General features: G+C 71.7%; 379 protein-coding genes, 4 tRNA genes, 34 pseudogenes and 2 riboswitches (1 of these 419 only partly in view). Of the genes and pseudogenes, 161 read left to right on the forward strand and 256 right to left on the reverse strand.

The genetic code is table 11. From position 1 onward, the window contains the following. Positions 1–186: 186 nt before the first annotated feature. On the forward strand, positions 187–1,122 hold the full coding sequence (locus M2266_RS13825) for an RDD family protein (RefSeq protein WP_277438467.1): 936 nt from the start codon (positions 187–189) through the stop codon (positions 1,120–1,122). 21 nt (positions 1,123–1,143) lie between these two features. Here the strand turns inward: M2266_RS13825 and M2266_RS13830 are convergent, their stop codons facing one another. From M2266_RS13830 to M2266_RS13865, 8 genes and pseudogenes are all read right to left on the reverse strand, one after another. Continuing rightward, the gene (locus M2266_RS13830; RefSeq protein ID WP_277438468.1) at positions 1,144–1,758 is read right to left on the reverse strand and encodes a hypothetical protein; all 615 of its coding nucleotides are present in this window, start codon (positions 1,756–1,758) and stop codon (positions 1,144–1,146) included. Between the two features lie 105 nt (positions 1,759–1,863). Continuing rightward, a complete protein-coding gene (gene ahcY / locus M2266_RS13835; protein ID WP_277438469.1) occupies positions 1,864–3,315 on the reverse strand; it encodes an adenosylhomocysteinase in 1,452 nt (483 codons plus the stop codon). 217 nt (positions 3,316–3,532) lie between these two features. Then, on the reverse strand, positions 3,533–4,504 hold the full coding sequence (locus M2266_RS13840; RefSeq protein ID WP_277438470.1) for a cation diffusion facilitator family transporter: 972 nt from the start codon (positions 4,502–4,504) through the stop codon (positions 3,533–3,535). An 84-nt stretch (positions 4,505–4,588) separates the two neighbouring features. Then, positions 4,589–5,812: a mannose-6-phosphate isomerase, class I gene (manA, locus tag M2266_RS13845; protein WP_277438471.1), complete on the reverse strand. Its 1,224-nt coding sequence runs from the start codon at positions 5,810–5,812 to the stop codon at positions 4,589–4,591. Positions 5,813–5,816: 4 nt separating this feature from the next. Further along, positions 5,817–6,953, reverse strand: coding sequence for an SIS domain-containing protein (locus tag M2266_RS13850; RefSeq protein ID WP_277441193.1), 1,137 nt, complete (start codon positions 6,951–6,953; stop codon positions 5,817–5,819). Between the two features lie 96 nt (positions 6,954–7,049). Continuing rightward, positions 7,050–7,229 (reverse strand): Trm112 family protein, encoded by a 180-nt coding sequence (locus M2266_RS13855; protein ID WP_269273993.1) that lies wholly within the window; start codon positions 7,227–7,229, stop codon positions 7,050–7,052. A gap of 308 nt (positions 7,230–7,537) precedes the next feature. After that, a pseudogene (locus tag M2266_RS13860) lies at positions 7,538–8,898 on the reverse strand (phosphomannomutase/phosphoglucomutase). An 82-nt stretch (positions 8,899–8,980) separates the two neighbouring features. Further along, complete coding sequence (locus M2266_RS13865; protein WP_277441194.1) at positions 8,981–9,448, reverse strand: DUF3499 domain-containing protein; 468 nt, start codon at positions 9,446–9,448, stop codon at positions 8,981–8,983. A gap of 323 nt (positions 9,449–9,771) precedes the next feature. Between M2266_RS13865 and M2266_RS13870 the strand changes: the two genes are divergently transcribed. Then, the gene (locus M2266_RS13870) at positions 9,772–10,233 is read left to right on the forward strand and encodes a metallopeptidase family protein (RefSeq protein ID WP_277438472.1); all 462 of its coding nucleotides are present in this window, start codon (positions 9,772–9,774) and stop codon (positions 10,231–10,233) included. Between the two features lie 51 nt (positions 10,234–10,284). On the opposite strand, the gene M2266_RS13875 is transcribed toward M2266_RS13870, so the two are convergent. The 3 genes from M2266_RS13875 to M2266_RS13885 form a co-directional block, all read right to left on the reverse strand. Next, positions 10,285–11,760, reverse strand: a complete 1,476-nt coding sequence (locus tag M2266_RS13875) for a DUF5719 family protein (RefSeq protein WP_277438473.1) — start codon at positions 11,758–11,760, stop codon at positions 10,285–10,287. 127 nt (positions 11,761–11,887) lie between these two features. Next, positions 11,888–15,667: a glycosyltransferase gene (locus M2266_RS13880; RefSeq protein ID WP_277438474.1), complete on the reverse strand. Its 3,780-nt coding sequence runs from the start codon at positions 15,665–15,667 to the stop codon at positions 11,888–11,890. A 225-nt stretch (positions 15,668–15,892) separates the two neighbouring features. Then, positions 15,893–16,156, reverse strand: coding sequence for a WhiB family transcriptional regulator (locus tag M2266_RS13885; RefSeq protein ID WP_093737255.1), 264 nt, complete (start codon positions 16,154–16,156; stop codon positions 15,893–15,895). 669 nt (positions 16,157–16,825) lie between these two features. Here M2266_RS13885 and M2266_RS13890 point away from each other — a divergent pair. The 3 genes and pseudogenes from M2266_RS13890 (at position 16,826) to M2266_RS13900 (ending at position 19,655) form a co-directional block, all read left to right on the forward strand. Then, positions 16,826–17,347 (forward strand): cysteine dioxygenase family protein, encoded by a 522-nt coding sequence (locus tag M2266_RS13890; protein WP_277438475.1) that lies wholly within the window; start codon positions 16,826–16,828, stop codon positions 17,345–17,347. Between the two features lie 25 nt (positions 17,348–17,372). After that, positions 17,373–18,330, forward strand: a pseudogene (gene cofD / locus M2266_RS13895) (2-phospho-L-lactate transferase). Then, positions 18,327–19,655 (forward strand): coenzyme F420-0:L-glutamate ligase, encoded by a 1,329-nt coding sequence (locus M2266_RS13900; RefSeq protein ID WP_277438476.1) that lies wholly within the window; start codon positions 18,327–18,329, stop codon positions 19,653–19,655. Before cofD ends, M2266_RS13900 begins: the two are co-directional and overlap by 4 nt. A 14-nt stretch (positions 19,656–19,669) precedes the next feature. On the opposite strand, the gene M2266_RS13905 is transcribed toward M2266_RS13900, so the two are convergent. From M2266_RS13905 to M2266_RS13915, 3 genes are all read right to left on the reverse strand, one after another. Next, positions 19,670–20,593 carry a DNA-3-methyladenine glycosylase 2 family protein gene (locus M2266_RS13905; protein WP_277438477.1) on the reverse strand — a complete coding sequence of 308 codons (924 nt, stop codon included), beginning with the start codon at positions 20,591–20,593 and terminating at the stop codon, positions 19,670–19,672. Positions 20,594–20,648: 55 nt separating this feature from the next. Continuing rightward, positions 20,649–21,731 carry an NDP-sugar synthase gene (locus tag M2266_RS13910; RefSeq protein ID WP_277438478.1) on the reverse strand — a complete coding sequence of 361 codons (1,083 nt, stop codon included), beginning with the start codon at positions 21,729–21,731 and terminating at the stop codon, positions 20,649–20,651. A gap of 187 nt (positions 21,732–21,918) precedes the next feature. Then, the gene (locus tag M2266_RS13915) at positions 21,919–23,535 is read right to left on the reverse strand and encodes an N-acetylmuramoyl-L-alanine amidase (RefSeq protein WP_277438479.1); all 1,617 of its coding nucleotides are present in this window, start codon (positions 23,533–23,535) and stop codon (positions 21,919–21,921) included. 128 nt (positions 23,536–23,663) lie between these two features. On the opposite strand from M2266_RS13915, the pseudogene M2266_RS13920 reads away from it, so the two are divergent. The 5 genes and pseudogenes from M2266_RS13920 to M2266_RS13940 all read left to right on the forward strand — a co-directional run bounded on the left by M2266_RS13920 (position 23,664) and on the right by M2266_RS13940 (position 31,450). Beyond that, a pseudogene (locus M2266_RS13920) lies at positions 23,664–24,420 on the forward strand (TIGR03089 family protein). 167 nt (positions 24,421–24,587) lie between these two features. After that, positions 24,588–25,958 (forward strand): LCP family protein, encoded by a 1,371-nt coding sequence (locus M2266_RS13925; protein ID WP_277438480.1) that lies wholly within the window; start codon positions 24,588–24,590, stop codon positions 25,956–25,958. 220 nt (positions 25,959–26,178) lie between these two features. After that, positions 26,179–27,882 carry an LCP family protein gene (locus tag M2266_RS13930; protein ID WP_277438481.1) on the forward strand — a complete coding sequence of 568 codons (1,704 nt, stop codon included), beginning with the start codon at positions 26,179–26,181 and terminating at the stop codon, positions 27,880–27,882. A gap of 92 nt (positions 27,883–27,974) precedes the next feature. Next, positions 27,975–29,723: an LCP family protein gene (locus M2266_RS13935; protein WP_346780891.1), complete on the forward strand. Its 1,749-nt coding sequence runs from the start codon at positions 27,975–27,977 to the stop codon at positions 29,721–29,723. Between the two features lie 5 nt (positions 29,724–29,728). Continuing rightward, positions 29,729–31,450, forward strand: a complete 1,722-nt coding sequence (locus tag M2266_RS13940) for an LCP family protein (protein ID WP_277438483.1) — start codon at positions 29,729–29,731, stop codon at positions 31,448–31,450. 51 nt (positions 31,451–31,501) lie between these two features. Here M2266_RS13940 and M2266_RS13945 read toward each other — a convergent pair whose 3' ends face one another. Further along, entirely contained in the window at positions 31,502–32,533 is a 1,032-nt protein-coding gene (locus M2266_RS13945; RefSeq protein ID WP_277438484.1) for a glycosyltransferase family 2 protein, read from the reverse strand. A gap of 113 nt (positions 32,534–32,646) precedes the next feature. Between M2266_RS13945 and M2266_RS13950 the strand changes: the two genes are divergently transcribed. Then, positions 32,647–34,197 carry an LCP family protein gene (locus M2266_RS13950; RefSeq protein ID WP_277438485.1) on the forward strand — a complete coding sequence of 517 codons (1,551 nt, stop codon included), beginning with the start codon at positions 32,647–32,649 and terminating at the stop codon, positions 34,195–34,197. A gap of 214 nt (positions 34,198–34,411) precedes the next feature. Here the strand turns inward: M2266_RS13950 and M2266_RS13955 are convergent, their stop codons facing one another. Next, positions 34,412–34,966: an acyl-CoA thioesterase gene (locus tag M2266_RS13955; RefSeq protein ID WP_277438486.1), complete on the reverse strand. Its 555-nt coding sequence runs from the start codon at positions 34,964–34,966 to the stop codon at positions 34,412–34,414. Between the two features lie 51 nt (positions 34,967–35,017). Continuing rightward, positions 35,018–36,260: pseudogene (locus tag M2266_RS13960) on the reverse strand (cytochrome P450). Between the two features lie 271 nt (positions 36,261–36,531). On the opposite strand from M2266_RS13960, the gene M2266_RS13965 reads away from it, so the two are divergent. Continuing rightward, entirely contained in the window at positions 36,532–38,094 is a 1,563-nt protein-coding gene (locus M2266_RS13965; protein WP_277438487.1) for a hypothetical protein, read from the forward strand. A gap of 82 nt (positions 38,095–38,176) precedes the next feature. Continuing rightward, entirely contained in the window at positions 38,177–39,361 is a 1,185-nt protein-coding gene (locus M2266_RS13970; RefSeq protein WP_277438488.1) for an LCP family protein, read from the forward strand. Positions 39,362–39,441: 80 nt separating this feature from the next. Here the strand turns inward: M2266_RS13970 and M2266_RS13975 are convergent, their stop codons facing one another. Next, positions 39,442–40,617, reverse strand: coding sequence for an acyl-CoA dehydrogenase family protein (locus tag M2266_RS13975; protein ID WP_277438489.1), 1,176 nt, complete (start codon positions 40,615–40,617; stop codon positions 39,442–39,444). Between the two features lie 93 nt (positions 40,618–40,710). Then, a complete protein-coding gene (locus tag M2266_RS13980; protein ID WP_277438490.1) occupies positions 40,711–41,856 on the reverse strand; it encodes an LCP family protein in 1,146 nt (381 codons plus the stop codon). Positions 41,857–42,030: 174 nt separating this feature from the next. Here M2266_RS13980 and M2266_RS13985 point away from each other — a divergent pair, with 174 nt between their 5' ends. Then, the gene (locus tag M2266_RS13985; protein ID WP_277438491.1) at positions 42,031–43,374 is read left to right on the forward strand and encodes a UDP-glucose/GDP-mannose dehydrogenase family protein; all 1,344 of its coding nucleotides are present in this window, start codon (positions 42,031–42,033) and stop codon (positions 43,372–43,374) included. Between the two features lie 112 nt (positions 43,375–43,486). Here the strand turns inward: M2266_RS13985 and M2266_RS13990 are convergent, their stop codons facing one another. Further along, positions 43,487–44,056 carry a CGNR zinc finger domain-containing protein gene (locus M2266_RS13990; RefSeq protein WP_277438492.1) on the reverse strand — a complete coding sequence of 190 codons (570 nt, stop codon included), beginning with the start codon at positions 44,054–44,056 and terminating at the stop codon, positions 43,487–43,489. Between the two features lie 91 nt (positions 44,057–44,147). On the opposite strand from M2266_RS13990, the gene M2266_RS13995 reads away from it, so the two are divergent. Then, complete coding sequence (locus M2266_RS13995; RefSeq protein ID WP_277438493.1) at positions 44,148–44,510, forward strand: VOC family protein; 363 nt, start codon at positions 44,148–44,150, stop codon at positions 44,508–44,510. An 80-nt stretch (positions 44,511–44,590) separates the two neighbouring features. On the opposite strand, the gene M2266_RS14000 is transcribed toward M2266_RS13995, so the two are convergent. From M2266_RS14000 to M2266_RS14010, 3 genes are read right to left on the reverse strand one after another with little or no spacing between them, the layout of a single operon-like run. After that, on the reverse strand, positions 44,591–45,775 hold the full coding sequence (locus M2266_RS14000; RefSeq protein WP_277438494.1) for a dipeptidase: 1,185 nt from the start codon (positions 45,773–45,775) through the stop codon (positions 44,591–44,593). A gap of 14 nt (positions 45,776–45,789) precedes the next feature. Further along, complete coding sequence (gene purE / locus M2266_RS14005) at positions 45,790–46,317, reverse strand: 5-(carboxyamino)imidazole ribonucleotide mutase (RefSeq protein WP_277438495.1); 528 nt, start codon at positions 46,315–46,317, stop codon at positions 45,790–45,792. After that, complete coding sequence (locus M2266_RS14010) at positions 46,314–47,453, reverse strand: 5-(carboxyamino)imidazole ribonucleotide synthase (protein WP_277438496.1); 1,140 nt, start codon at positions 47,451–47,453, stop codon at positions 46,314–46,316. The genes purE and M2266_RS14010 overlap by 4 nt, the downstream gene beginning before the upstream one ends. A 181-nt stretch (positions 47,454–47,634) precedes the next feature. Here M2266_RS14010 and M2266_RS14015 point away from each other — a divergent pair, with 181 nt between their 5' ends. After that, a complete protein-coding gene (locus M2266_RS14015) occupies positions 47,635–48,153 on the forward strand; it encodes a GtrA family protein (protein ID WP_277438497.1) in 519 nt (172 codons plus the stop codon). Between the two features lie 14 nt (positions 48,154–48,167). Here M2266_RS14015 and M2266_RS14020 read toward each other — a convergent pair whose 3' ends face one another. Next, positions 48,168–49,454: an ATP-binding protein gene (locus tag M2266_RS14020; protein ID WP_277438498.1), complete on the reverse strand. Its 1,287-nt coding sequence runs from the start codon at positions 49,452–49,454 to the stop codon at positions 48,168–48,170. A gap of 23 nt (positions 49,455–49,477) precedes the next feature. Continuing rightward, entirely contained in the window at positions 49,478–50,152 is a 675-nt protein-coding gene (locus tag M2266_RS14025; protein ID WP_138356121.1) for a response regulator transcription factor, read from the reverse strand. A gap of 343 nt (positions 50,153–50,495) precedes the next feature. Here M2266_RS14025 and M2266_RS14030 point away from each other — a divergent pair, with 343 nt between their 5' ends. Then, positions 50,496–52,025 carry an oligopeptide:H+ symporter gene (locus M2266_RS14030; protein ID WP_277438499.1) on the forward strand — a complete coding sequence of 510 codons (1,530 nt, stop codon included), beginning with the start codon at positions 50,496–50,498 and terminating at the stop codon, positions 52,023–52,025. Between the two features lie 87 nt (positions 52,026–52,112). On the opposite strand, the gene M2266_RS14035 is transcribed toward M2266_RS14030, so the two are convergent. The 7 genes from M2266_RS14035 to M2266_RS14065 form a co-directional block, all read right to left on the reverse strand. Further along, positions 52,113–53,480 (reverse strand): hypothetical protein, encoded by a 1,368-nt coding sequence (locus tag M2266_RS14035; protein ID WP_346780892.1) that lies wholly within the window; start codon positions 53,478–53,480, stop codon positions 52,113–52,115. Beyond that, positions 53,477–54,697, reverse strand: a complete 1,221-nt coding sequence (locus M2266_RS14040) for a hypothetical protein (protein ID WP_277441196.1) — start codon at positions 54,695–54,697, stop codon at positions 53,477–53,479. Before M2266_RS14040 ends, M2266_RS14035 begins: the two co-directional genes overlap by 4 nt. A gap of 5 nt (positions 54,698–54,702) precedes the next feature. Then, complete coding sequence (locus tag M2266_RS14045; protein WP_277438500.1) at positions 54,703–55,788, reverse strand: DUF916 domain-containing protein; 1,086 nt, start codon at positions 55,786–55,788, stop codon at positions 54,703–54,705. A gap of 39 nt (positions 55,789–55,827) precedes the next feature. Continuing rightward, complete coding sequence (locus M2266_RS14050; RefSeq protein WP_277438501.1) at positions 55,828–57,135, reverse strand: beta-xylosidase; 1,308 nt, start codon at positions 57,133–57,135, stop codon at positions 55,828–55,830. A gap of 237 nt (positions 57,136–57,372) precedes the next feature. After that, positions 57,373–58,077, reverse strand: a complete 705-nt coding sequence (locus M2266_RS14055) for an LPXTG cell wall anchor domain-containing protein (RefSeq protein WP_277438502.1) — start codon at positions 58,075–58,077, stop codon at positions 57,373–57,375. 290 nt (positions 58,078–58,367) lie between these two features. Continuing rightward, positions 58,368–58,853: an ATP-binding protein gene (locus M2266_RS14060; RefSeq protein ID WP_277438503.1), complete on the reverse strand. Its 486-nt coding sequence runs from the start codon at positions 58,851–58,853 to the stop codon at positions 58,368–58,370. A 123-nt stretch (positions 58,854–58,976) separates the two neighbouring features. After that, on the reverse strand, positions 58,977–59,345 hold the full coding sequence (locus M2266_RS14065) for an STAS domain-containing protein (RefSeq protein WP_277438504.1): 369 nt from the start codon (positions 59,343–59,345) through the stop codon (positions 58,977–58,979). 292 nt (positions 59,346–59,637) lie between these two features. On the opposite strand from M2266_RS14065, the gene M2266_RS14070 reads away from it, so the two are divergent. Then, a complete protein-coding gene (locus tag M2266_RS14070; RefSeq protein WP_277438505.1) occupies positions 59,638–60,528 on the forward strand; it encodes an RNA polymerase sigma factor SigF in 891 nt (296 codons plus the stop codon). 21 nt (positions 60,529–60,549) lie between these two features. On the opposite strand, the gene hutI is transcribed toward M2266_RS14070, so the two are convergent. The 4 genes and pseudogenes from hutI to hutU form a co-directional block, all read right to left on the reverse strand. Then, the gene (gene hutI, locus M2266_RS14075; protein WP_277438506.1) at positions 60,550–61,725 is read right to left on the reverse strand and encodes an imidazolonepropionase; all 1,176 of its coding nucleotides are present in this window, start codon (positions 61,723–61,725) and stop codon (positions 60,550–60,552) included. Positions 61,726–61,753: 28 nt separating this feature from the next. After that, a pseudogene (locus tag M2266_RS14080) lies at positions 61,754–63,092 on the reverse strand (formimidoylglutamate deiminase). Then, positions 63,083–64,273, reverse strand: a complete 1,191-nt coding sequence (locus M2266_RS14085) for an allantoate amidohydrolase (protein ID WP_277438507.1) — start codon at positions 64,271–64,273, stop codon at positions 63,083–63,085. The pseudogene M2266_RS14080 and the gene M2266_RS14085 overlap by 10 nt, the downstream one beginning before the upstream one ends. 11 nt (positions 64,274–64,284) lie before the next feature. Continuing rightward, a complete protein-coding gene (gene hutU, locus M2266_RS14090; RefSeq protein ID WP_277438508.1) occupies positions 64,285–65,949 on the reverse strand; it encodes a urocanate hydratase in 1,665 nt (554 codons plus the stop codon). Positions 65,950–66,114: 165 nt separating this feature from the next. Between hutU and M2266_RS14095 the strand changes: the two genes are divergently transcribed. After that, positions 66,115–67,449 (forward strand): diaminopimelate decarboxylase, encoded by a 1,335-nt coding sequence (locus tag M2266_RS14095; protein ID WP_277441197.1) that lies wholly within the window; start codon positions 66,115–66,117, stop codon positions 67,447–67,449. 144 nt (positions 67,450–67,593) lie between these two features. Here the strand turns inward: M2266_RS14095 and M2266_RS14100 are convergent, their stop codons facing one another. Together M2266_RS14100 and M2266_RS14105 are read right to left on the reverse strand one after the other, a co-directional pair. Continuing rightward, positions 67,594–68,490, reverse strand: a complete 897-nt coding sequence (locus M2266_RS14100) for a MurR/RpiR family transcriptional regulator (protein ID WP_277438509.1) — start codon at positions 68,488–68,490, stop codon at positions 67,594–67,596. Between the two features lie 105 nt (positions 68,491–68,595). Next, the gene (locus M2266_RS14105) at positions 68,596–69,972 is read right to left on the reverse strand and encodes an acyl-CoA synthetase (RefSeq protein ID WP_277438510.1); all 1,377 of its coding nucleotides are present in this window, start codon (positions 69,970–69,972) and stop codon (positions 68,596–68,598) included. A 206-nt stretch (positions 69,973–70,178) separates the two neighbouring features. On the opposite strand from M2266_RS14105, the gene M2266_RS14110 reads away from it, so the two are divergent. Next, entirely contained in the window at positions 70,179–70,607 is a 429-nt protein-coding gene (locus M2266_RS14110; RefSeq protein ID WP_277438511.1) for a hypothetical protein, read from the forward strand. Between the two features lie 395 nt (positions 70,608–71,002). Here the strand turns inward: M2266_RS14110 and M2266_RS14115 are convergent, their stop codons facing one another. After that, the gene (locus M2266_RS14115; RefSeq protein ID WP_277441198.1) at positions 71,003–72,382 is read right to left on the reverse strand and encodes a cystathionine beta-synthase; all 1,380 of its coding nucleotides are present in this window, start codon (positions 72,380–72,382) and stop codon (positions 71,003–71,005) included. A 194-nt stretch (positions 72,383–72,576) separates the two neighbouring features. Here M2266_RS14115 and M2266_RS14120 point away from each other — a divergent pair, with 194 nt between their 5' ends. The 3 genes and pseudogenes from M2266_RS14120 to M2266_RS14130 all read left to right on the forward strand — a co-directional run bounded on the left by M2266_RS14120 (position 72,577) and on the right by M2266_RS14130 (position 76,116). Next, the gene (locus M2266_RS14120; protein ID WP_277438512.1) at positions 72,577–73,602 is read left to right on the forward strand and encodes an SGNH/GDSL hydrolase family protein; all 1,026 of its coding nucleotides are present in this window, start codon (positions 72,577–72,579) and stop codon (positions 73,600–73,602) included. A 219-nt stretch (positions 73,603–73,821) separates the two neighbouring features. Next, entirely contained in the window at positions 73,822–75,042 is a 1,221-nt protein-coding gene (locus tag M2266_RS14125) for an acetyl-CoA C-acetyltransferase (RefSeq protein ID WP_277438513.1), read from the forward strand. A gap of 263 nt (positions 75,043–75,305) precedes the next feature. Then, positions 75,306–76,116: pseudogene (locus tag M2266_RS14130) on the forward strand (hypothetical protein). Positions 76,117–76,189: 73 nt separating this feature from the next. On the opposite strand, the gene M2266_RS14135 reads toward M2266_RS14130, so the two are convergent. Further along, complete coding sequence (locus M2266_RS14135) at positions 76,190–76,522, reverse strand: hypothetical protein (protein WP_277438514.1); 333 nt, start codon at positions 76,520–76,522, stop codon at positions 76,190–76,192. 124 nt (positions 76,523–76,646) lie between these two features. Here M2266_RS14135 and M2266_RS14140 point away from each other — a divergent pair, with 124 nt between their 5' ends. Further along, positions 76,647–76,877, forward strand: a complete 231-nt coding sequence (locus tag M2266_RS14140) for a DUF4287 domain-containing protein (RefSeq protein WP_138356104.1) — start codon at positions 76,647–76,649, stop codon at positions 76,875–76,877. Between the two features lie 76 nt (positions 76,878–76,953). Here M2266_RS14140 and M2266_RS14145 read toward each other — a convergent pair whose 3' ends face one another. Both M2266_RS14145 and M2266_RS14150 read right to left on the reverse strand, forming a co-directional pair. Next, positions 76,954–77,880, reverse strand: a complete 927-nt coding sequence (locus M2266_RS14145) for a Bax inhibitor-1/YccA family protein (protein ID WP_277438515.1) — start codon at positions 77,878–77,880, stop codon at positions 76,954–76,956. A 116-nt stretch (positions 77,881–77,996) separates the two neighbouring features. Next, a tRNA-Leu gene (locus tag M2266_RS14150) sits at positions 77,997–78,078 on the reverse strand. 410 nt (positions 78,079–78,488) lie between these two features. Between M2266_RS14150 and M2266_RS14155 the strand changes: the two genes are divergently transcribed. Both M2266_RS14155 and M2266_RS14160 read left to right on the forward strand, forming a co-directional pair. Then, positions 78,489–79,298: an ABC transporter ATP-binding protein gene (locus M2266_RS14155; RefSeq protein WP_277438516.1), complete on the forward strand. Its 810-nt coding sequence runs from the start codon at positions 78,489–78,491 to the stop codon at positions 79,296–79,298. A gap of 196 nt (positions 79,299–79,494) precedes the next feature. Then, positions 79,495–82,074, forward strand: a complete 2,580-nt coding sequence (locus M2266_RS14160) for an FtsX-like permease family protein (RefSeq protein ID WP_277438517.1) — start codon at positions 79,495–79,497, stop codon at positions 82,072–82,074. A 65-nt stretch (positions 82,075–82,139) separates the two neighbouring features. Here M2266_RS14160 and M2266_RS14165 read toward each other — a convergent pair whose 3' ends face one another. From M2266_RS14165 to M2266_RS14235, 15 genes and pseudogenes are all read right to left on the reverse strand, one after another. After that, a complete protein-coding gene (locus M2266_RS14165; protein ID WP_277438518.1) occupies positions 82,140–83,465 on the reverse strand; it encodes a cyclopropane-fatty-acyl-phospholipid synthase family protein in 1,326 nt (441 codons plus the stop codon). A 192-nt stretch (positions 83,466–83,657) separates the two neighbouring features. After that, complete coding sequence (locus M2266_RS14170) at positions 83,658–85,061, reverse strand: NAD(P)/FAD-dependent oxidoreductase (protein ID WP_277438519.1); 1,404 nt, start codon at positions 85,059–85,061, stop codon at positions 83,658–83,660. Between the two features lie 309 nt (positions 85,062–85,370). Continuing rightward, a pseudogene (locus M2266_RS14175) lies at positions 85,371–86,316 on the reverse strand (Ppx/GppA phosphatase family protein). Positions 86,317–86,440: 124 nt separating this feature from the next. After that, positions 86,441–86,983 (reverse strand): DUF501 domain-containing protein, encoded by a 543-nt coding sequence (locus M2266_RS14180; protein WP_277438520.1) that lies wholly within the window; start codon positions 86,981–86,983, stop codon positions 86,441–86,443. Between the two features lie 53 nt (positions 86,984–87,036). Then, positions 87,037–87,537: a septum formation initiator family protein gene (locus M2266_RS14185; protein ID WP_277438521.1), complete on the reverse strand. Its 501-nt coding sequence runs from the start codon at positions 87,535–87,537 to the stop codon at positions 87,037–87,039. A gap of 124 nt (positions 87,538–87,661) precedes the next feature. Further along, positions 87,662–88,945 carry a phosphopyruvate hydratase gene (gene eno, locus M2266_RS14190; protein WP_269274059.1) on the reverse strand — a complete coding sequence of 428 codons (1,284 nt, stop codon included), beginning with the start codon at positions 88,943–88,945 and terminating at the stop codon, positions 87,662–87,664. Between the two features lie 314 nt (positions 88,946–89,259). Further along, complete coding sequence (locus tag M2266_RS14195; RefSeq protein WP_277438522.1) at positions 89,260–89,958, reverse strand: transglycosylase family protein; 699 nt, start codon at positions 89,956–89,958, stop codon at positions 89,260–89,262. A 4-nt stretch (positions 89,959–89,962) separates the two neighbouring features. After that, a riboswitch (cyclic di-AMP (ydaO/yuaA leader) is annotated at positions 89,963–90,135 on the reverse strand. A gap of 273 nt (positions 90,136–90,408) precedes the next feature. Continuing rightward, positions 90,409–91,413, reverse strand: coding sequence for a transglycosylase family protein (locus tag M2266_RS14200; RefSeq protein ID WP_277438523.1), 1,005 nt, complete (start codon positions 91,411–91,413; stop codon positions 90,409–90,411). Positions 91,414–91,621: 208 nt separating this feature from the next. Further along, positions 91,622–92,947, reverse strand: coding sequence for a cytochrome P450 (locus tag M2266_RS14205; RefSeq protein ID WP_277438524.1), 1,326 nt, complete (start codon positions 92,945–92,947; stop codon positions 91,622–91,624). Further along, positions 92,940–93,641: an endonuclease V gene (locus tag M2266_RS14210; protein WP_277438525.1), complete on the reverse strand. Its 702-nt coding sequence runs from the start codon at positions 93,639–93,641 to the stop codon at positions 92,940–92,942. The genes M2266_RS14205 and M2266_RS14210 overlap by 8 nt, the downstream gene beginning before the upstream one ends. A 59-nt stretch (positions 93,642–93,700) precedes the next feature. Beyond that, positions 93,701–94,672 (reverse strand): nucleoside triphosphate pyrophosphohydrolase, encoded by a 972-nt coding sequence (locus M2266_RS14215; protein WP_277441199.1) that lies wholly within the window; start codon positions 94,670–94,672, stop codon positions 93,701–93,703. Positions 94,673–94,750: 78 nt separating this feature from the next. Further along, on the reverse strand, positions 94,751–95,392 hold the full coding sequence (locus M2266_RS14220; protein ID WP_277438526.1) for a SurA N-terminal domain-containing protein: 642 nt from the start codon (positions 95,390–95,392) through the stop codon (positions 94,751–94,753). Positions 95,393–95,535: 143 nt separating this feature from the next. Next, positions 95,536–96,249: an HNH endonuclease family protein gene (locus tag M2266_RS14225; protein WP_277438527.1), complete on the reverse strand. Its 714-nt coding sequence runs from the start codon at positions 96,247–96,249 to the stop codon at positions 95,536–95,538. Positions 96,250–96,317: 68 nt separating this feature from the next. Then, positions 96,318–97,856 (reverse strand): serine/threonine-protein kinase, encoded by a 1,539-nt coding sequence (locus tag M2266_RS14230; protein WP_277438528.1) that lies wholly within the window; start codon positions 97,854–97,856, stop codon positions 96,318–96,320. Continuing rightward, on the reverse strand, positions 97,853–98,509 hold the full coding sequence (locus tag M2266_RS14235; protein WP_277438529.1) for a hypothetical protein: 657 nt from the start codon (positions 98,507–98,509) through the stop codon (positions 97,853–97,855). Before M2266_RS14235 ends, M2266_RS14230 begins: the two co-directional genes overlap by 4 nt. A 304-nt stretch (positions 98,510–98,813) precedes the next feature. Between M2266_RS14235 and M2266_RS14240 the strand changes: the two genes are divergently transcribed. Then, entirely contained in the window at positions 98,814–100,238 is a 1,425-nt protein-coding gene (locus M2266_RS14240) for a DUF2079 domain-containing protein (protein WP_277441200.1), read from the forward strand. On the opposite strand, the gene M2266_RS14245 is transcribed toward M2266_RS14240, so the two are convergent. From M2266_RS14245 to M2266_RS14285, 9 genes are all read right to left on the reverse strand, one after another. Then, positions 100,219–100,662, reverse strand: a complete 444-nt coding sequence (locus tag M2266_RS14245) for a GtrA family protein (RefSeq protein ID WP_277438530.1) — start codon at positions 100,660–100,662, stop codon at positions 100,219–100,221. The two genes, M2266_RS14240 and M2266_RS14245, sit on opposite strands and share 20 nt — an antisense overlap. A gap of 51 nt (positions 100,663–100,713) precedes the next feature. Further along, a complete protein-coding gene (locus M2266_RS14250; protein ID WP_277438531.1) occupies positions 100,714–101,679 on the reverse strand; it encodes a glycosyltransferase family 2 protein in 966 nt (321 codons plus the stop codon). A 144-nt stretch (positions 101,680–101,823) separates the two neighbouring features. Continuing rightward, on the reverse strand, positions 101,824–105,384 hold the full coding sequence (gene mfd / locus M2266_RS14255) for a transcription-repair coupling factor (protein ID WP_277438532.1): 3,561 nt from the start codon (positions 105,382–105,384) through the stop codon (positions 101,824–101,826). Positions 105,385–105,579: 195 nt separating this feature from the next. Continuing rightward, a complete protein-coding gene (locus M2266_RS14260) occupies positions 105,580–108,147 on the reverse strand; it encodes an ABC transporter permease (RefSeq protein ID WP_277438533.1) in 2,568 nt (855 codons plus the stop codon). Further along, on the reverse strand, positions 108,144–108,935 hold the full coding sequence (locus tag M2266_RS14265; protein WP_277438534.1) for an ABC transporter ATP-binding protein: 792 nt from the start codon (positions 108,933–108,935) through the stop codon (positions 108,144–108,146). Before M2266_RS14265 ends, M2266_RS14260 begins: the two co-directional genes overlap by 4 nt. 408 nt (positions 108,936–109,343) lie before the next feature. Then, positions 109,344–110,267: a cellulose-binding protein gene (locus M2266_RS14270; RefSeq protein ID WP_277438535.1), complete on the reverse strand. Its 924-nt coding sequence runs from the start codon at positions 110,265–110,267 to the stop codon at positions 109,344–109,346. A gap of 185 nt (positions 110,268–110,452) precedes the next feature. Beyond that, positions 110,453–113,092 (reverse strand): SUKH-4 family immunity protein, encoded by a 2,640-nt coding sequence (locus M2266_RS14275; RefSeq protein ID WP_277438536.1) that lies wholly within the window; start codon positions 113,090–113,092, stop codon positions 110,453–110,455. Between the two features lie 8 nt (positions 113,093–113,100). Then, positions 113,101–114,126: an SMI1/KNR4 family protein gene (locus M2266_RS14280; RefSeq protein WP_277438537.1), complete on the reverse strand. Its 1,026-nt coding sequence runs from the start codon at positions 114,124–114,126 to the stop codon at positions 113,101–113,103. 78 nt (positions 114,127–114,204) lie between these two features. Continuing rightward, positions 114,205–114,987, reverse strand: a complete 783-nt coding sequence (locus tag M2266_RS14285) for a sensor domain-containing protein (RefSeq protein WP_277438538.1) — start codon at positions 114,985–114,987, stop codon at positions 114,205–114,207. 254 nt (positions 114,988–115,241) lie between these two features. Between M2266_RS14285 and M2266_RS14290 the strand changes: the two genes are divergently transcribed. Together M2266_RS14290 and M2266_RS14295 are read left to right on the forward strand one after the other, a co-directional pair. Further along, positions 115,242–115,742 carry a YwqJ-related putative deaminase gene (locus tag M2266_RS14290; RefSeq protein WP_277438539.1) on the forward strand — a complete coding sequence of 167 codons (501 nt, stop codon included), beginning with the start codon at positions 115,242–115,244 and terminating at the stop codon, positions 115,740–115,742. 59 nt (positions 115,743–115,801) lie between these two features. After that, positions 115,802–116,293 carry an SUKH-3 domain-containing protein gene (locus M2266_RS14295; RefSeq protein WP_277441201.1) on the forward strand — a complete coding sequence of 164 codons (492 nt, stop codon included), beginning with the start codon at positions 115,802–115,804 and terminating at the stop codon, positions 116,291–116,293. A 24-nt stretch (positions 116,294–116,317) separates the two neighbouring features. On the opposite strand, the gene M2266_RS32335 is transcribed toward M2266_RS14295, so the two are convergent. Both M2266_RS32335 and M2266_RS32340 read right to left on the reverse strand, forming a co-directional pair. Beyond that, positions 116,318–116,686 (reverse strand): ATP-binding protein, encoded by a 369-nt coding sequence (locus M2266_RS32335; protein WP_346780893.1) that lies wholly within the window; start codon positions 116,684–116,686, stop codon positions 116,318–116,320. 82 nt (positions 116,687–116,768) lie between these two features. Then, complete coding sequence (locus tag M2266_RS32340) at positions 116,769–117,626, reverse strand: histidine kinase dimerization/phosphoacceptor domain-containing protein (RefSeq protein WP_346780894.1); 858 nt, start codon at positions 117,624–117,626, stop codon at positions 116,769–116,771. A gap of 328 nt (positions 117,627–117,954) precedes the next feature. Between M2266_RS32340 and ppc the strand changes: the two genes are divergently transcribed. Continuing rightward, positions 117,955–120,687 carry a phosphoenolpyruvate carboxylase gene (ppc, locus tag M2266_RS14305; RefSeq protein ID WP_277438540.1) on the forward strand — a complete coding sequence of 911 codons (2,733 nt, stop codon included), beginning with the start codon at positions 117,955–117,957 and terminating at the stop codon, positions 120,685–120,687. Between the two features lie 70 nt (positions 120,688–120,757). Here ppc and M2266_RS14310 read toward each other — a convergent pair whose 3' ends face one another. Together M2266_RS14310 and M2266_RS14315 are read right to left on the reverse strand one after the other, a co-directional pair. Continuing rightward, positions 120,758–121,360 (reverse strand): TetR/AcrR family transcriptional regulator, encoded by a 603-nt coding sequence (locus tag M2266_RS14310; protein ID WP_277441202.1) that lies wholly within the window; start codon positions 121,358–121,360, stop codon positions 120,758–120,760. An 88-nt stretch (positions 121,361–121,448) separates the two neighbouring features. After that, the gene (locus M2266_RS14315) at positions 121,449–122,432 is read right to left on the reverse strand and encodes a fatty acid desaturase (protein ID WP_277438541.1); all 984 of its coding nucleotides are present in this window, start codon (positions 122,430–122,432) and stop codon (positions 121,449–121,451) included. Between the two features lie 200 nt (positions 122,433–122,632). Here M2266_RS14315 and M2266_RS14320 point away from each other — a divergent pair. The 6 genes and pseudogenes from M2266_RS14320 (at position 122,633) to M2266_RS14345 (ending at position 127,442) form a co-directional block, all read left to right on the forward strand. Then, positions 122,633–122,704 (forward strand) — tRNA-Gln (locus M2266_RS14320). A 110-nt stretch (positions 122,705–122,814) separates the two neighbouring features. Further along, positions 122,815–124,257, forward strand: coding sequence for a bifunctional UDP-N-acetylglucosamine diphosphorylase/glucosamine-1-phosphate N-acetyltransferase GlmU (gene glmU, locus M2266_RS14325; RefSeq protein WP_277438542.1), 1,443 nt, complete (start codon positions 122,815–122,817; stop codon positions 124,255–124,257). 165 nt (positions 124,258–124,422) lie between these two features. Then, the gene (locus M2266_RS14330; protein WP_277438543.1) at positions 124,423–125,403 is read left to right on the forward strand and encodes a ribose-phosphate diphosphokinase; all 981 of its coding nucleotides are present in this window, start codon (positions 124,423–124,425) and stop codon (positions 125,401–125,403) included. A 205-nt stretch (positions 125,404–125,608) separates the two neighbouring features. After that, on the forward strand, positions 125,609–126,199 hold the full coding sequence (locus M2266_RS14335) for a 50S ribosomal protein L25/general stress protein Ctc (protein ID WP_277438544.1): 591 nt from the start codon (positions 125,609–125,611) through the stop codon (positions 126,197–126,199). A 100-nt stretch (positions 126,200–126,299) separates the two neighbouring features. Beyond that, the gene (pth, locus tag M2266_RS14340) at positions 126,300–126,884 is read left to right on the forward strand and encodes an aminoacyl-tRNA hydrolase (protein WP_277438545.1); all 585 of its coding nucleotides are present in this window, start codon (positions 126,300–126,302) and stop codon (positions 126,882–126,884) included. Between the two features lie 62 nt (positions 126,885–126,946). After that, positions 126,947–127,442, forward strand: a pseudogene (locus tag M2266_RS14345) (hypothetical protein). 104 nt (positions 127,443–127,546) lie between these two features. Here the strand turns inward: M2266_RS14345 and M2266_RS14350 are convergent. The 3 genes from M2266_RS14350 to M2266_RS14360 form a co-directional block, all read right to left on the reverse strand. Continuing rightward, a complete protein-coding gene (locus M2266_RS14350) occupies positions 127,547–128,143 on the reverse strand; it encodes a Uma2 family endonuclease (RefSeq protein ID WP_277438546.1) in 597 nt (198 codons plus the stop codon). Between the two features lie 102 nt (positions 128,144–128,245). Further along, complete coding sequence (locus M2266_RS14355) at positions 128,246–128,611, reverse strand: VOC family protein (protein WP_277438547.1); 366 nt, start codon at positions 128,609–128,611, stop codon at positions 128,246–128,248. Continuing rightward, the gene (locus M2266_RS14360; RefSeq protein ID WP_277438548.1) at positions 128,608–129,432 is read right to left on the reverse strand and encodes a trans-aconitate 2-methyltransferase; all 825 of its coding nucleotides are present in this window, start codon (positions 129,430–129,432) and stop codon (positions 128,608–128,610) included. The genes M2266_RS14355 and M2266_RS14360 overlap by 4 nt, the downstream gene beginning before the upstream one ends. Positions 129,433–129,556: 124 nt before the next feature. On the opposite strand from M2266_RS14360, the gene M2266_RS14365 reads away from it, so the two are divergent. After that, positions 129,557–130,054: a MarR family transcriptional regulator gene (locus M2266_RS14365; protein WP_138354687.1), complete on the forward strand. Its 498-nt coding sequence runs from the start codon at positions 129,557–129,559 to the stop codon at positions 130,052–130,054. Here the strand turns inward: M2266_RS14365 and M2266_RS14370 are convergent. From M2266_RS14370 to M2266_RS14400, 7 genes are all read right to left on the reverse strand, one after another. After that, positions 130,013–130,855, reverse strand: a complete 843-nt coding sequence (locus tag M2266_RS14370) for a response regulator transcription factor (protein WP_277438549.1) — start codon at positions 130,853–130,855, stop codon at positions 130,013–130,015. The two genes, M2266_RS14365 and M2266_RS14370, sit on opposite strands and share 42 nt — an antisense overlap. A 371-nt stretch (positions 130,856–131,226) precedes the next feature. After that, positions 131,227–132,369: a galactokinase gene (gene galK / locus M2266_RS14375; protein WP_277438550.1), complete on the reverse strand. Its 1,143-nt coding sequence runs from the start codon at positions 132,367–132,369 to the stop codon at positions 131,227–131,229. Then, complete coding sequence (galE, locus tag M2266_RS14380) at positions 132,366–133,352, reverse strand: UDP-glucose 4-epimerase GalE (protein ID WP_277441203.1); 987 nt, start codon at positions 133,350–133,352, stop codon at positions 132,366–132,368. The genes galK and galE overlap by 4 nt, the downstream gene beginning before the upstream one ends. A gap of 8 nt (positions 133,353–133,360) precedes the next feature. Then, positions 133,361–134,404: a galactose-1-phosphate uridylyltransferase gene (gene galT, locus M2266_RS14385; RefSeq protein WP_277438551.1), complete on the reverse strand. Its 1,044-nt coding sequence runs from the start codon at positions 134,402–134,404 to the stop codon at positions 133,361–133,363. A gap of 258 nt (positions 134,405–134,662) precedes the next feature. Beyond that, positions 134,663–135,349, reverse strand: coding sequence for a LuxR C-terminal-related transcriptional regulator (locus tag M2266_RS14390; RefSeq protein ID WP_277438552.1), 687 nt, complete (start codon positions 135,347–135,349; stop codon positions 134,663–134,665). A gap of 331 nt (positions 135,350–135,680) precedes the next feature. Next, a complete protein-coding gene (locus M2266_RS14395) occupies positions 135,681–137,441 on the reverse strand; it encodes a PQQ-binding-like beta-propeller repeat protein (RefSeq protein ID WP_277438553.1) in 1,761 nt (586 codons plus the stop codon). Between the two features lie 171 nt (positions 137,442–137,612). Continuing rightward, entirely contained in the window at positions 137,613–139,418 is a 1,806-nt protein-coding gene (locus tag M2266_RS14400) for an ABC-F family ATP-binding cassette domain-containing protein (protein WP_277438554.1), read from the reverse strand. A gap of 156 nt (positions 139,419–139,574) precedes the next feature. Between M2266_RS14400 and M2266_RS14405 the strand changes: the two genes are divergently transcribed. After that, positions 139,575–139,910: a hypothetical protein gene (locus tag M2266_RS14405; RefSeq protein WP_277438555.1), complete on the forward strand. Its 336-nt coding sequence runs from the start codon at positions 139,575–139,577 to the stop codon at positions 139,908–139,910. Positions 139,911–139,992: 82 nt separating this feature from the next. On the opposite strand, the gene M2266_RS14410 is transcribed toward M2266_RS14405, so the two are convergent. Then, positions 139,993–140,181: a DUF397 domain-containing protein gene (locus tag M2266_RS14410; RefSeq protein ID WP_277438556.1), complete on the reverse strand. Its 189-nt coding sequence runs from the start codon at positions 140,179–140,181 to the stop codon at positions 139,993–139,995. A 12-nt stretch (positions 140,182–140,193) separates the two neighbouring features. Then, positions 140,194–141,054 (reverse strand): helix-turn-helix transcriptional regulator, encoded by an 861-nt coding sequence (locus tag M2266_RS14415; protein ID WP_277438557.1) that lies wholly within the window; start codon positions 141,052–141,054, stop codon positions 140,194–140,196. A 209-nt stretch (positions 141,055–141,263) separates the two neighbouring features. On the opposite strand from M2266_RS14415, the gene M2266_RS14420 reads away from it, so the two are divergent. The 3 genes from M2266_RS14420 to M2266_RS14430 all read left to right on the forward strand — a co-directional run bounded on the left by M2266_RS14420 (position 141,264) and on the right by M2266_RS14430 (position 143,201). Further along, positions 141,264–141,713 carry an ATP-binding protein gene (locus M2266_RS14420; RefSeq protein ID WP_277438558.1) on the forward strand — a complete coding sequence of 150 codons (450 nt, stop codon included), beginning with the start codon at positions 141,264–141,266 and terminating at the stop codon, positions 141,711–141,713. 56 nt (positions 141,714–141,769) lie between these two features. Further along, positions 141,770–141,937, forward strand: a complete 168-nt coding sequence (locus tag M2266_RS14425) for a hypothetical protein (protein WP_277438559.1) — start codon at positions 141,770–141,772, stop codon at positions 141,935–141,937. Positions 141,938–142,880: 943 nt separating this feature from the next. Beyond that, positions 142,881–143,201, forward strand: a complete 321-nt coding sequence (locus M2266_RS14430; protein WP_277438560.1) for a hypothetical protein — start codon at positions 142,881–142,883, stop codon at positions 143,199–143,201. Here the strand turns inward: M2266_RS14430 and M2266_RS14435 are convergent. The 4 genes from M2266_RS14435 to M2266_RS14450 form a co-directional block, all read right to left on the reverse strand. Continuing rightward, positions 143,164–143,940 carry a DUF4328 domain-containing protein gene (locus M2266_RS14435; protein WP_277438561.1) on the reverse strand — a complete coding sequence of 259 codons (777 nt, stop codon included), beginning with the start codon at positions 143,938–143,940 and terminating at the stop codon, positions 143,164–143,166. The genes M2266_RS14430 and M2266_RS14435 overlap by 38 nt on opposite strands. Positions 143,941–144,868: 928 nt before the next feature. After that, positions 144,869–145,801: a 4-(cytidine 5'-diphospho)-2-C-methyl-D-erythritol kinase gene (locus M2266_RS14440; protein ID WP_277438562.1), complete on the reverse strand. Its 933-nt coding sequence runs from the start codon at positions 145,799–145,801 to the stop codon at positions 144,869–144,871. Beyond that, positions 145,798–146,688 carry a 16S rRNA (adenine(1518)-N(6)/adenine(1519)-N(6))-dimethyltransferase RsmA gene (gene rsmA / locus M2266_RS14445; protein ID WP_277438563.1) on the reverse strand — a complete coding sequence of 297 codons (891 nt, stop codon included), beginning with the start codon at positions 146,686–146,688 and terminating at the stop codon, positions 145,798–145,800. The genes M2266_RS14440 and rsmA overlap by 4 nt, the downstream gene beginning before the upstream one ends. A 111-nt stretch (positions 146,689–146,799) precedes the next feature. Then, the gene (locus M2266_RS14450; protein WP_277441204.1) at positions 146,800–148,017 is read right to left on the reverse strand and encodes a resuscitation-promoting factor; all 1,218 of its coding nucleotides are present in this window, start codon (positions 148,015–148,017) and stop codon (positions 146,800–146,802) included. Between M2266_RS14450 and M2266_RS14455 the strand changes: the two genes are divergently transcribed. Then, complete coding sequence (locus tag M2266_RS14455) at positions 147,905–148,186, forward strand: hypothetical protein (RefSeq protein WP_277441429.1); 282 nt, start codon at positions 147,905–147,907, stop codon at positions 148,184–148,186. The genes M2266_RS14450 and M2266_RS14455 overlap by 113 nt on opposite strands. A gap of 314 nt (positions 148,187–148,500) precedes the next feature. On the opposite strand, the gene M2266_RS14460 is transcribed toward M2266_RS14455, so the two are convergent. Continuing rightward, positions 148,501–149,379: a TatD family hydrolase gene (locus M2266_RS14460; RefSeq protein ID WP_277438564.1), complete on the reverse strand. Its 879-nt coding sequence runs from the start codon at positions 149,377–149,379 to the stop codon at positions 148,501–148,503. A 70-nt stretch (positions 149,380–149,449) separates the two neighbouring features. Further along, entirely contained in the window at positions 149,450–149,800 is a 351-nt protein-coding gene (locus M2266_RS14465) for a hypothetical protein (protein ID WP_277438565.1), read from the reverse strand. A gap of 217 nt (positions 149,801–150,017) precedes the next feature. Here M2266_RS14465 and M2266_RS14470 point away from each other — a divergent pair, with 217 nt between their 5' ends. Both M2266_RS14470 and M2266_RS14475 read left to right on the forward strand, forming a co-directional pair. After that, positions 150,018–150,743 carry a TetR/AcrR family transcriptional regulator gene (locus M2266_RS14470; RefSeq protein WP_277438566.1) on the forward strand — a complete coding sequence of 242 codons (726 nt, stop codon included), beginning with the start codon at positions 150,018–150,020 and terminating at the stop codon, positions 150,741–150,743. Next, positions 150,740–151,504: a glucose 1-dehydrogenase gene (locus tag M2266_RS14475; protein ID WP_277438567.1), complete on the forward strand. Its 765-nt coding sequence runs from the start codon at positions 150,740–150,742 to the stop codon at positions 151,502–151,504. Before M2266_RS14470 ends, M2266_RS14475 begins: the two co-directional genes overlap by 4 nt. A gap of 254 nt (positions 151,505–151,758) precedes the next feature. Here M2266_RS14475 and rsmI read toward each other — a convergent pair whose 3' ends face one another. Continuing rightward, a complete protein-coding gene (gene rsmI, locus M2266_RS14480) occupies positions 151,759–152,682 on the reverse strand; it encodes a 16S rRNA (cytidine(1402)-2'-O)-methyltransferase (protein WP_277438568.1) in 924 nt (307 codons plus the stop codon). A 219-nt stretch (positions 152,683–152,901) separates the two neighbouring features. Here rsmI and M2266_RS14485 point away from each other — a divergent pair, with 219 nt between their 5' ends. Beyond that, complete coding sequence (locus tag M2266_RS14485; protein ID WP_277438569.1) at positions 152,902–154,686, forward strand: phospholipid carrier-dependent glycosyltransferase; 1,785 nt, start codon at positions 152,902–152,904, stop codon at positions 154,684–154,686. Positions 154,687–154,693: 7 nt separating this feature from the next. On the opposite strand, the gene M2266_RS14490 is transcribed toward M2266_RS14485, so the two are convergent. Further along, positions 154,694–155,866, reverse strand: a complete 1,173-nt coding sequence (locus tag M2266_RS14490; RefSeq protein ID WP_277438570.1) for a hypothetical protein — start codon at positions 155,864–155,866, stop codon at positions 154,694–154,696. A 298-nt stretch (positions 155,867–156,164) separates the two neighbouring features. On the opposite strand from M2266_RS14490, the gene M2266_RS14495 reads away from it, so the two are divergent. Then, positions 156,165–157,733, forward strand: a complete 1,569-nt coding sequence (locus M2266_RS14495; RefSeq protein ID WP_277438571.1) for a penicillin-binding transpeptidase domain-containing protein — start codon at positions 156,165–156,167, stop codon at positions 157,731–157,733. Positions 157,734–157,783: 50 nt separating this feature from the next. Here M2266_RS14495 and M2266_RS14500 read toward each other — a convergent pair whose 3' ends face one another. From M2266_RS14500 to M2266_RS14525, 6 genes and pseudogenes are all read right to left on the reverse strand, one after another. Then, on the reverse strand, positions 157,784–158,983 hold the full coding sequence (locus tag M2266_RS14500) for a serine hydrolase domain-containing protein (protein ID WP_277438572.1): 1,200 nt from the start codon (positions 158,981–158,983) through the stop codon (positions 157,784–157,786). Between the two features lie 211 nt (positions 158,984–159,194). Continuing rightward, positions 159,195–160,942 (reverse strand): annotated as a pseudogene (locus tag M2266_RS14505) (glycoside hydrolase family 6 protein). Between the two features lie 253 nt (positions 160,943–161,195). Continuing rightward, positions 161,196–162,878 carry an FAD-binding dehydrogenase gene (locus M2266_RS14510; protein WP_277438573.1) on the reverse strand — a complete coding sequence of 561 codons (1,683 nt, stop codon included), beginning with the start codon at positions 162,876–162,878 and terminating at the stop codon, positions 161,196–161,198. A gap of 337 nt (positions 162,879–163,215) precedes the next feature. Continuing rightward, positions 163,216–164,007, reverse strand: coding sequence for an ABC transporter ATP-binding protein (locus tag M2266_RS14515; protein WP_277438574.1), 792 nt, complete (start codon positions 164,005–164,007; stop codon positions 163,216–163,218). Next, positions 164,004–164,768, reverse strand: a complete 765-nt coding sequence (cbiQ, locus tag M2266_RS14520; protein WP_277438575.1) for a cobalt ECF transporter T component CbiQ — start codon at positions 164,766–164,768, stop codon at positions 164,004–164,006. The genes M2266_RS14515 and cbiQ overlap by 4 nt, the downstream gene beginning before the upstream one ends. Before the next feature lie 2 nt (positions 164,769–164,770). Continuing rightward, complete coding sequence (locus tag M2266_RS14525) at positions 164,771–165,862, reverse strand: energy-coupling factor ABC transporter permease (protein WP_277438576.1); 1,092 nt, start codon at positions 165,860–165,862, stop codon at positions 164,771–164,773. Between the two features lie 130 nt (positions 165,863–165,992). Here M2266_RS14525 and M2266_RS14530 point away from each other — a divergent pair. Further along, positions 165,993–169,428 (forward strand): annotated as a pseudogene (locus M2266_RS14530) (S41 family peptidase). 143 nt (positions 169,429–169,571) lie between these two features. Here the strand turns inward: M2266_RS14530 and M2266_RS14535 are convergent. From M2266_RS14535 to M2266_RS14550, 4 genes are all read right to left on the reverse strand, one after another. After that, positions 169,572–169,763 (reverse strand): hypothetical protein, encoded by a 192-nt coding sequence (locus M2266_RS14535; protein ID WP_277438578.1) that lies wholly within the window; start codon positions 169,761–169,763, stop codon positions 169,572–169,574. A 105-nt stretch (positions 169,764–169,868) separates the two neighbouring features. After that, positions 169,869–170,765 (reverse strand): SDR family oxidoreductase, encoded by an 897-nt coding sequence (locus tag M2266_RS14540; protein WP_277438579.1) that lies wholly within the window; start codon positions 170,763–170,765, stop codon positions 169,869–169,871. After that, positions 170,762–171,748, reverse strand: a complete 987-nt coding sequence (locus M2266_RS14545) for an alpha/beta hydrolase (RefSeq protein WP_277438580.1) — start codon at positions 171,746–171,748, stop codon at positions 170,762–170,764. Before M2266_RS14545 ends, M2266_RS14540 begins: the two co-directional genes overlap by 4 nt. Beyond that, a complete protein-coding gene (locus tag M2266_RS14550; RefSeq protein WP_277438581.1) occupies positions 171,745–173,253 on the reverse strand; it encodes an NAD(P)/FAD-dependent oxidoreductase in 1,509 nt (502 codons plus the stop codon). Before M2266_RS14550 ends, M2266_RS14545 begins: the two co-directional genes overlap by 4 nt. A 240-nt stretch (positions 173,254–173,493) precedes the next feature. Here M2266_RS14550 and M2266_RS14555 point away from each other — a divergent pair, with 240 nt between their 5' ends. The 3 genes from M2266_RS14555 (at position 173,494) to M2266_RS14565 (ending at position 175,234) form a co-directional block, all read left to right on the forward strand. Beyond that, positions 173,494–174,240: a MerR family transcriptional regulator gene (locus M2266_RS14555; RefSeq protein WP_277441205.1), complete on the forward strand. Its 747-nt coding sequence runs from the start codon at positions 173,494–173,496 to the stop codon at positions 174,238–174,240. Positions 174,241–174,516: 276 nt separating this feature from the next. Next, complete coding sequence (locus M2266_RS14560; protein WP_277438582.1) at positions 174,517–174,783, forward strand: DUF2630 family protein; 267 nt, start codon at positions 174,517–174,519, stop codon at positions 174,781–174,783. 13 nt (positions 174,784–174,796) lie between these two features. After that, complete coding sequence (locus M2266_RS14565; RefSeq protein WP_277438583.1) at positions 174,797–175,234, forward strand: (4Fe-4S)-binding protein; 438 nt, start codon at positions 174,797–174,799, stop codon at positions 175,232–175,234. 49 nt (positions 175,235–175,283) lie between these two features. Here the strand turns inward: M2266_RS14565 and M2266_RS14570 are convergent, their stop codons facing one another. Further along, positions 175,284–176,129 (reverse strand): isocitrate lyase/phosphoenolpyruvate mutase family protein, encoded by an 846-nt coding sequence (locus M2266_RS14570; protein ID WP_277438584.1) that lies wholly within the window; start codon positions 176,127–176,129, stop codon positions 175,284–175,286. Between the two features lie 167 nt (positions 176,130–176,296). On the opposite strand from M2266_RS14570, the pseudogene M2266_RS14575 reads away from it, so the two are divergent. Together M2266_RS14575 and M2266_RS14580 are read left to right on the forward strand one after the other, a co-directional pair. Next, a pseudogene (locus M2266_RS14575) lies at positions 176,297–177,812 on the forward strand (AlkA N-terminal domain-containing protein). Further along, positions 177,812–178,312: a methylated-DNA--[protein]-cysteine S-methyltransferase gene (locus tag M2266_RS14580; RefSeq protein ID WP_277438585.1), complete on the forward strand. Its 501-nt coding sequence runs from the start codon at positions 177,812–177,814 to the stop codon at positions 178,310–178,312. Before M2266_RS14575 ends, M2266_RS14580 begins: the two are co-directional and overlap by 1 nt. A 149-nt stretch (positions 178,313–178,461) precedes the next feature. Here M2266_RS14580 and M2266_RS14585 read toward each other — a convergent pair whose 3' ends face one another. Together M2266_RS14585 and M2266_RS14590 are read right to left on the reverse strand one after the other, a co-directional pair. After that, on the reverse strand, positions 178,462–180,690 hold the full coding sequence (locus M2266_RS14585; protein ID WP_277438586.1) for an MMPL family transporter: 2,229 nt from the start codon (positions 180,688–180,690) through the stop codon (positions 178,462–178,464). A 131-nt stretch (positions 180,691–180,821) separates the two neighbouring features. After that, on the reverse strand, positions 180,822–181,418 hold the full coding sequence (locus M2266_RS14590) for a TetR/AcrR family transcriptional regulator (RefSeq protein WP_277438587.1): 597 nt from the start codon (positions 181,416–181,418) through the stop codon (positions 180,822–180,824). 428 nt (positions 181,419–181,846) lie between these two features. Here M2266_RS14590 and M2266_RS14595 point away from each other — a divergent pair, with 428 nt between their 5' ends. Further along, entirely contained in the window at positions 181,847–182,005 is a 159-nt protein-coding gene (locus M2266_RS14595) for a hypothetical protein (protein ID WP_277438588.1), read from the forward strand. Between the two features lie 81 nt (positions 182,006–182,086). On the opposite strand, the gene M2266_RS14600 is transcribed toward M2266_RS14595, so the two are convergent. The 7 genes from M2266_RS14600 to galU all read right to left on the reverse strand — a co-directional run bounded on the left by M2266_RS14600 (position 182,087) and on the right by galU (position 187,301). Continuing rightward, a tRNA-Ala gene (locus M2266_RS14600) sits at positions 182,087–182,160 on the reverse strand. A gap of 71 nt (positions 182,161–182,231) precedes the next feature. After that, entirely contained in the window at positions 182,232–183,281 is a 1,050-nt protein-coding gene (gene glpR / locus M2266_RS14605) for a gephyrin-like molybdotransferase receptor GlpR (RefSeq protein WP_277438589.1), read from the reverse strand. A 117-nt stretch (positions 183,282–183,398) separates the two neighbouring features. Next, positions 183,399–184,019 (reverse strand): GNAT family protein, encoded by a 621-nt coding sequence (locus tag M2266_RS14610; RefSeq protein ID WP_277441206.1) that lies wholly within the window; start codon positions 184,017–184,019, stop codon positions 183,399–183,401. Next, the gene (locus M2266_RS14615) at positions 184,016–184,522 is read right to left on the reverse strand and encodes a MogA/MoaB family molybdenum cofactor biosynthesis protein (protein ID WP_277438590.1); all 507 of its coding nucleotides are present in this window, start codon (positions 184,520–184,522) and stop codon (positions 184,016–184,018) included. Before M2266_RS14615 ends, M2266_RS14610 begins: the two co-directional genes overlap by 4 nt. Next, the gene (moaC, locus tag M2266_RS14620) at positions 184,519–185,001 is read right to left on the reverse strand and encodes a cyclic pyranopterin monophosphate synthase MoaC (RefSeq protein ID WP_277438591.1); all 483 of its coding nucleotides are present in this window, start codon (positions 184,999–185,001) and stop codon (positions 184,519–184,521) included. Before moaC ends, M2266_RS14615 begins: the two co-directional genes overlap by 4 nt. A gap of 102 nt (positions 185,002–185,103) precedes the next feature. Continuing rightward, entirely contained in the window at positions 185,104–186,387 is a 1,284-nt protein-coding gene (gene glp / locus M2266_RS14625; RefSeq protein WP_277441207.1) for a gephyrin-like molybdotransferase Glp, read from the reverse strand. Positions 186,388–186,392: 5 nt separating this feature from the next. Continuing rightward, positions 186,393–187,301 (reverse strand): UTP--glucose-1-phosphate uridylyltransferase GalU, encoded by a 909-nt coding sequence (gene galU, locus M2266_RS14630; protein WP_277438592.1) that lies wholly within the window; start codon positions 187,299–187,301, stop codon positions 186,393–186,395. A gap of 72 nt (positions 187,302–187,373) precedes the next feature. Here galU and M2266_RS14635 point away from each other — a divergent pair, with 72 nt between their 5' ends. After that, on the forward strand, positions 187,374–187,976 hold the full coding sequence (locus M2266_RS14635) for a 5-formyltetrahydrofolate cyclo-ligase (protein WP_277438593.1): 603 nt from the start codon (positions 187,374–187,376) through the stop codon (positions 187,974–187,976). Between the two features lie 15 nt (positions 187,977–187,991). Here M2266_RS14635 and M2266_RS14640 read toward each other — a convergent pair whose 3' ends face one another. Next, a complete protein-coding gene (locus M2266_RS14640; protein WP_277438594.1) occupies positions 187,992–190,697 on the reverse strand; it encodes a penicillin acylase family protein in 2,706 nt (901 codons plus the stop codon). A gap of 215 nt (positions 190,698–190,912) precedes the next feature. Between M2266_RS14640 and M2266_RS14645 the strand changes: the two genes are divergently transcribed. The 6 genes and pseudogenes from M2266_RS14645 (at position 190,913) to mscL (ending at position 196,538) form a co-directional block, all read left to right on the forward strand. After that, on the forward strand, positions 190,913–192,370 hold the full coding sequence (locus tag M2266_RS14645) for a potassium/proton antiporter (protein WP_277438595.1): 1,458 nt from the start codon (positions 190,913–190,915) through the stop codon (positions 192,368–192,370). 340 nt (positions 192,371–192,710) lie between these two features. Continuing rightward, positions 192,711–194,036: an MFS transporter gene (locus M2266_RS14650; RefSeq protein ID WP_277438596.1), complete on the forward strand. Its 1,326-nt coding sequence runs from the start codon at positions 192,711–192,713 to the stop codon at positions 194,034–194,036. A gap of 66 nt (positions 194,037–194,102) precedes the next feature. Beyond that, positions 194,103–194,420 carry an FmdB family zinc ribbon protein gene (locus M2266_RS14655; protein ID WP_277438597.1) on the forward strand — a complete coding sequence of 106 codons (318 nt, stop codon included), beginning with the start codon at positions 194,103–194,105 and terminating at the stop codon, positions 194,418–194,420. Positions 194,421–194,525: 105 nt separating this feature from the next. Then, positions 194,526–195,394: pseudogene (locus M2266_RS14660) on the forward strand (S-methyl-5'-thioadenosine phosphorylase). A gap of 299 nt (positions 195,395–195,693) precedes the next feature. Continuing rightward, positions 195,694–195,966: a hypothetical protein gene (locus tag M2266_RS14665; protein WP_277438598.1), complete on the forward strand. Its 273-nt coding sequence runs from the start codon at positions 195,694–195,696 to the stop codon at positions 195,964–195,966. A gap of 113 nt (positions 195,967–196,079) precedes the next feature. Continuing rightward, positions 196,080–196,538, forward strand: coding sequence for a large conductance mechanosensitive channel protein MscL (gene mscL, locus M2266_RS14670; RefSeq protein WP_277438599.1), 459 nt, complete (start codon positions 196,080–196,082; stop codon positions 196,536–196,538). A 1-nt stretch (position 196,539) separates the two neighbouring features. On the opposite strand, the gene M2266_RS14675 is transcribed toward mscL, so the two are convergent. From M2266_RS14675 to M2266_RS14700, 6 genes are all read right to left on the reverse strand, one after another. Then, a complete protein-coding gene (locus M2266_RS14675; protein ID WP_277438600.1) occupies positions 196,540–196,752 on the reverse strand; it encodes a hypothetical protein in 213 nt (70 codons plus the stop codon). 202 nt (positions 196,753–196,954) lie between these two features. Further along, complete coding sequence (locus M2266_RS14680) at positions 196,955–197,311, reverse strand: DUF6755 family protein (protein WP_277438601.1); 357 nt, start codon at positions 197,309–197,311, stop codon at positions 196,955–196,957. After that, on the reverse strand, positions 197,308–197,949 hold the full coding sequence (locus M2266_RS14685) for a Rieske (2Fe-2S) protein (protein WP_277438602.1): 642 nt from the start codon (positions 197,947–197,949) through the stop codon (positions 197,308–197,310). Before M2266_RS14685 ends, M2266_RS14680 begins: the two co-directional genes overlap by 4 nt. After that, on the reverse strand, positions 197,946–198,545 hold the full coding sequence (locus M2266_RS14690) for a 4Fe-4S dicluster domain-containing protein (RefSeq protein WP_277438603.1): 600 nt from the start codon (positions 198,543–198,545) through the stop codon (positions 197,946–197,948). The genes M2266_RS14685 and M2266_RS14690 overlap by 4 nt, the downstream gene beginning before the upstream one ends. Before the next feature lie 7 nt (positions 198,546–198,552). Then, the gene (locus M2266_RS14695; protein WP_277438604.1) at positions 198,553–200,865 is read right to left on the reverse strand and encodes a molybdopterin oxidoreductase family protein; all 2,313 of its coding nucleotides are present in this window, start codon (positions 200,863–200,865) and stop codon (positions 198,553–198,555) included. Then, complete coding sequence (locus M2266_RS14700) at positions 200,862–201,935, reverse strand: MFS transporter (RefSeq protein WP_277441208.1); 1,074 nt, start codon at positions 201,933–201,935, stop codon at positions 200,862–200,864. Before M2266_RS14700 ends, M2266_RS14695 begins: the two co-directional genes overlap by 4 nt. Positions 201,936–202,229: 294 nt before the next feature. Between M2266_RS14700 and M2266_RS14705 the strand changes: the two genes are divergently transcribed. Next, positions 202,230–203,336, forward strand: a complete 1,107-nt coding sequence (locus M2266_RS14705; protein ID WP_277438605.1) for a PLP-dependent cysteine synthase family protein — start codon at positions 202,230–202,232, stop codon at positions 203,334–203,336. A 19-nt stretch (positions 203,337–203,355) separates the two neighbouring features. Here M2266_RS14705 and M2266_RS14710 read toward each other — a convergent pair whose 3' ends face one another. Then, complete coding sequence (locus M2266_RS14710) at positions 203,356–203,808, reverse strand: group III truncated hemoglobin (RefSeq protein ID WP_277438606.1); 453 nt, start codon at positions 203,806–203,808, stop codon at positions 203,356–203,358. A gap of 109 nt (positions 203,809–203,917) precedes the next feature. Between M2266_RS14710 and M2266_RS14715 the strand changes: the two genes are divergently transcribed. Continuing rightward, entirely contained in the window at positions 203,918–205,105 is a 1,188-nt protein-coding gene (locus M2266_RS14715) for a low temperature requirement protein A (RefSeq protein WP_277438607.1), read from the forward strand. Positions 205,106–205,111: 6 nt separating this feature from the next. On the opposite strand, the gene M2266_RS14720 is transcribed toward M2266_RS14715, so the two are convergent. From M2266_RS14720 to M2266_RS14750, 7 genes and pseudogenes are all read right to left on the reverse strand, one after another. After that, entirely contained in the window at positions 205,112–205,861 is a 750-nt protein-coding gene (locus M2266_RS14720; protein ID WP_277438608.1) for a VIT family protein, read from the reverse strand. A 35-nt stretch (positions 205,862–205,896) separates the two neighbouring features. Next, the gene (locus tag M2266_RS14725; RefSeq protein WP_277438609.1) at positions 205,897–207,873 is read right to left on the reverse strand and encodes a fructose-specific PTS transporter subunit EIIC; all 1,977 of its coding nucleotides are present in this window, start codon (positions 207,871–207,873) and stop codon (positions 205,897–205,899) included. A gap of 160 nt (positions 207,874–208,033) precedes the next feature. Beyond that, positions 208,034–208,979, reverse strand: a pseudogene (gene pfkB / locus M2266_RS14730) (1-phosphofructokinase). Further along, on the reverse strand, positions 208,976–209,737 hold the full coding sequence (locus tag M2266_RS14735; RefSeq protein ID WP_277441209.1) for a DeoR/GlpR family DNA-binding transcription regulator: 762 nt from the start codon (positions 209,735–209,737) through the stop codon (positions 208,976–208,978). The pseudogene pfkB and the gene M2266_RS14735 overlap by 4 nt, the downstream one beginning before the upstream one ends. 230 nt (positions 209,738–209,967) lie before the next feature. Continuing rightward, positions 209,968–210,963 (reverse strand): sigma-70 family RNA polymerase sigma factor, encoded by a 996-nt coding sequence (locus tag M2266_RS14740; protein ID WP_277438610.1) that lies wholly within the window; start codon positions 210,961–210,963, stop codon positions 209,968–209,970. A gap of 494 nt (positions 210,964–211,457) precedes the next feature. Continuing rightward, on the reverse strand, positions 211,458–212,984 hold the full coding sequence (locus M2266_RS14745; RefSeq protein ID WP_277438611.1) for an MFS transporter: 1,527 nt from the start codon (positions 212,982–212,984) through the stop codon (positions 211,458–211,460). 59 nt (positions 212,985–213,043) lie between these two features. Continuing rightward, positions 213,044–213,688, reverse strand: a complete 645-nt coding sequence (locus M2266_RS14750) for a TetR/AcrR family transcriptional regulator (protein ID WP_277438612.1) — start codon at positions 213,686–213,688, stop codon at positions 213,044–213,046. A gap of 202 nt (positions 213,689–213,890) precedes the next feature. Here M2266_RS14750 and M2266_RS14755 point away from each other — a divergent pair, with 202 nt between their 5' ends. Then, positions 213,891–214,373 carry a MarR family transcriptional regulator gene (locus tag M2266_RS14755; protein ID WP_277438613.1) on the forward strand — a complete coding sequence of 161 codons (483 nt, stop codon included), beginning with the start codon at positions 213,891–213,893 and terminating at the stop codon, positions 214,371–214,373. Positions 214,374–214,416: 43 nt separating this feature from the next. Here the strand turns inward: M2266_RS14755 and M2266_RS14760 are convergent, their stop codons facing one another. Further along, positions 214,417–214,833 carry an organic hydroperoxide resistance protein gene (locus M2266_RS14760; protein ID WP_277438614.1) on the reverse strand — a complete coding sequence of 139 codons (417 nt, stop codon included), beginning with the start codon at positions 214,831–214,833 and terminating at the stop codon, positions 214,417–214,419. Positions 214,834–214,939: 106 nt separating this feature from the next. Between M2266_RS14760 and M2266_RS14765 the strand changes: the two genes are divergently transcribed. Continuing rightward, on the forward strand, positions 214,940–215,425 hold the full coding sequence (locus tag M2266_RS14765) for a MarR family transcriptional regulator (protein WP_277438615.1): 486 nt from the start codon (positions 214,940–214,942) through the stop codon (positions 215,423–215,425). A 95-nt stretch (positions 215,426–215,520) separates the two neighbouring features. Next, positions 215,521–215,593: transfer RNA gene (locus M2266_RS14770), tRNA-Arg, on the forward strand. 76 nt (positions 215,594–215,669) lie between these two features. Here M2266_RS14770 and M2266_RS14775 read toward each other — a convergent pair. From M2266_RS14775 to M2266_RS14790, 4 genes are all read right to left on the reverse strand, one after another. Beyond that, positions 215,670–216,104, reverse strand: coding sequence for a PRC-barrel domain-containing protein (locus M2266_RS14775; RefSeq protein WP_277438616.1), 435 nt, complete (start codon positions 216,102–216,104; stop codon positions 215,670–215,672). Further along, on the reverse strand, positions 216,104–216,691 hold the full coding sequence (locus M2266_RS14780; protein ID WP_346780895.1) for a PRC-barrel domain-containing protein: 588 nt from the start codon (positions 216,689–216,691) through the stop codon (positions 216,104–216,106). The genes M2266_RS14775 and M2266_RS14780 overlap by 1 nt, the downstream gene beginning before the upstream one ends. Then, the gene (locus M2266_RS14785; protein ID WP_277438617.1) at positions 216,688–216,843 is read right to left on the reverse strand and encodes a hypothetical protein; all 156 of its coding nucleotides are present in this window, start codon (positions 216,841–216,843) and stop codon (positions 216,688–216,690) included. Before M2266_RS14785 ends, M2266_RS14780 begins: the two co-directional genes overlap by 4 nt. A 117-nt stretch (positions 216,844–216,960) precedes the next feature. Then, positions 216,961–217,365: a hypothetical protein gene (locus M2266_RS14790; RefSeq protein WP_277438618.1), complete on the reverse strand. Its 405-nt coding sequence runs from the start codon at positions 217,363–217,365 to the stop codon at positions 216,961–216,963. A 201-nt stretch (positions 217,366–217,566) separates the two neighbouring features. On the opposite strand from M2266_RS14790, the gene M2266_RS14795 reads away from it, so the two are divergent. The 3 genes from M2266_RS14795 to M2266_RS14805 all read left to right on the forward strand — a co-directional run bounded on the left by M2266_RS14795 (position 217,567) and on the right by M2266_RS14805 (position 220,342). Further along, positions 217,567–217,836 (forward strand): heavy-metal-associated domain-containing protein, encoded by a 270-nt coding sequence (locus M2266_RS14795; protein WP_277441211.1) that lies wholly within the window; start codon positions 217,567–217,569, stop codon positions 217,834–217,836. After that, positions 217,833–217,979 carry a hypothetical protein gene (locus M2266_RS14800; RefSeq protein ID WP_277438619.1) on the forward strand — a complete coding sequence of 49 codons (147 nt, stop codon included), beginning with the start codon at positions 217,833–217,835 and terminating at the stop codon, positions 217,977–217,979. The genes M2266_RS14795 and M2266_RS14800 overlap by 4 nt, the downstream gene beginning before the upstream one ends. A 92-nt stretch (positions 217,980–218,071) precedes the next feature. Continuing rightward, a complete protein-coding gene (locus M2266_RS14805) occupies positions 218,072–220,342 on the forward strand; it encodes a heavy metal translocating P-type ATPase (RefSeq protein ID WP_277438620.1) in 2,271 nt (756 codons plus the stop codon). On the opposite strand, the gene M2266_RS14810 is transcribed toward M2266_RS14805, so the two are convergent. Continuing rightward, on the reverse strand, positions 220,322–220,762 hold the full coding sequence (locus M2266_RS14810; RefSeq protein WP_277438621.1) for an SsgA family sporulation/cell division regulator: 441 nt from the start codon (positions 220,760–220,762) through the stop codon (positions 220,322–220,324). The genes M2266_RS14805 and M2266_RS14810 overlap by 21 nt on opposite strands. Before the next feature lie 148 nt (positions 220,763–220,910). Here M2266_RS14810 and M2266_RS14815 point away from each other — a divergent pair, with 148 nt between their 5' ends. Both M2266_RS14815 and M2266_RS14820 read left to right on the forward strand, forming a co-directional pair. After that, on the forward strand, positions 220,911–222,098 hold the full coding sequence (locus tag M2266_RS14815; RefSeq protein ID WP_277438622.1) for a winged helix DNA-binding domain-containing protein: 1,188 nt from the start codon (positions 220,911–220,913) through the stop codon (positions 222,096–222,098). A gap of 92 nt (positions 222,099–222,190) precedes the next feature. Next, positions 222,191–222,892, forward strand: a complete 702-nt coding sequence (locus M2266_RS14820; RefSeq protein WP_277438623.1) for a rhomboid-like protein — start codon at positions 222,191–222,193, stop codon at positions 222,890–222,892. On the opposite strand, the gene M2266_RS14825 is transcribed toward M2266_RS14820, so the two are convergent. Further along, positions 222,876–225,293 (reverse strand): D-alanyl-D-alanine carboxypeptidase, encoded by a 2,418-nt coding sequence (locus tag M2266_RS14825; protein ID WP_277438624.1) that lies wholly within the window; start codon positions 225,291–225,293, stop codon positions 222,876–222,878. The two genes, M2266_RS14820 and M2266_RS14825, sit on opposite strands and share 17 nt — an antisense overlap. 260 nt (positions 225,294–225,553) lie before the next feature. On the opposite strand from M2266_RS14825, the gene M2266_RS14830 reads away from it, so the two are divergent. From M2266_RS14830 to M2266_RS14840, 3 genes are all read left to right on the forward strand, one after another. Then, entirely contained in the window at positions 225,554–226,267 is a 714-nt protein-coding gene (locus M2266_RS14830) for a GPP34 family phosphoprotein (protein ID WP_277438625.1), read from the forward strand. A gap of 405 nt (positions 226,268–226,672) precedes the next feature. Then, on the forward strand, positions 226,673–227,530 hold the full coding sequence (locus M2266_RS14835; protein WP_277438626.1) for a helix-turn-helix transcriptional regulator: 858 nt from the start codon (positions 226,673–226,675) through the stop codon (positions 227,528–227,530). A 180-nt stretch (positions 227,531–227,710) separates the two neighbouring features. Beyond that, complete coding sequence (locus M2266_RS14840; RefSeq protein ID WP_277438627.1) at positions 227,711–227,920, forward strand: DUF397 domain-containing protein; 210 nt, start codon at positions 227,711–227,713, stop codon at positions 227,918–227,920. Between the two features lie 85 nt (positions 227,921–228,005). On the opposite strand, the gene M2266_RS14845 is transcribed toward M2266_RS14840, so the two are convergent. Further along, positions 228,006–228,845: a hypothetical protein gene (locus M2266_RS14845; RefSeq protein WP_277438628.1), complete on the reverse strand. Its 840-nt coding sequence runs from the start codon at positions 228,843–228,845 to the stop codon at positions 228,006–228,008. 116 nt (positions 228,846–228,961) lie between these two features. Between M2266_RS14845 and M2266_RS14850 the strand changes: the two genes are divergently transcribed. From M2266_RS14850 to M2266_RS14860, 3 genes are all read left to right on the forward strand, one after another. Next, positions 228,962–230,188: a PLP-dependent aminotransferase family protein gene (locus tag M2266_RS14850; RefSeq protein WP_277438629.1), complete on the forward strand. Its 1,227-nt coding sequence runs from the start codon at positions 228,962–228,964 to the stop codon at positions 230,186–230,188. Between the two features lie 96 nt (positions 230,189–230,284). After that, on the forward strand, positions 230,285–231,067 hold the full coding sequence (locus tag M2266_RS14855; RefSeq protein ID WP_277438630.1) for an SDR family oxidoreductase: 783 nt from the start codon (positions 230,285–230,287) through the stop codon (positions 231,065–231,067). Between the two features lie 352 nt (positions 231,068–231,419). Next, positions 231,420–233,000 (forward strand): sodium:solute symporter family protein, encoded by a 1,581-nt coding sequence (locus M2266_RS14860; RefSeq protein ID WP_277438631.1) that lies wholly within the window; start codon positions 231,420–231,422, stop codon positions 232,998–233,000. A 251-nt stretch (positions 233,001–233,251) separates the two neighbouring features. Here M2266_RS14860 and M2266_RS14865 read toward each other — a convergent pair whose 3' ends face one another. From M2266_RS14865 to M2266_RS14875, 3 genes and pseudogenes are all read right to left on the reverse strand, one after another. Then, the gene (locus M2266_RS14865) at positions 233,252–234,355 is read right to left on the reverse strand and encodes an ADP-ribosylglycohydrolase family protein (RefSeq protein ID WP_277438632.1); all 1,104 of its coding nucleotides are present in this window, start codon (positions 234,353–234,355) and stop codon (positions 233,252–233,254) included. Positions 234,356–234,499: 144 nt separating this feature from the next. Then, complete coding sequence (locus tag M2266_RS14870) at positions 234,500–237,094, reverse strand: bifunctional FO biosynthesis protein CofGH (protein ID WP_277438633.1); 2,595 nt, start codon at positions 237,092–237,094, stop codon at positions 234,500–234,502. Between the two features lie 121 nt (positions 237,095–237,215). Next, positions 237,216–238,041: pseudogene (locus M2266_RS14875) on the reverse strand (TIGR03619 family F420-dependent LLM class oxidoreductase). Between the two features lie 179 nt (positions 238,042–238,220). Between M2266_RS14875 and M2266_RS14880 the strand changes: the two are divergent. Further along, the gene (locus M2266_RS14880) at positions 238,221–239,780 is read left to right on the forward strand and encodes a CehA/McbA family metallohydrolase (RefSeq protein ID WP_277438634.1); all 1,560 of its coding nucleotides are present in this window, start codon (positions 238,221–238,223) and stop codon (positions 239,778–239,780) included. Between the two features lie 10 nt (positions 239,781–239,790). Here M2266_RS14880 and M2266_RS14885 read toward each other — a convergent pair whose 3' ends face one another. The 6 genes from M2266_RS14885 to M2266_RS14910 all read right to left on the reverse strand — a co-directional run bounded on the left by M2266_RS14885 (position 239,791) and on the right by M2266_RS14910 (position 247,086). After that, complete coding sequence (locus M2266_RS14885; protein ID WP_277438635.1) at positions 239,791–241,530, reverse strand: D-aminoacylase; 1,740 nt, start codon at positions 241,528–241,530, stop codon at positions 239,791–239,793. Positions 241,531–241,690: 160 nt separating this feature from the next. Further along, on the reverse strand, positions 241,691–242,818 hold the full coding sequence (locus tag M2266_RS14890) for an LLM class flavin-dependent oxidoreductase (protein WP_277438636.1): 1,128 nt from the start codon (positions 242,816–242,818) through the stop codon (positions 241,691–241,693). A 116-nt stretch (positions 242,819–242,934) separates the two neighbouring features. Further along, positions 242,935–243,717: a glucose 1-dehydrogenase gene (locus tag M2266_RS14895; protein ID WP_277438637.1), complete on the reverse strand. Its 783-nt coding sequence runs from the start codon at positions 243,715–243,717 to the stop codon at positions 242,935–242,937. A gap of 82 nt (positions 243,718–243,799) precedes the next feature. Beyond that, positions 243,800–244,708, reverse strand: a complete 909-nt coding sequence (locus M2266_RS14900) for an LLM class F420-dependent oxidoreductase (protein WP_277441212.1) — start codon at positions 244,706–244,708, stop codon at positions 243,800–243,802. 454 nt (positions 244,709–245,162) lie between these two features. Continuing rightward, entirely contained in the window at positions 245,163–246,380 is a 1,218-nt protein-coding gene (locus M2266_RS14905) for an amidohydrolase family protein (protein ID WP_277438638.1), read from the reverse strand. A 73-nt stretch (positions 246,381–246,453) separates the two neighbouring features. Beyond that, complete coding sequence (locus M2266_RS14910) at positions 246,454–247,086, reverse strand: AMP-binding protein (protein WP_277438639.1); 633 nt, start codon at positions 247,084–247,086, stop codon at positions 246,454–246,456. Positions 247,087–247,618: 532 nt separating this feature from the next. Between M2266_RS14910 and M2266_RS14915 the strand changes: the two genes are divergently transcribed. Further along, positions 247,619–250,549: a BTAD domain-containing putative transcriptional regulator gene (locus M2266_RS14915; RefSeq protein ID WP_277438640.1), complete on the forward strand. Its 2,931-nt coding sequence runs from the start codon at positions 247,619–247,621 to the stop codon at positions 250,547–250,549. Positions 250,550–250,701: 152 nt separating this feature from the next. Further along, positions 250,702–250,869: a hypothetical protein gene (locus M2266_RS14920; RefSeq protein WP_277438641.1), complete on the forward strand. Its 168-nt coding sequence runs from the start codon at positions 250,702–250,704 to the stop codon at positions 250,867–250,869. Between the two features lie 528 nt (positions 250,870–251,397). Here M2266_RS14920 and M2266_RS14925 read toward each other — a convergent pair. Then, a pseudogene (locus tag M2266_RS14925) lies at positions 251,398–251,702 on the reverse strand (DUF6247 family protein). Positions 251,703–251,887: 185 nt separating this feature from the next. Between M2266_RS14925 and M2266_RS14930 the strand changes: the two are divergent. Next, the gene (locus M2266_RS14930; RefSeq protein ID WP_277438642.1) at positions 251,888–252,505 is read left to right on the forward strand and encodes a TIGR03086 family metal-binding protein; all 618 of its coding nucleotides are present in this window, start codon (positions 251,888–251,890) and stop codon (positions 252,503–252,505) included. A 4-nt stretch (positions 252,506–252,509) separates the two neighbouring features. Here M2266_RS14930 and M2266_RS14935 read toward each other — a convergent pair whose 3' ends face one another. Further along, positions 252,510–252,959, reverse strand: a complete 450-nt coding sequence (locus M2266_RS14935) for an ATP-binding protein (RefSeq protein ID WP_277438643.1) — start codon at positions 252,957–252,959, stop codon at positions 252,510–252,512. A 291-nt stretch (positions 252,960–253,250) separates the two neighbouring features. Between M2266_RS14935 and M2266_RS14940 the strand changes: the two genes are divergently transcribed. Together M2266_RS14940 and M2266_RS14945 are read left to right on the forward strand one after the other, a co-directional pair. Then, positions 253,251–254,102 (forward strand): helix-turn-helix transcriptional regulator, encoded by an 852-nt coding sequence (locus M2266_RS14940; RefSeq protein WP_277438644.1) that lies wholly within the window; start codon positions 253,251–253,253, stop codon positions 254,100–254,102. Between the two features lie 11 nt (positions 254,103–254,113). Further along, positions 254,114–254,317: a DUF397 domain-containing protein gene (locus tag M2266_RS14945; protein WP_277438645.1), complete on the forward strand. Its 204-nt coding sequence runs from the start codon at positions 254,114–254,116 to the stop codon at positions 254,315–254,317. Between the two features lie 870 nt (positions 254,318–255,187). On the opposite strand, the gene M2266_RS14950 is transcribed toward M2266_RS14945, so the two are convergent. After that, positions 255,188–256,753 (reverse strand): FadD3 family acyl-CoA ligase, encoded by a 1,566-nt coding sequence (locus tag M2266_RS14950; RefSeq protein ID WP_277438646.1) that lies wholly within the window; start codon positions 256,751–256,753, stop codon positions 255,188–255,190. Between the two features lie 114 nt (positions 256,754–256,867). Between M2266_RS14950 and M2266_RS14955 the strand changes: the two genes are divergently transcribed. Genes M2266_RS14955 through M2266_RS14965 form a run of 3 tightly spaced genes read left to right on the forward strand, consistent with a single transcriptional unit; the run spans position 256,868 to position 259,292 of the window. Then, the gene (locus tag M2266_RS14955; RefSeq protein ID WP_277438647.1) at positions 256,868–258,019 is read left to right on the forward strand and encodes a lipid-transfer protein; all 1,152 of its coding nucleotides are present in this window, start codon (positions 256,868–256,870) and stop codon (positions 258,017–258,019) included. A 20-nt stretch (positions 258,020–258,039) separates the two neighbouring features. Further along, positions 258,040–258,522, forward strand: coding sequence for an OB-fold domain-containing protein (locus tag M2266_RS14960; RefSeq protein WP_277438648.1), 483 nt, complete (start codon positions 258,040–258,042; stop codon positions 258,520–258,522). Next, positions 258,519–259,292: an enoyl-CoA hydratase/isomerase family protein gene (locus M2266_RS14965; protein ID WP_277438649.1), complete on the forward strand. Its 774-nt coding sequence runs from the start codon at positions 258,519–258,521 to the stop codon at positions 259,290–259,292. The genes M2266_RS14960 and M2266_RS14965 overlap by 4 nt, the downstream gene beginning before the upstream one ends. A 19-nt stretch (positions 259,293–259,311) precedes the next feature. Here M2266_RS14965 and M2266_RS14970 read toward each other — a convergent pair whose 3' ends face one another. Next, a complete protein-coding gene (locus M2266_RS14970) occupies positions 259,312–259,488 on the reverse strand; it encodes a hypothetical protein (protein WP_277438650.1) in 177 nt (58 codons plus the stop codon). 22 nt (positions 259,489–259,510) lie between these two features. Between M2266_RS14970 and M2266_RS14975 the strand changes: the two genes are divergently transcribed. Both M2266_RS14975 and M2266_RS14980 read left to right on the forward strand, forming a co-directional pair. Continuing rightward, positions 259,511–259,699 carry a hypothetical protein gene (locus tag M2266_RS14975; RefSeq protein ID WP_277438651.1) on the forward strand — a complete coding sequence of 63 codons (189 nt, stop codon included), beginning with the start codon at positions 259,511–259,513 and terminating at the stop codon, positions 259,697–259,699. 434 nt (positions 259,700–260,133) lie between these two features. Continuing rightward, positions 260,134–260,808, forward strand: a complete 675-nt coding sequence (locus M2266_RS14980) for a hypothetical protein (RefSeq protein WP_277438652.1) — start codon at positions 260,134–260,136, stop codon at positions 260,806–260,808. A 203-nt stretch (positions 260,809–261,011) separates the two neighbouring features. On the opposite strand, the gene M2266_RS14985 is transcribed toward M2266_RS14980, so the two are convergent. Continuing rightward, positions 261,012–263,483, reverse strand: a complete 2,472-nt coding sequence (locus M2266_RS14985; RefSeq protein ID WP_277438653.1) for a PQQ-binding-like beta-propeller repeat protein — start codon at positions 263,481–263,483, stop codon at positions 261,012–261,014. A 723-nt stretch (positions 263,484–264,206) separates the two neighbouring features. Here M2266_RS14985 and M2266_RS14990 point away from each other — a divergent pair. After that, positions 264,207–264,854 carry a TetR family transcriptional regulator gene (locus M2266_RS14990; RefSeq protein WP_269269672.1) on the forward strand — a complete coding sequence of 216 codons (648 nt, stop codon included), beginning with the start codon at positions 264,207–264,209 and terminating at the stop codon, positions 264,852–264,854. Positions 264,855–264,865: 11 nt separating this feature from the next. Here the strand turns inward: M2266_RS14990 and M2266_RS14995 are convergent, their stop codons facing one another. The 3 genes from M2266_RS14995 to M2266_RS15005 all read right to left on the reverse strand — a co-directional run bounded on the left by M2266_RS14995 (position 264,866) and on the right by M2266_RS15005 (position 266,889). Further along, on the reverse strand, positions 264,866–265,030 hold the full coding sequence (locus M2266_RS14995; protein WP_277438654.1) for a hypothetical protein: 165 nt from the start codon (positions 265,028–265,030) through the stop codon (positions 264,866–264,868). Between the two features lie 90 nt (positions 265,031–265,120). Further along, positions 265,121–265,612, reverse strand: a complete 492-nt coding sequence (locus M2266_RS15000; RefSeq protein ID WP_277438655.1) for a nitroreductase family deazaflavin-dependent oxidoreductase — start codon at positions 265,610–265,612, stop codon at positions 265,121–265,123. Continuing rightward, positions 265,609–266,889, reverse strand: coding sequence for an acyl-CoA dehydrogenase family protein (locus tag M2266_RS15005; protein WP_277438656.1), 1,281 nt, complete (start codon positions 266,887–266,889; stop codon positions 265,609–265,611). Before M2266_RS15005 ends, M2266_RS15000 begins: the two co-directional genes overlap by 4 nt. 106 nt (positions 266,890–266,995) lie before the next feature. Between M2266_RS15005 and M2266_RS15010 the strand changes: the two genes are divergently transcribed. The 3 genes from M2266_RS15010 (at position 266,996) to M2266_RS15020 (ending at position 269,718) form a co-directional block, all read left to right on the forward strand. Further along, positions 266,996–267,298 carry a hypothetical protein gene (locus M2266_RS15010; RefSeq protein ID WP_277438657.1) on the forward strand — a complete coding sequence of 101 codons (303 nt, stop codon included), beginning with the start codon at positions 266,996–266,998 and terminating at the stop codon, positions 267,296–267,298. Positions 267,299–267,366: 68 nt separating this feature from the next. After that, positions 267,367–268,533, forward strand: a complete 1,167-nt coding sequence (locus M2266_RS15015; RefSeq protein WP_277438658.1) for an acetyl-CoA acetyltransferase — start codon at positions 267,367–267,369, stop codon at positions 268,531–268,533. A 282-nt stretch (positions 268,534–268,815) separates the two neighbouring features. Continuing rightward, positions 268,816–269,718 carry a trypsin-like serine protease gene (locus M2266_RS15020; RefSeq protein ID WP_277438659.1) on the forward strand — a complete coding sequence of 301 codons (903 nt, stop codon included), beginning with the start codon at positions 268,816–268,818 and terminating at the stop codon, positions 269,716–269,718. On the opposite strand, the gene M2266_RS15025 is transcribed toward M2266_RS15020, so the two are convergent. Continuing rightward, on the reverse strand, positions 269,697–270,152 hold the full coding sequence (locus M2266_RS15025; RefSeq protein WP_277438660.1) for a Zn-ribbon domain-containing OB-fold protein: 456 nt from the start codon (positions 270,150–270,152) through the stop codon (positions 269,697–269,699). The genes M2266_RS15020 and M2266_RS15025 overlap by 22 nt on opposite strands. Further along, positions 270,149–270,602, reverse strand: a pseudogene (locus tag M2266_RS15030) (DoxX family protein). The gene M2266_RS15025 and the pseudogene M2266_RS15030 overlap by 4 nt, the downstream one beginning before the upstream one ends. 179 nt (positions 270,603–270,781) lie before the next feature. Between M2266_RS15030 and M2266_RS15035 the strand changes: the two are divergent. The 4 genes and pseudogenes from M2266_RS15035 to M2266_RS15050 all read left to right on the forward strand — a co-directional run bounded on the left by M2266_RS15035 (position 270,782) and on the right by M2266_RS15050 (position 276,215). Beyond that, positions 270,782–272,059: an NAD(P)/FAD-dependent oxidoreductase gene (locus M2266_RS15035; protein ID WP_277438661.1), complete on the forward strand. Its 1,278-nt coding sequence runs from the start codon at positions 270,782–270,784 to the stop codon at positions 272,057–272,059. Between the two features lie 272 nt (positions 272,060–272,331). Further along, positions 272,332–274,510: pseudogene (locus M2266_RS15040) on the forward strand (acetate--CoA ligase family protein). A 178-nt stretch (positions 274,511–274,688) separates the two neighbouring features. Continuing rightward, positions 274,689–275,516, forward strand: coding sequence for an enoyl-CoA hydratase-related protein (locus M2266_RS15045; protein ID WP_277438662.1), 828 nt, complete (start codon positions 274,689–274,691; stop codon positions 275,514–275,516). Positions 275,517–275,582: 66 nt separating this feature from the next. After that, positions 275,583–276,215 carry a flavin reductase family protein gene (locus tag M2266_RS15050; RefSeq protein ID WP_277438663.1) on the forward strand — a complete coding sequence of 211 codons (633 nt, stop codon included), beginning with the start codon at positions 275,583–275,585 and terminating at the stop codon, positions 276,213–276,215. A 24-nt stretch (positions 276,216–276,239) separates the two neighbouring features. Here M2266_RS15050 and M2266_RS15055 read toward each other — a convergent pair whose 3' ends face one another. After that, positions 276,240–277,547, reverse strand: coding sequence for an MFS transporter (locus M2266_RS15055; RefSeq protein WP_277441213.1), 1,308 nt, complete (start codon positions 277,545–277,547; stop codon positions 276,240–276,242). Positions 277,548–277,767: 220 nt separating this feature from the next. On the opposite strand from M2266_RS15055, the gene M2266_RS15060 reads away from it, so the two are divergent. Further along, complete coding sequence (locus tag M2266_RS15060; protein WP_277441214.1) at positions 277,768–278,712, forward strand: helix-turn-helix domain-containing protein; 945 nt, start codon at positions 277,768–277,770, stop codon at positions 278,710–278,712. Positions 278,713–278,736: 24 nt separating this feature from the next. Here M2266_RS15060 and M2266_RS15065 read toward each other — a convergent pair whose 3' ends face one another. From M2266_RS15065 to M2266_RS15080, 4 genes are read right to left on the reverse strand one after another with little or no spacing between them, the layout of a single operon-like run. Beyond that, positions 278,737–279,804, reverse strand: coding sequence for a Zn-dependent alcohol dehydrogenase (locus M2266_RS15065; protein WP_277438664.1), 1,068 nt, complete (start codon positions 279,802–279,804; stop codon positions 278,737–278,739). A gap of 32 nt (positions 279,805–279,836) precedes the next feature. Then, a complete protein-coding gene (locus M2266_RS15070) occupies positions 279,837–281,315 on the reverse strand; it encodes an aldehyde dehydrogenase family protein (RefSeq protein WP_277438665.1) in 1,479 nt (492 codons plus the stop codon). Next, positions 281,312–282,454 carry an acyl-CoA dehydrogenase family protein gene (locus tag M2266_RS15075; RefSeq protein WP_277438666.1) on the reverse strand — a complete coding sequence of 381 codons (1,143 nt, stop codon included), beginning with the start codon at positions 282,452–282,454 and terminating at the stop codon, positions 281,312–281,314. The genes M2266_RS15070 and M2266_RS15075 overlap by 4 nt, the downstream gene beginning before the upstream one ends. A 56-nt stretch (positions 282,455–282,510) precedes the next feature. Then, positions 282,511–283,419 (reverse strand): SDR family oxidoreductase, encoded by a 909-nt coding sequence (locus tag M2266_RS15080; RefSeq protein ID WP_277438667.1) that lies wholly within the window; start codon positions 283,417–283,419, stop codon positions 282,511–282,513. Between the two features lie 90 nt (positions 283,420–283,509). Between M2266_RS15080 and M2266_RS15085 the strand changes: the two genes are divergently transcribed. Beyond that, positions 283,510–284,436: a cyclase family protein gene (locus M2266_RS15085; RefSeq protein ID WP_277438668.1), complete on the forward strand. Its 927-nt coding sequence runs from the start codon at positions 283,510–283,512 to the stop codon at positions 284,434–284,436. 240 nt (positions 284,437–284,676) lie between these two features. Here the strand turns inward: M2266_RS15085 and M2266_RS15090 are convergent. From M2266_RS15090 to M2266_RS15105, 4 genes and pseudogenes are all read right to left on the reverse strand, one after another. Beyond that, positions 284,677–285,066: pseudogene (locus M2266_RS15090) on the reverse strand (ATP-binding protein); the annotation flags it as partial. Positions 285,067–285,463: 397 nt separating this feature from the next. Next, on the reverse strand, positions 285,464–286,477 hold the full coding sequence (locus tag M2266_RS15095) for an acyl-CoA dehydrogenase family protein (protein ID WP_277438669.1): 1,014 nt from the start codon (positions 286,475–286,477) through the stop codon (positions 285,464–285,466). 22 nt (positions 286,478–286,499) lie between these two features. After that, entirely contained in the window at positions 286,500–287,666 is a 1,167-nt protein-coding gene (locus M2266_RS15100) for an acyl-CoA dehydrogenase family protein (RefSeq protein ID WP_277438670.1), read from the reverse strand. A 7-nt stretch (positions 287,667–287,673) separates the two neighbouring features. Next, entirely contained in the window at positions 287,674–288,900 is a 1,227-nt protein-coding gene (locus M2266_RS15105) for an amidohydrolase family protein (protein WP_277438671.1), read from the reverse strand. A gap of 164 nt (positions 288,901–289,064) precedes the next feature. On the opposite strand from M2266_RS15105, the gene M2266_RS15110 reads away from it, so the two are divergent. Then, positions 289,065–290,720 (forward strand): AMP-binding protein, encoded by a 1,656-nt coding sequence (locus tag M2266_RS15110; RefSeq protein WP_277438672.1) that lies wholly within the window; start codon positions 289,065–289,067, stop codon positions 290,718–290,720. A gap of 278 nt (positions 290,721–290,998) precedes the next feature. Further along, entirely contained in the window at positions 290,999–292,207 is a 1,209-nt protein-coding gene (locus tag M2266_RS15115; RefSeq protein ID WP_277438673.1) for a tetratricopeptide repeat protein, read from the forward strand. Between the two features lie 15 nt (positions 292,208–292,222). Here the strand turns inward: M2266_RS15115 and M2266_RS15120 are convergent, their stop codons facing one another. Beyond that, positions 292,223–292,588, reverse strand: coding sequence for an STAS domain-containing protein (locus tag M2266_RS15120; protein ID WP_277441215.1), 366 nt, complete (start codon positions 292,586–292,588; stop codon positions 292,223–292,225). A 351-nt stretch (positions 292,589–292,939) separates the two neighbouring features. Between M2266_RS15120 and M2266_RS15125 the strand changes: the two genes are divergently transcribed. Both M2266_RS15125 and M2266_RS15130 read left to right on the forward strand, forming a co-directional pair. Next, positions 292,940–293,521, forward strand: coding sequence for a sigma-70 family RNA polymerase sigma factor (locus M2266_RS15125; protein ID WP_277438674.1), 582 nt, complete (start codon positions 292,940–292,942; stop codon positions 293,519–293,521). Next, complete coding sequence (locus M2266_RS15130; RefSeq protein ID WP_277438675.1) at positions 293,518–294,645, forward strand: maleylpyruvate isomerase N-terminal domain-containing protein; 1,128 nt, start codon at positions 293,518–293,520, stop codon at positions 294,643–294,645. Before M2266_RS15125 ends, M2266_RS15130 begins: the two co-directional genes overlap by 4 nt. Before the next feature lie 40 nt (positions 294,646–294,685). Here M2266_RS15130 and M2266_RS15135 read toward each other — a convergent pair whose 3' ends face one another. The 4 genes from M2266_RS15135 to M2266_RS15150 form a co-directional block, all read right to left on the reverse strand. Beyond that, positions 294,686–296,362 (reverse strand): hypothetical protein, encoded by a 1,677-nt coding sequence (locus tag M2266_RS15135; protein ID WP_277438676.1) that lies wholly within the window; start codon positions 296,360–296,362, stop codon positions 294,686–294,688. Positions 296,363–296,537: 175 nt separating this feature from the next. Next, complete coding sequence (locus tag M2266_RS15140) at positions 296,538–297,485, reverse strand: glycosyltransferase family 2 protein (protein ID WP_277438677.1); 948 nt, start codon at positions 297,483–297,485, stop codon at positions 296,538–296,540. Beyond that, positions 297,482–298,219, reverse strand: a complete 738-nt coding sequence (locus M2266_RS15145; RefSeq protein ID WP_277438678.1) for a glycosyltransferase family 2 protein — start codon at positions 298,217–298,219, stop codon at positions 297,482–297,484. Before M2266_RS15145 ends, M2266_RS15140 begins: the two co-directional genes overlap by 4 nt. Further along, a complete protein-coding gene (locus M2266_RS15150) occupies positions 298,216–298,704 on the reverse strand; it encodes a DUF2304 domain-containing protein (RefSeq protein WP_277438679.1) in 489 nt (162 codons plus the stop codon). Before M2266_RS15150 ends, M2266_RS15145 begins: the two co-directional genes overlap by 4 nt. A gap of 282 nt (positions 298,705–298,986) precedes the next feature. On the opposite strand from M2266_RS15150, the gene M2266_RS15155 reads away from it, so the two are divergent. Together M2266_RS15155 and M2266_RS15160 are read left to right on the forward strand one after the other, a co-directional pair. Then, positions 298,987–300,312: a hypothetical protein gene (locus M2266_RS15155; protein WP_277438680.1), complete on the forward strand. Its 1,326-nt coding sequence runs from the start codon at positions 298,987–298,989 to the stop codon at positions 300,310–300,312. Between the two features lie 128 nt (positions 300,313–300,440). Further along, positions 300,441–302,045, forward strand: a complete 1,605-nt coding sequence (locus M2266_RS15160) for a N,N-dimethylformamidase beta subunit family domain-containing protein (RefSeq protein ID WP_277438681.1) — start codon at positions 300,441–300,443, stop codon at positions 302,043–302,045. Between the two features lie 5 nt (positions 302,046–302,050). Here the strand turns inward: M2266_RS15160 and rfbD are convergent, their stop codons facing one another. Beyond that, positions 302,051–302,950 (reverse strand): dTDP-4-dehydrorhamnose reductase, encoded by a 900-nt coding sequence (rfbD, locus tag M2266_RS15165; protein ID WP_277438682.1) that lies wholly within the window; start codon positions 302,948–302,950, stop codon positions 302,051–302,053. Further along, a pseudogene (rfbB, locus tag M2266_RS15170) lies at positions 302,947–303,934 on the reverse strand (dTDP-glucose 4,6-dehydratase). Before rfbB ends, rfbD begins: the two are co-directional and overlap by 4 nt. 140 nt (positions 303,935–304,074) lie before the next feature. On the opposite strand from rfbB, the gene rfbA reads away from it, so the two are divergent. Then, a complete protein-coding gene (rfbA, locus tag M2266_RS15175; protein ID WP_277438683.1) occupies positions 304,075–304,956 on the forward strand; it encodes a glucose-1-phosphate thymidylyltransferase RfbA in 882 nt (293 codons plus the stop codon). Between the two features lie 2 nt (positions 304,957–304,958). Then, the gene (gene rfbC / locus M2266_RS15180; protein WP_277441216.1) at positions 304,959–305,555 is read left to right on the forward strand and encodes a dTDP-4-dehydrorhamnose 3,5-epimerase; all 597 of its coding nucleotides are present in this window, start codon (positions 304,959–304,961) and stop codon (positions 305,553–305,555) included. 36 nt (positions 305,556–305,591) lie between these two features. Here the strand turns inward: rfbC and purU are convergent, their stop codons facing one another. Both purU and M2266_RS15190 read right to left on the reverse strand, forming a co-directional pair. Next, the gene (gene purU, locus M2266_RS15185) at positions 305,592–306,446 is read right to left on the reverse strand and encodes a formyltetrahydrofolate deformylase (protein WP_277438684.1); all 855 of its coding nucleotides are present in this window, start codon (positions 306,444–306,446) and stop codon (positions 305,592–305,594) included. Between the two features lie 46 nt (positions 306,447–306,492). Beyond that, positions 306,493–306,939: a hypothetical protein gene (locus M2266_RS15190; RefSeq protein ID WP_187145299.1), complete on the reverse strand. Its 447-nt coding sequence runs from the start codon at positions 306,937–306,939 to the stop codon at positions 306,493–306,495. Positions 306,940–307,120: 181 nt separating this feature from the next. Between M2266_RS15190 and M2266_RS15195 the strand changes: the two genes are divergently transcribed. Then, positions 307,121–308,359, forward strand: a complete 1,239-nt coding sequence (locus M2266_RS15195; protein ID WP_277438685.1) for an ABC transporter substrate-binding protein — start codon at positions 307,121–307,123, stop codon at positions 308,357–308,359. A 12-nt stretch (positions 308,360–308,371) separates the two neighbouring features. Here the strand turns inward: M2266_RS15195 and M2266_RS15200 are convergent, their stop codons facing one another. Together M2266_RS15200 and M2266_RS15205 are read right to left on the reverse strand one after the other, a co-directional pair. Then, positions 308,372–309,790 carry a hypothetical protein gene (locus M2266_RS15200; RefSeq protein WP_277438686.1) on the reverse strand — a complete coding sequence of 473 codons (1,419 nt, stop codon included), beginning with the start codon at positions 309,788–309,790 and terminating at the stop codon, positions 308,372–308,374. Positions 309,791–310,082: 292 nt separating this feature from the next. Beyond that, positions 310,083–311,466 (reverse strand): annotated as a pseudogene (locus M2266_RS15205) (transcriptional regulator). A gap of 282 nt (positions 311,467–311,748) precedes the next feature. Between M2266_RS15205 and M2266_RS15210 the strand changes: the two are divergent. From M2266_RS15210 to M2266_RS15220, 3 genes are all read left to right on the forward strand, one after another. Then, entirely contained in the window at positions 311,749–312,405 is a 657-nt protein-coding gene (locus tag M2266_RS15210) for a bifunctional DNA primase/polymerase (protein ID WP_277441217.1), read from the forward strand. A gap of 142 nt (positions 312,406–312,547) precedes the next feature. Next, positions 312,548–313,285: an ABC transporter ATP-binding protein gene (locus M2266_RS15215; protein WP_277441218.1), complete on the forward strand. Its 738-nt coding sequence runs from the start codon at positions 312,548–312,550 to the stop codon at positions 313,283–313,285. Then, positions 313,282–314,889, forward strand: coding sequence for a transporter (locus tag M2266_RS15220; protein ID WP_277438687.1), 1,608 nt, complete (start codon positions 313,282–313,284; stop codon positions 314,887–314,889). The genes M2266_RS15215 and M2266_RS15220 overlap by 4 nt, the downstream gene beginning before the upstream one ends. Before the next feature lie 39 nt (positions 314,890–314,928). On the opposite strand, the pseudogene M2266_RS15225 reads toward M2266_RS15220, so the two are convergent. The 10 genes and pseudogenes from M2266_RS15225 to M2266_RS15270 form a co-directional block, all read right to left on the reverse strand. Further along, positions 314,929–317,848: pseudogene (locus M2266_RS15225) on the reverse strand (BTAD domain-containing putative transcriptional regulator). Between the two features lie 89 nt (positions 317,849–317,937). Then, positions 317,938–318,402, reverse strand: a complete 465-nt coding sequence (locus M2266_RS15230) for a Tad domain-containing protein (RefSeq protein WP_277441219.1) — start codon at positions 318,400–318,402, stop codon at positions 317,938–317,940. Beyond that, the gene (locus M2266_RS15235; RefSeq protein WP_277438688.1) at positions 318,402–318,824 is read right to left on the reverse strand and encodes a TadE/TadG family type IV pilus assembly protein; all 423 of its coding nucleotides are present in this window, start codon (positions 318,822–318,824) and stop codon (positions 318,402–318,404) included. Before M2266_RS15235 ends, M2266_RS15230 begins: the two co-directional genes overlap by 1 nt. A gap of 41 nt (positions 318,825–318,865) precedes the next feature. Beyond that, entirely contained in the window at positions 318,866–319,360 is a 495-nt protein-coding gene (locus M2266_RS15240; protein WP_277438689.1) for a TadE family protein, read from the reverse strand. A 22-nt stretch (positions 319,361–319,382) separates the two neighbouring features. Then, the gene (locus M2266_RS15245) at positions 319,383–319,637 is read right to left on the reverse strand and encodes a hypothetical protein (protein ID WP_277438690.1); all 255 of its coding nucleotides are present in this window, start codon (positions 319,635–319,637) and stop codon (positions 319,383–319,385) included. 92 nt (positions 319,638–319,729) lie between these two features. Continuing rightward, positions 319,730–320,635, reverse strand: coding sequence for a type II secretion system F family protein (locus M2266_RS15250; protein WP_277438691.1), 906 nt, complete (start codon positions 320,633–320,635; stop codon positions 319,730–319,732). Then, positions 320,632–321,522 (reverse strand): type II secretion system F family protein, encoded by an 891-nt coding sequence (locus tag M2266_RS15255; protein WP_277441220.1) that lies wholly within the window; start codon positions 321,520–321,522, stop codon positions 320,632–320,634. The genes M2266_RS15250 and M2266_RS15255 overlap by 4 nt, the downstream gene beginning before the upstream one ends. Next, on the reverse strand, positions 321,522–322,829 hold the full coding sequence (locus M2266_RS15260) for an ATPase, T2SS/T4P/T4SS family (protein WP_138353524.1): 1,308 nt from the start codon (positions 322,827–322,829) through the stop codon (positions 321,522–321,524). Before M2266_RS15260 ends, M2266_RS15255 begins: the two co-directional genes overlap by 1 nt. After that, positions 322,826–323,626, reverse strand: coding sequence for a hypothetical protein (locus tag M2266_RS15265; RefSeq protein WP_277438692.1), 801 nt, complete (start codon positions 323,624–323,626; stop codon positions 322,826–322,828). Before M2266_RS15265 ends, M2266_RS15260 begins: the two co-directional genes overlap by 4 nt. 8 nt (positions 323,627–323,634) lie before the next feature. Next, positions 323,635–324,246: a hypothetical protein gene (locus tag M2266_RS15270; protein WP_277438693.1), complete on the reverse strand. Its 612-nt coding sequence runs from the start codon at positions 324,244–324,246 to the stop codon at positions 323,635–323,637. 526 nt (positions 324,247–324,772) lie between these two features. Here M2266_RS15270 and M2266_RS15275 point away from each other — a divergent pair. The 3 genes from M2266_RS15275 (at position 324,773) to M2266_RS15285 (ending at position 327,247) form a co-directional block, all read left to right on the forward strand. Next, a complete protein-coding gene (locus tag M2266_RS15275; RefSeq protein ID WP_277438694.1) occupies positions 324,773–325,432 on the forward strand; it encodes a hypothetical protein in 660 nt (219 codons plus the stop codon). 32 nt (positions 325,433–325,464) lie between these two features. Further along, the gene (locus M2266_RS15280) at positions 325,465–326,490 is read left to right on the forward strand and encodes a hypothetical protein (RefSeq protein ID WP_277438695.1); all 1,026 of its coding nucleotides are present in this window, start codon (positions 325,465–325,467) and stop codon (positions 326,488–326,490) included. Positions 326,491–326,557: 67 nt separating this feature from the next. Then, positions 326,558–327,247: a hypothetical protein gene (locus M2266_RS15285; RefSeq protein ID WP_277438696.1), complete on the forward strand. Its 690-nt coding sequence runs from the start codon at positions 326,558–326,560 to the stop codon at positions 327,245–327,247. On the opposite strand, the gene M2266_RS15290 is transcribed toward M2266_RS15285, so the two are convergent. Then, positions 327,204–328,217: a hypothetical protein gene (locus M2266_RS15290; protein ID WP_277438697.1), complete on the reverse strand. Its 1,014-nt coding sequence runs from the start codon at positions 328,215–328,217 to the stop codon at positions 327,204–327,206. The genes M2266_RS15285 and M2266_RS15290 overlap by 44 nt on opposite strands. A 197-nt stretch (positions 328,218–328,414) precedes the next feature. Here M2266_RS15290 and M2266_RS15295 point away from each other — a divergent pair, with 197 nt between their 5' ends. The 3 genes from M2266_RS15295 (at position 328,415) to M2266_RS15305 (ending at position 334,687) form a co-directional block, all read left to right on the forward strand. Further along, positions 328,415–329,068, forward strand: coding sequence for a hypothetical protein (locus tag M2266_RS15295; protein ID WP_277438698.1), 654 nt, complete (start codon positions 328,415–328,417; stop codon positions 329,066–329,068). After that, entirely contained in the window at positions 329,065–330,072 is a 1,008-nt protein-coding gene (locus M2266_RS15300) for a hypothetical protein (RefSeq protein WP_277438699.1), read from the forward strand. The genes M2266_RS15295 and M2266_RS15300 overlap by 4 nt, the downstream gene beginning before the upstream one ends. 175 nt (positions 330,073–330,247) lie before the next feature. After that, the gene (locus M2266_RS15305) at positions 330,248–334,687 is read left to right on the forward strand and encodes an FtsK/SpoIIIE domain-containing protein (protein ID WP_277438700.1); all 4,440 of its coding nucleotides are present in this window, start codon (positions 330,248–330,250) and stop codon (positions 334,685–334,687) included. Positions 334,688–334,817: 130 nt separating this feature from the next. Here M2266_RS15305 and M2266_RS15310 read toward each other — a convergent pair whose 3' ends face one another. After that, complete coding sequence (locus M2266_RS15310) at positions 334,818–335,090, reverse strand: WXG100 family type VII secretion target (RefSeq protein WP_277438701.1); 273 nt, start codon at positions 335,088–335,090, stop codon at positions 334,818–334,820. 333 nt (positions 335,091–335,423) lie between these two features. Between M2266_RS15310 and M2266_RS15315 the strand changes: the two genes are divergently transcribed. Continuing rightward, entirely contained in the window at positions 335,424–336,065 is a 642-nt protein-coding gene (locus M2266_RS15315; protein WP_277438702.1) for a hypothetical protein, read from the forward strand. 98 nt (positions 336,066–336,163) lie between these two features. Here the strand turns inward: M2266_RS15315 and M2266_RS15320 are convergent, their stop codons facing one another. From M2266_RS15320 to M2266_RS15335, 4 genes and pseudogenes are all read right to left on the reverse strand, one after another. Further along, positions 336,164–336,523, reverse strand: coding sequence for a hypothetical protein (locus tag M2266_RS15320; protein WP_277438703.1), 360 nt, complete (start codon positions 336,521–336,523; stop codon positions 336,164–336,166). 79 nt (positions 336,524–336,602) lie between these two features. After that, positions 336,603–338,870: a serine/threonine-protein kinase gene (locus M2266_RS15325; RefSeq protein WP_277438704.1), complete on the reverse strand. Its 2,268-nt coding sequence runs from the start codon at positions 338,868–338,870 to the stop codon at positions 336,603–336,605. 159 nt (positions 338,871–339,029) lie between these two features. After that, a pseudogene (locus tag M2266_RS15330) lies at positions 339,030–339,915 on the reverse strand (alpha/beta hydrolase). 314 nt (positions 339,916–340,229) lie between these two features. Continuing rightward, positions 340,230–340,922 carry a metal-dependent transcriptional regulator gene (locus M2266_RS15335; RefSeq protein WP_277438705.1) on the reverse strand — a complete coding sequence of 231 codons (693 nt, stop codon included), beginning with the start codon at positions 340,920–340,922 and terminating at the stop codon, positions 340,230–340,232. A 117-nt stretch (positions 340,923–341,039) separates the two neighbouring features. Between M2266_RS15335 and M2266_RS15340 the strand changes: the two genes are divergently transcribed. Next, entirely contained in the window at positions 341,040–341,801 is a 762-nt protein-coding gene (locus tag M2266_RS15340; RefSeq protein ID WP_277438706.1) for an SIS domain-containing protein, read from the forward strand. A 107-nt stretch (positions 341,802–341,908) separates the two neighbouring features. On the opposite strand, the pseudogene M2266_RS15345 reads toward M2266_RS15340, so the two are convergent. Then, a pseudogene (locus tag M2266_RS15345) lies at positions 341,909–343,184 on the reverse strand (PAS domain-containing protein). 416 nt (positions 343,185–343,600) lie between these two features. Then, complete coding sequence (pdxH, locus tag M2266_RS15350; protein WP_277438707.1) at positions 343,601–344,284, reverse strand: pyridoxamine 5'-phosphate oxidase; 684 nt, start codon at positions 344,282–344,284, stop codon at positions 343,601–343,603. Positions 344,285–344,583: 299 nt separating this feature from the next. Between pdxH and M2266_RS15355 the strand changes: the two genes are divergently transcribed. After that, positions 344,584–345,684: a citrate synthase 2 gene (locus M2266_RS15355; RefSeq protein WP_277438708.1), complete on the forward strand. Its 1,101-nt coding sequence runs from the start codon at positions 344,584–344,586 to the stop codon at positions 345,682–345,684. 187 nt (positions 345,685–345,871) lie between these two features. Here M2266_RS15355 and M2266_RS15360 read toward each other — a convergent pair whose 3' ends face one another. Next, complete coding sequence (locus M2266_RS15360; protein WP_346780896.1) at positions 345,872–348,682, reverse strand: FAD-binding and (Fe-S)-binding domain-containing protein; 2,811 nt, start codon at positions 348,680–348,682, stop codon at positions 345,872–345,874. A gap of 68 nt (positions 348,683–348,750) precedes the next feature. On the opposite strand from M2266_RS15360, the pseudogene serC reads away from it, so the two are divergent. Beyond that, positions 348,751–349,870: pseudogene (gene serC, locus M2266_RS15365) on the forward strand (phosphoserine transaminase). Between the two features lie 61 nt (positions 349,871–349,931). Here serC and M2266_RS15370 read toward each other — a convergent pair. Then, complete coding sequence (locus M2266_RS15370; RefSeq protein WP_277438709.1) at positions 349,932–350,963, reverse strand: hypothetical protein; 1,032 nt, start codon at positions 350,961–350,963, stop codon at positions 349,932–349,934. Positions 350,964–351,057: 94 nt separating this feature from the next. Between M2266_RS15370 and M2266_RS15375 the strand changes: the two genes are divergently transcribed. After that, entirely contained in the window at positions 351,058–351,729 is a 672-nt protein-coding gene (locus M2266_RS15375; protein WP_277438710.1) for a GDSL-type esterase/lipase family protein, read from the forward strand. Between the two features lie 83 nt (positions 351,730–351,812). Next, positions 351,813–352,808, forward strand: coding sequence for an aldo/keto reductase (locus tag M2266_RS15380; RefSeq protein ID WP_277438711.1), 996 nt, complete (start codon positions 351,813–351,815; stop codon positions 352,806–352,808). Between the two features lie 179 nt (positions 352,809–352,987). Here M2266_RS15380 and thpR read toward each other — a convergent pair whose 3' ends face one another. The 3 genes and pseudogenes from thpR to M2266_RS15395 form a co-directional block, all read right to left on the reverse strand. Further along, a complete protein-coding gene (gene thpR, locus M2266_RS15385) occupies positions 352,988–353,533 on the reverse strand; it encodes an RNA 2',3'-cyclic phosphodiesterase (RefSeq protein WP_277438712.1) in 546 nt (181 codons plus the stop codon). 10 nt (positions 353,534–353,543) lie between these two features. Further along, a pseudogene (locus tag M2266_RS15390) lies at positions 353,544–354,897 on the reverse strand (MFS transporter). 136 nt (positions 354,898–355,033) lie between these two features. Then, the gene (locus tag M2266_RS15395) at positions 355,034–355,474 is read right to left on the reverse strand and encodes a MarR family transcriptional regulator (protein WP_277438713.1); all 441 of its coding nucleotides are present in this window, start codon (positions 355,472–355,474) and stop codon (positions 355,034–355,036) included. A 100-nt stretch (positions 355,475–355,574) separates the two neighbouring features. Between M2266_RS15395 and M2266_RS15400 the strand changes: the two genes are divergently transcribed. Then, positions 355,575–355,763, forward strand: a complete 189-nt coding sequence (locus tag M2266_RS15400) for a ribbon-helix-helix protein, CopG family (RefSeq protein ID WP_138353500.1) — start codon at positions 355,575–355,577, stop codon at positions 355,761–355,763. A gap of 75 nt (positions 355,764–355,838) precedes the next feature. Here M2266_RS15400 and M2266_RS15405 read toward each other — a convergent pair whose 3' ends face one another. Beyond that, a complete protein-coding gene (locus tag M2266_RS15405; RefSeq protein ID WP_277438714.1) occupies positions 355,839–357,293 on the reverse strand; it encodes an NCS2 family permease in 1,455 nt (484 codons plus the stop codon). Between the two features lie 164 nt (positions 357,294–357,457). Here M2266_RS15405 and M2266_RS15410 point away from each other — a divergent pair, with 164 nt between their 5' ends. Both M2266_RS15410 and M2266_RS15415 read left to right on the forward strand, forming a co-directional pair. Then, positions 357,458–357,733 (forward strand): DUF2530 domain-containing protein, encoded by a 276-nt coding sequence (locus tag M2266_RS15410; protein WP_277438715.1) that lies wholly within the window; start codon positions 357,458–357,460, stop codon positions 357,731–357,733. A 79-nt stretch (positions 357,734–357,812) separates the two neighbouring features. Further along, positions 357,813–360,194: a cation-translocating P-type ATPase gene (locus tag M2266_RS15415; protein WP_277438716.1), complete on the forward strand. Its 2,382-nt coding sequence runs from the start codon at positions 357,813–357,815 to the stop codon at positions 360,192–360,194. A gap of 38 nt (positions 360,195–360,232) precedes the next feature. Here M2266_RS15415 and M2266_RS15420 read toward each other — a convergent pair whose 3' ends face one another. Beyond that, positions 360,233–361,072: an NAD(P)H-binding protein gene (locus tag M2266_RS15420; RefSeq protein ID WP_277438717.1), complete on the reverse strand. Its 840-nt coding sequence runs from the start codon at positions 361,070–361,072 to the stop codon at positions 360,233–360,235. A 71-nt stretch (positions 361,073–361,143) separates the two neighbouring features. Continuing rightward, on the reverse strand, positions 361,144–362,574 hold the full coding sequence (locus M2266_RS15425; protein WP_277438718.1) for an MFS transporter: 1,431 nt from the start codon (positions 362,572–362,574) through the stop codon (positions 361,144–361,146). Positions 362,575–362,694: 120 nt separating this feature from the next. Between M2266_RS15425 and M2266_RS15430 the strand changes: the two genes are divergently transcribed. After that, complete coding sequence (locus tag M2266_RS15430; RefSeq protein ID WP_277438719.1) at positions 362,695–363,159, forward strand: MarR family transcriptional regulator; 465 nt, start codon at positions 362,695–362,697, stop codon at positions 363,157–363,159. Positions 363,160–363,173: 14 nt separating this feature from the next. On the opposite strand, the gene M2266_RS15435 is transcribed toward M2266_RS15430, so the two are convergent. After that, a complete protein-coding gene (locus tag M2266_RS15435; RefSeq protein ID WP_277438720.1) occupies positions 363,174–366,341 on the reverse strand; it encodes a molecular chaperone Hsp90 in 3,168 nt (1,055 codons plus the stop codon). Between the two features lie 335 nt (positions 366,342–366,676). Then, a complete protein-coding gene (locus tag M2266_RS15440) occupies positions 366,677–367,570 on the reverse strand; it encodes a DUF3027 domain-containing protein (RefSeq protein WP_277438721.1) in 894 nt (297 codons plus the stop codon). A 227-nt stretch (positions 367,571–367,797) separates the two neighbouring features. On the opposite strand from M2266_RS15440, the gene M2266_RS15445 reads away from it, so the two are divergent. From M2266_RS15445 to M2266_RS15460, 4 genes are all read left to right on the forward strand, one after another. Continuing rightward, positions 367,798–369,225, forward strand: coding sequence for an MFS transporter (locus M2266_RS15445; RefSeq protein WP_277438722.1), 1,428 nt, complete (start codon positions 367,798–367,800; stop codon positions 369,223–369,225). Between the two features lie 72 nt (positions 369,226–369,297). Further along, entirely contained in the window at positions 369,298–369,789 is a 492-nt protein-coding gene (locus M2266_RS15450; RefSeq protein ID WP_277438723.1) for a hypothetical protein, read from the forward strand. Between the two features lie 14 nt (positions 369,790–369,803). Further along, positions 369,804–370,487, forward strand: coding sequence for a futalosine hydrolase (locus M2266_RS15455; protein WP_277438724.1), 684 nt, complete (start codon positions 369,804–369,806; stop codon positions 370,485–370,487). After that, complete coding sequence (locus tag M2266_RS15460; RefSeq protein ID WP_277438725.1) at positions 370,484–371,320, forward strand: 1,4-dihydroxy-6-naphthoate synthase; 837 nt, start codon at positions 370,484–370,486, stop codon at positions 371,318–371,320. Before M2266_RS15455 ends, M2266_RS15460 begins: the two co-directional genes overlap by 4 nt. 10 nt (positions 371,321–371,330) lie before the next feature. Here the strand turns inward: M2266_RS15460 and M2266_RS15465 are convergent, their stop codons facing one another. After that, positions 371,331–371,714: a cold-shock protein gene (locus M2266_RS15465; RefSeq protein ID WP_138358916.1), complete on the reverse strand. Its 384-nt coding sequence runs from the start codon at positions 371,712–371,714 to the stop codon at positions 371,331–371,333. Between the two features lie 167 nt (positions 371,715–371,881). On the opposite strand from M2266_RS15465, the gene M2266_RS15470 reads away from it, so the two are divergent. Continuing rightward, complete coding sequence (locus M2266_RS15470) at positions 371,882–372,187, forward strand: hypothetical protein (RefSeq protein ID WP_277438726.1); 306 nt, start codon at positions 371,882–371,884, stop codon at positions 372,185–372,187. Here M2266_RS15470 and M2266_RS15475 read toward each other — a convergent pair. Next, positions 372,166–372,807 carry an HAD hydrolase-like protein gene (locus M2266_RS15475; RefSeq protein WP_277438727.1) on the reverse strand — a complete coding sequence of 214 codons (642 nt, stop codon included), beginning with the start codon at positions 372,805–372,807 and terminating at the stop codon, positions 372,166–372,168. The genes M2266_RS15470 and M2266_RS15475 overlap by 22 nt on opposite strands. A 271-nt stretch (positions 372,808–373,078) precedes the next feature. Continuing rightward, the gene (locus M2266_RS15480) at positions 373,079–373,918 is read right to left on the reverse strand and encodes a hypothetical protein (protein WP_277438728.1); all 840 of its coding nucleotides are present in this window, start codon (positions 373,916–373,918) and stop codon (positions 373,079–373,081) included. A gap of 911 nt (positions 373,919–374,829) precedes the next feature. Here M2266_RS15480 and M2266_RS15485 point away from each other — a divergent pair. Further along, positions 374,830–377,358: a helicase-associated domain-containing protein gene (locus M2266_RS15485; RefSeq protein WP_277438729.1), complete on the forward strand. Its 2,529-nt coding sequence runs from the start codon at positions 374,830–374,832 to the stop codon at positions 377,356–377,358. 9 nt (positions 377,359–377,367) lie between these two features. Here the strand turns inward: M2266_RS15485 and M2266_RS15490 are convergent, their stop codons facing one another. After that, positions 377,368–378,123, reverse strand: a complete 756-nt coding sequence (locus tag M2266_RS15490; RefSeq protein ID WP_277438730.1) for a VanZ family protein — start codon at positions 378,121–378,123, stop codon at positions 377,368–377,370. A 131-nt stretch (positions 378,124–378,254) separates the two neighbouring features. Here M2266_RS15490 and M2266_RS15495 point away from each other — a divergent pair, with 131 nt between their 5' ends. Continuing rightward, complete coding sequence (locus M2266_RS15495; RefSeq protein WP_277438731.1) at positions 378,255–379,895, forward strand: DNA repair helicase XPB; 1,641 nt, start codon at positions 378,255–378,257, stop codon at positions 379,893–379,895. Here M2266_RS15495 and M2266_RS15500 read toward each other — a convergent pair. Together M2266_RS15500 and M2266_RS15505 are read right to left on the reverse strand one after the other, a co-directional pair. Beyond that, a pseudogene (locus M2266_RS15500) lies at positions 379,867–380,996 on the reverse strand (glycosyltransferase 87 family protein). The gene M2266_RS15495 and the pseudogene M2266_RS15500 overlap by 29 nt on opposite strands. Before the next feature lie 206 nt (positions 380,997–381,202). Beyond that, a complete protein-coding gene (locus M2266_RS15505; protein ID WP_277438732.1) occupies positions 381,203–381,373 on the reverse strand; it encodes a hypothetical protein in 171 nt (56 codons plus the stop codon). 402 nt (positions 381,374–381,775) lie between these two features. On the opposite strand from M2266_RS15505, the gene M2266_RS15510 reads away from it, so the two are divergent. The 3 genes from M2266_RS15510 (at position 381,776) to M2266_RS15520 (ending at position 386,451) form a co-directional block, all read left to right on the forward strand. Further along, positions 381,776–383,764 carry an AAA family ATPase gene (locus M2266_RS15510; protein ID WP_277441222.1) on the forward strand — a complete coding sequence of 663 codons (1,989 nt, stop codon included), beginning with the start codon at positions 381,776–381,778 and terminating at the stop codon, positions 383,762–383,764. 76 nt (positions 383,765–383,840) lie between these two features. Further along, a complete protein-coding gene (locus M2266_RS15515) occupies positions 383,841–384,548 on the forward strand; it encodes a response regulator transcription factor (RefSeq protein WP_277438733.1) in 708 nt (235 codons plus the stop codon). Continuing rightward, complete coding sequence (locus tag M2266_RS15520) at positions 384,538–386,451, forward strand: HAMP domain-containing sensor histidine kinase (RefSeq protein WP_277438734.1); 1,914 nt, start codon at positions 384,538–384,540, stop codon at positions 386,449–386,451. The genes M2266_RS15515 and M2266_RS15520 overlap by 11 nt, the downstream gene beginning before the upstream one ends. A gap of 218 nt (positions 386,452–386,669) precedes the next feature. On the opposite strand, the gene M2266_RS15525 is transcribed toward M2266_RS15520, so the two are convergent. Continuing rightward, positions 386,670–387,383: a copper homeostasis protein CutC gene (locus M2266_RS15525; protein ID WP_277438735.1), complete on the reverse strand. Its 714-nt coding sequence runs from the start codon at positions 387,381–387,383 to the stop codon at positions 386,670–386,672. Positions 387,384–387,443: 60 nt separating this feature from the next. Here M2266_RS15525 and M2266_RS15530 point away from each other — a divergent pair, with 60 nt between their 5' ends. Both M2266_RS15530 and M2266_RS15535 read left to right on the forward strand, forming a co-directional pair. Then, positions 387,444–388,136, forward strand: a complete 693-nt coding sequence (locus tag M2266_RS15530) for a hypothetical protein (RefSeq protein WP_277438736.1) — start codon at positions 387,444–387,446, stop codon at positions 388,134–388,136. Between the two features lie 113 nt (positions 388,137–388,249). Further along, positions 388,250–389,455 (forward strand): Cmx/CmrA family chloramphenicol efflux MFS transporter, encoded by a 1,206-nt coding sequence (locus M2266_RS15535; RefSeq protein ID WP_277438737.1) that lies wholly within the window; start codon positions 388,250–388,252, stop codon positions 389,453–389,455. Positions 389,456–389,459: 4 nt separating this feature from the next. Here M2266_RS15535 and M2266_RS15540 read toward each other — a convergent pair whose 3' ends face one another. Together M2266_RS15540 and M2266_RS15545 are read right to left on the reverse strand one after the other, a co-directional pair. After that, positions 389,460–389,732 (reverse strand): DUF4031 domain-containing protein, encoded by a 273-nt coding sequence (locus M2266_RS15540; protein WP_277438738.1) that lies wholly within the window; start codon positions 389,730–389,732, stop codon positions 389,460–389,462. Between the two features lie 2 nt (positions 389,733–389,734). Continuing rightward, positions 389,735–390,079 carry a hypothetical protein gene (locus M2266_RS15545; protein WP_277438739.1) on the reverse strand — a complete coding sequence of 115 codons (345 nt, stop codon included), beginning with the start codon at positions 390,077–390,079 and terminating at the stop codon, positions 389,735–389,737. A gap of 162 nt (positions 390,080–390,241) precedes the next feature. On the opposite strand from M2266_RS15545, the gene M2266_RS15550 reads away from it, so the two are divergent. Together M2266_RS15550 and murQ are read left to right on the forward strand one after the other, a co-directional pair. Then, entirely contained in the window at positions 390,242–391,108 is an 867-nt protein-coding gene (locus M2266_RS15550; protein ID WP_277441223.1) for a MurR/RpiR family transcriptional regulator, read from the forward strand. 187 nt (positions 391,109–391,295) lie between these two features. Further along, positions 391,296–392,237, forward strand: a complete 942-nt coding sequence (murQ, locus tag M2266_RS15555) for an N-acetylmuramic acid 6-phosphate etherase (protein ID WP_277438740.1) — start codon at positions 391,296–391,298, stop codon at positions 392,235–392,237. 110 nt (positions 392,238–392,347) lie between these two features. Here murQ and groL read toward each other — a convergent pair whose 3' ends face one another. From groL to thrC, 4 genes are all read right to left on the reverse strand, one after another. Then, entirely contained in the window at positions 392,348–393,976 is a 1,629-nt protein-coding gene (gene groL / locus M2266_RS15560; RefSeq protein WP_138355905.1) for a chaperonin GroEL, read from the reverse strand. Positions 393,977–394,304: 328 nt separating this feature from the next. Beyond that, complete coding sequence (locus M2266_RS15565) at positions 394,305–394,508, reverse strand: cold-shock protein (protein ID WP_009339379.1); 204 nt, start codon at positions 394,506–394,508, stop codon at positions 394,305–394,307. A 407-nt stretch (positions 394,509–394,915) separates the two neighbouring features. Further along, positions 394,916–395,191 (reverse strand): ubiquitin-like small modifier protein 1, encoded by a 276-nt coding sequence (locus M2266_RS15570; protein WP_277438741.1) that lies wholly within the window; start codon positions 395,189–395,191, stop codon positions 394,916–394,918. Beyond that, entirely contained in the window at positions 395,188–396,483 is a 1,296-nt protein-coding gene (thrC, locus tag M2266_RS15575; RefSeq protein WP_277438742.1) for a threonine synthase, read from the reverse strand. The genes M2266_RS15570 and thrC overlap by 4 nt, the downstream gene beginning before the upstream one ends. Positions 396,484–396,500: 17 nt before the next feature. Continuing rightward, a riboswitch (SAM riboswitch) is annotated at positions 396,501–396,642 on the reverse strand. Between the two features lie 196 nt (positions 396,643–396,838). Between thrC and M2266_RS15580 the strand changes: the two genes are divergently transcribed. Further along, complete coding sequence (locus tag M2266_RS15580; RefSeq protein WP_277438743.1) at positions 396,839–397,819, forward strand: glucosyl-3-phosphoglycerate synthase; 981 nt, start codon at positions 396,839–396,841, stop codon at positions 397,817–397,819. Between the two features lie 89 nt (positions 397,820–397,908). Continuing rightward, positions 397,909–399,342, forward strand: a complete 1,434-nt coding sequence (locus tag M2266_RS15585) for a trehalose-6-phosphate synthase (RefSeq protein WP_277438744.1) — start codon at positions 397,909–397,911, stop codon at positions 399,340–399,342. A 1,411-nt stretch (positions 399,343–400,753) separates the two neighbouring features. Here M2266_RS15585 and otsB read toward each other — a convergent pair. The 3 genes and pseudogenes from otsB to M2266_RS15600 form a co-directional block, all read right to left on the reverse strand. Continuing rightward, positions 400,754–401,606: pseudogene (gene otsB / locus M2266_RS15590) on the reverse strand (trehalose-phosphatase). 65 nt (positions 401,607–401,671) lie between these two features. Then, positions 401,672–401,938, reverse strand: coding sequence for a DUF3263 domain-containing protein (locus tag M2266_RS15595; protein ID WP_277438745.1), 267 nt, complete (start codon positions 401,936–401,938; stop codon positions 401,672–401,674). Continuing rightward, a complete protein-coding gene (locus M2266_RS15600; RefSeq protein WP_277438746.1) occupies positions 401,938–403,098 on the reverse strand; it encodes an extracellular solute-binding protein in 1,161 nt (386 codons plus the stop codon). Before M2266_RS15600 ends, M2266_RS15595 begins: the two co-directional genes overlap by 1 nt. A gap of 363 nt (positions 403,099–403,461) precedes the next feature. Here M2266_RS15600 and M2266_RS15605 point away from each other — a divergent pair, with 363 nt between their 5' ends. The 3 genes and pseudogenes from M2266_RS15605 to M2266_RS15615 all read left to right on the forward strand — a co-directional run bounded on the left by M2266_RS15605 (position 403,462) and on the right by M2266_RS15615 (position 406,642). Further along, positions 403,462–404,394 (forward strand): ROK family protein, encoded by a 933-nt coding sequence (locus tag M2266_RS15605; protein ID WP_277438747.1) that lies wholly within the window; start codon positions 403,462–403,464, stop codon positions 404,392–404,394. Then, positions 404,394–405,600, forward strand: a pseudogene (gene nagA, locus M2266_RS15610) (N-acetylglucosamine-6-phosphate deacetylase). Before M2266_RS15605 ends, nagA begins: the two are co-directional and overlap by 1 nt. Positions 405,601–405,675: 75 nt before the next feature. Beyond that, positions 405,676–406,642 (forward strand): annotated as a pseudogene (locus M2266_RS15615) (1-phosphofructokinase family hexose kinase). Here the strand turns inward: M2266_RS15615 and M2266_RS15620 are convergent. Beyond that, positions 406,632–407,606: a carbohydrate-binding protein gene (locus tag M2266_RS15620; RefSeq protein WP_277438748.1), complete on the reverse strand. Its 975-nt coding sequence runs from the start codon at positions 407,604–407,606 to the stop codon at positions 406,632–406,634. The pseudogene M2266_RS15615 and the gene M2266_RS15620 overlap by 11 nt on opposite strands. A 255-nt stretch (positions 407,607–407,861) precedes the next feature. Between M2266_RS15620 and M2266_RS15625 the strand changes: the two genes are divergently transcribed. After that, positions 407,862–408,881 carry an SAM-dependent methyltransferase gene (locus tag M2266_RS15625; RefSeq protein ID WP_277438749.1) on the forward strand — a complete coding sequence of 340 codons (1,020 nt, stop codon included), beginning with the start codon at positions 407,862–407,864 and terminating at the stop codon, positions 408,879–408,881. A gap of 46 nt (positions 408,882–408,927) precedes the next feature. Then, the gene (locus M2266_RS15630; protein WP_277438750.1) at positions 408,928–410,079 is read left to right on the forward strand and encodes an NADH-quinone oxidoreductase subunit D; all 1,152 of its coding nucleotides are present in this window, start codon (positions 408,928–408,930) and stop codon (positions 410,077–410,079) included. 16 nt (positions 410,080–410,095) lie between these two features. Here M2266_RS15630 and M2266_RS15635 read toward each other — a convergent pair. The 4 genes and pseudogenes from M2266_RS15635 to M2266_RS15650 all read right to left on the reverse strand — a co-directional run bounded on the left by M2266_RS15635 (position 410,096) and on the right by M2266_RS15650 (position 413,721). Then, positions 410,096–411,117: pseudogene (locus M2266_RS15635) on the reverse strand (hypothetical protein). Between the two features lie 198 nt (positions 411,118–411,315). Further along, positions 411,316–412,284: an ABC transporter substrate-binding protein gene (locus M2266_RS15640; RefSeq protein ID WP_277438751.1), complete on the reverse strand. Its 969-nt coding sequence runs from the start codon at positions 412,282–412,284 to the stop codon at positions 411,316–411,318. Between the two features lie 37 nt (positions 412,285–412,321). Beyond that, the gene (locus M2266_RS15645) at positions 412,322–413,044 is read right to left on the reverse strand and encodes an ABC transporter permease (protein ID WP_277438752.1); all 723 of its coding nucleotides are present in this window, start codon (positions 413,042–413,044) and stop codon (positions 412,322–412,324) included. Continuing rightward, positions 413,044–413,721 carry an ABC transporter permease gene (locus M2266_RS15650; RefSeq protein WP_277438753.1) on the reverse strand — a complete coding sequence of 226 codons (678 nt, stop codon included), beginning with the start codon at positions 413,719–413,721 and terminating at the stop codon, positions 413,044–413,046. Before M2266_RS15650 ends, M2266_RS15645 begins: the two co-directional genes overlap by 1 nt. Positions 413,722–413,943: 222 nt before the next feature. On the opposite strand from M2266_RS15650, the gene M2266_RS15655 reads away from it, so the two are divergent. After that, the gene (locus M2266_RS15655; protein WP_277438754.1) at positions 413,944–415,104 is read left to right on the forward strand and encodes a betaine/proline/choline family ABC transporter ATP-binding protein; all 1,161 of its coding nucleotides are present in this window, start codon (positions 413,944–413,946) and stop codon (positions 415,102–415,104) included. On the opposite strand, the gene M2266_RS15660 is transcribed toward M2266_RS15655, so the two are convergent. The 8 genes from M2266_RS15660 to M2266_RS15695 all read right to left on the reverse strand — a co-directional run bounded on the left by M2266_RS15660 (position 415,073) and on the right by M2266_RS15695 (position 420,664). Further along, complete coding sequence (locus M2266_RS15660; RefSeq protein ID WP_277438755.1) at positions 415,073–415,537, reverse strand: rhodanese-like domain-containing protein; 465 nt, start codon at positions 415,535–415,537, stop codon at positions 415,073–415,075. The two genes, M2266_RS15655 and M2266_RS15660, sit on opposite strands and share 32 nt — an antisense overlap. Beyond that, positions 415,534–416,097, reverse strand: coding sequence for a cysteine dioxygenase (locus tag M2266_RS15665; RefSeq protein ID WP_277438756.1), 564 nt, complete (start codon positions 416,095–416,097; stop codon positions 415,534–415,536). Before M2266_RS15665 ends, M2266_RS15660 begins: the two co-directional genes overlap by 4 nt. 233 nt (positions 416,098–416,330) lie before the next feature. Further along, positions 416,331–416,810, reverse strand: coding sequence for a DUF3180 domain-containing protein (locus M2266_RS15670; protein ID WP_277441224.1), 480 nt, complete (start codon positions 416,808–416,810; stop codon positions 416,331–416,333). Positions 416,811–416,921: 111 nt separating this feature from the next. Further along, a complete protein-coding gene (gene folK / locus M2266_RS15675) occupies positions 416,922–417,512 on the reverse strand; it encodes a 2-amino-4-hydroxy-6-hydroxymethyldihydropteridine diphosphokinase (RefSeq protein ID WP_277438757.1) in 591 nt (196 codons plus the stop codon). Continuing rightward, entirely contained in the window at positions 417,509–417,868 is a 360-nt protein-coding gene (folB, locus tag M2266_RS15680; protein WP_277438758.1) for a dihydroneopterin aldolase, read from the reverse strand. The genes folK and folB overlap by 4 nt, the downstream gene beginning before the upstream one ends. Positions 417,869–418,186: 318 nt before the next feature. Beyond that, positions 418,187–418,660 (reverse strand): nuclear transport factor 2 family protein, encoded by a 474-nt coding sequence (locus tag M2266_RS15685; RefSeq protein ID WP_277438759.1) that lies wholly within the window; start codon positions 418,658–418,660, stop codon positions 418,187–418,189. Further along, entirely contained in the window at positions 418,657–419,529 is an 873-nt protein-coding gene (gene folP / locus M2266_RS15690; RefSeq protein ID WP_277438760.1) for a dihydropteroate synthase, read from the reverse strand. Before folP ends, M2266_RS15685 begins: the two co-directional genes overlap by 4 nt. Before the next feature lie 28 nt (positions 419,530–419,557). Next, entirely contained in the window at positions 419,558–420,664 is a 1,107-nt protein-coding gene (locus M2266_RS15695) for an alpha/beta hydrolase-fold protein (RefSeq protein WP_277438761.1), read from the reverse strand. Positions 420,665–420,868: 204 nt separating this feature from the next. Here M2266_RS15695 and M2266_RS15700 point away from each other — a divergent pair, with 204 nt between their 5' ends. Then, positions 420,869–422,710, forward strand: a complete 1,842-nt coding sequence (locus tag M2266_RS15700; protein ID WP_277438762.1) for a phosphatidylglycerol lysyltransferase domain-containing protein — start codon at positions 420,869–420,871, stop codon at positions 422,708–422,710. A 143-nt stretch (positions 422,711–422,853) separates the two neighbouring features. Here M2266_RS15700 and folE read toward each other — a convergent pair whose 3' ends face one another. The 6 genes from folE to dacB form a co-directional block, all read right to left on the reverse strand. Beyond that, positions 422,854–423,459 carry a GTP cyclohydrolase I FolE gene (folE, locus tag M2266_RS15705; protein WP_277438763.1) on the reverse strand — a complete coding sequence of 202 codons (606 nt, stop codon included), beginning with the start codon at positions 423,457–423,459 and terminating at the stop codon, positions 422,854–422,856. Between the two features lie 148 nt (positions 423,460–423,607). After that, on the reverse strand, positions 423,608–425,683 hold the full coding sequence (ftsH, locus tag M2266_RS15710; protein ID WP_277438764.1) for an ATP-dependent zinc metalloprotease FtsH: 2,076 nt from the start codon (positions 425,681–425,683) through the stop codon (positions 423,608–423,610). Positions 425,684–425,923: 240 nt separating this feature from the next. Next, positions 425,924–426,463: a hypoxanthine phosphoribosyltransferase gene (gene hpt / locus M2266_RS15715; protein WP_277441225.1), complete on the reverse strand. Its 540-nt coding sequence runs from the start codon at positions 426,461–426,463 to the stop codon at positions 425,924–425,926. A gap of 35 nt (positions 426,464–426,498) precedes the next feature. Further along, positions 426,499–427,494: a tRNA lysidine(34) synthetase TilS gene (gene tilS / locus M2266_RS15720; protein WP_277438765.1), complete on the reverse strand. Its 996-nt coding sequence runs from the start codon at positions 427,492–427,494 to the stop codon at positions 426,499–426,501. A gap of 142 nt (positions 427,495–427,636) precedes the next feature. Continuing rightward, on the reverse strand, positions 427,637–428,809 hold the full coding sequence (locus M2266_RS15725) for a zinc-dependent metalloprotease (protein ID WP_277438766.1): 1,173 nt from the start codon (positions 428,807–428,809) through the stop codon (positions 427,637–427,639). A gap of 100 nt (positions 428,810–428,909) precedes the next feature. Next, positions 428,910–430,316, reverse strand: a complete 1,407-nt coding sequence (gene dacB / locus M2266_RS15730) for a D-alanyl-D-alanine carboxypeptidase/D-alanyl-D-alanine-endopeptidase (RefSeq protein ID WP_277438767.1) — start codon at positions 430,314–430,316, stop codon at positions 428,910–428,912. A gap of 87 nt (positions 430,317–430,403) precedes the next feature. Between dacB and M2266_RS15735 the strand changes: the two genes are divergently transcribed. Next, entirely contained in the window at positions 430,404–430,907 is a 504-nt protein-coding gene (locus M2266_RS15735; RefSeq protein ID WP_269269823.1) for an inorganic diphosphatase, read from the forward strand. A 118-nt stretch (positions 430,908–431,025) separates the two neighbouring features. Here M2266_RS15735 and M2266_RS15740 read toward each other — a convergent pair whose 3' ends face one another. Both M2266_RS15740 and M2266_RS15745 read right to left on the reverse strand, forming a co-directional pair. Further along, on the reverse strand, positions 431,026–432,609 hold the full coding sequence (locus M2266_RS15740; RefSeq protein WP_277438768.1) for a threonine/serine exporter family protein: 1,584 nt from the start codon (positions 432,607–432,609) through the stop codon (positions 431,026–431,028). Positions 432,610–432,764: 155 nt separating this feature from the next. Then, positions 432,765–433,466, reverse strand: coding sequence for a VTT domain-containing protein (locus M2266_RS15745; RefSeq protein ID WP_277441226.1), 702 nt, complete (start codon positions 433,464–433,466; stop codon positions 432,765–432,767). A gap of 237 nt (positions 433,467–433,703) precedes the next feature. On the opposite strand from M2266_RS15745, the gene M2266_RS15750 reads away from it, so the two are divergent. Beyond that, positions 433,704–435,062, forward strand: coding sequence for an ABC transporter ATP-binding protein (locus M2266_RS15750; protein WP_277438769.1), 1,359 nt, complete (start codon positions 433,704–433,706; stop codon positions 435,060–435,062). A 145-nt stretch (positions 435,063–435,207) separates the two neighbouring features. Continuing rightward, a complete protein-coding gene (locus M2266_RS15755) occupies positions 435,208–436,614 on the forward strand; it encodes a glutamate decarboxylase (RefSeq protein ID WP_277438770.1) in 1,407 nt (468 codons plus the stop codon). Between the two features lie 66 nt (positions 436,615–436,680). Here M2266_RS15755 and M2266_RS15760 read toward each other — a convergent pair. The 4 genes and pseudogenes from M2266_RS15760 to M2266_RS15775 all read right to left on the reverse strand — a co-directional run bounded on the left by M2266_RS15760 (position 436,681) and on the right by M2266_RS15775 (position 440,137). Continuing rightward, a pseudogene (locus M2266_RS15760) lies at positions 436,681–437,710 on the reverse strand (rod shape-determining protein). Further along, a complete protein-coding gene (locus M2266_RS15765) occupies positions 437,707–438,186 on the reverse strand; it encodes a hypothetical protein (protein WP_277438771.1) in 480 nt (159 codons plus the stop codon). Before M2266_RS15765 ends, M2266_RS15760 begins: the two are co-directional and overlap by 4 nt. Positions 438,187–438,493: 307 nt before the next feature. Further along, positions 438,494–439,702: a M23 family metallopeptidase gene (locus M2266_RS15770; protein ID WP_277438772.1), complete on the reverse strand. Its 1,209-nt coding sequence runs from the start codon at positions 439,700–439,702 to the stop codon at positions 438,494–438,496. 219 nt (positions 439,703–439,921) lie between these two features. Then, positions 439,922–440,137 (reverse strand): dodecin, encoded by a 216-nt coding sequence (locus M2266_RS15775; RefSeq protein ID WP_269269833.1) that lies wholly within the window; start codon positions 440,135–440,137, stop codon positions 439,922–439,924. A 174-nt stretch (positions 440,138–440,311) separates the two neighbouring features. Between M2266_RS15775 and M2266_RS15780 the strand changes: the two genes are divergently transcribed. Continuing rightward, positions 440,312–441,394 (forward strand): PP2C family protein-serine/threonine phosphatase, encoded by a 1,083-nt coding sequence (locus M2266_RS15780; RefSeq protein ID WP_277438773.1) that lies wholly within the window; start codon positions 440,312–440,314, stop codon positions 441,392–441,394. Positions 441,395–441,419: 25 nt separating this feature from the next. On the opposite strand, the gene M2266_RS15785 is transcribed toward M2266_RS15780, so the two are convergent. The 4 genes and pseudogenes from M2266_RS15785 to M2266_RS15800 form a co-directional block, all read right to left on the reverse strand. Then, the gene (locus M2266_RS15785; protein WP_277441227.1) at positions 441,420–441,638 is read right to left on the reverse strand and encodes a 2Fe-2S iron-sulfur cluster binding domain-containing protein; all 219 of its coding nucleotides are present in this window, start codon (positions 441,636–441,638) and stop codon (positions 441,420–441,422) included. A 178-nt stretch (positions 441,639–441,816) separates the two neighbouring features. Then, positions 441,817–442,428: pseudogene (locus tag M2266_RS32345) on the reverse strand (ferredoxin reductase); the annotation flags it as partial. Positions 442,429–442,549: 121 nt separating this feature from the next. Beyond that, positions 442,550–443,425: a metal-dependent hydrolase gene (locus tag M2266_RS15795; protein ID WP_277438774.1), complete on the reverse strand. Its 876-nt coding sequence runs from the start codon at positions 443,423–443,425 to the stop codon at positions 442,550–442,552. Further along, positions 443,425–444,345: an alpha/beta fold hydrolase gene (locus tag M2266_RS15800; RefSeq protein ID WP_277438775.1), complete on the reverse strand. Its 921-nt coding sequence runs from the start codon at positions 444,343–444,345 to the stop codon at positions 443,425–443,427. Before M2266_RS15800 ends, M2266_RS15795 begins: the two co-directional genes overlap by 1 nt. Before the next feature lie 184 nt (positions 444,346–444,529). Between M2266_RS15800 and M2266_RS15805 the strand changes: the two genes are divergently transcribed. Beyond that, entirely contained in the window at positions 444,530–446,152 is a 1,623-nt protein-coding gene (locus M2266_RS15805; RefSeq protein WP_277438776.1) for a von Willebrand factor type A domain-containing protein, read from the forward strand. A gap of 11 nt (positions 446,153–446,163) precedes the next feature. Here M2266_RS15805 and M2266_RS15810 read toward each other — a convergent pair whose 3' ends face one another. The 3 genes from M2266_RS15810 to M2266_RS15820 are packed head-to-tail and all read right to left on the reverse strand — an operon-like array spanning position 446,164 to position 448,929. Beyond that, the gene (locus M2266_RS15810; protein WP_277438777.1) at positions 446,164–447,438 is read right to left on the reverse strand and encodes a DUF2786 domain-containing protein; all 1,275 of its coding nucleotides are present in this window, start codon (positions 447,436–447,438) and stop codon (positions 446,164–446,166) included. 55 nt (positions 447,439–447,493) lie between these two features. After that, positions 447,494–448,462, reverse strand: coding sequence for a M56 family metallopeptidase (locus M2266_RS15815; RefSeq protein ID WP_277438778.1), 969 nt, complete (start codon positions 448,460–448,462; stop codon positions 447,494–447,496). Then, positions 448,459–448,929: a BlaI/MecI/CopY family transcriptional regulator gene (locus M2266_RS15820; RefSeq protein ID WP_277438779.1), complete on the reverse strand. Its 471-nt coding sequence runs from the start codon at positions 448,927–448,929 to the stop codon at positions 448,459–448,461. The genes M2266_RS15815 and M2266_RS15820 overlap by 4 nt, the downstream gene beginning before the upstream one ends. A 114-nt stretch (positions 448,930–449,043) precedes the next feature. On the opposite strand from M2266_RS15820, the gene M2266_RS15825 reads away from it, so the two are divergent. Both M2266_RS15825 and M2266_RS15830 read left to right on the forward strand, forming a co-directional pair. Then, positions 449,044–449,772 (forward strand): DedA family protein, encoded by a 729-nt coding sequence (locus tag M2266_RS15825; RefSeq protein WP_277438780.1) that lies wholly within the window; start codon positions 449,044–449,046, stop codon positions 449,770–449,772. Continuing rightward, positions 449,769–450,356 carry a phosphatase PAP2 family protein gene (locus M2266_RS15830; protein WP_277438781.1) on the forward strand — a complete coding sequence of 196 codons (588 nt, stop codon included), beginning with the start codon at positions 449,769–449,771 and terminating at the stop codon, positions 450,354–450,356. The genes M2266_RS15825 and M2266_RS15830 overlap by 4 nt, the downstream gene beginning before the upstream one ends. Before the next feature lie 50 nt (positions 450,357–450,406). On the opposite strand, the gene tatA is transcribed toward M2266_RS15830, so the two are convergent. The 4 genes from tatA to M2266_RS15850 all read right to left on the reverse strand — a co-directional run bounded on the left by tatA (position 450,407) and on the right by M2266_RS15850 (position 453,466). After that, positions 450,407–450,619: a Sec-independent protein translocase subunit TatA gene (gene tatA / locus M2266_RS15835; protein WP_277438782.1), complete on the reverse strand. Its 213-nt coding sequence runs from the start codon at positions 450,617–450,619 to the stop codon at positions 450,407–450,409. 290 nt (positions 450,620–450,909) lie between these two features. Then, positions 450,910–452,241 (reverse strand): hypothetical protein, encoded by a 1,332-nt coding sequence (locus M2266_RS15840; RefSeq protein WP_277438783.1) that lies wholly within the window; start codon positions 452,239–452,241, stop codon positions 450,910–450,912. Positions 452,242–452,306: 65 nt separating this feature from the next. Further along, positions 452,307–452,828, reverse strand: coding sequence for a SigE family RNA polymerase sigma factor (locus M2266_RS15845; protein WP_277438784.1), 522 nt, complete (start codon positions 452,826–452,828; stop codon positions 452,307–452,309). Between the two features lie 104 nt (positions 452,829–452,932). After that, positions 452,933–453,466, reverse strand: coding sequence for a GtrA family protein (locus tag M2266_RS15850; protein WP_277438785.1), 534 nt, complete (start codon positions 453,464–453,466; stop codon positions 452,933–452,935). A 119-nt stretch (positions 453,467–453,585) separates the two neighbouring features. Between M2266_RS15850 and M2266_RS15855 the strand changes: the two genes are divergently transcribed. Continuing rightward, positions 453,586–454,134: a GNAT family N-acetyltransferase gene (locus tag M2266_RS15855; RefSeq protein ID WP_277438786.1), complete on the forward strand. Its 549-nt coding sequence runs from the start codon at positions 453,586–453,588 to the stop codon at positions 454,132–454,134. A 22-nt stretch (positions 454,135–454,156) separates the two neighbouring features. Here the strand turns inward: M2266_RS15855 and M2266_RS32350 are convergent, their stop codons facing one another. The 4 genes and pseudogenes from M2266_RS32350 to M2266_RS15875 form a co-directional block, all read right to left on the reverse strand. Then, a complete protein-coding gene (locus M2266_RS32350) occupies positions 454,157–454,300 on the reverse strand; it encodes a zinc-binding dehydrogenase (RefSeq protein ID WP_346780946.1) in 144 nt (47 codons plus the stop codon). Positions 454,301–454,397: 97 nt separating this feature from the next. Beyond that, positions 454,398–455,201: pseudogene (locus M2266_RS32355) on the reverse strand (zinc-binding dehydrogenase); the annotation flags it as partial. Beyond that, positions 455,198–455,437, reverse strand: a complete 240-nt coding sequence (locus M2266_RS15870) for an aldo/keto reductase (protein ID WP_346780897.1) — start codon at positions 455,435–455,437, stop codon at positions 455,198–455,200. The pseudogene M2266_RS32355 and the gene M2266_RS15870, both read right to left, overlap by 4 nt. A gap of 494 nt (positions 455,438–455,931) precedes the next feature. Next, positions 455,932–456,186 carry a hypothetical protein gene (locus M2266_RS15875; protein WP_277438787.1) on the reverse strand — a complete coding sequence of 85 codons (255 nt, stop codon included), beginning with the start codon at positions 456,184–456,186 and terminating at the stop codon, positions 455,932–455,934. 406 nt (positions 456,187–456,592) lie between these two features. Here M2266_RS15875 and M2266_RS15880 point away from each other — a divergent pair, with 406 nt between their 5' ends. The 5 genes and pseudogenes from M2266_RS15880 to M2266_RS15900 all read left to right on the forward strand — a co-directional run. Further along, complete coding sequence (locus M2266_RS15880) at positions 456,593–456,991, forward strand: hypothetical protein (protein ID WP_277438788.1); 399 nt, start codon at positions 456,593–456,595, stop codon at positions 456,989–456,991. Positions 456,992–457,057: 66 nt separating this feature from the next. Beyond that, positions 457,058–457,687: a class F sortase gene (locus tag M2266_RS15885; protein WP_277438789.1), complete on the forward strand. Its 630-nt coding sequence runs from the start codon at positions 457,058–457,060 to the stop codon at positions 457,685–457,687. A gap of 864 nt (positions 457,688–458,551) precedes the next feature. Further along, positions 458,552–459,761, forward strand: a pseudogene (locus tag M2266_RS15890) (ISAzo13 family transposase); the annotation flags it as partial. A 571-nt stretch (positions 459,762–460,332) separates the two neighbouring features. After that, on the forward strand, positions 460,333–461,163 hold the full coding sequence (locus tag M2266_RS15895; protein WP_277438790.1) for an IS5 family transposase: 831 nt from the start codon (positions 460,333–460,335) through the stop codon (positions 461,161–461,163). Beyond that, positions 461,160–461,373: the 5' portion of a hypothetical protein gene (locus M2266_RS15900; protein ID WP_277438791.1), read on the forward strand. It continues 209 nt past the right edge of the window; 214 of the gene's 423 nt are visible here — the first part of the coding sequence; the start codon lies at positions 461,160–461,162; its stop codon lies off the right edge, out of view. The genes M2266_RS15895 and M2266_RS15900 overlap by 4 nt, the downstream gene beginning before the upstream one ends.

Below are 461,373 nucleotides of genomic sequence, written 5' to 3' on the forward strand. Positions count from 1 at the left end.
GGGCTGCTGCTCCTGGCGGAAGAGGGCCGGAACGGTGGCGCCGGGCAGTGCGCTCGAACCGCGAAAAGACCCCGTTGGTGGGAGGCTCCAGCTTGGCAGACCGGGCAGACTGTCGGGGCAGGGGTTCGGGCACGAGTTCGGACAGCGGGTACGTGTACGTACGTGCCGGAAAGTAGGGGTACGGGCGTGAGTGGACTGGTGACAGGCGAGGCGGTGGCGCTGGGGATGGACCCGGCCAAGCTGCCCAGCCGGGCGCTCGCGACGACGATCGACCTCGTCGTCTACTGGACGGGCTTCGTCGGGCTCATGTTCGTTCTCGCCGCGGCGACCTCGTCGCTCGATGACGCGGCGATCGCGGCGGTGTCGGTCGGCGCGATGCTGCTCATCCTGGTCGGCGTACCGATAGCCGTCGAGACCCTCACCCGCGGGCGGTCGCTCGGGAAGATGGCGTGCGGGCTGCGCGTGGTACGGGACGACGGCGGGCCTATCCGCTTCCGGCACGCGCTGGTACGCGGGGCCGTGGGCGTCATCGAGATCCAGCTGTCCCTGGGCGTCATCGCCTGCATCGCGTCCTTGGTGTCGGCGCGCGGTCGCCGGCTCGGGGATGTCTTCGGCGGCGCCCTCGTCGTACGCGAACGCGTCCCGCGGCAGCACACGCAGCTGATGCCGCCCGCCCCGCCGTGGCTGGCGGCGCAGCTCACCGGGGTGGACCTCTCAGGTGTGCCGGAAGGGTTGTGGCTCGCCGTACGGCAGTACCTCTCCCGCATGTGGCAGCTGGATCCGCAGGTCGGCTGGTCGATGGCGGAGCGGCTGGCGACGGACGTCGCCAACTGCACGGGAGCGCGGGTGCCGCAGGGAGCCCCGCCCGCGGCGTTCCTCGCCGCGGTGGTGGCCGAGCGGCAGTCGCGGGACGCCCGGCGGATGTTCGGCGCGGGCGGCGCCCCGGGCGGCCCTGTCGGTCCCTCGACCGGTTCTCCGGCCGGCCCCTTCAGCGGCCCGCAGCCGCCTGTCATGCCGTCGCCCGCCCCGCTGCCGCCCACGGCGACCCCCACCCTGCCGCCTGTTCAGCAGGTGCGGCCCGCCCCCGAGCCGCCGCGTACCGGGTTCGCCCCTCCGGCGTAGGTCCAGGCGCCGCGCATGCCGTCAGGCGAACATCGAGGGCGGTGATTCGAGCTCTTCGAGTTCGATGCCCGGGGCAGAGAGGACAACGTCGCCCGCGATGTGGACCTGGTGCTGTTCACCGGTGTCGAGCTCGGTCACCTGGTAGTTATCCACAGGCAAAAAGCCGCTGTCGGTTTCGTGTGTTGTCCTGTTGAGCAAAGCCCACGACTGGTCGAGGGTGCGGGGCGCGAGGACGGGGGGTGCGAAGGCGACGAGACGTACGCGGGTGGCGGGGGCACCCGGCTCGAGGCGCAGCAATCGTGCGGTGGCGATCAAGAACGCGGGCGAGGCACCGGTGAAGGCGTGGGCGGGGGCGTTGCCCTCTTGTGCCTGCTCGCCCGCGGGGTCGGTACGGACCCAGGTGACGCCGTCGATGGCCGCGCCGCGGACCTGCCAGCTGGACGCGTTCAGTTCGAGGCGGATGGGGCGGCCGAGGTCGTCCACGGTGAGGTCGACGGAGCCGGAGTGGTCGCCCGAGGGGGCGGTGAGCTGGGAGACGTAGCGCCAACCGGAGGGGCCGGTGGCGCAGTGGAAGTGTTCAGCACCGAGGGGGGTGTGGTCATGCGTGTCGTGGAACGAGTAACGGCCTCTTGGCATGGTGGAGTCCTTGAACGGCGACGCCCCCGCCGTGGAGAACGGCGGGGGCGACGCTCGACGCTCGGTCGATCAGCGCGTCAGTGGTGGATCAACGCGTCAGGTCGATCAGTAGCGGTAGTGGTCCGCCTTGTACGGGCCCTCGACCGGAACGCCGATGTAGGAGGCCTGCTCCGGGCGGAGCGTGGTGAGCTTGACGCCCAGGGCGTCGAGGTGGAGGCGGGCGACCTTCTCGTCCAGGTGCTTGGGGAGCACGTAGACGCCGGTGGGGTACTCGCTCGGCTTGGTGAACAGCTCGATCTGGGCCAGCGTCTGGTCCGCGAAAGAGTTCGACATGACGAACGACGGGTGACCGGTCGCGTTGCCGAGGTTCAGCAGACGGCCCTCGGAGAGGACGATCAGGACCTTGCCGTCGGGGAACTTCCAGGTGTGGACCTGGGGCTTGACCTCGTCCTTGACGATGCCCGGGATCTTGGCCAGGCCGGCCATGTCGATCTCGTTGTCGAAGTGGCCGATGTTGCCGACGATGGCCTGGTGCTTCATCTTGGCCATGTCGGCGGCCATGATGATGTCCTTGTTGCCGGTCGTGGTGATGAAGATGTCGGCGATCTCGACGACGTCGTCCAGCGTGGTGACCTGGTATCCGTCCATCGCCGCCTGCAGTGCGCAGATCGGGTCGATCTCGGTGATCACGACTCGGGCGCCCTGGCCGCGCAGCGACTCCGCGCAGCCCTTGCCCACGTCGCCGTAGCCCAGCACGACGGCGACCTTGCCGCCGATCAGCACGTCGGTGGCGCGGTTGATGCCGTCGATCAGCGAGTGGCGGCAACCGTACTTGTTGTCGAACTTGGACTTGGTGACCGCGTCATTGACGTTGATGGCCGGGAAGAGCAGCGAGCCTTCCTGCATCATCTCGTAGAGGCGGTGGACACCGGTGGTGGTCTCCTCCGTGACGCCGCGGATCTCCGACGAGAGCTGGGTCCACTTCTGGGGGCTCTCGGCGAGGGTGCGGTTGAGCACGCGCAGGATGTAGCCGTACTCCTCGCTGTCCGCGGTGGACGGGTCCGGAGCCGCGCCGGCCTTCTCGAACTCGACACCCTTGTGCACCAGGAGTGTGGCGTCGCCGCCGTCGTCGAGGATCATGTTCGGGCCGCCGGTGGGGGTGTTCGGCCAGGTCAGCGCCTGCTCCGTGCACCACCAGTACTCTTCGAGGGATTCGCCCTTCCAGGCGAAGACGGGCACGCCCTGCGGGTTCTCGGGAGTGCCGTTCGGGCCGACCGCGATGGCGGCGGCCGCGTGGTCCTGGGTGGAGAAGATGTTGCACGACGCCCAGCGGACGTCCGCACCCAGCGCGACCAGGGTCTCGATCAGCACGGCGGTCTGGATCGTCATGTGCAACGAACCGGTGATCCGGGCGCCGGCCAGCGGCTGCGCCTCGGCGTACTCGGCGCGGATCGACATCAGGCCGGGCATCTCGTGCTCGGCCAGCGTGATCTCCTTGCGGCCGTAAGCGGCCAGGGAGATGTCGGCGACCTTGAAGTCAGTTGCGGTGGTGGTCATACGTGCTGCTCCTCGCGTAATGCGTCGAGGTGGACGGGGATAGACGCAGCCGCAGGCCGACGAGACAGCGCCCATGAGCGGACACACCCGTCCCCTTGCAGCAGCGCATTCCGTCGGAGGCCCTCTCTCCCTCGCGCGGCGACCGCTTCCGCGGTGCCGCCCGACCGCCATCAGCAGCGACGTCTGGCTACAGACGAAGGTACACCGGACGACGGCCTCAGTGGGCGTGCGGGTCGCCACCCGGCGTCTGCATCGGGTCGGGGCCCGCCGCCGCGGCGGCGGCGCTGTAGATGTCGGGTTCGAGGTAGATCACGCGGGCGATCGGCACGGCCTCCCGGATCCGGGCCTCCGCGGCGTCGATCGCGCGGGCGATCTCGGCGGCGGTGTCGTCGTGCCGTACGGCGATCTTCGCGGCGACCAGGAGTTCCTCGGGGCCGAGGTGCAGGGTGCGCATGTGGATGACGCCGGTGACGGTGTCCCCGTCGACGATGGCCTCGCGGATCAGGGTCACCGATTCGGCGGCCGCGCCCTCACCCAGGAGCAGCGACTTGGTCTCGGCGGCGAGCACGAGGGCGATCACGATGAGGAGGATGCCGATGCAGAGGGTGCCGATGCCGTCCCAGACGCCGTCGCCGGTGGCCAGCGCGATACCGACACCGCCCAGGGCGAGGACGAGGCCGACCAGCGCGCCGAAGTCCTCCAGCAAGACGACGGGCAGCTCCGGGGCCTTGGCGCGGCGGATGAAGTCCGTCCAGGAGTGCTGACCGCGGGTCTGGTTGGACTCCTTGATCGCGGTGCGGAAGGAGAAGCCCTCCGCGATGATCGCGAAGATCAGGACGCCGACCGGCCAGTACCAGTGCTCGATCGCGTGCGGGTGCTTGATCTTCTCGTAGCCCTCGTAGAGCGCGAACATGCCACCGACGCTGAAGAGCACGATCGACACCAGGAAGGCGTAGATGTAGCGCTCACGCCCGTAGCCGAACGGGTGCTCCTCGTTCGCCTCGCGCTTGGCCTTCTTGCCCCCGACCAGGAGCAGTGCCTGGTTGCCCGAGTCCGCGAGGGAGTGCACGCCTTCGGCGAGCATGGACGACGATCCACTGAACGCGAATGCCACGAACTTCGCCACGGCGATGGCGAGGTTGGCGCTCAATGCGGCGACGATCGCCTTGGTTCCGCCTGACGCGCTCATAGGTGTTGGTTCGTCCCTTCGGTCCTCGGGTCCGGCCCCGGCCACTGGCCGGTCATTCTTGCAGGCTGCCCCGCGGACGGCTCGTCAGGCCACCACTGTGGCGCGGAAAACGGTGGCTCCCGCTTCCGGAGCGCCCGCCGCTCCTGCACACGTCAGCTCGACCTCTTCGCCGGCCGGGACGAAGGCTGACTCACCGGGGGCCAGCGTCAGCTCGCCCTGAGCGGAGCGCAGCCGTGCGGCGCCGTCGGTGCAGAGCAGGATCTGCGGGGTGCGGGCGTCGGGGGTGCGGGCCTCGCCGCCGGGGGCGAGTACGTAGCGCGAGAGCCGGAACTCGTCGATGGGCGTCTCGTAGACCTCTTCGCCGTTCGAGGAGACCTCCGGGCGCAGGACGCCCGGGTCGGTGGCCTCGAAGCGGACGACGCGGAGCAGTTCCGGCACGTCCACGTGCTTGGGGGTCAGGCCGCAGCGCAGCACGTTGTCGGAGTTGGCCATGATCTCGACGCCGAGGCCGTCGAGGTAGGCGTGCGGCACGCCGGCGCCGAGGTAGAGGGCTTCGCCGGGTTGCAGCGTCACGTGGTTGAGGAGCATGGCCGCGATGACGCCCGGGTCGCCGGGGAAGCTGTGGGCCGTGGCGGCGTAGGCGGCGAAGGCCGCCGCGTGCGGTCCGTCCTGGCCGGCGAGCCGGCCGGCGGACTGGGCGGCCTCCTCGACCGTCTGCGCCATCGCGTCACGGTCGGCGCTCAGTACGGCGGCGAGGACCTCGCGCAGCGCGCCGGTCTCGGGCTGGGCGCGCAGGATGTCCACGTACGGCTTGAGCGAGTCCACACCGAGCGCTTCGAGGAGTTCCGCGGCCTCGGCGGGGTGCCGGAAGCCGCACAGCCCGTCGAATAGCGTGAGCGCGACGATGGCCTCGGGCTTGTGGTTGGCGTCCTTGTAGTTGCGGTGCGGTGCGTCGACGGGGATGCCGCGCGCCTCCTCATCCGCGAAGCCCGCCTGCGCCTGGGCGAGGTCGGGGTGGACCTGGAGGGACAGGGGTGCGCCGGCCGCGAGGATCTTGAACAGGAACGGCAGCCGGGGGCCGAAGCGCAGTACGGCCGGCTCGCCGAGCTCCGCTGCCGGATCGGCGTCGATCGCCTCGTTGAGCGCGACGGGACCCGCGCCCCGGTCGATCCGGGAGGGTGCTCCCGGGTGCGCGCCCATCCACAGTTCGGCCTGCGGTTCGCCGGTGGGGGCGGTGCCGAGCAGCGCGGGGATGGCCGTCGTGGAGCCCCAGGCGTAGGGACGCACGGTGTTGGTCAGGCGGTCCATGGCGTCATGATCTTTCGGCAGAGGCCACGGCGAGGTAGACCGAGGCGAAGTCCGTCAGGGCGAGCAGCTCGGCGATGGTCTCCAGGATGCCGCCGTCGGCCGCGGCGATCTCACTGAGCGGTGTGTCGTGGGCGTAGGCCAGCTCACGCGCGGCGGGCGCCGACGCGGCCTGCTGTCCGGCGGCCTCCCGCAGCAGGACGACGCGCAGCCGCAGCGCCTGCTGGTCCTCGACGCGGTCGCGGAAGAAGTCGTCGGGGTCGTCTCCGGTCGAGAGGGTCCCGCCGAGCAGGGGGCCGTGGGCCGCGAGCGCCTCGGGCAGCTCCGCGGCGAGGGCGGGTCGGCCGGTTCTGGTGGCGAGGACGGCCGCGAAGCGGCGGGCGGCCGGGGCCGCGGTCGGGCCGGTGCTCCACAGCAGCGGCAGGGCGTCGGCCAGTTCGGTGGCCAGCGTTTTGGCGGGGTTGTTGTACGTCGCGATGGCCGGTCCGCAGCGGGCGGCGACCTCGTCGAGCCGGTCGGCCACGGCCTGCACCGCGGTCGGCGGGGCGGTGAAGAGCCCGATGCGGTCGGCGAGCGTGAGCAGCGGGGTGAGCAGCGCCCACAGTGCGCCGGGATCCTCGGCGGGGGTGCCCGACGGTCCCTCGGGCAGCGGCGACGCGGGCCCGGCGTACGGGATCGTCATACCGCGTGCTTGTTCGAGTGCCTCGGCGAGGGGCGATGTGGCGGGCGCCACGGCGGCGACGGTGCAGCCGCGCCGATAGGCCTGCTCGACGAGGCCGACGAGGCCGGCCTCCCGGCCGCTCGCGGTCGTGAGCAGCACCAGGTCGAGCGGGCCGGTCCAGCCGGGGAGCGTCCACCGCGGTTCGTACGGGGTCGGTCCGGCCGACCGCAGGGGTATGACGGGGCAGCTGCCGGCGCCGAGTGCCCCGAGCACGTCGGCGACGGTCGCGGCTTCGGGGCCGGAGCCGGCGACGAGCACAGTGCGCGGCCGGCCGTCGGGGCGCAGGTCCTGGACGCCCGCCTCCTGCGTGAGCCGCGCCGCGGTCCGCACGCGGGCGCCCGCGGCGGCCGCGCCGAGCAGCAGCCCGCGGGTGTCGGCGCGGGCGAGGGCGTGGGGGTCGTCAAGCAGCGACTCGTCGAGCATCGGGACCTCCGGGTCCTGGTCCGTCACCCCGGGCACGTCCTGCCCGGGAGGTCACGGGCCCCCGTCCCGGGGGCCCGCTCAGGCCGTGGCCGCCGGTCAGGCGGGGCGGCGGGCCTCGTCGATGAGCAGGACGGGGATGTCGTCGCGTACCGGGTAGGCGAGGCCGCAGCTGTCCGACGTGCACACGAGTTCGTTCGCTTCGGTGTCCTCGCGGAGCGGGGCGTGGCACGCCGGGCAGGCGAGGATCTCCAGGAGACTGGCTTCGACGAGCGACATGGGGCGAGTCCTTCGGACGGTGTGGTTCGGGCGGGGTGCTGGGGAGGTTCGGCTGCCGCGTTCGACCCGGTCGGCAGACCGGGTCGCGGCAGCGGGGTACCGCGTGATCAGCCTAGTGCTCTGGCCGGAAAGGTTCACCGGTTCGCGACGCCCGGCACGGCACTTCGCTGCGTTGTCGCAGTCGTCCGAGTACGCCCCGGTACGAGGACGATCCTCCGCCGTGCGACGCACCGCGCCGGACACCGCCAACCAGGAACACCTTTCCGGCCAGAGCACTAGCTGTATTGACACGTGAGGTTGGGGCCGCGTCAGGCCCGGATGACGGCGAGGGCTTCGTCGCGGACGCGCGCCACGGTGGCCGCGTCGCGGGCCTCCACGTTGAGGCGGAGCAGCGGCTCGGTGTTGGAGGCGCGGACGTTGAACCACCAGTCGGCCGTCGTGACCGTGAGGCCGTCGAGTTCGTCGAGTTCGACGCCCGGCCGGCTCTCGTACGCGCTGCGGATCGCGGCCACCCGGCCCGCCTGGTCGGCGACGGTGCTGTTGATCTCGCCGGCGAGGCGGCGTAGCGGTCGTACTCGGCGACCAGCTCGGACAGGGTGCCGTCCTGGGCGCCGAGCGCGGCCAGCACGTGCAGGGCGGCGAGCATGCCGGTGTCGGCGTTCCAGAACTCGCGGAAGTAGTAGTGCGCGGAGTGCTCGCCGCCGAAGATCGCGCCGGTGCGGGCCATCTCCTGCTTGATGAAGGAGTGCCCGACGCGGGTGCGCACCGTCTTGCCGCCGTGCTCGGCGACGACCTCGGGCACGGACCAGGACGTGATCAGGTTGTGGATGATCGTGCCGCCGGGGTGCTTGGCCAGCTCACGGGCGGCGACCAGGGCGGTGATCGCCGAGGGCGACACCGGCTCGCCGCGCTCGTCGACGGCGAAGCAGCGGTCGGCGTCCCCGTCGAAGGCCAGCCCCAGGTCGGCGCCGGTCTCCAGAACCTTCGCCTGCAGGTCGACCAGGTTCTTCGGGTCGAGCGGGTTCGCCTCGTGGTTGGGGAACGTGCCGTCCAGCTCGAAGTAGAGCGGTACCAGGTCCAGCGGCAGCCCGGCGAAGACGGTGGGGACGGTGTGGCCGCCCATCCCGTTGCCCGCGTCCACCACGACCTTCAGACGGCGGATGCCGCCGAGGTCGACAAGGCCCCGCAGGTAGCCGGCGTAGTCGGCCAGCACGTCCCGCTGGGTGATCACCCCGGCGGTGGCGGCGGGATCCGGCGCCCCGTTCCCGCTCCACTGCTCGGCCAGCGCGCGGATGTCGGCGAGGCCGGTGTCCTGGCCCACGGGGGCCGCGCCCTTGTGGCACATCTTGATGCCGTTGTACTGCGCGGGGTTGTGGCTGGCGGTGAACATCGCGCCCGGCAGGTCCAGTTGCCCGCTGGCGAAGTACAGCTCGTCCGTCGAGCACAGGCCGATCTCGGTGACGGAGGCGCCACGGGCGGCCGCGCCGCGCGCGAAGGCGCGGGACAGTCCGGGCGAGGAGGGGCGCATGTCATGGCCGACGACGATCGCGTCGGCCGCGGTGACGGTGACGAAGGCGGCGCCGAAGAGTTCGGCGACCGACTCGTCCCACTGGTCGGGTACCACGCCGCGAATGTCGTAGGCCTTGACGATCTGCGACAAGTCGGACACAGCACACCCCTGTTGGCCAGCGCCGGACGGCGGCGCGCGGAAAACTCCCGCTCAACCTACCCCGGCGGGGTGATCGGTCCGGTCAGGGCTCCGGTGAGCGCAGCACCCTCAGGTGGCCCCTGCGGGCGACCTCTCTGGGGTCCGCCTCCCGGCCACGGGAGGCGCCGGCGGGGCGCTCCGGCGGCCGGGCCGCCTCGCGCACCGCGTTGGCGAGCGCTTCGAGGTCGTCACCGCTGGGGAGGACGGGGCCGCTGTCCACGGCGAGACGGACGACTTCCCAGCCGCGCGGGGCGGTGAGGCGCTCGGAGTGCTCGTGGCAGAGGTCGTAGCAATGCGGCTCGGCGTAGGTCGCGAGCGGGCCGAGTACGGCGGTCGAGTCCGCGTAGACGTACGTCAGCGTCGCGACGGCGGGTCGGCCGCAAGCGGTCCGCGAACAGCGACGTACAGGGCTCACGACGTTGGACGCTACCGCACTCTTGAGCGGGCCGCGACGACTCTCCCCGACCTCACCCTGTCGTGTCGTCCCGGTTCGCCGGGAACGCCGGAAAATCGCGATCACGGGCTGACCTGCGAGGAGGCTGGGGCGGCGGAGATTCCGCCGGGTGATCAGGGTCAGGGGTCGGGCTGGGCCAGGCCTTGGGTCCGGCCCCGGCTCGGCCCAGGTTCGGCCCTGACTCGGCGTCGGCTCGGCTGCGACTCGACGGTTGCTCGGCCCTTGCTCGGCACTCGCTCGGTACCGGCTCGATGCCGGCTCGGGCCGTGGGGTGCTCCCGGACCGCGTGTCCCGCGGCGCCCCACGACAGCTCCGGCGGATGGCGCGCCACCCGGCGTCCGCGGTGTACGGGGGCCCCGGGAGGACTAGGCTCAAAGGCGATGGACAGCCCCGTACCTCCCTCTGTAGATCCTCGTCCGCGTCGTCGCGACCGCCATGGCCGCGGGATGCGCGGACCCATCGCGCCTCCGCAGGTGCCGCTCGCGCTCACGCGCGCCGACGCCTTCGACGATCTCGTACGGGACGCCGCCGACCGGCTGGAACGGCGCTGGCCGCAGCTGGCCGACGTCGAGTTCGCCGTTCAGGAGGTGCCGCTCGTCTCCGACGCGGGGCAACCGGCGACGCCGGACGACTCCGCCGACGGCAGTGTGCCGCTCGGTCGGCTGATCAGCGGCCGCAAGGACGCCCCCAACCGCATCGTGGTCTACCGCCGCCCGGTGGAAATCCGGGCCAAGAGCCACGACGAGCGGGCGATGCTCGTGCACGAGGTCGTCGTCGAGCAGGTGGCGGAGCTGCTGGGGCTCTCCCCGGAGAACGTCGACCCCAAGTACGGGCAGGAGTAGGCGCGAGCGCGGCCGGCTGGGTCGCGCCGGGCCGCGCACCGCCCCTGACCGTCAGTGGTCCAGGATCGTCAGGTCCGGCGCGGCCTTCGGGACCACGACCGTGCCCCGGTCGTCCGGCATCGACTGGATGGTGAACATGGGGATGCCGTTGGAGGGCAGCGACAGCGTGCGCGAGGCGTAGACCGGTCCGCCGGAGACCGGCTCCACGGTCACCGCGAAGGCGCCCTTGCCCGACGACGGCGCGGGCGGCTCGAACGCCAGGGTGGTGCCGGCCTTGACGGTGACTTCCTTGCTGACCGGTGCCCCGCCGTCGGTGGCCGCCGACGTGGTGACCTTCACGACGGCCTCCTTGCCCGGAGCGACCAGGGAGAGCGTCGACGCCTTGGCACGGTTGTCGGCGACGGTGGCCCGCTCGTCGATCTTCGGGGTGGCCGGCAGGAAGGCGGTCTCCTGCTTGGCGCCGGTGCCCCGGGTGATCCGCAGGGCGCCGACGACCGGGACGGCCGCATGCGAGCCGCTCGCGGTCAACAGCAGGGAGCCCGCCTCGCCCTTCGTGACGTCCCCGAGGTCGACGCTGGTGGTCATACTGCTCTTGACGTGCAGCGTCTCGTGGCCCGCCGGGGTGATGGAGCCGGTCGGCGAGGCCAGGCGCACCGACAGGTCGGCGTCGTCCTGGCCGGGGGCGAACACGACGAGCTGCACGGAGGTCGCGTCCTTCGGAATGCCCGGGAAGACCAGCCCCGCGGCGGGGTCGGCGGCGGCGGGCAGCCAGTCCGCGCCGAGCTTGGCGTCCACGGCCTGGACGGCCGCGCCGACCCGGCCGCTGCGGACGGTGACGTGCACGGCCAGGTCCGAGGCCTTCTCCGTGACGAGGGTGGAGAGCAGGATCGACGCGCTGCCCTGCGACGGGACGGAGACGCTGTCGCTGGACGTGGGCTTCAGCCCGCCGTCCTTGCCGAACAGTTCGATGTCGACGACGGCGTCCAGGCCGTCGGGGTTCACCAGGTTCAGGAAGTCCTGGCGGTCGGCGGCGGTGCTCGCGGCCGGGAACCAGAACTCGCTGTCCGGAGCGACGCAGGACGTGCCGAGCACGCCGCGGCCGGGACCGGCGCTCACCACGGTCGTCTGCTGGACGCTCCAGCCGGGCGCCAGGCCGCCTTCGGCGGAGCCGATCAGCGCCGGGCTGTCGGCCTTCTCCACCTTGGCGGTGACCGGCACCCCCGGCTCGTTCAGCGGCGCGAGCGGTTTGGCCTTCGCGCCCGCGGCGCCGGTGGCGGGCAGCAGCTGGGCGGTGCCCTGCTTGGCCGCCGCCTGGGCACCCTTGGGCGTGAACGAGGTGTACGTGGTGGACGCCAGCTCGGAGGCCGACGGCGCCGGGCAGACGAGCGCCGACCGCTGCACGGGCTGCCGGGCGGCGGAGAGGGCGGGCGCGTCGGCCGGGTCGCCGGCTCCGGTGAGCACGGCCGCGCCGGTGAGGGCGGCGAGTGCTGCGGTCGCTCCCGCCAGGGAGATGATGCTGCGGTTCACTGACTTTCACCTCGCGGTGTTGCCCGGGGCCGGCCGGTCGGCCTGGCCACGGCCGGCGTGACGTGCGTACGTACCTGATGTGGGTGACCCGGCGGACGGGTCGCGGTGTGCCGCCGGGTCGCGGTGCTCAGGGCTGGCGGTCGCCCCCGTCGCGGTGCTGCTGGTCGCCGTCGGTGTAGTACCCGTTGCCGTCGTCTTCCTGCCGGTACGGGTCGTAGGTCGGCTGCGGCTGCTGACCGTAGGTGTACGGGTCGGCGTAGCCGCCGCTGTTCTGGTCGTAGCCGCTGTTCCGGTTCTGCTGCGGGTCGTAGCCGGTGTTCTGGTTCTGGCCGTAGCCGGCGTTCTGCTGCTGGTCGTAACCGGCGTTCTGGTGCTGGTCGTAGCCGTTCGGATCCGCGGGCGCGGCGTACTGGTAGCCGTCCCACTGCTGACCGTACGGATCCTGTTGCGGGACGGCGGCGTACGGGTCGCTGCCCGGCTCGGCCGGTTCGGCCGCCGCGTACGGGTCGTACTGGTCCGGGACCGCCGCGGCCGGGGATTCGGCCGGGGCCGGCCGGTCGGGGTCGGGGCCGTCGTCGGGATCCGCCTCGTCGGCCTCGGCGTCCGCGGCCGCCTGGAGGCGGCGGGCGCGCCGGCCCTCGCCGGACGCCTGCGCCGGGATGCCGGAGGCGGACATGTCGGCGGCGACCGCTTCGGGTTCCGGCAGGTCGTCGTCGACCTGGCGGCGGCGGCCGGGCAGTGCCAGGACCACCACGACGAGCAGCAGGAAGCCCTGCACCAGCAGCCAGCCGGTGTGCGTGACCGGGTCCTCGTAGGTGACGTCGAGCCGGCCGCCTTCGGTGGGCAGTTCGAAGCCCTGCGCCCACTCGTCGACCTTGGTGGCCTTCAGCGGCCGGCCGTCGAGGGTCGCGTGCCAGCCGGCGGAGGCGGCGTCCGCGAGGCGCAGGACACGTCCCGCACCGCCCGCCGGGATCTTGGCGTGCGCCTCGACACGCCAGGCGGGGACGGGCACCGGCGGTGCGTCCTTGCTGACGACGGCGATCCGGGAGACGGCGGTGTCGACGCGCCACAGGGCGCTGCCGTCGGCCTGGCTGACGCGGGTCAGGCCCGGGGTGCTGTCGAGCACCCGGCCCATCTCGCGCGGGGCGCCGGGCTGCACGAGGACGTAGCGGACGGCGTAGCCGGACAGGCGGGTCGCCTGGTCGGCGCCGGAGCCCGCCACGAGGTTGGCGACCGTGTCGTCCAGACGGCTGTCGCGGCCCGCCTCGGCGGCGAGTTCCGCGTCGCCCAGCCGCGCGCCGGCACCGCGGACCAGGACGTAGGAAACGCCCCCCGGTTGACCGTCGAGCACCAGCGTGCGGGCCTGGTCGGTGCTGCTGCTCTCCTCCGCGACGAACGCGGGGACCTGCACCGGGTCGTGCCGCTTGAGCGGCCCGTTGGCGCCGTCCTGGACCCACGTGAAGGCGGCCAGCAGCGGAGCCGCGGCGGCCGCCAGGGCGATCAGCGCGGCGACGGGCTGCCGCCAGCCGAAGCCCATGGCGGCGATGCGGTCCTTGGCGCCCTCGGCGCCGACCGCGGCGGCCGACAGCAGCGCGAGGCCGTAGACGAGGGTGGCGGGGCCCGCCCACGCCTCGCCGTTCTCCAGGATGGCGAAGAGCAGCCCGGTCAGCGCGACCGCCCAGGCGGTGACGACCGCGAGCCGGCGCTCCGAGCGCATCAGGGCGGCGAGCGCGGCGAAGACCAGGCCGACGAGCAGCAGTCCGCCCGAGCCGTTCGGCCCGCCGGGGCTGATCATCAGCAGGTCGACGGCCGAGGCCGCCTTGACGCCGTAGGGCAGACCGGCCTCGTGCAGGAACCTTCCGGGGTGCGTGAGCAGGGAGAGCGACCAGGGCGCGAGGAGCACGACCGGGGTGACGAGCAGCGCCGCGGAGCGCAGCAGGTGCGGGACGAGCAACCGTCGCTGACCGCGCACCAGGCGCAGCGCGAGCACGCCCGCGCACAACACCAGGGCGATCGGCCAGATCAGCGGGGTGAACGCCGCCGTGAACGTCAGCGTCAGCGCGAGCGCCCAGGTGGCACGCCAACTGGGCCGCGCTCCGCGCTCGATGGCGCCGTCGGTCAGTTGCAGTCCCGCGGTGGCGATCGCGGCGCGCGCCATGAGGGGCAGCAGGATCGCGAGGACGGCGGTGCCGAGGCGGCCGCCGGCCAGCGCTCCGGTGGCGGCGGGCAGGAACGCGTAGGCGACGCTGGCCCAGGCGCGCAGCAGGCGGGACTCGACCAGGGGCCGGGAGGCGAAGTACGCGGTGACGCCGGCCAGCGGCACGGAGGCGACCAGCAGCACCGTCAGGGTGAGCCCGGTGCTGCCGAACAGGACGGTCGAGAAGAGCGCCAGGACCGCGAGGTAGGGCGGGGCCGGCTGGGTGCCGCCGGTGCCCAAGGCATGCCAGGCACCGCTGTACGAGGCCCAGAGGTCGGAGGCGCCGGGGGCGGCGGGCAGTAGCGCGCCGCCCATCAGCGAGCCGCCGCCGAGCAGCCCGCGGCAGGCGGCGAGCGAGACGACCAGCAGCACGGCGAAGAGCATCGGTCCCGGTTTGCGGGCGATGCGCTTGAGCCGGGCGAACTGCTCGACCTCGATGTAGTCGCCGTCCTCGTCGCCGGGGCCGGACTCGATGCCGCCGCCATGGCGGCCGGCCGCCGCGGCGGCGGCCTCGGAGCGCCCGGAGAAGTTGCTGACGACCTGGTCGACGGTGGCCCGTACGGTCGCGCCCGGCGGCGGGAAGAGCGGCCGCAGTTCGGACGGCGGGACGGTGCCCTGGCCGCGGCGGCGGCGCGCGCCGAGCACCCGGCCGGGGCGCAGCAGGACGCGCAGCAGCCCGACGATCTCGTCGACGGCCTGCACCGGCACCTTGCCGACGAGGTAGGCGAGTGTGCGCAGCAGGGTGCCGAGGACGATCCGCAGCATCACGTACGGCAGCAGCGGGCCGCGGGTGTTGGCCAGCAGCGTGTAGACGGCGCCGGCCTTGTCGACCCGGTGCGGGTTGACGGCGGAGCGGCCCGCGCAGTCCACCGGGCGGCGTTCCCGGGAGGCGGCCTCGGCGTGCCGCATCACGGCGTCCGGGGCGACCAGGACCGTGTGGCCCGCGGCCTGGGCGCGCCAGCAGAAGTCGACGTCGTCACGCATGAGCGGCACGTGGCGGTCGAAGCCGCCCAGCTCGTCCCACACGTCACGGCGGACCAGCATGCCGGCGCTGGACACGGACAGGACCTGGCGGATCTGGTCGTGCTGACCCTGGTCCTGCTCGCGGCGTTCAAGACCGGTCCAGCGGCGGCCGCTGCGGGCGATGCTGACGCCGACCTCCAGCAGCTGCCGGGCGTCGTACCAGCTGAGCAGCTTGGGGCCGATGATCGCCGCGGAGGGCGAGGAGTCGGCGGTGCGCAGCAGGGCTGCCAGGGCGCCGGGTTCCGGTTCGCAGTCGTCGTGCAGCAGCCACAGCCACTCGACGGGCTCGCCGTGCGGGTGGTCGGGCTCGTCGTACGCGTCATCGTTCCAGCTGCGGCTGACGGGATCCCATCCGCTGGCCCGCTGGAGGTAGGGCAACTGCTCGGCGGTGAGCCGGCCGGCGGCGCGGGCCGCCTCGTCCACGGCCGCGCCGAAGCTCGTGCGGCGGGCGAGGTGGAGCACCCGCTGGGCGCCGATGGATCCGGCGAGGAGCTGGGCGGAGTCGTCGGCGCTGCCGGTGTCGGCGGCGATCACGTCCTGGACCGGGCGGTCCTGGGCGAGGAGGCCCGAGAGCGCGTTGGGCAGCCACCGGGCACCGTCGTGCGCGACGAGCACGGCGGTGACGACATGGCGCGGCAACTCTGGGGCGGCCGGGAAGAAGGCCGACGCTTGGCTGTTCACGGACATCCGGTTCAAGCCCCGGTTCGCTGGACTGCGGTGGACGCCGTGACCACTGGGGTCGACGGCGCGCCTCGGACGGGCCCCCACACTAACGGCTTACGCCCGCGCCCCCTCCCGGAGCCTGTGGATAACCCTCCGGCAGTGGACACAACAACGGCCCGCCTCCCTGCGGATGGGACCGGGAGGCGGGCCGTGCGAACCCTGTGGAGCGGACGGGCCCGGGGGCTCGTCCTAGACGACGCCCTTTTTGAGCCGTCGCCGTTCGCGTTCGGACAGACCGCCCCAGATACCGAAGCGTTCGTCGTTGGCGAGTGCGTAGTCGAGGCAGTCGGAACGGACTTCGCAGGCGAGGCAGACCTTTTTCGCCTCGCGAGTGGATCCGCCCTTTTCGGGGAAGAACGATTCGGGATCGGTCTGCGCACAGAGCGCGCGCTCCTGCCACCCGAGTTCCTCGTCGGCCTCCTCGGCCAGCAGAAGCTGGAACTGCTCGGTCATGCGCGCCCCTCGTCTGTCTTTGCTTCCCCGTGATGTTGCCGTCACCAGTAGCGGCAGAACGACACGAGTGAAATTACAAGTGTGCCGATACGGGCCAGTCAAGCCGAGATCTGCTATTGGGTCCGTTATTCACTCCGCTGAACCAAGGGTTGGCAGAAAGTGTGGAAATCATCCCAAACGCCAGCATCTGTCAACCCCGCTCCAGTGGATCCACCGTGATCCACTGCCACAACTCGTCAGACGTCGCAGCGCCTGGCCACGTTCCGCCTCGCGGGACGAAGCGTCGTGGATCACAGTCCGGCCACGGGGTCGCGGCGGCGCCCGAAAGAACGACGCTCCCATGTGCGGTTGCTGCGCCACCTATCCGCACATCTCTCCGCACAAACCTTTCACCACCTCGGGCCACCGCTTTTGGTGAAAGATTTGCGACATAACGGACAAGAGGTTGACAAGCCGTCCAAGGGACCGGTCTCCTATACCCATGCCAGCAGTGACCCATGCGCCCGTTCGGACTCGCCGTCGCGAGTCCCACCGCGCTGTGCCGGTCCGCTGTCGTTGTTCCTGTTGTTGCCGCTGAGTCCTGTATCTCCGGACCGCCGAGCGCTCTCCCCTCCTCGCCCGGTGTCGTGTCCGCCGCCCTCCGCAGCTTCCGACAAGGAACCTCCGCACATGTACAGCGATGTCTCGATCGCCGGCGACCCGCTCGCCCTCCCGCATCTGCTCCCGCCGGTGCCCCGGCACCCCAGCACCGTCGCCGAGTTCGCCGGCCTGGCCCGTTCCATCGCGGGCGACCGCGACCGGTGGGCGCCGCTGGTCCGCTACGACGCCACCACGCGCTGGTACGCGCGGCTGCAGACCGGCCCCGGCTACGAGGTGTGGCTGCTCAGCTGGGTCCCCGGGCAGACCAGCGGGCTGCACGACCACGGCGGCTCCTCCGGTGTGCTCACCGTCCTGCAGGGCGAGCTGACCGAGCGCGCGCTGTCCGCCGGCGCGGGCGAGGTCCGGCGCACCCTGGTGCCGGGCGGCCAGCGCGCCTTCGCGCCCGGCTACCTGCACGAGGTCGTCAACGACTCCCTGGAGCCGGCCGTCAGCCTGCACGTCTACTTCCCGGGCCTCACCGCGATGACCCCCTACGCCGCCTGCACCGCGCCCTCCGCGCAGGAGCCGGCGCAGGAGTCCGTGCGGGGCTGACGGACCGGGCTGACAGACTGTGCCCATGCGAATCGTGGTATTGGCCGGAGGCATCGGGGGGGCCCGTTTTCTGCGCGGCCTCAAAGCAGCGGCTCCGGATGCGGAGATCACCGTCATCGGCAACACCGGTGACGACATCCACCTGTTCGGACTCAAGGTCTGCCCCGACCTCGACACCGTCATGTACACCCTCGGCGGCGGCATCCACGAGGAGCAGGGCTGGGGCCGGTCCGACGAGACCTTCACCGTCAAGGCCGAGCTCGCGGCGTACGGCGTGGGCCCCGAGTGGTTCGGGCTCGGTGACCGGGACTTCGCGACCCATATCGTGCGGACGCAGATGATCGGCGCGGGGTACCCGCTCAGCGCCGTCACGGAGGCGCTGTGCGAGCGCTGGCAGCCGGGCGTCCGGCTCATCCCCATGTCGGACGACCGCGTAGGAGACGCACGTCCTCGTGGATGTCGAGGGCGAGCGCAAGGCCGTGCACTTCCAGGAGTACTGGGTGCGGCTGCACGCCTCCGTCGAGGCGCACGCCGTGGTGCCGGTCGGCGCGGACCAGGCGAAGCCGGCCCCCGGTGTCCTGGAGGCCATCGCGGAGGCGGACGTCATCGTCTTCCCGCCGTCCAACCCCGTCGTCAGCGTCGGCACCATCCTGGCCGTGCCCGGCATCCGCGAGGCGATCGCGGAAGCGGGGGTCCCGGTCGTCGGGCTGTCGCCCATCGTCGGTGACGCTCCGGTGCGCGGTATGGCGGACAAGGTCCTGCAGGCCGTCGGGGTCGAGACGACCGCCGCCGCCGTCGCCGCGCACTACGGGTCCGGACTGCTCGACGGCTGGCTCGTGGACACGGTCGACGCCGCGGCGGTCGAGGGCATCGAGTCGGCGGGCATCCGCTGCCGGGCCGTTCCGCTGATGATGACCGACCTCGAGGCCACCACCACCATGGCGCGCGAGGCGCTGGCGCTCGCGGAGGAGGTCCGCACGTGACGGCCCCGTCCCTCCCCGCGGACGCGACCGCCCCGTCCTTCCGGGTGCTGGCCGTCTCCGGGATCCCCGAGGTGCAGGCGGGTGACGACCTCGCCAAGCTGATCGCCGCCGCCGACCCCGCGCTCGCGGACGGTGACGTGCTGCTGGTGACGTCGAAGATCGTCAGCAAGGCCGAGGGCCGGATCGTCCGCGCGGACGACCGCGAGGCCGCGATCGACGCCGAGATGGTGCGGCTGGTCGCGCGGCGCGGACCCACCCGGATCGTCGAGACCCGGCACGGCTTCGTCATGGCCGCGGCCGGTGTCGACGCGTCCAACACCGCGCCCGGGACCGTGCTGCTGTTGCCCGAGGACCCGGACGCGTCCGCCCGCGAGATCCGGGCGGGGCTGCGCGCGGCGCTCGGGCTGGACGTCGCGGTCGTCGTCACGGACACCTTCGGACGGCCGTGGCGCGAGGGGCTCACCGACGTCGCCATCGGCGCCGCCGGGCTGCGGGTCCTGGATGACCTGCGCGGGGGCACCGACTCGCACGGCAACGCCCTGAGCATGACGGTGACCGCCACCGCGGACGAGCTCGCCGCGGCCGGGGACCTCGTCAAGGGCAAGGCGGCCGGGCTCCCGGTCGCCGTCGTCCGCGGCCTCGGCCACCTGGTGACGGCGGACGACGGGCCGGGCGCCCGCGCCCTCGTCCGGGACGCGGGCGCGGACATGTTCCGGCTCGGCACGTCGGAGGCCGTCCGCGAGGCCGTCGCCGCGCGCCGCACGGTCCGGGACTTCACCCCGGAGCCGGTGGACGGGGCCGCGGTCCGCCGGGCCGTCGCGATGGCCGTCACCGCGCCCGCCCCGCACCACACGACGCCCTGGCGGTTCGTCCTGCTGGAGTCCGAGGAGTCGAGGACCCGGCTGCTCGACGCCATGCGGGACGCCTGGGAGGCGGACCTGCGGGCCGACGGCTTCCCCGAGGAGAGCATCACCCGCCGGCTCCGGCGCGGTGACGTGCTGCGGCGCGCCCCCTACCTGATCGTTCCGTGCCTGGTCGCCGACGGCGCGCACGCGTATCCGGACGCGCGGCGGGCGGCCGCGGAACGCGAGATGTTCGTCGTCGCCGTCGGCGCCGCGGTGCAGAACCTGCTGGTCGCGCTGGCGGGTGAGCAGCTCGGCTCGGCGTGGGTCTCGTCGACGATGTTCTGCCGCGATGTGGTGCGGGACGTTCTCGGACTGCCGGTCGAGTGGGACCCGATGGGCGCGGTCGCCGTCGGCCACGCGGCGGCGCCGCCGAAGGCACGGCCGGAGCGGACCGCGGAGGAGTTCCTCACCGTCCGCTGACGGCCGGGCGTCGCTCAGATCTTGCTGAAGTTCCTCGGGGAGAAGCGCGGCGCGCGCCGGGGCGGGACCCGGCCGCTGAGCAGGATCAGGCGGGCCGCCCGGTGGCGCTGGCCCTCGTAGGGGGCCAGCAGCTCGCACATCGTGGCGTCGTCGGTGCGGTGCGCTCCGGTGAGGGCGAAGCCGACGATGTTCGGCAGGTGCAGGTCACCGACGGTCAGCGCGTCCGGCGCTCCGTTGCTGCGCTGCAGCGTCTCGGCGGCCGTCCAGGGGCCGATGCCGGGGATCACCGTCAGCCGGGCGGTGGCCGCCGCCAGGTCCATCGCGGCGGCCTCCTCCATCCGCGCGGCCACCCGGACCGCGCGCAGGATGGTCGCGGAACGCTTGCTGTCGACCCCGGCGCCGTGCCACTCCCAGGACGGGATCAGGGACCACTGGCGCGGAGTGGGCATGACGCACATCCCGCCGGCGGGGCCGCCGGTGGCCGGGCCGGGGGCCGGCTCACCGTGCCGCCGCAGCAGCAGCCGCCAGGCGCGATACGCCTCGTCGGAGGTGACCTTCTGCTCCAGGATCGCGGGGATCAGCGATTCGAGGACGAGACCGGTCCTGGTCAGCCGCAGGCCCGGATTCCGCCGGTGCGCCTCGTGCACGACGCGGTGGCGCGGCGTGAACGGCGTCGGGTCGTCATCGGCGCCGAGCAGTCCGGGGAGCGCCTCCAGCAGCCACTCCGCGCCATCGCCCCAGGCCTGCGCCTGGACGACGCCGTCGGCCGCGGTGATCCGCGCGGTGCCGGGGCCCTGCGGGGTGCGGGCCGCCCGCCAGATCGCGCCGTCGGGCGTCACCCGGTACGCCGGATCCCCCGGACCGCGGCCCAGCGGGCCCAGCGTCCGGCGGAGGTCGGGGCGGCCCTCGGGGGTCCAGCTGCGGAAACTCGTGCGCACCCGTCCGAGGGTAGCCGCCCCCTCGGACAGCACCACCCGCCGCTACTGGTCCCCGCTACTGGTCGGAGGAGAAGCGGAGCGAGGCCGCCGGGATACGGGCGGAGCACCAGACGCGGGCGCCGTGCAGCAGCTCGTTGTCCGCCCCGACGGTGGCGCCGTCCCCGATGACCGCGCCGTCCAGCACGGTGCGGGCGCCGATGGTGGCCCCGGTGCCGATGAGGGAGTCGCGGATGACCGCGCCGTCCTCGACGACCGCGCCCGCCAGCACGAGGCTGCCGTCGATGGCGGCGTCGGCACCGATCCGGGCCCCGGCGCCGACGCAGGTGCCGCCGGTGAGCTTGGTGCCCTCACCGACGACGGCGCCCTCCAGGACGAGCCGCTCGCCCCGGCGGCCCGGGACGGCCGGCGAGGGCGCGCGGCCGAGGACGAGGTCGGCGGAACCGCGGACGAACGCCTGCGGGGTGCCGAGGTCGAGCCAGTACGTGGAGTCGACCATGCCCTGCAGGTGCGCGCCGGCGGCCAGGAGGCCGGGGAACGTCTCCCGTTCCACCGAGACCGGGCGCCCGGCCGGGATGCTGTCGATCACCGAGCGGTTGAACACGTAAGCGCCCGCGTTGATCTGGTCCGTCACGATCTCCTCGGGGGTCTGCGGCTTCTCGAGGAAGGCCGTGACGCGCCCGGAGGGATCGGTGGGGACGAGGCCGAAGGCGCGCGGGTCGGCGACCTTGGTGAGGTGCAGCGAGACGTCGGCGCCGGTCGTGCGGTGGTTGTCGACGAGGGCGCGGATGTCGAGGCCGGTGAGGATGTCGCCGTTGAAGATGAGGACGGGCTCGCCGGGGGCGGACGTCAGCCGGGAGGCGACGTTGCGGATGGCACCGCCCGTGCCGAGCGGCTCGTCCTCGGTGACGTACTCCAGGTGCAGGCCGAGCGCGGAGCCGTCGCCGAAGTGCGGTTCGAAGACCTCAGCGAGGTAGGACGTGGCGAGCACGATGTGCTCGACCCCGGCCGCGCGGGCGCGGGCGAGCTGGTGGGTCAGGAACGGCACACCGGCCGCCGGGACCATGGGCTTGGGCGTGTGCACCGTCAGCGGGCGCAGTCTCGTGCCCTTTCCGCCGACCAAGAGGATCGCTTCAGTCACCTGGGTTCTTCTCTGCTTCCTGGTGGGCGGGCCGGTGGGCGGCAATCTTAGGCAGATGAAGCGATGAGCTGACCACTCGCACCGCTGAGCGCCCCGTCACGCGCGCTCCGCACGGCCTCGGGGCACACGCACTCCGCGGCCCCGGGACGCAGTGTCGCCGGGGCCGCGGATCGGGGTTGGCGGTGGATCAGCGGCCCTGCAGACCGGCGGCCGTCTTCCGGGCGCCGCCGAGCTGGCTGTAGAGCTTGTCGCCGGGGCACTCGGTGGCGAAGCCGTCACGGTGCCCGGAAAGGGTGTTGAGCTTCACGCTGGAACCCTTCTTGTAGAGGTTCCCGCCACCGGACACCAGGTGGGTGGTGCCGGCCGGGTTGCCCGCGTACAGACCGAGCTTCCATGCGGCGAGCTGCGCCACCGCCTTCACGGCCGCGGCCGGAGGCGAGGCGGAGGTGAAGGTGCCGAGCACCGCGACGCCCGAGCTGTCGGTGTTGAAGCCGAGGGTGTGAGCGCCGAAGACGGCCTTGGCGACGCCGCCCGCCCGGCCCTCGTAGATGTTTCCGCACTTGTCGATGAGGAAGTTGTAGCCGATGTCCCGCCAGCCGCTGCTCTCCACGTGGTAGCGGTAGATGCTGCGGATGAGGGCGGGCGCTTCGGCGCAGGTGTAGTTGTTCCCGGTGGCGGTGTGGTGGACGAAGACCACCTTCACCGAGTTGGTGTAGACGAAGCCCGCCTCGCGCAGCTTCTCGTCGGCGCCCCAGCCGGCCCGGGTGACGATGCGGGGACGCGGGCCGACGTGGCTCGTACTGCCCGCCTCGACCAGGGTCTGCGCCTGGGTCTGCGCCTGGGTGAGCGCGGGGAGCTCGGTGGCCGCGGGCGCGTCCGGGACGCTGCCCGGCTCCACTCCGTGGTCGTCCAGGACCGGAGTGACGGGTGGGGTGACGGGCGTGGTGCCCGGCACGGTGCCGGGAGTGACGCCGGGCGTCGTGACGGGTGGGGTGACGGGCGTGGTGCCCGGCACGGTGCCGGGGATGACGCCTGGCGTCGTGACGGGCGTGGCGCCAGGGTCGGCGCCAGGGGTGACCCCGGGCGTCGACGTCGCCGGCGCGGTGCCGGGCGGGGCGCTCGGAACCGTGATCGGCACGCTCGGCGTGATCGGGGCGGGCAGGATGCTCGGAGGTACGGCCGGAGCGGCGGGGGTGGCCGGAGCGGCGGGCGCCGGAGCCGTCGGGGTCGCCGGGCCGTCGTCGCCCGGGTCGACCATCTCCAGGCGCAGCCCGGCGGGCAGCGGCAGCGCCTCGGTGCCGGAACCGGCGCGGGGTGCGGCTGCCGTGCCGGGCCGGACGCGGACCTGGACGCCGTCCGCGGCCCCCACCCACAGCGGGGCGGTGGCTCCGCGGCCGACCCGGTCACCCGGGTCGGGGGCGTCGTCGGTGTGCGCCTGGATGTCCTGCCAGCCCGACCAGGTGCCAGTGCCGGCCGCCCGGGTGCGGGCCTGGACGGTGCCGTCGAGGTGGGCCGCCGGGTCGTTCCAGGTGACGCCGAGCAGCGAGAACGGGTCGACCTGACGGGCGGACAGGCCCTGCTCGGCGGGGGCGCCGGGCGCACGGTCGGTTTCGTGGTCGGTGGTGGGGGCGACGAGCGACACCAGGGGAAGGGTGCGGGTGCTGCCCGGTAGTTGGGAGGCCGTCGTTTGGGCCGGCCGCGCGGGACGGCCGCTGTGTGCGGCGGCGGCCGAGGGTACGGCGAACGGAAGCGCCAGCGCGGCCGTGCACGCGACGCCGATGGTGGTGGCTAGGAATGCACGCATAGGACAGATCGTGACATAAGCCTCATGTATGTCCAGTCGACATCTGACGCGCAGTCCGCCCGAACGACCCCTCGTCCTCGCCCGTACGGGCGAGGGCCGCCAACCGGGCGGCGGGTAGCCTGAGCCGGGTGACCGCTACCGCCAACACCCCCGCCGGCCTGCTGGATTACGCCCTCAGGACCGAGCCCGCCCGTCCACTGGTGACCTTCTACGACGACGCCACCGGCGAACGCGTCGAACTCTCCGTGGACCACGTTCGGCAATTGGGTGGCGAAGACCGCCAACCTGATCCAGGACGACCTCGGCGCGCAGCCCGGTGACCGGCTCGCGCTGCTGCTGCCCGCGCACTGGCAGACGGCGGTCTGGGTGCTCGCCTGCTTCTCCACCGGCGTGGTCGTCGTCCCGGGCGGTGATCCGGCCGCCGCCGACCTGGTGGTCAGCGGCCCGGAGACGCTCGACGCCGCCCTCGCCTGCGACGGCGAGCGGGTCGCGCTCGCGCTGCGCCCGCTCGGCGGCCGCTTCCCGCAGCCGCCGGCCGGCTTCGCCGACTACGCGGTGGAGGTGCCCAGCCAGGGCGACCGCTTCGCGCCGTACGCCCCCGTCGGCCCGGACGCACCGGCGCTGCAGCTCCCGGACGGCTCGGTGCTGACCGCCGCCCAGGTCGTCGAAAGAGCCCGCGGGACCGCCGCGGAACTGGGTCTGGCCCCTGGCTCCCGGCTGCTCTCCGGACGGTCCTTCGACGACTGGGACGGCCTGGCCGCGGGCCTGCTGGCACCGCTGGCCGCGGACGGCTCGATCGTCCTGTGCCGGCACCTCGACCGGCTTCCCGCCGACCAGCTGGCGAAGCGCGAGGAGAGCGAACGCGTCACCCATATGGCCCAGTAACGGACCGCTCCCCCGGGCCCTCCGTCGCGTCCTGGGGGATGCTGGGTTGATCACCGGACGAGTGGAAGAACGATGTCACGCAACCATGTACGGGAATCGGCTGTCTGAACGGGTGCCGGTCGGGCTTTTCCGCCTGAGGAGTCCGGCACCGAGTGACTCACCGAGGGATGGGCGCAGACGTGACCACGCAAGGAGGCACGCCCGCCCCGCCGCCGGAACCGGAGGACGTGTCTTCCGCCGGGAAAGGCGCCGAGGGCGCTGACACCCCGCCCGCCGCACCCGCGGCGCGCAAGGGGCGTCGCTGGCTGCGCGTGCTCTGTGGCTGCACCGCCGGGGTGCTGATCGTCGGCACCGGCACCGCCTGGTTCCTCTACAAGCAGCTCGACGGGAACATCAAGACCGACTTCGCGACCGCCAACGAGCTGGAGCGCATCCAGGCGGAGCGGCCCGACCCGGGCCCGACCTCCACCGAGAACATCCTGCTCATCGGGTCCGACACCCGCGGCAACGGCAACGACGAGTACGGCAAGGACAGCGGCACCCAGCGCTCCGACACCACGATCCTGCTCCACCTGTCCGCCGACCGCAGCAGCGCCACCGCCGTCAGCATCCCGCGGGACCTGATGGCCCATGTGCCCAGTTGCACGCAGCCGAACGGAACCATGACCCAGGAGAAGTACGTCCAGTTCAACTGGGCGTTCGAGTCCGGTGGGGCGGCCTGCACGATCCGCACGGTCGAGCGGATGACCGGTATCCGCGTCGACCACCACCTGATCGTGGATTTCAACGGCTTCAAGAAGATGGTCGACGCGGTGGACGGAGTCGAGGTGTGCGTGCCGAAGGCGATCAACGACCCGGAAGCGCGGCTGAACCTCCCGGCCGGGAAGCAGACGCTGCGCGGGGAGAGCGCCCTGGGCTACGTGCGGGCCAGGTACACCATCGGCGACGGCAGCGACACCCAGCGGATGAACCGCCAGCAGGACTTCATGGCCTCGCTGGTGAACAAGATCCGCAGCGACGGCGTGCTGCTCAACCCGACCAAGCTGTATCCGCTGCTCTCGGCGGCGACGTCGTCGCTGACGGCGGACCCGGGGTTGGACTCGCTGGCCGAGCTGTACGAACTCGTCCGCGGCCTGGAGAACACTCCGACCAGCGCGGTGCGCTTCCTGACCGCGCCGCGCCAGCCGTACATGAACAACACCGACCGGGACGAACTCGTCCAGCCCGAGGCCGGCCAGCTCTTCGCCGCGCTCCGCGCGGACAAGCCGGTCGTGGTCTCGGGGAAGGTCGACGTGAAGGCGAGGCCCTCGGCGTCGGCGACGACAGCGCCGGCGACCGCGCCGGTGACAGTGCCGACGACCGCACCGGCGACCGCGGCGACGACCGCCGAGCCGGCCGACGGCGGATCCTCGGGCGCCGCCGGGACCGGGGAGGACGGCAAGTCGGGGCGGGTGGCGGCGACTCCGGTCCCGCCCGGCGGCCAACCGACGTTTCCGGGCACGACCGCCGCCCGAGACATCTGTGGTAAAGCGCAATAAAAGGTATGACCAACGGGCCGGTTGGATTGGATGGTTTGTCCAGTTGTAGGGGAGTGGAATTTGTCACGCACGTGACTAGACGCTGAAGTGGGGGGCTAGTGTGAGCGATCCGGCCGGACCGGCGGATGGCCGAACCGGCCCGCACGCAGACGGAAGAACCAGAAGATCGAGCGCCCAGGGGGCAGGCGCCGCGTGGCACCGACGGAGGGCCCGAGCAACCGTGGACACGCAAGGCCACAGGAACATCGACCCGGCAGACCAGTGGGTCCTTGATCCGGAAACGGGCAGCTACGTGCTGCGGATGGACCCCGGGGAAGCTCCGTCACCCAGCGTGCCCGCACAGGGCGGCAGGCGTGAGCGCCGCGAGCAGCAGAGCGCCCGCACCGCCCCGGCAGCCACCCCCGCCGACACTTCTCCGAGCTCCTCGGACGCGCCGAACCGTGCCAGCCGCCGCAAGGCCAAGCCCCGGAAGTCCCGCAAGAAGAAGGTCCTCATCTGGACCGCGGCCTCGCTCGGCTTCGTCCTGGTCGCCGGTTCCGTCGGCGGCTACCTGGTCTACCAGCACTTCAACAACAACATCTCCACCGTCGACGTCGGGGACGCGGGCAACAAGGACGTCACTGCCGACGGTCCGGTGAACATCCTCGTGATCGGCACCGACAGCCGTGAGGGGCTCGGCAAGGAGTACGGCGACGCGGGCAGCGTCGGCCACGCCGACACCACGATCCTGTTCCACGTCTCCAAGGACCGCACCAACGCGACCGCGTTGAGCATCCCGCGCGACCTGATGACCGACATCCCGGACTGCCCGACGAAGCAGAAGGACGGTTCGACGAAGGTCGTCGCCGCCGAGAAGAACGTCCGCTTCAACACCAGCCTCGGCCAGGAGGGCCGCGACCCGGGGTGCACGATGCGCGCCGTGAAGGCACTGACCGGAGTGAGCGTGGACCACTTCATGATGGCCAACTTCACCGCGGTCAAGGACCTGTCGAGCGCGGTCGGCGGTGTCGACATCTGCCTGGCCAAGCCGATCAACGACCCCAAGTCGCACCTCAACCTCAGCGAGGGCCACCACACGGTCGCGGGTGACGACGCGCTCGCGTTCGTACGGACCCGGCACGCGGTCGGCTTCGGCGGCGACCTGGACCGCATCAAGCTCCAGCAGCAGTTCCTCGGCTCGATGATCCGCCAGATGAAATCCGGTGACACCCTCACCAGTCCCGGCAAGCTGTGGAAGCTGGCGAACGCGGCAACCAAGGCGCTCACCGTCGACAGCGCCATCGGCAGCATCTCGAAGCTGTCGGACCTGGCGAAGGACCTCAGTTCGGTCGACACCAAGAACATCACTTTCGCCACCGTCCCGGTCATCGACAACCCGGCGGACGGCAAGATCCACAAGACCGTCATCCTCGATCCGACCAAGGCCCCGCAGGTCTTCTCCATGGTGAAGAGCGACATCTCCCTCACCAAGGTGACGAAGAAGCCGGGCTCGCCGACCGAGTCGGGGACCCCGGCGCCGGACAAGCTGTCGGGCACGAAGGCGCCCGCGTCACAGGTTCGCGTCAAGGTGTTCAACGGGAGTGGCGTGACGGGGGCCGCGCAGGCCACCATCAACTGGTTGCAGAACAACAAGGCCGTCAACCGCTCCACCAACGGCGGCAACGCCCCGGCCGGAACGGTCGCGAAGACCTCACTCGTCTACGCGCCCAACCAGGCCGACCAGGCGCGTGCCCTGGCCGCGATGATGGGGCTGCCGGCGTCGGCGCTGCAGCCGGGGACCGTGGACGCGGCGGCCAAGGCGAACATGACGCTCACCCTTGGCAAGGACTTCAAGGAAGCGGGCACACCGATAGCCGCGCCGACCACGGCGCCTGAGGGAATTCAGAAGGTCGTGGCGGACGACAAGAGCGTCTGCGCGAAATGACGTATCCAGGGGGGGCCATGCGGGACAACGGCGTACGGGGCGGTGGGGCCCGAGATGCCTCAGGGTCGGGAGACCCCGGTTGGGACGAGAGCTTGTACCAGGACCGTGAGCAGGGCGGGGGCCCGCACACGGGCCACGAGGGGGACGGATCCGGCGACGGCACCGCCTCCCGCACGGGCTCCCATCCGAGCCCCGGGGCGGGCACCGTCACCGGCGCGGTCACCGACGCCTCGCTGGTCGGCGGCGGCACGCCCTCGGTACCCAGGCAACGGGACGGCGGTGCCCGGGGGGGCGGCGGCCACCGCCGCGCCGGCGGCCGGCGACAGCCCCGCAGCCGGAAGAGCCGGATATTCCGCTGGGTGGCGGGCACGCTCTCGCTGCTCATCCTGGCCGGCGCCGGCGCGGGGTACGCGTACTACGAGTACCTCGCCGGGAAGATCCGCACCGGTGACCTGAACAGCGGCAAGAGCGACGTGGCGCCGTCCAAGGCGAACGCGAACGGCGACACGCCGCTCAACGTCCTGGTGCTCGGTTCCGACGCCCGCAACTCCGAGGCCAACAAGGAGCTGGGCGGCGCCCGTGACACGGCGGGCGAGCCGCCGCGTGCCGACGTCATCATGCTGATGCACATATCCGCGGACCGCAGCAACATGTCCGTGGTCAGCATCCCCCGCGACACCCGGATGTCCATCCCGGAGTGCACGGACTCCGCGACCGGCAAGGTGTACAAGGCGACCGACAAGGACATCGTCAACGAGTCGCTGGGCCGCGGCGGCGCGGGCTGCACCCGCGCGGCGATCCAGAACCTGACCGGCGTCTACATCGACCACTGGATGACCGTCGACTTCGCCGGCGTGGTGAAGATGGCCGACGCCGTGGGCGATGTCGAGGTCTGCGTCAACCAGAACATCTGGGACCGCTCGACCAAGGCGCAGAAGGGCGGCTCCGGTCTCAAGCTGAAGGCGGGCACCTGGCCGATCAAGGGCGAGGTGGCGTTGCAGTGGCTGCGCACCCGGCACGCGTTCGGCGACGACGCGGGGCGCGCCAAGGCGCAGCACATGTACCTCAACTCGATGATGCGCAGACTGCAGAGCCAGAGCCTGTTCACCAACCCGGGCAAGCTGAACAACCTGGCGACGAAGGCGATGGAGGCGTTCCGGGTCTCGAAGGAGATCGGAACGCCGAAGAAGCTCTACGACCTCGGCATGGAGCTCAAGAGCGTGCCGGCGAACCGGATCACGATGATGACGATGCCGCACCTCGCCGACCCGCTCAACCGCGACGCCCACTACATCCCGTCCCCGGCGGACGCGGCGAAGGTCTGGACGCTGCTGCGCAACGACGTCGCCATGGACGCCAACGGCACGGCGGCGAACACGCCGAAGCCCACGCCGACCAAGTCCGGGCCGCCCGCCGCGGCTCCGGCGAGCATCGCGGTCAGCGTCGTGAACGGCACCGCGGGCGACAAGAACGGCACGTCCGTGCAGAGCCGGGCGTCCACCGTCTCCAAGGCGCTGAACAGCGCCGGTTTCACCAAGGCGAAGGCCAATCAGACCCCGAAGCCCAGCAAGGGTACGCTCGTCAACTACCCGACGAGCGCCGGTGAACAGGGCAGGGCCGACGCCCTGGCCGTCGCCACCGCACTGAAGATCCCGGCGGGCTCGGTGAAGGCGGCGGGCGACGTGTCCGGCGTCTCCGTGATCATCGGTGCCGACTGGACCACGGGCACCGACTACGCCAAGACGGCTCCGGGCGCCGGTTCCGTGCCGACCACGGCGGACGCGCTGAACGGCACCGACAAGCGCTGCATGGACGTCTACAAGCCCTACCAGTGGAAGTAGAGGACGTGGAGCACCGTCGAAGCAGAGGCACGGCGACGCGGGGGGTTCCCCCGCGGAACAACCCCTCCGAGCACGGCTGGGACGACAGCCTGTACGAGTCGGACTCGGCCGCGGAACCCGGCACGACCTCTGCAGAAACGTCTCGGCAGGCGGCGCCGCCGGCCGCCGGCCACCGCCGGGGCACCTCCCGGTCCCGCAAGGCACCGAAGAGCCGCAGGCGGCGGACGCTGCGCTGGATCGGGATCGGCACCGCCGTGGCGGTCCTCGGCACGGCCGGCGCGGGGTGGGCGTACTACGAGCACCTCAACGCGAACATCAAGAAGGACGAGCTCAACCTCAGCGACGCCAAGCTCTCCAAGTCGCAGGCCAACGCCGAGGGCCAGACGCCGCTCAACATCCTGCTGATGGGCTCCGACAGCCGGAACTCCGACGAGAACGTCAAGCTCGGCGGCGCCAAGGACACCCGCGGTGAGAAGCCCCGCGCCGACGTCCAGATGCTGCTGCACCTGTCGGCCGATCGCACCAACATGACGGTCATCAGCATCCCGCGCGACACCCGGGTGACCATCCCCAAGTGCACCGACCCGCACGACGGCACGGTCTACAAGAAGTCCGAGGACATCATCAACGCCAGCCTCACGCACGGCGGTCCCGGCTGCACGGTCGCCACGTGGGAGGAGATGACCGGCATCTCCATCGACCACTTCATGATGGTCGACTTCGCCGGTGTGGTGAACATGGCCGATGCCATCGGCGGGGTCCCGGTCTGCGTCGACAAGAACATCTACGACAAGCAGTCGGGCCTCAAGCTCAAGGCCGGTACCACGACCATCAAGGACGAGCAGGCCCTGCAGTGGCTGCGCACCCGGCACGGCTTCGAGGACGGCACCGACCTCGGCCGTACGCACGCGCAGCACATGTACATGAACTCGATGATCCGCGAGTTGAAGAAGGGGGCGAAGCTCACCGACCCGGGGCAGCTCACCGGCCTGGCCGAAGCGGCGACCAAGTCGGTCACCGTCGACAAGGGGCTCGGCACCGTCAAGAAGCTGTACGACCTGGGCAACGAGCTGAAGAAGGTGCCCGCCAACCGGATCACCATGACCACGATGCCGTGGAACTGGGACCCGCAGAACAAGGCGCACGTCATCCCGAAGCCCGGTGACGCCGACAAGCTCTTCGCGCTCGTGCGTGCGGACAACCCGGTCGACGGCAAGGCCAAGGCACCAAAGCCCGGAGCGGCCACCACCACGAGCGCCGCGCCCGCCGACGTGACGGCGCCCAAGGGCGAGATCGCCGTCACCGTGCGGAACGGCACCGCCACCGCGTCCCAGGCAGCGGTGAGCGGCCGCGCCAAGGCGGTCGTGAGCCGGCTCGGCGCCCTCGGCTTCGCCAAGGCCACGCCCGACACCACCCCGCAGCCGCAGGCCGACACCACGGTCAGCTACCCGAGCGACTCCCTCAAGGGCGACGCCCAGGCCGTGGCCAAGGCACTGGGCCTGCCGGACAGCGCGGTGCGGAGCTCCAAGAGCGTGACCAACGTGACGGTGGTCGTCGGCTCCGACTGGCGCTCGGGCACCACCTACCCGAAGTCCGCGGGCAGTTCGGGCGGTTCGGGTTCGGGAGCGCCCGACAAGGCGCCGTCCAGCTCGTCCGCGCTCAACGGCGCCGACGAGTCGGCGTGCATGAAGGTGAACACGTACCCGGGCGCCCACTACGTGTGGTGACCCCGGGTCCGCCGGCCGGGACCCGAAGCGGGCCCGGCCGGCGGAGCGGGATCAGACGGCGGCCGTCGTCACGCTGGGGCGGCGGCTGGCGATGACCTTGTTCGCGAGGGAGCGCGGGCTGGTGAGGAAGCCCCAGCCCCAGCACATGTGCATGGTCGCGAGCGCGACCGGGATCCGTACCCGGGCGGCGAACGGCAGGCCCTTGCCCGCCGGGACCGACCCGAGCCCGATGGCGGCGAGGTACCCGGCCGGGACCACGAAGCCGAACGGGGTGACGGCCGCGCCGACGACGATGCCCGCCGCGATGGCGATGACGGCCGCCGGGGGCGCGAGGTAGCGCACGTTGACCGAGCCGCGGTGGTAGCGGGCGACGACATGGCGCCAGCGGCCGTAGTTCTTGTACTGCTTCGCCAGCTCGCGCACGTTCGGCCGGGGGCGGTAGGAGACGCGCAGCTCGGGCGAGAACCAGATGAGGTGGCCGGCCTCGCGGATTCGGTAGTTCAGTTCCCAGTCCTGGGCGCGGATGAACTCCTCGTTGTAGCCGCCCTGCTGCTCCAGCACCTCGCGGCGGAAGACGCCGAGGTAGACGGTGTCGGCCGGGGCCGCGACACCGCCGGTGTGGAAGGCCGCGTTGCCGACGCCGACCTTGGACGTCATGGCGGCGGCCACCGCGTCCTCCCAGGCGTTCTCGCCCTCGGCGTGCATGATGCCGCCGACGTTGGCCGCGCCGGTCTCGGCCAGCAGCCGGACGGCGGTGGCGATGTAGTCCGGCGAGAGCATCCCGTGCCCGTCGACGCGGACCACGATCGGATGGCGGGACGCCTTGATCGCGGCGTTCAGCGCGGCGGGGGTGCGGCCGGTCGGGTTGGGCACGGTATGGACCCGGGGGTCCTCCGCGACCAGTTCGGCGGCGATCTCGTCCGTGCGGTCCGCGGAGGGGCCGAGCGCGATGACGACCTCCAGCTCACCTGGGTAGTCCTGCTCCAGGATGTGCCGCACGGAGTCGCGCAGATGACGTTCCTCGTTGAGCACCGGCATGATCACGGAGACAGCGGGGGCGGTGGGGTCGTTGGCAGCGTTCATCGCGGGAAACGTTACCGCGAATGGGGGACACCGGCGTGTACGCAGCTTTGAATACTGTCCTATTTGTCTAGTCTGATCGGGTCCTTTGTCTCCCCTCGCGGAGGTGCGCCCCGATGACGGTCCCGCCCGCTCGCCCGCCCGCCACTCCGCCCCGCAGGCCCCGGCCGCCGCTGAACTCCGCCCGGCGGCCGGACCGGCGGCCCGGTCCGCACGGAAGCCGGCCCGGTGGGCAGGACGGCCGGCGGCCGGTGCGCTGGACCCTGCGGATCGCCGGGGGCCTGGCCCTGGCGATCATCACGACCAGCGGCATCGGCCACGCCGTGGTCAGCGGGGTGGGCGACGACATCGGCCGGGTGGACGCGTTCGGCGGGATGCGGAACCGCCCCGGCCCCACCAGCGGCGTCAACTTCCTGCTCGTCGGCACCGACGGACGCGACGGGCTGGATCCGGACGACCGGGAGCGCTACCACCTCGGCGGAGCGCCCTGCCACTGCACCGACACGATCATGCTGGTGCACCTGTCGGCGGACCGCTCCCGGGTGAGCGTCGTCAGCATCCCGCGCGACAGCTACGTCATGCTGCCACCGCACGACGAGGCGTTCAGCGGCGCCCGGCACGTCAGCCACCCCGCGAAGATCAACGCGGCCTACGCGGACGGCGGCCCCCGGCTCACCGTCGCCACCGTCGAGAAGCTGACCGGGGTGCACATCGACCACTACCTGGAGGTCGACTTCACCAGCTTCATGAAGACGGTCGACGTCGTCGGCGGCATCCGGATCTGCACGGTCCGCCCGCTGAAGGATTCGTACAGCGGCCTCGACCTGCCGGTCGGCGCCTCCACGCTGAACGGCGGCGAAGCGCTGCAGTACGTGCGCTCCCGGCACCTCGACGGCGCCTCCGACCTGGGCCGGATGCAGCGCCAGCAGCGATTCCTCGCCGAGCTCATCCACAAGATCACCAGTGGCGGCCTGCTCACCGACCCGGTGAAGCTCGGCCGGATCGCCAACACCGTGCTCGGGTCCGTCCGCGCCGACCAGGACCTCAAGCCGCGGGACCTGATCGCGCTGGCCCAGGGCCTGCGCGGCTTCTCCCCCGGCTCGTCGGAGTTCACCTCGGTGCCGATCGACGACGTGGGCTACCAGGTCAAGGGCATCGGCTCGACGGTGAAATGGGACGACGCCAAGGCCGGCAAACTCTGGGCGGCGATCCGCGCGGACCAGCCGCTGGCCGTCCACACCCCGGCCGGGGCCACCGCCAAGCGCCGGCACGCGCAGGTCCAGGTGGACGTCGACCCGCAGTCGGTACGGGTCCAGGTCGACAACGGGACGACCGTCACCGGGCTCGGCGACCGGGTGGACAAGGCGCTGCACGCCACCGGCTTCGCCACCACCGGCGCCGCCGCCAACGCGACCGTGCACAACGCGTCGCACACCGTCATCCGTTTCGACCCGCGGTGGGACCGCTCGGCGCAGTCCCTGGCGGCGGCGCTGCCGGGCGCGGAGCTGGTGCCGGTGACCGGGCAGGGGCCGCTGATGCGGGTGACCGTCGGCGGCGCGTTCAAGGGGGTGACGCCGATCCGGGCGCAGGATCCGGCGCCGGCCACGAGCGACGGACCGGCGACCGCGGTCACCGCGGTGACCGGCGACGAGGTGGTGTGCCCCTAAAGGGTTTTGCGAAAGGAGCGCCGTTCGCCCGTCAGGGCGGGGTCCGCGGCGTCCGGTGCGGGCGACCGCACGGCGGAGGGTCGTCCTCGTACCGGACGTACTGGGACGAGGACGACAACGCAGCAAGGCGTGCGTGCCAGGCCTCGCGGACCAGGCGGGACTTTCGCAACACCCGGGACTTTCGCAACACCCCGGAGGGCGTGTCAGATCCCGATCAGTCGTCGAAGCCCTCGGCGGCGCGCTTCTCGCGGAGCTCCTTGATGGCCTCGCGCCGGGCGAGCCGGTGCATCCGGCGGATCTGGGCCTCCTGGTAGCGCCGCTTGTCCGTCTCGGTCTCCGGGATCACCGGCGGGACCGGCCGGGTCCTGCCGTTCTCGTCGACCGCGGCGAACACCAGGTAGGCGCTGCCGACCTGCGTCGCGGGGGTGGACTCGTTCCACCGCTCGGCCATGACGCGCACGCCGATCTCCATCGACGAGCGCCCGGTCCAGTTGCACTGGGCGCGCACGTGGACGAGGTCACCGACCCGCACCGGCTCCAGGAAGACCATCTCGTCCATCGACGCGGTGACCGCCGGGCCGCCCGAGTGCCGGCCGGCGACGGCGCCCGCCGCGTCGTCGACGAGTTTCATGATCACGCCACCGTGGACGGTGCCGAGCAGATTGGTGTCGTGCGCCGTCATGATGTGCGACAGCGTGGTGCGGGCTGCCGCCGTCGGCTTGCCCGGAAGCTCGGCCTCCGGGGTACTGCCGGCAAGATCGGTGGTCATGCGTCCACCATAAGCCGGGCCCGGCGCACCCTTCTCCCCGGCACCGTCCGCTCAGTCGCGCGGAGCCGTCAGTCGCACGGGGAGCTCGCGCAGGCTGTTGACCAGGATCGACGGGGTGTTCGCCAGCTGGTCCTCGGGCACGGCCAGGGTGAGGTCCGGGAAACGGTCGAAGAGCGCGGGCAGCGCGACCAGGGCCTCGAGACGGCCCAGGGGCGCGCCGGGGCAGACGTGCGGACCGTAGCCGAACGAAAGGTGCCGGCCGGCGTCGCGGGTGATGTCGAACTCCTCGGCCGTCGGCCCGTGCTGCGCCTCGTCCCGGCCGATGGCGCCGTAGGAGATCATCACCGCGTCGCCCTCCTTGATGACCACGTCGCCCGTGGGGATGTCTTCGGTGGCGTAGCGGAAGAGGAAGTTGGTGGTCGGCGGCGACCAGCGCAGCGTCTCCTCGACCACCGCCGACCAGGAGGCGGCTCCCGAGCGGACGAGCGCCAGCTGGTCGGGGTGGGTGAGCAGCCCGCGGACGGCGCTGACCATCAGGTTGATGGTGGTCTCGTGACCTGCGGCGATCATCACCAGCAGGGTGCCGATCAGCTCCTCGTCGGACAGCCGGTCGCCGCCCTCGGTGGCGGCGAGCAGTGCGCTGGTGAGGTCGTCGCCCGGCCGTCGCTTCTTCTCCGCGACGACGCCCGCGAAGAACGCGAACAACTCGCCCATCGCCGCCCGCACCTCGTCGGCGCGGCTGACGCTGCTGAAGAAGGTGTCGTACAGCGCGCGCAGCCGGGTGTCCTCGGCGGCCTCGACGCCCATCAGCTCGCTGATGACGCGCATCGGCAGTTTGAACGCGAACACGGACTTGAAGTCGACGACGGCCCCCGCCCGCGCCCGCCTCCTCCAGCTCGTCCAGGATCGCGCGGGTGATCTCCTCGATGCGCGGTCGCAGCCGCTCCATGCGGCGCGGGGTCAGCGCCTGCGCGGTGAGCAGGCGCTGCCGCTTGTGCTCGTCGCCGTCGGCGGTGACCATGCTCGTGCCGGGGGCGACCAGGCCGATCAGCGGCCACGTCGAGGGGATCTCCCCACGCGTCCAGGCACCCCAGCGGTTGATGTCCTTCACCAGGCGCGTGTCGGTGAGCAGCCGGCGGGCCTCGGCGTGGCGCGTGACGGCCCAGCACGCGACGCCGCCAGGGACCTCGATCTCGACCACCGGGCCGGCCTGCCGCAGCCGGGCGCCCTCCCCCACGAGGTCGCGTACGAGCGGGTCGAGAGCGATGCGACCGTGGTCGACTGGGCAGGTCATGGTGGCCTCCAAGGGGTAACAGAAGCTGACCGTTCCGGCCGCCTCCTTGTCAATGACCATTCGCCGCACGGCATTTGGAGTCATCGACTCGTGATGCTCCCAGTCCCGCGACTGCCGGGAGCCGGTATCCGGATCATGGCCCCGCGACGCGCCCACCACACCCGTGTTGCTTCGCCGTAGTCCCACCGCGCCAACGAATGTTCACAGTCGGTCATTTGGCGGCGCTACAGTGCGGCAACCGAAAGCCGAGGACCAGGAGGGGGACGGCAACATGCCGCGGAACCGCGCGCTGACCGACGGGGAGCAGCCCCTGGGCCACCCGTTGGGCTGGATTCGCGCGGAGCGCGGCTGGACGTACCAGGACGTGGTCGACATCGTCGCCCGCCGGGTCGGCAACATGTCCGCGCGCCGGGAGAAGGCGTGGCGCTGGGAGCACCGGGGCGTCGTCCCCGACCTGGAGACCCAGCAGGCCCTCGCGAGCGAACTCGGCGTTCCGCACGCCCTGTTGTCCTCCTCCCCGTGGCCCGGCTGGCTGCCGGTGGGCGACCGTACGACGGCGCGCGTCGCCTGGACGCCGCAGGACTGCGTGGCCGCGCTCGACGCGACGGCGGGCGCCGCGCTGCACGACCGGCGCGGGTTCGTGGTCGCGGGCCCGGGCAGCGCCGCGGCGGCGGCCCAGCGGTGGCTCGCGCTCGCACCGCTGGCGTGGCCCCCACCCGCGACGGTGCCGACGCCGGTGAGCACGCCCGCACCCTTGCTCGTACCCGTGGCCGGGCCCCTGTCCGGGCCCCTGTCCGGACCCGTTCCAGTGCCGGTCTCCGTGCCGTCGCAGCGCACGGGTCCGTCCGCGGGACCCGGCGCCGCCGTCCCGCCCACCGTGCTGACCGCTCTCGAGGAGCGGGTGCCGGCGCTGCACCGGATGGAGGCCGCGCTCGGCGGCGGACCGGTCCGCGCGGTGGCCGACGCCGAGCTGCGCCTCGTCACCGATCTGCTGGCCAGGGGGCCCGCCGCGCGGCCGGGTCCGGCCGCGGCCGATCCCTGGGCGCGGCGGCTGTTCGCCGTCGCCGGCGAGCTGGCCTGCCTCGCGGGACGCGCCTGTTTCGACACCCGGCACGAGGCCGCCGCGGAGCGGTATCTCAGCGCCGCGCTCTCGGCCGCGCACGCGGCCGGGGACCGGCCGCTCGGAGCGCGGGTCCTCGCCGCCATGAGTCTGCAGTACCTGAGTGCCGGGCGCCCGCAGGAGGCGCTGGCCGTCGCCAGGGCGGCCCGCGCCGGCCTCGCCAGGGAAGCGGCGGGTGACGGCCTCGTCACCGATCCGGCCAGGACCGCTCCCGGCGGCGACGTACCCGCCTCCGTACGCCATTCCTCGGCGCTGCTCATGGCCCGGCAGGCACGGGCCCACGCCGTACTGGGGCAGGCCGACGTGAGCCGGCGGCTGCTCGCCGCGGCGGGCGCCATCCTGACGCCCGACGCGCGCGGCAACGCGGACCACCGGGCCGACTACTGCGCGGAGGCGGCTGCCTGCGAGCTGGCGCTGGGTCGGGCCGCCGCGGCCGACCACTGGCTCCGGCGGTCCCTCGCGGCGCTGCCCGAGGACCGGGCCCGCGACCGGGCCGGCACCTCGGTCCTGCGGGCCGTGGCCGCACTCGACCTGGGAGCCGCCGAACGCGCCCGCGAGCTGGCCTCCGAGGCTGGGCGGGCCGTCGAGGGCGTCGACTCCCCCCGGGTGCGCCGAGCCCTGGAAGCCTTGTGGGAGCGGCTCCACGGCCGTTCCGAGCGGCACGGCGGGGGCGGTGGGGCCGCCGGCCGGGACCTCGCGATGACCGCCCTGTGACACCCGCGGGGAAATGCATCGGGTCTGCCACAGAACCGCCTGGGATTGCCGGTACGCGGTCTCCAGCGGGCACACTTTGCCTATGAGCGGATGGACCAACGAAGCAGAGCAGCGGCGCGGCGCCGAGCCGCCGCTGCCCCCCGAGCTGTCGCCGCGCCGCGCAGCGGCCGCCACGGGCGGGGTTCCCCCGCAGGCCTCGCACGGCGGCGGACCCGGCGGCGGCTACGGGCCGCCCAGCACCGGCGGCGGCCGCGGCCGCGGTCCCGGCCGACGGCCCGGCAGCCGGGCCCGCATCGTGAAGTTCACGGCGCTGGGCCTCCTTGTGGCGCTGCTGGTCGTCTCCGTCAGCACCTACTTCTGGGCCGACAGCAAGGTGCGCCGCGAGGTGGACCTCAGCAAGGTCGAGGACCGGCCGGCGGGCGGCAAGGGCACGAACTACCTCATCGTCGGCTCCGACAGCCGTGAGGGCCTGTCCAAGGAGCAGGAACAGGACCTGCACACCGGCGCCGCCGAGGGTAAGCGCACCGACTCGATGATGGTGCTGCACGTCGGTGACAACGGGAACACCATGCTCAGCTTCCCGCGTGACTCGTACGTCACCATCCCGGCCTTCACCGGCCAGAAGTCCGGCAAGCGCTACCCCGCGGCCACCCACAAGCTCAACCGCGCCTACGCGGACGGCGGCCCCGAGCTGCTCACGCGGACCATCGAGTACAACACCGGTCTGCACATCGACCACTACGCCGAGATCGGCTTCTCCGGCTTCGTGAACCTGGTGGACGCGCTCGGCGGGGTCGACATGTGCCTCGACAAGCCGCTCAAGGACAAGGCGTCGGGCGCGGACTTCCCGGCCGGCTGCCAGACGCTCGACGGCAAGCAGGGCCTCGCCTTCGTCCGGCAGCGCCACCAGGAGGCCGACCAGGACCTCGGCCGGATGCGCAACCAGCAGAAGTTCCTGTCGTCGCTCGCCCACCAGGCGGCCTCGCCGGCCACCGTGCTGAACCCGTTCACGCTCTACCCGGTGATCGGCTCCGGCCTCGACACCCTCATCGTCGACAAGGACATGAGCCTGTGGAACATCACCTCGATGTTCTGGGCGATGAAGGGCGTGACCGGCGGCGACGGCAAGTCGATGACCGTCCCGATCTCCACCGCGAACCTGCCGACGCGCAGTGACGGTGTCGCGGTGAAGTGGGACTCGACGAAGTCGAAGCAGCTGTTCGGCCAGCTGAAGAACGACGAGACGGTCACCGTCACCAGTAAGTAGCGACGTGGGCAGCACACGCACGGGAAAGCCCCGGACGGAATTCCGTCCGGGGCTTTCCCGTGCGTCGTGCGCCGTGCGGGTTACTTCGGCAGGTTGCGCGCCATCACGATGCGCTGGACCTGGTTCGTGCCCTCGTAGATCTGGGTGATCTTGGCGTCGCGCATCATGCGCTCGACCGGGTAGTCACGCGTGTAGCCGTAGCCGCCGAGCAGCTGGATGGCGTCGAGGGTGACCTCCATCGCGACGTCCGAGGCGTAGCACTTGGCTGCGGCGCCGAAGAACGTCAGGTCCTCGTCCTTGGCTCCGCCGGAGGTGCGCTCGGACTTGGCGGCGGCCGCGTACGTCAGCTGGCGGGCGGCCTCCAGCTTCATGGCCATGTCGGCCAGCATGAACTGCACGCCCTGGAACTCGGCGATGGCCTTGCCGAACTGCTTGCGCTCCTGGACGTAGCCCTTGGCGTAGTCCAGGGCGCCTTGCGCGATACCGATCGCCTGGGCGGCGATGGTGACGCGGGTGTGGTCGAGGGTCTGCATCGCGGTGGCGAATCCGGTGCCCTCGGCGCCGATCATGCGGTCGGCGGGGATGCGCACGTTGTCGAGGTAGACCTCGCGGGTCGGCGAGCCCTTGATGCCGAGCTTCTTCTCCGGGGCGCCGAAGGAGACGCCCTCGTCGGACTTCTCGACGACGAAGGCGCTGATGCCCTTGGAGCGCTTCTCGGGGTCGGTGACGGCCATCACCGTGTAGTACTCGCTGACGCCCGCGTTGGTGATCCAGCGCTTCACGCCGTTGAGGACGTAGAAGTCGCCGTCACGCACCGCGCGGGTCTTCATGCCCGCCGCGTCGGAGCCCGCCTCGGGCTCGGACAGCGCGTACGAGAACATCGCGTCGCCCTTGGCCAGCGGGCCGAGGTACTTCGCCTTGAGCTCCTCGGAGCCGGAGAGGATCACCGGGAGCGAGCCGAGCTTGTTCACGGCCGGGATCAGGGAGGACGACGCGCAGACGCGGGCCACCTCCTCGATCACGATCACGGTGGCCAGGGCGTCCGCGCCCGCGCCGCCGTACTCCTCGGGGACGTGGACAGCGTGCAGGTCCGCCGCGATGAGCGCGTCGAGGGCCTCCTGCGGGAAGCGGCCCTCTTCGTCGACCTCGGTCGCGAATGGAGCGATCTTCGCCTCGGCGAGCGAACGGACCGAGTCGCGGAGCATGTCGTGCTCCTCGGACGTCCGGTAGAGGTCGAAATCGGAAGAACCGGCCAAGGCTGTCTCACTCCCCGAGTGCTAACTACCGTTAAGTAACCCTACGATCGTAGGCCGGATCAGGCCGATCGGCCCGTCCGGCGTACGTGAGCTTCATGACACCTTGCTGCCGAGCCTGTCCAGGGTGTTCGACGCGACGTAGTCCGCCATCGTGTCGTTGCGCAGGGCCTCCCACAGGGCCGCCGTGCCGTTGCCGTCGAGCAGGACCACGGACTGCCTCTTGATCATGTCGAAGCCGGCGACCGGCGCGTTCATGAACGCCATGTCCGAGGACCTGACGTCCCGCATGCCCCAGATCAGATCCCGCAGCTGACCGTTGGAAAGGGAGTCGTCGACGCTGACCGAGTTCGTCACCTCGTCCAGCATCCGCTTCGCCTTGAGCGGGTTGCTGAGGGTGTCCCCCGACAGCACCTTGTTCAGCACCGCGCGCAGGAAGTTCTGCTGCCGGTGGGTGCGGTCCAGGTCGCCGCGCGGCAGGCCGTACCGCTCGCGTACGTAGTCCAGCGCCTCGTCGCCGTCCATGTGGTGGGTGCCCGCGTCCCACATACCCGCGCCGTTGCGACGCGAGACGGTCTTGTCGACGGTGATGTCCACCCCGCCGACGGCGTCGGTGAGCTTCTTGAAGCCGCTCCAGTCGACGACCGCGAGGTGGTCGATCTTCACCTTGGAGAGCCGCTGCACCGTGTCGATCAGCAGCGGAGGCCCGCCCCACGAGAAGGCCGCGTTCAGCTTGGCGCTGCCGTGGCCCGGAACCGGCACCCAGGAGTCACGCGGCAGCGAGACCACGTACGCGTGCTTCCCGTCGGCGGGCAGGTGCACCAGCATCATCGTGTCGCTGCGCTGCGCCCCGGGCTGCCACTCCGGCGCCTTCGCGCCCTTGCCGGTGGTCGGCAGGTCCGAGCGGGCGTCGATACCCACCAGCAGAAACGTTTGTCCTCCCTTGCTCGGCGCGGGCTGCGCCTCGGCCGGCACGTTCGTCGGGAACGCGTTCGGGATCCGGTCGACGCGGCCCGTGTAGTGCTCGTACGCGTACCAGCCCGTGCCGACGATCAGCAGCGCGCCCGTACACAGCAGCACCACGGCGCCGAGCAGCACCCGGCGGGTCCTGCGCCGCCGCCGGGCCCTGCGGGCCTGTGCCTCGCGCGGATCCTCCGCCCCGCCGGGGACCAGGCCCCCGGCCTCCTCCGGTTCGGCCCCCTCGGCCTCCTGATCCGCCCTCTCGTCCTGCTCACCCGTCATGGGTCCCTCCGCCTTGGAGAGCCCTTCCTCGGGTCTCGGTACCGCGTCCCCCTGGCCGGCTCGATCCACGGCCACCACCCCCTCACACTGTCTACGCATTCTGTCCTTACGGTGTGGACGTTGGCCATGGGCCGCCCTGCATTTCGCGCCGAGGGCGGCGACTATGCTCTCCGCATGCCTCTGAAGCTCACCGTCATCGGCACCGGTTACCTCGGCGCCACCCACGCTGCCGCCATGGCGGAGCTCGGCTTCGAGGTGCTGGGGCTGGACATCGACCCCCGCAAGATCGAGCTGCTGTCCGCCGGCAAGGTCCCGATGTACGAGCCCGGCCTCGAAGACCTGCTCGCCCGGCACGTGGCTGGTATCGAGGGGTCCACCGGCCGGCTGAGGTTCACCTCCTCCTGGGAGGAGGTCGCCGAGTTCGGCGACGTCCACTTCGTCTGCGTCAACACCCCGCAGAAGCACGGCGAGTACGCCTGCGACATGTCCTACGTCGACAGCGCCTTCGAGCTGCTCGCGCCGCACCTGCGGCGGCCCGCCCTCGTCGTCGGCAAGTCCACCGTGCCGGTGGGCAGCGCCGCCCGGCTGGCCGCCCGGCTGGCCGAACTGGCCCCGGTCGGCGCCGACGCCGAGGTGGCCTGGAACCCCGAGTTCCTGCGCGAGGGCTTCGCCGTCCAGGACACCCTGCACCCCGACCGCGTCGTCGTCGGCGTCGCGAGCGCGCACGCCGAGAAGCTGCTGCGCGAGGTCTACGCGACGCCGGTGGCGGAGGGCACGCCGTTCGTCGTCGCCGACTACCCCACCGCCGAACTCGTCAAGACGGCCGCCAACGCCTTCCTCGCGACGAAGATCTCCTTCATCAACGCCATGGCCGAGGTGTGCGAGGCGGGCGACGGCGACGTCGTGAAGCTCGCCGAGGCGATCGGCCACGACGACCGCATCGGCCACAAGTTCCTGCGGGCCGGCATCGGCTTCGGCGGCGGCTGCCTGCCCAAGGACATCCGCGCGTTCATGGCCCGCGCCGGCGAACTCGGTGCCGACCAGGCCCTGACGTTCCTGCGCGAGGTCGACTCGATCAACATGCGGCGCCGCGGCCACATGGTCGAGCTGGCCCGCGAAGCGGTCGGCGGCAGCAGCTTCCTCGGCAAGCGGATCGCGGTACTGGGCGCGGCCTTCAAGCCGGACTCCGACGACGTGCGGGATTCTCCGGCTCTCAACGTGGCGGGACAGATCCACCTGCAGGGCGGCCAGGTCACCGTCTACGACCCCAAGGGCATGGACAACGCCCGGCTCCTCTTCCCCACCCTCGGCTACGCGCCGACCGCGCTGGACGCGGTGCGCGGGGCGGACGTGGTCCTGCACCTCACCGAGTGGCGCGAGTTCCAAGAACTGGACGCGGCGGCGCTGGGCGAGGTGGCGGCGACGCGCCACATCATCGACGGCCGCAACGCTCTTTCGCCTTCGCTCTGGCGTTCGGCGGGGTGGACGTTCAGGGCGATGGGCCGGCCGTCTGCCTGATGGGCTGCCCGCAGGCTTTGTGGGTGACCGGCGCAACCTGCGTGGGTCGGAGGGCCGTGCGGGTAGGCGGTAGCCGTCTCCGTCGACGGCGGGTCGGGGTATCCCTCGCGCGTCACCCGCTGCCTGGCTGGCTGGTACGGCTTCGATAGGCGCGCATTTTGGCTCGGCTGCCGCAGATGGACATCGTGCACCAGCGGCTGCGGCCGGCCGGGCTGCGGTCGTAGTAGACCCAGCGGCAGTCGTGGGCCGCGCAGGCCTTGAGGCGAGGCCAGGTGTTGTCGGTGACGGCGGCGGCTATGCCGGCCGCGATGTGGGCCGTGAGGGCGGCGGTGCCGGTCAGACCGTCGGTGGGACGCACCGCGGCGCCGCCTTCCGCGTCTATCGCGAGCATCAGCGGGGCCGCGCCCAGGAGTTGCTCCAGTTTCGAGGCCGCGGCGTCGGGCAGCCGGGTACCCGTGTGGGCTTGGCACGCGTCGCGCAGGGCCTCGCGGAGCAGGAGAGCGGCGGCGAGGTCGTCGGCGTCGAAGGTCAGTGGCGGCAGGGCATGCCGCCGGACCCAGGCGTCGAGGTCGGCGGGAGTGCGCAGCTGGTCCTCGGCCGACTCCAGGTCGACGGTGTTCGCCAGGTCCTGGACCAGGAGGAGGGATCCAGGAGCGGGGGCGCGTTCTCCGGGCTGCTCCACCCTTGCCACGTTACCCGCAGTGGGCCATCATGAAGTAACGGTTACCCGTTGAACGGGCATAGCGGTAACGGCTTCGAGAGAGGTGGATTCCATGATCGGCAAGCTGGCTTCCGTGGTTCTGGACTGTCCCGACCCCAAGGCGCTCGCCGCCTTCTACGCGGCGGTGCTGGGCGGTGACCTGGAGGATGTCGAGGACGACTGGGTCACGCTGCGCGCGCCCGACGGCGTCAGGCTGTCGTTCCAGCTGGCGCCGGAGCTGCGTGAGCCGCAGTGGCCCGACCCGGAGCGGCCCCAGCAGTTCCACATCGACGTGACCGTGCAGGACCTCGACGCCGCCCAGGAGGCGGTCCTCGCCCTCGGCGCCCAACTCCTCGAGGACGACCACGGCGGCAAGCGCAGCTGGCGGGTCTTCACCGACCCCGCCAACCACCCCTTCTGCCTCTGCGCCGGCTGAAAGTCAGAACTCCGCGGCGGCGCCGGGCTCCGCTCCGGCGCCGCCGCCCGGCGCGACACGCGCCGCGCAAAAACCCGGCGTCAGCCGTCCAGCTCAGCGATCGTCGCCAGCGAAGCACCCCGCTCGGCCTGCGCCACCACGGCCACAGACTCCGCTTCGCGCAGGACCCGCACCGCGTTCTCCCACGTCAGCTTCGCGAGGTCCGCGTCCGACCACCCCCTGTCGAGGAGTTCGGCGATCAGGTTCGGGTAGCCGGAGACGTCGTCCAGGCCCGTCGGGGTGAACGCGGTGCCGTCGTAGTCGCCGCCCAGGCCGAGGTGGTCGACGCCGGCCACCTCGCGCATGTGGTCGAGGTGGTCCGCGACCGTGGACGGGGTGGCGACGGGGCGGGGGTGAGTCGCCTCGTAGGCGCGCTGGACGGCCATCCCGGCCGGCGTGGTGTCGAGGTGATGCAGGCCGTTGGCGCGCATGTTCTCGTCGGCGGCCTGGGTCCAGGCGACCGCCTCGGTGAGGATGAACTTCGGGACGAAGGTCGCCATCGCGACGCCGCCGTTGGCGGGCAGCAGGGCCAGCACGTCGTCCGGGATGTTGCGCACGTGGTCGCAGACGGCGCGCGAGGACGAGTGCGAGAAGATCACCGGTGCCTCGCTGACGCGGATCGCGTCCCGCATGGTGTCGGCGGAGACGTGCGAGAGGTCGACGAGCATCCCGCAGCGGTTCATCTCCCGGACGACCTCCTCGCCGAAGGCGGTGAGACCGCCCGCGCGGCGCTCGTCGGTCGCCGAGTCCGCCCACGGGAGGTTGTCGTTGTGGGTGAGCGTCAGGTAGCGGACGCCGAGCCGGTGCAGGGCGCGCAGCGTGGCGAGGGAGCAGTTGATGCTGTGGCCGCCCTCGGCGCCCATGAGGGAGGCGATCCGGCCCTCGGCGCGCGCCTTCTCCATGTCGTCGGCGGTGAGGGCGGGCATCAGGTCGTCGGAGTAGCGCTCGGCCATCCGGCGCACCACGTCGATCTGCTCGAGCGTCGCGGAGACCGCGTCGTCGCCGGCCAGGTCGCTGCGCACGTAGACCGACCAGAACTGCGCGCCGACGCCGCCCGCGCGCAGCCGCGGGATGTCAGTGTGCAGCGAGGCGCTCTGGTCGGTGGCGATGTCGAGCCGGTCGAGGTCGTAGCCGACCTGCTCGCGCAGCGCCCACGGAAGGTCGTTGTGTCCGTCCACGACGGGGTGGACGGCGAGCAGTTCCGTGGCGCGGGCGATCAGGTCCATCGGGTCTCCTTTGGTTACTTGCCGAACCCGAAGCCTGCCGCACCCTGGACCTTGGCGCGCAGCCGCTTCCCCTTGTCGGTGGCCTGCTCGTTGAGTTCTTCCATGAAGTGCCGCATCTTCTCCAGCAGTTCGGGGTCGTGCGCGGCGAGGATCCGGACCGCGAGCAGTCCGGCGTTGCGCGCGCCCGCGACGGACACCGTGGCGACCGGCACGCCGGCCGGCATCTGGACGATGGACAGCAGCGAGTCCATCCCGTCGAGGTACTTCAGCGGCACGGGCACGCCGATGACCGGCAGCGGGGTGACGGAGGCGAGCATGCCGGGGAGGGCGGCGGCGCCGCCGGCGCCCGCGATGACCGCCTTGAGACCGCGGCCGTCGGCCTGCTCGCCGTAGGTGATCATCTCGCGCGGCATGCGGTGCGCGGAGATGACGTCGACTTCGTACGGGACCTCGAACTCGTCCAGCGCCTGGGCGGCGGCTTCCATGACGGACCAGTCGGAGTCGGAGCCCATGACGATGCCGACGAGAGGGGACAGGGTCATTCGGTGATCGTTCCTCGCAGGTAGTCGGCCGCGTGCCGGGCGCGCTCGCGCACGTCCGCCAGGTCGTCGCCGTAGGTGTTGACGTGGCCGACCTTACGGCCGGGCTTCACGTCCTTTCCGTACATGTGGATCTTGAGCTGCGGGTCCCGTGCCATGCAGTGCAGGTACGCGGAGTACATGTCGGGGAAGTCGCCGCCCAGGACGTTGCTCATGACGGTCCACTTCGCCCGCGGGCGCGGGTCGCCGAGCGGCAGGTCCAGGACGGCGCGGACGTGGTTGGCGAACTGGGAGGTGATCGCGCCGTCCTGCGTCCAGTGGCCGCTGTTGTGCGGGCGCATCGCCAGCTCGTTGACGAGGATCCGGCCGTCCCTGGTCTCGAACAGCTCGACCGCGAGGTGCCCGACGACGCCCAGCTCGGCGGCGATGGTCAGCGCGAGCTGCTGGGCCTGCGCGGACAGCGCGTCGCCGAGGTTCGGCGCGGGGGCGATGACGGTGTCGCACACCCCGTTGACCTGCACGGATTCCACGACCGGGTAGGCGACGGCCTGGCCGTGCGGCGAACGCACCACGTTGGCCGCCAGCTCCCGTACGAAGTCGACCTTCTCCTCGGCGAGCACCGGGACGCCGGCCAGGAACGGGTCCGCGGCCCCGTCCTCGTCGCGCACGACCCAGACGCCCTTGCCGTCGTACCCGCCGACCACGGTCTTGAGGACGACCGGGAAACCGTCACCCTCCGCAGCGAAGCGCGCGACGTCCGCGGGGTCCGTGACGAGCCGGTGCCGCGGGCAGGGCACACCGATCTCGCTGAGCTTCGCCCGCATGACGCCCTTGTCGTGGGCGTGCTGCAGGGCGTCGGGGCCCGGGCGGACGGCGATGCCGTCCGCCTCCAGGGCCCGCAGGTGCTCGGTGGGGACGTGCTCGTGATCGAACGTGATCACATCGCAGCCCTGCGCGAAGGCCCGGAGGGTCTCCAGGTCGCGGTAGTCGCCGACGACGACGTCGCCCACCACCTGCGCCGCGGAGTCCCGCGCGGTGTCGCTGAGGAGTTTGAACCTGATGCCGAGCGGGATGCCCGCTTCGTGGGTCATACGGGCGAGCTGGCCGCCGCCGACCATGCCGACTACCGGGAATGTCACGTTCCCCAGGATATCGGCCGTGCGGACCCCCGAATGACGCCCACCCACGGGCAGGGCCCGCACCCGTGCGGTTAGCATGAAGAAGCCAGTACGACTGGAGCACCAGCGACACCACACCCCCCGGCAGGTCACAGGCGGGTCGTGGCGAGCCAGACCGACAGACAGGGCCGAGCGGATCATCATGAGCGGACGCCAGACCGTGCAGTCGCGTTTGGGCCTGCTCTACCGCGAGATCGCCAAGTTCGGCGCGGTCGGCGGCGCGGGTGTCCTGGTGAACGTCGGAGTCTTCAACCTGGTCCGGCACAGCACCGGTCTGCAGACGGTCCGGGCGAGCATCATCGCCACCGCCGTATCGATTCTCTTCAACTACGTCGGCTTCCGTTACTTCACTTACCGTGACCGCGACCGGAGCAGCCGCTCGAAGGAACTGGGGCTCTTCCTGGGCTTCAGCGCCGTCGGTCTCGTCATCGAGAACGCGGTGCTCTACGTGGCGACGTACGGGTTCGGCTGGGACAGCTCCCTGCAGAGCAACTTCTTCAAGTTCGCCGGCATCGGCGTGGCCACCCTCTTCCGCTTCTGGTCCTACCGGACCTGGGTCTTCAAGGCGCTGCCCGCCCGTGAGCTGGCCGAACAGGCGGAGTCGATCCTGGCCGCGGAGCCGGACCCCGATTCCGCGCCGCACAGCCGCACCGCCCCGTAGGTCCGGGCCCCGGGCTACTGGGGAGAGGGGTCGGCGTCTCCGCGGGGCCGCCGTGGCTCCCCTGACCGGTCCTCCTGGGCCAGGAACAGCGCGAAGACCGGCGGCCGCTGCTGGAGCAGCTCCAGCCGTCCGCCGTCCGCCTCGGCCAGGTCACGGGCGACGGCCAGCCCCAGCCCGGTGGAGTTACGGCCGCTGACCGTCCGCTCGAAGACCCGCGCGCCCAGGTCGGGCGGTACACCCGGCCCGTCGTCCGTGACCTCCACGACCGCCTGGTTGCCGGTCACCCGGGTGTGCAGGCCGACCGTGCCCGCGCCGTGCATGAGCGAGTTCTCGATGAGGGTGGCCAGCACCTGGGAGACCGCGCCGGGGGTGCCGACGGCCCGCAGGCCCAGGGTCCCGGAGCGGACGATGGTGCGCCCCTCGCTCTGCGAGGCGGGGCGCCACTCCTCCATCTGCTGCTTGATCACGTCGTCGAGGTCGAAGTCGACCGCCGAGCCGGAGCGCGGGTCCCGGGCGTTGGTCAGCAGCCGCTGCACCACGTCGGTGAGCCGCTCGACCTGGCCCAGCGCGATCGTCGCCTCCTCCTTGACGGCGTCCTCGTCGTCCGCGGTGGCGACGATCTCCTCCAGCCGCATGGAGAGCGCGGTCAGGGGCGTGCGCAACTGGTGCGAGGCGTCGGCGGCGAGCCGCCGCTCGGCGGTGAGCATACGGCCGATCCGCTCGGCGCTCGCGTCCAGCACGTCGGCGATCCGGTCCAGCTCCGGCACCCCGTAGCGGCGGTGCCGCGGGCGCGGGTCGCCCGAGCCGAGCCGCTCGGCGGTCTCCGCGAGGTCGGTGAGCGGGCTGCCGAGCCGGCGCGCCTGCCGCACCGCGAGGATCACGGCCGCGAGCACCGCGAGGAGGGCGACGGCCAGGATGACCAGCAGGGTCCTGCCGATCTCCTGGCTGATCTTGGAACGGGACTCCTCGACGAGCACGGTCGTGCCGTCGTCGCCCCGCTGGGTGGAGCTGATCACCTTGCCCGAGGGCCGGGTCCCGATCTCGATGGGCGCGCTGCCCGGGATCCGCACGACGGCGAACCGGTCGGCCGCCACCTGCTGGGCCAGCGAGCCGGTGTCGACCTTCTCACCGCCGGCTCGCCGGCTGTCGACGCTGCCGGCGAGCCGGACCGCCTCGGAGTCGACGCTCTCCTGCGCGCTGCTCTCGATCGTGCGCGTCTCGACGATGACGAGCGAGATCCCGAAGACCGCGATGACGACGAGGACGACGGCGAGCGTGGAGGAGATCAGTCGGCGGCGCATGGAGGAAGCGTGTCAGTTCCGGGTCAGTTCTTCTCGAACCGGAATCCGACACCGCGCACGGTGGAGATGTACCGGGGCGCGGTCGCGTCGTCGCCGAGCTTCTTGCGCAGCCAGGAGATGTGCATGTCGAGGGTCTTGGTCGACGACCACCACGTGGTGTCCCAGACCTCGCGCATCAGCTGCTCGCGGGTGACCACCCGGCCCGCGTCGCGCACCAGGACGCGCAGGAGGTCGAACTCCTTCGCGGTCAGCTGCAGCTCGTCGTCGCCCATCCACGCGCGGTGCGACTCCACGTCGATCCGCACCCCGTGGGTCGACGGCTGCGGCGCGTCGGTGGTGCCGCGGCGCAGCAGCGCCCGGACGCGCGCGAGCAGTTCGGCGAGCCGGAACGGCTTGGTGACGTAATCGTCGGCGCCGGCGTCCAGCCCGACCACCGTGTCGACCTCGTCGGCGCGGGCCGTGAGCACCAGCACCGGGAAGGTGTGCCCCTCCGTACGGATCCTGCGGCATACGTCGAGGCCGTCCATGCCGGGCAGCCCCAGGTCGAGCACCACCAGGTCGACGGCGCCCAGCAGGGCTGCTTCGAGCGCGGTGGGCCCGTCCTCACGCACTTCGACCTCGTAACCCTCGCGGCGCAGGGCGCGCGCGAGGGGTTCCGAGATGGATGCGTCGTCCTCGGCAAGAAGTACGCGGGTCATGGGCTTGATGGTAGTCCGCATGGGCAGGGGCCGACGTAGCGGTGCCAACGCCCTTGTGAGGTAGGTCTCAAGACCCCCTATACCACGCGTCGCACTGCCATAAAGTAATGAATCGCCCTTAGCAGCACTCGGGGCCCGTACGCGCGCAACACGCGCTGAAGGCCGCTTCTGTGACGGGTCCGGTATAAACCGGCATCGAGTGATTGACCTGACGGCCGGGTCCGCCGCGCGTACGCGCGGCGGGCGTGGATCCCGGCGCGCCCCCATCGCGCGCCGGTGCCGGCCACCCCCACCGGGCGCGCGGTCTGTTCCGTCGCGCGTCCCGAGCGAACAAGGATCGACCATGGCGTCCAGCCTGACGAAGGACGCCGCCCCGCAGGGGACCCCTGCTCCGGGCGGCAAGACCTTCTTCGGCCACCCCCGCGGCCTGGCCACTCTCTTCATGACCGAGATGTGGGAGCGGTTCAGCTTCTACGGCATGCGGGCCCTGCTCCCCCTCTACCTGATCGCCGGCGGACCCGGCGCGGAGAAGGGGTCCCAGGGCGGCGGCCTCGCGATGAACGCGGCCACGGCCACGGCCATCTACTCCATCTACCTCGCGATGGTGTACCTGCTCGCCATGCCGGGGGGCTGGTTCGGTGACCGGGTCTGGGGGCCGCGCAAGACGGTCGCCATCGCCTCCGGCATCATCATGGTGGGCCACCTGACGCTGGCCGTTCCCGGCCAGGCGACGTTCTTCGTCGGCCTGGGACTGGTCGCGCTCGGCTCCGGGCTGCTCAAGGCGAACATCTCGACGATGGTCGGCCACCTCTACGACGGTCCGAACGACCCTCGTCGCGACGGCGGCTTCACCGTCTTCTACATGGGCATCAACATCGGTGCCTTCGCCGCCCCGCTCATCATCGGCACCGTCGGCCAGAACTACAGCTGGCACCTGGGCTTCGCCCTCGCCGCCGTCGGCATGGCGCTGGGCCTGGTCCAGTTCCTGCTCGGCACCCGGCACCTGAGCGAGCGCAGCAGCGTCGTCCCGAAGCCGCTGTCGGTCGAGGAGCGCAACTCCACCCTGCGCAAGGGCCTGATGTGGCTGATCGCCGCCACCGTCTTCTACGGCGTGGTCGGCTTCACCGGGCACTACACGCTCAACTGGGCACTGGTGCCGATCACCGTGATCGGCCTGGTCATCCCGATCGGCGTCCTGGTGCGGATCAAGAAGGACAAGGAGCTGTCGGCCGGCGAGCAGTCCAAGATGAGCGGCTACATCTGGTTCTTCGTGGCCGCCGCCGTCTTCTGGATGATCTACGACCAGGGCGGGTCGACGATGTCGATCTTCGGCGAGACGAAGACGCGCGGCTCGGTGTTCGGCGTCGACTTCCCGTCCTCGTGGTTCCAGTCCGTGAACCCGCTGTTCGTCATGGCACTGGCCCCCGTCATCGCCTGGGGCTGGCTGTGGCTGGCGAAGAAGAACCGCGAACCGAGCACCACGGTGAAGTTCGCCATGGGCCTGTTCCTCATCGGTGCCTCGTTCGTCGTCTTCGTGATCCCGATGGGCCTGGCCTCGGACGGTACGAAGGTCAGCCCGATGTGGCTGGTCATGATCTACATGATTCAGACCATCGGCGAGCTCTGCCTCTCGCCGGTCGGGCTCTCGGTCACCACGAAGATGGCCCCCGCCAAGTACGGCAGCCAGATGATGGGTGTCTGGTTCCTCGCGGTCACCGCGGGCGACTGCACCACCAGTCTGCTGTCCATCGCGGGTGTGGATCTGAACGGCAGCGGCATGGTGGGCCTCGAAGCGGTCCTCGCCATCCTCGCCGGCTTCGCGGTCTGGATGTACCGCAAGAAGGTCGTCGCGCTGATGGGCGACGTCCGCTGACGTAATCTCCCGCGCACGACACGACGAGGCCCCGGGTGACCGTACGAACGGTCGCCGGGGCCTCGTCGTGTCGTGCGTGTCACGCGGTCAGCGGCGCAGTCTGCGCCACGGTGTGAAGGTGAAGACGGCGCCGCCGAGGAGGAGGACGGTGCCGGCGACGAGGCCGAGGGCGCGCAGCGAACCGTTGTTGTCGGCGCCGGTCTGGGCGAGGCCCCCGCTGGTGGTGGTCGCGCTGTTGGCGGTCCCGCCGTCGGTACCGCCGCCGGCGGTGCCCTTCTCCGCGATGACGAGCGTCAGCGACGCGGCGACCGCGTTGGTCGGCGTGCAGGTCGCAACGGGCGTGCCGCCCTGGGCGAGCTGGACGGCCAGGACGCCCGGGTGGAGCGTGACCTTTCCGGTCTTGCGCGGGGAGTAGACGCCGGTCAGGGGGTCGAGGGTGACCGGGTCGTCCTGGGCGAACGCCTTGGTGTTGGGCGGCGCCTTGACCTGGGCCGTGCCGCTGTCCGCGCCCGCCACCTTGACGGCCATGGTCGCGGTGATGAAGCCCTTGGGGAGGGGAGCGGGGGTCTTCATGACCGAGCCGAGGAACCGCACCGAAAGGGCGTAGCCGGCACTGTTCTTGGTGGCGTCGACCACCGCCTGGCCGGTCGGTTTGCCGAACGTCCCGCAGTCGAAGGTCACGGAGACCGCCGTGCCCTTGTGCACGGTCCCGTTGGGCTCACCGCCGCCGCCCGTCGTACCCCCGGAGGTCGTACCCCCGGACGTGGTGCCACCCGACGTCGTACCACCGGAGTTGGTGCCACCCGACGTCGTACCGCCGGAGGTCGTACCGCCGGAGGTCGTGCCCCCGGAGGTGGTGCCGCCGGAGGTCGTGCCGCCCGACGACGTGCCGCCCGTCACCTTGATCGTGACCGCGACCGGAACGGTGCCGGTCGGCGCGCACGCGGTGTCGGTCGACATGATGTAGTTCGCGTTGATGTTGTACGCGCCGGGCGAGAGGGTCACATCGCCCGCGGCGGTCAGTTTGACCTTGCCCTTCATGTCGGACAGCACCATCGGGCTGTTCTTCGGGATCGCGGGATTCGTCCGGGTCCCCGCGACGTCCAGCGAGCCGGTCTGCGCGCCGCCGATCGTCACCTTGCCGGTGGGCAGCACCGAGTTGGCGGGGAGGTCCGCGACGCCCGGGTTCTCCGACGCGGCCTGCACCGTCTTCCACGTCACGTCGATCGTGTCGCCGACCTTGGCGGTCGCGGGCGCGGTGATGTCCGCCTTGGTCGTCCCGTTGACGTCCGGCAGGTTGGCGATCTTCGGTGGTATGCACTTGGTCGCGAAAGAGGACACGGCGGCCTGCGCGGGTGCCGCGATCAGCAGCACCGAGCCGCCGCCGAGCATGAGCGCGACCCCGGCCGCGGTGGCGGCCCCGCTCCGCCGCCGTCGCGATAGTCGATTCGTCACGTGCTTCCCTTCGAAGATGGACGGTCGGTACTCGGTGCGGAAGTCGGTGGCGGTTCCTCGGCGGCGGCCGGGGCCGGCAGGGTGCCCTGACTGAACCAGGGCAGCGTGCCGGTCTCGTCCGGGGCCCGGGAGCCCGCTGGGCGCACGCCGTCAGGCGGTGGCAGCGGCCGGCTCGGCGTGGAGCGCCGGGGCGGTGGCAGGTGGAGCAGCGCGGCGGGCCGCCAGGGGGCCTTGCGGCGGCGGCCGGAGGCGTAGATCGTGCCGGGCAGCCGCGGTCGCGCCCGCTCCACGACGGCCATCCCGATCCGGAAGACCGCGGCCGGCACGACGACGCAGAGCAGGATCCAGAAGAGCGTGACGCCCCAGGGGCGGCCGACGTCCCAGGGCTCCGTGACGAGCACCTTGCCGCCGTACCTGAGCTGCACCCGGTAGTCGCCGTGCGCTCCCGACGCCAGTTCGACGGGCAGCTTGATCTGCTGCTTCATCCCCGGCGCCACGCTGCCGCTCCACTGCTGCTCCTCCCACTGCGGGGCGAAGACGCCGTGCGAGACACCGATCTGGAAGACCGGGTCCTTGACCGGTCCCGAGCCGAGGTTGCCGACGGTGAAGACCAGCCGGCGCTGGGGCGGTGAGCCGAACCAGGTGAGCAGCCCGCCGCCGCCCTCCAGCCGGGCGGTGAGCACCGCGAGCCGCCCGGCACCGGACTGCTGCGGCAGCTCGGCGACCGGATGCCCGGTGACGGTGAAGGGGGCGTCGACGGTGACGGAGTCGCCCATCACCGTCGCGACGTGCACGACGCAGGGGCAGGGTTTGGGCGGTGCGGCGGTCGGCAGCTTCTGGGTGAAGCCGCCCTTGGCGTCGGTGGTGACGGCGCGGCCCGACGCGTTGGAGCAGGAGTTGGTGCCGCCGATCGCGTTCTGCCCGCAGACCAGGAGGGTGAGCAGCGTGGCCGGCTTCCAGCCCCGGCCGGTGACCGTGATCTCCGTACCGGGCTTGGCCTCCCGCGGCGACAGCGCCACCGCGGGTTTCTCGTCGGCGGCGGCCGCCCGCACGGCCGCGGGGTTCGGCACCGCCACCGGGTTCAGCACCGCCACCCCGCTCGGCACCGCAGCCGACTCCGGGGCCGCCTGCGACGGCTGCGCGGTGAGCGCGGAGAGGACGAGCAGCACCGTGGCGAGCACGGCGGCCGCCACCGCCCGGAGTAGGTCCCTGTGCATGGTGCTCACGCCTGTCCGCCCCTGCTTCCCACGCTCGTCACGCCGATCGCCGCCGCTGCCGTCCCGCCCTCGGGATCGGGATCGGAATCCTCTTCCGCCGGCCGCGGCGGACGGTTCCTGCGGCGCCTGACGACGAACCAGGCGATGAGCAGCGCCAGTCCGGCGAGCAGCACCCCGGCGGCGAGCCAGGGGACGGCGAAGAACGAAACGTGGGCGGTCTCGTTCAGTTCGCCCCGGTCGGTGGTGACGGTCAGCCGCACGCTCACCCGATCGAACTGCGGCGCCCCGGCCCACTTCTCGGTCAGCTCGACCTGCTGCCCCGGCAGGAGTTCCAGCGGCAGGCCCTTGGCCTGCCGGTCCAGCAGGGTGTTGCCGAACAGCCCGGTGGCCTTGAGCCGCAGGCGCGGCAGCAGGGAGACGTTCCCCCGGTTGACGAGGGTGTAGTGGATGGCCGCGCTGCTGCTGCCGGTGCCGGGCAGCCAGGGCTGGCCGTGGTCGACGCGGACGTTCTCCACGGAGAGCGCGGGGAGGCTGGGGCCGCTCACCCGCAGGTAGATCCGGGCTCCGACGGCCCGCCGTACGCCGACCGCCACGCTCCCCTTGCTCTTGTCGGTCTCGGTGTTGAGCGCGACGATCGCGCCGGGGTGGTCGCCGGGAGTGGCGGTGTCGGGGACGGTGAGGGTGAACGGGATGTCGGCGCGGGTCCTGGGCGGGACGGTGAGGCTGCCCTGCGCGAGCTTCACCCAGGTGCCGACGTCCTTGCTGGTTTCCTCCGGGCCGCGCACGGCGAAGCCGCCGTCGCGCGGGGTGTTGTAGGCGTCGGCGCCGTAGATCTTGAACTGCATCGGCGCGTCGGAGAGGTTGGAGACCGAGACCTTGTCCTTGACGGTGGTGCCCGGCCCCGCCTCCAACGTGAAGAACTGGCGTTCCTGGCTGGTGCTCGTCCTGTCCTTGGCTCCGCCCGCCGGGGCGGGGAAGACCGACCAGCGCCCGTTGTCCGCGGCGCCGGCCGGTCCTGCCGCGGGACCGAGGCCGATGCCGAGCAACGCGGCGACCGTCAGCAGCACTGCGCACGCCTTGGCCCTCGACATGTCTGGCATCTCCCTCGGTCCGGGTTAACTGACTGTGCGTCAGGTAAGGGTCAGGGTCAAGACTCCGGAGTAGGTTCCTGGCGAGGAGAAGGCCGGAACGTCCAGCGACAGACCCGCGTCGGCGGTGAACTCACCACCGGTCACGGTGCCGTTGGGCGTCGTGGCCAGCGTGGCGCCCGCCGTGCCCACGGCGCCGGGCGAGCCCGCCGCGCAGGCACTGAGGCTGCCGGCCTTGGCGGTGCAGGCCGGGGTCCAGCTGAGCTTGTCGGCGCCGATGACGGTGCCACCGGGGCCCTTGAAGTCGGTGACCGCGCCGGTCAGGGACCAGCCCGCGGCGCCGCCGCGGAAGTCCTTGACGGTGACCGTCTGCAGCGCGCCGGTCGAGGCGCCGCCGTCACCGAAGTTCACCGGGGTCATCTCCACGGTGTCGCCGGCCTGGGTCATGGAGAGCGTCCCGGCGGTGACCGAGGCGTTGAGCTTCTGGCTCCCCGGCGGAATGGGGGTGTTGTCGTTGACCTTGTACGCGACCGGGCCCGCCGCGGTGGCCGGGTCGTAGCTCGCGCCCTCGAAGGCCACGATGCCGGTGGTCGCGGGGTCGTTGACGACGAGCGAGGCGGTGAAACCGCCCTGCGCGTCGGCGGTCGCGGAGGCCATGTCCGCCGTCGGGTTGGACCCGGCGATGGCCAGGACCGTGACGGTGGCGCCCGCGGTGAAGTGGCCGCCGGTGACGGCGACCGCGGTGCCCGGGTCGCCCTGGGCCGAGCCCAGCGCCAGGGTGCGCGGGTTGGGGTTGGTCGCCGGGCTCGCGGTGACGGTCTCGGAGACCGGCGCGGGCGGGGTGATCACCGTGCAGACGGTGTCCAGTTCCAGGATGTAGCTGGTGTGGATGGTGTAGTCGCCGGGCGACAGGGTGATGGCGCCGGGAGCGGTGACCACGAAGGTGCCGGTCATGACCAGCGCCGGGAAGGCGCCCTTGCCCGGGATCGGCGGGTTGCTCTTGGGGCCGGTCACGGCGACCGCGCCGGTCTGGGCGCCGCCGAGCACGACGGTGGCGCGGGGGGTGACGACATCGGCGGGCAGCGCGATGTCCGTCGGGTTGCTCGCGGCCGCCTTGGTGAGCGTGTAGGTGACGGTGACCGTGTCACCGACCTTCGGGTTCGACGGCGCGACCGTCACGGTCGCGTTGGACACGCCGTCGATGGGCGGCAGCCCGGCCACGGCGGGCGGGATGCAGTGCGTGTCGAAGTTCACGGCCGTCGCCGCCTGGGCGGGCGCCGCGAGGACCGCGCCGCCCCCCACCATGAGTGCGGCGGCCCCGAGCACGGCGGCCAGTCTCCGTCCGCGCATGACGGATCTTCGCGCGTGAGCGATCATCTTGTCCCCTTGATCACGGTCCGGGCGCAGCGTCCCTTTTCCTCTGCGCCGACGCTGGACATTGAGACGGCGTGACCGAAAGAAGTCAATGGAGCCGGGCGCCCAGATTTGACTGACCGTCAGATCGGCTATCCACCCTGGTCAGGGCGGATGAACAGCGGACATGCCGAGCCGTGGCACCGACGCCGGCGTCGGTGCCACGGGTCCGGGTCAACGGGTCCGAGCGGCCCTGCGGGTGAGCCAGAGCACGCCGGCGACACCGGCGAGCAGCACCGTGCCGCCGAAGGTGCCCAGCGCCACGGCGCTGTCGGCCGGACCGGTCTGCGGCAGCGTGGCGGACTCGTCCGGCGCGGTCGTGGCGCCGCCGCTGCCACCACCCGCCGCCTTGACGTCCAGCGACAGCGAGGGCTTGGGGCTGTTGGTGGCGTTGCAGGTCGTCACCGTGCCGAGGGCCTTGATGGTGAGCACACCTGCCGTGAAGGTGACCTTGCCCGACTTCTTGGGCGTGTAGGTGCCCGTCAGATCGTTGATCTTGATGGGGGAGTTCGCGGGGATCGCCGCGTCGTTCGGGGTCCCCACCACCGACACGGTGCCCGGGTCCGCTCCACCGACCTTGATCGTCGCACTCGGGTTCATCGCCCCCTTGCCGAGTTCGATCGGGCTGGAGGAGACACCCTTCTTGAAGGTCATCGTGAGTCTGTAGCCGGAGCCGGACGCGACGCTCGTGATGTCGATGGGCGACACCGCGTCCTTCTTCCCGATCGGCGACTGACAGCTGTAGGCGACGTCCACCGTCTCCGCGTGTGCGGCCGGGGCGGCCAGCAGCGCCGCACCCGCCGCCGTCGCCGTCGCGAGTGCCAGCACTCCACCGCGGGCGGCCGCTCTGCCGCGGACGCTGTTCATGACGTGTTGCATGGGCTCTTCTCCCTTCCGCCACCAGTTACTGACGGCACATCAGATTCGGCGGCCGACAGTACGCCCGTGACCTTGGAGAGGGAAGAGACAATGCCTGCCCGGCGGGTCACCGGTACATCAGGGACGGGCGGGGCCCGGGGCCCGGGGCCGTGAGAAGCCCTCCGACGGGGCATGAAGAAACGCCGGAACACCGTACGGGGGGGTGGTCCGACGTTGCGGTGACGCAGCGGCCGTGGTGCGGCTTCGGGGCTCGAAGGCCAGGCGTTCGGCTCGGGCGCCGGGCGCTCCGGTCAGGCTCCGGCGGGCGCCGTCAGCTCGGCCCAGACCGTCTTGCCCGGCCGCTCGGAGTGCCGTGCGACGCCCCAGTCCGAACAGAGCCGCTGCACGATGAACATGCCGTGCCCGCCGGGCCGGCCCGCCCGGTGCGGGACGCGGGGCGTCGGCTCTCCGTCGCCACTGTCGGCGACCTCCAGGCGCAGCACCTTGGGGCTGTGGATCAGCCGCAGCTCATCGGGGCCGTCCGCGTGCAGGCACGCGTTGGTGACCAGTTCCGAGACGACGAGCAGGACGTCCTCGGCCGCCGCCCGGGCCTCCGGCGTGGAGGCGGGCAGCCATCCCCAGGCCTGCAGCGCCTCGCGAGTGAAGTCGCGGGCGCGCGGAACGATGGCACTCTCACCCAAGAGCCGCAGAACGCGCGCGGATCCGGCCTCGGGTGCGACAGAGTCGCCCGGGTCCGAACCGCGGTCGTCCGCCGCGGGGGGCCGAGTGGTGCTCATCGACGCCTCACCTCACCGATGTCCGACAGTTTCAGGAGTCTCCTGCCCGACGAATTCCCGAGGACACCTCGGAAGCTCTACCAAACAGGGTGGAGTGGGAGATCGCCACCGGCGACGCTTCCGTCACTCCTGCAATGCCTCGTCCAATGTCGCGTGGACGGTGAACACGGCTTCGGCGCCCGTGATCTCGAACACACGCGCGACTACCGGCAGCATACCCGCCAGATGGACCTTCCCACCCGCCGCCTCGGCCTTCAGCCGGGCACCCAGCAGGACGTTCAGTCCGGTGGAGTCACAGAAATCCAACTCGGAGCAGTCCACCACGAGCTTGGTGCAGCCCGCGTCGACGCATGCTTCGAGCGGCTCGCTGAGCAGCTCCGCCGTGTGGTGGTCCAGTTCGCCCGCAGGCGTGACGACGGCGCACGTGCCGTGCTGTCGCACAGCCACGTGCAACCGGTCCCGGCCGGCCGTCCCGACCATCCCGCGGTCCATGTGCGCTCCTCTGGAATCTTGGGTCATGCGCACACCGAACCCTACGCGCATCACGAATCACGCGGAAGCCGTGGCCCGGCTACCCGGTGAGCGCCCCTCGAGCGCCTTCCGCCTGCCCCTTCCGGGGCACGGTAATCGTCCTACGGACCGAAGACCGAAAATTTGCGCCAGTGGCGTGAAACGGGGTAGGGGTTGAACAACACTTGTCGATAAACGGCCGCCTCGGAGGCGCAGCACACCGTACAAGAGGCATGGCACCGGCAGCCTGATGCCGCAACCGAGGGAGGAGAGCATGACACCCCGGCCTGACGCGATCACCGCGACGAAGACCCACCCGTCCATAGGCTCGGACCAGGAAGAACTGGACGAGCCGGAGGGCTTGGAGGGCCTCCCCGAGATACCCCCGTTCCAGACGGTGGGGCCGGTGGACGCACGCGCCCTGTCCAAGACTCTGTTCCTGCGCCTCGAGACGCTGGACGAGGGCACGTACGAGTACTCCTACGTCCGCAACACGCTCGTGGAACTCAATCTCGCCCTGGTGAGATTCGCCGCTGCCCGGTTCCGTACCCGCAGTGAGCCGATGGAGGACATCGTCCAGGTCGGCACGGTCGGCCTGATCAAGGCGATCGACCGCTTCGAACTGAGTCGCGGAGTGGAGTTCCCCACGTTCGCGATGCCGACGATCATCGGCGAGATCAAGCGCTTCTTCCGTGACACCAGCTGGTCGGTGCGGGTCCCGCGCCGTCTGCAGGAGCTGCGGCTCGACCTGGCCAAGGCCGGCGACGAGCTCGCCCAGCAGCTGGACCGCGCGCCGAACGTGGCGGAGCTGGCCGCCAAGCTGCGGATCAGCGAGGAAGAGGTCATCGAGGGCATGGCCGCGAGCAACGCGTACACCGCGAGCTCGCTGGACGCCCAGGCCGACGAGGACGACTCCGAGGGCGCGCTGACCGACCGCATCGGTTACGAGGACAGCGATCTCGAGGGCATCGAGTACATCGAGTCGCTGCGCCCGCTGATCGCGGAGCTCCCGGCGCGCGATCGCAAGATCCTCTCGCTGCGCTTCACCGGCAACCTCACCCAGTCGGAGATCGGCGAGGAGCTCGGCATCTCGCAGATGCACGTCTCGCGACTGCTCTCCCGGACGTTGGCGCGGTTGCGACGCGGGCTCCTCGTCGAGGAGTGACCACACCGGTCGTGCCGCAGGTCAGAGCGCGGGTACCCCGCCCTGCCAGACGCGGCTGACCAGCGGCACACCCGGCCGGTAGGCCAGATGTACGTGGCTGGGGGCGTCGAGCAGCATCAGATCCGCTCGCGCCCCCGCCGCGACCCTTCCCACGTCATCCCTGCGCAGGGCCCGCGCTCCCCCGAGCGTCGCGGCCGCGACCGCCTCGTCCGGCGTCATCCGCATGTCCCGCACGGCGACGGCGATGCAGAACGGCATCGAGCTGGTGAAGCTCGACCCCGGATTGCAGTCCGTCGACAGCGCCACCGCCGCGCCCGCGTCGATCAGCCTGCGGGCGTCGGGGTACTGCGCGCGCGTCGAGAACTCGGCCCCCGGCAGCAGCGTCGCGACGGTCGCGCCACCGCATGACGCGAGGGCGTCGACGTCCGCGTCCGTCAGATGGGTGCAGTGGTCGGCGGAGGCCGCCCCCAGCTCGACCGCCAGTCGCACCCCGGGCCCGTAGGTCAGCTGGTTGGCGTGGACCCGGGGGATCAGCCCGGCCCGGACGCCCGCGGTGAGGATCGCCCGTGCCTGGTCGCCGTCGAACGCCCCCTTCTCGCAGAACACGTCCACCCAGCGGGCGTGCGGTGCGCAGGCCTCCAGCATCGGCCCGGTGACCAGGTCGACGTAGCCGGCCGGGTCGTCCGCGTACTCCGGCGCGACGATGTGCGCGCCCAGGTACGTGGTCTCCGGGGTGTGCGCGGCGGCGATGCGCAGGCTGCGCGCCTCGTCGTGCGGGGTCAGCCCGTACCCGGACTTCGTCTCGATGGTCGTGGTGCCCTGCCGCCGCGCCTCGGCCACGTAGCGGGCCACGTTCGCGTCCAGCTCGGCATCGGTGGCGGCCCGGGTCGCGGCGACGGTGGTCCTGATGCCACCGGCCGTGTACGGCGTGCCGGACATCCTCGCGTTGAACTCCTGGGTCCGGTCGCCGCCGAAGACCAGGTGCGAGTGCGAGTCGACGAACCCGGGCAGCGCCGCCCGGCCCTCCGCGTCGAAGACCCGGTCCGCGGCGGGCGCCCGGCCCGCCGGGCCGACCCAGGCGATACGGCCCTCCGCCATGACCACCGCCGCGTCCGTGATCAGGCCGAGCGGGCCGGTACCGAGGGACGGGTCATTGGTGACCAGGCTGCCGATGTTGGTGATGACGGTCGCGGGCATCGCGGTCCTTCTTCTGGTGCGGAGAGGGTCAGGAACGCCGCAGGCGGGCCACGGCCTCGGCCATCGCCGCCGGGACGTCCGGCACCAACTGGTGCACACCGTCCCGGACGATGTGCCGGCCGCCCACCACCGTGTGCCGCACGTCCGCGGCGGTGGCGGCGAACACGGCCGTCTCCGCGCCGAGGCGCGGCAGCGTACCGGCGGTGCGGACCGAGTCCAGGGCGACGGTGGTGAAGTCGGCGAGCGCGCCGGTCTCGATCTCGCCGGCGTCGGTCCAGCCCAGTGAGGCGTGGCCGTCGGCGGTGGCGGCCCGCAGCAGCTGGGCCGCGGTCCAGTGCCCGCGGGTACGGGTGCGCAGCCGCTCGTCGAGCTCCAGGGCGCGGGCCTCTTCGAGCAGGTCGATGACGGCGTGGCTGTCGCTGCCGAGCGACAACGGACTCCCGGCCCGCTGGACGTCGCGCGCCGGACCGATACCGTCCGCGAGGTCGCGTTCGGTGGTGGGGCACATGCAGACGACGGTGCCGCTGCCGCCGAGTAGCCGGATGTCGTCGCCGGTGAGGTGCGTGGCGTGCACGGCGGAGGTCCGCGGGCCCAGCGCCCCGTGGTCCGCGAGAAGCCGCGTGGGCGTCACGCCGTGGGTGCGCAGACAGGCCTCGTTCTCGGCCGGCTGCTCCGACAGGTGGACGTGCAGCGGCGCCCGGCGCGCCGCCGCCCACTCGGCGGCCCTGGCGATCCCGGCCGGCGGCACGGCGCGCACCGAGTGGATCGCCGCGCCGATCTTGGCGTGGTCGTGGTCCTTGAGCGCGTCTGCGCGCTCCGCCCAGGCGTCGGGGGCCCGCGTCGGCGAAGCGCAACTGGTGCCGGTCGGGGGGCGCGCCGAATCCGGACGAGAAGTACGCCGTGTCGAGCAGCGTGATGCGGATGCCCGCCTCGCCCGCGGCGGCGATCAGGGCCTCGCCCATGGCGTTGGGATCGTCGTACGGCGTGCCGCCGGGAGCGTGGTGCAGGTAGTGGAACTCACCGACGCAGGTGACGCCGGCCAGCGCCATCTCCGCGTACACCGCCCGCGCGAGCGCGTAGTAGGTGTCGGGGTCGAGCTCCGCCGCGACCGAGTACATGATCTCGCGCCAGGTCCAGAAGGTGCCGGACCCGACCTGGACGGTGCCGCGCAGGGCCCGGTGGAAGGCGTGCGAGTGCGCGTTGGCCAGCCCCGGCAGGGTGAATCCGCGCAGCGCGACGGCGCCGGGCGGCGGTGTGCCGACGCCCGTCCTGACGCCGGTGATGCGGCCGTCGGCCGTGTCGACGGCCACGCCGGGCTCGACGACCCCGTTGAGCCAGACGTGTTCCGTCCAGTACGTCAGCTGCACGCGAGACCTTCCAGTACGTCGGCGAGCGCGGTCACCCCGGCGAGGCAGTCGTCCTCGGCCGCCGTCTCGGCGGGTGAGTGCGAGACGCCGGTGGGGTTGCGTACGAACAGCATGGCGGTCGGGGCGCTCGCCGACAGGATCCCGGCGTCGTGTCCCGCGCCGGTCGGCAGCACCGGCACGCCGCCGCCGAGCAGTTTCGCGACCTCGTCGCGCAGCGCGTGCTCGAACTCGACGACCGGGGTGAACGACTCGCGGGTGACGCGGACGTCGATGCCGTCGCGGGCCGCGCGCTCCGAAGCGGCGGCCTCGATACCGGCCACCACCCGGTCCAGGGTCTCCTGGTCGGCGGCCCGTGAGTCGAGCCAGCCGCGCACCAGCGAGGCGATGGCGTTGACGCCGTTGGGCTCGACGCTCACCTTGCCGAAGGTCGCCAGCGCCCCGGCGGCCCTGGCCTCCCGGCGGGCGGCCAGCACCGTGTCGGCGTAGCTGAGCATCGGGTCGCGGCGGTCCTCCAGGCGGGTGGTGCCCGCGTGGTTGGCCTCGCCGTGGAAGTCGAACCGCCAGCGGCCGTGCGGCCAGATGGCGGACGCGATACCGACGGCGTCGCCGCTCAGGTCCAGCGCCCGGCCCTGCTCGACGTGGAGTTCCACGAACGCGCCGATGCGGGCGAGCCGCTCGGGGTCCGGGCCGATGGCGGCCGGGTCGTAGCCGGCCCGCTCCATGGCCTGCGGCAGGCTGACGCCGTCCGCGTCCCGCAGTTCGTGCGCCTTGTCCTTCGTGAGTTGTCCGGCGGCCAGCCGGGAGCCGACGCAGGCGAGACCGAAGCGGGCGCCCTCCTCGTCACCGAAGTTGACGATGGCCAGCGGCTTGTCGAGCGCGGCGCCGCGCTCGCGCAGTTCGTCGAGGGCCGCGAAGGACGACACGACGCCCAGCGGGCCGTCGAAGGCGCCGCCGTCCGGCACGGAGTCCAGGTGCGAGCCCGTCACGACGGCTCCGCCGGCGGCGGGGTCGCCCAGCCAGGCCCACTGATTGCCGTTGCGGTCGACCTCGTACGTCAGGCCGCGTTCCTCGGCCTGCGCCCGGAACCACGCCCGGCACTCCAGGTCGGCGCCGCTCCAGGCGTAGCGGCGGTAGCCGCCGGAGACGGAGCTGCGGCCGATGGGTAGCAGCTCCGTCCACATGCTGTGGAAACTCAACGTGGGTCGCCCTCGCGCATCGGGATCCGCACACCGCGCTCGTCGGCGATCTCGTCGGCGCGGTCGTAGCCCGCGTCCACGTGCCGGATGACGCCCATGCCGGGGTCGTTGGTCAGCACGCGGCGGATCTTCTCGCCCGCGAGCTTGGTGCCGTCCGCGACCGTGACCTGCCCGGCGTGCAGGGAGCGGCCCATGCCGACGCCGCCGCCGTGGTGGATGGAGACCCAGGACGCGCCGGAGGCGACGTTGACCATGGCGTTGAGCAGCGGCCAGTCGGCGATGGCGTCGGAACCGTCGAGCATCGCCTCCGTCTCGCGGTACGGCGAGGCCACCGAGCCGCAGTCCAGGTGGTCGCGTCCGATGACGACCGGCGCGGCCAGCTCACCGCTCGCGACCATGTCGTTGAAGCGCTCGCCGGCCTTGTCGCGCTCGCCGTAGCCGAGCCAGCAGATGCGGGCGGGCAGGCCCTGGAAGTGCACCTTGTCCTGCGCCAGCTTGATCCAGCGGTGCAGCGACTCGTTCTCCGGGAAGAGGTCGAGGATCGCCTTGTCCGTCTTGTGGATGTCCGACGCCTCGCCGGAGAGCGCGGCCCAGCGGAACGGCCCCTTGCCCTCACAGAACAGCGGCCGGATGTAGGCGGGCACGAACCCCGGGAAGTCGAACGCCCGGTCGTACCCGGCGAGCTGCGCCTCACCGCGGATCGAGTTGCCGTAGTCGAAGACCTCGGCGCCGGCGTCCATGAAGCCGACCATGGCCTCGACGTGCCGGGCCATCGACTCGCGGGCCCGCAGGGTGAAATCGGCGGGCTTCTCGGCCGCGTAGGTGGCCATCTCGTCGAACGGGATGCCGACCGGCAGATAGGCCAGCGGGTCGTGCGCCGAGGTCTGGTCGGTGACGATGTCGATGGGCGCGCCCTCGGCGAGCATCTGCGGCAGCAGTTCGGCGGCGTTGCCGAGCAGCCCGATCGACAGCGGCTCCCGCTTGTCGCGGGCCTCGGTGGCGAGTTGCATCGCGTGCGCCAGGGAGTCGGCCTTGACGTCCAGGTAGCGGTGCTCGATACGGCGCGAGATCGCGCGGGGATCCACGTCGATGCAGATCACGACGCCGCCGTTCATGGTGACGGCCAGTGGCTGGGCGCCGCCCATGCCGCCGAGCCCGGCGGTGAGGGTGATGGTGCCGGCGAGCGTGCCGCCGAACCGCTTGGCCGCGACCGCGGCGAAGGTCTCATAGGTGCCCTGCAGGATGCCCTGGGTGCCGATGTAGATCCACGAGCCGGCCGTCATCTGGCCGTACATGGTGAGGCCCAGCGACTCCAGCCGCCGGAACTCCTCCCAGTTGGCCCAGTCACCGACCAGGTTGGAGTTGGCGATGAGCACCCGCGGCGCCCACTCGTGCGTCTGCATCACACCGACGGGACGGCCGGACTGGACGAGCATCGTCTCGTCCTGCTTCAGCGTCTGCAGGGTGCGGATCATGGCGTCGAACGAACGCCAGTCGCGGGCGGCCTTGCCGGTCCCGCCGTAGACGACCAGCTTCTCGGGGTGCTCGGCGACCTCCGGGTCGAGGTTGTTCTGGAGCATCCGCAGCGCGGCTTCCTGCTGCCATCCCTGAGTGCTCAGTTCCGTACCGCGCGGCGCCCGCACGATCCTCGGTCCCGACATCGGCCCGGCCTCCCTCTGTACCTCGATGGATCTATCCATTCACATCCTGTCTTGCTGAATACATCTAGTCAACAGGCTGGGTCACCCGGGCCGGAGGTTGGGGGTGGCCCCGGGCCGAAGGCCGCGGGATGGCATTGCCCCTGACCAGGTGATGGGATGACCGGCATGACGCTGGACGCGACAGCACGACGGGGCCACGCGCTGCGCGCGGCGGTGGAGCAGGACCTCCTCACCCCGGACAACCCAGTCATCGGACTCCTGGACGTCACCGCCATCCATGAAACCGCGGCGGCCCTCCGGACCGCCTTCGCCACTCCCGGCGTGACCGTCACCCACACCTTCGCCGTCAAGGCCGCCGCCCTCGTCCCGGTCCTGCGGCTCCTCGCCGGCCTCGGCCTCGGCGCCGAGGTCGCGAGCCCCGGCGAACTCAGCCTCGCCCGCGCCGCGGGCCTGCCCGCGGACCGCATCGTCCTGGACTCCCCCGCCAAGACCGTCGCCGAACTACGCGAAGCGCTCGCCCTGGGCATCGCCGTCAACGCCGACAACCCGGGGGAACTCCGCCGCCTGGACGCGCTGCGCGCCGCGTCCCCCTCCACGTCCTCCCTCGGCCTGCGGGTCAATCCGCAGGTCGGCGGCGGCAGCATCGGCGCCATGAGCACCGCGACCGCCACCTCGAAGTTCGGTGTCGCACTGCGCGACGACGGCGCCGAGGAATGGATCGCCGCCGCCTATGCCGACCGCCCCTGGCTCGACCGCCTGCACACCCACACCGGCTCCCAGGGCGTACCGCTCGACCTCATGGCGGCGGGCGTCCGAGCCGCGTACGACCTCGCGGAGCGCGTCAACGCGGCGGCCGGCCGCCGGCAGATCACCACGCTCGACATCGGCGGCGGCCTCCCCGTCAACTTCGCCTCCGACGAGGTCACACCGACCTTCGACGACTGCGCACGGCTGCTGCGCGCCAGGGTCCCCGGCCTCTTCGACGGCCGGTACACCGTCGTCACCGAGTTCGGCCGCTCACTGCTCGCGAAGGCCGGCACCGTACTGGCGCGCGTCGAGTACGCCAAGACGGCCGGCGGCCGGCCCATCGCGATCACCCACGCGGGCGCGCAACTCGCCACCCGCACGGTCTTCGCCCCGGACGCCTGGCCGCTGCGCGTCGCGGCCCTCGACGCCACGGGCCGCCCCAAGGGCGGCGACCCCGTGGTCCAGGACGTGGCCGGCCCCTGCTGCTTCGCCGGGGACCTCGTCGCCCGGGCCCGCCCGCTCCCCCTCCTGGCGGAGGGCGACCTGGTAGCCCTCCTCGACACCGGCGCGTACTACTTCTCCACGCACTTCGCCTACAACTCGCTCCCCCGCCCCGCGATCCACGGCTACGCCGCGTCCCCGGACGGGTCGGTGCGGTTCGCGCTGGTGCGCGCGGCCCAAACGGTGGAGGAACTCCTGGCGGAGAGCGGCGCGGAGGAGAGCGAAGCTCTGATGGGGCTCGGGCGGAGCTGAGGGACGGGCCCGTCGACCCACGCGCCGCCGCGGATGAGCACCCCTACGGCAACAGCGTGAACGACGCGGTGTGTCCGGGGGGCCGTGTGTCCGGGGGGCGGGACGGCCGACGTCAGCGTCCACCTGTACGAGTGATGGCAGCACTCAATCGGTGAACAGCCCCCGCGCCGCCGCCCGCGCGTCGAACTCCTCGAGGCGCGCCTGCGCGTCCGGCAAGTGGTCGCACATCGACTCCAGCAGAACGCGTCCGAGAAGCATCGGGGCGCACGCCGTGTCGAAGGCCAGCCCCGTGCCGACCGCAGCCGGCAGCAGCAGGTCCGAGCAGGCGGCGACCGGGGCGAACGCGCTGTCGGCCACGGTCACGACCGTCAGGCCGGCCTGTCGCGCGTACGTCAGGGCCTCGACGACCTCCCGCGGATGCCGGGGCAGCGCGAAGCAGAGCAGCGCGCTCGCACCCGCCCGGACCGCGCCGTCGACGCGATCGGCGAACATCGTGCCGCCCTCGTCGAGCAGCCGGACGTCGGGGTGGACCTTCGCCGCGAAGTACGCGAAGCCGCGCGCCTGCGCGCCCGCCGCGCGCAGCCCGAGGACCGGCAGCGGGCGGGAGGCGGCGAGCACGGCGCCGGCGCGGGCGACGGGCGCGGGGTCGGCGAGGAGCGCGGCGAGGTGCCGGAGGTTCTCGATCTCGGCGTGCACGGCCTGCTGGTACTCGTTGTACGCGGCGGCCTCGGGGCCGGGCCGCACCGGCGCGACCTCGCGCAGGTGGCGGCGGAGCGCCGGGTAGCCGTCGAAGCCGAGCGCGACGGCGAAGCGGGTGACGGACGGCTGGCTGACCCCGGCCAGCTCGGCGACCTCGACGCTGGACAGGAACGGCGCGTCGGCCGACCGGCGCACCAGGCAGTGCGCGATCCGGCGCTGCGTCGGGGTCAGCCGGTGGGCCTCGAACAGCTTCAGCAGCCGCCCCGAGGCGCCCTCGGCGGCGCCGACGAGCGCGCCCACGCCCGCCTCCGTGGCGTCGCCCCCGTCCTCCGTCGTACCCATCAACGTCCTCCTGGCCTATTCAGTCGTCGCTGACTCTGCATGAATCCATGCAGCATTGGCAAGGAGCGTCCACGGGACGCACCGATGCACCGAAGGGGCGCGCGCCTACACCGGAGGCAGCCGCCCCTTCTGCGGCTTCCCCATCGCGTTCCGCGGCAGCTCGTCCAGGAACCGGACCTTGCGCGGCCGCTTGTGCACCGACAGGTGCCCGGCCACGAAGTCCATCAGCTCCGCCTCGCCGACCCCGTCCGCGACGACGAACGCCACGATCTCCTGGCCCAGGTCCTCGTGCGGCGCGCCCACCACCGCCGCCTCCCGGACCGCGGGGTGGTCGAGCAGCGCGCTCTCCACCTCGCCCGCTCCGATGCGGTAGCCGCCGGACTTGATGAGATCGGTCGAGGCGCGGCCGACGATCCGGTGCATGCCGTCCGGCTCCGCCATCGCCATGTCGCCGGTGCGGAACCAGCCGTCGGCGGTGTACGAGGCCGCGGTGGCCTCCGTACGGCCGAGGTAGCCGTCGAAGAGCGTGCCGGAGCGGATCTGCAGCTCGCCAACGGTGGTGCCGTCGTGCGGGACGGGGGTGCCGTCCTCGTCCACCAGCCGGGTCTCGACCCCCGGCAGCGGCAGCCCGACCGAGCCGGGGCGCCGTTCACCGGCCGCCCGCGTGCTGATCGTGATCAGCGTCTCCGTCATGCCGTACCGCTCCACGGGACGCTGCCCGGTGAGCGCATCCAGGTCCCGGAAGACGGGCGCGGGCAGTGGGGCGCTGCCCGAGACGAGCAGCCGGGCGCCGGACAGCGCGCGTGCGGCGGCCGGGTCGCGCACCACGCGCGACCAGACCGTCGGCACACCGAAGTAGAGGCTGCCGCCGGCCGCCGCGTAGGCCTGCGGCGTCGGCCGTCCGGGGTGCACCAGCCGGCTGCCGGTGCGCAGCGCGCCGAGCACGCCCAGCACGAGGCCGTGCACGTGGAACAGCGGCAGACCGTGCACCAGCGTGTCGTCGGCGGTCCATTCCCAGGCGCCGGCGAGCGCGTCGAGGTCGGCGGCGATCGCGCCGCGCGAGACCACGACGCCCTTGGGCGGACCCGTGGTCCCCGATGTGTAGAGGATGAGCGCGGCGTCCTTCGGGCCCGGTTCCGGCCCGGTCCGGTCGGCCCGCTCGCCGAAGTCGACGGGGAGCAGCGCCGCACCGGAATCCCCCAGGATGTGGGTCTGTTCCGCCGGCCCCGCGTCCGGCGGCACCGGGACCACGGGCACGCCGGCCAGCAGACCGCCCACCACGGCGGCCACCGTCTCCAGCGAGGCCGTCGCCCGCACCGCGAACGCGGGGGCGCCCGCCACCCGCGCCGCGACCGCACCCGCGGCGCCGAGCAGCTGCTCGTACGAGCAGGACCGCCCCGCGACGGTCACGGCGTCGGGCCGGTCCGCGCCGTCGGACGCGGTGAGGGCCGTCAGCAGGGAGGGGGCGGGTGGCAGCGGCACGGGTGTGCTCCTCTGAAGGTCTCTGGGCGAGATGTCTCTGCGGGAGAGTCTCTCTCGGAGCCCCAGCGGGATCGGCCAGGGTTGCCGGCGCGCACGGCGCGGTGGCACCGCGACTCTACGCATCGCCCGCTGGGAGGGGGCACCCCCGAAAGGAATCGGGGGTTTCCCCCAGTGCCGTGCGCCGCCGCGCTCCGTACGGTGGCGTCATGGACGCCCGCGACCCGGAACTCAAGAAGGAACTCGCCGCCACCCTTCAGGCCCGCAAGGACCTCGGTGCGGAGTACGAGTCGGAACTGGTCGACTCGTTCATGGAGAAGGTGGACCAGCGCCTCGACAGCCATGTCGAGCAGCGCGTCCGTCGCCAACTGGCCGAGCAGCAGACCTCGTTCGCCCGTGCCGGACGCGGTCCCGGCCAGCCGGAGCCGCACGCGCGCTTCGCCCGCTACGGCTTCGCCGGCTTCACCATGATCGCCGCGATCCCGCTCTCCGCGATCGGCGTGGTCAACGCGGGCGGCGGCGGCCTGTTCATCACCTGGGCGGGCATCGTGGGCGTGAACGTCGCCCAGTCCCTCGGTGTCATCTTCGCGGGCGACCGCGGCGAGCGCCGCAGGAAGTCCGACAGCGACTGGGAGTAGCCGGCGGATTCCGCCGAAGCTCGAAGAGATGGGAACGGGGACCGCCGCACCCCCGGTCACCCGGGGGGCGGGACGACGGCGGTCCCCGTTTCGGACGCGGGCCGGGTCAGGACCAGACACCTCGTCCAGGAGGGTCACTCAGCAGTCCGGGAGCCGCTCCGGAGGTCCTGGGTGCCACATCCTGTGGCGCCGGGCTTCTCTTCCCGGCGAACACCAATCTGCCCGACGCGTGTTAAGCGCGTGCTGCGGTCGCATGACGCGGATGTAGCACTTTCGGATCCCCGGGTGAACGGAAGCGCCGCGCCCGTCCGCGCACGCCGGCGATCAGCGCACACGAGGCCCCCTCCCGGACCGGGAGGGGGCCTCGTCGTAGCGCGCTGTCGCGTCGGGGCGGACTACTTCGCCAGGAACGCGAGCAGGTCCTGGCGGCTCACGACACCGGTCGGCTTGCCCTCGACGAGGACGATCGCCGCGTCGGACCTGGTGCCCAGGACCTTCATCAGGTCGGAGACCGGCTCGCCGGAGCCGACTTGCGGCAGCGGTCCGCTCATGTGCTTCTCCAACGGGTCCCCCAACTGGGCGCGCTTGGCGAACAGCGCGTCCAGCAGGTCGCGTTCGGTGACGGAGCCGATGACCTCGGCCGCCATCACGTCCGGGTGACCGGCGCCCGGCTTGACGATGGGCATCTGCGACACGCCGTACTCGCGGAGCACGTCGATCGCCTCGCCGACGGTCTCCTCCGGGTGCATGTGCAGGAGCTGCGGGATGCCGCCGCCCTTGTGCTCCAGCACGTCGGAGACGCGGGCCTGGCCGTTGCCGTCGTCGAGGAAGCCGTGCGAGGCCATCCACTCGTCGCTGAAGATCTTCGACATGTAGCCGCGGCCGGAGTCCGGCAGCAGCACCACGACGACGTCATCGGGACCGAGCTTCTCCGCGACGCGCAGCGCCGCGACGACCGCCATGCCGCAGGAGCCGCCGACGAGCAGGCCCTCCTCCTTGGCGAGGCGGCGGGTCATCTGGAAGGAGTCCTTGTCGGACACGGCGACGATGCCGTCCGCGACCTCGCGGTCGTAGGCGGTCGGCCAGAAGTCCTCACCGACGCCCTCGACCAGGTACGGGCGCCCGGAGCCGCCGGAGTACACCGAGCCCTCGGGGTCGGCGCCGATGACCTGGACGCGGCCCTCGCTGGCGTCCTTCAGGTAGCGGCCGGTGCCGGAGATGGTGCCGCCGGTGCCCACGCCCGCGACGAAGTGCGTGATCCGCCCCTCCGTCTGCTCCCACAGCTCGGGGCCGGTGGAGTGGTAGTGCGACAGCGGGTTGTTCGGGTTGCTGTACTGGTCCGGCTTCCACGCGTTCGGGGTCTCGCGCACCAGCCGGTCGGAGACGTTGTAGTACGACTCCGGGTGGTCCGGGTCGACGGCGGTCGGGCAGACCACGACTTCCGCGCCGTACGCGCGCAGCACGTTGATCTTGTCGAGCGACACCTTGTCCGGGCAGACGAAGATGCAGTGGTAGCCCTTCTGCTGCGCGACGATCGCGAGGCCGACACCGGTGTTGCCGGACGTCGGCTCGACGATCGTGCCGCCGGGCTTCAGCTCACCGCTCTGCTCCGCGGCCTCGATCATTCGGACCGCGATGCGGTCCTTGACCGAGCCTCCGGGGTTGAAGTACTCGACCTTGGCCAGGACGGTCGCCTGGATGCCCTCGGTCACGTTGTTGAGCCGCACCAGCGGGGTGTTGCCGACGAGGCTGATCATCGAGTCGTGGAACTGCACCATTGTCTCCGGGTTCTCCGTGAATGTGCGGCAAGCCTATGGCCTAACGGGCCGACCCTCAGCTCGTCCGTGGCTCGATAGCTTCTCCTTCCTACCCCCCTAATGTCGGCGATCACCACTACGGCACGTTGCAGTGGGCGCGTCACGGGGCAACAAGATGTTGTACGCACAAGCACGGGAGGTGAGCGGACTCGATGTCGAGGGCGAGGGTGGCACGGCGGATCGCGACCGCGGCGGCATTCGGCGGTGGCGGGATCAGTCTGCTGGGCGGGGCTGCCATCGGAGTACTGCTGGCCGAGGTCCGGCTCGCGAAACGGACGGTCGGCGGCTCCGACGACGTACCGCCGCGCGCGGACGGCAGATACGGATCGGCGTTCGCGCACCGAACGGGTGATGTTCCGCTCCGGCTCGGCTTCCTCGGCGACTCGACCGCGGCGGGGCAGGGCGTGCACCGGGCGCGCGAGACCCCGGGCGCGCTGCTCGCCTCCGGGCTCGCGGCGGTCGCCGAGCGTCCCGTGACCCTGGTGAACGTGGCGAATCCCGGAGCCCAGTCCAGCGACCTGGCACGCCAGGTCGCCCTGCTGCTCGACGTGGGCGCACCGCCCCCGGACGTCTGCGTGATCATGATCGGTGCGAACGACGTCACCCATCGGATGCCCCCCGCCAAGTCCGTCCGGCTGTTGTCGGAAGCGGTCCGCCGGCTGCGCGAGGCGGGCAGCGAAGTGATCGTCGGCACCTGTCCCGACCTGGGCTCCGTGGAACCGGTGTACCAGCCGCTGCGCTGGATGGCGCGCCGGATGAGCCGCCAGCTGGCCGCCGCGCAGACGATCGGCGTGGTCGGTACCGGCGGTCGTTCGGTCTCGCTCGGCGATCTGCTCGGCCCCGAGTTCGAGGCGCATCCGCGCGAGATGTTCGGTCCTGACAACTACCACCCCTCCGCGGAGGGGTACGCGACGGCGGCCATGGCGATGCTGCCCACGCTGTGCGCTTCGCTGGGCCTGTGGCCGGAGGAGGACGAGCACCCGGACGAGCTGCGCGGCGAGAGCTTCCTGCCGGTGGCGCAGGCCGCGGCGGCGGCCGCGTCCGAGGGCGGCACCGAGGTGGTCGCGGCGACGCACGGCGTCTTCGGGCCCCGCGGGCGCTGGGCACTGCTCAAGCACCGCCGCCGTCAGCGGCTGCCGCACACCACCGAACCGGCCGCCACGTCGTCGTCGGCCTGACGGGCGTACCCGTGCCGACCGGCGGAAACGCGCCGGTTGGCACGGGACCCCGGGGGTGCGGGCGGCCCCGGGCCGGGCGCGCGGCCGGGCCCGCACCTAAGCGCTCGCTCAGAAAGAGTCCCGTGTCACAGCCCGCAGGCCGTGACTCCTCTCGATACGTGCAGGTAACTTCCCAGAGAGTCCTGAGTCCTGCCGCCTCGACGAGGAGTGTGTGTCGCGATGCCCGAAGCCGTGATCGTCTCAGCCGCCCGATCCCCCATCGGCCGCGCCTTCAAGGGATCCCTCAAGGATCTCCGCCCGGACGACCTGACCGCCACGATCATCCAGGCCGCGCTCGCGAAGGTCCCGGAGCTGGACCCGAAGCTGATCGACGACCTGATGCTCGGCTGCGGCCTGCCCGGCGGCGAGCAGGGCCACAACCTCGGCCGGATCGTGGCCGTGCAGATGGGCATGGACCACCTGCCGGGCTGCACGGTCACCCGTTACTGTTCGTCGTCGCTCCAGACGACCCGCATGGCGCTGCACGCCATCAAGGCCGGCGAGGGCGACGTCTTCATCTCGGCCGGCGTCGAGATGGTCTCGCGCAGCATCAAGGGCAACTCGGACAGCCTGCCGGACACCAAGAACCCGCTCTTCGCCGACGCCGAGCTGCGCACCCTGGGCCGCGCCGAGAACGGTGGCGGCGAGTGGCACGACCCGCGTGAGGACGGCCTGATCCCGGACGCGTACATCTCGATGGGCCAGACCGCCGAGAACCTCGCCGCGATCAAGGGCGTCACCCGCGCCGACCAGGACGAGTTCGGCGTCCGGTCGCAGAACCTCGCCGAGGCCGCCATCAAGAACGGCTTCTGGGAGCGGGAGATCACCCCGGTCACGCTGCCCGACGGCACGGTCGTCTCCCAGGACGACGGCCCGCGCGCGGGCGTCACGCTGGAGGGCGTCCAGGGCCTCAAGCCGGTCTTCCGCCCCGACGGCACGGTCACCGCGGGCAACTGCTGCCCGCTCAACGACGGCGCCGCCGCCCTCGTGATCATGTCCGACGTGAAGGCACGCGAGCTGGGCATCACCCCGCTCGCCCGCGTCGTCTCCACCGGTGTCTCCGGCCTCTCCCCCGAGATCATGGGCTACGGCCCGGTCGAGGCGTCGAAGCAGGCGCTCAAGCGCGCCGGTCTGGGCATCGGCGACATCGACCTGGTCGAGATCAACGAGGCGTTCGCCGCGCAGGTCATCCCGTCCTACCGCGACCTCGGCGTCGACCTGGACCGGCTGAACATCAACGGCGGCGCGATCGCCGTGGGCCACCCCTTCGGCATGACGGGCGCCCGCATCACCGGCACCCTGATCAACGGGCTGCAGTTCCACGACAAGCAGTTCGGCCTGGAGACGATGTGCGTCGGCGGCGGCCAGGGCATGGCGATGGTCATCGAGCGGCTGAGCTGATCTGCTCCTGACTCTTCTGGCGTCACACCGTGTGATCTAAGTCGCAATGGAACCGCCCCCGGGTTGTTATACGAGCCCGGGGGCGGCGCGTTTTCGCAGGTCAGAGGGGCATCACTCGGATGGCTCAGGACCTCAGACCCGCCCAATTCGTGACGTTCCGCACTGCGCAGGGCAGAGGTTTACAGGCACAGTGATGTGTGGGGGATGTTTCACCCACTCGACAGTGGGCACTGCTCGGGATCACGTCAGTCGGGAGTACGTCTGTGAGCGCCCTGTTCTCCATCTTGCTCGTGGTCGCGGTCATCGCCGTGGCCCTGGGGTCCGCCGCCCTGATCTCCGCCCGCGGCCTGCGCCGTGAGCTCGCCGGTCTGCGCGGCGATCTCGCGATCGCCGGCGCCGCCGACGGCGGCACCTCCGTGCCGGCCGCCCGGTCGGTGCCCGCCGACGAGATACGCGCCGCCGTCGCGGACGCCCTCGCCGACGAGCGGGAGCGCGAGCTGGCCGAGGCGCGGGCCTTCTGGGCCGAGCAGGAGGCCCGTGAATCCGCGGACTCCCCGTTCTTCCGCGGCGGCATCCCCGCGGCGGGCGCCGACTACGCCGAGTACGAGATCCCGACGATGCTGCCGTTCCTGCCCCGGCAGTCCGATCTGGCCGGGCTGGAGTCCGAGCCGGCGCTGCCGGCGCCGGGCTTCCTCCCGCACCCCTCGGCGCAGGACCAGGCCGACTACCCGGACTTCCCGGACCTGCACAGCACCGTCGGCCCCTCCGTCGTCGCCGATCCGGACCAGACGGCCACCCGCCTCACCGACCTCGCCGAGGGCCGCGTGCCGCTCGCCGACGTCCGCCCGGGCCCCGCTCGGAACGCTGGACGTGTACGTCTTCGCCGACGGCACCACCCTCTGCATGACCCCGGGCCACCGCGAGACGGCCCTCCTGCTGTCCGACGCGCTGGAGCGCGGTGAGATCCCCGTCCTGCTCGGCGGCTCCGCCGTGGGCGGCGCGTACGCCCTGACGTTCACCTACGGCGCCGAGAGCGTCTTCATCCTGGCGGACCGGGTCGTCGCCTCCCTCTGAGCACGACTTCCCCTGAGCACGAATCCCACTGAGCACGAATCCCGCTGGGTACGACGCGCCCCCTTCCGTACCCTCAGACCCGTCCGACCCCTGCACGCCGCGCGGCCCCGTCGATCCGGACGAGGGCCGCTTCGAACACCTCCCCGCACTCCGGGCGCTGTTCGAGCGCCATCGCGAGGTCGTTCCCGGCCACCGCGATCTGGTCGCCCACGGTGAAGGCCCCGTCATCCGGCATCAACGCCGGTTCGCGCTCCGGACGTTCGAGCCGCTGTGCTTCCACGGCGAGCCATCGGGCCAGTTCAAGCCCGACTTCGGCCGCCCCACCGCCCAGCCGGCTCTGGGGCAGGGCACGGAATCGGCCGGCCAGTCGGTCAACGGCGGAGCGCAGGGGGGTGCAGTCGAGCATGTCGGCGAGCGTACCGGGGCGCGTGTCTCGGCCACGCACCCACATCCGCCGGCCAGGGATGGTTGCCAACGCCCCAACAGTCAGGCACGGTGAGATGACCGGACACCGTATACCGGAGGCGCCGATGTCCCAGATCTTCTCCGAGGAAACCCACCGGAACCTGCTCTCCCGCATTCCCCATTGCACCGGCCGCGAGGTACGCGACTGGCTCCGCGCCGTCGATGACGGCCCAGCCTTCCTCCGCTTCGACGAGAAAGTCAGCTGGCTCCGCAGCGAACACGATCTGTCCTACGGACACGCCAAGGCGATCGTCCACGAATACGACTTGAGGCGGGCAGCCCGCAACCTCCGGTAGCCCCGGGCGTACGTGACGGGCCCCCGGGAGGCAGTGCCTCCCGGGGGCCCGTCACGTACGGGGTACCGCGACCGGGTCAGTCTCCGCGGAGAATCGCGACCAGCCGCAGCAGTTCCATGTAGATCCAGATGAGCGTGACCGTGAGGCCGAACGCCGCCCACCAGGCCTCCTCCTGCGGAGCGCCGCCCCGGATGCCGTCTTCCACCATCTTGAAGTTGAGCGACAGGAAGAACGCGCCGAGGCAGACGCCGACCAGCCCGAAGACGATGCCGAGACCACCGGTGCGGAAGCCCAAACCGTCCCCGCCGGCGAAGACGGCGAACAGGACGTTGGCCATGATCAGCAACAGGAAGCCGACGGCGATGGCCATGCCGATCCGGTAGTACCGCTCGGTGACGCGGATCAGGCGGGTCTTGTACGCGACGAGCATGCCCACGAAAACAGCGATGGTGCCGAGCACCGCCTGGACCGGCGCGCCCTGCCACTGCTCGTTGTACATCCGGCTGATCATGCCGAGGACAACGCCCTCGAAGGCCGCGTAGCCCAGGATCAGGGCGGGGCTGGGCCTGCGCTTGAAGATCTGGATGACGTAGCAGACCAGCGCCAGGATCATGGCGCCGATCGTGATGCCCCAGCCGGCCGCCGTGTCGGGCAGCGCGAACCACGCCAGCGCCGCACCGACGACCACGGCCCCCAGCGTCATACCCGTCCGCATGACGACGTCGTCCATCGTCATGCGGCCGGTCTGCAGGGGCCCGGCCGGCGGGGCCTGGTACATCTGCTGGAGCTGCTCAGGGGTGAGTTGACGCTGGTCCGCGGTGGCGTACGGGTTGCCGCCCTGCGCGTACGGGTTTCCACCCTGCGGCGCGTTCGGGTTCCCCTGCTGCGCGTACGGATTCCCCGACCCCTGCGGGGCCGCGCCCTGCTGCTGCGTGCCGAAGCCCGCGTATCCGTCCCCGCGGCTGAAGCCTCGCCGCGAGAAGACCGGGTTGCTGCTCCTCATCTCACTCCTCCATGGCCGCGCGTTACGGCATTACCCCAAGAGTAATGGGTTAGCAAAGGAGAGGGAGTACCGCCGAAGGAGGATCTTCCGTCGCGCGCCCCGCGGGAGATGTGAGGTGCCCGGAGCCGGACTCGAACCGGCACGGCCATGCGGCCAGCGAGGTTTAAGCTCGCCGTGTCTGCGTTCCACCATCCGGGCGGGGGCGGGGTCTCGACGCAGGACGAGCGTATCCGGGTTACTGGGCCGAACAGGGCACGATCCGCGTCATGTTGTCTGATTTTAGGGGTACCTGACGGAGCCTCAAGTGGGCCTTGAGGGGGTGCATCGGGAGGCCCCGGGCCTTCACACCGCACACACACGTCATTCGCATATGACGCGAAATCGATCACGCCGAAAACCCTCCCGGAGCCCCGCCGGCCGGAACCGCGGCGCGCGGACGACATACGGCCCGCCCGAACTCAGGGCTTGTTGTCATCCAGAAGTAGTACAGCGGGCCCCTCGGGTCCCTCCCAGGACTGCCTCGGAAACAGCAGTCTGGACTGATCCCCTGAGCGGTTCCGGCCGTCACCATGGAGGAGTCCCGTTCACCCCGTCCCAGGAGCCGCCCCGTGACCCCCACCGGAACCACTTCCCACACCTCGACGGTGGCGGCCCGCGCCACGGACCTCAGCAAGGTCTACGGTGAGGGCGAGACCCGGGTCGTCGCCCTTGACGGTGTGTCGGTCGAGTTCCGGCGCGCGGAGTACACGGCGATCATGGGCCCGTCCGGCTCCGGCAAGTCCACGCTGATGCACTGCATGGCGGGGCTCGACTCGGTCTCCGCCGGCTCGGCGCGGATAGGGGAGACGGAGTTGGCGTCGCTCAAGGACAAGCAGCTCACGCAGTTGCGCCGCGACAAGATCGGCTTCATCTTCCAGGCGTTCAACCTGCTGCCGACGCTCACCGCGGCCGAGAACATCACCCTGCCGATGGACATCGCCGGGCGCAAGGCGGACAAGCAGTGGCTCGCCCAGGTCATCGCCACGGTGGGGCTGGCCGACCGGATGTCGCACCGGCCGAACCAGCTCTCCGGCGGCCAGCAGCAGCGCGTGGCGGTCGCCCGTGCCCTGGCGAGCAAGCCGGAGATCATCTTCGCCGACGAGCCGACCGGCAACCTGGACTCGCGGGCCGGCGCCGAGATCCTGGGGTTCCTGCGGAACTCGGTGCGCGAGCTGGGCCAGACGATCGTCATGGTCACGCACGATCCGGTCGCCGCGTCCTACGCGGACCGGGTGATCTTCCTGGCCGACGGCCGCGTCGTGGACGAGCTGCACGACCCGACGTCCGACGGCGTCCTGGAGCGCATGCTCAACCTCTCCGGGGCCAGCCACCAGACCTCCGCGTTCGATACCAGGGACGCCCAGGACCGCATCGGCTGAGCCGGGCGCGCCCCGCCTCCCCCGCCGGGCGCCCACCCCCACCGCGCTCCCCGACGCACCTCAATACGCCCCCCGTAGCCGCCCGCGCCGCAGCCTCACCCGCGGTGCCGCTCCGCCGTGCCTCCGCGCTGCCGTCGTGCTCCTCCCGCACGCCCGCCGCACCGCCGCCCGACCGAACGAACCAGGACTGATCCCCATGTTCCGCACCGCCTTGCGCAACGTCCTCGCGCACAAGGCCAGGTTGCTGATGACCGTGCTCGCCGTCATGCTCGGCGTCGCCTTCGTCTCCGGCACCATGGTCTTCACCGACACCATCGGTGACGCCTTCCAGAAGAGCTCCGCCAAGAGCTACGAGAACGTCTCCGTCGCCGTGAAGCCCGGCTTCCCGACCGGATCCGCGGACGGTTCCCCTTCCGGCGCTTCCGGCTCCACGGACAAGGCCGTCCGGAACGAGCCGCCGCACCTGACCCAGCGGCAGTTGGAGACCGTGCGGGCGCTGCCCGGCGCGGCCTCGGCCACCGGCATCGTGTCCGGCTTCACCGCCGTCGCCGACAAGGACGGCAAGCTGATCGGCGACGGCTGGTCCACCCGGGGCGGGAACTACTCGGCCGGCAAGGACGGCACCGACGCCCGCTACGCGATGACGGACGGCCGCGCCCCGCAGAAGCCGGAGGAGGTCGCGCTCGACAGCAGGACCGCCGACCGCGCGGGACTGCAGGTCGGTGACACCGTGCGGATGTCCGTCGACGGCCCGGTCATGCGCCAGACCGTCACCGGCGTCTTCGACACCGACGACGGCAACGTCGCGGCGGGCGGCAGCCTCGTGCTCTTCGACACCCCCACCGCGCAGAAGCTCTTCGCCAAGCCGGGCCGGTTCGAGGAGATCGACGTCAAGGCGGCCCCCGGCACCAGCCAGGCCGCGCTCAAGGCCGCGACCGAGAAGGCGCTGCCCAAGGGCACCGAGGTGGTCACCGGACAGCAGCTGGCGGACGAGGAGGCCGAGCAGATCGCGTCGGCGATGAGCGGTCTCAACACCGGGCTGTTGGTCTTCGCCGGCATCGCGCTCTTCGTCGGAACCTTCATCATCGCCAACACCTTCACCATGCTGGTCGCCCAGCGCACCAAGGAGCTGGCGCTGATGCGGGCGGTCGGCGCGAGCCGCCGCCAGGTGACGCGCGCGGTGCTGATCGAGGCGTTCGTGGTCGGCCTGACCGCCGCCGTGGTCGGCCTCGTCACGGGCATCGGCATCGCGGTCGGCATGCGGTCGCTGCTGGGCACGACGGGTGCGACGCTGCCGGACGGGCCCCTGGTCATCGGCCCCGGCACGATCGTGTCGTCGATGGTCGTCGGCGTCGCCGTCACCATGCTCGCCGCCTGGTTGCCGGCCCGCCGGGCGTCCAGGATCGCGCCGGTCGCCGCGATGAGCAGCGTGCACGCCCCGGCCACCGCCAAGAGCCTGGTGCTGCGCAACACCCTCGGCGCGCTGCTGGCGGGTGCGGGCGCCGCCCTGGTGCTGGTCGGCTCGGGCATGGACGGGAAGGACGGAAAGCTACCGCTGGGCGCGGGCGGCGGGCTGCTGCTCATCGGGGTCTTCGTGCTGACACCGCTGCTGTCGCGTCCGGTGATCGCCGCGGCGGGGCCGCTGCTGCGCCCGTTCGGCGTCACCGGCAAGCTCGCCCGGCAGAACTCGGTGCGCAACCCGCGGCGCACCGCCGCCACCGCGTCGGCGCTGATGATCGGCCTGACGCTGATCACCGGTCTCACGGTGATCGCGACCTCGGTCCAGAAGGGCATCGACAGGATGGCCGCGGACTCCATCAAGGCCGACTACACGATCAGCATGGTCAACCGCGTCACCGACCTCTCCCCCGAGGTCGCGAAGACGGTGAGCGGCCTCGGGGACGTGACCGCGTCCAGCCCGATGCGCAACGCCTGGATCGAGGTCGGCGGCGAGAGCCGGTCGGTGACCGGCGTCAACCCCCGGACCATCGCCCAGCTCGTGAATCTGGACTTCACCAGCGGCTCCGCCGGCGGTCTCGGCGGCAGCACCGTCGTCGTGGACGACAAGACCGCGGAGAACGGCGGCTGGAAGGTCGGTGACACCCTGCCCGCCGTCTACGACGACAAGGCGAAGGGCGCGCTGAAGGTCGGCGGCATCTACCACGGCAACGAAATCCTCGAGGGCGTCCTCGTCGACACCGCGACGCTCGACCCGCACCTGGAGAAGATCTCCGACATGAAGGTGCTGGTGAAGACGGCCGACGGTACGAGCGCCGCCGCCAAGGACTCCCTGCGGAAGGCGCTGGGCGACAACCCGGCGATCAAGGTGCAGGACCGGGCCGACATCTCCGAGGAGGCCGGCGGCGTGATCAGCATGATGCTGAACATGCTCTACGGGCTGCTCGCGATGGCCGTGATCGTCGCGGTCCTCGGTGTCATCAACACGCTGGCCATGTCGGTCTTCGAACGCTCCCACGAGATCGGCATGCTGCGGGCGATCGGCCTCGACCGCCGGGACGTGAAGCGGATGGTCCGGTTCGAGTCGCTGCTGATCTCGCTGTTCGGCGCGCTGCTCGGGATCGGCCTCGGGGTCTTCCTCGGCTGGGCCGCGGGCCGGCTGATCGCGGGCAGCATGGACAGCTACACGATGATCGTGCCGTGGGACCGCATCGCGATCTTCCTCGGCGGCGCCGCCCTGGTCGGGGTCCTGGCCGCGCTGTGGCCGGCCCGGCGCGCGGCCCGGCTCAACATGCTCACCGCCATCAAGGCGGAGTAGCGCGTTCCGTTCCCCCGCCGCGGCGGGCTCCCCCGGATCCGTCCGGGAGAGCCCGCCGCGTCATGTCACGCCTTCGGCTGCTCCGGCCAGGGCCTGGCAGGCGCCATGCCGGCCGCTCCCGAGGGCTTGGTCCTGACGGCCAGGACCTGGTTGACGCCGATGCGGTTCTGTTCGAAGGACAGCGCGCTGGCGGCCATGTAGAGCCGCCACACCCGCGCCCGCCCCGCGCCGGCCAGCCGCACCGCCTCCTGCCAGTGGTCCTCCAGATTGCGCACCCAGGCCCGCAGCGTCAGCCCGTAGTGCTCGCGGAGCGCCTCGACGTCCCGCACCTCGAATCCGGCCTCCTCCAACCGGGAGACGGTGGAGCCGATCGGCGCGAGCTCGCCGTCGGGGAAGACGTAGCGGTCGATGAACTCGTCGACGTGGTACGCCTCCTCGTCCACCCAGGGGCGGCGGGCGATCTGGTGGTTGAGCAGCCGTCCGCCGGGCCGCAGCAGGCCGTAGAGGTGGGTGGCGTACTCGCGGTAGAGGTCGCGGCCGACGTGTTCGGCCATGCCGATCGACGAGATCGCGTCGTACGGGCCGTCCGCGACCGCACGGTAGTCCTGGACGCGGATGTCGACGCGGTCGGTGAGCCCGGCCTCCGCGACCCGTTTGCGGGCGAACGCGGCCTGCTCGGTGGAGAGCGTGATACCGACGGCGCGCACCCCGTAGTGCTCGGCGGCGTGCAGCACCATCGAGCCCCAGCCGCAGCCGACGTCCAGCAGCGTCTGGTCGGGCCGGAGCGCCAACTTGCGGCAGACGAGGTCGAGTTTGGCCCACTGGGCCGCTTCGAGGGTGGTGTCGGGGTGCTCCCAGTAGGCGCAGGAGTAGACCATCGACGGGCCGAGGACGCGCTCGTAGAAGTCGTTGCCGACGTCGTAGTGGTGGCTGATGGCGTCCCGGTCGCGGCCGGGGCTGTGCAGCGGGCCGAACCGGCGGCGGGCCTCCTCGGGCGGCGGCGCGGGCGGCAGCCCCGGCCCGGCGAGCGCCACGGCCTCGCGGGCGAGCCGGTAGGTGCGCGGGTCGCGCAGGGTGTCCACCGTCCGCCGGAACGTGCTGACGTGCGGTGCGTCGTCCTCGCCGGTGTCCCAGACGATGCCGGTGATCAGGTCCAGCGCCTCGTACAGATCGCCCTCGACGCCCAGGTCGCCGGAGACCCAGGCGCGGGCCAGTCCCAGCTCGCCCGGTTTCCACAGCAGCCGGCGCAGTGCGCGTCGGCGCCGGATGACGAGCGTGGGCGCGTCCGGAGGGCCGGCCTCGCTTCCGTCCCATGCGCGGATGCGCAGCGGGAACGGTCCTCGTAGGGCTTTTTCAGCAAGGTCGCGCATGCGACGGGCCGCATCTGCCATAGCCCCGAGCGTACGACGGACGACCGCCGCCGCGAGTTATTTTCCGGCCCAACCACCCGGGCTTCCTCGGGAGTACGCCGAAGGGGCGTCCGCACCACGGATGGCGGACGCCCCTTCGGTCCTACTGCTGAGCGACTTCGGTACCGCGGTCGAACCGGCGAGGCCGGGCCCGCGGACCGGGGTGGACCGGTGTCAGGAAGCCTTGGCCTTCTCGGCCGCCTGAGCGGCGTTGGCCGGGACGGCCGCCTGAGCGGGGGCCGGAGCCGGACGCGCCGCCTCGTAGAACTCCTCGCGGGGGTTCTCCATGGCGCCGAGCGAGACGACCTCGCGCTTGAGGAACATCGCGAGCGTCCAGTCCGCGAAGACGCGGATCTTGCGGTTCCAGGTCGGGACGGCCATGCCGTGGTAGCCACGGTGCATGTACCAGGCCAGCCGGCCCTTGAGCTTGATCTTGGTCTTGCCGACCACGATCATCGCCACGCCCTTGTGCAGGCCGAGACCGGCGACCGCGCCCTTGTTGGCGTGCGCGTAGGTCTGCTGCGGGAAGCCGCGCATCCCCGAGATCACGTTGTCGCCGAGGACCTTGGCCTGGCGCAGCGCGTGCTGGGCGTTCGGCGGGCACCAGGCGTTCTCGACGCCGGCCTTGCGGGCGGCGATGTCCGGGACCTGGGCGTTGTCGCCCGCGGCCCAGATGTAGTCGGTGCCCTGCACCTGGAGCTTCTCCGAGGTGTCCACGTGGCCGCGCGGGCCGAGCGGGAGGCCGTAGCGGGCGAGGACCGGGTTCGGCTTGACGCCGGCGGTCCACACGATGGTGGAGGCGTCGACCTCCAGGCCGTTGGCGAGCACCACGTGCTTGTCGACGCAGGACTTCATCGACGTGCTGAGGTAGACCTCGATACCGCGCTCGCGCAGGTGCTCGAGGCCCCACTCGCCGAGCTGCGGGCCGACCTCGGGGAGGATCTTGTCCGCGGCGTCGACGAGGATGAAGCGCATGTCTTCGCGCTTGACGTTCGGGTAGTACTTGGCGGCGTCGCGGGCCATGTCCTCGACCTCGCCTATGGTCTCCGCGCCGGCGAAGCCACCGCCGACGAAGACGAAGGTCAGCGCCTTGCGGCGGACGTCCTCGTCCGTCGTGGAGTCGGCCTTGTCGAGCTGCTCGAGAACGTGGTTGCGCAGGCCGATGGCCTCCTCGACGCCCTTCATACCGATGCCGTTCTCGGCGAGGCCGGGGATCGGGAAGGTGCGGGAGACCGCGCCGAGCGCGATGATCAGGTAGTCGAAGGGCAGCTCGTAGGTCTCACCCACGAGCGGCTGGATCGACGCGACCTTGCGGTCCTGATCGATGTTCATGACGCGGCCGGTGAGCACCTCCGCACCGGGCAGCACGCGTCGCAACGGGACGACGACATGGCGCGGGGAGATGCTGCCGGCGGCAGCTTCGGGAAGGAAGGGCTGGTACGTCATGTACGAGCGCGGGTCGACGACGGTGACCGTCGCCTCGCCGTACCGCATCTTCTTCATGATGCGGCGCGCCGCGTACAGGCCGACGTACCCGCCGCCTACTACGAGGATCCGTGGACGCTCCGAAGTGCTCATGGTTCGAGTATCCAGCACCTGATGGAGGGGTGCTCGTGAGCCCCTTCACAAGGTCCTGGACACCCTCTGCTACACTGCCCGGCCGCGTGACCAGCCCCACAGCCCCCCAAGGGAACCCGGCACCCGATCCGGGCCTCCATCGGCCCACCTGATCAGCGAAGATCGCCGCCCCTCGGACAGGTCTCCCAACGCCTGTAACACCGCGGAAACAGCACGCCGCAAGGGTTCCGAGGGGCTCGGCGCCCTATTGCCTGGGAAAACTGGGCAGTAGGGCGGGAACTTCATGTGAAGAGTTTCACAAACTTCGTTCTACGCGAGGCTCCAGGCGATGCCGTCGAGGATGTCGTGCTCGCTCACGATGACCTCCTGGGCCCCCGTGCGCTCCATGATCTGGAGCAGGACGAGGGCGCCCGCGCCGATGACATCGACGCGGCCCGGGTGCATGACGGGGATGGCGGCGCGCTCGGCGTGGGTGGAGGCGAGGAGCCGTCCGGTGATCTCCCGCACCTGCTCCAGGGAGATCCGCGAGTGGTGGATCGCGGCCGAGTCGTACTCCGTCAGTCCCAGCGCGATGGCGGCGACCGTGGTGACCGAGCCGGCCAGGGCCGACGAGGGTGCGGGCCCGCTCCAGGGGAACGGAGCCGGCCGCCTCGTCGAGGGCGGCGTTGATGTCGGCCTTGATGGCGGTGATCCGGCCGAGCGTCGGCGGGTCGATGATCGTGCCGTCGTCGGCGGTCAGGTGGCGCTCGGTCATCCGCACGCAGCCGATGTCGACGGAGCGGGCGGCGAGCACGGTGTCGTCGCCGACGACGAACTCGGTCGAGCCGCCGCCGATGTCCACCACCAGATAGGGCTTCGTGTGGCCCTCGTGGCCGGTCAGCTCCTTCGTGGCGCCGGTGAAGGAGAACTCGGCCTCCTGGTCGCCGGTGATCACCTCGGGCTCGACGCCCAGGATCTCCACCACCCCGCGGACGAAGTCCGCGCGGTTCTCGGCGTCGCGCGAGGCGGACGTCGCCACGAAGCGCACACGCTCCGCTCCCAGCTCCTTGATGGCGGCGGCGTACTCGCGGCAGGCCGCGAAGGTCCGCTCCAGCGCCTCGGGCGCCAGCCGCCCGGTGCGGTCCACGCCCTGCCCCAGGCGGACGATGGTCATCCGCCGGTCGAGGTCCTGGAGCTCCCCCGTGACCGGGTCGGCGTCCGCGACCAGCAGCCGGATGGAGTTGGTGCCGCAGTCGATCGCCGCTACCCGCGACACCTTCGCCTGTTGCCTCGCCTCCGGGTGCTCAGTTTCGGCGTCGACGTTCCTGGACACTGCGTTCCCTCGTTCCCCGGTCACTGGGTCTCGCCTCTTTCGACACCGGCGCGCCCTTCGGCTCGCTTCACTTCTCTCCCCCATCGGTCGTGGCGCAGCCGCCACTGACGCACGGGCCCTTGCGCCACCAGTCCGGCAGCATCGCGATCGCCTCGTCGCCCAGCGGGTTCACCCCGGGGCCCGCGGCCAGCGAGTGGCCGACCAGCACGTGCAGGCACTTCACGCGGTCCGGCATGCCGCCCGCGCTCGGGAAGCCCTCCAGTACCTCGATGGCGTCGCGGCGGGTGAGGTAGTCGTCGTGCGCGGCCTGGTAGGCGCGGGCCAGCTCCGGGTCCTCGGCGAGCCGGGCCGTCATCTCCTTCATGACGCCGTCGGCCTCCAGCGTGCCGATGGCGGAGGCGGCGCGCGGGCACGTCAGGTAGTACAGCGTCGGGAACGGCGTACCGTCCTCCAGCCGCGGCTGGGTCTCGACCACGTCCGGCTGGCCGCACGGGCAGCGGTGGGCGATGGCCCGCAGACCGCGCGGCGGGCGGCCCAACTGCTCCTTGAACGCGGCGATGTCGGCCTCGGTCGGCGTGGTGCGGGGGGTGGGGGCGGGGTGATCTGTCATGAGCCGTTCTCGGTCGTGGAAGGTCTGCGGCGTGGAACGCGTAGGGGTCGGCGCTACCGCCGTGGGGCCCCGGCGGCGTCGGCGTGGTCGACGCTGTTCCAGAAATTGTCGTACCAGGGGCGGTGTGCGGCGGCCTCGTCGGAGGACCGGCGGACGCCGGAGTCACCGTCGGAGGCGGTCGGCGCCGGGTCCACCACCGTATATCCGGTCTCACCGGGCAGCAGGAAGTGCAGCCGCTTGCGCGCCTGGGTCTTCACGTACTCGTCGTCCTGCCAGCGGGCCTTCTCCTCGCGGAGCTGCTCGACGCGCTGCTTGGCCTGCTGGGCCTCCTTGCGCTGGTCCGCGATGTCCGAGCGCTGGGCGATGTACTGCCGCATCGGATAGGCGAGGGCGACGATGAGCGCGCAGAGCACGAGCGCCAGCAGCGCGGCCCGTCCGGTGAGCTTGCTGCGCCGGGGGGCGGGGCGCCGGGTCGCCGCGCGGTAGACGCGGGCCTGCGCCTCCTGGCCGATCGCCTTCAGCCGCGCCGCGGTGGCAAACCGGTCCGCCCCCACGCCGTCTCCCCTCGTCCACACGTACCTACGTCCCCGGCCACGGTACGGGACCGGGGACGGGGACGTAGGTCAGACGTGCGGGTGATGATGCCGCCGATCAGCCCTTGCAGGGGATGACCGCGGATCAGCCCTTGAAGCGGGGGAACGCGGAACGGCCGGCGTAGACCGCCGCGTCGTCCAGGATCTCCTCGATGCGCAGGAGCTGGTTGTACTTGGCGACGCGCTCGGAGCGGGCCGGGGCGCCGGTCTTGATCTGGCCGCAGTTGGTGGCGACGGCGAGGTCGGCGATGGTGACGTCCTCGGTCTCGCCGGAGCGGTGCGACATCATGCACTTGAAGCCGTTGCGCTGCGCCAGCTCGACCGCGTCCAGCGTCTCGGTGAGCGAGCCGATCTGGTTGACCTTGACGAGCAGCGCGTTGGCCGAGCCCTCGTCGATGCCGCGCTGCAGGCGCTCCGGGTTGGTGACGAAGAGGTCGTCGCCGACGATCTGGACCTTGTCGCCGAGCTTGGCGGTGAGGGCCTTCCAGCCCTCCCAGTCCTCCTCGTTCAGCGGGTCCTCGATGGAGACCAGCGGGTACGCGGCGACGAGCTCGGCGTAGTAGTCCGAGAGCTCGCCGGCGGAGATCTGCTTGCCCTCGAAGGTGTACGTGCCGTCCTCGTTGTGGAACTCGGAGGCGGCGACGTCGAGCGCGAGCGCGATGTCCTGGCCGGGCTGGTAGCCGGCCTTCTTGATGGCCTCGACGATGAGGTCGAGCGCCTCGCGGTTGGAGTCGAGGTTCGGCGCGAAGCCGCCCTCGTCGCCCAGGCCGGTGGAGAGCCCGCGCTCCTTCAGCACGCCCTTGAGCGTGTGGTAGACCTCGGCGCCCCAGCGCAGGGCCTCGGAGAAGGACTCGGCACCGATCGGCGCGATCATGAACTCCTGGATGTCCACGTTCGAGTCGGCGTGCGACCCGCCGTTCAGGATGTTCATCATCGGGACCGGCAGCACGTGCGCGTTCGGGCCGCCCAGGTAGCGGAAGAGCGGCAGGTCCGAGGCCTCGGAGGCGGCGTGCGCCACGGCGAGCGAGACGCCGAGGATGGCGTTGGCGCCGAGCGAGGACTTGTCCGGGGTGGCGTCCAGGTCGAACATCGCCTGGTCGATCAGCCGCTGCTCGGTGGCGTCGTAGCCGACCAGCTCCGGGCCGATCTGCTCGATGACGGCGAGAACGGCCTTCTCGACGCCCTTGCCCATGTAACGGCTCTTGTCACCGTCGCGGAGCTCCAGGGCCTCGAAAGCTCCGGTCGAGGCACCGGACGGCACGGCCGCGCGGCCGGTGCTGCCGTCGTCGAGGCCGACCTCGACCTCGACGGTGGGGTTGCCTCGTGAGTCGAGGATTTCCCTGGCTACGACGACGTCGATGGACGGCACGAGTGTCTCCTTCAGGCTGTGTACAGCTGATGCGTGTCTCTCTGCGCTTTGCGACACGAGCCTAACCGCCCGCGGGGGGTGGACCAGTCGATCGGCCGACCCCTGAGACGAAAAGGGGCCCAAAGCCTGACAACAGGTGACCAACACTGCCTTACGTCCGCGCGGCGTCCGCGTGACCAACGCCAGAACCCCGGCCCGGCACGCTCGGGGGGAGTGCGTGCCTGGCCGGGGAGCTCTGGGGATCAGCCGGACGGAAGGGCCGGCGGGGCGGCCGCCCGGGTGACCGGGTCGGCCGCGGTCCGCGGCGGCCGGTCTCAGCTGAGGTGCAGCTGCTGGCCCGGGTAGATCAGGTTGGCGTCGCTGACGACGGACTTGTTCAGCTCGAACAGCTTCTCCCAGCCGCCGGAGACGTGCTGCGCCTGGGCGATCTTGGAGAGGCTGTCACCGGTGACGACCTTGTACTCGCCGTCGCCCTTCTGGACCGGGGCGGCCTTCTTGGTCTCGACCGGCTTGGCGGCGGGCTTGCTCTTCTTGACCGGGGTGCGCTTCTCGGTGCCGCGGCTGGCGGTGTCCGAGGTGTCGCGCGACGAGTCCGAGGTGGAGCTCTTCGAGGAGGACGAGGAGCCGGAGGTGTCGACCTGGGCGGACTCGCCACCGGCGGTCAGGTTGCCGGCGCCGGCGCAGGCCCAGGCACCGGGACCCTGCAGGGCGAGCAGCTTCTCGGCCACCGCGATCTGCTGGTCCTTGGTGGCGAGGTCGGCGCGGGAGGCGTACGCGGTGCCGCCCGCGGCTTCCCAGCTGGACTGCGAGAACTGCAGGCCGCCGTAGTAGCCGTTGCCGGTGTTGATCGACCAGTTGCCGCCGGACTCGCACTGGGCGACAGCGTCCCAGGTGGCGACGGAGGCGGCGGAGGCGCCCGAGGCACCCATCAGCGGAACGGCGATCGCGGCGGTGGTGACACCGGCGATGGCGGCGATGCGGGTGAACTTGGACGCGCGGCGGTGCTTAGCCATGGTGTTTCATCCTCACCGACGCCTACGAGGTCAGCTGTCGGGTTCGGGCGTGAGTTGCCCGGCCGCGCGGCTCGCACCGCACTGCTTCACCCCAAGCCGGTCCGTCCCCCACGAGTTCGGGGCCGGGCCGGCGGAAGACCTTGGGTCCCCCGCTCCTGCCTACGGCGCTTTCGCGTCGACTGTTCCCGTCGGTCGGCGGCAGGACTCGGCGATCCTGACCGGCGGGGCCCGCTGTGGCGAGCAGTACGACGTTAAGCACACGATCCCGGCGAGGACAAACATCCGGGGTGTGCGCGACATGTCCCCCATCCGCCTGAGCGGGCGCACAGAGTCGCAGGTCGGAAGGGAGAAAAGCGACGCAGTGCGAGCGGGCCGTCACAGCGCCCGCGGAGACCCTTGTCACAGGATCCGGGGGTGCCGGGATCGTGTCGAGCGGCCAGTTGGGCGGTCTCAGTAGCTCAAGTCGAGGTGCTGGCCAGGGTGGATAAGGTCCGGATTGCCCCCAACAATCCGGTCATTCGCCCCATACAGTGCCTTCCATCCACCGTGCAGGTCGTGGTCGGCGGCGATGTCGCACAGGTTGTCGCCGGGCAGGACGACGTAGTCGCCGTCGCTCGCCACGTCGCCCTGGCCGGTGTTCTGAGCGCCGCTCAGGTCCCCGGTGTCGGCCGTGCCCGCGGACCGGTCCGCGTCGCGCGAGGCGCGCTCGGTGGTCGTCCCGTCGGAGGAGTCCGCCGACTCGGGCTTGGCGTGCCTGCCCTGGCTCCGGCCCGGAGTGGTGTCCGCGAGGTCCGAGATGACGCTGGGGGCCTTCGGGGTGGTGGTCGGCGTCGTCTCGTCCGTGGGGGCGGTCACCGGGTCGGTCGTCGGGTCGGCAGCCGGGTCGTCCGTCGCCGGAGTACCGGTGGGCGTGGACGGAGTCGTCGTCACCGGGGGCGTGGTGGGCGTCGTGGTCACCGGAGGCGTCGTAGGCGTCTCGGGAGCGGCCGGCTTCGTCGGCGTCGTGGTGGGCGTCGTCGGAGTCGTCGTGGGGGCCGAAGGCAGGATCGAGCCCGGGTCGACCTTCGGCGGCGCTCCGCCGGTGACGAGGCCCGCCGGCTCCGAGCAACCGGGCCAGGCGTCCGGCCCGAGTTCGGCGAGCAGCGTCTCGGCCACGGCTATCTGCTGCGAGCGGCTCGCCAGGTCGGGGCGCTCGGCGTAGACCGTGCCGCCGTACTGCTCCCAGGTGTCCTCGGTGATCGACAGACCGCCGTAGAAGCCGTTGCCGGTGTTGGCACTCCACAGGCCGCCGCTCTCGCACGCCGCCACTTTGTCCCAGACCTTGACATCGGCCGCCTGCGCGGCGCCCGCACCGAGCAGCGGGAGAGCGATCCCCGCTCCCGTCACCGCGACCACCACGACGGCGGTCGAGGCCTGGCGCGGTCGGCGATGTCTGCCGTTCCCGGACTTCAGCATGCGGTCACCATCTCCAAAAAAGTTCGACTGCGGTCCTGCGTCATCAACGTCAAGCCTGCGATGACCGCAGAACGTAGCGGTGTTGACCATCGCATCACAAGTCGGTGTAGCGATCATCACGCTCAGGTCACGGTCGATTCCGTCCCGTACGCCGTGTAGCGGACATTTTTGACGCTCCATCAGGGTTTAACCCGGGGAAATGCCGGACTCAGGGCCTCGACCCGCGCATTCCGCTTCCACCGGACGCGTCGGCTTGGGCTTCCGGAGTGAAGCCCACCGGCAAGGTCCGCAGCCCGCGCATGATGAGGCCGCCGCGCCACCGCAGGTCGTCGGGCTCGGCCGCCAGGCGCAGATCCGGGAGCCGGGTCAGCAGCGTCGCGAGCGCGGACTGCGCCTCCAGACGGGCCAACGGGGCGCCCAGGCAGTAGTGGATGCCGTGCCCGTAACCGACGTGCTGGTTGTCGCGACGCGCCAGGTCCAGCGTGTCGGGCCCGTCGAACCGGTCGGGGTCGCGGTCGGCCGCCGCCAGCACCACCAACACCGGATCGCCCGCCCCGATCACCTGCCCACCGATCGTCAGCGACCGCGTCGCGAACCGCCAGGTCGCCAACTCGACCGGCCCGTCGTACCGCAGGAGCTCCTCCACCGCGGTCTCCAGCAGCCCGGTCTCGCCGCGGGCGATCGACTCCTGCAGCAGCGCGCGCTGTTCGGGGTGGCGCAGCAGCGTGTGGACGCCGTTGCCGATGAGGTTGACGGTGGTCTCGAAACCGGCGAAGAGCAGGATGAAGGCCATCGCGGCCGCCTCGTTCTCCGACAGGTGCTCGCCGTGGTCACTGGCCCTGATCAGGCCGGAGATCAGGTCGTCGCCCAGGTCCGCGCGCTTGCGGTGGATCAGCTCCAGCAGGTAGGCCCGCATCTTCTTCACCGACCGGGCGACGCCGCCGCGCGGGCCGCCGCCGTGGCGGATCATCATCCCCGCCCAGTCCCGGAAGTCGTCCTGGTCCTCGGCCGGGACGCCCAGCAGGTCGCAGATCGCGTAGATGGGGAGCGGGAAGGCGAACTCGTGGATGAGGTCCGCCTCCGACTTCACCGCGCCCGTCGCGTCCTTCTGGAGACCGTCGATCAGCCCGTCGGTCAGCTCCTGCACGCGCGGTGCGAACTCCGCGATCCGGCGCGGGGTGAACGCCTTGGAGACGAGCCGGCGCAGCCGGGTGTGGTCCGGCGGGTCGATGTTCAGCAGGTGCGTCATCAGATCGGCGCCGCGCTCGCCGGGGATGCCCACCTTGTTCTTGGCGTTGGCGCCCTCGCTGTGGTGGCCCCGGTTCTTGCTGAGCCGCCCGTCCGCCAGCGCCTCCCGCGCGTCGGCGTACCGCGTCACCAGCCAGGCGTCGACGCCGCTGGGAAGGGTGGTCCTGTGCACCGGCGAGTGCTCGCGCAGCCAGGCGTACGCCGGGTAGGGATCGGCGGCGAACTCCCAGGTGAAGAGGGTGGGGGCAGGGGTGGGCGCGGGGGTGGCGGCAGTCTCGTCAGGCACCCCCTGACGCTAGCGCGTCCCGGCAGAGGCGGTCGGCGAGCCGGGTCGTCTGCGGCAGCCGGTACTCCGGCGCCAGCGCGAGGACGTGCCGGCAGGCGGTGTCGAGGTCGATACGGTGCCCTGTCGACACGTAGACCGGTTTGACGCCCCGCTGGGTGCGCAGCGCGCGGCCCACGGTCTCCCCGGCGTCGACGAGCGGTGCGAAGGCCCCGCGTTCCGGGCCCAGCGCAGTCGGGTCGTGGCTTCCGGTGAACGGCGTCTTGGCGACCCCGGCCGTCGGGATGCCGGTGATCACCCCGAGGTGGCAGGCGAGGCCGAACCGGCGGGGGTGTGCCAGCCCGTGGCCGTCGCAGACCAGGAGGTCGGGGACGGTGTCCAGCTTGCGCAGCGCCTCGACCAGGGTGGGCAGCTCGCGGAACGCGAAGAGCCCGGGAACGTAGGGGAACGAGGTCTGGCCGACGGCCGTCGCCCGCTCCACCGGCGCGAGCGTCCGCGCGTCCAGGACGACGACGGCCGCGGCCACCCGGTCGCCCGTGCCATTGCCGTCGCCCGCGTACGCGACGTCCAGCCCCGCGACGAAGCGCGGCTCGTCCGGCCCCGGGCCGAGGTGGTCCGCGTGCTCCCGCAATTGGTCCTGGATCTCCCGCGCTCGCGCCTCACCGGTGGGCCACTCGTGCGGTACGTCGATCTGCATGGCAGAACGCTACGTTGCGCCCCGTAGCGGCCCCCGGGCCCCCCGGGCCAGGGGTTTGGCTACTCGGCCGCGCGCAGGACGTCGCGGTAGCGGCGGGCGGCGGCCCGCAGCGCGGACTCCGCGTCGAGCCCGGCGGCAGTGGCCGCGGCGGCCAGCGCCAGCAGCAGGTCGCCCAGCGCCGTCCCGTCCGCCGGCAGCGCGACGCCGGCGGCGTCCGGGACCGGCAGGCCGGCCCTGCGCGCCCGCCCGCTCAGCTGTGCGGCCAGCGCGAGCGCCGGTTGCCCGACCGGGATCCCGTCCGTCACCGAGGCGCGCTGCTTCTCTATCCCCTTGAGCCGGACCCAGTTCTGCTGGACGGCCTCGGGCGTCTCGGCGACCTCGTCACCGAAGACGTGCGGATGCCGGTGGATGAGCTTGTCGACGATCGTGCCGGCGACGTCGTCGATCGAGAACGGCTCTTCCGCGTCCTCCTCGGCGATCCGGGAGTGGAAGACGACCTGCAGCAGGACGTCCCCGAGCTCCTCGCGCAACGACTCGCGGTCGCCGTCCTCGATCGCCTCGACCAGTTCGTACATCTCCTCGATGCCGTACTTGGCCAGGTCCGTGTGGGTCCGCTCGCGGGTCCACGGGCACTCCTCGCGGATCCGGTCCATGACCTGCACGAGGTCGAGGAGCCGGGCGCCCGGCAGGTCGTACGAGCCGGGCAGCAGCTCCAGGTCCGGCATCGCGACCCGTCCGGAGCCGCCGAGGCGGGCCAGTTCGTCGGTGACCGCGGGGTCGCCGGCGGCGGCCGGAAGATAGACGACGGTCCGCTCACCGGCGGTGGCGTCCACCAGCTCGCGCCCGGTCGGTGCGGCATGCACGACGCGCACGCCGGCCTCCCGCAGATACGGGAGCTGCGGATGCCCGGGGTCCGCGCAGATGACCTGGTCGGCCCCGCGCAGCAGTTCCCACGCGGGCCACGACAGCAGGCCGGGGGCCACCCGGTGACTGGTGGTGAGCAGTACGAGGCGGCCGGCGGCGGGGGTCATCGAGTCTTCCACCGCACGAACCTACCCCGCCCCGTGCCCGGGACCGACGGCGTCCCCGGCACCGGCGGACCGCCCGCGTCACGCTCCTCGGACGGGGGCCACCTCGGCCCGGGCGAGCCAGGGCTCCTGCGTGGCGCCGAGACGGGCGTTCTGCGCGTCCCAGGTGCCGTAGCGGGGGTTCACGTCGATGCGCATCGTCTTGGCGGTCTTGGCGAGCAGCTGGTTCAGTGCCGCGTTCCCGCCGTCGCTGCCCGGTTGGACGCCGAGGCTGGTGATGATCTTGCCCGCCTGGATCTGCAACCGGCAGAAGGCGTCGATGTCCGAGGGCGCGACGTTGTACTTCTCCAGCAGCGCCGGCGCCAGCGCGTCCGGTCCTCCGGCCTGGGTCTCCATCGCCGTCCGCATCTGGCCGACGTCGGAGCGGGTGACGGTGACCCCCGCATCCTTGGCGACGCGGTCCAGCAGCCGTGTCACCACCATGGTGCCGAGGGTCTGGCTGGTCAGATCACTGCTTCCCTCGATCAGGGCCGCCGACTGGGGCGACTTCTCCTGCGCGGTGCGGACCGCGTTGACCCTCGACTGGAGGTCCGAGACGGAGATCGTCTCGTTCTCCACCACGGCGGCGGCCCCCGCGTGCGGGGTGCCGCACGCGCTGATCACAGGGGTCATCGCCACGAGTGCGGCGGCGGCGAGCGAGACGGCGGTGCGTCGGCGGACCATGGTGCCTCCCGGCATGGGATCGAGCGGCGGTGCTTCGACCTTGCGAAGATCGAGGATATGGAGCGGACCGCCCCGATATCCAGCACTCCGCCGAACTGGGGCCGCCGTTCGGGGTTCAGACCCGGCTCGCTCGGGGTTCCGGCTCAGCTCGTCGGCAGCTTCTCCGTCGGGCAGGTGTTCAGCTGCTTGCGCATCGCGTCCTTCTCCGCCGCGGTGACCCATACCCCGTACTTCTTCTTCACCGCGACCTGCCGCGCCACGTAGGCGCAGCGGTACCCCTTGTTCGGCGGCAGCCAGGTCGCGGCGTCACCGTCCCCCTTGGAGCGGTTGGCGGACGCGTCGGCGGCGATCAGGTTCATCGGGTCGTTGGCGAACTGCACCCGCTTGTCGGTGGCCCACTGCCCGGCGCCCTTCTGCCAGGCGTCCGAGAGCGCGACCGCGTGGTCGATGTCGATCGTGCTCTTGCCCCGGGTGTAGGTGAGCTGCTGCCCGGTGTACGGGTCGTCGAGCTTGCCCGAGGTGACGACGCAGTCGCCGCCCTTCTCCGCGCGGAACGTTTCTGCGGTGAGGTCGCGCTTCAGTATGTCGTCGCGCGTCCCGCAGCCATTGTGGTCGGTGTCGACCCAGGACTTGCCGAACTTCTCGCGCGTGTAACCGGTCTTCGGCGCACGCCCCTTGACGGTCAGCGAGTCGACCGCGGCCAGCGCGCTGCCCCCGGGAGCGCTCTTGGCGGGTCCGTTGCCGTTGCCGGAGGACCCGCTCCCGGTGTCGGCCTTGCAGCCGGCCGCGCCGAGCAGTCCGACGACCGCCAGCCCGCAGATGAAGAGGTGTGGTGCCCGTGCCCCGCGTTTGAACATGTTCGCACCCTATGGCGTCGTATGCCCGGCCCAGCAGGCGGCCCGGTCGGACCGCCCATCTGCTCGCCTCATGCCCGCACTTGACCCAGCCATGCCAGGGTGCGGCGCAACTCGGCGCAGAACGGGTGGTGCGGCCCGTGCACGCGGTCGGCGTCGTAGAGGAGCCGTCCGAGCACCTCCCGGGCGGTCGCGCGATCTCCGACGGAGAGCAGGAGGTTGCCGATCCGGCGGCGGATCTCCAGCGGGAGCACCGGATCGGTGGCCGCGTACTGCTCGAAGTACGGCAGGAGGGTGCGGTATTCGCCGAGTGCGGCGCCCGCCTCACCGAGCTGTTCGAGGCACTGCGCCGCCTCGTAGCGGAACTGCAGGACCTGGCGGTCGCCGGGACCGCTCTGGCTCGCGAACTCGTCCGCCAGACGGCGCAGTTCCGGGAACGCGCGGCGGTACTGGCCGTCCTCCATGAGCGTGGCGGCGTACTGCTTGCGCAGCATGCGCAGGATCGGTGAGTGCTCGCCGTGCTTCGCCGCGGCGGCGGGCAGCACGCCGCCGAGTATGTCGACGGCCTGCGTGATGCGGCCCGCGTCGAGGAGCCGTCGGACCTCGTCGACCGCGGCGGCGATGTCCGGCCCCGCCGGAGGCGTCGACGGCATGGCCGGCACCTGGGCCGCCTCGGACCCGGAGTCGGCGCCGGGCCGGTCGGGCCAGGGGGCGTGCGGGCGCAGGAAGGGGCGGGTGGGGTCCATCGGTCCCGACACGCGCTGCGCGGTTCCGGTGGCCGGGAGCAGCGACGCCAGTTCGCCGTAGACGCGCTGCGCGTCGGCCGGCCGGTCCTGGGGGTCCTTGCCGAGCAGCCGCAGGACGAGGGACTCCAGCGCCTCCGGCACCTCGGGCCGCAGCCGGCGGAGCGCGACGGGCGCCTCGTAGAGGTGGCGGTGCAGGACGCCCAGCGCGGTGGAGCCGTGGAACGGCACGTTGCCGCTGAGCAGTTCGTGCAGCACGACGCCGAGCGCGTACAGGTCGGTGCGCGGCCCGACGGCGCCGCCCATCGCCTGTTCCGGGGCCATGTACGCGGGGCTGCCGATCGGGGTGCCGGTGTGGGTGAGGCGGGTGGTGTCGGTGTCCATGACGGACGCGACGCCGAGGTCGAGCACGACGACGGTGCCGTCAGGACGGACCATCACGTTGCTCGGCTTCAGGTCCCGGTGCACGATCGGCACCGCGTGGACGGCGGAGAGCGCCGCGCACAGTTGCGCGGCGACCGCCACCGCCCAGGGCCACGGGTAGGGGTCGTGCTGCGCGAGGTGGCCCGCGAGGTCCTGGCCCTCGACGTGCTGCATGACGAGGTACAGCTCGTCGCCGTCGGTCCCCGCGTCATGGACGGTGACCAGGCCGGGGTGGTCGACCTGGGCCGTGACCCGGCACTCACGGTCGAAGCGCTGGCGCAGCTCGGCGACGTTCTCGCCGCCCGCGACCTTGTCGGGGCGCAGCAGCTTCACCGCGACCCGGCGGTCCAGCCGGCGGTCGTACGCCGTCCAGACCTGGCCCATGCCGCCCTGGCCGAGGACGGTGGCCAGCTCATACCGCCCGGCGACGAGCCGGCCGTTCATCTGCCCTCCTCCTTGCGGAGGTAGTCACTCAGCTCGTCCAGCTCGGCGCGGACCTGGTCGATGCGCGGCGCGGGGGTCACGGAGGGGGTCGCGGCAGGATCCGGGGTGGGGATGGGCGTCGGGATCGGGGTCGGGACGGGAGTGGGGATCGGCGTCCGCGCGGGACCCGGCGTGGGGGTGTCGCGGTACGGGTTGTAGCCGGTACGTGCGGAGGGCAGCTGCGTCTGGTGCTGCGTCAGCGCGGCGCCGTAGGGGAACTGCGGCCGCCCCTGCTGCCCGTACGCACGGGACGCCGCCTGCGCGTCCACCGCACGGAAGTGCCGGATGTCGGAGACCAGGTAGTACACCGCCACCACGATGGCCTGGATCACCAGGATGGAGACCACCGCGTTGTCGCGCGGGCTGTTGTCGTTGCCGCTGTCACCGCTGTCGCCCCCACCGCCGAGGAGTATCACCAGCACGACGGTGAGGATGAAGCTCGCGCCGCACAGCACCCAGTCCACGGCGTTGCGCCGGCGCAGCAGCGCGATGCGCAGCAGCGGCGTCCAGGCGAGCATCCCGCACGACATCACCGCGAGCAGCACGAACACGACGCGCAACCCGGTCCGTGCGCCGTCGTTCGGCGGGGGCGGCACGATGCCTGGGCCGTTCATGGCTGCTCCTGAACAAAAGTCTCGGCTGGGAGAGCGAGCGTATCGGCAGCGGCGGACCAGCGGTCCGGGGATGCCGCAACAATTCGGCCCCGTCCCGCCCGTCCGGCCTCCGTCACCGGGAGCGACGCATACCGCGACGCGCGTGGTTGCGGCCATCGGCGGAACACCGGAGGAAGCCCGGTAGGAGACCGGCGGAACACCGGCGGAACCACGTCCCGGCGCGACTCACGTATCTTTTCGTGGCGGGCGTGCACCAGCAGCGGGTGCCGCGCGTCTTCCCGTGCGAAAGGAACGCAGCATGGACATGGCTACTGCGGCCATCCCCGCCCAGCACGGGAACAGCGCCGGTCCCAGCACCGGCGTGCGCCGCCTCCTGCGCCCCGCGCTCGACCCGTACTGGCTGGCCGGCGCGCTCTTCGTCGCGTACGCCGCCCTGTCGGTGTGCCGGTTCCGGCGGATGGCGACGATGTCCTGGGACCTCGGGATCTTCGAGCAGGCGATCAAGTCCTACGCGCACCTCCAGGCGCCGGTCGCCGACCTCAAGGGGCCCGGGACCAACATCCTCGGCGACCACTTCAGCCCCATCACCGCCCTGGTCGCACCCTTCTACCGGGTCTTCCCCTCGCCCATCACCCTCCTCGTGGTGCAGGCCGCCCTCTTCGCGCTCTCCATCGTCCCGGTCACCCGGGTCGGCGCGCACTTCCTCGGCCGCGGCCGGGGGCTGGCCGTCGGGGTCGCCTACGGGCTGTCCTGGGGAGTGCAGCGGGCCGTCGAGTTCGACTTCCACGAGATCGCCTTCGCCATGCCGATGCTCGCGTTCTCGCTGGAGGCCGTACTGCGCAAGCGGTGGACGACCGCGATGTGGTGGGCGCTGCCGCTGATCCTCGTCAAGGAGGACATGGGCGCCACGGTCGCCGCCATCGGCGTCGTCGTGCTGCTGCGCGCCCGGCGCGACGATCCGCGCGCCGCGTCGTACGCGATCTGGCTGATCGGCTTCGGCATCGCCTTCGCCGCCATCGCCTTCGGCGTCCTCATCCCCGCGTTCAACAACAGCGGCGGCTACGACTACTGGAACAAGCTCGGCGGCAGCGGCGCCCCGGTCACCGGGCACATCCCGCCGGACACCGCGCTGCGCACCCTGCTGTGGATTCTGCTGCCGACCAGTGGCCTGCTGGCGTTGCGCTCCCCGCTGCTGATCGCGGCGCTGCCCACCATCGGCTGGCGCTTCGTCTCCCACGACGACCACTACTGGGGCCTGGACTGGCACTACAGCGCCGTGCTGATGCCCGTCGTCCTCCTCGCCCTCGTCGACGCGGTCAACGAGTCGCGCGACAGCCCGCGGGGCTGGCTGCGCTCCTACGCCTCGCAGGTGCCGGCCGCCGCGGCCGCCGCGGCCCTGGCGCTGAGCACCACGCTCCCGCTGGCGGACCTCACGCACACCGCCACGTACCAGCCGGGCGCGCACGTGCGGGCCGTCGAGAAGCTGTTGCGGCAGATCCCGGACGGGGCGAGCGTCGAGGCCAACGTCGGGCCGATCAGCCGACTCGTCAACCGCTGCACCGTGTACTGGGTGGGCGGGGCCAAGACCGTCGTCCCCGACTACATCGCGATCGACAACGGGGACGGCTGGGTCCCGGACCCGGTGACCTACGCCCACCAGCTCCACCCGACGGCGACCTACACGGAGATCGCCAACGGCGAGGGCTACGTCATCCTGCGTCGCGCGTAGCCGGGGCGAGGGGGGCGGGCTCCTGGGCGGCCTCCCCGGCGGGGGACGCATGCTCGCGGTTGAGCAGGATCCGCCGCGAGAGGACGAACGTGACGGGGATCGCGGCGGCCGCCGCGATCAGCGGGGCGGGCTTCTCCCCCACGCCGCACCACTCCACCAGGACGTACATACCCACCGAGGTGACGGTGAAGTTCGTCAGGTTGGTCAGCGGGAAGAACAGGAACTTCCGCCAGGTCGGCCGGGTCCGGTAGGTGAAGTACGTGTTGAGGAAGAACGAGCCGACCATGCTCAGCACGAACGCCACGACATACGCCGGGTAGTAGGGCATCCAGCCGTGCAGGAGCAGGTAGCAGCCGTAGAAGGTGCCGGTGTTCACCACGCCCACCAGGCCGAAGCGCACCACCTGGAAGAGCCGCACGGACATCAGCGCCGGCCCTCCGCCGCCGACGGCGCGGTCGGCTCCACCAGCACGGCGTCACCCGCGACCCGCTGGTGGTCCGGGCCGCTGAAGGCGGACGGCGGCACGTTGGTCTCCTTCACGAGGGAAGTGCGGCCGGCGCTTGGACTCGTAGTAGATGCGGCCGATGTACTCGCCCATCAGCCCCAGCATCATCATCTGCAGCCCGCCAAGCCCGACGATGGCGACGATCAGCGTCACGTAGCCGGGCGCGGTCACCCCGCCGACCACCGCGGCGACGGTGACCCAGGCGGCGTACAGCCCGGCCAGGCCGGCCAGCGCCAGGCCGAGGTGGATCCCCGCCCGCAGCGGGCGGTTGTTGAACGAGATCAGCCCGTCGATCCCGTAGTTGAGCAGCGCCCCGAACCGCCACTTGGTCTCCCCGGCGGCGCGGGCGGCGTTGCGGTAGTCGAAGGTGACGGTGTCGAAACCGATCCAGGAGAAGAGCCCCTTGGAGAAGCGGTTGTACTCCGGCATCGACAGCAGCGCGTCGACGGCCCGCCGGGAGAGCAGCCGGAAGTCGCCGACGCCGTCGGTCAGTTCGACGTCGACCCACTTGTTGACCATCCGGTAGTACAGCCGGCTCACGGTGCTGCGGACGAACCTGTCACCCTCGCGGGTGCGGCGCGCGATCACCTGGTCGTGGCCGCGGCTGAACAGCTCCAGCATCCGCACGATCAGCTCCGGCGGATGCTGCAGATCGGCGTCCATCAGCACGACTGCGTCGCCGGTGGCCTCGCGGAGCCCGGCGAGCATGCCGGCCTCCTTGCCGAAGTTCCGGCTGAACGAGACGTACCGGGTGCTGCCCGGGTGCCTCTCCGCCAGGGCCCGCAGGCGTTCGAGCGTGGCGTCCGAGCTGCCGTCGTCCACGTAGCAGAGCTCGTACTCGACGGGCAGGAGGTCGAGGGTCTCCCGGATCTTCGCGTCGAAAAGCTCTACACCGGATTCCTCGTTGTAACAGGGAACGACAACGGACAGGCGCATGGGTTCACTTTCCGTGGGATACACGGAGATGCTGCCTGCGGTACACGACCCCCGCGCGGCCGGCGCACGAGGGCCACATGACGGCGATCTGAACGCCACGTGACGCACGGCACGGGCCCCGCGGGGCCCGTGCCGTGCGGCGGGTCAGTTGTCGAGGATCGTGGTCAGGAACTCCGACGTCCAGAGCAGCAGTTCCCGGCCGACGACGGGCGTGCCGCCGATCTTGCCGGTGGTCGGGCGCGGCACCAGGACCTGACGGGCCGTGCCCTTCATGACCGTGCGCGGGTAGAGCCGGTTCAGCCGCAGCTCCTGCGACTCGCGCAACTCGACGGGACCGAAACGGACGTTGCTGCCCACCAGGGTGATGTCGCTGACCCCGACCTTGCGGGCGAGCAGCCGCAGCCCCGCCACCAGCAGCAGGTTCTCCACCGGCTCCGGCAGCTTGCCGTACCGGTCGGTCAGCTCCTCGCGGACCGCGGTGATGTCCTCGTGGCTGTTGGCGGCGGCGATGGCGCGGTACGCCTGCAGGCGCAGCCGCTCCCCGGGCGCGTAGTCGTGCGGGACGTGCGCGTCCACCGGCAGCTCGATCTTGACGTCGAGCAGCGTCTCCTCGGGCTCGCCGGCGCCGTCCAGGGCCGAGCGGTAGTCCGCGACCGCCTCGCCGACCATCCGGATGTAGAGGTCGAAACCGACGCCCGCGATGTGCCCGGACTGTTCGCCGCCGAGCAGGTTGCCCGCGCCGCGGATCTCCAGGTCCTTCATCGCCACGTACATGCCCGCGCCCATCTCGGTGTGCTGCGCGATGGTCGCCAGCCGCTCGTGCGCGGTCTCGGTGAGCGGCTTCTCCGGCGGGTACAGGAAGTAGGCGTAGCCGCGCTCGCGCGACCGGCCGACGCGGCCGCGCAACTGGTGCAGCTGCGAGAGGCCGAAGTTGTCGCCGCGCTCGACGATGAGCGTGTTGGCGTTGGAGATGTCGATGCCGGACTCGACGATCGTGGTGGAGACCAGCACGTCGAAACGCTTCTCCCAGAAGTCGACGACGACCTGCTCCAGCGCGCTCTCGCCCATCTGCCCGTGCGCGGTGGCGATCCGCGCCTCCGGCACGATCTCGCGCAGCCGCGCCGCCGCCCGGTCGATCGACTCGACCCGGTTGTGGATGTAGAAGACCTGGCCCTCGCGCAGCAGTTCACGGCGGACCGCGGCGCCGATCTGCTTCTCCTCGTACGGCCCGACGAAGGTCAGCACCGGGTGCCGCTCCTCCGGCGGGGTGGTGATCGTCGACATCTCGCGGATGCCGGTGACCGCCATCTCCAGCGTGCGGGGGATGGGGGTGGCGGACATCGTCAGCACGTCCACGTTGGCCCGCAGCTTCTTCAGCTGCTCCTTGTGCTCGACGCCGAAGCGCTGCTCCTCGTCGACGATGACCAGGCCCAGGTCCTTGAACTTCGTCTCGGACGAGAAGAGCCGGTGGGTGCCGATGACAACGTCGACCGAGCCGTCGCGCAGCCCCTCCAGCACGGCCTTGGCCTCGCTGTCGGACTGGAAGCGCGACAGCGCCTTCACCACGACGGGGAACTGCGCGTACCGCTCGGAGAACGTCGTGAAGTGCTGCTGCACCAGCAGCGTCGTCGGGACCAGCACCGCGACCTGCTTGCTGTCCTGGACGGCCTTGAAGGCCGCGCGGACCGCGATCTCGGTCTTGCCGTAGCCGACGTCGCCGCAGATCAGCCGGTCCATCGGGACCGACTTCTCCATGTCCTCCTTGACCTCGGCGATGGTGGTCAGCTGGTCGGGCGTCTCCACGTACGGGAAGGCGTCCTCCAGCTCGCGCTGCCAGGGGGTGTCGGGCCCGAACGTGTAGCCGGGGGCCGCCATCCGCGCCGAGTAGAGCTTGATCAGGTCGGCGGCGATCTCCTTGACCGCCTTCTTCGCGCGCGCCTTGGTCTTCGTCCAGTCGGCGCCGCCGAGCCGGTGCAGCGTCGGGGCCTCGCCGCCGACGTACTTGGTGATCTGCTCCAGCTGGTCGGTCGGCACGAAGAGCCGGTCGCCGGGCTGACCCCGCTTCGCAGGCGCGTACTCGACCAGCAGGTACTCCCGCGTGGCGCCCTGGACGGTGCGCTGCACCATCTCGACGTAGCGGCCCACGCCGTGCTGCTCGTGCACGATGTAGTCGCCGGGCTGCAGGGTCAGCGGGTCGATGGTCTTGCGGCGCCGCGACGGCATCCGCCCCATGTCCTTGGTGGAGGACTTCTGCCCGGTGAGGTCGGACTCCGTCAGCACGGCCAGCTTGAGCCGCGCGTCGATGAAGCCGTGCTCGATGCAGCCGGTCGACACGTGGACGACGGACGGCTCCAGGTCGGCCAGGTCCATGTCCAGGCGAGCGGCGATGCCCTCACCGCCCAGCACCTCGACGATGCGGGCGGCCGGGCCGTGGCCCTCGGTGACGTAGACCGCGCGCCAGCCGTCGGCCAGCCAGCCCTTGGTGTCGGCGAGCGCGCGGGCGGTGTCGCCCCGGTACAGCTCGGGCGCGTGCATGCCCAGCTGCAGGGTGTCCTCGTCGGCGTCCGCGTCGTCGGCGGCGGAATGTTTGCCCTCTCCCGACGCGAACTGGCTGATCGACCACCACGGCGTCCCCAGCTCGCGGGCGTGGTCCCGCACGTCGGCGATCGACCACAGCGAGGCCGCGCCCAGGTCGACCGGCGCCACCCCGCCGCCGGCGGAGGCCGCCCAGGACGCCTCCAGGAACTCCTGCGACGTGGCGACCAGGTCGGCGGCGCGCGTCCTGACCCGCTCCGGGTCGCAGACGACCGTCATGCTCCCGGCCGGCAGCACGTCCAGCAGCAGCTCCATGTCGTCCACCAGGACCGGGGCCAGCGATTCCATGCCCTCGACGGCGATGCCCTCGGCGATCTTGTCGAGCAGTTCGTTCAGCTCGGGGTGCTGGACCGCCAGCTCGGCCGCGCGCGCCCGCACCTCGTCGGTGAGCAGCAGCTCCCGGCACGGCGGGGCCCACAGCCCGTGTTCGGCGATCTCCAGGGACCGCTGGTCGGCGACCTTGAAGTACCGGATCTCCTCGACGTCGTCGCCCCAGAACTCCACCCGCAGCGGGTGCTCCTCGGTCGGCGGGAAGACGTCCAGGATCCCGCCGCGCACCGCGAACTCGCCGCGCTTCTCCACCAGCTCCACCCGCGCGTACGCGGCGGCCGCCAGCCCGTCCACGACCTCGCCCAGATCCGCGCTCTGCCCGCTGCGCAGCGCCACGGGCTCCAGCTCGCCCAACCCCTTGACCTGCGGCTGCAGCACCGACCGGATCGGTGCGACGACGACCTTCACGGGCCCGGCCGTCGGGTCGTCCGCCCGCGGGTGCGCGAGCCTGCGCAGCACGGCGAGCCGCCGGCCGACGGTGTCGGAGCGCGGCGACAGCCGCTCGTGCGGCAGCGTCTCCCAGGCCGGGTACTCCACGACGGAGTCCGGCGGCAGCAGCGAGCGCAGCGCCGCCACCAGGTCCTCGCTCTCGCGGCCGGTGGCCGTCACCGCCAGGACCACGCGGCCGGTGCGGGCGGCGAGCGCCGCCAGCACGACCGGCCGGGCGGCGGGCGGTCCCACCAGGTCGACGTACGGGCGATTGCCGTCGGTGCCGGCCTTGACCGCTTCGGCAAGAGCCGGATCGTTCACGACGACGTCGAGCAGACCGTTCAGACTCATGAAGGGGTTTCCGTCCCAGGGCTGGACAACGCGAACGACCCGACACGTCAAAACGGGCCGGGGTGCGTCCAGCGTACGACGACCCACTGACAACCGCCGCCCGTGCATCGAGGTGTGACAAACGGCGGCCCCGGAACGCGGGGGGTTGCGTTCCGGGGCCGCCTCAGAGGCAGTGGGGAGACTGCCTAGCTAGTGCTAGTCGGTGGCGATGGCCTTGAGCACGTTCATCCGGCCCGCCCGGAAGGCGGGGACCAGCGCGGCCACGAGGCCGACGAAGGCCGATCCGATGAAGACGACGATGATCGTCCCCCACGGGATCTCCAGGACTCCGAAGCCCACCGTGGCCATCAGTCGCTGGGCTGAGATGCCCCAGCCCATGCCCAGGCCGAGACCGACCAGGGCGCCGAAGAGGGCGATGACCACGGACTCCAGGCGGACCATCCGCCGCAGCTGGCGCCGCGACATCCCGATCGCCCGCATCAGGCCGATCTCACGGGTCCGCTCGACCACCGACAGGGCCAGCGTGTTCACGACGCCGAGGATGGCGACGACGATCGCGAGGCCGAGCAGGCCGTAGATCATGTAGAGCAGCTGGTTGACCTGGCCCTTGATGAGCTCCTTGTAGTCCGACTGGTCGCGGACGGTCAGCTGCGGGTAGCCCTTGACGGCTTCCTTCAGGGAGGCCGCGGCCTCCTTCGCCTGGCCGTTGACGGCCTTGGCGAACATGATCTGGTTGGGCGGGAACTTGCCGGCCGGCAGGAACCGCTTCGCCGTGGCGATGTTCGTGTACATCGCGCCCTTGTCGAACGTGGTGTCGTCCGACGTGATCGCGGCGACCTTCAGCTTCCCGGTCTCGCCGCCGACGAAGGCGACAGTCAGCTCGCTGCCCAACGTGATGCCGTGGTCCTTGGCGAAGCCTTCGTTGACCGACATCGAGTTGTCGCCGTAGGCGTCGGACAGCTTGCCCTGGACGGCCTCGACGCGCAGGTCCTGCGCGTACGTGGGACTGGCGGCCGTCAGCTGCTTGGCGGACACCTTGCCGTCCGGGGTCGTCAGCTTGGCGTTGGTGCCCGTGTAGTCGGTCACGTGCTCCAGGTGACCGGCCGAGTGGATGGCCTTGGTCAGTGCGGGGCTGAGCGGCTGCTGGTTGTCGGTCTGCAGGATGAAGTCCGCGCCGACCGACTTGTCGAGCTGGTCGGTGGCCGAGGCCACCATGGACGTGCCGACCACCGACAGCCCGGCGACCAGCGCGAGGCCGATCATCAGCGCCGAGGCCGTGGCGCCGGTACGGCGCGGGTTGCGCAGCGCGTTGCGCTCCGCGAGGCGGCCGACCGGACCGAAGAACCGCAGCGAGACGGTGCTGAGGGCGCGGACGAGCACACTCGCAAGCAGCGGACCGACGATCACGAACCCGATCAGCGTCAGGAGAACGCCGAAGCCGAGGAACGAGGAGCCCTGGGACGCCTTGTCCGCCTTGCCCGCCGCGACCAGGGCCGCGGCGCCGGCCAGGACCATCAGCGCACCGATGGTGGCGCGGACCTTGCCGGCCTTGCCGTCCGCCGGCGTCCCGGCGTCCCGCATGGCGGCCATCGGCGAGATCTTGCCGGCCCGCCAGGCGGGCAGCAGGGCGGCCAGCACGGTGACGATGACGCCGATCGACAGGCCGATGATCGGGGTCGCGACCTTGATGGTCAGCTCGGAGGTGTCGAGGTGCATGCCGAGCTTGCCCATGAGCTTCATCAGCAGGACGGCGAGTCCGATGCCGCCTCCGATGCCGAGGACCGAGCCGAGCACACCGAGCAGCAGTGCCTCGAAGAGCACCGACTGGTTGATCTGCTTGCGGCTGGAGCCGATGGCCCGCATCAGGCCGATCTCGCGGGTCCGCTGGGCGACCAGCATCGAGAAGGTGTTGATGATGAGGAAGACGCCGACGATCACCGAGACGAAGGCGAAACCGAGCATGATGTACTTCATCGGGTTCAGGAACGAACCGATGTCGTCCTTGGCCTCGGCGTTGGACTCGGCGGCCGTCTGGATCTTGTAGCCGGTGCCGACGGCGGCGGTGACGTCCTTCTTGAGCTGGTCGTCGCTGACGCCGCTCTTGGCCGTCAGGCCGAATTCGGTGTACGCGTCCGTGGCGCCGAGCAGCTTGGTCTGCGCGGTCGGGGTGTCGAGATAGACGATCGCCGCACCGGGGTTGGTGGTCTTGAAGGTCACGATGCCGACGATCCGGGTGCTGAAGTCGCCCGGGGTGGCGATGATCCGGAGCGAGTCGCCGATCTTCAGGCTCTTCTTGTCGGCGGTGTCGGCATCGAGCAACGCTTCGCTGGGGCCGCGCGGCAGGTGGCCGGAGGTGAGCTCCACCGACTTCTTGCTGTCGCGCTCGTCCCAGTTGATGGCGATGGTGGGCGCACCGGTCTTGGAGCCGACGCTCTCGTTCTTGCTGTTGACGACGGTGATCTTGTCGCTGACCACCTGGGCCTCGACCTGCTGCACCCCGGGCGTCCGCTGCAGCTTCGCCAGCATCGAGGCCGGCACGGTCTCCGGCTTGCCCGTCTCCTGCGCGTCGTCGACCTTCTTCGCGCTGACCGACACGTCCGACGCAGTGGAGGCGAAGAGCTTGTCGAAGGTCGCGGTCATCGTGTCGGTGAAGACGAGCGTGCCGCAGACGAACGCCACCGACAGGAGCACGGCGACGGCGCTGAGCACCATGCGGCCCTTGTGCGCGACGAAGTTGCGCATCGATGTCTTGAAGACGGTCACGACACCCTCCCACGGGCGTCGAAGGACTTCATGCGCTCGAGAACGGAGTCGGCCGTCGGGTTCGCCATGTCGTCGACGATGCGGCCGTCGGCCAGGTAGATGACGCGGTCCGCGTACGAGGCGGCGACCGGGTCGTGGGTCACGATGACGATCGTCTGGCCGAGCTCGTCGACCGAGCGGCGCAGGAAGCCCAGCACCTCGGCGCCGGCGCGCGAGTCCAGGTTTCCGGTCGGTTCGTCACCGAAGATGATCTCGGGGCGGGCGGCGAGGGCGCGGGCGACCGCGACACGCTGCTGCTGGCCACCCGAGAGCTGGTTCGGTCGGTGCTTGAGGCGGCCGGCCAGGCCGACGGTCTCGATGACGCGGTTCAGCCACTCGCGGTCGGGCTTGCGGCCCGCGATGTCCATCGGCAGCGTGATGTTCTCGACCGCGTTGAGCGTCGGGAGCAGGTTGAACGCCTGGAATATGAAGCCGATCTGGTCCCGGCGGAGCTGGGTGAGCTTCTTGTCCTTCAGCTTGGTGATCTCGGTGTCACCGACCCAGATCTGTCCGCTGGTGACGGTGTCGAGACCGGCCAGGCAGTGCATCAGGGTGGACTTGCCCGAACCGGACGGGCCCATGATCGCAGTGAAACCGCTGCGGGCGATGTCGACGTCCACGGCGTCCAGCGCGACCACCCGAGTCTCCTCGGTGGTCCCGTAGGACTTGGTGACCTGCCGTGCACGGGCGGCAACAGCCGAACGCTCTCCGCTGCCCCCGGACTTGGGAATCGTTACAGCCGTTGTCACTGCTATCTCCTGAAATCTCGTGGATTCACCGGGACGCCCCGGAACCTTGTGGCCCCTGTCCCGCGTTATCAGAATGCTGGTCGGCCTGGGGTCGTGGCGATGGGGCAGGTCTCCGTCTTGCCGGTGGGGTTAGCCCCACCACGTCCCACTGACGACCCTATGGAGCGCCCGGCTCCCGAACGTCCTCCGCCAGTACGAACATCGAGTAGGCGGAAGTGCGTACTTTCCCCTAAGGGTCGCTGACATCAAACCCCTCGCGGCCTCGGGGTCGATGCCGCGCCGAATCGTCACGCGAGGGGCGAGAACCCTGTCCTACCTGCGGAAACGCCACCGCCTGCGGGCGCCGCTGCGCCGGTTGGGCAAGCAATGGTGCGGTGTACACGCACCGCCGCGGAGCGGGCCCGTCCGCTACTCCGGGGCCTGGCCCGGTTCCGGGACGGAGGGGTCGTCGTCGGGCAGCGGGCGGCCGGTGAGGGCCGCGAGGCTGCTGCGGACGTGCGCGAGGTGGGCGCGGATCTCCTCGCGGCGCTCCTCGTGCTCGCGCAGTTCCCGCTCGCTCTCGCGCCGGATGCGCTCGTCCCGCATCCTGGCGTCCGCGAGCAGGGCGGCCGCCCGGGCCTCGGCGTCCTCCTGCTCGTGCCGCGCGAACTCCTCGGCCTCCGCGCGCGCCGTCCGTGCCTCCTCCAGGCGGCGTTCCGCGTAGCCGGTGAGCTCGCCGATCCGGCTGTCGACGCCGGCCTCGCGCTCGGCCATCTCGTGCTCGAAGGCGTCCATCCGCTCGCGCCGGCCCTTGTCGGCCTCGGCGAGGGTGCGCGCGGTGTCCTGCCGCGCCCCCTCCAGCGCCTGCTCGGCTTCCCCGCGCACCAGGCCGGCCGCGGCCTGCGCCTCCGCGAGGGCCTCGCCGGCGCGGCCGCGTGCCTCGTCGAGCACCCGGTTGGCCTGGTCCTCCGCCACGGCGCGCCGCTCGGCGGCGGCCGCCCTGGCCTCGTCCTGCAAGGCTCGCCGGGCGGTCTCCGCGGCGTCGCGGGCGTACTGGATCTCGTTCTCGGCGCGCTCCCTAACCGCCGCGGCCTCTTCCTGGACGAGGCGCAGCAGCTCCCGCGCGCCCTCGCCGAGCGTCTCGTAACTCGCCGGGCCCAGCGCCTCGACGTGTTCCCGCAGCGCCCGGACCTCGGTGTCCATCTCGTTCGCGAGGACGGTGAGCCGGGCGGCCCGCTCCCAGGCCGCGTCGCGGTCCTCGGAGAGTTCCTCGAGGAAGCGTTCGACCTGTTCCACCCGGTAACCGCGCCCGCGGACGGTGTCGAAGCCGTGAGGTGTTGCCGTGCTGCTCATGCGCTGCCCCTCGCCGTCCTTCCGAACCGTGCCCTGCACTTCATTTTCATCGTTATGTCCGAATTGTGTATGCCGCGACACTCCGACATACCCCTACCCAACCCATCGCCGGTACATAGCGCGGCGGCCCGGGTCCGGAAGAACCGGACCCGGGCCGCCCGGGAATCAGGACACTGCGGGGAACGTCAGAGGAGGCCGTCCCACATCTGCTCGATCAGCACGGCCCACCAGTTGTCGGGCGAGGCGATGGCGGCCGGGTCCTGCGCCGCCAGCTGCGCCTGGAAGTCGACCGTCCAACGGCCGGCCTGGTCGGGGGTGAGGCCGATCCGCAGCCGCCACATCCGCCCGAGCAGGGCGAGGCAGCGGGCGAACTCCGGCAGGCTGGAGTTGACGAACTGCGGCGGCACCGGCTGCCCGCCGGGACCGCCCTCGAGCGGCACGGCGACGATGTGCGCGGTCCCGTACTGCACGCACAGCTGGCGCCCGAAGTCGTTGCCCATGACCAGGTACGAGCCCGCGTCCGAAGCCGGCTGCACCCCGCGCTCCTGCGCCAGCTCGGCGAGGGTGGGCACCGGGCGGCCCGGCTGGGCCTGCGCCCAGAAGAAGGGGCCGAAGTCGACCGGCAGCCCGGCCCACATCAGGGTCTGGGCGACGATGTCCGGCACACCCTGGCGGGAGACCGCGCGCTGGTCGAACCGGAACAGGCCCTGCGGCCCGAACGCCTGCGCCAGCTCGTGCCCGATCCCCTCGAGCGGGATCGGCGGTACCCGCTGGACCTGGTTCGGGTCCGGCATCGGCACCCGCTGCGGCTGCGGGCGCGCCGGCGCCGCCGCGACCTGGTGCAGCTCGCCCTGGTGCGTCAGCAGGTGCTGGACGCCCTGCTGGCGCGAGGCGTGCTCCCGGCCGTACGGGGCCGTGTGGCTGATCCGCACCTGCGGCCAGGTCTCGCGGATCATCCGGGCGCAGTAGCCGCCCGGCAGATCGCACGCCTCCAGCTCCGTGTGCAGCTCCAGCACCTGCTGCGGCGGCACGTTGAGCGCCCGCAGCTCGTGCAGGATCTGCCACTCCGGGTGCGGGGTGCCCGGCGCCGAGCGGCGGATGAGCTGCTGCTGCGAACCGTCGTGCGCGCGGTAGCTCAGCACGGCCATGTAGCCGGGGCCGACCGTCGGCACGCCGGCCGGCGGCTGCGGGTATCCGTAGCCGCCGGGCGGCGGCGCCATGCCTCCGGGCGGGGGCGGCGGCAGGCCGGGACCACCGGGGCCACCGGGGTTCGGGCCGGCCAGCATCGTCGCGGCGTAGTGGGCACCGCCGCCGGGCCCGCCGGGTCCCGGCGGGGGCGGCGGCGTGCCCCGACCGCCGCCGATCGATCCGGGCGGGGGCGGCGGACCACCAGGACCCGAACCGCCGATCGGCCCGGGAGGCGGCGGCGGACCACCAGGGCCACCAGGACCGCCGACACCGGGGCCGGCCAGCATCGTCGCCGCGTAGTTCACGCCGCCCGGGGAACCGGCGGCCGGAGGCGCGGGAGGCGCGCCGCGACCGCCGCCCACCCCTCCGGGCGGGGGCGGCGGACCACCAGGACCCGGGCCACCGATCGGCCCGGGAGGCGGCGGCGGACCACCAGGACCACCAGGACCACCGGGGCCACCAGGACCACCGACGCCAGGTCCCGCCAGCATCGTCGCCGCGTAGTTCACGCCGCCGGACGACGGCGGGTTGCCGGGAGCGCCCGGGGCGCCGGGCGCCGCGGGAGTGGCCGGGCCCGGGTCGTTGGGGTTGCGCGCGGGCACGAGCTGCGTCGGGAGGTATCCCCCGCCGTCCGGAGCACCGGGAGCACCCGGCCCGCTGGGGGCGTGGGGCGGAGGCGGGGCGTCCGGGCTGCGCCGTACGGGGCCCGCGGACGGCACGCTGCCGCGCGTCGCCTTCGCGGTCTCGGCGTCGGCGATGTCCGCGGCGCCGCGGCCGGGAGCGCCGGGACCACCAGGGGCGCCCGGAGTCGCGAGACCCGCGGGCGGCGGCAGCGCCACCCCCGGTCCTGACGGCGGCGGCAGGGCCACGCCGGGACCTGACGGCGGCGGCAGGCCGGGGCCGCCGTAACCGGGGCCCGGGGGCCGGCCGGGACCGCCGGGACCCGAAGCGGGGGGCCCGATCGGGAAGCCGGCGCCGTCCGGCGGGGCGATCATCGTCGCGGGCAGCGAGCTGCCCTGCGGCATCAGTTCGGTCTTGGCCTCGGCACCGGCCGACGGCGGCGGGGTGTACGCCTCGTCGGAGTCGGAAATCGGCGGGGCGAAGACCGTGGCGGGGATGGGGACGGACACGGAGTCGTCCGGCGCGCTGGTGGTACGACCCGACCAGGCCTCGGAGGAGACCTCGGCCGACGCCTGGGAGGGCACCGGTATCGGCGCGGGGGCCGGCGTGTCCGAGCCGGCCGGGGCCGCGCCGGGGCGGCGGTCCGGGATGCCCATCTTGTCCGCCGCGTCCTGCAGCCACTGCGGCGGGCTGATCAGGAAGGACGTCGCCTCCAGGTCGAGCCGCTGGGGCGGGGGCGGCGGGGTGTCGTTCGGCACCGCGCCGTACTCCTCCTCGTAGCGGCGGATGACCTCGCCGACCGGCAGACCCGGCCACAAGGTGGCCTCTCCGCTGTCCCGCGCGATGACCAGCCGCACCTGTCCGTCGTCGCTCGACGGACCGTCCTCGCGGGGCTCGGACCAGGCGACGAAGCCCAGGTCGAACTCCCGCACCCGCACCTCGCGGGCCTGGTACGCCGGGACGTCACCGTTGATCCACCGCTCGGCGCGCTCCTGCGCCTGCGCGAAAGTGACCATTCCCTGCTTCACCCTTCCACCGGGACGGCGCCGGCGAAGCCGCCGTCCACCATCAGGTTCGCCACTGTCTCCAGCTCCGGCGGACTGCCGGCCAGCCGCAGCAGGAACGCGTCGAGCGAGTCACCGCACGGCAGCAGCAGCTCCGCGACGCGCTCCTGCGGGGACGACCAGTGGTCGCCGTCCCGCGCGTCGTCGTAGGCGCAGAACCAGACCGAGCCGGTGCCCTCGCCCTTGACCTTCACCGCGAGCACACCGCCCTGGACGTACCCGATGGCCAGGTAGTCCTTGGTGAAGTGGTCGCGCAGGCACTTGTTGACGTACACGAGGTCGTTGACCGCGGCCTCGTCACGCACCGTGAAGAACGGCTGGTCCAGCAGCAGCCCCAGGACGGGGTCGAGCGCGACCCCCGCGGGGGCGCAGCCACCGGCCGCCTTGAGGAACGTGCGGTAGGCACCGGGGAGCCGGTAGCCCAACTCCTCCTCGACGTCCAGGACCTGCTGCTCGGTGACGGCCACCCCGCTGTGGTGGGGCGTCGCCTTGGGCAGCCCGAAGTGCACGGGCCGGGTCTCCTGGAGCGGGCGCGTGCCGCGCTTGGCGTGGTCCGCGGTCGAGGCGGCGAGGCCGCCGTGGTGCCGCAGCAACGCCTTGACCTCGACGGGGATCAGCTCCAGCCGCCGGGTGCCCGCCACGTGGTGCCAGGTCCAGCCGTGCGGGGTGGCGACGGGCGGCAGGCTGCCCCACAGCTCGTGTCCGACCGCGTGCATCGCGGCGTTGGCCGACACGTAGTCGGTCAGCCGGAGCTCGTCGACGCCGAAGCCCTCGGGCGGCTCGGCGATCTCCGCCGCCGCCCTCGCGAACGCCGAGAAGTCCGGGTAACCGTCCTCGTCGACCCAGACACCCTGGGGGTGCCGGGCGGCCCGCACCGGGTCGGGAAAGTGCACGACCTGACCGGCGTAGGCCGCGTTCGGTGGCACGGTCCGTCCCCCGGTCCGGGTGCTGGGAGGTGCCCCCAGCCCTGGCCGACCTGTCGTCATGGCGGTTGCCCCCTGCTGCGTCCGGCTGATGAGCACAGCCTAGGGGGTGTGGCAAGCGCGCCCGCCGCCCCGTCCGGGTCAGCCGGCCGCCTCTGCCGCCCTCAGCTTCGCGTCCTGCTTGTGGACGACGGTGAGGGGCGGGTCACCCGCCTGTCCCGTCCCCTTCACCGACAGGTACGTGGCGCTGGCCTCGCCGGTGCGCACGACGGTGACCAGCGCCGTGCCGCCCTCCTTGTCGCCGGTGTCCGTCATCACGTAGGTCACCGCCTCGTCCCCCAGGGTGACCGCGGGGCCCTTCTTGATCGCGAACGAGGTCTTCTTGCCGGCTCCGTCGGTGGCCGTGAACGCGGTGCACTTCTCCAGGGCCTGCCGGATGTCGGCCACCATCTTGGCGGCGTCGCCCGGGGCATGGCTGGCGAGCAGCATCTGCGTCAACTGGAGGGTCGACGCCAGGTTGCGGGGGTCGGCCTGCGCGACCGAGGCGCCGACGAACGCCTTGCGCGCGTACTTCGGCTTGGTGCTGGGCGGATCGGCGAGCGGCTGGCACTCGGGCTTGTCGGTCGTCATCGCGTCCGCGGCGCTCATCGCCTCGCTCTTCGACGCCTCGATCTTGTAGCCGGGCAGTTCCGCGTCCTTGACCAGCGCCGTTCTCAACTGCGCCGCGGTCAGCGGGGCCTTGGCGGCCCCCGTCGGGGACGCGGCGGGCGTCGTCGCGCCGTCCTTGCCCTTTCCGCCGTCGCTCCCGCCGTCGGCACCGGAGCAGGCCCCGGCCAGCGCGAGCACCGGCAGGACGGCGGCCGCCGTGACGGCCCGGCGGATACGGACGTTGGTGCGAGTGGTGGTGCGGGACCGAGCGCGCATACGGGCAACTCCCCCTCGTGGACGGAACGTTCCGCCCGCGTGTGCGAGCTGCGCGCCATCCTTCCGGCCCATCTGCTGCCCCGTCCATGCCGTTTCCACTCCGCAGACGATCCGTCACCCCACGGTGACATGGGACACACAAGATGGTGCGCACACCACACCCGACTTCCCCACCTCCTGGCACCTTTGGCACTCTGAGTCTCGTAAACGGGGGATCGCCCGCCCCGGCGGGCGGACAGGAGGACGCACCAACCATGCACACGACGGACGCCGCGGACCCGCGGCTCACCTGGAGCGCCAAGGGCGCGGACACGGCGGGGCCACCCGTTCTGCGGCACCGGCGGGACGGCATCCTGCCGGCCGTCGCCGCCGCGCTGTCCATCCGTGACGAGGTGCTGACCTGCACCGGAAGCAAGGCCGAGCAGGCTCCGGCGCTGCATCCGATCATTCAGGACTTCCTCGACACGCTGCCGGTCGCCCAGCGCGAGCGCTTCACCGGACGCTGTCCGGAGCCCGTGCTGCTCTCCCGGTTCCTCTCCGCCGCGGACGCCTCCCGCAGCAAGCGCGCGGCCCGTAAGCCGCTCACGCAGAGTGAGGCCCGCAAGGCGTTGCGTGGCGCGCGGCTCACCGCCCGCCGCATACGCGAGGACGGCGATCCGGAGCACGGCTCCTACGCGCCGCCCTGCCGCTCCTGCGGACCGCTGCTGGCGCACTTCGGCGTGCGGCCGGTCGATCCGTCGGCGGAGGCGGCGTGAGCGACCCGAACGCCCCGCGGGACCCGAACAGCGTCAACGGCGTGAACCACGCCGCCGGCATGCCGAGTTCTCCGAGCACCCGTTTCCCGGCCGCCGTGGATGCCGCGCTGCGGTCCGCCGGCTGGCAGCCCGGCCGCTGGGACATCAAGCAGGCCGAGGTGTGGGCGGACGCGCTGCGCGCGCACACCTCCCCCGCCGGGCACCGGCACGCCGTCTCACCCGCGGCGGTGGAGGCGTGGGCGGAGTTCGGCAACCTCGCGATCCCCGCGACCACGGGCCCCGGCCGGCAGATCGCCCCGACCCCGGTTCTGGTCAACCCGCTGCGCGGGCTCCACCTGGCCAGGACCCTCGCCGACCTCGGCCGGGCGCTGGAGACCGAGGTCTCGCCGCTCGGCGAGGAGATGGGCTCGGGCTCGCTGCTCGCGATCGACGCGAACGGCCACGTCTACGCCATCGACCACACCGGCGACTGGTACCTCGGCGCCGACATCGACGGCGCCCTGACCACCCTGGTCGCGGGAGGCCGCCCGGACCGCCTCACCACGGCCTGACCGTGCCCGGCCGCCGTCGAAGCCTCAGCCGGCGGCCGGCGGCACGGCCGGGATCGTGAGGGGCAGGGACGGGATCATGGCGGAGACGCGGAAGCCGCCCGCCTCGGTGTGGCCCGCCACGAAGCCGCCGCCGAGCGCGGTGACCCGCTCCTTCATGCCGACGAGGCCGTGGCCGCCGCTGGGCAGGGCCGCGGCGGGCGAGCCGTCGGACGGGCCGTTCTGGACGCGGACGGCGACCTCGGCCTCCCGGTAGGCGAGCCGGACGTCCGTGACGGCCCCGGGGGCGTGCTTGTGGACGTTGGTGAGGGCCTCCTGGACGACGCGGTACGCGGTCCGCTCGACCAGGTCCTCGCAGGACCGGGCCTCGCCCTCGACGGTCAGCTCGACCCGCATCCCCGCCGCCCGGGACTCCTCGACAAGCGCCTCAAGCCGGGCGAGGCACGCGCCGTCGGCCTGCGGGCCGTCCGCCGGGGAGTCATCGACCCGCGGGGCCGCCGCCGTCCCCCGCGCCGGAGGACCGCCCGGCGGCGCGTGCCGCCCCCAGCTCGGTGAAGGCCAGCGTGTTCCCGGTGCCCACCGTGTTCACCACCTGCTCCGTCCGCAGGACACCCAGCATCTGGCGCAGCTCGTTGAGCGCCTGCCGCCCCATGTCCCCCAGCAGCTCCGCACTCGCGGACGCCTTCTCCGGGTCCTTCAGGGCGACGGCCTTGAGCGCCGCCGCGTGCACCACCATCAGGCTGACCCGGTGCGCGACCACGTCGTGCATCTCGCGGGCGATCCGGGTCCGCTCGTCGGAACGCGCCCGTTCCGCCCGCTCCGTCGCCTTCTCCGCGAGCAGCGTCAGCTCCCGCTCCAGACCGTCGGCACGCTCCCGCAGGCTCTCCACCAGGCGGCGGCGGGCCCGGACGTACAGGCCGAGCAGCACCGGCGGCGCCGTCAGCCCCAGCGCCATCAGGACCGACGTGATCACGATGACGACCATCGGGGTTTCGCTGTCCTGCCGAAGGCTCTCCCGCATCTGGAGGAACGCGACGATCATCGTGCCGGCCCCCGTCATCACGGCCAGGGTGGCGGTGATGCGGCGCGGCACCTCGGAGGCGGCCAGCGTGTAGAGGCCGACGATGCTGAGCAGGAACCCGAGCTGTGCGGGCGTCACCGCGATGGCCAGCAGCACGACCGCGATCGGCCAGCGGCGGCGCAGCAGCAGCGACGCCCCGACGAGCAGCCCGAAGATCGCGCCGACACCGGGCTCGATCCCGGTCTTCTCCGCGAAGGACGCCCCTTCGATGAAACACTCGAGCGCCGACACCGCGGCCAGCGTCGCGTCGAGCACGAGGCTGCGCCGCCTCGGCCACCACCACGGGCCGGGCCTCGCTCGGCCCCCACCCCTGTCATCCGGTACGTGCGCCCCCGTCGTACTCATACGGCCCAGCCTAGGCCGTGTCCCGCGCGGGTAGGGGGCGCGGTGTCCCCGGCCCGCCGGAGTCCGGTCAGGGGGCCCGCCACCGGCGCTTAGGGGTGTCCGCCAGATGGGCGGGGGCCGTGGCCGGCGGTGGCGCGACCTATCCTGGTCGGGTCGGACAGCGCGGTCCGCCCCACCTCGCCGTTCTCCGGCGAGGAGATCAGCCGTCGCCCCTCTCCCTGCACTAGGAGCCGCACCTGTGAGCAGCGCCGACAACGCAACGGACAGCCCAGCCCTGCGCGCCGACATCCGCCGGCTGGGCGAACTCCTCGGCGGGACGCTCGTCCGCCAGGAGGGCCAGGAGCTACTCGACCTCGTCGAGAAGGTACGGGCCCTGACCCGATCCGACGGGGAGGCCGCCGCGGCCCTTCTGGGGAAGACGGACCTGCAGACCGCCGCGAAGCTGGTGCGTGCCTTCTCCACGTACTTCAACCTCGCGAACGTCACCGAGCAGGTGCACCGCGGCCGCGAGCTGCGCGCCCGCCGCGCCTCCGAGGGCGGTCTGCTCAGCCAGACGGCGGACCTGATGAAGGACGCCGACGCCGACCACGTCCGCGAGACCGTCAAGCACCTCAACGTGCGGCCGGTCTTCACCGCGCACCCCACGGAGGCGGCCCGCCGCAGCGTGCTGAACAAGCTGCGGCGCATCGCCGAGCTGCTCGACGCGCACCAGGGGGACGGGAACGGCGACCGCCGCCGCGCCGACCTGCGGCTGGCCGAGAACATCGACCTGCTGTGGCAGACCGACGAGCTGCGCGTGGTGCGTCCGGAGCCCGCCGACGAGGCACGCAACGCGATCTACTACCTCGACGAGCTGCACGCCGGAGCCGTCGGCGACGTCCTGGAGGACCTGTCGGCCGAGCTGGAGCGGGTCGGTGTGCCGCTGCCGCCCGAGACCCGCCCGCTGACCTTCGGCACCTGGATCGGCGGCGACCGCGACGGCAACCCGAACGTGACCCCCGAGGTCACCTGGGACGTCCTGATCCTGCAGCACGAGCACGGCATCACCGACGCCCTGGAGCTGGTGGACACCCTGCGCGGGGCGCTCTCCAACTCGATCCGCAACTGCGGCGCGACCCCGGAGCTGCTCACCTCGCTCGACGGCGACCTGGCGACGCTGCCGGAGATCAGCCCGCGCTACAAGCGGCTGAACGCCGAGGAGCCGTACCGCCTCAAGGCCACCTGCATCCGGCAGAAGCTCGTCAACACCCGCGAGCGGCTCGCCGCCGGCAGTGCGCACGTCCCCGGCCGCGACTACCTGGGCAGCGGCGAGCTGCTGCAGGACCTCGCGCTCATCCAGGCCTCGCTGCGCGCCAACCGCGGCGAGCTGATGGCGGACGGCCGGCTGGAACGCACCATCCGCACGCTCGCCGCGTTCGGACTGCAGCTCGCCACGATGGACGTGCGCGAGCACGCGGACGCCCACCACCACGCGCTCGGCCAGCTCTTCGACCGGCTCGGCGAGGAGTCCTGGCGGTACGCGGACATGCCGCGCGACTACCGGCGCAAGCTGCTCGCGAAGGAGCTGCGCTCCCGCCGCCCGCTGGCCGGCACCCCGGCCCCGCTGGACGCGGCCGGCTCGAAGACCCTCGGCGTCTTCCACACCATCCGCGAGGCGTTCGCCCGCTTCGGCCCCGAGGTCGTCGAGTCCTACATCATCTCGATGTGCCAGGGCGCGGACGACGTCTTCGCCGCGGCCGTGCTGGCCCGTGAGGCCGGTCTGATCGACCTGCACGGCGGCGTCGCCCAGATCGGCATCGTCCCGCTGCTGGAGACGACGGACGAGCTGAAGGAGGCGGACCGGATCCTCGACGAGATGCTCGCGGACCCGTCGTACCGCCGGCTGGTCTCGCTCCGCGGCGACGTGCAGGAGGTCATGCTCGGGTACTCCGACTCCTCCAAGTTCGGCGGCATCACCACCTCGCAGTGGGAGATCCACCGCGCCCAGCGCCGGCTGCGTGACGTCGCGCACCGCTACGGCGTACGGCTGCGGCTCTTCCACGGCCGTGGCGGCACCGTCGGCCGCGGCGGCGGCCCCTCGCACACCGCGATCCTCGCGCAGCCGTGGGGCACGCTGGAGGGCGAGATCAAGGTGACCGAGCAGGGCGAGGTCATCTCCGACAAGTACCTGATCCCGTCGCTGGCCCGCGAGAACCTCGAACTGACCGTCGCGGCGACGCTGCAGGCGTCCGCTCTGCACACCTCGCCGCGCCAGTCCGACGAGGCGCTGAGCCGCTGGGACGCGGCGATGGACACCATCTCGGACGCGGCGCACAACGCGTACCGGCGCCTCGTCGAGGACCCGGACCTGCCGTCGTACTTCTTCGCCTCCACCCCGGTGGACCAGCTCGCCGAGCTGCACCTGGGCTCCCGCCCCTCCCGCCGCCCGGACTCCGGCGCGGGTCTTGACGGGCTGCGGGCCATCCCGTGGGTGTTCGGCTGGACGCAGTCCCGGCAGATCGTCCCGGGCTGGTTCGGGGTCGGCTCCGGGCTCAAGGCCGCGCGGGACGCCGGTCTCGGCTCCGTCATCGACGAGGCGCACGAGAACTGGCACTTCTTCCGCAACTTCCTGTCCAACGTCGAGATGACGCTGGCCAAGACGGACCTGCGGATCGCCCGGCACTACGTGGACAGCCTCGTGCCCGACGAGCTCAAGCACGTCTTCGACACCATCGAGGCCGAGCACGCGCTCACCGTCCAGGAGGTGCTGCGGATCACCGGTGAGAAGGAGCTGCTGGCCGGCGACCCGGCACTGGCGCAGACGTTCCACATCCGCGACCAGTACCTCGACCCGATCTCCTACCTCCAGGTCGCCCTGCTCTCGCGCCAGCGCGAGGCGGCCGCCCGGGGCGAAGAGGCGGACCCGCTGCTGTCGCGGGCCCTGCTGCTGACGGTCAACGGTGTGGCGGCGGGCCTGCGCAACACCGGCTGATCCGTTTCAGAACATCCGTTCCAGAACGCACGAAGACCCCCGGACAGCGCGTCCGGGGGTCTTCGTGCGTTCAGTTCTTGCGGTGCCCGATCAGCCGCGGCCTGGGCTCGAGACCCGACAGCCCGTTCCACGACAGGTTCACCAGGTGCGCGGCGACCTCGGCCTTGTCGGGACGCTGCGCGTCAAGCCACCACTGGCCGGTCAGCGCGACCATGCCGACGAGGGCCTGGGCGTACATCGGCGCGAGTTTGGCGTCGAAGCCGCGGTTCTTGAACTCCATGCCGAGGATGTCCTCGACCTGGGTGGCGATATCGCTGATCAGGGACGCGAAGGTACCGGTGGACTGGGCGACGGGCGAGTCCCGGACGAGGATCCGGAACCCGTCGGTGTACTGCTCGATGTAGTCGAGCAGCGCGAACGCCGCCTGTTCCAGGAGTTCCCTCGGATGGCCGCCGGTGAGGGCACTGGTGACCATGTCGAGGAGCCGGCGCATCTCCCGGTCGACCACGACGGCGTAGAGGCCCTCCTTGCCGCCGAAGTGCTCGTAGACCACCGGTTTGGACACCCCGGCCTTGTGGGCGATCTCCTCCACGGAGGTGCCCTCGAAGCCGCGTTCGGCGAAGAGCGTGCGACCGATGTCGAGCAGTTGCTCGCGGCGCTCCTTGCCCGTCATCCGCACCCGGCGCGCGCGCCGAGCGCCCGTACCCGTCGTTCCGTTCGGGCCCTCGCCGCTCGTACTACTGCCGTCGCTCACGCGTCAATCATGCCGCTTCACCGATGCATTCCTTGCGCCGGGCGGCGATCCGGTCCTTGCTGGGCCACCGGACGTCGCTCGCCCAGCCGAGCTGTTCGAACCAGCGGATGACACGGGCGCTGGAGTCGACCTGGCCGCGCAGCACGCCGTGCCGGGCCGAGGTGGGCTCGGCGTGGTGCAGGTTGTGCCAGGACTCGCCGCAGCTCAGGATGGCCAGCCACCACACGTTGCCGGACCGGTCGCGGGACTTGAACGGGCGGTTGCCCACCGCGTGGCAGATGGAGTTGATCGACCAGGTGACGTGGTGCAGCAGGCCCACCCGGATGAGCGATCCCCAGAAGAACGCGCTGAAGGCGCCGGTCCAGGACATCGTCACGAGTCCGCCGACCAGCGGCGGGATCGCGAGCGAGACGAGGGTGAAGGCCAGGAACTGCCGGGAGATCATCCTGATGGCCGGGTCCTTCATCAGGTCCGGCGCGTACTTCTCCTGCGGGGTCCGCTCGGTGTCGAACATCCAGCCGATGTGGGCCCACCACAGGCCCTTCATGAGAGCCGGCACGGTCTCGCCGTAGCGCCACGGGGAGTGCGGGTCGCCGTCGGCGTCGGAGTACTTGTGGTGCTTGCGGTGGTCCGCCACCCAGCGCACGACCGGGCCCTCCACGGCCAGCGAGCCGGCGACGGCGAGCGCGATCCGCAGCGGGCGCTTGGCCTTGAAGGCGCCGTGGGTGAAGTACCGGTGGAATCCGATGGTGATGCCGTGGCAGCCGATGAAGTACATGCCGACCATCAGACCGAGGTCCAGCCAGCTCATCCCCCAGCCCCAGGCCAGCGGGATCGCGGCGACCAGCGCCACGAAGGGGACGCCGATGAAGGCGCCGAGGGTGATGCGCTCGGTCATGCCCTTGTTGTCGCCACCGAGGGTGGCGAGGGTTACGAATTGTCCGGGCCCGGGGTCTCGGGGCTCGGTGATCACGTCGGCCTGTGCGGTCATGAAGGTCCCTCACCGGGGGTGTATGGGGGGATTTACTACGGAACCGTAACCTACGGCGACGTAAGTATGGCAGCGTCGCGGCGACAGGCAACAGGTCCGGAGGGCTGACGCCCCGTAACTACGTGTACCCCGAACCTCGTCGCGTTCACGCGGTCGGTTGCGGCATAGTAGGGACGCGCAGGCGCGCTCAGGCGCGCCGGTCCGCCGTGGTGTAATTGGCAGCACCGGGGCTTTTGGTGCCCTTTGTCCGGGTTCGAGTCCTGGCGGCGGAGCGAGTACGAGCGGGTCCTGACCTTCACGGTCGGGACCCGCGCGTGTTTCTCCCCGCATACCCCCCGGTATCCTGCGGGTGTCCGTCACCCAAAGCCGAGGAGCCCCTTCCGTGAGCCCCAACCGCCCGGCTGCTGTCGTCGTCCTCGCCGCGGGTGAGGGCACCCGCATGAAGTCGGCCGTCCCCAAGGTCCTGCACGCCATCTGCGGACGCACTCTGGTCGGCCATGTCGTGGCCGCCTCGCGCGCGCTCGATCCCGAACACCTGGTCGTGGTCGTCGGCCACGCCCGTGAGCAGGTGGCCGCCCATCTCGCCGGGATCGACCCCACCGCCCGCACCGCCGTGCAGGACCAGCAGCTCGGCACCGGGCACGCGGTCCGGATGGCACTGGAGGCGCTGTCGGCCCAGGGCGTCGTGCTCACCGGCACGGTCGTGATCACCTGCGGCGACACCCCGCTGCTGACCGCCGGAACGCTGCGGTCCCTGGTCGCGACGCACGAGGGCGACGGCAACGCCGTCACCGTGCTGTCCGCCGAGGTGCCGGACCCGGCCGGCTACGGCCGGATCGTGCGCGCCGCCGACGGCTCGGTGTCGGCGATCGTCGAGACCAAGGACGCCAACGAGGCCCAACTGGCCATCGCCGAGATCAACTCCGGCGTCTTCGCGTTCGACGCGCAGCTGCTCGCCGACGCGCTCGGCAAGGTCACGACCGACAACGCGCAGGGCGAGGAGTACCTCACCGACACCCTCGGCATCCTGCGCGAGGCCGGGCACCGGGTGGGCGCCGCGGTCGCCGCGGACCACCGCGAGATCGCCGGGATCAACAACCGGGTGCAGCTCTCGCAGGCCCGCCGCACGCTCAACGACCGCCTGCTCAACGAGGCGATGCTCGCCGGCGCCACCATCGTCGACCCCGCCTCGACCTGGGTCGACGTGACCGTCGCCTTCGCGCCCGACTCCCTGGTGCTGCCCAACACCCAGCTGTACGGGGCCACCACCCTGGCCGAGGGCGCCGAGGTCGGCCCGAACTGCACGCTGACCGACACCACCGTGGGCGCGAGCGCCCAGGTGAGCAACACGGTCGCGCAGAGCGCCGAGATCGGCGAGGGCGCCACCGTCGGCCCGTTCGCCTACCTGCGCCCCGGCACCCGGCTCGGCGCGAAGGCGAAGGCCGGCACGTACGTCGAGATGAAGAACGCGACGATCGGCGAGGGCACCAAGGTGCCGCACCTGTCGTACGTGGGGGACGCGACGATCGGCGAGTACACGAACATCGGCGCCGCGAGCGTCTTCGTGAACTACGACGGCGAGGTCAAGCACCACACCACGATCGGCAGCTACTGCAAGACCGGCTCCGACAACATGTTCGTGGCACCCGTCACAGTCGGGGACGGCGCCTACACCGCCGCCGGCTCCGTGATCACCAAGGACGTACCGGCCGGTTCGCTGGCCGTGGCCCGCGGCCAGCAGCGGAACATCGAGGGCTGGGTCGCGCGCAAGCGCCCCGGAAGCGCCGCCGCGGAGGCCGCCGAACGAGCCGGTCAGGGTGAGTAACGGCACTCCCGCCGGGTCACGACGCGGCCCGGCGGGGCGTACCGTAGAGGTGCACGGAATGCCGCAGGCCGACGTCCACGGGACGAAGCTGCGAACCGAGTCTTAACTGAGTCTTACCGGGGTCGCCTCCGAACCCCCGTGGACCCGTAGAACCAAGGAGACGGTGTGACCGGGCTCAAGACGACCGGTGAGAAGAAGCTGATGCTCTTCTCCGGACGCGCTCATCCGGAACTCGCGGAGGAGGTGGCCCACCAGCTCGGTGTCGACCTCGTCCCGACCAAGGCGTTCGACTTCGCGAACGGTGAGATCTACGTTCGTTTCGAGGAGTCCGCGCGCGGCAGCGACGCGTTCGTGATCCAGAGCCACACCGCTCCGATCAACAAGTGGATCATGGAACAGCTGATCATGATCGATGCGCTGAAGCGGGCCTCCGCCAAGCGCATCACCGTGATCCTGCCGTTCTACGGCTACGCCCGCCAGGACAAGAAGCACCGCGGCCGCGAGCCGATCTCGGCCCGGCTGATGGCCGACCTGTTCAAGACCGCGGGTGCCGACCGGCTGCTCGCCGTGGACCTGCACGCCTCGCAGATCCAGGGCTTCTTCGACGGCCCGGTGGACCACCTGATCTCGCTGCCGATCCTGGCCGACTACGTCGGTGCCAAGGTCGACCGCACCAAGCTCACCATCGTCTCCCCGGACGCCGGCCGCGTCCGCGTGGCCGACAACTGGTGCGACCGGCTCGGCGCCCCGCTGGCCATCGTCCACAAGCGCCGTGACCCGGACGTCGCGAACCAGGTGACGGTCCATGAGGTCGTCGGTGACGTCAGGGGCCGCATCTGCGTGCTCGTCGACGACATGATCGACACCGGTGGCACCATCTGCGCCGCCGCGGACGCCCTGTTCGCCAACGGCGCCGAGGACGTCATCGTGGCGTCGACGCACGGTGTGCTCTCCGGCCCGGCCGCCGACCGGCTGAAGAACTCGCAGGTGAGCGAGTTCATCTTCACCAACTCGCTGCCGACCCCGGGCGAGCTGGAGCTGGACAAGATCACGGTGCTCTCGATCGCCCCGACGCTCGCGTCCGCGATCCGCGAGGTCTTCGAGGACGGCTCGGTCACCAGCCTCTTCGACGGCGCCTCGCACTGAACCACTGATCGCCCGCGGTCGGTTACGACCGCACGTTGATCGATTTCGTCACGGCCTCCCCGCCGGGTAGACTCCTGGAGTTTGCTCGGCGAGGGAGGCTTTTTCGTCTCCGTTATCGGCGCGCTCCTCGTAAGTGGATCGGCCCCCGTCGTGGGCCGGGCGACATGTGTCCCAGCCATTCGTCTCTTTACGAGGAGTGATTCTCATGTCCGAGGTCAAGCTCAGCGCCGAGGTCCGTACCGAATTCGGCAAGGGTGCCGCCCGTCGTGCGCGCCGCGCCAACCTGGTCCCCGGTGTCGTCTACGGCCACGGCGCCACCCCGGTGCACGTGAACCTCCCGGGTCACGCGCTGCTGCTCGCGCTCCGCACCAAGAACGTCCTGATCAGCCTCGAGGTCGAGGGTAAGACCACCTTCGTGCTCCCCAAGGCCGTCCAGCGCGACGCCATCAAGGGCTTCCTCAAGCACGTCGACCTGCTCACCGTGAAGCGCGGCGAGAAGGTCAACGTCGAGGTGGCCGTGCACACCGAGGGCGAGCTGGCCCCGGGCGGCGGCCTGCTGGAGCACGTCCTCAACGCCCTGCCGGTCGAGGCCGAGGCCACCCACATCCCGACCTCCGTCTCCGTCTCCATCGAGGGCCTGGAGGCCGGCGCCGCCATCCTCGCGAAGGACATCACGCTGCCCGAGGGCACCGTGCTGACGATCGACGGCGACACCGTCGTCATCCAGGTCGTGGCCCCGCAGGCCGAGGAGCCGGCGGACGAGTCCGCCGCCCCGGCCGAGACCACCGAGGCCTGATCCTCCCGCCTCCGCTGTCCCGGACCGCCGCCCCGCTCCCTCCGGAGCGGGGCGGCGGTTCGGGTTGCGACGTCAGTGGACTTGAATGGACGGCATGAGCATGAGCAGTTCGCCCGCCCCCGAGGGGCCTTGGCTGGTGGCCGGGCTCGGCAACCCCGGCCCCGAGTACGCCGGCAACCGGCACAACATCGGCTTCATGGTGGCCGACCTGCTCGCGGAGCGGATCCGCGGCAGGTTCAAGACCCACAAGAGCCGGGCGCAGGTGGTCGAGGGGAGGATCGCCGGCCAACGGGTGGTGCTGGCCAAGCCGATGACGTTCATGAACCTCTCCGGCGGGCCCGTGACGGGACTGCGCGACTTCTACAAGGTGCCCACCGGGCAGATCATCGCCGTCCACGACGAACTGGACATCGACTACCCGACGCTGCGGCTGAAGCTGGGCGGCGGCGACAACGGCCACAACGGCCTGAAGTCGATCACCAAGTCGCTGGGCCCCGACTACCTGCGGGTGCGCTGCGGCATCGGACGGCCGCCCGGCCGGATGGACGTGGCGGCCTTCGTACTGAAGGACTTCTCCTCGACCGAGCGCAAGGAGCTGGACTGGTTCGTCGACCGCTCCGCCGACGCCGTCGAGTCGCTGATCTCCGACGGCCTGGAGCGGGCCCAGGGCACGTACCACAGCTGACACCGCCCACCTTCGGGCACGGCAGTTGACTCCATGGCATGTCATGGCCAAAGATCGCCCGCATGGTCAAACGGAGCCGGGCCCGCCGGGCGGCGGAGAGTGCCTGGGGCGTGCTGCTCGTCGGCAAGGCCGTGATCCTGTCGGCGGTGGTCGCCCTACTGCTCGCCTCGGGTGTGTGGGTGTCCTGGGGCACCGCCCAGCACGTGATGCTCACCAAGGGCCGCGAGCGCGGCACCATGACGGTGGCCGCCTGCGGCGACAGGACCTGCACCGGCCCCTTCGCCCCCACCGGGGCCGCCACGGCGCGGCCCAAGGTCACCGTCACCCGGTCCGTCACCCACCACACCGGCGAGAAGCTCAAGGTCGCCGTGAAGCCGGGCACCGATGACGTCGTGCGCCACCGGCTGGGCCGGCGTGCTGTACGCCTGGGTCCCGCTCGGCGGCGCCCTCCTGCTGGCCGCACTGGTGCTCGTGGGGGGACTGCGGATGCCCCGCAGCGCCTGGACGGCCGGCTTGGCGGGCGCGGCCCTGATGGTCGCCGCCTTCGCCCTGCTCTGAGCCGCCGGACCCGGGTCGGGTCACGGAACCCCGATGAACCTCTCCGGCGTTCCCCAAGGGCTGTCCCAGGCGTCCCGGGCCAGGCGGGATTTGTCAGACACGGCCTAGAACTCGTCGACTGTGGCCAGGTCGATGTCGATGTCGTAGGGAACGCTGGTCCTGAGCAGGTCGTGGTGGATGCCGGTGAGGGCGTAGGCCTGGGTGACCTTGTCGAGTTCGTAGACGTGGACCACCGGGTGAGCGTCCTGACCTGCCATCTCGACCAGCCAGAAGTTCTCGATGCCCGCCGCGGCGTACTTTCGCGGCTTGGTGTCGCGGTCGCGCGCCTCGGAGTCCGGGGACACGACTTCGACGGCGAGAAGGACATCGGCCGCGTCGAAGCGGGTCTGGAGGCGGCTGGTAACCGCCTCGGCGCGTACGACCGAGACATCGGGCTCCGGGCCGTCGCGCCGGTTCAGGATGACGGTCATCTCGCGGACCGCCTTCAGATGCTTCGGAACGGTACGGCGCAAGCCGCTCACCAGCAGGTCGATCACCACGCTGTGGAAATATCGCTGCGGAGTCACGAACACCAGGCTCCCGTCGATCAGCTCCGTGTGCGGCGGGAGGTCGGGCAGCGTCAGCAGGTCGTCCACGGTGTAGCCGTCCTGCGGCGGCACCGGCCAGTGGTGCACGGACTCGGCGGTCATGGTTCCTCCCATGGACGGGATTCTGCAGTCTGCCTTCACCGTAGCGGGCGGCACTGTCCGCCACCTCACCCGGACGCGTGATGCCGGTCCGCGCGCTGACGGGCCCGGCGGCCCTCACGCGGGGTCCGGTTCCAGGAACTCCAGGCGGTTGCCGACGGGGTCGTCGCAGTAGAAGCGGCGGTGTCCTGGCAGGTCGGCGTCCCACACGACGCTCGCGCCGCGCTCCTCCAGCCGCCGGGCGTACGCGGTGATGCCGTCGACCCTGATGCCCGGATGCGCCTTCCTGGCCGGGCGGAAGTCCTGCTCGACGCCAAGGTGGATCTGTGCCGCGCCGGAGCCGAACCAGCAGCCGCCGCGGGCGGCGAGCACCGGCGGCTTGGGGAGTTCGGTCATGCCGAGGACGTCCCCGTAGAAGGCGCGCAGCGCGTCCTCACTGCCGGGCGGCGCCGCGAGTTGTACGTGGTCGAGGGCGCTGATCACGCGGACACCGCCTCCTTGCGCGCGACCACGAAGATCCGGCGGAACGGGAAGACCGTGCCGTGCGGACCGGCCGGATACGCCGTGCGCAGCAGCTCCCCGTACTCGGCGAGGAACTCCTCGCGCGCGCCGTGGTCGTCCCCGAGGGCGGTCAGCACCGGGCGCAGTGCGGTGCCCTTCGTCCATTCGAGCACCGGGTCGGGGCCCTGGAGGCGGTGCAGGTACGTGGTCTCCCAGACGTCGGTCTCGCAGCCGAGGCGGCTCAGGAGCTGGAAGTACTCCTCGGGTTCGTGGATCAGGACGTGGCGGTCGGCGCTGCCGCCCAGCCGGGGCCGCCACCTCGGGGACGCGACGAGTCCGGCGAGGAGGACATGGCTGGGGGCCGCGTAGTTGCCGGGGACCTGGAACGCGAGGGTCCCGCCGGGGGCCAGGTTGTCCAGCCAGCCGGGGAACCGCTCCGCGTGGCCCTCGACCCACTGCAGGGCGGCGTTGGCGATGACGAGGTCGTAGGTCTCCTCCGGCGCCCAGTGCGCGATGTCGGCGGCGCGGAAGTCCAGGTGCCCGCCGCCGGGGGTCGGGCCGGCGTAGGCGCGGGCCGCGTCCAGCATCTCGGGCGAGTTGTCGAAGCCGGTGATCCGGGCGTCCGGCCACCGCCGGCCGAGCACCGTGGTGACGGTGCCGGGACCGCAGCCCAGGTCCGCGATGCGTGGCGGCTGTCCCGGGAGGGCGGGGACCCGGGCGAGCAGTTCGTGGAAGGGGCGGGTGCGGTGGTCGGTGTGGTGCAGGTACTGCTGGGGGTCCCAGGCGGGTGCTGCTGCCGGCACGTTTCTGCCTCCCTGGCGGATCCGGTGGTCTCGTCCGGTGATCTGCTGACGCCCTCCACGGTGCCCCATAATTTATCTTGACGTCAAGAGACTTCATATCGACAGAACCACTACACTGATCGTCATGGAGGACGAGGTCGACCGGTTGGTCGCTGCATGGCGCCGAGAGCGCCCCGACCTCGACGTGGAACCGCTCGAGGTGCTCAGCCGCGTCAGCAGGCTGGCCCGCCACCTGGACCGGGCACGGCGGCTGGCGTTCTCCGAGCACAGCCTGGAGCCGTGGGAGTTCGACGTGCTCACCTCGCTGCGCCGCACCGGCGATCCTTACCAGCTCTCCCCCGGGCAGCTGCTCACGCAGACCCTCGTCACCTCCGGCACGATGACCAACCGGATCGACAGGCTCGCCAAGAAGGGCCTGGTGGAACGGCTCCCGGACCCCTCGGACCGGCGTGGGGTGCTCGTCCGGCTCACCCCCGAGGGGCGCGAGCGCGCCGACCAGGCGCTGGCCGGGCTGCTCGCGCAGGAGCGGTCCATCCTCGGTGAGCTGACGGACCGCCAGCGCGGCGACCTCGCGGCGCTGCTACGACAGCTGACCGCTCCGTTCGACAACATCCCCGGCTGACGGGACCAGCTCCACCGGTCCGACGCCGGCCCGGCGCGCGAGCGCGACCGCCGCCAGCGTCGAGTGCACGCCCAGCTTCCCCAGCACGTTCTGCATGTGCGTGCGGACGGTGTGCGGGGAAAGGAAGAGCCGCTCGGCGACCGCCTTGCGGCCGAGCCCCGCCACCATGCAGCGCAGCACCTCCTGCTCGCGCGGCGTCAGCGACTCCACCAGCCGCTCGCTCTCGGTGCGGTGCCGGCGGGCGGCCGTCAGCTCCCGCAGCACGCCGGTGAGCAGCGCGGGCGGCAGATGCGTCTCGTCCCGCAGCACGCCGCGCATCACGGCCAGCAACCGCGAGAGCGAGCAGTCCTTGGCGACCCAGCCGGAGGCCCCGGCCTGCAGCGCGCGGGCCGCGCGGCGCGCGTCGTCCCGTTCGGCCAGCACCACGGTGCGCGTCGAGGGGTACTCGGAGCGGACCCGTTCCACCAGCCCGATCCCGTCGACCAACTGGTCCGGGACGGCCGCCGCGGCCGGCCCCGGATGGTCCCCATGGCGCGCGTCCGACACCAGCCGCGGCACCGCCGTCAGCGTGCCGGCGCCCACCGGGCTCCCCGGCGGGCGGAACACCACGCCGAGGTCGGCGTCCACCAGCAGCACGTCGTACCTGCGGTTGTCCGCCACCGCGCGCTCCAGACAGCGCTGTGCGGCAGGACCGCTGCCGGCCGCCGACACGTCGACGTCCGGCTCCGCCGCGAGTGCGGCCGCCAGCGATTCTGCGAAGATCCGGTGATCGTCCACGACGAGAACACGAATGCGTCCCACGGGCCCCACTCCCGGCATGTCGCCCTCCCCCACGGTTGGGTTCGCGATCGCATGGGATCCGGCGCCCGGAAACAGGATGTTCCACCACAGCCCCGCACGACCGCCGTCGACGCGCGTCCGAGGTGCCTGTTCCGGGTGCCGAATCCTTGCGTCTCGCCCCCTGATCGCGCCGGCCCCCACCGGCGCTGTGTCAGAAGCGTAGGGGCCGGGGGCGCCGATAGCGCCCGATTGGCAGAAGTGGCCGGTAGCAGCGGATGCATTCGGCCAACCCGCGGGGCGCACGGGAACGTTGGTGCTTCGAGTCCATGAAGAATCCGGCCGGTCGGGGTTTGGGACGTCCCGGCAGTTGGACGTCCGACCGGCCGACCGGCCTAGAGGCGGCGGGCGCCGGCCGACGGGACCGCCGTGAAGACCCGCGGCTCCTGGAGGCCCGCTGCGGCGAAGGCCGAGACGACCGCTTCGGTGATCTTCTCCGCCGCGTCGCTCTCCGCGAGGACGATGGCCGAGCCGCCGAAGCCGCCACCGGTCATCCGCGCGCCCAGCGCTCCGGAGGCGTTGGCGGTGTCGACCACGAGGTCCAACTCGGCGCAGGAGATGCGGAAGTCGTCGCGCAGCGAGACGTGACCCGCCGTCAGCACCTCCCCGATGTCCCGGGTGCGGCCCGCGTCCAGCAGCTCGATGACCTGCTCGACCCGGTGGTTCTCGGTGACGATGTGGCGGACGAGACCGAGGATGCTCTCGTCCTGGCCGCCCTGACGCAGCCGGTCGAGGGCTGCCGCCAGGCCGTCGTAGGGGATGTCGCGCAGCGCGGGGACCCCGAGGGCGACGGCGCCGGCCTCGCAGCCGGCCCGGCGCTCGGCGTACGAACCGTCACTGTGCGCGTGCTTGACGCGGGTGTCCACGACCAGCAGCCGCATCCCCTCCGCCGCGAGGTCCAGCGGCACCTGGCGCTGCGATCCGTCGCGGGTGTCCACGAACAGGGCGTGTCCCGCCGTGCAGCAGGCGGACGCCGTCTGGTCCATGATCCCGGTGGGAGCGCCGACGTAGACGTTCTCGGCGCGCTGGCAGAGCAGGGCCATCGCGGGCCGCTCGATGCCGAGTCCGTGCAGGTCGTTGAGGGCGAGGGCGGTGACGACCTCCAGCGCGGCCGACGAGGACAGCCCGGCGCCGGTGGGGACCGTGCTCTCGTAGTGGATGTCGGCGCCGGTGAGCCGGTGCCCCGTCTCGCGCAGCGCCCACACCACGCCCGCCGGGTACGAGGCCCAGCCGTCGTCCCGGCCGGGCGCCAGCTCGTCGAGCCGCAGCTCAACGATGCCGCCGGGCATGTCGCCCGAGTGCAGGCGCAGCAGGCCGTCGTCGCGGCGGGCGACCGAGGCCACGGTGGTGTGCGGCAGCGCGAACGGCATCACGAAGCCGTCGTTGTAGTCGGTGTGCTCACCGATCAGGTTCACCCGGCCGGGCGCGGCCCACACGCCCTCCGGGGCGGTGCCGAACACCTCTTCGAACACGGTCACTTGGCGGTCTCCTGGTTCTCCCCGCGCTGGGCGAACGCCCATGCGTCCTGGACGATTTCGGCGAGATCCGGCCGCGACGGACGCCAGCCGAGGACCCGCCGGGCCCGGTCGGCGGAGGCGACCAGGACGGCCGGATCGCCACCGCGGCGCGGCACGGTGACCTCGGGGACCGGGTGGCCGGTGACCTGCCGGACGGTCTCGATGACCTGGCGGACGGAGAAGCCCTCACCGTTGCCGAGGTTGCAGATCAGGTGCTCGCCCGCGCCCCCCGCGGTCAGCGCCAGCAGGTGCGCCTGCGCGAGGTCGGCGACGTGGATGTAGTCGCGGACGCAGGTCCCGTCGGGGGTCGGGTAGTCGTCGCCGTAGACGGAGATCACCTCGCGGCGGCCCTGTGCGACCTGGAGGACCAGCGGGATGAGGTGCGACTCCGGGTCGTGCCGCTCGCCGATCATGCCGCCGGACAGCGACCTGTACGCCCCGGCCACGTTGAAGTACCGCAGGGAGACGGCGGTCAGCCCGTGCGCCGCCGCCTCACCGGTGATCATGTGGTCGACGGCCAGCTTGGTGGCGCCGTAGGGGTTGGTCGGGGCGGTCGGGTCGTCCTCGGTGATCGGGACGGACGCCGGCTCCCCGTAGGTGGCCGCCGTGGAGGAGAAGACGAGCCGGCGCACCCCGCACTCGCGCATCGCGGCCAGCAGCTCCATGGAGCCCGCCACGTTGTTGCGCCAGTACTTGTCCGGGTCGGCGACCGACTCGCCGACCTGCGAGGAGGCGGCGAAGTGCAGCACGGCGTCATAGGAGGAGTCGAGCACCTTGCCCGCGTCCTGGACCCGCCCCTCGACGAATGCCGCGCCCTCCGGCACGCCCTCGCGGAAGCCCGTCGACAGGTCGTCCAGGACGGTGACCCGGTGGCCGGCTTCCAGCAGGTGCGCGGTGACGACGCTGCCGACGTAACCGGCGCCGCCGGTCACCAGGACCTTCATGGGGGTGCTCACTGACTCGCTACCTCTCGCAGTCGCTGGGCCGCGGTCTCCGGCGGCACGTCGTTGATGAACACACTCATGCCGGATTCGGAACCCGCGAGGAACTTCAGCTTGCCGGAAGTGCGGCGGACGGTGAAAAGCTCGAGGTGCAGCGCGAACTCGCCCCGGTCGGCCGCCCTGAAGGGCGCCTGGTGCCAGCCCGCGATGTACGGCGTGCGCGGTTCGCCCTCCCCGAAGATCCGGTCGAAGCGCTTCAAGAGTTCCAGATAGACATGTGGGAACTCTGTGCGCGCGTCCTCGTCGAGCCCCAGCAGGTCCGGCACCCGGCGGTTCGGGTAGAGGTGCACCTCGTAGGGCCAGTGCGCCGCGTACGGGACGAACGCCGTCCAGTGCGCGGTCTCCAGCACGACGCGGCGGCCGTCGGCGCGCTCGTCGGCGAGCACGTCGTCGAAGAGGTTGCCGCCGGTGCGCTCCCGGTGCTCGGCCAGCGAGCGCAGCATCAGCCCGGTGCGCGGGGTGGTGAACGGATAGGCGTAGATCTGGCCGTGCGGGTGGCCGAGCGTGACGCCGATCTCCTTGCCGCGGTTCTCGAAGCAGAACACCTGCTCGACCCCGGGGAGCTGGGACAGCTCGGCGGTGCGGTCGGTCCAGGCGTCGAGCACCAGTCCGGCCTGCTCGGGGGTGAGGTCGGCGAACGAGGCGTCGTGGTCGGAGGTGAAGCAGACGACCTCGCAGCGGCCGGCGTCGCCGGCGAGGGAGGGGAAGCGGTTCTCGAAGACAGCGACGTCGTAGTCGGCGGCCGGGATCTCGCTGAGCCGGCCGTCGCGCGACGGGCACAGCGGGCACTCGTCGGCCGGCGGGTGGTAGATGCGGCCCTGGCGGTGCGAGGCGACGGCGACGGTGTCGCCCAGCAGCGGATCGCGGCGGAGCTCCGAGGAGGTGGCGACCGCGTCCAGCGGGCGCCGGTCCACCGCGTCCCGCACCGCGTCGTCGCGCGAGTCGTAGTAGAGCAGCTCACGGCCGTCCGCCAGGCGGGTCGTCGTCTTCTTCACTCCGGGGGCCCCTCATCAAACTTACTCAACAGAACCGCGCACAATGAACCACAAAACAACAGTGCCGTCAATGCGTCGGCCAGGACGCGACGAGAGGGGTTCGGAGTAGGGGCAGGGCGGCATGACGATGCCCCCGCGCAGGGCACGGGGGCATCGGGGTGCGTGGGTGCTGGGCCTTGGGGTACGTGGTGAGCCTTGGGGTGCGTGCCGGGCCTCGGGGTACGTTCCCCGGCCCTGAGTGGGCGGTGGCCCGCCCGGTCAGCCTCCGGGCGCCGGACCCACGGCCGCGACCCGGTCCAGCAGCCCGGTACGGGCAGCGAGCGCGGCGGCCTCCAGCCGGGAGCCGACGCCGAGCTTCATCAGCACCCGCTGCACATGGGTGCGCGCGGTGCTGGGGGCGATGCTCATCCCGGCGGCGATCAGCCGGGTGTCCTCGCCCTCGGCGACCCGCATCAGCACCTCGATCTCGCGCGGTGTGAGCATCTGCAGCAGCCGGCTGCCCTCGTCGTCGGGCTCCTCCACCGGGTTCAGCAGCTCCGCGAACGCACTCTGCAGCAGCTGCGGGGAGACCGCGACCTCACCCGCCCTGGCCTTCACCATGGCCCGCTCGACGCCCTCGATGCGCTCGTCCTGCCGCACATAGCCCGAGGCGCCGGCCGCGAACGCCGCCGCGATCCCGCGCGGGCTCGGTACCGGCCCCAGCACGACCACGGCCACCGCCGAGCGCTCACGCTTGACCCGGGACACGGTCTCGAACACCCCGGGGTCGGCTGGGGACGACGTGCCGATCAGGCACACCTCCGGCGATCTGCTCAGCACCAGATCCGCCGCCCCCGCCGCCGGCGAGGCCGCGGCGAGCACGCGGTGGCCGCGCAGTTTCAACGCCGAGGCGAGCGCCTCGGCGAGCAGCCGGTGGTCGTCGATGACGACAAGACGTACGCCCATGTCGCGTTCCCCTATCCCCCTGAGGACCGATCGGGACCGGCCCCGGCGGCTCCACGCCCTGCCCCCACTCGTACGTAGCGCACGGCCCGCCCGGTGTCCCGGCAGTGACCCATGGGGGGCCCGGGTCTAGCCCCGGAAGCTACACGTTTGTTCGACGCGGCGCGCCCCTTACCGGTGAGAAGTACCCCTCAATTCCGAAATACCCGTCATTGATGGCCGGTTCGCAACCGGAGCGTCCCATCGTGCACAGAACGGGCCCACAACGGGACAGGTGTCTCGTTATGGGCCCGTCGGTGCGGAACTGGGGCTTTAGGGGCCCGTCGCGGTCGGTTCAGCTGATGTCCGTGATCGCCGTGGTCGACGAGGTGTCCCTCGCCGAGATGTTGACGGCGGTGACGATGAAGTGGCCCTTGTACAGCCACTGGTAGCTGTACAGGTCCGAGAAGTCCTGCTCGGCCTTCTCGGTGTCGGCGCCGAACTTCATGTACGGCGTGTTCTTCCTCGTCTTCGGGTCCATCGCGTAGAGCCCGCCGGGCTTCTCGTACCCCGACTCCTGGTACGCGATGACCTTGCCGTCCTCCATGCTGATGACCCGCGACTCCCCGGCGACGTCCGGCTTGACCGTCCACAGGGGCTTGCCGGTCTTCAGGTCGATGGCCGCGATCTCGTTGGTCTGGCCGTACGAGGCGCCGTCGCCCTTGTGTGACTTCGTCGGCGTGTACAGCGTCGTGCCGTCGATGGCGAAGTTGAAGCAGGGGCCCTCACCGGGGATCCGGCAGTGGATCCCGTAGTTGCCCTCGTAACCGCCGTTGCCCAGCGAGGTATGGCCGACGAGCTTGCCGTTCTCCAGGTACATCAGGTCGGACATCAGGTTGTTGGTCGCGCCGATGCCGACGACCACCGGATCGGTGGACACGATGGCGGAGAGCTCGGTGCCCGCCGACACCTGCCAGGACCAGGTGGTCTTGTACGTCGTGGTGTCGACACCACGGACGAAGTCCTCCTTGCCGCACTTCACCTCGACGACCAGCTGCTTGCCGCCGGTGTAGCTCTTGTCCTGGCAGTTCGACGACGGGACGGGCGCCCAGACCTGCGCGTGCGTGCTGAGCTTGTACCCGGCGTAACCGTGCAGCCAGGCCACCGCCGCGACATCGCCGCTCACCGCGACCGTCGAGTACATGAACGTGCTGGCGGAGGAGCCGGCCGCGATGGGCAGCGGCACCTCCCAGAGCTTCGTGCCCTTGGAGATGTCGACGGCCATCAGCATCTCGCACTTGGCGCCGAACTGGATCGCGACCCGGTTGTCGGAGACGTCGTCCGAGGCGGGGCAGGACTGGCCCGCGATCGGGATCGACCACTTCTCCGCACCGCCGTTGAGCGCGTACCCCTTCACCGAGTCGGGCAGGGTCTTGACGACGGTGTCACCGGTGAACCACGTGTTCGGGATCTTGGCGAGGATCTCGTCGGCGGACGGTTTCTGCGCTTCCTTGCTCCAGCCGAGCTTGGCGTTGATGACGCCCTTCGGCTTGTCGCCGGTGCCGCCGGTGCCCGTCGAGGACTGGTCCGCGACCGGCTTGTCGCCGCCGCCGTCGTCCTTGGTCGCGAACCACACGCCGCCACCGATGACCAGCACCGCGGCCACGACCGCGGCGATGATCACGACGAGCTTGCTGTTGCCGCCGCCCTGACCGCCGTTCTGCGGCGTGTACAGGGTCTGCGGCGGGGGCGGGCCCTGCGGGTAGCCGTACTGCGGCGGCTGACCGGGCGGCGGCGCCTGCGGGTAGCCGTACTGGGGCTGCGGCGGAGCCGGCTGCGCGTACGGGTTCTGCCCCGGCGGCACGGGCTGCGCGTACGGGTTGTCCGGAACCTGGCCCGGGGGCGGGGTCTGCGGATAGCCGTACTGCTGCTGGCCGGGCGGCGGTCCCTGCGGGGGCTGGTAGCCGGGCGGCGGCTGCTGGGCCTGCGGGCTCAACGCCGTCGGCGGGTACGGCGCTTGCGGCTGCTGCGGGGTCTGCTGGGGAGGCGGAGGCCCAGCGCCCTCGGGCTTCCCGAGGTTGGGCGGGTTGCCGGGCGGCGGGGGCGGCTGCGTCATCAGCAGGTCCTCATTCAGGCCATACGAGTAAAGGTCAGGTAAGCGGGAGTTCTCTTTCTATCACTGCGCCCCTGCCGCCCCACGCGTCGGACCACGACCGTTACGCGCCCGCTACAAGCCCCACACGCCGGGGCGCGCACGCCCCGGCGACCTCGAAGGCCCTTGCGGGTCCTACTCGTCGTCGGCCAGTTCCAGCCAGCGCATCTCCAACTCGTCGCGCTCGTCGCGCAGCGCGCGCAACTGCGTGTCCAGCTTCGCGACGAGGTCGAAGTCGGTCGAGTTGTCCGCGATCTGCGCGTGCACCTTGGCCTCTTCCTGGCCGATGCGGTCGAGCCGGCGCTCGACCTTCTGCAGCTCCTTCTTCGCCGCCCGCTCGTCCCGCGAACCGGCGGCCCCCGACGCCTTGCCCTTCGCCGCGACCGGCGCGGGCGCCTGGTCCGCCGCGATACGGCGGCGCCGCTCCAGGTACTCGTCCACCCCGCGCGGCAGCATCCGCAGCGTCGAGTCGCCGAGCAGCGCCCAGACGTTGTCGGTCGTGCGCTCCAGGAAGAACCGGTCGTGGCTGATGACCACCATCGAACCGGGCCATCCGTCGAGGACGTCCTCCAGTTGTGTCAGGGTCTCGATGTCCAGGTCGTTGGTGGGCTCGTCGAGGAAGAGCACGTTCGGCTCGTCCATCAGCAGCCGCAGGATCTGCAGCCGGCGCCGCTCACCACCCGACAGGTCACCGACCGGCGTCCACTGCTTCTCCTTCGAGAAACCGAACTGCTCGCACAGCTGGCCGGCCGTCATCTCCTTGCCCTTGCCGAGGTCCACGCGCTGACGCACGCTCTCCACGGCCTGGATCACCCGCCACGTCGGGTCGACCTCGCTGACCTCCTGCGACAGGTACGCGAGCTTCACCGTCTTGCCGACGACGACCTTCCCGGCCGGCGGCTGGTCGTCGCCGTGCGAGTACGCGGCCTGCGCCAGCGCCCGCAGCAGCGACGTCTTGCCCGCGCCGTTCACCCCGACCAGGCCGATGCGGTCGCCGGGGCCGAGCTGCCACGTCAGGTGCTTGAGCAGCACCTTGTCGCCGCCCTGGATCGTCACGTCCTCCAGCTCGAAGACGGTCTTGCCCAGCCGCGAGTTGGCGAACTTCATCAGCTCGGCACTGTCGCGCGGCGGCGGCACGTCCGCGATCAGCTCGTTCGCGGCCTCGATGCGGTAGCGCGGCTTGCTGGTCCGCGCGGGGGCGCCGCGGCGCAGCCACGCCAGCTCCTTGCGCATCAGGTTCTGCCGCTTGCCCTCCTCTGTCGCCGCACGCCGGTCGCGCTCGGCCCGCGCGAAGACGTAGTCGCTGTAGCCGCCCTCGTACTCGTGCACGTCACCGCGCTGCACGTCCCACATGCGGGTGCAGACCTGGTCCAGGAACCACCGGTCGTGAGTGACGCAGACCAGCGCGGAGCGCCGGGCCTGCAGGTGGCTCGCCAGCCAGGCGATGCCCTCGACGTCGAGGTGGTTGGTCGGCTCGTCGAGCACGACCAGGTCCTGCTCGTCGATCAGCAGCTTCGCCAGCGCGATCCGGCGGCGCTCACCACCGGACAGCGGCCCGATGACCGTGTCCAACCCCTGCGGGAACCCCGGCAGGTCCAAGCCACCGAACAGCCCGGTCAGCACGTCGCGGATCTTCGCGTCCCCGAGCCACTCGTGGTCCGCCTTGTCGCCGACCACCTCGTGCCGCACGGTCGCGGTCGGGTCCAGGCTGTCGTGCTGCGTCAGCACCCCGAGCCGCAGCCCGCCCACGTGCGTGACGCGCCCGGTGTCCGGCTCCTCCAGCTGCGCGAGCATCCGGATCAGGGTCGTCTTCCCGTCACCGTTGCGGCCGACGACCCCGATGCGGTCGCCCTCCGAAACGCCGAGGGAGACACCGTCGAGCAGCGCCCGGGTGCCGTAGACCTTTCCTACGGCCTCGACGTTGACGAGGTTGACGGCCACTTTTACTCCATGCTGGTGCGGAACGGTCGATCTCCCAGGGTAGTCGGGCCGCCGGCCACCCCGAGCCGTCAGCCCCTGTGGGGCGGGCTGTACTCACCCCGGGCTTGAGTAGCCGCGCTCATGCCGCGCGCCCCGTGACGACCTAGCGTCATCGGCATGACCGTCCCCGTGAGCGTTCCCCCGGCCGCACGACGCCCGTCCCCGCTCGCCCGCGTGCTGCTCACGGTCCTGCTCGTCGTCGCGGGCCTGATCACCTACACGCTCGCGCCCCTCTTCATCATGGCGAGCGACGCGTGCGCCTCGTCCTCCGACGGCGGCATCTGCGACCCCGACCGCCAGCAGCTCATCGTCCTGCTCCCCCAGATCGGCGCCCCCCTGATCACGACAGCCGCCCTGATCGGCACCCTGCGCCGCGACGGCCGGGCGGGCTTCGGCGCGCTGGGCCTGGTGCTGCTCCTGGCGATCTGGATCATCAACGCGGCCCTGGTCTAGGGGCGGGCCCGGCTTAGGGGCTAGGGGCGGGCCCGGCCCAGGGGCTAGGGGCGGGCTCAGGGGCTAGGGGTGGGCCCAGGGGCTAGGGGCGGGCCGCCCCGGCTTTGAGGGCGCGGAAGAACGCGCGGAGCGCGGCGGGGGTGGTGTGGACGATCACGTCGGGATCGTCACTTTCGCGGAGGCGGATGGTTCCGTCGGGGGTGCGGGATATGTGGAGGCAGTTGGCGGCCTCCTCGCTGAAGGAGGACTTCTGCCAGGGCAATGTGGACACGTTCGCCGCCTTTCAGAGGCTCTGAGCGATGCTGTGGATCAGATCCCGTGACTTCTCCGGCGTCAGGCCGCCACTGCTCATTCGATCCAGCACGACTCGGTACTTGGCAAGCTGCGCCTCCGCGTCCAAGAATTCACAACCGTGGGCGGTGTCCAGCTCCACGGTGTCCAGGAGCGGCACAGGACCCGTCGCATAGGTGATGGACTGGCCGGAGGAGACGAAAGCCCAGGCCCCGAACGGGATCACCCGCACCTCTACGTTCTCGTGCTCACTCATCTCGATGAGATGCGCCAACTGTCGTCGCGCAACGTCTCGGCCGCCCACTCCCATTCTTAGCGCGGCTTCGTGCACGATCGTGGTGTACGGCGTCGGCCGGTCGCCGTGGTCGCCGTAAAGGATCGCCTGCCGCTTCATGCGGTACGAGACGTGGTGCTCCAGAGCATGCGGCCGGAGTGGCGGAACCGCCTCCCGGAGGCTCGCGCGAGCATGATCCAGCGTCTGCAGCAGTCCCGGCACGTGAATCACCACGGCCACCCTCAACGCTTTCGCGTGGTGCTCCATCTCCGCCAGGTCTAGAAGCCCGAGCGGCAGGATCTCCCGGTACTCCTCCCACCAACCACGCTTCCGCTCGCCCGTCATGCCCACGAGCGCCTCGATGAGATCCAGGTCGGAACAGTCGTAGTTCCGGGCCAGCGTGCGCACGCGCTCCGCGCTCACGCCGAAGCGGCTCGCTTCGATGTTGCTGATCTGCGCCTGGTTGGTTCCGAGCAGCCGCCCCGCCTCGGTTGACGTCAACCCCGCACGCTCCCGCAGCTTGCGCAGCTCAGCGCCGAGTCGCAGTTGGCGCGCTGTGGGGGCGTTCCTGACCGGCATCCGCCGTCCCTCCGTATTCGCGCCTGGCGCGACCGTCACTCACACGAGCTAAATCTGAGCTATTTAGCCCGTTACGCAAAATACCTTTGCCGCCGCACTCTACGGTGTGACGCAGACCACTCGTCGTGCCGGAAGTGCACCGCCTCCCTGACGGAGGCGAAAACGCCACCGCCCGACCGAACCCTGCTCCCACTCCGAAGGAGATCCGTATGGACAACGTAGCGGCGAACGCGGCCCGCCCCGGCGAGTTCTGGACGTACACCCTCCAGTTGCCGCAGGACCGCAGAGCCGTCCGCATCGCGCGGGCGACGACGCGGAGCGTGCTGCTCGCGTACGGGATGGCGCAGGTCAGCGACGTAGCGGAGCTGCTGGCCAGCGAGTTGGTGACCAACGCGCTGCGGTACTCGGACGGGCCGGCGTGGATCCGGCTGAGCAATCCGCGCACGCAGCACGTACGGGTGGGGGTGTGGGACTCCAACCCGACGATTCCGCCGCCTTTTCACGGCGCCTCGCACCCGACCGGCCCGCCCGAGGGCGCCGAGCGGGGGCGCGGGCTGCTGCTCGTGCGCGAATGTGCGGACCGGTGGGGTGGGTACGCGGTGGGCGAGGAAGTGTTCGGAATGTGCGGGAAGTTGCTGTGGTTCGAGTTGGCCGCCTGATGCGGCCACTCGGCGATCCACCCGTCGAGGCAGCCCTTCGGGCAACTGTCAGCGCCTTGGACCTCGCGGCGGCCGACCGCTTCGATCAGGAGCTGTGCGCCGCCCGGCAGGAAGCTGAACGAACAGACAGCTCCGCGCCGTTACGACTCTTCGTGCACCGCTGGCGCACCTACATCGCGGGCGCCGGCTATCCCGCCGCCCGTGGCGCCCGGCCCTCCGGGTGATCGCGTTCTGGCCGGTGGGGGTCGACGTACGAGCAGCGGAGTGGTGCGTCTGCGGCGCTGCGCACCTTGACCGCGCGGAGGGGGCGGCCCCGGCGCTGCGCGCCTGCCAGTGAAGCGGTTCGCTGCGCTCCCCGAACAAAGTGACCCAGTCCGCTGCGCTCCCCGGGCGGGGCGGCGGTCGGCCGTGGTCGGTGGGGCGGCGCGACTCGGGGGTGGTGAGGCAAGTGCGGGCCGCTCGGCTCGTGGGGGTTCGCGAAGAAGCCGGTACATCGGGGCCGGCGGCGAGGTCGCCTCGTGCGCCGAGCGCTCGGGCTTCGCAGCGTGCCGGACGATCAGCTCGTGTGGCCGGGCCCCCGCTATACGGACCACAGACCATCCTTAGTGATCCACATCCCCCGAAAAAGCACCCCTCAAGTCCCACCAGATATCTCTCGTCACACTCGCCCCACATTCCGGCGGGCAAGGCGGGCCAAACACCGCTCCCGCACGGCAATCCCCCATCACCCACACCCACCGGGCCAAGGCAGCACAGCGAACCGCCCCCCGCCGGACCCGCCACCCGCAGCGCACCACCGAACTGGACCCACCCCGACCACGCCAAGGGCAGCGCAGCGAACCGCCTCACTGGCAGGCGCGCAGCGCCGGAGCCGCCCCCTCCGCGCGGTCAAGGCGCGCAGCGCCGCAGACGCACCACTCCGCACCTGCCCGAACCCCAGCCACCACCCCCCAGCACACCCCCAACCGTGCCGCGCAGCGAACCGACCCACTGGGCAGGCGCGCAGCGCCGGAGCCGCCCCCTCCCCGCGGTCAAGGCGCGCAGCGCCGCAGACGCACCACTCCGCACCTGCCTGAACCTCAGCCACCACCACTGCCCAAGCCACCCCCACCACCCCCGCCATCCGCAACCACAGGAGACGTCAAGCGCTGGGCTACCCTGCCGCTCGTGACTCGCAGAGAGATCGTCGTGCAGGGCATACGCGTGCTGGGTGTGGCAGTCGTCTGCCTGTGCGCCCTCGTCGGGCTGACAGCCGTGTCGCTGATGGGCCTGTCCGTCGCCAACGAATGCGAACCGGGCGACCACGCGTTCTGCAACGACTGGGGCAGGAACGTGCTGTCCGTCGGGCCGATGGTCGTCGCTCTGGCGGCGGCCGCCGTGGGCAGCTACGGCGCGATGTCCCGCCGCCCGTGGCGCCCGGCCCTGTGGGTGATCGCGATGGCTGCGCAGCTCACGGTGTATCTGTGGGTGGCGGAGATGTACGGCTGAGGTCCGGGCGGGCGTCCTGGGCTTGGGAGATCGATCGTACGAAGAGGATGGCTACGACCGCAGCGGCAGCGACAGCCACGGCGCCGAGGGTCTCCAGAACGGCGGCCGTCCGCAGGGCGTCGGACCAGCCTTGGACGTCGAGCGCTCCCCCGGTCTTCGGGCTGTCGGCGAACCTCGCCTCAGCGGCCTGCCCCGACCCGTATCCGCTGGCGGCGGTGTTGAGCGCGACGGAGACCAACCAGGCCGCCCACCACGCGTTCATGAGGCGCCGCGCCTTGGGGGTGGGGTCGGTGGCTTCGACTATGCCGCCGGCGACCTGCCGGGGAATCCAGAAGTTGGCCACGGGAACGAACCAGCCGCCGACCGCCCAGCCGGGAGCGCGGCTGTGCGTTCCGGGGGCCAGGATCTCGGCGTTGATGCGGACCCGGCGGAACCAGAGCACAAAGGCGATGACGGTCGCGGTCATGGCGAGGCTGAAGAAGTACTGGGAGGTCGAATGGAGACCGCCCTTGATGTCGCTGATGTACGCGTGGACCCGGGACGGGTCGTTGCCTGCGGCGGCGAACAGTCCGCCGAGGTCCGATCGGTAGCGCACCTCGGCGTAGGCCCGGAGGAGTGCGAGCAATCCGGTGGCAGCCAGCAGCACACAGGCGATCAGGCCCAGACCACCGGCCCTGGCCGGGCGGAGACGCGGATCGGTGGTGTAGCGGGGCGCGGGTGGCGCGAGTGGCGTGGACATGACGCGCAGGGTATCGGGAGCCCGCAGGTCGCGGGGTACGGGCCGGTCGTTCGGCTCGCTGCGCTCTCCGACGGGCTGCCGGCGGTGGTGGCCGAGGTCAGAACAATGCGCAGTGGGGCGTCTGCGGCGCTGCGCACCTTGACCGCGCGGAGGGGGGCGGCCCCGGCGCTGCGCGCCTGCCAGTGAAGCGGTTCGCTGCGCTCCCCGAACAAAGTGCCCCCAGTCCGCTGCGCTCCCCGGGCGGGGTGACGGCCGGCCGACGACAGTGGGGCTGTGCTGCTCGGCTTGTGGTGGGTGCGGGCGCCCGGCTGGTTCGGGCCCCGCCAGGAGCGCCGAGCCCTCGAACCCCCGGCCAGGCCCGGACGATCAGCTCGTGCGGGCGGCCCCCCCGCGCTATACGGACCACAGACCGTTCTTAGCGATCCACATCCCCCGAAAAGGCGCCTCTCAAGTCCCATCAGACATCTCTCGTCACACTCGCCCCACATTTCGGCGGGCAGGCGGGCCAAACACCGCCCCCGCACGGCAATCCCCCATCACCCACACCCACCGGGCCAAGGCAGCACAGCGAACCCCGCCCCCGCCGGACCCGCAGCGCACCACCGAACTGGACCCACCCCGACCACGCCAAGGGCAGCGCAGCGAACCGCCTCACTGGCAGGCGCGCAGCGCCGCAGCCCCCCCCTCCGCGCGCAGACGCACCACTCCGCACCTGCCCGAACCCCAGCCACCACCCCCCAGCACACCCCCAACCGGGCCGCGCAGCGAACCGACCCACTGGGCAGGCGCGCAGCGCCGGGGCCCGCCCCCTCCCCGCGGTCACGGCGCGCAGCGCCGCAGACACACCACTCCGCACCTGCCCGAACCCCAGCCACCCCACCGCCCAAGCACCCCCACCAACCGCAACCACGGGAAACGTCAACTCCCGTCAAGCCGGCAGGATCGTCGCTCCCGGTGCCGGGGACGTCGTGACGCGGGTGGTGCGGCAGGTGCCGGATGCCAGGACCGCGTCGGCGATCTTCTCGGCTTCCTCCGCGCTGCCCGCCAGGAAGGCGCACGTCGGGCCCGAGCCGGAGACCAGGGCGGCCAGGGCGCCGGCGTCCGTGCCAGCGCGGAGGGTTTCCGCGAGGGACGGGCGCAGCGACAACGCGGCCGGCTGGAGGTCGTTGCTCAGGGCTGCGGCCAGTGCCCGCGCATCGCCGGAGGCGAGCGCTTCGATGAGAACCGGGGCCGGTTCCGGGTCGGGGATGTCGGCCGTGGTGGCGCCCGAGCCGGACGCTTCGCGCAGCCGGTCGCACTCGCGGTAGACGGCCGGGGTCGACAGGCCGCCGTCCGCGACGGCGAAGACCCAGTGGAACGGCCCCCGCACGTCGAGCGGGGTGAGGATCTCGCCCCGGCCGCGTCCGAGCGCGGCGCCGCCGATCAGGTTGAACGGTACGTCGCTGCCCAACTCGGCGCAGATGGCGAGGAGTTCGTCCTGCGTGCTGTTCAGCCTCCACAACGCGTCGCACGCGAGCAGCGCGCCCGCGCCGTCCGCGCTGCCACCCGCCATGCCGCCCGCGACGGGGATGTCCTTGGCGATGTGGATGTGGACGTCGGGCTCGATGCCGTGCCGCGCGGCGAGCGCGACGGCGGCGCGGGCGGCGAGGTTCGTGCCGTCCAACGGGATCTGGGCGGCGTCCGGGCCGGACGCCGTGATCCGCAGGCTGTCGGCGGGGGTGACGGTGACCTCGTCGTACAGGCCCACCGCGAGGAAAACGTTCGCCAGGTCGTGGAAACCGTCGGGCCGCAAGCCCCCCACGGCGAGCTGCGCGTTGACCTTGGCGGGGATCCGGACGCTGACGGAGACGGGCGTGCTCACTCCGCACCCTCCGCCACGTCCGCCGCCACAACCGGCTTGTGTTCGGCGATGGCCGCGAACTCCTCGACCGTCAGCGCCTCGCCGCGCGCCTGCGGCGAGATGCCGGCCGCGACGAGCGCGGCCTCGGCGGCCGGGGCCGAACCGGCCCAGCCGGCCAGCGCGGCCCGCAGCGTCTTGCGGCGCTGCGCGAAGGCCGCGTCGACGACCGCGAAGACCTCACGCCGGGTGGCGGTGGTCGTCGGCGGCTCGTGGCGCACCAGGGCGACCAGGCCGGAGTCGACGTTGGGCGCCGGCCAGAAGACGTTGCGGCCGATGGATCCGGCGCGCTTCACGTCCGCGTACCAGTTTGCCTTCACCGAGGGCACGCCGTAGACCTTGTTGCCGGGCTTGGCGGCCAGCCGGTCCGCGACCTCGGCCTGGACCATGACGAGGGTGCGTTCGATCGTCGGGAACGTCGCGAGCATGTGCAGCAGCACGGGCACCGCGACGTTGTACGGCAGGTTCGCGACCAGCGCGGTCGGCGGCGGCCCCGGCAACTCCGTGACCTGCATCGCGTCGTTGTGCACCAGCGCGAAGCGGTCGGCGCGGGAAGGCATCCGGGCCTCGATGGTGGGGGTGAGCGCGCCCGCGAGCACGTCGTCGATCTCGATCGCCGTGACGCGGTCGGCCGCTTCCAGCAGCGCCAGCGTCAGTGATCCGAGGCCGGGACCGACCTCGACGACAGTGTCGTCGGGCAGTACACCGGCCGTCCGCACGATGCGCCGCACCGTGTTCGCGTCGATGACGAAGTTCTGGCCCCGCTGCTTGGTGGGGCGTACGCCCAGCGCGGCGGCCAGCTCGCGGATGTCGGCGGGACCGAGGAGTGCGTCGGGCTCAGTGGTGCTCACGTACTCAGCGTACGGGCCCTGGGGCCGCCCTCAAGCCGGGCCCCGGACCCTGGGCCCCCGTACCCCTGGCCCCGGACCCCGGACCCCACTCGCGCGTCCCCCGCCCGCTCCTCAGCCGCCGAGCTTCTGGCCGCAGACCGGCCAGGGGCTGGAACCGCGCTGGAGGTAGAGCTGTTTGGCGCGGAAGGTCTGCTCGTCGGCGGGTGCGTCCTGCGGACGGCCGTGGCCGCCGAGGCTGTGCCACGTCCGGGTGTCGAACTGGTAGAGGCCGCCGTAGGTGCCGGACGGGTCGACCGCGTGGGGTCGGCCTCCGGCCTCGCAGTGCGCGAGCGCGTGCCAGTTCAGGCCGTCGGTTCCGGCGACCGAGGTCGGCAGCGGCCTGGTGCCGATGCGGACGATCTGCGTGACCGGCGCTCTGACGATCTCGGAGCGGACGACCATCGCTCTCTGCCTCACTCCGTTGACCGTCCGGACGGCGTACGTGACGCGGCGGACGCCCGCCCTCCCCGCGGTGTCGACGGCTTCGGTGCCCTGGAAGAGCTTGGCGTCCTTGTGCTTCTCCGTGCGGAATCGCACCGGCTCGTGGCGCACCTCCTCGGTGCCGGAGATCCGCAGCACCGAGATGGTCTGGCCCTCGCGCGGGAAGCTCTCGGGGTCGACGGACGTCGTGTCCTGGTTCCGCAGGATGACGCCGGACCGGGCGACGACCTCGCGGACGGTGGCGGCGTTGGTGCGCACCGTCTGCTCACGGCCGTCGACGAGCAGCGTGACGGTCCGCTCGGTGCGTACGTCCAGGTCGAGCCCGTACCGTCCGATGGTCGAGCCGCGCGAGGCGGACAGATGCGCACCCTCGGCGCGGACGCCGAGTTCGCGCAGGGCCTCCTCGACGGTGCCGGCCGTGGTCCACACCTGGCGGCGGTGGCCGTCGAGGGTGAGCGTGACGGGGCGCCCGTAGCGGACCTCGACCTGGTCGCCGTCGTGCAGTTCGGCCCGCGGCCCGGGCGTGACGAGGTCGTGCTCGCCCACGGTGACGCCCTGCCGCGCCAGCACCTCCTCGACGTCGTCGGCGAAGGTGTGGAGGGTGCGCGGTTCGCCGTCGACGGTGAGCCGTACGTCCTTCTCCCCGGCGAGGAAGGCGACGGTCCCGCCCGCCAGGAACGCGACGACGAGGGCCCGCGGCAGCAGCCTGCGCAGGGATTCGGGCCGGGATGCTCCCTTGAGCGCGCGTGACACCGGCTCCGGCCGTCCGCCGCTCCTGGCGCCCTTGGCGGCCCGCCGTGCGGCAACCCTGGCCCCGATCGGCGCCGGCGCCGACTCCTGCTCGGGGATGAGCGGGAGGCAGACCGTCGGCGCCGGCCCGTCGACCCGGGAGGAGTTCGGCAAGGCGTCCCACGACGAGTTCGGTACGGCGTCCCACGACGAGTTCGGTACGGCGTCCCATGAGGAGTTCGGTACGGCGTCCCAGTCGGACTGCTGCGGCAGCCGGGCGCCCCCATGACCCGCCGCAGCCCCGGAACCCGTCGAAGCCCTTGGACCCGTCGAACCCCCCGCGTCCGTCGGAGCCCCCGTGCCGGCGCTCGCCCTCGCGCCCGCCGCACCGCGTGTCGCTCGATGGGTGCCGTGCCTATGGGTGCCCTGCGCATTGCTCACGACGACTCCAGGTCCGACGGTCACCGATCCCGAGCGGGACCCTAGCCGACCCTTCGTCACTCTCCAAAATCATCCGGGCACGCAGTGTCGCGAACGCGCGTCCCGGAACGGCTCAGCGGGCGACGGAAGCGCAGGTCACCCGGCCGGATGCCCGAAGCCGGTTCAGTAGCCGAAGGCGCGTGCCGTGTTCGCCCCGATGGCCGCCGCCAGTTCGTCCTCGGGCAGCTGCTTCACCGCGGCCATCGCCCGCAGAGTGACCGGGATGAGGTATGGCGCGTTGGGCCGACCGCGGTACGGCACCGGGGTGAGGAAGGGCGCGTCCGTCTCGACCAGCAGGCGGTCGAGCGGGGCCACGGCGACCGCGTCGCGCAGGTCCTGGGCGGACTTGTAGGTGACGTTGCCCGCGAAGGACAGGTAGTAGCCCTTGTCGGCGCAGATCCGGGCCATGGCGGCGTCGCCCGAGTAGCAGTGGAAGACGACGGTGTCGGGCGCGCCCTCCTCGTCGAGGATGCGGAGCACGTCGTCGTGCGCCTCGCGGTCGTGGATGACGAGCGCCTTGCCGACGCCCTTGGCGATGTCGATGTGGCGGCGGAAGGAGAACTGCTGCGCTTCGACGCCTTCGGGACCGGTGCGGAAGTAGTCGAGACCGGTCTCGCCGACGCCGCGGACCTGCGGAAGCGCGGCCAGCGCGGCGATCCGGTCGAGGGCGTCCTGGAGCGCCTTGTCACCGCCGGGGGTGCGGGTGCCCTGACGGGACCAGCCGTCCGGATCGCCGTGGACGATCCGGGGGGCTTCGTTGGGGTGCAGGGCGACGGTGGCCCACACGTTCGGGTGCTCGGCGGCCGTGTCGGCCGCCCACTGCGAGCCCTTCAGGTCGCAGCCGACCTGGATGAGGGTCGTGACCCCGACGGAGGCGGCCTTGGCCAGAGCCTCCTCGACCGTCCCTTCCTGCATGTCGAGGTGGGTGTGCGAGTCGGCGACCGGGACCCGCAGCGGCTCGGGCGCCGGCGGGGCCGCGGACTTCTCGTTCTTCGGGGACATGCCCCCGATCCTAAGGAGCGCGGGGCAGCGGACCGGACGGCCGGGGAGTGGACCGGACGTCCGTCATCCCTCAGACGGTGTCGACGTCCCCGTGCTTGCGGTGCAGCCGGTGCAGCAGGGACCAGGGGCGGGTGCGGTGCACGGCGCGCTCGCCGACCGGCGTGTGCCACAGGGACATGACGTCGGAGACCTGACCCGATCGCATGATCCGCACCTTGTGCCCTCCGCAGTTCAGGCAGGTCGGGCGGGTGAGCGGGGATGGCACCTTCTCGCCGGCGGCGATGTAGGTGACGAAGGCCTGGCCCTTGGCGTCGACGTGGTGCTCTATGTCGTACGACTGCTCCCAGCCGTGGCCACAGCTGAGGCAGGCGAAGGCGTAGGCCTCGGAGACGGTGGTGTCGGATCCGACGATCTCGCTCATGGCAGCTCCTGTTGCCCTCCGGACGAGGCGTCCGGAGCGGGTCTTCCCACTCACCAGCGAACGCCTCTCCGGCCGATACCGCAGCAGGGGTATACGACTCTTGGGGCACTTTTGGGCTGTAAGTGGGTAGTGCGCGACTTTCCTTTGCCCTCGTCCGAGTTTAGGCGCGTGGCACACGTCACAACACTTATTAATGCCCTGCATTAGAATGCGGCCCATGGCGAGAACATCGGGCCCCGAAACCCGGCGCAAGCTGCTCCGCGCCGCCGCGGAGCTCTTCGCCGTCAAGGGCGTCGACGGTGCCCTGACCCGCGACATCACCCTTCTCGCCGGCCAGTCCAACCCCTCCGCCGTGCAGTACCACTTCGGATCGCGGCAGGGTCTGCTCGAAGCCGTCATGGTCGAGCGCCAGGTACGGACGGAAGCGGCGCTCGCCCCACGGCTCGCCGAGCTGTCGGCGGCCGTGGAGGCCGGGCCGCCGGACCTGCGCGAGCTGCTCGCCGCCCTCGTCGCCGCCGAGGCGACCGAGCTCACGACCGTGGACGGGCGGCACTGCCTGCTGATCTCCGCGCAGCTCAGCCACGAGAGCGGCGTGCGCACCCGCGCTCCGCACCCGACGCTGAACGGCACCGGCTACTGGCGGCTCATCCGCCTCATCGAGGACTGCCTAGGCCGGCTGCCGGAGCCCGTACGCCTGGAACGCCTCGACCTCGCGCTCACCCTGATCGGCGCGGCCCTGGGCGACCGGGCCCGCCAGTACCTCGACGGCACGCGGCCGCTCACCGCCGAGCCGCTGTTCCTCGCCGACCTCGTCGGCATGACGACGGCGATGCTGCGCGCGCCGGCACCCGAGGCCGACGCCGGGCCCGCCCTTTCTGCCCCTGGATTTCCCGCCCCTGAATGTCCCGCCCCCGACCCACACTCACCAGGGAGCCCGCAATGAACGACCTGACCGACAAGACCGTCATCATCACGGGCGCGGCCCGCGGCCTGGGAGCCGAGACCGCCCGGCAGGCGGTCGCGGCAGGCGCCAGGGTCGTCCTGACCGACGTGCTGGACGAGGAGGGCCGGGCCACCGCCACCGCGCTCGGCGACCGGGCCCGCTTCCTGCACCACGACGTCACCTCCGAGGAGGAGTGGACGGCGGTCGCGGAGTTCGCGGCCGCCGAGTTCGGCGGGATCGACGGCCTCGTCAACAACGCCGGGATAGCCGAGGGGAAGTTCATCGAGGACGCGTCCGTCGACTACTTCCGCAAGGTGCTCGACACCAACCTCACCGGCGTCTTCATCGGCATGAAGGCCGTCATCCCCGCCATGAAGGAGCGCGGCGCGGGTTCGATCGTCAACATCTCCTCCGCCGCCGGCCTCGTGGGCCTCGCCCTCACCGCGGGCTACGGCGCGTCCAAGTGGGGCGTCCGCGGCCTCACCAAGATCGCCGCGGTGGAGTTGGGCACCGCCCGCATCCGCGTGAACTCCGTCCACCCCGGGATGACGTACACGCCCATGACGGCGTCCGTCGGCATCCAGCGGGGCGAGGGCAACTTCCCGAACACGCCCATGGGCCGCGTCGGCGAGGCCGACGAGATCGCGGGCGCCGTCACCTTCCTGCTCTCGGACGCCGCCTCGTACGTGACGGGCTCCGAGCTCGCCGTGGACGGCGGCTGGACGGCCGGCCCGACGGTCAAGTACGTCATGGGCCAGTAGGCCGTGTCTGACACATACCGGCGTCCGCCCGGAGGGCGGGGCCCGGGGCGTCTGGTGCGTGCGATCGCACGGCGGAAGGTCGCCCCTGTACAGGACGTACCGGGGCGGGCCCGACAACTGGGGGCCCCTCCCAGCGGTAGCTGGGGGAGAGCGCGCGTGCCAGGCGTCCCGGGCCAGGCGGGATGTGTCAGACACGGCCTAGGCCGAAGAAGCCATGCGGGGGCCGGCCGGGCGGGGTGCCGAGCTCCGGCCGATCAGGCCCCCGCGCCCGCTCCGGGCGTCCCCTCCGCCTTGGCTGAGGGCGTCCCCTCCGCCTTGGCCGCGTTCTTCGCCGCCACCACCGCGTCGAAGACGTCGCGCTTCGGCAGGCCGAGCTCGGCGGCCACGGCCACGATCGCCTCCTTGCGGCGCTCCCCCGCCTCCTCGCGCACCATCACGCGCCGCACCAGTTCGGCCGGACCCAGATCCGACGGACCCCGCTCCGGGGCGCCCTCCACGACGACGGTGATCTCGCCGCGCACGCCCTCGGCCGCCCAGGCCGCCAGCTCGTTCAGCGGGCCGCGCTTGATCTCCTCGTACGTCTTCGTCAGCTCACGGCACACCGCCGCGCGGCGGTCGGCGCCGAACGCCTCCGCCATGGCGGCCAGCGTGTCGTCGATCCGGTGCGGCGCCTCGAAGTACACCAGCGTGCGGCGGTCGTCGGCCACCTCGCGCAGCCGCGCCAGCCGCTCCCCCGCCTTGCGCGGCAGGAAGCCCTCGAAGCAGAACCGGTCGACGGGCAGCCCGGACAGCGCGAGCGCCGTCAGCACCGCCGACGGGCCCGGCACCGCCGTGACCCTGATGCCCTTCTCCACGGCCGCCGCCACCAGCCGGTAACCGGGGTCGGAGACGGACGGCATGCCCGCGTCGGTGACGAGCAGGACGCGGGCGCCGTTCTCCAGCGCCTCGACCAGCTCGGGGGTGCGGGCGCTCTCGTTGCCCTCGAAGTACGAGACGACCCGGCCGGTCGTGTGCACGCCGAGGCCCTGGGTCAGTCGGCGCAGCCGCCGGGTGTCCTCCGCGGCGATCACCTCCGCCGCGGTCAGTTCGGCGGCGAGGCGCGGTGGCGCGTCCTGGATGTCGCCGATCGGGGTCCCCGCCAGAACCAGTACGCCTGCGCCTGCCGCTGAGCTCGTCACGGTCCTAGCTTCCCACCCGGCCGCGCTTCGCCCTCCATCTCCCCCGGCTATCGCCGGGAGGTGCCCCCGGACAGACCCCGGACAGACCCCGGCCTCGACCTGGGTCCCGGTCTCCGGGCAGGCTGAAAACGGGGGTCCGACACGGAAAAGACCGCTTCGTGCGGGGGAATCCGCCTGCCCGGGACCCGAAGCGGGATGCGACATCCCTACGATGGCCCGGTGACCAGTGACACCGCGACTCAGGCCGAACGGGACGAGGGCCTCCTCCTCCCGGAGCCGCAGCCCAGTGCATGGCAGCGGCGGCTGCGCCGCTTCGGCTATACGGAGCGGCCGCACGTGGACGTCCGCGACCGGCTCGTCGTGCCGTTCCCGGAGCCGGGGACCCGCATGTGGGGTTCGCTGGGTCTGGGCCCGGGGGCCGCGTCGAAGGTGGCGCGGCTGACCGGATGGGGCGGTCCGCTCCTGGTGGCGCTGCTGGCGGGCCTCATCCGCTTCTGGCACCTGGGCAAGCCGCACGCGGTGATATTCGACGAGACGTACTACGCGAAGGACGCGTGGTCGCTGCTCCAGTACGGCTACGAGGGCACCTGGACCGACGGCAAGGTCTCCAACCCGCAGATCCTGGCCGATCCCCAGATCATCCCGCTGTCGCCCGATCCGGGGTACGTGGTGCACCCGCCGGTCGGCAAGTGGGTCATCGCCGTCGGTGAGCAGCTGTTCGGGCTGAACCCGTTCGGCTGGCGCTTCATGGTCGCGCTGCTCGGGACGCTGTCGGTGCTGATGGTGTGCCGGATCGGCCGCCGGCTGTTCCGCTCCACCGCGCTCGGCTGCCTGGCCGGACTCCTGCTGTCGGTGGACGGCCTGCACTACGTGATGAGCCGTACGGCGCTGCTCGACCTGGTCATCATGTTCTTCGCGCTGGCGGCGTTCGGTTGCCTGGTCGTGGACCGCGACTGGTCGCGGGCCCGGCTGGCGGCGGCGCTGCCGGTCGGTGAGGACGGCCTGGCGGGGCCGGACCGCCGGGTCGGGGACCGCGGCGGCATGGGCTGGCGCCCGTGGCGGCTCGCGGCCGGGCTCTTCCTGGGCCTGGCGTGCGCGAGCAAGTGGAACGGCCTGTACTTCCTGGCGGCGTTCGGGCTGATGACGATCCTGTGGGACGCCGGCTCACGCCGGGTCGCGGGCGCCAGGCACCCGTACCGGGCGGTGCTGCGCAAGGACACCGGCTGGGCGTTCCTGTCGGTCGTGGTCGTCGCCATCGGCACGTACCTGGTCTCGTGGACCGGCTGGTTCGTGACCAAGGGCGGCTATGGCCGCGACTGGGCCGCGCACCGCAAGGGCCTGTCCCCCGACCACATCAAGCTGCCGGTGATCGGCCGGATCGACCTCCCGCAGTTCGACATGACGTGGATGCCGGACGCCCTGCGCAGCCTGTGGCACTACGAGTTCCAGGTCTACCAGTTCAACATCGGGCTCTCCACGCCGCACATGTACCAGTCGAACCCGTGGAGCTGGATGGTCCTGGGCCGCCCCGTCTCCTACTTCTACGAGTCCCCGAAGAACGGCGCCGACGGCTGCACCGCGGCCGGGGGCTGCGCGCGCGAGATCCTCGCCATCGGCACCCCGCTGCTCTGGTGGTCGGCGTGCTTCGCGCTGCTCTACCTGCTGTACCGCTGGGGCTTCCGCCGCGACTGGCGGGCGGGCGCGATCGTCTGCGCCGCCTTCGCCGGCTGGCTGCCCTGGATGATGTACCAGGACCGCACGATCTTCCTCTTCTACGCGGTCGCCTTCGTCCCCTACCTCTGCCTGGCCGTAGCGATGATGGTCGGCGCCATCCTCGGCCCCCCGGGCTCCGACGAACGCCGCCGCATGTGGGGCGCGGTGGGCGCGGGCACACTCGTGCTGCTGATCGTCTGGAACTTCATCTACTTCTTCCCGATCTACACGGGCATGCCCATCTCGATGGACGCCTGGCGGGCCCGCATGTGGTTCGACTCCTGGATCTAGGCCGTGTCTACAGAGCAGCCGCGATCTCGGAGCCGGGGTTGGGGTTGGGACCGCTCGGAGGAGGTCCGATCGGGTTCGCCGCAGGTGGGGGACTCCCTGGTCCGCGCACGTCTTCCAACACCATTTGCCCGCGCCGGTCGACGAACTTCGTGAACAGCTCCTGCGAGTACCCGAAGATGATCGCCCAGGCGATGATCTGCGCGGAGGAGTCGAGTGCGCTGAGGCCCGGAACGAATCCGCCGCGCATGAGGAGAAGTCCCCCGATAGCCGTCAGCGCTCCTGCCGGCAGCTTCAAGGCGGCCAACGCAACGGGCACCTCATAGGAGGTGGATGTGCCGCCGATCTTCCGAAGGCCCGAGGCCGAGGCGAGGCTTGCCGCTACGAGGCCGGCGATTTCGACAATGAAATAGTCGCCACGTGTGGTGACCGCCGCGAAATTGTCGTCCACATCATCGGAGTTCGGCAAGGGATCACTTCCCGCAGGGCAGACCACCTTGTAGTCAACCGCCGGTTTCTCTGGCGGCAGCACTTCCGACGCGATGGATTCCATGGATCGCTGTGGGTTGAAGCAGAGGGGTACCACCTCCGGCCAGATCGCCGTGAACACACCGACGCTCACCGCCAGAACGAACAGGAAGCCGGTCACCATCCACACGATGCGCACGAAGCTACCGGCGCGCAGTTTCTCGCGGAGGCTGACCGCCTGAGCGGCTTCGACCGCCTCGGTGATCTTTACGACGTCCTGATTCGTCAACTTGTCGTATCGCCGGATATCCTCGACGCATTTCCTGCGTTCATCATCCGAGGAAAGATGCTCCCTGATGACGGCGAGCAAGCTGGGAAGATACGGCTTGATGGTCTCGGGATGCGAGATGAAGGACTTCACCCAGAGCAACCGGGCCGAGTTCAGGTGGATCTGAGCAGCCGTCACATGTGACCCGAGAGGGGTCCTGTGGTGTTTTTCAAAGTTGAGCAACTGGTATGCGGCATTCAATTCACGCCGCGCCGCCGCCATCAACTTCTTGCCGTTGGGGTCCCCGGAAATCTGGGCCTCTCTGGCCTCTACAAAAGCTCGCATTTTGCGAATATTGGCGCGGCCCTCTTCGCTGAGCTCCCAAGAATGCCGCTCGCGCCACCACTCGCGCATCCGCCCCAAATATTTATGTGCCATCTTTCCCATGCCGCCCTCACTACCCGGACAGAATGAATAAATCACACTAGTTAGCCCATAGGGTGCACCCAGGCCGTCCATCCGGGTGACCAGGGTGACGAAACCGGCGCCACCGGTCGAGTGGCTGGTCTTCGACGCTTGGTCCGAACCTGATGCAGACGCGTGCTCCTAATGAGACCCCCTGTGTCACTGGTGTCCCGTAAAGTGCGATGACGAGCGCTTTCTTTGAACGCGTTCAACTCACGAGGGGGATGGGAAAATGCAACGGGGTGCGAAGGTCGGCATAGTCGGTGGGGTTGTCGCCGGGATGTTGGGGGTTGCCGGGTACGGGGTCTACAACGTGCTGGACGCGCTGAACAGCGACAGCTCGTCGACGAGTAAGGCCGGTTCGGCGAAGAGCGCGGGGCCGCCGAAGGCCGAGGAGATCACCGAGACCGCGGCCGACTTCCTCGCCGCCTGGTCCTCGGGCGACACCGCGAAGGCCGCGAGCCTCACGGACTCCCCACAGACCGCCACCGCCGCCCTGACCGGGTACAAGGACAAGGCGCACGTCACGGCCGTGAAGGCGACCCCGGGCACCGCCATCGGCGGCAAGGTGCCGTTCGGGGTGGCCGCCACGCTCTCGTTCGAGGGCAAGTCCGCGCCGTGGACGTACGACTCCGCCCTCACCGTCATCCGCGGGGCGAGCGGGAAGCCCGTCGTCCAGTGGAAGGCCGCCGTGGTGCATCCGAAGCTCGCGGAGGGCGCGAGCCTGGAGACCGGCACCGCCAAGCAGCCCACGCTGGACTTCACCGACCGGCACGGCAAGGTCCTCGATCCGGCCAAGTACCCGTCGCTGGGACGGTTCTTCACCCAGCTGCGGAGCAAGTACGCCGCCAAGGCCTCCGGCGGCACCCCCGGCGTCGAGACCTGGATCGACAGCGCGGACGGCACCGTGGCCGAGACACTGCAGGTGATCGTCAAGGGCACCGGCAGCACGTTCCCGACCACGCTCGACGCGGACATCCAGAGCGCGGCCGAGAAGGCCGTCCTGAAGCGGTCCGGCTCCGCCGTCACCGCACTGGACGTGAACACCGGCGGGGTGCTGGCCATCGCCAACAACCCGGCCACCGGCACCAACCTGGCCTTCGCCGCCACCGCCGCACCCGGCTCGACCTTCAAGGTCGTCACGGCGGCGGCGCTGCTGAAGGCGGGCGTCACGCCGTCCACCAAGGTGCAGTGCAAGGCACACGACAACGTCCACCAGGGGAAGATGTACAAGAACGTGGAGAAGGAGGGGAACCTCCAGGCCACCTTCGCCTGGGACTTCGCCAACTCCTGCAACACCGCCTTCATCTCGCAGGTCGACAAGGTCCCCGGGAACACGCTCCAGAACACCGCTCACGATGTCTTCGGCCTCGGTCAGGACTGGGGAATCGGCGTCAGCACCAAGAAGAGCAGCATCCCCGGCGGCACCGGTGACGAGCTGACGTCGGAGATGATCGGCCAGGGCATGATCACGGCCAGCCCGCTGGACATGGCGTCCGTCGCGGCCACGGCCAAGAACGGGCGCTTCCACCAGCCGCGGATCGTGGCCGCCGACCTCATCCCGGACCGGCCGTCGATCAGCACGACCCCGCTGTCGTCCGGCGTCAAGAGCTCCCTGCAGCAGATGATGCGGCAGACCGCGCAGAGCGGCACCGCCGCCACGGCGATGAGCGGCGTCAACGGCAACGTGGGCGCGAAGACCGGGTCCGCCGAGGACGGGGAGGGGCAGCCGAACGGCTGGTTCCTCGCCTACCGCGACGACGTCGCCGCGAGCGCCATCGTGCAGAACGGCGGGCACGGCGGCGACTCCGCCGGGCCGATCGTGGCGGCCGTGCTCAAGGCGTCATAGGCCTCGCGCCGCGTAACCCCCGCACCCGACCGGGGCTCCGGCCCCCGCCGTCAACGCAGCGCGGCCACGCACTCCCGTACCGCCCGGACCAGGGCCTGGGCGCGGGGGTCGGAGGTGACGTTCTTCTGCATGCCGTTGGTGATGTAGCCGAAGCCGATGCCGGCGTCCGGGTCCGCGAAGGCCAGTGGGCCGCCGCGGCCGGGGTGGCCGAACGAGGTGGGGCCGAGGAACGGGGAGGACGGGCCGTGCAGCATGTAGCCGAGGCCGAACCGGGTGTTGACGACGAGTACCTCGTCAGGACCGTCCGACTCGACGGTGCGGGCGCCGGTGACGGTGGCCGGGGCGAAGAGCATCCGGCTGTCGGCGTCGCTCTCCCGGTACCCGTCCACGTCGCCCACGAGAGCCGCGTAGAAACGGGCCAGTGAGCGGGCTGTGGCGATGCCGTTCGAGGCCGCCAGTTCACCCGCCCGGTAGACCGGGTCGTTCTCGTCCGGGAGCGGGGTGATCGCGGCGAAGGCCCGGCGGGTGAGGGAGTCCGGGTTCGCGTAGGCGTCGTGGACCGACTGCTTGGGACGGGCGCGCAGCCCGGTCGCGGCGGCCGGGACCGGCGGCGGGACGTCGGCGATCCGCCCGACGCGGTGCGCCTCGCCCGGCGGCAGGCCCACCCACAGGTCCAGGCCGAGCGGCCGGGTGATCTCCTCGGCGATGTAGCGGCCGAGGCTGCGCCCCGAGGCCCGCTGGACGATCTCGCCGAGCAGCCAGCTGTAGGTCTGGGCGTGGTAGCCGTGCGTGGTGCCCGGCGCGAAGAGCGGGGTCTGTGCGGCGACGGCGCGCGGTCCTGACAAGCCGTCGAGGGCCTGTTCCGGGGTGAGGGGCACGTCGAGCGCGGGGACACCGGCCCGGTGGGCGAGGACGTCCCGTACGGTCACCCGGTCCTTGCCCGCGGCCTTGAAGGCGGGCCAGTACGTACCGACCGGGGCGTCCAGGTCGAGCTGGCCGCGCTGGTGGAGCAGGAGCAGGCAGGCCGCCGCCGGGCCCTTGGTGGCGGACCGGACGATCTGCGCGGTGTCCTCGCGCCAGGGCTCGTCCCCGTCCGCGTCCGCCGTGCCGGCCCACAGGTCGACGACCTTGCGGCCGTCGCGGTAGAGGGCGAAGGCAGCGCCGCGGTCGCCGCGCTGCTCGAAGTTGCGTGCGAACGCCTCGCGGACCGGCTCGAAGCCGTCCGTCGCCGTCCCGTGGACGTCCACCACCGTTGTCGCTCCCGCTCCGCGCCCGACATGAATCCGCACCCCCATGGTGCACGGCGCGCACGCACATCCCAACCCCGGCCTTCCCCCATCCCTTCCCTCGTCCCTCTCCTGCGACCCTCCGGAAAGCGGAACGGGACCGCGCCCCGCTCATGGAGCTCGAGCGGGGCGCGGGTGGGCGGGCCCGGCAGGGCGGGCACCACGGGTGGGGCGGTCAGAGCGCCGGGTAGGCGTTCTTCAGGAGCTCCTGGAACTGGGCGGAGAACCACTGACCCGCCAGGGGCGAGTTCGCCAGCGCGCCGCTCATGCTGTTGCCGTTGCGGCCGTTGCCGGTGTAGGTCGGGTCGCACATCCGGTCGAATCCCTTGCCCTCGTCGTTCGGGATCGCCGTGCTGGAACCGTCGGACTCACCCGGCGGCTTCACCCACACATAGGCGTCGATACCGGCGGCCGGAGCCGCGGTGGGCCGCTGGCCGAGACCCGCGCCGGACTGGTTGCACCAGTTGCCGAGGTGGATGCGACGGTCGGTGCGACCCCCGTTGACGTAGGTGTCCACGCTGGTCGTCGCCCCCGGTCCGGTGGGCCGGGCCGTACCGCCCCAGCCGTTGCGGGAGGTGTCGATCAGCATGCCGAGATTGGAGTTGAAGCCGGTCGTCACCAGGAGGGTGCGCAACGCCTGGGCGTAGGTCTGCTCGTCGACGTAGTAGTTCCAGTCCACCCACTTCGACTGCCGGACCGACGTGCCGTTCACGTTGTCGGTGATCTTGAAGAACGGCTCGGTCGTCGCACCGTAGTTGGCGGTGTTGACGATGAAGCCCGTCACGTCGTTGACGGTGGCACCGCCCGTCGTCGCGGCCTTCAGGAACCCCTGGGCGGCCGGGCCCATGTTGGTGTCCCAGCCCAGCCAGCCGTGGTGGCCGGCGTCGATGTAGTTGTAGACGTTGGAGATCGCGCCCAGCTTGTGCAGCGCGTAGCCGACGCCGGCCTCGTAGTTGCCGTTGGCCTTCATCGTCGCGCACGCCTCGGTCGAGCCGGCGGTGCCGCCCGCGTTGGTGACCAGGTTGGGCAGCGAGTCCGGCTCGATGACCGTGACGACGCGCAGCGCGGCGTAGGCCGGGTCGGCGATGATCGCGGCGATCGGGTCGATGTACTCGGTCTTGTAGCGGCTCAGCTCGGTCGCGCCGAGTTCACCGTTGGACGCGAGCGCGGCGCAGTCGCGGCCCGGCAGGTCGTAGATGACCAGCTCGATGGTGAGCGGCTGTCCCGCGGCCTGGGTGACCGCCTTGTTCAGGTGGGCGCGCAGGGGCCCATGCCACCGTTCACCCCGTTGATCGCCGCGATGCGGTCGAGCCATACGGCCGTCGGCTGGTTGGCCACGCGGCTGCCACCGGGTTCGGCGGCCGCCTTCGCGGACCACTCCGGGTTGACGTAGCCCTTGGCGCCCACGTACGGGTTGTCGACCCGCGTGCCGGGCGGAGGCGTGGTGGGCGGGGTCGTCGGCGGGTCGGTCGGCGGGGTCGTCGGCGGAGTGGTCGGCGGGGTCGTGGGGGGAGTGGTCGGGCCGCCGTTGCAGGCGACACCGTTGAGGGTGAAGGCGGTGGGGCTCGTGTTCGTGCCGCTGTAGGAGCCGTTGAAGCCGAAGCCGGTGGAACCGCCGGTTCCCAGCGACCCGTTGTACGACAGGTTCTTGGCGGTGACGGCGGCGCCGCTCTGCGCGATGTCCGCGCTCCAGCCCTGCGTCACCTTCTGGTTGCCGGCGAAGGACCAGCCCAACGTCCAAGAGGTGACTGCGGGGCCGGTGTTGGTAACGGTGACTTGGGCAGTGAAACCGTTGTTCCACTGGCTCTGCACCGTATACGCGACCGAACAGCCGGCAACCGCGTCCGAAGCGGCCGAGGCGTTGGTTGCGGTGAACGCCGCGGCGGTACCGCTGCCGGTGGCGATCAGGACGCCTGCGGCCATCAGGGCCGTACGGCGTCGTCGTGTTGGAGCTCTCATGTGCGGACTACCTCCGTAGTGGGGTTGACCTTCAAGTGGTCGAGGGAGGTGGTGCGTTGATGCCCGTTTCGGTTACACCCTCTTAACGTGGGAGCGCTCCCATAGTTAAGCGTTGACCAAGTCCTGTCAACGCTTCAAACAGAACCGCCGTCAGTCGGCGGCGACTTGTCCGCGCAGCCGCCGCCGCTTGCCCCGCCGAGCGGTATCCGCTCCCCCGCTATGCGGTCGCCGCGGCCGCCGCCCGCCCCGCCGTGCGCCCGGAGAAGATGCAGCCGCCGAGGAATGTGCCCTCCAGCGAGCGGTAGCCGTGCATGCCCCCGCCGCCGAAGCCGGCCGCCTCGCCCGCCGCGTACAGACCGGCGATGGGGTCTCCCCAGCGGGAGCGAGGGGAAGGTTCGCCGCCCGCCCGCAGTACCCGCCCGTCGAGGTCGGTCTCCAGGCCGCCGAGGGACTTGCGGGTCAGGATGTTCAGCCGGACCGCGATCAGCGGGCCTGCCTTCGGGTCCAGGATCCGGTGCGGCGACGCTGTTCGGATCAGCTTGTCGCCGAGGTAGTTGCGCGCTCCGCGCACCGCCATGACCTGGAGGTCCTTGGTGAACGTGTTCGCGATCTCCCGGTCCCGCGCCTCGATCTCACGGCGCAGCGCGGTCTCGTCGATCAGCGCGTCCTCGGTGATCGCGTTCATCCCGCGCACCAGCGCCGACAGGTCCTTCTCGACCACGAAGTCGGGGCCGTGCTCCTTGAAGGCCTCGACGGGCCCGGTCGCGCCCGGCAGCGCGCGCTTGAGCACCTCGCGCACGCTCTTGCCCGTCAGGTCCGGGTTCTGCTCGGACCCCGAGAGCGCGAACTCCTTCTCGATGATCTTCTGGGTGAGGACGAACCAGGTGTAGTCGTACCCCGTCGTCATGATGTGCTCCAGCGTCCCCAGGGTGTCGAACCCGGGGAACAGCGGCACCGGCAGCCGCTCGCCGCGCGCGTTCAGCCACAGCGACGACGGGCCGGGCAGGATGCGGATGCCGTGCCGCGCCCAGATCGGGTTCCAGTTCTCGATGCCCTCGGTGTAGTGCCACATCCGGTCGCCGTTGATCAGGTTCGCGCCCGCGGCGCCGGCATGGCCGAGCATCAGGCCGTCCACGTGCGCGGGAACGCCGGACAGCAGCTTCTCCGGCGGGGAGCCGAGCCGGGCGGGCCAGGCCTTGCGCACGAGGTCGTGGTTGCCGCCGATGCCGCCGGAGGTGACGATCACGGCCTGCGCCGTCAGGCTGAACTCCTCGCTGACCTCGCGCGAGCTGGCCGCGCCGCGCTCGGCTCCGTCAGCGACCAGGATCTCGCCGGTCACGCCGTCCACCTGGCCGTCGGTCGAGCTCAGCCCGGTCACCCGGTGCCGGAAGCGCAGTTCGACGCGGCCGGACGCGACGGCTTCGCGCACCCGGCGGACGAACGGCTCGATGATGCCGGGTCCTGTCCCCCAGGTGATGTGGAAGCGCGGCACCGAGTTGCCGGGACCCGTCGCCAGGAACCCGCCCCGTTCGGCCCAGCCGACCACCGGGAAGAACCGCACGCCGCGCTCGTGCAGCCATGAGCGCTTCTCGCCTGCGGCGAAGTCCACGTATGCCTCGGCCCACTTGCGCGGCCAGTGGTCCTCCGGGCGGTCGAAGCCGGCCGTGCCCATCCAGTCCTGGAGGGCCAGCTCCCGGCTGTCCTTGACGCGCATCCGGCGCTGCTCCGGCGAATCGACCAGGAACAGCCCGCCGAACGACCAGAACGCCTGCCCGCCGAGGGACGCCTCCGGCTCCTGGTCCACGACGATGACCTTGCGGCCGGCCGCGGCGAGTTCGGCCGTCGCCACGAGCCCGGAGAGTCCTGCTCCTACGACGATGACGTCCGCGTCCATTGCCATGGGGGTGCCTTCCGGGTTCGACGGTGGGGGGCACGTTACCTGGCGGTACGCGGGGGTGTCGGCCGGGGTGGGTGGCGGGCTGGGGCGCCGGGGCGCCGCGCGGCTGCGTGGGTGGGACGCGCGTGGGCGGCGGGGGTCGGCGCCGGCCCCGAACGACCACCTTGCGCACCGTCCACCAGCGGCGCGTCCCGGCACCACCCGTCCACCAGCGGCGCGTCCCGGCACCACCCACCCACCAGCGGTGCGTCCCGGCACCACCCGTCCACCAGCGGCGCGTCCCGGCACCGCCCACCCACCAGCGGTGCGCCCCCGCGCCGACCCCGGCGGAACGTCCCGGCTACGCGACCGGGGCCGTCACCGAGCGGGGGTTGAAGCCGAAGGGGAGTTCCAGGCGGTGGGCCCGCATCAGGTCCTCGTCGCAGAGGAGTTCCTGGGTGCGGCCGTCGGCGGTGATGACGCCGTCGCTGAGGACGACCGCGCGGGGGCAGAGCTCCAGGGCGTACGGCAGGTCGTGGGTGACCATCAGGACGGTGACGTCCAGCGAACGGAGGATGTCGGCCAGCTCACGGCGGGACGCGGGGTCGAGGTTGGACGAGGGCTCGTCCAGGACCAGGATCTCCGGCCGCATCGCCAGCACGGTGGCCACCGCGACCCGGCGGCGCTGTCCGAAGGACAGGTGGTGCGGCGGGCGGGCCGCGAACTCGGCCATGCCGACCTGGTCGAGGGCGGTCATGACGCGCGCCTCCAGCTCCGCGCCGCGCAGCCCCGAGGTGGCCGGGCCGAAGGCCACGTCCTCCCGGACGGTCGGCATGAAGAGCTGGTCGTCGGGGTCCTGGAAGACGATGCCGACCCGGCGGCGGATCTCCGCGAGGTGCTTCTTTCCGACGGGCAGGCCGCCGACGGTGACCGTGCCGGCGCCGGCGGTCAGGATCCCGTTGAGGTGCAGGACGAGCGTGGTCTTGCCCGCGCCGTTGGGCCCGAGCAGCGCCACCCGCTCACCGCGGGCGACGCTCAGGTCGACGCCGAAGAGGGCCTGGTGGCCGTCGGGGTAGGCGTAGGCGAGGCCGCGTACGTCGAGTGAGGGGGGCGTCGTGCCGGCGACCGGATCGCCGGTCAGTTCTGTGGTCATCTCAGCGTCCATCCTGTCAGGCAGACGGCCAGGGCCAGCACGGGGAGCACGGCGGCGTGCGACCACTGGGCGCGGGTGGCGGTGACGTCGTCGATGACGGGCATCGAGCCGGTGTAGCCGCGGCTGACCATCGCCAGGTGGACGCGTTCACCGCGCTCGTAGGAGCGGATGAACAGCGCGCCCGCGGACTTCGCGAGGACCGGCCAGTGCCGGACCCCGCGGGCCCGGAAGCCGCGCGACTCCCTGGCGATCCGCATCCGTCGCATCTCATCGGTGATGACGTCGCCGTAACGGATCATGAAGGACGCGATCTGCACGAGGAGTGGCGGCATCCGCAGCCGTTGCAGGCCGAGCAGCAGCTCCCGCAGTTCGGTGGTGGCGGCGAGCAGGACGGACGCGGCGACGCCGAGGGTCCCCTTCGCCAGCACGTTCCAGGCGCCCCACAGGCCGCTCTCGCTCAGCGACAGACCCAGGAAGTCGACGTGTGGGCCGGTCGCGACGAACGGCAACAGGACGGCGAAGGCGACGAACGGCACTTCGATGAGCAGCCTGCGGAGCAGGAAGGAGAGCGGGACGCGGGCGCGGAACGCGACGGTCACGAGCAGGAGCGCGTACAGGCCGAAGGCCCACACCGCTTCCCGCGGAGTGGAGACGACGACGAGGACGAAGCCGAAGACGGCCGCGATCTTGCAGTGCGGCGGCATGCCGTGCACCGGCGAGTGCCCGTGCCGGTAGAGCCGGTGCGCGTGGCCGGCGCCCATCGTCAGGCCTCCTGACCCTGGACCGGGTGGGCGGCGTGCGTGCGGCGGCGCCGTACGACGACGAACACGCCGGATCCGACGGTCAGGGTCGCGCCGACGCCGATGACCCCGGCGAGGCCGCCCGACAACCGGGCGTCGCCGATGTCCTTGACGCTGTACCCGGCGAGCGGTGAGTCGTCGGACGCGTGCGGCTTGGCCTTCTCGTCGATGCCCTTGTCGTGGGCGACCTTCTCCAGGCCGTCGGGACTGGCGGAAGCGTAGTAGCTGACGCCGCCCGCGAGGGCCAGCGCGGCGATCAGGCCCGCGATCCAGACCGGACGGTTGGAGCGGGTCGCGGCAGCCGGGGAGGCCACGAGGGCGGGCGCGGGAGCGGTCACGGTGGTCGTACGGGCCGCGCCCGGCACCAGCGGGGCGCCGGTCGGGGTGGTGCGCAGTTCCAGCGGCTTGCTGAGCCCCCTGGCCCCGTAGACCAGGTCGGGGCGGACGGCGACGACCGCGCCGACGGTGGCGGCGGTGATCGCGGCTTCGCCGATGCCGATCAGTACGTGGACGCCGACCATCGCGGTGGCGACCTTGCCGATGGGAATGTCCGTGGTGCCGCCGAGCCAGTAGATCGTGGTGAACGCGACGGCGGCGGCCGGGACCGAGACGACGGCGGCGGCGAACGACGCGGCGGTGATGGAGGCGCGGCTGCGGGGCAGTACCTTCACCAGCCCGCGGAAGATCGCGTAGGCGACGACGGTCGTCACGATCGCCATGTCGGTGATGTTGGTGCCGAGCGCGGTGAGCCCGCCGTCCGCGAACAGGACGCCCTGCATGAGCAGGACCACGGACACGCACAGGACCCCCGTGTAGGGGCCGACGAGTATCGCCGCGAGCGCGCCCCCCAGCAGATGGCCGCTGGTACCGGCGGCCACCGGGAAGTTCAGCATCTGTACGGCGAAGATGAAGGCGGCGACCAGGCCCGCGAGGGGCGCGGTCCGCTCGTCCAGCTCGCGGCGGGCGCCACGCAGGCTGATCGCGACGGCCGCGATCGCGACGACACCGGTCGCCGCCGACACCGGCGTGTCGATGAATCCGTCGGGCACGTGCATGGATATCCCCTCGGGTACTGCCTCCTGGCCAATCGCTCGATGGTACCGGCTTCCTGCGAATGGTGTGCAAGAGCGGTTTTGGTGCAGCGGGAGCGCGCACAAGTTGCCCGCACTCCCCAGGCCCAGAACCATGGGGAAGGTGACTGACGGCGCGTATCTCCGCTATCCGCATATCCATGGCGAACTGCTGTGCTTCGTCGCCGAGGATGACGTCTGGGTCGCACCGCTGGGGCGGCCGGGCGACGATCCCGGCCGGGCCTGGCGCGTCACGGCCGACCGCACCCGGGTCGGCTCGCCGCGCTTCTCACCGGACGGCTCCGCCATCGCCTTCACCTCGTGGCGCACCCTGGACCCGGAGATCCATCTGGCCCCGGTGGACGGCGGCGCGGCCCGCCGGCTGACGTACTGGGGCAGCTTCGACACCCGGGTGTGCTCCTGGACGCCCGACGGGCAGATCCTCGCGGTCTCCTCGCACGGCCAGCCGTTCTCGTATTTCTCCTGGGCCCACAGCGTGCCCACCACCGGCGGCCCCGGCGGCCGGCTGCCGTGGGGCCCGGTCTCGGACATCGCGGTGAGCGACGTCGCCGGGGAGCGGCACACGCTGCTGCTGAGCGGCACCCCGCCGCACGAGCCGCACGCCTGGAAGCGGTACCGGGGCGGGGCGACGGGGCGGCTCTGGTTGCACGGCGAGCGGCTGGCGCCGCGGATCGACGGGCATCTCGACTCGCCGATGTTCGTCCGTGACCGGGTGGCGTTCCTCTCCGACCACGAGGGCATCGGCAACCTCTACTCCTGCGCTCCGGACGGCAAGGACCTGCGCCGCCACACCGACCACGCGGACTTCTACGCCCGCAGCGCCGCGACCGACGGGCAGCGCGTGGTCTACCAGTGCACGGGCGCGCTGTGGATCGTCGACGACCTCTCCCCCGGCGCCCGGCCGCGCAGGCTGGACGTCCGGCTGGGCGGCCCCCGCGCCGGCCGGCGGCCCTACCAGGTGCCGGCCGCCGCCCACCTGGACGGCCTGGCCTGCGACCGGACCGGCCGCGCCAGCGCCGTCTGCGTCCGGGGCAGCCTGTACTGGCTGACCCACCGCGACGGCCCGGCCCGCACCATCGCCGATGAGCCGGGCGCGCGCGTCCGGCTGCCCGAGATGCTCGGGGACACCGGCCGGATCGCCTTCGTCACGGACGCGGAGGGCGAGGACGGCATCGAGATCGCCCATCTGCCGGGCCGGGCCAGCCGCCCCGCGGTCCGCGCGGTACTGGAAGGCCTCGACGAGGACGACGGCCCCGACGACGCGGGCGTCGAGCAGCAAGCCACCCCTCCCGTCTCCACCGGCACCGCCGGCCGCACCGCCGTGACCGGCACCGGGCCCCGGCTCGGGGTCGGCGAGCTGGGCCGCGTACTGGAACTGGTCGCGTCACCGGACGGCCGTACCCTCGCCGTCGCCGCGAACGACGGGCGACTGCTGCTCGTCGCCACCGACGAAGGGGGCCACGCGGGCGAGACCGGCGACGGGGCCGGCGGCGACTTCGTCACCGACCCCGACCACGCGGACGGCACGTCCGGGACCGTGGTCGAGCTGATCAGGTCCACCAACGGCCCCGTCCGCGACCTCGCGTTCTCCCCCGATTCCGCCTGGCTGACCTGGTCCCACCCCGGGATCGGCCGCTCCCTGCGCTCGGTGAAGATCGCCAAGCTCGCCGACCGCGCGATCATCGACGTGACCAACGGCCGCTTCGAGGACGAGCAGCCGGTCTTCACCCTCGACGGCCGCTATCTGGCGTTCCTGTCCTGGCGCGGCTTCGACCCGGTCTACGACGTGCACACCGGCGACCTGTCGTTCCCGCTCGGCTGCCGCCCCTACCTCGTACCGCTGAACTCCGCGACGCCGTCACCGTTCGCGCTGCCCGTCGAGGGCCGCCCGATCGGCGGCGGCCTGGACCCGGGCGAGAGCGGCGGCGACGGTCCCGTGGTGGTCGAGACGGAGGGGCTGGAGAGCCGTGTCACGCCGTTCCCGGTCCCGGCGTCCAAGTACTCGGCGCTGGAGCCGGTGCACAACGGCCTGGTGTGGCTGCGCTGGCCGATCTCCGGCGCGCTCGGCGAGACGTTCACCAACCCGACGGACCCCTCCGCGCGCCCGACCCTGGAGTACTACAACCTGGGCAAGTCCAAGCGGACCGAGCTCGTCCGGCACATGGACTGGTACGCGGTCAGCGGTGACGGCCGGCGGCTGGCGGTCTTCGACGAGGGTGAGCTGGCGGTCCTGCCGGCCACCGAGTTGGGGGACGACGACTCGACCGTCTACGTCGACATGCGGCGCATCCTGCACGAGGTCGACCCGCCCTCCGAATGGCGGCAGTCCTACGCCGAGGCCGGCCGGCTCATCCGCGACTACTTCTGGGCCCCGGACATGTGCGGCATCGACTGGCCCGCGATCCTCGACCAGTACCGCCCGCTGGTCGAACGCGTCGCCACCCCGGACGAGTTCGCCGATCTGCTGCGCGAGGTCCTCGGGGAGCTGGGGACGTCGCACGCCTACGTCAGCCCCGCCCGCCGCAACGAGGGCCCGGCGCACTACCAGCGGCCGATCGGGCTGCTCGGCGCCAACTTCCTGCACAACAAGGACGGCACGTGGACGGTGGCGCGGATCCTGCCAGGCGAGTCCTCGGACTCCAAGGCCCGCTCCCCGCTGGCCGGCACCGGAATCCGCGAGGGGGCGGTGCTCACCCACGTCGACGGGCGACCCGTCGACCCGTGCGCGGGACCGTACCCGCTGCTCGCGGGCGCGGGCGGCACCACCGTGGAGCTGACGTTCACCCCGCCCGGCGAGGGGCATCCGCGCCGGGTCGCCGTCGTCCCGCTGATCGACGAACGGCCGCTGCGCTACCAGGACTGGGTCGCCAAACGGCGCTCCGTCGTCCGGAGTCTGAGCGGCGGCCGGTGCGGCTATCTGCACATCCCCGACATGGGCGGTTCCGGCTGGGCGCAGTTCAACCGCGACCTGCGGATGGAGGTCGCCTACGAGGCGCTCATCGTGGACGTGCGGGGCAACGCGGGCGGCCACATCAGCGAACTCGTCGTCGAGAAGCTCACCCGCACCATCCTCGGCTGGGACCTGACCCGTAACGCGCAGCCCGTCTCGTACGCGAGCAACGCGCCGCGCGGTCCGGTCGTCGCGCTCGCCGACGAGGCGACCTCGTCCGACGGCGACATGATCACCGCGACGTTCAAACTGCTGGGCATCGGTCCCGTGGTGGGGCTGCGGACGTGGGGCGGCGTGGTCGGGATGACCGGCCGGCACACGCTGGGGGACGGCACGGTGATCACGGTGCCGATGAACGCGGGTTATTTCGACGCGTACGGGTGGGGCGTCGAGAACTACGGCGTCGACCCCGATGTCGAGTCCCTGCGGACCCCCCCTGGACTGGGCGGAGGGGCGGCACTCGCAGCTGGACGTGGCCGTCAGGACGGCGCTCGCGCTGCTCGAGGAGCACCCCGCCGTCATCCCGCCGGACCTCTCCCGGCGCCCGGACCGGCGCCGGCCGCCGCTGCCGCCGCGCTGATCGAGCGCCCGGTGAACGGCCACCGGTGAACGACCGCCGGTGAACGACCGCCGGTGAACGGCCGCGCCGCCGGGGCGGGTAGAGCAGGAAGGGGCGCACCCGTTACGGGTGCGCCCCTTCACCGTTCGTGCCGCGCAAGCGGACTAGCTCCAGTTGTCCTGGGCGTCCTCGGCAGCGTCCCGGGCCTTGTTCTGGCCCTGGTCACGCATCTCGGCAGACTTGTCGCGAGTCTGGTCCGCGCCCTTGGCGGACTTGTCGCGCTTCTCGCCCATGGCCTCCTTGGCCTTGTTCGAGAGGTCGCCGGCCTTGTCCTTGAACTGGTCGAAACCGCCCATGATCTACTCCTCCTGGAGTTAGTGGGGATGGGGCCTCGATCAGATTGACACGAGTGGACAGACCTCGCATGTCGGGAGAAAACCACCAGGTCAGCGGCCTCTTCGTCACCCTACGGAGCGTGACGACTGCGCCGCCTCGTCCGCCTCTCCACCCCGCCCGACGAGTCCACGCCGGGTGCCCGCGGTCGCGGCGAACTTCGGCTCCGCCTTCCGCATCTCACGCTGCCCGAGGGCGCCGCCGATGACCGACGGCAGATAGCCGCGGATCGACTGCATGCCGCGCAGCCACCACTGCGCGTACACGTGCGGGGAGCGCCGCTCGATCCCGGCGACGATCCGCTCGACGGCCGGCTCCAGCGGGTAGGTGCGGTTCGTCGGCCACGGCAGCTTGGCGCGCATGTACCGCATCAGCTCGTCCTCGTCGGCGCCGCGCACCATGTCGGTGTCGGTCCAGCTCAGGTAGCCGACGCCGACCTTGACGCCCTTGTGGCCGACCTCGGCGCGCAGGCTGTGCGCGAACGCCTCGACGCCCGCCTTGCTCGCGCAGTACGCGGTCATCATCGGGGCCGGGGTGATCGCCGCCAGCGAGGCGATCTGCAGCAGGTAGCCGCGCGAGGTGAGGAGCGCGGGCAGGAAGGCGCGGGCGGTGGTGACGCTGCCCAGCAGGTTGACGTTGACGACCCGCTCGAACGCGGCGGGGTCGGAGTCCAGGAACGGACCGCCCGTCGCCACACCCGCGTTGGCGACGACGACGTCGATCCGACCGAAGTGCGCCAGGATCTCGGCCGCGGCCCGCTCCATCGCCGCGAGGTCGGTGACGTCGGCGGCCCAGTGCGCGGCCCCGCCGCCGAGGCCTTCCGCCACCAGCTTCAGCTCGTCGGGCTCCAGCCCGACGAGCGCCAGCTTGGCGCCGCGCCGCGCGAGCTTGCGCGCGAGCAGCTCGCCCACCCCGCGGGCGGCGCCCGTGACCACCACGACCTGTCCGTTCAACGACTGGCTCATACCGTCTTCTCCTTCACGGAAAGGTTCTCCTGGGCCGGCGGGAGGTCGGGCAGGTGCTGCGGGAGGTGGTCCCTGGCCAGGCCGCGGACGACGTCCGCGACCGCGTCCGTGCCTTCGATGGGTGTCATGTGGCCCAGACCCGCGAGTTCGGTCAGGCCCACGCAGTTGGGCAGCGCGGCGGCCATTCCGCGCGCGTGCACCGGCGGGGTGAGCTTGTCCGCCGTGCCGACCAGGACGGCGGTCGGCGCGGTGAGCCCGCCGAGTGCCGCGTCCAGGTCGAGTCCCGCCAGCACCCGTCCCCACGCGGAGCGCGGCCGGGTCCCGCAGGCGTGCACGATGCGCGCGGTCGCGGCGACCTGCTCCGGCGTCGAGCCGGCCGCCATCACGCCGTACTTGAGCGCGGCGCGCGACACCCCGCTGACCGGCCCGAGCGGGGCGCGCGAGCTGAGCAGCAGCCGGTGGAAGCCGTCGCGGACCTTCCGCGAGCGGAACCGCGGCGGCAGCACCTGGGTCTCGGCGAGCAGCCGCCCACTACCGGTGCTGGCCAGCAGGGTGGCGGCGGTGCGGGCCCGTACGACGGCGCGTCCGGAGGCGGCCATCAGCGTCATGCCGCCCATCGAGTGCCCGACCAGGACCGCCCGCTCCCCTTCGGGGACGACGGCTTCGAGCACCGCCGCCAGGTCGTCGGCGAGCGCCCGCGTGCTGTAGCCCTTGCGGTCCGGGGTGCCGCTGCGGCCGTGTCCGCGCTGGTCGTAGGCGACCACCTGGAAGTCGGCCGACAGGTTGCGTATCAGCGGCGCCCAGAAGATCGTCGAACAGGTCCAGCCGTGGATCAGGACGACGGTCGGCCGGTCGGCGGGACCGTGCTCCTCGACGTGGATGCGGGTGCCGTCCGCCGAGGTCACGGCCAGTTCGCGGCGGGCCGGCGGAAGGGTGAACGGGCTGTCGGCCGCCATTGCCGCCTTCGCGGTGATCCTGCTCATGACGCGGGCACCTCCACCGGCTCGACGGGCTCCGCCGTGCGCACGGGCGCCGGCAGCAGGTTGTACTCGGCCGGCCGCAGCTCGCGGGTGGCCCGCCGGAACTCGGCCGTCGTGCCCGGCCAGGCCGTCGTGTTGCGACCCTCGGAGTCCAGATACCAGCTCTTGCAGCCGCCGGTGTTCCACACCGTGCGGGCGGTGCGCCGCTGCATCTCGGCGTTCCACGCCGTGACCGCTCCCGGCTTGGCGTCCAGGGCGGCCGCCCCGGTCCGCTCCAGGGTGCGCAGGTAGGCGGCGACGTAGTTGATGGACGACTCGATCATCAGGATCATCGAGCTGTTGCCGAGGCCGGTATTGGGGCCGATGATCAGCAGCAGGTTCGGGAAGCCGTCGATCGTGCTGCCGCGGAGCGCGGCCATCCCGCCCTTCCAGTGCTCGGCCAGCGTACGGCCGCCGACGCCGGTGATGCGGTCGCCGATCGGCATGTCCGTCACGTGGAACCCGGTGCCGAAGACGATCGCGTCGACGTCGCGCTCGGTGCCGTCCGACGTGACGATCGTCGAGCCGCGCACCTCCTTGAGCGCCGAGGTCACGACTTCCGTGTTCGGCTGGGCGAGCGCCGGATAGTAGTCGTTGGAGAGCAGGATGCGCTTGCAGCCGATGGTGTAGTCCGGGGTCAGCTTGGCGCGCATCACCGGGTCCTTGATCGCGCGGCGCATGTGGTTCCTGGCGATCTGCTCGGTCGCCTTCATCAGCTGCGGGCGCTTGACGAACGCGCCGACCTGGAACTCCCTGATCAGCCAGAGCAGCCCGCGCCGCGCCTTCGCGGTGCCGGGGATGGTGCCGTGCAGCCACCGCTCGGCCTTGTTGATACCGCGGTCCATCCGCGGCATCACCCACGGCGGGGTGCGCTGCAGCACGGTCAGCGACGTCACCTGCGGCTGGATGGACGGCACGATCTGGATCGCGGAGGCGCCGGTGCCGACCATCGCGACGCGCTTGTCCTTGATGTCGAAGTCGTGGTCCCAGCGCGAGGAGTGGAAGACCGCGCCCGGGAACGTGTCGAGCCCCGGGATGTCCGGCAGCTTGGGGTCGGACAGCGGGCCGGTGGCGGAGACGACGACGTCGGCCGTCAACTCGCCCTGCGTGGTCGTGATGTGCCAGTGCCTGGCCTCTTCGTCCCAGGCCGCCGTCAGCACCTCGGAGTCGAACCGCAGGTGCGGCCGCAGCCCGAAGGTGTCGGTGACCCGCTCCAGATACGCGCGGATGTGCGGCTGGCCGGAGAACGTGCGGGGCCAGTCCGCGTTCGGCGCGAACGAGAAGGAGTACAGGTGGGAGGGGACGTCACAGGCGCATCCCGGGTAGCTGTTGTCCCGCCAGGTGCCACCGACCGAGCCGGCGCGCTCCAGGATCACGAAGTCCGTGATGCCCTCCCGGCGCAGCCGGACGGCCGCGCCGAGCCCGCCGAACCCTGATCCGATCACCGCCACCCGCACGTGCTCAGCCATGGCGCCGCCTCCCTGCCCTCAATCACGCCAGCAATCACTGGCATGGTTGTACCGTAGACCACCGCGGTTACCGGCGGTAGGGGTCAGGGCCACCCAAGACGAACGGGCCCCGTAGCGGGTGCGCACCGGCCCGGCACCCTGCGCACACCGGCCCGGCCCCGCCAGGGGACCGCATAGGCTGGCGAGGTGGCCGAGGACGTGCAGGAAACCAACGAGCAGCCCTCCGGGCGGGAGTACCGGATGGAGGCGCTGGCCGAGGCGGCCGGCATCCCCGTGCGCACCCTGCGCTTCTACCGCGAGCGCAAGCTCATCGCGCCGCCACGCCGCGAAGGCCGTATCGCCTGGTACGGCGAGGCGCATCTCGCCCGCCTCCACACGATCGCCGCCCTCCTGGAGCGCGGCCACACTCTCGGCGGCATCGCCGAGCTGATCGGCGCCTGGGAGAACGGCCGGACCCTCGACGGCGTGGCCGAACTGCTCGGCCTGGAAGGCGCGTTGATCACGCCGTGGTCCGAGGAGACGCCGGTCAGGCTCACCCCCGAGGCCCTCGCCGACTACTTCGGCGGGGACGTCACCCCGGAGAACCTGACGGCGGCCCTGGACATCGGTTACATCGCCGTCGACGGCGAGGACGTCGTCCACACCAGCCGCCGACTGCTCGACGCCTCCGCAGCCCTGGTCCGGGAGGGTGTCCCGCTGGCCGCCGTGCTGGAGACGGGCCGGTCCGTACGGGTCCACGTGGACGCGCTCGCCGACCTGTTCACGGTGCTCATCCGCAAGCACGTGGTGGACACCGCCGCCGACGACCTGCCGCCCGGCGAGGTGACCCGGCTCGCCGAGGCCCTGGAGCGGCTGCACCCGCTGGCCAAGAACGTGGTCGACGCGGAACTGGCGCTGGCCATGGACCGGCGCGTACGGACCGAGCTGGAGAAGTGGCTGCGGGACACCTCGGCGCCCGAGGACCCGCGGGACGCTCCGCCTTCCTAGTGCTGGGTCGTGTCCTCACATCCTCGTCTGGCCGACGGGCGGACGAGGCCTATGTGAAGACGCTCCAGGACCCGGCGGGCGTACCAGCGGTGGCGTACCAGCGGTGGCGGAACGCGGTACCGCGTCCAATCCTGAAGGGGACCCACCCCCGGCGCCGCCCCCTGCCGGACGAGCAGGAAGGGCACCGGGGGCGTACCGCCCTGTGACCTGCGAGGCTGGAGACGAGACCGCCCCCGCCCCCAGGGGCCCCGCATCGCCGCATTGAGGAGGCACCCCATGGAACAGTCCGACGACGCCAAGGCGGAACAGGCGATCCTCTCCAGGATCCGGACCATGGTCGCCGACGAGAAGGCCCTGCGCGAGCAGCTGACCGAGGGCACCATCGACGTGGCCACCGAGCACGCCAGGCTCGCCACACTGGAACGCGAACTCGACCGGTGCTGGGACCTGCTGCGCCAGCGCCGCGCCAAGGGCGAGGCCGGCGAGGACCCGGGCAAGGCCCGGGTCCGGTCCGAGTTCACCGTCGAGAGCTATGACTCATGACGAGGAGCGACCGATGACGGGAAGCACCGAGGTGCCGATCCCCGAAGGCGCGCGGGCCTATGCCGGGGACGGCATCACGGTCACCTTCGAGGCCGTGCGCTGTCTGCACGCCGGTGAGTGCGTGCGCGGCCTGCCCGGGGTCTTCGACACCGCGGAGCGCCCGTGGATCCGGACCGGTGGCGCCCCCGCCGACCTCGTCGCGCGGATCGTCCGGCGCTGCCCCTCGGGCGCGCTGCAGTACCGGCTCGACGACGGCCACCCGGAGGAGCCGACCCATCCGACCGCGATCAGCCGCTCCTCCTCCGGAGGCATCGCGGTCCGTGGCGATCTGATCGTCCACGCCTCCGACGGGGCCCGGACGGAGACCCGCGCCGTCCTGTGCGGCTGCGGCAGCACGGGACACGCGCCGTACTGCGACCACAGCGGCCCGTGCGGGACGCCGACCGGCTGACCCCGCCGGCTGACGGACCGCCTGGCTGACGGCCCGTCCGGTCCGGTGCTCAGGACGTGAACAGCGCCTGCAGGTCGCCGTATCCGAGCCCGTCCACCGCCGGGGTGCAGGTGCCGTCGGTCAGGAACTCCCGGACCTCCTGCCGGACCACCCCGTACGCGGCCTCGGCCATCCGCCCGCCGATGCTGACGCGCGCCACGCCGGCTGCGGCGAGTTCGGCGACGGAGGGTCCGCCCGGTCCGGTGAGGATGTTGAGCGGGACGCTGATGTTCTTCGCCAGTTGGGCGACGACCGCGAGGTCGGTCACCCCGGGGACGAAGATCCCGCTCGCGCCCGCCTCGATGAAGGCGGCGGCACGCTCCAGCGCCGCACCGAGCCGCTCCTCCGGTTCACCGATGCCGCGCAGGTAGACGTCGGTACGCGCGTTGACGAAGAGCGGGACGTCCGCCTCGTCGGCCACCCGGCGGGCGGCGGCGATCCGCTCCGCCTGCTCGGCGAGGTCGCGCAGCTGGGCCGGCCGGTCCACGAGCGAGTCCTCGATGTTGATGCCGACGGCCCCGGCGGCCAGGACCCCGCGCACCGTGTCGGCGACCCCGGCCGCGCCCTCCCCGAAGCCGCTCTCGATGTCGGCGGAGACCGGCACGCCGACCGCCGACGCGATCCGTCCGATGAGTGCGAGCGCGAGCTCGCGGGGCAGCCGGTCGCCGTCGGCGTAGCCAAGACTCCAGGCGACTCCGCAGCTGGTGGTGGCGACGGCGGCCGCCCCCGCCTCCTCGATGATCCGCGCGCTGGCGACGTCCCACCCGTTGGCGAGGGCGAGCGGCCGGCCGGGGGTGTGCAGGGAGTGGAGGAGCAGGGCCTTGTCACGGGGGTTGGATGTGGTCGAGGTAGTCATGGGGACAGTCCATCAGGCGGCCGCGGCTCCGTCCGGCGATTTTGCGACATGGACGGCACGGGCCGACCGGTCGGGTGGGAGGCTGGTCCCGGACCGGCGTCTCCGCCCCGACCTACGTGTCGGATTTCCGCTAGACCGGCGCTGTGACCCGGAGTGATGCTGGAGCCATGCACACCGACTTCGAACGTTGCGTACGAGCCGTGCAGTCGAAGGACGCCCGGTTCGACGGGTGGTTCTTCACCGCGGTGCTGACGACCAGGATCTACTGCCGGCCGAGCTGCCCCGTGGTGCCTCCCAAGGTCGCGAACATGAGTTTCCACCCGAGCGCGGCGGCGGCGCAGCAGGCCGGCTTCCGGGCCTGCAAGCGGTGCCGGCCGGACGCGAGCCCGGGGTCGCCGCAGTGGAACGAGCGGGCCGACCTCGTGGCCCGCGCCATGCGGCTGATCGCGGACGGGGTCGTCGACCGGGACGGTGTCCCGGGACTCGCGGCCCGGCTGGGCTACAGCACCCGGCAGGTGGAGCGGCAGTTGCTCGCCGAACTGGGCGCGGGTCCGCTGGCGCTCGCCAGGGCGCAGCGCGCGCAGACCGCGCGGCTGCTGATCGAGACGACGACGCTGCCGATGAGCGACGCCGCGTTCGCGGCGGGCTTCTCCAGCATCCGCACCTTCAACGACACCGTCCGCGAGGTCTTCGCCCTCTCCCCCACCGAACTGCGCGCCCGCGTCGCCAGGGGCCGCCCGGCCGCCACCCCCGGCGAGCTGTCGCTGCGGCTGCCCTTCCGGGCCCCGCTCTGCCCGGACAACCTCTTCGGCCACCTGGCGGCCACGGCGGTACCGGGCGTCGAGGAGTGGCGCGACGGCGCGTACCGCCGCACCCTGCGGCTGCCGCACGGCCCCGGCGTCGTCTCCCTGAGCCCCCGGCCCGACCACATCGCGTGCCGGCTGCGCCTGACGGACCTGCGCGATCTGGCGCACGCGATCAGCCGCTGCCGGTGGCTGCTGGACCTCGACGCGGACCCGGTCGCGGTCGACGCGCAGCTCGGCACGGACCCGGTGCTGGCGCCGCTGGTCGCCAAGGCTCCCGGCCGCCGGGTGCCACGGGTCGCCGACGGGCCCGAGTTCGCGGTGCGCGCGGTGCTCGGCCAACAGATCTCGACGGGCCGCCGCCCGTACGCACGCCGGGCGGCTGGTGGCGGCGCACGGCGAGCCGGTCGAGGATCCGGCGGGCGGGCTGACCCATCTGTTCCCCGACCCGGCGGCGCTGGCCGCCCTCGACCCGGCGGCGCTCGCGATGCCGCGGACCCGCCGCACCACCCTCACCACGCTGGTCGCCGCCCTGGCCGCGGGCGAACTCGACCTCGACGTCGGCAGCGACTGGCAGCGCGCCCGCGCGCAGCTGTCCGCGCTGCCGGGGTTCGGCCCGTGGACCGTCGAGTCGATCGCGATGCGCGCGCTCGGCGACCCGGACGCGTTCCTGCCGGGCGACCTCGGAATCCGCCTCGCCGCGAAGGAGCTGGGCCTGCCCACCACCCCCGCCGCGCTCACCCGCCACGCCGCCGCTTGGGCACCCTGGCGCGCCTACGCGGTCCAGTACCTGTGGGCGACCGGCGACCACGCCGTCAACACCCTTCCCACGACCGGCGGCCATGCCGTCGCGACCCCCTCCACGACCGGAGCCGCGTGATGTCCTCCCGCACCCACACCGTGACCGATTCCCCCTGCGGCCCGCTGACCCTCGTCGCCCTCGACGGAACCCTCTGCGGGCTGTACATGACGCAGCAGCGGCACCTCCCCGCCGAGGAGACGTTCGGCGAGCGCGACGACTCCGCGTTCGGCGCCGTCGAGGAACAGCTCGCCGCCTACTTCGCCGGGGAGCTCAGCGACTTCGACCTCCCCCTGACGCTGCTGGGCACCCCGTTCCAGCAGCGGGTCTGGTCCGCCCTGCGGGAGATCCCCTACGGCGAGACGCGCTCCTACGGGCAACTGGCCGACCTGCTCGGCAACTCCGGCGCCTCCCGCGCGGTCGGGCTCGCCAACGGCAAGAACCCCATCGGGATCATCGTCCCCTGCCACCGCGTCGTCGGTGCCGACGGCTCCCTGACGGGGTACGGGGGCGGTCTCGACCGCAAGCGCTACCTCCTCGGCTTCGAGAAGGGGACGGCGGAGCCGGCGGCGCTGTTCTGACCCGGACTCCGGCGCGGGGTACGACACAGGGCCCGGCGATCCGCCGGGCCCTGTCCTGCGCGCCATCCCCCCGTCCCCACGAGGGCAGGCGCGTCATGGGGCCGCCGTCGAGCTCTCCGCCTACCGGCGGCCCCAGCCTCTGTGCCGTGTCAGACGCGGCTCGGCGCCCGCTCGGGCACGGCCCCCGCCGGACCCGCGGCCTGCGCCGCCAGGTTCTTCTGGAGCTGCTCGCCCTCGACGTCGACGTTGGGCAGGACCCGGTCGAGCCAGCGCGGCAGCCACCAGGCGGCCTTGCCGAGGAGGGCGAGGACCGCCGGGACGACGGCCATGCGCACCACGAAGGCGTCGAACGCGACGGCGATGGCGAGACCGAAGCCCATCATCTTGATCATCGATTCGGACGAACCGATGAAGCCCGCGAAGACGCTGATCATGATGACGGCCGCCGCGGCGACGACGCGGGCGCCGTGTGTGAAGCCGGTGACGATCGCCTGACCGGGCCGTTCGCCGTGCACGTACGCCTCACGCATGCGGGTGACGAGGAAGACCTCGTAGTCCATCGCGAGACCGAACACCACGCCGATCATGAAGATCGGCATCATGCTCATGATCGGACCGGTCTGCTCGACACCGAGCAGGCTCGCGAGCCAGCCCCACTGGAAGACCGCGACGACGGCGCCGAGGGCCGCGACCACCGAGAGCAGGAAGCCGAGGGCCGCCTTCAGCGGTACCAGCACCGAGCGGAAGACCACCATCAGCAGCAGGAACGCCAGGCCGACGACGAGCGCCAGGTACGGCAGCAACGCGTCGTTGAGCTTCTGCGACACGTCGATGTTCATCGCCGTCGTGCCGGTGACCAGAGTCACGGCGCCCGTCTCGGACTTCAGCCCGGCCGCCTGGCCGCGGATGTCGTGGACCAGGCCCTCGGTCTCCAGGCCGCTGGGCTTGGACTTCGGGACGACCGTCAGCATCGCGGTGTCGCCGGCCTTGTTGAACGCGGGCTCGGTGACCTTCTTGACGTCGTCCATCTTCGTGATGGTCTGCGAGATCGTGTCGAGCGCCGCCTTGGGGTCCTTGCTGTGCGCGGCGTCCACGGCGATCATCAGCGGGCCGTTGAAGCCGGGGCCGAAGCCGTCCGACAGCAGGTCGTACGCCTTGCGCTGCGTGGTGCTGACGGGCTGCGAACCGTCGTCGGGCAGGCCGAGCTCCAGGCTGGCCGCCGGGATGGCGATCGCGCCCAGGCCGAGCACACCCACCACCAGCACCCAGATGGGGCGGCGCAGGACGAAGCGGGCCCAGCGGGTGCCCATGTTGGGCTTCTTCGCTGCGGAGCCCGTGTCGGTGTCGGCCTTGAGTCCCTTGCGCACCTTGCGGCCGAGCACCCGGTGCTTGGCGAAGCCGAGCACCGCCGGGATCAGGGTGAGCGCGATGAGGACCGCGATGGCGACCGTGCCGGCCGCCGCGAGGCCCATCTTGGTGAGCATCGGGATGTTGACGACGGCGAGGCCCGCGAGCGCGATCAGTACCGTCAGGCCCGCGAAGACCACCGCGGATCCGGCGGTGCCGACGGCCCGTCCGGCCGCGTCCTCCGGTTCCCTGCCCTCGGTGAGTTCGTGCCGGAAGCGCGAGACGATGAAGAGCGCGTAGTCGATGCCGACCGCGAGGCCGATCATCATCGCGAGGGTGGACGTGGAGCTGCCCAGGTCCAGGACGTTGGCGAGCGCGGTGATCGACGAGACGCCGATGCCCACACCGATCAGCGCGGTCAGCAGCGGCAGTCCGGCGGCGACCAGCGACCCGAAGGTGACCAACAGCACGACCGCGGAGATGCCGATGCCGATGATCTGGCTGGCGCCCTCCTCCGGCATCGCCTGCAGCGCGTCACCGCCGATCTCGACGGTGAGCCCGGCGTCACGGCCGTGCTGCGCGGCGTCCTTGAGCGCCTCGCGGTCCGCGTCGGTCAGCTCCATCGAGGCGACCTTGTACTTCACGGACGCGTAGGCGGTGGTGCCCTTGTCGCTGACGGCCTTCGACTCGTAGGGGTCGGCGACGGAGCTGACCTGCTTGCCGCTCTTCAGCTCCTTGACGACGTCCTCGACGGCGGCCTTCTGCTTGCCGACGTCCACCTTCTGCCCGCCGGGCGACGTGAACACGACCCGGGCGGAGGCACCGTTGGCGCTGGCGTCGGGGAAGCGCTGTTCCATCAGGTCGAAGGCCTTCTGGGCCTCCGTGCCGGGTATCGAGAAACTGTCCGACGTGGACTTGGAGGCCGAGGCGGCGCCGACGATGGCGAGCAGCAGCAGCGCCACCCATGCGAAGGCGACGTAGAGGCGTCGCCTGAAGGCGAACCGGCCGAGTTTGTAGAGGAAAGTGGCCACGAGTCGCGGCGCTCCCGTCAGGTCGAGGGAAAAAGGGCGTGCGGTGCCTGCCCGACGACGAGAGCGGCGTGTCAGGTGGGGCTGTTCCGGCGGACCGGGCGTGGATCAGGCGGCTGATCCGGCCGGTCGGATCAGGTCAGACGCAGGGCGGGGAGTACCACCGCGTCGATGTATCGGTAGGCGAACTCGGGATCGGCTTCGACCCCTTCGATCAGCGGCCGCCCCATCGCGGCGCCGATCAGCATGTGCGGTACGAAACTTCTGGCGGGCGCGTCCGCCGCCAGTTCGCCACGTTCCACGGCACGTTGCAGCATGCCGTCGAAGGCGGCCATCTCCGGCTCGATGAGCAGTTGCCGCAGCGCCTGGAGCAGGTCCGGATTCTGGTGCGCGGCCTGGCCGAGCGCCCGCATCAGTTCGCGGTCCCGCTTCGAGTCGCCGGTCTCGTCGTGGCACCGCACCAGCTCGCAGAGGTCGCCCCGCACCGATCCGGTGTCGATGTCCTCGATCCGCACCGGCTTGGTGTGCCGCAGCGCGGTGGCCACCAGCTCGGGCTTGCCCTTCCACTGCCGGTAGAGCGTCGCCTTGCTGGAGCGGGTGCGCGCGGCGATGGCGTCCATGGTGAGCGCCTCGTACCCCACCTCCCGCAGCATTCCGACGACCGCGGCGTAGAACTCCTGCTCGCGTTCGGGGGTGAGTCTCGTGCGGCGTGCCGGGGCGTCCGTCGACATCCTCGGCCTCCCATTCAAACGAAACGGTTTCGTACAGTTGACTCCACGAGAGTAGAACACCACCCATCGAAACGACAACGTTTCGATGGGTGGTGTGGGTCACGTTGTCCGTCTTTATCCCGGCCATACGTCCGGTTCGACGCCTTGCCCGGGGCCCGACCCACTCCCCCGAGCGGCATCGCCGGCGACATCGCCGACGACCTCCCGCCTGGCCGGCGTCCCCTTCGCCACGATCCCCACCGCCCGCCCCGCAACCCCGGTGGACCGCGCCATCCGCCCCCGGAAACCCCTCCGGAAACCCGCCGGTTGACCCGAGCCGTCCACGCCCCCCGAGGCTCCACGACTCCACCTGACGCCTGTCGCGCGGGGCCGCCAAGGAACCAACGCCCGCCCCCGGGCGTCATGGACACAGATCAAGGGGGGTACGCATGGAGGATGATCCACCCGTCTGGGCAGTCATCCTGTTCTTTCTGGTGACGGGCGGGACAGTGACCGTGGTCCTGGGCTCCGCCATCTGCCTCGTGGTCGCCGTCGTCGCCCTGACCACGGGCTGGCTGCGCCGCAAGTGGCGGCAACGCCACGGCTGAACACGGCCCACCGACCGCCCCGGGCGCGCGGGCACCAAAAAGCCCCTGGCGGGTTTCCCCGCCAGGGGCTTCGAGCTGCGGTGGACCTGTGGGGATTTGAACCCCAGACCCCCTCGATGCGAACGAGGTGCGCTACCAGACTGCGCCACAGGCCCTTGCAACGAGGAAAACGATAGCACCCTCTCGGGGGTGGTTGTTAACGGGATCCTCGCTGGTCACCGATTGGCTACTCGTTGGCGGCGCGCGGCCGGTCCGGGTCCGCGTACTGGTCGAACAGGGGGGTGCGGGAGCGGTCGCGGGAGCGGCGGCCGGTGGTGGGGCGGGGGAGCTCGCGCTCGGGCTCCGCCTCGGGGGTCGCGGCGGGAGCCGGGGCGGCCGGCGGGTGGCCCGGCGTGGTGCCGGAGCGGGCCGAGCTCCAGTTGCCGGGGGCGGTGAAGTCGATGCCGCCCGGTGTGCGGGGCGCGACCGGGGCCGTGACGTACGTGGGCAGCGGCACCGGCACGGGGTCCCAACCGTCGTCGGGGACGGCGTGCTGCTCGCGCTGCTGCTGGTCCACCCACTCCGCATGGTCGGTCTGCTCGACGAGGGCCCGCCGGTCCGCGGTACGCGGCGAGGTGGGCTCGGCCTCGTCGGCGGGGTCCGGCTCGTCGGCGTGCTGGGGGCGCGGGCGGTCGCGCAGCCGCACGGCGGCATCGGCGGCCCGGCGCTGGTCGATCTTGACCTCGAAGCGGCGGCGCTCCTGGCGGCGCAGGTGGCCGATGTAGAAGGTCAGCAGCGCGGCGGGCGCCGCCGGCGCCCACAGGAACGCGAGGCCGCCCACGGCGGCGACGATCGCGCCCACGGTGAAGGCCAGGAAGAGGAGCGTGGTGGTGCGGCGGCGGCGCGCGAGGACCTTGGCGCGCGGGTTGTACGCCGGGCCGGAGCGCTGCGCCTTCTGGTGCCCCGGGGCGGAGTGGTGCTGGTGTGCCTGCACCGACTGCTGCGCCGGCAGGGCCGCCGGGGCGGGTTTGATCTCGGTCGCGGGCACGGCGAGGCCCCGGACGTCCACCACGTCGAGGGCGGACTCCGGTGCATCGGCGGGCTGATCGCTCTCCTCGCGCGCTTTCGCGACGCGACGCTCCATCCCCGCCCGGCCGGACAGCAGCCGGATGGCGGTGCTGAAGCGTTCCGTCGGACGCGCTTCGTTGAGCTCATCCTGCCTACGGAGCCACATCGGCACCAAGTAGGCAGCCCAGGCCCCGACGATGACTGCGTAGATGAGGCCACTACTGCTCACGGATTACACGGTAGGGGCCGCAGAGACACGCCATACGCAATTCCGCACGGTGTGTCGCACGATCTGGCTGATATGCCGAGATTTTTTTGTGATTGGGTTCATTTTCGAACGTACATTTTATTTCCGCGGCGTCCCCGGCCTGGCCTGACGCCATCGGGTGAGCAGACCCTCCGGTACCTCCTCGGCCGTCAACGCGAACACCAGGTGGTCACGCCACGCACCGTCGATGTGGAGATAGCGCGGCCGCGTACCCTCTTCGCGAAATCCGAGTTTCTCCACGACCCGCCGGCTCGGGATGTTCTCCGGGCGGATGCACACCTCGACCCGGTGCAGACCGACATGGCGGAAGCAGTGGTCGACGGCGAGCGCGACGGAGGTCGGCATGACCCCGCGTCCGGCGACCGCCTGGTCGACCCAGTAGCCGACGTGAGCGGAGCACATCGAGCCCCATGTGACGCCCGCGACGGTCAACTGACCGGCCAGCCGCCCCTGGTACTCGATGACGAAGGGCAGCATGCGGCCCGCCGTCGCCTCCGAGCGCAGGTGGCGCACCATCTGACGGTACGTGGGGCGCTGGGCGAGATGGCCGGGTGGCGCGGGCGGCACGGTGGCCTCCCAGGGCCGCAGCCAATCGCGGTTGCGGCGGTTGACCTCGCGCCAGGAGCGCTGGTCGCGCATCCTGATCGGGCGGAGGGTGATGTCACCGTCCACCAGCTCGGCCGGCCAGGACGCGTTCAGCTCGCCCCTCTTTTCTGGCCGGGGGCCCCGGATCGGGGGTGGTCGCCGCCGCGGATCTGCTCGACGGCGTGGACGAGGAGCGGGGCGAGCACGCCCAGGCCGTCCTTGACGCCGCCGGTCGAGCCCGGGAGGTTCACCACCAGGGTGCCGCCCGCGACGCCCGCGACGCCACGCGAGAGCACCGCGGTGGGCACCTTCTCCCGCCCGGCGGCCCTGATCGCCTCGGCGATGCCGGGGATCTCGTACTCCAGCACCTCGCGGGTGGCCTCGGGCGTGCGGTCGGTGGGCGAGATGCCGGTGCCACCGGTGGTCACGACGACGTCGTAGGAGGCCGCCACGGCTTCCCGCAGGGCCAGCAGGACGGGCTCCCCGTCCGGGACGACGCGCGGCCCGTCGGTCTCGAAGCCCAGCTCGCGCAGCGCGGCGACGATCAGCGGTCCGCCGCGGTCCTCGTAGACGCCCGCGGCGGCGCGGTTCGAGGCGGTGACCGCCAGCGCCCTCACGGCCGCCGCCAGTCGCCGGACTTGCCGCCGGTCTTCGTCTCGACCCGGACGTCGGTGATGACGGCGGCCTTGTCCACGGCCTTGACCATGTCGATGACGGTCAGGGCCGCGACGGTGACCGCGGTCAGCGCCTCCATCTCGACCCCGGTGCGGTCGGTGGTCCGCACGGTTGCGGCGATCTCCACGGCCTCGTCGGTGACGGCGAGGTCGAGCGTCACCCCGGACAGTGCGAGCGGGTGGCAGAGCGGGATCAGGTCCGACGTCCGCTTGGCGCCCATGATTCCCGCGATGCGCGCGGTGGCGAGGGCGTCGCCCTTGGGGACACCTTCACCGCGCAGCAGCTCGATCACGCGCGGGGCAACGAGCACCCGCCCGGTGGCGCGGGCCGTGCGGGCGGTCACGTCCTTGCCGGAGACGTCCACCATCCGGGCCGCACCGGCCTCGTCGATGTGGGTGAGGTGCTCTTGCGCGCTGCTCATCGTTCTCCCGGTCCGGTCCTGTGGGCAGCCACCGTACCGGGAGGGCGGGTCGAAAGGGCCGCAGGGCCTTCGGCGGAAGGGCGCGGCCGGCGCTCCAGGGGCCTAATCCAGCCGGATCACGTCGACTTCCGCGCCCTTGTCGACGGAGGTGGTGTCCTCCGGGACGACGATCAGCGCGTTGGCGTGCGCGAGCGATCTGACCAGGTGCGACGCCGAGCCGCCGACGGGAGTCACCCTGCCGTTCCGGTAGTCGCCGCGGAGGAACTGCCGCTTGCCCGCGGGCGAGGACTCGATCGCGGTGTCGCAGACCGCGCGCACGACCTCGCGGTGGACGGCTCCCGCGCCCATCAGCGTCCGGATCGCCGGGCGCACGAAGAGCTCGAAGGAGACGTACGCGCTGACCGGGTTGCCGGGCAGGGCCAGCAGCGGGGTGCGGTCGGGGCCGATACGGCCGAAACCCTGAGGCTTGCCGGGCTGCATGGCGAGGCGGCGGAAGTCGACGCGGCTCTCGTCGTCCTCGATGGAGGCGAGCGCCTCCTTGACGACGTCGTACGCCCCGACGCTCACGCCACCGCTGGTGACGATGATGTCGGCCCGGATGAGCTGGTCCTCGATCGTGGCACGCAGAGTCTCGACGTCGTCGGCGACGGCGCCTACCCGGTACGCGATGGCGCCCGCGTCCCGCGCGGCGGCGACCAGGGCGAAGCTGTTGGAGTCGTGGATCCGGCCGGGGCTCAGCTCCTCGCCGGGCTGGACGAGCTCGCTGCCGGTCGACATCACCACGACGCGGGGGCGCGGGCGCACCCGGACGCTGCCGCGGCCGATGGCGGCCAGCAGACCGATCTGCGGCGGGCCGAGGATCGTGCCGGCGGCGAGCGCCAGCTCCCCCGCGGCGACGTCGCTGCCGCGGGCCCTGACGTACTGGCGCGCCTCGACGGGACGGTGCACCCTGACCTCGCCACTGGCGCCCGCCGGGTCCGAACTGTGCGAGCGCATGGTGGTGGCCGGGCCGCCGCCGGTGCCCGCGTCGGTCCACTCCACGGGGACGACCGCCTCCGCGCCGGGCGGCAGCGGGGCGCCGGTCATGATGCGGGCGGCCTGGCCGGGACCGACGGTGGGCAGGTGGTCGCTGCCCGCCGCGACGTCGCCGATGACGGTCAGGACCGCGGGTTGCCCGTCAGTGGCCCCGTCCGTGTCCGCGGTGCGGACCGCGTAGCCGTCCATCGAGCTGTTGTCGAAGGGCGGCAGCGCCACGGGAACGGTGACGTCCTCGACCAGGACGCAGCCCTGGGCGTCGAGGAGTTGCAGCTCGATCGGCTCCAACGGGGACAACTGCCCGAGGATGTTGTCGAGGTGCTCGGAGACAGACCACGTCCGGTCGGTCACGGTGCTCAATCTTGCATCTCCTCGGTCACGTACGAACGGAGCCAGGTCCGGAAGTCCGGGCCCAGGTCTTCACGTTCGCACGCGAGTCTGACAATCGCCCGCAGGTAGTCGGCGCGGTCGCCGGTGTCGTAGCGGCGGCCGGTGAAGACCACGCCGTGCACCGGCCCGCCGTCGTCGTCGCGGTGGGACATCTCCCGCAGCGCGTCGGTGAGCTGGATCTCCCCGCCGCGGCCGGGCGGCGTCTTCTTGATGGCGTCGAACACCGCCGGGTCCAGCACGTACCGGCCGATGATCGCGTACGCGGACGGCGCCTCACCCGGCGCGGGCTTCTCGACCAGGTTTGTCACGCGCACCACGTCGTCCTCGCCGGTGGGCACGATCGCCGCGCAGCCGTAGAGGTGGATCTGTGCGGGGTCGACCTCCATCAGCGCGATGACGCTGCCGCCGAACCGCTCCTGCACGTCGATCATGCGCGACAGCAGCGGGTCGCGCGGGTCGATCAGGTCGTCACCCAGCAGCACCGCGAAGGGCTGGTCGCCCACGTGCGGCTCCGCGCACAGCACCGCGTGCCCCAGACCCTTCGGGTCGCCCTGCCGCACGTAGTGCATCGTGGCCAGGTCGCTGGACTCGCGCACCCGCGCCAGGCGCGACTCGTCGCCCTTGCGGGTCAGCGCCTCCTCCAGCTCGTAGTTGCGGTCGAAGTGGTCCTCCAGGGCGCGCTTGTTCCGCCCCGTGATCATCAACACATCGCTGAGGTCGGCGGCTCGCGCCTCCTCCACCACGTACTGGATCGCCGGCTTGTCGACGACGGGCAGCATCTCCTTGGGCGTGGCCTTGGTGGCCGGCAGGAACCGGGTACCGAGCCCCGCCGCCGGGATGACCGCCTTGGTGATCCGAGTACGTGCTTGAGTCATGCCGTGCACCATAACCGCTGGGTGTGAGATGAAGATGAAGTTCCGGTTGATAACGGCTGATAGGCGGCGGTAGTGCGGGATACGAGCGACGGTCACGGCGCCAAGGCCGAGTTGCGCGCCGAGCTGCTGCGCCTGCGGCGCGGGCTGACGCCGCAGGCGCGCGGGGCGGCGGCCCGCGCGCTGGCGGACCGGGTGGCTGACCTGCCTGAAATCCGCACCGCCGGCACGGTCGCGGCCTATGTCTCGATGGGCACGGAACCCGGCACCCGCGAGGTGATCGACGCGCTGCGCGCCGCCGGCACCCGCGTACTCCTGCCCGTACTCATGGCCGATAACGACCTGGACTGGGCGGCGTACGAGGGGTCGGAGGCGCTGCGGCGCACGGAGCGGGGGCTGTTCGAGCCGACCGGGGCGCACCTGGGAACCGAGGCGGTGACGCGCGCCGAAGCCGTGCTGCTGCCGGGGCTCGCGGTGGACGGGGACGGCCTGCGGCTGGGACGCGGCGGGGGCTCGTACGACCGCGTGCTGGCGCGGCTGCGGCGGGCCGGCCGCGAACCGGCCCTCATGGTGCTGCTGTACGCGAACGAGGTGGTCGCCCGGGTCCCGAGGGAACCGCACGACCACCCCGTGCACCTCGCGGTGACCCCCGAGGGGATCCACCGCTTCACCGCGTGAACGCGGCAGCGGGACCTACGGTGTCAGCGCCATCTTGTCGCCGGTCGCGGCGTCCACCTTGGGTTTGGAGAAGACCCACGGCAGGAGTTCGCCCTTGGCCCACAGCGCCGTCTGGTCGGAGTAGTGCGCGTGGTACGCGTGCCCCGAGGCGCCCGTGAGGTTGATCCAGCGGGACTTGTCGAAGTCGGCGAGGCTGACGATCATCCGCATCGACGGAACCCAGACGACGTCGTAGCCCCCGGCCGCGTTCCAGCCGGTCGCGTTGACGGCCGCCTCGCCGCCGCCGAGCTGCCACGGACCGCGGTTGAGCAGCCACTTCACGACGGCGGGACCGCCGGTGCCCAGCGTCTGGTTCCTGAGCTCCAGCTTGTGCAGCCGGCCCCAGCTCCAGGTGTCGATGTCCTTGCCGAGCTTGGCGGTCAGCTCGTACCGCGCGTCCTGCATCGCCTGCTTGAGGAGCTGGTCACGGGTGCTGTGCGCGGACGGCGCCGAGGTGCTGTCGAAGAACGCGGTCGGCGACATCGTCCACCAGGTGTTCTTCTCGTCCGGGAGGATCTTGCGGACCACCTCGAACCAGCGGTCGCCGCCGTCGGGCTGCGCCTGGTCGGCGTCACGCTCCCCGCACTCGTTGACCGTCTGGCTCTTGCCGTTGAGGTCGTCGACCGGACCGGACCGGTCCACGGCGGGCACCCGCAGGCACTGGTCCTCGGGGCGCAGCTCCTTGGGCAGCTTGTTGCCGAAGGCGAGCTTGAGGGTGTTGCGCCAGACGGCGTTGAAGTAGGCGGCGGCCGCCGAGTCGGCGTCCTGGTTGAAGTCCCAGCCCTCCAGCAGCTGCTGGGCGTCGCGGACGTAGGAGTCCTTCACGTCGACCTTGAGCAGGTAGGGCACCAGCAGCTTGGCGATCTCGCTACTGCTGTCGGACTGCATGGTCTGCATGTCGTCCATGGAGACCTTGCCGCCGTCCTTGATCTTGGACGCGATGAGGTCGTTGATGCGCTGGCTGCGGGCGCCGTAGCCCCAGTCCTTTGTCAGCATCGGGCTGTACTTGCTCTCGTTGACCACGGCCTGGTTGGCGGTGACGATGTAGCCGCGGGCCGGATCCTCGTCCCAGGGCATGGACTTGAACGGGATGTACTTCTCCCAGCGGTAGCGCGAGTCCCAGCCGGGCGCCGGGTAGCGGCCGTCACCCTGGGCGCGCACCGGGATCTTGCCCGGGGCCTGGTAGCCGATGTGGCCCTGCTGGTCCGCGTAGATCAGGTTCTGCGACGGGACCTCGAAGTCCGCCGCCGCGGCCCGGAACTGGTCGAAGTTCTGCGCCTTGTTGATCCCGAAGACCGCGTCCATGCTCTTGCCGGGATCGAGCGCGGTCCACCGCAGCGCGACCGCGTAGCCGCCGCTGCGGTCGGGGGCGGCGTCCTGCACAGGCGCCGTCTCGCCGACCTTCAGCAGCTCGTCCGAGCGGTCCGAGATGATCGGGCCGTTGTTGGTGGTGCGCACGACGATCTCGCGGTCGGCGCCGCCCGCGACCTTGATGGTCTCCTTGCGGGTCGTGAACGGCTTCTGCTTACCGTCGTAGAGGTAGCTGTCCGCGGTGACCTTCTCCAGGTAGAGGTCGGTCACGTCGGCGCCGAGGTTGGTCATCCCCCAGGCGATGTTCTGGTTGTGGCCGATGACGACGCCGGGCATCCCGGAGAACGTGTAACCCGCCACGTTGAACGGGCAGGCCGGACCGACGGTGCGGCAGTGCAGCCCCATCTGGTACCAGAGGGACGGCATCTGGGGTGCCAGGTGCGGGTCGTTGGCCAGCATCGGCTTGCCGGTCGTCGTGTACGTGCCGGAGACGACCCAGGAGTTGGAGCCGATGCCGTTGCCGGACGGGCCGAGCAGGTTGGGCATCTTGTCGATGATCTCGGAGAGCCCGGAGAGCTGCGTGTTCAGGGCGCCGGCGCCGACAGGTGTGCCGCCGCCGGCTTTGGCCGGCGCGTACTTGTCGGTGATCGGGTCGAGTTTGCCGCCGTCGACGATCGGCTGGTGCCGCTGGTACGGGTAGCCGGGGTAGAGCTGCTCTATCTGGTCGCTCTTGAGCCGGCTCGTCATCAGCGCGCGGTCGATCTCGTCCTGCATGTTGCCGCGCAGGTCCCACGCCATGGCCTTGAGCCAGGCGACGGAGTCGACCGGGGTCCACTGCTCGGGCTTGTAGTCGTTGGAGAACGACAGGGCCGCGTACTCGACGGACAGGCTCGCGCCGCTGTGGTCCTTCAGGTACGCGTTGACGCCCTCGGTGTACGCCTGCAGGTACTTCTTGGTGGTCGCGTCGAGCTTGGAGTCGTACTCCTTCTGCGCGATGTCGCGCCAGCCGAGCGTGCGCAGGAACGCGTCGGTCTCGACCTGCCCGGAGCCGAACATCTCCGACAGACGGCCCGAGGTGAGGTGACGCCGGACGTCCATCTCGTAGAACCGGTCCTGCGCCTGGACGAAGCCCTGGGCCCTGAAGAGGTCTTCGGAGGTGTCCGCGTAGATCTGCGGGATGCCCTTGCTGTCGCGTTCCACGTCGACGGGCGCGGTCAGGCCCTTGAGTTTCAGTGATCCGGTGGTCTCGGGGAACGAGGCGCGCACGGTGCTGACGCTCCAGTACGACCCGTATCCGATGCCCCCCACCAGCAGGACCACGAACGCGATCACAAAGAGGCGAAGGCGGCGGGACTTCTTCTTGGCGGGCATCTCTGTCCTTCGAGGGGCAGGGTGGACCGGGTGCTCTTGGTGCTGGATTGGTGCTGGAGCAACCATAGGCGCAGCGATCGGGGCACCCCTACGCGGAGTCATCGTTGACCGCGGAAGTTCAAGTACCGGTAAAATGTTAGGCAAGGCAATGAACTTCTCCCAGGCCTTCGAGGAAGGACCGTGCCCTGACTGTCCACCGTCTCAATGAACTCCTGTTGATCGGCGCCCTCGTGCTGCTCATCGCGGTGATCGCCGTGCGACTGGCGTCCCGCAGCGGCTTGCCCACTCTGCTCATCTACCTCGGCATCGGCGTCGCGATCGGCCAGGACGGCCCGTTCGGCTTTACCTTCGACGACGTCCAGCTGACCCAGGTCCTGGGATATGCGGCACTTGTGGTGATTCTTGCCGAAGGTGGACTCGGCACGAAGTGGCAGGAGATCAAACCGGTGGTGCCCGCCGCCGCGGTGCTGTCGACGTTCGGCCTCATGCTGAGCGTCTTCATCACGGCGGGCGCGGCCCACTACCTGGTGGGTCTGGACTGGCGGCAGGCACTCATCATCGGGGCGGTGGTCTCGTCCACCGACGCGGCGGCGGTCTTCTCGGTACTGCGCAACGTGCCGCTGCCGAAACGAATCACCGGGGTGCTGGAAGCCGAGTCCGGCTTCAACGACGCCCCTGTCGTCATCCTCGTGGTGGCGTTCTCGTCGGCGGGACCGGTCGACCACTGGTACCTGCTCCTCGCCGAGATCGCGATGGAGCTGGTGATCGGCGCCGCGATCGGCATGGCGGTCGGCTGGCTGGGCGCCTACGCGCTGCGGCACATCGCGCTGCCCGCCTCCGGCCTCTACCCGATCGCGGTGATGGCCATCGCGGTCTTCGCCTACGCCGCCGGCGCGACGGCCCACGGTTCCGGATTCCTCGCCGTCTACATCGCCTCCCTGATACTGGGCAACGCCAAACTGCCGCACCGGCCGGCCACGAGGGGCTTCGCCGAAGGGCTCGGCTGGATCGCGCAGATCGGCCTCTTCGTCCTGCTCGGACTGCTCGTCACGCCGCACGACCTCGGCGACGACATCCTGCCCGCCCTGGTCATCGGCCTGATCCTCACCGCCGTGGCCAGACCGCTGTCGGTCACCGCGAGCCTGGCGCTGTTCCGCGTCCCCTGGCGGGAGCAGGCGCTGATGTCCTGGGCCGGGCTGCGCGGCGCCGTGCCCATCGTGCTGGCCACGATCCCGATGGTCGCGGGCGTGCCCGACAGCCGCCGGATATTCAACATCGTCTTCATCCTGGTGATCGTCTACACCCTGGTGCAGGGCCCGACCCTGCCGTGGCTCGCCCGGTGGCTGCGCCTCGGCGTCCGCGACGGGGCGGCCGACCTCGGCGTCGAGTCGGCGCCGCTGGAACGGCTGCGCGGCCATCTGCTCTCGGTCTCCATCCCGGAGGAGTCCCGGATGCACGGAGTCGAGGTCAGTGAGCTGCGGCTGCCGTCCGGGGCGGCCGTCACCCTCGTGGTGCGGGACGGGGCGAGCTTCGTACCGCTGCCGAACACGGTGCTGCGGCGCGGCGACGAGCTGCTGGTCGTCGCCACCGACCCGGTGCGGGACGCCGCGGAGCGGCGACTGCGGGCGATCGGGAAGGGCGGCAAGCTCGCGAACTGGCTGGGTGACGGGTGATCCGGGGTGATCCCGGCGTGATCCGGGGTGGTCCCATCCGGGGCGATCCCGGGGCGGTCCGGGGTGATCCGGGTGATCCCGGGGTGGTCCGGGGTGGTCCGGGGTGGTCCCGGCTTGGTCCCGGGGTGAGGGAGGTCTCAGCGGGAGGCGGGCGCTTCAAGGGACGCGTGGCACGGGGTGCCGTTAGGATGGCTCGGTATGTGTTGAGTACATAGACCTCTGTCTGACGCAGAGCTGGCGCGACGGGACGGCCTCGGCCGACACCGTGTCTTGCGCGAGCGGACAGCTCTCGGCGCCATCCGTGACGGATGCGCTACCAGACAGCACAAAGGACCAAGCCGTGGCATCCACGGTGAACCAGCCGGACAGCCCCGCCACCAAGCGGCCCGGATACGGACAACTCCTGCGCACACCCCGCGCCTGGACGTTCCTGCTGCCCGGATTCGCGGCCCGGCAGCCCTTCGCGATGCTCACCATCGGCATCGTGCTGCTCGTCGAGAACACCACCGGCTCGTACGGCACGGCCGGCGCCGTCGCGGCGGTGACCGGCGTCTCCATGGCGATCTTCGCCCCGCAGAACGGCAAGCTCGCCGACCGTTTCGGGCAGAGCGCCATCCTGCTGCCGGGCGTCCTCGTGCACACGGCCTCCGTCGTGCTGCTGACCGTCCTGGCCCTGTCGAACGCCCCGCTGTGGGCACTGTTCGCGGCGGCCGTGCCGGCCGGCGCCTCGGTGCCGCAGATCGGGCCGATGGTCCGGGCACGGTGGGCCGGGATGCTTGGGGGCACCTCCCAGGCCGCAGGCTCCGGGGGAGGCTCGCCTCTCATGTCGACCGCGGCGGCCTTCGAATCCGTGACCGACGAGTTCACCTTCGTCATCGGCCCGGTGCTGGCCACCGCGCTGTGCACGGGTGTGCACCCGGCGGCGGGCCTGATCGCCGAGGCCACCCTCACTCTGGTCGGCGGCCTGCTCTTCGCGGCGCAGCGCGGCACCGCCCCGGCGCCCAACAGGGCCGTCGACGGGGTCCGCGCGAAGCACGTCTCGGCGCTGACCATCCCGGGCGTCAGGGCGCTGGCCGTGGCCTTCCTCGGCATCGGCGCGGTCTTCGGCGGCATGCAGGTCGGGCTGACGTCCTTCACGGAGGAGATCGGCCGCCAGGGCATCGCCGGGCTGCTGTACGGCACCTTCGCGGCGGGCAACATGCTGGCCGGGGTCGTCTGCGGTGCCATCGCCTGGCGCCGCAGCCCGCAGGGCCGGCTGCTGATCGCCTACGCCGCGCTGGCGCTCGCCTGCTCCGCGCTGTGGGCCGTCCACTCGGTGCCGCTGCTCGGCGCGCTCGGCCTGCTCATCGGTCTGTGCATCGCCCCAGCCCTGATCACCGGCTACACCCTGATCGAGTCCCTGGTGCCGGCGACCTCCCGCACCGAGGCCTTCACCTGGCTGACCGGGTCGGTCGCGTTCGGGCAGGCCATCGCGGTGACGGCCGCCGGACAGCTGGCCGACCGGGTCAGCGCGAGCGCCGCCTTCGTGGTGCCGCTGGCCGGTACGGCGCTGGCTCTAGCCACCCTCGTGGCGCTGCGCAAGCGGCTCAAACCACACTCGGAGGGGCGGATCGTCCAGGCGTCGACACGTGGGATGGGTCACCGCGTGCCGGTCACGGTGGACTGACGCGGCGGAATGCTGCACTATTGAACGTCGTTAGCACTCATCGAGTGAGAGTGCCAGGAGGATCAAGTGCCGACGTACCAGTACCAGTGCACCGAGTGCGGCGAGGGCCTCGAGGCGGTGCAGAAGTTCAGCGATGACGCTCTGACCGTTTGCCCGAACTGCAACGGACGCCTGCGCAAGATCTTCTCGGCGGTCGGGGTCGTGTTCAAGGGTTCCGGTTTCTACCGGACCGACAGCCGGGGCTCGTCCTCGGCGAGCACCCCCGCGGCCAAGAGCAGCTCGGATGCGAAGCCTTCGACGACGTCCGCGCCGTCCTCGGCCTCCTCGTCGAGCAGCTCCTCATCCGGTTCGAGCAGCTCTTCCAGCGGGTCTTCCGCAGCCTGATCGCCGTACACGGGTGAGCCTCCAGGGCTTACGCGTCGATGACGGACCCCGCCGATCCAGTCGGCGGGGTCCTCGTCGTATCCGGGCGCCGTTAGGGTGATCCGCATGGTGGAGAGCAGCGGTACGCGGGCCGACATCGGCGTCATCGGCGGGTCCGGTTTCTACTCGTTCCTCGAGGATGTGACCGAGATCACGGTGGAGACCCCCTATGGTCCGCCGAGCGACTCGCTCTTCCTCGGCGAAGTGGCCGGGCGGCGGGTGGCCTTCCTGCCGCGACACGGCCGCGGGCACCACCTGCCGCCGCACCGCATCAACTACCGCGCCAACCTGTGGGCGCTGCGCTCGGTCGGCGCGCGCCAGGTGCTCGGCCCGTGCGCGGTGGCCTCGGCCCGTGCGCGGTGGGCGGCCTGCGCGCGGAGTTCGGCCCCGGCACCCTGCTGGTGCCCGACCAGCTCGTGGACCGCACGAAATCGCGCGTCCAGACGTACTTCGACGGTGAGGCGCTGCCGGACGGCAGCCGGCCGAACGTCGTGCACGTGTCGCTGGCCGACCCGTACTGCCCGGTGGGACGCCGGGTCGCGGTGGACACCGCGCGGGCGGGCGGCTGGGAGGCGGTCGACGGCGGGACGCTCGTCGTCGTCGAGGGGCCCCGGTTCTCCACCCGCGCGGAGTCGCGGTGGCATGCGGCGCAGGGCTGGTCGGTGGTCGGTATGACCGGGCACCCCGAGGCGATCCTCGCCCGGGAACTCGGGCTCTGCTACACGTCCCTGACGCTGGTGACGGACCTGGACGCGGGCGCCGAGACGGGCGAAGGCGTCTCGCACGAGGAGGTCCTGGAGGTCTTCGCGGCGAACGTCGACCGGATGCGGACCGTGCTGTTCAACGTGGTCGGCGGTCTGCCGCCGATCGCGGAGCGGAAGTGCCTGTGCGTGGACCCGTGGGGCGGGCAGGAGCCGGGGATCGCGCTGCCGTAGGGGTCCGGTGGCTCGCGGGGTCGGTGGGTCGCGGGGACGGCGGGTCGCAGGCGGCGGGTCGCGGGGACGGCGGTTCGCGGGCGACGGTTCGCGGGGTCGGTGGCTCGCGAGGTCTGTGGGTCGCGGGCGGCGGTTCGCGGGCGACGGTGGTCTCACCCGCGCGGGTGACGGCACTTCTCCACCGCCGATGAGTTATCCACAGGCCTGGAACTGCCGACGGCGGGATGCGGGATCGTAGAGGTCTCAGCCGCGGGGGCCCATCCGGATCTCCGCGGAGATCCTCCGAGGCGGTGACTCCCATGCCTGCTCCTGCCGATCCCGAACCCGACAGCGACCCCGGCCCCTCCCCCACCGCGGCCGCGCCCGCGCCCGCCCACGCCCTCCCCGATTCGTACGCGCTGCCGCGCCGCCCGGTGCCGTCCTTCCCACCGATCCGGGCCGGCCGCGGTCGCGGGCGGATCCGGCTGTGGACGGCGCCGCACCGTGGACGGCGGTTGGTGGCCGCGGGGCTGGCGATGACCGCCGCCGTGCTGGCGACCACCGTGCCGCACCGTCAACTCCCCTGGTGGTGAAGCGGTGTTGACTCACCCTTTCGTGTGCACGGATTGGACACCCCGCTCCCGGAATGCCGTAGGTTGCGGCACTTGCTGTGCCGTCGACCGTGCGTGCGGAAAGAGAGAATCCATTGAGCGACGAGAAGCAGGGCGGGGTCCTGAGCGGCTTCAGGGAATTCCTGATGCGCGGGAACGTGGTCGACCTGGCCGTCGCCGTCGTCATCGGCGCCGCGTTCACCTCGGTGGTGAACTCCGTGGTGAAGGGCATCATCAATCCGCTGGTCGGCGCCTTCGGCACCAAGGACCTGGAGCACTACCGCTCGTGCCTCAAGGGCCCGTGCGCGGTGAACGACGCGGGCGACGCCGTGAGCGGTATCCCGATCCTCTGGGGCACGGTGCTCAGCGCGGTCCTCACGTTCCTGATCACCGCCGCGGTGGTCTACTTCCTGATGGTGCTGCCGATGTCCCGATACCTGGCCAGGAAGGCCGCGCGGGACCGGAAGGCGGCTGTTGTGCACGCGGAGGCCGAGGCCGCCGAGGTGGCGCTGCTGCGCGAGATCCGGGACGTGCTGGTGGCGCAGCGCGGCTGAGTCAGATGTGGTGCGGGGGCTTCTCGTCGAGGAAGCGGGCGAGATCGTCGCCCCCGCCGCCGGACGGCCGCTCGCCCCAGCCCCGGTCCGTGTCGTCGGACGACTGCCGGCTGAGCGGGTCGTCGAAGACGAGCGCGGCGGCCGGGTCGCGCCGCGGCTTCTCGGGCCGCGCCGCGGGCTGGGGGTCGGACTGGGGTACGGGAGCGGTGCTCATGCTTCCAGGGTACGGCGGCGGGCCCGCGGGACCGGTTGGGGCCGTCCTGTCACGGGCACGTGCCCCGTCCCACCCGGGCCCCCGTCCCGCCCGAGGCCCCGTCCCGCCCGGGCCCCCGTTCCCGCCCGAGGCCCCGTCCCGCCCGGGCCCCCGTTCCCGCCCGGGGCCCCGTCCCGCCCGGGCCCCGTCGCAGCTCGTCGCGTCAGCGGTCCTTCGGATCGAGCAGCCAGATACCCAGCACCACGAGGAAGGAGACCGAAAGGAAACCGGCACACCACCAGGCGATCGTCGTGTCGCCCCGCATCCACTCGTTGACGGCGGTCGACAGCGCCCACAGCTGGCCGATGACGACCGTGATCGCCAGCATCAGCCGGGCGGAGAGTTTGGCGGAGCGTTCCGGGTCCTGGTCGGTGCCTGCGCCGGGGCCGGGGCCGGTGTGGCGCACGCGGGGGTCGCCGTAGCCGCTGGTCGGGCGGATCTGCGGGTAGCGCTCGCGCACCGGCCGGTTCAGCCGCGGCTGGTCGCTGCCCGGGTGGTAAGGCGGCGGGGTGTCCGTCATACGCGTCCTTCCTCGGTGGTGAGGCCCTTCGCCCGGGCGCCCGGGCAGCCGAGTTGGGCCGCCACCTCGGGGCGGGACTGCCGCAGCTCGCGGCAGAGCCCTTCCTCGGCGCTCTCTCCGGAGCGGGCGGTGCCGACCGCCCAGACGCTGCCGTCCGTGCGCTCGACGAGGACCACTTTGGGCAGTCCGCGTGGTGGCGGGCCGGCGGTGACGTCGCCGGTGCGGGCGTCGAAGACTCCCTCGTGGCATGGGCAGTACAGCTCGCCCTCGCTGCCCCGCTCCTTCCGCCACAACACCGCGCAGGCCAGGTGGGTGCAGATCGCGGAGTAGCCGACGAGCGTGCCGTCGGTCATCCGTACCGCGACCGCCCGGTCGTCCTCGCCCGGGTAGCGGAAGGCGAGGGACTGACCGCGTTCGATGCGGTCGGCGATCTTCTTCGGGTCGGCCGTGCCGTCACCGTGCCGGTGCAGCACTCCCGCCGCGACGGCCACCCCGCCGACGGCGAGACCGCCGGAGACGGTGGCGACGATCCGCAGGTAGTCGCGGCGGGTGGTCAGCGAGTCGGCGCTGATCCGGTCGCGCAGCGCGTCCTGCTCCGGGTCGGGGTGCGCGCCCGGCTGCCCAGTGGTGGTCGTCATCGGACATCGACCCCGTTCACCTGGACGATCGGCAGCCCGCCGGGCACCGGCCACCGCACCTTGTCCGCCGGGACGACCATCGCCACCCCGGTCTTCACCATCACGTCGCCGAACGCGAAGGAGTCGGCGACCTCGACACCGGGCCGCTCGGCCTGCAACTCCTCGAGCGTTCCGTAGAACAGCGCGCCGGTCGGGCAGACCGTGGCGCACATGGGGGCGAGGCCGTACTCGGTGCGGTCGTAGCAGAGGTTGCACTTCATCTGGAGCTTCGCCTGCAGATCGATCTTCGGGATGCCGAAGGGGCAGGCGTTGACGCAGTTGGCGCAGCCGATGCAGCGGGTCAGGTCCGCCTCCTGCACCACCCCGTCGGGGGTGATGAGGATCGCGTCGGCCGGGCAGACCTCGGCGCAGGGCGCGACGGGATCCTCGCAGTGCATGCAGACGCTGGGAAGGGAGGCGACGCTGAGCCCCTGGTCGGGGTAGTCGAGGTGGATCATCGACTTGCCCCGGTGCGAGTCGCATTCGCGGCAGGCGGAGACGCAGGCCTGGCAGCCGATGCAGCGGCCCGGGTCGATGAAGATCGTCCGTCCCATCATGGCCGGATCAGCTCCTTTCCGACGTGCCCCGGCCCTGGGGGGCCGTGGGCGGGAAGGGTTCGGTGCGCGATACCTGCGTCTCCGGATAAGCCTCGCGGCCCGGCGGCACCGGTGGCGCGGGGACCTGGTCGAGCGCTTCGGCGGCTTCGACCCGGGCGGCGCAGACCTTGTACTCCGGGATTTTGGAGCGGGGGTCGAGGGCGTCGATCGTGAGCACGTTCGCCGCCGTGGGGGCGGGCCAGTGATAGGGGATGAAGACCGTGTCGGGACGGATCGAGTCGACCACCAGCGCCGGGTACACGGTGCTGCCGCGGCGGGTGACCACCCGCACCGGGTCACCGTTGCGGAAGCCGTGCGAGGGGTGCACCTCGACCCAGGGGCGCGGGGTCTGCTCGACCAGGGCGCCCAGCCTGCGGGTCTGGTTGCCGGACAGGAAGTGCGCGACGGTACGGCCGGTGGTGAGCGAGAGCGGGAACTCGTCGCTGTACGGGTCCATCGGCGGATGCCACTCCACGACCTGCAGATGGATCATGCCGTCCTCGTGGTACGTCCTCCCGTTCTCGAACAGCCGCGGGGTGCCGGGATGATCGGTGGAAGGGCAGGGCCACGCGATGCCGCCGGTCTCCTCCAGCCGCTCGTAGGTGATGCCGTAGTAGTCGTTGACGGTGCCGGCGGACGCGATCCGCAGCTCGTCGAAGACCTCGCGGGAGCCCGCGAAGGCGAACTTGTCGCCCTCGCCGAGCCGTCGGGCCAGCTCGCACATCACCCACGTGTCGGTCCGCACCCCGGGTGGCGGGTCCTGCGCCTTGTTGTGCTTGACGACGCGTGCCTCGGCGTTGGCCATCACGCCCTCGTCCTCCGCCCAGGTGGTGACGGGGAAGACGACGTGCGCGTTCTCGGCCGTCTCGGAGAGGAAGAAGTCCAGCTGGGCGTGGAACTCCAGCTTGTCGTAACCGTCCTTGACGACCTGGTGGTTCGGGAGGGAGACGAAGGGGTTGTTGCAGGTGCCGATGAGGCCGCGGATCTCACCGCGCCGCATCTGGTAGACCATCTCCATCATGGAGGTGCCGGCCTGCGGCAGTTCGGACTCCTCGATCCCCCAGATCTCACAGATCTGCCGGCGGTGCTCCGGGTTCAGGATCGAGCGCCCACCGGGCAGCAGGTCGGACTTCTGACCGTGCTCGCGGCCGCCCTGCCCGTTGCCCTGGCCGGTGATCGTCCCGTAGCCGGCACCCTGCCTGCCGATGTTCCCGGTGGCGACGCACAGGTTGATGATGCTGAGGCAGTTCTCGACGCCCTGGCTGTGGTGCTCGACGCCGCGCGCGTGCCAGGCCATCGCGTTCTCCGCGCCGCCGAACAGCCGCGCCACCTGCTCGACGTGGTCGACCGTCACCCCGCACGTCTCGGCGGCCCGCTCCGGCGGGTAGCCGGCGACGGCCGCACGGACCTGCTCCCAGCCGGTGGCGTGCGCGGCGAGGTACTCCTCGTCGACGAGCCCCTCACGGATCACCACGTGCAGCACGGCGTTGAAGAACGCCGAGTCGGTGCCGGGCCTGATCGGCACGTGCAGGTCGGCGGTGCGGGCGATCGGGGTCTCGCGCGGGTCGATGACGATCAGCTTCGCGCCCCGGTCCCGCGCTCCCCAGATGTACTGGGTCATGACGGGGAAGCACTCGCCGACGTTCGACCCGGCGATGAGCAGGCAGTCGCTCAGCAGGATGTCGGAGAACGGGTTGCCGGCCCGGTCGATCCCGAAGGCCAGCTTGTTGGCGCCCGCCGCGCTGACCATGCAGAGCCGGCCGTTGTAGTCGACGTGCTTGGACTTCAGCGCCACCCGGGCGAACTTGCCGACCAGATACGTCTTCTCCGAGAACAGACTCGCGCCGCCGAGCATCCCGAAGGAGTCGTGGCCGGTCTCCCGCTGGATCCGGCGGATCTCCGAGACGGTGAAGTCCAGCGCCTCCTCCCAGCTCGCCTCCCGCAGCGGCTCCTCACGCGAGCGCCGCAGCAGCGGAGCGGTCAGCCGGTCGGGGTGGTTGACCTGCTGGTACGCGCTGATGCCCTTGGGGCACAGCCGCATCCGGTTGATGTCGTGGTCGCGCGGCTCGACGCCGAAGACCTTGCCGTGCCTGTCCACCCGCAGGTACATCCCGCACTGCACTCCGCAGAAACAGCAGTGCGTGGGCACGAGCGTCTCGCCGTTCTGGTCGGCGTGCCACTTGTCGGCCGGGATGCCGCCCGCGTCGCGGAACCCGCGGGTGCCGGGCGGGGCGATGGCCGGGTCGATCGGCAGGGGCGGCCTGGTCGGCGTGTCCGTCACTTGAAGCCCCGCTTCACCTGGGAGAGGTAGGCGCTGCCGCGCAGCGCCCGCTTGCAGCGCGGGCAGTACTCGGCCCATGCGTCGAAACCGAGGTTCAGATCGCGCATCGTGCCGCGCAGGTTCTCGACATACGGGGCGGTGTCGATCGGCTCTCGGCAGCGCCGGCAGTGGAAGACCTTCTCGTCCTGCCGGGCGGTGTACTTGAACAGCTGCATGCCGACGGCGGCGGGGCGCTGCACGATGTGGAAGAACTTCCCGAAGGGGATGTAGATGAGGGTGAAGACCACCGACACCATGTGCAGCAGCGCCAGGAACTCGTAGCCGCCGCCGTGCAGCAGCACGCTGGAGAAGGTCAGCAGGAGTCCGGTGACGGAGATGGTGATCAGCGCGATGAGCGGGACGAAGTCGTACGCGAAGCGCTGCCCGGTGATCGCCCCGCGGTCCTTCATCCGGCGCCAGAGGAAGTAGCCGGCGCCGGGGATGACCAGCACCGCGGCGAGGTCGAGGCCGTGGAACATCGCCCAGCCGAAGAACGACGCGGAGTCGTAGCCGAGCACCTTGACGCCCCACAGCCGCATCTCGTAGCCGGGTCCGGACCCGGTGCCGGACGTGAAGGTGAACCAGCCCCAGGTGAGCGGAAAGGTGATCACCGCGGCGAGGAGGCAGCCCCAGAACATCAGTTGGTGCGCGAGCCAGCGGCCGTGCGAGCGCGCGCCCAGGAACTTCTGGAAGCCCAGGTACGTGATGATCATCTTCGGCAGCGCGGTGGGCGCCCTGCGGAAGTTCGCGACGGAGAAGAAGCTGCGCCGGCCCTGCCGGAACAGCCGTCGGGCGGCGGGCGCCGAGACCCAGACCGTATAGCGGTAGGTGACGCCGAAGGCGAGGAAGACCGTGGCGACCGTGTACGGGATCAGCGCGGAGTCGAAGTCCTCGAGCCCACGGCTGCCGAGCACGATGGCGGCGAGCAGCAGGACGGCGACGGCGGTGGCGACGAGCGAGGCCCGGGTGGTCGGCGACCGCCCGGCCGTACCGGAACCCGCGGGCGGCGGCCCGGCCGAGGCGCCGGCCACGGCGGTGGCCGTGCCGCCACCCCCGGCCGCCGGAGTCTGCGCCGTGGGAGGTTCGGGTTGCTGCACGGGCTGGCTCCGTTCGACTGCGCACCTGCCGGACGGCGGGATCCGATCGTAGGCAATCTACGGACAAACCGTGCATAAGGTAGTGATTGGTGCCCTGATGGACTACAGGACACCCGTCACCGCGTCCCGGCAGCCTGATCTGGACGCAGCAGCGCCGGCGCCCCCAAGCGTCGGCGGGGAGAAACCCCAAGCGCCGGTTTGGGAGAGCCCTGCGGCTATACCTGGGCCATGGAACTCGACATCGACCGGCGCGACCCGGTGTACCGGAACTGGCTCAAGGACGCCGTCGGCAAGGTGCAGGCCGACGCCAACCGGTCCGCCGACACCCACCTGCTGTCGGTGCCGCTGCCCACCGAGTGGGGCATCGACCTGTACCTGAAGGACGAGTCGACGCACCCGACCGGCTCGCTCAAGCACCGGCTGGCCCGCTCACTGTTCCTGTACGGGCTGTGCAACGGCTGGATCCGTCCCGGGGCGCCGGTGATCGAGGCCTCCAGCGGCTCGACGGCGGTCTCCGAGGCGTACTTCGCGAAGCTGATCGGGGTGCCGTTCATCGCCGTCATGGCGAAGAGCACCGTGCGCTCCAAGATCGACCTGATCGAGTTCCACGGCGGCCGATGTCACCTCGTCGACGACCCCTGCGAGGTCTACGAGGTGGCGGTGCGGCTCGCGGCCGAGTCCGGCGGCCATTACATGGACCAGTTCACGTACGCCGAGCGCGCCACCGACTGGCGCGGCAACAACAACATCGCGGACTCGATCTTCCGACAGCTGGCGCTGGAGCGGCACCCCGTCCCCGCCTGGATCGTCGCGACCGCCGGCACCGGCGGGACGTCCGCGACCATCGCCCGCTACGTCCACTACACCCAGCAGGACACCGGGGTCTGCGTCGCCGACCCGGAGAACTCCGCGTTCTTCCCCAGCTGGCGGTCGGATGACCCGACCGTCGTCACCGACCGCGGCTCCCGCATCGAGGGCATCGGCCGCCAGCGGGTGGAGCCGAGCTTCGTCCCCGGGGCGATCGACCGCATGATGCGGGTGCCGGACGCCGCCTCCGTCGCCTGCGTCCGCGTGCTGGAACGGCTGCTGGGGCGCAAGGCCGGCGCCTCCACCGGCACCGGGTTGTGGGCCGCGTTCCGGATCATCTCCGACATGCGGGCGGCCGGCGAACAGGGCAGCGTCGTGGGCCTGTTGTGCGACCCGGGCGAGCGGTACCTGGAGAAGTACTACTCGGACGACTGGCTGGCCGCGCAGGGCATCGACATCGCCCCGTTCACCGCGCGCGTCGAGCACTTCCTCGTGACGGGTGAGCTGAGCACCGTGCCGGCCGCCTGACCCGTCGGAAAGGGCGCCGTCAGCCGTCCGTGCGCAGCCGCAGCGCCGCGAGCGGCACGAAGCCGAGACCGGTGGAGCCGTCGGTGTCGTCGGACCCCGACAGCCGGCGCAGCATCGCCAGCGCGATCCGTTCGCCCTGCACCTTGGCGTGGTCGGCGCGGGGACCCGCGTACAGCCCGTCGACGGACGCCCGCCACAGCTGGACCCAGCGGCCGAAGTGCTCGGCGGTCATCGGCCGGGTGTCGTGCAGGGCGGCGTGCGGGGTGAAGGCGTTGCCGTGGTACGCCACCGTGCGGAGCAGGGCGCGTTCCCAGAAGTCGGTGATCCTGGGCAGGTGCGCCTCCAGGTCGAGGCCCGCGATCTCGGTGAAGTACGGGCCGATCAGCCGGTCGGCGAGCGCCGCCTCGTAGAAGCGGCGCAGCAGCCTGACGAGGTCGGCGCGATCGGTGATGTCGGGCGAGGGATTGACCATGATCCTTCCAGGGTCCCGGTGGGGCGGACCGGCCGCCAGGGCCGAAAGACCGGGATACGGCAGCGTGCCATGGTGTTCCCCGCATACGTTCTGACGCAAGGTGGCCTCCATGAGCAACCCTGCCGGCGCCGCGTTCCGCCGCATGACCGCACGGCGCCGTGACGAAGCACACCGTGCCTCGACGCCGCTCGAGCTCTTCTTCGACCTCTGCTTCGTGGTCGCCATCGCGCAGGCCGGCGCCCGGCTGGTGCACGCACTGGCCGCCGGCCACCCCGGCAACGGGGTCGTCGGCTATCTGCTGGTCTTCTTCGGCATCTGGTGGGCCTGGATGAACTTTTCCTGGTTCGCCTCCGCCTACGACACGGACGACGTGCTGTACCGGATCAACACGCTGGTGCAGATCACCGGTGTCCTGGTGTACGCGGCGGGCGTGCCGCGCGCCTTCGACGACGGCGACTGGACGATCGCGGTGATCGGCTACTCGGTGATGCGGTTGGCGCTGGCCACGCAGTGGCTGCGGGCCGCGCACGGTGAGACCGGCGACGCACGCGGCTGCGCGCTCCGCTACACCGTCGGCGTCACCGTCTGCCAGATCGGTTGGATCGGGCTGCTCTTCGTGCCCGACGGGGCGAGGGTGTGGACCTTCCTCGGCATGGTCCTCGCCGAGCTGTCCGTCCCGCTGTTCGCCGAGCGCCACCACCCGACCACCTGGCACCCGGGGCACATCGCCGAGCGGTACGGCCTGTTCACCATCATCGTGCTCGGCGAGACGATCGCGGCGGCGACCGTCGCCGTGCAGTCCGCGCTCGACGAGCACGAGGCGGTCACCGAGCTGCTGCCCATCGCGGGCGGCGGGCTGCTGATCGTCTTCGCGGCCTGGTGGATCTACTTCGCCGTGCCCATTGAGGAGCACCTGACCTCGAACCGCGAGGCGATCCCCTGGGGGTACGGCCACTACATCGTGTTCGTCTCCGCCGCGGCGATCGGCGCCGGCCTCGAAGTGGCCGTGGAGCAGAGCGTCGGAAAGGCGGAGATCTCGGCGCGGGCCGCCTCGGCGGCGGTGACCGTGCCGACCGCCGTCCTGTTCTTCACCGTCTGGCTGCTGCACTCCCGGCACTACAAGCGCGGCGCCGCCCAGCAACTCGTCCTGCCGGTCGCCTCGTTGCTGATCCTGGCCTGCACGTTCTGCGGGGCGGCCGCGGTGTTGCTGGCCGGGGCGGTGTCGGCGCTGGCCGTCGCGGCGGGGGTCACGCTGGTGCGCCGCAACGCCTCCGCGACGGGCTCCGTGACGGCCTGAGCCGCGTCACAGGCCCGTGGCGCCGAGCAGTGATCCCGCCGCGTACGTGACGGCCATCGCCGCCGCCCCGCCCGCCATGTTCCGCAGGACGGCGGGGCGGGCCGGCGCACCGCCGAGCCGCGCGCTCTGCCACCCGCACAGCGCGAGCGCGATCAGCACCGCCACCACCGTGACGGACAGCCGCAGCGGCGGGGGCAGCAGCACGATCGCCAGCAGCGGCAGCAGGGCTCCCGCCGTGAACGCGGCGAAGCTCGCGCCCGCCGCGTGCCACGGATTGGTCAGCTCGTCGGGGTTGATGCCGAGTTCGACCCGGGCGTGGGCGCCGAGCGCGTCGCGTTCGGTGAGCTGCTCCGCGACCTCGCGCGCCAGCTCCCGCGTCAGTCCGCGGTCCTCCAGCAGACCGGTGAGCTCGTCGAGTTCCGCCCTCGGCTCGGTGGCCAGCTCCTCGCGCTCCATGGCCAGGGCGGCCTGTTCGGAGTCGCGCTGGGTGCTGACCGACACGTACTCCCCCGCCGCCATCGAGAGCGAGCCGGCCAGCAGCCCGGCCAGCCCGGCGGTCAGGAGCGCCGAACGGGAGTCGGTGGCGCCGGCCACGCCGACGACCAGCCCGGCCGTCGACACGACTCCGTCGTTGGCGCCGAGCACCCCCGCCCGCAGCCAGTTCAGCCGGCTCGCGAGCCCGCCCTCGTGGTGCGGCTCACCGTGCTCCGCCCGGGTGCCGCCGCCCCGCCCACCGCTCTGCCCGCCGTCGCTCATGCCGCGAGGGTCTCATTCACGACGGCCGCATGCGGTCAGGCCGCGACGGGTGTCCTGGCGTCGTCCGGCACGGGCAGCGCCGTCTCGGGCTTCGCGGACCCGCGCACCCCCTTCAGCAGGACGACGAGTGCCGCCGTGACGACCGTCCCCGCCGCGACGGCGACCAGGTACAACCACGGGTTGCCGATCAGCGGCACCACGAAGATGCCGCCGTGCGGGGCGCGCAGGGTGCAGCCGAAGGCCATCGACAGGGCGCCGGTGATCGCGCCGCCCACCATCGCCGACGGGATGACCCGCAGCGGGTCGGCCGCCGCGAACGGGATCGCGCCCTCGGTGATGAACGACGCGCCCAGTACCCAGGCCGCCTTGCCGTTCTCGCGCTCCGTACGGGTGAAGAGCCGGCCGCGGACGGTCGTCGCCAGCGCCAGTCCCAGCGGCGGCACCATGCCCGCCGCCATCACGCACGCCATGACCTTCAGGCTGCCGTCGTTCGGGTCGGCCAGCCCGCCGACGGCGAAGGCGTAGGCGACCTTGTTCAGCGGGCCGCCCATGTCGAAGCACATCATCAGGCCGAGGACGACGCCGAGGATGATCGCGTTCGAGCCCGTCAGGCCGTTCAGCCAGTCGGTGAGACGTTCCTGCAGCCAGGCGATCGGCTTGCCGACCACCAGGAACATCAGGAAGCCCACCACCGCGGCGGAGACCAGCGGGATCACCACCACCGGCATGATGCCGCGCAGCACCGGCGGGATCGCGATCCGCTGGATCGCCATGACGACGGCGCCCGCGAGCAGACCGGCGACCAGGCCGCCCAGGAACCCCGCGTTGATCGTCAGCGCGATGGCGCCGCCGACGATGCCGGGGACCAGCCCCGGCCGGTCCACCATCCCGAACGCGATGTACCCGGCCAGGATCGGCACGAGGAACGTGAACGCGGTGTCGCCGATCTGGAAGAGCAGCGCCGCCCAACTCGCGCCCTCGTTCCAGACGAAGTGCTCGGCGACCGAGGGCGCGGCGTTGATCTCGTAGCCGCCGATGGCGAAGGCGAGCGCGATCAGCAGCCCGCCCGCGGCGACGAACGGCACCATGTAACTGACGCCGGTCATCAGCCACTTGCGCAGCCGCGTGCCGAAGGCTTCGCCCGACTCGACGGAATCGTCGGCGGAGGCGGTGTCCGCTCCGGCCGGCGAGTGCGCCGCGGCCGTCACCTCGCCGCGCTCCGCCTTTCCGCGCGCCTCGGCGATGAGCTCCGGCGCGCGGCTGATGCCCGCCTTCACCCCGACGTCCACCGTCGGCTTCCCCGCGAAGCGCTCCTTGTCGCGGACCTCGACGTCATGGGCGAGGATCACCGCGTCCGCGGCGTCGATCGCCGCCTTCGGCAGCTTCTTGAAGCCGGCTGAGCCCTGGGTCTCGACGATGATCTCCACACCGGCCTCCCGGGCGGCGTTCTGCAGGGATTCCGCCGCCATGTACGTGTGCGCGATGCCCGTCGGGCACGACGTCACCGCCACGACGCGCAACGGCCGCTCCGGCGGGACGTCGCTCGGGGCGGCCTCCGCCTCCTGCACGACGGGGCCACCCGCGATCAGCGCCGCGGCCGTCGCCGGGTCGACGGCCGCGCGCAGGGCGGCCGTGAACTCCGGGTCCATGAGGCGACGGGCGAGGGCGGACAGGATCGTCAGGTGGTCGGTGTCGGCTCCCGCCGGTGCCGCGATGAGGAAGACGAGGTCGGCGGGGCCGTCCGGGGCGCCGAAGTCGATGCCGGACCCGCTGCGGCCGAACGCGAGGGTCGGCGCGGCGACATGCTCGCTGCGGCAGTGCGGGATCCCGATGCCGCCGTCGAGGCCGGTCGGCATCTGGGCCTCGCGCGCGGCCACGTCCGCGAGGAAGCCCTCCAGGTCGGTGACGCGTCCGGCGGCCACCATCCGCTCGGCGAGCGAACGTGCCGCCGCTTCCTTGCTCTCGGCGGCCAGGTCGAGATCGACCAGCTCGGCGGTGATCATTTCACTCATCGCGCGGCTCCATTGCTCGCGTCCCCGCCCTGCGGGCGGAACGGACTGTGGGTGGAACGGACTGTGGGTGGAACGGGTATTGCGGTTGACAGGCCGAGCGCCGAACCGGCGCCCCTCGGGCGGGCGCCCCTCATGCCGGCGCCCCTTGGGCGGGCGCCCCTCATGCCGGCTCCCGCAGCGGGCGGGAGAGCGGGACGTCAGCGGTCACGGTGACCGCCGGCGGGTCGAGGTCCGCCGGCGCGGGCATGGCGCTGCCCGGCAGCTGAACGGCGGCCGCCCCGTGGGCGACGGCCGACGCGAGCGCCGCCCCGCCGTCGCCGCCCGCGGCGAGGAACCCCGCCAGCGAGGCGTCCCCGGCACCGACGTTGCTGCGGACCGCCGCGACCCGCGCGTGCCCGAAGTACGAGCCCGAGTCGTCGACGAGCAGCTGCCCGTCCGCACCGAGGCTGGCCAGCACCGCCCGCGCGCCCAGGGCGCGCAGTTCCTCCGCCGCCCGCAGCACGTCACCGACGGTCGCCAGCGGCCGGCCGACGGCCGCGGCCAGTTCCTCGGCGTTGGGCTTGACGACGTCGGGGTGCAGCGCGAGCGCGGCGAGCAGCGAGGGGCCCGAGGTGTCCAGGGCGACCCGGGCGCCCGCCCGGTGGGCGCGGGCGACGAGTTCGGCGTACCACTCGGGCGGCAGCCCGCGCGGGAGGCTGCCGCAGCAGGCGATCCACCGGGCGTCGGCGGACCGGGCGCCGACCGCGTCCAGCAGCGCCTCGGACTCGGCGGGGGTGAGCGCGGGCCCGGCCGCGTTGAGCTTGGTCAGCGTGCCGTCCGGTTCGGCGACCGAGACGTTCACACGGGTCGAGCCGGCGATGGCGACGCCGGCGACCTCGATGCCCTGCTCCTCCAGCAGCCGGCCGAGCAACGTGCCCTCGGGGCCGCCCATTCGGCAGCACCGCGACCGTGGGCTGCCCGGCGGCGGCCACCGCCCGCGAGACGTTGACGCCCTTGCCGCCGGGATCGACCCGATCGGCGGTGGCCCGCAGTACGGCTCCGCGTTCGAGCGCGGGGATCTCGTACGTACGGTCCAGGCTCGGGTTCGGGGTGACGGTCACGATCATGCGCGTACTACTTCCGTGCCCGCGCTCTCGATCGCGCGGGCCGCTTCGGGGTCGAGTCCCTGATCGGTGATGAGCAGGTCGACATGGGAGAGGTCTCCGAAGCGCGCGAAGTTCCGCTGCCCGTACTTCGAGGAGTCGGCGAGCAGCACGACGCGGCGCGCGCCGGCGATCATGGCCCGCTTCACGGCGGCTTCCGCGAGGTCCGGGGTGGTGAGCCCGCCGTCGGCGGAGAAGCCGTTCGCGGCGAGGAACAGCACGTCGGCGTGGATCTCGCCGTAGGCGCGCAGCGCCCACGCGTCCACGGCGGCGCGGGTGCGGTGCCGGAGCCGGCCGCCGACGAGGTGGAGGGTGAGCTCCGGGTACTCCGACAGGCGCGCGGCGATCGGCAGGGCGTGCGTCACCACGGTCAGGCGCGAGTCGATCGGGAGGACGGCGGCGAGCCGGGCCGCGGTGCTCCCGGCGTCGATGACGACGGTGCCCTCGGCGGGCAGTTCCGCCAGGGCGGCGCGCGCGATCCGGTCCTTCTCCTCGGCCGCGGTCGCCTCGCGCTCGGCGAGGTCGGGCTCGAAGTCGAGCCGTCCGGCCGGGATGGCCCCGCCGTGCACGCGCTGGATCACTCCGGCCCGGTCCAGCGCCTTGAGGTCGCGGCGGACGGTCTCCGGTGTGACGTCGAACTCCTCGGCCAGCGAGAGGACGTCGACGCTGCCGAGCTCGCGGGCCCGCCGCAGGATCTCTTGCTGCCGTTCCGGGGCGTACATGTGGTTCTGCCTCCGACTCATGCCCGAGTGTGTTGCTATGGCGCCACCGTACCCATGGTCCGGCGTTAAGTAAACACAAACAGACAGGCAACGGAGTCATTCGGACATGGACGGGCACGCGATGGCCCTCACGGTTCCGGGACCGGTGCCCGGACATGGCCGAACCCCGGCGCGGGGGGGGTTGCGCCGAGGTTCGGGTTCAGGGGCGGCGGGTCGGAACCCGCCGCGGATCAGGCTGCCTCGTACTCCAGGCCCGTGTCGCGGGCCATACGCTTGAGGTCCGCCAGGGCGTGCTTCTCGATCTGCCGGATGCGCTCACGCGTCAGGCCGTGCTGCTTGCCGACCTCCGTGAGCGTCCGCTCGCGGCCGTCCTCGATACCGTACCGGGACCTGATGATCGAAGCGGTGCGTTCGTCGAGTCGGCCGATGAGCTCCTCGAGCTCCTCGCGGCGGAGCATGACGAGCACGGACTGCTCGGGAGAGGCGGCGGCGCCGTCCTCCACGAGGTCCCCGAACTCGGTCTCGCCCTCCGCGTCCACCGACATGTTCAGGCTGACCGGGTCACGGGCCCAGTCGAGCACGTCATGCACGCGGGACGGGGTCGAGTCGAGCTCGGCGGCGATCTCCTCGTGCTCCGGGTCACGCCCGTGCTCACGGTTGAACTCCCGCTGCACCCGCCGGATCCGGCCCAGCTCCTCCACGAGGTGGACGGGGAGCCGGATGGTGCGGGACTGGTCGGCGATGGACCGGGTGATGGCCTGACGGATCCACCAGGTCGCGTACGTGGAGAACTTGAAGCCCTTGGCGTAGTCGAACTTCTCGACGGCGCGCACCAGGCCCGCGTTCCCCTCCTGGATGAGGTCGAGCAGCGGGAGACCGCTGCGCGGATAGCGGCGGGCGACCGCCACCACGAGGCGCAGGTTCGAGCGGATGAAGACGTCCTTGGCGCGCTCGCCGTCGGCGACCAGCGCTTCCAGCTCCTCGCGGTCGGCACCGGCTCCGGCACCTTCGACCAGCTGCGCGTCATCGGAGAGTATGCGCTCGGCGTAGACGCCGGCCTCGATCTCCCGGGACAGTTCGACTTCCTGCGCGGCGTCGAGCAGCGGGGTACGTGCGATCTCGTCGAGGTACATACCGACGAGGTCACGGTCTGCGGCTTCCCCGCCAACGGCGCGGACGCTGCTGGTCCCGCCTGCGGAACGACGGGCGACGGCACGGGTTGCCATGCGTGCTCCCTTGCGAAGGTTCGGTCGGGTGTCGGTTGGAGCGGAGCTTTCAACACTGCCTTTCGGCTGCCCGCTCTGATCTGGATAACGACTGGAATCCGGACACAATTCCCATGTCGATCACTGATTTTCGCGATCTTGCAGTACCCTGTTCCGCCGCACGGGCGCGCGGAGTGCTGCGAAGGGCCGGGAAGCGCAGGTCAGGGCCGGTTTCCGGAGGTTGCCTGCCGCACGTGGCCCATCCCGCCGGATACCGCCTGTGGCTGCTCTCCTACCCCCAAGACGGCCCGTACCGCCTATTGGTTGCCCAAGCCGACGAAGGAGCCCCCGAACGGGCTCCTGCCTGCGGACGTCACGCTCCTGCCTGCGGACGGGCTCCTGCCTGCGGACGCCACAGGGAAGGGCCCCGCCTCCGAGTTTCCGGAGGCGGGGCCCTTCCCTGTGTACCGCGTAGTGACTACGTGTACCGCGTGATGACTACCCGTGAATCCTGATCAGTGGGCGATGACCGGGATCGGCAGGCCCTCGGCCAGCTCGTCCTCCAGGCTCGCGCCCGGGTTCTCGCTGCCGGGGACGCCCGTGTTGATGAGCGCCGCCGCGATCAGGGCCGCGAGCACCAGTGCGCCGAAGGCCCACCAGATCGCGACCGAGAAGCCGTGCACGGCCGCCTCGTTGGCGAAGCCCACCTTGCCGAGCGTCCCCGCGGACGCCAGGTTGGAGGCCGCCCAGGAGGTCGTGGCGCTGGCCGCGATCGTGTTGAGCAGGGCGGTGCCGATGGAGCCGCCGACCTGCTGCGAGGTGTTGACCATCGCCGAGGCGATACCCGAGTCGCGCGGCTGGACGCCGTGCGTCGCCATGCTCATCGCCGGCATGAAGGCCGAACCCATGCCGAGGCCCATCAGGACCAGGCCGGGCAGGACGACGCCGACGTAGTTCGGCTCGGTCTTGATCTGCGTGAGGATCAGCATGCCGACGGAGGCGAGCAGGAAGCCCGGTGCCATCAGCAGGCGCGGCGGCACGCGGAGCATGAGCCGGGCGCCGATCTGCGTGGAACCGACGATCATGCCCGCGACCATGGGCAGGAACGCGAAGCCGGACTTCATCGCCGAGTAGCCCAGGATGTTCTGCAGGTAGAACGTCAGGAACAGGAACAGACCGAACATGCCGATGATCGCGATACCGAGCGACAGGTAGACGCCGCCGCGGTTGCGGTCGGAGATCACGCGCAGCGGGAGCAGCGGGGCCTTCGCCCGGCTCTCGTAGAACACGAACGCCGCGAGCAGGACCACGGACGCGACCAGCAGGGCGATGGTCTTGCTGGAGCTCCAGCCGTCCTCGGCCGCGACGGTGAAGCCGTAGACCAGGGAGACCAGACCCAGGGTGGAGAGGACCACGCCGGGGATGTCGAGACGGTTCGGGTTGCGCGAGCCTTCCGGCTCGTGCACGACCAGGTAGGCGCCGATGGCGGCGACGACCGCGAAGGCGATGTTGACGAAGAGCGTCCAGCGCCAGTTCAGGAATTCGGTGAGGACACCGCCGAGGATGAGGCCGACAGCAGCGCCGGCACCGGCGATGGCACCGTAGACGCCGAACGCCTTGGCACGTTCCTTGGCGTCGGTGAAGAGCACCGCGAGCAGCGACAGGGCGGCCGGTGCGAGCAGTGCGCCGAAGGCGCCCTGCAGGGCGCGGGCGCCGAGCAGCATGCCGGTGTTGACGGCCGCGCCACCGATGGCGGACGCGGCGGCGAAGCCGAGCAGACCGACGATGAAGGCGTTCTTACGGCCGAACAGGTCGGAGATACGGCCACCGAAGAGCAGCAGTCCGCCGAACGCGAGGCTGTAGGCCGTGATGACCCACTGCTTGTTGGCGTCGGAGATGCCGAGGTCCGTCTGGGCGGAGGGCAGCGCGATGTTCACGATGGTCGCGTCGAGCACGACCATGAGCTGGGCGATCGCGATGAATATGAGGGCTTTCCAGCGCCGGGGATCCGGCTGGAGGGCTTTTTCGGGTATCGCAGGCATAGCTGTACTCACTAAGGGGTGCGGAGGGGCAGGGAAATGGGGACGTTTATGGGAGCTCGTCAACGCTGCTGCTGCAGCTCCTCCAAGGTCACGGCGGTGCCGGGCAACGCCGACCGTGCCGGGGCGCGCAGCCCGTCGAGGAAGATCTGCAGGTGGCGGTGCACGAACCGGTCCATGTCCATGCACGCCTTGCCGGGCAGCGGTCGCGTGAGCTGCGTGATCGCGACCATGAGATCCCCGACGGCGATGTCGGGGCGGAGTTGGCCAGAGCTTCGCGCCCTGTCCATTATGTCCTCGATCGAGCGATTCAGCCGATCGCTGGCTGCGAAGATCGCCGGGTGGTCGCTGTCAAAGGCTTCGGAGAGCATCGGACACAGGGCGCCGACCCGGTCCTCGGCCGACTCGAAGACGAAGCGCCGCAGCGCCTCGAAGGCGTCCGGCTCCTGCGCGACCGCCGCCTCGGTCCGCTCGGTGACCCGTGCCATCACCGACAGGACCACCTCCCGGACGAGTTCGGCCTTGTCCGCGAAGTGCCGGTAGAGCGTGGCGTTGCCGACCCCGGCGCGGCGCGCGACCTCGTCCAGCGGGACCTCGGCCCCGTGCTCGACGAAGGCCTCGCGCGCGGCGGCGACGATCCGCTCCCGGTTGCGCGTGGCATCTGCCCGCAACCGGGGGGAACGCGATCTCACGGCGCTGCCGACCACCGGACACTCCTTCTGGCTTCCAGGCCTCTGGCGAAGTTGACGTGAAGCGGGGAATCACTCCCCGCTTCGCTCGGACACCAGTCTAAACGGGGAGAGGGTCCCCAGTTATTTCGGGTCTCCCGTGTGACCTGCGGCACATCCTCGATCGGTGCTCGAATCGCCCTCGAGAGCTTTCATTGAATCTTCAAGAAGTGGACGTAGGATGGACAGCATGAAATGGCTGACCGAAGAAGAGCAGGCCTCCTGGCGCGCGTACGTGCATGCCACGACACTGCTCGAGGACCACCTCGACCGGCAGCTGCAGCGCGACGCCGGCATGCCGCACATGTACTACGCCCTGCTGACGGCGCTCTCCGACGCCCCCACCCGCCGGATGCGGATGACCGAGCTGGCGCAGCAGACGAAGATCACCCGATCCCGGCTCTCGCACGCCGTCACCCGACTGGAGAAGAACGGCTGGATCGCCCGCGAGGACTGCCCCTCCGACCGCCGCGGCCAGATGGCCGTGCTCACCGACGAGGGCTACGAGGTGCTGGTGCGGATCGCCCCCGGGCACGTCACCGCCGTCCGCTCGGCGATCTACGACCGCCTCACCTCCGAGCAGGTCCGGCAACTCGGCGAGATCTCCCGCATCATCGCCGAGGGCCTGCAGCCGGAAGGCGCCGACCTGCCCTGGCTGCGTTGAGCCAGGGCTGATCGGCGCCTGAAGAAACCTCGGTGCTACCGCACTACTCGACGACGATCTCGACGGCGATGTTCCCGCGGGTCGCCTTCGAGTACGGGCACACCCCGTGCGCCTGCTCGACCAGCTTGCGGCCGATCTCGCCCTCCAGCTCCGCCGGCAGCTCCACGCGCAGCGTGACGTCGAGCCCGAAGCCGCCGTTCGCGGTGTCGGCGCCTATGCCGACCTCGGCGGTCACCGAGATGTCCTTGGTGTCGACCTTCGCCTCACGTCCCACCAGCCCGAGCGCGCTGGAGAAGCACGCCGCGTAACCGGCCGCGAAGAGCTGCTCGGGGTTGGTGCCCTTGCCGCTCCCGCCCAGCGCCGGCGGCATGGCCAGCGGCAGGTCCAGCTGCCCGTCCGAGCTCACGGCCCGGCCGTCGCGTCCGTTGGCCGTGGCCACAGCGGTGTACAGCGCACTCATCGGAACCATCCCTCTCCACACGTCACGGCCCGGTTGCCCCGGGCCGTCCTGGGCACCACTAGAGCACACAATTTAATTGTGCACAACTAAAGGGTACGCTGGATACATGAGGACGACCGAGCCCGCGCCTGCCGAATACCTGCACCTGGACAACCAGATCTGCTTCGCCCTGCACGCCGCGTCCCGGGCGTTCGGCACCCTCTACCGGACGGCGCTGCGCGACCTCGGCCTGACCTACCCCCAGTACCTGGTGATGCTGGTCCTGTGGGAACACGGCGATCTGCCGGTCAAGAAGATCGGCGCCTACCTGCGCCTGGACTCCGGCACCCTCTCCCCGCTCCTGAAGCGCCTGGAGGCCGCCGGCCTCGTCCAGCGCGAGCGCAGCGCGCTCGACGAGCGCTCGGTCACCGTCCGCCTCACCAGCACGGGCGACGCCCTGCGCGAGCGCGCGCAGCGGGTCCCGGAGCAGATCGCGTCGGCCACCGGCCTCACCCTCGCCGACCTGACCGACCTGCGCACCCGCCTCAACCACCTGACGGCCACCCTCGACGCGGCCGCCCCCGACGCGGCAGCCGGCCCGGCCTCCGAATAGCCCGCCGCCCGACCCGCCCGAACGCCGTCCGACACCGCGCCCAGGGATACCCGCCAGCGCCGGGCACCCCGAATCCGCTAACCTGTCCTCACCCCGCCCCAGTAGCTCAGGGGATAGAGCACAGCTCTCCTAAAGCTGGTGTCGCAGGTTCGAATCCTGCCTGGGGCACACCATCGGTAAGGCCCTCCCGTCAGCAGTGACGGGAGGGCCTTTCGCGTGCTCGGCCCGCTGGAGACGCGCCCGGTCAGACCTGGCGGAGGATCAGCGCGTAGGAGCCCAGGCCCAGGACGCGGTCGCCGGGGCTGTCGCCCGTCGTCGTGCGGACGGTGAGCAGCGCGCCGGAATCGGGGTCGAAGTCGACGTCGGACACGGTGCCGAGCGCCTCGCCGCGTTCGTCGAGGACGCGCTTGCCCGGCAGGGAGCGGTGCTTGTCGGCGAGCGGGGCCAGGTCGCCCGACGGCGTTCCGAGGGTCGCGCCGGAGCGGACGATCACGGCGTCGGGTCCGATGGCGTGGATGTGGTCCCAGACGAGGGTGTCGCCGGAGCCGTCGGTCTTCTTCAGCCGCAGGGCCACGACGGAGGCCTTCGCCGGATCGACCACGAAGCCGTCGACGATGCCGACCGTGCGGGCCTCGGCGGCGCTGACCACGTGACGGCCGACCGTTTCCGAGAAGAGCATCAGACCTCCGTTCCGCGGCGGGCGCGGTAGGCCTGGACCGCCGCGGCGAAGCCGGGGAGGTCGTCGGCGATGAACTCGGCCGCGGCGGCCGGGATGACCAGGGCCTCCCCGGAGACGGCTGTGGTCTCGGAGAGGGGGATGAACACCTTGCGGCCCTGCCGGTCGAGCGCGTCGGAGGAGGCGATCTCGTACCCCACGACATGGGCCGACGTTCCGTGGACCACCTCGACGACGACGTCGGAGATCCGGCCCAGGTCGGTGCCGCCGTCGGTCAGCACGCGCGAACCGAGGACGTCACCACGGTCGGCGGAGCCGCGTTCCAGGACGTCGGCCTTGCTCTCGAAGACGGTGTCGTCCTTGATCATCACCGCGTCGTGGCCGAGTCCGTGCACGCCCTCCCACGGCAGGCTGTGCTTCAGCGGACCGGAGAGCAGGCCGCGGCCGCTGAGGGTGAAGCCGGCGATCCGGCCGGCGGTGCCGTCGAAGACGAGGTCCTTGACCTGCGCGACGGCCTCACCCGCGAGCGTCACGACCGGTCGCTTGGTGATCTCCGAGGCGAGCATCATCGCCGGGGCGTGAACGGTCACTTGACGCGCCCCTTCCCCGCCCGCCGACCGATCGCGCCGCGGCGTACCGCGATCACGCCGCCGCTGCGGCGCCGTGCCTGCACGCCCACCGCGGAGCCGACCAGCACAGCCAGGACCGCCACCACGATGACGATCCAGATCCACCAGTCCATCGCGCACCTCTCCCCTCGGTTCCCCTCACAGCCCGCCCCCGCCGAAGCGGTCGCCACGCCCTTCGACTTCCCCCGCCCCGCTCTTCCACGCGCGGACGGGGCGGGGGCGGGTCTCGATCAGCTGCCGAACGCGTGCGGCGTGCCGTGCTTGCGCGGCTGCGCCAGGGGCGCCTCCGGATCCGGCGTCCGCTCCGGGGGTTCGTTCTCGGTGCGCTGCTGCTCGACCCTGGCGGCGAGGGCGTCCCGCTCGGCAACCGCCGCGTCGGCGTCCTTGCGCGCCTCCCGCAGCCGTACCGCCTTGCGGCGGCGCAGCTTCGCGCCCTCGCCCGCCATCGCCAGGCTGAGGCAGAAGACCAGCGCCAGGGCGAGGCCGGCGCAGAAGATGGCGAGCGAGTTCATCCTGACCAGGTCGTGGCCGAGCAGCGCGACCGTGTAGTCGGGGCCGCCGCCCAGGTTGTCCGCGATCAGCAATGCTGTGAGCGTTCCGGTCGCGGCGAGAAGCACCAGTCCCAGAAAGAGCATCCGAGTCACCTCCGGTTGTCCGGACGTCGTCCGAGACGTTGTCCGTGTCCGTCACCGCTGCGTCTACCCCGCGAAGCCCGGCCCACCGCGGTCGGCGGCCTCCGGCGGCGGGTTGCCTCGCTTAATACCCTGGGGGGGTATATGGTGGGCGAGAGTGGACGGCGACAGCCGTCACCGCACGAGACGTACGAGGAGAACGCCATGTCCTGCTGCTCCCCCGAGGGAACCTGCCACACCGACGGCGCGACCGACGAGTCGCAGGCCACCGTCGTGTACTCCGTCTCGGGCATGACCTGCGGTCACTGCGAGTCCGCGGTGACCAAGGAGCTGGCGACGCTCCCCGGCGTGACCGTCGTCAAGGTGGACGCCCCCACCGGGCTGGTCACCCTGGCGTCCGAGCGGCCGCTGGACGACGAGACGATCCGCGCCGCCGTCGACGAGGCGGGCTACGAACTGGTCGGGCGGGCGTGACCGTACCGGTTCGACTGGGCGGCTATCTGCTGATCCTGCTGGTCGTCCTCGGCGCCGCGTTCGGCCTCGGCCGCGCGCTGCGGGGGGACGGCGGCGCCCCGACCGCCCCGGAGCCCCGTCCGGCCACGCACCAGGGCATGTAGGGGTTGAGGGGCCGGGCAGGCAGGGGCCCGGCAGGTAGGAACAGGACGCGTCGGGCTTCCGGCCCCGATCGAAGGAGTGGAGTGGAGTGGCGATGACCACGGTGCCTGCCGGCCGGCAGGTCGAGCTGGAAATCGGTGGCATGACGTGCGCCTCCTGCGCGGCACGCATCGAGAAGAAGCTCAACCGGATGGACGGCGTCACCGCGTCCGTCAACTACGCGACGGAGAAGGCCCGGGTCAGCTTCGAGGACGGTGCCGTCGCCGTGGACGATCTCATCGCCACCGTCGAGGCGACGGGCTACAGCGCCGTACTGCCCGCCCCGCCCGCCGGATCCGAGCCGGAAGGGGCGGAGGGGCCGGGAGGGGCGGGAGGGGCCGCGCCCGACGAGCTCACCACCCTGCGCCAACGGCTGCTCACCGCCGTCGTGTCGGCCGTGCCGGTGATCGCCATGGCGATGGTGCCCGCGCTGCAGTTCGACAACTGGCAGTGGCTCTCCCTCACCCTCACCGCGCCCGTCGTCGGCTACGCGGCCTGGCCGTTCCACAAGGCCGCCTGGACCAATCTGCGGCACGGCGCGGCGACCATGGACACGCTGATCTCGGTGGGTACGCTCGCCGCGTTCGGCTGGTCACTGTGGGCGCTCTTCTTCGGCACGGCCGGTATGACCGGCATGAAGCACCCCTTCGAGTTCACGGTCTCGCGCGGTGACGGCAGCGGGAACATCTACCTGGAGGCCGCCGCCGGGGTGACCGCGTTCATCCTGGCCGGACGGTACTTCGAGGCGCGCTCGAAGCGGAAGGCGGGAGCCGCGCTCAAGGCGCTGCTGCAGCTGGGCGCCAAGGACGTCGTCGTGCTGCGCGACGGGCGCGAAGTGCGCGTCCCCACCGGGGAACTGGCGGTCGGCGACCTGTTCGTCGTGCGCCCGGGCGAGAAGATCGCCACCGACGGCGTCGTCCGGGAGGGCGGCTCCGCCGTCGACGCGTCCCTGCTGACGGGCGAGTCCGTGCCGGTGGAGGTCGTCCCCGGCGACGGCGTCAGCGGTGCCACGGTGAACGCGGGCGGCCGGATCGTCGTCCAGGCCACCCGGGTCGGCGCCGACACCCAGCTCGCGCGGATGGCCCGGCTCGTCGAAGACGCGCAGAACGGCAAGGCCGCCGTGCAGCGGCTGGCCGACCGGATCTCGGCGGTCTTCGTGCCCGTCGTGATCGCGCTCGCCGTCGCGACGCTCGGCTTCTGGCTCGGCGCCGGCGAGGGCGCCTCCGCGGCCTTCACCGCCGCGGTCGCCGTGCTGATCATCGCCTGCCCGTGCGCGCTGGGCCTCGCGACGCCCACCGCCCTCATGGTCGGCACCGGGCGCGGCGCCCAGCTCGGCATCCTCATCAAGGGCCCGGAAGTGCTGGAGTCCACCCGCACGGTGGACACGATCGTCCTCGACAAGACCGGCACGGTGACGACCGGCGTCATGACGCTCACCGAGGTGCACGTCGCCGGGGGTGAGGACGAGAAGACCGTGCTGCGGCTGGCCGGCGCCCTGGAGCACGCCTCCGAGCACCCCATCGCCCAGGCCGTCGCGACCGCCGCCGAGGAGCGCGCGGGCGGACCGCTGCCGGCGCCGGAGGACTTCGCCAACGTCCCGGGGCTCGGCGTGCGGGGCTTCGTCGAAGGACACGCGGTGCTGGTCGGCCGCGAGAAGCTGCTCGACGGGTCGGGCCAGTTCCTGCCCGCTGAACTGGCGGCGGCCAAGGCCGCGGCCGAGGCCAAGGGCCGTACGGCGGTGGCCGTCGGCTGGGACGGGGCGGCCCGCGGCGTCCTCGTCGTCGCCGACGCCGTCAAGCCGACGAGCGCCGAGGCCGTGACGCGGCTGCGCGCCCTGGGCCTCACCCCGATCCTGCTGACCGGCGACAACGAGGCGGTGGCGCGGGCGGTGGCCGAGGAGGTCGGGATCTCCGGCGACGACGTCATCGCCGAGGTCATGCCCGAGGACAAGCTGGCCGTCATCAAGCGGCTGCAGGCCGAGGGCCGCAGCGTCGCGATGGTCGGCGACGGCGTCAACGACGCGGCCGCGCTCGCCCAGGCCGATCTGGGCCTGGCGATGGGCACCGGAACCGACGCCGCCATCGAGGCGAGCGACCTGACCCTCGTACGGGGCGACCTGCGCGTCGCGGCCGACGCCATCCGGCTCGCCCGCAGGACCCTCGGCACGATCAAGGCAAACCTCTTCTGGGCCTTCGGCTACAACGTGGCGGCGCTCCCGCTCGCCGCGGCCGGGCTGCTCAACCCGATGATCGCGGGCGCCGCCATGGCCTTCTCCTCCGTCTTCGTCGTCGGCAACAGCCTGCGCCTACGAGGGTTCAAGGCCTGACCGGGGCCCGTCCTCCCCCAGCAGCGCCGCGAGATCCGCGTCCAGGTCGATGTACTGCCCCTCCTCGCCCGGCGGCACCGCCGTGTAGGAGCGCGTCAGGAAGTCCTGAACGTCCTCCGTGTCGAGCTGGAGCAGCGCCACGCCCACCGGCGAGGAGAGCTCGATCATGGTGCGCCGCCGCCCGCAGGGCCAGACGTGCACGTCGCCGTCGCCTGACGGCATCCGCAGCCCCGCCGCCAGCAGGTCGCGTGCGAAAGTCCAGACGACCTCCCGGCCGTCGAGCGTCACCGACGCCGGGAAGGCCAGCCGCGCGGCCAGCGGGTCTTCGCACTGGTAGATCAAGGTGGCGGCGATGACGCGGTCCCTCGCCGGGGACGCGCAGAGCCGGGCCCGGAGGGCCTGGTCGATGACGGTCAGCATGAGGTGTCCCTCTCCCGCTGGGGGATATCCAGTCCTCTCCATAACCGCGAATTCGGGTGGGGGATCGCACGGCCCCGGCACCGCTCGTTGTGACGTCCGCCACGTGCCGCGCTGAGGCATTGTCAGAGGTGCGTGTGAGCATGGGGAGATGACGGTCGACGGGGCGGTGCGGCGGATCGGCGGGGACGAGCGGCGGGCGCGACTGGGGGTGCGGCACCGGCTGGTGCCGGGGCTGCGCGCGAAGTCCGCGGAGGAGGTCGCCCGCTCGCTGGTGGCGCTGCACGCGACGGACGCGGCGACGGTGTACCTCTCGACCGCGGCGCGGCTGGCCGAGCCCGGCTTCGCGGAGGTGGAGCGGGCGCTGTACGAGGACGGCTCGCTGGTGCGGCTGCTGGCGATGCGGCGGACGTTGTTCGTCGTCACGCGGGAGTCCGCGCCGGTGGTGTACGCGGCGGCGGCCCGCGCGATCGCGGTCAGGGAGCGGGCGGGGCTGCTCAAGCACCTCGCGGAGGGCGGCGGCTGGGACGCGGTCTGGCTGGCGGAGGTCGAGGAGGCCGTGGTCGCCGCGCTGGCGACGCACGGCGAGTCGACCGCCGCGCAGTTGGGCGGGTACGAACCGCGGCTGCGCGAGCAGGTGGTCATGGCGGCCGGGAAGCCGTACGAGACGCGGCAGAACGTGGCGAGCCGCATCATCAGGGTGCTTGCCGCCGAGGGCAGGATCGCCCGGCGCAGACCGGTGGGGTCGTGGACGAGCAGCCAGTTCCGGTGGGCGGTGGCCGAACCGCTCGAGGAACCGCCCGCGGCCGAGGCGAAGGCCGCGCTGGCCCGCGACTGGCTGGCGGCCTACGGTCCCGGCACCGAGGCCGACCTCAAGTGGTGGACGGGGTGGACGCTGACGGACGTGCGCAAGGCGCTGGCCGCGGTCGGCGCCCGGCAGGTCGGGCTGGACGAGGGCACCGGATACGTGCTCCCGGAGGACGTGGAGCCGGCGCCGGACGCCGCCCCGTGGGCGGCCCTGCTCCCGGGTCTCGACCCGACGCCGATGGGCTGGCAGCAGCGCGACTGGTTCCTGCCGGAAGAGCACCGGGCCGCGCTCTTCGACAGGACCGGCAACGTCGGACCGACGGTGTGGTGGGACGGCCGGGTCGTCGGCGGCTGGGCGCAGCGCGCGGACGGGGAGATCGTGTGGCGGCTGCTGACCGGCCCCGGGAAGGGCCCGGGCAAGGAGGCGCCGGCGGCGATCGCCGCCGAGGCGGAGCGGCTCGGCGGCTGGTTGGGGGACGCCCGGGTCACCCCTCGGTTCCGTACGCCGTCCGAGCGCGAGCTGTCGGCCTGAGGGGCGCACCGAACCGGCCCCGGCCGTGAGGACGCCGCCATCCGGGGCGCGCCGAAAGGAGACACAAGCCACTTAGCGGACACAATCCGATCGTGGACACTTTCTGGCGGTCGCGGTTCCTGCCGCGCCTCACGTCGCTCCTGCGCGCCGTACGGTCCTACGTCCGGAGCGCCCCCGGCACGTACCTCTGGCTGGCCATCCTGTTCGTGACGACCGTCGCCATGCACCACGTCTCGCCCTCCCAGCTGGACGAGATGCTCGGCGATCGGTCGACGAACCTGCACAACCTGTCGGAGGAGCCGGTCAGGGCGCTGATCAGGAGCGCCCTGTGGATCGACGGCGGCGGCTGGCTGCTCTACGCGTTCCTCTTCACGATCTTCCAAGCCACCGCGGAGCGCTGGCTCGGCACCCTGCGCTGGTTGACCGTCGTCCTCGTCGGCCACGTCGTGGCGACGTACATCAGCGAGGGCGTGCTGCTCTGGGCGATCCGCCAGGGCCGGGCGCCCGAGACCTCCGTCGACACCCTGGACGTGGGCGTCAGTTACGGCCTGGCGGTCGTCCAGGCCGTCCTGACGTATCTACTGGTCTTCCGCTGGCGGTTCTTCTACGGCTTCTGCGTCCTGGGCTTCTACGGTCTCGCCCTGGTGCACGGCCGTACGTTCACCGACGTCGGCCACTTCACCGCCGTACTGCTCGGCTTCGCCTGCTACCCGCTGACACGAGGGCGGCCGGGTCACCTGGACCCGGCCGCCGTCTTCTCCCGTGCCGTCCGGCGGATCAGCCGAGACGGATGAGCTTGTCCCCGAAGGACGGCTCCGCGAGGTCCGACTGGAGTGCCACCGGCACCTTCGTCTCGCCCGTGCCGGCGCCGAGGCTCAGCGTGCCGATCTCGGTCCCGGCCTTCGCCGCGTGCGGAAGGCCGGCCGTGCCGGCCGCCAGCTTCAGGTCGGACTTCAGGCCCGACCAGCCGATCGCCGTCAGGTCCTTGGTGGCGACCACCGGCGTCTTCCCGCCGAGACCGTCGTCCACATAGCCGACGACGGCTCCCTTCTTCACCACCACCGCCGAGGTGAGCGCGGCGCGCGCACCCCTGATCAGCGTGTCACTGGTGGACAGGGCGTACGCCAGCATGTCGTTGGGCGTCGAGCCCTTGCGCTGCTGCAGGACCACACCGATGATCATCCGCGGCTTGCCGTCGATGGTCTTCTGCGCCGCCCACATCAGGGCGCCGGCCGCCGGGGTGCTGGAGCCGGTCTTGATGCCGATGACGCCCGGGGAGGTCGCCAGCAGGCCGTTGTTGTTGTAGAGCTTCGGCACGCCGGGGACCACCGCGTCCGGCATGGCCACCACGGAGCGGAAGACGTCGTTCTTCATGACCGTCCGCGCCAGCATCAGCTGGTCGACCGCCGTGGACTTCGTCGTCTCCTCGAATCCGCTCGCCCCGGTGTACGTCGTGTTCTTCATACCCAGGTCGGTGGCGGCCTTCTGCATCTTGACGACGAAAGCTTCCTGCGTACCGGAGTCCCAGCGGGCCAGCGCGCGGGCGATGTTGTTGCCGGACGGGATCAGCAGCAGCTGCAGCAGCTGCCGCTCGGTGAACTCCTGGCCGAGCTTGACCTGCACCCTGGACTCGTCGACCGACGCCGCCTCGTCCGCGGCGGTCTGGTCGATCTTGATCTTCGGGCCGGTCTCCTTCCCCTTGAGCGGGTGGTCGCGAAGGATCAGGTACGCGGTCATCACCTTCGTGACGCTCGCGATCGGCACCGGGGTCTGCGCGCCGCGCACTCCCAGGCTCCCGAGGCCCTCGACCTCGGCGACCGACTGGCCCATCACCGGCCACGGCAGCGACAGCTGACCGCCCTCGAAGGTGTACGACGACGCCGAGGTCAGCGTCAGCTCCGGAGCCGGCAGCGGACGCAGCGACTGCGCGACCGCGATGGCGATCAGCAGCAGCACCACCAGCGGCGTCCAGATCTTGAACCGCCTGACCACCGTCCGCATCTTCGTCTCGGGCGGCGGCGGGGTGTTCGTCAGCTCCGCCAACAGCTTCAGCGGCTGCGCGGGCGCGGGCGGCAGCGGGAACGGCATCTGCCGGGTGCCCTCGGGTCCGGCCGCGGGCTCCGCGGCGGGAGCGGGGGCGGGAGCGGTCGGCGCCGGGGCGGAAGCGGTGGGTGCCGGTGCCGCCGGTGCCGAAGTGGCGGCGGGGGCGGACGGGGCCGCCGGGGCCTTCGGGGCCGCCGTTGCGGGAGCGGCCTGCTGGACCGGGCGCTCCACCTCCGGCCACGCGAGGGCGTACGGGGACGCCGACTGCTCCTGTGACGCCCGCGAAGGCTCCGCGGGCGATTCCGTGCGCGGGGCGGCCGGGACGTCCGCCGGGGCGCTCCTGGCGGCTTTCCACTCCGGCTTGCGGTCAGCCGGAACGTCGGCCGGAGCGTCGGCCGGGTCCCGCACGGCCGCCGGCGCTTTCGCCGGCGCCTCGGCCGGCGCCTCGGCCGCTTCCGGCACCGCGGCGTCGCGGGGCTCGTCCTGCGGCTCGGCCGCGGGCTCATCTGCGGGCTCGTCCGCCCGGTCGTCCGCCGGTTCTTCCTCGGGTGCGGCAGCCGCTCCCGGCGCATCGGACGCGTCAGGCCCGTCGGCCACGTCCTCCGGTTGCGCGTCCTCCGGTTGCGCGTCCTCCGGCTCGACGGGCTCCTCGGCGCGCTCGGCACGCCCGTCGACGGACTCGTCAAGCGACCCGCCGTCGGCCGACTCCGGTTCCGTCACGGAATCCGCCGTGGTGTCCACCGCCGGAGGGACGGGCGCATCGGCGGGCGCTGCGTCATCCGCCTCGTCGTGCGCGTCCTCGAGGGCCGTAGGTTCCACGAGGGCGTTGTCTGGACCGGATACGTCGTTCGGCGTAGCTCGACTAGTACCGGACGCAGACGCGTCCGACTGGCGCGGCAGGCTTCCGCCACCGCCGTCCGCGTCCTCGCCGGTGATCCCCACCGGGGCCTCGGCGGTCGCCGGGTGATCTTCCGGGAGGGGGTCGGCGCCGGGTACCGGGTCGTCGGGCAGGCCGCCGTGCTCCTCGCGTACGGCCTCAGGCACCACATCGTGCCCACGGAACACCGTCAGCCTCGGATCGAGCGCCTTCTGCTCGGCCGCCACCCCCAACGACTCCTGCTGCTGCTCCCTGCCGGGGGACTCGCCCGCCACGCAGACCTCCTCCACACATCACGAGGGGCGTCCCCGTGCGCGACGCACGACGCCCCATCTCATTCCACCAGTTTCCAGTTCCCGGCCTGGAAGCCCCTATCAGACCCGCCGGAACCGATCGCGGCCCGTCTGCGACACCACCGCTCACCCCCTAGACGAGAACGACATACCAGTCGGTTCCATCCCGAACACTCCAGGCGCTCTCGACAGATGAATGTGAGAGGCGTCACCCTGTCATTCATCCACGCGGGGAGGCATGGATGGGCAAGAGCCGCAGAACGATTCCGGAAGAGCTGTTGCTGCTCGCTCTGGACCCGACGACCGGGACCACAGCGCAGCCGCAATCGCTCGACCTCGGCCTCGCCGGGGCACAGCTCGTCGAGCTGGCCCTGGCTGGACGGATAGCCCCTGATGGGGATCGTATCGCCGTGGTACACCCACGGCCGACAGGAGATCCGACACTGGACTCCGCGCTGGAACTGCTGCGCCGACGTGGCAGTCCGGTTCGCGCCGTCCACTGGATCGGCGGGCCCCGCCTGGGGCTGCGCCAGACGTATCTCGCGCATCTGGAGCGGTGCGGCATGGTGCATGCCGTGGCGGGACAGATGTGCGGGGTGCTGCCGACGACTCGCTACCAGGCGAGCGACAGCGAGGTCAGCCGGGACATCAGAGCCCGGCTCGACAACGCGATCCGCACCGGCGTCCCGCCGGACCCGCGGACCGCGGCTCTCGCTGCCCTCGCCCATGCGGTGGGCCTCGGCAAGCACCTGTATCCGGGCAACGAGGGCCGGTCTTCGCGATCGCGCCTGCGGGACCTGATCAGGTACGACCCGATGGGCGGCCTCGTCGCGCACGCCGTCATGGACGTGCAGAACGGCGCCGCGGCACAGCCGAAGCGGGCTCCCGTGCAGGGACGTCCCGCAGCGGTGGGGCCGGCCGGCCACAGCAGCATGGCCCGTGCCGGAGCGCGCTAGCGGCGCCCCGGAGCGGTGACCCGTGGCAGTGCACGGGGCGGAGTTCGCAGTACCCGGCACAGCGCAGTACCCGGTACAAGGGCTGTACACAGGCGGCAGTACGCAGACAGTGAGGACGGTGGGCAAGGGCACGGTGTCCGGCGGCAGGGACCGGACAGCGCAGGCCCACCCTCCTCAAGGACCGTTCCCCGGTCTTCGGCCCGGGGACGACCGAAAGCCGCTGTGACGCGCGGGGTGGGGCACCGGCCAATGCCGGTCCCCCACCCCGCGCGTCGCGTTTGTGCCGTTCGTAGGACCAATCGTCTGCGCGCCGGCGACCGGTAGTGGCAGGCTGCTGATCAGCAGTAGACGGCCAGTAGCGGGGCGGCCGTACAGGAGCGAAGTACGGAACCGGAGGTGCCCTCTGTGGTCGCCAATGCCAATCCCACCGTCAGGCGACGCCGACTAGGATCGGAGTTGCGCAAGCTGCGCGAACTGAGGGGGATGACGGCCGAGGAAGTCGCGGCCCGCCTGCTCGTCTCGCAGTCCAAGATCAGCCGACTGGAGAACGGGCGCCGCAGCATCAGCCAGCGTGACGTCCGCGACCTGTGCAGCGTCTACGCCGTCGAGGACCACCGCATCGTGGACTCCCTCATGCAGATGGCCAAGGAGTCGCGCCAGCAGGGCTGGTGGCACGCTTTCGGCGATGTGCCGTACAGCGTCTATATCGGCCTCGAGACCGAAGCCGCGTCGGTCCGGAACTACGAGTCCCTGCTCATCCCCGGGCTCCTCCAGACGCGCGAGTACGCGCATGCCGTCGTCACGGGCATGGAGCCGGAGGCCACTCCGGCGGAGATCGACAAGCGCACCGAGGTGCGCATGAAGCGACAGGACCGGGTGAACGACCCGGACAATCCGCTGCGTTTCTGGGCGGTCTTCGACGAGTCCGCGCTGCGCCGGGTCGTCGGCGACCGGCACGTGATGAGCGAGCAGATCGAGCGGCTCGTGGAACTCAGCCACGCGCCCAACGTCACGGTGCAGGTACTCCCGTACACCGTGGGAGCCCACCCCGGAATGGTCGGGACCTTCTCGCTCCTGGAGTTCGCCGAGGCCTCCGACTCCAGCGTGGTGTATCTGGAGGGCGTCACCAGCGACCTGTACCTGGAGAAGCCGATCGAGGTGCAGCAGTACAGCGTGATGTACGAGCACCTCAGGGCCCAGGCTCTCAACACCGATCAGACACGGCAGTTCATGATCGACATCGCCAAGGAGTACACCCGCTGACCAGCGGTCCACGCGAGCGGGCCGCACGGTACACCCTGTACCCGTCAGCGTGGAAGAGATCAAGAAATATGCCATCCGGTCGAGTGAACGACACCCTCCAGAAGCCGAGGTGACGCGTACCTTCGGGGATGTCTCGAGGCGCTAGCGCTTCACTGTCATCCGCACGGTTCAGGAGCGACCATGACTGCTCGGCACGTGATCACGACAGAGTGGAAGAAGTCTTCCTACTCTGGCAACAACGGGAACTGCGTGGAGGTTTGTGCCCCCACCGCCGACCGCGTCGCGGTGCGCGACTCGAAGGACCCTTACGGCCCGGCTCTCGCTTTCGATCCGGAGGTGTGGTCGGCGTTCGTGGACCACGTCACCCGGGGGACCTTCGATCGCATCTGACAGCGTCCCGAAGCGCACAGAGCCCTCTCGACTGGCCGCCGTCCGAGCCGAGAGGGCTCAGGCTTGTCCCGCTCCAAAGGTCAGGTCAGCGCAGTTCGTTGACGTAGGTGTCCGTGCCGGGGACGGTGGGGACGAAGGGTGCCACCAGTTCGACGCGGCCCAGGCCGGAGGCGGCGACCTCGTCGTCCAGGCCGGTGAAGTGGGCGTCCCAGGCCTCGCGGGGATCCCGCTGCAGGAACCAGAGCAGCGTCAGGCGGGTGTCCACCCCCTCGACCTGCTTCACGTAGGTCATCCGGTCTCCCGGCAGCGGCGTCGGCTTGAAGATGGTCACCATCGCGGCCGGTGAGCCCGCGAGGCGCTTGGGCAGGTGCCGGGAGCGCAGCCACTCCAGCAGTTCCTCGCGCTGCTCGGGCGACTCGGCGTCGATGACCTCGACGACCAGCCCGGTGTAGGGGTGGTCGAGCGCGTGGAAGTCCCGGGGGCCCGCGGCGCCGTCGCGGTAGACGGTGGCGGCGTGGTCCTGGAACGCGGTGAAGACGTGGGTGCGGTCCTGGTAGACCCGGCCGTCCCGGTTGAGGCGCTTGTTGATGCCGACGGTCCACTTCATGTGGTCGTCGTAGCGGCCGGCGGTGACCCAGTAGGTGGAGATGTAGCAGCCGGCGGTGACCGGCTGGGCCACCGCGGACTTCTCCGGGTAGCGGAGCAGCTGCAGGTCGCGGGTGGCGACCCAGCGGCGCCCGGCGTACATCCAGGGCATCGCCATCGCGCCCGCGATGAAGTGGTCGTCCTCGTACCAGCGGTTGTAGGCGTACTCGTGGCCCGGCAGGGGTTCCACCATGGTGATCAGGGCGTGCCCGACCCGCACCCCGTACGGCCCGACGGAGGCCAGCTCCGCGTACACCTCGCTGCGCGTCTCTTCTGTCATGCCTACAGGTGTAGCTGACGATACGTCAGGTGGGGAAGGGCCGGTCGCGGACCGCGTCCCGTCCGCGGATCGGCGAAATGGGTGGACAGGCCACGGATTCTTCGTAGGCTTCGCGCATGACGCGTATGAATCGAGCCAACCGAGCCGACGTCCCCGCACTGGCCGCCCGCGCCGCCTCGGTCGGCGCGTCGCCGGTACGCGAGATCCTGGCGCTCACCGCACGCCCCGAGGTGATCTCCTTCGCGGGCGGGCTGCCGGCGCCCGAGCTCTTCGACGCCGAGGGAATCCGCGCCGCCTACGACCACGTGCTCGCCGAGGCGCCCCGGCGCGTGCTCCAGTACTCCACCACCGAGGGCGACCCGGCGCTGCGCGGCGCCGTCGCCGCCCGGCTCCGCGCGCGGGGGCTCCCGACCGGCCCGGACGACCTGCTCGTCACAGCCGGCTCCCAGCAGGGCCTGGCACTCCTCGCCACCGCGCTGCTGGAGCCGGGCGACACCGTCCTCGTCGAGGACCCCACGTATCTGGCCGCGCTGCAGTGCTTCGGCTTCGCGGGCGCGCGGGTGCTGCCGGTGCCGTCCGACGAGGACGGGATCGACCCCGCGGCCCTGGAGGAACTCGTTGTCCGCGAACGGCCGAAACTGCTCTATCTGATCCCGAACTTCCAGAACCCCACCGGGCGCACGCTCCCGCTTGACCGCCGCCGGGCGGTGGCCGAGGTCGCCGGGCGGCACGGGCTGTGGATCGTCGAGGACGACCCGTACGGCGAGCTGCGCTTCGACGGGGAGCCCGTGCCGTGGATCGCCTCCCTGGAGGCTGCCGCCGACCGCACCGTCCTGCTGGGGTCGTTCTCCAAGATCATGGCGCCCGGCATGCGGCTCGGCTGGCTGCGGGCGCCGGAGGAGCTGCGGCGCGCCTGCGTCATCGCCAAGCAGGCCGCGGACCTGCACTCCTCCACGGTCGACCAGGCCGCGGCGGCGCGCTATCTGGCCGACCGCGACCTCGACGCCCATCTGCACCGTGTGCGCGGCGCGTACCGCCTCCGGCGCGACGCCCTGCTGGCCGGCCTGCCGGCAGCGCTCCCGGCGGGCAGCGCCTGGAACCGCCCCGACGGCGGGATGTTCCTGTGGGTCCGGCTGCCCGACGGCTTCGACGCCACCGCCCTGCTGCCGGTCGCCGTCGCGCACGATGTCGCGTACGTCCCCGGCGTGCCCTTCTTCGCGGGCCCCGGCGACCCGGCCGCCCTGCGCATGTCCTTCACGACGCACACCCCCGACGAGATCGCGGAGGGCCTGCGCCGTCTGTCCGCCGCGCTGTCCACGGCGACGGCCCCCGCGCTGGGCTGAAGACCGGTCGCGGGTGTGGAGTTCTTCCGCCGTGGGCTCTAACCTGACGAACCGTCAGAAGTGAGCGCCCAGGACTGGAACCCGCCGGAGGCACGCATGTTGCTGTCAGGAAAGACCGTGGTCGTGTCCGGGGTCGGCGCCGGGCTGGGGCAGCGCGTGGCGGCGGCCGCGGTACGCGACGGCGCGCGGGTGGTGCTCGGGGCCCGTACCGAGGAGAACCTCGTGAAGGTGGCGGGGGAGATCGACGCGGACGGGTCCCGGACCGCGTGGCTGTCGACGGACATCGCCGACGGCGACCAGTGCGAGGCCCTCGCGGCGCTGGCGGTCGAGCGCTTCGGCGGCATCGACGCGGTCGTGCATGTCGCCGCCATGGACGGTTACTTCGGCGGCCTGGAGGACGCGGACTTCGCCTCCTGGCAGCGCGTCCTCGACGTCAACCTGCTGGGGACGCTGCGGCTCACCAAGGCGTGCCTGCCGGCGTTGAAGGCGCACGGCGGCTCCGTGGTGATCATCGGAACGCAGTCCGCCGTGGCGGCGCCCTCCCAGGTGCGGCAGGCGGCGTACGCGGCGTCCAAGGGTGCCCTGACGTCGGCCATGTACTCGGTGGCGCGCGAGCTGGGCCCGTACAGGATCCGGGTGAACACGGTGCTGCCCGGCTGGATGTGGGGCCCGCCGGTGCAGGCGTTCGTCCAGTTCTCGGCGCACACGGAAGGCGTGTCCGAGGACAAGGTGCTGAGCCGGCTCACCGAGCGGATGGCGCTCCCGGAACTGGCGACGGACGGGGACGTGGCGGAGGCCGCGGTCTTCCTGGCCTCCGACCGGGCCCGCGCGATCACCGGGCAGTCGTTGCTGGTGAACGCGGGCGAGCTGATGCGGTAGCGCTCGGCGCCCGTCGGTTCGACAGGTTCGGACAGGCCCCCTCCTCCCTCTACCGCGCGGGATCCCGTTCCCGCGCGGTACTTCGTCATGCCCCTGCAGGACGTCCAGCGAAGTGCCCGCTCATCGTGTGTTCGCCGTCACGTTCACGACAATGCCAAGGCGGGTCAAGAACAAGTAAAATCGTTCGGCTTTCTGATTTGTGTTCAGACTCTTGAACGCGAGGACCCTTGACCGACCGCCCCGCCAGGGGGTTCAATCCCGGAAGTCCCCACTCCCGCATGGGGGCGCCCGCCGCAGCGAACGTCACAGCGAAGTGCGATTCACGTTCACAAGGCGGACCCCTGGAGGGGACATGAACAATCTCGACTGGGCGGTACTCATCGCCTACTTCGGCGTGATGATCGCGATCGGACTCTGGTCGCACAAGCGCATCGACGACGTCGGCGACTACTTCACCGCCGGCGGCAAGATGCCCTGGTGGCTGGCGGGCATCTCGCACCACATGTCCGGATACAGCGCGGTGATGTTCACCGGATACGCGGGCATCGCCTACAAGTACGGGGTGACGTCCTACGTCACGTGGTCCTTCCCGATCGCGATCGGCATCGCCATCGGCGCCAACCTCTTCGCGCCCCGGATCAGCAGACTGCGCTCCCGGCTGCACGTCGCATCGCCGCTCGAGTACCTCAAGAACCGGTACAACCTCACCACCCAGCAGGCGCTCGCCTGGTCCGGGGTGCTGCTGAAGATCGTCGACGTGGGCGCCAAGTGGGCCGCGATCGCGACCCTGCTGTCGGTGTTCACCGGCGTCACGATCACCCAGGGGATCGTCATCACCGGCGCGATCACCGCCGTCTACTGCACGGTCGGCGGTCTGTGGGCAGACGCGCTCACCGAGCTGGGGCAGTTCGTCATCCAGCTGCTGGCCGGTCTCGCCATGCTCGTCGCCGCCCTCGGGAAGATCGGCGGCATCAGCGGGATCTGGAACGTCTGGGACGACCCGAAGCTGCACGGCCACACCAGCGGCACCGCCGGCCCCTACACCCTGATCTTCCTGCTGGCGTACCTGTTCATCAAGACGTTCGAGTACAACGGCGGCATGTGGAACCAGGCCCAGCGCTACATGGCGACCGCCAACGCCAAGGAGGCCGTCCGCTCGGCCCGGCTCTCCGCGGCCCTGTGGTTCATCTGGCCGCTGGTCCTCTTCTTCCCGATGTGGATCTCCCCGCTGCTGGTGACCGCCAAGAAGCCCGACGGGTCCGACTCGTACGGCCTGATGGTCGAGACGCTGCTGCCGCACGGGCTGCTGGGCCTGGTCGTCGTCGGCTTCTTCTCGCACACGATGGCCATGTGCTCCTCCGACGCCAACGCCATCGCCGCCGTCGTCACCCGCGACATCGCGCCCGCGTTCTCCAAGACGGCACGGGCCTGGACCCAGCGCGCCGGCCTGATCGCCGCGCGGCTCACCACGCTCGCCTTCCTCGGCCTGTCCATGGCGATCGCCACCCAGGTCAACTCGCCCACCTTCAAGGACATCATCACCATCGTCATCAAGTGGGTGGCGGGACTGATGGGGCCGATCGCGATCCCCTTCATGCTCGGCCTGCTGCGACCGTTCCGTAAGTCCGGGCCGACCGCCGCGCTCACCAGCTGGGCGATGGGCCTCCTCGCGTTCTACCTGCTCAACTACCCGATCAACGACGCGGTCTCGGGCGGCGTGAACCTGGAGTACCAGATCTCGGTGCCGCTCGCGGTCTCGCTCTTCCTGTACATCCTCATCGGCTTCGTCAAGCCCGAGGACACCCCGGAGCGGGACGCGCTGCTGGAGAAGATCAACAGCGACGGCGGCGGCGACAGCGGTTCCGCGGCGGCAGCCGCCGTCCCCGAGCCGGCCAAGCCGCAGGACGTGGCGGCGGTACCCGCCACCGACTGAGACAGAGACAGAGACAGCCTGACGGGCGGGTCCGGACCTCGGCGGAGGTCCGGGCCCGCCTCGGCGCGTCCGGACCTCTAGGCCGTGTCTTCACCTAGGCGTCGTCCGCCCGAAGGGCGGGGCCGACAGGGCCTGGTGCGGGCGATCGCAAGGCGGAGGAGGGAGTCCATGCGGAGTATCGGCGACCGACGACAACGCCGCGAGCGTGCGTGCCAGGCCCCGTCGGCCAGACGAGGATGTGAAGACACGACCTACGCGTTGGGGTAGCGCTCCAGCCAGGACGGGGACGAGCCCGCCGGGCCGTGCAGCGCCGGGGCCTGCGTCATCTCCATCGCGAAGTCGTCCGCGAGCTGCAGGATCGTGCCGCGCCCTTCCAGCTCCGCTATCCACGACGGTGGCAGCGCCGTCTCGCCGTGCAGCGCGCCGAGCAGGTTGCCGCACACCGATCCGGTGGAGTCGCTGTCCCCGCCGTGGTTCACCGCCAGCAGCAGGCCGTGCCGGACGTCCTCGGCCACCAGCGCGCAGTACACGCCGATCGCCAGCGCCTCCTCCGCCGTCCAGCCCTCCCCGAGCGCCTCCACCCGCTCCGGTGACGGCATCCCCTGCCGAACGGCGCCCAAGGCCTGCTGCAGGGCGTCCGTCGTCTCCTGGTGGTCCGGGCGCAGGCCGAGCAGCGCGAGCGCGTGCTGCACGGCGCCGTCGAGCGCGTCGCCGCGCGCCAGCCCGTGCACGATGACGGCGAACGCGCCGGCCGCGAGCTGTCCGGTGGGGTGGCCGTGGGTCTGCGCCGCGCACTCGACCGCGAGCTGGAAGACCAACTCGGGCTCCCAGCCGACCAGCAGCCCGAACGGCGCGGAGCGCATCACCGTGCCGCACCCCTTGGATCCGGGGTTCTTCGGATGCTCGACGGTGCCCATCCGGTCGTCGCCGAGCCCGTTCAGGCAGGCCAGGCCGGGCGCCCGGCGCGCGTACAGCCACTCCTCGCGCGCCAGCCAGCCGGTGTCCTTGCGGCGCTCGTCGGGGCCCCAGTCGCTCTGGGTGGCCGCCCAGCGCAGATAGGCGCGGTGCACGTCGGTCGGCGGGTGCCAGGCGCCGCTGTCGCGCCGCACCTGTGCCCGGATCAGGCCCTCGGTGGTGAAGAGGGTCATCTGCGTGTCGTCGGTGACCGTGCCCCGGCGGCCGAACGCCGGCACGAAGTCCGTGACGCCGTCCGGGCCGTGCTCCGCCCGGATCGCCTTGAGCGAGTCGAACTCGATGCCCGCGCCCAGCGCGTCGCCGACGGCTCCGCCGAGCAGACAGCCGCGCACGCGGCTGCGGAAATCCTGCTGCTGCGCACGTCCCCAAACCGCCGTCAAAGCGAGCCCCTTCGGTCAGCAGCTGTCAGTCGCAGGCACGATAGTCGACAACGTCGCTCACGTCCTGTGTCGCCTACGACACAGGGGGTGCACCGGCCACGGCCCGCCATCCGCCCTTTCCCGTCCATTTGCCGCCCGTGCACGCTACGCGTCGAGCACCGGCAGCAACTCGGGCAGGTGGCCGTCGGAGGCGAGGCCCGCCGTCCGGCGCTCCTCGGAGATCTCGCCGTACAAAGTGGTGCGCTGGCGCGACGGCCGGCCGGCCGACTCCGCGATGGCGACCAGGTCCCGGATCGACCGGTAGGAGCCGTAGCTGGAGCCGGCCATCCGCGAGATGGTCTCCTCCATCAGGGTGCCGCCCAGGTCGTTCGCCCCGGAGCGCAGCATCTCCGCCGCGCCCTCCGCGCCCAGTTTGACCCAACTGGTCTGGATGTTGGGAATGTGCGGGTGCAGCAGCAGCCGGGCCATCGCCGTGACCGCCCGGTTGTCCCGTTGCGTCGGACCGGGGCGGGCGATCCCGGCCAGGTAGACGGGCGCGTTGGTGTGGATGAAGGGCAGCGTCACGAACTCGGTGAAGCCGCCGGTCTCCTGCTGGATCTCGGCGAGCAGCCGCAGATGGCCCAGCCAGTGGTGCGGCTGGTCCACGTGCCCGTACATCATCGTGGAGGACGAGCGCAGGCCCAGCGAGTGCGCGGCCTTCACGACCTCCACCCACGTCGCCGTCGGCAGCTTGCCCTTGGTGAGGACCCAGCGCACCTCGTCGTCCAGGATCTCGGCGGCCGTGCCGGGGATCGAGTCCAGCCCGGCCTCCTTCGCCGCCGCCAGCCAGTCGTGAATCGACATCCCCGTACGCGTCGCGCCGTTGACGACCTCCATCGGCGAGAAGGCGTGCACGTGCATGCCCGGCACGCGCTCCTTCACCGCCCGCGCGATGTCGAAGTACGCGGTGCCCGGCAGGTCCGGGTGGATGCCGCCCTGCATGCACACCTCGGTCGCGCCGACCTCCCACGCCTGCTCGGCGCGGTCGGCGACCTGCGACAGCGACAGCGTGTACGCGTCCGCGTCGGTGCGGCGCTGCGCGAAGGCGCAGAAGCGGCAGCCGGTGTAGCAGACGTTGGTGAAGTTGATGTTCCTGGTGACGATGTACGTGACCTCGTCGCCGACCGTGTCGCGCCGCACGTCGTCCGCGATCCGGCACAGCGCGTCCAGCGCCGGGCCGTCCGCGTGCAGCAGCGCGAGGGCCTGCTCGTCGGTGAGCTTCACCGGGTCGTCCGCGGCGGTCGCGAGCGCGGACCGCACGTCGCCGTCGACCCGGTCCGGCACCATGCCGGGCGCGGCCTGCTCGCGCAGCGACTCCCAGTCGCCGTACACGTCGTCGAAGTCGTCCCTGCGGTCGCCGGTGCGCCCGGTGGTGTCGATCGTCGTGTGCAGATCGGTGCGGCCGGTCGCCGTGAACGCCTCGTCGGGCTCCTGCCAGAGCAGCCCGCTGGGCTTGGCGTCCGCGTCCGCCAGCGCCGTCTCCGGGTCGGCCAGGGCGCGGACGTGCGGCAGCAGGCGCGGGTCCAGCCACGGCTCACCGCGCTGGATGAACTCGGGGTAGATCGTGAGCCGCTCGCGCAGCGCGAACCCGGCGGCGGCGGTCTTCTCGGCCAGGTCGTCGATGTGCGGCCACGGGCGCTCGGGGTTGACGTGGTCGGGGGTGAGCGGGGACACCCCGCCCCAGTCGTCGATGCCCGCCGCGATGAACCGGGCGTACTCCCCGTCCACCAGGTTGGGCGGTGCCTGGATGCGGGCCGCCGGCCCCAGGATCAGCCGGGCGACCGCGATCGCCGCCGCCAGCTCCTCCAGTTCCGCGTCCGGCATGCCGCGCATCGCGGTGTCCGGCTTGGCACGGAAGTTCTGGATGATCACTTCCTGGATGCCGTGGTACTGCCGGGCGATCTTCCGTATCGCGAAGAGCGACTCGGCGCGCTCCGCGTACGTCTCGCCGATCCCGATCAGGATGCCCGTCGTGAACGGGACGTTGGAGCGCCCCGCGTCCTCCAGCACCCGCAGCCGCACGGCGGGGTCCTTGTCGGGCGAGCCGAAGTGCGGGCCGCCGGGCTCGGACCAGAGCCGGGTCGCGGTCGTCTCCAGCATCATGCCCATCGACGGTGCGACCGGCTTGAGACGCTGCAGGTCCTGCCACGACAGCACGCCGGGGTTGAGGTGCGGCAGCAGTCCGGTCTCCTCCAGCACCCGGATCGACATCGCCCGCACGTACGCGAGCGTGTCGTCGTACCCGTGCGCGTCGAGCCACTCCCGCGCCTCGGGCCAGCGGTCCTCGGGACGGTCGCCGAGCGTGAACAGGGCTTCCTTGCAGCCCATTTCCGCGCCCTGCCGCGCGATCTCCAGCACCTCGTCGGGCGACAGGAACATCCCGTGTCCGTCGCGACGGAGCTTGCCCGGCACCGTCACGAAGGTGCAGTAGTGGCACTTGTCACGGCACAGCCGGGTCAGCGGGATGAAGACCTTGCGCGAGTACGTGATCACCCCGGGCCGGCCTGCCGTCTCCAGACCCGCGTCCCGCACCCGGGCCGCGGTCGCGGACAGGTCCACCAGGTCGTCACCGCGCGCCTGCAGCAGGACCGCCGCCTCGGCGGTGTCCAGCGCGACTCCGTCGCGGGCACGCTTCAGCGCGCGCCGCATGCCGTTGGCAGTGGGGATCGGCTCCTCGGGGCGGGACAGGCTCATGGTCATCTCCCGAGCATAGGTCGCTGCCCGGCGGGCGGGGTCACGGCGCCTGCTATGGCGTTGGCCACCCGTGCGACGGCTCCAGCTGCCCTCGAGGATGTGGCACGGATGGTGCCGCCCGGGCCCGTCACAGGAACCGCGCGTAGTCGTCCAGCACGCGCAGCACCTCGTCCTCGCCGGCCGGGGGCAGCTGGACCACGCACTCCTCGATGCCCAAGATCGGCGAAGTGCGCGAGCTTGCCGTCGGTCGGGCGCACCGCCGACGGGACGATCTGCGGCCCGTCCGGTCCGCGGCCGGCCGCGTCCCACGCCTCCCTCAGCCGCGGCAGCGCGTCGGCGAGACCGCCGCCCCCGATCGGCATCCAGCCGTCCGCGTAGTCCGCGATGTGCCCGAAGAGCTTCGGCCCGGCGGCCCCGCCGACCAGCGTCCGCAACGGGCCCACCGGCTTCGGGTACGCCTCGCTCGCCGCCACCGACGCCCACTCCCCCTCGTACGCCGTCGGCTCGGGTGCCCACAGCGCGCGCATCACCCGCATCCGGTCCCGTACGAGGTCGCGCCGCCCCGCCCACGCCACTCCGTGGTCCGCCGCCTCCTCCACGTTCCAGCCGAAACCCACCCCGAGCGTGAAGCGCCCGCCCGACAGGTGGTCGAGCGTCGCGATCTGCTTCGCCAGCACGATCGGATCGTGCTGCGCGACGAGCGTGATCGCGGTCCCCAGCGTGATCCGCCGGGTGACCGCCGCGGCGGCCGCGAGCGCGGTGAACGGGTCGAGCGTCCGCCCGTACTCCCGCGGCAGCGGCTCCCCCATCGGCGCCGGCGTGGTCCTGGCCACCGGGATGTGCGTGTGCTCCGGCAGGAACAACCCGGCGAACCCGCGCTGCTCCACCTCCTCGGCGAGCCGCACGGGGCCCATGGTCTCGTCGGTCAGGAAGATCGTGGTGTGGATCCGCATGGGCAACCTCCGTTGAGGGGGCGGACGGGACGTCGTGCGGGTGAGCGCCGGGGGCGGCGGTGCGTGTTTGCACGCGATCCGGCCATCCGCCGGCCGCTCGCTGTTCCGGCCTCCGACGCTCCGGAGTAGAACAGTTCGCTGCGGCACCTCCCACCCTTCTCGCCCAGGAGGCACGACGGATGGAACGACGCGAAGTTCTCAGGTTCACGGCACTCGCGGGAGCCGCCGGAGTGTTCACGCTGGCCCCGGTGACCTTCGCCGGAGCCGGGTCGGCGAGCGCTTCGGACGGCGCGGGCGCCTCGGACGGCGCCCCCGCGGCCGAGGAGACCCGAACGGTCACCGGGCACCTGCCCACCGGCGTGGCGGACTTCGTCTACCTGCCGGTGAACGTGCCGCACGGGGTCCGCGAGATCGCCGTCTCGTACACGTACGACCGGCCGGCCGTCCCCGTCGGAACCGTCGGCAACGCCTGCGACATCGGCATCTTCGACCAGCACGGCACCGCTCTCGGCGGCAGGGGCTTCCGCGGCTGGTCCGGCGGCGCCCGCACCGAGTTCGCGATCAGCGCCGAGCAGGCCACGCCGGGCTATCTCGCGGGGCCGGTCTCCGCCGGCACCTGGAACGTCGTCCTCGGCCCGTACACCGTCGCTCCCCAGGGGCTGGACTACTCCGTCACCGTCACCCTGCGGTACGGGCCCCAGGGCACCACCCCGGCGCCCGTCTACCCACCGCGGCACGCCAAGGGGCGCGGTCGCGCCTGGTACCGCGGCGACTGCCATCTGCACACCGTCCACTCCGACGGGAAGCGCACCCCGGCGGAGGTCACCGCCGCCGCGCGGGCCGCCGGGCTCGACTTCATCAACACCAGTGAACACAACACCACGTCCGCGCACCCCGTCTACGGGCCCCTCGCCGGCGACGACCTCCTCGTCCTCACCGGCGAGGAGATCACCACCCGCAACGGCCACTACCTGGCCGTCGGCACGGACCCCGGCGTCTGGTTCGACTGGCGCTACCGCGCCCGCGACGACGCGTACGCGCGGTTCGCGCGCAAGATCCGTGGGGCGGGCGGGCTCGTGGTGCCCGCCCATCCGTACGGGATCTTCCCCGCGAGCCAGTGGAAGTTCGGCTACGACCAGGCGGACGCCATCGAGATCTGGAACGGCCCGTGGGGCCCGGACGACGAGCTCTCCCTCAACACCTGGGACAACCTCCTTACGGCGTCCACGCGCGACGGTCACTGGATCCCCGCCATGGGCAACTCCGACGCGCACCGCGAGCCGCAGGTCGTCGGCCTCCCCCAGACGGTCGTCCTGGCGGACCGCCTCGACCGTCCCTCCCTGCTCGCGGGCATCCGCGCGGGCCGCTCCTGGCTCGCGGAGTCCTCCGCCGTCCAGCTCGCCTTCACGGCCACCGGGCCGCACGGGGAGCACGCGGGGATCGGCGAGCGGCTGGTCGTACGGGCGGAGGACGTGGTGACGGTGCGGCTGGAGGTGTCGGGGGTGCCGGACGCGGGAGGCGTGTTCGGGGCGCAGGTGCGGTTGATGACGGACGAGGGCCAGATGTACGCCACACAGCTTCCCCCCTCCGGGGTGGGTTCGGTCGAGTGGCGCACGACGGCGTCGCTGGCCGCGTACGTACGGGCGGAGGTACGGCACCCGGTGACGGACGGCGGGGCGAGCGGGCTGCCCGGCGCGGCGGCGGCACTGACGAACCCCATTTGGCTGGACGTCCGGTAGGACCCCGGCGTCACACCGTCGGCACGGATGCCGTGTCGCGGCCCGACCGCAACACCGTCCCCGGGACGGCGCCCGTGATCTCGTCGTCCCTGATCGTCTCGACTCCGTTGACGCGGACGGAGACGATGCCGATCGCCCGGGAGTCGAGGCGGGGGCTGTTGCCGGGGAGGTCGTGGACGAGGGTGGCGGTGCCGGCGTCGATGCGGGCGGGGTCGAAGAGGACGAGGTCGGCGTGGTAGCCCTCGACGAGCCGGCCCCGGTCGCGGAGGCCGAAGAGCCGGGCGGGGTCGTCGGTGAGCATGCGGACGGCCTGTTCCAGCGGGACCAGCCGGCGGCCGCGCAGGCAGTCGCCGAGGAAGCGCGTCGTGTAGGGGGCGCCACACATGCGGTCGAGGTGGGCCCCGGCGTCGGAGCCGCCGAGCAGGACGTCCTCGTGCTCCCACGTGCGGGCGCGCAGGGCCCAGCTGTCCGGGTCGTTGTCGGTGGGCATCGGCCACAGGACGGTCCGCAGGTCATCGTTGGCGCAGATCTCGACGATGGTCTCGAACGCCTCCTGCCCGCGTTCGGCGGCGATGTCCTTGACGACCCGGCCGCTCACACCGGCGTTGGCCTCGGAGTACGTGTCGCCGATGACGTAGCGGCCGAAGTCCGCGAGGCGGCGGAAGACGCCGGCCTCCGGACTGTTGGCGCTGCGCAGCATCTCGGCGCGGACGGCCGGGTCGCGAAGCTCGGCGATCCGCTGCGGGACGGGCAGGTTGAGGATCGCGCCCCAGCCGGGGATGAGGTTGAGTGCGCAGAACGTGCCGAGGGACATGTTCATCGGCGTGAGGATCGGCATCGTGAGGGCGACGATGCGGCCGCCGGCCTTGCGGGCGCGTTCCGACGCGGCGAGCTGGCGCGGGACGCGGGCCGGGACGGCGGCGTCGATGGTGAGGACGTTCCAGTTCAGGGGGCGTCCGGCGGCCGCGCTCATGTCCACGAAGAGGTCGATCTCCTCGTCCGCGAACTGGTCGAGGCAGCCCGCGACGATCGCCTCGAGCTGGGTGCCCTCGTGCTCGCCCACCGCGCGCGACAGCGCGATCAGCTCGTCGCGGCCCGCGTGCCGGGAGGCGACGGGCGCGCCGTCGCCGTCGGAGTGGGTGGACGACTGCGTGGTGGAGAGCCCCCAGCCGCCGGCGGCCATGGACTCGTGGAAGAGCCGGAGCATCTCGCTCAGCTGCTCCTCGGTGGGCTGTCCGCCGACGGCGTCCGGTCCCATGACGTGCCGGCGGAGCGCGCAGTGGCCGACCATGAAGCCCGCGTTGACGGCGATCCGTCCTTCGAGGGCGTCGAGGTAGTCGCCGAACGAGGACCAGGTCCAGTCGACGCCCTCCTCCAGGGCCTTCAGCGACATGCCCTCGACCTTGGACATCATCCGGCGCGTGTAGTCGGCGTCCTCGGGGCGGGCGGGGTTGAGCGGGGCGAGGGTGAAGCCGCAGTTGCCGCCGGCGATGGTGGTGACGCCGTGGTTCATGGAGGGGGTGGCGAAGGGGTCCCAGAACAGCTGCGCGTCGTAGTGGGTGTGCGGGTCGACGAAGCCGGGGGTCAGGACGAGACCCGTGGCGTCCTCCTCGGTCCGCGCGCGTTGCGTGACGGTGCCGGGTTCGGTGATGGTGGCGATCCTGCCGCCGCGCAGACCGACATCGGCGGTGTACGCGGCGGCTCCCGTGCCGTCCACCACGGTGGCGCCCTTGATCAGGTGGTCAAGCATGGTCGATCTCACCTCTCCGGTTGCGTGAAGTCCTGCGGACGTGGTTGCGCCTCCGGTCCTGACAGGGTCGGCAGGCCGCTGCCGTACGACACCCTGTCCCGGCCGGAGGCGCGGGGCGGCGGTCCGGGAAGACGCCGCCCCCGCTTCGTGGACCGTGTCCCTACTGCCCTGCCGCCTGGCGGAAGCGCGTGGTGCGGTGCACCGGGTCCGTGTCGATCTTCGGGATGACGTGTTCGCCGATGAGCTTGATCGTGTTCATCGTGTCCTCGTACGAGATCCCGATCGGCAGACCGAAGGAGAGCTGGTCCGCGCCGGCCTGCTCCCAGCGCTTGCACTGCGCGGTGACCTCGTCCGGGTCGCCGCAGATCATCAGCTCCTCGGCGATGAGGAGTTCGATGATCTCCTCGCTGTACTCGGGGAGCAGCTCGGGCCACTCGGGGATGCCCTCGGGCCGGGGGAAGGTGTCGTGGTAGCGGAAGACCAGCGACTGCAGCCGGTTCAGACCACCGCCGACGGCGATCTCGACCGCCTTGGCGTGCGTCTCCGCGCAGATGGCGGTGGACGTCACCATGACGTTGTCGTTGACGAAGTCGCCGATCGGCTCCGCTTCCCGAATGGCCGTCTTGTACTGCTCCAGCACCCACTCCATGTCGGAGACCTTCTGGACGCTGAAGCCGAGCACCCCCAGCCCCTTCTTGGCGGCCATCGCGTACGAGGAAGGCGATCCGGCGGCGTACCACATGGCCGGGTGGGACTTCCCGTACGGCTTGGGGAAGATCTTGCGCGGCGGCAGTGACCAGTGCTTCCCCTGGAACCCGACGTACTCGTCCTGGAGGAACATCTTGGGGAACTCGGCGATCGTCTCTTCCCAGATCTCCTTGGTGTGGTTCATGTCGGTGATGCCCGGCATGAACCCCAGGATCTCGTGGCTGCCCGCCCCGCGCCCGGTCCCGAACTCGAAACGGCCCTGCGAGAGGTGGTCGAGCATCGTCACCTTCTCGGCGACCTTCACCGGGTGGTTGACCGGGGCGAGCGGGTTGAAGATGCCGGAGCCGAGGTGGATACGGTCGGTGGCGTGGGCGAGGTAGGCGAGGAAGACCTCGTTCGCCGACAGGTGCGAGTACTCCTCCAGGAAGTGGTGCTCGGAGGCCCAGGCGTACTTGAAGCCGGACTTGTCCGCCTGGATGACGTACTCGGTCTCCTCCATCAGCACCTTGTGCTCCGCCTGGGGGTCGACCGCGGACCGCGCCACAGGCACATATCCCTGTACAAAGAGCCCGAATTCCAAGGAGGTTCACCGTCCCGAAGTATTTCTGACGCTCCGTCAGATACGAACGACTCTGGCACCGCCCCGGCGGAGCGTCAATACCTGATGATGTGTCAGATTGAGCGCCGGGAGGCCGGCTAGAAGACCGAGATCCCGGCGAGCCAGCCGCCGTCGATCACGAACGGCTGCCCGGTGATGTACGAGGAGTCGTCGCTGGTCAGGAACAGTGCGAGCTGCGCCACCTCGGCAGGCTGCCCGATCCTGCCCATCGGCAGGAGCTTCTTGTAGAACGCGTCCAGCGCCGCCGAGGACTCCGCGAGGTCGGAGTCCGGGTCGAGCTGGGCCGGGTTGGACATGGGGGTGTCGATGGCGCCCGGGCACATCGCGTTCACCCGGATCCCCTTGGCCGCCACCTCCATCGCCGCCACCCGCGTCATCCCGACGATCGCCGCCTTCGTCGCGGCGTACGACGTCAGCAGGGCCATCCCGCTCAGCGCGGTGTAGGAGGCGGTGTTCACGATCGTGCCGCCGCCGGCCGCCTCGATGGCGGGGATCGCCGTTCGCATCCCGAGGAACGCGCCCACCTGGTTGACCTGCACCACCAGCTGGTACTCCTCCAGCGGGGTGCTCGCCAGCTCGTTGAAGCGCAGGATCCCCGCGTTGTTGACGAGGCCGTCGAGCCGGCCGAAGGCCTCGGTCGTCGCGGCGACGGCCGACGTCCACTCGTCCTCGCGGCCCACGTCCAGGTGGACGTAGCGCGCGCTGTCCCCTATCTCCTTGGCCAGCGCCTCGCCCTGCTCGTCGAGCACGTCGGCCAGGACGACGTTCGCCCCCTCGGCGGCGAACAGCCGCGCCTCCTGCTCGCCCTGCCCGCGCGCGGCGCCGGTGATCAGCACCACACGCCCGTCCAGCTTGCCCATGTGTGTCCCCTTGGTCGTGGTTCTCTGAGGTGCGGAACGGGTGCGGCTACGCGTCCGGGTGCGGCTACACGTCCAGGTGCGGCTACGCGTCCAGGTGCGGCGCGACGTCGGCGGCGAACGCCTCCATCTGCTCGATCAGCTCGCCCCTGCTCCGGCTCCGGAAGCGGACCTGGATCTGCCCGACCCCCATCGCCGGGTACTCCCGCAGGCTCGCCGCCAGCGCGTCCGGCTTGCCGTGCAGCGTCCGCCGCCCGACCTCCCACGTCGGATCCCCGATGTGGAGCGGCTCGGCGATGGCGCCGATCTCGATCGGCGTGGTGACGCCCGCCGCCTCGCGCAGTTCCCTGATCCGCGCGATCTGCCGCGGCAGCTTGTCGCGCGGGTCTCCCTGCGGCAGCCATCCGTCGCCCCGGACCGCGGCCCGGCGCACGGCGGCGGGCGACGATCCGCCGACCCAGATCGGCGGCCCGTCCGGCTGGGCGGGGCGGGGACGCTGCCCGAGGCCGCCGAAGTCGAAGAACTCACCGTGGTGCTCCGGGTACTCCTCGGCGAAGGCCGCCCGCAGCGCGTCGATCGTCTCGTCCAGCACGGGGCCGCGCCGCGCGAAGTCCGCACCGACGGCGTCGAACTCCTCCTGCACGTGGCCGGCCCCGACCCCGAGGATCAGCCGGCCGCCGGAGAGGTGGTCGAGCGTCGCGTACGCCTTGGCGGTGATCAGCGGGTGGCGCAGGCCGGCGACGGCGACGTGGCTGAGCAGCCTGACGTTCGTCGTGACGGCGGCGAGGTAGGCGAGGGTCGCCACCGGGTCGTACCAGGTGGTGCTCATCGCGTCGGCCAGACGCCGCGGGATGGCGACGTGGTCGCACGAGGCGATGTAGTCGAACCCGCACCGGTCGGCGGCCCGTGCGATCTCCACGAGGTCGGCGGGACCGGCCTCCCGTTCCCACGGCTCGGCGTAGATCGTGCTCAGCGATTGGACGGGCAGTTGCATCCCGTAACGCACGGCGCGGCTCTCCCTTGGTCGACGGGGTGGGCCCGGGACGCGTCCTCAAGGCGGCGCCTGCCCGGCGGGCGGACGCCGCCGCCTTGAGGACGGGCCCCGGCGGCCCGACCTTCGCGGCCCATCGTCGTATCTGACGGGGCGTCAGTAAAGGGGTACGCGGGCTTTTCTGCGGGGCTGCCGCTACCGGCGGCGTACAACCTCCCGCGCCCCCAACGGGCCGACACGTCACCACGGCCGAAGGCCCCAGTACGCGCACCCGACATCAGGAGCACCCACATGCAGCACCGGCTACCCTCCGTCGCCGCGGCCGTGCTGCCGGTGGGCATCGCGGGCCGCACCGGGCCGGCACCCGCTTCCGCCCCCGCCCACGCCCACACCCCGGGAGTGATCCTCCGGGAGTTGATCCCCCCGCAGGCTCATCCCTCCGGGTCGCGGGCCCCGATCAGCCCGCCCAGAGACCGTCCGGGGTGAGGCCGAGGAGGTCGATCGCGTTGCCGCGGACGATCCGGTCGACGACGTCCGGGGCCAGGTGCCCCATCTGCGCCTCACCGACCTCCTTCGACTTGGGCCAGGTGGAGTCGGAGTGCGGGTAGTCCGTCTCGTACAGCACGTTGGCCACACCGATGGCGTCAAGGTTCCGCAGGCCGAACGCGTCGTCGAAGAAGCACCCGTAGACGTGCTCGGCGAACAGCTCGGACGGCGGCCGGAACACCTTGTCGGCCACTCCGCCCCAGGCCCGGTTCTCCTCCCAGACCACGTTCGCGCGCTCCAGGATGTACGGGATCCAGCCGATCTGGCCCTCCGCGTACATGATCTTCAGGTTCGGGAAGCGCTCGAACTTGCCGGACATCAGCCAGTCGACCATCGAGAAGCAGCAGTTGGCGAAGGTGATCGTGGATCCCACCGCCGGCGGCGCGTCCGCCGAGGTGGACGGCATCCTGCTGGACGAGCCGATGTGCATCGCGATGACGGTGCCGGTCTCGTCGCAGGCCCGCAGGAACGGGTCCCAGTCGTCGGTGTGGATGGAGGGCAGCCCCAGGTGCGGCGGGATCTCCGAGAAGCAGACGGCCCGCACCCCGCGCGCGGCGTTCCTGCGCACCTCTGCCGCGGCCAGTTCGGCGTCCCAGAGCGGGACGAGGGTGAGCGGTATGAGGCGCCCGTGCGCGTCGGGGCCGCACCACTCCTCCACCATCCAGTCGTTGTACGCCCGCACCCCGAGCAGCCCCAGCTCCCGGTCCTTGGCCTCGGTGAACGTCTGGCCGCAGAACCGCGGGAAGGTCGGGAAGCAGAGCGCGGACTGGACATGGTTGACGTCCATGTCGACCAGCCGCTCGGGAACGCTGAAGGACCCCGGGCGCATCTGCTCGTAGGTGATCACCTCAAGCTTGATCTCGTCCCGGGAGTAGCCGACGGCGGTGTCGAGGCGGGTCAGCGGACGGTGCAGATCCTCGTAGATCCACCAGTCGCCGATCGGCCCCTCGTCGCCCCGCTCCCCCATGACGGGGGCGAACTTGCCCCCCAGGAAGGTCATCTCCTTCAGGGGGGCGCGGACGACGCGCGGGCCGATGTCGCGGTACTTGGACGGGAGCCGGTCCCGCCAGACGTTGGGGGGCTCAACCGTGTGGTCGTCCACCGAGATGATCTTCGGGAAGGTCTCCATGGGCACAACGGTAGCGCTGATCTGACGATCCGTCAGCTACGGTGACGGCGTGACCCCGCGCGGCGCGTGCTTCCTACAGCGCCACGTGCGTCGGCAGCAGGATGCGCCACACCGCGTCCTCCATCCCGTGCACCGCCGCGATCCACCCGACGTTCTCCTCCTCCGTACCCAGCCGCACCGCCTGTGCCAGCTCCGCCACCACGTCCGCCAGGTCCCCGTGACCCATCGCCGGCTCCAGCCGCCCACCCGCGGGGCCGTCGTCCAGGTAGCGCTGGTAGCCCGGCGCGGTGCGCAGGACACCCACCGGGCGCCAGCTCTCCGCCAGCCGCCACACCGGCTCACCGCCGACGAGGTGGCCGTCCGCCTCCACCACCTGCGTACGGGCGCGGTCCACCGCCAGCGCGGTCCAGCCGTCGCCCGCCGTCAGCACCGCCGCCGGCGCGCAGCGCTCGACGCAGCGGCCCACCGCCGACGTCACGCCCGGCGCGGGCAGCACGAGCGGGATCGCCGTCATCCCCGCGTAGAGGCAGCCGAAGAACGCCCCCGCGAGATCGGCTCCTTCCGGGTAGGCCAGCAGCACCCGGCTGCCGGGCGGCAGCAGTTGCCCGAGGTGGGCGGCAACCGCCCGTGCCCGGCGGTCCAGCTCCCAGTACGTGCACCCGGCGGTCCCCGCCGAGGTGCCGTCGGGGAACGGCAGCGCCGGCACCGACTGGGGCGCCCACGCGGCCCTCCGCCGCAACCACGGCCCGGGCAGCCGGTCGACGGCCGTCAGGCCGCCGGTTCCGATCCGGGGGCGAGATCCGGACTTTGATCCGTGGCCGGAATTCGTCCCCGAGCCCGATCCCGGTCCTGAACCGCCTCCCGAACCGGATCCGGACCCGGAACCTGATCCGGATCCGTTTCTCGTCACCGCCACCGGTACGCATTGTGAACACATGACTGACCTCTCACCTCCCTCACACCGGACAACACACCGGCACCACCGAAATGCACACAGCACAATCCGCGGTCAGACACAGACGGAACCTCAAATTCAGCACAACTTTCCCCGTAACGCCGGGTCGGGTGCTAGCACGGGGTGACCCCGGCCCTCCGACACGGCAAACTGGCACGGGACGGCGGGCTGAGCGACTGGCCCCACCCGTCATGCGGACACTGTTCCGGTACGCGATGAACGATAGATATACGCGCGTCGCGCCGATTGACACCGCATCGGCCGGCACGCCTCAGGGGGCAGCATGGACAGCGCGACAGGGCCCGACCAGGGCCTGCGGTTCGCAGTTCTCGGTCCGGTACGGGCCTGGCGCGACGAGCAGCCGATCGTCACCGGCTCCCCGCAGCAGCGGGCGCTGCTGGCCGCGCTGCTGCTGCGCGGTGGCCGGACCGCGACAGCGTCCGAACTCCTCGACGCCCTGTGGGGCGAGACGGCGCCCACCACCGCGCTGGCCGCGCTGCGTTCGTACGCGTTCCGGCTGCGCAAGGCGCTCGGCGCCGACGCGCTCATCACCGAATCCGGTGGCTACGCCCTGCACGTGGCGCCGGACGGGCTGGACTTCGCCGCCGCGGAGCGCCTCGCCGCCGAGGCCGAGAAGGCCCGCGGCGCGGGCGACCCGGCGCGCGCCCGCGACCTGTTCGCCACGGCGCTGGGCATGTGGGACGGCGAGCCGCTGGCCGGGCTCCCCGGCCCGTACGCGGAGGCCCAGCGCAACCGGCTGGAGGAGTGGCGGCTGACCGTCACCGAGACCCGCCTGGAGCTGGACCTGGAGCTGGCCGCGCACGCCGAGGCCGTCTCCGAACTGACCGCGCTCTCCGCCGAGCACCCGCTGCGCGAGCGGCTGCGCTGCCTGCTGATGCTCGCGCTCTACCGCAGCGGACGGCAGGCCGAGGCGCTCGGCGTCTACGCCGACACCAGGCGGCTGCTCGCCGACGAGCTGGGCGTCGACCCCTGCGCCGAGCTCAGCGAGCTGCACCAGCGGATCCTGGAGGCGGACCCCGGCCTGGCCGCCCCGGCCGGTCCCGGCGGGCACGTCGCCGAGATCGTCCGGCCCGCCCAACTCCCCGCTTCGGTTTCCGACTTCACCGGCCGTGCCGCCTTCGTCCGGGAGCTCGGCGCCCAGCTCACCGAGGCCGAGCAGAACGTCATGGCCGTCTCCGCGCTGGCCGGCATCGGCGGCGTCGGCAAGACCACCCTCGCCGTCCATGTCGCCCACGCCGCCCGCGACGCCTTCCCCGACGGCCAGCTCTACGTCGACCTGCAGGGCACCGACGCCAGGCCCGCCGAACCCGAGGCCGTCCTCGGCTCGTTCCTGCGGGCGCTGGGCCATTCCGACAGCGCGATCCCCGACTCGCTCGCCGACCGCGCCGCGCTCTACCGCTCCACCCTGGACGGCCGCCGGGTGCTGGCGCTGCTCGACAACGCCCACGACGCCGCCCAGGTCCGGCCACTGCTACCCGGCACGCCCGGCTGCGCCGCGCTGATCACCAGCCGGGTCCGGATGGTCGACCTCGCGGGCGCCCACCTCGTCGACCTGGACGTGATGAGCCCGGAGGAGGCGCTGCACCTCTTCACCAAGATCGTCGGCGAGGAACGCGTCACCAGCGAGCGCCAGTCCGCCCTCGACGTCGTCGCCGCCTGCGGCTTCCTGCCCCTCGCCATCCGCATCTCCGCCTCCCGGCTGGCCGCCCGCCGCACCTGGACCGTCGCCGTGCTGGCCCGCAAGCTCGCCGACCAGCGCCGCCGCCTGGACGAGCTGCGCGCCGGCGACCTGGCCGTCAAGGCGACCTTCGAACTCGGCTACACCCAGCTCGAACCGCTCCAGGCCCGCGCCTTCCGCCTGTTGTCGCTCGCCGACGGCCCGGACATCTCGCTGGACGCGGCCGCCGCCGTCCTGGACATGGACCCGTACTCGACCGAGGAGCTACTCGAAGCGCTCGTCGACATCAGCCTCATCGAGTCCGCCGCCCCGGCCCGCTACCGCTTCCACGACCTGCTGCGCCTGTACGCCCGCGAGTGCGCCGACCGCGACGAGACCGACGAGGCCCGCTGCCTGGCCCTGTCCCGGCTGCTCGACTTCTACCTCTCCTCCGCCGCGTGCGCCTACGAGCTGGAGAACCCCGGCGACCGCGTCCTGGACCACCTCGCCCCGACCGAGCGGTCCGGCCTGGCCTTCGGTAGCCGCGAAGAAGCCCTGGAATGGCTGTTCTCCGAGGCCCAGGGCCTGCTCGCCGCCGTCCAGCAGGCCGCGGGCGGCGGCTGCGAGGGCCCGATGCGCCGCGCGGTCGACCTGTTGTGGGCCGCGCAGGACCTCATGGAGTCGGGCATCTACGCGCGCCAGTACGAGCAGAGCGTGCAGGCGCTGGTCCGGACGGCCGGCGAATGCGCCGAGCACCTGGTCGAGGGCAGGGCCCGCGTCCTGCTCGGCCAACTCCACCGCCTGTCGGGTCAGTTCGTGACCGCCGACATGGAGGCGCAGCGCTCCTTCGTGGTGGGCGTCGCCGCCGGGGACCCGCTGACCCGCAGCTACGCCCTCAACCTGCGCGGCGGAATCGCCCTGCAGGGCCACCGCTTCCACGAGTGCGCCGAATACCACAGCAACGCGCTGGAGGCGTTCCGCGAGGACGGCAACCGGCACGGCGAGGCCGCCGCGCTCAGCAACCTCTCCCGGGCCCAGCTGGAGCTGGGCGACGCGGACGCCGCGATCTCCGCGACCGAGCAGGTCGTCGCGATCTACCGCGGCCTGGGCGCCGGCTTCCGACTCGGCAACGGCCTGTACGCCATGGGCATCGCCCTCACCGCGACCGAGCGCCTCGACGAGGCGACCGCCTGCCTGACCGAGGCCCTGGGCATCTTCCGCGAGGCGCGGCAGCGCTTCTGGGAGGGCATGACGCTCTTCCGACTCGCCAAGGTCCACCTGGCGGGCGGCCAGTGGCGCCAGTCCGCGTCCCACGCCGAGCAGGCGCTCGTCATTCTGCGCGAGGTGGGCGGCGAATGGCGCACGGCCAACGCCCTGACCGTCCTGGGCCGGGCCCTCGCCGGCTTCGGCCAGAGCATCCGCGCCCGCGCCTGCTGGCACGACGCCCTCGGCATCTTCACCGCCCTCGATTCCCCCGAGGCGGACGAGGTCCGCAGCCTCATCGACGACAGGCCGGCTTCCGCCGTCGCCATATAATCGCAGGTCACCGCGAGCAACGTGCTCGTATATCTGTTGATTATCGCGGGATGCCAGGATTCCATTCAGCGCACGAGCCACCCGCCCGGTGGCGCACGGGGGTCGCCACCGGGCGGGTTCACCACCGGAACCACAAAACCTGGGGAGTCCATATGACCACCGAGATCCCGAAGCCAAAGAACGACGGCCCCATCGTCAAGCCGGACAACTGGCACAACGACAGCACGACGGAGCCGATCCCGGACGTCCTCCTCGGCGGCGACGGTGGCACCGAGACCAAGCCGGACAACTGGCACAACGACTCCGAGCCCGCCAACTGACCGGCCGAGCCGCTCGGTAAGCACGGGGGAGCACGGGGGAGCACGGGGGAAAGACGTTCAGGGGCTCGGGGGAGCCCAGGAGCGAACGGGCTCGGGGGAGCCCATGGTCCCGGGGGGGACCACACGGGGGAAGGCTCAGGGGTTCGGGGGAACCCAGGAGCGAACGGGCTCGGGGGAGCCCATGGTCCGGGGGGGACCACACGGGGGAAAGCTCAGGGGTTCGGGGGAACCCAGGAGCGCACGGGGCTCGGGGGAGCCCAACCGCAGAACGGGTCCGGGGGGACCCCAGCAGAACGGGTCCGGGGGGACCCGGCACGAATCCAGGGTCCGGGGGGACTCAGCGGGAGGAACGGGACCGCACGCAGGGGGAACACGAGAGACCGACCATGGCGTGGAGGGGGCGCCGTGGCCGGTCTCTCTTTCGTGGGGTAGCGCGGGTGAGCAATCGCTCGACCTCGGCGACCACGCCGGGCGGCAGCCCCTGGGCAACGTACGTTTCGCCCGGTTCCCAACTCCAGGACCAGCCGTTCACAGGCCGGCTTCCGTCTCCGCCGCCTCGCGGATGGACCGGATCTCAGCAATCGCCTCAGTCGGATCTTCCTCTCCCTCGTCCACGATTCGTTCCAGCGCGTGAAGGCGGGCAGCACGTTCCGGATGGCGCTCGATGGCGACGAACACGGCCCACGAATGGACGAAGGCTCGCAACGGCGCAAGACTGCCGGTGGCCTGCGCGTTCGTAGTAGCCGCGAAGAGGTGCTGAACCAGTGCGGGGATCCTACTGGGTGCGATCTTGGCAACCGCAGCCCGAAGGCGTCGGGCGTTAGCTCCGGCATTGCGATCAGCGGCCCGTACGGGCCGACGGGCCGACGGGCCGACGGGCCGACGGGCTGCTCGGTCATCGCATACGTCCGGTAGGAGCGGTTTCCACGATCCACGCTACCGATACGGACGCATACGAGTAGGTACCGCGTCCGATGACCGCCGGCTCGGACCGCGTGGAGCGGGCAGGGTGGTTCGCATGGTGAACACTTTCGAGGGTCTCGTCGAACGGTTCGTCCTGGCCGGGGCCGGGTTCGAGCGGGTGCTGCGGGACGTGCGGCCCGAGCAGTGGGCGTGGCCCACCCCGTGCACGGGGTGGGACGTGCACCTCCTGACCAACCACATGACGCGGGGCAACCTCAGCTATATGCGGCTGCTGCACGGCGGCACCGCCGCCGACTTCCTGCGGCTCCGGGACGCCGACGCACTCGGCACCGACCCGATAGACGCGTACACCCGGTCCGTCCAGGAATGCGCCGCCGCCTTCTCCCGGCCGTGCGCGCTGCGGCAAGTCCTCGACTACCCGCTGGGCCGGGTGACCGGAGCGCAGGCCCTCGCGGTGCGGACCACGGACAGCACCATCCACACCTGGGACCTCGCCCGGGCCACCGGCGCCGACGAGACCCTGGACCCCGGCCTGGTCGCCTGGATCGACGACCACCTGGAGGAGATCTACGCCGGCCTGCCCGAGACCCCCACCGCCCCGGACACGACCCACCGCTTCTTCGCGGCCCCGGACACCACCCCCGCCCCCGATGCCTCCCGCCGGAACCGCCTGCTGCACCGCATGGGCCGAACCCCGGCCCGCCAGGCCTGAGCCGCTACCGCGTCCGGATCTCACACCACACCCCCTTCCCGCCCACCCCGCCGAACCCCACTGGCCCACCCGGCTCCGTTCCCCACCGATCGGCCAAGGCGTCGACGAGGACGAGCCCCCGCCCGTGCTCGGCGGACGCACGGACGCCGCGACGCGGCACCGGCGCAGCCGGGGAGGCGTCGTACACGTGCATCCGGACGCAGACGGTCCGGACGTCGAGCCACAGCAAGGATCCGCCGCACGGCGCGTGCAACAGCGAGTTGGTGACCAGCTCGCTCACACAGAGCCGCGCCACATCGAGGACGTGTGCGAGATCCAGCGACCACAGCACGCTCGCGACGAAATCGCGGGCGATCTTCGGTGACGTGTCCAGCGGTGGGCTGAACATCGTGTAGGAGTGGGGGCCGCTGCGGCCGCTCGGCGGCCACACGGGCGCGCACGTGATGGTGCCCATGGGTGATCTCCCTGGGTAGCGTTGAGGGTTGATAAACCGCGCCCCAGCGGGACGGTGGCAACGCCCTCTGCGATCGGCCGTTCACAGAAGGTGCACTTCCGCCTTGCGGGCAGCGCAAAATGGTGGCGTGGGCGGCAGGCGCCGCCCGCACTCTGTGTGAGAGAAACAACACTCACCGTAGGGCGAAAGGCTAAGGCATCGCAACCTTAAGGCTGGAAATTGCCGCGAACGAGAAGGGCCGTGCCATGCTGACGCGGCAGATTCGATCAACTCCGGGCGCAGGGAGGGCTCATGCCGACGAAGAACAACCCCACGGCACGCCAACAGCGACTCGGCGCTGAGCTGCGCAAGCTCCGCGAGCAAGCCGGTATGACGGCCCGCGAAGCGGGAGCGATGCTGGCCGTGAACCCCATCCAGATCAGCCAGATCGAATCGGGGAGCTCGGGCATCAGCGAAGAGCGGCTCCGCCGCCTCGCAGGCTTCTACGAGTGCGACGATCCAGCGCTGGTCGATGCACTGGTGGGGATGGCCGGCGAACGCGGGAAGGGCTGGTGGGACGACTACCGGGGCGTACTCCCTCCCGGATTCCAGGACCTGGCCGAACTCGATTACCGGGCCTCGTTCCTGCGAACTCTCGACATCGTGCACGTCCCCGGGATGATGCAGACCGAGGACTACGCCAGGGCCGTCTTCACATACGTCAAACCAGATCTCCCGAGCCAAGACATCGATGCCCGGGTGGAGCATCGGTTGCGGAGGCGGCTGCTCTTCGACAAGGACCAGCCGCCGGAGTTCACCGCGATCATCCATGAGGCCGCGCTACGCATCATGGTTGGCACTCGCAAGACCGCTCATGAGCAGCTGAACCACCTCCTCAGCCTCTCGGAACGGCAGCGAGTGACCGTGCACGTCATCCCCTTCAGCGCGGAGGGCTTTGCCGGCGCGGGCTATTCGATGCTGTACGCCGGCGGCCGGGTGCCACAACTGGACACCGTGGTCCTCGATGGCGCGCACCACAGCATGTTCCTGGATACAGAGTCCCAACTCCGGAAGCACCGGGCGGTCCTCGCCAAGGTCGAAGCCTCAGCGCTCCATCCGGAGGAGTCCCGCGAGTTGATCCATCGCATCGCGCAAGACCTTTGAAAGGCAGGGACGTGCCCCCCATCACCCACTGGCAGAAGTCGTCGTTCTCGGCAGGGGGTGACGGCAACAACTGCGTCGAGCTGGCGAAGATAGGCCGAACCGTCCGTCTCCGGGAAAGCGACGCCCCCGGCGTCGTCCTCACCACCACACCCGCGCTGCTCGCATCCTTCGTTGACGACGTCAAGGCCGGGCGATACGACCACTTCGCGGGCTGAGGTCAGAGCGGTGCGGAGGGTGCGTCTGCGGCGCTGCGCGCCTTGACCGCGCGGAGGGGGCGGCCCCGGCGCTGCGCGCCTGCCAGTGGGAGCGGCCCGCTGCGCGGCCCGGCAAGGCGGAGGGAATCCGGTCCGCTGCGCTCCCCGGGACGGGCGGCCGGGCCCGGTGGTACAGCGCCTGCCGTATGCGGTTCTTCGCCGCTTGCGGCCGGCTCATGTGCCCAGAGCTTCCCCCAGCGGACTTTTAACCGTCCTTAGTGATCCACATCCCCCGAAAACCCACCTCACCAGTCCCACCGGATAACACCCGCCACAACTACCCCACCTTCCGGCAAGAAGAGCAGACCGAGCACCACCCCGCCCCGAAGCACCCCACCCGCGCAGCACCCCCCGGCAACAACCCACCCCCACCCTGGGAAGCGCAGCGGACCGCGATCCCTCCACCCACCCGGGCCGCGCAGCGGACCGCCCCCACTGGCAGGCGCACCGCGCCGGGCGCCTCCCCTCCGCGCGGTCAAGGCGCGCAGCGCCGCAGAAAAACCCTGCGCACCGCCCGGACCCAGCCACCGACCACCCGCACACCCCCACCCGGGCCGCGCAGCGGACCGCCCCCACTGGCAGGCGCACCGCGCCGGGCGCCTCCCCTCCGCGCGGTCAAGGCGCGCAGCGCCGCAGAAGAACCCTGCGCACTGCTCTGACCCAGCCACCGACCATCCGCACACACCCAGCCGGGCCGCGCAGCGGACCGCCCCCACTGCCGGGGCCGCCCCCCTCCGCGCGGCCAAGGCGCGCAGCGCCGCAGACGCACCCTCCCCACTGCTCTGACCCCACCCTCCACACTGCTCTGACCCCCGCCCCCGACCCCCGCCGCTACCGCCCCGACGCCCCCCGTAGCTCCGCCTTCACCACCTTGCCGCTCGCGTTCCTCGGGAGTTCGTGCAGGAAGTGAACCTCCCTCGGGACCTTGTAGTTGGCCATTTCGCGGCGGGACCAGGCGATCAGGTCGTCGGCGGCGAGGGTGGAGTCGGGGCGGCGGATGATGTAGGCCTTGCCCACTTCGCCGAGGCGGGGGTCCGGGATGCCGATGACGGCGGCGTCGGTGACGTCGGGGTGCCGGCGCAGGGCCTGTTCTATCTCGGCGGGGTACGCGTTGAAGCCGCCGACGATGAACATGTCCTTGATGCGGTCGGTGATGCGCAGGTTCCCGTCGGCGTCCATGACGCCGACGTCGCCGGTGTGCAGCCAGCCGTCGGGGTCGATGGCGCGGTCCGTCTCGTCGGGGTCCTCGAAGTAGCCGCGCATGACGTGGTAACCGCGGACCAGGACCTCGCCCGGTTCGCCGGGGCCCGCGGACAGGACGCGCACCTCGGTGTCCGGGATGGCGCGGCCCGAGGTGGAGGCGATGACTTCCGCCGGGTCGCCCCGGCGGCACATCGTGACCGTGCCGCCGGCCTCGGTGAGGCCGTACGCCGTCAGGACGGTGGCGATCTTCAGCTCGGAGCGCAGCCGTTCGACGAGTTCGAGGGGGACGACGGCGGCGCCGGTGACGACGAGGCGCAGCGCGCTCAGGTCGTGTTTGGCGCGGGCCGGGTGGTCGAGGATGGACTGGTGGAGGGTGGGCGGGCCGGGGAGGACGCTGATGCGTTCGGCGGCGATGTTGGCGAGCGCGGTGTCGACGTCGAAGACCGACTGCGGCACCATGGTGGCGCCGCGCATGAGGCAGGCGATGATGCCCGCCTTGTAGCCGAACGTGTGGAAGAACGGGTTGACGATCAGGTAGCGGTCGCCCTCGGTCAGTCCTGCCAGCTCGCTCCAGACGCCGTAGACGCGCAGCGTCTGGGCGTGGGTGATGACGGCGCCCTTGGGGTGGCCCGTGGTGCCCGAGGTGAACGTGATGTCCGAAGGGTCGTCGGGGCGCAGCGAGTCCGCCCGGCGGCGTACCGCCTCGCGGGAGACCGTCTCGCCGGCCGCCAGGAAGTCCCGCCACGTCCGGTACCCCTCGGGAGCGGTGTCGGAGAGCACGACGACATCGCGCAGGTGCGGCAGTTCCGCGTCGGCGCGGCGCAGCGAGGCGACGTAGGACGTGCCGAGGAAGGTGCCGGTGATGAAGAGCAGTCTGGCGCGGGTGCGCCGCAGGACGTAGGCCGCCTCGGCGCCCTTGAAGCGCGTGTTGAGCGGGACGAGGACGCCGCCCGCGGACACGGCGCCGAGTGCCGCGACGATCCAGTCGAGCGTGTTGGGCGCCCAGACGGCGACCCGGTCGCCCGCCTCGACGCCGGCCGCGATCGTGGCGGCGGCGGCCCGTTCGACGCGTTCGCCCAGCTCCGCGTAGCTGACGCGGGTCCGGCCGTCGACGACGGCCTCGCGGTCCCCGTGCTGCCGTACCGCCGCCCGCACCAGCCCTGGGATGCTGCCCCAGTCCAGGTCACCGCGCATGATGCTCCCCTCCGTCACGGACCTGCGGCCAAGACCGCCCACTACCTGACTACCCGTCAGATTAGCGGTACCCTGACTGGCTGTCAGCAGTGGTGACCATGCCGGGAGGTGTCCGTGAGCGCTGCCCTGAAGGACGCGACAGCGATCGTGGGAATAGGCCAGACCCCGTTCGCCAAGAACCTTGTGGAGTCCGAACGCACCCTCGCCTGCCGCGCGATCATCGCCGCGCTCGACGACGCCGGCATCACGCCCGCCGAGGTCGACGGCTTCGCCTCCTACACGATGGAGGAGACCGACGAGGTCGAGGTGGCGAAGTCCATCGGCGCCGGGGACGTCACCTTCTTCTCCAAGGTCGGGTACGGCGGCGGCGGCTCCTGCGCGACCGTGGCGCACCTCGCGGCGGCCGTCGCCACCGGTCAGGCGACCGTCGGCGTGGCCTGGCGGTCGCGCAAGCGCGGCAGCGGCAAGCGCCCCTGGACCAACACCGCGGTCCAGCTCCCCACCCCCGGCCAGTGGACGCGCCCCTTCGGGCTGCTGCGCCCCGCCGACGAGATCGGGATGCTCGCCCGCCGCTACATGCACGAGTTCGGCGCGACGCGCGACCACCTGTTCAACGTCGCCCTCGCCTGCCGCAACCGCGCCAACCAGAACCCCGCCGCGATGATGTACGAGCGCCCGCTGACCCGCGAGATGTACATGACGTCCCGCTGGATCAGTGAACCGCTCTGCCTCTTCGACAACTGCCTGGAGACCGACGGCGCGCTGGCCTGCGTCATCGTCAGCGCCGAGCGCGCCCGCGACTGCCGCCGAAAGCCCGTCTACGTGCACTCCGCCGCCCAGGGGCTGCCCGCGCAGCACCACGGGATGGTCAACTACTGGAACGACGACCCGCTGACCGGCCCGTCCTGGGCCACCGCGCGCCATCTGTGGAAGAACTCCGACCTCACCCCCGAGGACGTCGACGTCGCCCAGATCTACGACGCGTTCACCCCGCTCATCCCGCTCTCCCTGGAGGGGTACGGCTTCTGTGGACGCGGCGAGGGCGCCGCGTACACCGAGGGCGGCGCCCTGGAGATCGGCGGCCGGCTGCCCATTAACACCGGCGGCGGGGGCCTCAGCGAGGCGTACGTCCACGGCTTCAACCTCATCAACGAGGGCGTCAAGCAACTGCGCGGCGACTCCACCGCCCAGGTCCCCGACGCCGCGACCTGCCTGGTCACGGCGGGCGAGGGCGTACCGACATCCGCGCTGCTGCTGAGAAGCTGAGATCCGAGGAGCTGACCGCCATGACCGCCACGCCCGTGAAGCCCGCACCGTCCGCACCGCCCGCCGACGACGGATTGCTGCTGCCCGTGGTCGACGACGACGGCGCACCCTTCTGGCAGTACGCCCGCCGCGGGGAGCTGCGCGTCCAGGCGTGCGCCGCCTGCGGCGTCCTGCGCTTCCCGCCCCGCCCCTGCTGCCCGCACTGCCAGTCCTTCGACAGCGAGTGGCGGCGGATGAGCGGCCGCGGCCGCATCTGGTCGTACGTCTTCCCGCACCCGCCCCTGCTGCCCGCCTATGCGGAACAGGCCCCGTACAACGCCGTCGTCGTGGAGCTGCTGGACGCCCCGCGGATCCGCCTCGTCGGCAACCTCGTCACGTCGGCCGACGCCGCACTCGACTCTGTCGACCCGTCGAGACTGCGCATCGGCGCCGGGGTGAAGGTCGTCTTCCACGCGATGGCGGACGGCGTCACCGTGCCGCGCTGGCTGCTGGAGCGGCCATGAGTGCCACGGGTGTCACCTGTACGTCGAAGGACGGAGTCGCCGTCGTCACCCTGGACCGCCCGCGGCGCCACAACGCGATCGACCTGGGCACCGTCGCCGAACTAACGTCCCTGTGGCGGGAGTTCCGGCTGAGCGACGACGTCCGCGCCATCGTCCTGACCGGCGCCGGCGACAAGGCGTTCTGCACCGGAATCGACCGTTCCGTCGACGTCCCGCAACCGCCGTCGCCGTACTCCATCGACGATCCGCTGCTGCGCCTCGGCCCGAAATCCAACGACCTGTGGAAGCCGGTCGTCGCGGCCGTCAACGGCATGGCCTGCGGAGGCGCCTTCTACCTCCTGGGCGAGGCCGAGTTCGTGATCGCCGCCGAGCACGCCACCTTCTTCGACCCGCACACGACGTACGGCATGGTCAGCGCCTACGAGTCCGTCCTCATGGCGCAGCGCATGCCCTACGGCGAGGTGATGCGGATGTCGCTGATGGGCACGGCGGAGCGGATGGGCGCGCGACGGGCGTATGAGACCGGCCTCGTGTCGGAGGTTGTCCCGGCGGACGAGCTGCTCGACGCGGCCGTGCGCGCCGCCGCCGTCATCGCCTCCTACCCGACGGAGGCGGTCCAGGGCACGGTCCGCGCCGTCTGGTCCGCCCGTGAGGCGGCCCGTGCGCACGCGCTGGCGCAGGCCCCGCACCTGATCGCGCTCGGGAACCTGCCGCCGGAACATCAGGCGGGGCTGTTCACGTCACGTCGCGGGGAGTTCAGGGTGCGTTGACCGCTGTCGGCCGGGGGTTTCAGCCGGCGCTGCGGTTGGCACTCGCGACGACGCAGTCGGTCCACTCACCGACCTGGACGGCGGCGTCCAGGTCCCCGGTGACCTCGACCGTCTTCGTCGAGCGGGCCTTCACCAGGGTGCGGGAGAGTTTGGAGGTGCCGATGCGCTCGCCCTGGACGTTGTTCAGGCGCACCACGGCGGTGAAGTAGTACGACCTGGTGCCCCGGCTGTTGTCGATCCGCAGTTGTGACGTGGGCCGGGACGCCTCCGGGCCGGAGCTCTGGCAGCGCACGACGGTCACCTGGTCGATCGCGGTGGGCTGCGACGTCGAGCCGGAAGAGCTGGACGAGCTCGGCGAGCTGGTGCTCCGGCGGTACGTCGTGGTGGACCGCGGCCGGGGGCTGTAGCTGTAGCCGGAACTGGAACCGGAGCTGGAATCAGAAGTCGAACCGGAACCGGAAGTGGAACCGGAGGATGACGATCCCGAGTTCGAGTTCGAGCTCGACGAGCCGCTGCTGCTGTGGCTGCTGCTGCAACCGCCCCCCTTGCCGTGACTCTTGCTCTTGCTCTTGCTCGAGCTGAACCCCGTGAGAGCGAGAACGACGACGGCGAGTACCGCGACAAGTCGCAGGTGGCGGAGGTGCATGGTTGACGATCCCCAGTCGTTGGCAGGAGCGCGTCAGGTTAGCAGCCTGGTCCCGCGCACCCCCGCGAGCGGACGTCCAGTGGAACGGACATTCCTAGGCGAGTCCGTCCGCGTGGCGGGCTCGCGCCGCCCGGCATAGCGTGAGTCGCGTGGGGGGCCGGATCGCACGGGGGCGCCGAGATTGGACGACGCACGATGTTCCGCAACGTCTTCGGGTCCCTGATCGCCCTCTTCGGAGCGGCAGCCGCCGTCTGGAGCCCCTTCCGGGCCTGGTACGCAGGCCGCCACGGCTCGGAGATCCGCATAGAGGACCTCTTCGACGGGATCACGCCCGACCGGGCCGCCGTCCTGGGTTCCCTGTTCCTCCCCATGCTCTTCGCCGCCGTGATCACCCTGCTCGGGGTCCTGCTGCGCTCCCGGCTGCTCGTCGCCTGCGCGGGCGTCATCGTCCTCGGCTTCACCATCCTGTGGATGGTGCGCCAGGGGCTCTCCGCCGGCTACCTCACCGCGGGCGGCAACGGCCTCGGCATCGGCGTGGCCAACGCCCTCGGCGGCGGCGCCCTGCTCCTGATCGGAGCCGCCATCATGTCGGGCCGCCGCCACCGCCGCACCTTGGGCCACACGCCGCCGCACGCGGTCGACCCCGTGGACCACCCCGCCGTGGACCACGTCGAGGACGACCCCACCCTGCGCCACCCCACCGTGGATGACACCGCTCCGTACCAGCCCACCGTGAACGACCCCGCCCCGCACCGGCCCCCCACGGACGACACCGCGACCTGGCCCCGGGCCGAGACCGTCACCGGCCCGGTGTGGAACCCGCCCGAGCCCCCGACCGTACGTCCCACGGTGCACGAACGCCCGCAGTAGCGGTCCCGCAGTAGCCGTCCCCGTCGGACGCTAGTGCTCTGGCCGGAAAGGTTCACCGGTTCGCGGCGTCCGGCACGGCACTTCGCTGCGTTGTCGGAGTCGTCCGAGTACGCCCGGTACGAGGACGATCCTCCGCCGTGCGACGCACCGCACCGGACGCCGCGAATCAGGCAAACCCTTCCGGCCGGAGCACCAGACACGGCCTAGGGCCGCCGCGCCGCGGCCCCCGTGCCCTTCACCGCGTCCAGCGCGTAGACGCAGCGGTCCTTGCTGCACGCGTACACGACCCCGTCCGCCGCCACCGGCGACCCCGTGATCTCGCCGCCCGTCTCGAGCTTCCAGCGCAGCTGGCCGCCGCCGGCGTCCACCGTGTAGAGGCAGTGGTCCTTCGAACCGAAGTGGACGCGTCCGTCCGCGACGACCGGCGACCCGACGATCTCGCCCTGGGCGGCGAACCGCCACTTCGGATTGCCCGTGACCGCGTCGAGCGTGTAGAGCGCGCTGCCCGCGCCCAGCAGGACGTCGCCGCCGGCGACGAGCACCGGCTCGAGGGACTGCCGGGGCTCCGTGGCGACGCGCCAGCGGTCGCGGCCGTTGTGCGAGTCGAGGGCGTAGACGGTGCCGAGGTGGTCGGCGATGTAGACGCCGCCACCCGCGGCGCTCGCGCCCGGCACGTGGGCCGGCGGGCCGAACATGACGGCGGGGGCGTCGAAGCGCCAGCGCTCCGACCCCGACCTGGCGTCGAGGGCGAGCACGCGCGTGCCGGCGGTCACGTAGACGACGCCGTCGGCCACGACCGGCCTCGTCGGGACGCTGCCGGTGGCGCCCGGGACGCCGGACGCGCCGACCGGGTACGACCAGCGCTCGGCGCCGGACCCGGCGTCGATGGCGTAGAGGCGGCCGCCTCCCTGGAAGTACACCGTGCCCGCCGCGATCGAGGGCCCGGACTCGGGGGACTCGAACTCGGTCTGCGCGCCACCGCGCTCCCAGCGCAGCAGGCCGCGGTCGGCGTCCCAGGCCTGGACGCCGCCGCCGCGCGTGCCGGTGACGACCGTGCCGTGCTCGGCGCGCAACGAGTAGATCCACCCCTCGACGCCGGTGCGCCAGAGGTCGCCGCCGTCGACCGTGTCGAGGGCGTAGAGGCTGGGTCCGTCGGAGGCGTGGATCCGGCCGTCGGCGACCGCCATCGTCCAGGCGACGTCGCGGGTCTTGAACTGCCGCCGCCCGCTGGCGATGTCGAGCGCGTGCACCTCGAAGGAGGTGACGTAGAGGCGGCCGTCGGAGACGACGGGCGTACCCCATACGTCGTTGGACATGCGGAAGCGCCAGGGCCGCCACTCCCCCGCCGGGGTCGGCGGCGAGGGCTGCTGCGCGGGAAGCGCGCCGGGCCCGTTGGCCCGGTGCGAGCCACCGCGCCGCACCCAGTCCGTGCCGGGGGCGCCGTTCGGCGGCTGCGCCCTGTGGTCGGCGTCGGCGACGCGCAGGCCCGGCCCTATCGGGGCGGAGCCGGCCAGTCGGACGGGACCGTGCGCGGGCGGCTCGGCCACGGCGCCACCGCGGCCGCCGACGGGCGCGTCGGGACGGCCGGGGCCGACGGGCCTGTTCGGACTGCCCGGACCGTTGAATCCGTCAGGACCGTTCAGCCCACCCGCACCACCGGCGCCACCCTGCCGGCCACCGGCCGCGCCGTGCCGGCCGTGCCCGACCGGGTCGGGGGTGCGGGGCGGGGCGGATGGCGGCGGGGGTGGTGAGGTCCTGGCGTTGACGGCGACGGCCGGGCGGCCGCTGCGCCGCTGTTCTATCAGCGCGACCGCGCCCGGCGGCAGCCACGCGGACGCCGTACCGGTGTCGTCGCTGCCGGTGGAGAAGAGGTGCGGGGCGAGCTGCGCCTGGAGCTCGGCGGGCGTGGGCCGCTGATCGGCCTCCATCCGCATGCAGGACTCGATGAGCGGCCGCAGCTCGCTGGGCAGACCCGCCAGGTCCGGGCCTTCGCGGAGCAGCATGAAGACCGTCTCGACGGGGTTCGCGCCGTGGAAGGGTGCGTGCCCCGTCGCGGCGAACACCAGCGTCGAGCCGAGGGAGAAGATGTCGCTGGCGCCGCGCACGCTGCGCGAGTCGCGGGCCTGCTCGGGCGACATGTACGCGGGGGTGCCGACGGCGACGTTCGTCATGGTCAGCCGGGTGTTGGACACCCCGCTGGCGATACCGAAGTCGATCACCCGGGGCCCGTCCTCGACGACCAGGACGTTGGACGGCTTCATGTCGCGGTGTACGAGACCCGCGCCGTGAATCGACTGCAGCGCCTCGGCGACGCCGGCGGCGAGCCAGCGGACGGCCTGGGCGGGCATCGGCCCGGCCTCGTTGATGATCTCTTCGAGGGAAGGAGCCGGAACATAGGCGGTGGCCAGCCACGGCACGGCGGCGCGCGCGTCCGCGTCCACGACGGCGGCCGTGTAGAAACCGCTGACCGCGCGGGCCGCCTCGACCTCACGGCTGAAGCGGACCCGGAAGAGCTGGTCCTCGGCGAGCTCGGCGCGCACCGTCTTGATCGCGACCCGGCGGCCCGAGGCCGACCTTGCGAGATAGACCAGCCCCATGCCGCCGGCACCGAGCCGGGCCAGCACCTCGAAAGGGCCGATCCGTCGCGGGTCGTGCTGCGTCAGCTGCTCCACCACTGCCCGTCCCTCCCCGTGGGGTGTTCCCCATATGGAAGCTGATTCTTCCTGGCGAAGGGTCCAGTTGCGAACCCGGGGGCGTAACGACACGAGATTCGTCGATTCTGTCGGTACGGACCCCGGGTTCCGTCGAGAGTGAGCGGACGGCTGACCGGAGCGGGAAGCGGCTCGCGGCGGGACCCGAACCGGGCCGGAACCAGGCGAAACCCCGGCTCGGGCCGCGTCGGGCGGGGCGCCGCCCGGTCTCCGGCGGAGCCGATTCCGGGCTGCTGCCGAGCGACCTCGATCGAACGCGGAAGGAAGTCCGGACGGCGTGTCGCGGGGTGGCGTCGTGGCGCCCATGACACCTAATGAGGCGCTTCACGGCTTAACAGGGCAAATAGCCGGTTCCAGGCGCCGGGAATCTTTACCCACAGAAGTTATCCACAGGCTGTTGATAAGATGATTCGCTCGAATGGCGGACAGGAGCCGGTCCTGCGCGGTCTCGGCGGCCCGCTACCCCCGCCCGGGGCCGGACGACGTCGGCCACGAAGCCGCGAATAGGTCTGACGGCCAGTTATCCGGCGGAATACGAGGGGAAAGCCAACAGAAAACGGGCGGACAAACGCGCTGCGTATCCCTTCCAACACGGTCAGGAGCGCGCCCGCGCACCTGCGGAAACCGGTCGCCCCCATTTGCAGGAGGCCGAATCGCGCGCTGATCACCCGCCGGTAAACTGACGGCATGACAGGACAAGTTCGCACCGTCGACGGCCGTGTTGCCGGTCGTCGAGGACAGGCGACGCGGCAGAAGCTGCTCGACTGCCTCGGCGAGATGCTCAGCACGTCGCCGTACCGGGACGTCAAGGTCATTGACGTGGCCCGGATGGCGGGCACCTCCCCCGCAACGTTCTACCAGTACTTCCCCGACGTCGAGGGCGCGGTCCTCGAACTCGCCGAGGAAATGGCCAAGGAAGGAGCGAGCCTCACCGACCTGGTCGCGGGACGCTCCTGGATCGGCAAGTCCGGCGCCCTGGCGGCGGAGGAACTGGTCGACGGCTTCCTCTCCTTCTGGCGGAAGAACGATGCGATTCTGCGCGTCGTCGACCTCGGAGCGGCGGAAGGGGACAAGCGGTTCTACAAGATCCGCATGAAGATCCTCAACGCCGTCACCAACTCGCTCACGGATTCCATCAAGGATCTGCAGAGCAAGAACAAGGTCGACAAGGAGGTCAGCCCGGCCGCGATGGCGGGTTCGCTGGTCGCCATGCTGGCCGCCGTCGCCTCGCACCAGAAGGGGTTCACCAGCTGGGGCGTCAAACAGGCCGAGTTGAAGCCGAACCTCGCGCTGCTGGTGCATCTCGGCGTCACCGGGAAGAAGCCCGCCAAGTAGCTCGCCGGGCCTCAAGTGGCCCTTGGCACAGGCCCTTTCGCCTTTCCCACCTTTCCCGTCTGTTCCACCTGTTGCACCCGTTGCACCTGCTCCATCGGTTCCATCAGTTCCGTCAGTTCCGTCAGTTCCGTCAGTTCCGTCAGTTCCGTCAGTTCCGTCGCTTCCGTCAGTTCCATCTGTCCGTCCTGCCACGTCACGCCCAACGCGGGCGCCGTCCGGTCCTCGGGGGAGGTAGCCGGTACGGCGCCCGCGTTTTCGTGCGTGGGCTACTCGCCGCGCGGTACGAGGCGGAAGAGCCGTATCTGCCGCTCCACGCGCGCCGCGTAGGACGCGTAGGGCGGCCAGAACTTCAGGACCGCCGTCCAGGCCGCCTCGCGCTCGGGGCCCTCGAGGAGCCGCGCGACGACGAGCAGGTCCTTCCCCTTCCAGTTGATCTCCGCGTCCGGGTGCCGCATCAGATTGCCGGTCCACGCGGGGTGGTCGGTCCGCCCGAAGTTGCTTCCGATGAGGATGAACGTGCCGCCGTCCTCGGGCATGCACGCCAACGGTGTACGGCGTGGCTGCCCGCTCTTCGCGCCCGTCGCCGTCAGGACGACGCCGGGCAGCATCTGGGCGCTGAGCAGCACCTTCCCCTTCGTCAGCCGGTGCACGACCTTGTCCATGGCCGGGACGACGTACGGCGCGACCTTCGCGAAGCCGCGCGTGGACGACACCTTCTGGACGAGCGGCTTCGAACGCTCCATCAGCGACTTCTTCATGCCACGCTCCCGGCGGTGGCCGACGCGGCGGATGTCGACGCGATCTGCACGGGTGCGGGTGCGGGTGCGGGTGCGGGACTCGACGGGACCGCCGGACCGAAGAGCCCCGCCCGGTCCGCGGCCCGGGCGCGCAGCAGATGGACCGGGCCGAAGAGCAGCTCGTCGGACGCGGCGCGCTTGAAGTACAGGTGCGCGTGGTGCTCCCACGTGAAGCCGACGCCGCCGTGCAGCTGGATCGCCTCGCCGGCGACGGAGCGCAGCGCCTCCAGCGCCTGCGCGAGCGCCAGCGGTCCTGCGACGGGCAGCTCGTCCTCGGAGGCGGCGGCCGCCCATGCGGCGTAATAGGCGGCGGAGCGTGCCGCCTGCACCTGGACGTAGAGGTCGGCGAGCCGGTGCTTGACAGCTTGGAAGGAGCCGACGGGGCGTCCGAACTGCTCCCTGACCTGCACGTATTCCACGGTGGAGGCGAGTGCCTGGTCCGCGGCGCCGACCGCCTCCGCCGCGAGCGCGGCGGCGGCGAGTTCACCTGCCCGGGCCAGCGCGGGCCCCGGGTCGGCCGCCTCGTCGCCGCCGAGCGGCACGGCGAGGACGTCGCGCAGCTCGATCCGGGCCTCGGGCCGGGTCTCGTCGAGCGCGGTGAGGCGGGTGCGTACGACGCCGGTCGAGCCTGCCTCGACGAGGAAGAGCCGGGTGCGGGCGGCCGCGTAGCCGCCCGCGTGGGCGGCTACGAGCAGCAGGCCGGCGCTGTGCCCGTCGAGCACCTGATCGGCCTGCCCGTAGAGCCGCCAGCCCGCCCCGCCCGGCTCCTGACGGGCCTGGATGCCGCCGGCGCGGCCGCCGCCGGCCCAGTTGCCGTCGTTCGGCCCCGTCAGGCCCAGTGCCGTGCCGAGCCCGCCCGGCAGCGCGAGCGCCACCGTGACGGTGCCGGCGGCGATCCCGGGCAGCAGGTCGGCGCGCTGCCGCTCGGTGCCGAGGTCGGCGATGAGCGGGGCGGCCAGCACCGCGGTGCTGAGCAGGGGGGACGGCAGCAGTGTGCGGCCCGCCTCCTCGCAGGCCAGCACCAGCTCGGTCGGCCCGCAGCCGGCGCCCCCGTACTCCGTCGGCAGCCCGAGCCCGGGCAGGCCGAGCTGCTCGGCGAGTTGGCGCCACAGGGCTTCGTCGTATCCCGCGGTGGTGCCGACGGCCGCCTTGACCTCGTCCGGTCCGCAGCGTTTCCGCAGTACCTCTCGCAGGGTGCGCCGGATCTCGTCCTGCTCCTCGGTGAACGCGGCATCCATCGGCGGGCTCCTCACAGCTGATCTGACGGTCCGTCATCTTAGGGAGCGCGAGTCCAGATGCACAGGGCCGGGGAGCAGCCATTCCCGGCCGGGCATGATGTCCGGCATGAGCCAGAACCCCGGCCGGGAACCCGGCCACGACCCCCGCTCGGACGGCAGGGGCGCGCGCCCGGAGCCGCAGCCCCCGCGCAGCGCCACGCTGCGCTTCCTCTCCCCCGGCCCCGACACGTCGACGACGCAGCTCAAGGTCTATGCCGGGATCTGGGCCGTGCTGCTCGTCCTGTGGATCAGCGCCCAGTTCTGGACGAGCGACATCTCGGGCTTCCAGCGGATGCTGTACGCCCTCCTCGCGCTCGTCGCACTGACCCAGGTGTCGTCAGCGGCCACCCGGCTGCGCAGGAGGCGCTGACTTTCCCCTCCCGCACCCTGGCCACATCCCCTGTTCCGTGGCTTCACATCTGATGTACCGTCAGATTTATGCCTGCTGCTCGCAAGGTCGCCGTCGTCGGCGTCGCGCTGTCCGACTGCGGACGGGTCGACGACGCCACCCCGTACGCCCTGCACGCCCAGGCCGCCCGCCGGGCACTGGCCGACTCCGGGCTCGACCGGTCGGTCGTCGACGGGCTCGCCTCCGCCGGACTCGGGATCCTCGCGCCCGTCGAGGTCGCCGAATACCTCGGTCTCCGCCCTACCTGGGTGGATTCAACCGCCGTGGGCGGCTCGACCTGGGAGGTCATGGCCGCGCACGCCGCCGAGGCGATAGCCGCAGGACACGCCAACGCCGTGCTGCTCGTCTACGGCTCGACCGCACGCGCCGACATCAAGGCGAAACGGCGCACCGCCAACCTCTCCTTCGGCGCCCGCGGGCCGCTGCAGTTCGAGGTCCCGTACGGCCATACCCTCGTCTCCAAGTACGCGATGGCCGCGCGCCGCCACATGCACGAGTACGGCACGACGCTAAAGCAGCTCGCCGAGGTCGCCGTACAGGCCCGCGCCAACGCCGGCCGCAACCCCGACGCGATGTACCGCACCCCGATCACCGTCGACGAGGTGCTGTCCGGGCCGATGATCGCCGACCCGTTCACCAAGCTGCACTGCTGCATCCGCTCCGACGGCGGCGGCGCGGTGCTGCTCGCCGCCGAGGAGTACGTGGCGGACACCGCCAAAGCCCCCGTCTGGATCCTCGGCTCGGGGACCGCCGTCTCGCACACCACGATGTCCGAGTGGGCGGACTTCACGGTCTCTCCGGCGGCCGTCTCGGGCCGGATCGCCTTCGAGCGCGCCGGCGTGACCCCCGCCGACATCGACCTCGCCGAGATCTACGACGCCTTCACGTACATGACGCTGGTGACGCTGGAGGACCTCGGTTTCTGCGCCAAGGGCGAAGGCGGCGCGTTCGTCGAGAAGGGGCGGCTCACGATCGACGGCGAACTGCCCGTCAACACCGACGGCGGCGGCCTGTCCGCCTGCCACCCGGGGATGCGCGGCCTGTTCCTGCTCATCGAGGCCGTCCGGCAGCTGCGCGGCGAGGCGGGCGACCGGCAGGTGCGCACGTCCGGCGGGCGGCTGCCGCGCCTGGCGGTCGCCTCCGGGACCGGCGGCTGGTTCTGCTCCTCGGGGACCATGATCCTCGAACGCGGGTAGGGCGCGGCGGGGGTTTCGCGGCCGGGGACCGGGGTTCGCGGGGCGTTTCGCGGCCGGGGAGCGGGGTTCGCGGGGCGTTTCGCGGCCGGGGAGCGGGGTTCGCGGGGGGAGGGGGTTCGCGGGGGGAGGGGGGTTCGCGGGGGGAGGGGGGTTCGCGGGGGGAGGGGGGTTCGCGGGGGGCTTCACGGCAAGGGAGCAGAGATCGCTGAAGACCGCTCGCCGGGTGCGTGGGTACGCTGGGCCGGTCAGTGGATCTACGGGCCGCCCGGAGAGGGGTATCGCGTGGTCAAGCGGTTCGCCCTGCCCCTGGCCTGCACGCTCGTGCTGGCCGCCGCCGCGCTGTGGATGCCGTGGGCCGCCGGCTCGCCGCCGGACGGCCGGGAGAGTTGGACGAACCAGGCAGCGGCCCGGTTCTGGACCCCGGAGCGGATGGCGAACGCCATGCCGCAGACCGCTCCGTTCGGGCCGGAGGAGCTGCCCACCCCCAACGCGAACGTCAGCACCACCATCGCCCCGGCCGGCGCCGCCCGGCACATCAGCGGCGTCCCGACCGTCGGCGTGCTCTTCTCCGTCGACGACTCGGCCGAGGCCCACTTCTGCTCGGCGAGCGTGGTCCACAGCCCTTCCCGCAGCCTCGTGCTGACCGCCGCGCACTGCGAGGCGGGCACGGACGTCGTCTTCGTCCCCGACTACGTCAAGGGCGCGAAGACGCAGCCGTACGGGACCTGGGCCGTCGACCAGGTCTTCACCGACCCGCGGTGGGACGATTTCGGCACCGGGTCCGACTACGACTTCGCCTTCGCGCGGGTGAAGAGGAACGACCAGGGCAAAGGCATCGAGGACGTCACCGGCGCCAACGTCCTGGCGCGGACGCCCGGCTGGACCAACAAGGTCACCGTCATCGGCTACCCCGGCGAGGCCTTCGACCCGACGGGCCGGGCGATCAGCTGCACGACGGCCACCTCCCGGCTGTCCGGCATGCGGCAGCTGCAGATGGACTGCGGCGGCTACTACGACGGGACGTCCGGCAGCCCGTGGCTGCTGGACTTCGACCCGAAGACGAGAACCGGGAAGGTCATCGGCCTGGTGGGCGGCCTGGACGGCGGCGGCCCGGACGACAGCGTCTCGTACAGCCCGCTCTTCGAGGACGCCCTCTTCGCGCTCTACGGCACGGCGGGTGGCTGATCGACGGAGTCGACGGGCCTCGCCGGAGCGAAGACGGCGACGGCCGGGGCCCGGGGATCGGCTTCGTCCGTGCGGAAGCGTACGTGCAGCTCCTGGCCGATCCGCAGGTCGGACGGCTCGCAGCCGACGACCTCCGTCATCATGCGCGGGCCCTCCGCGAGGTCGACCACCGCGGCGACGTACGGCACCCGGGTGCCGAACGGCGGCAGGTCGTTGAGGTGGACGACCGACCAGGTGTAGAGCGTGGCGCGCCCGCTCGCCCGCTCCCAGGCGACGTCCTCGCTCCAGCAGGACGGGCAGAACTCGCGCGGATAGTGGTGCGCGGCCCCGCAGGCGGCGCAGCGCCGGATCAGCAGGCGTCCGTCGGCGGCGGCCTCCCAGTACGGCCGGGTGAAGGCGTCGATGTCGGGGAGGTCGAAGCGCTGCGCCGTCACAGGAACAGCCCACACAGGTTGTCGAGCGACCATGCCTGCCAGCTCATGGCGAAGAGCGCGACGAGCGATATCAGCGCCATCATCGTGTTCTGACCCTGCTCAGCCCAGTCGTGGATCATCAGGACGAGGTAGAGCAGGTTGAGGAGCAGCCCCGCCGACGAGCGCCACCGGTGTCAGCAGGCCGACCGTCAGCCCCAGCCCGAGCGCCAGCTCGGCATAGACGACGACGTACGCCATCAGCTTGGGCCGCGGCGCGACGACGGTGGTGAAGCCGCCCCGCACGAAGCCCCAGCGGTGCTCGTCCGCGATGCTCTTGGCCCAGGCGATGCCCGTCCCGCGCTCGAACCAGCCCTTCTTGTCCTTGTGCCGCCAGCTCTCCAGCCACCACAGACCGAGGCCTATGCGCAGCACGGCGAGCCATTCGGCTCCGGTGAGCCAGATCGTCTGCATCGCGGGCCTCCTCTTTATCTGACGGTACGTCAGTTCAGCGGATGGAGACAGAGCGCGCAAGGGGCCGGCGCCAAACGCCCTCGGACTGATCGCTTCCGGGACTACTCTCACTCCCGCGCCACTGTCACCTTCCGGTACGTCCCTCCGACAGCCCCTCCGACCGGCCCCGGGAGCATCACATGGTCGACCGCCCCACCTCCTCCGTTCCGTCGGAGTCCGCCGAGTCCCCCGAGCCCACCGCGCCCGCCGCACCCAGCGCGTCTCCCGACGCGATCGTCATCGGCGCGGGACCCGGCGGCCTCGCCGCGGCGGCGGCGCTGAGCCGCCGTGGCGTGCGCACGCTCGTACTGGAGCGGTCGGACGCGGTCGCCTCGTCGTGGCGCGGTCACTACGACCGGCTCCACCTGCACACCACGCGACGGCTGTCCGGCCTGCCCGGCTTCGCCATCCCGCGAGCGTACGGACGCTGGGTCGGCCGCGACGACGTCATCCGCTACCTGGAGCGATACGCGGCGCACCACCGGATCGACGTCGCCACCGGCATCGAGGTGTCGCGGATCGACCGCGTCGGCGACGCCGCCGAGGGCGGCCGGGGAGGCACCGGCGGACGCGCCGGACGCCGCGGCAAGGGCGGCGGCGCGTGGCAGTTGCCCGCCACCGGCGGACGCCTGCTCAACGCGTCCGTCGTCGTGGTCGCCACCGGCACCAACCACGCGCCCCACGTCCCGGAGTGGCCCGGCCGCGAGAGCTTCACCGGCGAGCTGCTGCACGCCGCGCACTACCGCAACGCCGAGCCCTACGCGGGCCGTGACGTCCTCATCGTCGGCGTCGGCAACACCGGCGCCGAGATCGCCGTCGACCTCGTCGAAGCGGGTGCCGCCCGGGTGCGGATCGCCGTCAGGACACCGCCGCACATCCTGCGCCGCACCACGGCCGGCTGGCCCGCCCAGGCCACCGGCATCCTCTGCCGCCGACTGCCGACTGGTCTGGTCGACCGCATCGCCCCGCACGTGGAACGGCTCAGCGTCCCCGACCTGTCCGCCTACGGACTCGCCCGCCCCACCACTGGCCTCTACTCCCGTGTCCGCGACGACGGAGCCATCCCGGTGCAGGACGTCGGCCTCATCGACGCGATCCGGGCGCGACGGGTGGAGCCCGTCGCCGCCGTGGAGAGCTTCGACGGCGACAAGGTCGTCCTGGCCGACGGTTCGCGCATCAGCCCGGAGGTCGTCATCGCCGCCACGGGATACCGGCGCGGCCTCGAACCCCTCGTCGGCCACCTGGGTGTCCTCGACAGCAACGGCCGCCCCGTCGTCCATGGTCCGCACACCCCGCCGGGCGCTCCCGGCCTCTACTTCACCGGCTTCACCAACCCCATCAGCGGCATGTTCCGTGAGCTCGCCATCGACGCCCGGCGCATCGCCCGCGCGGCCGCGCGCACCTCCCGGCGGGTGTGACCGGCCTCCCGCCGATCCGTCCGCGTCTCACCCCTTTCCTCCATATTCCTCAATCGGTCTTCCTCGGATTCCGCCCCGTCCGTTTCCGGCCAAAGAAGCCGCCGGGCGGAGCCCGTCGGTGTGCCCCCGCCCGCCCAAAGCGTCCTGGACAACGGCCCGCTCGGCCTCCTTCACATCTTTCACATGCCCGAACTGTTCCTGACAGGTCGTCAGTTCAGTAATCTGACTGTGCGTCAGTTCTGTATACCTTCGAGCAGGAGCGGGCGAGACCGATGCTTGGATCGACATACAGCACCCGTAGCCCCGGCCCCGGACCCGCCGCACGCGGCGCGTCCGACACCGACGTCGGTGGCCGCCCGCTGCACAACACCGTCCCAAACCTCGACCGGTTCTTCCGGCCAGAGACCGTGGCGGTGGTCGGCGCGTCCGACACGGAAGGACGGCCGAACACCGGCATCACCAGACAGCTCATCGCCTGGTCGCAGCGGGTCGGGGCCCGGCTCTTCCCGGTCAACCCCGGCCGCGGGACCGTCTTCGACCTGCCCTGCTATGCCTCGGTGACGGATCTGCCGGAGACCGTGGATCTCGCGGTGCTCCTCGTCGGTGACCCCCTTCCGGTTATCGAGCAGCTGGGCGAGGCCAAGGTCAGGTTCGCCGTCGCCTTCGCCTCCGGCTTCGCCGAGACCGGCGAGGAGGGCGCCGCTGCGCAGGCCCGCCTCGCCGAGGTCGTCGCCGCCTCGGGCATGAGACTGCTCGGCCCGAACACCAACCTCAACGCCTTCGAGAAGTTCCGCGATGACCTCACCGGGCCGGCCATCGCCCTGATCACCCAGTCCGGCCACCAGGGCCGGCCCCTCTACACGCTGCAGGAACTGGGCATCCGGATCAGCCACTGGGCGCCCACCGGCAACGAGGCGGACCTCGAGACCGCCGACTTCATCTCGTACTTCGCCGAGCAGCCCGAGGTCGGGGCCATCGCCGCGTATGTGGAAGGGCTCAGGGACGGACGCTCGTTCACACTCGCCGCCGACCGCGCGGCCCGCAACAAGGTGCCGGTGGTGATGGTGAAGGTCGGCCGTACCGAGACCGGCGCCCGCATGGCCGCTTCCCACACCGGCAAACTGACCGGCTCCGACGCCGTGGTCGACGCGGCCCTCAAGCAGTTCGGCGTCATCCGCGTCGACGGGCTCGACCAGCTGCAGGACACCGCGGCCCTGCTCGCGCGCGCCAAGCCGCCCACGGCCGACGGCGTCGTCGTCTACTCCATATCCGGCGGCACCGGCGCTCACTTCTCCGACCTCGCCACCGCCGCGGGACTCGACATCCCGCTCCTGTCCGACGAGAAGCAGACCGAACTCCACCAGTGGATCCCGGAGTACCTCAACGTCGCGAACCCGATCGACAACGGCGGCCACCCGGTCGGCGACTGGCGCGGCCGGAAGATCATCGACGCGATCCTCGCCGACCCGTCCGTCGGCGTGCTCATCTGTCCGATCACCGGTCCGTTCCCACCCATGAGCGACAAGCTCGCCCAGGATCTGGCCGACGCGGCGGAGAGCACCGACAAGCTGGTGTGCGTGGTGTGGGGCTCGCCGCTCGGCACCGAGGACGCCTATCGCACCACCCTCCTCGGCTCGTCCCGGCTCGCGACCTTCCGCACCTTCGGCAACTGCGTCAGCGCCGTCAAGGCCTACCTCGACCACCACCGCTTCGCCGCCGCCTACCGCTCCCCCTTCGACGAGGCCCCCGCGCACCCGCTCCTCCTCCGCACGCAAGGCGCAGGCCCTGATGCGCGCGGGCCACCAGCTCAGCGAGCACGCGGCGAAGCAGATGCTGCGCGCGTACGGGATCCGCGTACCGCGCGAGCAGCTGGTGACCAGCGCGGCCGGCGCCGTCCGGGCCGCGGGCCTGGTCGGCTACCCCGTCGTCATGAAGGCGTCCGGCGCCCAGCTCGGCCACAAGACCGAACTCGGGCTGGTCAAGATCGGACTGACCTCCGCCAGCCAGGTCCGTGACGCCTATCGCGACCTGACCGACATCGCTCGCTACGAGGGGGTGGACCTCGACGGCATCCTCGTCTGCCAGATGGTCGAACGCGGCGTCGAGATGGTCGTCGGCGTCACCCAGGACCCGCTCTTCGGCCCGACCGTCACCGTCGGCCTCGGCGGCGTCCTCGTCGAGATCCTCGCCGACGCCGCCGTCCGCGTGCCGCCGTTCAGCGAGAACACGGCCCGCGACATGCTCGGCGAACTGCGCGGCCACCGGCTCCTCGAAGGGGTCAGAGGGGCCCCGCCGGCCGATGTCGACGCGCTCGTCGATGTCGTCATGCGCGTGCAGCGGATGGCGATGGAACTCGGCGGCGACCTCTCCGAACTCGACATCAACCCACTGATGGTGCTGCCGCGCGGACAGGGAGCGGTGGCGCTCGACGCCCTCGCGATCTGCCGGTGAACGGCCCGGGTGGCCTGCGCGGCCCGCACCGTCCGCACCGCCCCGCCGGCACGGACCGCGCGGCCGTAGCGACCCGCTCGGCGGCCGGTCGACGCCGTGTCGACGACGCTCCCCAGCGATCCGCTCACCGCTCACCACCGCGCGCGCAGCCCTCCGTACAGCAAGGAGCCACTCCCCCATGACGGACACCCTCCGTGACGATTCCGTTGATCCTGCTCACTCATTGGTACTGCACGCCACTGACAACGGCGTCTCGTGGATCACCCTCAACCGCCCGGAAGCGATGAACGCCGTCACCTGGGACCAGCGCGAACGCATCATCGCGCTGCTCGACGCGGCCTCCGCCGACCCCGCCGTCCGGGCCGTCGTCATCACCGCCACCGGCCGCGCGTTCTGCGCGGGAGCCGACCTCAGCGGGGGCGCGGCCGCACCCGGCGAGCGCGTCGCGGGCGATGTCGCCCGGACGATCCGGCGCGGCGCGCAGCGCCTGGTCGCCGCCGTCCTGGACTGCGAGAAGCCGGTGATCGCCGCGGTGAACGGCACCGCGGCCGGCATCGGCGCGCACCTGGCCTTCGCCTGCGACCTCGTCCTCGCGTCCGACCGCGCGAAGTTCATCGAGGTCTTCGTCCGCCGCGGTCTCGTGCCCGACGGGGGCGGCGCGTATCTGCTGTCGCGGCTCGTCGGCCCGCAGAAGGCGAAGGAGCTGATGTTCTTCGGCGACGACCTTCCGGCGCCCGCCGCGGAACGCCTCGGCCTCGTCAACCGCGTCGTCCCCGCCGACGATCTGCAGAAGACCGCCCGCGACTGGGCCGAACGCCTCGCCGCCGGCCCGACCCGTTCCATCGCGCTGACCAAGCAGCTGGTCAACGCCTCGCTGGACGGCGACCGTTCGACGGCCTTCGCGGCGGAGGCGGCCGCCCAGGAGATCAACATGACGACGGACGACGCCCAGGAAGGCGTCCGAAGCTTCGTAGAGCGCAGATCCCCACAGTTCGGCGGCCGGTGACGGCGCGAAGCGGGGCGCGGATCCCTCTTTCCATCTGACGTACCGTCAGGTTCAATGGTCGGTGTGATGGGACACGCAGGGATGGCGGCCACCGCCGTCCGGTACCTCAGGTCGGTCGGAGCCGCCACGGCGGCGGCGCCCGTGGAGCCGCTGCCGCGCCCGGACTTGCGGACCGTGGGCCCGGACGAACGGGCACCGGTCAATCCGGCGACGTTCCGCAGGGTACTGGGCACGTTCGCATCCGGGGTGACGATCGTCACCGCCCCCGGGGCGGCGGGACCGACGGGGTTCGCGTGCCAGTCCTTCGCGTCGTTGTCGCTCGATCCGCCACTGGTCGCGTTCATGGTGGCGCGCACTTCCACGACCTGGCCGAAGATCGCGCGGGCCGGCGTCTTCTGCGTCAACATCCTCGGCGACGGGCAGAGCGCGCTGTGCCGCGGCTTCGCCGTGAGCGGAGCGGACAAGTTCGCGGGGGTCGACTGGACGCCGGCGCCCGTCACGGGGTCGCCGCGACTGGCGGGCGTACCCGCGTGGATCGACTGCACGATCCACGCCGTGCACACCGGCGGCGACCATCTGATCGTCGTCGGACGGGTCGACGAACTCGGCTGCCCGGAGCCCGCCGACGCGGACGGAACCACCCCCGAGGCCGGGCCGCTGCTCTTCTACCGTGGACGATTCGGCCGGTTCGCCCAGTAGTCCCGACGCGAGCACCGCGACAGCTCACACCGGCACCGCGACCGGGAGCCCCTTCGACCGTCCCCGCCGGATCACCAGGACCATCAGCGCGGCGACCGCGCACAGCGCGCCCGAGCTGTACCAGACGACGTCGTAGGAGCCGAAGGCGTCACGCGCGACACCGCCCAGGAAGGCCACGACGGCGGCGCCGATCTGGTGCGCGGCCAGGACCCAGCCGAAGACGATGGCGCTGTCGTCGCCGTAGTACTCACGGCACAGCGCGATGGTCGGCGGAACCGTGGCGACCCAGTCTAGGCCGTAGAAGACGATGAAGACGATCATCGGCGGGTGCACGGCGCCGGCCATCAGCTGGGGCAGGAACATCAACGACAGTCCGCGCATCCCGTAGTAGACGGCGAGCAGCCGGCGCGGCTCGAAGCGGTCGGTGAACCAACCGGACGCGATGGTTCCGGCGATATCGAAGATCCCGATGACGGCCAGCAGCGAAGCCGCTGCCGTAACCGGCATCCCGTGGTCGTGGGCGGCGGGTACGAAGTGGGTCCTGATCAGGCCGTTCGTCGACGCTCCGCAGATCGCGAAGGATCCCGCGAGCAGCCAGAAGGGGCCCGTACGGGCGGCGACCGACAGCGCCCTGAGCGCCCGCCGCGCCGCGCCGCGCACCGGCACCGGCTTCGGGGTGAACTCCGGCGCGCCGTACGCCGACAGGCCGACGTCGGCGGGGTGGTCACGCAGCAGCAGCCAGACGAACGGGACGACGGCGAGCGCCGAGAGGGCGACGGTCGCGGCCGCGGGCCGCCAGCCGTGCTGCTCGACGATCCAGGAGAGCAGCGGCAGGAAGACCAGCTGTCCGGCCGCGCCGGCCGCCGTCAGGATGCCGGTCACCAGTCCGCGGCGGGTGACGAACCACCGGTTGGCGACGGTGGCGGCGAAGGCGAGCGCCATGCACCCGCTGCCGATGCCGACGAGGATGCCCCAGCAGAGGATCAGCTGCCAGGTCTGCGTCATGAAGGCGGTGAGGCCGGCGCCGAGCGCGATGGTGGTGAGCGCGGCCGCGACGACGCGGCGGATGCCGAATCGATCCATCAGGGCGGCGGCGAACGGTGCGGTGAGTCCGTACAGCGCGAGGTTGATGGAGACCGCGAAGCCGATCATGCCGCGTGACCAGCCGAACTCCGCGTGGAGGGGCTCGATCAGCAGACCGGGCAAGGAGGCGAACGCGGCCGCGCCGATGATCGTGACGAAGGTGACGGCCGCCACGAACCAGGCGCGGTGAATCCTGGGCTCGCGGCCGGGGGCGGGCGCGGCCGCGGGGCTTCTGGGGGCTGCCGGTATCGGATTCTGTGGAGGAGCTTGAGGTGTCTGCGTCACACGGTCAGCTTCGGGCCTGTGCCGATGCCGGACGAGTGGCCGGATGGCCACGATGTGAAAGAATCGGGCCATGGCGACTTCGGGCGAGGGCGGACACACCATCGGAACGGGAGACGAAGCGGCCGCCGGCGCCTGTGCGGGACCGTTCCGGCACCAGGACCGGCACCGGGTGGCAGTCCTGGTGATGTCCGGCGTCATCCCCTTCGAGCTGGGGATCCCGGCCCGGATCTTCGGCGGCGCCAGGACCCAAGAGGGCCGGAAGCTCTACGAGGTCGTGACCTGCTCGGCCGTGCCGGGGCTCGTCCAGACCGACGCGGACTTCCCGATCGTCGTCGAGCACGGGCCCGAGGCCTTGGAGGCGGCCGACACCGTCGTCGTCCCCGCCACGCACGAACTCGACGACCTCTACGTCTCCGGCCGGCTGGGCGGCCCGCTGGCCGCCGCCTTCGCGCGCATCAGGCCCGGCACCCGCGTCGTGTCGATCTGCACGGGCAGCTACCTGCTGGCCGCCGCCGGTCTGCTGGACGGCCGGCCCGCCACCACGCACTGGGACAGCGCCGACCACTTCCAGCGTCTCTTCCCGCAGGTCAGGGTCGATCCCGACGTCCTGTACATCGACGACGGCGACATCCTCACCTCTGCCGGCGTCGCCTCCGGGATCGATCTCTGCCTGCACATCGTGCGCCGCGACCACGGCACGGCGATCGCGAACGCCGTCGCCCGCCGTACCGTCGTCCCACCGCACCGCGACGGCGGCCAGGCGCAGTACATCCAGCGTCCGCTCCCCGAACCGCAGCAGGCCGGCACCGCGGCGGCCCGCGCCTGGGCGCTGGGCCGTCTCGACCAGCCGCTCACGCTGCGCGAACTCGCCGAGCGCGAGTCGATGAGCGTACGGACCTTCACCCGGCGGTTCCGTGAGGAGGTCGGGATCAGCCCCGGGCAGTGGGTCGTGCAGCAGCGCGTCGAACGCGCCCGCCATCTGCTGGAGTCCAGCGACCTGAGCGTCGACCAGGTCGCGCACCAGGCCGGGTTCGGCACGGCGACATCCATGCGGCAGCACCTGCACGCGGCGCTGGGCGTCTCACCGTCCGCCTACCGCCGCACCTTCCACGCCACGCCCACCGCCTGAACGCCCCCTGGGCGTACGAGCCCGTCAGAACGTGAGTACCCCCCGGGCCACCCGGCCGTGGTGCGCGTCGTCGGCGGCCTTCGCGAAGTCCTCGACGGGGTAGGTCTCGGTGACCAGCTCGTCGAGCAGCAGCCTGCCCTGCCTGTACAGCTCCGCGTAGAGCGCGATGTCGCGCTGGGGGCGGGACGAGCCGTAGCGGCAGCCCAGGATGGACTTGTCCAGATACATGGACGACACCAGGAAGCTCGCTTCGGCGTCGGCCGGCGGGACACCCAGCAGGACGGCCTGGCCGTGCCGGTCGAGGAGGTCGACGGCCTGCCGGATGAGTTTGACGTTGCCGACGCATTCGAAGGTGTGGTCGGCGCCGGTCGGGAGCAGCTCGCGGACGGCCGTGACGGTGTCGTCCACGGCGGACGCGTCGATGAAGTCGGTGGCGCCGAACTGCCGGGCCACGTCCTCCTTGGCGGGGTTGGCGTCCACGGCGACGATCCGGGTGGCGCCCGCTATCCGGCACCCCTGCAGGACGTTCAGACCGATTCCGCCGGTGCCGATGACGACGACCGTGTCCCCCCGGTCGACCTTCGCGCGGTTGAGCGCGGCGCCGACGCCCGTCAGGACGCCGCAGCCGATCAGTGCGGCGGAGGTGAAGGGGATCCCCTTCGGAATCTTGACCGCCTGGACGGCCTTGACCACGGTCTTCTCCGCGAAGGCCGAGTTCGAGGCGAAGTTGAACAGGTCCTTGCCCTGCCGGGAGAAGGGCTTGCCCGGGTAGCCGATCGCCTTGCGGCACATGGTCGGACGGCCGCGGTCGCACTGCGCGCACGTGCCGCAGTTGGCGAGGGTCGACAGCGACACGTGGTCGCCGGGCTCCACGTGGGTGACCCCGGGGCCGACCGCCTCGACGATGCCGGCGCCCTCGTGGCCGAGGACCACGGGGACGGGGAACGGGATCGTGCCGTCGATGACGGACAGATCGCTGTGGCACAGGCCCGCGGCCTGGATGGCGACCAGCACCTCACCGGGGCCGGGGCCGCGGACCTCCAGGTCGTCGACCACCTGGGGCTGCGTGCCGTCGAAAATGACGCCTCTCATGGACTGTCCTGTTCCCTCGAGGGCCTTCACGTTCAGGAAGGCCAGACGACCGATTGCAGTTCGCTGTACGCGTGCAGTCCGAACGAGCCGCCGTCCCGGCCGACCCCGCTCTCCTTGAAGCCGCCGAACGGCGTCTCCGGGTGGCGCTGAACGGTGTTGATGCCGACGTTGCCGCTGCGCAGGCGGGCGGCGAGCGCCCAGGCACGGCCCGCGTCGTCGGAGAACACGTAGTCGTAGAGCCCGTAAGGGGTGCCGTTGGCGATCTCGACGGCCTCGTCCTCGGTGTCGTAGGCGAGGGCGACGACGACCGGGCCGAAGAGTTCCTCCTGGGCGACGGTCATGTCGGCGGTGACGTCCGCGATCAGGGTGGGGGCGACGTAGAAGCCGGGCTTGAGGTCGGGGCGCTCGCCGCCGGTGACGACGCGGGCGCCCTGCGCGCGGGCGCCGGCGATGTACGCCTCGACGCGGTCACGTTGGGCCGCGCTGATGAGCGGGCCGACGACGGTTGAGTTATCCACAGGGTCCCCGATGATCAAGGCTCCGGCGTACTGTTCAAGGGCGGAGATCACCTGCTCGTACTGGTCGCGGTGGACCAGTACGCGGGTGGGCGCCGTGCATATCTGACCGCTGTGGAAGGCCCAGGTGGAGGCGACCGCCCCGACCGCCGCCTTGAGGACCGCTCCACCCGAATCCGGCAGGACGATCGCCGCACCCTTGCCGCCGAGTTCCATCAGCGTGCGCTTCAGCGTTCGGCCGGACGCTGAAGCGATCGCCTTACCGACCGCCGTCGACCCGGTGAAGCTGATCATGTCGACGCCCGGGTGCGCGACGAGCGCCTCGCCCGCCGCCGCGCCCGATCCCGCGATCACGTTGAACACGCCGTCGGGCAGGCCCGCTTCCTTGCAGATCTCACCGAGCAGCAGGCAGGTGAGCGGGTCCTGCGGGGCGGGCTTGGCCACCACCGTGTTGCCCATCGCCAAGGCGGGGGCGAGCTTTCCCGCGAGGTTGGCGAGCGGGAAGTTGTACGAGGTGACGCAGCCGACGACGCCGACCGGGCGGCGTACGGCGGCGGCGCCGATCAGTCCACCAGGAGCGAGAGGAGAGGCTTTGACAGGTTGTGGGGGCAGCGGGATGACATCGGGTTCGACCGCGCCGCGGGCATAGCGGCGGAAACGGTCGGCGGCCGGCGGGAGTTGCAGGGCGGAGGCGACGCGCGCGGTGGCGCCCGTCTCGGCCTGGAGGAGGGGGACCAGTTCGGCGGCGCGGGCGGAGATCGCGTCGGCTATCCGGTCGAGGACGGCGGCACGGTCGCGCGGGGCGGTGCGCGACCACCCGTCAAAGGCGGCGCGGGCCGCCCGGACGGCCGCGTCCACGTCGGCGGCGCTCGCCTCGGGGGCGCGGCCGACGATCTCCTCGGTGGCCGGGTTGATGATCGCGTAGTGGCCCTGGGCCGGCTCGTGCCACCGTCCGTCGATCCAGTGTGCGTAGCTCGGAGGTACAGGTCGGCTCATGGCCGCGGCTCCTTCGGGAGGCCGAGCACCCGCTCGGCGATGATGTTGCGCTGGATCTCGTCCGAGCCGCCATAGACGGTGTCGGCACGGCTGAAGAGGAACATCCGCTGCAGCGCGTCGAGCGCGTAGGGCTGGGACGGGGTCCAGGCGGTGGGGCCGGTCGCGGCCGCCGCGCCCCGGACCGCCATGGCCAGTTCGCCGAGTCGCTGGTGCCAGCCGCCCCAGAGCAGCTTGGCGACGCTGGGGGCGCCGGACGAGTCGGTGCCCAGGGTGCGCAGGGCGTTCCAGCGCATCGCCCTGAGTTCGGCCCACTGGCGGACGATCCGGGCCCGCAGGACGGGTTCGGTGTCGGCACCGGTGGTCCGGGCCAGGTCGGTGATCTCGCGCAGCTCCTGCTCGAAGCCGATCTGCTGGACGAGAGTGGACACCCCCCGCTCATAGCCGAGCAGGGACATGGCGACGGTCCAGCCGCCGCCCTCCGTCCCGACGAGGTGGTCGGCGGACGCGCGCGCGTCGTCGAAGAACACCTCGTTGAACTCGGCTTCGCCCGACATCTGGCGGATCGGCCGGACCTCGATCCGGCCGGGCTGGTCCATCGGCACCAGGAGAAAGCTGAGGCCGTGGTGCCGGCGCGAGCCGGGTTCCGTACGGGCCAGGACGAAGCACCAGTCGGCGTCCTGGGCGAGCGACGTCCAGATCTTCTGGCCGGTGATCCGGTACCCGCCATCGGTGTCCCGGACCGCCGCGGTGCGGATCCCGGCCAGGTCGGATCCGGCGTCCGGTTCGCTGTAGCCCTGGCACCACAGTTCCGCACCGCGGGCGATCGGAGGGAGGAAGCGGTCCCGCTGGGCGGGGGTGCCGTGGGCGAGGAGGGTGGGTGCGAGCAGGTTCTCGCCGATGTGGCCGGACCGGCCGGGGGCGCCGGATCGCGCGTACTCCTCACCCCAGACGACCTGCTGGGCGAGGGTCGCCCGGCGGTTGCCGTACTCCCCGGTCCAGCCGAGCCCTATCCAGCCGGCCGCGCCGAGGGTGCGCTCCCAGCCGCGCCCGCCCGCAGCCCACCCGTCACGGTGCTCGGCGAGCCAGGCCCGCGCCTGGGCGCGGAAGGAGTCGGCCTCCGGGCCGAACGTGAAGTCCACGGGTCCTCCGGTCGTCGGGCGGGTCGTCGGACGGTTCGTGCGCAACGGGATGGTGGCTACGCGTTCGGCCGTTCCGCCGCGGCTGCTGCCGCGCGCATGGCCTCCAGCTGTTCGAGCATCGGCATCGGGTCGGCGCCGATGGTTCCGGGCAGCACGTCCGCGATACGCTCCGGCGTCCAGGGACCGTCGCCCCAGGCCGACCGCAGTTCCCGCGGCTGCGCCCAGACGGCGATCTTCGGTCCGGCGACGGTATAGACCTGCCCCGTGATGTCGCGGGCGCGGTCGGAGAGCAGGAAGACGACCATGGCGGCCACGTCCTCCGGCTCGCCGATCTCCTTCAGCTCCATGGGCACGTTCGCCGACATGCGGGTGCGCGCGACCGGGGCGACGCAGTTCGCCGTGACCCCGTACTTGTTGAGGCCCAGGGCGGCGCTGCGCACCAGCGAGATGATGCCGCCCTTCGCCGACGAGTAGTTCGCCTGCGAGACGCTGCCCTGGTGGTTGCCGCTGGTGAAGCCGATGAGTGTGCCGGCGCCCTGCTTGCGCATGGCCGCGGACGCGGCGCGGAAGACGGTGAAGGTGCCTTTCAGGTGCGTGGCGATGACCGGGTCCCACTCCTCCTCGCCCATGTTGAAGAGCATGCGTTCGCGCAGGATGCCGGCCACACACACGACGCCGTCGATGCGCCCCCACGTCTCGACGGCCGTGGTGACGATGCGGGCGCCGCCCGCCATCGTCGACACGTCGTCGGCGACGGCGACGGCCTCGCCGCCCGCCGCCTGGATCTCCTTGACGACCGACTCCGCGATCTCGCTCGCCGGTTCGCTCGCACCGTCGATCGAGACCCCGTAGTCGTTGACGACGACCTTGGCGCCCTCGGCGGCGCAGGCGAGCGCCACCGCGCGCCCGATGCCGCGCCCGGCGCCCGTGACGGCGATGACTTTTCCGGTCAGGAAGTTGCCCACGTCCCGCCCCTTCTCATGGTTTCTGACGGACCGTTAGATTCTAGGAGTGAGTACACACCCCAGCACAAGCCCTACGACCAGGAGGCCGCTGTGACGCTTCCCGCCGAGTTCCACGACATCGCCAAACGGATCAACAACTGGGGGCGGTGGGGCGAGGGCGACGAGATCGGCACGCTGAACCTGATCACCGACGACGTGGTGCGCGTCGCGGCCGGGACCGTACGCAGCGGCCGGCGCATCCCGCTGGCCCTGCCGCTGCAGCAGGACGGGGTGCAGACCGGCATGATCCCCGGCCGGGTCAACCCGCTGCGCACGATGGTCGCGCTGAACCTGGAGATGTTCGGCCCGGGGACCATCGCCACCAGCGACGACGCCGTCACGATGGGCTTGCAGGCGGCTACCCACTGGGACGGCCTGACGCACGTCTCGCACTCCGGGAAGATCTACAACGGCCGTCCGGCCGACTCGATCACCGCGCACGGCGGCGCCGCCTTCAGCGGCATCGAGAAGATGACGACCCTGGTCTCACGCGGTGTGCTGCTCGACGTCGCCGCCGCCAGGAAGCTGGACCGGCTGCCCGGCGACCACGCGGTCACCCCCGAGGATCTGGAGGCGGCCGAGGAACTGGCGGGCACCGCGGTCCGCGCCGGGGACGTCGTGCTGGTCCGCACCGGCCAGATGCGCTCCTACCTGGGCGGCGACAAGCACGGCTACGCCTTCCCGTCCCCCGGGCTCTCCATCAGGACGCCGGAGTGGTTCCACGCCCGCGACGTGGCGGCGGTCGCCAACGACACGCTCACGTTCGAGATCTTCCCGCCCGAGATCGAGAACCTCTGGCTGCCGGTGCACGGGCTCGATCTGGTGGAAATGGGTATGCCACAGGGCCAGAACTGGAACCTGGAGGAGCTGTCAGAGGCCTGCGCCGAGGCGGGGCGGTACGAATTCTTCCTGGACGCCACGCCCGAGCCCTTCGTGGGCGGGACAGGCAGTCCGGTCGCACCGGTCGCAGTGCTCTAGACGCTTCAGGCTGATCCGCTGGTCCGTGCGGGTCCGGTCCGCGAGCGGGCGGTCCTTCACTGCCCGGTCCTTCACTGCCCGGTCCTTGACCAACCGGTCCCTGCCGACGGGGTCCTTGACCAACCGGTCGGCCACCCGGTCAGTCGCCCGGTCAGTCGCCTGGTCGGCGGCGCGGTGTGTCACGCCCTGGCGCTCACCGGGCTGCTGGTCGCCGGCCTCCCGGCAGGCGATCCGCTCGGCACGGTCCACCTCGCACCAGATGCGCTTGCCGCCCCCTTCGGGCTGCCAGCCCCACCGGTCGGCCAGCCCGTCCACCAGCTCCAGGCCGCGGCCGCCGGTCTCGTCCCGCTGCGCGTGCCGCGGGGTGGGCGGGCAGTCGCTGGTGTCCGCCACCTCGACTCGGACCGTCGCGTCGGAGGCGTCGGGGAAGAGCATGCGCAGGACGGCCGGACAGCCGGTGTGCACGACCGCGTTCGTCACGAGCTCGGAGATCAGCAGGATCAACGTCTCCGCCAGCGGCTCGTCGGCCCCTATCCCGGAGCCGAGGAGTCGTGAGCGCGCCCATCGCCTGGCCCGGCCCACTTCCGCGGGATCCGCACCGACCTCGAGCTGAACCTGGAGCACCTGCACCGCTCACACCATCCGAACCGGCGGACACATCGCCTCGCGCCACAGGCGGGTCACCGTACGTGACTCCCACGACACACAGCATGATTGACCTACAGTCACCACGACAAGCGCTTCGGGCATATTCCAGCGGAAAGAAGTATGCGGAGCGCATACTGCGCGAAGCACCTTGCGAGGCGTTGCATGCGGAGGATTCGAACACTTAGGCGTCCCACGTGCGGCGCCCGCCCGGCTCCGCCGGCCGCGGCGACCAACTGGCGCCTCTGTACCTCTCGCACCCGATGGAGCGTACCCGAGGAGGACGCCGACTCCAGTCCGTCACGAGTAACGCATCGGACACAACCCGATATCAACGCAGCGTCACCGGTCGTTCACCGGGTCTTCACGGTCTTCAAGGTCTTCACGCGAGCAGCCCCGCCGCCAGCTCCTCCTCGAGACGCTCCGCGTCCCCGCGCCCGGCGGCGAGCACCCAGGACCGCTTGATGTGGAGGTGTACGTCGGCCTCCCATGTGAAGCCCATCCCTCCGAAGACCTGCAGACAGTCCCGTGCGTTACGCGCCGCCGCGTCGTCGGCGAGCAGCCGCGCCGCGGCCGTCTCGAAGCCGTCGCCGGACACCGCCGCCGCGTAGACAGCCGTGCGGGCCATCTCCACCCGCACGAGCATGTCCGCACACAGGTGCTTCACCGCCTGGAACGCCCCGATCGGCCGTCCGAACTGCTCACGTTCCCGCGCGTGTTGCACGGCCATCGCCAACGTCCTGCCGGCGCTGCCGACCTGCTGCGCCGCGGTCAGCAGCGCGGCCTCCCGCCGCAGCGGGGCCGGGTCGACGTCGGTGAGGGGCTCGCCACCGTGGGCGCCACCGTGTGGCAGGTGGAGGGGGGTGAGCGGGTCGGCGGAGCGGATCGCCGCCGCCGGGAATCCGTCCGCCGTGAAGAGCCCGACGCGCGGCACGGACGAAGCCCCGCGCTCCCCCAGCGCCAGCACGGCGTCGACGGCGCCCAGGTGCCCGACCGGGGCGGGCGGCAGCGCCAGGGCCACCAGCAGGTCCCCGGCCGCCGCGCCCGCCGCCACCGGCCCGGGCAGGTGCGTCGCCGCCAGGTGTGTGCCGACCAGCGGACCCGGCAGCAGGACACGCCCGGCCTCCTCGAAGACGAGCACCGCCTCGGGCAGCCCGAGTCCCACGCCGCCGGCCGCCTCCGGCAGCCTGAGCGCGAAGAACCCGGCCGCGCCCAACTCACGCCACAACGCCCGGTCGACCACCTGCGGGCCGCCCGCCACCCGCGGACCGCCCGCCACCGACGTGTCCCCCGCGTCCACCGCCGCCCGCAGCGCCTCGCGCGGAAACCGCCCGGCGAGCAGCTCCCGCACGCCCGTCCGCAGCGCCTCTTGATCTTCTGTGGGTTGGAAGTCCACGGTCAGCCCCCGTTCCTCGGCTTCAGCCCTTCGGGAGGCCGAGGATGCGCTCGGCCACGATGTTCTTCTGGATCTGCGAGGTACCGGCCGCGATCGTGTAGGAGAGCGACGACAGCCGCTCCGCCGTCCACGGATGCCCGGCGTCCTGCGCGAGCGGCCCCAGCACCTCGGCGGCCGCGTCGTACAGCTCCTGCCGGGCGTGCGAGTAGCGCAGCTTGAAGACCGACCCGCCGGTCCCGGGCACTCCCGTGCCGCCCGCCCGCAGCGAGCGCTCCGCCTCGCTGACGTTCCACTGGGTGAGCCGCCACAGGACGGAGAACTCGGCGGCGAGCCGGCCCAGCCTGCGCCGCAGCGCCGGATCGTCCCAGCCGCCGTTCTCCTTCGCGGCGCGCGCCACCTCGCCCAGGACGCGGCGGCAGGCGACGACCTCACCGACGAAGGCGGTGCCGCGCTCGAAGGAGAGCGTGACCATGGTGACGCGCCAGCCGTCGTTCTCCTCCCCCACCCGGTTGGCGACCGGGACCCGCACCTCGTCGAGGAACATCTCGGCGAACTCCGTCGACCCCGCCAGGGTGCGCAGCGGCCGTACCGTGACGCCCCGGGCGTCCATCGGCATCGCCAGCCAGGAGATGCCGCGGTGCTTGGGCGCCCGCGGATCGGTGCGGACCAGCAGTTCGCACCAGTCCGCCACCTCGGCGTGCGAGGTCCAGATCTTCGAGCCGGTCACCACGTACGCGTCGCCGTCGCGGACCGCGCGGGTCCGCAGCGAGGCCAGGTCGGAGCCGGCGCCGGGTTCGCTGAACCCCTGGCACCACACCTCGTCGCCCCGCAGCACCGGCGGCAGCCAGCGCCGCCGCTGCTCCTCGGTGCCCTCGGCGGCGATGGTGGGCCCGGCGTGCAGCAGCCCCACGAAGTTGGCGCCCACGTAGGGCGCGCCCGCGTTCTCCGTCTCCTCGAGGAAGATCAGGTGCTGCACCGGCGTCGCGCCCCGTCCGCCCGCGTCGACCGGCCAGTGCAGGCCCGCGTACCCGGCGTCGTACAGCATCCGCTGCCAGCCGGCGTCGTACGCGCGCCGCCCCGGCCAGTCGCGGGGGTCGGGGCGGGGCGGCAGCTTCGGCAGGACGTCGCGGAGCCAGGACCGCAGTCCGGCCCGGAACTCCTCCTGCTCCGCGGTGTACGTCAGATCCACGCGCGCCTCACCTGCCGGCCTTCGCGAAGGCGGACAGATCCAGGCCCCGGTCGAAGTCGAGGTCGAGCATCCGGATCGCGTTGCCGCGCATGAGCTTGTAGACGGTCTCGTCGTCGAGCCCCTTCATGTGGTCCTCGGCGACCGCCTTGGTGTGCGGGAAGGTCGAGTCCACGTGCGGGTAGTCCGTCTCGAAGGTCGCGTTGTCCCGCCCGACGACGTCCAGCGACGCGACCCCGTGCTTGTCGCGGAAGAAGCAGCAGAAGATCTGCCGGTAGTAGTACGTCGACGGCGGCTCGGGGATGATGTCGCGCACCCCGCCCCAGGCCCGGTGCTCCTCCCAGACGGTGTCGGCGCGCTCCAGGGCGTACGGGATCCAGCCCATCTGGCCCTCGCTGTACGCGAGCTTGAGCGTCGGGAACCTGACGAGGACCCCGCTGAAGAGGAAGTCCATCATCGAGGCCATCGCGTTGTTGAAGCTGAGCGCGGCCTGGACGGCGGGCGGCGCGTCCGGTGAGGCGGCGGGCATCTGCGAGGACGAGCCGATGTGCATGTTCACGACCGTGCCGGTCTCCTGGCACACCGCGAAGAAGGGGTCCCAGTAGCCGGAGTGGATGCTCGGCAGGCCCAGGTGCGTCGGGATCTCGCTGAAGGTGACGGCCTTGACGCCGCGAGCGGCGTTGCGGCGGATCTCGGCGACGGCCAGGTCGATGTCCCACAGCGGGATGATGCACAGCGGGATGAGCCGGCCGCCGCTGTCGCCGCACCACTCGTCGACCATCCAGTCGTTGTAGGCGCGCACGCAGGCGAGCGCGACCTCCTTGTCGTGCGCCTCGGAGAACGTCTGGCCGCAGAACCGCGGGAAGGTGGGGAAGCAGAGCGACGCCTCGACGTGGTTGAGGTCCATGTCCGCCAGGCGTTCCTTGGGGTCCCAGCAGCCGCGGCGCATCTCGGCGCGGGTGATGCCCTCCAGCGTCATGTCGTCGCGGTCGAAGCCGACGGCGGCGATGTTCCGCTTGTACGGGAACTTGAGGTCCTCGTAGATCCACCAGTCGGTCGGCGGGCCGTCCGGGTCCATCGTGATCTGGTACTTCCCCGCGACGTACGCCAGCTCACCGATGCCCGCGGTCAGCGGCTTCGGGCCGCGGTCGCGGTACTGGGCCGGCAGCCACCTGTCGAAGAGGTGCGCGGGTTCGATCACGTGGTCGTCGACGCTGATGATCCTGGGCAGTTCCATCGGCCTCTCCCTGCAGATCTGATGGATCGTCAGATTTAGAGTACGCACGCACACACCCCGCGTCCATCGGCGTCACACCCCTGGACCAGCGGGGTCCCGCCGCATACGCTGCCGCCAGGATCTGACGCTACGTCAGGTTCGGTGACGGTACGGAGGAGACCGGCATGGACCCGACGCAGGAGCCCGGAACGCCGTCATCACGGGAGCCCGGAACGCCGTCATCGCAGGAGCCCGGAACGACCGCGGCCGGCCCGGCGGCCGAGGCCGTGGCGGCCGCGCTCGGCGAGTCGCCGACGCTCTGGGCGCTGGCCGCCCGCCGCGCCGAGCTCACCCCCGATGCCCCCGTCCTCCTCGACACCGACGGCCGCCGGATCACCTTCCGTGAGCTGCGCGACCGGGCGGAGCGCGTCGCCGCCGGCCTTCACGACCTCGGCGTCCGCCCCGGCAGCCGGTTCGCCTGGCAGCTGCCCACCCGGATCGAGACGGTGTTGCTGACCTTCGCGCTCGCCCGGCTCGGCGCCGTCCAGACCCCGCTCATCCCCTTCTACCGGGACCGCGAGGTCGGCTACGCGCTGCGCGAGGCCGAGGCCGAGTTCTTCGCGATACCCGGCCAGTGGCGGGGCTACGACTACGCGGCGATGGCCGACCGCCTCGCGCCGCGCCTCTCCCGGCCGCCGTTGCTGCTCACCGCCTACGACCGGCTCCCCAACGGCGACCCGGCCGTGCTGCCGCGGCCGCCCGCCGACGGCACCTCGGTCCGCTGGATCTACTGGACGTCCGGCACCACCTCGGACCCCAAGGGCGTGCTGCACACCGACCGCAGCCTCATCGCCGCCGGCGGCTGCCTCGCCCACGCCCTGCGCCTGACCCCCGACGACGTCGGCTCGATGGCCTTCCCCTACGCCCATGTCGCCGGGCCCGACTACACCGTGATGCTGATGCTGTACGGGTTCCCCGCACTGCTCCTGGAGCACTTCGCGCTGCCCGGCTCGCTCGACGCCTACCGGGAGCACGGCGTCACGGTCGCGGGCGGCAGCACCGTCTTCTACTCGATGTTCCTCGCGGAGCAGCGCAAGGACCCCGGCCGCAAGCTCATCCCCAGCCTGCGGCTGCTGGCGGGCGGCGGCGCGCCCATGCCGCCCGAGCTGTACTACGAGGTCACGCGGGAGATGGGGTGCCGACTCACGCACGGCTACGGCATGACCGAAGTCCCCATGATCACGATGGGCGCGCCCGACGACACCCCCGACCACCTCGCGACCACCGAGGGCCGTCCGCCGGCCGCGATGGAGGTCCGCATCACGGACCCCGACGGCAAGCCGCTGCCCGCCGGTACCGACGGCGAGGTCAGGCTGCGCGGCGAGGCCGTCTGCCAGGGCTACCTCCACGCCGCCCAGAGCGCCGCGGTCTTCGACCCGGACGGCTTCCTCATCACGGGTGACCTCGGCCGCCTCACCCCGGACGGCTATCTCGTCCTCACCGGCCGGCTCAAGGACATCATCATCCGCAAGGGCGAGAACATCTCCGCCCAGGAGATCGAGGACCTCCTCTACGAACACCCCGCCGTCGCCGACGCGGCCGTCATCGGCCTGCCCGACCCGGAGCGCGGCGAACGGGTCTGCGCCGTCGTGGAACAGCCGTCCGGCGCGCCGCCGATCACCCTCGCGGACATCACCGGATACCTGCGCGAGCACGGCCTGTCGGCCCACAAGCTGCCGGAACAACTGGAGGTCGTGGACGCCCTCCCCCGCAACGACGTGCTCCGCAAGGTGCTGAAGTTCAAACTCCGGGAGCGCTTCGGGAGCGCGGCACCGTCCTAGAAGCGGCGCCGAGCCCTCCTGGATACGGGGTGAAACCGTCCTGGCTGCTCCCGCGACCTCGGGCGTGGACGGAACCGCCGGAGGGAGATTTCGGGATGATGACGATTTTCCGGCGTATTCCTCCTTTCAGGTTTGGCGAGCCGTGACAGCTGCGGACGACCCTGCCCCGACAGCCGCTAGTCTGCGTCTTCCGACCACGTAACTTCCGGGACGCGTCGCCGAGTTGACGGCGCAGGACGTCCGGCCACGTGGCGCGACCAGGGGCTCGGGAGGCGGACGTGGCGGACGCTACGGACAGTGCGGTTGCGGAGCAGAGCGGTCCGCGGGACCGTCGGCCCGGCCGCGTACAGGCGCAGGTGCACGCGGCACGGCGACTGGGCGAGGCCCGCATCGCGCTGGCCGCGGGCGACGCGGCCACCGCGGCGGACCGGTTCCGCGCGGCGCTCGCCACCGCCGGGGACCACGAACTCCCGGACGAGCGGGTCGCTGCCCTGCTCGGGCTGGGCGACTGCGCCCTGGAGACCGGCGAACTCACGCTCGCCCGCGAGCACTTCGAGGCCGTGGAGAAGTTGCTCGGTGGTGAGCCGCCGGCACGCCGGGCCGCCGCGGTCCGGGGGCGGGCGGTCTCCCATCTGCTGGCGGGAGAACTGCGCTACGCGTGCTACCTGCTGGAGAACGCGATCGACGGGCTGCACGCCGCCGGAACCCGGGACCCGGACGCGCTGCTGCTCCTGCACACGGCCGTGATCGCCCCCTACATGGACATGGGCGCCCACGCGCGCGCCGCCCAGGCGGCCGAGCTCGCCCTCGCGCTCGCCCCCAGCGCCACCGATCCAGCGCTGATCGCCGGGATGCACCGCAGTGTGGCCCGCACCATGATCGCCGAGGGCCGGATCGTCGAGGCCGACGCCTCGCTCGCCAAGGCGCAGGAGCTGTACCAGCGGCTGGGATTCCGCTCCGACCTCGCGAAGTGTCACTGGATGCGCGGCTACGTGCACGCCCAGGGCGGCGACCTGGAGCAGGCGGAACGCGAACTACGACTCGCCCGCGACATGCTGGCGGCCCAGCGGTCCGCGCTCTTCACCGATCAGGTGGAGGTGGAGCTCGCCGACGTCCTGCGCCGGCGCGGCAGCCACACCGAGGCGGGCGAGCTGCTCGCCCGGCTCCTGGACCGCATCGGCCCCGAGCGCGGCGCCATCCACGCGGCGGGGGCACACCGGCTGCTCGGTCTGATCGCGCAGGAGGAGGGCGAACTCGACGCCGCCGAGGAGCATTACGTCAACGCGCTGTCCCTGCTGGAACGCGCCGGCGCGGCCGGCGATCTCGCCGACCTCTGCCGGCTGCTGGGGGATCTGCTGCGCAGCACCGGACGGGTCGAGGCCGCCCTGGACGCCTACCGCACGGGCCTCGGCCACCGGGCCGCGATCGGCACCACCACCCTGGGCCCTGCCCCGGCGAAGCCGCAGGCCAGGCCGTCGGCGTACTGAGCCGGTCCCCGGTGATCAGGCGGATATCGGCTGGGCCGAGTCGTCGGTCGCGGCGGCGAGGTCCGGGTAGACCTCGAAGAGGCGGCGGACGCCGAGGGCGGCGAGCACCCGGTTGACGTGGGACCCGTCGTCGGCGGCGCCCTGGTCGGGCAGGACGATGCGGAGCCGGCCCGCGCACGAACGCATCAGGCGGCGTGCGGCGATCAGCACACCCACTCCGCTGGAGTCGCAGAAGCGCACCTCCGCGAGGTCGAGGACCACGCTGCGCCGCCCGTCGGCGACCGCCTCGTGCACGTGCTGACGCACGGTGGGTGAGGTCAGGAGGTCCATCTCGCCCGTGACGGTCACCACGGCCCAGCCGTCCCGTTCGGCGCGTGTCACTTCCACTGCGTCCCACCTCGCGACGTCGCCGGGAGCAGCCCGGCCACCCTGGCGGTCCGCTGAGGCCCGGAAGGCCGCTCCTCGAGGAATTGCGACAGCGTCATCATGTGAACCCTATGCCCGGAATCCCGCACAACCGAGCAGTACAGCGGTCACACCCGCATAACACATCGCCAGAAGCGGTCCGAAACGGCGGCAGGATGGCGCAAAGGGGCATCCGCTGTCGTAGGTGGCGGCTACATTCGAGCTGAAAGGGCCGGAGGCCGTGCGGAGTCCGAGCAGCCGCCGGTGCCGACGGACGGGCGGGACCGGCGCGCGGCATCGGCGGCGGCGAGGGGAAGGGGCGGCGGCATGGCCACACCGGCACCACCCCGCTGGGACCGCAGGATGCAGCAGCGGCTGGCCCGTGGCGAGGAAGCCGCCCTCGGCGAGCTCTACGACCGGTACGCGTCGCTGGTGCACAGCCTCGCGCACCGCGTACTGGAAGACGACGAGGCCGCGAACCACATCACCCGCGACGTCTTCGGCTTCCTCTGGGAGAACCCCGACGCCTACGACCCCCGGCGCGGCTCCCTGCGCTCCTGGATCGCCGCGCTCACCCAGCGCCGGGCCGTGCAGCGGCTGCGCCACGAGGAGAGCCGCGGCCGCGGCAGCCAGGAGGAGGTCGAGGCGAAGGTCCGCGAGGCCACCACCGCCGCCCGCGCCGACTTCATCGTCACCTCCATGCCGGCCCCGCTGCGCGATGCCCTCGAACTCGCCTACTTCCGGCGGCGCGACTACCGGCAGACCGCCGCCGACCTGGGCGTGACCGAGGACGAGGCCCGGCGCCGGCTGCGCCTGGGCCTGCAGCTGCTGTCCACCGCGATGGCGCCCGCCGCGCACCCGGGCCTCGAAGCGGGCTTCGACGCGGGCTTCGACAGGCGACAGCGGTGAACGCCGGGACGGCGGGCACCGGGCGGGGAGAGCTCTCCCCGTACGACCACAGCACGCTCAAGTCCCTGCTCGGGGCATGGGCGCTGGCCGCCTGCTCACGCGACGAGTCGCTCGCCGTCGAGCTGCACCTCACGGACTGCGCGGCCTGTGCCGACGAGGCGCTGCGGCTGCGTGACGCCGTCGGCCTGCTGCACCAGGAGGAGACGCTCGACCTCGATCCGCAGCTGCGGTCCCGGGTGCTGGCGGGCTGCCTCGACCGCCGCCCGGCGCGCGTCCCCATGCCCCGGTGGGCCGGCCCGTACGACGCGGAGACCGCCCGGCTGGACGCGCTGCTGCGCGATCTCGGCGACGGCTATTGGGACGCGCCGGTGGAGCTGCGCTGGTACGAGGAGAAGCGGGTGGCTCGCGAGGTCTCCGTCGCGCAGGTCATCGGCCATCTCTGCGCGGTGGACGGCCTGGTGGCGTCCGCGCTCGGGCTGCCCCTCGACGAGCTGCCGCTCGATCCCGCGCGGCGCACCGAGGGATACTGGGCCACGGCGCACGCCGTGCCGGGAGCTCCGCTGCGTACCGCCTGGCGCGAGCAGGGCCGGACGCTCGTGCGCACGGTGTCCTTCGCCGGGCGCGGGACGGGCGGACTGGACGTGCCGTACGGCGGGTTCACGCTGCCGCTGCGGGACGCGTTCCTCGACCGGGCCTTCGAGTGCTGGATCCACGCCTGGGACATCGCCGAGGCCGTCGACTACCCGTACGACCCGCCGGCGCCGCGCGATCTCCACCCGATGATCGACCTGGCCGCGCGGATGCTGCCCATCGCCATCGCGGGGCGCCGCCGCGCCGGGCTCACGGCCTCCCCGGCCCGGCTCACCGCCGCCGGCTCACCCGGCCGGTCGGTGCACCTCGAGATCGAGGGCCTGGGCGGGGGCGACTGGTACATCGCCCTGGACACGCCCGGCGCGCCCGCCACCGCCGGGGAGGCGGTGGCCCATGTCGCCCTCGACAGCGTCGAGTTCTGCCAGCTGGCCGCGGGACATCTGGAGCCCGAGCGGATAGCGGTGGGCCAGGACGGGGACCGCGAGGTCATCCGCGACGTGCTCTTCGCCGCCGCGTCACTGTCGAGGCTGTGACGCGGCGGCTCCGCACCCGCCGCCGCGAACGGTCGGCGGGTTACTTCTTCAGGTGGTCCAGCCACGGGTGCTTGCGCGGGACGCACGCCTTCGGGTTGGTGTACGCCGGGCACTTGCCGTCCAGCTTCGGCGTGGTGTGCGCCAGCATCACCCGGTAGGCGGGGAACAGCTCCCGGCCCGGCATGTACTTGTTGGCGATGGCGGAGCCCGACATCCCGAACAGCAGCAGCAGGCACGCGAGGACCCCGGCGTGCAGCGGCAGCCGCGCCCGCAGACCGCCCCCGCCGGCCGTGGCCCCGGCCGCGGGCGACCCGGCCGTCGTCAGCCTGGGCAGCTGAATCCGCAGCTGGATCCGCTTGAGGCGCTGCACCCCTAGGTAGATCGCGAACCCGCACAGCACCAGCAGGCAGTACATGATCTGCCACGACGTGCGCGGCCACAGCTGCACGGCGTGGTCCCGGTACATGTGCGACGCGTACCACAGACGCATCACCCAGGCGCTGGCCATGCAGGTGGCGGCGACGACGACGACCGACCGGCGGGCGCCCAGGATGAGCGCGGTGCCGAGGCCGATCGCGAGCAGGATGGCGAAGAGACCGACGCCGCCCAGCTCTCCCAGCGGCGGCCACTGGTCGGGCTTGCCGTTCTGCACCCAGAGCCAGATGGAGAAGTAGCCGGGGTCGGTGTCGGTGTCCACGTACATGTACCGGTCGACGTTGTCGGTCGACATCAACAGGAGCTTGGCCAGGGTCCAGCCGGCGACGGCGAGGAAGACGACCGCGGTCGAGCCGAGCAGGATCAGCGCGCGCTTCGGTCCCGACTTCCAGGGGAAGTAGGCGAGGGTGAGCACGACCATGCCGGCCGCGGACCAGACGAACCACCCCGAGTAGAGCAGGAAGTCCGCGCCGATCAGCAACCCCAGTCCGGCTCCGACCTTGATCAGGCGGCGCGGTTCGGTGACCGGGCTGCGCCGCAGCGCGCTCAGCAGCAACGCCAGGGCCGGGATGAAGATGAAGAGCGACAGGTTGCCGTAGGGCTTGTACGGATCGATCAGCGGCAGGGTTGGGACCACGCCGATGATCAGCGCCCACACCGGGCTCAGCAGCGTCCGCCACATCAGGTAGGCCAGCGGGCCGATGACCGCGACGGTGACCAGCGAGAGCGTCTGGAGCGCGTAGCCGGTGTTGCCGTCGTAGAAGAGCTTGGCCCAGGCGGCGAGCAGCCAGATGTAGAGCGGCGGGTACCCGGAGTCGTCCGGGATCCCGTGGCCGGTGGCCACGGAGTGGGCGTACTTCTGGATGACCGAGGAGTCCGAGATGACGCCGTTGATGGGCCACGGCGTGCCGTGCAGGGCCACCGCCACACCGCCCGCGATCAGGCCGGTGAACAGGCCGGCGGTCGCCGCGCAGGCCAGGCGCACGGCCCAGGTGTAGGTGACGGGACGGCAGAAGCGCTGGATCAGCAGCACCGCGACGACGATCGCGATGGCGATGACCATGAACGGGAGCAGCATGGCGGCGAGGCCGCTGACCTGTCCGGGACGCTTCATCGGGTTGACGTGGATGGTCTTGCTGTACAGCAGGAGCAGGGCGGCGGCGGCCATGGCCACGCCCGCCTCGGCGAGCAGCCCCACCCACCGGCGCCCGCCGGGGGCGACGGCCTGATCGGCCGGGTCCCTCCGGATCAGATTCCGCGGCCGCCAGTTCAACGTCGTCATCAATGCTCCGTAACTTGTCGGCCACCCCCCGTTGTGGCTGGGGGCCACCGGCTGCCGCACACACGTCGATCGAGATCGGGGTCGAGGATATCGGACCGCCTGTCCGCCCCGCGGTGTTCTCCGGGGCCCGGGACCGCTGACGGGACCGGTCCCGGGCTGGAACGGTGACGGAAGGTCAGGCAGCGCCCGCGCGGCCACCGCCGATGGGTCCGAACGCGTGTCGGAACATCGCGCGGGTGCTTCCCCTGGGGCCGCGGCGGACCGTGGCCGGCAGCAGCGTGACCGCGTGCAGGCGGGACGACCAGTACCAGCGTGCGGCTTTCGCGGCGCGCTTCCAGCCGTGGGCCGTCATCCGCCGCGAGGTCGCCAGGAAGAACCGCCGCGCCTCGTCGAAGCGGTCCCCCGTCAGGGCTTTCGCGGACGACTCGCTGACGGCGTGCCTGCGGTACCGGAACGACACGGTGTCCGTGACGACCAGCGAAGCCCCGTCGAGCAGCAGGTCGACGACGAGCGCCAGATCCTGGATGACGCCGAGGTCGGCCTGGAAGCGGAACTTGCGCATCGCCTCGGTCCGCCAACAGATGGACGGGAAGTAGAGCCAGTTGCCGCGCAGCAGGCTCACGGCCAGTTCCTCGCCGGTGAGGGTGAGGGGGCGGCGGCCGCGGGGGGCGTAGAGCCGGTCCTTGGTGGTGTCCGCCAGGGTCCGGGACGGCCGTCCCTCGCCGTCGATGACCTCGACGCCGGGCTGCACCATGGTCGCCTTCGGCTCATGGTCCAGGGCCGCGCGCACCGTGCGCAGGTAGTTCGGGAGCAGCAGGTCGTCACAGCCCATGAGGACGGTGAACTCGCCCTCGGACAGCTCCACGCAGCGGTTGAAGTTCCCGGTCACCCCGAGGTTGTGCTCGTTGCGGAGGTAGTGGACGCGGTCGTCACCGAGGGCGGCGAACCACTCCGGTACGCCCGCCTCCTTGCCGTCGTCGACCACCGTGAGCCGCCAGTCGTCCCCGTCCAGGGCCTGCACGCTGCGGACGGCGTCCTGCATGACGGCGACATCGCCGTAGTACGGCATCAGGATGTGGAAACGCGGTTCGGCCGAGCCGCCGGCCGGATCCCGGTCGGTCATGCCGTCACCATCGTGTGCGGCGCCTGGGACGGCACCCGGCGGATCAGCGCGAGCAGCAGGACCAGGCCGGCGCGGGCGAGGTAGACCATCGCGCGCAGCGGCGAGTGGCTCGGCTTGCCCGTGGTGCGCGGCCGCATCGCGACCGGGACCTGCCGGACGGTGTAGCCGCAGCGGATCGCGCCGACGGTGCTCTCCACGGTGTCGCCGAGGTACTCCACCGGGTACCAGCCGGCGAAGAACTCGATCAGATCGCGGTTGCAGGCGCGGAACCCGGAGGTCGCGTCGGTCAGCCGGGTGCCGGCCAGCCGGGACAGCACTCCGGACAGCAGCCGCATCGCCCAGCGGCGCGGGCCGCGGGCCTGGTACTCGCCCTCGCCGCCGAACCGGGCGCCGACGACCAGATCGGCGTTGTCGAGCTCGCGCAGCAGGGCCGGCACGTAGCTGGGGTCGTGCTGGCCGTCCGCGTCGATCTGGATCGCGACGTCGTAGCCGTACTCCAGCGCGTAGCGGTAGCCCAGCCGCATGGCGCCGCCGACGCCGAGGTTGTAGGGCAGGCGGGCCACGTTCACCCCCTCCGCCGCGGCGACCTTCGCCGTGCGGTCGGTGGAACCGTCGTCCACGACGAGGATGTCCGCGTCGGGCAGTTCCTTGCCGATCTCGCTCAGGGTCGTCGCCAACCCGGCGTCCTCGTTCCACGCCGGCACGATCACCAGCACCCGTCGGCCATCGATCATGCCCGGGCCTCGCGATCATCCGAAAGTGTGGTGGCGGCGGCGGTGATGTCGTCGTCGGAGCCGGCGCTGTCGTCGGCGTCCCGGTCCGGTGTGCCGCCCGTGCCCGGCGTTCCGGCGACCGGCTTCACCGCGCTCGCGGGCATCGGATCGGCGGTCTGCGCCAAATGCGTTCTGATCAGTGCCACTTCCTCGGCCAGGGTGCGCGTCTCGGCTTCGAGACGGCTGGACTCCCAGCTCAGGTGCAGTGTGACGAGCAGCACGAGGACGAAGCCGGCGAAGAGCACGAGGCTCACGCCGGAGGCGACGCCGAGCTTGTTGGCGATCGAGTCGAGCCAGGTCGGGAAGAACCCGAGCGGTGCGATGATCAGGCCGATGAGCAGCCAGAGGGCCGCGTATTTCTCGCGCAGTTGCTGGCGACGCAACAGTTCGACGATGCATGCGAGCACCGCCAAGCCGGTCACCGAGGTAAGTACGGACAATTGCACGATTTTGCCGTCTTTCCGGTCGGAGTACGGGGCCGCCGCACCATACCGAAGTCCGGTGACGTTCAGGGATTGGCCGGCTACCTGGCAGAGGGCGAAGAAGACGTCGCGCCGATCCGCGACCGGTTGGCGACGTCACACACGCTGCCGGACACGGCGCTCATGGTACCTCCTGGCCACAAGAGCCGAAACCCGGGCGGGCACCGACCCGGGGCCCTCCGGACGGCCCGGAGGACACCGTCCGACGGGTCCCTGTCCTGCCCTCCGGGGTATTCTGGCCGCCACATGAAGTCGCCCACAGCACTCCTGCGCACGCTCCCTGCCGGGACCCTTCTCGTCGGGGCCGGGGTCGCGGCGAACGCCGGCGCCTCGTACATCTTCCTGGCCCTGGCCGGGCGGACGCTCGGCCATGACGACATGGCCCAGATCTCCGTGCTGTGGTCGGTGATCGCCTTCGCGGGGATCGGGCTGTTCTTCCCCGTCGAGCAGGAGCTGACCCGGGTGGTGGCCGCGCGGACCGCCTCCGGGCTGGGTGCGGGACCCGCCATCCGGCGCGGGATACTCACCGCGGCGGTGATGCTGGCCGTGGTCCTGGCCGCGCTGGCCGCGGCCTCCGGCCCGTTGGCGGATCTGCTCTTCGACGGCGACCGGTGGATGGTCGCGGTCCTGGGCGCGGCCTTCGTGGGCTGGGCCGCGCAGCACACCGCGCGCGGCATCCTGGCCGGGTACGGGGACTTCCGCTGGTACGCCGTCCAGCTGACCGCGGACGCGGTCCTGCGGGTGGGTTCCGCGGTCGCGCTGCTGGCCGCGCACGGCTCCTTCCTCGCCTTCGGCCTGGCGATGGCGCTGGCCCCGCTGCCCGCCGTGCTCCTGTGCCTGCCCGCGATGCGCCGGGCGTCCCGGCCGGGACCGGCCGCGGAGCCGGCCGAGATCCACAACGGCTTCGCGGTGCTGGTCGTGTCCACCACGCTCATGCAGGCCGTGGCCAACGCTCCGGTCGTCACCGCCAAACTCCTCGACCCGGACAACGCCCCGCTGATCACCGCCCTGGTCTCGGCGCTCATCCTCGTGCGGGTTCCACAGTTCCTGGTCAGCTCGATGCAGGCGTCCCTGCTGGTGGAACTGACCGGACGGCACACCGCCGGCGACAAGGCCGGCTTCCTGCGCACCCTGCGCGGCAACCTGCTGATGGTGACGGCCCTCGGAGCCGGCTGGGCGGTCGTCTGCGCGGTGATCGGCCCCACCCTGAACGAGACGGCCTTCCACGCACCACCGGCCCTCAACTCCCTGGACTTCGGCCTGCTGGGTCTCGGCGCGGTGGCCCACCTCGCGGCGATCGTGCTCAGCAGCGGCACCCTGGCCACCGGCGGCCACCGCATGCTGTGCGTCGCCTGGACGATCGGGGCCCTCGCGCTGGGAAGCGCCCCGCTGCTGCCCGGCGGCACGGCGCTGCAGGTGGAGCTGTCGTACGCGATCGCCGCCGGCACCGCCGCCGTCGCTCTGCTGTTCGGACTGCGCGCGGGTCTGCGCGATTTCGACCGGCCCTTCGATCCGACGACCCGGACGCTCGTCGGGGACGCCGAGACCATCGGTACCGTCAAACCCGGGTGAGCCGGACCACATTCGACCGGTGAACGGCCGACGACACTCCGAAGAACTTCACAGTCTTGTCACAGCGACCCGACGATCGGACAGCATCGGCAGAGTCGGCTGCCGGACGCCTGTACGGTCGCTGGACCATGAATGTGCGCCGTATCATCCTTCTTTTGTGCGCCCTCGGCGCCATCATCGCCATAGCTGTCCCGGTCGTACCCTACGTCCTGGACCACACGCGCGATGCGGTCGCCGCGTCCGTGCCGGAGACCGGTGCCGCCCCGCACAAGGCCGCCGAAGTCGCCCCGCCGCCCCGGCAGTCGACCGGTGACTTCTCGGTCTCCAAGGAGAACGCCCTGCCCGGCACCCGTGCCTGGGAGGTGCGCAACCCCGGCCCGCAGAACGCGATCGAGGGATACGCCGACCATGTGAGCGTGACGTCCGGTCAGTCCTTCGACCTGTATGTGTCGACCACGTCCAGCAGCTTCGATGTCCAGGCCTTCCGGATGGGCTATTACGGCGGGAAGCAGGGCCGGTTGGTCTGGGCCTCGAAAGCGGTACGCGGCCGGGCACAGCCCCCCGCCGTGGTCGTACCGGGCATATTCATGGCGACCGCCCCGTGGAAGCCGTCCCTGTCCGTCAGCACCAAGGGCTGGCCCGAGGGCGACTACCTGCTGAAGCTCACGTCGAAGAAGGGCAACCAGCGGCACGTCCCGATCACCGTCCGCTCGACCTCGACCGAGGGCCGGACGGTGTTCGTCAACGCGACCGCCACCTGGCAGGCGTACAACTCGTGGGGCGGCCACAACATCTACGGGGGCGCCCCCGGCCCGCGCTCCTACGCCGAACGCGCCCGCAAGGTGAGCTTCGACCGCCCCTACGACCGGGGTGGCAGCGGCCAGTTCCTCTGGCACGAGCTGCCCATGCTGGTGACGGCCGAGAAGCTGGGCCTGCGGATGGCCTACGTCACCTCCTCGGAGCTGGACGGCATGCCCCAGCTGTTCAAGGGCGCCCGGTCGCTGATATTCCCCAGCCATGACGAGTACTGGTCCGGGGCGATGCGGGACACCGCGGCCGGCGCACGCGACGCCGGCACCAACATGGCCTTCTTCGGAGCCAACAACGTCTACCGCCACGTCCGCTTCGAGTCCTCGGCCCTGGGCGACCAGCGCGTCGTGACGTGCTACAAGGACCCGTCCGAGGACCCGATGGTGCTCACCGACCCGAACCAAACGACGCAGCAGTGGCGCCTGCCGCCGAACCCGCGCCCGGAGATCTCCCTCCTCGGCGTCCAGTACGAGTGGCTCGGCGTGACCGCGCCGTACGTCGTCACGGACGCGAACAGCTGGGTCTACGCGGGCACCGGCGCCAGGAACGGTTCGAAGTACCCCGGCCTGGTCGCCGTCGAGTACGACAAGCTCTTCGCCGGGCCGGAGGTGCCGCGCCCGATCCAGGCCCTCTCGGACTCACCCGTCACGCTGGGCACCAAGCAGAGCTTCTCCAACTCCACGTACTACACGACGCCTTCGGGCGCGGGCGTCTTCTCCAGCGGCACGCTCGGCTGGACCTGCACGGTCAACAACGACCGGTGCTCCTACCGCGTGCCGCAGAGCTCCGTGAAGTTCGCCCGCAAGGTCAGCGAGAACATCCTGACGGCGTTCCAGGCCGGCCCCGCCGCCGCGAAGCACCCGGCGGTCGACAACTACGACCTCTACGCCAGGCAGCCCGTCGGCTTCTCGTACGTGCACTGACCCCGCTACGCCGGCTGGGCGAACGTTCCCGCCGCGACCGCCGCCTCCAACTCGTCCCGCCAGTCGGCCATCGCCGGGAGCCCGGCGGCGGCCCAGCGGTCGTGGCCCAGCACGCTGTAGGCCGGGCGCTTGGCCGGGCGGACGAACCTGTCGGCCGTGGTGGGACGGATCCGGTCGGGATCGAGCCCCGACAGCTCGAACGCGGCACGGGCCAGGTCGTACCAGGTGGCCTGGCCGGAGGCCGTGCCGTGGTACGCGCCGGCCGGCGCCTCGCCGGCGAGCGCGGCACGGCCCAGCTCGGTGAGCCGGACGGCCAGCGCGCGGGCCCAGGTGGGCTGGCCGAGCTGGTCGTCGACGACGTCGAGCGTCTCGTGGGTGGCGGCGAGCTTCAGCATGGTCGCGACGAAGTTGCGGCCGTGGGCGCCGTACAGCCACGCGGTGCGGACGATGTAGCCGGTCTCGGGCAGCAGCTCGGCGACCGCGAGTTCACCGGCGAGCTTGCCGCGGCCGTACGCGTTGACCGGCCCGGTCGGGTCGTCCTCGCGGTACGGCTCCTTGGCGTCGCCGGGGAAGACGTAGTCGGTGGAGACGTGGAGGAGCAGCGCGCCCGCCGCGGCGCAGGCGGCGGCCAGGTGGCGCACCCCGTCACCGTTGACGACGGAGGCGGCGGCCTCGTCGGCCTCCGCGCCGTCAACGTCCGTCCAGGCGGCCGCGTTGACCACGACGCGGTGGCCACGGACCGCGGCGAGCAGCGCCGCGGGGTCCGTCAGGTCCAGGTCGGACCGGGTGGCGGCGGTGACGGCCGCGGCCGGGTCCCCCGCGAGCGCCGCCACGACCTCCTGGCCGAGCATGCCGCCGGCCCCGGTCACCAGCCAGCGGGTGACTCCCGCGGTGTCGGCGCTCATGACAGCGCCGCCTTGGCCTTGAGCGGCTCCCACCAGGACCGGTTGTCGCGGTACCAGGCGACGGTGTCGGCGAGGCCCTGCTCGAAGCTGATCAGCGGCTCGTACCCGAGCTCGGCGCGGGACTTGCCGATGTCCAGGGAGTAGCGCAGGTCGTGGCCCTTGCGGTCCTCGACGTACTCGACCATGTCCCAGCCGGCGCCGCAGGCTTCCAGCAGCCGGCCGACCAGCTCCTTGTTCGTCAACTCCGTGCCACCGCCGATGTGGTAGACCTCGCCGGCCCTGCCGCCCTGCAACGCGAGCGCGATGCCCCGGCAGTGGTCGGAGACGTGCAGCCAGTCGCGGATGTTGCTGCCGTCGCCGTAGAGCGGGACCTTCCTGCCGTCCAGCAGGTTCGTCACGAAGAGCGGGATCATCTTCTCGGGGAAGTGGTGGTGCCCGTAGTTGTTGGAGCAGCGGGTGACCACCACGTCCATCCCGTGCGTGCGGTGGTAGGCGAGCGCGATCAGGTCGGAGCCGGCCTTCGCCGCGGCGTACGGGGAGTTGGGCGCGAGCGGCCAGTCCTCGGTCCACGAGCCCTCGCTGATCGACCCGTACACCTCGTCCGTGGACACGTGCACGAAGCGGCCGATGCCGAGCCGGTGGGCGGCGTCCAGCAGGGTCTGGGTGCCGAGCACGTTCGTGGTGACGAACGCGGCCGCACCGGTGATCGACCGGTCGACGTGCGATTCCGCGGCGAAGTGCACCACCGCGTCATGGCCGGGCAGGACCGAGTCAACGAAGTCAGCGTCGCAGATGTCGCCGAGCGCGAACCGGTATCCGGGCAGGTGGGCGACCGGAGCGAGATTCTCCGGATTTGCCCGCGTAGGTGAGTTTGTCCAGTACGGTGACGGAGGCGGTCTCGAGACCCGGCATCTCCCCTGACAGGACTGCGCGGACGAACTGCGAGCCGATGAATCCAGCGCCACCGGTAACAAGAATGTTCATGAGTGCCAGAGTCCAGTCAGGCCCCCTACTGGGGGGCGGCGTAAGATGGTTTGCTTCGCCGTAACTCTAGCCGTTACCCGAGTGCGGAGGCGGTGCCGAGCAGTTTTCGGCCGTCTGCCAGCGGAGAAAGTGGAATCAACATGCGTGGTATCCTCCTCGCCGGCGGGACCGGGTCCCGGCTGTGGCCGATCACCAAAGCGGTCTCCAAGCAGCTGATGCCGGTCTACGACAAGCCGATGGTCTACTACCCGCTGTCGACGCTCATGATGGCGGGAATTCGCGACATACTGCTCATCACCACCGAGCAGGACCAGGAGCAGTTCCGCCGGCTGCTGGGCGACGGCTCGCAATTCGGCATCAATATCGAATACCGCATCCAGCCGAATCCCGGCGGAATCGCTCAGGCATTCCAGATCGGTGCGGACTTCATCGCCGGCGAGCCGGTGGCACTCATTCTCGGTGACAACATCTTCCACGGCGCCGGCCTCGGACGGCAATTGCAGGACCACCGTTCACCTGATGGTGGCGTGATCTTCGCTTACCAGGTGAAGGATCCCACCGCGTACGGCGTCGTCGAGTTCGACGAGCACGGCAACGTCCTGTCGATCGAGGAGAAGCCGGAGCGCCCGAAGTCGCGCTTCGCCGTCCCCGGCCTCTACTTCTACGACAGCCAGGTCGTGGACATCACCAACGGCCTCAAGCCCAGCGCGCGCGGCGAACTGGAGATCACCGAGGTCAACGCCACCTATCTGCAGCAGGGCAGGCTCCGCGTCTCGGTGCTCGACCGCGGCACCGCCTGGCTGGACACCGGCACCTTCGACTCCCTTGTCCAGGCCTCGGAGTACGTCCGGGTCATCGAGGAGCGGCAGGGGCTGAAGCTCGGCTGCGTCGAGGAGACCGCCTGGCGGATGGGGTTCATCGACGACGAGCAACTGCGCGCCCTGGCCGAACCGTTGCTGAAGAGCGGCTACGGCGACTACCTCGTCAACACACTCGCCCTCGAAGAGGACCTCCCGCGATGAACATCCGACCGCTGTCCTTCCACGGCGCCTGGGAGATCACCCCCCAGCAGCACGGCGACCCGCGCGGCCTCTTCCTGGAGTGGTACCGCTTCGACAAGCTGGAGGCCGAGGTCGGCCACCCGATGCGGCTCGCGCAGGCCAACATGTCCGTGTCGTCGAAGGACGTCGTGCGCGGCATCCACTTCGCCGACGTGCCGATGGGCCAGTCCAAGTACGTGACGTGCGTACGCGGCGCGGTCCTCGACGTCGTGGTCGACCTGCGCGTCGGCTCGCCGACCTTCGGCCGGTGGGAGGGCGTCCGCCTGGACGACGTGGACCGCCGGGCCCTCTACATCGCGGAGGGCATGGGCCACGGCTTCTGCGCCCTCAGCGACGACGCGACCCTCTCGTACCTCGTCTCGGACGTCTTCCGTCCCGACAAGGAGCACGGGGTGCATCCGCTCGACCCGGAGCTCGGCATCGACTGGCCGACCGGCGCGCCCCAGCTGTCCGCCCGTGACGCGGCCGCGCCGAGCCTCGCGGAGATGCGGGAGGGCGGCCGGCTGCCGGACTTCGACGTCTGCCAGGCCCACTACAAGGAGCTGGGCGCCGGCGCCTGACCGGACGGGACCCGGGGAAGTCCGGGGCACCGCGCGTCAGGCGAAGACGACCGTGCGGTGCCCGTTGATCAGGACCCGGTGCTCGCTGTGCCACTTCACCGCGCGCGCCAGCGCCTGGCACTCGACGTCACGGCCGATCGCCACGAGCTGCTCGGGGGTGACCTCGTGCCCCACCCGCTCGACCTCCTGCTCGATGATCGGCCCCTCGTCGAGGGCCGCCGTCACGTAGTGCGCGGTCGCACCGATCAGCTTCACCCCGCGCGCGTGCGCCTGGTGGTAGGGCTTGGCGCCCTTGAAGCTCGGCAGGAACGAGTGGTGGATGTTGATGATCCGGCCGGGCAGCCGCTTGCACAGGTCGTCGGAGATGACCTGCATGTAGCGGGCGAGCACCACCAGGTCGACGCGCTCCGCCTCGACCAGCTCCAGCAGCCGCGCCTCGGCCTGGTCCTTGGTGTCGGCGGTCACCGGGATGTGGTGGAACGGGATGCCGTAGGAGCCGGCGAGCTCCTCGAAGTCCGTGTGGTTGGAGACCACGGCCGCGATCTCGACGGGCAGCGCGCCGATCCGGGTGCGGAACAGCAGGTCGTTCAGGCAGTGCCCGAACTTGCTGACCATGAGGACGACCCGCATCTTCTGGTCCGCCGCGTGCAGCTGCCACTCCATCTGGAAGGCGCCGCCGATCGCCGCGAAACTCGCCCGCAGCTTGTCGAGGTCCACCGGCGGATCCGCCGTGAAGTGCACGCGCATGAAGAACAGCCCGGTGTCCTGGTCCCCGAACTGCTGGCTGTCCACGATGTTGCAGCCGGTCATGAGGAGATAACTCGACACGGCATGCACGATGCCCGGCTTGTCGGGACAGGACAGCGTCAGCACATATTGCGGCTCGTTCACCGGGTCAGCCTCGCATACCCGGCGGGCCGGACGGCGCGGCTGTCCGTCAGGCGGTACGCGTGTAGATCGCCAGGACGTCGAGGGAGCGCGGCGGCGCGTCCACGTCGTCCCCGTCGGCCGTCGCCAGCTTGACGTGGGCCTCGCGGGCGGCACGGACCGCCTCCGGCCAGGCATGGTGCTCCAGGTACGTGCTGACCGGCGCGTCCGCGCCCACCTGGTGCAGGATCTTCAGCACGCGCAGCACCGCGACGTCGACGAGCGCGGCCTCCTGCGAGTCGCGGAAGATCGTCCCGACGTACTTCTCGGCGGACCAGTTGTCGAGCCAGGTGTCCTCGACGAGACGGTAGACGGCGTCGGTGACGTCGCCGAAACCGGGCACCCCGGCGAGCCAGCACTCCTGCTGGAACACCGGGTCGCTGATCATGTGCAGCGCCGAGCGCACATTGCTGCGCCAGCGCCACCAAGGCATGTCATTGAGCGGCATGCCCCCCATCGTGGAGGAGCGGGCACCGCGACGGGAAGTCTTCTCCGGAGTCTGCACGGTGACCGATCGTACGTTCCCTCGAATCCGCACCGGTAATTCACCTGAACGTGACGGTGCGTTCTCTTATGGTCACCCGGGCGTTGGGCCCGGAACGGAAGCGTCCATGTTCATGACTGAGCGGCGTTCGCGCATGGCTGTCCTGTTCGCTGTAACGACGACCTGCGCGGCGCTGATCAGCGGCTGCGGTGCGCTGCCGGGGAGCGCGGGGGGCTCCCCGGGCCCCGTGGTCGTCATGACCTGGGCCCCGGACGGAACGAAATCAACCAACATGCCCGGAATGCCCGCCATGGCGCAGGCATTCGCGGCCCACATCAACGACGTGGGCGGGCTGAACGGCCACGAGCTCAAGGTCATCACCTGCAACGATCACAACGACACGGTCGAGGCCGCGAAGTGCGCGCAGCGCGCGCAGGATGAGGGCGCGGTCGCCGTCATCGGCTCGTACAGCGAACACGCGGGCAACTTCACCTCCGCCCTGGAGTCGGCGAGCATCCCGTACATCGGGGGTTACGGGCTCACCCAGGAGGAGTTCCAGAGCCCGATGTCCTACCCGGTCAACGGCGGCCTGCCGGCCCTGCTGACGGGCAGCGGGAAGCAGCTGGCCGACTCGTGCTCCAAGGTCAGCCTGGTGCGGCCGGACACCATGGTCGGAGACCAGTTCCCGCTGTTCCTCGACGCCGGCCTCAAGGCCGGCGGCCGGCCCGCGGCCACCGACCTGCCGACGGCCGACGACTCCACCGAGTACACCGGTGTCGCCCAGCGGGCGATCGGCAGGGCCCCCACCGGCTCGTGCGTGTCGGCCGTGCTCGGCGACCGCACGGACACGTTCGTGGACTCGTTCCGCCGACTCGGCGACGACGTGCCGAAAGTGCGGCTCGCCTCCGTGATCGGCAGCGTCCAGCAGTCGCTCATCAACAGCACGGGCGGCACGAGCAGCCCGCTGGAGAACGCGTTCGCCACCGGCTGGTACCCGCCGACCTCGGACCCCAAGTGGGACGAGATGAAGGCCGTCGTGAAGAAGTACGCCTTCGGCGACAACCGGATCGACGTCGCCGACCCCGGCGTCCAGACCACCTGGGTCGCCTACTCGGTCTTCGCCGAGATCGTCCGCGCGATGGGTGACGAGGCGGTCACCTCGATGACGCTCAAGCGCGCGCTGGACAAGACGACCAGCATCTCGACCGGCGGCCTCACCCCGGACCTCGGCTGGAGCAACGACAACATGCTCCCGGTGCCGGGCCACCCCAGGATGGTGAACGCGAAGGTCGTCTACCAGGTCGTCCGCGACGGGCAGCTGGTCGCCGCCCGCCCCGGATTCGTCGACATGGCCGCGACCCTCGCCCGCCCGGTGAACCAGGACGGGCGCTAGGCCGTGTCTGGATCAGAGCTGCGAGTACTCGCGCTCGGTCAGGCCGTGCTGCTTCGCGATCCCGTTCCAGACGCGCACGGCGCGCTTCTTCTGGGTCGTCGCGACGCCGCTCTCGTGGTCACCCACCGACTTCTGCGGGGTGCCCTTCGCGTGGCCGCCCTTGCAGACCTTGCCGTCGCTCACCGCCTGGTCCGCCCAGGACGCGTACGCGTTGTCGGCGGCGGCGGACGCTGCCCACGCCTTGTTCAGCGCCTCGGTCAGGTCTCCGTGCTGCGGCAGCTTGTCCACCTGGAGGGCCGCGAGGCGGGTGACGAGTGAGCCGCGCTGGCCGGCCGCCGCGCGCAAGTCGTTCGCCGCCTGGGGCAGGTTCTTGCAGGACTTGATCGACTCCACCGCGCTGACCACGGAGGAGCGGCTGCTGCCGCTGTCCTTGAGCAGGGCGTCCAGGGCCTTCGCCTGCTGCGTCACCGCGTCGTCACCGGCGGCTCCCGGCTGCGAGGACGCCCCGGTCGACGCCGGCGGCTTGGTCGTCGCGGCCGAGTCCTTGCCGTCGCCGCCGCCGCCCATGCTGAGCACGGCGCCCGCGGCCAGTCCGGCCAGGGCGCAGCCGCCGACGACGATGCCGATCACCGCGCCGCGCGAGAGCCGGCGACGCGATCCGCCACCGCCGCCGTTCGCACCGTCATAGGGGTCGGCGTGGCCAGGGGCGGGCGCCGGAGCCGGCGGTGCGACCTGGGCCCGGTACTGCGGCTGGCGGGCCGGCTCCGGCCTCGGCTGCTGCGGGGGGCCGTCCTGCCGGTACAGGTGGTCGTAGTCGCCCGAGGGGGCGGACTGCGGCTCCTCGTACGACCGGTCGTACGAGGGCGCTCCCTGCGGCTGGTCGTGCGAGGGCTCGTCGAAGATCGAGAGTGACAGGTGCCGGGTGGCCTCCGCCTCGCTCTCCTCGGGGTACCCGCCGGGCCCGGTCCCGGCCCCGAACTGCTCGGGCGGGAACTGTCCGGGGGTGTAGGACCCGGGCGTGTAGGGCTCCGGCGCGTACGGCTCGGGCTGGAACGGCGCGGGGGCGAAGGGCTCCGGGGCGAACGGCTCCGGCGGCGGGGTCGAGCGCGGGTACGGGGGCAGGAACTGGGTGGCGTCCGCCTCCGGCACCGGTGCGGCGGCGGCCGCGGGCGGCGTGGGCGGCATCGCGGGGGCCGGCGGGGTGGCCTGCGGGTACGGCGGGAACATCATCGTCGCGTCCGCCCCGCCGCCGGCCTCGGGCGGCAGCGGCTGGGCGGCGCTGGGCGCCTGGTTCCACGGCTGTCCGCCGGCGGGCCGCACGCGGTCGTCGTAGTGCTGCGGCGGCTGCACCACACCCCTGTGGGGCTCGGGCGCTCCCGGGTTCTGCCGGTACTGATCGTCCGGCGTCTCGTCGCCGTGTCCGCTGTGCATCGCCGGCACTCCCGCCTCTACCCCTCGTCGGACCCGTCATCGGACTCGACGGCTCACGCTACCGGGTCAGCCTGAGAACCCACCACGCACCCGATCGGGTGAGGGCCGGACATGTCCGGGTTGACGACGGGGAAGGGTCGAATGGCGAGGTTTCAGCCGTCTCTTGGGCCGCCCCGCACGGCGATGTCGTTCCGGTAACGATTCCGGCGGACGGTCCTTCCGCCGGTATCGCGAACGCCCGGGCCGTGCGGTCGGCGCGCCCTCGGGTGCGACGTTCCAGGTCCGCCGGGCGCTACGCCGCGACCTCCTGCTCCTGCAGACAGGCGCCGAACTCCCGTACCGAGGGCTCCGCCCCGTACGGTTCGAGGCGGCGGCGGAAGCCGTCGAGGTACTCGGCACCGCGATGCGAGCGCAGCCCCGACAACAGGGCGACCGCCTCGGTGCCCGTGTGGCAGGCCTGTTCGACCTCGCGCTGCTGAACCTGGGCCTCCGCGAGGAGGAGCAGGCCGATCGCGCGGCGGCGCACCCTCGTCACGGGGTGGCCCGCGAGGGACTCCTCGGCGCGCCGGGCGGCCGGGGCCGCCTGGCCGAGGTCGCGGTGGCCGTGCGCCAACTCGTCCGCCAGGTAGGCCTGGTCGAAGTGGGCGATCCAGTCGGGATCGTCGTCCGCGTCGGAGTGCTCCAGCGCGTCGACGGCCTGACCGGCCACGGAGGCGAACGTCCGGGCGTCGCCGAGCAGCGCGTGCCCGCGGGCCTCCGCGGCGTAGAACATCGCCTGCGCGGTGGGGGTGACCTGCCCGCGTGCGCCCTCCTGCGCGGCCCGCGCGAGTTGGGCGATCTCGCGCGGATTGCCGAGCGTCTCGGCGAGGTGGCTCATCCCGGCGGCCAGCACGTATCCACCGTAGGCACGGTCGCCCGCGGCCTGCGCGAGCCGCAGCGCCTGGATGTAGTAGCGCTGCGCGAGCCCCGGCTGGCCGGTGTCGACGGCCATGTACCCGGCGAGCTCGTTCAACCGGCGCGACCACCGAGAAGAGCTGACGCCCGGTCGCCTCCCGGTACGAGCCGGCCAGCAGGCCCGACACGACGCTGTTGAGGTAGTGCACGACGACCGGTCGCACATGGCCGCTGCCGAAGCGGTGGTCCAGGTCGACCAGCGCCTTCGTCATGGCCCGCACCGCTTCCACGTCCGCCTTGCCGACCCGTGAGCCGCCCGAGCGCGCGACGGCGGGGTCGGGCCGGGTGATCAGCCAGTCCCGGCTGGGCTCGACGAGGGCCGAGGCGGCCACCGTCGACCCGCTGAGGAAGTCCCGGCGTCCGACGTCGCTGCGCCACAGCTCGCAGACCTGCTCGATCGCCCCGACGACGGTGGGCGCGAAGTGCAGCCCGATTCCGGTGGCGAGGTTCTTGCCGTTGGCCATGCCGATCTCGTCGATGGAGACGGCCCGGCCCAGCTTGCGGCCCAGCGCCTCGGAGATGATGGCCGGTGCCCGGCCCCGCGGCTGCTGACCGCGCAGCCAGCGGGCGACGGACGTCTTGTCGTACCGCAGGTCGAGGCCGTGTTCGGCCCCGCACATGTTGACCCGGCGGGCCAGTCCGGCGTTGGAGCAGCCGGCTTCCTGGATGAGCGCCTGCAGCCGTTCGTTCGGCTGCCGCGCCACCAGTGGTCGTGCGGCCATGTCGTGCCCCTCCTTCGTCGCGGTACCTCGGGCGTGCGCCCGGTGTTCCGCCCCCCTGGGTGACTCCGGCGATCTTCGATAGAAGATCAATGCCCAGAGCACGTGACGTGGATTCGCCGTTTTCACGGCTTTTATTCCTGGGCGTACGTCACCGCGCCCACCAGGGGCTACCCGCATCCGGGCCCTCGCCCTCGCACGCGCCCCCCGCCATACACCCGTGCGCCCGCGATGAGCCTCGCCCCCACCCCGTAACCCTTGGTGACGGAGGTAGTTGTGCAGCGCGTGGAAGACACCATCGGAGCCCCCCCGCAGCAGCTCACCGACCAACTGCTCGACACAGCGGTCCGATACGCGGAGGAGCGGCACTGGGACGTGCTGCCCGGCTCCTGGCTGGAGGACGAAGGCGCCGGGACGCGCTGCTCGTGCGGCTCCCCCGCCTGCCCGGCGCCCGGCGCGCACCCGACCCGCCCCGACTGGCCGACCCAGGCCAGCGGCAGCGCCGTCGCGGTGCGCCGGATGTGGTCCACGCAGCCGCGCGCCTCGATCCTGCTGCCGACCGGACGGACCTTCGACGCGATCGACGTCCCCGAGGTGGCCGGCTGCCTCGCCCTCGCCCGCATGGAACGCATGGAGCTGCCGCTGGGCCCGGTGCTCTGCACCCCCAACCGGCGGCTGGTCTTCCTGGTGCTGCCCGGCGCCTCGGTCAAGGTCCCCGACCTGCTGCGCAAGCTGGGTTGGCCGCCCGCCTCCCTGGACCTGCTGGTCCGCGGCGAGGGCGATTTCATCGCCTCCCCGCCCACCCGCACCGGCACCGGCGGCTCCGTGCAGTGGGCGCGCCGGCCCACCCCGCTCAACCGCTGGCTCCCGGACGTCGAGGAGTTGCTGAGCCCCCTGGCGTACGCGTGTGGCCGCGAGGCGGCGGCGAGCCGGGCCCGTTAGGGCCCGTCAGGGCCTGCTCTAGGCTTCCCCGTGGATCAGCGGTCTCCACGGGGAAGGACGGCGCAACGTGCCGAAGACATTCGAGCCGGACGCACCGGACGAGGGCGCGCCGGATCAGGGCTACGCCGTCAGCGTCCACAGCCTGTGGAAGAGCTTCGGCGAGCAGGTGGCCGTGGCCGGCATCGACCTCGAACTCCCGGCCGGACGGTTCATCGGCCTGGTCGGCCCGAACGGCGCAGGCAAGACCACCACGTTGTCCATGGTCACCGGCCTGCTCCGCCCCGACGACGGCACCGTTCTGATCACCGGCCATGATGTCTGGGCCGACCCCGTCGCCGTGAAGTCCCGGATCGGCGTGCTCCCCGAGGGGCTGCGGCTCTTCGAACGCCTGTCGGGCCGCGAACTCCTCGCCTATACCGGCCGGTTGCGCGGGCTGCCCGGCGCCGAGGTGGACAAGCGCGCCGCGCAACTGCTCGACGTCCTCGACCTCTCCGCCGCGCAGAACAAGCTGGTCGTCGACTACTCGACGGGTATGCGGAAGAAGATCGGACTGGCCGCGGCCCTGCTCCACAACCCCGAAGTACTCTTCCTCGACGAGCCCTTCGAGGGCGTCGATCCCGTCTCCGCGCAGGTCATCCGTGGTGTCCTGGAGCGCTACACCCGCTCCGGCGCCACCGTGGTCTTCTCCTCGCACGTCATGGAGCTCGTGGAGAGCCTCTGCGACTGGGTCGCGGTGATGGCAGCCGGCCGCATCGTCGCGCAGGGTCCGCTCGCCGATGTGCGAGGCGGGGCGGCCTCCCTCCAGGACGCGTTCCTGTCGCTCGTCGGCGCCACCGAACGCGGCGGCCAGGACCTCGACTGGCTGGGCGGCGCACGATGAACGCGCCCCTCGCCGGGGCCGCCCCATCCATCACACCGGTCTTCATCCGCCTCAAACTCGCCATCATCCGTAACGGGCTGCGACAGTCCACCGGCCGCACCATCGGCTGGATCGTCGGCGTCGTCTTCGCGGTGCTGTACGCGCTGGCGATGGGCGTCGGGATGATCGCGCTGCGCGACAGCGAATACGGGCCGGCGGCCGCCGTCGGGCTCGCCGTCGTCCTGATCATCGGCTGGGCCGTCATGCCGCTGTTCCTCTTCGGCGGCGACGACACCCTCGACCCCACCCGCCTCGCCATGCTGCCGCTGCGCCCGCGGCCGCTGATCACCGCCCTGCTGATCTCATCGCTGCTGGGCGTGGGACCGGTCTTCACCGTCGTCGTCACGGCGGGCGCGGTGTCCGCACTGGCGGGCAACGCGATCTCCATCGCGCTCGCGGTCGTCGCCGTCGTCCTCGTGCTCCTGCTGTGCGTGGCGCTGTCGCGCGCCGTCGCCGCCGCCAACACGCGTCTGCTCACCAGCCGCAAGGGCCGTGACCTCGCGCTGCTCAGCGGCCTGTTCGTGGCGGTCGGCGCACAGCTCGTCAACCTCGGCGCCAGCTCGCTCGCCTCGTCCGACGGCCTGGAGCGCGTCAAGTCCCTGGCCTCCGTGCTCCGCTGGCTGCCACCCGCCCCCGCGATCGACGCGGTCCGTGCGGCGGCCGAGGGCTCCTACGGGCTCGCCGCCGCCGAACTCCTCTACGTCGCGGCCGTGCTGGCCCTGGTGCTCCGCTGGTGGCACCACAGCCTGTACCGGCTCATGGTCACTCCCGACGCCTCCACCCTCCAGGCCGCGGAGAAGGAGGCCGGAACGGGCGGCGGCCGGCTGGCCGCGCTGCTGCCCGGCGGCCGCACCGGCACCGTGATGGAACGGCAGTTCCGCTACGCCTGGCGCGACCCGCGTTCCAAGGCGGCCTGGGCGACGGCGCTGGCCGTCGGGCTGCTGCTGCCGATCGTGGCCGCCGTCCAGCACGGCAGCATCTACTCGGCGTGCTGGGCCGCCGGGCTCCTCGGCATGCAGATGTACAACCAGTTCGGCGTCGACGGCTCAGCGTTCTGGACCGTCGCCTCCACCATCTCCACCCGCGCCGACGCCCACGCCGAACTGCGCGCCCGCGCGCTCGCCCTGTCGACCGTGGCCGTCCCGTACGTCACGATCGTCACCGTAGGCGCGGCCCTGCTCCTCGGCCGTCCGGCCGCCGTCCCCGAAACCCTGGGCCTGTCCTTCGCCCTCCTGGGCGCCCTCATCGCCGCCGGCGCCTTCGCCAGCGTCCGCTTCCCGTACGCCCTCCCCCAGGACAACCCGTTCGGCAGCTCGGCGCCCGGCCAGGGCGGCCTCGCCGCCATCAGCCTCTTCGGCGGCGGCCTCACCGGCGCGGCCTGCTGCCTGCCGATGGTCGGTCTGACGATCTACCTGCACGTCTCCGACCACCACGCGTACCTCTGGGTGCTGCTCCCGCTGGGCGCCCTCTACGCCGTGGCCCTGGCCGCCGCCTCCCTCCGCTTCACGGCCCCCCGGCTGCTCAACCGCCTCCCGGAGATCCTGGCGGCGGTGGCGAAGGGCTGACGGGGCGGGACCCGGCTCGGCAAGGCGGCCGCGAGGCGGTCAATTGGCGATGCTGCCGCGCCAGGCCGGGAGGAGCTCGTCCAGCAGCGCTTCGACGCGCGGGGGCAGCCCGCGGGCCGCACCGTTCAGGGCGTGGTTGCGGGCCAGCAGGGATTCGGCGGCGGCTTCGAGGCGGGCGGGGTCGCCGGTGGCGTGTGTTGCGTGCAGGAGGGCGAGCCAGAGGCGCTCGTCGGAGCCGGTGACCGCCAGGGCGGTCTGTACGGCGGCGACCGCGGCCTTCGGCTTGCCCGCGTCCAGGTGCAGGCCCGCCAGGGCGAGGGCGACCTCAGCGACGAGGACCGGGTGCTGGGCGTCGACGATCTCGTGGGCGAGCCAGCCGTAGCGTCCGGGGGCGCGGTCCTCCAGGAGGGAGCCGCGGGCCAGCGCGAGGGCGTCGGCCAGCAGGCGACGGCGGGTCTGCGGGTCGTCGGCGCCGGGGCCTTCCATGGCGGCGTGGTGGAGAGTCTGCAGGACGTCCCAGTCGGAGACGACCGTGCTGGACAGCACGAGGCGGCCGGTGGCGTCGAACGACATCCGGGACGAGCCGTCGGTGTCGGTGCCCAGCCACTCGCGCAGCCGGTCGATGAGCGCGTCGCGCACGTCGTCGGTGACACCGCGCGGCCAGAGCGCGGACGCCAGGACGCGCGGGTGGACACCCTCGCGGTGCAGCAGGAGCAGCGCCAGCGCCTCGTGCAGGAGCAGGCTGCGCCCGGCCTCGGGGGTCTCCAGGCCGATGAGTTCGAACGGGCCGAGGAGCCGGGCGTACACCCCGGGCCGGCCCTGGTCGGTGAGGTCGACCATGAACGGCGGCACGGAGGCGGACGGTTCGCCGTCCGGGTCGGCCGCCGCGAACAGCCCGAGGACCGCCGCGTACTGGGGCGGCCGGGAGCAGCTGTGCCTCCAGGTCCAGGCCGAGGAGCGGGGCGAGGAGCCGGCCCGCGGGGGTGACCTCGAGCGCCCACGCGGCGCCCGGCAGGTCCGCGCGGGACGACGCGACGAGGTAGCCGATGCCCAGCCGGCCGGAGTCGGCGGCGAGTTCGGCGAGCCGGTCGGCCTCCTCCTCGGTGGGCTCGGTGGCGATCAGGACCAGGTGCGGGGAGCGCTGGGTGTGCTGGGCGCTGCCGGTCCGGCCGGTCAGGACGTTGTCCTGACCCGCCGTGCGCAGGGCGCCGGAGCGCTGCGCGGTCTCGGCCGCCATCGTCTCGATGACCTCGGGGACGTCCGCGAGGTGCCGGATCCTGGCCGGCGCGAGGGCGGTGAGGTCCTCGGCGAAGCCCACGAGCGTCACCGTCATCCGGTCCGACCAGCCGTTGGTGGCGAGTTCGGCGGCGGCGGCGGCGAGCACGGCCTCGCGGTCGGCGCGGGCGCCGGTCAGCGACACGATGCCGGGCACCGCTTCGAGGTTGAGCATCAGCCGGGCGCCGTCGAGGGTGCCGAGGGCCGCCAGGCCCGGGTACGGAGCGCTGGCGGAGACGTCCGCGTCGGCCGACAGATCCGCCCGGTCCAGCCGCCAGAACGTCTGGTCCTGGCCGAGCTGCCACGGCGCGGGCGGCTGGCCCTCCGGCCAGGCCAGCTGGAGGTGGAGCGACTCGGCGGTGAGCCACGCCGCGTAGACCGTCGGCAGCTTGCCGCCGTCCGCGGCGAGCCGCGCGGACAGGGCGCGCAGCGCGCGGTCGAGGAACGCGACGGTGTCGGGGTCCGCGCCGATGCGCAGCGCGTCGGCGGCGTCCGCCTCGGCACCGGTGGGGGTCCGGGGCGTGCGCACCGCGCCCGCGGTGACCGACTGCCACAACGCGGTACGGCGGCGCCTGCCCAGCGCTGCGAGCAGACCGGCTGCCAGCAGCGGGGCGGCGATGAGCGCCTCGGGCAGGCCGAAACCGTGGGACTGCGACGGCGCCGCGACGGCCGGCGCGGCCGGGACCTGCTCACCGTGGGCGGGCCCCTGAACCGGCAGTTGCGCGGGGGCCGGAGCGGGATCGGCGTACTCCGCGTGCGCGCCCTCGGCCGTCGTGTCCTTGACGCCCCCGCGCTCCGCGTAGTGCTTCACGTCGGGCGCGGTCTTCGGCGCCGCGACGGGCATCTGCACGAGGTCGCCGCCGCGTGCGTCCGCCGGCATCTCCATGATCCAGCCGGGCCGGATCAGACTCGCCTTGGAGAGCTTCGAACCGTCGGGCTGTGCCCGGTCCTTGTTGAGCTGGTAGATCTCGTTGTAGCGGCGGCCGTCGCCGAGGTGGCGTTCGGCTATCTCCCACAGGGAGTCGTGGTGCCGCCCCTCGGGAGGCTGGATCCGGTAGAACTTCGTGGCCGCCTTGCCGGCCTCCGCGGCGGCCGCCGCGCCCGGCGTCACCTTCGTGGAGGCGGGCCCGTCGGCCTGCTGCGCGCCCGCCGCGTTCTCCTGGTGCTGCTGCACCTGCCCCGGCGTCTGCTGTGCGGTCACGGCCGGACCGCCGCGGTGCGGCTGGTCGTTCAGGTTGCCGAGCTGCGCGAGCCCCGGCGTGAGGCTGGCGGCGCTCGCACCGATCAGCAGCAGCGCGGCGATCAACTGGCGCGCCAGCAACTGGCTCGGCCCGGACGCGGGCACCCGCGACGGCATCCCGATCCCGGAGATCGCGGCCTTCGCCTCCACGATCACGCACGCCGCGAACTGCGCCCACGCCAGCCAGACCACGACCGCCAGCACGTTGATGAACGTGTCCGTCGTGATCGGCTCCCGCAGCACCTCCATCGAGAAGTGGTCCGGGAGCGGCGAGCCGACGACGCGAAGCAGCGCGAGCGGCACACCCACCACCAGGACGGCGAGCGCGAGGAACGCCGTGAACGCCCGGACGACGTCCCCGAACGTACGGCGGCGCCGGGGCGGCTGCGGCCGGCCCGGTTGCGCCGGTTGGGCCGGTCGCCGGCTGGCGGTCGTGCGTGCCATGGGCTCGTTCCTCTGCCTTCTGCCTTCGGTGGTGCGGGGGACGGGGACTTGCGGGGTGCGACGTGCGACGTGCGACGTGTCAGGGTGCGTCAGCCGGTGGCGATCTCGGCCGCCGCCGTTCCGTGGACCGTGAAGTCCTTGCTGTAGAAGAACCCGGTCAGGGTGGGACTGTAGGTGAGCTGGATCCTCACCTCTACATGCTGGTCGTTCGTCTTGGCCATGTCGCACCCGGAAGCCTGCGCGTCCGGGATGCTGAGCCCGGACTGCCGGGCGAAATCCTTGACCCGGGCGTCGCAGTTCGCGGTGTTGATGCGCGGCGCGGTCCCGGCGGGCGCGTCCCGCAGCGCCTCCACGTCGATGTCCTGGGCCGCGTAGCGGGCCGCCTGCTCGGCGATGTCCGCGGCGCGCTCGCGCTTGTGGATCGACAGGCCGCCGTCCACGACGAAGGCGGCGAGCGTCATGAACACCAGGGCGAACATGAGCACCGCCGCGGTGCCGGAGCCGCGGTCGTCGCGCGCCGCGGTCCACCGGTTCCGCCGTTCCCGCAGCCACATCACGGTGCCGCCCTCCGGTACCGGTCGAGCGGCGAGGCGCTCTTGGAGGTGACCGTGTTGGTGATGTCGAGCCCCAGGACCCCGAAACCGCGGACCTTGCAGCTCACCTCGACGGCGAAGGCGTCACCGGCTTCGAAGCCCCTGCTGGTCTTCGTGACCGTGGGGTGACCGAGGCAGGTGCCCTTGAGGTCCACGTCGGCCGCCGCCTGGGCCTCGCTCATCGCCGTCCCGCCGTCGCGCTGCAGCGAACCGGCCCGAGCGGCGTCACGCGCGGCGCCGTCGACCGCCCCCCGGCCGTCGACCAGCTGTCCGAAGGCGACCAGGACGAGGATGAAAAGGATCATGACCGGGGCGAGGATCACCACCTCGATGGTGGAGATCCCCTGGTCGCCGGGGCGGGCGGCCCGAAGGTCCCTGCTCACCCGGCCCACCCTGTCTTGCAGCCAACTGCGCATACCCGGCCTCAGCCCCCGATGTCCGGTACGAAGCGTTCGATGTCCGGTACGAAGCGTTCGATCGGACCTTGTGACTGCTCGTTCACCGTGAACGTCATCCCCGGGAAGACCGTCGGCACCTTGGCGGTCACCCGGATTCCCACGGTGTTGTCGACGGGCCCCGAGGACGTCACCGTCGGGCCTTCCAGCAGATTCGGCCCGAGCTGCTGGATATAGCTCGACGCCGTGTCCCTGGCCTTCGCCTCCCAGCCGCCGGGGTTGGCGTCCGCCTCGGCCCGCGCCTTGCGGGCGCCCGCCTGGGCGGCGGCCTGGGCGACGTGGTCGGCGAAGTAGAAGAGCCCGAACTGCACGGTCGCGAAGATCATGAAGAAGAGCACCGGGGTCAGGAAGACGAACTCGATCGCGGTCATGCCGCTGTCCCCGGCGGGGCTGCTGCCCACACCGCTGTCGCCGCGGGCGGCGTCCAGCCGGCGGCGTACGAATGACCCTGGTCGGGTGCTCATCGACCTGTTCCCCGTTGTCGTGTCACTTGGTGGTGCAGGTACCCGTGTCGGTGGTGCCCGAGATGCAGCTCCCGACCTTCTCGGCCTTGCCCCTGAGAGCGTTGTTGATCAGTGCGGCGACGACGCCGACGATGGTCACCACCACCGCCGAGATGATGACCCACTCGACGGCCGAGGCGCCGCGCGAGGTCTCCTCCGCACGGGCACGCTGCACGCGTCCCTGGATGAACGTGACGAGGAAGTCGATCGCGGGGTGACTGATGGGCAAACGGTTCATGGTTCAAGTCCTCTCGACTCGGTGACTACGTGGATCAGACTCTGTACAACAGATGATTCGGATGTTTTGGGTAAACAGACGTTTCGCGGCCATCAGACCTTGAAGACGCGCATCGCGGCCGGGAAGATCAGGAACACCAGGAAGCCCGCACAGAGCAAGAGCTGGGCCACGAGCATGGATTGCGACTTCTCACCTGCCCCGCCCTCGATCTCGGCAAGCTCCCGGTGCCGCATCGTCTCCGCGCGCGAAGCGAGCGATTCGCGCACCTTCGCACCGTCGTCGGCGACCAGTCCCAGCGTCACCGACAGGTCCTTCAGCTCCTCGACCCCCAGCTCGTCGCCGAGCCGCCCCAGGGCGACCCACTGGCTCGTACCGGTGATCCGCGCGTCCGCGAGGGCGTTACGGATGCGCAGCAGCGCCCAGCCGTCGCCGATCTCGGCGGCGGCCATGAGCGCCTCCGGCAGGCCGCGGCCGCCGGCGAGGTTCATGGAGACCAGGTCGAGGTAGGCACCGATGACGCGCCGCAGGTCGCGGCGCTTGTCCACGGCGTCGCGCCGTACTTCCACGTCCGGCAGGAAGAAGAAGAGCCCGCCGAAGAGCAGCGCCATCCAGAGCGGGATGACCGGGTTGCTGCCGACGCCCAACTGCCAGGCGATGGCGAACAGGAACGGTCCGAAGAACACGCCGACCGCGGACAGCATCACCTTCGTGGCGAGGAAGTTGTCCCAGCTGCGGTCGAGCACGGCGAGGTCCGCCCGCAGCGAGCGCTGTTCCCAGCCCTGCTGCAGGTAGAAGGCGGAGACGCGCTGGCCGATCCGCCCCTTGACGTCGTTGGCGCGGGGCGCGGGACCGCTCGACGGCCCCGCCGCGCGCAGCGCGTCGATCTGCGCGACGGTCGCGACGGCGCCACGGCGGTTCGGGATCAGCGCCCGGACGAGGGCGAAGATCCCCAGACCGGCGATGGCACCGACGGTCACGGTCAGGAAGATGCTGTTCACCGGACTCCCATCTCGTGCCGCTCGGGTGCGTGCGTCAGGAACCGATCCGGCGTCTCGATCTTCGACAGGTTGCGCAGCCACCAGAACCCGGCGGCGAACAGCGCGCACACGACGCCCAGCACCAGCTGGCCGACGGCCGTCCCGTACGGCTCGACGAAGCTCCGGTTGAAGATCGCCAGCCCCAGGACGAAGGTCACCGACACGACGATGACGATCTGCACACTGCGCCGGGTGCTCGCGCGCTGCGCCATGACGCGCTGCCGCATGTCGACCTCCTCGCGGGCCGACTTGGCGAGGGCGCCGAGGACCTCGCGCAGGCCGGGGCCGCGGAGCCGGGAGTTGAGGATGAGGGCCGCGATGATGATGTCGGCGGACGCGTCGTCGATCTCGTCGGCGAGGTGCTGCAGCGCCTCCGGCAGGGGCGTGCGCGACCGCAGGCGGTCGACGAGCGCCTCCAGGTGGGCGCGCAGCGCCGGTGCCGCGGCCCGCGCCGAGGCGGGGATGGCCTGCTCCAGGCCGACCGCGCCGGCGATGGTGTCACGGAGCGACTCGGTCCAGGCGGCGAGCGCCTCGACGCGCTTCATGGCGGCGCGCTCCTCCGCGGCGCCGCCGAAGAGGCGGTCCCAGGTGAAGACGAGGACCCCGGTGGCGGCGCCCATCACCATCCAGCGGGTCAGCGCCAGGACGACGAGTCCGCCGCCGATGGCCAGCGAGCCGCGGGTGGACAGGAAGCGGGCCAGCTCGGCGGCGCGCTTGCCGCTCTCCTTCGTGGCGCCCGGCTTGGGCGCCCAGCCGCGCACCGCGATGACGAACAGCGCGATGCCGCCGCCGACGGCCGTGCCGGCCAGCAGTCCGTACAGCACGGGCAGGGAGAACACACCGGTCATCATCGCCACACCCCCGAGGGCTGGTAGCCGTTGGCGAGGAGTTCGTCGAGGCAGGACAGCGGCGCGTGCGGGTAGGCCCGCCCGTCCTGTCCCTCCGCGAAGACCTCGCTGGACAGGACACGGCCGTCGATGCCGTTGACCTCCCGGATGGACGTGACGACACGGCGCAGGGTGCCGCCGCGTTCGAAGTCGTTGCGCCGCTGCACGAAGACGACGAAGTCGATGGCACCCGCGACGAGCATCTGGGACGCCTCGACGGGCAGCCGCTCCTTCGCCTGGAGGGCGTACGTCGAGATGCGGTTGAAGACCTCGGCGGAGCTGTTGGCGTGGATCGTGGAGAGCGAGCCGTCGTTGCCCTGCGACATCGCGTTGAGCATGGTGACGATCTCGTCACCGAGCACCTCACCGACGATGACGCGCGACGGGTTCATACGCAGCGACCGCCGGACCAGTTCGGCCATCGAGATCATGCCCTGGCCCTCGGAGTTGGGCAGCCGCTCCTCGAACGCCACGACGTTCGGATGGAGTTCGGGGAACTGGTCGAGTCCGAGTTCCAGCGCCCGCTCGACCGTGATCAGGCGCTCGGTCGGGCCGATGACGTTGGCGAGCGCGCGCAGCAGCGTCGTCTTCCCGGCGTTGGTGGCACCCGCGATCATGATGTTCTTGCGGGCGAGCACGGCGGCGCTCAGGAACGAGTGCAGTTCCGGGGTGAGCGTGTTGTTGCCGACCAGGTCGGAGAGGAAGACCTTGCCGAGCCGGGCGCGACGGATGGAGAGCGCGGGGCGGCGTGTGACGTCCATGACCGCGGACAGACGTGAGCCGTCCGGCAGCCGCAGGTCGAGCTGCGGGTTCGCCGAGTCGAACGGGCGCGATGACAGGCCGGAGTACGCGCCGAGCACCTGGATGAGCTCGATGAGTTCCTCGTCGGACTCGGCCACGGGGTCGGCGCGCAGTTCACGACCGTCCGAGTACCCGACGAACACCTGGTCGCAGCCGTTGATGTCGATGTTCTCGACCTCGGGGTCGTCGAGCAGCGGCTGCAGCCGTCCGACGCCGAACAGCGCGGCGTGCACGGCTGCCGCGTAGGCCTCCTCCGCCTCCGCGTTGGGCGGTGTGCGGCCGAGGTTGATCTCGGCGCGCGCGTAGTCCTCCAGGATCTGGGCGATCACGGCACGGGCGAACTGCCGCTCGTCCTCGGGGGACATCGCGGGCACGCCCGACACCTGATCGAGACGGCGCTGCTCGGATATGCGGTCGCCCGCGTCCTGCCGGAACCGCTTGACGAGCTGGTGGTCCATCGCGCTCATCGAAGGACCCCGTACCGGTGCGGCACGTCGGCGGTGATCTGCCGGGCCGAACGGATCAGGAGCGACTTGTCGAGACGGCCGCGGCGGCGGCCCGCCAGCTGCTCGGCGCCCGCCGGGTCGTGCGCGAGCGTGCCGACGACGCGGGCGGCGATCTGCGAGGCGACGAGCATGTCGTTGACCTGGCTGACGATCCGGGCGCTCTGTCCCGGTTCCGCGACCAGCAGCACGCCGATCGGCGGGAACCCGAGCGCGGCCGCACCGCGCTGCGAGCCGTGCAGCTTGGCGGAGAGCGCGGCGGCACGGTCCCGCACCCTGGCCAGCTGCTCGGGCTCGGTGCGGGACACCAGCAGGACGAGCGCGGCGTGCGAGAACAGTTCCAGCGAGGGCGAGTCGGCGCCGATCCGGCCGCAGTCGGCGAGCACGTCGGCCGCGCCGTTCGGCGACTCGGCGAGCGTCGCGAACGCCCGGCCCAGCGTCGGCCACAGACCCACGAGACCGGCCGCCTGCTCGGACCCGCCGAGCCCGACGACGACGTCGAGGCCACCTGCCAAGGGCTGCGCGTGGTCCCACAGCTGTTCCGCGGCCAGCCCGCGGCGCGCCGTCGCGGCCAGCGACAGCATGCCGGTGTTCGGGTCGAGCACGCCGCCGTGCGCGGCCTGGCTGCGGTAGACGATGTCCCCGCCGGACGGGTCCGCCTCCACGAGCAGCGCGCGGCGCGGCCAGACCGCGGCGAGGGCCACGGCCGTCGTCGTCACGCCGGGCGATCCCTTGTCCGCGGCGATCGCGATAAGTGCCATGGCGGGCCTCAGCCCTTACTGGCGGGTACGAGCACCAACGAGACCTCGCCGGCGGACGCCGCCAGCGTCAGCGGGCCGGCGACACTCTGGTCCACGACGATCGAGTACGCGTTGCCGCTGCTGCCGAGCGCGTCGCCGTTGCCGCCCGGTACGGCCTTGATCTTGGCGTTGTTGGCGAGCAGCGTGTTCGCACCGCCGCCGGAATTACCCGAGTTGCCGGAATTGCCGGTGGACGACTTGGTCGCGTCGTTGCCCACCCGGTAGACCGCCACGGTGTCGCCGATCTTCAGACCGTCGGGGAACTGCCCACCCTTGAGGGAGAGCCCGATGACGGCTTTGCCCTCCTTGATCTGCACGTCCTCGCTGCTGAGCATGTGCCCGACGAGAACGCTCCCGTCGACGATGTCGGTGGCGGCCCGGTACCGGCCCAGCAAACTCCTGTCGGCCCAGGCGACGTAGTTGATACCCGAACCGTCGGCGACCATCACCTCGCGGATCGCCGAATCCGGAATCTTCTCTCCGGCGGCCACGCGCTCCGTGATCTCGATCGCCGAAATGCGGTTCCCTGCGCGCATGACCAGCACCGTCGCACCCAGCGCCCCGATGAGGATGAGCAGCACGGCCAGCGCGGCCAGCGCCGGCTTCCGCTCCCGCGGCGCGACCGGCAGCCGCTCACCCGGCCGGCCCGCCCATCACGGGCCCGGGCACAGTCGGCCTACCCCCACTGCTACCCGCAGCGGAACGTTCCCTGATCTTCACGTCAATGCCCCCGTCGAGCTGGCGTGCTTGGACTCCCGGCAGCATGGGGAGAGGTCGTCGCACTCCGGATGGCGACAGCCCGCAGGCCGGTGTCAAGTCACCGCACGCTATCAGCGCCACATAAACACCCTCAAGGCGCGTCACGTGACAGGAGCCTCACGAAACCGTCCGCGATCATCGTCCGGCCGCGGTGTCCAACGTACCGATGTGACCTCGAAGTGCGGACCGTGTCACAGAACAGCAGTGGCCCCTACACCCTCTCGGACATCACGAGTAGCGTCGAAGCGCATTGCCTTGTCCACGCCACGCCCTGTCCGGTTCTGTCCGTGCCGATGTCTGCCCACCTTTCGTCCGCTCTTCGTCCGCACCACACGGGGGATCTCCATCGTGACCCGCAGCACGCTGCCCATCGCCGCCGCCCTCACCATGGCCACCGTTCTGTCCCTGAGTGCCTGCGGCGGCGACGCCACGCCCTCGGACAAGATCTCCGGTGTCCCCACCGCGGCCCCGACGACGACCGCCCCGGCCACCCCGAGCACCGCACCCAGCGACTCGGTGAAGCGCCCGGCCACGGATCTGCCCAGCGACCTCAAGATGGTCTTCACCTGGCCGAAGACCGGCGACGCGGCGCGTGACGCCGTTCTCAACGACGGTGAGCAGTACATGCGCGCGATCAAGCGCGCGAGCGCCAAGAGCGATCTCAAGGACCCGGCGTACACGTTCTACTCCCGCAACGACGGTCTCACGTACGCCCATAACCAGATCAAGGCGAACATCTCGGGCGGCTGGGCACCCACCGGGGACGACCGTTACTACGAGGCGAAGGCCGACGTCTTCAAGGCGGGCTCCGCGACTCTGACGTTCTGCCGGGACCAGAGCAAGGTCTTCAGCAAGAAGGTGAAGACCGGAGAAGTCGTGCGCACCCCGGCCACGGACAAGAGCTTCGTTCTGTACAACCTGCTCCTGGTCAAGGACAGCACGTCCAGGGGCGTCTGGCAGACGTCCAAGATCACGGTCGTCGAGGGGGCCGCCCAGTGCAAGGCATAGGCATCGGCACGGGAATGGGCATGGGCGTGGGCATGGGCAGAAGCCGTCGGCGGCCGGCTCTGGCAACCGCCGGCGCGTCGCTGGCACTCGCGCTGGCGCTGAGCCTCTCGGCCGCCCTGACGAGTCCGGCCGCCGCGGACGAGCAGCCCCCGCCCACCACGGGCGGCATCAACGACCATGAACTCCACGCCGGCGTCAGCAACATCAGCTTCGAGCCCGCGAACCCGCCCCCGGGGTCCGCGCTCACCGCCCCCACCGGGTGGACGCCCCCGGCCTGCTGGCTCGAACCGCAGTACACCCCGGCACAGCTCAAGGTGGAGCGGGAGGGGATCTGGGCGCTGTCGTCGACCGGTGACGCGTGGGAGCAGGCGGAGCGGGAGTACTACGTCAACGGCAATCCGCACACCGACTTCGAGATCCCCAACTCGGACAAGGGCACGTGGTGGAACGGAGTCGTCAACCCCAACCGCAAGGGCGACCCCGCCTCGCTGAAGTGTTTCCTGGAACACTCCGACTGGGTGCTGAAGGGCACGGCCTCCACCAAGGGCGTCGCCGTCACGTCCGAGATCCTGGCCAAGGCCGCCTACGACAGGATCCGTGTCCCCGATACGGATGTGGCCCTCTCGCCGGCCGCCGGATCGCAGACGGTCAATCTCAACACTTGGGTGTGGCTGGACCGAGCGGACTTCAAGCCGGTGTCCGTCACCGCCCGTCTGCCGGCCCTCGGCCTGTGGGCGACCACGACGGCCACCCCCATCGGTCTCCATCTGGACGCCGGCACCAACGACGCCGACCTCTACCCCGCGTCCGGCACCTGCGGGCTCAACCAGGACGGCAGCATCGGCACCCCGTACAAGACCGGGGACAACGACGTCACCCCGCCGTGTGGCGTCACCTACCGCCGCTCTTCGACCGGCGGCTCCTATCCGCTCAAGGCGACCGTGACCTGGCAGGTCCAATGGCGCGGAAGCGGTGGCACGGGAGGCGACCTTCCCAGCGGAACGTTCGACCGGACGACTCCGGTCACCGTCCAGGAGATCCAGGCCATCGGCCGCTGACCCGCGCGACCGGAACCGGGAGTCGCACGACATCCCCCTCGACACGACCGACGACAGGTTTTCCCTCGTGACTCGCAAGCCCCCCACCCCCTCACTCGCTTCGGCCACAACTCTGGCCCTGTTTCTGACCCTGACCCTGACCCTGACCGCCTGCGGCGGAAGCGACACGAGCGCCTCCGACAAGGGCACGACCGCCCCCGGCCCCGCCACGTCAATGGCATCGGCCTCCGCACCGGCCTCCGTCACGGCGAGCGCGTCGCCGACCGGCAGCGTCCAGCGACCCGTGACCACGCTTCCGGGCGACGTCAAGGAGTTCTTCGAAGGCTCCCGCACTGGCGATGCCAGGAAGGACGCGATCCTGGCCGACAACGCCCAGGCCATCACCGGAGTGGACGCGGCGATCGTGGCCGGCAAGCCCAACGCACCGGCCGTCGGCTTCTACTACGAGGGCGAAGCCGCGGCCGCGACCAGCCAGTGGATCCAGAGCTTCCTGGACCACAAGCTCAGCATCACCGGGACCGTGCGGTACTTCCACCGCAAGGTCACCCTCCGGACGGACGGCAGCGCGTCACTCGTGTACTGCGGCGACGAGAGCAAAGCCTTCAACAAGGACCGGAAGACCGGAAAGGTCGACGTGACACCCGTCACGAAGAATTCCTACGTCGTCTACAACACTCTCCTCGAGAAGAACAAGCAAGGCATCTGGCAGACCGTCAAGATCCTCTCCCAGCGCGGAGCCGCCCAGTGCCGGCCGTAACGGGCGGCCGGCGGATCGGCACCGCCCGGATATGCGGGGGCGAGCAGCCCGCGTAGGTGGCCTTCGCCTGGGAGACGTGTCGGACGACCGTTCGCGGCGCGTGCCGCAACTGGCCCGGGGTGAAGGCCAGCGGATGCAGGCCGTGGGCCGCCAGGTGGTTGCGGCGGTTCATGGTGCGGTGCCAGTCGGCGGGGCTGAGGTGGTACTCACGGGAGTCGATCTCCAGGACGACGCCGGTGTCCGGCCAGTAGCCGTCCGGCGTGGCGAGGAAGGTGCCGTCCGTCAGCAACAGCGTGGCGTTCCAGAGGGGTTCCGGCAGCCCGCCGGTGCGCAGCACGTCGCGGGCCTGGGCCTCGGAGACGGAGCGGACCCCGGCGAGCAGCTCCTGTATGACGGCGCGGATCGGGGCGATGCCGCGGGCCGAGGTGCCGAGGATCTCCTCGGTGAGGGCTTCGACGGAGCAGCGGCCGCGCTGCACGGCCTCGGCGCAGGCCGCCCGGACCTGCTGGAGGTCGGCTCCCAGCCGGGTGGTGTCCACCAGCGCCCGCGGCAGTGGCGCGGTGGGGAAACCGGCGACGTTGCGGGGCCGGGGCACGTGGCGGGCGCGCAGTACGGTGACGAAGTCCCGGCTGCCCGCGTACCGGTGGCCGGGGACGAGCACATGCGTGCCCCGCAGCGGCGGGACGTAGCGCAGACCGAAGAGCCGTAACGCCTCAGGCCCGGTGAGCATCGCGCCCTCCCCCGCGTACAGGAGCGCCGCCCTGGTCCGTTGGCGGGCGGTCGGGGGCCCGTTGTGGAACAGGTAGGTGCGCGGGAGCAGGCGCTGCCACGGACCGCCGGGGCGGCAACGACGGGCGAGGGAACCGCTGTTCACGCCGAGGGCCCGCAGCTGCCGTGCGGTCGCGACGCCGTCCTGGCGCAGGTGGGTGAGGGCATGTGCATCACGGGTCGGGCTGGAACTTTTCGTCATGCATTCATGATGACTTGCCCGGTTCTACCCAAAGGTCTGCCTGTGGATAACTTCGCCACCCCGGAGAGGAGTCGGCGATTGTGACTCTGAAGTGCGGGCCCGGTCACAGTCCGGCAGGGGTCCCTGTGAACACTTCAGCATCACCGGTAGCGTCGGAACCAACGCTCTTGTCCACACATCTCACGGGGGATCTCATCGTGACCCGCAGTACCCTGCCCATAGCCGCCGCACTGACCTTGGCCACAGCCCTGGCCCTGACCGCCTGCGGAGGCGAAGACAAGGCATCGGACAAGATCCCCGGTGTCCCCACCACCGCCCCGACAACGCCGGCGGCCACCCCGAGCGCGACGGCTACGGAAGCGGGTGCGCCGAAGTTCGTTCTACCGCCGGACATCAAGATCCAGATTGACGGCTTCGAAGACGCCGACGCCACGAAGAAGGCGGTACTCCGCGACACCGGATACGCGATCACCGCGATCCTGGAGGCGGAGTCGAAAATCATCGTGAAGGAGACGCCGAACTTCAAGCGCTACTTCACCGGCCTGCAGGGCGCGCAATTCGCCGACACGATCATCGAGCAGGCCCGGAGCGGGAACGTCATCACCGGGACTTACCACTACTACCAGTCGAACGTGAAGATCCTGGGCACGGGTGTCGCGAGCGTCGCCTACTGCGAGGACCAGCGGAAGGGATTCGACAAGGTCGCCAAGACCGGCAAGGTGAACACCACCACTCCGTCCCTTCAGGACTTCAGGCAGTGGACGATGACCATGTCGAAGAACGCGTCGGGTGACTGGCAGGTCCTCCGCTACACGTGGGCGCTGGGGGCGAAGAAGTGCCAGATCGGATGAGGCGCACAGTACGGCGGGCCGCTGTTGTCTCGGGGCTGCTCCTGACCGTGTTCGGCCTGGCCAACCCGCCCGCCATGGCCGGCAACTCGAAGAACCCCACGCCGTCGACCACCCCCAAGAGCACCGGCACGACGCTTGAGTCCCGGGTCGCGGTCACCGGAAGCAAGGTCGGCGGCAGAAGCAAACCGCTCGTTTCCTCCAACGTCGACTGGGTCGCGCCTCCCTGCTGGTACGAGCCGTTCTACAGTCCCGACGAACTCGAGGCGCACTTCAAGGAGGAATACGACGCGGCGGCCAAGAAGGGCTCCGGCACCGTTACCAACTACTACAACTTCGAGATGTCGGAGAAGAACGCGGTCAAATACCATCGTGGTGACGATGGGAAATGGTGGGGCCTTGTCCAGAACAAGTATCTCGCCTCCGATCAGGTCGGAGACTGCAACTTCAACCAGTCGTTTCTGTGGGTCGGCCCCGCCACACCCCCGCCCCCCGGCGCCACGATCACCCCGAAGATGCTCTCCGACGTCGCCTACGGGGCGACCAAACTGCCCTCCCACGACGTGACGCTGCGCCCAGCCGCGTCGAGCCAGAAGGTCAACCTCGCCACGTACGTGAAGTTCGACGATCCGGTGGAGCCGGTGTGGGTCACGGCGCAACTACCGGCCCTGAACATCGCCGCCACCGTGGTCGCCGTGCCGTCGGCCCTGCATGTCGACGCCGGGACGCCTTACGCCTCGCCCCAGTCGTGTGACTACCCCTTCACCAAAGTGGGCGCCGCCTACCAGGTCGACTCCTCCGGTGCCGGGTGCAACATCACGTACCGGAAGGCCACCGCCGGCACCGGCCCGTACAGCCTCAAGGCCCAGATCACCTGGACCGTCACCTGGACTCCGACGGCCACTCCCCAGCCCGGCCAGGGGACAGCCTTGCCGGACGGCTACTCGCCGTCCCAACAGGACGTCGTCGTCCAGGAGATCCAGGCAGTCGGCCGCCCCACCACGTGAAGCGACTCCCGCCCCGGGCGGGAGTCTGCTGTCGGGGCCCGATGACGGGCGGCGCGGGCGCCGCCCGTGGTCGCCGCCGCCACCGCCCCGGCTTCCTCGGGCCCAAGGCCCGGGATAGCCTCGGCTGGCAAGTCAGAGCAAGGTCCCGCGGGACCGACGGGGAGGAAGACGGCCCATGCGGGTAACTGTGACGGTCATCCGCCAGGGGGATGAGCCGCAGGATGTGATTCTCGCGGTGGACGAGAACACCACCGGCTCCGATGTGGCGCAGGTCCTGGCCGGGCGGCCGGCGGCTGGGGCGGGGGCGCCCGCGCCGGGCCATTCGTCCGTCACGAATCTCTTCCCGCCCAAGGAGGTCCCGCCGCGGACGCCCACCCTGTGGGCCGACGGCCATCCCTGTCCGCCGGACGAGCCGGTCGCCCACCTGCTCCGCGACGGGATGCGGGTCTCGGTGGACGACAGCATCGGCCCGTACCTGCGCGCGGGAGAGCCGGCCGGACGGTTCGAGCTCCGGATAACCGGTGGACCCGGCGCGGGCCGCGTCGCCCGGCTGTCGCTCGGTGTCACGTCCGTCGGGTCGGCCGAGGCCTGCACCGTCTCCGTCGATGATCCGCAACTCCCGCCCGCCGCCCTGGTGATCAGCGTGGACATGAGCGGTGCCGTCAAGCTGACCCCGCAGCCGGGCGTGCCCGTTCTGATCGACAACGCCCCGGTCACCGGGGAGCGGGCCTGGCCGACCGGCGCGCTGGTCAAGGCGGGTTCGTCGCTGTTCGTGCTCGACGTACCCGGTGAAGCGGACGCCCACCTCTCCGCGATGGGAGAGGGCGGTCTGGCGTACAACCGGCCGCCCCGGCTCTCCTCGCTGCCCCCGCGCGCCCGTCTCGTCATCCCGACGCCTCCCACCAAGGGCGAGCGCGCCCGGTTCCAGCTCCTCGCCTCGTTCCTGCCGGCGGTCTTCGGCCTGGGCATGTACTTCATGACCAAACAGGTCTACATGCTGCTGTTCTGCCTGATGAGTCCGGTGATGATGATCGGCGAGTGGTTCAGCGAGAACCGCCGCGGCAAGCAGAAGCACCGGACCTCGATGAAGGACTACAAGAAGGAGAAGGAGGAGTACGACGAGAACCTCGTCCGGCTCAGCGAGCTGGACGAGCAGGCCAGGCGTACCGCCTTCCCCGACCCCGCGGCGATCCTGCTGTTCGCCACGGGGCCGCGGCGCCGGCTCTGGGAGCGCCGCATCACGGATCCCGACGCGTTGATGCTGCGGATCGGGGTCGCCGACCTCCCCGCCGACATCGAACTGGCCGCTTCCGGCGCGTCCCACGACGCGGACCCGCCGGAACCGCCCACCGTGCACGACGTGCCCGTCCCGCTGCCGTTCACGAAGCTCGGCGTGGTGGGCCTGGCGGGGGTTCGGCCTCGCGCGCTGGCCACGGCGCGCTGGCTCGTCACCCAGGCCGCTGTCCTGCACAGCCCGCGTGACCTGTCGGTCGTCGTCCTCTCCTCGGTGCCCGACGCGGGCGCCGTGTGGGACTGGGCGCACTGGCTGCCCCACACCGCGCCCCAGCAGGGACAGGACTGCGTCGCGCTCGTCGGCTCGGAGCCCGACACGGTCTCCCGCCGCATCACCGAGCTGCTCAACGAACTGAACCGGCGCAAGTCCGTCAACACCAGCTCCCTGAGCGGGGGCGGCACACCGCTGCGGCCCGACCCGTACGTCCTCATCCTGCTCGACGGCGCGCGGCTGCTGCGCCGCACGCCCGGAGTGCCCCAGCTCCTCCAGGAGGGGCCGCTGCACGGCATGTTCGCCCTGTGCCTCGACGAGGACGAACGGCTGCTGCCCGAGGAGTGCCGCGCCGCCATCTGCTGGCCGCACGACGCGACCGGCCGCCTGCACCTGCGGGGAGCGGGCCTGGAGGCCGTCGGCGACGTCCTGGCGGACCAGGTCTCGCACGCCTGGTGCGGGCTGGTGGCCCGTTCGCTCGCTCCGGTGCGCGATGTCAGCCGTGACGACGCCGACAGCGCCCTCCCCACCGCCGCCCGGCTGTTGAACCTCCTCCAGATGCCCGATCCGACCGGGGCCGACATCGAGCGCATCTGGATGCACGGCGGATCGACGACCACGGCGCCCATCGGGATCGGCGCCGACGGCCCGTTCCATCTGGACATCCGCCGCGACGGACCGCATGCCCTGATCGCCGGCACCACCGGGGCCGGAAAGTCCGAACTCCTGCAGACGATCATCACGTCGCTCGCCGTCCACAACCGCCCGGACGCGCTGAACTTCGTCCTCATCGACTACAAGGGGGGCAGCGCCTTCCTCGACTGCTCCCGGCTTCCGCATACCGTCGGCATGGTCAGCGACCTCGACGCACACCTCACCGAACGGGCGCTGGCATCGCTGGCCGCGGAGCTCAAGCGCCGTGAGGAGATTCTCTTCGAGGCCGAGACGAAGGACATCGAGGACTACGGCGACACCCGCCGTGTGCGGCCCGAACTGGAGCCGATGCCCAGGCTCGTCCTGATCATCGACGAGTTCGCCTCGCTGGTCGCCGAACTCCCGGACTTCGTCGCGGGGCTCGTCGACATCGCCCGTCGTGGCCGCTCGCTGGGCGTGCACCTGATCCTCGCCACCCAGCGCCCCGCCGGTGTGGTCAGTGCCGACATCCGGGCCAACACCAACCTGCGGATCGCCCTGCGCGTCACCGGCCCCGACGAGTCCTCCGACGTCATCGACGCCCCTGACGCCGGCGCCATCAACAAGTCCACCCCGGGGCGCGCCTATGTGCGGTCCGGTGCCCAGGCGTTGGTCGCCCTGCAGTCCGCGCGGATCGGCGGGCGTCGGCCCAGCACATCGTCGGGGCCCCGGGCGAGCGCCGTTCCGCTGTCCTGGTCCGCGGTGGCGCGCCCGTTGGCCCGCGCCGCGGACGACGGGGACGACGGCACCCTCGTGACCGACCTGGCGGTGCTCGTCGACGCGATCGCGTCGGGCGCGGAGCGCATGCGGTTCCCCGCACCCCGCAGCCCCTGGCTGCCGCCGCTGCCCGAACACATCACGCTGGACGACGCGCCGCAGCCCGCGGCGCCCACCCACGGGGACGTGCCGCCCATCGTGTTCGGCGTCACCGACGTACCGGCGCGGCAGGCGCGTTCACCGCTCGCGCTCGATCTGGTCGACGGAGAGAACCTCCTGATCATCGGCGGACCGCGCTCCGGCCGGTCCACCGCGCTGCGCTCGCTGGCGGGCGCGTTGGCCAAGACCGTCTCGCCCGCCGACGTGCACCTGTACGGCGTCGACTGCGGTGCGAACGTCCTGCTGCCGCTCACCGGCCTGCCGCACTGCGGCGGTGTGGTCACCCGGGACGAGCCCGAGCGCCTGGTCCGGCTGCTCGCGAGGCTCCAGGGGGAAGTGACCCGGCGGCAGCAACTCCTCGCGCGGCTGGGCGTTTCCAGCACGGCCGAACAGCGCGCGTCGGCGGCCCCTGAGGACAAGCTGCCGTGGATGGTCCTGCTCCTGGACGGCTGGGAGGGCTACACCTCGACGTTCGAGAACTACGACTACGGCAAGCTCATCGACGCCATGGTGCGGCTCTTCCGGGAAGGGCCCGCCGTGGGGCTCCGGGTGGCGATGTCCGCCGACCGCAGCGGCTTCATGGGAACGGTGACGTCCTCCTTCGGGGACCGGCTGATCCTGCGGCTCACCACCGTCGACGACTACTCCTCCGCCGGGATGTCCCCTCGTGACATCCCGAAGGACATGGCGGCCGGCCGCGCGCTGGGAGCGACCGACGGAGGCGTGCAGGAGAGCCAGATCGCGCTGCTCGCCACCGATCCCTCTGGCAAGGCGCAGGTCGAGGCGCTCCGCCGGATCGCCGACGACTCGCGGGCCCGGTACCCCCGTCCGGTGAAGAGCCTGCGTGCCATGCGCGTGGATGCGCTGCCTTCGCAGATCACCGCGAGCGAGGCACGCGCTCTGGAACCGGAGTTCGCCCCGCCGTCGGATCTGTGGGCGCTGATCGGTGTCGGTGGCGACGAGCTCGCCCCGCTCGGAGTGGACCTCGGCGAATCGGGGCCGGGATTCGTCGTCGCGGGGCCGCCCAAGTCCGGACGGTCCACCACGTTGATGACGATGGCCAGGTCGCTGCTGCGCGGTGGACTGCCGGTCGTTCTCATCACGCCGAAGCGCTCGCCGTTGCGGGCCATGGAGGGTGAGGCCGGCGTGCTGGGCATGCTCGGCGCGGACTCCACCGAAAGTGACCTGCAGGAGCTGTTGTCCAGGGCGAACGGCGGCCGTTACGCCGTCGTCGTCGACGATGCCGAACTGCTGCACGACGGGCCGCTCGACGACGCGCTGGCCGAGGTGATCCGCACCGGTGTCGACGGCGATCACGCGGTTGTCGCGGCCGGGGCGGCGGACACCATGACGTCGCAGTACCGCGGCTTCGCCGCCGAAGCCCGTCGGTCGCGGCACGGTCTGCTGCTGGCCCCGGAAGGGGACGCCGGCGACCTGTTCAACGTCCGCCTCCCGCGCGGCCTCGGGGGCGGCCCCACCGGCTGCGGCGTCCTGGTGCGCGGTGGGGAGATCCTGCCCGTGCAGGCCGCGATCGAGGTCTGAACGGCCGCGGCCGCGGCCGCCGCACACGAAAGCGGCCCGGCCCCTGGTCCAGCATCGCTGGGCAGGGGCCGGGCCGCTTCGGACGGTCTACGACGACAGGTCGATGACCGCTGGGTCGATGACCGGTGGGTCAGTGACCGGTGGTCGCGCGGCTGATGTTGCCGTGGTGGGTGTCCGTCGCACGCTTCGCGTCGTCCAGCAGGTTGATGATCTTCGTGATGCTCGGCTGGAGGGCTTCCCAGTCGCGGCGGAAGTTGTCGGCCAGCGGGCCGGACCAGTAGCCGTGGCTCTCCTTGGACGCGGAGTTCAAGGACTTGATCAAGCCGTCGAGGGTTACGTGGTCCTTGCCGAAGCGCGTGGACAGCTTGCGCAACATCTCAAGATCGGCGCCGCTCATAGCCATGGAGTGCTCCCCGTAAGGTAGAACGCGTGGCGCGCGCATCGTGCGGCTGAGCCGACGACAGCACACCGCACGCGGGTGTGTGAGTCTACGAAAGTCCTATCACACCACACGTCACTGACGACATCCTGGTTCCCACAGAGCCTCCGCAATTCCGCGCGCACCACGGCGAGTACGGCGAGCGGCGGGAACATCCGGCGTGACGGCGGCGACCGGGCACGGGACAGAAGCAGCCGAGACGGTGGGAGCACCGAGGGACTCGTGCCCCGTTAGGGTCGGCATCCGAGCCGCTCGACATGCGCATGCCTTACCCCTACCTGCTCCCAGGAGTGTCCCGTGTCGCACAGCACCCCGGACGACGACCGGATCACGCTGACGCCCATCAGCCGCCCGGATCCCGAAGCCCGGGAAGGACGCCGCCGGCGCCGGATCATCGGCGGCACGATCGCCCTCGTGGTCCTCGCGGGCGGCGGCATCGGATGGGCGGTCGCCGCGAACGGCGAGGACGACAAACCGGTGAAGCACACGGCCGTCCTGCCGGAGTCCTTCGGGGCGTACACCCTGGCGCAGCCGGACGACACCGAGTGGACACGGCTGTCGTCGGTCAACACCGACATCACGAAGGGCTCCGTCGACCTGACCTATCGCGCGGCCGGCGGGAAGGCGCTGCTGGTCACCGTCGAGCTGGATCCGCCTGTCGTCTTCGAGTTGGGCGAATCGGATGACGCGCTTTCCGCGATGCTGGATGCGAAGGTCGAATCCAGCCAGGTCAAGAAGTACCCGGCAGGCGACGTGGGCGGCGACATCCAGTGCGTCGACATGGCCACGCAGCGGACTGCCTTCACCCAGTGCCTCTGGCAGGACGCCACCGCCCACATCACCTTGGCGCCCGTGCTCAACCACCACACCGTCGTCGCCAAGGACGCCCCGGCCGATCTGCGCGCTTTTCTCGGTGCCCTGAAGATCCAGCCGAAGTGACCGGCCGCGGACGACCACCGGCCGCCCGCGGCCCCTGTGTCAGTCCGGCAGGTTCTGGAACCGAATGGCGCAGAGCGCGTCCCGGACCTGGGACCGGATCAGTAGCCCTGCATATCCATGCGCCACATCTTCGCCTCGCCCGGCGAGACCTTTTCCGGCGCTTTCGCGATCTCCGCGTCGACGGCCGGAATCAACTTGTCCACCAGCGTCTTGATCCTGGCGCGGCGTCCGTCGAGATCCTGCTGCCAGCTGTCGGCGGCCTTCCCGACCCAGACCTTTTTGCCTGCCATGTCCTTCGACGCCGTTTCAAGCTGCTTCTTGAGTTCTTCGGTCTCCGTCTTCAGACGGGTCTTCAGCGCCTGAAGCGCGGACCGGTACGGATTGTCCACCTTGGCAACACTCGCGGGCGTTCCCACCGATTCCCCTTTGCCATCGCTTATTTGCCAGCTGAATTGCATGATGCCATGCGGGGGCCGAGGGAGGGCCGGGGCTCATGTGACGGCTCGGGGCCCGCCCCCGCGACGCGCCCCTGCCTCCTCAGACGGCGGGAAGCGCGTAGAGCAGGTCCCCATGGACCACCAGCAGGCGCTTCCCCGCGGCGGTGAGGGTCCATACGCCGCTGCCGCCCTTGTCCTCGGTGAGCCCGTCGTTGGCACTGTTCCGGTAGATCCAGCGCGGCGCGCCGTTCTTGGCGTCGAAGGCGAAGATGCCGCCCTCCTGGAAGTAGGACACCCCATAGACGGAGTCCCCGGCCCGGACGAACTGCAACGGCCCGTACGGGTCGGAGAGTTCGCGCTGCCAGAGCACGCTCCCGCTGTTCGCGTCGACCGCCCAGACGCCCTTCAGCACCACGGCGCCGTACACCACGCCCTCGGCGACGGAGAGCGGGGAGCTGAAGCCGTTCTTGTGCCCGGCGGGCACCGACCAGCGCTCGGCGCCGGTCTTCAGGTCATAGCCGCGCAGGGACTTGCCACCGATGACGACCTTGTCGGCGTGCAGGACCGGGCGATACGCGGAGTCGGCGCCCACCTTCTTCGTCCACACCTGATTGCCGTGCGCCACCTCGCGCACGGTGATGTTGTGGTTGTTGTCGGCGTAGACGAGATATCTGCCGTCGGTCGTCGCCGCGACGTCCCATTCACCGGCGCCCTGGTCGCGTTCCTGGTGCCACAGCATCTGGCGGGTGCCGATGTCGACGGCGGCCACCACCGTCCGGATCTTGGCGGCGTCGGTCGCGGCGGGATCCTGGATGGTGGCGATGAGGTACACGTGCTTGTCGTCGGCGGCGATCGGGCGGGGATCGGCGAGCTGCCCGCCCAGGCGGCTGCGCCATGCCTCCTTGCCGTTGAGCGGGTTGATGCCGACGAAGTCACCGTTGGCCTGCGGGCTCGTGAAGAACAGCAGACCGTGGCCGCTCACCAGGTACGACGAGAGGCCCGTGACATCCGGCGTGGACCACTTCTGCTCGCCGGTGACGATGTCGTGGGCGATCAGCGGATTGCCGCAGACGACCATCAGATCGCCGAACGTCATGGCCGGTACGCCGTAGTTCAGACTCAGCGGCTTCGCCTGCTTGCGCCACAGCGCCTTCGGGCTCAACCCGTTCGCCGGCGTGGTGAACGCCGCTTCCGGCGTCGGGCCCTTGTTGTTCGTCACGGCTCCGGTCGGGTCGGTCACCGGGTCCTTGCCGCCCTTGCCGCCCTTGCCGCCGAACGCCCACACGGCTCCACCGCCCGCCGCCGCGACCGCGACGCCCGCGCCGAGGGCGAGGAACCCGCGGCGGGAGCGGGATGCGCCGGAGGTACCGGCGGCCGGCGCCGACACGGTCCCGTCGAGGGTGGTCGGGGTGCGCTGCGGAGCTTCTTCGGCCGGTGTCCGGGCCGGCGGCGGCGTGGCTGTGCCCGTGCCGTGCGCCGGGGTTTCCAGGTCGAGGATCCGCGAGGCGTGCTGGGCGATGGTCGAGGAGACCGGCCCCGGGAGCCAGTTGTGCAGCGCGGACGCGGCGCCGGCGGGGGCCAGTTCCGCGCTGATCTGCCGCGGTGTCGGCCGCCGCGCCGGGTCCTTCTGCAGGCAGGCCAGCACCAAGGGACGCAGGGAAGTGGGCATTTCGGTCAGGTTGGGGGTGCCGTGCACCACCTGGTAGAGCAGCGACGCCGCCGTCCCGATCCCGAACGGCTGCTGCCCGGTGGCCGCGTACGCCAGCACCACGCCCAGCGAGAAGACGTCGCCCGGTGGGCCGGCCGGCTCGCCGACCGCCTGCTCGGGCGGGATGAAACCGGGCGAGCCGACGACCACTCCGGTGCTGGTCATCCGATCGCCGTCGACGGCCCGTGCGATCCCGAAGTCGATCACCCGCGGCCCGTCCGCGGCCAGCAGCACGTTGGACGGCTTCAGGTCGCGGTGCACGAGTCCCGCGTCGTGGATCACCACGAGCGCCTCCGCCAGGCCGGCACCCAGCGCGCGCACGGACGCCTCGGGCAGCGGACCGTGCTGCCCGATCACCTCGTCGAGCGGCGGGCCCAGGACGTACGCGGTCGCGAGCCACGGCAACCGGCCCTCGGTGTCGGCGTCGACGACGGGCGCCGTGTAGGCGCCGGAGACCGCCCGTGCGATCTCGACTTCGTGCCGGAACCGCGCCCGGAACTGCGCGTCCTCGGCCAGTTCGGGACGGACCACCTTGACGGCGACGGTCCGGCCGCCCGGCGACCGCGCGAGGTAGACCCGCCCCATGCCGCCTGCACCGAGCCGTCCCAACAGGCGGTACGCCCCCAGACTTTGCGGGTCTTCCGGCTCCAATGGCTGCATCAACAGCCACCCCCGTCTCCTGTGTACACGTCCGTAACGCCGATTCGCCCCGACGGGGCAGCCTAGTGCGCCGCTCGTGGCCGCCGACCGGGCGCCTGGGCCGGAGTGCACCCTCCGGACCGGAACGGATCGCACCACGCGGCCCGCCGGCCGCGGGCGTCAGGCCGTTTCCGTCCGCTGCCGGGGTATCGCGGAGTCCGCGGACTCCGCGAGGAATCGTTCGACCGTCTCGTACCAGGCGGCGGGCTGTTCCCAGTGGACGAGATGGCCGGCGTCCGGGATCTCGGCGTAGCTGCCGCGGGGCAGCACGCGGACCATCTCCTGGGCTTCGGCACGCCCCAGTTCACCCTCCAGACCGCGGACGACGAGGGTCGGGCAGCGGACCTGCGTGAGCTCCTCCCAGTGGGCGTCCAGGATCCAAGGCGCCCGGGAGCGGAGCATGTGGCGGCGCGCGAAGACGGGCCGCCAGCCGTCACCGCGTTCCTCCATGATCTCGGTGTAGAAGTCGCCCCGGGCGGGGCGTGGCGGGTCGACCCAGGGGTCGTCCTCGCCGAACCACCTGCGCACGTCGGCGAGGCTGGCGAAGGGCAGCGGCCAGGATTCGAACCACGCCTCCCAGTCATGCTGGCTCTCCTCCCCCAGCGCCGCGGCGCGCATGTCGCAGACGACGACGGCGCGCACGAGGTCCGGGCGGCGGGCGGCGAGTTGCCAGGCGGTGAGGCCGCCCATGGAGTGCCCGACGAGGGTGACGGGGGCGAGACCGAGCTGCTCCACGGCCGCCTCGGCGTCGGCGAGGTACGCGTCGCGGCTGTACGGACCCTCGGGTTTGTCGCTGCGTCCGTGGCCGCGCTGGTCCAGGGCGATGGCGCGGTAGCGGGGGGCGAGCCGGTGGGCGGTGCCGGCCCAGTGCGAGGCCCGGCCCATGAGCCCGTGGGAGCAGCAGGACGCCGGGGCGGACGGAGCCGTCCTCCTTGGCGTCCGCGGCATAATCCCAGGCCGCGAGCCGGACGGAGCCCGCTCCGGTCACGTCGATACGCCGGATCATGTGCCGCACCCCCTGACGAACTGGTCGGGTCGTTCAGGCGCTCACGCTATCGAACTTTCATTCGATAAGACGGGTGGAGTTCACAAGACCGCTCTTTCGAGTGACAGCGCTCAAGGATTGGCCGCCGCAGCCGAGGGGAGATCTCCTGCGGGGCGCGACGTGAAGGGGAAGCGGTCGCGCGGAGTACTCGGGAAGCTCGGGGTCCCGGGTCCTTCGAGGGGAGCACCACCAGGGGAGGGACGAGGGGAGGAGGGCCCCGGCGCCGTCAGGCACCGGGGCCCCCGCCCTTTCCCGCCGGGACAACCCCGCAGGTCCTACCGCTTGGCCACGAACACGTGCGAGGCGACCTCGGCCCGCAGCTCGGCGGCCTCGCCGCCGCTGCCCACCAGCACGCCGCCCGCGGAGGACGTCACGCTCACCACCGCGCCCGGCTGCACACCGGCTCGCCGCAGCGTGTACATCAGCTGGGCGTCGGTCTGGATCGGCTCGCCGATCCGCTTCACGACGACGCTGGCTCCGGCCGGGCCCGGCGACAACTCCGCCAGGCTGACCATGCCCTCCTCCAGGAAGGGGTCGGCCTCGGCCTTCTCGCCCAACTCCTCGAGGCCCGGGATCGGGTTCCCGTACGGCGACTCGGTCGGGTGCCGCAGCAGCTCCAGCACCTTGCGCTCCACCGCCTCGCTCATGACGTGCTCCCAGCGGCAGGCCTCGGCGTGCACCTGCTCCCACTCCAGGCCGATCACGTCGACGAGGAGGCATTCGGCGATCCGGTGCTTGCGCATCACGCGCGTCGCCGTCCGCCGGCCCTCGTCGGTCAGTTCCAGGTGCCGGTCGCCCGCGACATGCACGAGGCCGTCACGTTCCATGCGCGCCACGGTCTGGCTGACCGTCGGACCGCTCTGATCGAGGCGCTCGGCGATTCGGGCGCGCATGGGGACCACACCCTCCTCTTCCAGCTCCAGGATGGTGCGGAGATACATCTCCGTCGTGTCGATGAGTCCGGACATGCGCGCCCCTCAATAGCTCGTGCGTGGCCCTGCACCAATTCTGACGCATCCCACCGACAACCGGCCCCGGCGCGGGATTCTTGACAGCGACGGCAGCCTGGCCGCACGGTGATCCGCATGAGTGAGCCCCGCGGCGATCTGGCCGACGAATACTTCGATGCGGCCATCGCCCTCCTCCGGAGGGTACGGGACGAGGAGTCCGCGGGTATCACGGCCGCGGGCCGGGCCATCGCCGACGCCGTCGCCGCGGGCAACCGGATCTTCGCCTTCGGCGCCGGGCACTCCTCGCTCGCCGCCCAGGACGTCGTCTACCGCGCCGGCGGTCTCGCCGTCGTCAACCTGCTCGCCGTGCCCGGCACCGTCGGCATCGACGTCATGCCCGCGACCCTGGGCAGCGCCCTGGAGCGGGTCGACGGCCTCGCGGGCGCCGTGCTCGACACCAGCCCGGCCAAGCCCGGCGACGTCCTCGTCGTCATCTCGCTGTCCGGGCGCAACGCCCTGCCGGTCGAGATGGCGCAGAACGCCCGCGCCCTCGGCCTCACCGTCATCGGCGTCACCTCCGTGGCCTACACCAAGGAGACGAAGTCCCGGCACGTCTCCGGCACCTTCCTCAAGGACCACTGCGACATCGTGCTCGACTCGAAGATCGCCGTCGGTGACGCGGAACTCGTCCGCGACGACGTCCCGGCCCCCTTCGCTCCCGCCTCGACCGTGGTGACCAGCGCCCTCATGCAGGCCGTCGTCGCCACCGCGGTCGCGGAGCTCGCCGCCCGCGGCATCACGCCGCCGCTGCTGCGCTCGGGAAACGTGGACGGCGGGCACGACTGGAACGGCCGCATCTTCGAGGAGTACGGCTCGCGGATCTTCTTCCGCCACTGAGCCCGTGGGCCGCCGCAAAGGGGTGCCCCCGCACGGGGCCGCAAAGGGTGCCACTACAGGGCACCACCGAGGGCCCGCCATCAAAGGGGCGCCAGACGGGCGCCGCCTCAACCCAGCTGCTGCGCCAGGTCCAGCGCCGCGGCCACCCGCACCGCCACGTCCTCCGCGTACGCCGCGTCCGACCGGTCGAAGAGACGGCGCCCCGCGCCCCGCAGGAACGTGACCGCGCCCAGAGTGTGTCCGCGGCTCCGCAGGACCGTGGAGAGGCCGTGGACGGTCCCCTCGGGCCAACGGCGGGCCGCCGCCCACTCGTCGATCCTGGCCCGCGAGGCGGGCTCGGCCGCGGCGAGCGCGCCGAAGCTGGCTCGCACGGTGCCGATCCGCTCCACGGCCTGCAGCACGGGGTGCGCCGCCCCGTACGCCACCGGGATCGTGCCGACCGCGACGGGCAGGCACGGCCCCGAGGACCCCTCCGGGGTCGAGGCGGCGCGCACCAGCCGGCCGTCTTCCCCCACGAGGTCGACGAGCGCGTGATCGGCGAACCCCGCCAGCGCGAAGTCCAGATACGTGGTCGCGGCCTCCACGGGATCCTCGCACTCGGCGGCCGAGCGCCCCGCCCGGTGCAGCTGGTTGTGGCGGAAGCGCAGCAACGATCCTTCTTGCTCCGCGAGTTTGGCCTCGGTCACGTCCAGGAACAGCCAGCCGACGCCGAGCGGCACCGGCTCCTCGCCGAGCGGCGAGCCGAGGCGGACGAACCCGCTGCGCCAGCACTGCCGCTTGGCGCTCTCGTCGCCGCGCAGGCTCAGCCACAGCTCGGACGGGACCGGCGGGCTGCCTTCCGCGAGCACGTGCTGCAGCGCCGTCTCCAGCTCCTCCAGGCCCTGCTCCAGCAGATCGCCCAGCGGCCGGCCCAGCAGGGTGTCCCTGCCGGTGCGCAGCAGCCGGGCCGCGTGCGCGTTCACCACGGCGGGCCGCAGGTCCGCGTCTATCAGCACGACGCCCCCACGAGGCGTCGTCGAACAGCGCCTCGCTGAGCGCGATCGAGCGCTCCAGGTCGATCTGGGCGTGCACCTCGGAGAAGGCGCAGTAGACCCCGGCGGGCCGGCCGTCCTGCCCCTGCACGGCCGCGGACTGGGTACGGACGAGCACCCGGTGGCCGTCCTTGGTCAGGAGCGCGAACTCGTGCACCTGACGGCCGGGCGCCTCCATGGCGCCGAGCAGTCTCGTCTGTACGTCGGGCGCGTCGGCGCTACGGGCCGCCCAGCCCGAAAAACCGCGGCGGCCGACCGCATCGTCCGCCGACCAGCCGAGGATCCGTACGGCTTCGGAATTCCAATGGGTGATGACACCCTCGCGGTCGAAGGCGCACAGGCCCGCCTCCATACCGTCGAGCAGAGCGGCGAGTAGCTGCTCGTCGCCATCACTGAGCGGCTTCGCATCGAATGGCTGCACGTCAAAACATTCAACCCCGGTGTGACCCAGCCCACACGGCGTTTCGATAAATCGGTTGTGCGTCCCGGAGCGGATTCCTAATGTTGCGGTCACACATGAAGGGAGGTGGTTCGCAGCATGATGTGCAGTCGGACACGTGAGGTGACTGCGGGCTAGTCCCGCGCGTCACGCTCGTCGCGCAGACTCCGTGCACGGGGTCGAGGGGCGGGCCAATTCCACGCAGTCACCCGACCCGCGGGCTCGTCGGACTTGTCCGGCCGGTGCCTGGAGGAAACTCCGGGGAGCAGCCCGCGGGTCGTTCGCGTCCCAGGCGGCGGGCAAGACACGCCGTGCCGTCGCGGGACCCCCTACGGCGCCAGCCGTACGACGTTCCAGGCGCCCGTTTCGCCGCCCTCCGCGTCGGCGCGCTCATAGCGCAGGCGGTCGTGCAGCCGGTTTTCGCGCCCCTGCCAGAATTCCACGCTCCGGGCGCGCACCCGAATGCCTCCCCAGTACGTCGGCACGGGAACATCGCTGCCCTCCGGATACCGCGCCTCCAGCTCCGCGTAGCGCCGTTCGAACTCCTCGCGCGAGTCGACCACCGTGGACTGCGCACTGGCCCACGCGCCCAGCCGCGAGCCGTGCGGGCGGCTGCGGAAGTACTTGGCGGTCTCGTCCGTGGAGACGCGTTCGACCGTGCCGGAGACGATGACCTGGCGGGCGATCGCGTGCCAGGGGAAGAGCAGCGAGATCTGCGGGTTCTCGACCAGATCGCGGCCCTTGCGGGAGCCGTAGTTGGTGTAGAAGACGAAGCCGCGCGGGTCGAAGCCCTTGAGGAGCACGGTCCGCGAGCTGGGACGGCCCTCCGCGTCGGCGGTCGAGGCGATCATCGCGTTCGGCTCGGCGAGGCCCGCGGTCACGGTGTCCGCGAACCAGCGGGTGAACTGCGAGTAAGGATCGGCGGCCAGCTCGGCCTCGGGGAGACCCTGGGCGCGGTACTGCTCGCGCATGACGGCGGGATCGACATGATGCTGCACCCGAACATCTTGCATCCCCTGGGCCCCGTACGTCCCGGGGCCGGACAGATGCGGGCGGGCCGGGCCGATCCCGGCTGCCCGGCCGAGGAGTGTGCCGCACCTCACGCTTCCCGTCATGTGCCAGAACCGACAGAATTGCGGGTCGGGTCACTGTGGCCTCTTGACATCAAGAGATACCGTTTCTGACTCCGGCCTCGGGTCTCTGATGGGACGGGGTGACCATCGCCCGAGCGGGGCATTACCGGAATGGCCGTCCAAGCAGTCGACCGGCCGAGCACCAAGCACCTGTCGACCACATCACGAGGAGCCGCCTGATGTCCGACTTCGTACCCGGACTCGAAGGAGTAGTCGCGTTCGAGACGGAGATCGCCGAACCTGACAAGGAAGGCGGCTCTCTCCGTTACCGAGGCGTCGACATCGAAGATCTCGTCAGCCATGTCTCCTTCGGAAACGTTTGGGGCCTGCTGGTCGACGGCAAGTTCAATCCGGGCCTGCCGCCTGCCGAGCCGTTCCCGATCCCGGTGCACTCCGGCGACATCCGTGTCGACGTCCAGTCGGCGCTCGCCATGCTCGCCCCCGTCTGGGGACTGAAACCGCTGCTGGACATCGACGTCGACGAGGCCCGTGACGACCTCGCGCGCGCCGCCGTCATGGCGCTCTCCTACGTCGCCCAGTCGGCGCGCGGCCAGGGCCTGGCCATGGTGCCGCAGAAGGAGATCGACAAGGCGCAGACCATCGTCGAGCGCTTCATGATCCGCTGGCGCGGCGAGCCCGACCCCAAGCACGTGGCCGCCGTCGACGCGTACTGGACGTCCGCCGCGGAACACGGCATGAACGCCTCCACGTTCACCGCCCGCGTCATCGCCTCCACGGGTGCCGACGTGGCCGCGGCCCTGTCCGGCGCCGTCGGCGCCATGTCGGGCCCGCTGCACGGCGGTGCCCCCTCGCGCGTCCTCGGCATGATCGAGGAGATCGAGCGCACCGGCGACGCGGACGCCTACGTCAAGCGGGCGCTGGACAAGGGCGAGCGCCTGATGGGCTTCGGCCACCGCGTGTACCGCGCCGAGGACCCGCGTGCGCGCGTGCTGCGGCGTACGGCCAAGGAGCTGGGTGCCCCCCGCTTCGAGGTCGCGGAGGCGCTGGAGAAGGCGGCTCTCGCCGAGCTGCACGCGCGGCGCCCCGACCGGGTGCTCGCCACCAACGTGGAGTTCTGGGCGGCGATCGTCCTGGACTTCGCCGAGGTTCCCGCGCACATGTTCACGTCGATGTTCACCTGCGCCAGGACGGCCGGCTGGTCGGCCCACATCCTGGAGCAGAAGCGCACCGGCCGGCTCGTCCGCCCCTCCGCCCGCTACATGGGCCCCGGCCCGCGCGACCCGCGCGACGTCGACGGTTTCGCGGGTATCGGGCACTGAGGCGCCCCTGCTGACCGGCACCTGCTGAATCGTTTGGTCCTGTGGCCCGCTGCGACCCCGTACGGGGTGGGAGCGGGCCACAGCCGTCCGCCGTGCCGCCTTCAGGGCCTCAGTCGTCGGGAAACGCCTGCGATGTCAGGCTTCCGGAAGCACGTGGCCCTTCAGCTTTCCGAAGGCGCGTGGCCCTTCAGCTTTCGGGAAGCGCCGCCGCCAGGAGTTCGGCCAGATGCCGGCCCTGGGTGCCGGCCAGCTGGGCGAGCTGGGTGCGGCAGGAGAACCCGTCCGCCAGGACGGCGGCTCCGGCGGGCGCCTCCCGCACGGCTGGGAGCAGCTGCTCCCGCGCGCAGGCCACCGACACGTCGTGGTGGCCCGGCTCGAAGCCGAAGTTGCCGGCCAGACCGCAGCAGCCGCCGGCGAGTGCGCCGGTGAGGCCGGCGCGCTCGCGCAGCCGCCGTTCGGCGGCGTCGCCGAGCACGGCGTGCTGGTGGCAGTGCGTCTGCCCGACGACGGGACGGTCGAGGCGGGGTGGGGACCAGCCGGGGGCCAGTTCCTCCAGCGCCTGGGCGAACGTCCTGATGGAGGCCGCCAGCCGTGCCGCGCGGGGATCGCGGGTTCCCAGCAGTTCCGGCAGGTCGGCGCGGAGCGCCGCCCCGCAGCTGGGTTCGAGGACGACGATCGGCAGTCCGGCGTCGAGTGCGGGCGCGAGGACGTCGACGGTGCGGCGCATGACCTTTCGGGCCCGGTCGAGCTGTCCGGTGGACACCCACGTCAGGCCGCAGCAGACCGCCTTCGGCGGTAGGACGACCCGCAGGCCCGCCGCTTCCAGCACCTTCACCGCGGCCCGTCCGACCTGCGGTGACAGATGGTTCGTGAAGGTATCGGGCCACAGCACGACGGTCGGCCGCCCGCTGCCGGTGCGGGCGCGGCGGGCCCACCAGCGGCGGAAGGGTTCTCGGGCGAGCGCGGGGATGTCGCGTTCCGGAGCGATCCCGGCGGCGCGTTTGGCGAACCCGGCCAGCGGACCGCGGGCCAGGGCGTTCAGCACGCGCGCGTACGGGGCTGCCACCCTCAGCCAGACCGGGAGCCATCCCATCGAGTAGTGCGAGCGGGGGCGCAGCCGTCCTTCGTAGTGGTGGTGCAGGAACTCCGCCTTGTACGTCGCCATGTCCACCTCGACAGGGCAGTCGCTGCGACAGCCCTTGCAGGAAAGACACAGGTCGAGCGCGTCCCGGACCTCCTCCGACCGCCAGCCGCCCTCGATGATCTCGCCGGCGAGCATCTCGTGCAGCAGCCGGGCGCGCCCGCGGGTGGAGTGCCGCTCCTCCCCCGTCACGCGGTAGGACGGGCACATCACGCTGTCCCCGCCGGGTGAGGTGGTCGCGGACGTACGGCACTTTCCGACGCCGACGCAGCGCCGGACGGCCGCCGTGAAATCGCCGCCGTCACCCGGATAGGTGAATTCGACGTCGACGGGATGGGACGCCCGGGACGGCAGCACGTCGAAGCGGAGGTTGCTATCCATAGGAGCGGGGCGGACGAGCATCCCGGGGTTCATTCCGCCCGCCGGGTCCCACAGGTCCTTGAAAACTGCAAAGAGAGCCACGAGTTCGGGGCCGTACATCTTCGGCAGGAGTTCCGCCCGTGCCTGGCCGTCGCCATGCTCGCCCGACAGCGAGCCACCGTGGGCGGCGACCAGATCGGCGGTCTCCTCGGAGAAACGCCGGAAGCGGGCGATGCCCGCCGGTGTCAGCAGGTCGAAGTCGATACGGACATGGACGCAGCCGTCGCCGAAGTGTCCGTAAGGGGAGCCGCGCAGGCCGTGCTCCCCCAGCAGGGCCCTGAACTCCCGGAGGTAAGCGCCGAGCCGGGCCGGCGGCACCGCGCAGTCCTCCCAGCCGGGCCACGCCTCACTGCCGTCGGGCATCCGGGTCGCGGTCCCGGCGGCGTCCTCGCGGATCCGCCACAGGGTGCGCTGCTCGGCCGGCTCGGACAGGACGGTGTGGTCGAGGGCGCCGTCGGCCGCGGCGTGGCGGCACAGTTCCGAGGCGCGGGCCCGCGCCTCGGCGGCGGTGGCGCCGCCCACCTCCACGAACAGCCACGCGGTGCCGCGCGGCAGCGACTCCCGGGCGGCGGTGCCCACCAGGTCGGCCGCCATGCCCTCGACGGTCAGCGGGCGGTGGGGCAGCAGCAGGTGCGCGGCGTCGGCGGCGGCGCTCTCGTCCTCGTACCCGAGCACGGCCAGTGCTCGGGCCGCCGGCGGCTCCACCAGCCGTACGGTCGCGCGGGTCAGCACGCCGAGCGTGCCCTCGCTGCCGGTGAAGGCCCGCGCCAGGTCCCGGCCGTGCTCGGGGAGCAGCCGGTCCAGGGCGTAGCCGGAGATCCGGCGCGGCAGGTCGGGGAAGCCGGTGCGGAGCACGGACAGCCGCTCGTCGGCGAAGGCGGCGGTCCGGTCGTGGAGCGGGCCGGGCAGTCCGCGGCCGAGCGTGGCCCGCTCCCCGCCGTACGTCAGCACCTCCAGCTCGTGCACGTTGTCGGCGGTCGTCCCCCAGGCGACCGAGTGCGACCCGCACGCGTTGTTGCCGATCATGCCGCCGAGCGTGCAGCGGCTGTGGGTGGACGGGTCGGGGCCGAAGGTCAGCCCGTGCCGTGCGGCCGCCGCCCGCAGATCGTCGAGGACCACACCCGGCCGCACGACCGCGGTGCGCGCCTCGGGGTCGATGTGCTCGATCGCCCGCATGTGGCGGGTGAAGTCCAGCACCACTCCGACCCCGGTCGCCTGCCCGGCGATCGAGGTGCCGCCGCCGCGCGGCACCACCGGCACGCCGTGCTCCCGGCACACCGCCAGTGCCGCCGCCACGTCGTCCGCGTCGCGGGGCGCCACCACTCCCAGCGGGACCCGCCGGTAGTTCGACGCGTCCATCGTCACCAGGGCCCGCGCCCCGGCGTCGAAGGCGACCGTGCCCCGTACCGCCGCCCGCATCTCCCGCTCGAGATCCATGCGTCCCACCTTGTCTCACCGGGTGGACCGGTAGCGAGACCGGCTCCAGGACGGATTACGCTTCGCCCGTGGCTGATATCCAGATTCCCGCTGACATCAAGCCCGCCGACGGCCGTTTCGGCGCGGGCCCCTCCAAGGTACGGACGGAGGCGGTCGAAGCGCTGGCCGCGACCGGCACGTCCCTGCTCGGCACCTCTCACCGGCAGGCGCCGGTGAAGAACCTGGTGGGCCAGGTCCGCGAAGGTGTCCGGCAGCTGTTCTCCCTGCCCGAGGGGTACGAGGTAGTCCTCGGCAACGGCGGCTCCACCGCGTTCTGGGACATCGCCACCCACGGTCTGATCCGGCAGAAGTCCCAGCACCTGTCGTTCGGCGAGTTCTCCTCCAAGTTCGCGACCGCGGCCAAGCTCGCGCCGTGGCTGGACGACCCGTCGGTCGTCAAGTCCGACCCGGGCACCCACCCGGTGCCGGTCGCCGAGGCCGGTGTGGACGTGTACGCGCTCACCCACAACGAGACCTCGACGGGTGTCGCCGCGCCCATCAAGCGCGTACAGGGTGCCGACGCCGGTTCACTCGTCCTGGTGGACGCCACCTCCGGTGCGGGCGGCCTGCCGGTCGACATCACCCGAGACGGACGTCTACTACTTCGCGCCGCAGAAGTCCTTCGCGGCGGACGGCGGCCTGTGGCTGGCCGCGTTCTCGCCGGCCGCCCTGGAGCGCGCCGCCGAGATCGCCGGGTCCGGCCGGCACATCCCCGCGTTCTTCGACCTGCCGACCGCGATCGACAACTCGACGAAGAACCAGACGTACAACACCCCGGCGCTGTCCACGCTCTTCCTGCTCGCGAACCAGCTCGACTGGATCAACGGCCAGGGCGGTCTCGACTGGGCGGTCGCCCGTACCGCGGACTCCTCGTCGCGGCTGTACGGATGGGCCGAGAAGTCCACGTACGCCTCGCCGTTCGTGGTCGACCCGGAGCAGCGCTCGCAGGTCATCGGCACCATCGACTTCGATGACGCGATCGACGCCACCCAGATCTCGAAGGCGCTGCGCGCCAACGGCATCGTGGACACCGAGCCCTACCGCAAGCTGGGGCGCAACCAGCTGCGTGTCGCGATGTTCCCGGCGGTCGACCCGGCCGACGTCGAGGCCCTGACGGCCTGCATCGACTACGTCATCGACAAGCTCTGACCAGCTCCGACGGTGTACGTATGACGTAGCGGGGTCCGGCCGGTGACGGCCGGGCCCCTCGTCAGCGGCGGCGGCGCAGGACCCGGCGCAGACCGGTGGCCCCGACGACGATCGCGGCGAGCACCGCGAACCCGACGACGACCGTGCCGTGACCGGACGAACCGTCCTTGGCGGCGTCCGCCCCGGCCGCCGGTCCCTTGCCTCCGGACTCTCCCGTGCCCGCGGATCCGGCGGTTTCCCGGGCCGCGGAGTCCGGTAGGTCCTCGCCCTTGAGCGGCGCCTTCCAGACCTCGCTGTTCTTGCCCTCGCTGCCGTACATCAGCGCCCGGCCGTCCGGGGTGAAGGCCACCGACTCGCCCTGCCGCTGCATCGGCACGTCGAGGCTGCCGATCTTCGTCGGGGCGTCGCCAGACCACCGCCAGGCGGTCGCCCAGAAGTAGCCGCGCAGCACCAGGCGAGTGCCGTCGGGCGAGAACGAACCGTCGGTCACCCAGGGCACCTCGGCTATCCGCCGGAACACATTCACCACCTTCGAGCTGAGCTTCTTCGGACCGGCGTACAGGCCGCCACCGTCCTCGCTCTTGCTGGCGATGTAGACCCGGCCGGTCTTGGGGTGGACCATCAGCGCCTCCGCGTTCCGCGGGCCACCCTCGTACTGGACCGTGTAGCGGACCACGTCCACGGTGCTGTTGCCCAGCCGCTCGGGTTCGGCGAACCGGTAGATCCACACATGCGGCCAGGTGCCGCCGAGGTTGTCTCCGATGTCGCCGACGTAGATGTCGCCGTCCGGGCCCAGGGAGATCGCCTCCACGTCCCGGGGGTCGATGCCGCGCATCGTCACCCTGGCGACGGTCTTGCCGGTCGCGGAGTCCACCGCGTAGACGTACGGGCCGTCGTCGCTGTCGTTGTGGGTCCAGTACACGCCCTTGTGGAGGCGGCTGGCCGCCAGCCCGCTGGACTCGGTGATCCGCGGATCACTGATCGTGAAAGCGACGGCGGTCCCGTCGGCGGCGAAGGCCCCCGGCACCGGTCCGAGAACGGCGAACGCCGCGGCGGTGGCGGAGGCGGCGAGGGCGGTGCGGAAGCGCGGCATGCCCCCAGCCTCCCATCCCGCCGTGTGTCGGGGTTCACGCCGCCGGGCATCGCGGCCGGGACCGGGTATCCGCCATGATCTCAGCGTGCGTTATATGTTCGTCGGCGATTCCATGACCATCGGCAGCGCGGGCGATTTCACCTGGCGTTACCGCATGTGGCAGCACCTGTGCGCGCTCGGCGAACCGTTCACGGTCGTCGGCCCGCGCACCGCGCTGTACGACCAGGAGAGCGGCGGGCCCGTCTCGCACGCGTACGCCGGGGCGGACTTCCCGCCGGACGCCCGCCGGCACCTGGCCGGCTGGGGCGAGGGGTGGCTGCACATGGCCCCGCTCATCGGGGACGCCGTGCGCGCTCACCGTCCCGACCTGCTGCTGATCTCGCTCGGCCTGATCGACCTCGGTTTCTACACGACCGCCGAGCAGACCGCGGAGAACCTGCGCGGCTTCGTCCGCGAGGCACGGGCCGCCAACCCGCGGATCCGGATGGTGCTGCTGCCGGTGATACCCAACGTCCGGGCCGGACACGACCTCCCCTTCGCCGAGCAGTGCGCGGACCTCAACGTCCGGATGTCCAAGGCCGTCGCCGACCTCGACACCGGCGCCTCTCCACTGCTGCTCGCCTCCCGGCCGGAAGGTTACGAACTGCCGTCCGACACCTATGACGGCACGCACCCCAATCCCTCCGGCGAACACCGCCTCGCGGCCGCGTTCGCCGACGCGATGCACCAGGCCTGGGGAGTCGGCGGCCCGTATGAGCGGCGGTAGCCGGGGCGCCTCCTGACCCGCTTGTCCCAGCCGGTGGGCCAACTCTTGCTTCGAGCGCACTCGAAGAGCTTGGCTTGGGTGTCATGGAGTACACGCAGCTCGGACGCACGGGTCTCAAAGTCAGCCGCCTGGTGCTCGGCACCATGAACTTCGGTCCCCAGACCGATGAGAACGACAGTCACGCGATCATGGACTCCGCGCTCGGCGCGGGCGTCAACTTCTTCGACACCGCCAACGTGTACGGGTGGGGTGAGAACAAGGGCCGCACCGAGGAAATCGTCGGGTCCTGGTTCGCCAAGGGAGGCGGGCGCCGCGAGAAGACCGTTCTCGCGACGAAGGTCTACGGCAACATGGCCGCCGAGGGCGACGCCTGGCCGAACAGCGACCGGCTCTCCGCCCTCAACATCCGCCGTGCCGCCGACGCGAGCCTGAAGCGGCTCGGCACGGACTACATCGACCTCTACCAGTTCCACCACGTCGACCGGAACACGCCCTGGGACGAGATCTGGCAGGCCATCGACGTCCTCGTGCAGCAGGGGAAGATCCTCTACGCCGGCTCGTCGAACTTCGCCGGCTGGCACATCGCGCAGGCGAACGAGGCGGCGAACCGTCGCGGTTCGCTGGGCCTGACCAGCGAGCAGTGCATCTACAACCTGGCCGAGCGGCGTGCCGAGATGGAGGTCATCCCGGCGGCGCAGGCGTACGGCCTCGGCGTCATCCCGTGGTCGCCGCTGCACGGCGGCCTGCTCGGCGGGGCGCTCCGCAAGGAGCGCGAGGGCGGCGGTGCGCGCTCGACGTCCGGCCGCAGTGCGGACGCGCTCAAGAGCGCGAAGCAGCGCGAGCAGATCCAGGCGTACGAGGACCTGTGCGACAAGCACGGCCTGGCGCCCGGTGACGTCGGTCTCGCGTGGCTGCTGAGTCGGCCCGGCGTGACCGGCCCGATCGTCGGCCCGCGCACGCAGGCCCAGCTCGACTCGGCGCTCAACGCGATCGAGGTGAAGCTGTCGGAGGAGTTCCTGTCCGCACTGGACGAGGTCTTCCCCGGCCCGGGGCAGTCTCCGGAAGCCTTCGCCTGGTAGTACCCGGCCGAGCCGGGTCCCGGTAGCTGCGGGGCCCGGCCGGCGGGCCGGTGGCCGCGGGCGTGGTGCTCAGCGCAGCAGCGCGCCCGCCACCACCACGACGAGCATCAGGACGAGGGCGGCGGTCACTACACGGGTTCGGGTCTTGGGGTCCACGTACCGAGGTTAACCGGCCCGGGTCACCGACCCAGCGGCCAGGTCTCCACCGTCTCGTAGCGGGCGTCCGGCGCGGGGTGGCTGCGCACCAGCGCGAGGGTGCCGGCGGACCAGGGCCCACCCAGGAAACCGTCGAGCGCGGCGGCGTACGGGCCGAGGGCCACCCCGCCGCGGCTGCGGGCCAGCGTGAGGTGCGGGGTGTACGTGTGCTCCTGCGCCGGGTCGACGCCGGCCTGCCGGGCGGCGCTCTGTACGGACTCGGCGAGTTCCTCGAGCCGGCCGGTCTCGCCGGCGGCGCCCGCCCACAGCGCCCGGTCGCCGAACCGGCCGCCGCCGGACAGCCGCAGCTCGCAGGGCTCGTGCCGGCGCGCGGCCGCCGCGAGGGCGTCCCGCAGGGCGGGGCGCGTGCGGTCGTCGACCTCGCCGAGGAAGGCGAGCGTGAAGTGCCACCCGGCGCGTTCGGTCCAGCGCAGCCGGCCGGCTCCGGGGAGCCGGCGCAGCGCGGAGACGGCCGGGGCGAGTTCGTCCGCCGCCCCGGGGGGCGGCAGTACCGCGGCGAACAGTCTCATGCCGAAGGCCTCACGCGGCCGTCACCAGTGGGGCGGGCGCGCCCTCACGGGGTACGAACTCGATCAGCCGGTGGTCTTTTCCCCGGTGCAGGTCCACCTTGAGCCGCAGACCGCCGACCCGGGCCAGCACCAGGCCGACACCGACCGCCGCGAGGGCCGCGACGAGGCCGCCGGACAGGAACCCGACGCGGGCCCCGTACGTGTCCGTCACCCAGCCGACGACCGGACCGCCGATGGGTGTGCCACCGACGAAGACCATCATGTACAGGCGTCATGACGCGGCCCCGCATGGCGGGGTCGGAGGCGAGCTGCACCGACGCGTTGGCCGAGGTGTTGAACGTCATGCCGAAGATGCCGATCGGCAGCAGCAGGAGCGCGAACATCCAGAAGGACGGCGCCAGCGCGGCCAGCACCTCCAGCATGCCGAAGGCGAACGCGGCGAAGACCAGCAGCCGCAGCCGGGTGCGGCCGCGGCGGGCCGCGAGCAGCGCACCGCCGAGGGAGCCCAGCGCGATGATGGTGTTCAACAGCCCGTAGGTGCTCGCGCCGGAGTGGTACACGTGGTTGACGAAGCCGGTGAGGATGATCGGGAAGTTGAAGCCGAAGGTCCCGATGAACCCGACCAGCACGATCGGCCAGATCAGCTCGGGGCGCCCGGCGACGTAGTGCAGGCCCTCCCGCAGCTGGCCCTTGCCGCGCGGTACGCGTTCGACCTTGTGCAGGTCGGCGGTGCGCATCAGCAGCAGGCCGGCGAGCGGGGCGAGGAACGACAGCCCGTTGAGCAGGAACGCCCAGCCGCTGCCGACCGCGGTGATCAGGACACCGGCGACGGCGGGGCCGATCAGGCGGGCGGCCTGGAAGTTCGCGGAGTTCAGCGAGACCGCGTTGCGGATCTCGCCGGGGCCGACCATCTCGACGACGAACGTCTGACGGGCCGGGTTGTCCACGACGGTCACCATGCCGAGGGCGAAGGCGATGACGTACACGTGCCAGACCTGGACGTGTCCGCTGAGCGTCAGCGCGGCGAGCAGCAGCCCCAGCGCGCCGAGCGCGGCCTGGGTGCAGAGCAGGATCTGCCGCTTGGGGTAGCGGTCGGCGATCACACCGCCGAACAGGCCGAAGAGCAGCATCGGCAGGAACTGCAGCGCGGTGGTGACGCCCACCGCGAAAGAAGAACCGGTGATGCTGAGCACCAGCCAGTCCTGGGCGATCCGCGACATCCAGGTGCCGGTGTTGGACACTACGGCGCCGGTCGCGAAGAGCCGGTAGTTACGAACCCTGAGCGAGCTGAACATGCCGCCGCGCTTCGTGGTCGTATCGGGTTCTTGTCCGGGTGCGGTGTCCGATCCGGCTGCCGAACTCAATCTAGGTTCGCCTCCCCTGTGTGGCGTTGCGTTTCACTTACGGTGTTCCAGCTTCTTCCACGGTGCGCGCCGTGCGGTGCGCACCGTGCGGTGTTTCCACGGTCTTCCCCACCCAACGTCCGCCGGTCGGGCCTCACTACAGCTGTGCGAGCTTCTCCAGGACCGGCGCCGCGGCGCGCAGCAGGGCGCGCTCGTCGTCGTCCAGCCCTTCGGTGAGCTGCGCCAGCCACACGTTGCGCTTGCGGCGGCTCTCCGCGAGCATCGCCTCGGCCTGCTCCGTCTGGCTGACGACCACCTGCCGGCGGTCGTCGGGGTGCGGGTCCCGGCGGACGAGGTCCTTGGCCTCCAGCATCGCGACGATGCGCGTCATGGAGGGCGGCTGCACGTGCTCCTTGCGCGCCAGCTCACCGGGAGTGGCGGAGCCGCAGCGGGCGAGGGTGCCCAGCACGGACATCTCGGTCGGGCTGAGCGACTCGTCCACCCGCTGGTGGCGCAGTCGCCGCGACAGTCGCATCACTGCGGAACGCAGAGAGTTCACTGCGGCGCGGTCGTCCTCGGACAGTTCGGTCACATTCATTAGGGTAGCTCATTACCTAGGCTAAGTAAACCTCACCCATATGAGTGAGTTAGCGCCGGAAAACGACCGGGGAACCGCACCTGCCGAGGACCTTTGGCGTATGGCATCGCGAGTGCTCAGCCTGCGCATAGACGCCGACCTGCTGGATCGGCTCCGTGACCACGCCGCCAAATGCGGAACGAGCGTCCAGGACTACGTGGTCCGGACGCTCGTTCGCGACGACTTCGACGAGCGGTTCAAAACCGCCGTCGATGAGACGGAGCGCTTCTACGCGGCTCCGCCGGGGTGACACCACCCCGAATCATGCAGGTCAGGCCGGGCTCTATCGGGCCGGGCCGTACCTGTCCGGCCAGGTCAGGCCGACTTATGTCAGGCCCAGGGCCGGCATCAGGTAGTAGAAGCCGAAGACCGCGGCGACCACGTAGAGGGCCACCGGCACCTCACGGCCGCGTCCCGCGGCCAGCCGCAGCACGCAGAAGCTGATGAAGCCGATGCCGATGCCGTTGGTGATGGAGTACGTGAACGGCATCAGCACCATCGTCAGGAACGCCGGGACGGCGATCGTGAAGTCGCTCCAGTCGATGTCCCGCACGCTGTTCGCCAGGATCAGGAAGCCGACCGCAATCAGCGCGGGGGTGGCCGCCTGGGCCGGGACCATCGTGGCGAGCGGCGTGAAGAACAGCGCGAGCACGAACATCAGGCCGGTGACGATGCTCGCGAGGCCCGTCCTCGCACCCTCCCCGACACCCGCCGTGGACTCCACGAAGCAGGTGTTGGCAGAGCTGGAGGTGGCGCCGCCGAGGGCGGTGGCGATGCCGTCGACCATCAGCACCTTGTTCATCCCGGGCAGGTCGCCCTTCTCGTCCAGCAGGTGCGCCTCGTCGCTGACGCCGAGGATCGTGCCCATGGCGTCGAAGAAGCACGACAGCAGCACGGTGAAGACGAACAGCACGCCGGTCAGGATGCCGACCTGGCCGAAGCCGCCGAAGAGGCTGACGTTGCCGATGAGGCCGAAGTCCGGGCTGGCCACCGGGTTGCCGGGCCACGCGGGGACGGTCAGCCCCCAGGCCTCGCCGGGGATGTCCGTGACCGCGTCGATGACCAGGGCCAGCACCGTCATCGCGACGATGCTGATCAGGATCGCGCCCGGCACCTTGCGGATGATCAGGGCCAGCGTCAGCAGCACGCCCAGGATGAAGACCAGCACCGGCCAGCCGTTGAGGTGGCCGTCCGAGCCCAGCTGCAGCGGGACGGTGGTGTGGGCGGCGTCCGGGATGCGGGTGACGAATCCCGAGTCGACCAGGCCGATCAGCAGGATGAACAGGCCGATGCCGATCGCGATGCCCTTGCGCAGCCCCAGCGGCACCGCGCTCATCACGCGCTCCCGCAGCCCGGTGGCGACCAGCAGCATGATCGCGAAACCGGCCAGGACGACCATGCCCATCGCGTCCGGCCAGCTCATCCTGGGTGCGAGCTGCAGGGCGACGACGGTGTTCACCCCGAGGCCGGCCGCGAGCGCGATCGGCACGTTGCCTATGACACCCATCAGGAGCGTCGTCAGGGCGGCGGTCAGCACGGTGGCGGTGACCAGCTGGCCACCGTCCAGGTGGTGACCGTACTTGTCCGCACCCGAGCTGAGAATGATCGGGTTGAGCACGATGATGTAAGCCATCGCGAAGAAGGTGGCGAGCCCTCCCCGAACCTCGCGGGAGATCGAGGATCCCCGTTCGGAGATCCGGAAGAAGCGGTCCAGCCCATTGTGGGGCGGCACGGGGGACAGATTCTGGGCGTCGACCGGAGCGGTGGCCGAGGGGGACATGTGGGTCCTCTAATTTGTGCGTTCGTACGACTGAAACCAGTCACCGGGGGACTGTTTCAGTATGAACAAACCAATGATCGTCCGCTATCTCCGCGCGTAGACCCATGCGGCGACCGGCCGCACCCCACCAGGAGGCAGCTCCCGACACCCCGTACCCTGACCGCATGAGCAAGTGGAAAGCCACCCACGAGACGCCCGAGCCGCTGGAAGCGAACGACGTCGCGACCGTCCTCGTCGGCACGGCCGTCTGGTTCGTGCTCTTCATCGGGCAGCTCCCCTTCTACGGCTGGTACGCCGACCACGGCCACACCTGGTGGATCTGGACCTGCCTCGCCGGCACCCTGCTCGGCCTCTTCGGCCTCTGGTACGTCCGGGCGCGCAACACCGCCTTGCTCAGGGACGCGCAGAGCGCGCAAAGCACCCAACAGAACGTCCAGTGAACGCGCCGCACGCCACCCCGTAGCCCGAAACGCTCCGTCCGGCGGGTGAACCGGGGGATGCACACGTAGCGTCGGTGCCATGACGGATCGCACGGACAACCGGGTCGTTGCCCGCAACGCCGGCCTGACGAGCGGTGAGGTCGCCGAGCGGGTGGCCCGGGGCGAGGTGAACGACGTTCCGATGCGGTCGTCGCGGTCGGCCACCGAGATCGTCAAGGCCAACGTCTTCACCCGGTTCAACGCCATCATCGGCGTGCTCTTCCTCGTCATCCTCGTGGTCGGCCCCATCCAGGACGGCCTCTTCGGATTCGTCATCGTCGCCAACACGGCGATCGGCATCTTCCAGGAGATGCGCGCGAAGAGGACCCTCGACAACCTCGCCGTCATCGGCGAGTCCAAGCCCACCGTGCGCCGTGACGGGGAGGCCGTCGAGATCCACACCTCCGCGATCGTGCTCGGCGACCTCATCGAACTGGGCCCGGGCGACAAGGCCCTCGTCGACGGCGAGGTCGTCGAGGCCGAGGGGCTGGAGATCGACGAGTCCCTGCTCACCGGCGAGGCCGACCCGGTGCTGAAGAAGGCGGGCGACCGCGTCATGTCCGGCAGCTTCGTCGTCGCGGGCGGTGGCGCGTTCACCGCCACCAAGGTCGGCCGGGAGGCGTACGCCGCGCAGCTCGCCGAGGAGGCGTCCCGCTTCACCCTCGTCGACTCGGAACTGCGCAACGGCATCAGCCGGATCCTCAAGTACGTGACGTGGATGATGGTTCCGACCGCGATCGGCCTGGTCATCAGCCAGCTCGTGCTCGAGAAGCACGACTGGCACGAGGCGGTGCGCCGTACGGTCGCCGGGATCGTCCCCATGGTCCCCGAGGGGCTGGTGCTGCTGACCTCCGTCGCCTTCGCGATCGGCGTCATCCGGCTCGGCCGCAAGCAGTGCCTGGTGCAGGAGCTCCCCGCCATCGAGGGCTTGGCGCGCGTCGACGTCGTCTGCCTCGACAAGACCGGCACCCTCACCGAGGGCGGCATGGACGTCACCGGCCTGCGGCTGCTCGACGGCGCCGAGAAGCCGTACGTCCGGCAGGCGCTCGGCGCGCTGGGCGCCGCCGACCCGCGGCCCAACGCCAGCCTCCAGGCGATCGTCGACGCCTACCCGACGTCGGTGAACGGGGACCGCTGGCACTGCAGCGAGTCGCTGCCCTTCTCCTCCGCGCGCAAGTACAGCGGCGCCGCCTTCGACGAGCCCGGCGGCACCAGCAGCACCTGGCTGCTCGGCGCACCCGACGTCCTGCTGCCCGACGGCCACAGCGCCCTCGCCGACATCGACGAACTCAACGACCAGGGCCTGCGCGTGCTGCTGCTCGCGCGCACCCACCGCGCGCTCGACGATCCGTCCCTCGCCTCCGACGTCGCACCGCAGGGCCTGGTCGTCCTCGAACAGCGGCTGCGCCCCGACGCCGCCGACACCCTGCGGTACTTCGAGGAGCAGGGCGTCCACGCCAAGATCATCTCTGGTGACAACGCCATCTCGGTCGGCGCGGTCGCCGGAAAGCTCGGACTGCCCGGCGCCGAGCGGCCGGTCGACGCCCGCCGGCTGCCCACCGACCGGGACGCGATGGCCGAGGTCCTGGAGGACGGCGCCGTCTTCGGCCGGGTCACCCCGCAGCAGAAGCGCGACATGGTCGCCGCGCTCCAGTCCCGGGGCCACAACGTCGCGATGACCGGCGACGGCGTCAACGACGTACTCGCCCTGAAGGACGCCGACATCGGGGTCTCCATGGGCTCGGGGTCCGAGGCGACCCGGGCCGTCGCGCAGATCGTGCTGCTCAACAACAGCTTCGCCACGCTGCCTTCGGTGGTCGCCGAGGGCCGGCGCGTCATCGGGAACATCACCCGGGTGGCGACGCTCTTCCTCACGAAGACCGTCTACTCGGTGCTGCTGGCGCTGCTCGTCGTCTTCTGGCAGGTGCCGTATCCGTTCCTGCCCCGCCATCTGACGCTGCTGTCCACCCTGACCATCGGCGTCCCGGCGTTCTTCCTCGCGCTCGCCCCCAACAAGGAGCGGGCGAAACCGCATTTCGTGCGGCGGGTGATGCGGTACTCGGCGCCCGCGGGCGTCATCTGCGCGGTGGCGACGTTCGGCGAGTACCTGCTGGCACGCCACCACTACACCGGCGACGGAGCGCTGGACGCCGAGACCAGCAACGCCACCCTCACCCTGTTCCTGATCTCCCTGTGGGTACTGGCCATCGTCGCCCGCCCCTACACGCTGTGGCGGATCTGCCTGGTGCTGGCGATGGCCGCGGGCTTCCTGATCGTGCTGGTCACGCCCTGGTTGCAGGACTTCTTCGCGCTCAAACTGGTGGGGACGGAGGGTCCGTGGGTGGGGGTGGGTGTCGCCCTCGCGGCCGGACTCGTCCTGGAGTTCGTCTGGCGAACGCTCCGCGTCCACGACGGCGACTGACACCCACGCCCCCACTCCCACCCCGCTCCCGCGAGGGTCTACTGCACGAAAGCGGCGGCGTTCTCGGCGGCCCACACCGCGAACGGGCGCGCCGGGTGGCCGGTCAGCTCGTCGACCCCGGTGGTGAGGTCGACCGGGTTGCCGTCACGGGAGCGCCAGTACGCGAGCAGTCCGTCGGCGAACGCGGCGGGCACGTGGTCCGCCATCTCCGCCTTCCAGACCTCGGGGGTGATGGCGTCGACCGCGAAGGGCCGGCCGGTGGCACGGGCGAGCACATCGATCTGCTCGGCGAAGGTGAACGACTCGGCGCCGGTCAGGGTGTACGCACCGCCGCGCAGCGCCGGGTCCTTCAGGACGGCGACCGCCGCTTCGGCGATGTCCGCCTCGTGGATGGCGTCGGTATGCGCGCCGGGGTACGGCAGGCTCACCGTGCCGGTGGTCTTCAGCTGCCAGGACCAGTAGAACGCGTTGCTCGCGAACGCGCTGGGCCGCAGGAACGTGCACGGCAGGGCGGAGGAGGCGAGGGCGTCCTCGACCTCCAGGTGCTGCCGGGCGATGGGGTCGTTCTTCGCGTCGGGGCTGAGCACGGCGGACGAGGAGAGCAGCACCACGTGCTGCACTCCCGCGTCGTTGGCGATCTTGATGAACTCCTCGATGTGCGAGGGGTTGGCGTACAGGAACACGGAGTCGACGCCGGCCAGGGCGTCGGGGAACGTATGTGGTTCCGCGAGGCTCAGCTTCACGTCGGGTACGCCGTCCGGCAGGACGAGTTCGTCGGGATCGCCGGACGCGGCCCGGACTGTGAAGCCCTGTTCGTGCAGGAGGCCGATGAGCGTGGTGCCGACGCGTCCGCGGCTTCCGGTGACGAGGATGGTCATGTCGTGGTCCTTCCGGGTCCGGGCGCCCGGTGCGGGCGCCCCAGAGGGTGGTGTGGTGCGGGGACGGTTCGTCAGTGGTGGTCGTCGGGCTGGGCGTTGCGCGGCATGAGCCACACGAGGCCGATGCTGAGGAGCGCGACGCAGGCGACGACGATCAGGCTGTAGGTCATGGCGTGGGCCTCGTCGTCGGAGGCGAGGGTCTTGAAGTAGACCGTGGTGACGACGGCGGCGCCGATGGCGTTGGCGAGCTGCTGGACGGCGCTGAGGGAGCCGCTGGCGCTGCCGGCTTCCGAGGGGTCGATGTCGCCGATGGTGACGTCGTAGATGGTGCCGAAGCAGGTGCCCATGCCGACGCCGATGATCAGGATCGGGGTGAGCAGCGACCAGGTGCCGAGGTCGGTGCCGTAGGCGTGGACGAGGGCGAGCAGCCAGCCGGTGCCGACCAGGGTGATCAGCAGGCCGATGAGGACGAGGTTGCGTCCGAGCTTGCCGACGAGCTGATAGCAGGCGATGGAGGCGACGACGATGCCGGCGGCGACGGGGGCGAGGCCGAGCGCGGCGCGCATCGGGGAGTAGCCGAGGCCGTTCTGCAGGAAGAGCGAGAGGACGAAGAGCAGGCCGGCGTTGGCGGCGAAGAAGACGATGCCGAGGATGAGGCCGGAGGTGAAGCCGCGGTTCTTGAGCAGCGACGGCTGGATGAGCGGGGCGGCGGCGGTGCGCTGGCGGTGGCAGAACAGGCCGAAGAAGACCAGGCCGGCGGCGAGGGAGACGAACGGGACGAGGGTCCAGCCGTTGGAGGAGCCCTCGATCAGGCCGTAGAGCAGCCCGAGCATGGTGCCGGCGAGCAGGCCGGAGCCGATGCCGTCGACGGCGGTGGCGGAGTCGCCGGTGTCCTTCGGCAGGAGCCGGACGGCGGCGACGATCGCGAGGCCGCCGAGGACGATGTTGATGAGGAACATGGAGCGCCAGCCGGCGCCGAAGAGGTCGGCGTCGATGAGGAAGCCGGCGAGGATCGGGCCGCCGACGGCGGAGATGCCGAGGGTCGGGCCGAAGGCGCTGAACGCCTTGCCGATCTGGTCGCGCGGGAAGACGGCACCGAGGATGCCGAAGCCCTGCGGGATCAGCAGGGCGCCGAAGGCACCCTGGACGAGGCGGGCGACGATGATCGAGGCGGGGCTGAAGGAGAGGCCGCAGGCGATGGAGGCGACGGTGAACCCGGTGAGGCCGATGAGGAAGACGCGGCGGCGGCCGAACTTGTCGCCGAGGCGGCCGCCGACGACGAGCAGGACACCGAGGGCGAGGGCGTAGGCGGCGCCGAGCCACTGGATGAGGGCGGCGCCCCCGTTCAGGTCCTTGCTGATGGTGGGGGCGGCGATGTTGGTGATCGTCGCGTCCAGGAGGTCCAGGACGTCGGCGATGAGGATGACGGCGAGGATGGCCCACCGCCGGTTCGGGGAGACGGTCTCGGGGACCGTCGCAGGGGGAAGTGTGAGTGTGGACATGAGAGCTGGTCTTTCGGAGAGGAGGGCGCGGTCGTTGCCGCGTAGGATGCAACCGCGGCGATCAGATTGCGCCGCGCAGATGTTGCGTCACACACATAAACTTGGAGCATGAAGGACCCGATGTCAAGCCGAAAAGAACTGCTCGCCCGAATCGCCGACGAGAGCCAGCGCCACTACGCCGCCTGGACGGTCTTCAACCAGGCCATGGCCGACCACCTCGGCCTGCACCCCACCGACCTTCAGTGCCTGGGTCTGCTCGGCATGGAGCCGGAGCCGCTCAGCACCGGACGGATCGCCCAGCTGACCGGCCTCACGGCCGGCTCCGCGACCCGGCTCGTCGACCGCCTGGAGAAGGCCCGCCTCGTCGTCAGGACCGCCGATCCCGGCGACCGCAGGCGCGCCCTGGTCGCCCTCGCGCCGGAGGCGATGGCCAGGTTCGCGGAGGCCTGGGACGAGCCCGGCGAGGCCTTCACGGAACTGCTCGACGGGTACAGCGACCGCGACCTCGACGTCATCGCCGACTTCCTGGGCCGCGCCACCGAAGTGGGGCGGACCCAGGCGGCCAGGCTCACCTCAGGTCGTTGAACCCTCCGTAAGCCCTAATCGAACCAACGCGCGCGGGCCAGCTCCTCCGTGCGGGACGAGTCCTCCAGCAGCGCCGCGAGCTCGAAGCGGCGCTGCCACTGCCCCGCGGCCCACGCCAGTCCCGCCGCGACGCCCTCGACGGTCGCGGCGTGCAGGACGCCGTCCACGTAGCGCCAGTCCAGTTCCGTGCCGCCCGCCACCACGAGCTCCTCGTGCTCGACGTACGACCGGGGAGCCGTCGGCAGCAGCTCGTGCACGGCCGCCGGAACCTCATGGGTCTCCCCCTCGGAGACCACCTGGGCGTCGAACGCCTCGCTCAGCCGGCGGACCTGGAACAGCTCCGCCAGATCGCCCGCCCGGTAGGGCGGCACCGGCAGCAGCGGCTGCCCCGCGGCCAGCGGCAGCAGATCCGGGGCGTCCGCGACCAGCGCGTCACCCGCCTCCACGACGCGCACCTCACCGTCGACGACCGCCCGCAGCTCGTCCGGCAGCGTCACCTGCTCCGGATCGAGCGCGGCCAGCGCCGTGTACAGCCGCAGCAGCTGAGCGGCGGTCACCGGGCGGTCCGGGTCGGCCAGCCGCGCCAGCAGCTCGGCCCCGCCGCCCGGCTCGTCGAGCAGCGCGGAGACCGTCGTACGGACACCCAGCGCGCGCAGCACCTGCTCGTCCACGTCGACGTCGGCCTCGTCGTACAGCCCCGCCAGCAGCGGATCACCCCCGGCGGACCGCAGGCCCACCGGGCGGCGGCCGTCCAGCACCGGGTGGTCGCGCAGCCACCAGGCCGAGTAGGCGCGCACCGAGTCGGTCGTACCGTCCGGCAGCAGCACCCGCACGGGCGCGGTGATCGCGTCCCGCAGCGGCGGCCGGGACAGCATGGCCAGCGCCTGCGGCCACGCGTCGTCGTCGACCAGGTCCAGGTCCCGGACCGCGACGATCTCCGTGGCGACCGGCGGGACGTCCGTCTCCGGCAGCCGGTCGAGCACGTCCTCGCACCACACGTCGACGGCGTCCAGCAGGCCCACGTCGTCCGGCTCGGCCCAGTCGCCCTCGCGCGGCTCCAGCTCGTCCGGATCCAGCACCACGTCGGCCGCCCGCACCAGCGCGAACGTCGCCAGCACGCCCACGGCCGTCAGCGGCTGCTCGCCCCAGCGGTCGGCCAGCTCCTGGTCCACGGGGGCGAGTTCGCCCTCCCGCAGCACCTGCTCCAGGGCACTGCCCGGCAGCACCAACTCGCCGGCCGGGGCCAACTCGCCCTCGTCGTCCGGCAGCGCCAGCGCCCCGAGCCACGGCTCCTCCCCCGGCGCGAGACCCGCCGCCCTCACCAGCCCGAGCACGACCTCCGCCAGTTCCTCGGCGTCCAGGGCGTCCTCGTCCCAGACCTCACCCGAATCCAGCGAACCTGCGACGGCCGCCCGCACCTGCGGGGTCGTCAGCACGGCGTTCGGCGTCGCGGACAGCGCGCCCAGCTTCTCCAGCAGCGGATGCACCGCCTCCGGGTCGGCGACCTTCAGCCCCAGCCGGGCCAGCGGCGCGAGGTCCAGCTCGCCGTCGGGCAGCGGCAGCAGCACCTGGCGCGGACCGACGACCGTCCGGCCGTCCGCCAGCGGCACCGGCAGACCCGTCAGCCGGTCGGGATCCGTCCCGGCCAGCGCGTCGTACAGCCTGCGCCACCAGGCGGCCGGGCGCTCGGCGCCCGCCAGCCGGTCGATGGCGTCGGCCAACGACAACCGCGCCACGCCCAGCGCGCGCAGCTCCGGACGGCGCTCCAGGCTCGCCGGCAGCAGCGTCGGGAACACCTCGGCGAGCACGCTGACGGCTTCCGCCTGCGCACCCTCCACGACCTCCGCGTCCACCGGCCGCAGCGCCTCGCCCTCGCCCACCGGGCCGCCGACCCCGCCGTCCCACCGGCCCTCCGCCACCTCGGGTGTGTCGCTCTTCGGCACCGCCACCGCACGCGGCAGGAACGCCGTACGGGGCAGGCCGTCCAGCACCTGCCTGCGCAGCTCCGCGTCCAGCTCGCCCTTGCCCAGCGGCCCCGGCACCAGGTCCACGATGCCCACGCCGACCGGCTGCCAGTCGCGCAGCAGCCGCACATACGTCTCGGCCGCCCGCGCGACCAGGAAGTCCGTCAGCGGACCCGGCGCCGCGTGCCGCCGGCTCGGATCCATCGGGAACGACGCGATCAGCAGCGCCGGCAGCCCCAGCGGCTCGTCCGTCGGCGTCGGGGCGTGCACCACGCCCGCCGTACGCGGCCGGCCCGGCGAACCGTCGCCGTCCACCGGAACCGCCCAGGTCACCGACCACACCGGCCGGAGCCGCTCCTCCACCGGCCGGTCCGCCAGCAGCCCCGCCTCCAGCGGGCCCGCCGCGGACGCCACCCGCCACCGGGTCGCGGCGCCGGCCGCGCTGTCCTCCACGAGGACCGTTCCGTCATCCTGACGTTGCATCAAAGTCCGTACGCCGTCCGGCGTGTCGACCACGACCTCGGACAGCCCCGGCAGCGTCAGCAGCAGCGCGTCGTCGATCCCGGCCAGCAGGCGCGCCGCGAGGTCCGCCGCGGCCCCGTCCCGCAGCGGCAAAACGACGACGGTGTCGTACCCGTCCGGTGCCGAGCCCTCGGCCGGGAACGGCAGCCGGAGCAGCGGCACGTGCCCGTCCCTGCGCCGCAGCTCGTCCGCGAGCCCCGGCGTCTCCGTCGCCAGCGCCCTGGCCTCGGCCAACGACCACCGCACGCCTCCGGCTCGGCCGACGACCGCGGGCTCGTCACTCACCGCCAGCACCGAGGCGAACCCCACGCCGAACCGGCCGACGGTGGCCTCCGTGTCCTCCCGCTTCGCGCTCGCGCGCAGCGTCGACAACGACTCCACACCGGCCGCGTCCAGCGCCGCCCCGGTGTTCGCCGCCGCCAGCACGGCGGGGCTGTCGCCCTCCGCCGCGTGCAGCGTCAGCCGCAGTCGGCCGGGCACCCCGGCGCGCACCGCGGCATCCGCCGCGTTCTGCGCCAGTTCCACGACGAGCCGGTCCCGGTAGCCGCCGAGCGCCAGGTCCTCCTCGGCGTTGGCGTCCTCCCTGAACCGCGCGGCCGACGCCCCCCACGCGTCCAGCACCCCGCGGCGCAGCCGCCCCGTCCCGAACGGATCCGCCGCCCCACCGGTTTCCCGTACCGCCGCTGCGCCGCTCACGTCGGTGTCTCCCTCGCCTCGCGAAATCCCCTGCCTGGGGAAGGTATCGCGTCCGGCCTCGGGCGGGGGTACGGGCAGTTCAGCGCCTGCGGCGGACCGTTCGCCCACCCGCCCGCCCTGATCGCCCACCGGCGGGGCGCGCCCAGGCCAGGCGTGGGCGCGGGCTCGGCACGCCCGCCGGGCAGGCGGCGTTCGCGACCGGTAGGTGGGGGACCTGGTTCACCCCCACGAGGCCTGGACGCGAGGGGCACGGGTCCGGAGGGGTGGGGGTGGACCCGGGGCGGTGGGGCGGGGTGCGTCGGCCCGCGCGGGCCGACGTCCGGTCCCCCAACGGCCTAGGAGTGACCCAGCTCCTCAGCCGGCGTCGACTCCTCCACCGACCCCTGCCGGTCCGGATGCAGCACCAGCGGGTCGACCTCGTTGATCTCGTCCAGTGTCATCGGCGCCGGCACCGGCGTCTTCGGCATGACCGCTGCCTCCGAGTGGCCCCCGCACCCGTACCCGAGCGAGACGACACGCCCGTCCGCCGGCGAGAACTCGTTCGCGCAGATGCCGAAGGCCTGCCGGAGCGAGCCCGCGATCGGGACGAAGAAGCCGCAGCTGAGGCAGTTGGCCGGGGCCGCCTGGGCCATCGGCGTCTGGGGGCCGAACTCCGCCTCCCAGCGGTCGGCCGCGCCGTGCAGGCCGTAGCGGGACAGGACACGCCGACGGCCCATCCCGATTTCGCCGGCGATCGCACCGATGCTGCCGATCGCGGGAAGCGCGGCCGCGGGGCCGGAGAGCTCGGCGTCCTCGGCCTCCACGACGTCGGCCAGTTCCTCGGAGACCACGGAGTTCGGCAGCGGCGCGTCCTCGCCGCTCCAGCCGGGTTCGAGACGGAGGTCGTCGGACTCCGTGGGAAGGAGGTCCCCGGGACCCATGTCACCCGGTCGGAGCCGCTCGCTCCACGGCACCCACTCCGGGGCCAGGACCGAGTCGTCGCCGGGCAGCAGCACGGTCTCGTCGATCGTGATGTTCTTGGCGCGCGAGGCCCTGGTCAGCGTCGTGGCCCAGCGCCACCCGCGATACGCGGGTTCCTTGCAGGCGAAGTAGTGGGTGACGACACGGTCGCCCTCGGCGACGACGCCAAGGTGCTCGCCGACAGATTGCGGCCCGGCGGCCTCCTCTGTCACAGCCAGCGCGACATCGACCGCCTCGGCGCACAGGCGGTCTGGGGTACGGCTTCGCATCGCAGCACTCACAAGAATCGATTCTCTCCGTTACGCCGTCTCACGTGTGCGCCGCCGGAGGCGGGCGGGGGCCGAAACGGAGCGGACCTGCGGACCGCGTCAACGCTTCTTTCCCTACCCGAACGACCTCGGGCGCACCTGTTGGCACCCATTCTGCGCGATCGCACGCTACCCGTGCGCACCGCGTGCGCAAAGGAGGGGGTGAGAGGCAGCTCATTTGGGGCAGGATGGCCTTCGTGGCAAGCGCAGTGACGTCCGGTCCCGGACCCCTCCGGAGGGCAGGACGCGCCCTGGTGAGCGCGGCGCAGCGGTCCGGTGGGGCCGTGCGGCGCCGCATCCGGCGGTCCACGCACGCCCACGGGGCGGGCGAGTCCGGCCTCGCGAAACTGATCGAACTGCACGCGGTCAATTCTGCGGGCGACATGTTGATCACGATCGCTCTCGCCAGCACTGTGTTCTTTTCGGTACCGACCGGCGAGGCGCGCGGCCGGGTGGCGCTCTATCTTCTGGTCACGATGGCGCCATTCGCGTTGCTCGCGCCGGTGATCGGCCCGCTGCTCGACCGGATGACGCACGGCCGCCGCGCCGCCATGGCGATGGCGATGCTCGCGCGTGCCGTGCTCGCCTGGACGATGGCGTCGGTCGTGACGACGGCGGGCCTGGGCCTGTATCCGGCCGCGCTGGGCGTGCTCGTGGCGTCGAAGGCGTACGGCGTGGTGCGCAGTGCCGTCGTGCCCAGACTCCTGCCGGGACGGACGACGCTGGTGAAGGCGAACTCGCGCGTCACGCTCGCCGGGCTGCTGGCCACGGCGATCGCGGCGCCGATCGGCGCCGGGCTGCACATGATCGGGCCGCAGTGGCCGCTGTACGGGGCGTTCGTGGTGTTCGCGGGCGGTGCGCTGCTGTCGATGTCGCTGCCGCACAAGGTGGACTCGGCGAAGGGCGAGGCGAAGGCACGCTTCGCCGAGCTCAGGGCCGCCGACCGGGGCGGTGCGGGCGACGGCGTCGAGCCGCCCGGCGCCGGCCTGCCGGGTGACGGGCGCGAGTCCGGTCGCAAGCCGGGGCTGCTGGGCGTCGGATCGTCCGTGCTGCACGCGCTGCAGGCCAATTCGGGGCTCCGCGCGCTGTCCGGCTTCCTGACGATGTTCCTGGCGTTCCTGCTGCGCGAGCACCCGCTGGAAGGGCTGACCCCGGCGTTCTCGCTCGGCATGGTGGCGGTCGCGGCGGGCGGCGGCAACGCGCTGGGGACCGCGCTCGGGTCCTGGCTGAAGTCCCGCGGCCCCGAGATCATCATCGCGATGGCGCTGGTCGCCGCGGTCACGGCGGCGACCGTGGCCGCGCTCATGTACGGCACCGTGACGCTCGCGGCCGTCGCGGCGGTCGCGGGAATCTCCCAGGCGCTGGGGAAGCTGTCGCTGGACGCGCTGATCCAGCGCGACGTTCCCGAAGAGGTCCGCACCTCGGCGTTCGCCCGTTCGGAGACCGCCCTGCAGCTGTCGTGGGTGGTCGGCGGCGGGCTGGGGATAGTGCTGCCGCTGATCGGTTCGCTGGGGATGGCGGTGGCGGCCGGGCTGGTGCTGGTGGGCTTCGTCCTGTCGGTCCGCGGCCTGATGGGCGCGGCCCGCCGCGGGACGGCCCGCGCGCGCGTGGCGTGACCCGCGGCGCGGCGGGACGCCACGCCGTACCCCCGCGCGGCGGGAGGCCGACCGCCCGGTAGCCTCACCTTCATGAGCATTCGCCGCGCTGCCGCCGCCCTCGGTGCCGTGTCCCTCGGGCTGGTCCTCCTCACCGCTTGTGAGAAGCCGACCCCGCTGGCGACCGTGACCGTGGGCACCAAGACCGTGACCACCGAGGCCACTGACAAGTGCTACGCCGACGGCAAGAAGCTGCCGAGCGCGATCTTCATCGCGTGCCTCAGCGCCGCCCCGAAGCACACGATCACGGTCAAGCCGGGTGAGAAGGTGCGGGTCGGCGTCGACCCGTCCATCGGTGAGAAGGGCTGGCTGATCGCCTCGGGCGTCAACCAGAAGACGGACGTCCTGAAGGACGAGACGTACTGGACGATCACCGAGTCCGCCGGCATCTTCACGGCGAGCGACCCCCAGACCGGCTCCTCGATGCCGCTGAAGAACGCCACGCTGAACATCGTCGGCAGCCCCGACGCCAATTCCGACAACGTCTTCGGTGTCTGGCAGTTCAAGCTGGTGAAGGCCGCGTAACGGGCCGGTCGACGATGCGTGTGCTGGTGGTGACCGCGGTGGCTGCGGAACGGGATGCCGTCGCCGCCGGAGTGCGCGCGGCCGCGCGCACCGCGGTGCACTGCGACGTGATCGCCGCCGGGGTCGGCCCGGCCGCCGCGGCGGCCGGCACGGCCACGGCGCTGGCGCGCGCGACGTCCCCGTACGACCTGGTGGTCTCCGCCGGGATCGGCGGCGGCTTCCAGCCCGCCGCCCCCCTGGGGTCGGTGGCCGTCGCACGGACGATCGTGGCGGCGGACCTGGGCGCGGAAACACCCGAAGGCTTCCTGCCCGTCGCCGAACTGGGCTTCGGGGTGAGCGAGCACCGCCCGCCCGCCGCGCTGGGCGCGGCCGTGGCACAGGCGCTCGGCGCGGTCCACGGACCGGTCCTGACGGTGTCCACGGTGACCGGGAGCGCCGCGCGCGCCGCCGAGTTGACGGACCGCCACCCCGGTGCCGTCGTCGAGGCGATGGAGGGGTTCGGCGTCGCGGAGGCCGCGGCGGCGCAGGGCGTCCCCGTGCTGGAGATCCGTACCGTGTCCAACCCGGTGGGCCCGCGCGACCGCGCGGCCTGGCGGATCGGGGAAGCGCTGGCAGCGCTGACCGAGGCCTTCGGGAAACTCCCGGCGGTACTCGACGGCGAAGACCTGAGGACCTGGGGATCTGAGGACCTGACATGAAGATCGCGTATTCGCCCTGCCCGAACGACACCTTCGTGTTCCACGCGTGGGCGCACGGCCTGGTGCCGGACGCGCCCGCCCTGGACGTGACGTTCGCGGACATCGACATCACCAACACCCTGGCCGAGCAGGGCGCGGAGTGCCCGTACGACGTGCTGAAGGTGTCGTACGCCGTGCTGCCGTGGGTGCTGGACGAGTACGCGCTGCTGCCGTGCGGCGGCGCCCTGGGCCGCGGCTGCGGCCCGCTGGTGCTGACCCGCGAACCCATGAGCCTGACCGGGAAGACCGTCGCGGTGCCGAGCGAGCGCTCGACGGCGTACCTGCTGTTCCGGCTGTGGGCGGCGGCCGAGGTGCCGGACGGAATCGGCAAGGTCGTGGTCATGCCGTTCCACGAGATCATGCCCGCGGTGCGGGACGGCCGGGTCGACGCGGGCCTGGTCATCCACGAGGCGCGCTTCACCTACCAGGAGTACGGGCTGCACAAGCTCGCCGACATGGGCGAGCACTGGGAGGACACCACGGGCCTGCCGATCCCGCTCGGCGCGATCATCGCCAAGCGGTCGCTGGGCGCCGAGAAGCTGGCCGCGCTGACGGACGCGATCCGCACGTCGGTGCGGATGGCGTGGGACGAGCCGACGGCCTCTCGGGAGTACGTGCTCGCGCACTCGCAGGAGATGGATCCGGCCGTCGCCGACCAGCACATCGGGCTCTACGTGAACGAGTTCACCGCCGATCTCGGCGAGGACGGCTACGCGGCGGTCCGCGGACTGTTCACCCGCGCGGCGGCCGAGGGACTGGTACCGCCCCTCGGCCCCACCGCGCTGACGTACTGATCGTCCGGCCTCAGACGTCCAACTGGTCGGCCACCGCGCGCAGCACGCCCGCGATCTTGTGGCCGTGGGTCTTCTCCGGGTACCGGCCGCGCTGCAGCGAGCGGGCGACCTCCTCCAGGAGCGTGGTGAGGTCCTGGACGATGGGCAGCAGCTCGTCCGGCTTGCGGCGCTGCGCGGCCGCGACGGACGGTGCGGGTTCGAGGAGGGTGACGGAGAGCGCCTGTTCGCCGCGCTGTCCGTTCACGACTCCGAACTCCACGCGCTGGCCGGGCTTGAGCGCGGCCACCCCGTCGGGCAGGACCGACGAGTGCACGAAGACGTCGCCGCCGTCGTCGCGGGAGAGGAAGCCGAAGCCCTTCTCGCTGTTGAACCACTTGACCTTGCCGGTAGGCACGTCCGACCTCGTCCTCATCGCTCGTAAAGCCCTCGAAAGGGCCCTGGATAGCAGTGCGGCAGGCCCGTTCCGACCAGACCTGCTCCGTGCTACCAGCCTATTGGCCCGGTGGCCTGTGACAAGACGCCCTGGTCCCCCATCTCTCCGGACCGATCTACCCTGGTGGGGTGACCAACACACCTCACTCCCGGGGGACGACCCCCGCAACGTCCGAAACCCGCGGGGCGGGCGACGTCCTGGTGCGCGTCGGCGCGGTCGTCTTCTTCGTGGGCGCCGTGAGCACGATGGCCACCATGGTTCCGCTCTTCCTCGGTTCCGACCCGCTGCCCACGCCCGCGTACTTCGTGTCGATGCTGATGGGCGCCGGTCTGGCGCTCGCGCTCGGCGGGCTGCTGCGCTCCGCCCTCGCGCAGAAGCGCGCCGTGCGGGAGAGCCGGGGTCCGCGGGAGGGTCAGGCGGCCGCGGGCGCGTAGCTCGCGAACCAGGCGGGAAATTCGGTCAGGCTCCCCAGCACCACGTCCGCGCCGGCCGCCCGCAGCTCCGCCGCGTCGCACGGCCCGGTGGCGACGGCGACCGACAGCGCGCCGGCGGCGCGGGCGCCGCGCACGTCTCCCGTGTGGTCGCCCACGTAGATCGAGGCGCCCCACTCGAGCAGCGCCTCCGCCTTGGCCTCGGCCCAGAGCCAGCCGCGCACCTCGGCGTCGATGCCCAGGTGGGTCAGGTGCAGCTTGGCGTTGGGCTCGTGCTTGGCCGTGACGACGACCGCCCGGCCGCCCATCGCGCGCACGGCGTCGACGGAGGCACGGGCACCGGGCAGCGCGGGCGTCGGCGCGATCGCGTAGTCCGGGTAGAGGGCGCGGTAGCGGTCGGCGATCTCCGCGATCGCGTCGGCCGGGAACCAGTGGGCGAGCTCCTGGTCGAGCGGCGGCCCGAGCCGGGTGACGGCCAGCGCCGAGTCGATGGGGACGCCGGTCTCCGCGGACAGCCGGTCGAAGGCGGCCTTGATGCCGGGCCGGGAGTCGATGAGGGTCATGTCGAGGTCGAAACCGACCGTGATCGTGGGGGATCCGGACGCGGAGGAAGCGGTAGTCATACCGCCATTCTCGCCCCGCCCACCTCGTACTCTCAGCCTCGTCGCCTCGTCGCCTCGGCGCCGCTGCTCCTGGTCGCGGTGCTCGGCCTGGCCGGGGACCCACTGGTCGTCCGGGGCGCGCCGTTGCGTCCAGGGGACGCCGCTTCCGCGGATCACGTCACCGCCTGACGGTTCACCGCCTGACGATCAGGCCCGCCGGCCCCGCCAGGTGCGTCCGGGGGACGCCGCTTCCGCGGATCACGTCACCGCTTGACGGTTCACCGCCTGACGGTCAGGCCCGCCGACCCCGCCAGAACAGGTACAGCGCCGAACCGACGGCCGCCACCCTGACCACCACCGGCAGCCCGTCCCGCAGCGCCTGGCCCATCGTCCCCTGCGGGACCGGCTCGCCCCACTTGCCGGCGGTGCGCCCCCACAGCCAGACGAGCAGGCCGGCCGCGGCCAGGCCGGGAATACCGAACACCGCGAACTTCGCCTGGTTGCGGGAGAGCCGGCGTGCGAAGTACGCGACCAGCCAGCCGAGTCCCAGCGGGACCCACGAGCCCATCACCGCGCCCGCCACCAGCAGCGCGCCGGCCACCAGCAGCATCGGGCTGGCCCGCCCGAGCGGCTCTCGCGCCGCCCGGCCCCGCCACGGCAGCCGCCGGCGCGGGGCGGCCTCCTCGGCCTCGTCCTCCTCCCGCGCCTCTTCCGGCGGCTCGGCCTCCTCCTCGACGTCCTCCTCCTCGACCTCCTCGTCGAAGTCGAAGTACACCCGGCCCGTCATGCCGGGCAGGCCCGTCAACTCGTCTTCCAAGTCGACCACGGGCTCGTCCGGCGCGTCCGCCCGCTGCTGCGGGATCTTCCGGAACGACGCCTGCCGCGTCGGCACCTGCGGCATCCCGGCCGCGGCTTCCACGACCTCGTCCGGCGACCCCAGCCGCCCCAGGATCCGCCGCACCGCCGCCGGGCTGTCGCCCCCGACTCCGGCCCCGCTGACGCGCTCGCGGTCGATATCGCTGCGCAACCGCGCCACGAGCCGCATGCGTTGGGCCGCGGGCAGCGTCGTCTGTGCCAGGTCACCCACCCGGCTCAAGTAGTCGAACACGAGCTGATCGCTCTCGACACCCATCCACCCCACCCGCCCGAACGCCGTGCTCCACCGCTCACTCGAAGGTACCGCGCCGCCTCCGGCGGGGTCCGAATATCAACGCCCCCGCCCCCGAACGGCCGTACGCGCCCCCGCCTCCGGCGGGGGTCCGGACAGCCGCCTACCCGCGCCACCGTCACGCCTGCGGCGGGCTCTTGCCCACCCACCCGCCCTTATCGCCTACCGGCGGGGCGGGCGGCCGCCCGGGGGCCGGCTGCGCCGCGCGCCTCGGGCGGAGGTTCGGATACGCGAGCACCCGCGGCACCCCTGCGCCTGCGGCGGGCTGTTCCCCACCCACCCGCCCCTATCGCCTACCGGCGGGGCGGGGCGGCCGCCCGGGGGCCGGCTGCGCCGCGCGCCTCCGGCGGACGTTCGGATACGCGAGCACCCGCGGCACCCCTGCGCCTGCGGCGGGCTGTTCCCCACCCACCCGCCCCTATCGCCAACCGGCGGGGCGGGCGGCCGCCCGGGGGCCGGCTGCGCCGCGCGCCTCCGGCGGACATTCGGATACGCGAGCACCCGCGCCACCCCTGCGCCTGCGGCGGGCTGTTCCCCACCCACCCGCCCCTATCGCCTACCGGCAGGGCGGGGCGGGCGGCGCCCCGAGGCCGCCGGCTGCGCGGGCGCGCGCCTCCGGCGGAGGGCCGGGGACGCGGGTGGGCGCCCCGCGCCGGCCGCGCCGCCCGCCTTCGACGGGGGCCCGGATACACGGGGGCCGTGCGCCGGCGTCACGGGAGGGGTTTCGCCATGCTGCCGAGGTGTTCGTGGGCCGCCTGGAGGCAGCCCCGGCCGAAGGGCGGGGGATCGTGCGTGGGGGATTTCGAAGGTTCGTCCCGGAAGCCCCGGTGCCCGCACCTCCACCGCCTGCCCCGGGGACCGGTAATGTGGGACGGATGACCACTGAGCAGCCGGGCACGCCCGGCACGCCCGGCAAGCCCGGCGGCACGCCGAGCGGCACGCCGCCCCGCACGTTGGCGGAGGATCTGCGCGCCCGGGGTGACGACGCGCTGGCCGCGCTGCTGCGCGCGCGGCCGGACCTGCTCAGCCCGGTTCCGAACGACCTGACGCAGCTCGCGACCCGCGCCGCCACCCGCGCGTCCGTCGTGCGGGCGCTGGAGCGGTTGGACCGCTTCACGCTGCAGACCGCCGAAGCCCTCGCCGTCATGCCCGACGGCGGCCCCTGCGCCGTGCTCCGGGCGCTGATGACCGGCGACGCCGGGGACGATGTCACCGACGACGCCCTCCCGCACGCCGTGGAGACCCTGCGCGCCCAGGGGCTGGTGTGGGGCGGTGCGGACCGGTTGCGGCTGGTGCGCACGGCACGTGACCTGCTCGCGCCGTCGGCGTCCGTACCGTCGCCCACCGGCCTGGGGCCGTCCGTCGCGGAAGCGACGTCCGGTATGTCGCCCGCCCGGCTGCAGGAGATCCTCGCCGACGCGGGCCTGCCCGCGACGCACGACCCGATGAGCGCGGTCGCGGCGCTGGCCGGGCTGTTCAGCGACCGCAAGCGGATGAAGAAGCTGCTGGCGACGGCGCCGGAGGGCGCCACCGCCGCGCTCGGCAAACTGGCGTGGGGCCCGCCGTACGGCGAGGTCGGCGACGCCATCGCGCCGGTGCGGGCCGCCACCGCGACCACGCCCGTGCAGTGGCTGCTGGCCCGGGGCCTGCTGCTGCCCGCCGGGCAGCACAACGTCGTACTCCCCCGCGAAGCGGCCCTGCACCTGCGGGCGGGCCGCGCGCACCGCACCGTCGAGCCGGCGCCGCCTGCCGTCCCGCCCGTCGAGCACTCTCCACAGGCTGTGGACGGCACCGCGGCCGGCCAGGCGTTCAACGCCGTCCGCACCGTCGAGGAACTGCTCAAGGCGTGGGCGACCGGCGGCCCGGCCGTGATGCGGGCCGGCGGCATCAGCGTCCGCGAGCTGAAACGCGTCGCGACGGAGCTGGACGTGTCCGAGGCGATGGCCGCGTTCTGGTTGGAGCTGGCGTACGCGGCGGGACTGCTGGCCTCCGACGGCGAACTGGACGAGGCGTACGCGCCGACACCCGCGTCGGACGACTGGCTCCGGCTACCGGCGCAGGACCGCTGGACGGCGCTTGCCACGGCCTGGCTCTCCGCCACCCGCACCGCGGGCCTGGTCGGCAGCCGCGATGCCAAGGGCCGGGCGCTGTCCGCGCTCGGGCCCGATCTCGACCGCTCCCTCGCGCCCGAGGTCCGGCGGCGCGTGCTGGAACTGCTCGCCGCGCTGCCCGAGGGAGCTTCCGCCGCCCCGGCGGCGCTGCTCGACCGGCTGCGCTGGGACCGGCCGCTGCGCGGCGGCGCGGGCACGGACGCGCTGCGCGCGGAACTGCTGCGCTGGACCGTCAGCGAGGCCGAGCTCCTCGGCCTGACCGGCCGCGGCGCCCTCGCCGGGCACGCCCGCCCGCTGGTCGAACCGGCCCCGACAGTGCCCCGCGGCCGCCGCGACGGCGCGCCCACGCCCGATGCCGAAGCCGCGTCCCGCCTCGCGCCGCTCCTCCCCCAGCCACTCGACCATGTGCTGCTGCAGGCGGACCTCACCGCGGTGGCGCCCGGCCCGCTGGAGGCGCCGCTCGCGGAGATGATCGGCGTGCTGGCCGACATCGAGTCCAAGGGCGGGGCGACGGTGTACCGGTTCACGCCGGAGTCCGTGCGCAGGGCGCTCGACGCCGGGCGGACCGCCGCCGACCTGCACGCCTTCCTCGCCGAGCACTCACGGACGCCGGTCCCGCAGCCGCTCAGCTACCTGATCGACGACGTGGCCCGCCGGCACGGCCGGCTGCGGGTCGGCGCCGCCTCCGCGTACCTGCGGTGCGACGACGACGCGCTGCTCACCGAACTGCTCGCGGACCGCCGGGCCGCCGGCCTCGGCCTGCGCCGGCTGGCTCCGACCGTCCTCGCCGCCCAGTCCGCGCCGGAGGCGCTGCTGGAGCGGCTGCGCGCGATGGGCTTCGCGCCGGCCGCCGAATCCGCCGACGGCGATGTCGTCATCACCCGCGCCGACGCCGTCCGCACCCCCCGGCGGTCCGCGCCCACACCCGTCGCCGACGGACCGCCGATCCCGGACGGCACACTGCTCGGCGCCGCCGTCAAGGCGATCAGGGCCGGCGACCGGGCCTCCACCGCCGTGCACCGCGAGAGCATCCCCGCTCCCGCGGCCGACGGCAGGCTGCCGCGGACCGCCGCCGCGGAGACCCTCGCCACGATGCAGGCCGCCGTTCTGACCGGCGACTCGCTGTGGATCGGCTACGTGAACGCGGACGGCGCGGCGAGCCAGCGCGTCATCGGCCCGGTGCGGGTCGAGGGCGGCTTCGTCACCGCTTACGACCACACCGCCGACGAGGTCCGCACGTTCGCCCTGCACCGCATCACCGGTGTCTCGGAACTGGCGGAAGACCCGGCCTGACCGCGACGGTCAGGCCGCCTCGCGCCTGCGCAGGCGCCGCCGCCCACCGCGTTCCCCGCCGGACCCGGGCTCGGACTCCGACTCGGACGGCCGGCGCCGCTGCCACCAGTGGTGGCGCCGCGGATGCAGAGCCCGGCCCAGCCGCCGGCCGAGCAGCAGATAACCGATCAGCGCGCCGGTGGTGTTGAGGATGACGTCGTCGACGTCGAAGGCCCGGCCCTCGACGATCGCGCCCTGCGCCGCCTCGACCAGCACCATCACCAGAGCGGTCACGAACACCACCCGCAGCAGGCCGCGGGCCTTCGGCACCAGCACCGGCAGCAGGATCCCGAACGGCACGCCCAGGACCAGGTTTCCGCCGATCTGCTTCACCGTGTCGCGGAACGCCGGCTGGTCGATGTACTGCCGGATGGAGTCACCCGGCCGCAGGTTCGTGTGGATGAGCTTGACGGACGCGGGCGACGGCTGGAGCGTCAGCTTCGCCAGCACCACGGCGAAGCCGACCATGCAGACGAAGGCCAGCAGCATCACCAGCGTCCGGACCAGCGCGGCGCCGAAGGAACGGCGAGGACGGGCGTCGTCCTGTGCCTCGTGGACGGGCCGGGGCTCCGGTTTCACCTTCGGCTTCGACGCCGGCTTCCGTGTGGTGTTCCACACGGGCTTCCAGGACGCGGGCTTCCATCGGGCCGCCTTCGCGGCCGGCTTCCGCGGGCGCTTGGCCCGCAGCCGGTCTCGGGCCGGCCGGAACAGATCCGTGCGGGTCATGTGTTCCCCCCATTCAGGTCGGAGTGGCGTCTACCCGCTGGCGGCCACCGTACGCGGTGGCCGCCACTGCCGATGGCCGGGATGCGCGACACTGGAGGCTTGCCTCCATCACGAACCGAAGGGTGTGGCACTTGAACAACGGGCCTCTCATCGTCCAGAGCGACAAGACGCTGCTCCTCGAGGTCGACCACGAGCGCGCGGACGCGTGCCGGCGCGCCATCGCCCCGTTCGCGGAGCTGGAGCGTGCTCCCGAGCACATCCACACCTACCGGCTGACCCCGCTCGGCCTGTGGAACGCCCGGGCCGCCGGGCACGACGCGGAGCAGGTCGTGGACGCGCTCGTCGCGTTCTCCCGCTACCCCGTCCCGCACGCGCTGCTCGTCGACGTGGCCGAGACGATGGACCGTTACGGCCGGCTCACCCTCAGCAAGCACCCCGTCCACGGCCTGGTGCTGACCAGCACCGACCGGCCGGTGCTGGAGGAGATCCTCCGCTCGAAGAAGGTCCAGCCGCTGGTCGGTGCCCGGCTCGACCCGGACACCGTCGTCGTGCACCCGTCCGAGCGCGGTCAGATCAAGCAGACGCTGCTGAAGCTGGGCTGGCCCGCCGAGGACCTCGCGGGGTACGTCGACGGCGAGGCGCACCAGATCGACCTCAAGGAGGACGGCTGGGCGCTGCGCCCGTACCAGCAGCAGGCCGTCGAGGGCTTCTGGCACGGCGGCTCCGGCGTCGTGGTGCTGCCCTGTGGCGCGGGGAAGACGCTGGTCGGCGCCGGTGCCATGGCGACCGCCAAGGCGACGACGCTGATCCTCGTCACCAACACCGTCTCGGCCCGGCAGTGGAAGCACGAGCTGATCAAGCGGACCTCGCTCACGGAGGAGGAGATCGGCGAGTACAGCGGCACCCGCAAGGAGATCCGGCCGGTCACCATCGCCACGTACCAGGTGCTGACGACCAAGCGGAAGGGCGTCTACGCGCACCTGGAGCTCTTCGACTCGCGGGACTGGGGCCTGATCGTCTACGACGAGGTGCACCTGCTGCCCGCGCCGGTCTTCAAGTTCACCGCCGACCTGCAGGCGCGGCGCCGGCTGGGCCTGACGGCCACGCTCGTGCGGGAGGACGGGCGCGAGTCCGACGTCTTCTCCCTCATCGGGCCGAAACGTTTCGACGCGCCGTGGAAGGAGATCGAGGCGCAGGGTTACATCGCGCCCGCCGACTGCGTCGAGGTCCGCGTCAACCTCACCGACACGGAGCGGCTCGCCTATGCGACGGCCGAGCCTGAGGAGAAGTACCGCTACTGCGCGACGACCGCGTCGAAGCGGCGGGTGACGGAGGCGCTCGTCGCGAAGCACGCGGGCGAGCAGACCCTGGTCATCGGGCAGTACATCGACCAGCTGGACGAGCTGGGAGAGCACCTCGACGCCCCGGTGATCAAGGGCGAGACGTCCAACGCCCAACGCGAGAAGCTCTTCGACGCCTTCCGGCAGGGCGAGATCAGCGTGCTCGTGGTCTCCAAGGTCGCGAACTTCTCGATCGACCTGCCGGAGGCGACGGTCGCGATCCAGGTCTCGGGCACGTTCGGCTCCCGCCAGGAGGAGGCGCAGCGGCTCGGACGCGTGCTGCGCCCGAAGGCCGACGGCCACGAGGCGCGCTTCTACTCGGTGGTGGCGCGGGACACGATCGACCAGGACTTCGCGGCGCACCGGCAGCGGTTCCTGGCGGAGCAGGGCTACGCCTACCGGATCATGGACGCGGATGAGCTGCTGACGTAACCCGGGCGGATCCGCGAGCGGATTCTCGGGCGGAATCTCGGGCGGATCCGCCCCGCCGGAGACGGACGGCCACCGCCGCCAGGAGCACCAGGCCCATCAGCGGGTACGGGGACGCGAGGGGCTGCTGCCACCAGGCGAGGTGGAGATCGAGGTCACCGTCGTGCGGGGTGAGCCACATGCTGCGGCCGGCGAAAGCGGCGCCGGCCGCGAGGACCGCGGCGCGGCGCAGCGGGCGGCCCCGGGTGTGGGCGGCGAGCAGGACAAGGAGCGGGACGCACCACACCCAGTGGTGCGACCAGCTGATCGGGGAGACGAGGAGCGCGGTGACGGCCGCGCAGAGCACGCCCCACGCCTCGAACCCGCGGCGGGCGGCGCGGACGGCGACGGCCAGCCCCGCGCCGGTGGCGAGAGGGCGGCTACCGCCACCCAGGCGGGGCCGGGGTGCGGAGTGTGCAGGAGGCGGGCGACCAGGCCCTGCAGGGACTGGTTGTCGACGATCCAGGCCTTGCCGACGCGGTCGGTCTCGTACAGGCGCGTGGTCCAGAAGTCGACGGACGCGACGGGCAGGACGGCGACCCCGACCAGGACGGTGCCGGCGAAGGCGCAGACCGCGGTGGTGGCCTCGCGGGTGCGGCCGGTCAGGGCGAGGTAGACGGCGAAGATCGCGGGCGTGAGCTTGATCCCCGCGGCGATGCCGACGGCGAAGCCCTTGCCGCGGGCGCCGTCGGGCCGGGACAGGTCCCACAGGACGAGGACCGCCAGCGCCAGGTTGATCTGGCCGTAGACGAAGGTCTGGAACACGGGTTCCAGGCACAGGGCCCCTGCCGGCAGGGCGATCAGCGCGGCCGGGTGCCCGGCGCCGCGGGGGCGGCCCGTACAGCGCAGCGACAGATGGGTGAGCGTGGCGAGCAGCCCGAGGTTGCCGAGGACGAAGCCGCCGCGCAGGGCGCCGAGGGGCAGCCACGTCGTGGGCACGAAGAGCAGCGCCGCGAAGGGCGGGTAGGTGGCCGGGAGGTTCCACCGGGTGACGCGGAAGCCGTAGAGGTCCTGGCCGGAGGCGACGGCGGCGCCTTCGGCGCGGTAGACGAGCAGGTCCGCCATCGGGACCGGATACGCCGAGAAGAAGAACGCGTACCCGGCGAGGGCGAGCGCCAGGGCCAGCAGGGCTGCCAGGACGAGCAGCAGCCGGCGGCGGGACGCGAGGCGTACGGAGGGTGGCGCCGGGCGCACCTCGCTGAGAGCGGTCACCGCCGCGACGTTAGTGGACCGCCGGGTGGGGGCCGTGCTCCGCCAGGGTCAGCGGTGGGTCAGCGGTGCTTGCCCTCGCTGCCGAGGAGGACGACCTCGACGGCCGTCTGCGCGAAGACGCGGACGGCGCGCAACGTGCTTCCCAGCAGGTGGCGGGGGTGGTCGTGGCTGGAGCCGAGGGCGGTGCCACCGGCGGCGGAGGGGCCTGGGGTGAAGGTCTGTGTGGTCATGTACCAAGGGTAGGAAATCCGCCGTTTGCAGTACATCGGGCGGAAGTCTGAACTCTCCCGTGTCACGTACGCCTCAGGGTTGACGTCCGTCCCCTACGTCGGACCGGGGGTGAACCCTGAGGGTCGCCGGGGTGTCCGCCGGTGTCCCGGACACCGGCGGAAAAGCATTCGCGGCGCCGCGGGCGGGAGCGTATGATCCACCGTCTTGCCGCCTCCCGATGGGAGCGCCGCCGCCCGGACGGAAACCGGCCGGCTTCTCTCTTCTTCCCTGCGTACGCACAAGCCGGAGGCAAAGCCGTGCCCCTGCACGACCAAGACCACGACCAGGTCCGGACCCAGGACGCCAATCCGCTCCTGGCCGAGCAGACCCACCTCGCCGAATCCCGTTCCGCGCTGACCGCGATGCGCGCCGACGTGGAAGCGCTGGACATCACCGATGTGACCGGCAACTGGGTGAACGCCAAGATCCTCGCCGCCGAGATCGACAACCGGATCAAGGCCCTGGCCGACCTCGCACACACCCCGCTGTTCTTCGGCCGGCTGGACTACCTGCACGCACCCGGCATGGAGCAGGCCGAGGGCGCCGAGGGCGAGCAGTTCTACATCGGCCGCCGCCATGTGCACGACGCGCACGGCGACCCGATGGTCATCGACTGGCGGGCGCCCGTCTCACAACCCTTCTACCGGGCCTCCCGCGTCGAGCCGATGGACGTCCGGCTCCGCAGGCGCTTCGGCTACACCGGCGGGCAGCTGACCGCGTACGAGGACGAGCACCTCACCGACCCGGCGGAGGCCGACACCTCCAGCAAGCTGCTGCAGACCGAGATCGAGCGGCCGCGCGTTGGCCCCATGCGGGACATCGTCGCCACGATCCAGCCGGAGCAGGACGAGATCGTCCGGGCCGGCATCGGCGGCACGGTCTGTGTGCAGGGCGCCCCGGGCACCGGGAAGACCGCCGTGGGCCTGCACCGTGTCGCGTACCTGCTGTACGCGCACCGCGAGCGACTCGCCCGCACCGGAACGCTCGTCATCGGGCCCAACCAGTCCTTCCTGCAGTACATCGAGCAGGTGCTGCCCGCCCTGGGCGAGTTGCAGGTCAAGCAGGCGACGGTCGACGACCTGGTCGCGCACGTCACGGTGCGCGGCACGGACCCGGCGGAGCGCGCCCGGATCAAGGGCGACGCGCGGATGGCGCGGGTGCTGCGGCGCGCGGTGCGCAGCGGCATCCGGATGCCGAAGGAGCCGGTCGTCGTGGTCCGCGGGTCGCGGCGCTGGCGGATCCCGGCATACGAACTCGAAGAACTGGTCCGCGAGCTGATGGAGCGTGACATCCGCTACGGCGCCGCCCACGAGGCGCTGCCGCAGCGGATCGCGCACAACGTCCTGGTCCGCATGGAGGAGGCCGGCGAGGCGCCGGACGACCGCGTCCAGGACGCGGTGGCCCGCAACCCGGCCGTGAAGGCCGCGGTGAAGGAGGTCTGGCCGAAGGCCGACCCGGCGAAGACGGTGCTGCGACTGCTGTCCGACGCCGAGTTCCTGGCGGAGTGCGCGGAGGGCATCCTGACGCCGGAGGAGCAGGCGATCGTGCGGTGGGAGAAACCGCCCCGCAGCCCGGCCTCGGCGAAGTGGTCCGCGGCGGACGCGGTGCTGATCGACGAGGCACTGGACCTCGTCCAGCGCACCCACTCGCTGGGCCACGTGGTGCTGGACGAGGCCCAGGACCTGTCCCCCATGCAGTACCGGGCGGTCGGACGGCGCTGCTCCACCGGGTCCGCGACGGTGCTCGGCGACATCGCGCAGGGCACCACACCGTGGGCCACCGCCAGCTGGGAGGAGGCGCTGACGCACCTGGGCAAGCCGGGCGCGCCGGTCGAGGAGCTGACCCGCGGCTTCCGCGTGCCCCGCGGCGTGATCGCCTACGCGTCCCTGCTGCTGCCCACGATCGCCCCGGGGCTGGCCCCCGCCACCTCGGTCCGCGAGTCGCCCGGCGACCTCGTGATCCGCCGGACGGGCACTGAGGAGTTGGACGCGGCCGTGGTCGCGGCCTGCCTCGACGCCCTCGGCCACGAGGGCTCCATCGGCCTCATCGCCGCCGACGACCGCGTCGCGCAGCTCGCCGCCGCCCTGGACACGGCCGGCCTGCCGTACCTCGCCCCCGGCGAGGAGACCTCGGCGCAGGCCCGCCTCACCCTGGTCCCGGCGACGCTCGCGAAGGGCCTGGAGTACGACTACGTGGTCCTCGACGAGCCCGCCGCCATCGTCGGCGGGGAGCCGGACGAGCGCACCGGGCTGCGCCGCCTGTACGTCTGCCTCACCCGTGCCGTCTCGGGCCTCGCGGTACTGCACGCGAAGCCGCTGCCGGCGGAGCTGGCCGGACAGGCCCGATCCTGACCAGCAGATATGAGGAAGTTGTCAGGGCGCGGTAGCGATCGTGTTCGGGCCGCCGTCTGCGCTTACGCTCGCCCTCATGTGCGCACACGTGCTGGTGGCCGAGGACGACGAGAAACAGGCCGAGCTGGTCCGCCGCTATCTGCGGCGGGAGGGCCACACGGTCACGGTGGTCCATGACGGGCGCGCCGCCATCGAGGAGGCGCGCCGTCGGGAGCCCGACCTCCTCGTGCTCGACATCCAGATGCCGAGGGTCGACGGGCTGGACGTGGCGCGCGTCCTGCGGGCCGAGTCCGACCTGCCGATCCTGATGCTCACCGCCCGCTCCACCGAGGACGATCTGCTGCTCGGCCTCGATCTCGGCGCCGACGACTACATGACCAAGCCGTACAGTCCCCGCGAGTTGATGGCCCGGATCCGCACGCTGTTGCGGCGCAGCCGCCCCCGCAAGCCGGACGCCGCCCCCGACCCCGTGCTGCGCGTCGGCGGGCTCACCGTGGACCCGGCCCGGCACGAGGTGACCGTCGACGGGAAGCCCGCCGACTGCACCCCCGGCGAGTTCCACATCCTCGCCGCTCTGGCCGCCCTGCCGGGACGGGTCTTCAGCCGGGCCCAACTCCTCGACAGCGTTCACGGGTTCGACCGGTACATCACCACCAGGACGGTGGACGTGCACGTCATGAACCTGCGCAAGAAGATAGAACCCGACCCCCGCCGGCCCCGCTACCTGGTGACGGTCTTCGGCGTCGGCTACAAGCTGACGGACGGCGGCCACGATGGCCCGTGAACCCCGGCGCGCCCGCGGCAGGGTCCCGTTCCGCAAGAGCCTGCTCGGACGGCTGCTGCTCTCCTTCGTCCTGGTCGCGACGTGCTCGGTCGCGGCCACCACCTGGCTGGCCGTGCAGACGACGTCCGGCTCCCTCCAGCAGGAGCAGAGCCGCTACCTCGCCAACGACGCCCTGATCTACGGCAAGCTCGCCGAGTACGCGGCCACCCACGCGAACTGGGGCGGCATCGCCCCCACCGTCCGCCAACTGGCCACCACCACCCAGCGCCGGATCGCGGTCACCACCCAGGACCGGCGGCTCGTCGCCGACTCCGCCCCGGTGGGCACCCCGCTCCCGCAGACCCAGTCGGCGGCCCTCGACCCGCTGCACGTCGACGCCACCATGGTCCCCGGCGCCACCGCGGGCGACATCGACCCGCGCGCCGTCGGCCCGTTCCGGCTGCTCCCCGGCGAACGCAAGGACCTGCACGCCATGGCCCGGCGCAGCGTCGCCTGCCTCGCCGACTACTCGCTCGCCGGCGAGATCGCCGACGGTCCCAGCGGCCGCCCGTCCATCAAGGTCGTCGGCGGCGACCCCTCCGGCATGCTGGACGACCTCTGCGGCGGCCGGCGGCTCGCCGCCGCCACCGCCACCGAGAGCTCCGCCGTCGCCGACCTCAACTCCCGGCTGAAGAAATGCCTCAGCAGCGAGAACCTGCCGCCGCTCGAGCTCAACCCCGACCTCACCTGGGGCCGTTCAGGACCCGTTACCGTCCAGTCGCCCGCCCCGCGGGCACCGATCAAGGACTACAGCGGCGCGCCGGTGCCGACCGCGATGCCGGTTCCGACCCCTACCCCCGCCGTCCGCGAACCGAAGGACGGCGGCGTCACCGAACGCAAGACCGCCGACTGCGTCGACGCCGCGCGACGTGACCAACTCCGCGACTTCGTCGCCCCCGCCGCGTACCTCTTCGTCACGGACCCGAGCGGCGCCACCACCCCGCGCTTCGCCCTCTCCCGCTCCAACACCCTGCGGATCGCCGGCGTCGCGGGCCTCGTCCTCGCCCTCGCCGCCGCGGTCACCCTGCTGCTCGCCGCCCGCCTCGTCCGCCCCCTGCGGGCCCTCACCGACGCCGCCCAGCGCATGCGGGACGGCGACGACTCGGCGCGCGTCACCGTCGCCACCGGCGACGAGATCGGCCGGCTCTCCGCCGCCTTCAACGACATGTCCCAGGAGCGCCAGCGCCTCGCCGAGCAGCGCAAGGCGATGGTCAGCGACGTCGCCCACGAACTGCGCACGCCGGTCAGCAACATCCGGGGGTGGCTCGAAGCGGTGGAGGACGGCGTCGCGGAACCCGACGACGCCCTCAACTCCTCGCTCCTGGAGGAGGCGCTCCAGCTCCAGCACATCATCGACGACCTGCAGGACCTGGCCGCCGCCGATGCCGGGACGCTGCGCGTGCACCCGGAGGCGGTGCGCCTCGGCGACATCCTCGACCAGGTCGCCTCGGCCCACCGCGCCCGCGCCGCGGCCGCCGGGGTCGCCCTGACCGTCACCCCCGCCGACCTCGGCCTCCAGGCCGACCCGGTCCGCCTGCGCCAGGCGGTCGGCAACCTCGTCTCGAACGCCATCCGCCACACCCCACCGGGCGGCAGCGTCTCCCTGAAGGGCCGCAGTGACGACGGTCACATCCTCATCGATGTCGCCGACACGGGCGCGGGCATCGCCCCCGACGACCTCCCGCACGTCTTCGACCGCTTCTGGCGAGCCGAGAAGTCCCGCAACCGCAGCACCGGAGGCAGTGGCCTGGGCCTGTCCATAGTCCGCCAGTTGGCGGACTCCCACGGCGGTCAAGCCACCGCCACGTCCCCCGGCCGGGACCAAGGCTCCACCTTCACCCTCCGGCTGCCGGCCGGCCCCTGAGGCTAAGGGCCGTCCCGTAATCCCTGGTGGATCAGCGCGCGGCGTCAGGTGCGGTGCATCGCACGGCGGCGGAGGAGCGCCCGCATAGGACGTATTCGGGCGTTCCGACAACGCGGCGAGGTGCCGTAACTGTCGTCGGGCGCCCGCCAGGGATTACGGGACAGCCCTGAGGTCGGGGGCCCCGGAGGCGCCGGCCCCCCGGACCCACCGACAGCCGGTCAGCCCACCGGCACCGGCGCGTCCAGCAGCGCCCGCCACTCCCTCATCGCGGCGACGTCGACAGGGGAAGCCCAGCCCGCAGGGCGAACCGCTCCGCCGACGTGGAACGCGTCGATCCCCGCCGCCCGCAGCGCCGGCAGGTGCTCGCGGTTCAGACCGCCGCCCACCAGGATCCGCGGCTCGTAGCCCGGTTCCGGATCCGCCGTCAGCGTCCGTGACGCCTCCGCGACCAGCACCGCGAGCCCGTCGTCGACGCCCTTGGCCGACCCGGCCGTCAAGTACGTGTCCAACCCCGGCAGTCCCGCCAGCTGCAAGCGCACCGCGTCGCGGTCCGCCGCGCGGTCGAGGGCGCGGTGGAACGTCCAGCTGCAGCCGTCGATGACGTCGGCGACGGCATAGACCGCTTCGAGGTCGGCCCCGCCGCGCCCGTCGAGGAAGCCGAGGACGAACTCGTCCGCGCCCTCGCGGCGCAGCCCCTCGGCCGCCGCGCAGAGCGCGTCGATGTCGCCCGCGTCGAAGCCGTCGGAGAGCCGGAGCATGACGCGCAGCGGAATGTGCACGGCGGCGCGGATGGCGGCGAAGGTCTCGCGCGACGGGGTCAGGCCGTCCGCGGCCATGTCGGTGACCAGCTCGAGGCGGTCGGCGCCGCCGGTCTGGGCCGCAACGGCGTCGTCGACGCCGAGGGCGATCACCTCGAAAATTGGTCTAGACATATTGCCAAGAGTGCCACAATCAACACCCCCGCGCGAGCCCTCAGGCGCACAATAGCCACCATGGCTGTCACCCCCGACACGACGCACCCGCAGCATGCCGCTTTGCTCACCCAATGGTGTGACCTGCTGCGCCGCACCCGGGTCGCCCCGATTTCGGATACTCCCGGCCCCGAAGCCCCCGCCCCCGAGGCCTACGGCGAGGACCTCCTCGGCCGCTGGGCCGAGGAGCAGCGCAAGTACCACACCACCGATCACCTGGTCGCCGTCATCCACCACATCGTCGAGCTGGCCGCGTACGCCGACGATCCGGACGCCGTACTGCTCGCCGCCTGGTTCCACGACGCCGTCTACCGCCCGGACCGCTCCGAGAACGAGGAGCGCAGCGCCGCACTGGCCGAGCGGGCGCTGACCGAGGCGGGGGTCGACGCCGCGCGCGTCGCCGAGGTGGTCCGGCTCGTCCGGCTCACGACCAGCCACGACCCGGCGCCCGAGGACCGCAACGGCGAGGTCCTGTGTGACGCGGATCTCGCGGTGCTGGCCGGCGAGCCGGCCGCGTACGCCGCCTACGCCGCCGCGGTCCGCCAGGAGTACGGCTTCGTGCCGGACGACGACTTCCGCTCCGGCCGCGCCGCCGTCCTGCGGCAGCTGCTGGACCTGCCGCGACTCTTCCGCACCCCGATCGGCCACGAGCGCTGGGAGCACATCGCCCGCCGCAACCTCGGCACGGAACTGGAACTCCTCCTCGCCACCTGACCCACCCCGCCTGACCCACCCCGACGCACCCCGACGCACCCCGACCGGGAATACGCGGGCTACCCGGCGCGCTGGTAACGGTTATGCCCTCCGCCGACACCAGCCGCTCCCGCATGCCCGTAGCCGTGTACGTCCTCGGCCTCAGCGTCTTCGCGCTCGGCACGTCGGAGTTCATGCTCTCCGGTCTGCTGCCGCCGATCGCCGAGGACCTCGGCGTCAGCATCCCGCGGGCCGGACTGCTCATCTCGGCGTTCGCGATCGGCATGGTCGTCGGGGCACCGCTGCTCGCCGTGGCCACGCTGCGGCTGCCGCGCCGCACCACCCTGATCGCACTGATCACGCTCTTCGGCCTCGGGCAGGTCGCGGGCGCCGTGGCGCCGAACTACGCGCTGCTCTTCGTCTCCCGGGTGATCAGCGCGCTGGCCTGCGCGGGCTTCTGGGCGGTCGGCGCGGCCGTCGCGATCTCGATGGTCCCGATGAACGCGCGGGCCCGCGCGATGGCCGTCATGATCGGCGGACTGAGCATCGCGAACGTGCTGGGCGTCCCGGCCGGAGCCTTCCTCGGCGACCAGTTCGGCTGGCGCTCCGCGTTCTGGGCGGTGGCCCTGATGTCGGCGGTGGCGCTCGTCGGCGTGATCGCGCTCATCCCCCGCATACCGATCCCGGACTCCCGTCCCCGGCTCCGCGAGGAGCTGCGCATCTACCGCGACGGCACCGTGTGGCTGTCCATCGGCGTCACGGCCCTCGCGGCGGGCGGCGTGTTCTGCGCCTTCAGCTACCTCGCCCCGCTGCTCACCGACGTCGCCGGACTGCCCGAGGGCTCGGTGCCCGCGGTCCTGGGCCTCTTCGGGGTCGGCGCGCTGATCGGCACCGCGATCGGCGGCCGGTTCGCGGACGCCCACCTGTTCGGCGTGATGCTCGGCGGCATCTCCGCGTCCACGGTCTTCCTGGCGGTGCTGGCGCTCACCGCACAGAACCAGGTCGCCGTGATCGTGCTCTCGTTCCTGCTGGGCCTCTCGGCGTTCTTCACCGCACCCGCGCTCAACGCCCGCATCTTCAACGTGGCGGGCGCCGCGCCCACGCTGGCCGGTGCCACCACCACGTCCGCCTTCAACACCGGCAACACGGCCGGTCCCTGGCTCGGCGGCCTCGTCATCAGCGGAGGTTTCGGGTTCGCGGCCACCGCCTGGGCGGGCGCCGCCATGACCGCCGTGGCCATCGGCCTCGTGGTCGTCTCGCTGCGCCGGCACGGCGCGAGCCGCGTCGTCGCCGGCAGTACGCCGGCCCGCGTCCCGGCCCCCGCCGAAGTCTCACACTGACGCGTCACCCCGTCACCGGGCCGGCCTTGCGACGGCGCAGCCCCGCGCCGATGAGCCGCCGCACGATCTCCTTGCTGCCGACCTCCACCGCGCCCAGCTCGACGGCCGCGGCGTAGCGCGCCGCCGGGACGTCGTAGTGGTCCCGTTCGAACGCCCGCGGGGGGCAGCCGATGCGCGCGGCGAACGCGTGCAGCTCCTCGTAGGAGACGTCGCTCACCAGGTGTGACCACATGCGTCCGTGCCCCGGCCAGGTCGGCGGGTCTATGTAGACGGCCACCGTCAGCTCAGCCCGCCGACCGGCGCGACGACCGTCCCGGCCGTCTCGCAGACCCAGTGCGGGTCGGGCCCGAGCTCGGGTTCCACGGCCAGTCCGTGCGGCTCCTCGCAGAGCGGGCACAGGGGCCAGCGCCCGAAGCGCGACAGCAGCGCGTCCTGGACGTCCTGGGCGACGAGCCCGGCGACGAACTCGCTCCCCTCGGGCCACTGCTCCACCCACCAGCGCCGTTGCGCGACGGCGTTCTCGACCAGGGAGACGGCCTCCGGCCCCGCGACGTCCCGGGCGGCGAGGTCGGCGAGGATGAGCGCCCGTGCGGTGTGCAGGGCCCCTTCGAGATCACGATCCATCCGTCCATTCTGCCTCCTGTCCTCTTGACGCCCCATCGCACTGAAAATATCTTTCACGGTGTGACGTACAGCGTGAAGGAAACTTTCCCTTCGCGGGCACGGCCATCGCGTGACGCGTCCGCCGCCCCCGCCGCCCCCGCCAAGAGCCCCGACCCCGGGACGCTGGCGGCCACCGTCCGTACGGTCGGTCCGTCGATGACGCGCTCGATGCAGCGGGTGGCGGAGGCCGTGGCCAACGACCCCGCCGCCTGCGCGCACCTCACCGTGACCGCGCTCGCGCAGCGCACCGGCACCAGCGAGGCCACCGTCGTGCGCACCGCCCGCCTGCTCGGCTACCCCGGGTACCGGGATCTGCGGCTGGCGCTGGCCGCGCTCGCCGCCCAGCAGGCGGCCGGCGTCCCGCCCGCCGTGACGGCGGACATCGCCGTGGACGATCCGCTGACCGACGTGGTCGCGAAGCTGGCGCGCGAGGAGCAGCAGACGCTCGCCGACACCGCCGCCCAGCTCGACGTGGCGCAGTTGGAGGCGGTCGTCGGGGCGCTCGCCGCGGCGCGCCGGATCGAGGTGTTCGGCATCGGCGCGTCCAGTCTGGTGGGGCAGGACCTGGTCCAGAAGCTGCTGCGGATCGGCCTGATCGCGCACGCGCACAGCGATCCGCACCTGGCCGTCACCAACGCGGTCCAGCTGCGGGCCGGCGACGTGGCGATCGCGATCACGCACTCGGGGAACACCCATGACGTCATCGAGCCGCTGCGGGTGGCCTTCGACCGCGGCGCGACGACAGTGGCGGTCACCGGCCGTCCCGACGGGTCGGTCACCCAGTACGCCGATCACGTGCTGACCACGTCCACCTCGCGGGAGAGCGAGCTGCGGCCCGCGGCGATGTCGAGCAGGACCAGCCAGCTCCTCGTGGTGGACTTCCTGTTCATAGGCGTCATGCAACGCACCTACGAGACCGCCGCACCCGCCCTGTCCGCCTCGTACGAGGCTCTGGCCCACCGGCACAGCCCGCGCGCCTCCCGCTCCTGAGGGGCGCCGGCACCGGAATCCCTCCCGCACACCGGGAACGCGGGACGCGGCAGGTAGCTCGTCATAGGTAGCGCAGGGTAGGTAACACCCAGATCCTCAGTACCCAGCACGCAGCACGCAGCACCATGCCGTGGCGCGATGACGTGGCGCCGCGGCTCACCGCTTCACGTAAGGACGTACGAACGGCATGTCCCCCTCCACCGACCCCGACTACACCGAGCTGCGCCGGGAACTGGAGAGCCTCACCACCGAGGCGTTCCGGCCCGAGCTCTCCGAGATCGACCGGCAGTCCACCCTGGAGATCGCCCGGACGATGAACGCCGAGGACACCACCGTCCCGGCCGCGGTCGCCGCGCGGCTGCCGGCCATCGCCGCGGCCATCGACGACATCGCCGAGCGGATGGCGCGCGGCGGGCGGCTGCTCTACGCCGGGGCGGGCACCGCAGGCCGGCTCGGCGTGCTCGACGCGAGCGAGTGCCCGCCGACGTTCAACACCGAACCCGGGCAGGTCGTCGGCCTGATCGCGGGCGGCCCGGCCGCGATGATCACCGCGGTGGAGGGCGCGGAGGACAGCAAGGCGCTGGCCGCCACCGACCTGGACGCCCTGGCCCTGGGGCCGGACGACACCGTGGTGGGCGTCTCGGCCTCCGGCCGCACCCCGTACGCGATCGGCGCCGTGGAGCACGCCCGGTCGCTGGGGGCGCTCACCGTCGGGCTGTCCTGCAACTCGCCCTCGCCGCTCGCGGCGGCCGCCGACCACGGCATCGAGGTCGTGGTCGGCCCCGAGTTGCTCACCGGTTCCACCCGGCTGAAGTCCGGCACGGCGCAGAAGCTCGTGCTGAACATGCTCTCGACGATCACGATGATCCGGCTCGGCAAGACGTACGGGAACCTGATGGTGGACGTCCGGGCGTCCAACGAGAAGCTGCGGGCGCGGTCGCGGCGGATCGTCGCGCTGGCGACGGGGGCGTCGGACGCCACGATCGAGGCGGCGCTCGCCGCGGCGGACGGCGAGGTCAAGCCCGCCGTGCTGGCGATCCTGGCCGGGGTGGACGCCTCCACGGCGGCACGGCTGCTGGCGAAGAGCAACGGGCATCTGCGCGCGGCCCTGGAGTCGGCCGGCGCCTGACGCCCGCCGATGCGCGCAGGCCGGCACCCGCGGAAACGCCCGAGGGCGGCACCCCCGGCTGGGGATGCCGCCCTCGGTCGACTTCAGCTGACCGGGTTCTGACCAGAAGGTCAGAAGTCCATGTCGCCGCCGGGCATGCCGCCACCGGCGCCGGCGCCGGCTCCGGCCTTCTCGGGCTTGTCGGCGATGACTGCTTCCGTGGTGAGGAAGAGCGCGGCGATGGAGGCCGCGTTCTGCAGCGCGGAGCGCGTGACCTTGGCCGGGTCGATGATGCCTTCGGCGATCATGTCGACGTACTCGCCGGTCGCGGCGTTCAGGCCGTGACCGATGGGCAGGTTGCGGACCTTCTCCACAACGACGCCACCTTCGAGGCCACCGTTGACGGCGATCTGCTTCAGCGGGGCCTCGAGGGCCAGCTTCACGATCGCGGCGCCGGTCGCCTCGTCACCTTCGAGCTCGAGCTTCTCGAACGCGACGGCGGCCTGGATGAGAGCGACGCCACCACCGGCGACGATGCCCTCTTCGACGGCGGCCTTCGCGTTGCGGACGGCGTCCTCGATACGGTGCTTGCGCTCCTTGAGCTCAACCTCCGTCGCGGCACCGGCCTTGATGACGGCCACGCCGCCCGCGAGCTTCGCCAGGCGCTCCTGGAGCTTCTCGCGGTCGTAGTCCGAGTCCGAGTTCTCGATCTCGGCACGGATCTGGTTGACGCGACCGGCGACCTGGTCGGCCTCGCCGGATCCGTCCACGATCGTGGTCTCGTCCTTGGTGATGACGACCTTGCGGGCGCGGCCGAGCAGGTCGAGACCGGCGTTCTCCAGCTTGAGGCCGACCTCCTCGGAGATGACGGTGCCACCGGTGAGGATGGCGATGTCGCCGAGCATGGCCTTGCGGCGGTCACCGAAGCCCGGAGCCTTGACGGCGACGGACTTGAAGGTGCCACGGATCTTGTTGACGACGAGGGTGGAGAGCGCCTCGCCCTCGACGTCCTCGGCGATGATCAGCAGCGGCTTGCCGGACTGCATGACCTTCTCGAGGAGCGGGAGCAGGTCCTTGACGGACCCGATCTTCGAGTTGACGATCAGGATGTACGGGTCGTCGAGCGACGACTCCATACGCTCCAGGTCGGTCGCGAAGTAGGCGGAGATGAAGCCCTTGTCGAAGCGCATGCCCTCGGTGAGCTCAAGCTCGAGCCCGAAGGTCTGCGACTCCTCGACAGTGATGACGCCTTCCTTGCCGACCTTGTCCATCGCCTCGGCGATGAGCTCGCCGATCTGGGTGTCGGCGGCGGAGATGGAGGCCGTCGAAGCGATCTGCTCCTTGGTCTCCACGTCCTTGGCCTGCTCGAGCAGCTGGGCGGAGACGGCCTCGACGGCCTTCTCGATGCCGCGCTTGAGAGCCATCGGGTTGGCGCCCGCGGCTACGTTGCGGAGGCCTTCCTTGACGAGGGCCTGAGCGAGAACGGTCGCGGTCGTCGTGCCGTCACCGGCGACGTCGTCGGTCTTCTTCGCGACTTCCTTGACCAGCTCGGCGCCGATCTTCTCGTACGGGTCCTCGAGCTCGATCTCCTTGGCGATGGAAACACCATCGTTGGTGATCGTGGGGGCGCCCCACTTCTTCTCGAGGACGACGTTGCGGCCCTTCGGGCCGAGGGTGACCTTGACGGCGTCGGCGAGCTGGTTCATCCCGCGCTCGAGGCCGCGCCGAGCTTCCTCGTTGAACGCGATGATCTTGGCCATAGAAGTGGTCCTCCCGGACAGGGGTGGATTGCAGTGGACCGCGTGGCGCCCGCGACGGACGGCCTGCCGATCGCCGGGCTCTTCCCAGCGGTCGAACGGGCCTCGCCGACCCGGTCCTTCTGTCACTCTCACTGTCAGAGTGCTAACGCCAATGATTAGCACTCGCCCTAGTCGAGTGCAAGCGACTGTGGATAACTCGGGGTCCCGGAGGGGCGTCGCGCGCCCCCTCCGCGCCCCCGGCACCGGGACGCACGAAGGGCCCGCGCCCCAGTCGGGACACGGACCCTTCGGCGTGAGTGCGTAGCGTCGTCGGCGACGCTCCGGAGCTTCAGCCGGCCAGGCGGACCATGTCAGCCTGCGGCCCCTTCTGGCCTTGCGAGATCTCGAACTCGACCCGCTGGCCTTCTTCGAGGGTGCGGTAGCCGTCCATCTGGATCGCGCTGTAGTGGACGAAGACATCCGCACCACCGTCGACCGCGATGAAGCCGTAGCCCTTCTCCGCGTTGAACCACTTGACGGTGCCCTGAGCCATCCCTAACTCCCCTATTGCTGGCCCTATCGCGAATCCGCACTTCGCGGACCCGGGTCAGACCTCACCCCCGCCAAGGTCGGGGGCGGCGCCGGAACGCGTCGACCGCGGCCGAATGTATCCGTACGGATGCCCTCTGCAACAGGTCAATCAGACGAGAATTCTGGGCACGACCGATCGGAAATACGGGGAGGAACGACAGGAATCCGGGGCAACTCGGACTGGACATACTTCGCCTACACGACAATCATCTCGCGAATTTGGCGATAAATCGCCGAAACCGCGGAGGGGGCAGGGCGGGAGTCCACCGCAACTGTACCCCGATTCAACTACCGCCCCGCACTCGAATGCCCCGCCCACCACAGGGTGGACGGGGCATGAGTTCACGCCGCGCTGGGTAGGGACGGAGGTCAGCCTCCGGCCACCGCCGGAATGATCGAGACATTCGCGCCGTCCGGGACCGAGGTCTGCAGACCTTCGGAAAAGCGCACGTCGTCGTCATTCACATAGACGTTCACAAAGCGCCGCAGCTTGCCCGTGTCATCGAGAACACGCGCGGAAATACCCGTGTGGTCCTTCTCCAGCGACTCCAGGATCTCGGAGAGCGTCGAACCCTCGGCCGGAACTTCCGACTGGCCCCCGGTATAGGTGCGGAGAATGGTCGGAATACGAACAGAAGCACTCATGCGAGGCCAGCCTCTCGGAACGCGGCAATGGTCGGGCGGATCACGGCGGTCGGGCCGGTGGTCGGAGCGACCGCGTCGAGGGTCTTCAGACCGTCACCGGTGTTGAGGACGACGGTCTCCAGCGACGGGTCGAGCTGACCGGTCTCGATGAGCTTCTGCAGCACGCCGACCGTCACCCCGCCCGCGGTCTCGGCGAAGATGCCCTCGGTGCGCGCCAGCAACTTGATCGCGGCCACGCACTGCTCGTCGGTGACGTCCTCGACCGCTCCGCCGGTGCGGCGGGCGATGTCGAGCACGTACGGGCCGTCGGCCGGGTTGCCGATCGCCAGCGACTTGGCGATGGTGTCCGGCTTCACCGGGCGCACGACGTCGTGGCCGGCCTTGAAGGCCGCCGAGACCGGGGAACAGCCCTCGGCCTGCGCGCCGTAGATCTTGTAGGGCTTCTCCTCGACCAGCCCGAGCTTGATCAGCTCCTGCAGACCCTTGTCGATCTTCGTGAGCTGCGAACCCGATGCGATCGGGATGACGATCTGGTCCGGCAGCCGCCAGCCGAGCTGCTCGCAGATCTCGTACGCGAGCGTCTTCGATCCCTCGCCGTAGTACGGCCGCAGGTTGACGTTGACGAAGCCCCAGTCCTCGCCGATCGGGTCGCCGATCAGCTCGGAGCAGAACCGGTTCACGTCGTCGTAGTTGCCCTCGATGCCGACCAGCTCGCCGCCGTACACCGCGGCCATGACGACCTTGCCGGCCTCCAGGTCGTGCGGGATGAACACACAGGAGCGGAAGCCGGCGCGGGCGGCGGCGGCGCCGACGGCGCCCGCCAGGTTGCCCGTGGAGGAGCAGGAGAGCGTGGTGAGGCCGAAGGTGCGGGCGGCCTCCAAGGCGATGGCGACGACCCGGTCCTTGAAGGAGTGCGTCGGGTTGCCGGAGTCGTCCTTGACGTACAGGCCGCCGGTGACGCCCAGCTCACGGGCCAGGTTGTCGGCCTTGACCAGCTTGGTCCAGCCCGGGTTCAGATTGGGCTTGTCGACCACGTCGGCCGGAACGGGCAACAGCGGCGCGTAGCGCCAGATGTTCGCCGGGCCGGACTCGATCTGCTTGCGCAGCGCTTCCGGGTCACCGGTGGGGAGGTCGTAGGCCACTTCGAGCGGCCCGAAACACTCCTGGCACGCGAAGACGGGACCGAGCGGGACGCGTTCTCCGCACTCCCGGCAGGAGAGCGCGACGGCGGGGCCGAAGTCCGCTCGGGTGTCCGGGGTGGTTCCAGTGGTGTCGATGGTCTGCACAGCCATGACGGCGAGGCCCTTTCTCCTCATCTTCCCCGCGGCGACGATCGCCACGAGACGGAATTGGCACCTTCCCCACCTGGCCTCGCGTCGTCGACGACGAGATGTGGCGGGAGGGTTGCCGGGACTTCTGCGGGCCGTTCCCTCAGTCCCTCTGGATGAGCGCTGTGGCACCGGGCTCTCGCCCGGGCATTTGTTTTCCGTGGTGACCCCGGCATGCGGTGGTCACTCGCGTTGTTCAAGACTGTAACCGACGAGCCCGACACTTGAGAGGGTCGTCCGTACCGCGAGATGGGTCACGGGGATCCCCTCGCGGGGTGAAATCGACCCCCTGTCCCACAGCTACCAGGGAGTAACGCGCGTGCTGCAAGAGGTGGAGCGCTGGCTCGATCGACGGTCCTGGTCCGCCGCCGACCGACCCCTCGACCGACTGCTCGCGGCCAAGCGTTCCGCGGGCGACCGGGGCACGGTCAGCGTGGTGCTGCCCGCCCTCGACGAGGAGGCCACGGTCGGTGCGATCGTGCGCACCGTCCGCGACGAGCTGATGAGCGGTCCCGTCCCTCTCGTGGACGAGCTGATCGTGCTCGACTCGGGCTCCACGGACCGTACGGCGGAGGTCTCGGCACGCGCCGGAGCCCGGGTCGTGCACCGCGACGAGATACTCCCCGACCTGCCCGCCGCGCCCGGCAAGGGCGAGGTGCTGTGGCGGTCACTGCTGGTGACGAGCGGCGAGATCGTCTGCTTCATCGACGCCGACCTGCGCGACTTCGACGCCCGCTTCGTCCACGGCATCGTCGGCCCGCTGCTGACCGAGCCCGGCGTCCAGCTGGTCAAGGCGATGTACGACCGCCCGCTCGAAACCGGTGACACGGTCGTGCCGGCCGGCGGCGGCCGCGTCACCGAACTCGTCGCCCGCCCCCTGCTCAACCTGCACTGGCCGCTCCTCGCGGGCTTCGTCCAGCCCCTCGGCGGTGAGTACGCGGCACGGCGCTCCCTACTGGAACGGCTGCCGTTCCCGGTCGGCTACGGCGTCGAGCTCGGCATGCTCATCGACGCGCTGAACACCGTCGGCCTGGACGCGCTGGCCCAGGTGGACGTAGGAGTACGCCACCACCGCCACCAGGACGGCCAGGCACTCGGCCGCATGGCCGCCACGATCTACCGCACCGCCCAGGTCCGCCTGGCCCGCGGCCAGCTGGTACGTCCCGTCCTGACCCAGTTCCACCGCGGAGCGGACGGAGGCTTCGAACCCTCGACACACGAGGTGGCGGCGGAAGAGCGCCCTCCCATGATCACCATCCCCGAATACCTCGCGGCTCGCGCGACCAGGCGCACGGGGTGACCGGCCGCGCTCACCCGCGCGGGGGGCGTGACCCCGCGGCGGAGCCGCCACCACGTTTGCGTCGCAGGACACCTGGCTAGGCTGGCGGCATGGTCGCTCATCGTGCAGCCCCGATCCTCGTCGCCTCCAACCGCGGGCCCGTCTCGTACACCCTCGGGGAGGACAACACCCTCACCGCCAAGCGCGGCGGCGGCGGCCTGGTCTCCGGTCTGAGCGCGATCGGCCCCGACGCCGGCGCCGTCTGGGTGTGCGCGGCCATGGGCGAGGGCGACCGCGAAGCGGTCCGCCGCGGCGAGGGCGACGCGCAGACGCGCATGCTGGGCATCGAGCCGGACGTCTTCGCCGCCGCGTACAACTCCATCGCCAACTCGGTGCTGTGGTTCGTCCACCACCTGCTCTTCCAGACCCACCTGGAACCCCTCTTCGACGAGGGCTTCCGGCAGGACTGGGCGGCCTACGAGACGTACAACGCGGCCTTCGCGGACGCGCTCGCCGAGGAGGCGGCGGACGGCGCCACCGTCCTGGTGCAGGACTACCACCTGTCACTGGCCCCCGCGATGCTCCGCGAGCGCCGTCCCGACCTGCGGATCGGGCACTTCTCGCACACCCCGTGGGCGCCGCCGGACTACTTCCGCCTGCTGCCCGACGACATCGGGGCGGAGCTCCTCACCGGGATCCTCGGCGCCGACCGCGCCGCGTTCCTCACCCACCGGTGGGCGGAGGCCTTCGCCGCATGCTGCGCCGACGTGCTCGACGCGGAGGTCTCGCGCGACGACGCGGGGGAGCTGACCGTCACCCACGCGGGCCGCACCACGCGGATCGGTGTGCACGGGCTCGGCGCCGACGCGGACTTCCTGCGGGAGCGCTCGCACCAGGACGACGTCGAGGAGCGGCTGGCCGCGCTGCGCGCCGAGGTCGGCCCCGGCCGGCGCACGATCGTGCGCGTCGACCGCACGGAGCTCTCCAAGAACATCGTGCGCGGCTTCCTCGCCTACCGGCAGCTGCTCACCGAGCACCCGGAGTGGCGCGAGCGCGTCGTGCACATCGCTTTCGCGTACCCGTCACGGCACGACCTCGCGGTCTACCGCGAGTACACCGCCGAGGTGCAGCGGGTGGCCGACGAGATCAACGCGGAGTTCGGCACGGACGGCTGGCAGCCGCTGCTCCTGCACGTCAAGGACGACTTCGCGCGGTCGCTCGCCGCATACCGTCTCGCCGACGTGGCGCTGGTGAATCCGATCCGCGACGGGATGAACCTCGTGGCGAAGGAGGTCCCGGTGGTCTCGGACGAGGGAGTCGCGCTGGTGCTCTCCCGCGAGGCGGGGGCTTTCGAGGAGCTGGGGGACGACTCCCTGGTCGTCAATCCCTACGACCTGCGCTCAACGGCGCGCGCACTGCACGAGGCGCTCACGATGCCGGCGGACGAGCGCGCCGAGCGCACGAAGCGGCTGGCCTCCTCGGCGACGGCGCTGCCGCCGGCCCAGTGGTTCCTGGCCCAACTGGACGCGCTCACCCTCGACTGATCGGGGGGTCGCTGCGCTCCCTTGGGGGGTGGCGGTGGTGGGGTGATCAGCCGGTGGGGTTGGGGTTGCGGTTCGGGGCTGAGGTTCGGGGCTGAGGTTCGGGCAGTGCGGAGGGGTGCGTCTGCGGCGCTGCGCACCTTGACCGGGCGGAGGGGAAGCCAGGCGCTGCGCGCCGGCGGGGGGCGGGTCGCTGCGCTCCCTTGGGTGGGTGGCGGTGCTGGGGTGATCAGCCATGGGTTCGGGGCTGAGGTTCGGGCAGTGCGGAGGGGTGCGTCTGCGGGCGGAGGGGAAGCCAGGCGCTGCGCGCCGGCGGGGGCGGATCGCTGCGCTCCCTTGGGGTGGGGTGGCGGTGTTGGGGTGATCGGCCATGGGTTCGGGGCTGAGGTTCGGGCAGCGCGGAGGGGTGCGTCTGCGGCGCTGCGCACCTTGACCGGGCGGAGGGGAAGCCTGGCGCTGCGCGCCGGCGGGGGCGGTTCGCTGCGCTCCCTTTGCCCGGTCGCGGAGTGGTTGGGCGTGGTGGGGCCCTCGGGCGCAGGCGGGAACTTTTGATCCCCTCTTCTTGGCGGAAGGTGCAACGGGTGGGACTGGGCGTGCCTGTTGGGGTTGGTGTGGCGCTTTTGGGGTCGATGTGGATCACTAAGGTCGATCAGAACCCGCTATAGCGATGCGCCAGCCGCCCGAAGTGATCCACTCGCGGCGACGGCCGGAGCCGAACCGTTTCTGCACACACCCACCGGCCCCGCACCCCACCCGGGAAGCGCAGCGCCCCGGACCCCTGCCCCACCCGGGCCGCGCAGCGGACCGGCCCGCCAGGCGCGCAGCGCCAAGGCTCCCCCTCCGCCCGGTCAAGGTGCGCAGCGCCGCAGACGCACCACTCCGCATCCCACCCGGGAAGCGCAGCGGACCGGACCCCCGCCCCACCCGGGCCGCGCAGCGGACCGGCCCGCCAGGCGCGCAGCGCCAAGGCTCCCCCTCCGCCCGGTCAAGGTGCGCAGCGCCGCAGACGCACCACTCCGCATCCCACCCGGGAAGCGCAGCGGACCGGACCCCCGCCCCACCCGGGCCGCGCAGCGGACCGGCCCGCCAGGCGCGCAGCGCCAAGGCTCCCCCTCCGCCCGGTCAAGGTGCGCAGCGCCGCAGACGCACCACTCCGCATCCCACCCGGGAAGCGCAGCGCCCCGGACCCCCGCCCCACCCGGGCCGCGCAGCAGACCGGCCCGCCAGGCGCGCAGCGCCAAGGCTCCCCCTCCGCCCGGTCAAGGTGCGCAGCGCCGCAGACGCACCACTCCGCACTGCTCTGACCTCAGCCCCCACACCCCCGCCGGAACCGCCCCCACCCCCGCCCGCGCAGCGGGCCGTCACCACCAGCAGGCGCGCAGCGCCTACCGCACCGGGCCCCGACCCCCTCGCGTCAGCGCGCTTCCAGCGCGTCCGCCAGCGCGTTGAGGAGGTCCACCACGCCCCTGGGGGCCGTCGACGACGAGGTCGGAGCGGGCCACGAGTTCCGGGGGAACCTCGCCGGAGGCGGTACCGCTGCAGACGAGCGTGCCCGGGTGGCCTTCCTCCCGCAGGCGTTCCACGGCGGCGAAGGCGGCGAGGTCGCCGAGGTCGTCGCCCGCGTAGAGGACCGAGCCGGCGTCCGCCTCGCGGAGGTAGGAGGCGAGGGCGACGCCCTTGTCCATGCCGGGGGGCCGGAGCTCGAGGACGAGGCGGCCGGGCTCGACGATGAGGCCGTGGCGGGTGGCGAGTTCCGTCAGGGGGCCGCGGAGCGCTTCGAACGCGGCTTCCGGGTCCTCGGTGCGGCGGGTGTGGACGGCGACCGCGCGTCCCTTGTCCTCTATCCACGTGCCGCGCCAGGCGCCGATCCGGTCGAGGAAGCCGGGCAGCTCGGCCCGTACGGCCTCGACGCCCGAGTGGTCGCCCGCGGACTTCACCTCACCGCTGACCGCGTCCCACCGCTCGGCGCCGTAGTGGCCGAGGACGACGAGCCGCTCCAGTCCCGGTACGCCGGCGAAGCCGCCGTACCGGACCGCCACGCCCGCCGGGCGGCCGGTGATCACGGCGACCGCCGCGAGGTGCGGGGCGAGGCGGGCGAGTGCGGGCGCGGCACCGGGGTGGGCGCGGGCGCTCTCGGGGTCGGGGACGATCGGCGCGAGGGTGCCGTCGAAGTCGAGAGCGACCACCGCGCGTTCGGGGTTCGCGAGGAGTGCCGCGAGGCCTTCCTTGCCGTCGGACGTGGACGAGGTCAGCAGGTGACTGCTCATGCCCCTGACCCTACCCAGGAGGGGCAGGCACACGACAGGCGGACGGAAGCATGCGCGCCGGCGCGTCAGCGCGACTCGCGGCGCGTGTCCCGTGCCCTGCGCAGCCGGTTGACGGTCACCGGGTCGTGGGCGAGCGCCCTGGGGTCGTCGAGGAGGGCGTTGAGGAGCTGGTAGTAGCGGGTCGCGGACATGCCGAGCCGCTCGCGGATGGCACGTTCCTTCGCCCCGGGCCCCGCCCAGGTGCGGGCGGCGAGGTCGAGGACGGCCCGGTCCTGACCGGTCAGGCCGCCGCTCTCGCTCTCCACCCGCGTCCCCTCGACGTGCCTCGTCACTACTTGTTCTTCTGCGCCGCGTCCTGCGTCTCGGCGAAGCGCTGCAGGTCGCTGAGGACGGTCTTGGGGTCGCCGTGCACCGCGCTGCCGATGACCTTCTTCAGCTGGTCGTTGACCGGTCCCCAGGACGTCTTGTCCACAGGGTAGAACTGCGCGGACGGCAGCAGGTCGATGAACTCGATCAGGTCCTTGTCCTTCGGGTCCTTGCGCATCGCCTGCATCGCCGAGTTGGTCACGGGCAGCAGCCCGTACTCGTCGAGGAACTTGACCGAGTTCTCCGCGCTGTAGGCGAACTGCAGGAACTTGCCGATCTCCCCGCGGTGGCCGTTCTGCTTGAAGGCCATCATCCAGTCGGCGACGCCGAGGGTCTCGGCGATCCGGCCGCCCTTGCCGGGGATCTGGACGGCCTTGACCTTGATGCCCTTGGCGAGGGCCTGCTTGAGCAGCGTCGGGTGGCCGTTGATCATGCCGGCCTTGCCGGAGAGGAAGGCGTCGAAGACGGTGCGGCGGTTCGTCTTGGCCGGGTCGGAGCCGGTGAGGCCCGGCGCGACGAGCTTCTCCTTGATCCACTGGAAGGCTTCGACGTTCGCCTGGGAGTCGATCGTGTAGCTGCCGACGGTGTCGGTGTACGAGCCCTGGTTGCCGAGCATCCACATCAGGGACTCGGCCTGCGGCTCCTCGGGACCGAGCGGCAGACCGAAGGGCATCTTGACGCCCTTGTTCTTCAGCTTCTTCGCGTCGGCCTCGATGTCGGCCCAGGTCGTGGGCGCTTCCTTGATGCCCGCGTTGTCGAACAGCGCCTGGTTGTAGAAGAACATCCGGGAGCTGGAGACGAAGGGGATGCCGTACTGGGTGCGGTTCTGCTCTCCCGCGGCGGCCAGGGAGGGGATGAAGTCGGCCTGCGCGCTGATCGGGAACAGCTCGTCGGCGGCGTACAACCGGCCCTTGGACGCGTAGGCGGCGTAGGAGCCTATCTGGGCTATGTCCGGCGCCTTGCCGGCCGCGACCATCTCCGCGACCTTGGTGTCGACGTGGTCCCAGTCGATGACCTGGATGTCGACCTTGATGCCGGGGTTCTTGGCCTCGAAGGCGCGGCCGAGCTCGTCCCAGTACTTCTTGGAGCTGGTGGCCGCGTCGGTGCCGTAGTCGGCCGCGACCATGTGGAGCGTGACATCGCCCCCCAGGCCGCTACTGCCGCCGCATCCACTGAGTGTCGTCAGAGCCAGCGCTGCCGCGATACCCGCTGCCGCCGTGCCCAGGAGCCGTCGCCGGTGCACCGTTGTCCTACCGCCTTCATCCGCCCGCCCCCGCACGTTGCCGGGGGCGTCAAGTGCCCGAGTCTGCCCGCGCTGCCCACCCAAGGTCTACACCACGGGGGTTTCGCTTCGGCAACACCTCTCCCCAAAGGTGAGGACAGAAGGGATGGAAGCCCGCAGACCTGGCGATTCGTCTCCTCCCGAAGGGTGATCTTCATGGCGTAAGTGGACTAGACCTTTCCCTGCGGAGAGGGGACACTGTCCTGCGTGAGACACGTCATCGCGCTCGATGTGGGCGGTACAGGAATGAAGGCCGCCCTGGTCGCGGAGGACGGCACGCTTCTGCACGAGGCCCGCCGCCCGACCGGACGGGAACGCGGCCCCGAAGCCGTGGTCGATACCATCCTCGGCTTCGCCGCCGATCTGCGGGACCACGGGGTCCGCGAGTACGGCGAACCCGCCGCCGCGGCCGGCGTCGCCGTGCCCGGGATCGTGGACTCCGCGGCAGGCGTGGCCGTCTACGCCGCCAACCTCGGCTGGCGCGACCTGCCGCTGCGCGCGCTGGTCTCCGAGCGGCTCGGCGGCGTCCCCGTCGCCCTCGGGCACGACGTGCGCACCGGCGGCCTCGCCGAGGGCCGCATCGGGGCGGGCAACGGCGCCGACCGGTTCTTCTTCCTCCCCCTGGGCACCGGCATCGCGGGCGCCATCGGCATCGACGGCCGCATCGAGGCGGGCGCGCACGACGCCGCGGGCGAGATCGGTCACATCGTCGTCCGGCCGGGCGGACCGCTGTGCGGCTGCGGGCAGCGCGGCTGCCTGGAGACGCTGGCCTCCGCCTCCGCCGTCTCCCGCGCCTGGGCGGCCGCCAGCGGTGACGTGGAAGCCGACGCCGCCGACTGCGCCCAGGCCGTCGAGTCCGGCGACCCGCGCGCGCTGGCCGTGTGGCGCGAGGCCATCGAGGCGCTCGCCGACGGCCTGGTCACCGGCATCACTCTTCTGGACCCCCGGGTCCTCATCATCGGCGGCGGTCTTGCCGAAGCTGGGGACACACTCTTCGGCCCGCTGCGCGCGGCGGTCGAGGAACGCATCACGTTCCAGAAGCTCCCGCTCATCGTCCCCGCCGCCCTCGGGGACACCGCCGGATGCCTGGGCGCGGGTCTGCTCGCCTGGGATCTTCTCTCCGTGGAGGTAACCGCCTGATGGCCCCCGTAACGACAACGCGACGCACGGTACTGACCGGTGCCCGTGTGGTGCTGCCGTCAGGCGTGGTGGAGAACGGCCGGGTGACCGTCGACGGTGGCCGGATCGTGGCCGACGAGACCACCGGGGCGAGTTCCGACCCGTCACCCACCACCACCCTGCCCGACGGCTCCGCCGACACCTTCCACTTCGACCTCAGCGGTCATACGGTCGTCCCCGGTTTCGTCGACATCCACAACCACGGCGGCGGCGGGGCTTCCTTCACGTCGGGAACGCCGGACGAGATCCTCACCGGTGTCCGCACCCACCGCGAGCACGGCACGACCACCGTCGTCGCGTCGACGGTCACCGGTGAGATGGACGTGCTGGCCCAGCGCGCGGCGCTGCTGTCCGAGCTCGTCGAGCAGGGCGGACCTGGCCGGCATCCATTTCGAGGGCCCGTTCATCTCGCCGTGCCGCAAGGGCGCGCACATGGAGTCGCTGCTGCGCGACCCCGACCCGGCCGAGGTCCGCAAGCTCATCGACGCCGCCCGGGGCACCGCCAAGATGGTCACCCTGGCCACCGAACTGCCCGGCGGCCTCGACTCGGTGCGGCTGCTCGTCGAGAACGGCGTGATCGCCGCCATCGGCCACACCGACGCGACCTACGAGCAGACCGTCGCGGCGATCGAGGCGGGCGCGACCGTCGCCACGCACCTGTTCAACGCCATGCCGACGCTCAACCACCGCGCCCCCGGCCCGATCGCGGCACTGCTGGAGGACGAGCGGATCACCGTCGAGCTGATCAACGACGGCACGCACCTGCACCCCGCCGTGCTGGAGCTCGCGTTCAACAGCGCGGGCGCGGACCGGGTCGCGTTCATCACCGACGCGATGGACGCGGCCGGCTTCGGGGACGGGCACTACGACCTCGGCCCGATGGCCGTCGAGGTCAAGGACGGCGTCGCCCGGCTCGTGGAGAACGGTTCCATCGCCGGCTCCACCCTCACCCTCGACACCGCGTTCAAGCGCGCCGTCACCGTCGACCGGCTGTCCCTGTCCGACACCGTGCGGGCCATCTCGGCCAACCCGGCACGGCTGCTCGGTCAGTACGACCGCATCGGCTCGCTGGAGCCCGGCAAGGACGCGGACCTGGTGGTGCTAGACGCCTCGTACGACCTGGTCGGCGTGATGCGTAAGGGCGAGTGGATCGTCCGCCCCTCCTGAGGCCCGCGGTCACCGCAACCGACGGCGGTCCGCCCCGAACCGGGCGGGCCGCCGTTCGTTTGCCATCATCGACGCGTGATCATCACCGTCACGCCGAACGCCGCACTGGACCTCACGTACCGCGTTCCGCGCCTGCTCCCGCACACCACCATCGGGTCGCCGAACCCGTGGAACGGCCCGGCGGCAAGGGCCTGAACGTGGCCCGGGTGCTCGCCGCGCTCGGGCACGACACCGTCGTGACGGGCTTCGCGGGCGGCCGGACCGGGGAGGTGCTGCGCGAACGGCTCGCGGCGCTCGGCACCGTGGGGGACACGCTCACACCCCGTCACGGCACCGTGCGGGACGCGCTGGTACCGATCGAGGGGGCCACCCGGCGCACCGTCGGCGTGGTCGACGACGCGACCGGTGACGCGACCCTGTTCAACGAGGCGGGACCCACCGTCGGGGCGGCCGAGTGGGCCGCGTTCCTCACCGGCTACCGCGAGCTGCCGGCCGGGGGCCTCGGCCGTCGCCCTGTGCGGCAGTCTGCCGCCCGGGCTGCCCGTGGGCTCGTACGCGGAGCTGATCCGCGAGGCCCGCACCGCGGGCGTCCCCGGTCTGCTGGACACCAGTGGCGAGCCGCTGCGCCGCGGCCTCGCCGCGCGCCCCGACCTGATCAAGCCCAACCTCGACGAGCTGACGCGGCTCACCGGCTCCACGGAGCCCGCCCACGCCGCCGAGGAGGCCCGCAGACGCGGCGCCAAGGCCCGTAGCCGCCTCACTGGGCGCCGAGGGCATCCTGGCGGTCACGGAGGACGCCACGTGGCGGGCGGTGCCGCCCCGCCGGCTCGCCGGCAATCCGACGGGCGCCGGCGACTCGGCGGTCGCCGGACTGCTCTCCGGCCTCGTCGAGGGGCTCGACTGGCCGGACCGGCTGGCCCGCGCGATCGCCCTGTCCGCCGCGACCGTGCCGGCACCCGCGGCGGGCGAGTTCGACCGGGCGGCCTACGAAGAGCTGCTGGGACGCGTCGAGGTGACCGCCGTCCCGCGCGCTACTTCTTGACCTGGCCTTCTTTCATCCACACCTGGTCGAGGTTGACGCCGCACTTGTTGCCCGGCAGGCAGGTGAGGGCGAGGGTGTTGGAGCCCTTCTTCAGGTCCACCCACACGTAGGTGGTGGCCCACGCCTTCGTCCAGTCGTCGGTCTTCATGTAGTTGTGCATGTTGACCGGGTTGGTGCGGGGCTTGCCGTTCTCGCTGAGCGTGAGACCGGCGTCCTCACCGACGTTGCCGAAGCTGATGAACAGCGTGTACGTACCGTCCTTCGGCACCTCGAAGGTGTACGAGGCGCTCGCGCCGACGGCGAAGTTGCCCACGGACGTGCCGCCCGCGGCCTTGGCGCCCGGCTGCGCGGTGGACTGCACGGCTCCGCCGGACAGCGACAGCGTGGCGGCGTCCACGACCTTCGAGGAGAACTTCTCCGGGGTGGTGGCGGACTGGCTCGGGGTGACCGGGGCGCTGCTGACCGGCGGGCTGGACGGCTTGTCCCGCGCGCCGTCCTTCTTGCCGTCGCCGCCCGTCATCGCGAAGCCGATGCCGATGGCGACCGCCACGACCACCGCGATGGCACCGATGAGCAGTCCCTTGCGGTTCGGTCCCTGCGACCCGCCGCCGCTGCCGCCGTGCGGCGCGTACTGCGTCTGCCGGGTCGCCTGCGTGTTCTGGGGCGACTGCTGCGGCGGCTGCTGGGCGTAGCCCTGGTCGTAGCCCGCCTGCTGAGGGGGCTGCTGCGGGGGCTGCTGGGACTGCTGGGACTGCTGCTGCGGGTAGCCGTAGCCGCCCTGCTGCGGCGGGCGGCGCTCGCCGACCCGCTGGACCTGGTTGTACGACGTGCGTGGCACGCCCGGCTGTGCCACCGTCGCGCCGTCCGGGGCCGCCCCGGAACCGTCGCCTTCGCCGCCCTCGGAGCGGTAGAGGTACGCGAAGGGGTCGTCGTTCTCGGGGGCACCGTTGTTGCCGGCCGTCATCCGCTGTTCACTCCCTAATGGCACATGCCCATCGAGGCGCGGTGCATGGCTCATGATCGATGAGTCCGCGGCGCGGTCACAAGGCCTGCGCTCTCGCTTCCGCGGCATCGCGGGCGGACATGTTTGACCCACGAAACCCTACCCGTGTCGGGGGACTGCCCGCTCTGGCCTTCGACGCATCACCAGGTGGTTCCGGTTCCGCTGTGACAGGACGCACGTCCTGAGGGGCCTCGCCGGACGACCTACGGTGGTCCCGTGATCGACGACGACCGCGACGAAGACCGCGACGACGACGGCTCCCCCTGGCCCGGCTGGCGGGACGCCACGGAACGCGCCCTCTACGGGCCCGGGGGCTTCTTCGTGCGGGAGCGGCCCGCCGCGCACTTCCGCACCTCCGTGCACGCCTCCCCGCTCTTCGCGCGGGCCGTCGCCGCGCTGCTGCTGCGGGTGGACGAGGCGCTCGGCCGGCCGGACGCGCTGGCACTCGTCGACGTCGGCGCCGGCTCCGGCGGACTGCTGACCGGGGTCCTGGAGGCCCTGCCGGCCGGGACGGCCGCCCGGGTCGCGCCGTACGCCGTCGAGCGCTCCGCGCGCCCCGCCGGGCTCGACGACCGCATCAGCTGGACCACCGCCCCGCCGCGGGGCGTGCGGGGGCTGCTGTTCGCCAACGAGTGGCTCGACAACGTCCCCGTGGACATCGCCGAGACCGACGACGGGGGCGAGCCCCGCTACGTCCTCGTCCGCCCCGCCGACGGCCGGGAGCGCCTCGGCGGGCCGCTGAGCGCCGAGGACGCGGCCTGGCTGCGGCGCTGGTGGCCGATTGCCGGGACGCCGGGCGCCCGCGCCGAGATCGGGCTCCCCCGCGACGCGGCCTGGGCGGCAGCCGCCGGCTCGCTGGACGCCGGGCTCGCCGTCGCCGTCGACTACGCCCACGAACGGGCCGCGCGGCCCCCCTACGGCACGCTCACCGGCTTCCGCGACGGCCGCGAGGTGCCGCCGGTGCCGGACGGCTCCTGCGACCTCACCTCGCACGTCGCGCTGGACGCCGTCGGGCGCGGCGCTCCCCTCGTCACCCAGCGCGCCGCCCTGCGGGCGCTGGGCGTCTCCGGGGCCCGGCCGCCGCTCGCCCTGGCCTCCACCGATCCCCGCGGATACCTGCGCGGCCTCGCCGCCGCGGGCGAGGCCGCGGAGCTCATCGATCCCGGCGGCCTCGGCGCCTTCCGCTGGCTCGCGACACCCGTGGGCGACGCCTGCCAGGGCTTGCTGCCGGTGTGAGGGAGATCGTCCGCCCGCAAGCGGGGCCGGAGTGCGGGCTGACAGAATGCCGTCCATGACGGAGACCACGATCGGCATCGGCGGACAGGCCGAGGGCACCGACATGGTGCTGAACATCGGCCCCCAGCACCCCTCCACGCACGGAGTGCTGCGGTTGCGGATCGTGCTGGACGGCGAGCGGATCACCACCGCGGAACCCGTCGTCGGATACATGCACCGCGGCGCGGAGAAGCTCTTCGAGGCACGCGACTACCGCCAGATCATCATGCTGGCCAACCGGCACGACTGGCTGTCGGCGTTCTCCAACGAGCTGGGCGTCGTGATGGCCGTCGAGCGGATGCTGGGCATGGAGGTCCCCGAGCGCGCGGTGTGGACCCGCACGCTCCTCGCCGAGCTGAACCGGGTCCTCAACCACCTGATGTTCCTCGGTTCGTACCCCCTGGAGCTGGGCGGCATCACCGCCGTGTTCTACGCGTTCCGGGAGCGCGAGGAGCTGCAGAACGTCATGGAGGAGATCTCCGGCGGCCGGATGCACTACATGTTCAACCGGGTCGGCGGCCTCAAGGAGGACCTGCCGAACGGCTGGCTCGGCCGCGCCCGGCACGCCGTCGCGCAGGTCAGGTCGCGGATGGGCCGCTTCGACGACCTGGTGCTCGGCAACGAGATCTTCCGCGGCCGTACCCGCGGTGTCGGCACGCTGTCGGCCGAGGCGGTGCACGGCTTCGGGGTCAGCGGACCGATCGCGCGCGCGTCGGGCGTCGACTTCGACCTGCGCCGCGACGAGCCGTACCTGGCTTACGGGGAGCTGCAGGACACCCTGGAGGTCGTCACGCGCACCGAGGGCGACTGCCTGGCCCGCTTCGAGGTGCTGCTCGCGCAGACCCACAACGCGCTGGACCTGGCGGACGCCTGCCTCGACCGGCTCGGCGAGCTGCCGCAGGGCCCGATCAACCAGCGGCTGCCGAAGGTGCTGAAGGCCCCGGAGGGGCACACGTACGCCTGGACCGAGAACCCGCTGGGGCTCAACGGCTACTACCTGGTCTCCAAGGGCGAGAAGACCCCGTACCGGCTCAAACTGCGCTCGGCGTCGTACAACAACATCCAGGCGCTGACGGTGCTGCTGCCCGGGACCCTGATCGCGGACATGGTGGCGATCCTGGGCTCGATGTTCTTCGTCGTCGGGGACGTCGACAAGTAAGCGGACGGCCTGCGGTTCAGGACGAGTGCGCGCGCAGGCCGCTGACGTCGATCTGCTCGGTCTCGTCGTGCTCGGTGAGGTCGATGACTTCGGCCTCCTCCGCCAGCCGCGCCTCGTGCTCCGCGTACGCCTCCTCGCCGACGACGTCCGCGAGGTCCTCGTGCGCGCCGCCGGGCTTCTGGGTGCCGAAGAAGTCGAATCCGCCGAGCGCCCGGCTCGCCGATCCGCGCCGCGGTGCGGCTGCGCGTAGGGCAGTACGGCGGCGGCCACGGCGGGCACCAGGCGGTGCTCGCGGACCGGCAGGCCGCCGGTGGAGCGGGGGGCCGCTTCGGGCTCCGGCCGGGTGTGGGTCTCGTCGGGCTCGGCCGCTTCCACGGGCTCCGCCGCCGCGTGCCGACCCTGCGGTTCGTCGTCGCCGTCACTCGCGTTCCCGGCGGCCGCGGCGTCACGGCGCCTGGCCTCCTCGACGGTGCGCAGGGCCTGCTGGCGGGCGGCGTTGCGGTTGAGGTTCAGGAGCGCCTCGTCCGCCTTCTTGAAGGCCTCCGGGCCGATGAGGGAGGCAGCGAGGGCCAGCGGTGTCTTGGCGGCCTCCAGCGCGAGCTGGCGGCGGCCTTCGAGGGCACGGGCGCGCTCGCTCTCGGCGGTGGCGTAGCGGCGGAGCAGATCGGCGTGTTCGGTGCGCAGCCGGGCCAGCTCGGCGCGCTTGGCGCTCAGCCTGGTGTCCAGGCGCACGCGCAGCTCGCGGGACTCGTCGAGGTCCGTCTCGAGCTCGGCTATGCGCTCGTCGGCGTGCCATTCGTCACGGGCGCGGGCGGTGGTGAGGTCGGCGACGCGGCGACCGGCGGCCCGGTCCCACGTGCGCGCCATGACCGCACCGCCGCAGGCGGCCACCGCGGCCGCCGCGACGACCGCGCGCAGCACCAGCGGATCCGAGCTGATCCAGGCGGCGGCGAAACAGGCCGCCGCTGTCCCGGCCAGCGTCAGCGGGGGCAGCAGCCGGTGCAGTGGGGGTGAATGGCGGTGGCGTCCTCGTGGCATGGCTCGAAACTAGCGTGCGAATGAGACGCGTGGGGCCACGGGGCCCGATTTAACGCGCTGTCCCGGGCATCGCGGACGACGGCGGATACGGAGAGCATCCGGATCGCCACCAAGCGTTCCCACGACGCCCTCCGTATCCGGTCGAACCCGTTACGGATCCCGCCCGCGGGCCCGGTCGCGCCGGGCCCGCGGAGGCCGTCAGCCCGCGAGCAGGCCCTTCGACTTCAGGTACGCGGCGGCGACGTCGGCCGGCTTCTGCCGCTCCGCGCCGACCTTCGCGTTGAGGTCGCTGAGGTCGGCGGTCGTGAGCGTCTTGGTGAGCTTGCCGAGGACGGTGGCGATGTCGGCCGAGCCGGCGTCCTTGGCGTTCACCACGGGAAGCAGGTTGTCCGCGTTCTGCAGCTTCTTGTCGTCCTCGAGGAGCACCAGGTTGAACTGGTCGAGCGTGGCGTCCGTGGTCGTGGTCAGCACCAGCTGGTCGGTGCCGTCCTTGACGGCCTGCTTGGACTGCACGGTGCCGACGCCCTTGGGGTCGATCCCGGTGATGTCGATGCCGTACTTCGACTTCAGACCGGGCGAGCAGAAGGGCCGGTCCGGGCACTCGTCACCGGCGGCCAGCTTGACCGGGACCTTGGCGGCGCCGAGGTCGCTGAGGGTCTTCAGCTTGTGCTCGGCCGCGAAGTCCTTGGTGACGGCGAAGGCGTTCTGGTCGATGGCGGGACCGGCGTCGAGGACCTTCAGGCCCTTGGGCTCGGCGAAGGTCTTGAGCGCCGCCACCGTGGCCGCCACGTCGCCGGAGGCGACCGGGGTGGGGTTGGGCCCGTTCTTCTTGGTGTTGAAGTACTCCGCGAGCGTCGCCGCGTACTCGGGGACGATGTCGATCTGCCCCTTCTCCAGGGCCGGTTCGTAGAGCTCGCGGTTCTTCAGCGTCTGTATGGACGTCGAGTAGCCGGCGTCCTTGAGGACCTGCGCGTAGAGCTCGGCGAGCACCGTGCTCTCGGTGAACCCGGCGGAGCCGATCACCAGCGCGCCCTTCTTCTCCCCGGAGGAGGGGGACGCGGTGTCGGAGTTCGACTTCTCCAGGCTGTCGCCACCGCAGCCGGTGACGCCGGTGAGGAGCAGTGCGGCGGCAGCGGCCACCATCGTGACGCGCAGCGTCGGGTTCATCGGTTCTCCATCCAAAGGGCACGAGAAGTCATGACGGTCAGGGGGTCGCGGGAGTCGCTGGGGCCGGGGCGGGGACGACGCTGCCGGACCGGGCGCGGCGTCGGCGCCGCATCGGGTCGAGCAACCACTGCAACGCGATGAAGATTCCCTCGATCAGCAGCGCCAGTCCTGCCACCAGGAACGCCCCGGCCACCACCTGCGCGGTGATCTGCCGGTTGAAGCCGGCCGTGATGATCCTGCCGAGTCCGCCGCCGCCCGCCATGGCGGCGATGGTGGCGGTGGCCACCACCTGGACCGCGGCCGACCGCACCCCCGTCCAGATCAGCGGGAAGGCCAGCGGCAGCTCGATGCGGAACAGCAGCTGGCCGCCCGTCATCCCCATGCCGCGGGCGGCCTCGACGACATCGCGGTCGGCCTCGCGCATGCCCACGTAGGCGTTGGTCATCAGCGGCGGCACGGCGAAGAGCACCAGCGCGATGATGGTCGGCCAGTCGGTGTCCGAGCCCATCGCGAACATCAGCAGGACGAGGATCGCGAACGTGGGCACCGCGCGGCCCACGTTGGAGATGTTCACCGCGAGGGCACCGCCCTTGCCGAGGTGGCCGAGGACGATCGCGATCGGCAGGGCGATCAGACAGGCCAGCGCCAGGCAGACGACGGTGAAGTACACGTGCTCGCCCAGCCGGTGCCACACACCGTCCGCACCGTTCCAGTTGGCGCTGTCGTTCAACCAGTCCCAGGCTCCGACTAGCGCGTTCATCAGGCCGCCTTCCTGCTCCGCGCCCACGGGGTGAGCAGCCACTGCACACCCAGCAGCAGGACGTCGGCCGCGATGGCGATGACCACGCAGATCACCGAGGCGGTGAGCACCTGCGCCTTGAAGATGGTGTCGATGCCGGTGTAGATGAGGTTGCCGAGGCCGCCGTAGTTGATGATCGCGCCGACCGTGGTCAGCGCCACCGTCGAGACGGTGGCGATCCGCAGGCCGGCCATCAGCGCGGGCAGCGACAGCGGGAGCTCCACGGCGAACAGCAGCCGCAGCGGTCCGTACCCCATCCCGCGGGCGGCCTCTCTGACGTCCTCCGGCACGGATTCCAGGCCGGCCATGATGTTGCGCACCAGAATCGTCAGGGAGTAGAGCACCAGGCCGGTGACGACGACCGCCGGGGAGATGCCGAAGACCGGCAGCAGCAGCGAGAACATGGCGAGCGACGGCACCGTGTACAGGACGGTGGCCAGCCCGAGCACGGGGCCCGCCAGGGGCCGCCAGCGGCGCGCGACCAACGCCACCGGGAACGCGATGAGCAGCCCGAGGGCCACCGACACCGCCGTGATCCACAGGTGCTGGACGGTGGCATCGGTCAGTTCGTGACTGCGGGTGCGCAGGTACTCACCACAGATCCAGTCGTTGGAAACCAGACAGTTCCGCTTCGCCATGCCCCTCACCTCCCCCGCTCCGCTCCGTACACTCGTCCGAACGCTCGTCCGGCCTTCCAGCCCGCGACAGCCTCGCGCCCGTCGCGTCGCCCGACCCTATCCGGCACCTGTGACAATCCGGCCGGTCCGCTGTGCAGCTGCAATACTCCCGCCACAATTCCCGGCCGAAAGTCGGGAAGAGTACGGTCTTGAGAACCCGTCAGTGAGGATTTCAGGCACCCGATGATCCGATTCGAGAACGTCACCAAGCGGTACCCCGACGGCACGATCGCCGTCGACGACCTGTCGTTCGAGGTCGCGGAAGGGGAGCTGGTCACACTGGTGGGGCCGTCCGGCTGCGGCAAGACGACGACCATGAAGATGGTCAACCGGCTCATCGAGCCGACCTCGGGCCGGATCCTGGTGGAGGGCGAGGACATCTCCGCCATCGACCCGGTGAAGCTGCGCCGCAGGATCGGCTACGTCATCCAGCAGGTCGGCCTGTTCCCGCACAAGAGCGTGCTGGAGAACACCGCGACCGTGCCGGCGCTGCTGGGCTGGAAGCGCGGCAAGGCCCGCGAGCGCGCCGCCGAGCTGCTGGACCTGGTCGGCCTCGACCCGTCCGTCTACGGCGACCGCTACCCCGACCAGCTCTCCGGCGGTCAGCGGCAGCGTGTCGGGGTGGCCCGCGCGCTGGCCGCGGATCCGCCGGTGCTGCTGATGGACGAGCCCTTCGGCGCCGTCGACCCCGTGGTGCGCGAGCGGCTGCAGTCGGAGTTCCTGAAGCTGCAGGCCACCGTCCGCAAGACCGTGCTGTTCGTGACGCACGACATAGAGGAGGCGGTCCGGCTCGGCGACCGCATCGCGGTCTTCGGCGAGGGCCGCGTCGAGCAGTACGACACGCCCGCCACCGTGCTGGGCGCGCCCGCCACCCCGTACGTCGCCGACTTCGTCGGGGCCGACCGGGGACTCAAGCGACTGTCGGTGACGGAGATCGAGGCCGCCGACCTGGAGCAGCCGCCCACCGTCCGGCTCGACGACCCGTCGGAGACCGCCGCAGCGCGGATGCGCAAGGAGGGCTCCCGCTGGGCGGTCGTCCTGGACGCGGACGGCGCGCTGCACGGCTGGGTCACCGTCGAGGCGCTGCTCGGCAAGGGCTCCACGGTGCGCGACCACGCCCGCCGCATGGAGGCGTGGGTGCCGATCGGCGCCACGCTCAAGCAGGCGTTCAGCGCGATGCTGCAGTACGACGCGGGGTGGATAGCCGTCGTCGACGGCGATCACTTCCTCGGCGTACTGACGCCTGCCCGGCTGCACGAGGCGCTGCGCCGCTCGATCGACGCGGACGCGCACGGCGCGGACCGCGCCGACATCACGATCGAGTCGATCCGACGGGCCGGCTAGTGTTCTGGCCCGTTTCCGAGGAGGGGGCGTCCGGCGGGGTGACCGGGAGTCCCGCCGCGCGCCAGGCCTGGAATCCGCCGTCCAGGTCGGTCGCGCGGTGCAGGCCCAGGTCCTGCAGGGAGGCCGCGGCCAGGCTGCTGGCGTACCCCTCGTTGCAGATCACCACGACCGTCAGGTCGTGACCGGTCGCCTCCGGCAGCCGGTGGTCGCCGAGCGGGTCGAGCCGCCACTCCAGTTCGTTGCGCTCCACGACGAGCGCGCCGGGGATGAGCCCGTCCCGGTCGCGCAGCGCGGCGTAGCGGATGTCGACCAGGACGGCGCCGTCGGCGGCCGCCTCGGCGGCGGCCGGCGCGTCGAGGCGCTCCAGCCGGGTCCTGACGCGGGCCAGATGGTCGTCGATGCTGCGGGCGGCGGGGGCGGCGTGCTCGGTCACCAGGTCTCCGGGTGTTCCACGACGTCGAGCCGCAGGGTGCGGCCGTCGCGGAGGTAGCGGCGGATCAGCGGGAGGGGCGGGTAGTAGGCGTGCACCGAGATCGCGTGCCGCTCCTCGGAGCGGTTGGCGACCTGGTGGACGTGGTTGCGGCCGAAGGCGCGGCCCTTCCCGGCGGGCAGGGCACGGGTCCTGTCCAGACCCTCCGCCAGTTCGAGTGAGCTCCAACCCTCGGACGGGAGCGGCACCGCCAGGGACTCCTCGGTCAGCTCACCTCCCGCGGTCACGAAGGCACCGTACGAGCCCCCGTGGTCGTGCCAGCCGGTCTCGGTGCCGGGCGGCCAGCCCAGCAGCCAGGCCTCGGCGCCGCCGGGTCCTTCCAGCCGGATCCAGCTGCGGTCCAGCGGGTCGAGCGCGAGCTGGGCGACCCTCTCCGGGTCGGCGGCGACGGAGCGGACGAAGTCGAGCAGCTCGGCCGCCGTGGGCGCGGCGTCCGGAACCTCGAAGGGAACCGCGGCGGAAGCCGGGGCGGGGGATGCGGAGACGAGCGTCGGTGCGGACAACGGGGACCACCCTGGAAGGAGTGCGCCGGCACGGCGCCACGCGGTCCGGATACGGACGGGGCGGCGGGCTACGGCGCGGAGGTGAGCGGGACGGCGGGGTTCAGCGTGAACCCGGACACACGCAGCCCGCGTACCGGACGAGGTCCAGGTGCACTCGCCGGTGAAGTCGCCGACCGATACCACTCACATCGAGGACTGAATCACGCCACCCTCGAGGCGGTCAACACGGAGTCTCAGATACCGGTCGCGGTGCCCTCGGGATCTTCGGGGAGCTTGCAGACCCGCTCCAGGAAGATCGCCGCGGCGACGACCGCGAGGCCGGCCAGGACCGCGAGGCCCGCGTAGATCGCCTGGTCCCGGCGGGGCGGCACGTCCCACTGGTAGAGCAGCAGGAAAACGCCGGTGCCGCCGTACATCCCGGCGACCAGGGCGGCGACCAGTGCACTCGCCTGGCCGAAGACCACCGCGCGGGCCGCCAGCAGCGGGTCGACCCCCTTGGCGCCGGGCACGCGGTCGCGCTGGGCGCGCAGCCGGTTGCGCAGCGACAGCGCGGTCGCGGTGAGCACGACCGCGATCAGCGCGAGCACGATGGGCGCGGCCAGCGGGACGCTCGGCAGCGTGCCGAGCGAGTCCCACAGCTTGGCCCCGGCCCAGGAGAGCACCCCCGCCACCACGAACAGCCCCAGCAGCGTTCTGATGCGCAGCGCCTTCACCGAGTGTTCGCCCCTCACATGGTTCATCTGCCGGTCGTCGTCCTGACGGTGGTCGTCCTGACGGTGGTGCGGCCGGTGCCGGTGCGGCCCGTCTGCCCGACCGCTTAACGCTTATTCGGGGAGCCGAAGTTCCACGTCACCGCGGGCCTGCACACCCGCGTCGCCGACCGCTGCCAGCAACTCTGCCACCTCGCCGTGGCCCGGGAGCTCCGCCGACGGGTCCACATCGTGCCAGGGCGCGAGGACGAAGGCCCGCTCGTGCGCCCGCGGGTGCGGCAGCGTCAGGTCGGGGTCCTCCGAAACGACGCCCTGGTAGGCGACGATGTCCACGTCGATGGTGCGCGGGCCCCAGCGCTCGCTGCGCACCCGCAGGAACGCCTCCTCGATCGCCTGGCCGCGTTCCAGCAGGGAGGACGGCGGCAGCGTGGTCTTCACCAGCACCACCGCGTTGAAGTAGTTGGCCTGGCTGCCGGGCTCGACGCCCCACGGCTCGGTCTCGTAGACCGGCGAGATCGCCTTGACGCGCACGCCCGGGGTGTCCTCCAGGGCGTCGATGGCGCCCTGGAGCGTCTCCAGCCGGTTGCCCAGGTTGCTGCCCAGCGCGATCACGGCCCGCTGCGGGTTGTGCAGCGTCGTGTCGGCGGCGTCGACCTGCGCCACCACGGACGGGTGTACGGGCTGCACGGTGGGGTCGGGACTCACGGGCGCCTCCGGGTGATGGTGATGGTCACGTCGTCGAACGGAACGGTGATCGGGGCGTCCGGCTTGTGCACCGTGACCTCGACCTCCTGGACCTGTTCGTGCTTGAGGCACTGGTCGGCGATGCGCTGCGCGAGGGTCTCGATCAGGTCGACCGGCTCGCCCTTGACGACATCCACGACCTCCTCGGCCACCACGCCGTAGTGGACGGTCTTGGTCAGGTCGTCCCCGGCCGCGGCAGGAGCCGTGTCCAGGCCGAGCACCAGGTCCACGACGAAGGTCTGGCCCTCCTCGCGCTCCCTGGGAAACACGCCGTGGTTACCGCGGGCCTTGAGGCCGCGCAGCGTGACACGATCCACGAGATCACTCCTGCTGATGGGTTCGGACGGACGGGCCTGGTCCCGGCATGTGTACGGGCCCGCCCGGAATCGAATCTACCCGCGACCACCGACAGCGCGTGCCGACAGGTTGTCCGGGACCGGCCCGGCCCAGGTCAGGGCGGTCGGACTCCGGCCCTTTACCCGCCAGCCGGGCCGCTACCCGTCCGTGGGCGGATTCTTGGCGCGAACGGGTGACGAGATCGCCGACACGGCGCAATCCCGGACCGGCCGGGTGAACGCGGGGTGGTGGGACGGCGTGCTTCAGGCGTCGCGGCCGCGGGCTTCGGAGCCGCCGGCTCAGGCGCCGGGGCCCGCGGTGCCGTCGTCATCGTCGTCGTCACCGTCGGCCAGTACCGGCGACCCGTGGTGCACCCACAGCCGCCAGCCCTCCGGTGTGCGCCGGAACACGTTGGTGGCGACCACCAGGGCGCCGACCAGGGTGCCCGCCGAGCCGTCCTCCTCGGCCGGTCCCCCCGTCAGGATGTTCTCGGTGCAGGTGACCAGGGCCGTGTCGCCGTCGACCCCGACCTCGACGTCGGTCAGGAAGAACTGGATGTACTCGGTGTTCGCCATGATCAGCGCGTAGGAGCGCATCACCTCGCCGCGCCCGCGCAGCACCGGCCACCCCGGGTGCACCACGGAGACGGTCTCGGCCAGCGGGCCGGTCAGGACGATCTCCTCCAGCGCGTCCAGATCCGAGGTCTCGACCGCGTCGTAGAACGCCTGGTTCGCCTCCTCGACCTGCGCGGCCTCCGCGGTACGCGGCGTCATGCGGCACCCTCCGTCCACGCGGCGCCCTCGATGGCCCGCGAGACCCGGACCGCGTCGGCGCTCGCGTGCACCTCGTGCACCCGTACCGCCCAGGCGCCCTCGCGGGCGGCGATCGCCGAGACCGCGGCGGTCGCCGCGTCGCGCTCCCTGGCCGGCGGCGGGTCCCCGGCCGTCCCGGCCAGCACCCGCCCCAGGAACCGCTTCCTGGACGCGGCCACCAGCAGCGGGCGGCCCAGCTCGCGCAGCCGGCCGAGGTGCGCCATCAGCGCGAGGTCGTGCTCGGCGTTCTTCGCGAAGCCCAGGCCGGGGTCGACGATGATCCGGGCCGGGTCGATGCCGCCGGCGACCGCCCGCTCGCACCCCTCGCGCAGCTCGGCGACGACCTCGGCGACCACGTCGCCGTAGACCGCCCGGTTGTTCATGTCGATGCTCTGCCCGCGCCAGTGCATGACGACGAACGGCACCCGCGCCTCGGCGACCACCGGGATCATCTCGGGGTCGGCGCCGCCGCCGCTCACGTCGTTGACCAGCCGCGCGCCGGCCGCGACCGCCTGCTCGGCGACCGCCGCCCGCATCGTGTCCACGCTGACCAGGACACCCGCGGCGGCCAGCTCCCGCACCACCGGGATCACCCGGCGCAGCTCCTCCGCCGCCGAGACCCGGGCCGCCCCGGGCCGGGTCGACTCCCCGCCGACGTCCACGATGTCCGCGCCGGACGCGACGAGGTCCAGACCGTGCTTGACGGCCAGCTCCGGGTCGAACCACTGCCCGCCGTCGGAGAAGGAGTCGGGTGTGACGTTGACCACGCCCATGACCGCGCAGCGGTCCCACTCAGGAAGACCGTCCACGAAGCCCCGCAGCGTATTCATGCGCCCAGCGTAGGCGCTGGGCGGTCGACTACCGGTCGCTGAGCCGGCTGCTCAGCCACTCCAGGGCGGGCGGAATCTCCCGGCCCCAGGTGTTGAAGTTGTGGCCGCCGCTCTCCAGGATGATCGACGACATGTGCGTGGGCGCCTTCGCGGCGCCGATCAGCTTCATCGTCGCCCGGTAGTTCGGCTCGCCCTTCCTGCTGCTGGTCACCAGGAGGTTCACCGGCGGGTGCGGCAGGTTCTCCAGCCGCCACGGCAGGTTGTTCTGGAGTTCGAGCTTCTGGTCGCCGCCGAAGAGGTCGCCGGTGGTCCGGTCGTGCGGCGCCTTGTAGTCGGCGGACAGGCCGACCGCGGTCGAGTACGCCTCGGGGTGCCGCATCGTGAGCTTCAGGGCGCAGTAGCCGCCGGTGGAGTCGCCCATGATCCCCCAGTTCCTGGCGTTGGTGCCGACCCGGAAGTGGCCGGACACGGCCGCGCGCAGGTCCTTGGTGAAGAAGGTCTCCGTCTGGGGGCCGCCGGGGATGTCCATGCACTCGGTGTCCCGCGGCGGGGCCACCGTCGGCCGCATCATGATCAGTATGGTCGGCCTGGCCCTGCCGTCCAGGACCTGCTGGTGCGCGATCGACGGGTACTTCATCTTCTTGAAGAGCGCCTCGGCGGTCCCCGGGTAGCCGGTGAGGATCACGGACGCCGGGAACGTGCGCCGGGCGTCCTGGAAGTACTCGGGCGGCAGGTAGACATAGGCCTGCGTGGTGATGTCGGACGCGCCGCCGTGGAAGACCACCTTCTGGATCTGGCCGCCGGTCTTCGGCACCGAACCGCCGGGCACGTTCACATACTTGTGGCCGACCACCTGCAAGCGGTCGGCCGCCGCCGAGTGGTTGACGACGACGCCCGGTTCTGACTCCTGTCCGAACAGGTCGGCCCAGGACGCGTAGAAACCGAACGAGTAGTTGGCGGCCAGCCCGAGCGCCGCGATCATCGACAACTGGGTGAACAGCATCATGCCGACGCGCCCCAGCACCGCCGGGAGACTGCGCTTGGACAGGCGCGGCCAGAGCCATACGGTGGCCACGAACAGCACTACCGCGGCTATGACCGCCAGCAGTAGAACCTTCTTACTGGTGAGACCCATGTCGGATGACGTACTTTCCTGTCCGCGGCCCGGTTCCGGCTCCCTCTGACGGAACCTAGGGGCCTTTCCGCGCGTCCTAGAGGGCGCAAATTGTTCGTTACGAGAGCTGTTTGCGGAACATATCCCGCAATGTTGGGGCTTGGTGACCCATGTCTGTACAGGTAGATGGAGAACTCGGCTTCCGGGTTCCCTGGGCAGGTGCCCGTGTCTACTGATCGCGCCAACGCCGGTACCCGGCGTCCGCGGTTCCTCCGCTCCTCCTCCGTCCCGTCGGTCGTCGGTACCGCCGGGGCCGTGGTGGGGCTGCTCGACGTCGTCTCGGGCGTGTTCCCCGGTTTCCGCAACGGCCGGATGCACCACATGGCGATGGTCTTCCCCGGCACCATGAGTTCGCTCGCGGCGGCGGGGTCGGTGGTCACCGGCATCCTGCTGCTGATGCTGGCTCACGGCCTCAAACGCGGGAAGGTGCGCGCCTGGTGGGCGGCGGTGCTGCTGCTGCCGACCGGCGCCGCGACCCAGCTGGTCTACCGGCATTCGGGGGTCGGCGCGCTCGTCTCGCTGTTCCTGTTCGCGCTGCTGATCGTCCACCGGGGCCAGTTCAACGCCCTGTCGGACCCGCGCACGCGCTGGCGGGCGGCGGCCAACTTCGTGCTGCTCAGCGTCGTCGCCCTCGGCCTGGGGCTGCTCATCGTCAGCGCCCACCCGAAGGTCGAGATGGGCGATCCCAGCCTGATCGAGCGGCTGCAGCACGTGCTGTACGGGCTTTTCGGTTTCGAGGGCCCGGTGAGCTATACGAGTGACCGGGCCTCGGACGTCGTGGCCTACTCGCTCGGCGGGCTCGGCTTCCTCATCGCCGGCACCACCGCGTATCTGATCCTGCGTCCGGCGCGGCCGGTCGCCGAGCTCAGCGGCGCCGACGAGGACCAGCTGCGCGAGCTGCTGGTCAAACACGGCGCCCGCGACTCGCTCGGCCACTTCGCCCTGCGCCGCGACAAGAGCGTGGTGTTCTCGCCGAGCGGCAAGGCCGCCGTCTGCTACCGGGTGGTGTCCGGGGTGATGCTCGCCAGTGGCGACCCCATCGGGGACGTCGAGGCCTGGCCGGGCGCCATCGAGCGCTTCATGGAACTGGCCCGGGCGCACGCCTGGATCCCGGCGGTCATGGGCTGCAGCGAGACCGGCGGCGAGGTCTGGACCCGCGAGACGGGCCTGGACGCGCTGGAGTTGGGCGACGAGGCGATCGTGCGCACCAGCGCCTTCACGATGCAGGGCCGCGCGATGCGCAACGTGCGGCAGATGGTCAAGCGCATCGAACGGTCCGGCTACACCTGCAAGGTGCGCCGGGTCCGCGAGCTGTCGGACGACGAGCGCGAACAGGTCCGGATGGCCGCCGACGCCTGGCGCGGCACGGACACCGAGCGCGGCTTCTCGATGGCGCTGGGCCGGTTCGGCGACGTCGAGGACGGCGACTGCGTGGTCGTCACCGCCCACAAGGAGCGGGAGGACGGCGTCGAGTCGCCGCTGGGCGACCTGCGGGCCGTGCTGCACTTCGTCCCCTGGGGCAAGGACGGCATGTCCCTGGAGCTCATGCGGCGCGACCGCAGCGCCGATCCGGGGCTCAACGAGCTGCTGATCGTCGAGGCGCTGCAGCACGCTCCGGAGCTGGGCGTCGAGAACGTCTCGCTCAACTTCGCGATGTTCCGCTCGGCGCTCGCCCGCGGCGAGCGGATCGGGGCGGGGCCGGTGCTGCGCGGCTGGCGGGGGCTGCTGGTCTTCCTGTCGCGCTGGTTCCAGATCGAGTCGCTGTACAAGTTCAACGCGAAGTTCCAGCCGGAGTGGGTGCCGCGGTTCCTGGTGTTCCGCAACTCGCGGGACCTGCCGCGGATCGGCTTCGCCGCCATGCAGGCGGAGGGCTTCGTCACCCTGTCGCTGCCGCTCCCGGACGCGCTCCAGCGCTTTCTGCCGGGGCGGGCCAAGCGGGCCGCGCACAGCGCGCCCTGCTACGCCAACAGCTCGGAGCCGGAGCGGACGGTCAAGAGCGTCGCCTGACCGCCGCACCACCGCACCCCGCACGACGAGACCGCCGGATCCCTCTCAGGGTCCGGCGGTCTCGTCGTGTGTGGGCGTCGTGCGGGGACGTCGTGCGTCGGCGTCGTGCGGGGGCGTCGTACGTGGGAACGCCGCGCGGGCGCTCAGCGGCCGATGATCAGGCTCATCGCCTCGGAGCGGGTCGCGGGATCGCGCAGCTGGCCGCGGACCGCCGACGTGATGGTCTTCGCGCCCTGCTTGCGCACCCCGCGCATCGACATGCACATGTGCTCGCACTCGATGACGACGATCACGCCGCGCGGCTCCAGGATGCGCATCAGCGAGTCGGCGATCTGCGTGGTGAGCCGCTCCTGGACCTGCGGACGGCGGGCGTAGACGTCGACCAGCCGGGCGAGCTTCGACAGCCCGGTGATCTTGCCGTTGGAGGCCGGGATGTAACCGACGTGGGCGACGCCTATGAACGGCACCAGGTGATGCTCGCAGCTCGACATCACCTCGATGTCCTTCACCAGCACCATCTCGTCGTGCCCGAGGTCGAACGTCGTGGTCAGGACGTCCTCCGGCTCCTGCCAGAGGCCGGCGAATATCTCCTTGTACGCGCGGGCCACCCGGCCCGGCGTCTCCCGCAGGCCCTCCCGGTCAGGGTCCTCACCGACCGCGAAGAGAAGCTCACGCACGGCGGCCTCGGCACGCTTCTCGTCGAACACGCCGATGGTCCCCTCGCCATCCAGCGTCACGGGGTCGGTCATCTGTGCCTCGTTCCTCGTACGGACCTGCGGAGAGCTGCTCGGGCTGCACAAAATGAAGACCGCGCCCCCAAGGTTAAAACCTTGGGGGCGCGGTCTTCATTCCGGGATCACCGTTCCCGGCCGGCTCTCGCCGACCGGTTTCCGGTGGTCAGCTGTCGGTTCCGCTGCCCGAGTCCTCGGGAAGCTCCACCGTCTCGGTGGACTTCTCGATGGCCGGGGTGGCGGTGCTGCTGCCGTTGGCGGACTGGCTGCCGTTGGTGAGCGCCAGCTCCTTGGGCGAGAGCACCGGCGGGCGGGTCGACGGCGTACGGCGCGAGGACCCGGTCCAGGCCGGCCGCGGCGGACGCCTGACGATGGCCTTGAAGACCTCGGCGATCTCCTCCTTGTTCAGCGTCTCCTTCTCCAGGAGCGCCAGAACCAGGTTGTCGAGAACGTCGCGGTTCTCGACCAGGATCTCCCACGCCTCGTTGTGCGCGGTCTCGATGAGCTTCTTGACCTCTTCGTCGACCAGCCCGGCGACCTCTTCCGAGTAGTCGCGCTGGTGACCCATGTCACGTCCCAGGAACGGCTCCGCGTTGTCCGAGCCGAACTTGATCGCGCCGAGCCGCTCGGTCATCCCGTACTGGGTGACCATCGCGCGAGCCGTCGCGGTCGCCTTCTCGATGTCGTTCGAGGCGCCGGTGGTCGGGTCGTGGAAGACCAGTTCCTCCGCCGCCCGGCCGCCCATCATGTAGGCGAGCTGGTCGAGCATCTCGTTGCGCGTCGTCGAGTACTTGTCCTCGTCCGGCAGGACCATCGTGTAACCGAGGGCCCGGCCGCGGGAGAGGATCGTGATCTTGTGCACCGGGTCGCTGTTCGGAGAAGCCGCGGCGACCAGGGCGTGTCCGCCCTCGTGGTACGCGGTGATCTTCTTCTCCTTCTCGGACATGATCCGGGTCCGCTTCTGCGGTCCGGCCACGACCCGGTCGATCGCCTCGTCGAGGGTCTCGTTGTCGACCAACTTGCGGTCCCCGCGGGCCGTCAGGAGCGCGGCCTCGTTGAGCACGTTCGCCAGGTCGGCGCCGGTGAAGCCGGGGGTGCGGCGAGCGACGGCCCGGAGGTCGACGTTCGGAGCGACCGGCTTGCCCTTGGCGTGGACGTTGAGGATCTCCAGCCGGCCCATGAGGTCGGGGCGGTCCACGGCGATCTGCCGGTCGAAGCGGCCCGGACGCAGCAGCGCCGGGTCCAGGATGTCCGGCCGGTTGGTGGCGGCGATCAGGATGACGCCGCCCTTCACGTCGAAGCCGTCCATCTCGACGAGCAGCTGGTTGAGCGTCTGCTCGCGCTCGTCGTGCCCGCCGCCCATACCGGCACCGCGGTGCCGGCCGACGGCGTCGATCTCGTCGACGAAGACGATCGCCGGGGCGTTCGCCTTGGCCTGCTCGAACAGGTCGCGGACACGCGAGGCGCCGACACCCACGAACATCTCGACGAAGTCGGAACCCGAGATCGAGTAGAACGGCACGCCGGCCTCACCCGCGACGGCGCGGGCCAGCAGGGTCTTGCCGGTACCGGGCGGGCCGTAGAGCAGCACGCCCTTGGGGATCTTGGCGCCGACGGCCTGGAACTTCGCCGGCTCCTGCAGGAACTCCTTGATCTCGTGGAGCTCCTCGACCGCCTCGTCCGCCCCCGCCACGTCCGCGAACGTGGTCTTGGGGGTGTCCTTGGTGATCAGCTTGGCCTTGGACTTCCCGAACTGCATGACGCGGGATCCGCCGCCCTGCATCTGGTTCATCAGGAAGAGGAAGACCACGACGATCAGCACGAACGGCAGCAGCGACAGCAGGATGCTGACGAACGCGTTCTGCTTGGACGGCGAGACGGTGTAACCGTCGGGCAGCGTGCCGCCCGCGGACGTGTCACCGTCGACCTTCCTCTGCAGGAAGGCCGCGATGTCGGTGCTCTGCTGGGCACTGACGTAGCTGGCCTTGAGCTTGGTGCCCAGGTCCTTGCCGCCGACCTTGGCGCCCTCGACGAGCTCGACCTTGACCATCTGCTCGTCGCCGGTGGTGAGCTCCGCCGACTTGAGAATGTTGTCCTTGCTGTGGATCGCTTGCACGACCTGGCCGGTGTCCACCGTCTTGTAGCCGCCGGAGGAGCCGACGACCTGCATGAGGACGACCACGGCGATGACAGCCAGCACGATCCACATGACTGGCCCACGGAAATAGCGCTTGACGTCCATCCATGCGGGGCGCGGACGCCCCGTCCCTCCTGCCACAGTGAGGCAGCGCGGCTCGCTGGCCGCGTGCACATCCGGTGTATGACCCGACCTTCGGACGGTACCTCAGCATTGTCGCCTGAGGCGGCCGCCGACCGTTAACAATCCCGGCCTCCCCTGCTCCAACGGCGGGAAACGGTGCGGGGTTCCCCGTTGTCGGCACGGGCTGCGCCGAACGGGGACATCCTCGGACGAACGGGGGCGTCAGCCGCCGTATACGTGCGGGGCGAGTGTTCCGACGAACGGGAGATTGCGGTACTTCTCGGCGAAATCGAGCCCGTAGCCGACGACGAACTCGTTGGGGATGTCGAAGCCGGTGTACTTCACATCGATCTCGACCTTGGCCGCCTCGGGCTTCCGCAGCAGCGTGCAGACCTCCAGGGAGGCCGGGCCGCGCGAACCGAGGTTGCTGATCAGCCAGGACAGCGTCAGACCGGAGTCGATGATGTCCTCGACGATCAGCACGTCGCGGCCGGCGATGTCGGTGTCGAGGTCCTTGAGGATGCGGACGACGCCCGACGACTTGGTGCCGGCACCGTAGGAGGACACCGCCATCCAGTCCATCGTCACGTTGGTGGAGAGCGCGCGCGCCAGGTCCGCCATCACCATCACCGCGCCCTTGAGCACGCCGACGATCAGCAGGTCCTTGCCCGCGTAGTCCTTGTCGATCTTCGCGGCAAGCTCGATGAGCTTGGCGTCGATCTCTTCCTTGGTGATGAGCACCTTTTCGAGGTCGGTGCCCATGTCGTTCTCGTTCACCTGTTTGGGTTCCTCAAGGTCTACGACGGTGAGAAGAACAGTCTGCCATTGCGCCGACGGGCCTCGACGCCGCCCGGGAGGTTGAGACCTTTCTGCCCGCGCCAGTCGGTGACCAGCCGGTCGACCTCCTCGATGTGGCGGGCGAACAGGAATCCGGGCGGGGAACCGGCGGCGATCAGCGCCCGGCGCAGCACCCGGCGGCGGACGGCGGCCGGCAGCGAGCTCAGCCGGAGCGCGTCCAGGGAGCCCTCACCGTCGGCGACATCACGTTCCGCGGTGGCCGCCCACTGGTCCAGGGCGTCGGCGTCGTCGCGGGAGAGCTGGGCGGTGCGGGCCAGCGCCTCGATGACGCCCTTGCCGAGGGACTTCTCCAGCACCGGCAGCGCCTCGTGGCGGACCCGGGAGCGGGTGTAGGCGGGGTCGTGGTTGTGCGGGTCCTCCCACACGTCGATGCCCTGGGCCAGGCAGCCCTTGCGCACGGTGTCGCGGTCGAGCAGCAGGAACGGGCGGCGGTAGCGACCCCCCGCGCCCGACACGGCGGCCATCCCGGACAGCGAGCGGGTGCCGGAGCCGCGGGCGAGGCCCAGCAGCACCGTCTCCGCCTGGTCGTCCCGGGTGTGGCCGAGCAGGACGGCGGCGGCGCCGCGGGCGTCGGCGGTGGCGTCCAGCGCGCCGTAGCGGGCGTCGCGGGCAGCGGCTTCCGGTCCGCCCTGGCGGCCGACGGTGACGCCGACGGCGTCCACGGGGTCGAGCCCGAGGCAGCGCAGGCGCGCGGCGACTTCGAGGGCGCGGCCGGTCGAGCCGGGCTGCAGCCCGTGGTCGACGGTGACGGCTCCGGCGCGCACGCCGAGTTTGGGGGCCTCGAACGCGAGGGCCGCGGCGAGCGCCATGGAGTCGGCGCCTCCACTGCAGGCGGCCAGGACGAGGGGGTTGGGGGCGGGGGTGGCGATGAGGACGTCGTGAAGTACGCGGCGGACCGCCAGGCGTATCGCGGCGACCGTGGGGTGGGGACCCATGTCCGGTTCCCTCCTATGGAGGCTGTGAGGGTGATAACGCAAAGTAGCTAGATGGTGACAGAAGCTGGGGCTGTACCCGAGCATCGCACGCCTTACCCTGCGCTTACGGTCCCTCGGACGGGTGAACCGGGAGGCGTCGCGGTCACGAATCGCTGCGCCGGTGCACCCTCGTGACCCAGTCCGCCGGTTTGGCGATCTCCGCCTTCGTCGGGAGCGTGTTGGGCGACGTCCAGACGCGGTTGAAGCCGTCCATGCCCACCTCGTCGACGACGGCGCGCACGAAGCGCTCGCCGTCCTTGTACTGGCGCAGCTTCGCGTCCAGCCCCAGCACCTTGCGCAGCACCTGGTCCAGCCGGCCCGCGCCGCTGGCCCTGCGCTGCTGGAACTTCTCCCGGATCTCCGCGACCGAGGGCACGACGTCGGGCCCCACGCCGTCCATCACGAAGTCCGCGTGGCCCTCCAGCAGCGACATGACGGCGGTCAGGCGCGCGAGGATCTCCCGCTGGACGGGGGTCTGGACGAAGTCGACGATGCTGCGGCCCTCTTCGGGCTCGTCGTCCCCCCGCGTGCCCTTCGATCCGCCGGCCCCGCCGCCCGAGAACGACTGCGCGGCCTCGCGGATCCGTTCGATGACGGTGGAGGCGTCCATGTCGGTCTCGCCGAGGAAGGACTGGATCTCGCCCTCGATGTGGTCGCGCAGCCACGGCACGGCGGTGAACTGGGTGCGGTGCGTCTCCTCGTGCAGGCACACCCACAGCCGGAAGTCGTGCGGGTCCACGTCGAGTTCGCGCTCGACGTGCACGATGTTCGGCGCCACCAGCAGCAGGCGACCGGCGCGCGGCTCCCCCGGGCCGGGGGCGACGGGGCCGGCCGGCAGCTCGCGGGTGGCGGGGGCGAAGGTCTCGTACTGACCGAGCACCCGGGACGCCAGGAACGACAGCAGCATCCCGACCTCGACGCCGGTGACCTTGCCGCCGACCGTGCCCAGCGCCATCCCGCCGAGACCACCGGGGCGGCGCTCCTGCATCTTGCCCAGCAGCGGCTTGAGGATCTCGCGGAAGCCGGCGACGTTCGCCTTCACCCAGCCCACCCGGTCCACGATCAGCACCGGCGTGCCGTTCGTCATGGACGCGTCCCCGTACATACGGGTGAACGCGCGCACGTGCTCCTCCGAGGAGCGCGCGTGCTTGCGCAACTCGGCCACGATCGCCCGCGCCTCGTCCCCGCTGACTTCAGGGCCCGGCCGCATCAACCGCTGTGCGGTCGCCACTGCGAGGTTCCAGTCGACCATGTCGGCACCACCGAAGCTCGTCATGCCTTCACGGTACGTTGCCGCTCCCGTTTTCAGGGTCGGATAACGCCCGGGGTTCGGGGACTGGCCCCGGGCAGGGCTGGGGCGGGGCGGGAGCGGGGGTTCAGCAGCCGCAGGCGGCGAGGGCGGACGCCAGCCGGTCGAGGGCGCTCTGGGCGGCCGTCGCGGACGTGGTGCCCTGCGCAAGGAAGGCGAAGGTGAGCAGCCGGCCGTCGGCGGTGACGACGGTCCCGGTGATGGCGTTGACCCCGGTGAGGGTGCCGGTCTTGGCGCGGATCAGGCCGGCGCCGGAGGCGGGGCCGCCGCGGAACCGGTCGGAGAGGGTGCCGGAGAAGCCGGCGACGGGCAGTCCGGTGAGGATCGGCCGCAGTTGGGGGTGATGGGGCGACGCGGCCAGGGCGAGGAGCCGCGCGAGCTGCTGCGCGGACAGCGCGTCGGCGCGGCTGAGGCCGCTGCCGTCGGTGAACTTCGCCCCGGCCGGCGGCAGGCCGAGCCGGTCCAGGGCCGCGGTGACCGCCTGCTGCGCGCCGCCGAAGCTCGCGGGCAGGTGCGCGGCGATCGCGGTCTGCCGGGCGAGGGCCTCCGCGATGTCGTTGTCGCTGTTGGTCAGCATCCGCTCGACGAGCGCGGACAGCGGCGCGGACCGGGCCACGGCCAGCTGGCTGCCGGACGCGGCGGCGGAGGTCCTCACCGGGGTGCCCGTCACCTCGATCCCGCGTGCCCTGAGCAGCTTCGCGAACGCGGTGGCGGTGTCGGCGGCCGGGTCGGGAGAGCGGTCGGCAGGGCCGTGGTCGCTCTTGTCGACGCGTCCCTCGTCGGTCATCAGCGGGGTCACCGGCGCGATGTTCTCGTTGCGCCCGATGGGGTGCAGGACGGATCCCGAGTACAGCGACAGGTCGTAGCCGAGCGAGGTGGCGGTGGTGCCGCGGGCGGCCAGCGCGCGGGCGGTGTCGTCGGCCAGGGTGCGCAGCGCCGCGGCGGTGAGGGTGGGGTCGCCGCCGCCCACGAGCACGGTGCTGTGCTCCCCCGCGGCCAACACCGTCGTCGATATCCGGTGGTCGGGGCCGAGTACGGAGAGGGCGGCCGCGGCCGTCGCGATCTTTATGGTCGAGGCCGGCACGGACGGGGTACCGGCGCCGGAGCCGAACAGCAGCTTGCCGGTGGCCGCGTCGATGACGGCTCCGGTGCGCAGCGGGCCGAGGGCCGGGTCGCGCAGCAGCGGTGCGAGCCGGGCGGCGAGCGCCTGCTGGGTGGGGAGCGTGCCCGGGTCCGTGGCGGGCGCGGTGAGCACCCGGCCGGCGGGCGGGGCGGCGGCCTCGGTGGGCGCCGGCGGGCGGGGCACGGCGGCGGTGCGGCCGTCCGGCTGGTGGCCCCGGGAGGCGGCGGCCGCCCGTTCCGCCGTACGCTGACCCGACTCCCACGGTCCGGCCGCGGCCACCGCCGCGAAGGAAAGGGTCAGTCCGAGTGCGGCCGACCCCGCCACTACCTGCCATGTTCTGGCGTCCGGCACCCCCGACCAGCCCCTTTCGCGACCACACACCTGCGTGGGAGACACTTAATCACCAGAAGTATGTGCTGATCATGGAGGAGTAGGGCCTTGGAGTTCGACGTCACGATCGAGATCCCGAAGGGTTCCCGGAACAAGTACGAGGTGGACCACGAGACCGGTCGTATCCGCTTGGACCGCCGGCTCTTCACCTCGACCAGTTACCCGGCCGACTACGGCTTCGTCGAGAACACCCTGGGTGAGGACGGCGACCCGCTGGACGCCCTGGTCATCCTTGATGAGCCGACGTTCCCCGGCTGCCTCATCAAGTGCCGCGCCGTCGGCATGTTCCGTATGACCGACGAGGCCGGCGGCGACGACAAGCTGCTGTGCGTCCCGGCGTCCGACCCGCGGGTGGAGCACTTGCGTGACATCCATCACGTGTCGGAGTTCGACCGCCTGGAGATCCAGCACTTCTTCGAGGTCTACAAGGACCTGGAGCCCGGCAAGTCCGTCGAGGGCGCCAACTGGGTCGGCCGCATCGAGGCCGAGGCCGAGATCGAGGCGTCCTACAAGCGCCTGAAGGACTCGGGTCAGGTCTTCCACAGCCACTGACCCCTGGTCGCGCGCACCGGAGACGTCCCGAACGCCGGGCAGGCCCTTCACGGGGCCTGCCCGGCGTTCGCGCGTTCCGGCCTCGGAAGCCGGCTGGGAAGCCGCCCCTGGAGCCCGCTCAGAAGCCCCTGGTGCGCTTGGCCGCGCGGCGCCGGGCCGGGTCGGCGGACCCCGGCGTCTTGAGGAACATGCGGGCGATCTCCCCGCCGAGGTTCACGCCGATGGCGACGGCGAGGGCCAGCGCCGCGGCCTTCGTCAGGGAGGTGAACCCCTCCGCCGTGTGGTTCTGGGTGAAGGCGAGCAGCCCGAAGTACGTCGCCGAGCCGGGCAACAGCGGGCCGATCGCGGCCGTGACGTACGGCAGGACCGACGCGTACCGGTAGCGGGCCATCAGCTGGCCGAAGAGGCCGACGAGGCCCGCCGCGGCCGCGGTGGCGACGACCGGGTTGGCGCCGAGCTGCTGGTGCAGCACCCCGTAGACCGTCCAGGCGACGCCGCCGTTGAGCGTGGCGAGCAGCAGCACCCCGCGCTCGCACTGCAGCAGCACCGCGAAGGCGAGGGTGAGGGACATCGCGGACAGCAGCTGCACCCAGGGGTGGTCGTAGGCGCGCAGCGCCTGCTCCGGGTCGAAGTCGGCGCCCAGCCGCACGCCCGCGTACAGCACGATCGTCACGCCGAAGACGATGCCGACGACGAGGTACATGACCTCCAGCAGCCGCGCGGACGCGGTGATGTAGAACCCGGTCAGGCCGTCCTGGACGCCTGCCACCAGGGCCCGTCCCGGTAGCAGGGTGAACAGTCCGCCGGTGATCACGGCGGACGCCTGGAGGTCGGCCGCGCCCGGCAGGTGGTCGGCGTAGAGGTTGACGACGATGCCCATCGCGGCGGCCGGCATCGCGGCGGCGGCGAACTGGTAGAACTCCGGCAGCCCGCGCCCCGCGCAGAGCCAGGCCAGCCGGTCGCCGAGCATCGCGGCCAGCGCCGCCGCGAGGAAGATCAGCGGACCACCGCCGACCAGGATGCTCGCCGACCCGGCCAGCAGCCCGGCGGCGCCGGTCAAAACCCAGCCGCTGTAGGGGTGCCGGTTGCGGCGGATCGCGGCCAGCCGGCCGTAGGACTCCTCCAGCGTCGCCTCGTGCGCGGTGATGTCGTCCACGAGCTGGAAGACGGCCGCGAGCCGCGTGTAGTCGGTGCCCCGGCGGCGCACGGTGCGGCTCGCGCCGACCGGCGCGTCGACGAGGGACGGCTGGTACGAGATGCCCAGCAGCGTGAACGTGACGGTGGGTTCCACCCGGGCCAGCCCGTAGGCGTGCGCGACGCCGAACATCGCCGCCTCGACGTCCTCGGCGCCCTCACCACCCGCGAGCAGCAGCTCGCCGATGCGCAGCGTGAGGTCGAGCACCCGGGGCACCGGCGGGCCGGCCTCCGGCTTGTCGGCGGGCAGCTCGGGCACCGGGCGCTCGGTGACCGGCATCCGGACCAGCTCGCGCATGCGGTCCTGCCAGGGGACGACGCCCTTGGTGAGCCGTATGACGGGGATGCCGTCGGGGGGTGTGAACGCGTTCCCGACACCGTGGGCGGCGGAGGAGGCGGGCGCGGTGAAGGCAGAGCCTTCCGCCTCCGGCCCGGCCGGCAGCTCCACCCCCGTCGGTGCGGCGAACTCCGATGTCGTCGAACCGTCGGATTCCGGGACCGACGGCATCGGTACACCCACGGGGGGCGTGAACTCCGACCGCGACTCATCCGAGTCCGGCTTCTCTTCGTCCGCCACGTTGACCGACCACCTCCGGTGATCAGTGTGCAGGGCGCACGGCGTCCACCGCGATTCCCGCCCTGCTCACCGCCCCCGCGGGCGCTCTACCTGGCCCGGTGGCGGCCGCCCCGGCCGGCGGTGCCGACGGGCGGCGTGGGCGTGTCCGCGGGGGGCCGGGGGCCCTCCTTCTTCGACTTCGCGCGGGCCCGGAGGAACTCGATGGCGATCGGGACGACCGAGACGAGCACGATCGCGACCAGGATCAGCTCGATGTTCTCGTGGACGAACGCGATCTGGCCGAGCCAGTAGCCGAGGAGGGTGACGCCGCCCCCCCAGAGGGTTCCGCCGATGATGTTGTAGGTGACGAACGTCCGGTAGTTCATCCGGCTGACGCCGGCGATGATCGGCGTGAACGTGCGGACGATGGGCACGAAGCGGGCCAGCACGATCGACTTGGGACCGTGCTTCTCGAAGAAGGCGTGCGCCTTCTCGATGTTCTCCTGCTTGAAGAGCCTGGAGTCCGGCCGCCGGAAGAGCGAGGGTCCGACCTTGCGGCCGAAGAGGAAGCCGACCTGGTCACCGACGATCGCGGCGACGACGACGAGCAGCGTCACCAGCCACAGCGGGGTCTTGAGGGTGCCGCCCGCGACCAGCAGGCCGGTCGTGAAGAGGAGCGAGTCCCCGGGCAGGAAGAATCCGATCAGCAGGCCCGACTCTGCGAAGACGATCAACAGCACGCCCCACAGGCCGAACGAGTTGATCAGGTGGTCGGGATCGAGCCAGCTGGGGCCCAGGGCGATGTTCATCACCAGGTAAAAGTACCAACCGAATCGTTGCGCCCCCTGTGTGCGGCGGGCTGGTCGCGATCCGTGCGCACCGCGTGGGGGTTCGGTGCGGGATCCGTGCCGCGGAATTCGCGCCGGTCGAGTTGGCCGAAACGTTCCCCAACGCGGGGGTGGTGCATTACGTTCTCCGCAACGCCACCGCGTGCACCACGGGCAAATCTCCTGTCACAGCATCTGAACTTTCTGGCGGATCCTGTTATGACGCGCGCCATCTCCCTTCGCGATCTTTCTAAGTTCTATCCGAAGCAGGCCGCTCCGGCGGTCGACCGGTTTAGCCTGGACGTCGCCCCCGGCGAGTTTCTGGTCATGCTGGGTCCCTCCGGCTGTGGCAAGTCCACGGTTCTGCGCATGATCGCGGGGCTGGAGGACATCAGCTCGGGCGAGTTGCTGCTCGACGGCGAATACGCCAACGACCTCGCACCGGGCGACCGTCGGATGGCGATGGTGTTCCAGAACTTCGCGCTGTATCCAAGCATGACCAGCCGGCAGAACATCGGGTTCCCGCTGCGCTTCGAAATGCCGGGAGAGGACCAGAATCCGCGGGTCGAGGAGACCGCGCGGATCCTGGGCATCGAGGAGATCCTGGACCGCTACCCCGGGCAGCTGTCCGGCGGTGAGCGGCAGCGGGTCGCGATGGGCCGCGCCATCTCGCGGCACCCGTCGGTCTTCCTGATGGACGAGCCGCTGTCGAACCTGGACGCCAAACTGCGCTCGCACCTGCGCGCCGAGATCGCCCGGCTGACCCGCGGAATGGGCGTCACCACCGTGTACGTGACGCACGATCAGGCCGAGGCCATGTCGCTCGGCGACCGCGTCGCGGTCATGCGCGGCGGAGTGCTGCAGCAGGTCGGAACGCCGCGCGACACCTACCACCTGCCGGTGAACGTGTTCGTCGCCGCGTTCATCGGGACCCCGAGGATCAATCTGCTGCAGGCCACGGTGCTGGCGCCGTTGGGCGGCGGCATGTGGATCGACTTCGGGCGGCAGCGCCTGGGGCTGCCGGAGCCGCTGAGCCTGGACCATCAGATGCTCCGCATCCAGCAGGGCCGCGACATCATCGTCGGACTGCGCTCCGAGGCGGTGCGGATCGCCGCGCCGAGCAACGCGCACGCGGGCGAGGTGGTGCTCAGCGGCATCGTCGAGCACGTGGAGTACCAGGGGCACGAGTGCCTGGTGCACCTGAACACCGGAGCGAAGCCGGCGGTCGTGCCCGAGCTGGAGGCGCCCCGGCTGCCCGCGCAGCGCACCCGTTCCGCGGCGCGGCGGGCGGCAGCGGGGCCCGGCGGTCTCGGCAAGCTGGCGAGGAAGGCCGCCGGGCGGTTCCCCGGGCTGCTGCAGGAGCCCGACACCTCCGGCGCGGTCAAGGTGCTCGACCCGCCGCCGGCCGACCGCGCGGAGCAGCCGACCGGCGACCTGGTGGTCCGCACCGGGCCCGACATCCGGGTCAGGCCCGGGGACCGGGTGCCGCTCCTGGTGGACCTGGCGCATCTGTACGTCTTCGACAACACCGGCCGCCGGATCTGCCCCGCTCCCGCGGAGCAGCCGCGCCTGGAGTGACCGCAAGGCGGGGCGGGGAGCGGCGGCCCGACGGGCGCGGCGGGCTGGGGCGTCGTATCGTCCCGAAGGGAACCCGTCGAGGAGGAGCCACCATGAGCACGCCCCTGAACGTCACGGCCACCGTCCCCTGCCGAACCACCGCCTGATGGCGCTGCACAAGGGAGCCGGGGACTCCCGTCCGCTCGCGGTCAACCCGTTCTACTACGGCGACGCCGACCCCGCCGGCAGCATGCAGGTCGCACCGCCCAAGCACCGGCTGCCGGACGGCCCCATGCCGCCGCACACCGCGTACCAGCTGGTCCACGACGAGTTGATGCTCGACGGGAACTCACGGCTCAACCTGGCGACGTTCGTCACCACGTGGATGGAGCCGCAGGCCGATGTGCTGATGGCCGAGTGCCGTGACAAGAACATGATCGACAAGGACGAGTACCCGCGCACCGCGGAGTTGGAGCGGCGCTGCGTGGCGATCCTCGCCGACCTGTGGAACGCGCCTGACCCGACGGCCGTCATCGGCTGTTCGACGACGGGCTCCTCCGAGGCGTGCATGCTCGCCGGTATGGCCCTCAAGCGGCGCTGGGCGAACCGCAACAAGGACCGCTATCCGGCGACGGCCAGGCCCAATCTGATCATGGGCGCCAACGTGCAGGTGTGCTGGGAGAAGTTCTGCGCGTTCTGGGAGGTCGAGGCGCGGCTGGTGCCCGTACAGGGCGACCGGCTGCACCTGGACGCCGAGTCGGCCGTGGCGCTGTGCGACGAGAACACGATCGGCGTAGTCGCCGTGCTCGGATCGACCTTCGACGGATCGTACGAACCGGTCGCGGAGATCTGCGCGGCCCTCGACGCGCTCCAGGAACGTACCGGCCTGGACGTACCGGTCCATGTGGACGGCGCGTCGGGCGCGATGGTCGCCCCCTTCCTCGACGAGGACCTCGTCTGGGACTTCCGGCTCCCCCGCGTCGCGTCGATCAACACCTCGGGCCACAAGTACGGGCTGGTCTACCCCGGCGTCGGCTGGGCGCTGTGGCGCGACCGCGACGCCCTCCCGGATGAACTGGTCTTCCGCGTCAACTACCTCGGCGGCGACATGCCGACCTTCGCCCTCAACTTCTCCCGGCCGGGCGCGCAGGTCGTGGCGCAGTACTACACGTTCCTGCGGCTGGGCCGGGACGGCTACCGCACGGTGCAGCAGAGCAGCCGGGACGTGGCGATGTCGCTGGCCTCGCGGATCGAGGCGCTCGGCGACTTCCGGCTGGTCACCCGGGGCGACCAACTGCCGGTCTTCGCCTTCACCACCAACGACGAGATCAAGAACTACGACGTCTTCGACGTGTCCCGCCGGCTGCGCGAGCACGGCTGGCTGGTCCCCGCGTACACCTATCCGGCGGACCGCGAGGACCTCGCGGTCCTGCGGGTGGTCTGCCGCAACGGCTTCTCCGAGGACCTGGCGGACCTCCTCGTCGAGGAACTCTCCCGCCTGCTGCCCGAACTCCGGCGCCAGGACCAGCCGTTGGACCGCCCGACGGAAGTGGCGACGGCGTTCCACCACTGAGGACGCGCGCAACGCGTCGGCCGGCCCGGATGTCTTCCGGGCCGGCCGACGCGTTGTCAGCAGCGGTTACGCGCTCAGCGGTGCCAGGGCCATCGGGCGGACGCGGCCCTCGATCATGGCGCCGAGGCCCTGGACCGCGCAGACGTCCGGGCGTTCGGCCAGGGTGACGGGGACGCCGGTGGCGCTCCGCAGCATGGCGTCGAGGCCGGGCATCAGTCCGCTGCCGACCGCGAGCGTGATGCCCCGGTCGGTGAGGTCGGCGACCAGGTCGGGAGGGCAGCGGCGCAGGACGGTGCCGATGGCGTCGAGGACCGCGGTGAGCGGGGTGCGCATCGCGTGCCAGACGTCGTCGGTCTCGACGAGGACGGTACGGGCCAGACCGCTGACGACATCGCGGCCGTAGACCTCGGTGCTGCCGGGGGCCGCCCCCACGGTGCTGAACACGTGGCGCAGCGGGCGCACGGACTGGCTGGGGAGCATCAGGGCGTGCCGGCTGCGCAGGTGCTGCACGACCGCGTGGTCGATGGCGTCACTGCCCACCGGCACGATCTCCGCCGCGACGATCGAGCCGAGCGACAGGACCGCGATCTGCGTCGTCCGGGCCCCGCACACCACGATCATGGTGGCCTCGGGGTGCTCGACGGGCAGCTCGCAGCCGACCGCCGCGCAGATCAGCGCATCGACGAGTTCGGACCCTGCGGGCGCCGAGCCCGATGAGCGTCTCGGTCGCCGCCCGCTGCGCGAGCGGGTCGCTGCCGTGCGGCATGCAGACCGCGGCGCGCGCCATCGGCGCACGGCGCCAGGACGTGCGCAGCTTGTCGCCGAGGAGGTGCCGCAGCATCCGCTGGGCCATGGCGATGTCGACGACGGTGCCGTTCGACACCGGCCGCACCACGCGGATGTGCGGCGGGGTACGGCCTTCCATCTGCTCGGCGCGGGCACCGACGGCGATCAGCGAGCCGGTCGTGAGGTCGACGGCGACCACGCTGGGCTCGTCGACGACCAGGCCGGTGTCCCTCAGGTGGACACGGGTCCTGGCGGCCCCGATGTCGAAGGCGACCGAGCAGCGGCGGAGTTGGTCGAGGGTCGGGCTCACAGCAGCGCCCCCGAGTCGTCGGAGGGGCGGTAGTTGGCGAGGGACCAGATGACGAAGACGTCGATCGCGATCAGCGTCATCGCCCAGATGGGCTGGTAGGGCATGAACATGAAGTTCGCGACGATGTTCAGCGCGGCCAGCGCGATACCGGTGACCCGCCCCCACGCGGACCCCTTCAGCACGCCGTAGCCGACGACGACCGCGATGACGCCGAGGATGAGGTGGATCCAGCCCCAGGACGTCAGGTTGAACCGGAAGGCGTAGCCCGGGGTGGAGAGGTACACGTCGTCCTTGGCGATGGCGACGATGCCCTGGAGGATCGCCAGCACACCGGAGACGGAGAGCATGATCCCGGCGAAGACGGTACCTCCGGCGGCCAGGCCGTTGGCGGGATGGTCGGCCGGAGGGCGGTCGCCGCTCCAACCTCCCCGGGGGGTGGACGGCGGAGTGGACGCGGTGGGTGAATCCTGGCTCACAACGGGCTCCCGAGATCGCGACGACCAGCACGACGGGGTCATTGATCATGATTATCCCGCCTTAAGGACAAAAGGATCAGTTGCCCGGTCCGGTCCCGCCACCGGAGATGGGCCGTTCGGGGGGCGCGGCCGGAATCCGGCCGCCTGCGGACGCGGATACCCGCCGGGCGACACGGTGAGGCGACGTGATGGGGCACGGCGTGGAGGCAGCCCGGAGGAACTCCTCGACCAGGTGCCTGCGCGCCCTCTCGAAAGCGCCGCCGAGGACGACGTGGCGGTGCTGGTGGCCCGGGTGGTCGCGCCGTGATCAGCTGAAGGGGACGACCGGGGGGCCGGCGAGCGCGGGAGCCGTGGGCAACCCGGTGACCGCGCTTTTGGCGGGGGCGGGGGCCGCGGGGGGCGGGCCCACGACGGGCTGGAGGCGCACGCCGTGCTCGCGCAACCACGGCACGGGATCGACCGCCGACCCCCACTCGGGCGTCACCCGCACCTCGAAGTGCAGGTGCGGGCCGGTGGAGTTGCCGGTGCTGCCGGACAGCGCGATCTGCCGGCCCGCCGGAACCCGCTCGCCGACCTTGACCTGCATCAGCGACAGGTGCGCGTACTGCGAGAAGTACCCGTTCCCGTGCGCCAGGACGATCTGGTTGCCGAACCCGTCGCCGCAGGTCGCCCGGACGACCGTGCCGGCACCGATCGCCCGTACGGCGGTGCCTTCCGGCACGGCGAAGTCCTGGCCGGTGTGCCGGTTCGCCCAGTGGTCGCCGGCCGCGTCGAAACCCGCGGACAGGGCGTAGCGGTCGACGGGCGCGATCCAGGCCGCGTGTGCCGGGGCGCCGGTGCCGGGCGCCGGCATCTCCTCGGGGATGGCGTTCGCGCACTCCTGCGGGGAGGCCAGCCGGGCGGATCTGGCGGCCTCCAGCCGCCGCAGCAGCTCGCCGGCCCGCCGCAGCTTGGCCGTGATCTCCTTCCGCAACCCGGCCGCGCGCGCGGTCTGCTCGTCCAGGTCCTCGAGCGCCCGGTCGGCCGCGGCCCTGTCCCGTCGCAACCGCGTGGTCGTCGACTCCACGGTGCTGAGCAGGGCCGCCACCGCCTCGTCACCCTTGCGCAACCGGCCCATCTGGTCGAGGAGATCCTCCGGGGCCGCGGAGAGCATCAGCGCGGCGGTGGCCGGCAGGCCCGCGGAGCGGTACTGCAGCCGTGCCAGCGCGCCGATGGTCTCGTGCAGCCCGTCCATCCTGCGCCGGCCGAGCGTGACCGCCCGCCGCAGCCGGACGGCCTTGGCCCGCTGCCGGTCGGCGGCCCGCCGGGCGCCGTCGTACGCGGTGGTGGCGTCGGCGGCCTGCCGGTAGGTGGCGTCGACCTCGGCGGAGACCTCGCCGTAGCGGTCGTCGGCGCGGGCCTGCCGGCCGCCGTGGGACGACACCGGCAGGACCGGCAGGACCGTCAGCAGCCCGGCGCAGATCAGCACGGTGAGTGACCTGACGGCCGACCCGCGGACGGAGGCGGTACCTGGCATCGGAGGATCATCGCGCCACGCCCGCCACCCGCGCGTTCAGGACACGCCGCGGGCTGCGGCTCTCCGCCGTTCGGCCCTACCGTGAAGGCGCGCGACCGAGGATGGTCACTTTCCGTGGTCGCGACCGACAGACTGATCTCTCCGTGACCGCCACCGGATCCCGGGACGGTCTCCCGGCGGCGGTCACGGTCCAGTCGTCCGTCCCGCGGCCCCCGCGCGCTATTCGGCGTCGTCCAGCCGGAATCCGACCTTCAGCCCCACCTGGTAGTGCTCCACCTCGCCGTCCACGATGTGGCCGCGCATCTGGGTGATCTCGAACCAGTCGAGACCGCGGAGAGTCTGCGACGCCCGGTGGATCCCGTTGCGGATCGCGGCGTCGATGCCTTCGTGCGAGGTGCCCACGATCTCGGTCACCCGGTACGTGCGGTCGGTCATGGCGTTCTCCCGGCGTAGTGGGTCGGCTTGGTGCATGGCGGGACCGGTGTGCGGAACGCGTCCCTCCGTCCACGGTGCCCGAGGGGCCACCGATCCGCATTCCGATCCGCATTCGCGCAAAACCGGACATAAGCTCATGTACCCGACCGTCTTCCGCCGGAGGAGAGGAAGCGCGTGGACCGCCTGTCCGGCCCCTGGCCCCTCCCCGTCCGCTGCATCCCGGCGGCCATCCTTCTGACGGGCGTCTCCTTCGACCTCCTCACCCCGATCGACTACCACGGCGGGCCGCTGCTCGCCGTGTCCTGCGTGGCGGCGGGGGTGACGCTCTCGTTCCGGTCCACCCTGCTCCACTCCGTCGTCGCCCTCGGGGCGATGGTCGGGCTGACGGTGGGGCACGGGTCCTTCGGCCACGTCCTGGGTGCCGCCGAGATCGCCAACGTGCTGCTGGCGGGCATGATCGGCCTCGGGGTGAACCGGCTGATCGCCCGCTACGGCCGCAGCCTGGCCACCGTGCGGTCGGTGGCGGAGGCCGCCCAGCGCGCGATCCTGCCCACCCCGCCGGAACGGATCGGCCCGCTGGACATCGCGGTCCGCTACCGCGCCGCGCAGAGCGAGGCGCGGATCGGCGGCGACGTCTACGCCGTAGAAGACACCCCGTACGGGACTCGGCTGCTGATCGGCGACGTGCGGGGCAAGGGGCTGGGCGCGGTCGCGGCGGTGTCGGTCGTGCTCGGCGCCTTCCGGGAAGCCGCCGAGTGGGCGTCCGACCTGCCGGAACTGGCCGGCCGGCTGGAGCACGCCCTGATCCGCGAGGGGGTCCGCCGGTCCGGCGAGGACCAGACGGAAGGCTTCACGACGGCGCTCGTCGCCGAGTTCTCCGCGGACTGCCGCACGCTGCGGCTGCTCAACCGCGGCCACCCGGCCCCTTATCTGCTGGTCGGCGGCGTGGTCCTGGCCCTGGACGCCGTAGAGCCGGACCTGCCGCTCGGGATGGGCCGGCTCAACGGCCACCGCTCGGCGCCCGACACGCACGCGCTGCCGCCCGGCGGCAGCCTGCTCCTGATCACCGACGGGGTGACGGAGGCCCGCGACAGCGCCGGGATGTTCTACGACCCCGCCGTACGGCTGGCGGGCCGCGGGCCGTTCCGGGGCCCGCGTGAGGTGATCGACGCCCTGGTGAGCGACGTCGAGGAGTGGACCGGCGGCAGCGGTACGGACGACATGGCCGTGCTCGCCGTCACCTACCACTCCCCCTGACCGCGCCGCGGGTTGCTCCGGGCGGTCACACGTCGAGCGTGATCCTGCCGCCGTCGGCCGTCGCCCGGGAGACGCAGACCAGCATGTTCGCGTCCGATCGGCGGGCCGCCGCGCTGCCCGCGTGGGCGACCTCGCCCGCGAGGACCGGGAGCCGGCAGGTGCCGCAGAAGCCCTGGCGGCAGGAGTAGCCGGTCTCCGGGCGCTGTTCGGCCAGGACGGAGAGGGCGGTCCGGTTCGCGGGCACCGGGAGGACCGGTCCGTCCGAGCCGAGTTGCAGCTCGAAGGGGGTGCCGTCGACGACCGGGGGCCGCCGCGAACCGCTCGAAGTGCAGCCCGCCGGCGCCGGTCGCGTCGAACGCGTCGCGCACGGCGGCGATGAGCGGCGGGGGTCCGCAGAAGTACACGGAGGTGCCCGGTCCCGCTCCGGCCAGCAGCAGTCGGGGCGTGGGGATGCCGTCCGTGTCGTCGGTGCGGACGCTCACCCGGCCGGAACCACCCGCCAGCTGGGCGATCTCGTCGAGGAAGGGCAGCGACGCGCGGCTGCGGCCCGTGTAGACGAGCCGCCAGTCGACGCCCGCCGCGGCGGCGGCCCGGACCATGGGCAGGATCGGGGTGATGCCGATGCCGCCCGCGATGAACAGGCAGGCGCCGCCCGGCGCGTAGGCGAAGGCGTTGCGCGGGCCGTGGGCGCGCAGTTCGGTCCCTTGCACCAGCGTCTCGTGGATCTCGCGGGAGCCGCCGTCCCCGTCCGCGATGCGCCGCACGGCGATCCGGTACGTGGTCGGGTCGGCGGGGTCGCCGCAGAGGGAGTATGGGCGGCGGCGTCCCGACGGCAGGTCGAGGTCCAGGTGCGCACCCGGGTGCCAGCCCGGCAGCGGGCCGCCGTCCGCCGCCGCGAACCGCAGGCTGACGACGTCCTCGGCCTCCCGCCGCACCTCGGTGACGACGAGCCGCAGCGAGCGGTCGACCGGCCGCGGCTCGCGCCGCTTGCGGCGGGCGCTCTGCCACAGCAGGAAGGGCGTGACGCGCGCCATCAGGGCGAGGATCGGGTCCGGGCGCGGGTCGGTGGCGCTGCGCGGCGGCGGCGTCCGCAGGTCGTACTCGGTCTCGGTGCTCACGTTCGGTCCTTCGATGTCCTTGGACGAGTCCAGCGGATCAGCGGTGGGCGGCGCGCGCGGCGGGCGAGGCCGCGAGATAGGCGACGGCCTGGGTCGTCGAGCCGTAGTGCGAGGGGTGGTAACCGGGCCGCAGGTAGCCGAAGTACAGCCGCACCAGGCTCGCCGGGCTCGGCAGCACGCCCTTGCGCGAGGCCCGGAACCAGTCGCGGAAGCGCGGCTTGTCGCGGCCCGGGACGCGCTCGGGGTCGGCGGCCATCAGGTAGCGCAGGCCCCGGACCCACCAGTGGACGAGGACGGGGAAGGCCACGGCATGGGCGCGGACCCGGTTGCGGTAGCGGCCGTCGAGGTGGGTGAACAGGTCGTAGGCGACCGCCCGGTGCTCGACCTCCTCCGCGCCGTGCCAGCGGTACAGGTCGAGGATCCCGGGGTGGTGGTCGCTGCGGTCGATCGCGTCGGCGTTGAGGATCCAGTCGCCGAGGTACGCGGTGACGTGCTCGATCGCCGCGATGATCGCGACCCGGTCGATGACCCAGCCCCGCGCCTTCTCCCCGGTCAGGTCGCGGTCGCCGAGCATCGTGCTGAAGAACCAGCGCAGTTGGGCGGTGTACGGGCGGGTGTCGAAGCCGACCTCCGCGAAGTGCGTCAGGACGGTCTGGTGCGACGCCGAGTGCGTCGCCTCCTGGCCGATGAACCCGATGACGTCCTCGCGCAGCCGGTCGTCCCTGATCATCGGGACGGCCTGCTGGAAGACGGTGATGAACCAGTCCTCGCCCTCGGGCAGCAGGATGTTCAGCACGTTCGCGAAGTGCGTGGTGAACGGGTCGCCGTCGATGTAGTGCATCGGCAGGTCCGTCCAGTCCCACTGGACGTCGCGGGGGGCGAGCACCAGGTTGTCCGGCTCGGTCGCGGTCATTACCGTCCTGCCTTCCGTGCGGCGGACGGCTCGGGCGCCGCCGCGCCCCGCGTCCGGTCGATGAGCCGCGCGGTGAACTCCGCGACCAGGTCGGGGCGGAACGCGGGCAGCCAGTGCCCGCCGTCCACGAGGTGGATCTCGGTGTCCGGCGCCCAGTCGGTGATCTCGGTCTGCCAGGGCACGAGCACGAACAGGTCCCGCCGGGGCGCGAGGACCTGCGCGGGCAGGTCGGCGCGGCGCGGCCGGGGGTGGAGGGTGCGCGGCAGCACGTTGGCCCGGTAGAGCTTGAGCCCCGCGCGGTTGCGGGACGCCAGTCCCCGGCCGTAACCGGGGGGCGGCTCCCCGGTCTCCAGCCGCCGGACGGCCTTCGTCACCGCGTCGAGCACGCCGGCCCGGCAGGCGAGCTCCGCGATGCCGGGCAGGTGGAAGAGGCCCACGTACCCGGAGGCGAGCGACTGCCGGGCGAAGTGCCACAACCTGCGCGGGCTGGGACGCAGCTGCGCCCGGAACCAGCGTCCCGTGTGGTCCAGGTCCGGTCCCGAGATCGACGTCAGCGACGCGAAGCGGTGGGCGGTCTCCGGCACGGTCACCGTGTGCCAGCTCTGCACGGAGCCCCAGTCGTGCGCCAGGACGTGCACGGGCGCGTCCGGGCTGACGGCGTCGGCGACGGCGGTGAGGTCGGCGGCGAGCTGCGGGAGGAGGTAGTCCCGGTTCCGACGCGGTACGTCGGAGGCGCCGGAGCCGCGCACGTCGTACGTCACGACGTGGAAGCGGTCGGCGAGGTGCCGCACGACCCCGTCCCAGACGCCGTGGTCGTCGGGGAAGCCGTGCACGCACACGACCGTCGGTGCGGTCGGGTTCCCGTGTTCGTGAACGGCCAGCCGGACGCCGTCCGAGGCCGTGACCCATCGCTGCGACATGGCGGTCACGATGGCAGCTTGTTGACGTTGTGTCTACTAGTGCGCCCACACCTTCTCCGTGGCCGTTGCCCCATCGAGACGCTTCCGCAATTCCTCCGATGCCTCCGACAGACGTCGGCGTTCGTCACACCTGGAAAGGCCGACGAGTCCGTGGGGGAATCGCATGAAGCGGTACGAGCAGCATGTGTCCGGAACACGTACGGGAAGCGCTCGCCGGGGCGCCGTCGCGGCGGCCGTCGCGGGCGGGCTGCTGCTCGCCGGGTGCAGTGGTGGGACCCCCGACGCGTCGCACAACGGCAGTTCCAACAAGGTTCCCGTGCGACCGGCGCCCGCGGCTCCGTACAGCGGGCCGGCGGCGTCGGCGAACCCGGGCGGTGCGGCCGAGGACAGCTCGGGCAACGGCGACAGTGGTGGCGACGCGAAGAAGCGCGACCAGGCGGCGCCCGGTTACCTGTCCACCTTCGCGCTGGACGTCGACACCGCCTCGTACGGGTACGCGAGGCGCACCCTGACGGGCGGCGCGCTGCCCGCCCCCGACACCGTGCGCCCGGAGGAGTTCGTCAACAGCTTCCGGCAGGACTACCCGCAGCCCGAGGGCGACGGATTCTCGGTGACGACCGACGGCGCCCGCATCGACGGCGCCGGCACCGAGAGCACGGACGGCGGGGGCCCGGACGGCGGGGGCGGCTGGGCACTGCTGCGTGTCGGGTTGGCCACCCGCTCCGCGCAGAGTGCCGGCCGGGCGCCCGCCGCCATGACGTTCGTCGTGGACGTCTCCGGCTCGATGGCCGAGCCCGGCAGGCTCGACCTCGTGAAACAGGCCCTGGGCAGCTCGATCGACTCGCTGCGCCCGGAGGACTCCCTCGCGATCGTCACCTTCAGCGGCGAGGCGCGGGTGGACCTCCCGATGACGCGGCTGGGGGCCGTCGAGAGCCGCGGCCGCATCCACTCGATCGTCGACGGACTGGAGCCGCGCGACGAGACCAATCTCGCGGCGGGGGTGCAGGCGGGCTACGACGAGGCGGTCAAAGCCGCGCGGCCCGGCGTCACCAACCGGGTCGTGCTGCTCTCCGACGGCCTCGCCAACTCCGGGGACACCACCGCCGCCGCCATCCTCGACCGCGTCGGCGCGGCCCGGCGCGACCACGGCGTCACCCTGTTCGGGGTCGGCGTGGGCAGCCAGTACGGCGACAAGCTGATGGAACAGCTCGCCGACAAGGGCGACGGGCACACGTCGTACGTGTCGGAGCCCGAGGCGGCCCGCAAGCTCTTCACCGAGCAACTGCCCGCCAACGTGGACCTCAGGGCCCGCGACGCGAAGGCGCAGGTCGCCTTCGACCCGCGGACCGTCGGCGCATACCGGCTGATCGGCTTCGAGGACCGGGCGGTCGCCGACGACGACTTCCGCAACGACGCGGTGGACGGCGGCGAGGTCGGCCCCGGACACACCGTCACGGCCCTGTACTCGGTCCGCCTCAAGGCGGGGGCATCCGGCCACGTCGCCACCGCCACCGTCCGGTGGCTCGACCCGTCCACCCGCGCTCCCCACGAGCGGTCCGGCACGGTCGAGGCCTCCGCGCTGACGTCCCCGCTCTGGACCGCCGCCTCCAAGCGCCTCCAAGTCGACGCCGTGGCGGCCTACTTCGCCGACTGGCTGCACCACCGCCTCCCCTCGGCCCGCCTCCCCGGCGCCCCCGGGATCCCGGCCCTCGCCGAACACGCCTCGACCCTGGCCGGCAGTACCGAGGACCCGGCCGTCCGGGACCTCTCCCAGGCCGTGTCGCAGGCGCGCCGGCTGACGGGCTGACGAAGACCCCGCTACGGGCCGCCGAGAACCGCTCGGTCGGCCGCCGCGGTGCCGTGCGTCCAGCCCTCGTGGTCACGGCCCTTGAGCCGGTGGGAGGTGGTGGTGGGGAACATGCGGGTGGTGGTGTCACGGACCGCGATATCGCGCGCGGCGAGCGCGGGCAGCAGGCGCTCCGCCGGGAGGTCGGGGGCGTGGACGGCCTGCTCGGTGGCGTCGGCGAGGCGTTCGCGGATGCGACCCGCGTAGGCGATGAGGAAGGACTGGCGAAAGTCCTTGGAGAGCGAACCGCCCTTGCGCGCCTTGCCGCCCCGACCCTTGGCTCCGCCCCCCTCGGCCCGCGGGGTGCGCAGCATGGCGGCGTCCGCCTGGACCAGCAGCGAGGTGTAGAGCAGTTCGACCGCCTCCAGGTCGGGTTCGAAGCCGACGACCGTCGAGAAGCCGAGGTCGCCCGCCCACACCGCCTGGCAGCGGTTGGCCGCCGCGACGGCGTCGAGCAGCAGCGCCTTGGCGCCCTCGTAGGGCTGGTCGATGCCGATACGGCAGGCGCCGGGGCCACCGGGGGCGCCCGCGCCCGGATCCGCGGCGATGAGGGCCTCGTCGATGCTGTGCCGGGCCATCAGCTGCTGTGCCTTGGAGGTGAGCGCCTCGGCCTCCTCGGGAAAGTCGGTGGACTCGGCCTTGGCGAGCAGGGCGCGGATCCGGCCGAGCAGCGGGACCGCGTGGCGGTCGGCCGGGCCGGGCGCCGCCGTGGGCGCCGTCACCGGGGTGATGCGGGGCAGCCGTCCGAGCAGGCGCAGGAGCTCCAGGACGGAGACGGCGGCGGAGAATCCGTCGAGCCGTTCGCGGCGGCCGTGGGCGGCGAGGAGCGTGCCGGCGCCGTCCCACGGGCCCGCCGCCCGCAGTTCCGCGAGTTGGGCGGCCCAGCGCGGATCCTTCGACGCGAGGTCCGCCGGGGCGGTGCGCGCCTCGGCGGTGATCAGGTCGGCGGTGAGGCGGGCGTGCCCGTCGGTGAGCCGGCGGCGCGCGATGCGCACGACGTCGGCGGGCTGCCAGCCGCGGGTCCAGCAGGACCGGACGAGCCGGTCGGTGACGGCGAGCAGCGCGCTGTTCGCGGCGCCCGGGCCGTCAGGGCCGGAGCCGGCCGCGGCCAGGGCCGAGGCGCTCAGGTCGACGGCGTCCTCGGCGTCGGCGTCCGCCGCGTTCAGCGCGCCCAGGTAGGCCCGCTCGATCACGTCCCGCACGTCGTTCTCCGCCACGTCCGCCGTTTCACCCTTCGAGTCGCGCATCGTCACCCGCTCCCACCCGCTCCCACCCGGTCAATTCTGCGGGAGGGCCGGCGCGCTACTCGCCCTGGGCGGTCTCCACGCTCTCGTGGAGGTCGGTGGCGGCCTCCACGGCCGCCGCCGCGGAGAGCAGGAGACAGCCGGCGAGGAGGGCGGCCACGAGGCGCGGCCCACGGGACTGCCGCCGGCCGGTCGGCGGTGCGGCGTGCAGCAGGGCCGCGACGCGGCGCGGCACGGGGCCCGTGGTGGCGCCCAGGGCGGCACTGGGGCGGGCGGAGCCGACGGTGCGGGACGCGAGGGCGGCGCGGCCCACCGCGCGCGCCGCGAGGCGGCGGTCGCCGACGGCGGACGCGGCGGACTCGTCGGCCCACCGCTCCAGCGCGTACGAGAGCGGGTCCCGCAGCCCGCGCAGCAGCGGATGGCAGGTGGCGGCGAGCGCGGCGACGACGAGGAAGCGGTGGTGGTGGCCGGCGAGATGGGCGCGCTCGTGGGCGAGCAGCGCCTCGCGCTCCCCGGGCCGCAGGGCCCGCAGCATGCCCGTGGTGACGACGATCCTGCCGGGGCGCCCCGGCAGGGCGTACGCGTCGGGTTCGCTGTCCCGCAGGACGGCGAGCTCGCCGGCGGCCCCGCAGGCGCCGGTGGCGGCGCGCGCACGGGCCATCTCGGCGCGGTAGCGGCGGCCGGTGAGGGTCACCGCCGCCGCGCAGACGGCGAGCAGCAGCGCGGCGACGCAGGCGGCCGGGGCGGTCAGGCCCGCGCCACCGAGGCCGACGAAGCCGCCGAGCCCGCCGGAACCGGCGCGCAGCAGCGGCAGCGTGAGGTGGCCCAGGGCGGCGACCGGTGGCAGCAGCAGGGCGCCCTGGGCGGCCAGCAGGACCAGGGCCAGGGTGCTGCTCGCGGCCAGGACCGCGGCCGTACAGGCCAGTAGCCAGGCGGCGCCACGCGGCGCGAGGGAGGCCGCGAGCCGGCGGGCGACCGGGACCGCGAACAGCGGCATCAGCAGCGGCGGGATCAGGTCGGGGTTCACCGGGGGCCGCCCGGTCCACGCTCCCCGCCGTGGGCCCGGACGCCCCGACCCGCTTCCGACTCCTCGACGCCCGGGTCCGCGTCGTCCAGGAGGGCGCCCGGGTCCGCGTCGTCCAGGAGGGCGCGCAGCAGTTGCTCGTCGTCGGTGCTCAGCTGCGACACGAAGCGGGCCAGCACGGTCTGCCGGTCCTCCTCCTTGTCCAGCTCGGTGCGCATCCGGCGGGCGGCGAGGCCCGGCGAGTCCTGGGTCGGGGTGTACGCGTAGCCGCGCCCCGCCCTGGTCCTGGCGACGGCGCCCTTGTCGTGCAGCCGCGCCAGGATGGTGGTGACCGTCGTGCGGGCGAGGGCACGCCCGAGGTCGCGCTGGACGTCGGCGGGGGTGAGCGGTCCTCCGGCGGCCCACAGCGCCGCCAGGACGCTCGCCTCCAGCTCGCCCGGCGGGCGGCGCGCCGGATGTGTCTCTGGCATGAACGCCCCTTCCACCTGATTCGTCTACAGTGCTGTAGACCGTCTACGCGACTGTAGTCGGCCGGGTGCGGCGCTGCTCGCCCCCGCAGCCCATTATGGGAGGGCCCTCCGACAATGCCCCTGCCTCTGGCCACACCCCTGCCGGACGCCGTTTCCCAGGCGGTACCGCTGGCGGTCAACGTCCTGGACGCCCACGACCTGCTGGCGACCTTCGGCGCGATCGGCATCGCCGTAGTGCTGTTCGCGGAAACCGGCCTGCTGATCGGGTTCTTCCTGCCCGGCGACTCGCTGCTGTTCACCGCCGGCCTGCTCTGCGTCCCCGGCGCGTCGGACGTGGTGCATCTCTCCCTCTGGCAGGTCCTCGTCGCGGCGTCCGCCGGGGCGCTGCTCGGTGCGCAGACCGGCTACTGGATCGGCAGGCGGGGCGGTCCGCCGCTGCTCGCCCGGATCCGCAACCCCCACCTGCACGACGGCGTCGGGCGCGCCGCCGAGCTGCTGGAGCGGTACGGGCACGCCAAGGCCGTGGTGCTGGCGCGCTTCGTCCCGGTCGTGCGGACCGTGCTCAACCCGATGGCGGGCGTGCTGAACGTGCCCGCGCGCACCTTCACCCTCTGGCAGGTCATCGGCGGCCTCGTCTGGTCCGTCGGCCTCGTGCTCGGCGGCTACGCGCTGGGTTCCTCGGTGCCGCACGTCGACAAGTACCTGCTGCCGATGGTCGCGCTCATCGTGATCATCTCGCTCACGCCGCTCGCACTGGAGCTGTACCGCTCGCGGAACCGCGTCAAGGCGGCCGGTACGGCGCCCGGTACCGGTACTGGTCCCGACGCGCCGGAGGGCCTGTGAAACCCGGCATCGACGCGGGCCTCTACTCCTGGATCACCGATCTCGCCCAACACGCGCCGCGGCCGGTCGACACGCTGATCCAGGTGGGGAGCGACTACGGGCTGGCGCTGTTCGGCGTCCTCATGCTCGTCGCCTGGTGGCGCGCCCGGCACGGCGACGCGGCCAGGATGGCGACGGCGCTGCTCGTGCCGGTCGCCGTCGTCGTCGCCTACGCCGTCAACGACGGGATCAAGATGGTCTTCGACGAGCAGCGGCCGTGCCGGACGCTGCACACCGTCACCGTCGAGGCCTGCCCCGCGCTCGGCGACTGGTCCTTCCCCAGCAACCACGCCGCCATCGCCGCCGCTGCCGCCGCCGCGATGCTCGTCACCGACCGGCGGCTCGCGCGCCTCGCGGTCCCCGCCGCGCTGCTGATGGCCGCGTCGCGGGTCTGGATCGGGGTGCACTACCCGCACGACGTGCTGGTCGGCCTGATCGTCGGCGCCTTGGTCGCCTGGCCGATCACGCGGCACGCCCACCGCGCCGCTCCGGCCGTCGAGCGGCTACGCGGCACCCGGTTGAAGCCGCTGCTCAGAGCCGCGTAGCGGCTGCGGGCGGCCGTCTCGACCTCCGCCCAGCGCGCCGCGGGGAGCGACTACGGGGCGGGGGTGTGCACCTCGGGTGCCGGGGTGGGCTTGGCGGTCGCCGCGGCGTCATCGGCCTTCAGCGCACGCGCCTCGGACTTCAGGATGCGCAGGGACTTGCCCAGACCGCGGGCGGCGTCGGGCAGCTTCTTGGAACCGAACAACATGATCAGAACCAGCGCCACCGTGATCAGGTGCCACGGTTCCAGCCCGTTTCGCAACACGGGGATCCTCGCTTCGCTTGGAGGTGGCCCAGGGCCCGGGGATGTGTCGGGAGGGCCCGGGGATATGCGTCGACTGTCGCATTGTCACCCGGGCGGGTGTCCCATCAGCCCCTGAGCATCCAAAGCATGGGCAAAGGCTGTGCATACACCCGCCTCCACGCACCGGCCTCCATGCACCGGCCTCCATGCGCCAGCCCCCATGCACCGGCCTCCACGCACCGGCCTCCATGCGCCAGCCCCCATGCGCCGGCCCCCATGCACCAGCCCCCATGCGCCGGCTTCCGCACGCTTCAGTCCAGCTTCTTCCAGGCGGGGCTCAGCACCATGGCCCGGAGGCGGTCGATGGTGAACACCGGCGCGGAACGGGTGGCGGGCCGGTGGTTTCCGCCCGCGTTCAGTTCGGCGAGGACGATCCGCCGGCCGTTGGGGCGCAGGATTTGGGCGATCCACCGCACGGTCCCGCCGCCGCCCCTCTCCGCCGAACCCTGGGAGACCAGCAGGCGGGTGCCGTCGGCGAGCGTCTCGCCACCCGAGAAGAACTGCAGGTTGTCCGGGTCCTTGGGCGACCAGTACTCCACATTCACCTCGATCAGCGTCTTGCCGTGCCCGTCGTCCACGGTCACGTGCGCGAAGCCCTCCGAGTCGTCCGCGTCGCTCTGGCGCAGGCCTGCCGGCATCAGCCCCTTGAGAACGGCACTGATCGCGGGTCCCGGCGTGGTGTGGCTCACTCCGGTCGTGGCGGGGGTGGTGGGAGTGCCGGTGGAATCTCCGGTGGCGGTGGGTGCCGGCTGGTTCGCCGGGGCCTTGGCCGGCCCGAGGGCGTCGAACACCGGCTTCCAGCGGTTCACGTCCACCAGCGCCGTCAACTGCGCTGCGGTCAGCGGCGGGTCCGGCCGGGTGTCCGGCGCGCCCTTCTCCGCCGCCGAGTTCCACTCCATGGCCTCGACGACATGGCCGTCGCGGGTGGTCAGGGTGGCCCGCCAGTTCTTGGTGTCGACCCTGCGGTCCGGGTACTCGTAGCCCTTCAGCAGGACGAGTACGGAACCGTCGGCGAGCACCGAGCGGTCGCACGCGTCGAACTGCACGTACGCGCGGTCCGGGCACCGGGTGCCGGAATCCGCGCCCTGCCCGGAAGACGCGTGGTTCAGGCTGACGCTGACCAGTCCCGGCCCGTTCCCGTCGTCGAAGACGACCTCCGCGTACGGGGCGCCGATCAGGTCGCCGCTCCCCTTCGAGCCGCTGCCGCGGCCCTGCTCACCGGTTGTCGCGCCGGGCGGCAGCGCCGCCTTGAGCAGGTTGATCATGCGCCGCGCGGTGACCCGCTCGCCCGACGCGAGGACGGTGGTCGCCGGTGCGCTCCCCCCGGCCGGCTGGTCGTCGACGTGGTGTCCGACCGAACCCGACAACCCGCCCGCCATGAGTCCCCCGACGGCGACCAGCGTGAGGGTGGCCGCACCGCCCGCGACGGCGGCCCTGCGGCGCAGCCGCAGGACACGGCCACGCGCCGCACCACCGTCCACCAGCGCCCTGTTGTCGGTGGAGAACGTGTCTGCCGCGCCGCGCAGGGCGTGGGAGAGGTCGTCCTCGAAGGGGTCCGAGGGCGCGAAGGGGTCGAAGGGCACGGGGGTACCACCGTTTCGTAGGGCGTGGGGCGCGGGGGTGGGTGGAGTCGGCCGGGGGCCCGAGATCAGTTCGCGGCGAATTCGGCGAGGGTGCCGCCGAGCAGTTCGCGCAGCTTCGCCAGCGCCCGGACGGAACGGGTGCGCACGGAGCTGGACGTCGCTCGCATCACGTAGGCGGTCTCCTCGATGCTTCGGTCCTCCCAGTACCGCAGCACCAGCACCGCGCGGTCCTTGGGCGCCAGCCGGCCGAGCGCGTCGAGCAGCGTCAGGCGCAGCGTCGAGTCGACGCCCGCTTCGCCCATCACGTCCGGCAGGTCGGCGATCGGACGTTCGCGGTTGCTGCGGCGACGCTGGTGCGAGAGGAAGACCCGCACCAGGACGGTCTGCGCGTAGCCGGCCGGATTGTCGATCTTGGAGGTCCGACCCCAGACGACATACATCCGGCCGAGGGTCTCCTGGACGAGATCCTCGGCGAGGTGCGTGTCGCCACTGGTCAGCAGGCATGCCGAACGGAAGAGATGGCCGGCGCGGTTCGCGGCGAAGTCCAGATACCCGTCCGCGTACCCGTCCGCGTGCGTCTGCCGCATTCACCCCCCGATCGCCGTGTACACCTCATTGACGCGCCAAGGGTGCCCGAATGTTTCACGGCCTGGGGGACTTTCCGCGAGCTCCGCTCGCACGTTCCACCGCGCTACGCGGCGACCGTGACCGATCCCTGGCCGAGGGCGGGGGCGGGGGCGGCGGCCGACGCGGCGACCGGGACGGTGGAGGTACCGGCGGCCTTGCCGCCGCCCTTGGCGAAGACGACGACCCGCAGCACGATGAAGCGGCCGACGCCCGCGAGCCCGGAGGCTGAGAGGTACACGCCCTGCTCCAGCAGCGCGCTCGGGTGCGGGTGTATCGCGTGCAGCACGAGCAGCGCGGCGGTGGTGAACAGGTAGCAGATCGCGGCCGTCAGACCGGACTTGACGTGGTCGCCCAGCCGGGCCCGCCCGGCCCGGAAGGTGAAGCGGCCGTGCAACTCGGTGGCCAGCAGGGTCGAGGCGACGGTCACCAGCGCGTTGGCGAGCACCAGGGGCAGCGAGCCCGTCAGGAGCAGCAGGACGGCGCTGGACAGCAACCCCACGCCCCCGCCGCACACGACGAACCGCACGAAGGCCGCTACCGGCCCCGTCCCGCCGCTCGGGTGGTCGGTGCTCCGCTCGATGCTCCCCGTGGTCTCCATGTCCCCTAGGGTCCCGTATCCCACTGACAGCGCGCTGACTTCCACTGACCGGTCACTGACCGCCCGCTGACACGGTGCCCGCCGAGCTGTCACGATGGGTGTGATCGCAGGAGGAATGCATGACAGAGGTGTTTCTACGGCGTCTGAGCCGGTGGCAGGCAGAGGCGCAGAGGGAGGCCTTCGCGGACCTCTACGTCGAGTCCTACCGCGGCGTTCAGGGCGAAGAGTTCCACAGCCGGCAGGTTTTTCTGCGGCGTTTCGCGGAGCACGTGCAGCATCCCGGGTTCGACATGACGATCGCCGGCGACCCGGGGCTCGTGGGGTTCGCATACGGCTTTCCTCCCGATCGCGACGGCGAGTGGTGGCAGGGGTTCGTCGGCGGGGTCCCGCAGGAGTTGGAGGAGCACACCGCCTCCGGGCAGGTCTTCGCCGTCGTCGAGCTGCTCGTCCTCCCCACCCACCGCCGCCTCGGGGTCGCCGGCCGGCTGCAGGACATGCTGCTGTCGCGCAGCGACGCGGCCGTGGCGTCCGTGCTGGTCGAGACGCCGAACGTGCCGGCGCTGGCCGCGTACCGGGAGTGGGGCTGGTCGAAGAACGGCGAAGTCCGCCGCCGGCAGGACCACATGTTGTCGGTGCTGGAATCGTGGGGCCGCAGCCTCGCGGACTAGCGGAGCCGCGGCCGTGGCGTGATCACGGCAGCAGCAGCGTCTTCCCGACGACGTCCCGCGCCTCCATCGCCCGGTGCGCGTCGGCGGCGCACTCCAGCGGGAACGTCTGCCCGATGACGGGCCTGATCCGTCCCGCCGCGGCCTCCGCCAGCGCGCTCCGCAGCAGCCGTCGGGGCGGCGTCGGGCGCGAACTGCACCTGCTCGATGCCGCGCAGGGTCACCTCGCGCCGGCGCGCGTCCTCCGCGTCGATGGGCGCGAACCCACCCGCGGCGGCACCGTGCGCGGAGAACTGCCCACCGGCGGCGGTCATTTCGAACGCGGCCCGTCCGATCCCCCCGCCGACGCCGTCGTAGACCATGTCGGGTCCCGCGCCGCCGGTCGCCTCGCGCACCCGCTCCTCCCAGCCCGGCAGCGAGTAGTCGACGACGGCGTGGGCGCCCAGCTCCGCCAGCAGGTCCAGCTTCCGCCGGCCCCGGGCGGCGGCCACGACGCGTTCCCCGGCCGCCAGCGCCAACTGCACCATGAGGATGCCCAGCCCGCCGCCGGCCCCGGTGACCAGCACCCACTCCCCCGGCTTCGTGCGGGCGCCGTCGGCCAGGCCCAGCGCGGTGGTGCCGTCGTGCACCAGGGCGGCGGCCTCGCGCGACCCGAGCCCGTCGGGTACGGCGACCAGCGCGTCGGCGGCCACCAGAGCCCGTTCGGCGTACCCGCCGCGGTCACCGACACGGGCCGCGACGGCCCGGCCGATCCAGCCGGAACGGACCCCCTCGCCCACGGACAGCACCCGTCCGGCGACCGCGCCGCCCGGCACGTACGGCGGCCGCACCGGTACGAAGTCCCGGGCCAGGCCCGCGCGGATCCGCGCCTCGAAGAGGATCACGTCGGCCGCCTCGACCCCCACGACCACCTCGCCGGGACCGGCCACCGGATCCGGCAACGACACCGCCACCAGAACCTCGGGCCCCCCGAACCGCGTCACCTGTACCGCGCGCACACCCATCACTCCCCGTGGTCGCCACTTGCTGCTTCGTCCACGAGGAAGTCTCGGAGTTGAACCAAGGTTCATGTCAAGGAGGGAGCGCTCCCGGCGCCGTCGAGGTGCGCGAACTCGGCCGCGTTGAGGATGATGTCGCCTGCCGCGGCCGAGTCGCGGACCGTCCCGGGCCTGCCGGCGCCCGGGGTGGGCACGACGACGGGGGATTTCGCCGGCAGCCACGCGAGCATGATCCGCTGCGCACTCACCCCGCGGTCTCGCGCGACCTCGTGGAACGCGGCGAAGGGCGTGGCGGGAGCGCGGGCCACCGCCCCTCGGCGGTGGCGCCTGGCAGCCACTCCGTACCGGCGGAGAACCGGAAACCAGGTCGGTGGCGCGCGAGTTGTCCCTCGCGCTAGTAGCGGTCGAAAGAGAACGGCGACATGCCGTCGCCCCCTCCCGCTACACGCCGTCGCCCCCTCGCGCACGACGGAAGACCGGGCGCTCGGCCCCGACCCGCGCCGCGACCAGCCCGCTCAACTCCTAGGCCGTGTCTGACACATCCCGCCTGGCCCGGGACGCCTGGCACGCGCGCTCTCCCCCAGCTACCGCTGGGAGGAGCCCCCAGTTGTCGGGCCCGCCCCAGTACGTCCAGTACAGGGGCGACCCTCCGCCGTGCGATCGCACGCACCAGACGCCCCAGGCCCCGCCCTCCGGGCGGACGCCGGTATGGGTCAGACACGGCCTAGACGCCCAGCTCACCGTGGGAGTTCGCGTTGACGGCCCCGGTCATCACCCCGATCGACCGCTGTGGGGCGAACGCTCAGGTGTCGGTGGAGCGCCAGGCGTCCGCGCCCGCCTGGGAGGCGGCGTGCGAGGCCACCTTCGCATGTCGCAGGGCGCGGACCGCGAGTTCGGCCGGCGCCACCTCCATACGACGGACGTATCCCCGCCCGGCGTTCAGCAGCGTGACGCCGATCATGACCGTCCCGGCCAGTCCCAGCACCGCCGCGACGCCCGTGACGGCCACGCCCACCGTGAGCATCCGCGTGTCGATGTCGATTCCGTGCGCAGTCATCCGATTGATCGCCATACACCCAGCCTGAGCGCCCGAGCCGTCTTCCGCACCCCGGCAGGACCGTCCGGGACCCTGATCCGCCGACCACAGCGCTCTGACAACTTCTTCACAGGTGCCTGCCAGCCTGTCGATCATGCCGGCTGTCGCACGGCGGCCGCCGGACGCGGCGTCCGCCGCACGCGACAGCCGCTCCGACCCCGATCAGCCCGTACTCGGGTCGGCCGGTACACCTCCGATCGGCTTGTACCCAGGCCGGCCGGTACTCCGACCGACCTGTACCCCGACCGGCCGGTACTCCGACCGACCGGTACTCCGATCAGCCCGTACACCGATCAGCCCCTACTCCGATCGGCCCCTACTCCCGATCGCCCCGTGGCCCGATCGACCGTCAACGGAAGGCCCCACCATGTCCTACCTCCGCACCTTGCGCACCGCCGCCGTCACCGCGTTCATCGCCGGCACGGTGCTGCTCCCGGCCACCGGAGCGTTCGCGGCCGACGCGAGCGCCAAGCCGGCCCCCACCCCCACCTCCGCCCCCTCGGCGGCCCCGGCGACCGACGCCCCCCGGCCGGCCCCGTCCGCCACCGCCTCGGTCGGATCCCGGACCCCCGAGCAGGCCCCCACCCCCACCGCGAAGCCCGGCGTGAAGACGCCGCGCGGCGGCGTCGCCGCAGGCGAGCAGCCGGCCGCGAGCACGGGCGGCACGAGCACCGCGACCATCGCCGGCTCCGCCGCCGCGGCCGCCGCGCTCGCGGGCGCCGGTTTCGTCATCGTGCGCCGCCGGACGGCGCGGCACGACGGCTGACCTCTCGATCCACGCGGTGCGCCGCCCGGACGGGCGGCGCACCGCTTCGCGCGTCAAAGGAGACTCATGGCCCGCATCCAGCACCCGGCGCGCGCGCTGCGAGCACCACTCGTCGCGCTGGCCCTCACCACCCTCACCACCCTGACCGCCTGCTCGGCCGGCTCCCCCTCGGCGGCCACCGCAACCACGCCCGCCGCCACCGCCACCACCGGCACGGCGGTCCCGCCTCCCGCGACGGCACCCACCTCACCCGGGGACCCCACCCGTGTGGCCATCCCCTCCCTCGGCGTGGACAGCTCCCTCCTGCGGCTCGGCCTCAACGCCGACGAGACCGTACAAGTCCCGCCGTCGGAGCAGGGCATGACCGCGGGCTGGTACGTGAACAGCGCCGTACCCGGCGAGCGCGGCGCCTCCGTCGTCATCGGCCACAACAACACGCGTTACGGCAAGGCCGTCTTCCACGATCTCGGAAAGATCAAAAAAGGCGCCGACATCGCCATCCGCGGCGCCGACGGCAAGATCACCCACTTCACGGTGACCACCACCCAGACGGTCAGCAAGAAGTCCTTCCCCACCCAGCAGGTCTACGCCCCCACCCCGGCCCCGACCCTCCGCCTGATCACCTGCGACGGCTCGATCGACGCCCAGGGCCACCCCGTCGACAACCTGATCGTCTACGCGACCCTGACGACCTGACCCCGCGACCGCGCGGAACGAGCGCGCCCCCTCGGACCCGTTCTCCCGGGTCCGAGGGGGCGCTTCCGCTCATTCCGGGGCCAGGCCGGATATCAGCAGTGCTTGACGGAACCCGATTTGAGAGCCAGGTGTCCGTTGTAAATCCACCCGAGGTTCTCCACGCGGGTCCACTGATTCCCATAACTGTTGATGGTGTAGCACCAGGCATTAAGGTCGCGCCCCGGCACCACACTGGCCGTCGCGGTACATTCCGACGCCGGCTCCTTGAACGCCGTCGCACCACCCACGACAACGACGACCCCGTTGGACTTGTCAGTCGCCGACACGTGATCGCAGGCCCCCTGAGCCGATGCGCTCGCAGTACCCACATTCACCGCGATACCGGCGCGATGCACTTTCCGCGCAGAAAAACACCGTCGGAATACAACGATGCCCCGTTCAACGGATTACCCCGGCCGAGCCACCCCGCCCGTCCGAAGCATCGATGCCCCACCAACGCGCCACGCAGGGCATCGCCAACCGACCCCAGCCGAACCCCAGGGCCACCGGAAACACGAAACCCCAGGTCAGTTTCCTGACCTGGGGTTCCCCATGGGGCCGCCTTCGGGATTCGAACCCGAGACCTACGCATTACGAGACCGTGAGCGATCATGCCGCCGGATGGCGCGTGATGCCGTCAGGTGATGTCGCGCCTGATCAGAGCACACGCGAAGAGTTGACCCCTGCTACATCGTGATGCACCGTCCAAAGGCATCCGGCCACCGGCTGGCCACCGGGATGGTCACCACCGGTGGCCAGACACCGCATCAAGGAGGCGTCGCGAATTTACGGGTTGCTTCCAGGGCTTGGGCTCGTTGATGTGGTATGGGCCGTTTCGATGAGTTGATCAGTCCGTTGCGTGCGAAGTTCGAGGCGGTGACCCCGCATCTCAACGAGCGGCAGTGTCGTCTGCTGTACGCGGCGGAAGCGAGGCAGCTCGGACATGGCGGGATCGCGGTGGTGGCCAGGGCCGCGGGGGTTTCCACGGGGTGCGTCAGTCGGGGGCCTGGTCGAGTTGGAGGACGATGCCGAGCCCGATGGCCGGGTACGTCGACGAGGTGCGGGGCGTCCCGCGCTGGTGGCGAAGGACCCGGGGCTCCGGCCTGCACTGCTGGCGTTGGTTGAGGACAGCACGCAAGGTGACCCGATAGGGCCGTTGACCTGGACCACGAAGTCGCTGCGGCATCTGGCCACCGAGCTCGCCGCTCAGGGCCGCACGGTGGGTCGGGACGTGATCGCCGCATTGTTGAAGGAGGCGGGCTTCAGCCTGCGGAGCAACGCAAAGGTCCTGGCAGGCAGCGGCCACCGCGACCGCGACGCCCAGTTCCACCACCTCAACGACAAGGTGCGCCAGTTCCTCGACGCCGGCGACCCCGTGATCAGCGTGGACACGAAGAAGAAGGAACAGATCGGGCTGTTCGCGCAAGGAGGGCGGGAATGGGCACCGCCCGGCAGGCCGGTGAAGGTCCTCGATCACGACTTCCCCTCCCAGGCGGTCGGCACCGCGATCCCGTACGGCATCTACGACGTCGGACGCAACACCGGCTACGTCGTGGTGGGCACCGACCATGACACCGCCGCGTTCGCGGTGGCCGCCCTGCGCCGCTGGTGGAAGGAGGAGGGTCGCGCGGCCTACCCGAACGCGCGCCGCCTGTTGATCACTGCCGACGGTGGCGGCTCCAACAGTTCCCGGGCCAGGGCATGGAAAGCGAACCTCGCCGCTCTGGCCACCGAGACCGGCCTTCAGATCAGTGTGTGTCACCTGCCTCCCGGCACGTCGAAATGGAACAAAGTGGAGCATCGTCTGTTCTCGTTCATCTCGATGAACTGGCGGGCACGCCCTCTGACCAGCTACGAAGTTGCCCTGAACCTCATCGCGGCCACCACCACGAGCACCGGGCTGAGCGTGAATGCCCGCCTGGACGAGGGCACCTACCCCATCGGTATCGAGATCGACGCCCAGCACGCCGCCGCGCTCACCATCACCCCCGACAGCTTCCACGGCGAGTGGAACTACACGATCCCGCCCCAGGCCGGCGTCCCCGCCGTGCCCCTCCAGCCACCCACACGCCGGGCCCACCCCCGTCACGCCCACACCTTCGACACCACCATGGCAACCCACCCCGTACTGACCGGGATGACCCGACACGCACTCGATCAACTCACCACAGAAGTACGCACGTTGATCGATCAAGTGCCCACCGGCCAGCGCCCCCGCCACCGCAAACTCGCCGTGGAAAGCATGATCTGGGCCGCCGTCCTCGATCAGCGCGGGCTGCCCTGCTCACTGACCGCCCACCTCTTCCGCATCGGCGAGAACCAGATGCGCACCCTGATCAAGCAGATCCGGCCCCTGCTCCAGCAACACGGCCACCACGCAGAACCACTGCCCATCCGACTCGTCGACCCCAGCGAACTTGCCGCCTATGTCATGCACGCAACATCAATGACAGGCTGACGTGACACGCTCCATCAATTAATCGACGCCCCCCAATGGGGTTGTCAGAGTGCGGTACGTGATCTTCTGTCCGGCTTGTGATCACTCGATGGGGTGACGGTGGGGCATCATCGCCGGTCAGGCGTTCGGGATTCGCTTGGGTGGCGGGATGAGTGATCGCAAGTCGTACTCGAGTGATGTCTCCGACGAGCAGTGGGCCCTGGTCGAGCCTGTGGTCACGGCGTGGAAGGCCGCGCATCCGTCGGTCAGTGGCCACCAGGGCAGATATGCGATGCGGGAGATCGTGAACGCGATCCTGTACCAGAATCGCAGCGGCTGCCAGTGGGACCTGCTGCCCCACGACCTGCCGCCCGCCGGTGCGGTGAAGTACTACTTCTACAAGTGGCGCGACGACGGCACCGATCAGACCATCCACGACCTGATGCGGTGGCAACTGCGGGAGAAGAAGCGGCGATTAGCCGACCCGAGCCTCATCATCATGGACACCCAGAGCATCCGTGTGGCCGTCGGCGTCCCGGTCGCCACGACCGGCAAGGACGCGGCGAAACGGGTGCCGGGGCGCAAAAGATGCCTGGCCGTGGACGTATTGGGTCTCGTCGTCGAGGCTGTCGTCCTGCCGGCGTCCGCGCACGACAACGCCGCCGGCATCGCGCTGCTGGACGGTGTTGCCGCCCAGATGGACACCGTGAAGAAGGCCCTGGTCGACCAGGGGTTCAAGAAGGCCGTCGTCGACCACGGCAAGCAGTACGGCATCGACGTCGAGATCGTTGAGCGCAACCCGGCCGACAAGGGCTTCGTCCCGCAGGCCAAGCGGTGGATCGTGGAGCAGACGAACGGGATCCTGATGTTCTCCCGCCGCCTGGTCCGTGACTACGAGCACCGGCTCGCCACCTCGCGCTCTCGCGTCTTCTGGGCGATGACCTCCGTCATGGCCCGCCGGCTCACCGGCGCCACCCTGCCCTCCTGGAGGGCCGCATGAGCGACAATCCGCAGGTCAGAGACGTCCTTGCATACCTCGAGGCCCGGGAGGCCGAACTCGGTGAGCGGGCCGGGCAGCTCCGCGTGTCCATCGAGGACCTCACCGCCCGCCTCGGCGAACTCGACGCGGAGACCGAGAACCTGCGCATCACCCGCAAGACCCTCCTGAACATCCCGGCCCCGGAGCCCGCCGACGATCCGCCGCGGCCCG

This window comes from Streptomyces sp. SPB162, from assembly GCF_029504575.1.
Lineage (GTDB): Bacteria > Actinomycetota > Actinomycetes > Streptomycetales > Streptomycetaceae > Actinacidiphila.

Coding starts and splice junctions, on each gene's coding strand:
- M2266_RS14435 (WP_277438561.1), bottom strand. CDS start 143,940: ATGTCCACGCCACTCGCGCCACCCGCGCCCCGCTACACCACCGATCCG.
- M2266_RS15695 (WP_277438761.1), bottom strand. CDS start 420,664: ATGGGTCTCACCAGTAAGAAGGTTCTACTGCTGGCGGTCATAGCCGCG.
- hutU (WP_277438508.1), bottom strand. CDS start 65,949: ATGTCGGGACCGAGGATCGTGCGGGCGCCGCGCGGTACGGAACTGAGC.
- M2266_RS15005 (WP_277438656.1), bottom strand. CDS start 266,889: ATGGATGCCGCGTTCACCGAGGAGCAGGACGAGATCCGGCGCACCCTG.
- M2266_RS15340 (WP_277438706.1), top strand. CDS start 341,040: ATGAGTGAGCCCCGCGGCGATCTGGCCGACGAATACTTCGATGCGGCC.
- M2266_RS14120 (WP_277438512.1), top strand. CDS start 72,577: ATGTCGAGGGCGAGGGTGGCACGGCGGATCGCGACCGCGGCGGCATTC.
- M2266_RS14040 (WP_277441196.1), bottom strand. CDS start 54,697: ATGCACAGGGACCTACTCCGGGCGGTGGCGGCCGCCGTGCTCGCCACG.
- M2266_RS13840 (WP_277438470.1), bottom strand. CDS start 4,504: ATGAGCGCGTCAGGCGGAACCAAGGCGATCGTCGCCGCATTGAGCGCC.
- M2266_RS15855 (WP_277438786.1), top strand. CDS start 453,586: ATGACAGAGGTGTTTCTACGGCGTCTGAGCCGGTGGCAGGCAGAGGCG.
- M2266_RS15370 (WP_277438709.1), bottom strand. CDS start 350,963: ATGCCGCGCTTCCGCACCGCCCTCGCCGCCTCCGCCACCGCCGCGGCG.
- cbiQ (WP_277438575.1), bottom strand. CDS start 164,768: ATGGGCGCCGGCCACGCGCACCGGCTCTACCGGCACGGGCACTCGCCG.
- M2266_RS14030 (WP_277438499.1), top strand. CDS start 50,496: ATGGCGTCCAGCCTGACGAAGGACGCCGCCCCGCAGGGGACCCCTGCT.
- M2266_RS14535 (WP_277438578.1), bottom strand. CDS start 169,763: ATGGGCGGTTTCGACCAGTTCAAGGACAAGGCCGGCGACCTCTCGAAC.
- M2266_RS14715 (WP_277438607.1), top strand. CDS start 203,918: ATGAGCAACCCTGCCGGCGCCGCGTTCCGCCGCATGACCGCACGGCGC.
- groL (WP_138355905.1), bottom strand. CDS start 393,976: ATGGCCAAGATCATCGCGTTCAACGAGGAAGCTCGGCGCGGCCTCGAG.
- M2266_RS14315 (WP_277438541.1), bottom strand. CDS start 122,432: ATGACCGCACAGGCCGACGTGATCACCGAGCCCCGAGACCCCGGGCCC.
- folP (WP_277438760.1), bottom strand. CDS start 419,529: ATGAATACGCTGCGGGGCTTCGTGGACGGTCTTCCTGAGTGGGACCGC.
- M2266_RS14570 (WP_277438584.1), bottom strand. CDS start 176,129: ATGACTACCTCGACCACATCCAACCCCCGTGACAAGGCCCTGCTCCTC.
- M2266_RS14220 (WP_277438526.1), bottom strand. CDS start 95,392: ATGGTCCGCCGACGCACCGCCGTCTCGCTCGCCGCCGCCGCACTCGTG.
- M2266_RS14885 (WP_277438635.1), bottom strand. CDS start 241,530: ATGCTTGACCACCTGATCAAGGGCGCCACCGTGGTGGACGGCACGGGA.
- M2266_RS14245 (WP_277438530.1), bottom strand. CDS start 100,662: ATGTCCGTGCGGCTCTTCCAGGTGGTGCGCTTCGGCCTGGTGGGCGTG.
- M2266_RS15750 (WP_277438769.1), top strand. CDS start 433,704: ATGACGCGCGCCATCTCCCTTCGCGATCTTTCTAAGTTCTATCCGAAG.
- M2266_RS14860 (WP_277438631.1), top strand. CDS start 231,420: ATGAACAATCTCGACTGGGCGGTACTCATCGCCTACTTCGGCGTGATG.
- M2266_RS15510 (WP_277441222.1), top strand. CDS start 381,776: ATGCGCGCCGACGTGGAAGCGCTGGACATCACCGATGTGACCGGCAAC.
- M2266_RS14230 (WP_277438528.1), bottom strand. CDS start 97,856: ATGAACGGCCGGCTCGTCGCCGGGCGGTATGAGCTGGCCACCGTCCTC.
- M2266_RS15630 (WP_277438750.1), top strand. CDS start 408,928: ATGCCGTCCATGACGGAGACCACGATCGGCATCGGCGGACAGGCCGAG.
- M2266_RS14350 (WP_277438546.1), bottom strand. CDS start 128,143: ATGGGAGGAACCATGACCGCCGAGTCCGTGCACCACTGGCCGGTGCCG.
- M2266_RS14930 (WP_277438642.1), top strand. CDS start 251,888: ATGGTGAACACTTTCGAGGGTCTCGTCGAACGGTTCGTCCTGGCCGGG.
- M2266_RS14990 (WP_269269672.1), top strand. CDS start 264,207: ATGACAGGACAAGTTCGCACCGTCGACGGCCGTGTTGCCGGTCGTCGA.
- M2266_RS14765 (WP_277438615.1), top strand. CDS start 214,940: ATGAGGACGACCGAGCCCGCGCCTGCCGAATACCTGCACCTGGACAAC.
- M2266_RS15850 (WP_277438785.1), bottom strand. CDS start 453,466: ATGGAGACCACGGGGAGCATCGAGCGGAGCACCGACCACCCGAGCGGC.
- M2266_RS14690 (WP_277438603.1), bottom strand. CDS start 198,545: ATGATGGGACGGACGATCTTCATCGACCCGGGCCGCTGCATCGGCTGC.
- M2266_RS14390 (WP_277438552.1), bottom strand. CDS start 135,349: ATGGGCGTACGTCTTGTCGTCATCGACGACCACCGGCTGCTCGCCGAG.
- M2266_RS15525 (WP_277438735.1), bottom strand. CDS start 387,383: ATGTCTAGACCAATTTTCGAGGTGATCGCCCTCGGCGTCGACGACGCC.
- M2266_RS14540 (WP_277438579.1), bottom strand. CDS start 170,765: ATGAGCCAGTCGTTGAACGGACAGGTCGTGGTGGTCACGGGCGCCGCC.
- M2266_RS13965 (WP_277438487.1), top strand. CDS start 36,532: ATGCCGCGGAACCGCGCGCTGACCGACGGGGAGCAGCCCCTGGGCCAC.
- M2266_RS15655 (WP_277438754.1), top strand. CDS start 413,944: ATGATCCGATTCGAGAACGTCACCAAGCGGTACCCCGACGGCACGATC.
- M2266_RS14815 (WP_277438622.1), top strand. CDS start 220,911: ATGACGGTCGACGGGGCGGTGCGGCGGATCGGCGGGGACGAGCGGCGG.
- M2266_RS15280 (WP_277438695.1), top strand. CDS start 325,465: ATGGGCAGAAGCCGTCGGCGGCCGGCTCTGGCAACCGCCGGCGCGTCG.
- M2266_RS14165 (WP_277438518.1), bottom strand. CDS start 83,465: ATGGCAGATGCGGCCCGTCGCATGCGCGACCTTGCTGAAAAAGCCCTA.
- M2266_RS15505 (WP_277438732.1), bottom strand. CDS start 381,373: ATGACCACACAGACCTTCACCCCAGGCCCCTCCGCCGCCGGTGGCACC.
- M2266_RS15875 (WP_277438787.1), bottom strand. CDS start 456,186: ATGACTGCGCACGGAATCGACATCGACACGCGGATGCTCACGGTGGGC.
- M2266_RS15060 (WP_277441214.1), top strand. CDS start 277,768: ATGTCCGGCGTCATCCCCTTCGAGCTGGGGATCCCGGCCCGGATCTTC.
- murQ (WP_277438740.1), top strand. CDS start 391,296: ATGTCCCCCTCCACCGACCCCGACTACACCGAGCTGCGCCGGGAACTG.
- M2266_RS14050 (WP_277438501.1), bottom strand. CDS start 57,135: ATGCGCGGACGGAGACTGGCCGCCGTGCTCGGGGCCGCCGCACTCATG.
- M2266_RS14495 (WP_277438571.1), top strand. CDS start 156,165: ATGTTGGGGGTTGCCGGGTACGGGGTCTACAACGTGCTGGACGCGCTG.
- M2266_RS14200 (WP_277438523.1), bottom strand. CDS start 91,413: ATGCTGAAGTCCGGGAACGGCAGACATCGCCGACCGCGCCAGGCCTCG.
- M2266_RS14060 (WP_277438503.1), bottom strand. CDS start 58,853: ATGAGCACCACTCGGCCCCCCGCGGCGGACGACCGCGGTTCGGACCCG.
- M2266_RS15775 (WP_269269833.1), bottom strand. CDS start 440,137: ATGACCGACCGCACGTACCGGGTGACCGAGATCGTGGGCACCTCGCAC.
- M2266_RS15305 (WP_277438700.1), top strand. CDS start 330,248: ATGCGGGTAACTGTGACGGTCATCCGCCAGGGGGATGAGCCGCAGGAT.
- M2266_RS15460 (WP_277438725.1), top strand. CDS start 370,484: ATGAAGATCGCGTATTCGCCCTGCCCGAACGACACCTTCGTGTTCCAC.
- M2266_RS15800 (WP_277438775.1), bottom strand. CDS start 444,345: ATGTCGCAGCGATGGGTCACGGCCTCGGACGGCGTCCGGCTGGCCGTT.
- M2266_RS15885 (WP_277438789.1), top strand. CDS start 457,058: ATGGCCCGCATCCAGCACCCGGCGCGCGCGCTGCGAGCACCACTCGTC.
- M2266_RS14475 (WP_277438567.1), top strand. CDS start 150,740: ATGAACGACCTGACCGACAAGACCGTCATCATCACGGGCGCGGCCCGC.
- tilS (WP_277438765.1), bottom strand. CDS start 427,494: ATGGGTCCCCACCCCACGGTCGCCGCGATACGCCTGGCGGTCCGCCGC.
- ahcY (WP_277438469.1), bottom strand. CDS start 3,315: ATGACCACCACCGCAACTGACTTCAAGGTCGCCGACATCTCCCTGGCC.
- M2266_RS14395 (WP_277438553.1), bottom strand. CDS start 137,441: ATGACGCAGCCGCCCCCGCCGCCCGGCAACCCGCCCAACCTCGGGAAG.
- M2266_RS14870 (WP_277438633.1), bottom strand. CDS start 237,094: ATGACCATGAGCCTGTCCCGCCCCGAGGAGCCGATCCCCACTGCCAAC.
- M2266_RS13890 (WP_277438475.1), top strand. CDS start 16,826: ATGTACAGCGATGTCTCGATCGCCGGCGACCCGCTCGCCCTCCCGCAT.
- M2266_RS13950 (WP_277438485.1), top strand. CDS start 32,647: ATGACGGTCCCGCCCGCTCGCCCGCCCGCCACTCCGCCCCGCAGGCCC.
- M2266_RS14740 (WP_277438610.1), bottom strand. CDS start 210,963: ATGGCAACCCGTGCCGTCGCCCGTCGTTCCGCAGGCGGGACCAGCAGC.
- M2266_RS15045 (WP_277438662.1), top strand. CDS start 274,689: ATGACGGACACCCTCCGTGACGATTCCGTTGATCCTGCTCACTCATTG.
- M2266_RS15440 (WP_277438721.1), bottom strand. CDS start 367,570: ATGCGAAGCCGTACCCCAGACCGCCTGTGCGCCGAGGCGGTCGATGTC.
- M2266_RS14015 (WP_277438497.1), top strand. CDS start 47,635: ATGAGCGGACGCCAGACCGTGCAGTCGCGTTTGGGCCTGCTCTACCGC.
- M2266_RS15430 (WP_277438719.1), top strand. CDS start 362,695: ATGTCAAGCCGAAAAGAACTGCTCGCCCGAATCGCCGACGAGAGCCAG.
- thpR (WP_277438712.1), bottom strand. CDS start 353,533: ATGAGACTGTTCGCCGCGGTACTGCCGCCCCCCGGGGCGGCGGACGAA.
- M2266_RS15065 (WP_277438664.1), bottom strand. CDS start 279,804: ATGAGAGGCGTCATTTTCGACGGCACGCAGCCCCAGGTGGTCGACGAC.
- purE (WP_277438495.1), bottom strand. CDS start 46,317: ATGACCCTGTCCCCTCTCGTCGGCATCGTCATGGGCTCCGACTCCGAC.
- M2266_RS15380 (WP_277438711.1), top strand. CDS start 351,813: ATGGAGTACACGCAGCTCGGACGCACGGGTCTCAAAGTCAGCCGCCTG.
- M2266_RS14550 (WP_277438581.1), bottom strand. CDS start 173,253: ATGGCTGAGCACGTGCGGGTGGCGGTGATCGGATCAGGGTTCGGCGGG.
- M2266_RS15015 (WP_277438658.1), top strand. CDS start 267,367: ATGCCTGCTGCTCGCAAGGTCGCCGTCGTCGGCGTCGCGCTGTCCGAC.
- ftsH (WP_277438764.1), bottom strand. CDS start 425,683: ATGGACGTCAAGCGCTATTTCCGTGGGCCAGTCATGTGGATCGTGCTG.
- M2266_RS14965 (WP_277438649.1), top strand. CDS start 258,519: ATGAGTGCCACGGGTGTCACCTGTACGTCGAAGGACGGAGTCGCCGTC.
- M2266_RS15190 (WP_187145299.1), bottom strand. CDS start 306,939: ATGGGGGGCATGCCGCTCAATGACATGCCTTGGTGGCGCTGGCGCAGC.
- M2266_RS14070 (WP_277438505.1), top strand. CDS start 59,638: ATGACACCCCGGCCTGACGCGATCACCGCGACGAAGACCCACCCGTCC.
- M2266_RS14415 (WP_277438557.1), bottom strand. CDS start 141,054: ATGCCGGTCAGGAACGCCCCCACAGCGCGCCAACTGCGACTCGGCGCT.
- M2266_RS15645 (WP_277438752.1), bottom strand. CDS start 413,044: ATGAACGCGCTAGTCGGAGCCTGGGACTGGTTGAACGACAGCGCCAAC.
- M2266_RS14555 (WP_277441205.1), top strand. CDS start 173,494: ATGGAGGCGCTGGCCGAGGCGGCCGGCATCCCCGTGCGCACCCTGCGC.
- M2266_RS15255 (WP_277441220.1), bottom strand. CDS start 321,522: ATGACCGGTGTGTTCTCCCTGCCCGTGCTGTACGGACTGCTGGCCGGC.
- M2266_RS14335 (WP_277438544.1), top strand. CDS start 125,609: ATGTCCGAGGTCAAGCTCAGCGCCGAGGTCCGTACCGAATTCGGCAAG.
- mfd (WP_277438532.1), bottom strand. CDS start 105,384: ATGAGTCTGAACGGTCTGCTCGACGTCGTCGTGAACGATCCGGCTCTT.
- M2266_RS15685 (WP_277438759.1), bottom strand. CDS start 418,660: ATGACGCCGCGTACCGCGGAGGCCGCGCAGGTCGAGGAGGCGAACCAG.
- M2266_RS14240 (WP_277441200.1), top strand. CDS start 98,814: ATGGCTACTGCGGCCATCCCCGCCCAGCACGGGAACAGCGCCGGTCCC.
- M2266_RS15355 (WP_277438708.1), top strand. CDS start 344,584: ATGTCCGACTTCGTACCCGGACTCGAAGGAGTAGTCGCGTTCGAGACG.
- M2266_RS14895 (WP_277438637.1), bottom strand. CDS start 243,717: ATGGGCAAGCTGGACGGGCGTGTGGTGCTGATCACCGGCGCCGCGCGC.
- M2266_RS14560 (WP_277438582.1), top strand. CDS start 174,517: ATGGAACAGTCCGACGACGCCAAGGCGGAACAGGCGATCCTCTCCAGG.
- M2266_RS15415 (WP_277438716.1), top strand. CDS start 357,813: ATGACGGATCGCACGGACAACCGGGTCGTTGCCCGCAACGCCGGCCTG.
- M2266_RS14135 (WP_277438514.1), bottom strand. CDS start 76,522: ATGCTCGACTGCACCCCCCTGCGCTCCGCCGTTGACCGACTGGCCGGC.
- M2266_RS14545 (WP_277438580.1), bottom strand. CDS start 171,748: ATGAGCAGGATCACCGCGAAGGCGGCAATGGCGGCCGACAGCCCGTTC.
- moaC (WP_277438591.1), bottom strand. CDS start 185,001: ATGAGCAGCGCGCAAGAGCACCTCACCCACATCGACGAGGCCGGTGCG.
- M2266_RS14225 (WP_277438527.1), bottom strand. CDS start 96,249: ATGTTCAAACGCGGGGCACGGGCACCACACCTCTTCATCTGCGGGCTG.
- M2266_RS14735 (WP_277441209.1), bottom strand. CDS start 209,737: ATGTACGCCCCGGAACGGCAGCAAGAGATCCTGCGGCGGGCCCGCGAG.
- M2266_RS14515 (WP_277438574.1), bottom strand. CDS start 164,007: ATGACCACAGAACTGACCGGCGATCCGGTCGCCGGCACGACGCCCCCC.
- M2266_RS15400 (WP_138353500.1), top strand. CDS start 355,575: ATGGCATCGCGAGTGCTCAGCCTGCGCATAGACGCCGACCTGCTGGAT.
- M2266_RS15535 (WP_277438737.1), top strand. CDS start 388,250: ATGCCCGTAGCCGTGTACGTCCTCGGCCTCAGCGTCTTCGCGCTCGGC.
- M2266_RS14525 (WP_277438576.1), bottom strand. CDS start 165,862: ATGCACGTGCCCGACGGATTCATCGACACGCCGGTGTCGGCGGCGACC.
- M2266_RS14420 (WP_277438558.1), top strand. CDS start 141,264: ATGGACAACGTAGCGGCGAACGCGGCCCGCCCCGGCGAGTTCTGGACG.
- M2266_RS14675 (WP_277438600.1), bottom strand. CDS start 196,752: ATGAGCACCGCTCCCGTACCCCAGTCCGACCCCCAGCCCGCGGCGCGG.
- M2266_RS15820 (WP_277438779.1), bottom strand. CDS start 448,929: ATGCCAGAGACACATCCGGCGCGCCGCCCGCCGGGCGAGCTGGAGGCG.
- M2266_RS15230 (WP_277441219.1), bottom strand. CDS start 318,402: ATGTGGCTGCGGGAACGGCGGAACCGGTGGACCGCGGCGCGCGACGAC.
- M2266_RS15895 (WP_277438790.1), top strand. CDS start 460,333: ATGAGTGATCGCAAGTCGTACTCGAGTGATGTCTCCGACGAGCAGTGG.
- folE (WP_277438763.1), bottom strand. CDS start 423,459: ATGACCGACCCCGTGACGCTGGATGGCGAGGGGACCATCGGCGTGTTC.
- M2266_RS15740 (WP_277438768.1), bottom strand. CDS start 432,609: ATGCCGTCGGTCCCGGAATCCGACGGTTCGACGACATCGGAGTTCGCC.
- M2266_RS14685 (WP_277438602.1), bottom strand. CDS start 197,949: ATGACGACCACCACTGGGCAGCCGGGCGCGCACCCCGACCCGGAGCAG.
- M2266_RS15125 (WP_277438674.1), top strand. CDS start 292,940: ATGGCCACACCGGCACCACCCCGCTGGGACCGCAGGATGCAGCAGCGG.
- M2266_RS15450 (WP_277438723.1), top strand. CDS start 369,298: ATGAGCATTCGCCGCGCTGCCGCCGCCCTCGGTGCCGTGTCCCTCGGG.
- M2266_RS14880 (WP_277438634.1), top strand. CDS start 238,221: ATGGAACGACGCGAAGTTCTCAGGTTCACGGCACTCGCGGGAGCCGCC.
- M2266_RS14100 (WP_277438509.1), bottom strand. CDS start 68,490: ATGGGTACGACGGAGGACGGGGGCGACGCCACGGAGGCGGGCGTGGGC.
- M2266_RS15600 (WP_277438746.1), bottom strand. CDS start 403,098: ATGGTCGCGGCCGACTACGGCACCGACGCGGCCACCAGCTCCAAGAAG.
- thrC (WP_277438742.1), bottom strand. CDS start 396,483: ATGGCTGTGCAGACCATCGACACCACTGGAACCACCCCGGACACCCGA.
- M2266_RS14470 (WP_277438566.1), top strand. CDS start 150,018: ATGGCGAGAACATCGGGCCCCGAAACCCGGCGCAAGCTGCTCCGCGCC.
- M2266_RS14980 (WP_277438652.1), top strand. CDS start 260,134: ATGTTCCGCAACGTCTTCGGGTCCCTGATCGCCCTCTTCGGAGCGGCA.
- M2266_RS15360 (WP_346780896.1), bottom strand. CDS start 348,682: ATGGATCTCGAGCGGGAGATGCGGGCGGCGGTACGGGGCACGGTCGCC.
- M2266_RS15755 (WP_277438770.1), top strand. CDS start 435,208: ATGGCGCTGCACAAGGGAGCCGGGGACTCCCGTCCGCTCGCGGTCAAC.
- M2266_RS13915 (WP_277438479.1), bottom strand. CDS start 23,535: ATGCGTGCATTCCTAGCCACCACCATCGGCGTCGCGTGCACGGCCGCG.
- M2266_RS14275 (WP_277438536.1), bottom strand. CDS start 113,092: ATGGTCACTTTCGCGCAGGCGCAGGAGCGCGCCGAGCGGTGGATCAAC.
- M2266_RS15290 (WP_277438697.1), bottom strand. CDS start 328,217: ATGACGAAAAGTTCCAGCCCGACCCGTGATGCACATGCCCTCACCCAC.
- M2266_RS15035 (WP_277438661.1), top strand. CDS start 270,782: ATGGTCGACCGCCCCACCTCCTCCGTTCCGTCGGAGTCCGCCGAGTCC.
- M2266_RS15565 (WP_009339379.1), bottom strand. CDS start 394,508: ATGGCTCAGGGCACCGTCAAGTGGTTCAACGCGGAGAAGGGCTACGGC.
- M2266_RS15325 (WP_277438704.1), bottom strand. CDS start 338,870: ATGCAGCCATTGGAGCCGGAAGACCCGCAAAGTCTGGGGGCGTACCGC.
- M2266_RS14460 (WP_277438564.1), bottom strand. CDS start 149,379: ATGTCCCCGAAGAACGAGAAGTCCGCGGCCCCGCCGGCGCCCGAGCCG.
- M2266_RS14565 (WP_277438583.1), top strand. CDS start 174,797: ATGACGGGAAGCACCGAGGTGCCGATCCCCGAAGGCGCGCGGGCCTAT.
- M2266_RS15770 (WP_277438772.1), bottom strand. CDS start 439,702: ATGCCAGGTACCGCCTCCGTCCGCGGGTCGGCCGTCAGGTCACTCACC.
- M2266_RS15195 (WP_277438685.1), top strand. CDS start 307,121: ATGGCTGTCCTGTTCGCTGTAACGACGACCTGCGCGGCGCTGATCAGC.
- M2266_RS15455 (WP_277438724.1), top strand. CDS start 369,804: ATGCGTGTGCTGGTGGTGACCGCGGTGGCTGCGGAACGGGATGCCGTC.
- M2266_RS15240 (WP_277438689.1), bottom strand. CDS start 319,360: ATGAGCACCCGACCAGGGTCATTCGTACGCCGCCGGCTGGACGCCGCC.
- M2266_RS14960 (WP_277438648.1), top strand. CDS start 258,040: ATGACCGCCACGCCCGTGAAGCCCGCACCGTCCGCACCGCCCGCCGAC.
- M2266_RS14510 (WP_277438573.1), bottom strand. CDS start 162,878: ATGGCAATGGACGCGGACGTCATCGTCGTAGGAGCAGGACTCTCCGGG.
- manA (WP_277438471.1), bottom strand. CDS start 5,812: ATGGACCGCCTGACCAACACCGTGCGTCCCTACGCCTGGGGCTCCACG.
- M2266_RS14025 (WP_138356121.1), bottom strand. CDS start 50,152: ATGACCCGCGTACTTCTTGCCGAGGACGACGCATCCATCTCGGAACCC.
- M2266_RS14085 (WP_277438507.1), bottom strand. CDS start 64,273: ATGTGGACGGAGCTGCTACCCATCGGCCGCAGCTCCGTCTCCGGCGGC.
- M2266_RS14705 (WP_277438605.1), top strand. CDS start 202,230: ATGGAACTCGACATCGACCGGCGCGACCCGGTGTACCGGAACTGGCTC.
- M2266_RS14905 (WP_277438638.1), bottom strand. CDS start 246,380: ATGGAGACCTTCCCGAAGATCATCTCGGTGGACGACCACACGGTTGAG.
- M2266_RS14950 (WP_277438646.1), bottom strand. CDS start 256,753: ATGCGCGGTGACCTGGACTGGGGCAGCATCCCAGGGCTGGTGCGGGCG.
- M2266_RS14110 (WP_277438511.1), top strand. CDS start 70,179: ATGGACGCCCGCGACCCGGAACTCAAGAAGGAACTCGCCGCCACCCTT.
- rfbD (WP_277438682.1), bottom strand. CDS start 302,950: ATGAGCGCCGACACCGCGGGAGTCACCCGCTGGCTGGTGACCGGGGCC.
- rfbA (WP_277438683.1), top strand. CDS start 304,075: ATGCGTGGTATCCTCCTCGCCGGCGGGACCGGGTCCCGGCTGTGGCCG.
- M2266_RS15620 (WP_277438748.1), bottom strand. CDS start 407,606: ATGACGGCCGGCAACAACGGTGCCCCCGAGAACGACGACCCCTTCGCG.
- M2266_RS14915 (WP_277438640.1), top strand. CDS start 247,619: ATGGACAGCGCGACAGGGCCCGACCAGGGCCTGCGGTTCGCAGTTCTC.
- M2266_RS14365 (WP_138354687.1), top strand. CDS start 129,557: ATGGAGGACGAGGTCGACCGGTTGGTCGCTGCATGGCGCCGAGAGCGC.
- M2266_RS32335 (WP_346780893.1), bottom strand. CDS start 116,686: ATGCGGGTCGAGCTGACCGTCGAGGGCGAGGCCCGGTCCTGCGAGGAC.
- M2266_RS15145 (WP_277438678.1), bottom strand. CDS start 298,219: ATGATCGATGGCCGACGGGTGCTGGTGATCGTGCCGGCGTGGAACGAG.
- M2266_RS15410 (WP_277438715.1), top strand. CDS start 357,458: ATGAGCAAGTGGAAAGCCACCCACGAGACGCCCGAGCCGCTGGAAGCG.
- M2266_RS15320 (WP_277438703.1), bottom strand. CDS start 336,523: ATGCAATTCAGCTGGCAAATAAGCGATGGCAAAGGGGAATCGGTGGGA.
- M2266_RS15585 (WP_277438744.1), top strand. CDS start 397,909: ATGGTCGCTCATCGTGCAGCCCCGATCCTCGTCGCCTCCAACCGCGGG.
- M2266_RS14490 (WP_277438570.1), bottom strand. CDS start 155,866: ATGGGAAAGATGGCACATAAATATTTGGGGCGGATGCGCGAGTGGTGG.
- M2266_RS14940 (WP_277438644.1), top strand. CDS start 253,251: ATGCCGACGAAGAACAACCCCACGGCACGCCAACAGCGACTCGGCGCT.
- M2266_RS14270 (WP_277438535.1), bottom strand. CDS start 110,267: ATGAGCAGCACGGCAACACCTCACGGCTTCGACACCGTCCGCGGGCGC.
- M2266_RS13880 (WP_277438474.1), bottom strand. CDS start 15,667: ATGTCCGTGAACAGCCAAGCGTCGGCCTTCTTCCCGGCCGCCCCAGAG.
- M2266_RS14850 (WP_277438629.1), top strand. CDS start 228,962: ATGACGCGTATGAATCGAGCCAACCGAGCCGACGTCCCCGCACTGGCC.
- M2266_RS15490 (WP_277438730.1), bottom strand. CDS start 378,123: ATGACCCGCACGGATCTGTTCCGGCCGGCCCGAGACCGGCTGCGGGCC.
- M2266_RS15475 (WP_277438727.1), bottom strand. CDS start 372,807: ATGACTACCGCTTCCTCCGCGTCCGGATCCCCCACGATCACGGTCGGT.
- M2266_RS14020 (WP_277438498.1), bottom strand. CDS start 49,454: ATGCGCCGCCGACTGATCTCCTCCACGCTCGCCGTCGTCCTCGTCGTC.
- M2266_RS15335 (WP_277438705.1), bottom strand. CDS start 340,922: ATGTCCGGACTCATCGACACGACGGAGATGTATCTCCGCACCATCCTG.
- M2266_RS15795 (WP_277438774.1), bottom strand. CDS start 443,425: ATGACCGCGACCGAGCCGGACAACCTGGTGCTCGCCCCCCGCGACGTC.
- M2266_RS13985 (WP_277438491.1), top strand. CDS start 42,031: ATGCCTCTGAAGCTCACCGTCATCGGCACCGGTTACCTCGGCGCCACC.
- M2266_RS14065 (WP_277438504.1), bottom strand. CDS start 59,345: ATGGACCGCGGGATGGTCGGGACGGCCGGCCGGGACCGGTTGCACGTG.
- M2266_RS14840 (WP_277438627.1), top strand. CDS start 227,711: ATGACTGCTCGGCACGTGATCACGACAGAGTGGAAGAAGTCTTCCTAC.
- M2266_RS14785 (WP_277438617.1), bottom strand. CDS start 216,843: ATGGACTGGTGGATCTGGATCGTCATCGTGGTGGCGGTCCTGGCTGTG.
- M2266_RS15530 (WP_277438736.1), top strand. CDS start 387,444: ATGGCTGTCACCCCCGACACGACGCACCCGCAGCATGCCGCTTTGCTC.
- hpt (WP_277441225.1), bottom strand. CDS start 426,463: ATGGGCACCGACCTCGAAAAGGTGCTCATCACCAAGGAAGAGATCGAC.
- M2266_RS14640 (WP_277438594.1), bottom strand. CDS start 190,697: ATGCCCGCCAAGAAGAAGTCCCGCCGCCTTCGCCTCTTTGTGATCGCG.
- M2266_RS13955 (WP_277438486.1), bottom strand. CDS start 34,966: ATGACCACCGATCTTGCCGGCAGTACCCCGGAGGCCGAGCTTCCGGGC.
- M2266_RS14250 (WP_277438531.1), bottom strand. CDS start 101,679: ATGCGCCTGTCCGTTGTCGTTCCCTGTTACAACGAGGAATCCGGTGTA.
- M2266_RS14725 (WP_277438609.1), bottom strand. CDS start 207,873: ATGAGTGAAATGATCACCGCCGAGCTGGTCGATCTCGACCTGGCCGCC.
- M2266_RS14280 (WP_277438537.1), bottom strand. CDS start 114,126: ATGACGACAGGTCGGCCAGGGCTGGGGGCACCTCCCAGCACCCGGACC.
- M2266_RS14160 (WP_277438517.1), top strand. CDS start 79,495: ATGTTCCGCACCGCCTTGCGCAACGTCCTCGCGCACAAGGCCAGGTTG.
- M2266_RS15135 (WP_277438676.1), bottom strand. CDS start 296,362: ATGACGACGTTGAACTGGCGGCCGCGGAATCTGATCCGGAGGGACCCG.
- M2266_RS15520 (WP_277438734.1), top strand. CDS start 384,538: ATGGCCCGTGAACCCCGGCGCGCCCGCGGCAGGGTCCCGTTCCGCAAG.
- M2266_RS14215 (WP_277441199.1), bottom strand. CDS start 94,672: ATGACCCCCGCCGCCGGCCGCCTCGTACTGCTCACCACCAGTCACCGG.
- M2266_RS14180 (WP_277438520.1), bottom strand. CDS start 86,983: ATGACAGATCACCCCGCCCCCACCCCCCGCACCACGCCGACCGAGGCC.
- M2266_RS14195 (WP_277438522.1), bottom strand. CDS start 89,958: ATGGCTAAGCACCGCCGCGCGTCCAAGTTCACCCGCATCGCCGCCATC.
- M2266_RS14920 (WP_277438641.1), top strand. CDS start 250,702: ATGACCACCGAGATCCCGAAGCCAAAGAACGACGGCCCCATCGTCAAG.
- M2266_RS14580 (WP_277438585.1), top strand. CDS start 177,812: ATGTCCTCCCGCACCCACACCGTGACCGATTCCCCCTGCGGCCCGCTG.
- M2266_RS13830 (WP_277438468.1), bottom strand. CDS start 1,758: ATGCCAAGAGGCCGTTACTCGTTCCACGACACGCATGACCACACCCCC.
- M2266_RS14125 (WP_277438513.1), top strand. CDS start 73,822: ATGCCCGAAGCCGTGATCGTCTCAGCCGCCCGATCCCCCATCGGCCGC.
- M2266_RS15845 (WP_277438784.1), bottom strand. CDS start 452,828: ATGCGGCAGACGCACGCGGACGGGTACGCGGACGGGTATCTGGACTTC.
- M2266_RS13885 (WP_093737255.1), bottom strand. CDS start 16,156: ATGACCGAGCAGTTCCAGCTTCTGCTGGCCGAGGAGGCCGACGAGGAA.
- M2266_RS15650 (WP_277438753.1), bottom strand. CDS start 413,721: ATGGCGAAGCGGAACTGTCTGGTTTCCAACGACTGGATCTGTGGTGAG.
- M2266_RS14900 (WP_277441212.1), bottom strand. CDS start 244,708: ATGCAACTGCCCGTCCAATCGCTGAGCACGATCTACGCCGAGCCGTGG.
- M2266_RS14775 (WP_277438616.1), bottom strand. CDS start 216,104: ATGCTCTTCTCGGAAACGGTCGGCCGTCACGTGGTCAGCGCCGCCGAG.
- M2266_RS15745 (WP_277441226.1), bottom strand. CDS start 433,466: ATGAACATCGCCCTGGGCCCCAGCTGGCTCGATCCCGACCACCTGATC.
- M2266_RS14405 (WP_277438555.1), top strand. CDS start 139,575: ATGACCGTCCCCGTGAGCGTTCCCCCGGCCGCACGACGCCCGTCCCCG.
- M2266_RS14745 (WP_277438611.1), bottom strand. CDS start 212,984: ATGCCTGCGATACCCGAAAAAGCCCTCCAGCCGGATCCCCGGCGCTGG.
- M2266_RS14465 (WP_277438565.1), bottom strand. CDS start 149,800: ATGAGCGAGATCGTCGGATCCGACACCACCGTCTCCGAGGCCTACGCC.
- M2266_RS15245 (WP_277438690.1), bottom strand. CDS start 319,637: ATGAACCGTTTGCCCATCAGTCACCCCGCGATCGACTTCCTCGTCACG.
- M2266_RS15160 (WP_277438681.1), top strand. CDS start 300,441: ATGAATGTGCGCCGTATCATCCTTCTTTTGTGCGCCCTCGGCGCCATC.
- M2266_RS14795 (WP_277441211.1), top strand. CDS start 217,567: ATGTCCTGCTGCTCCCCCGAGGGAACCTGCCACACCGACGGCGCGACC.
- M2266_RS15265 (WP_277438692.1), bottom strand. CDS start 323,626: ATGGCACTTATCGCGATCGCCGCGGACAAGGGATCGCCCGGCGTGACG.
- M2266_RS15070 (WP_277438665.1), bottom strand. CDS start 281,315: ATGAGCCGACCTGTACCTCCGAGCTACGCACACTGGATCGACGGACGG.
- M2266_RS15310 (WP_277438701.1), bottom strand. CDS start 335,090: ATGGCTATGAGCGGCGCCGATCTTGAGATGTTGCGCAAGCTGTCCACG.
- M2266_RS14805 (WP_277438620.1), top strand. CDS start 218,072: ATGACCACGGTGCCTGCCGGCCGGCAGGTCGAGCTGGAAATCGGTGGC.
- M2266_RS15420 (WP_277438717.1), bottom strand. CDS start 361,072: ATGACCATCCTCGTCACCGGAAGCCGCGGACGCGTCGGCACCACGCTC.
- M2266_RS15405 (WP_277438714.1), bottom strand. CDS start 357,293: ATGTCCCCCTCGGCCACCGCTCCGGTCGACGCCCAGAATCTGTCCCCC.
- M2266_RS15725 (WP_277438766.1), bottom strand. CDS start 428,809: ATGACGAGCTTCGGTGGTGCCGACATGGTCGACTGGAACCTCGCAGTG.
- M2266_RS15220 (WP_277438687.1), top strand. CDS start 313,282: ATGAACGCGCCCCTCGCCGGGGCCGCCCCATCCATCACACCGGTCTTC.
- M2266_RS15300 (WP_277438699.1), top strand. CDS start 329,065: ATGAGGCGCACAGTACGGCGGGCCGCTGTTGTCTCGGGGCTGCTCCTG.
- M2266_RS15640 (WP_277438751.1), bottom strand. CDS start 412,284: ATGAACCCGACGCTGCGCGTCACGATGGTGGCCGCTGCCGCCGCACTG.
- M2266_RS15515 (WP_277438733.1), top strand. CDS start 383,841: ATGTGCGCACACGTGCTGGTGGCCGAGGACGACGAGAAACAGGCCGAG.
- M2266_RS13980 (WP_277438490.1), bottom strand. CDS start 41,856: ATGACGGGTGAGCAGGACGAGAGGGCGGATCAGGAGGCCGAGGGGGCC.
- M2266_RS15545 (WP_277438739.1), bottom strand. CDS start 390,079: ATGGATCGTGATCTCGAAGGGGCCCTGCACACCGCACGGGCGCTCATC.
- M2266_RS15445 (WP_277438722.1), top strand. CDS start 367,798: ATGGCCTTCGTGGCAAGCGCAGTGACGTCCGGTCCCGGACCCCTCCGG.
- M2266_RS15485 (WP_277438729.1), top strand. CDS start 374,830: ATGACCACTGAGCAGCCGGGCACGCCCGGCACGCCCGGCAAGCCCGGC.
- M2266_RS15480 (WP_277438728.1), bottom strand. CDS start 373,918: ATGGGTGTCGAGAGCGATCAGCTCGTGTTCGACTACTTGAGCCGGGTG.
- M2266_RS13925 (WP_277438480.1), top strand. CDS start 24,588: ATGGGCGCAGACGTGACCACGCAAGGAGGCACGCCCGCCCCGCCGCCG.
- pth (WP_277438545.1), top strand. CDS start 126,300: ATGAGCAGTTCGCCCGCCCCCGAGGGGCCTTGGCTGGTGGCCGGGCTC.
- M2266_RS15260 (WP_138353524.1), bottom strand. CDS start 322,829: ATGAGCGCGATGGACCACCAGCTCGTCAAGCGGTTCCGGCAGGACGCG.
- M2266_RS13970 (WP_277438488.1), top strand. CDS start 38,177: ATGAGCGGATGGACCAACGAAGCAGAGCAGCGGCGCGGCGCCGAGCCG.
- M2266_RS14595 (WP_277438588.1), top strand. CDS start 181,847: ATGGAGGATGATCCACCCGTCTGGGCAGTCATCCTGTTCTTTCTGGTG.
- pdxH (WP_277438707.1), bottom strand. CDS start 344,284: ATGCAAGATGTTCGGGTGCAGCATCATGTCGATCCCGCCGTCATGCGC.
- M2266_RS14855 (WP_277438630.1), top strand. CDS start 230,285: ATGTTGCTGTCAGGAAAGACCGTGGTCGTGTCCGGGGTCGGCGCCGGG.
- M2266_RS15110 (WP_277438672.1), top strand. CDS start 289,065: ATGGACCCGACGCAGGAGCCCGGAACGCCGTCATCACGGGAGCCCGGA.
- M2266_RS14295 (WP_277441201.1), top strand. CDS start 115,802: ATGCCGAGTTCTCCGAGCACCCGTTTCCCGGCCGCCGTGGATGCCGCG.
- M2266_RS14000 (WP_277438494.1), bottom strand. CDS start 45,775: ATGGACCTGATCGCCCGCGCCACGGAACTGCTCGCCGTCCACCCCGTC.
- M2266_RS14710 (WP_277438606.1), bottom strand. CDS start 203,808: ATGGTCAATCCCTCGCCCGACATCACCGATCGCGCCGACCTCGTCAGG.
- M2266_RS14285 (WP_277438538.1), bottom strand. CDS start 114,987: ATGCGCGCTCGGTCCCGCACCACCACTCGCACCAACGTCCGTATCCGC.
- M2266_RS14145 (WP_277438515.1), bottom strand. CDS start 77,880: ATGAGGAGCAGCAACCCGGTCTTCTCGCGGCGAGGCTTCAGCCGCGGG.
- M2266_RS15425 (WP_277438718.1), bottom strand. CDS start 362,574: ATGTCCACACTCACACTTCCCCCTGCGACGGTCCCCGAGACCGTCTCC.
- M2266_RS14760 (WP_277438614.1), bottom strand. CDS start 214,833: ATGAGTGCGCTGTACACCGCTGTGGCCACGGCCAACGGACGCGACGGC.
- M2266_RS13945 (WP_277438484.1), bottom strand. CDS start 32,533: ATGAACGCTGCCAACGACCCCACCGCCCCCGCTGTCTCCGTGATCATG.
- M2266_RS14310 (WP_277441202.1), bottom strand. CDS start 121,360: ATGACGGGCAAGGAGCGCCGCGAGCAACTGCTCGACATCGGTCGCACG.
- M2266_RS13870 (WP_277438472.1), top strand. CDS start 9,772: ATGGACAGCCCCGTACCTCCCTCTGTAGATCCTCGTCCGCGTCGTCGC.
- M2266_RS14810 (WP_277438621.1), bottom strand. CDS start 220,762: ATGCTGACCGTCATCGACCAGGCCCTCCGGGCCCGGCTCTGCGCGTCC.
- M2266_RS14720 (WP_277438608.1), bottom strand. CDS start 205,861: ATGAGCGACGGCGGGCAGAGCGGTGGGCGGGGCGGCGGCACCCGGGCG.
- M2266_RS15105 (WP_277438671.1), bottom strand. CDS start 288,900: ATGGAACTGCCCAGGATCATCAGCGTCGACGACCACGTGATCGAACCC.
- M2266_RS14755 (WP_277438613.1), top strand. CDS start 213,891: ATGGACAGCATGAAATGGCTGACCGAAGAAGAGCAGGCCTCCTGGCGC.
- M2266_RS14995 (WP_277438654.1), bottom strand. CDS start 265,030: ATGGAACTGACGGAAGCGACGGAACTGACGGAACTGACGGAACTGACG.
- M2266_RS15395 (WP_277438713.1), bottom strand. CDS start 355,474: ATGAATGTGACCGAACTGTCCGAGGACGACCGCGCCGCAGTGAACTCT.
- M2266_RS14845 (WP_277438628.1), bottom strand. CDS start 228,845: ATGACAGAAGAGACGCGCAGCGAGGTGTACGCGGAGCTGGCCTCCGTC.
- M2266_RS15155 (WP_277438680.1), top strand. CDS start 298,987: ATGAAGTCGCCCACAGCACTCCTGCGCACGCTCCCTGCCGGGACCCTT.
- M2266_RS14665 (WP_277438598.1), top strand. CDS start 195,694: ATGCCTGCTCCTGCCGATCCCGAACCCGACAGCGACCCCGGCCCCTCC.
- M2266_RS15140 (WP_277438677.1), bottom strand. CDS start 297,485: ATGACCGACCGGGATCCGGCCGGCGGCTCGGCCGAACCGCGTTTCCAC.
- M2266_RS14170 (WP_277438519.1), bottom strand. CDS start 85,061: ATGAGCACTTCGGAGCGTCCACGGATCCTCGTAGTAGGCGGCGGGTAC.
- M2266_RS14290 (WP_277438539.1), top strand. CDS start 115,242: ATGCACACGACGGACGCCGCGGACCCGCGGCTCACCTGGAGCGCCAAG.
- M2266_RS14830 (WP_277438625.1), top strand. CDS start 225,554: ATGGGCAAGAGCCGCAGAACGATTCCGGAAGAGCTGTTGCTGCTCGCT.
- M2266_RS15000 (WP_277438655.1), bottom strand. CDS start 265,612: ATGAAGAAGTCGCTGATGGAGCGTTCGAAGCCGCTCGTCCAGAAGGTG.
- M2266_RS15810 (WP_277438777.1), bottom strand. CDS start 447,438: ATGCGCGACTCGAAGGGTGAAACGGCGGACGTGGCGGAGAACGACGTG.
- hutI (WP_277438506.1), bottom strand. CDS start 61,725: ATGCCCGCGACCGTCATCACCAACATCGGCAGCCTGGTCACCAATGAC.
- M2266_RS14045 (WP_277438500.1), bottom strand. CDS start 55,788: ATGTCGAGGGCCAAGGCGTGCGCAGTGCTGCTGACGGTCGCCGCGTTG.
- M2266_RS14055 (WP_277438502.1), bottom strand. CDS start 58,077: ATGCAACACGTCATGAACAGCGTCCGCGGCAGAGCGGCCGCCCGCGGT.
- galU (WP_277438592.1), bottom strand. CDS start 187,301: ATGACTCAAGCACGTACTCGGATCACCAAGGCGGTCATCCCGGCGGCG.
- M2266_RS15570 (WP_277438741.1), bottom strand. CDS start 395,191: ATGAGTGCTTCTGTTCGTATTCCGACCATTCTCCGCACCTATACCGGG.
- M2266_RS14590 (WP_277438587.1), bottom strand. CDS start 181,418: ATGTCGACGGACGCCCCGGCACGCCGCACGAGACTCACCCCCGAACGC.
- M2266_RS13850 (WP_277441193.1), bottom strand. CDS start 6,953: ATGCTCGACGAGTCGCTGCTTGACGACCCCCACGCCCTCGCCCGCGCC.
- M2266_RS15375 (WP_277438710.1), top strand. CDS start 351,058: ATGTTCGTCGGCGATTCCATGACCATCGGCAGCGCGGGCGATTTCACC.
- M2266_RS15200 (WP_277438686.1), bottom strand. CDS start 309,790: ATGCACAGCGGACACGGCGACGAGACGCCGGACGATCAGTACCGGCAG.
- M2266_RS14210 (WP_277438525.1), bottom strand. CDS start 93,641: ATGCAGATCGACGTACCGCACGAGTGGCCCACCGGTGAGGCGCGAGCG.
- M2266_RS14790 (WP_277438618.1), bottom strand. CDS start 217,365: ATGCTCTTTCTGGGACTGGTGCTTCTCGCCGCGACCGGAACGCTCACA.
- M2266_RS13855 (WP_269273993.1), bottom strand. CDS start 7,229: ATGTCGCTCGTCGAAGCCAGTCTCCTGGAGATCCTCGCCTGCCCGGCG.
- M2266_RS14235 (WP_277438529.1), bottom strand. CDS start 98,509: ATGAACGGCCCAGGCATCGTGCCGCCCCCGCCGAACGACGGCGCACGG.
- M2266_RS13995 (WP_277438493.1), top strand. CDS start 44,148: ATGATCGGCAAGCTGGCTTCCGTGGTTCTGGACTGTCCCGACCCCAAG.
- M2266_RS15825 (WP_277438780.1), top strand. CDS start 449,044: ATGCCCCTGCCTCTGGCCACACCCCTGCCGGACGCCGTTTCCCAGGCG.
- M2266_RS14935 (WP_277438643.1), bottom strand. CDS start 252,959: ATGGGCACCATCACGTGCGCGCCCGTGTGGCCGCCGAGCGGCCGCAGC.
- galE (WP_277441203.1), bottom strand. CDS start 133,352: ATGAAGGTCCTGGTGACCGGCGGCGCCGGTTACGTCGGCAGCGTCGTC.
- M2266_RS15880 (WP_277438788.1), top strand. CDS start 456,593: ATGTCCTACCTCCGCACCTTGCGCACCGCCGCCGTCACCGCGTTCATC.
- M2266_RS14095 (WP_277441197.1), top strand. CDS start 66,115: ATGACGCTGGACGCGACAGCACGACGGGGCCACGCGCTGCGCGCGGCG.
- M2266_RS14140 (WP_138356104.1), top strand. CDS start 76,647: ATGTCCCAGATCTTCTCCGAGGAAACCCACCGGAACCTGCTCTCCCGC.
- M2266_RS15050 (WP_277438663.1), top strand. CDS start 275,583: ATGGGACACGCAGGGATGGCGGCCACCGCCGTCCGGTACCTCAGGTCG.
- M2266_RS14680 (WP_277438601.1), bottom strand. CDS start 197,311: ATGACGGACACCCCGCCGCCTTACCACCCGGGCAGCGACCAGCCGCGG.
- M2266_RS15010 (WP_277438657.1), top strand. CDS start 266,996: ATGAGCCAGAACCCCGGCCGGGAACCCGGCCACGACCCCCGCTCGGAC.